Below are 461,373 nucleotides of genomic sequence, written 5' to 3'. Positions count from 1 at the left end.
GATATGCAACAGGAACACCCGATTTGCTTATCCGTGATGGGATTATTGACTTTAAGGCGATGAAGCGTAACAATCTAGACTTTGGTCAACTTAGTATGCTGCTGCGGGAAAATGATGTGTTCTCTATGAGGGAAGTCGCCTATGCGTTGTTCGAAACGAATGGTAGTATTAGCGTGCTCCGCCAAAAGGATCCGGCAAGCCAAAACAATGAGGAGGCAGATTCCCCTAAGAAAAGGGTCTGCCTGCCGGAGAGTATTATTGAGAATGGGAGTATCAATGAAGCAGCACTGGAGCGTCTCGGCCGTGACTCGGAATGGCTGAAGCAGCTTTTGCAGCTGAGTGGAATCAGCCATCATGAACGGGTTCTTTTTGCCGAATGGTCTGATTCAAACGGACTTTTCTATCAGCTTAAATAGATTTATTTCTCGATTTTACCTGTGTCAACAACTTCGAAATCGCTGCCCTTCAGCTTACCGAGGTTGTGCAGGTCGTCGTCATCCCATTTCGGATTCGGCGCACCGCTGAGGTAGAGATTACTGCCGTTATCGGCGACGATCATGCCGTATTTCTGCAGTGCGCGAAGGATGGTCCGATTCGTTGGCGAAAAGCCTGAGACATCGAAATCGCTTCGCAGTCGCAGCCGCAGTCCCATTGGCGGGTGATTGGGATCCGTACTGCTCGAGGCATAGTGAGTAGCGGGGGCGATGAACCCGCGCTGTGTCTTTTGCACGGTGAAACGCAGTGCATGATTGATTTCTCCTGCGGCGGCTTCTTCATATCGGACGAGTCCTGGGAAAATGGGCAAGCCCGCTGCGTCTGCCGACGTCCAATATTTCGTCCTTAGAGCATTGGAGGTAAGGTCCCATTTGGCACCATTCGAAGCTGTCCACCCATCACTTGTAGAACGCGCATTGTACAGCTCATATAGAAGATGGTTGCTTTTATCGACCACGAGAACATGACGATCGCCGTCGCTAGCGGAGCCTCCCTCTATCGGGGCATTCGCCGGAATGGGGTAAGGCCCCGGATCACTTTCGTCGGCGTAATCCGTGAAGGTAACATTCACTTTGGGTTGATTGCCATCAACAATCGTGTACGGAATGCCAATGGGAGCACCCTCCCAGACCGTCCCGAAATCGGCATGCATCTTCGTATTCAAGCCGATCGAAGCGATGAACCCTGCAGAGTTTGCGTGAACCGGATACTTGGATATGTCCGTATTCCAAGGGTTATCCTTGGGGAATACTTGCAAAGCCGTAGAACTGGATCCGTTTCCCGGCTGTTCAGGCACAGGCAGCTGTTTGGGCTTGTCCCCGACATAGATGGAGCTGGTGGCATCCTCCCAATCGACTGGCTTACCCAACGCTTCAGACATGAAGCGCAGCGGCACATAAGTCGTATTTTTATAAATGAATCCTTGTAATTCAGATGAGGGCTGCTTGTTTAACCCGTCAAAATAATAGCGAATATCGCGAAAATAAACGTCGATGCCAACTGCACCTGACGCCGCGTAGGTAAGCCCGGAGAAAAACACAGCTCCACAAACGAAACCAACTGCGCCTGCCTTCCAACGTCCCATCGTGTTCAACTCCTCATGAGGTTCAGTCAGTTTTGTTCTTAACCTGCTGTATCTCCCATTCTAGCTGTGTAAACTTGGGACAACCATAGGGCATCGAACTCATTTTGTGCCTAGATAAGAAGCAAAAAAAGCCTAACCAACCCCTATTATCCAAGGGACTGACTAGGCTTAATGTTTATAATCAGCCAATTAGCGATTATCAATTTTTTCCGGATAGAGATCATGGTTCATCAATCGATGTTCAGCCATCGCTTCGAACTTCGTGCCGGGTTGACCCCAGTTGCAGTAAGGATCGATTGAAATGCCGCCACGCGGAGTGAATTTGCCCCAAACCTCGATATAACGAGGCGCCATCAGCTCGATCAAATCATTCATAATAATATTGACGCAGTCCTCGTGGAAATCACCATGATTCCGGAAGCTGAATAGGTACAGCTTAAGGGATTTGCTCTCAACCATTTTAATATTCGGGATATAGGAGATGTAGAGTGTAGCAAAATCCGGCTGTCCGGTTACAGGACACAAGCTGGTGAATTCAGGGAAATTAAACTTAACAAAGTAATCCCTGTTCGGGTGCTTGTTATCGAATGCTTCTAATAAAGTGGGATCATAGTTGAACACATATTTGGTTCCTTGATTGCCTAATAAGGTAATCTCTTTCAAATCTTCATTGCTTCTACCTGCTGACATGGGTGGTTCCTCATTTCATAGTTTTTTAGAGAGGGAGTTTGCGAACCTCTTGTATTTTTCATTAGAAATGTACCATATACGTTGAGAAAATGCATCCTTATAGCCATTGGGATTTCGTGGAGGCTTTTATTTTAAGTCAAATTCTTAAATTGTTCACGATTGTGTATGACATGCAGCCAATAAGAGAAAGAGTGGTACAGGAAGAAGAATCTGTGTCGCTCTTTTTTTAGTTATGGGCTTTTAGAATGAATTTATGTGATGTAAGGTAACATTAAATGTCATATAATTTTTGTAATTATGATAGCTATCAGGTATGATCTTAGTAATTATAGTGTTGGACATAGGTAATCTTAGAGAAAGGGGCCCGTATACATGAGAAAATGGTACAAAAAACAATTGCTTTCCTACTTTCCTCTCTTTTTGTTAACTATTTCTATCATGGTACTGCTTGGTCTATTTGTCGTATCTGACATCTCACGGAAGGAAACGAAAAAGGCGAACAGCATATCCGCAGCCTATGTGTCTGACACGATGTCGCGGTCCTTGGCCGAAGTTCAGAATGCGCTCTTGAAAGAACTCGCCACGAATGATCATATTAAAGAGTTTGTCGAACATGAGAAGCAGAAGCCTAGAGACGAAGGTCTGCTTCTGTTCTATATATCGGAATCCTTGAATGATCTCGTTCTTAACAATCATTTGATTCAATCGATTTACATGTATCGTGCGGATGATGGATTAATCCTTAAGGAAAATCAGAAGGATTCACTGGATACGTTTCCGGATAGGGAGTTCGTAAAGAGCATGTGGACGAACCCGCAAACAGATCGGTGGTCAGATGTGAGAATTCTTCACGATTCGAGTACAGCGGGGGACATTCCCGTCATTTCCTTGGTGAAAAAGCTCCCAATCCCTTTTGGCAGTCAAGGTATTGTCGTCATAAATGTCGATCTCCGGGTGCTGCAAGAAAATTTGGACACGCTTAGCGACCATAAAGTGACTTTTTTGCGTGTGGTCAATGAGCAAGGGAATGTGGTTATGTCTTCCGAACCGCTGAATGACAGAAATAATGAATCGAATCAGGGGGAAGTTATCTCGAAAATTCCCATTTCGAAAACAGGTTGGAGCGTTCATAGTGGAATTAAGGCGGGTCAGCTTTTTGCGTGGGTTTCGCTCCTCTCCTATGTTTGGGTTGCTAGCGGCATCGCGACGATTGCCGCTTCCTTAGGCTACCTGATCTATATTTCGAAACGTAATTACCGGCCGATTCAACTCATGCTTAATAAGCTGGAATCGATCCAACTGCGTTTTCTTCCGGTTGGCCGCGAAATAGACGATTTGTCTTTTATCGGACAAGCCATGGAAGGTTTGATTGAGAAGGCGCAGCATTATGAACAGCAGAATCACACTAACCTGCTTATTCGGCGCAGGCAGCTGTTTTCAGAGTTGATAAACGGTGTAAGCACGATAACGGAGAAGGATTGGGAGGAAGGGGTACCGGCATTTCAAGAAAAGGTACCATTTCAAGAAATGGGCGTTATCGTCGCTGAAATGGAAGGCTACGATGCCTTTATGAAACAACACGTGCCAGAGGATCAAACCGTTCTCAAATTGGCACTGCAAAATATTGTTCAGCAATTTTTTAATGCTCATTTGTCAGTCTGGAGTGAATGGATCAGCAGTAACCGATTGGGTATCGTCTATGCAGAGCCCCAAAACTCTAAGCCTGGCACAAGTCATCTTGTCGACCTTATCGAAACCAGTCAGCAGTGGATTGAAGAGCATTTTGGCATAACCTTTGTCTATGCGGGAGGCACCACCGTTCAGGATTGGCAAGAACTTCACGGTTCCTATCGCGCCGCTTTGCAAGCACTCGGGCATAAGCTGACGCGGGATCGTAAAGCTTTGATCATGATCGAGCAGCTGTCAGGCCGTCCTGCAACAGAGACTTACAGCTATTGGCCTAAGGCGGCGGATGTCGCCAAATCATTCCGGCTGACTCAAGATGGTTGGCGGCAGCAGCTTGCCGAATTGTTTGCTGACTTCAAACTCTACGTATTGCGTGATGAAGACATTACCATGATCCTTGAAACGATGATTAAGCTGCTGGAGCGGGAAATTGGCAATGGGATAGGCGCATCGGATAATATGAGACTGGCTTGGGAACAGTCGGATTTGCAGCGCATCGTTCGGGACAGCGCTACGCTTCAGGAACTTGAAGCCAGAATGATAGGTTCTTTAAATGAATTGTACCGGACGTATGTATCCGTTTGTGAAGCCAACAGCTATCAGGCTGTTATTATCGAAATGAGAAATTATATCGAAGAGCATTTCGAAGACCCTGATCTCTCCTTAAAGCATTTGAGCGACAGGTTTGGGATTAGCGGCAAAAATGTCAGCCATATGTTTAAAGAAGCTTTCGGCATGAAGTTCGTAGATTTTCTTATGGATTTAAGGACCGAAAAGGCGAAGCTTTTATTGACGGAAACCGAATTGGCCCAACAAGACATTGCTCAGCAAGTAGGATATTCCAATTCCATTACATTTGGGCGCATGTTTAAAAGGATTGTTGGTGTAACACCGGGTGACTACAGGAAAAAGCATTCGCTTTATCGATAACTTATCAGAGTAGCTGTCTGTTAAACATACGTTTAGCAGACTATTTTTTTGGGTTCTATGATAGATTATCTTACATTAATATCCCAGGAAAATTGTTTATTGCATATTTTCGATGTAATACCGAGGAAATCACAATAGTTCATATTAATTTATGTTAGTTTATATGACGGAAACTAGTTTATTGTCGAATTTGGAAGCTGAGTGACATACTGAGGGTGTTCCTGGACGGACAGGGACAACGAAAAAATAGGGAGATTGGGAGTTGAGGGGAAATGATGAAAGAGTTGACAAAAAGAAGACTTGGTACACAGGCAGTCGTTATGCTTACACTCGTAAGTGTGTTATCTGCTTGCTCTAGTTCATCCGGCAGTTCTGAGGTAAAGACCAGTAAAGAGACAGAGGCGTCAACAAAAAAGCCCGTAACGATCAAAGTCGAAGTGTTTGACCGCGGTAATTCTCCAACAGGCAAGTCCGTAACAAATAACTATTTAACGAAGTATGTCGAAGAAAACTTTACAAAAAAGACGAACATTAAAGTTGAATATGTACCGGTGCCTAGATCTCAAGAAGTCGAGAAATTAAATGTATTGATGGCGAGCGGCGATGCGCCGGATATCGTATTCACGTATGATTCGAACGTCATTTACAAGTATGTGCAGCAGGGTGGGGTAGCAGAGATTGGAGCTTTGCTTGATCAGTATGGTTCAAACCTGAAGACCTATCTAGGCAAAGATACACTGGCTTATGGAACTTATGACGGCAAACAATATGCCATTCCGGGCAAACGGGTCTATTTAGGCAAATATTCTTCCGAAATTCGCCAGGATTGGCTGGATAAGCTCGGCCTCCCGGTTCCTAAAACGACGGATGAGGTCTACCAGACGCTCAAAGCTTTTAAGGAAAAGAAACCTGGCGGCGAACAAACGATTCCACTAGGCTTCTCCTTAACAAATGCGTCTTACGAGCCGATCATTTGGTCATTCATCAAGAAAGTAAGTGAAGAAGAGCGTTATACGCTGACTCAACAGCTCGGTTCCAGTGAATATACGCTTTTGCTGCCTGGGCATAAGGATGGGGTTCGTTTCCTGAACAAGCTTTATAGCGAAGGCATGATCAGCCCTGACTTTGCATTGGACAAGGATAAAAAGAAAATGTATCAGGATGTTGCAACAGGAAAAGTTGGGATGTACGCAGAGGATGCGGGTGAATCCTATCTGACCAGCCCTCCTGATACGTATACGGTTCTGCAAAAAACAGTAGCAGGCGCGAAGCTTGCACCTATTGATCCATATACGAGTGTGGAAGGAAAGCATCCGAAGCCTGCGTATATTCCGGCAGCACTAAATATTATTATTCCTAAGACTAGTAAAGTTGCCGCTGAAGCGGTGAAGTATTTGGATTGGATGGCTCAAAAAGATGTACTGTACGCGATGACGTACGGTGTGGAAGGCAAAAACTTCTCGACGACTAACGGTTTACCGGTACCTCTGGATAATGAGGAAACGAAACAAAGCTTCTACAACAAGGGCGACTACACGATTATTACGAATGGTACAGATTTTGGCAGCAGCGATAAAAACACGGAAGCGCTATCTCTGGCCTTCGTTGAAGCTAACCGCAAAGATGCGACTCAAGCCTACAAAAACGGCATGGCGGATGGTCTCTCACCTGTCCGATTCCAGCGTCCGATTGAAGCGGAAGGGAAATACGGCAAAGCGCTCCAAGACAAATATGAGCAGCTTATTGTGAAATCGATATTGGCCAAGCCTGCAGATTTCGACAAAACGTATGACGATATGCTGAAGGATTATATGACAAACGGCGGCGAGGCTATCCAAAAAGAACGCACAGAAGCCTACAAAAATATTAAAAAGTAATCAGAAGCTGTTGGTTTCATGCATGGAAGCGACTTGGTTTCCATGCATGAACCTTTTAGTGAAAGCGAAGGAAGGTGGAACGGTTGAAAAATTACAATGTATATGTAAACAGATATTGGCAGCTGTATGCCATGCTCTTGCTCCCTGTCGTTTTTTTTATCATTTTCAAATATGGTCCCATGTATGGCGTTTTGATCGCTTTTAAAGACTTTAACCTTTTTCAAGGCATTACGAAGAGTCCCTGGATCGGGCTTGATACGTTTCGGGCCGTATTCAAAATGCAGGATTTTTATACAGCGTTAAAAAACACCTTCATGCTTAATTTTTTGGATTTGATTGTCTCATTTCCGGCACCCATTTTGCTGGCAATTATGCTTAATGAGTTGAGAGTCGCCTGGTTTAAGAAAGTTTCGCAAACGATACTCTATTTGCCGCATTTCATATCTTGGATTATTATCGGCGGGATCGTCTATCAAGTATTCAGCACGAACACAGGCATTCTCAATCACACGCTTGGTAATTTGGGCATCGGCCCGATTCCGTTTTTATCGGATAAATTTTATTGGCTGCTTACTTATTTAGCGACGGGTGTATGGCAAAGCGCAGGATGGGGCACGATCATTTATTTGGCTGCTCTGACCGGCATCAGCAAGGAGCTATATGAGGCGGCTGAAGTCGATGGAGCGGGACGCTTGAAACGCATTTGGCACATTACGATACCGGGCATTAAACCGACTATTATTGTTCTACTGATTTTGAAATTGGGTGAAATGGTGCAGATTGGCTTTGACCGCCCATTTGTCATTGGCAATGTGCAGGTTCGCGAGTTTTCGGAAGTGTTAAGTACTTTTGTTTATAAAATGGGCATGCAGTCCGGAGAGTACTCCGTAGCTACGGCGGTAGGCTTTTTTCAAGCGGTAGTAGGACTTGTCTTTATTCTTGCTTCCAATTACATTTCCAAGAAAACCACCGATCAAGGCATTATCTAAAACGCCAAAAAAGAAAGGAGTGGCAGTATGAGCGCCAAAACGGCTAATCGTACCTTCGATATCATCAACACCGCATTACTGATCCTGTTTTTATTTTTGAGCTTAGCACCCTTTTTGCATATTATCTCGATCTCGCTTAGTTCGAATGCGCCGATTATGACTGGCATGGTCAGCATTTTTCCTGTGGATATCAGCTTTGAAGCCTATTCCCGAGTGCTGATGGATCCGATGATGCTTAAATCCTTGGGATATTCCATTTATTTGACGGTCCTCTTTACGATTGTTTGTATGGTAATGACGATTGCAGCTGCCTATCCGCTTATGAAAACCGAGCTTAAAGGCAGAAAGCTCATCATGTATTTAATCGTTTTTACGATGTTTTTCAGTGGGGGAATCATACCGGAATATATTCTGATTAAAGAGCTTCACTTGGTGAATTCGACCTGGTCGCTGATCTTGCCAATGATGATCAATCCTTTTTATTTAATCATTTTGATCACTTTTTTCCAATCGATCCCCAAGAGTCTGGAGGAATCCTCCGAACTTGACGGAAACAGTCATTTCGGCACATTGATCCGAATTATTTTGCCGCTGTCGATGCCGATTGTTGCTACTCTCAGCTTGTTCTATGCGGTTAATCGCTGGAATGGCTTTATGGATACGCTGTTTTATATTACAGATCCGGAGTTATATCCGCTGCAGCTCAAGCTGTATCAAATGATTATGAACAGCCAAATTAGCGATCAATTGCAGATGGAAGGCATGCAGATTGTTCAAGTCTTACCGGAAAGCTTAAAGGCGGCCAGCATTATGTTCGCTACGGTGCCGATTTTAATCATATATCCATGGCTGCAAAAATATTTTGTATCCGGCATCATGCTCGGTTCGGTCAAAGGTTAAGGTGAAGCCAATGATGGATAAAGGTGAATATTCATTTTCCACGTGCTGGAACATTAAGAGACATGCGACAGGACGGGAAATGATTGAAGAAATACGTTCTCTTGGCTTTCGTCGAGTCGAACTGAACTATAATGTCAATCAGGAGTTCCTATCGACGATCGAACCTATGATCGAAAAGTCCGAAATCCGTATATCCAGTGTGCATAATACATTCCCGCATATTCCGGATCCTGATTATGGCACCGACTCGGTGCTGTTAGGTTTTGACGACGAGGAGAAGCGCAGCAGAGCTATTGAGCTCCTTATTCAGTCGGCTGAATATGCTCACCGTTATGGCGCGGAGGCGGTTGTTGTTCATCCTGGTGAAGTGCCGTTCGACTATAACATAGACGAGGTCTTGAAGTCGCTCTATAAGGCTGAAGGTAGGGAATCCGAAGCTTATCAGAAGCTTTGGAAAGAGATGCTGGAGCGGAGGAAAGATCAGAGTGGTCATTATCTGGACCGTATCGTCGAGAGTCTGGATACGGTTTGCAACCACATCGCACAGAAGGGCTGGAAGATCAACATCGGCATTGAAACTCGATCTCGCTGTTATCAGATGCCGACGCTTCAGGAGGCGAATACCATGATTGATCGGCTGCAGGGAGCAGGTCTTGGTTTATGGTATGACATCGGACATGGCATGATGATGGATCGAATGGGTCTTTATGACAACGTGGCCGAAGCGAATGCGATGATCGAAAGGGTCGTCGGCGTTCATATTCATGAAACGGTCGGTCTGTCCGATCATTGGTGTCCCTATGTGCATAGCGGGGATATGAGCTTCTTTGATCGGTTCCTGCCGATTATCCAAGCAGCGCCGGTGAAGGTTTATGAACTGAAAGCGGCCTGTGATCCGGATTCCATTGAACTTAGCCATAAATTCATTGTGAACCGAATCGCACAAGGCATCCAATGATGAGATCCATGAGGTTTTCTACATTATTTAAACTCCGAGGTTTATACTTATTTATGGGGCTGGCTGGAGGCACACTCAATCCTTATATCACAACCATTTTCGTTCATGGAGGCTTGGCTAAGAGTCATATTGGATTGATGATGTCTATTGCTTCTCTAGTGATTCTGGGTGCGCAATTTCTTTGGGGGCGGTTAGCGGATCGTTATCAGATGACGAAATCCATCCTGCTCCTTAGTCTGGCTATTCCCGCTCTGTTATCGATCCTGTATCAGGCGCCGTCTGTATTCTTGATGATCGCAGCTTACATGACCGCTATTATTTTTACGGCTCCACAGGCTCCGATTGGCGATGCTTTTGCTGTATCGGCAGCAAGGGCTGCGGGTTCATCCTACGGTTCGATTCGCAGCTTCCAAAGTGTAGGCAACGCGCTGGGTGGCTACGGAGCTGGATTTTTTTTATCCTATTATTTGCCTAACCATTTATGGATTCCATTCCTTCTGATATCCTGTATAGGGATTATCATGGTGATTGTTCTGCCCGCCCAAAAGGAATATCATGTAAAAAGTCGACCCTTCATTAACGGAATCGGGGAATTGTTACGGAATAAACGGTTTGTCCTTTTTCTGGGCGCGTGTTTTCTTGTCAATCAGACGTTAACGGCGTTCAATACGTATTTCGTTGTCGTGTTCCAAATGGTAGGCGGCTCGTATGCCCTCTCGGGAATCGCACTGATGATTGCCGCATTTTCCAATGTGCCTGCGATGTTCGCGGCATCACTCGTCATCAAACGTCTCGGCAATGAGAAAACGATGCTGCTTGCGACACTTGCTTATATGGTTCGTTGGGCAATCCAGTACGCTTTCCCTATTCCAGGCGTGATGGTCGCCGTACAAGTATTACAAGGGTTATCGTTTGGCCTTTTTTACGTTGCCGCCGTTGAATATGTCTCGCGAATTGTGCATAAAGAGATGCAAGCAACAGGACAAAGCGTATTTAACATGGTTTTTGTGGGACTTGCGGGTATCGTGGGCAATATGTTGAACGGTCTTTTATTGGAAAAGGGAGGACCGTCTTCGATGAATTTGGTTTGTGCCTTAAGTGCGCTGCTCGGAGCCATCTTATTGATCTTTGTCGCCTACGGCTTCAAATCGCGTGAGTCGGATGTGATTCCAAAGGAGGTGCAGCGCAAGCGGTTTATCGCTTTTGATATCGGCGGCACAAGCGTGAAATACGGAGTTGTCGATGAAGCGGGCGAAGTGCTGTCGCGCGGTTCCTTATCTAACGAGGAGTCCGATGACAGCGAGCTTTTTATAGAGAGGTTAGTAGGAAAGGTCAACCACTTTAAAGAGGCGAGAATTCCAATTACCGGTATTGCCATTAGTACGGCGGGTATTGTGGACGATTCAGGTAAGATCGTGGGGGGCATCGAGAACATCCCTTATTTAAAAGGCGTCAACCTGAAGTGTGAACTTGAGACCCGCACGAAGTTGGTGACCAGGATTATCAATGATGTCAATGCGGCTGCGCTTGGTGAGGCATGGAGGGGAGCAGGAAAGGGCGAGAAGACGTTTTTTTGCATCGCATTAGGAACGGGCATTGGCGGAGCCATCGTTTTGGATTCCAAGCTCTACAAAGGATCTCACTTCCGCGCTGCCGAAATTGGATATATGCATATGAATCTCAGGCATACTAGCAATTATGAGATGAGAGCCTCCACTTCGGCGCTGGTCAGCAAGGTTATTGCCGGACAGAACGATAAAGATTCAGCGGGCATTACCGGTAAAGTTATTTTTGATCGTGTCAAAAGCGGAGATTCCGCATGGTATGAGACTGTCGATCTATGGATGAATGAGGTGGCCAGAGGCATTGCCGATCTCATCTATGTGTTGGACCCTGGATTGATTATCGTTGGAGGGGCTGTCTCCGAGCAAAAGACGTTCTTAACCGATCGCCTCTCTGCCAAAGTAGAGTCCTATTTAACGAACGATTTTAAAGGGCTGACACGTATCGTACCTGCGCTTTGCGGTAATGAAGCAGGAATGCTGGGCGCAGTTTCTCTATTTATCAACTTGAACAACCAGGATGAAGGGAATGTGAAGACAAAGTATGACCGAGCAAATGAGGGATGAACAACTTTACTTGATTCATCACGCAATGGTTGATATGGATCGGAACTATGACCATGCAATGAAATTGTTACGGGACAAGGATAACCCGGATCAGCATTATACACGGGGGAGCGCCCACTATGCTTTGGGACTCCTCATCCGGAACGCACCAGGAGATTATGAAAGAGCTTGCGAAGTGCTAGGAAAGGTCATAGACCTGCAGTATGACTGTCCGGATGAAATTTATCATGGAACTTTTCGTACTGCACCTCAGGAGCCTCATCCTCCAATTGGCAACCTTCCTTGGAAAACCTTTGCGCCGGGCTTTGCCTACTTTCTGAATGATACGTTTGAAAAGATATCGGCACAGCTCGTCGATATGTTATCCGCAAATACGTCTGAGGCATCTAATAATGTAGATGTTAAGAACATCTTTCAATCGGCTGTGAATCAAGTGCTTCCTCCCGTGTGGAAAAGCTATGATCCGAATTGGCGCGAATTTATTGCTTGTGCCTTTGCCGTTATCCTTGCAAATTTTGAAAGAATGCTGCCAGATAGTCTTATTGATCGGATGGATGCTAGCATGATCAAAGCCGTTGGCGCTTCCATCGACCGGCGTTTGTCGGATGCTATACCAATGAATTCGAATATCGAATTGATGCATATATTCATCTGCCATTTTTTTGGTCACCGATACGATAATGAGGACTTGGTTTCGCATGCCGAGCATGAAGCGCTGAAGTTTTACGCAGCATTCAAAGAATTTGGTTCGTTTGCAGAATTTAACACAACAACTTATTATGGCGTGGATCTCACTGTGCTGGGGCTTTGGAGAAAGTATGGAAAATCAGATGCGTTTAAACAAATCGGTCACGAAATTGAAAAAGGTCTTTGGGAAAATATAGCGTTATTCTATAACCCTAACCTGGAAAACCTTTCAGGCCCGTTCTCGCGTGCCTACGAAATGGAAATGACAGCCCATAGTTCGATTGGCGTGTTTCTCTTCCTCGCATTAGGGAAAGGGTATGAGTACCTTGCAGCCATCAACTGTGAATCCGAGCACGATCCGATGATTGCATTGGTCGATGTTGACGTGCCGCTGGCGATCAAGCCGTCGCTAATCACACATCATAGTGATCGACTGGTCGTGAAGCAGTTTAGGGAGCTTTGCGAACGAGACGAGCCTGGTGCGAACACGAATCTTTGTACAGCGACAGCTTGGATTGAGAAGACTCTCATGATCGGCGGTATGTCCGGAAGCCGTAATACAAATGGACAGATGCATCCTGCAACCATACATTGGATAACGGAGCGTGGGGACAAGTATTATATGAGGTTAATCCGTCGTGAATTAGGCGGACATTGGAACTCGCATATAAGAGGCATCACATACGAAGCGAAAGCGGACAAGGATCTGTTAGTTGTTGATGTTCATTTTGACACGGATAAGGAAATTGAGCTGTATTTTGAAATCAGAGGCAAGAACTTACTCGCGGAAAGCTTGGCTCCTGATGTTTGGACATTCCCAGGATTGACTTGCAAGGTAGAAGCGGACGCGCCAGCACCTTCAATCAACAAATATGATGAATACATTGAAATGATATATCTATATCAACCTCAAGTATTGAGCAATCATATGAGCTTTATACTCCGTTTTCTTATTTGATAGCTGCCCTCGTGCAGCTTTTTTGCATGTCGGATCAAATAAACCATAATTCCGAATATGGAGTTCCTCTGTTATAATGAAATTTATAATAACTATGAACCATGAGGTGCCAGATGAGGGCTTATTTAGATTTATTAAAAGATATTATGGAACAAGGGGTACAAAAAGAGGATAGGACGGGGACGGGGACACTTTCAGTCTTTGGACGCCAAATGCGTATAGATTTATCACAAGGGTTCCCATTGTTAACAACCAAAAAATTACATGTAAAGTCTATTGTTCATGAATTGCTTTGGTTTTTAAGCGGAAGTACAAATGTTAAATACTTGCGAGATAATGGGGTTACAATATGGGACGAGTGGGCAGACGAGGAAGGTAATTTAGGCCGAGTTTATGGTTCTCAGTGGAGAACTTGGCTGGGTCCCAATGGTCAGATTATTGATCAAATATCATCACTGATTACGCAAATCAAAAACAATCCTGATTCGCGGAGACATTTGGTTAGTGCATGGAATGTTGCAGAGATTGAAAGTATGGCATTGCCGCCTTGTCATTATGCTTTTCAGTTTTATGTGGCAAATGGACGTTTGTCGTGTATGTTTCAAATGAGATCCGTAGATACTTTTCTCGGTTTGCCATTTAATTTAGCTTCCTATGCGTTATTAACCTACATGGTAGCACAACAGTGTGATTTGGAGGTTGGGGATCTAATTTGGACCGGTGGTGATGTACACATTTATCTGAATCACATCGAACAAGTTAAGACACAACTTTCCAGAGAGCCATTCCCGTTTCCTAAACTTGTAATCAAACGGAAGCCGGATTCAATCTTTGAATACGGTTTTGAAGATTTTGAATTCGTTGACTATCAATCGCATCCTGGCATCAAGGCGCCAATCGCGATTTAAACGAGCTATTCTATAATCATGTGACGAAGGGAGGGGCTCAGGCATGAGTATTTCATTTATTTTTGCAATGGATCGCAACCGAGCCATCGGTGTGAATAATAAACTGCCTTGGCATTTACCAGGGGATCTGAAGTTTTTCAAATCCGTGACAATGGGTCACCCTATTCTTATGGGGCGGAAGACGTATGAGTCCATTGGCAAGCCGTTACCGGGCAGACGTAACATCATACTCACTCAAAATCCGCAGTTCCATGCAGAAGGCTGTGAGGTCATTCACTCCGTGCAAGAAGCGGTGGACGGCTTCCGTGATCAGGAACTGTTCGTCATCGGCGGGGCGGAAATCTTCCGACTGTTTACTTCCGTCGTGGACCGCATGTACATTACGCACATCGAGCATGAGTTTGAAGCGGATACGTTTATGACCGAGCTAGACTTGTCCGAATGGACGTTGGTATCCAGTGAACAAGGCGAACGGAACGAGAAAAATCCTTACGAGTACTACTTCCGAATCTACCAAAGAAAACAAGCTTAAGGAAATAAGTAAAGGCCCTGAGTTATCTGTTATGTTCACAGAGAGCTCAAGGCCTTTTTATTATTTACGCTTTTTTGTAAGCGACACGATCAGAGATAAAGCTCCAAGTACGACTGCCGCAATGGAGAGGTAGAGGGAAGTGTTGGATGAAGTGCCACTGGCTGCAGCACTGCCAGGCGTTACTTGTCCGTGGCTGTCTGTCGTAGCACCGGTTGCTGCTTTGGCTTTGACAGTCGTTACAGAAGCGGGCTTGTCAGATCCATTAGCGCCAACCCATTCAACTACGCTGCCATCCTTATAAGTTTGATAGGCTTTCCACACGATCTCGGTAGCAGCATCCGCTACTTTGCCCTGCATATTGAATTCACCGAATTCTGTACTAGCCAGTCCATCTCCGGTTGCTTTCCAAGTGACACCTGTAATTTTACCAGCAGTATCTTTAGCTAGCTCATAGGTCCAACCTGCTTTGGGCTCGAAGCGAGAAACCGCTACAGCATCCATAGGGAATTTCACTTCTACTTTCACAGTAGGAATGTCTTTCTCTGAAGGTACACGTACCGTGAATTTCTCGTAGCTGCCTTGTGTGGATTCTTTCGGATATACAGTAACGTGGGCGCTGGCGATTCCCGCGAGAAGCATGGAGCCAATTAGCATAATACTTGCATTTAACATCAGTTTTTTAAACATAAAACGTGTTCCCCCTTCAAGTTAACTCTTATCATGTTGTCCATATTACCTGATCGACAAGCAATAGAGTATGACTCGACTGGGCTATTTTTTCGACTAGTTTTGTCCTTTTCGTGTCAGTCCGTACTTAATGGCGAATGCGGTGAGTTGGACACGATTCTCGAGTCCAAGCTTTACCAATATATTTTTCATGTGGTTTTTAACCGTATGTTCGGAAATCAGCAGCTTTTCTGCAATCTGCCGATTGTTATCCCCTAAAGCAACATAGGCGGTAATTTCCTGTTCCCGAGAGGTCAACATGCTCGGTGTTGGGCCCTCTGTATGCGTACCAATAGGTGCGCGGAATCTTTGGAAAAGCTTATCCGCCATCCCTCTAGCGGCTTCTGAATTATCGTCGAGAAGCGCGCGCAGGTAAGTGAGCCATTCGTCAGGGTCCATGTTTTTTAATAAATAGCCTTGAGCTCCGAATTGCAGCGCTGTAAAGAGGTCGGCTACATCATCGGACACGGTGAGCATGACAATACGAATAGCCCCGTATGCTTGCTTAATGCGCCGCGTTGCTTCAAGTCCATCCATAGGGGACATATGTATATCCATCAAAACCACATCAGGCGCGACCTCGCCGCAAAGAAGAATAGCTTCTTCACCGCTGCTCGCTTCCCCCACAATATAGAAATCGGATACAGGCTCCAGCATACTGCGAATCGCTTTCCTAGCTAGTGGATGATCGTCTACGATGAGAACGCGAAACGGCTGATTGCTCAGCATTAGATCCTCCTCCTATCTGCTTGTACCAAAAGTGTAGTTCCCGTTACCATCTCGTCCGTTTCCTTCATCTTAAGCTCGAAAGATGCACCTAGCTCAGCCGCACGCTTCTGCATCAATTCAATGCCATAGGTCTTCCCTTTTGACTTTACATGATGAAACCTATTTCCGTTATCAGTAATCTGTAGTCGCCATGCCTTTGGATTAGCTTCCAAAACAATTGAAGTTTGCGTTGCCATGGAATGCTTGCGTATATTGGTGAACGCTTCTTGTATAATGCCGAAAAGCTGAACTTCTTCTCCAGAAGCGAAGCTGTTCTCTTCCACAGTTAACTTCTCATGAAGCTCAATACCCGTCACCAATTGCCAATTCTCCAGAAATTTATGGATGCGCTGCTGGAAGTTAGCTCCTTCCTCAGGTGGTGTTCTTAGATTAAAAATGGCCTGTCGCAGCGAGTTATCGATTTCGGACACCGCTGCTTTGGCTTCTTCTAAATCTCCTTGCTTCAACTTCACATTAAGAAAGAAAAGCGTTTGAGCCAAGTCATCATGGAGCTCTCTGGCCAAACGCTCGCGTTCTTCATATACGGCTCTGCGGGCTTCACCGATTGTCACCTTCTCATTGCTGCGCTCAATACTTTGAAACATCCACGAAGCGAAGAGATACGAAAGCAGCAAAGTAATAATGGTAATCGTGAAATTCCCGGCTTCCATGGTTAAATAATTAAGTAAAAATTCATGACGAATATACTCAAAGCCGCCGATGATGAGAACAGGCACTAGAATCGTAAAAAGCTTAAAAATACGAAGAGACATAGGGCGGATCCATTCCTTTCCGTAGTCCATCTTTGGAACGGTTTCTATTATATCAGATATGTGTTAGATTTCTTCACAAAAAAATGAGGTAAGTACTTCTCAATTCATGCACACGTGTGCTACATTATTATTAAATCGTAACACGCACAGAAAGGCATGGTGTCAATCATGTGGAAATCAATTCTACAGCAGAGAAGAAGCTGGGCTGGATACGTTGTTGTGATCGTCCTCTTACATATACTTGGGATTATCGGATTATATAGTGTAGCGAAAATGACGCCTGCCTTTTGGGGAATTGGGCTCCTTGCCTACACATTAGGGATGCGGCATGCTTTCGACGTTGACCATATTGCGGCGATCGACAATACCGTACGCAAGCTCGTTGGGCAGAAGAAGAATCCATTAGGTGTTGGTTTCTACTTTTCATTGGGACACTCCTCTGTCGTCTTCGTCATGGCCATTGTGACTGCATTCTCCGTACAATGGGCAGCACGTGAGCTACCTTGGATGCAGCGTTTTGGAGGTGTTATCGGCGCTTCGGTTTCTGGTCTGTTCCTTGTCATTATTGGCATTTTAAATTTACTCATTCTTATCAATTTATATAAAATGTTCTTGAAATTTCGTGGCGGCACAAATGATGATAAAGAGTTTGAAGAGCTTCTCGAGTCCCGTGGATTCATTGCTCGAATGATCAAACCTCTCTTTTCTTTCATAGGCAAAAGCTGGCATGTATACCCGTTAGGTTTTCTCTTTGGTTTAGGTTTTGATACGGCGAGCGAAATTGCGCTGCTAGCGATCTCAGCCCATGCGGCGAAGGAAGCGATCCCCTTCATTGGCGTCATTTCACTTCCGCTGCTGTTCGCTGCAGGGATGAGTCTCTTCGATACAGCCGATGGGATGTTCATGACCAAAGCTTACAAATGGGCTTTCCATACACCGGTACGTAAGCTTTATTACAACTTAACAGTGACTGCTTTGGCCGTCATTGCTGCTTTAATCATTGGCGTGATCGAGTTAGGTCAAGTTCTCTCCGAAGAATTCAAATTGGAAGGAACCTTCTGGACGTGGCTGCAGGAGATTGATTTCGGGACATTAGGCTATATCTTAGTTGCTCTGTTCGTGGTGGCATGGGCCATTTCTATTGCGGTATGGAAAGGGATGAAGATTGAAGAACGCTGGCGTGCTAAAGTATAATCCATCGTGATGATTGTGGTCTCAGTTCGCTTATGAGGCCACTTTTTTGTTATGGATAACAATGGAATATGAATATTTTCTAAAGGTTAGGAGAGAAAAAAGGATTTTGCCGAAATACGTTGAAAGTAGTCTGTCTAATCTTCAGATACTCTGTAAAAGAAAGTAGGACTTATATGATTGAGTTTAAGCATATTTCCAAAGTATATCCTAACGGAACTGTTGGTTTGAATGACATTAACTTAACTATCCATCCCGGAGAATTCGTTGTTATTGTAGGCCTATCTGGAGCAGGTAAATCTACTTTGCTGCGTTCCATTAACCGTTTGCATGAGACGACCGAAGGAGAAATATTGATCAACGGTAAATCGATTACAACGGCGAATGGTGCCGAATTGCGCCGCATGCGCAGAGATATCGGGATGATCTTCCAAACCTTTAACCTGGTCAAACGTTCTACGGTAATTCGAAACGTATTGTCAGGACGTGTAGGCTATCATTCCACCCTGCGTACAGTTCTTGGTTTGTTTCCTAAACACGACATTGAGCTTTCCCTGAAAGCACTAGAAAGAGTCAATATTCGAGAAAAAGCTTATTCACGCGCCGATGAATTGTCCGGCGGTCAACAGCAGCGTGTTTCCATAGCAAGAGCTTTGGCACAAGAAGCGAAAATTATTTTAGCGGATGAACCGGTAGCCTCCCTTGATCCATTAACGACAAGACAAGTTATGGATGATTTGAAACGGATTAATACAGATCTCGGCATAACGACTGTCGTTAACCTTCACTTTATTGACCTTGCACGTGAATATGCAACTCGAATTATCGGACTTCGCGCAGGTAAAGTCGTATACGACGGACCCGTTTCGGAAGCAACAGATGATGTATTCTCCGAGATTTATGGCCGTGCGATTAAGAAAGACGAGCTCTTGGGGGTGCTGGAGGAATGAGTGTAACGACAGTCAAGAAGCCTCCTCGTACCAAGATCTATCTCATTGCCCTGATCATGGTGCTTTTCCTGATTGGGAGTATTTATCAGACAGATGCGACACTGACGAAACTCGTTACCGGTACTCCGGAGATTCTTAAATTCATAGCCGAGATGTTTCCGCCGGATTGGCTGTTTTTCGCTGATATATGGAAGCCAATGGCACAAACACTGCAGATGTCCATTATTGGTACAGCAATTGGAGCACTGTTTGCATTCCCGATGGCACTGCTAGCGGCTCGTAATGTTACTACGGCGCCATGGTTGTTCTATCCAGCTAGACTCATCATGAATCTATTCCGTACAATTCCAGATCTGCTCTACGCAGCACTTTTTGCCGTTTTGGTAGGCTTTGGCCCAACGGCTGGTACACTTGCACTTATCTTCTTCACCTTTGGTATCATATCTAAGCTCTCTTACGAATCAACGGAAGCTATTGACCCGGGACCACTTGAGGCCATGACAGCAGTTGGCGCCAACAAACTCAAACTCATTCGATTCGGCGTCATTCCTCAGGTTGCTCCTACGTACTTGGCTCATTTATTGTACACATTCGAAGTTAGTATTCGAGCCTCAGCCATTCTCGGATTAGTTGGCGCCGGTGGTATTGGCTTGCTGCTTAAAAACACGCTGGATCTGTTCCGTTACGATCAATCCTGTGCCATTGTTATTTATACCCTATTAGTTGTTGTTATTATTGATTTGGTCAGCACACGTTTCCGTTCCTATTTGCTAAAAGGAAGCGCGAAACCGATGTCAGCTTCGCGTGCAGCTACGTATAAGGTAGTAGGTTGGATTGCAGTTATTGCCTTATTCATATGGTCACTAACCGGCCTTGAGTTGACTGGCTTCCAACCAACGACTTGGATTCTCACGAAATCCATGTTATCCGGTTTAGTACATCCTGACTGGGCTTATGTGTATATCCCAGAAGGGGAAGATTTACTTCGATCCTTGCTTGAAACCTTATCTATTTCCTACTTAGGAAACTTTGTTTCAGCGGTTGTCTGTATCCCGTTTGCCTTCTGGGCAGCAGCCAATATGAGCCGATTTCGTGCAGTATCAGGCACTGGGAAATTGTTCTTAAGTGTCGTACGAACAATACCGGAGATTATTATGGCTTTGATCTTTATTAAAGCAGTAGGCCCTAATGCCTTTGCTGGGGTTATGGCATTAGGACTTCACTCCGTAGGGATGCTCGGCAAACTTTATGCAGAGGCCATTGAGAATATGGATATGGGACCTACGGAAGCCATGACAGCTGTGGGTGCAAACATCTGGCAGCGGATGGCGTTTGCCGTGGTGCCGCAGGTCATTCCCGATTTCATATCATACACCTTATATCGCTTTGAGATTAATGTCCGTTCAGCGACGTTGCTAGGTGTTATTGGTGCAGGTGGTATCGGTACGCCACTCATCTTCGCGCTCAACGCGAGGCAGTGGCCGCGAGTAGGTATCATCCTCATTGGTATTATTGTCACCGTCTCAGTCATTGACTACATCTCAGGTACACTCCGCAAACGCATTGTATGAGGACATGGGAAAGTCTTTACAAGTGAATTTTCAGTTGAAAATAACTCCAACACCAGCTATTATAGTGGTTTTGGAGGCTTATTTGTTCATAAATGGGGGCTTTTATTTAGGATGGCCCATTTAGGGCAGTAACGTTTTTTTTTGTTTTGGGATAACAGGATAACGGTTTTCGCGGATTGTGGAAAAGATGAGTTGGAGAGTTGTATAACGTGCAACAATTTCTCGGTTTTCGTCAGGATTTGTTGAAGATGTTGCAGTTCATACAACAATTTAGCCGCATTAATATGCAGCATGATCAATGTTGGCGTAATTGTTGCATTTTCTGCAACATTAAGCAACAAACCAGCGACTTTCTAGCCTAAAAGCTGTACAAAATACAACTTCCCTTGAGGGGATTTTTTTTATCTACGCATTAGCTGTAATGCCTTCCTTGGGCTACCAAGCGGAGTGACCTACTTTCACGGTTGGTCTTTGATGGGGTGAATGAATCCAAGACCGGTTCTAACACCTCAATTTGTTCGATCAGCTCTATAGGAATCAGGACGTTATTCAATTTCAAAAGTCGAAAAGTAGGATAGTAATTTGTAATAACCCCCCTTATCTCGTCTTTACCGCACCGGATAGAGACTTCTTTTTTGCAGCTAATAAGCATTTCGAACATCCAATTTTCACCTCACTATGATATATGACAGGTCCAGGTAAACGTTTGTCATGCAAAAGTAAAAAAAGATTTACACGGACGTGCCACATTCATAGTATGCGAGGGAGGTTTGGAGTAGAATGCAAAAAAAATACCTCTACATAATTCGAAAGAATCATGTAGAGGTATTTTCATTTCACAGGAAACCAAGCTTATTTCAAGCCCATTTCTTTATTAACGCTGCGAACGATGTCGAATTTGGCATCGTCAGAAACTACATAGCCTTTGTGTGAATAAACATCGAAAATGATTTTTTGACCATCTGGGTCGTTACCAATAGCGATGAATGCGTCTTGGATTTTCTTTTTCCATGCTGCATCCATATCGGAACGAACAGCGATGGTATCATTTGGAATTTTGTCAGAGTAGCTAAGAACGCGAGTTTGTTTGAATACATCTGGATAATCTTTAGTCATATTCGTACGGATGTCTTGGAATACGCCTACAGCGTCAACTTGACCGTTAAGAAGAGCGATAACTGCTTTATCATGGCCTTGGAATGGAACGCCAGTTACATCTTTAACTGGATCTACGCCAGCTTTTTTCAGTACGAATCCTGGGTAAGTGTAACCAGCAGCGGATGTAACACCTTGCCAGCCCATTTTTTTGCCTTTCAGATCAGCAACTGATTTGATTGGGGAATCCGCTTTAACTAGAATCTCTGATTTATAGAAATCAACTAGATCCTTCGTTGGTTGACCTGTTGCATCGTCAACGCCTAAGCGCGTTGCTTGTAAAAGCAGGTCTGCTGCTTTACGAGTGTCATGAGCAACAACGTAGTTGCTTGGAGGCAAGAAGCCAACATCCACTTGTTTGGAGGCCATTGCTTCGATAACAACGTTATAATCTGTTGATACAGAAACCTTAACTGGGATGCCAAGTTTGTCTTGAAGCAGTTTTTCAAGTGGCTTTGCTTTTGCTTCAAGCGTCTCTGCATTTTGGGAAGGAACGAACTGTACTTTAAGCTCTTTAGGTACGAAGCCTGCAGCAGCAGCCGGCGTAGCGGAAGCTTTCGTAGATGCGGATGCAGCAGGAGCTGTTTCCTCTTTTTTTGCGCAGCCTGCAAGAACACCTGCAGCAACGATCATGGACAAACTAATGACAGTGAATTTTTTCATCATCTTTTTTTGACCTCCGTTTAATTTTATACTTTATCTATGATGTACTATAACATTATCATATAATATATGGAAGATTGTGTGAAGTATTTGTTAATCTGACAATCGATATGTATGGCGTTACAAAATAACATGCTTGGAGTGGGTAATTTGACTCAATCTTGTAAGCTGCAGAAAAGTAGAGTAACTATATTAGAAACAAGTGATCTGCATGGAAATATGCTGCCTATTCACTATGCAAATAATCAACCTAACGATGTGGGTCTATCCAAAGTGGCTGCGCTTATTGCCGCAGAACGTAAGAAAGAAGCCCATGTTATTGTGATTGATAATGGGGATCTGATTCAAGGAACGCCACTTGCGTATCATCATGCTAGATTGAATAACGAGCCGATGGATCCAATGGTCCTTGGTCTGAACTATGTGGGTTATGATGCGGCCGTTATTGGCAATCATGAATTTAACTATGGACTTCGTGTGCTGCAAAAAGCGGTTCAGGAATCAAAGTTTCCTTGGTTATGTGCCAACATTGTGGATGCAGTGAGCGGAGAACCGTTCCTAGGAAAGCCATATCTAATTAAAGAATTACCGGACGGCGTTCGCATAGGAATTCTGGGCTTGACAACTCCCTATATTCCGAATTGGGAAAATCCCGCTCATATCGAGGGATTGCGGTTCGAAGATGCTTTGGAGTCGGCTAAGAAATGGGTAAAGTTCCTCAAGGAGCATGAGCAAGTGGATGTCGTTGTTGTCTCCTACCATGGTGGTTTTGAAAGACATCTAACGACGGGTGAGCCAACCGAGCCTCTAACGGGAGAAAATCAGGGCTTTCAACTATGTATGGAAGTAGAAGGTATAGATGTTCTGCTTACAGGGCATCAACACCGAAGCATCGCGGGAGTAGAAATCAATGGTGTTGTCATTGTACAACCAGGAACTGCTGGTGTAACACTTGGTAAAGTTGAATTAAAGCTCTCGAAGGTAGATGGCAAATGGCGCATCGATGCCAAGAAATCGGAGCTGCTTTCTGTGGCTAATATTGAAGCGGACAACAAATTGATAGAGCTTGTTAGTGTGTATGAAGCGAAGACACAGGAGTGGCTCGATCAACCAATTGGTAAGCTGTCCGGAGATATGCTAGTCAAAGATCCCATGCAAATTCGCTTGAAGGACAATGCGCTGATCGAGTTCATCAATCGTGTTCAGATGGAGCTCTCGGGAGCAGCCATTTCAAATACAGCGTTGTTTGATAATGTATCGCCAGGATTTCCATCGGATATTACAATGAGGGACATCGTCTCCAACTACATTTACCCGAATACACTGAAAGTGATACGGATTTCCGGACAAGACATCAAGGATGCTTTAGAGCAATCAGCAGAATACTTTGAACTAACATTAGTTGGTGAAGTTCAAGTGAGCAGCAAGTTTAGAGACCCGAAGCCGTCGCATTATAACTATGATATGTGGGAAGGGATTACCTATAAATTGAACATATCCCGCCCAATTGGCAAGCGTGTCGTACAACTGGAATATGAAGGGAAACCGCTGGATCTCGAGGCCTCCTACGATGTTGTTATGAATAATTACCGAGCTGCAGGCGGAGGCAATTATGGGATGTTCCAGGATAAACCGGTCATCAAAGATATCCCGACGGACGTAGCTGAATTATTGGCAGGATACATCATGGAGCGCGGTACCATTGAAGCTAGTGTGAACGAAAATTGGGAAGTCATCTGGGACTAGGTTGGCATTAGGATTCGCGAATGTATTCCCGGTCCCCTGATCTAGGATTGTAATACACGCGATAAGTGAATCCATCCTTTGGATCACTTCCGTGACTTCATAGCCTGCGATGTTTTCTGTTGTAGCTACTATCATGAAGAATCATCTCCTTTTTTTGTAAAATAGACTCTTGCTACTTGATTAAGATTCGATATTATTAACTTAGTACGAAAATGAAAATAGGGGGTTTCGCATTGAGTATAATTAAAACGATCGAATTATGGCCCGGAGCATCCAAGGATAGCATAGGTGATGATAACCAAGGATGTCCGAGTCTGACTTTGTATCCCACGTCTAAGGAAGGCTTGAGCTCTGCAGTTATAGTATGTCCCGGAGGAGGCTATTGTAGGCGTGCTGCTCATGAGGGGGAGCCCATTGCCAAATGGTTAAATGGACTTGGAATTTCAGCTTTTGTTTTGAATTATCGCGTAGCTCCCTATGAACACCCGATTCCACTCCAAGATGCACAACGGGCAATTCGAACGGTAAGGCATCACGCTGAAGAGTGGCAAATTGATCCGAACCATGTTGGTATTCTCGGCTTCTCGGCAGGTGGACATTTAGCTTCTTCAGCCGGTACACATTACGATAAAGGAGATCAGGAATCAGTCGATCCGATCGAAAGACAAAGCAGTCGTCCCGATGTGATGGTACTCTGTTACCCAGTTATTACTTTCTCCGGAGAGTATGGACATGAAGGTTCAAAGCTTAATTTACTAGGAAAAACACCGGATGAGAAGTTAGTCTCGCTGCTATCCAATGAGCAACAAGTAACAGCGCATACGCCACCGACTTTTCTCTGGCATACAGCTGATGATGCGGCCGTTGCCGTCGAGAACAGTTTGCTTTTTGCAGGGGCGCTAAGCCGTCATAAAGTGCCTTTTGATCTGCACGTGTTTGAGAGCGGACGTCATGGTATTGGAATAGCTGATGATCATCAGGAAGCTTACATTTGGCCTGAACTCTGTGCGAATTGGCTCAAAAAGCAACATTTTGCATGACCAAACTCTCTTACGAATGCGACATGCTTGGAGATTCGGCTATTGTGATTAGGCTTGGTGCGGACATTGATTTATCCATTCTGAATCGAGTACGTCAGGTAACAGCTTACTTAGAGAATAATCGTTTTGAAGGTTTTACCGAAATAGTAACGGCATATACAACAATCACGATTTATTATGATAGTTTCCAGGTTTACAACTACTATTCAGAAGAGGGAACTACCCGAAAAAATGGGCGTGCCAGCTGGACGAATACGTTACTACCCTATGACATTGTCTTATTACATATTCAAAATCTTTTGCATAAGTTTGAACATACAAATGAGGTTCATATTAACGAGCCTGGGACAACAATTGAAATCCCTGTTTGTTACAGTGAGGATTATGGTCCGGATCTTGCGGATGTCGCGGCCTATCATCGTGTCAGTAAGGAAGAGATCGTGCACCTGCATACCTCACAGATTTATCCGGTATATATGATTGGCTTTGCACCTGGTTTTCCTTATTTGGGCGGATTGGATGACCAGCTGGCTACACCAAGGAAATCGGTACCTCGGACGAGGATACCAGTTGGTTCGGTAGGCATTGGCGGCGCTCAAACAGGCATTTATCCCTTTGAAACGCCTGGCGGCTGGAATTTGATTGGTCGTACCCCATTGGCTTTATTTCGTCCGGAATCTGATCCACCATCTCTACTAAAGGTAGGAGATCAAGTAAGATTTGTATCCATTACGGCAGAGCAGTTCCAATATGAAAAGGAGAGGAACATGGGAAATGGGCTTTGAGGTCATCAAGCCGGGATTATTATCTACCTTGCAGGATGAGGGGCGGTATGGACATCGGAAATATGGCGTCATTACATCAGGCCCCATGGACCTCTTTGCGCATCGAGCAGCCAATATACTCGTTGGAAATGATTGGGACGCAGCTGCTCTAGAAATGACTCTGCTAGGACCGAGTATGGTAGCGCAAAAGGATATGCTGTTATCTTTATGCGGAGCTGATATGGAAGCAGATAGGGACGGTATTCGAGTGCCACTGTGGCGACCATTTCTAATCCGTAAAGGAGACCAGCTAAACGTTCATTATGCAGTTATGGGGTGCAGAGCCTACTTAGCCGTATATGGTGGTTTCGAGGTGAAACCTGTAATGGGCAGTAGAAGCACCTATTTACGTGCGGGCATAGGAGGTCACCAAGGTAGAGCACTACAAGCGGGAGATGATTTGTCGGTAAGTAATGACGTGGTAGGCGATTATCTTCACCATCCAGGGTCTGTGAGTGCCTTTATTCGTCCGGGCTATGAAGAAAATCCAGTTGTAAGAGTCATACAAGGGAGGGAAGCTGCCCTTTTCACCGAGGCAAGCGTACGCAGCTTTCTGGCTCAAAACTATTTCGTTACTTCGCAATCGGATCGTATGGGTTATCGCTTGGAAGGGATGAGGCTCGAACTATCTGATGGCGTGCCGAGTGAGATGATCTCAGAAGCGGTCGTCCAAGGGACGATTCAAGTGCCCCCAAGTGGCCAGCCCATCCTGCTGATGGCGGACTGCCAAACAACCGGAGGCTACCCGCGCATCGCGCATGTCATCACGGCCGACCTTCCCTTAGTAGCTCAGGTGAAGCCAGGCGGAAAGATTCGTTTCCGGGAAGTCAGCCACCGGGAAGCCCAGGAGCAGATCTTGCTGCAGACGATGGATTTGCGGCTGCTTGAGGCTGGGGTTCGGGCTTGGGTTCGGGATCGTGGGGGGATTTAGGAGCTGGAGAGCTGAAAGAGCTGAAGAACTGAAGGATTGAGGGATTGATGAGCTGAGGAACCGAGAAAATGAGGAACTGGGAGTGAGAATTCTGCGTATTGACTTAAATTGTGATATGGGCGAAGGCTTCGGCGCTTATCGCCTTGGACGGGATGAGGAGCTGCTTGACTTCGTCAGCTCCGCCAACATCGCCTGCGGGTTCCACGCAGGCGATCCCGCAACCATGCGCAGCACTGTGCAGCTGTGCTTGCGCAAGGGCGTCGCGATCGGGGCCCATCCGGGCCTTCCCGATCTACAGGGCTTCGGCCGGCGCGAGATCGCGATCACGCCGGCAGAGGCTTACGAGCTGACGTTGTATCAGCTCGGGGCGCTGCAGGCGTTCGTCCACGCCGAAGGCGGACGCCTGCAGCACGTCAAGCCGCATGGCGCGCTCTATCACATGGCTGCGAAGCGCCATGATCTCGCCGCGGCCATTGCGGCTGCGACCGCCAGCGTCAGCGCGGAGCTGACGCTGTTCGGCCCGCCCGGCAGCGAGCTGCTGCGGGCGGGTGCCGCCGCGGGGCTGCGGACCGCGAGCGAAGCCTTCGCGGACCGCAGCTACCAGCGGGACGGCACACTGACGCCCCGCGATCAGCCGGGGGCGCTGCTGTTGAGCGCCGCCGATGCTGCGGCGCAGGTCGTAAAGCTGGTCCGCGAAGGGAAGGTCCTCTCCCGAGAGGGAGAGGACCTGAGCATGCGCGCGGACACGATCTGCATCCACGGCGATGGTGTGCACGCCGTGGAATTCGCGCGCGACATCCGCGCGCTGCTAAACAGCAGCGGCATCGCAGTGCTGGCGCTCGGGCATTAATCACGGCGCTCGACACCGTCGTAACATCCCTTAGCATCGCTATAAAAGAGCCTTACGCCGCGTTCCTCAAACCGAGCGTCCAAGCCGAAAAACATGTATTTCCTACATGATTTTCGGCCATCAACGCCCGTTGAGCGCTGTTTACCTCCATTTTTTACATCAAATATCCCCCAATTCTCTGTAAACACACTTTTTAGCCAATTCTGATGCACTTTATGCATCTAATGATCCAATTTTGCTTCAGAGAATTCCACCTATATTGATGTACCTTCTGCAGGTAATGATCCAATTCTAGACCTCCTCCATGATTCTGAGTGCATTATGCAGTATCTGCTTTACTTCCTAGGCAGCTATGCTCTAGGTTCTTCGTGCACTTTTAGCAGCATTCCAATCATTCTGTTTCCCAGAACCACCCCTCCTAGGAAAGAATCTTTATAACGATTTTTTATTTGTTACAACACTCTGTACATCCTCTTCAATAACATCATTGGGCATAGTCAAAGGCACTTCAAATCTAAATGCTATATGACTAAAAGTGCGATCATTGTTAATAGTAATTTTCTCAACCAAAGAATTGATGAGTCTTTTTTGAATTTTCTTTTCTGATTTTTTAAAAACTTCACTAAAATTTCTAAAGACTGAGTTGACGTTGTCGAGATTCACATATGATTTAACTGATCTCGACAATTCAATCTCTAGTATTTGTTTTTTATTGAAACAACTTTGGAGTTGCTCAACTGACAGATCGTTCAATTCATTAAAAGTCTCAATATCCAGTCTATTCTTGCTAAATTCTATCATGATGTTTTTCTTCCCTTGTTCAAATTCATTTATTTCTTTTTCAACTTGTTTGAGCTGGTTCTTTAAAAGTCCTAAATCGATAGTATTTCCATTGTTCAATTCTCTTACTACCCTATTAATAATTGTCTTATCTTGAACTATTTCATTGATTCTGTTTATTATTATTTCTTCCATCTTTTTTGCGTTTATTGTTTTCGATGTACATGTACCATTCTTTTTATATTTGCTGCATACATAATAGGAAGTATAAGAACCATCTGGCTTTTGTTTACTTGCAATATGATGATACATTTTTGAACCGCAATCAGGACAACTTAGTAGACTTGCTAGAAGATGACCTGCAGTTGTAACTCTCTTTTCGGTAGTTTTCCTTAATGCTAATTTGTCTTGTGCCTTTTCAAATTCTTCTTCAGAGATGATAGCTTCATGTTCACCTTTAACATAAATAATTTCATTTGACTTATTTTTTGATCTTCTGCCATATTCGACATACCCTTTATACGTTGAATTCGCCAAAGCAAAACTTACCCAGTTGGCACTAAATTCTTTCTGCCTCTTTGTTTTAATACCTAGATTATTTATTCGATCTCTAATCTCGTTAATTCCACATCCTTCTAAAAACCATTTGAATGTTAGTTGCACTATTTTTGCCTCAAGATCATTTATAATAAGTTTTTTATTAATATTGTCATAGCCGAAGATTTGACCTCCATGATGCTTACCATTTTTAGCTCTTCTAGTGTGGCCCATAGTAACATTATCAACAATTCTACTTCGTTCAAATTCAGCAAAAACTCCACATAATTGAAAATTAGCTTTTCCAGATGGGGTTGTAGTATCAAAACTTTCTTTATAGCTTTTGATAGTAACATTATTTTTCGATAGTTGATGTTCAATATTTACCAAATCCATTGTACTCCGAGAAAATCTTGAAACGTTCCAGAACAATACAAGATCAAATATGTCTTTAGAGCTATCATCGAGCAATTTTTGAAGTTGAGGCCTATTTTGATTTTTCCCACTAATGCCTTCGTCTGAATAAACATTAGCTACACTGTAGCCTTTAGTCTGACAATATTCTAATAGCTTCTCTTTTTGTTCCTCTAAACTATAACCTTCATTTACTTGTACCTCTGTACTAACTCGAGTGTATATAGCAACCCTTATACTCATTATTATTTCCTCCTTAAAATTAATATGTTGACATTAGTAATTATATTAGGCCGATTGAAATGCTAAACTTAAGATAAATTCCATTTCTTTCCGTTTTTCAAAGTAAGAATCTAACTAACGTTATTTCTAATAGAAAACCTCAGATCATTCAGTTACTTGACTGAATTTAATCTGAGGTATTTTGATTAAATGTGCTTGAATTCGTAAGTGTTCGTTTATTTCTTTCCATGACTAAGTACTCGTCTTTCTTTTTTGTTCTCGAAGTGCTTGAACTTTATTGAAAAGCTGTTTAGACACAATAGCAGGTATTGAAGCTTTTACTTGGATTTGATTCTTTTCTTTCTTACCGTCATAGCTAAGCAAACCAGTATAAGATGAATTTCGCAATATATAGCATATCGAAGTCCTTGACCATGTTTTATTGGCATCACAGCTTCCAGAATCGCTCCCAGACTGTTTTTGTAATGAGCTAATATATTTTGCAATATAACCATAGCTTTTACCCTCAGCATATATCTGGAACATCTCACGCACTATTTTTGCTTCATGCTCGTTTATTTCAAACTTGCCGTCAGCTAAAATGTAGCCATAAGGAATTTTACCTCCTGCATACTTGCCAGACCTAGCTGTAACAATGCGTCCTGATCTTGTTCGTTCATTGATTAAGTTCCGTTCAAATTCTGCAAAGCTACCAAGCATCTGTAACGTCAACATTCCTTGTGGCAGTGAGGTATCAAAGTTTTCAGACACGCTAATAAATGCAATACCATGTGGTTGCAAATCGTCTTCGATCATAATCAGTAGATTCTTTAAGTGTCTGTGAATGCGATCTGATTTAATGACAATGATTGCATCAATTACATTTTCTTTGTCACGAGCAAAATCAAGCATTTTAGAATACTCGATTCTTTCGTCTATCTTTGAGCCAGACTTTGCTTCATCGACAAAAATTTCTTTTAATTTCCATTCCTGACTGGTACAATATGCCTGTATTCGTTTCTTTTGTTCGGCTATTGATGTGTTATCTTTTTGAGAATCAGAACTGATACGAACGTAACCAACAACATTTTTTATTATGTGTTTCATAGAGTGAACCTCCTGTAGGTAATTACCACATAAGACCATATGGTGATTTTACTAAGCAGGAGATTTTTTGTACATATAAATTGCTACTTGGACATGCATAAAGTTAAGCATCATGACGATTTCATATGAAAAAGGAAGAGCCTGTCGAATCAAGCCAGTATACAAAAGGGGCATATACATAATGATGCAAAAATCAATTCGTCTGAGTCCAGTAATAATGGAGATCATAAAGAAACAATTGAAGATCTCAACTGAAAGATGCTTCACATTACATGCTTTAAAACCAGAAAACTTATTAAGTGAATTTGAAAGTGTGCAGAAAGCGTTTAAGCAGCTAACGAGTTTTGCTTCTAAATGGGAATCAAGTGTATTACTTGAGACGGAAAATAAACATGAGAATAACCAATATGGCAAATATACTTTAGACATTTCAATTAGTGGACCGCTACTGGAAAGAGTAAAATCGATTGTATTAAGTGAACAGAAGTTAGAGCGTGAAAAGAGAGTGCAGCAAGAACTAGAGGAAAAAAAAGGATTCTTTTCCTTGAAAACTATCTTATTAACACACCATTATTTTCTATTCACATTGTTTACTGATGAAGAACGAAATAATATGACAAATTTAATTAACTATATGACAGGAAGTAATTATCCTGAGTTTGATACGGACATAGGTGACTACTTATTTGAAACATGTAGTGAGGCATTATTTTATCAGTTTTTTGATATTTTAAATGATGAGTCTGAAGATCAGTTGTGTAACTTTAAAAGTATAAATAGGGAAGTTTTAGATAAATGGTTGGCTATTCAAGATGAAAAGTGGGGTGGAAGCGAACGAAAAGTTGTTCCAATTGAATAATTGCTACTTAAAAAACAGTCCAATTAATTACAATTACTTGGACAAAAAATGCCTAAGAGCCGTTGATCTGGTTGGCTCATAGGCATTTTTTTATACTGCTTGCTTTGATAATCCCATATTGCAATAATGTTGAAGCTCACACAAATTACATTTTGGGTCACTGCCGCAGATATTGGCATAATCGAGTGCACAGTACAACCACATTAAATTATCCAGGTAAGTGAGATTTACACCTGATTCCTCAGCAATAACACCCATTATTTTGACAGTTTCAATTTCTGATGGATAGCCGCTGCAAAAGTTTAGCCTTTCATCACCAATGATTCGTCTAATATGTAAGTCAGGCTTGATTGCCTTAACACCGACATTTCTCAAATATTCAAGAGCCAATGTATAGCCCATCTGTTTTAGTTTGTATTTTCTTCCTTGCCCTAATTCCCAAGCAATGTTATCCGGAGTGTCACTTACCACAAATTGATCAAGGCTACCATAAACAACTTCAATTTGCTCAAATATACGAATGTTATAATCTAGGTTCTCCATCTGCTTATCAATGGACCGATTACCACACTTAATGTTCTTCAATTGTTTAGCTAGCACAGTTTTATCCGATTGCTTGATCTTATCAAGCTGAAAGCCGAAAAAGATGTCGGTTATTTTGTCCATATTCTGAACGATTGGTCCCCAAGGTCTTTGATTGCTTAACATGGAGAGGATCAGACCTTTCAGGTGTTCATTTATTGAAAATGTTTCCCCTCGATCTCTCTGCTCTGATCTGCTTACTTGACCAAGCTCAAAAATCGCTTTGCTTAGATCGTAACCAATATTATTTAGAGTAGCTTCCATTTTATTCACAAGCTCTTTTGAACTGATCTTCATATGACGACACCTTCCGACACTAGACGTATATCCATATGATACCATGTGTCCGAAGTTCTGAAAACGACAAAAAAACGATACTACATCGACTGTAAGCCAATGACGTATCGTTAATAATAATAGATTACTCTGTAATTTCGATTTGTATTAGTCCTGCTTCAATCATCTTGCCAACAAGCTCATTCAGTTCACAGTTTAGCAAAAGCAGCTTATGTAAGTCTTTTTCCGGCAATGTGTTCATACTCAGCTTTTTTAGTAATTGGTCTTTTTCTTTGACACTTTTGACATAATGACTTATCAATTTATCTTTCGTATCCATCGTTTCAACTCCTCATATTCAGTTGAAACATATCTTTCTGTAAAGAAAAATAAATGTACACGTTCTTCATTGACGAGAGACAAATATAAGGAATCCAATAATCAAGCCTATTATGATCATTATAACATTATAGAAAACAACAGGATGAGTGTTATGCCTCACTCCACAATGAGGACATACCTCAGCTTTTTTTGAAATGCTGTTTCCACAATCTTTACATGGCATCATCCGTTTATTTCCTGTCTTAGTGGCATCCATTTAAATGACTCCTTCCAGCTAATTAAAATTGTATTTGGCGATTGTATGATTATCAATATTCTTATAATCTTGACTCTCATTTTTCTTGACCCAATCCATAAAGATAGTAGGACCTACTTGAGAGTTAGTCCAAGTGCTGGCTGGCTGTGTAATTGCTTGATTATTGCCAACAGATACTAAAAGACCCATTATTCCGTCAGGCTTATTGATCTGAATGGATGTCCGCAGAATTGGTAAGCCAGTAGCATAAGCCGCAAAAGTAAAATCACGAGCAACTTTCTCAGCAGCACTCTTTAAATATGGACCATCTACTAAATCGTAGCTTGCTTCGACTGCATACTTTCCATTTCTCTTATAAATTTGTAATCCTTTAAGTTCAGTCGCAGTTTTATCAACCGCCGCTCTAATTCGATCTTCGTCTGTTAAACTGGCCCTTGTTTTAGCTTGGTCTGGATAATGAATCTTGTCTTGAAATAATAATGCCTTATATTCAGCCAAGTATTTGACGTTACTTCCGGACATATATTGACCCTTATCACCTAAAATTTGCTTAACATTATCCGGCTGATCAATTCCATTAAGAAATACTTCCGTATTCAGAGTCATTTCTTGAGGACTTATAGATGCATCTATAGCAATTTCTCCTGAAAGTGTTGTGTTTTGTACGACTGCTGTCTGCTCGATGCTAGTCTTAACCTTGTTCTTATCTAAATGCCACAGATTATATTTCACTATCGTTCCGTCAGGTAAATTTGTATTTGCCTGTATGCTGAGCTTAGTCCCCATTATAGAAATTGTGTTTTTTATCTCTGGCACTATCATTTCAGACTTGATAGCAGTGCTTTGAGATGCTGTGTTGTTACTGTTTATTTTTCCAATAAATAATGTGACAAGAATGACGTTGATAGACAATAACGACAGAATAATAAGCGTCTTCCAAAAAGTCTTATTCATAATTCCTCCCATGCTGAGCTAATTGTTTTGAGAATATCTGTAAATAGCATTTTATCACGCACCCGGTAATTTGTAATTAAAATATATTGCATAATGTGTTCTATCGACATTCTCTTACAGTTTCTATACTGGTGTAAGAGGTGAAAGCAAAATGAATAATGACGACTTTATTGTGACACCTAAAGAAAAGTCCGTAACGATAACCATACGAGTAGATAAAGCCATTGCTGACAAATTAGATGAATTAGCATTACAAAGTGACCGCTCACGAAATGAATTGATCAATATGGCTCTGGATTACGCACTTAAAAACGTCAAATTCATTAGCAGCACAAATGAAAAGAAACGCAAATAAACCAGTCGAAGGGCTGGTTTTTGAATTTGTATTTACTTTACAGTTTGGAATGCTTATTTTAACATGCTCCAGAAATGTCTATTTTGGTCTAGAGTGACTTTATAATGCTTATACGATTAATTTATCGTGTAGCTATTGAAAGCCCTTAGGAAGCTACGATGAGTTTCTAAACATGCTCTCATGCTGTGCTAATTCTTTTTGATAACTAATGAGCTTACCAACAGGCTCTATAAAGTTAGCAAACGTAAAAAGTAAGGGAGGGGGATTATAGGGGGAAGGTAGGAAAGGTTTATCTTTAGGCTTCTTCTTTTATTCTTTATCTTCTAAAGAAGATTTCAGAATAAAAGAGTTATCGGTGATGTTACCATCACCGATTCATAAGTTTGTGTAAACAAACAATTCCAATATATTATTTTCCAGTTGTTACATGTTACATGTACAAATACTCGTTTGGTATGTCATAACGGTCAGCCAACTCTACAATTATTTTAGATGTAATATTATAATAGCGCCTTGTTTTTCCTTTGTTCATTGTTTTTTGTTCCAAATTTAAATTTGCTAGCTTCTTTCCAAGAGCAGTCCGTCCTACAAATCCAGTTAATTCTCTATTTTCCTTTGAAATAAAGAACTGATAAATTGAATCATTGGAATACCATGAATCCGAATCATCTTCATGATCTGGATTCAGTTTCGTTGTAAGTCGATATAAGAAAACAATCATTTTCGTTGCTTCATGGTCAAGGTAATTTTCATATTTTCTCTGTTCTGAACTCTTGTCCATCATCTGAGAAAGTTCACCTGTAAAATCAGTTGCATGCTCTAAGTCAATATGAAAAGAAATAGTCATTAGAGGTTGCCATAAATCTTTTTCTCTATCGCTGATATGGTCAGGTAGCCGAATATTTGAGCTTTTACCAACATATTTTGCAGTAATCTCCGAAGAGTGCATAAGTCCAAAACGAAATAATTTTTCCTTGAATATTTGGATTCTTCCTTTTTCTTCCTGGTAATTAAACTTGCTCCGTTCTTCATTTTTAGGCTTTTTAAGCATTCGAATGGTAATACATCGCTCTTTAAGTGTATCTTGTATGTCGTTAATACTAGCAATGGCTTTAGGGCAATAAATGCCGAACAGTTCTGGCTCGAAATCATCTTTGTTTTTCTTGCTCTTAGAGAGCTTGCTATCTGCATGAAATCCTGAACGTAGGATACTACCTAAATCAGTCGCTTTGGTTTTGTCCATCATCTCAAATTCATCAATTAACAATGTTGGTGAAGCCAACTCGATCATACGATAGAGTGAAGCCGTCGAAGAAGCTGCATCCAACAGCAAACCATTGAAGGAGAGCTTGCTCAACAAATTAAGAAGTGTTGATTTTCCGCTTCCTTTTTCTGCATTTAGCCAAAGGTAAGGATAGTATGTGAAACATTTAAATTGATAGGTGCCCATAATCCAAGTCGCAAGAAGTCTGTATTGGTTAGCATCATCCAAATAAACGAATTCAGCAATATATGCAGTCAGTTCATTAGATAATATTTTTGTGTTAACAATTGTGGTGCTCTCATAGCACTTTCTAATAATTGATGGTGTTAGTTCTTGAATTGGAGCAGTTCTTTGAAGTTCTCCAAACCCAAACTGGTTCCTCGCTTCATCCTCATCAAGCACATCTCTTTCAAGATTCGAATCACCTGTTAAAAATACCCAATTATTTTGTTTCGGATCAAGATACCCATAAATTATTGTATTCTTCATAAAGTCTTGTGCTGGATGAATCCTTTCGGTATTTACTTCTAGAATACTAAGTTTCTCAAGTGCCTTTATTTTTGCTTCCGATAACATTTTTCCCATCTACTACATCCCCTTTGAAATAGATCTCATTAAGAATTATATGAACCGATCTATGAAACTAAACAACGGGGAAAACAAATAGACTAAAATTGTATAGAAAGATGTTAATTAAATGTAATGTGTAACGAAATAGAAAAATTCCAATCTGGCATAGGGCGCTGTATCGTTACACTCATGTATGTTACAGTTACAGTAAACTAATGCAATGATTTTGAACAAATTAAGCCCATTAATTAAGAGATACTATTTTGATTCGAATTATTCTAACCAATGAGCAAGCAATAGCTCAGGTCGCTTTCCAGCGCTTTATAAATCGTCCTGCATAGTTCGTATCGTTTATGATTGCTTAAGCTGATTTCGTGCTGTCCTGTCGTCTCTGAACGTCATATCTACAGTTTGTTTGCGATTGTTTAATGTATAATTTTGACTTACTGTCTTATCGATGAATTTCTGTGCCATGTACATAATCCTTGCCAATAAAAGAATAAAGCAGGCCATTACTTAACTTTGTGTGAGTTTAAGTATTGGTCTGCTTTTTTTATGCTTACAGTTTTGTTGTAAATTAGGTGGAAAGAATTTATGTTGCATTTGATTAGTCCCAATTAAAGGTCAACTTAAGAAATACAATTACTTAAGCATAATTTGCTGTATCTGTATGATCATTTTTCTGGTAAATTTTCAATGCAGTCCAAGAAAAGAAGCCATAAAAGAATAGCAACCCATATACTAACTCCTTTAAATTAAAAAGGAGTTGTTGTTAAATGAATAATGAATATTATCAAGACTTTATCAAAATCCTCGCTGAAATGGTCCAAGAGTATGAAGCCTCAGACAACGAAACCACCGACGAAGAATCAAAATGAGGGGTAGCAAGCCCCTTTTTATCTCTGTCATAGTTTACGCTCCCCATGATAAAAAGCTAATTAATCTACTTTCCTCATTTGTTCAATAGTTTTCTTACTTTTGAAATATACGAGTTTAGTAGAATCCTTTCTTTATTCAAGATATATCTCTCGTTGATGTTAACGATAAACCGATCCGCTTTTATTTCAATGTTCGAAAGTCTTGTCATTTGGGTTATTACTACATAATCAATCTCCAGCGTTTCAATTGGGTTATCGATGATATGCCCAGAAATGGTTTTTTCGTCATCGTCAATCTTGATAAACATGATATGATAACCATTTCGCTTTTTATTAGCAACCCTTAGTTCGTTTTGGGTGATGTAAAATTTATTGTTGTTCTGCGTCGTAGTTTTCACTTCAAACGCGTGTGTTTCGCCATCTATATAAACTTCAATGTCGTAACCTATTCTGGCATTGCCCGATACAAGCTTAACCATACCAGGATACTCGACTTCTAAGTGTTTCATGGCAAGAATTTCTCCGAACTGACCGACTGCTGAATTAACCTTGACCCAGCCAGGTATAGGATCGTCATCGTTAGCTACGTCATATTGTATGTTCTGCTGTTCAAGCTCTGTTTGCTTTTCTCCAAGGTCAGTATAAAACGAGTTTATTTCAACATCCTTCTTCTCTTTTATTTGAACAGTGGTCTTATCCTTAACTACATACAGCGGCAATCCTGCTTCGATGTCGTAAACCTTAACTTTGCTCATTTTTTGGTACCTTGGGCGCATGTTTTTTTGCACACTATCCACTTGGTTTCGGTTTCATCGGACTCATATTGAATTATTGCCCAGTTATCAGGAGTATTCTCATAAATCTCTCGACACATCGGACATTTAAAGAAATTGATTTTTCGAGTTTCTTCAACGTCTTTCCAACGAACTATTCTATCAATAAGGCCTAGTTCCTGAAGCCTTTTGCCAATATCGCTTAATCTTTCTTGGTTCGTATTGCTATTAACCAACTTTAACACTTTTTTATTGTTAATAATTATTTGATGGATTCGTTCATTTACCTGAACCGGCTGACTCCTACCCTTTAGTTGAAAGGTGCGATTTTCAAAGTCATAGTTCTTTTCAATGCATTGGTGCAATTCGCTCAGTTTTAAGCCATACTGATACACCATTTCAAATACGAAAAGGCGCACAGAATCTGTTTTAAACTCATTTCGTATTAAAATGATTTGCTCAATTGTTAAGGATTGTCTTTCCTCAAGGAAATCATCTTTCAATTCATTATTTTTAAACAGATAGCTGTTTAGCACATCAGGCGAAAAGGATAACTCTGTGCCATTTTCAACTAAATACACCAAGAAATTTTTTGTGTAATAGATTTTATTGTTATTACTTGAAGCCCTAGCTACACCGCCCACAAACTCTTCGATATTTCTAATGTCTAAATTTTCGGCATTTATATCCGGGTAAGCTGCCAACAAATTAATAGCATTATTAGACATCTGGGATTTTGTCCCTACTTCGTATTTCTTGGGATGATTGTCTAACCACTCCTCATATGCTAAATACCATGTTCGGTTTATGTTATTTAATCGCTGTAAGTGAACTTCCTTCGGAACATTACTTTTTGTTGTTTTTGTTCTCAATTAAACTACACCCTTCGATAAAATGATTAATACCCACATTATACCATTGCTTGGTGGTGTTTAACTAAAACAAAAATATTACATTGCGCTAAACTAGCCATTAACTTAATAAGAAAATCAACACTGAATTTTTTAACTAAGTCAAAAAAAAAGAAGCGCCAAGCATAGACGCTAGTGCTCACACAACAAACCTCACTTCAATTGTCTCTGAAAAGTTGTATCTATTTGTGATAAGGTTCACCGTACCGAAAGAATAATGCTCAATATTAAATTTCAAACCGCACTTCAATCGTTTCTGGAATGTTGTAACTAGGAGAAAACGAATATAACCATTCTTTCACTTGAGAACGAGCTGGAAATATGAGTAAATATAAAGGTAGCCGGCCGGCTAATTACTTCGGAAAGGAGTGATCAAAGTGATTACAACAAAAGCAGAGGTGGTCTCTGCGTAAGCAGAGTCCATCGTTCCAAACGGGGGTCGCTAGGCCCCCGCATATTTTTCCTGAATGAGTAGACAGCGAGATGCTTTTTACATATAATGAGAATGTGAACACGTAGTGAACACCATAAATTAGGAGAGACTTTGCTCTCCAACCCAAATTCAAAAATTAAACTATCTGGTGAAAGGAGTGCTTTTTAATGAACACAATGACAGTAGCGATGAATGTTGCGGCCGCCGCAGAGGTACTCGTCTCCTAACTGAATATCATTCGTGGAATAACCGTTCACCTGAATTGTATAATTGCATATACAACCGACAGGCACGATTATGATCGTGTTTTTTTTATTCCATTTTTTGAGAATGGTAGGAGGTTATGGGGCGATGAAGATACTCTCTGCAAATCAGACAAAGTTTAACTTTGCTCGACAATTTGAGGAGGTTTTCATCCATGAGTTACAAGAACGGGAAAGACGTTCTTCCCCCTAACCTATTAAAACAATTACAAGAATATATCCAAGGTGAAATTGTATATATCCCTAAGAAAGAGCAGAAGCGCGCTGGATGGGGAGAAAATAACGGAACACGTATTATCATTGAGCGCAGAAATCGAGAAATTTTCCGGTTGTACCAAACTGGTTCCACTGTGATGGAACTAATCAAAGTCTTTCATTTATCGGAAGACAGCATCCGCAAAATCATCGTGAAAACACGCGAATTAACAGCCAATCAAGCATAGAAGCAGCATCCCTAGAGGTGCTGCTTTTTTTTCGTTAGCCTGCTTAGTATAAATTGTCGTCAAATTGAAGGAAATGTTTTTAATTTCTTGAAATTAAAAAGAAAGAAAACGTTAGCAAGCGTCCGATCGCTTTTTGGAGGTGGTGCAAGACAAATGCAAGATGAGCTGGATATACGAAGTTTTATCGGCACACATGATGCCGATTTTTATGATGATGGATTTCACCGTCATTCGGCTGTTGAAATCAGTATCGTGCTGGAAGGACGGTGCTTGTTCGAGTGGTCGAGGCGAAGCTGGATGGAAGCAGGGCATATCGTCATTATCCCGTCAGACTTGTCACACAGGTTTGAAGCCGTGACGAATGTGAGGTTCGGGGTTATTTTGCTGCAGGGCGTAACGGCTCGTACGATGGAGCTGGTTGCGAAGCTAGGAGGCAGCGGATTTACTGGCTACGGGGGCGGCGCAGATAGCTCGCCTTTATTCCTTGCTTTATCCAGATTGGACAAAGAGCGATTCGAGCGATTGTTCCGGGAGTGGCTGCGGATGAAAGCGTCGTTCTTAAAGGAAAAACAAGCCAATTATTCGGCATGGATGGAAGTGCTGCTGCTTTTTTTACTTGAACATTCGCAGCAGGATTTGCAGGGGATGACGGTGACGAAAGCGGCTGACTACATTCGTGAAAATGTGCAGGAATCGGTTCACATTTCTGATTTGGCAGAGATGGCCGGTTTTACGGAGGCCGCTTTTCGTCGCGTTTTTGAACAAATGTACGGCGTTAGCCCAAAGCAATATCAGCAGCAGTGTCGTTTGCAGGAGGCAAAATGGCTGCTTAGCTCAACAGATAAGGATATACGTGAAATCGCCGAGCAGGTAGGCTTTTTCAGGTTGCATTCCTTTTCACAGTGGTTTAAGGAACAAGAAGGTCTCCCGCCTACCGTTTGGCGGAAAAGTCAACGGTTGCAGCACGGTTCGATGTTGGACTAGTTGCGTTTTGCGTAAATTGTGGTTCGGTTTCCCTAAATACAAGCGCTTTCTGATTCGATATGCTAATGGAGTAAACGTAAACACTTAGGGAGGACACGACGGATGGAAAAAGTAAGAATTGGATTTATCGGTGTAGGCGGCATGGCAGAGTACCATATGAAAACATTGCAGCAAATCGATGACGCAGTGATTACGGCCGTATGCGACATGAACGCGGATCGGGCGAGGGAGATAGCTGAGACTTTCGGCGCAAACACGTACGAAACTGTGGAACAAATGATGGATGCGGGAGTTATCGATGCGCTTTATATATGTACGCCGCCTTTTGCTAGGGAAGGGATTGAAGAAGCGGCTGCAGCACGGGGCATACATCTGTTATCGGAGAAACCAATCGGCTTACATATGGAAGAGGTACGTCGTAAAGAACAGATCATTCGCGATTCGGGTATTATTCATTCGTCAGGCTATTGCTTGCGTTATCTGGATACTGTGCAGAAGGCAAAGCAGTATTTGGCTGATAAGCAAGTAGATATGGTGATCGCGTACCGAATTGGCGGCATGCCGGAAGTAGGTTGGTGGAGGCTCATGAATCGCTCGGGCGGCCAACTTGTAGAGCAATCGACACATCAAGTGGACTTGATTCGTTATTTGGCCGGTGAGTTTGACTACGTCCAAGCGAACTATGAGCAGAGACACATCCATCGGATCTATCCTGAGGCAACCGTGTATGATGTGGGTATCGTATCTTTCGGGCTACGCAGCGGAGCACTTGGCACGATTAGCAATACGAGCTTGTCTCGTCAAATTGGACGCGGGGACGTGGAGTTTTTCGGGCATGATTTCTACGTGTCAATAAGTGGAATGACGGTTCGGATTGTGGATGACACGCAAGACGTGACTTTGACGTCGGAGATGGATTTTTACCTCGAGCAGAATCGGGCGTTTGTCGCAGCTGTGAAAACAGGACTGCAGGAACTAGTGCTTGGTGATTATAGTGAAGCGGCAGCGACGCTTGAGGTTACGCTGGCGGCGAATGATTCGGCGGTTGCGAAGCGAACGATAACGATCACTTCGGCATAAGAGTACGAATGTTTCCACTTTGAAATACACGAGGAGGTTAAGGCATGTTAAAAGGAGTAAATCAATGGTGCTTCCCTGAAGGAATGCCGCTTCAGCAGTTATTCTCGATTAGCCGTGAGGCTGGTTATGACGCGGTTGAACTGAATGTCAATCCGTTAGGCGGTGTTGGCTTGACCATGGAGACGACTGCAACGGAAGCTGAGGAGATTGGCCGCATGGCAAAAGAGTTCGGTATTCAGCTGCGAAGCTTGTCTACCTCTCTGCTGTGGCATACTCCGCTATCTTCGGCGGACGCGTCTGTACGAGAGCAGGGGCGTCGCGTTGTAGAGAAACAGCTTGAGCTAGCGGAACTGCTAGGTATTGATACGGTGCTTATCGTGCCTGGAGCCGTCAACGAGGAAACCTCGTACGACGATTGTTATAACCGCAGCTGTGGGGAACTAGCTTTGCTGGTGAAAGAAGCAGAAAGACGTCGCGTTCGCATTGGCATCGAAAACGTGTGGAACAAATTTTTGCTTTCGCCACTTGAAATGCGTGCTTATGTCGACGATTTGCAGTCTTCTTATGTCGGGGTTTATTTTGATGTAGGCAATATTTTGCATAACGGTTATCCACAACAGTGGATCAAAATTCTTGGTTCCCGTATTTTCAAAGTGCATGTGAAGGATTACCGACCAAGTGTAGGCACAGGCAATGGTTTTGTCCCGCTGCTCTCGGGCGATGTCAATTGGACGGCAGTTCGATCGGCGTTAGAGGATATCGGGTATACCGATACGGTAACGGCTGAAGTCGGTCTGTACGCAGAAAGTCCTCTGCAGACGGTATATGACACTTCTCGGCACTTGGATATTATACTTGGCGGAGCTGAACGATAGTGGGGAAGCCAGAAGAATCGCTTTCTTATAACAAAGTGATCGGACTCCAATTTTTCAATTTCGTCCTTCGTCAGCCAGGTTACCTCCATGATAGTGGGAATGTCTAATTTCTTGTACATGATCATTGGCATTGATCTAACTGGTAAAGAGATTTTCACTCATCAAGTGCGTAAATATATTAATGAGTAATTGATTTTGTTTAACTAGCTACATTGTTTGATGCTGCAATTCAAAATTGAGGAATTTTTTGGTGCTTAAACATTGACTTTGGACGTCAATGTTTAAGCACTTTTTTTGTTCAGGGATGTAGTAAAACAGTTCTTTGAGACATTATATATTGTTGTGCATGAAAATGCATTTAGCTCTTTGCGGATATTCTCACAATTGTTTCCGCCGCAATTGAGGTGTTTGCCGAGACCGGTTATTACAGAGCAACTACAGCACAGGTTGCTGAACGAGCTACAATATCGCAGCCGTATATATTCCGATTTTTCCGAACGAAAGAATTAAAAGAAACGTAAGGGAGGCAAAAGAGAGTCTCCTTCATAAAAAAAATTCCCATTTAGTGATTGACCAATCAATAACAAAATGATAAGATGAACTCAAGTTAGTAATTGATCAATAACAAATTAAGAATACGAAATGAGGCTGATGAAAATGGAAAAAGCGATTGTAATTGGAGCAACGGGCGGGACTGGAGCAGCAATCACGGAAGAACTTGTCAAACGGGGGGTATCAACCATTGCGTTTGGACGTTCACGCCAGAAATTGGAACAGTTTGCTGAAAAACTTGGAAATCCGAAGCATTTGACGCTCGCCTTTGGGGACGCAATGTCTCCTGACGACATTGTAGCTCAAGCAGGCGGTGCTGACGTATTGTTCCATTGCGCGAACGTACCCTACCACGAGATGGTGAATAAACTGATTCCGCTAGGCGAATCAGTGATGGAGGCGGCAGAACGGCTTGCGATTAAAGTAGTAGCGATTGATGGGATCTATCCTTATGGGAGAAAACAGATGGATCTTGTCACGGAAGAACATCCAAAGAAGCCTCATACGATAAAAGGAAAAGTACGCCTGAACTATGAACGGATGTTGTTAAGTAATCGATGGACTAAGGCAAAAGTAATGATTGTTCGTTTGCCTGATTATTATGGACCTACGGCTAATGAAGCCTCGTATTTAGGTTCAACCCTGGAAGCGATAGCTGCCGGCAAAATGGCTTTTTTCGTCGGCAACATGCATGTTCCCCGCGAATTCGTTTATTTACCGGATGCAGCTGCGATGGTTGCTGAGCTGGCAGGTAAAGACCTCGCATATGGACAGAACTGGAATATACCGGGTGCTGGGCTTATATCGGGGCGAGAGATCGTACGGATTGCACAAACGGCAAGCGGCCATGTTAAACCGGTCATTCCGCTGAAAAAATTAGGTTTATCGTTGATAGGTATGAGCGTGCCCGTGATGAAAGAAGTCGTCGAGATGCTTTATTTAACCGAAGAGCCGCTGACTTTAAGTGGAGAAAAATACAAACGGTTCATCGGACCGATCACTGCGACGCCGTTCCAGGAGGGGATTACTTCGACTGTTTTGGCATTGCAGGATAGTAAGGCAGCACAAAATAATTGATCAATCAATTACATTAAGGAGATGAAATATGATGTTTAGATCGTTTAATTTAAAGACATTCACAATGAGCTTTCTTCTGCTGATAATCATTCTGATTGGTGTGGGCATTTTTGCGGGTCCCTTTGATGATTCCCAACGGGCCACCATCGATGTCGACCGAAACGCCCAGGTTATCGTCGACCTTTCCATCGATATCGACGCACCACTGGAGACCGTATGGCGGATACAGACTGGCATCGACCAGTGGCCAACTTGGCAGAAAAATGTCTCACAGGCACGCTTATCCGGTCCAATCGCGGTGGGAAGTACCTTTCAGTGGGAGACGCATGGGCTACCCATCGTCTCCACCATCCGAGAGGTCGACCCTACGCGACGCATCGTTTGGGGGGGGCCAGCACAAGGCATCGAGGGCGTCCACGTCTGGACCATCACTTCCACCCCTAAAGGAGTCGTCGTGCACACCACTGAGTCCTGGGACGGTCCGCCAGTTGCAGCCGACCCCGACGGCATGCGCGCGGCACTCACGTCCTCGCTCAATGTCTGGCTCGCCGACCTCAAGAGGACTGCCGAGGCGCAGAAATCATGAATCCCGAAGAAAGAAAGATGTTATTTTTGGCTAGAAGGATGCTATGCAGCATCGCGGAAGCCATTGGTGTACCCGAATTAAAAGGAACGTAAGTAGAGGATTAAGTTAGTGATTGATCAATAATAAATTAAGAAAACGAAATGAGGCTGATAACAATGGAAAAAGCAATTGTAATTGGAGCAACGGGCGGGACGGAAGCAGCAATCACGGAAGAACAGGTACGGGCCACCATCGATGTCGACCGAAACGCCCAGGTCATCGTCGACCTTTCCATCGAAATCGACGCTCCACAGGAACCCGTATGGCGGATACAGACTGGCATCGACCAGTGGCCAACTTGGCAGAAAAATGTCTCACAGGCGCGGTTATCCGGTCCAATCGCGGTGGGAAGCACCTTCCAGTGGGAGACGCATGGGCTACCCATCGTCTCCACCATCCGAGAGGTTGATCCCATGCGGCGTATCGTTTGGGGGGGACCAGCACTAGGCATCGAGGGCATCCACGTCTGGACCATCACTCCCACCCCCAAAGGAGTCGTTATGCACACCACGGAGTCATGGGACGGTCCGCCAGTAGCAGCCGACCCCGACGGCATGCGCGCGGCACTCACGTCCTCACTCGATGCCTGGCTTGCCGACCTCAAGACGACTGCCGAGGCGACCAACTAAAAAGTAGCTGTCAAAAAAAATTAGTATTAGACTGGAAATGTTGATTCCTCGCGGATTTTTGAATTCAAAACCTTCAGACTCCAAAAAATAAGTAGTAGACTGTGCCTAAAATTAAAAACAGCGATAGCCATGGGCGAGAAAAAAAGTCCAAGACTGTCGCTGTCGTCAATCCCGTCAAACCAGGATACGGCGTTTTCGGACAGCTTACGCTCGCCTGTTCCGTCAAGAGCGGATGAATATAAGTCATTGTCCATATCCTTGATATAATATAGCTTCTCTCCCAAAATCCGGAAACGGCTTACCTCCGTGTTCACGATTTTCTTCGTTTCGTTCGTCTTTAACTCGATTTTATAAATCTTGTTCAAATCGCTGTAACCCTTCGAATCGGCGTAGGTAGCCCTGATATAAACATCGTCTCCAATAACCTCTGCAGAATCACCGGTCCCGATGCCGGCGACTTTGAAGCTGCAGGCAGGTCAGGAATCAGGATATGTCTTTTGTGCGCTTGAGAGAAGGGATGCTTTCATGTCTCAGCGAATTAATGGAATTAAATGTGAAACATCTGAATTCATCGATTAGGTAGGAGGAGTCATTATGATTTCCGTATTCGTTTATGGCACATTGCTTGCGGGAGAGAGTAATCATCATGTTGCTGCACCTTTTTTACTCTCCGTGCAACCGGGTACGATATTTGGACGTCTATATGATGTAGGACTCTATCCAGCTCTTGCTCTTACGGAAGGGACTCATAAAGTGATTGGCGAGTGGTTTGAAGTAACAGAGGAAGGGCTGCAAGCGATGGATATTCTGGAGGGTTACAACGGTCCCGGTGCCTCTAATGAATATGAAAGAGTGTGGGTCAGCGATGTTAATGGCTTGCGTGAAGGCTGGGTTTATATCTGGGAAACCATTAGCGGGCTCAAAGAGATTAATAGCTCCTCATGGATAGCCTATTCAGCCCAAAAAAATAAGTAAAAAGTTCGGTTTATTTCGACAAATTCCTATCCTGCCAGAATGCATGATGCTATAATTAAGTTAATTTATTTAGGTTGAGGAGTACGCCATGTATGTTTATAAAATATTACTTGCAGATGACGAAATCGCGTTACGTTTTCTGCTTACTGAAACTCTTTCTGATGAAGGTTATGCCATCTCGGAAGTTGAAGATGGTCAACAAGCGATGGAGCAATTGCAAAAAGAAACCTACGATCTTATCATACTTGACTATATGATGCCGGAGCGGACGGGTGTTGAAGTCTGTGAATGGCTGCGGCATAGCGATAATGCCAATCGGGATATACCGGTTATTTTGCTGACGGCTAAAGCCTTAGAAAAGGACAAAGAAAAAGCCAAAGCAGCAGGCGTAACCACCTATATTGTTAAACCATTCAGCCCTCTTCAATTAATTGATACGGTCGGACAATTATTACAACGTTAATTCGAACTATATAGAGATTATTTTATATATAAAAAAGGGTGATTGGCTGTCATGAGTAATACGAATCTAGAGGGGTTGAAGGACTCCAAGTCAGAATCGGATAGAGATGCAAAAATTCTTAGACAAGGAAGAAAGCTGTTTATTCGTGAATTCGAAAAGCAGCTTAAACAGCTTAACTCGCTGCTTGATACGGTCCAGTCAACGGCTGTAGCTGATGATTTAAAACAGTTTTATCGCATTGTTCATACGCTTAAAGGCAGTGCACCTATTTTTGGTTATGTCCGGATCGGTAAACTGGCTGAGGATATGGTTCGAGCCTGGGAATGGACACAATCCATGGATAATGACGGAGAAGAGTTACTCTTGGCGATCAACCCGATAATTGAAAGCGCAGAACGCAGTAAACAAGCACTTCGTGAAATGAATATGGAATATGATATCGGTGTTACGGAAATCCAGATGGATGAACAGCAGGATCCTGGAGGCGGCTCTTTGCTGGGGTCCATGAAGAGTCGATTGCTGCTTGTGGATGACGATGAGGTGCTGCGCACTTATTTGACCCGTCGTCTTCAACTCGATGATTGTATTGTTGATGAAGCAGCCGATGTGGAGAGCGCTATGAAGTTATTACGTGAACATACGTATGATTTGGTGACGCTGGATCTCATGATGCATCCTCAGTCTGGCTATGAGCTATTTGAATTTCTCAAAGAAGATCCTACATTGAAATGGTTACCGCTTATTGTATTGTCGGGACGTAACGATTTGAATGATAAAGTCCGCTGTTTTCACTTGGGAGCCGATGATTATGTGACGAAGCCATTTCAATACGAGGAATTGGCCGCAAGAATCTATGGGCTGCTCAAAAGAACAAAAAATTTCGAGCAGCTTGCCTTCCGTGATCCGCTGACCGGGGTGTTCAACCGTCGCTATTTTGATCTTCAAATTGGTATGGAATTACAGCGTATTGAGCGCTATCCGGCACCAATCTCGCTTGTTTTTATTGATATTGATTGCTTTAAACGGATTAATGATACTTATGGGCATCACGTGGGAGACTTGGTGCTCCAAGGCTTGGCTCATTTGCTGCAAGTGAACTTGCGTTCGACAGACCTGTTAGCACGTTTTGGCGGCGAAGAGTTCGTTATTGCCCTTCCGAATACAACGGTGGAACAGGCAGTTGAAACCATGCAATCCATACTTAATAAAGTACGTTTAAATGCAGTTGCACAGTACGAGGGACAAACCTTCTCGATCACCTTTTCAGCAGGTGTTGCAGAGTGGCATGAGGGGATGACGGTTGCGGAGTGGGTGGCTAAGGCTGATGATGCGATGTACCAAGCTAAGCAACAAGGCAGGGATAGGATTGTTAGCGCTTTGGAAGAGGATGAAGGAACAGAGCAACTTAAGTTGGCTGCCAGTCCGCAAATTGACAAGAAAAATTTGCTCATTGTGGACGATGATCCGATTTTACGAGCGATTCTCACTTCACATTTAGAGCATTTACCAATTACAATTACCCATGCTGCCGATGGTGAAGTCGCACTCGGCTTGCTGCTCGCCAATACCTATGATGCTTGTATTCTCGATGGAATGATGCCGAAACTTGATGGGTTCTCATTGTTGTCGCAGATAAAGAAAGATCCGCGTCTAACCGTTCAAGACATGAAAGTACTTATGCTTTCAGGTAAGAAGAAGGAAGATGATCTAGCCAAGGGCTTTCAAATGGGAGCTGACGACTATATGACGAAGCCGTTCTCTCTCGTTGAGTTGGAAGTTCGAGTGAGAAAGTTAATGAACTTAGTGTGATAAAACAAATAATAAACTCAAAGCTGCTTCTGCCATATTATGGCGAGCAGCTTTTTATTTCGTCAACTTTGTATTTGACTTCTAAAAAACAAAATGAAGGATTTGCGGGTTTGCATCATGCCAGCTGTTATCTCTTTGACAGGGTGGAGGAAAGGGCAGGGTGAATGTGAAGCGATTAACGGAACACCTTATTGATCTCTTTGATTGGGTTTGGTCAGTCTCGACTATGGCAAGTGTTTTGGTTGTGCTGATTATAGTGATGCAGCAAGTGCTAAGACATCGTTTAAAACCAAGATGGCATTACTTGATGTGGCTGTTGGTTATTGTACGCTTAATTTTGCCATGGGGCCCAGAGAGCGAATTCAGTATTTATAATTGGATCGGTTACACTGATGCCGTTCATTCGGCTGTACAAGTTAGTCAGGAAGAAATACTTACAAGAGCTGTTGTATCGGAAACTGCTGCCTATTCTGTTTACCGGAATTTAGTTGTTGTATGGCTGGTTGGCGTGTGTTTTTTGGGGATATATACAATCCGGATCAACAGGAAATTTGCCCGAAAAATGAAAAATGAAACGGTTGCGATAACCGATGAAAGAGTACTGGGGCTTTTCAATCAATGTAAAAAAATGATGTCGATAAATAAAACCATTGCTCTTGTTGAATCTTGCAATTTGGCAACACCAACCCTATTTGGTCTTGCAAAACCCCAATTGATTATGCCCAAAACCATTTTAAACAGCTTGAATGACGATCAATTGCAGCATGTGTACCTACATGAACTGGCTCATAGCAAGCGTAATGACATTGGAGTCAATTGGTTCATGCATGCTCTACTGATTATACATTGGTTTAATCCAATTCTTTGGTATGCATATCGTCGAATGCGGGAAGATCAGGAAATCGCAAGTGATGCTCTCGCACTCAGCTGCCTTACTCCTGATAAAAGCCAGGACTATGGATATACGCTTATCAAATTGTTGGAAAATTTCTCGCGACCTGTTCAAGCTGTTGGAAATGTAAATTTAACAGGAAGCAAAATACAACTGCAAAGGAGAATTAAAATGATCAAACAATTTAAAACAAATTCGTATCGTTGGTCGTTTCTTGGGATAGCAACTATTATCTTCATAAGTGGGTGCGCGTTAACGAATCCTAAGGACAGTTCGACATCTACACCATTGCAAAGTACGGCAGTTACCGAAGAAAAAGTAAAACAGCAGGATTCTGTAGATTCAAATGTGACGGCTTCTGAAGAGACAACGAAAGTGGCCGTTTCCGTAGTACCGCAGACAACTCCCTCGGATGAGAAGTCGAGACCGGCGGCATCCGTTGGGGTGCAGTCAACGGTGTCGGATGACAAGCCCAGAGCGGCGCCGGTAAGTCCGGGACCAAGAGTGTTGGATGACAAGCCGAGAGCGGTGCCGGTAAGTCCGGAACCAAGAGTGTTGGATGACAAGCCGAGAGCGGTGCCGGTAAGTCCGGAACCAAGAGTGTTGGATGACAAGCCAAGAGTGGCATCTCCCTTAAGTCCGCGACCAACGGCCGCTGCTGCTGACTAAACTAACTGTCTTTTATATTATTTATCAGGAAGAAGAGAACGACCAAATCTAAATAATTGTTAAGTAGAGGAGTTGCTAATCGGCAGCTCCTTTTTTTGTTTACTAAAGGACTTATTAAATGGAATAAAAAACCAATAAGTTTTTTGAATAATAAATGCTATAATCAAATTCGTCTATATATAATGACCGCTAGTTAATTATCCTGTGTGTTCAGTTAGAGTGAAAAAAGGAAGGTTAAGGAAGAAATATATGCATAATTGGTCAAAGGCACTTAATTTTAGAACTCCTTTTAAAATCTCTTTGGTCTATATGCTTTTGGGAAGTCTATGGATTATCCTGTCCGATAGATTTATGGACATTCTTAACTTATCAGGGGCAATCACTATTCATTCAACTAAGGGTCTATTTTATGTTTTTCTTACAGCATTGGTTCTATATTTGTGGGTAACACGTTTGAAAAAGGCCCTTACGGAAAGTGATGAACGATACCGAATACTTGTAGAACACTCACCAGAACCGTTAGTTGTTCACAGTAAAGGGAAAATAGTCTATATCAATCCTGCCGGTGCCGAAATATTTGGCGCAGCTAGCCCAGAGGAACTTATTGATTATCCCGTAATGAATTTGGTGCATCCCGATTATATTGACATTGCCAAAGAACGAATTAGGCCTCTCGAAGAGGAGAGGGTACCGGCAGCTCCCATTGAGCAGAAATTTCTTCGCGTCGATCGTCAAGTTATTGATGTAGAGGTCATAGCGGTACCTATTATCTACTTAGGTAAACCGGCCGTACAGCTTATATGTAGGGATATCACTGAGCGTAAACGAGCCCAACGTATGTTGGAAGAAAGAGAGCAGAGTTATAAGTCCCTTGTTGAAAATAACCCCGATGCTATATTTGAATTGGATCTTAATGGACGAATACTTAATATGAACCCAGCTACAGAAAGAATTACGGGCTATCAGCAGGAAGAGCTGCTTCATCAAAGCTTTTGTCATTTTATGGTAGACGGTGATCACTTTAAAGCATTAAATTTGTTTGAAGCGTCGACAAAAGGTGAATCAAACAGCATCGAAGTCGCCATTACGAATAAACGAGGCTACTTTGTCGAATTAAACTTAAAGATGGTTCCTATTATCATAAATGATAAGATCGATGGCGTTTATGGTATCGCTAAAGACATCACCGAACGTAAAAGGACAGATGAGCTTCTGCTTAAATCAGAAAAACTATCGGTAGTGGGGCAGCTAGCCGCCGGAGTTGCTCACGAGATTCGAAATCCATTAACTTCTCTTAGAGGATTTGTTCAATTATTACAAACCAAAACGGATAATTATGATGAGTATTTTCAAATCATGTTGACTGAATTAGACCGAATTAATTATATCGTGAGCGAGTTTTTGGTTATTGCCAAGCCGCAGGCCGTAAGTTTTGAGATGAAGGATCTTCGCAAAATTCTTCATGATGTGATCTCGCTGTTTGACACACAAGCAATTCTTAATGATGTGCAAATTCATACGACATTTGATTCGGACATTCCGTTAATCAATTGTGAAGAAAATCAATTAAAACAGGTCGTTATTAATATTCTTAAAAATGCGATTGAAGCGATGTCAGAAGGCGGTACTATCGAAATTCTAATGAAGGTAGACGACGATAAACTCGTTATTCGGTTTATTGATCAGGGGTGTGGAATTTCGGAAGAACGAATAGCGATGTTAGGAGAACCCTTTTATACGACAAAAGAAAAAGGGACCGGATTAGGATTGATGGTGAGCCAAAAAATCATTGAAGCACACCACGGGAGACTTCATATAAAGAGTCAGATCGATATAGGAACAACGGTTGATCTTATTTTACCTTTAGATCCCAATGGATAGGCTTATATTAATGAACTCCTAGATAGGGGTTTATTTTTTTATAAAAAAGACGATTACTTGACAAACAAATTAGCCTAAAGTTAGCATAGTGTTATGATGACAACTCGATGTAGAGAAGAATAGGAATAGATTTACACCAAAGGAGGAACGATCATGTACCAGGGAGACGAACAAAGCCAGCTTGATTTAAGATTATTCCGAATCTGGAGTAGAGCTTCCAAAGCTATTGCTGATAATACCAAACGAGATATCGAAAGTCATGGAATCAGTCCTGATCATTTTATGATTCTAGAGCTTCTCTATAACAAAGGACCTCATCCTATACAAAGGATTAGTGAAATATTTAGTATTCCAAGCGGGAGTATTACTTACGTGGTAGACAAGCTTGAACAGAAAGATTATGTAAGACGACAATCAAGTCCAACGGATAGAAGAACTTCCAATGTCGCCCTTACTGAAAAGGGTGAAACCTTATTTAATGAGATTTTCCCGAAACATGCTGCCGTTATATCTGAGAATTTGTCCTTTATAAGCAACGAAGAAAAACTTCAGATGATCGATCTATTAAAGAAACTGGGGTTTGGAGCACAAGAACTCAGTAAGGATAGATAAAACAATGCAAATCAATTTCAAGTTATCCAGGCGTTACTGGATAGCTTTTTTCATTTAGATGCCTTGTTAAAAATGGTTGACAAATAAATATCCTAATGTTAGTGTATATTGTAATAACATAAGGATATCTAATTGTAGTTTATCTATGATTAGGTGAAAAAAGGGGAGAGTTTAGATGAATACAGCAGTAATTATTATTCAAATCATTTTAGCACTTGGGTTTTTGATGTTCGGTGCCATGAAGTTCGGTTCAAAACAAATGGTGGATGAGTTTACACGTTATGGGATGCCTCAGTGGTTTAGGGTAATCACTGGCTTGCTCGAAATTGCCGGAGCCGCACTACTGGTTGCAGGAATTTGGAACGACAGTCTTATTGTTATTGGCGGATTGCTATTGGCCGTTATTATGGCTGGAGCCGTCATAACGCATCTACGTATTAAGGATCCTGTATCTAAAATAGGTATGCCCATTATTTTATTCATCCTTACGTTGGCTGTCTTGTTTATAAAATGAGAAGTATTGCTGTAATGTTCGAACCAATAAATGCCGGGTCCTGTTTAATAGGATCCGGCTTTTTGATTGTTATTTTGCTTATACCCACTCGCCTTTAGCTGTATATATCGTTTTACCGCCGATTTGAATAAAGATGTGGTCTTCTTTCTGAGATGCCCGATGATACAGAATGGAAGGACGCATGATTTCAAAGCCTTGCTCAACGCTGATATCGATGGACTCATTGCCGAAATAGCGATAATTGACCAAGTATCCGGCCAAATCGCCATTGGCGCTCCCTGTAGCTGGATCTTCGGGAGCGCCGAAATATTCACCGAATACCCTTACATTTAAAGTGTTACCTGCCTGATAAGTCTCTGGACAAAAGACTAATATCATTTTAGCTGAAAGCTTTTCAATCAGATGGAAATATAGATCGCGATTCACAGTGCATCGCTGAACGTCTTTCAAGCATTTTAGTGGGACGATAAGGGCTGGTAGGCCAGTGGAAACCTCCTGAATGGGATACCGCGAATCAATGGCCAACGCTGGAATTCCTAAAACAGCTGCGATCGTATCTAGATCGATAATTTCTCCGAAAATAGGCGGCTTCTGCTGCATCCAAGCCATGCCGGGATTCTTTTCATCAAAAGTGACCGGTATTTGACCGATTTTTAAGTTAAGCGCAATTTGCTGGACAGGGTGTCCTATGATATCTTTTTGAATGATGTAGGCTGTCCCCAAAGTCGGATGTCCAGCGAACGCAACCTCTTCTTTCGGGGTGAAGATACGCACATCATATCCACCATTAATAGGCTCTTCCGACAGGATAAACGTTGTTTCGGAGAAGTTCATCTCGCGGGTAATGGCAAGCATTTCCTCTGTGGATAGGTGGGCAGCATGACGAAAAACGGCGAGCTGATTGCCTTCATATTTATGCTCGGCAAATACATCAACGATCGAAAAAGATAATGGCTGTTTAGACATGATCCCCACTCCTATGAATGAATTTATAGATGAATACACCTTACCATATTGTGTTTAATTTGCGAATTCGCTCCGGGTAAGGTTTGCGACAGAGCTGCTTTCTGCTAGAGTAAGGGTATAGGAAATGTTACACGAAAAGGAGTGGGGCGGATGTCTGACAAAGAAAATCTGGTGCGCTTCGGTATCTCCATGCCGCAATCTCTCATAGAGCAATATGATAGGCTCATTGCCTTGCAGGGCTATGATAATCGCTCTGAAGCCATACGTGATCTTACGCGCAAAGCGCTGTTAACGTCCAGCAGCATGCAGCCCGACGAAACCGTGGCTGGAACGATCGTGATGGTGTATGACCATCATATTCGCGATTTGCCGATTACCTTGATGGAACTTCAACATGATTATCACCATGCAATTATTTCAACGATGCATATCCATTTAAACCATCAGCAGTGCTTGGAAATATTAGTAGTTCGCGGTAAGGTACAGAAGCTTAGAGAGCTTCAACAGCGGATTCAAGTACTCAAAGGTGTAGGATATGCGGAGTTATCTGTCACTCATGTGGACGAGCAGGGTCACTCGCATGAGCATCCTTATTCTCATTTGTAGAATTCGTAGATGTCCTGTTTTTTTGATAAAATTAAGGCACGGAGGTGCGATATGTCAGTTAAAAAGTGGTTCAGTTTAGAAGAGGCTAATGAAATGCTGCCGTTTATCGATCAGGAATTGAAGAAAATGCAAGCATTGAAGCACATTTTTGAGGAAAAATATACAGAGCTCCGTATAAAGAAAAATGAGCATGCAGAGAAACCCGGCGCTGAGAAGGATCCGTTTTTCGTCATGGAAGCAGAGCTGGAATTCCTTCAAATCGAAGCGCGCGGGCTTATTCAAAATTTTCATCTTACGGGTGTAGAACTCAAGGATATAGATACAGGTCTTGTCGATTTTCCAGCGTTGATGGAAGGACAAGAAGTACTGCTTTGTTGGAAACAGGGAGAGGATAGAATTCGCTATTACCATGGCAAACGGGATGGATTTGCTGGACGTAAACCGATTTCGGAATAGAGGACATACGATGCAAAGATCTTTACGTTACACGGCCAAACGCTTTTTGGTCATGCCTTCATTGTTTATATGCATGTTCGCCTTTATTCTATTGAGCGCAGTTGCTGTTCCTCAAACGGCATCTGCTCATGCGTCATTAGTACAGGCCCAACCTGAAGCGGGCACCAAGCTTGAAAGCTCACCGCCTCAAGTAGCCGTTACTTTTAATGAACAGTTAGACGCAGGACTTTTTTATATCAAAGTATTGGACCATAACGGTGACGAAATTACAAGTAATAAAGCTTATATGAACAAAGAGCAGACAGGTTTAATTCTTGATCTGCCGAAGTTATCTGAGGGCTTTTACTTGATCAGTTATCACGTTATTTCAGCTGACGGACACCCCGTTGCAGGTAGTTATCCGATAACGATTGGCAATCCACCGCAAGAAGAAGCTCTCGATCTGCCTTCTGTATATGGCGGGCACAATCATGGAACTGGTCAGTTAACAACGAAAGATATCCTGCAATATGCGTCTCGCGGACTGTGGTATTTGATGTTGTTGACGTTGACGGGTTGGGTTATCTGGTTAAGGTTGTCGGGAGCAGGCGGGACCGGTACCCGAAAAGCACCTTCAGCTTGGACTCTCAATCTGCAGCGTGCACAATTAGTAGCCCTATTGCTGGTCATTTTCACACACATCGAAGCTCTACTTGGTGGTGGTGGGGCCCAAGAGATATGGAAACTATTTAGTGCAACCACTATCGGTATTTCCTGGGCGCTTTTGTTAGTGTTATCCTTCCTTGGATTTGTACTTGTAGGTAGGGGGAAGTGGCTAGATTTATTATGGCCTTTGAGTTTACTAGCGGTGAAAAGCTTTAGCGGTCACGCGGCTTCATTCACTCCAGTATGGGCAACAATCGGGCTAGATTTTATCCACCTGGTCGGCGCGGCATGTTGGGTTGGGGGCTTAGTGCTGCTTTATGCGAAATGGCGTCAGAAAAGTGATGATGTCAGTTCCTATATGCAGCAATTTTCGAGAATGGCTTTGATCTCCATTCTTGTACTTACTCTATCAGGTTCCTTATCCGTCTTGTTGTTCCTGCCAAACTTACGTTACTTGCTTTACACTTCGTGGGGAATATTGCTGCTTGTGAAAATAGGTGCTGTTGCCCTTGTTGTACTCATAGGTTTTATTATTCGGCTCCATTTGCGCAAACAGAAGGCCAAACAATCTGTTCTTTGGGTAAAGGTTGATCTTACCTTTATGGTCATAATCGTGCTGCTGGTAGGGCTCATCACTTATATGGCGCCAATTCCTGTCAACGAACCGCTAGCGTGGCATCAGATGGGTGAAAAGGTCCATGTATCTGCTGATATTACGCCTAAAATCCAGGGAACCAATACTTTCGTAGCGAAAGTATGGCTCCCAGAAAAAGCAGGGAAACCGAAGCAAGTGCTCATGCTGCTTCATTATTTAGACGATAAAGAAATGGCGCCTATTTCTGTGCCAATAACCATTTTCGAGGATAGCACACAAGAAGAATCTTACGGCTTTGTGAAATTCAGCTATAAAGCGCAGGGCGCGTACCTGCCGTTCCGAGGTAATTGGGAATTAGAGATGCGTGTCATGGATGCGGATGATAATGAAACGGTGTACAACAAAGAATTCATGGTGTATTAAAATTGTTTGAATATTTGATGGCTGAAAGTGGGTGGCGATAATGGCATGGATTCAAGTGCTCGATAAAGAACATTTGTCGGTCAAATTTGATGACAAGGATGAGGTGGCATTGCTGGAGATTAACGATGGCGGCATCTCGCCTAATTATGTAACCATTCGTTTAAATGAAATAGAGATTGATGATCTGATCGAGGCTTTACAACGTATTAAACAAGCCATTCAATAATAATGGCTTGTGTAGGAGGAGGGGCACATTGTGCCCCTTTTTTGCGTTGATAATTAGATAAACCCGCCATTGACACGGATTGTTTGACCCGTAATCCATTGGGATTCTTCACTTGCCAGAAATAAGACAATGTTCGCAATATCGTCAGGCTCACCGATTCGCCCAAAAGCGTTCATTTTGCGCATACCTTCTATTTGCTCCTCTGTTTTTCCCACTGTAAAGAGTTCCGTGTTAACTGGACCGGGGGCCACTGCGTTAATCGTAATGCCTTTCGGGCCAAATTCCTTCGCAAGTTGGCGAGTGAACTGTTCAACAGCTCCTTTGGTACCGGCATAAACGCTGTATGTCGGGAACATACTACCGAGGACCGAGGTTGAGAAGTTAATGATTCGGCCATTATTACTCAAGTATTTGGCTGCTTGTTGGCAAGCAAAGAAGGTACCTTTGACATTGACATTAAACTGCTTGTCGAAATCTTCTTCTGTGATACTAGCTATAGGTTTAGTTATCATGAGGCCAGCGTTATTGACTAGAATATCAACTTTACCATAGGCTTCAATCGTTTTCTGGAACATGAGCTCAATGTCAGACACGCGGCTAATATCAGCGTGAATGGCTGTTGCGATTCCACCGTTCTGTTCAATCCCATGAACGACCTCTGCAGCTTTCGCTGGATTGCTGGCGTAGTTTACAACAACTTTGGCTCCGTTTCGAGCCAACTCCTCTGCGATCTCACGTCCCATTCCTCTAGACGCTCCTGTGACTAACGCAACTTTACCGACTAATTTTTTCTCCATTTTAATTCCTCCTCATATGGGTTCAAACGATCCGTTGATTCAAACTTGGTTGATATTGATTTGATTATAACAGGTTGGAAACGAAAATCAAGTGACAATATTATATTTTTGTCATTTATTTAAACGTTACTGTCCATAAATTTGATTGGATGATAGTTTTCCATCAAGTCATTAAGAGATAGTAGCTTAGCTTCTGGACTCTATCCAAAATGCGTATATCATGATATATTAATGGTATCGTATGATATAACGTTTGGTTAGATGCAGGGGGTAGATAGCATTGTCAACGGATTCGAGACCCATTTACGAGCGAATATTCGAAACGCTGCGTGAAGAAATTATACAACGTAAATATAACGTTGGAGACCGCGTTCCTTCAGAGAAGGAACTGGCGGATGAATATAACGTGAGCCGTATTACGAGTAAAAAGGCGCTGGAGATGCTGGCAGAAGAACGTCTCATCGTGCGTAAGCCAGGGAGAGGCTCCTTTGTCATGGAAGGAGGGGGAATTCCGTCTGAAGGACCATCTTCGGGTGAGAGAACCAAGCATACGCTGATAGGCTTAGTCATAACGGATTTCGGCAATACCTTCGGTACGGAGATGATTTATGGCATGGAGCAGGCTTCCGCTGAGCACGATAGTTTCCTAGTATTACGCAGATCGTTTGGTGTGCCTGAGAATGAAGTAAAGGCAATTCGATCGTTTCTTGAATTAGGCGTGGATGGCATTATTGTGTTTCCTGCACAAGGGGAGTTCTATAATGATGAACTTCTTAAGTTGGTCATACAGCAATTTCCCTTAGTCCTGGTTGACCGTCATCTCAAAGGGGTAGCCGCGGCTTCGATTAGTACAGATAACATAACCGCTGCTCGCACGGGTGCTGACTATTTACTTGATTTGGGGCATAAACAGATTTGCTTACTTACGCCGCCGCCTATGGATACAACAGCTATTGAGGACCGTATTGAAGGCTTCGTCCGAGCTCATGCGGAACGCGGGGTCATGGTTGACCGATCGCTCTGGTTAGATGAAATCACCTCTACGCTGCCAAATTCATTTCATTCACCTAATATTGATAAAGATATCGATATGATTAAGGAGCACCTGCGAAGCAATCCGCAAATTACCGCCTTGTTCGCTATGGAATACAATATTGCTCTATTAGCTAAGGCTGCTGTGGAACAAATGGGACTTCAGATACCTGGGGATATTTCAATTATTTGTTTTGATAGCCCTCCTACGACGCTTGGCAGCGGCTATCGCTTTACCCATCTGATCCAAGCGGAGGATGAAATCGGCAAGCTCGCTGTAGAGAATGTGCTAAAGCTGAAGCGAGGCGAGAAGGTAGCCAATAAAATAAGTCTGGACGCCAAATTAATCATTGGGGAGTCAACAGGACCCTCCAAATGATACGGCGGATAATCATCATGGATATCGAAACTTGAGACTGCTAATCTAGTAGTCTCTTTTTAATTGGTATATCAAACGATTTAAATGGTATGTAAATAGTATGATAAATATATATTGACATACTGTATACATACCAATATAATCGTAAATGTAAGCGGTTTATTTATCGGAATAGAGAGGAGCGAGCCCGTTGACGAATGAGGCTAAGTTACCTGCATCAATGAGTAAACTCATTGAGCAAGTAAGTAATGAATTACTGAAGAAACAACGGCCGAAGCTAGCTGCCATGTTCCGCGATTGCTTCTCCAACACGTATCAAACAACGATTCAAAGCCTAGAGGACGGATCAACTTTTGTAATCACCGGTGATATACCTGCCATGTGGCTGCGTGACTCATCGGCTCAGGTTCGAGCTTATCTGCTTCTAGCGAATGAGGATCCCAACTTGGCGGATATGATTGAAGGTGTCGTTAAGCGGCAAATGCAATATATTCAACTTGATCCGTATGCCAATGCATTTAATATGGAGCCAACCGGCGCAGGTCATGGGCAGGACTTGACCCATATGAGCCCTTGGATCTGGGAGCGTAAATACGAAATCGATTCGCTGTGTTATCCTATTCAACTCAGTTATTTACTTTGGAAAGCAACAGGGAGAACCGCACATTTCAATGAGGCCTATCGATCTGCTGTTCGTGCGATCCTTAATCTTTGGCGGGTTGAACAAGACCATGAAACGAAGTCTCCTTATCGCTTCCAGCGACTGCATTGTCCTCCGACAGACACGTTAACGAGAGATGGAAAGGGCAGTCCAGTAGGCTATACAGGAATGACTTGGTCAGGTTTTCGCCCTAGCGACGATGCTTGTTCGTACGGATATTTGATTCCGGCAAACATGTTTGCCGTTGTGGTGCTGGGTTATATCGCTGAAATCGCAGAGCAGGTGTGGCAGGATGCCAGTCTAATCGGTGAATCACTTAAGCTTGCCTCTGAGATTAAACAGGGAATAGAAGCATTCGGAATGATTGAGCATCCCAAGCTTGGTACAATGTTTGCTTATGAGACGGACGGACTTGGCAACTTCAATCTGATGGATGATGCCAACGTACCTAGCTTGCTCTCGATTCCATACTTAGGATATGTCGGCGAATCCGATCCCATTTATCAGCATACACGCAGCTTTATACTTAGTGATGAAAACCCTTACTTCTATAAGGGGAAAGCGGCTCAGGGAATCGGCAGTCCGCATACGCCGGATCGCTACATTTGGCATATTTCACTTGCGGTTCAAGGCCTTACTGCTTCAAGCCGGGAGAAAAGCTGCGTATCCTTGATATACTAGCCAACACCGATGCAGGAACGGGATTGATGCATGAGGGCTTCCACGTAGACGATCCGTCGCAATATACGCGGCAATGGTTCTCTTGGGCGAACTCCATGTTTAGCGAGTTGGTGTTAGACGTATGTGGCCTATCGATTAAGGATCTGTTGAATGATCGCGTAAACGCATCGTACTCATCCTAGGTTATTCAGGGGGTGGAACCCCTTTTAACTAGCAACTGCACTTATAACGTTTACTTAAAAAGGGAGGAAGAAACATGAAAAAATGGATGACCGTTTTAACTGCTCTCTCGCTCACGTTTAGTTTGGCAGCATGCAGCACTAAAACTGGCGGGGATCAAACGGCTGAAAGCAAAAAGCCTGAGGCCACGACAGCACCGGCAGCATCGACAGCCGCCACCAAAGGAGCACCGGTAGAAATTACGTTCTGGGGAGACTGGGGCGGAGAAGGTGAAAAGCAGTTTGTGATGATGGCTGATGCTTTTAATAAATCTCAAGACAAGATTAAAGTTAAATATGTTTTGCAGGAAGATATGATCACGAAGTTTCTAACTGCGGCTACCTCAGGCGGCTCACCTGATATTATGTTCTGGGATAGATGGCGTACTTCGCTGTATGCATCCAAGAACGTGCTCCACCCGATAGACGATTATTTGAAAAAAGACAATATTAACCGTGGTGATTATTACGATGAAGCCTTGAAGGAGCTTTCCTCTGGCGGCAAGCTGTATGGTCTTCCTTTGACGGTTGATGCACGCGCACTGTTTTATAATAAGAAATTGTTCGCCGAGAAGGGTCTTCAGCCGCCGAAAACCTGGGATGAGCTGGAAAACGCAGCCAAGCAGTTAACGGTATGGGAAGGCGATAAGCTGGTTCGTTCCGGGATGTCGATGCAGGATAATGGCCTGTTCAATATGTGGCTGCAGCAAGCAGGCGGCTCCATGATGACAAGCGATCTAAAGAAAACGAATTTCAATAATGATCAGGGCAAGCAGGTCCTCGATTTCTGGGATAAGCTGATCAATAAGGATAAGGTGTATAAAGTTGGGTTTGAAAAGGGGCTTGGCGAAGGTACGGATGCTTTCGTAACCGGCAAAGTAGCTATGACCTATACAGGTCCATGGATGCTATCGACTTATAAGAAATACGGCAAGGACCTTGATTTCGGTGTTGTTCCTCCACCAACTGGACCTGGCGGCGCCAAAGGAAGCGTAATGGGCGGCTTCGGTCTTGTAATCCCAGCGGGCTCCAAGCATAAAGACGAGGCATGGGAATTCGAGAAGTGGTGGTTAGCGAATAAAGACAACACGCTGCTATGGGCGAAAACAAGCTTAAACCTGCCAGGCTTCAAACCGGCGCTGCAGGATCCGTTCTTCAAGGACGATCCGAACTGGAAGCCATTCATGGATACACTGGAATTCGCGAAGATTCGTCCGCAGCATCCAGGATACTCGGTTATGGAAGGCGATGGTCTGATGCCGAATATTGAGCTATTCATTCAAGGTAAGCAGGATGCGGCTGCGACGCTCAAGAAGGGGCAAGAGCAAGGTGATAAGCTGCTAGATCAGAACGCAGCAGGGAAGTAACTAGAAATGTGGGGGAGGGTTAACCCTCCCTTTTTGTGGAAGGGGGAATTCTCTTGGCATCGATAACCAAGCTGGGTCGACATCAAGCTAGGATGGGTTATCTCTTTATTACGCCAACGATTTTGCTATTTATTATTTTTACGATCATTCCGGTCATCATGGCATTCTATCTAAGCTTCACGAATTATGACATTGTGAGTAAAAATGATTTCGTTGGATTGGATAATTACAAGCGGTTGGCCGAGGATAATATCTTTTGGACGACGCTGAAGAACGTTTTGTTTTACTCTGTCCTTTATATTCCGCTGAATATTGCCATTTCTTTATCGATGGCCTTGCTGTTTATGCGCAGCCGCTTCGGCGTAAAGCTGTTTCGTACAGCTGGGTATTTGCCAACGTTAACCTCTGGCGTTGCTGCGGCCACGGTTTGGATATGGCTGCTAAACCCAGAGTTCGGACTCGTGAACGATATCCTGAGCAAGTTCGGAATCACAGGACCTTCATGGTTGGCTGAAATGCCCTACGCCATGCTGTCCATTGTGTTAGTGACCTTGTGGCAGTCCGTTGGATCGAACATGATCATTTATTTAGCGGGACTTAACGGGGTTCCCGATCATCTGTATGAATCCGCAAAGCTGGATGGAGCTAATGCTTGGCAGTCCTTTCGCTATATTACTTGGCCAGTGTTAAGGCCAACCACCTTTTTCGTAAGTACAATGGCCATTATTGGTGCGTTGCAGTTATTTGACCAGGCGTTCGTATTGACCAAAGGCGGTCCTGCCAACTCAACGAAAACAACGGTGTATCACATTTATCAGCAGGGCTTCAACCAGCTCCAAATGGGCTATGCCGATGCTATGGCGTTTGCGCTGTCTATCATTATTTTAGTATTTTCGCTCATTAATATGAGACTAAACAAAGAGGAATCCGTGATCTAGGAGGGATGGAAAGTGAAACAACAAACCTATTGGCAAACGACAATCATGTATATCATTTCCATCGCCGTCTGCATCGTCATGGTCGTCCCGTTTGTATGGAGTCTTATCACTTCCATCCGTCCGGATGAAGAGATTTTCATGCTGCCGATTCAATGGATTCCTTCTAGCATAACGTTGGAGCATTATCGCAAGGCGTTTGAGCTCGTTCCATTTGGTCTGTATTTTTGGAATTCCTTCTACCTTGCGTTCATGGGAGTGCTCTTCAACTTGCTATTTGGCTCTTTAAGCGGTTATGCCTTCGCTAAGCTTCATTTCCGCGGAAGAGATACGATGTTCAAAATTCTGCTCGCTGCCATGATGATACCTGGTGTTGTGACGATGATCCCGCAATTTTTTGTGCTGAAGCACATTCCTTTCCTGGGAGGAAATGATTGGCTGGGCGGTGGCGGCAATGGCTTGCTCAATTCATTTTGGGCGATTATTTTGCCAGGAGCGTCGGGATCCTTTGCGGTATTTTTTATGAGGCAATTTTTCGTCTCTTTACCTAGTGATTTGCAAGAAGTGGCTCGAATTGAAGGCAGCGGGGAGCTTCGTATCTTTTGGAACATTTATATTCCACTCGCGAAGCCGGCGTTGGCTACACTCGGCATATTTACCTTTCAAGCAGGCTGGAACAGCTTTCTCGGCCCGCTCATTATGCTTAACGACCCTGCCAAGAAAACGATTCAGCTAGGCTTAGCTGCTTTTACTTATAACAAACAGGTCGACTTCGGCCCGTTGATGGCAGGTGCTTTAATTGCGGTAGTGCCGATCCTGATCTTGTTCCTGCTGCTGCAGAAGTATTTTGTGCAAGGAATCGCTTTTACAGGAACGAAAGGATAGTACGCAAGTCGGACAGATAGGTGAAGCGAATTGACAATTCGATTAAAAATGATCATAGCCCTGATGATTGTTGGGATAGGCATCATCATGGCTGCTAGCTGGGGAGTGGAGACAATGGACAATAACAATAAGATGACCGATGTGCAAGTGAGCACAAATAGAGAAACCTGGGAGCAGCGTGCGGATCTTGCGCAAGCCGGTCTGCTAAAGCAATATTGGAATGGAAAGTTGAACTTATTCGATAATTTGTCGCCTTGCAACGATCTATGCAATGAGAAGTTCCATTATTGGTGGCAAGCGCATGGTGTAGATACGCTGGTGGACGCTTATGCGAGAACGGGCGATGCGGCGTATAAGGGATACCTGGCGAACATGTATCAGGGGATTTTGGACCGCAATGGCGGCGTATTGCCGAATGATTTCTACGATGATATGGAATGGTTGGCTTTAGCTTGGCTCCGTGCTTATAACGCTACAGGCGAGGAGAAATACAAGGAAGCCGCGATTGAGCTTTGGGAAGATATTAAGACGGGCTGGAACGAAGAGCAAGGCGGGGGCATTGCATGGCGCAAGCCGCAGCTTGATTATAAGAATACGCCGGCGAATGCTCCAGCAGTCATTCTAGCTGCTAGATTATATAAGCAGTTCGGCAAGTCGGAGGACCTAGCTTGGGCGAAAAAGATTTACGATTGGCAGAAAGCCAATCTCGTTGATCCGGACACGGGCTTCGTCTGGGATGGGAAAAACCGCGAGGGAGACGGCAAGATTGATAAGGGTTGGGAATTCTCTTATTGCCAAGGTGTTTACATCGGAGCAGGGGTAGCGCTGTATCAGGCGACTGGGGACAAGAGCTATCTGACCGATGCAGCCCGGACGGCACATGCTTCCAAGATCAGGCTGGCCAGTCCGGCAACAGGCATGCTGCCAAGTGAAAGCAATGGAGACGGCGGCTTGTTCAAAGGGATATACGTCCGTTATTTGGCGGAGCTCGTTCTTGCGGACCCTGGTCAGAAGGAGTCGCTTGAGCTTCTTGTAACGAATGCAGACAGTCTCTGGAAGTACGGGAGAGATGAGCAGCGCGTAATGTTCAGTAAATCATGGGCGGCAACACCTGAGCCTGCTGAGGATTTGAGCGTGAATCTGAGCGGCGTTATGCTGCTGGAGCGTATGGCTACGCTGGAGAAGCAAGGATTGCTGAAACAGAACGAATAAATTAAGAACAGGGGCAGCCGAAAATCTGTCCCTTTATTTTCAATACAGAGGGAGTTGAGGGATAGATGAATGCGGCAGCGATGGCAGAACATCTACAAACGACTTTGCACATGCTTTATTGGAATCCAGATATACAGATTATGAATCAATGGGACGACAGTTTAACAGTCAATCGCCCTGACGAAAATTACTATTATTGGTGGCAAGCACATGCTGCGGATGTATTACTTGACGGCTACGCGCGAAACGGCAATGTGGACTATTTGAACCGATTAGAGCAGCTGTTCCACGGCATTCTTCGCTCTAACGGAGGAACGTTTCGCCATCAGTATTATGATGATATGCAGTGGATGGCTCTGGCTTGGCTAAGGGCTTACGACATGACTGGTGCTCAGATGTACCGGGAGAGTGTTGCCGACTTGTGGGAAGACATCCGAGGTGGATGGAATGCGTATATGGGCGGAGGGATTGCTTGGCGAAAAAATCAGCTCGATTACAAAAACACGCCAGCTAACGCTCCAGCGGCTATCCTAGCTGCACGCTTATTTCAACGATTTGGCGATGAGGCTGATCTGGCGTGGGCGCAAGAAATCTATGATTGGAACAAAAGGATGTTAACCGATCCCGCTGACGGGTTCGTGTGGGATGGCATCAATCGGCTCGGGGACGAGAAAATAGATAGGGACTGGCAGTTTACTTATTGTCAGGGCGTCTTCATTGGGGCAGGACTCGAATTATACACCTGCACAAGGGATTCAACTTATCTAGAGGGTGCCTGCCGCACGGTAATTGCGGTGAAGAGCCGATTGTGCGACAGTGCTACGGGGATGCTGCCCGATGAAGGAATCGACGATACAGGTTTATTTAAAGGAATACTGATCAGGTACCTGCTGAGGTTGGTGGATATTTACCCCGAATTTGAGCTGCCAGCTGAGATTATTGAACAAAATGCGATCATGCTAATGGAGCATGGCCTAGACGGCATCGGACGTGTCGGTACAGATTGGAGAAAGCCCCCTGAAGGTTCCATTCAGCTAAGTGTTATGCTAAGCGGCGTTATATTACTGGAGGCGTATGCATCACTTCAAACGAAGTAGAGACAAATTGGAGCTGAAGAGATGTGAAATTTTGTAAAAATGAAAGCGTATTCATAGCGACTAGTTTTAACGAAGGGCGGTAAGACTATGGCTGACAAAAGCGCCTCATTGGCGGACGGTGAAGACGTGATTCAATGGCCTTTATCGGCAGCGGATAATATGACGACCAGTTAATTCCGTTAAACTAATCAAGCATTTTTCCTATATATCAAAAAAAGCGAAAGAACCTATCCCAACCGAATGGGAAGGTTCTTTTTAGTGTTATTTAAACTCTACTGTATCTAAAATAAGCTCCAATCAAATTCCTGCGACAGCGTACCCAAAAGGTGAACGCCAGCTGTGCTGTTGCCTTTGCGGTTCAACGCCGGGCCGACCAAACCGATCCCGTATTGTCCGGGAACCATCGTTAAAATGCTCCCTGACACGCCGCTTTTGGCAGGCAGCCCAACGTTCATGGCGAATTCACCAGAGGCGTTGTACATACCACAGGTAAACATGAACGTCTTAGCGATCTGCACGAATCGCCGCGGAATAAGGCGTTGATTACGAATCGGATCTACGCCATTATGTGCTAGTACGAGGGCCATTCTAGCCAAGTCGGTACAACTCACTTCGACGGAACAATGGCTGAAATAGACGTTGAGGACGTCCTCAACGTCCCTATCCAGCACACCGTTGTCTTTCAGGAAGTAAGCTAATGAACGATTCCGGTGTGCGGTATCCGACTCAGATCGTAACACACTTTGATTAATTTCAAGTGAAGGATTATGAGCGATATCTCGGAAAAAATGTAGAATCCGTTCAACCTGCTCCGTAGGATCACTACCTGCAATCAAGGATGAAATCGCAATTGCCCCAGCATTGATAAGCGGGTTAAAGGGGATGCCGGGCTCGACGAGTTCGAGCTTCAGCATCGAGTTGAAATCGTCTCCGGTAGGCTCCATTCCCACCTTGGAGAATACAATCTCTTCACCGTTATCCATTAAGGCCAAAATTAGCGTAAATACTTTCGAAATACTTTGTAAGGTAAAACGGAAATCAGAATCGCCGGCCACAGAGATATTTCCTTCAGTATCCATAATACAGATACCTAAAACATCGGCTGGAGCGTTAGCAAGTTCAGGAATGTAGGAAGCAACATGTCCGTCTGATGTATGTGCCTTGCTCTCCGTAACCCACTGTGGCAAGTGCTCCTTGAGATGTTTCCATGTTTCTGCGTGTTGTGTATGACTCATTCAGAAGTCATTCCTTCCTCATTCTCTTATGCTTTCCAAGCCTGTGGATGGTTATCACTAATAAGCTCCGTTGCACTTGCATTCGCAATAACCTGTTCAGGGTTTTTACAGCCTGGAATGACCGTTGTAACGGCATCATGTTTCAAACACCAAGCTAATGCCCATTTGGCCATATCCATTCCTTCAGGAACTTCTTCTTTTTGGATGCGCTGCACATCCTCAAGCTTCTGTTTCACACTCTCGGCATCATGACGATGGCGAACGTCTGTGTTGCTGAATACCGCACCAGGCTTATATTTACCGCTCAAATAGCCGCTAGCCAATGGGACACGTGCTAATACGCCAAGATCTTGATTCACACAGGAAGGGAAAACAAGCTCTTCTGGGGCTCGATCCAAGCGGTTGTACACAACTTGAGTGGCTTTGGAATTGACCTTGCTGGAGGCGTCGGTTTGATGAATATTAGCATTACTACCAATGGATGTTCCCAGATGACGGATTTTCCCGGCTTGAACTTGTTTGTCTAAAGTTGTCCAAAGCACATCATTATCAAATAAAGCATCTGGTCCGGAATGGAATTGATATAAGTCAATGTAGTCCGTTTGCAAAGCTTTCAGAGAATCGTCCAGTTGTTTGATAACGCCTTCGGAACTGAAATCATCTGTTCGGGTGAACAGATCGTGGAAATGGTGGCCAAATTTTGTAGCCACGATCCAGTTATCGCGATTGCGGCGGGATAAGTAATTACCGATAAAAGATTCCGATAGATGGTCACCATAGCATTCTGCTGTATCGATCAGATTTATACCAAGATCGGCTGCTTGATCGAGAATAGCATCTACTTCAGCTTGTGAGTAAGTAAGTCCCCACTCTCCGCCGAACTGCCAAGTTCCAACACCTACAATGGAAACTTTCAAATCCGTTTTACCAAGTCTGCGATATTTCATGGCGAGCACTCTCCTTTTTTTAAGGTATCCAAGTTTATTAAACGCTATAGCTTGCTTCGTGTCAAAAAGAAAAGGCTCTTTCCTCTCCAATTAGAGAAAAGAGCCTTTTTGTATTAAGCGATTCCTGGCGAAAGTTCATTTTCGTTTTCTTTTTGGTTATTTGATTTCTTGGATTTGCGGTCAGAAACTTTAATGTTACCAATAAACAGTGTCAGAACAGCCCCAAGTAAAACGAACACTAAGCCTACAATAAACACTTGGTGAAGCGATGTAACCAGGGCATTTTTTAGAATTGGCAGCATGTGCTCCACGAATTCTTTTGGCATTTTGGCCAAGGTTTCAGGACTTAGTAAGGAAGAATATAAAGTTTGTGGATTGGTATGAATCATATCCGTCATTTCTGTAGCCAGCCCGTTTGCTTCCGCGGGAAGCTGATTGACAACAGGAGTTAAATCTTGTTCTAACAGCACAGTTGACTTGTGGTTCATAATGGCTCCGAGAATCGTCATACCGAATGTACCGCCAATTTGACGGAAGAATTGACTGGATGACGTAACGACACCAAGCTCGGATTTCGGAAAGCTCTCTTGTAAAGCAAGTGTTAGGATTGGCATAACTAGACCCATACCTAGACCAAGAATCAACATATAACTTGAAGCGATCAACTTCGTCGTGCTTATGCCCATGGTGCCAAGGAAATAGAAACCGATAGCCATAATAATCATACCACCAAGCATTTGCTTACGAACACCGATTTTTTGAATGAATTGACCGGAAACAACGCTGGCTGCAATCATTGTAATCATGAGCGGCGTCATCACTGTACCTGATGCTGAAGCACTGATACCGACAATGCCTTGCATGAAGAGAGGAACGAACATAATAGCTCCGAACATACCGACAGCCATAAGGAATCCTACACCGTTAATTGTTGTAAATGTTCTATTTTTAAATAACCGAACAGGAAGGATCGGCTCATCTGCTTTACTTTCAATAATAACGAAGGAAACCAAGGATACAATGGCCAGCGCAAAAAGCCCAATAATTTGCCATGAGAACCAAGCAAAATCTTTACCGCCAAAAGTTAATGCAAGCAGTAAGCTGACGACCCCGACAATCATGGTGACAATACCCGGAATATCGAACTTTACTTTGCCGTTTGCTTTATGCTTCGGTAATGCAATTGCAATTAAGACAACAGCAAGGATACCGACAGGAAGGTTGATGTAGAATACCCAACGCCAATTCAATGCGTCAACAATCCAACCACCGACTTGGGGGCCAATAACCGATGATAAACCGAAGATCGCACCGAATACGCCCTGCCATTTGGCACGTTGTTTACCTGTAAATAAGTCTCCGATAATAATCATCGCCATGGGCATCATAATACCACCGCCAACACCTTGCAAACCGCGGAATAGGATCAGCTCGGTCATGTTTTGAGACATCCCGCATAAGGCGGAAGCCGCGATAAAGATAACTAAACCTGTTACATAAATGACACGACGACCAATTAAATCAGCAAGTTTACCTGCAATTGGAACGACAACCGTTGATGTTAACATGTAAGCAGTAGTCAACCAAGCCATGAGACCAAGACCGCCGAATTCACCAACGATACGCGGCATAGCCGTTCCAACAATTGTTCCGTCTAAAGCGCCAAATAGCATGGCAATAATAAGTCCGGTAAGCAGGAGACCACGATTTTTGAGTTCTGGTGCTGCTGCTTCTATAGATTTCTCTGAAGCTATTTTTTGTATGTTTTCCAAATGTACCACTCCTTAATGAGATGAAATTAATAATAATCAGTAAGTTTTTCAAAAGCACTCACAAGAATTCGCATTTCTTCAGGGGGAAGCTGTGACAGTCCACGAGCAATCACTTCTTTCTGGACATCTTCCGCTTGTTTGAGTATGGCTTTCCCGGTTTCGGTTATTTCAACCAGCACGATCCGTCGATCTGTCTCATGGTGTTTCCGAATAACATGCCCACTTTGGACAAGTCGATCAATCATAACAGTGATCGCACTTGGTTTAACGCCCAGTTTCTCAGCAAGATGAGTTTGTTTCGGAGCGCCTTCTTTAGAAATCATGAATAACATGAATATTTGTGGCTTCGTTAACTCCGAATTTAACTGGCTAAGTACAGTGTGGCTAATTTTCCGATGTGCGGTTTCAAATGTTGTGCGGAAACGATTCGTATAAGCAATCAGTTCATCTTCCATATCGAAATCCTCCTTACTACTTAATTAAAGTATAAAATCATTAAACAATAAAATGTTTATATGAATTAATATTTAAATACGCCGATGATGTTTCGAAGTCAACAGGGAAATTCAGTGCCCAAGGCTAGTTCACTTGCATATCAGGCATATCTTGCATATAATAATTGATACACATACGCGAAAATGCTTTGACGGAGAAGAGTACGCAGTGCTTCTTGACAGGGAGGGAAAGCCAATGATTGAGAGCTATCCCCGAGAATTAGGCTGCTGAAGTTCGCTCCCGAGCAGTCCTTTGAACGGAAGCTTAACCAATAGCTTCTAATTAGAAGGAACCGGACACATCGTCCGTTATCTGAAATGAAGTGAGAATCGTTTATTTGGCTTATTTGCCGGTGAATGAATCTAATTAGGGTGGTACCACGGCTTTTCGTCCCTTGTGAGGGAGCGGAAAGTCTTTTTTGTGTTTTCATTTAGGGTGATTCAGGGGCCTAATTCAGGAGGGATTTCGATGAAAGAGCGGTTGGAAGCTTTAAAGCAGGAAGCGCTGCAGGAGCTAAGCGGCGTACAAAGTCAGCAGGAGTTGAACGATTTACGTATTAAGTATTTGGGCAAAAAAGGACCATTAACCGAGGTGTTACGCGGTATGGGCGCATTAAGTGCAGAAGAAAGACCCCTTATCGGCCAAGTAGCGAACGACGTTCGTGCAGCCATCGAAACCGTTATTGAAGAGAAGCAAGCAGCGTACCAACAACAAGAAACAGAGAACAGACTTCGTGCGGAAATGATTGACGTAACGCTGCCAGGTCGTCCATCACAGCAAGGGGCCGTACATCCATTAAGCAAAGTTATTCAAGAAATTGAAGACATTTTCATTGGAATGGGGTACACCGTAGCTGAGGGTCCAGAGGTAGAGCAGGACTACTACAACTTTGAGGCGCTTAATCTGCCGAAGGATCACCCAGCTCGCGATATGCAGGACTCGTTCTATATCACGGATGAGATTCTAATGCGTACACAAACCTCCCCAGTTCAAGTTAGAACGATGGAGAAACGCAAAGGGGAAGTTCCGATCAAAATCATTTGTCCGGGCAAAGTGTATCGCCGTGATGACGATGATGCAACACATTCCCATATGTTTACCCAAATCGAGGGTCTGGTGATCGACCGTAACGTGCGAATGAGTGATCTGAAAGGAACCTTGCTCCAATTCGTTCAAGAAATGTACGGCAAAGAGACGAGAATTCGCTTACGCCCAAGCTTCTTCCCATTCACAGAGCCAAGCGTAGAAGTGGACGTGAGTTGTGCGATGTGTGGCGGCGTTGGTTGCCGTACATGCAAACAAACAGGATGGTTAGAAATTCTTGGAGCGGGCATGGTACATCCACGCGTTCTGGAGATGGGTGGATATGACCCGAAGGAATACACAGGATTTGCATTCGGAATGGGCGTTGAGCGCATTGCGATGCTGAAATACGGGATTGAAGATATTCGTCATTTCTACACGAACGATTTGCGGTTCTTAAAGCAATTCTTACACTTGTAAGCATCAGGAAAAGGAGGGGTTAAGCATGAAGGTTTCTTATCAATGGTTATCGGAATATGTCGATGTATCAGGTTTCACAGCCGAGGAATTAGCAGAAAAACTTACCCGAAGCGGCATCGAAGTGGATATCGTGGAAGATCGCAATAAGGGTGTAACGAACGTAGTCGTTGGATTTGTAAAATCACGCGAAAAACACCCAGATGCAGATAAATTAAGTGTGTGTATCATTGATGCCGGACAAGGCGAAGATTTGCAAATCGTTTGCGGGGCTAAAAATATAGATGCAGGACAAAAGGTGCCTGTTGCCATGATTGGAGCCGTGCTGCCTGGCGGATTACAAATCAAACGCGCTAAGCTGCGCGGCGTAGAGTCACAAGGCATGATTTGTTCAGCCAAAGAGCTTGGTCTGAACGACAAGCTGCTGCCGAAGGAAATTCAAGAAGGCATCCTAGTACTGCCTGAAGATACCGAAATCGGCAGTTCAATTCTTGATATCCTTGCTATCAACGACAAGGTACTAGAGCTTGATCTGACACCAAACCGCTCCGATTGCTTAAGCATGCTCGGAGCTGCTTATGAGATCGCAGCGATCCTCGGACGCGGCGTCAAACTGCCTGATGCCGAAGCAGCGCGCGGGGCGGCTGGAACAGCCGCAGTGAAAGCTGCTGATCGCATCAGTGTGAAGATCACAGCGACGGAGCAGTGCTCGCACTACGCGGCTCGCCTTATCGAAGGCGTACGCGTCGGCACTTCTCCGCTGTGGATGCAGAACCGTTTAATGGCGGCTGGTATCCGCCCGATCAACAACATCGTAGACATCACGAATTTCGTGATGCTTGAATTCGGTCAACCGCTCCATGCTTTCGATGCTGAGCAGTTGGACAATGGCCACATCGATGTACGCCTCGCTGAGGCTGGCGAGAAGCTCGTAACGCTCGACGATGTGGAGCGTACACTTGAGCCGCACATGCTGCTCATCACGGACGGCACGAAGCCGGTAGCGATCGCAGGTGTTATGGGCGGCGCTAACTCCGAAGTAACAGAAGGCACAACGCGGATCTTGCTTGAATCCGCCAAGTTCGCAGGCAGCTCTGTGCGCCGAACGTCGCGCCAGCTAGGGCTCCGCTCTGAAGCGAGTCTTCGCTTCGAGAAAGAAGTGAACCCGGAAGCGGTGCTACCGGCATTAAACCGTGCAGCTGCGTTAATGGCTCAGTACGCAGCAGGTCAAGTCGCTGACGGCATCGTTGAAGCCGTAGCGGGCTCACAAAAACCGGTCAGCATCGAGCTTGCAGCTGACCGTGTGAACAATTATCTCGGCACTGAACTTTCTTTGGCCGAGATGGGTCAAATCATAGAGCGCCTGCACTTCACATTCGAGCAGGCAGGCGAAGGCAAGCTGCTCGTGCATGTGCCGAGCCGCCGTGGAGACATCACACGGGATGTCGATTTGATCGAAGAAGTAGCACGACTTTTCGGCTACGACAACATCCCGACAACCTTAATGACCGGCGTGACGACACCCGGCTCCTTGACCAAAGAGCAGTCGATCCGTCGTATTACTCGGAATCTCCTGACTCAAAGCGGACTGCATGAAGTCATCACTTATTCCTTCACGCAGCCGGATCAAACCGTTTCGCTGCCGGGTCTATACCCAGCGGCAAAGCCAATCTCGCTCGCTATGCCAATGAGCGAGGATCGCAGCCAACTTCGTACTAGCTTGCTGCCGCATCTGCTAGACGTTGTTAGTTATAATCGTAACCGTACGATGGATGACGTGGCTATTTTCGAAATCGGCAAAGTATTCATTACAGATCAATCTTCACTTACAGCTTTGCCGCAAGAGAAGCTTCTCCTCTCCACTGTATTGACAGGCAAACGCCGTCAAGCACATTGGGCACAGAAGTCCGAGGCTGTCGACTTTTATGATATCAAAGGTGTTTTTGACCGTCTTGTAAGCTACCTAGGCGTTAAAGGACTCACCTATCAATCTGCCTCTCCAGATGGTTTCCATCCGGGCAGAACAGCTGAGCTCCTATTAAACACAGCTGAAGGTAAGCAGGTCATAGGTCGAATCGGCCAACTGCATCCTACAGTCCAACAGCAGCGTGATCTTGATGACACTTACGTACTTGAGGTTGAGCTTTCCCCAATCTTAGAAGCTGCTGGAGATGCAATTGTATATAAATTGCTGCCGCGTTATCCGTCCATTGGGCGCGATCTTGCTGTAGTAGTTAACGCTAGTGTACCAGTAGGTCTAATGGAGCAAACCATCACCGAAGTTGCCGGAGACTTGTTGGAATCTATTCAAGTATTCGATATCTATACAGGAGAACGTTTAGGCGCAAATCGCAAAAGTGTAGCCATTGCCTTAGTATACCGTCACGCAGAGAGAACACTGCAGGATGAAGAAGTAACAGAGCTCCATGCCAAAGTTGTTCAAACCCTGGAACAACAATATGAGGCAGAGTTAAGAAAATAGTGTAACTTTCATTTAAGTTGCAGGAAAACAGGCTGGTCTTATCGAAATTACACTCGATAGGGCCAGCCTTTCATCTAAGGGAGGATATAAAAAAGTGAACGCTGAAGATAAAACGAGGATTACCGTTGATATATATGGACACCAATACAAATTAAAAGCAAGCACCAGCACCAATTACATGAAGCGAGTAGCTGAATACGTGAACGACCAAATGTTTCGTATTGCAAAGGGCTATCCGCGGCTAGATTCACAGAAAATCGCCGTTCTAGCTGCCGTGAACATGGCTGATGAGTGCTTCCGTATGAACGAAATCATGGAGGAACTAACCAAAGCCCAAAAGGACCAAGAAGCGACCAAAGCTGCCTATGATAAATTAATCGTAAACTTTAACGATTTAAAACAAGAATACGAGCAACAACAGACATCCATAAGTGAACAAAATGCTCAGCTAGTACAAAGTAACCAAGCGCATGAGCAAATGAAACAAGAAGTGCAGAAAGCAAAACAAGAACAAGAGCAATTGAGGCAACAACTACAACAAGCTAAACAACAGCAAGAGCAAGCCAAGCAACAACTAGAACAAGTCAAACAACAGCTAGAGCAGGAAAAACGTCAACAAATACAAGTAAGACAACAGCTAGACCAAGAAAAACAACAACACCAACAAACAAAGCAACAATTCGAACAAGAGAAACAACAAAAAGCACATCAGCTTCAAAAGCTGAACGAACAACACAGAGTCGAAAAACAGTCCCTCTCAGAAATCCACTTTCAAGACAAAGAAATGTTACATCAGCAATATCAACAAGACAAAGAAGCATTAATGCAGCAACATCTGCAGGACAAAGAAATCATAAACATGCAACATCAAGAAGAGATCTTTAAGCTTTCGAATCAGCATCTAACGGAAAAGGAAACACTCGTTAATCAACATCAAGAGGAACTTGAAAACATCACAATCCAACATCAAACGGAACTTGAAACTATCAAAAACCAACTTCAAGAGAGAATAGATACAATTACGAACCAACATCAAGAAGAAATAGAAACTCTCACAACCGCGCACCAAGAGGAAATAGAAACACTCACCGCCCTTTATCAGGACGAGGCTGATGCTAAGGTTCTACGTTTCGAGCAAGATAAAGGCAATCTAGTTGGGGAATTCCAAGAACGACAAACAAACATTATTCAACAGCTTGAAGACCAAAAATCAACCATTATTACACAATATCAAGCCCAAATTGATGCTTTACTAGAGCAGCAGCAATTAGAACGAAGTGCCCTTGCTCAACATTTTGAAGAACAAAAAGAACGGATTTTAGCCCAGGCCCGCAGAGAAAAAGAAGAATTAATGCAACAAAGTTTGAACGATGAGGCTCAGCAAAAAGAACTTCAAAACATCAAAGAAGAGTATAAAGAACTGCGCGAGGAATATGCTAAACTGCAGAATGAATACAATGAGTGGATCGAGCTTGTAGAAACAGATAGCCCTGGCAGGTAATCCACAGTGACACTGAATACATTAGACTATGTCATGTTGTCGATAGTAGCTTTGGGTCTGTTGCTTGGTTACTTTAGAGGATTTATTGCCCAGATTGTTTCGCTCTCAGGTTTTGTTCTTGCCTACCTCGTTGCATTTTATTTTTACAGGGATTTTGCCCCTCTGCTTCGAAACGCAGTTTCACTGCCTACCTATCAAAATTACCAAAAATACGAATTTATCGTAAAAGGCCTTAATCTGGATACCTATATCCTGAACGCTTTAGCCTTTGCTATATTGTTTTTTGGCGTAAAATTCGCACTAGTCATCGTAGGCAGAGCACTTAATATTCTAGCAAAAACTCCTGGCCTAAACTTCATCAACCGTTGGAGCGGCGCATTGTTGGGCTTAGCAGAAGCACTTTTGATCATCATTATAGCCGTCAATGTTATCACCATCATGCCCTCAGATGGACTTCAAAAACTGCTCTCAAGCTCAACCATAGCTCCATATTTAATTAACGAATTACCTAATATAGCAGGAAAACTCCAAGAACTCTGGAAACATGGAATCCCCTTATAGAAGCTGCCTACTTTTCTTATATAGAAAGGGCAGCTTTTATCAGTTCCACAACGTAGCTCACTAGCAGTACCAGTACCAGTACCAGCACTCCCCAACTTACATCCACTAAATATATGAGTTCTGTAGTATTACAAAGTCACGAAATACCATAACCAAACCGACAATGACAACGACACCACAACAATGATAACGACAACCGACAACCGACCTATGACAACTACAAAACCACAACCACAACCATAACCATAACCACAACAACCGACAATGACAACGACATCACGACCGCGACCACAACCACGACCACAACCACGACCACAACCACGACCACACCGACAACGACAACCACACCGACAACGCGAGCTTCGCAAACATTATTCCAGAAATTGAGGCTTGGAACATCTAATAAAACTACTTTTCAGAGGTGAAATCAAAAACCAGTAACCTTTGCGACATGGCCTGAACAGCAAACCCTATAATTGCGAAAATACCATCAATCGAACCGATATCTTCTGAAATTATGTTTTCTGTAGTATCTACAATCATCAAAAAACTTTACTGAAGCCTTAAAACATTCTTTGTCACTCACCGAGACCAAACCAAACAGACCAGACCAGACCAGACCAGAACAAACCAAACCGAACCGAACCGAACCGAACCAAACCAAACCTGACAGAACTACTGCTTACAAAGTTCCAAAACTAAAGTTTAAAATTAATGATATTGAATAGTCGATACTTGATTTGATATTTGCTTTGTAGATACTACAGAAAATAAATATTCATGATATTAATCTCGGAAACATAAATTCTTTACATACAAACAAATGTTCTGTATAATACAAATATAGGAAATTATTTAAACTCGCATTAAACATTGAGAGGGGTTAATTCTTGGATACATATTTATTTGAATCGTTGGATGACACTTTCAACACAGAGGAAGATTGTGTAAGATTTTTGATGAAAAGACGTTGGGCAAGTGGGTTTTGTTGTCCGAATTGTGATTATCATTTATTTTATATAGTGAAGACTCGCAATTTATTGGAGTGTAAAGAATGCCGCACGCAAATTTCGTTAACCGCTGGAACGGTTATGCATAAATCTAAGCTTTCCTTGATGCTGTGGTTCAAAGCTATACGAGTATTGATCCAGGATCGCCAAACTTATTCGATTACAGCGTTTGCGGGCTTGCTTGGAGTGAATTATCGAACTTCTAAGTTGATGCTGGAGAAGCTACAACTAGCTTTATATAAACAATATTCACGCATGGGTTCAAGTGCGGACAGGAAGCGTAAACAAAAAGTAGAGTCCAGCCAAAATAAAAGGAAGCATACAACTTTTAACTCTCGAAAGATCAACACCAACTTTTATACGTTTATGTTCACAAATTCCAAGAGCATAAAGTATGTTGAGGATGTTTTGTTTAGAAAGTGGATGGATGCTTTCTTATCTGTTTATTTGTTTCCTGTCTTTTTAAGGTATTATCAAGTGCTTTGATGTAACGTTAATGTATGTTAATGTCACTTATGAAAACATGAATGAACTTGCTGCTTAAACGAGTACACCATTCATATTTAGAGCTGGTGGTTACTTTACCGTTAAGATCTCTAGCTCTATTCCATCGCTGTTGTTGTTGTTGTTGTTGTTGTTGTTGATTAATGGTAAAGAGAGGAAGTTTGAAGGAAATCAGAGGAAATGCCATACCATCATCCGTATAAAAAAGCCTTACCGCTATATTGCCGCGATAAGGACTTATGAACTGATGACTTAAACTATTCAACAATTAATGTTGTTTTCATATTAGCGTGACCACTGCCACACATGATGGAACAGTTAATTGGGAAAGTACCCGCTTTATCTGGCGTAAAGGTAACTGTTTTGTTGCTGTTATCGAGGTTTATTTTGAATTCTTTAATGGATGCACCATGAACGCCTTGAGCATTATCAAGCGTAATTGTAACGGGCTCTCCTTTTTTGACACGATATTCGGATTGGTCAAATTTGAAGTTAGTGGCTTTCAATAAAACTTGCTGGCCTGCGGCTTGTGTAGTAGCAGCGGGAGAAGTAGATGACTGTGCTGATTTCGTATCTTTGTTTCCACAAGCGGCTATCGCAATGACTAAGACTATTCCCATAAAAAGAACGAGTAATTTCTTCATGTATACCCCTCCGAAATTGTATTGGTATTCCTTCATCATTGTACACGACCTCTTCCAAAAAAACAGTGACAAACTAGTGAATGAGATTGTTAACATAGAAAAGATCGGTCCGGCGAGTGAATACGCGGCAGACCGATCTTTTTTGGGCTTTAGCATGGTTATCAGTTATCGAAACTGATAGGTTGTTATCGACGATCTTTTCCTGTGATCCCTTGTTCAAAAGGGGTTTTCACAGGGATGAATAGGTCGATGATTCCGATGACTAAAGCAGCTAAAACGGCACCTATTATGCTCGTAGAAACATTACTCACGACAAACTGGGCGGCCCAAATGACAAGCGCGCTCACCAGAAAGCCTATGATTCCCCTGCCAAAGGGAGTGATTTGTTTGCCGAAGATCCCTTCAATGATCCAAGCAGCAACAGCAATGACCAAAGCTAGAAAAAATGCGCTCCAGAAACCGCCGACTTGAAACCCTGGAACTAACCAGCTGACAAACATTAAAACCAAAGCAGAAACAATAAACCTTACCAGATGTCCGAGAAGATGCATCTCGTGAACCTCCTTCTTTTTGTGATGAGAATAAGTTCTCATGACAAGAAGTGATTTTTTGCAAACAATGCTTGGTGTGTCTAAGTCTTGCAATTCCTTTTGGCAGGAGGATAGGTGCACAGCTTAGTGTATCCAAATCGAGTGAATATTATGGTAGGCAGCATCTTCCATAAAACGATTGTCTCCGTAGCTAATCATGCTTGTTTTGGTTTATAATATAGGGTAGAGAAATGAGGTTGGGATAGTTGAATAAGAAAATAATTAAAACATTAGATTATCAGAAGATTTTACATAAACTAGCTCATCACGCGTCTACTTCGCTAGGTAAGGATGCCGTGGAAAAGCTTGAACCTAAGGGTGATTTTGAACTCGTCAAGCTTCGGTTGCAAGCAACTGATGAGGCTGTGAATGTAGAGCGATTGAAGGGGAATGCCCCTTTTGGTGGGATTCGTGATATTAGATCTTCATTGCACCGAGTTAGAATTGGCGGAATGTTAAATCCCGCGGAGCTTCTGGATATTTCGACGACAATGTTCGGTACACGCAGGTTAAAGCGGTTTGTTCTCGCGGTTCATGAGGAATACACGATTCCGATGCTCAAAGGGCAGGTTGAATTACTCACAGAAAATAAGCCATTAGAAGATAAAATTAATAGTTGTATTGATGAGAATGCTGTTGTTGTTGACGGTGCGAGCCCTGAACTGGGACGTGTGCGAAGCGAATTACGCACAGGTGAAGGAAGAGTCCGCGAAAAGTTAGAACAAATGCTTCGCAATGCATCAGTTCAGAAAATGTTACAGGACGTATTGATCACCATTCGTAACGACCGTTTTGTAATCCCTGTTAAATCGGAGTATCGATCCAGCTTTGGCGGGATGATTCATGATCAGTCAGCATCGGGTGCGACGCTATATATTGAGCCAGATGCTATTGTACAATTAAATAACAAAATTCGTGAATTAAAGTTTAAGGAAGAAGTTGAAATTGAGAAGATTTTACGCGCACTAACAGAGCTCGTTGCTGAACAAGTGGATTTACTTGTGTTGGATGTGGATCAATTGGCTGAGCTTGATTTTACTTTTGCTAAGGCTGGTCTAGCTAGGGAACTGAAAGCTACAATGCCTAGATTAAATGATCGGGGCTTCATTAAAATTAAGCGAGGCCGGCATCCGCTTATCGCGGCTGATTCCGTAGTGCCGCTTGATTTGGAGTTGGGCAATGATTACTCACAAATAATTGTGACCGGGCCAAATACAGGTGGTAAAACAGTCTCCCTCAAAACAGTGGGACTCCTTAGCTTAATGGCGATGTCAGGGTTGTTTGTACCAGCTGAGGAAGGCAGTCAGTTATGTGTGTTCGATGCGATTTATGCGGATATTGGTGATGAACAGAGCATCGAGCAGAATTTAAGTACTTTTTCGAGTCATATAACGAATATCATAAGTATTTTAAGAGATATGACACCAAAAAGCTTGGTTTTACTGGATGAACTTGGAGCAGGTACCGATCCTGCTGAAGGTTCGGCTTTAGCGATCTCGATTTTGGATTATATTCATCAAATCGGTTGCCGAATCATTGCAACGACGCACTATTCGGAGTTAAAGGCGTATGCCTATCAAAAGCAAGGCACCATTAATGCAAGCATGGAATTTGATATACAATCGCTAAGTCCGACTTACCGCTTGTTAGTAGGTGTTCCAGGTCGAAGTAATGCGTTTGCGATTGCAGAGCGTCTGGGCTTATCTAAGCGCATTATTGAGCATGCACGTACGCAGGTGGGCGAAGAGGATAAGCGCGTTGAATCAATGATCGCGTCGCTTGAGGAGAACCGCTTAATTGCGGAAGCTGAGCGCCAAAGCGCTGAGAGGATGCGACGAGAGGCGGAAGAGATGCGCCTAACGTTGGAGGCTCAGCAAGCCAAGTTCGACGAGCAGCGCGATAAACTGCTCGAGAAGGCCGAACGCGACGCGCGTGAGGCTGTCGCCAAGGCGCGTCGCGAGGCAGATGAAATCATCGCAGAGCTGCGGCGCATGGCGCAGGAGGAAGCCGGTGGGGTCAAGGATCACCGGCTGGTAGAAGCGAAGCGCCGCCTCGATCAGGCGGCGCCGGAGCTGCGCGAGAAGCAGGTTCGCGCGGCGAAGAAGCGGCCTGAGAGAATCGAGGCCGGGGATGAAGTGCGTGTCGTGACCCTGGGTCAGAAGGGTCACGTCGTTGATATTGTTAGCGCCACAGAAGCAACGGTGCAATTGGGAATTATGAAAATGAAAGTCGAGTTGACGAATCTCGAGAAGATCGGCAGCACGGCACAGAAAAAGCCAGTTCATCAGGTAGCTACAACCGTCAAAAGAACACGGGATGATAACATCCGGATGGAACTGGATATGCGCGGCCTCAACATGGAGGACGCTCTAATAGAGGCTGATCGATTCCTTGATGAATCTTTCTTGGGCAACTTAGGTCAAGTGTACTTAATTCATGGCAAAGGAACAGGTGTGCTGCGTACTGGAATGCAGGAATACTTGCGCCGTCATAAACATGTGAAGAGCTACCGCATGGGGAACTACAACGAAGGCGGAGCAGGAGTTACAATCGTCGAATTGAAATAACTTTTTTAAATTTTTCATCTTTTTGAAACTCATTCTATGGGACTGCGTATGTAATATGTGTAAGCACCGGTGATTAAAAAATTAGCAATCGCAATACCCTAATTTTAAAATACATGTTTATAAACCTTAGGAGGAATTCAAAAATGGGAATTTTTAAAAGACTTCGTGATATGACAATGGCTTCGGTAAATGACTTGTTGGATAAAGCAGAAGATCCTATTAAGATGTTAAATCAGTTTCTGCGTGACATGGAAGAAGATATCATGGAGGCTGAGGCTGCAGTAGCTAAGCAAATCGCAATTGAGAAGAAATTCAAGCTTCAGTTTGAAGAATCCGAAGAGATGGTCACTAAACGTACTGAGCAAGCTATGAAAGCTCTTGAATCAGGCAATGAAGACCTTGCTCGCCGCGCTTTGGAAGACAAGAAAGAGCACCAAGGACGTTACGATGAATTGAAACGCCAATATGATCTTGCGAAAACGAATGCAGATCAACTTCGCAGCCAATTGACGGAAATGAAAGACGAGTTCAACAAAATGAAGAACAAGAAGGATTTGTTGATTGCTCGTGCTGAAACAGCAAAAGCTCAAAAGCAAATCAATCAAGCGATGTCTGGTTTTGGTACGGACAATGCAGCTAAAGGTTTTGACCGTATGAGCGAAAAAGTGCTTCAAATGGAAGCTGAAGCGCAAGCAAGCGGTGAAATTCGTGCTAAAAACCGCAGCTTAGATGATGAGCTTGACGGACTTGGCGGAAGCAGCAGCGGAATTGATGATGAGTTGGCCGCTATGAGAGCAAAGCTTGCTGAAAAAAAACAATCCTAATGATATACTAATAGTACCTGCGAGAGACTGAGTCAAACTCAGTCTCTTCTATCTTTCGCGAAGGAAGGCAGGAGACGATATGAACGAAGAGGTGGATGTATTGCTAAGTAACCCATATTTATCGACGCTTGCCTTTTTTGCAGTTGCTGTAATCGCGCTTGTTGTATTTCTAACGATTTTCGAAATGGTCACCAAATATGATGACTGGGCTGAGATCAAAAAAGGCAACTTATCTGTAGCGATGGCTACAGGTGGGAAGATTTTTGGGATTTGTAATCTGTTCCGATTCGCTATCCTAAACAATGACACGATGATTCATTCCCTCATCTGGGCAGGGTACGGTTTCTTGCTTTTGCTGGTTGCCTACTTCATTTTTGAATTCTTGACGCCTTATTTCAAAATCGATGAAGAAATCAAAAAAGATAATCGCGCTGTAGGTTTCTTGTCCTTGACGCTTTCTGTCTCCCTTTCCTACGTGGTCGGAGCTTGTGTAACTTAGAATCATACATAATCTTGGAGGCATGAACAATGAAATACCTGTGGGGCACTTTGTTTGCCATTGCATTTGTATTTATGGCGGCAGGGGTTTATTATTTATTGAAATATGCATGAATGCATTAGGTTGGAGGATTACGTAATGAGTGCCAATGAGGAAATAGTTTGTCCCTGGTGCCAAACGGAGATTGTTTGGGATCCGGAAATTGGACCAGAAGATGAATGTCCACACTGTTTTAATGAACTGAACGATTATAGAAGCATTGATTTAAAGGTGAAACAAACAGGTCAACCGCTCCGCTTTGATGAACAAGAATATGCCGATTCAGATGAAGATTTATCATTGGCTTGGGATGATTCGGATGAACCTCTCGATAAATACGGAGAAAAAGTTCAGCATATTACTGACGAACAAGAAGAGGCACCCGAGTGCTCAAGCTGTCATGAACTGTTGTTGTTTGCAGGTACTGAGGTCACGAGTGGCTCCTCTTTCACGCCTGTTATTCCCAAAACTTTAGGAAGTGCTTTCCTAACAGGTCCCTTTACTTCGAATGTCTTTGTATGTCCGTCTTGCTTTAAGGTGGAGAAAATCTTATCTGATACAGATCGACTTCTTATGGTTGAACGTATTAAATCGGAGTAGCAGATGAAACCGAGTCCTTTATGGATTCGGTTTTTTTATATGTCAAGCCTCATATTTTCACTCGATTGGGGAAGCTTAACAAGAGTTATTTCGATCTATGGGGAAAGGTGAGGAGGAGTATGCAAAAGGATCAGAGTAAGCAGTTTGTTCAACCAAGTAGGGTAATAGATGCCACTAGAAGCAATTATTTTGAAGATCGTGGAAGTGGAGCTATCGAAGTTAAGGGTTCACAGAAGAAAGGCCAGCTAGATGCTCAGGCGATTCTTTTGCTCATTGTTCATACGTTGTTTGGCAGTGCAAATGCTTTGTCGGGAACTTTCGTTGGTGTGTATTTATGGAAGGCCAAAAATGACTACGCTTTAATCGGTTGGTTTACGTTAACGACGCATTTGACAATGGCGCTGACCTTCTGGTTAGCAGGAAAATGGGTGAAGGAACACAATAAAATGAACTGCTTACGGCTTGGCGTAGCAGTTTCCGCGGGCTTTTATATGCTGGTTTTGTGGCTTGGAGTAAACAGTTTTCACTATTTTGTTTGGTTAGGTATGGTCCAGGGAATATCAGCCGGCTTATTCTGGATTGCGTTTAACGTTGTGTATTTTGAGGTGACGGATCCTGATAATCGAGATCGGTTCAATGGTTGGGTGGGACTATTAGGTTCTGGCGCAGGAATAGTTGCACCATGGATCTCCGGTTTACTAATTGTTAGTTTGGGAGATGGCGCTGGATATCGGTTAATTTTTTCCATCTCATTAGGTATCTTTTTGCTAGGCGTGATTATCAGCTTCTTTTTGAAAAAACGGAAATTACAAGGTACCTACGAATGGTTGTTTCCTTTTCGTTGTTTAAGGCAAGCTGAAACACCCTGGAAGCGCGTTTGCTTAGCCTTGGTATTTCAAGGAGTTCGAGAAGGGGTCTTTGGCTTCATGATTGCACTCCTCGTCTACATAGCCACATCAAGTGAAGCGAGCTTAGGTAAATTTGTACTGATTACTTCTGCGGTATCCTTAGTGAGTTTCTGGGTGGCGGGACGATTTATTAAGCCGCATTTTCGTAGGATCAGTATGCTGATTGGCGCTGCTATGATCGTTGCCGTTATTATTCCTTTTTTCTGGAAAATGGGGTATAGCACTTTACTTATTTTCGGCATAGGAGCTTCGCTTTTCTATCCGATGTATTCGGTGCCTATGGTGTCGGCTGTATTTGATCTTATTGGTTCAAATGAAGCCAGTGCTAAACAGCGGGAGGAGTACATTGTGCTTCGTGAGCTTTCACTCAATGTGGGGCGTGTTTGCGGAGTGCTCTTATTCATTTGTGTCATTTCGTGGAGTAAGGCGCCGCTTGTGATAAACGTACTGTTATTGATCATTGGCAGCTCATCGCTGGTCAGCTGGTTCTTTATGAGGAAGCAGTTAGCAGTAATTAGACCTTGACATCTTTGGTACTTCCCGATAAAAATGTGGGTATAGATTGTTTGTTGGGAAGAGGAGGGGGTAACCCTTGACACATAAAAAAATGGTGAATAGTATCACAGAGCTGATTGGTGATACTCCGGCCGTACGAATTAATCGATTAGTAGGTCCGGATGATGCGGAGCTCTACGTGAAGCTTGAATACTTCAATCCAAGCGGCAGTGTTAAAGACCGCGCAGCGTTTAATTTAATCGAGCAGGCGGAGAAAGATGGACTGCTTCGTCCTGGCGCTACGATTATCGAGCCGACGAGCGGTAATACAGGCATTGGACTTGCCATGAATGCGGCAGCCAGAGGCTATAAAGCCATTCTAATCATGCCGGACAACATGACCAAAGAACGAATTAATCTGCTCAAGGCATACGGCGCAGAGGTCGTTCTCACTCCCGCCGCGCTGCGGATGCCGGGAGCGATTGAGAAAGCGAAGGAGCTGCGGGATCAGATACCTGGCAGCTATATCCCACAGCAGTTCGAGAATCCGGCGAATCCAAGCATTCATCGGACGACAACTGCTCCTGAAATTCTGGAGCAAATGGAAGGGCGTCTGGATGCATTCGTTGCTACCTCAGGTACGGGCGGAACGATCACCGGAACAGGCGAGGTGCTCCGGGCGAAGCTGCCGGATATTCAGATCTATGTGGTAGAGCCGAAGGGTTCACCGGTTCTGTCTGGAGGAAGCCCAGGTCCGCATAAACTCGTTGGTACGAGTCCAGGCTTCGTTCCTGCAATTCTGAACACAAGCATATACGATCAGATCGTACAGGTGACTGACGAAGATGCGATCCGAACCATGAAAGATCTGGCCAGCAAAGAAGGCATTCTTGTAGGACCTTCGGCTGGAGCCTCGGTGTGGACAGGTATGCAGGTTGCCCGTAAGTTAGGCGCGAGTAAGAGAGTGCTCTGTATTGCACCGGATACGGGCGAAAGATATTTGAGTATGGATATTTTTGATTAAACTCATGAATAAATTAGCAAATATAAGCGGCCCACCGGATCCAAAAGATTCGGATGGGCCGTTCTATATGTTTTCTTAATAAAAAAAATATTGAAGGTGTTGAATAAAAATACATAATTGAGTATAATTATAAGTGTGAGATGGTTTAAAGTGAAAGGTGGAAATACTGTGAAATTAGCCTATATTAACGCGCTTCCTGAAGAAGGTCAATTTCAGGAATTTATACAGACATATACAGAAGAATGCATAACATTTGGAGCTCAAGCGACTGTGAATTGGAACGATTTCCAATCGGAGCACGTTATCTCGGTTTATGATGAGAATAAACTTGTCGGAATCGGTTGTATGGCGGGAGAATGTCATGTCCATGTGCGTCCTACGTATGAGCATCGTGAAATTGAAACCATGATGAACAAATTGCTGCAGGCCGAATTGAAGGTTAGTTTGATTCACGGCCAATCCTGATGCTGGTAAGCAGAGGCTATTCGGAGATCCGAGTGGCCTTTTTCCTTTTTGTGGGGTGGAAATTTCGGTTATACAAAAATATTCCGCTCTAAAACAAGCTCAGTAATTGAATTAGGACAGCAATTCATTGTAAGATTAAAGGATGAACGAATCAGATTTCAGAAAGGTAGGTTTAACCATGGATGCTTTGAAGCTTAAAATTCTCGAACTACTGAAGGAAGATGCCCGCAGGAGTGCGGACTTGATCGCCACTATGCTAGGAACGGCGGAGGCCGAGGTGGCGCGAGCGATAAGCGAGATGGAAGCGGATAAGGTCATCGTCAAATACGCGACAGTAGTTAACTGGAGTAAAGTGGATGACGAAAAGGTTACCGCCCTAATTGAAGTGCAAATTACGCCGGAACGCGGACACGGGTTTGATGCTATCGCGGAACGGATCTATTTATATCCAGAAGTCAAATCGGTTTATCTCATGTCTGGCGCTTATGATTTACTTGTAGAAATTGAGGGAAGTTCCCTCAAACAAGTCGCTTCTTTCGTGTCCAACAAGCTCTCGCCGATCGATCGTGTACTTTCAACAAAGACGAATTTTATATTAAAAAAATACAAACAAGACGGCATTATATTCGAGGATCAGGAAGACGATCACCGAATGCTCGTTTCGCCGTAAAGAAGAGGGAACGCCATGATCAAAGATGAGATAACGATCCAGCAGAACAAGGTAAAATCGATGCAGGACTACCTCGCTCCTGCCGTACGTGAAATGAAGCCTTCAGGTATTCGGAAGTTTTTTGATTTAGTGAGTAACAGCAAGGAAGATATTATTTCTCTTGGTGTAGGGGAACCGGATTTCTCAACACCTTGGCATGTTCGTGAAGCAGCTGTGCATTCCTTGGAACGCGGTAGAACGAAATACACGCCAAACTCAGGTATACCTGAGCTTCGTGAAGCGATTGCCGATTACCTTCATACGTCTTTTAAAGTGAAATATGAGCCATCGAATGAAGTCCTTGTTACGGTTGGCGGCAGTGAAGCGATTGACTTAGCTCTCCGAGCTTTGATAACGCCTGGCGACGAGATTCTTATACCTGAACCTTGTTATATTTCGTATTCCCCAATCACGAGCATAAGCGGCGGCGTACCTGTTGGGATCGAGACCTTCGCGAGGGACCAGTTCAAGCTGACTGAGAAAGCACTTCGCGACGCGATTACGCCACGCTCCAAAATATTAATTCTCTGCTATCCTAGCAATCCAACAGGCGGTATTATGACCTATGAGGATTGGCTTCCGATTGCCAAAGTCATTGAAGAGAACGATCTTATTGTCATTTCCGATGAAATATATGCGGAGCTGACTTATGGTCAGAAGCACGTGAGCTTCGCTGCTATTCCAGGAATGAAAGACCGGACAATCTTAGTTAGCGGTTTCTCCAAAGCTTTTGCTATGACAGGCTGGCGGATGGGATATGCCTGCGGTCACCAGGAGCTGATTTCGGCGATGACCAAAATTCATCAATATACCGTGATGTGCGCACCAGTCATGGGTCAAGTTGCTGCTCACGAGGCGTTGACGAATGGTTTGGAAGAGAAAGATCGGATGATCGAGTCCTATAATCAGCGCAGACGTCTGATTGTAAAAGGGTTCCGAGATATTGGTCTTGAATGTCATGAGCCGCAAGGCGCTTTCTATGCATTTCCAAGTATTGTCGCTACAGGATTAACGTCAGAAGAGTTTGCGCAGCGACTATTATTTGAGTCAAAGGTTGCTGCCGTGCCTGGAGATGTGTTTGGTTTAGGTGGAGAAGGCTTCTTACGTTGTTCATATGCCTATAGTGTTTCTCAACTAAATGAAGCATTAGAGAGAATTGGAAATTTCATGAGAAAATTGTAATGTATAACGTAAATAAATATGTTCATTATTGATGAAAACTGGTATTCTTGTAGTAAGGAGGGATGAGCATGGCTTTTTTGGAATATCAACTATCAACCTATCAAAAACATTTTCAAATTCGTGAACAAGATTTCGGACAACGTTGGTTGACCAAGCGTGCGAAGAAGCAAAACTCCCTTACCTTACTAGAAGAAGAGATTCATTCTCTGCGACGCAGGTTAGAACAGATGGTTTTTGATGGGGAAGAAATGACATCTGATTCCGTCGTCGAATTAAGCACAATCCTAGACCAAAAAATAAATGAATATATGCATAATGGGAAAAAAAGTCGGTGAAAACCGACTTTTCTCGCGACTATCGATGGATTCAGATAACAAACGGAGGTACGCTCACAACATGAAAGTGAAATGGCTGTTGGTTATGATGGTGGGGCTTATGGTGATGCTTACGGGTTGCGGCGGGCCGAAGCCGGATGTATCTATATTTATAATGGGCTCTAATGGTTTTCCAAGTGAAGCGGGGGACAAGCTGGAGGCTTCTTTGAAATCCAAGGTGGGCGAGGTTCCTACAGTCAAAATCAATACATCACCTATATTCTCGATGGAAAAAATGATTGTAGAGCTGGCAGCAGGAGGCAACGGCATCTTCATTCTTGCCGAAGATCAATTCAAATCACTAAGTAATCAAGCGGGATTCGTTTCTTTGGATGATACCATCAAACCGGAAGACTATCCGGATGGCGTTATTCAAATAGCAGAAGAGGGCAAACCTGCTGAAAAGCATCTATATGGTATTCCTCTTACAGGAAACAAATGGATGAAAGAGCAAGGTTTTGAAGGAAAAGGCTTGGTGGCTTTTATTCCTCAAAATGCTCCGAAGTTGAATGAGTCGAAGCAAGTTCTCAAAGTAATTGCACAAAAGTAACAAGAAGTCTATAATCGACAAATAGATTGATAGTAAAATATGCAGCCATAGGTGCTGGTAAGCTCATTACGAAGAGATTGCCACTTAAAAGGGAAGCCCGGTTAAAGTCCGGCGCGGTCCCGCCACTGTAATCCAGGCATCAGTTGCCAGGAGAGCCAGGATACCTGCCCATGGTGCCGTTTACGACATCCTTCGAGGAAAAGGATCGCGTTAAATCAGGAAGCAACCTTAGGGGTTGCTGAGCGCCGCGATTTATCGTCCCCTTTGTTCCTTCGAGAACAAAGGGGCTTTTTTGTTAGGGTCAATCGAAATAAATTGTTTAGAGAGAGGGTTTGCCAGATGAAAAGTAATTCAGTAAAAAAAGCATTTATTCTTACAGTAGCGCTAGTAACAGCATTTAGTCTCGCAGCTTGCGGCAAAAAGGAAACGGAAATTTCTAATCCGTCTAAGCTTGGCGGGGAGGGGACGAAAGCTCCTGCTGCAACGACGGTAGCACCATCAACAGCAGCCAAAAAGACGGTCTATCCATTGAAAATAAAGGATGCTACGGGCAAGGAGTTTACCTTTGATAAAGCGCCTGAGCGTATTGCATCTGTGTCTCCGGCGGAGACTGAAGCCCTTTTTGCAATTGGGCTGGAGGCTAATATTGTTGGCGTATCTGATTTTGATGATTATCCAGAAGCGGCGAAAACGAAGCCGAAGCTTGGCAGCATAACGAAACCTAACCAAGAAGCGGTGATCGCATCTAACGCAAATGTTGTGTTTACTGGGGTTTCTATGAAATCCGATACGGTAGAAAAGCTGCGTGCTTTGAATATCAATGTGTTTAAAGTGGAGCCCAAAACGGTGGATGATGCCATTGCGAATATTCAAACATACGGAATTATTACGGATCATCAGGAGCAAGCGGAAAAAGTGGTTGCTAAGATGAAAGCGGACCGTCAAAAGGTTGTTAATGCAGTGAAAGACGTGAAGCAAGAGAACAAGAAAAAGGTATACATTGAATTTGCCCCGGGATGGACAGTTGGCAGCGGTGAATTTATGGATGAGCTTATCAAGCTATGTGGCGGGATTAACGTTGCAGGAGACGGAAAAGGCTGGTATCAAATCAGTGAAGAGAAAATTATTCAACAAAACCCAGGTGTGATTCTGTTCGCCAATGGCGTAGTTGATAGTAAGAGCAAGAAACCGCTAGAGGAAATTATCCGCACACGAAGCGGTTGGGATGCCATTGATGCCGTGAAAAATAAGCAGGTGATTGGCCTCGACCAGAACATGCTCAGTCGTCCGGGTCCAAGAATGACCGATGGGCTGCTTGAAATGGCGAAAGGCATTTATCCCGAACTGGTGAAATAAAATGAAAAGAAAATTAATGCTATGGGGAGGAGTAGGGGTCATACTCCTTCTTCTTTCTATTGTGGCGAGCTTGTCGCTGGGTACCGCTAATCTTCCGGTTCTGCAAATTGCCAGTATTCTCGCCAAGCATCTTCCTTGGCTGGGAGATCACATCGATGCCACCTGGCCGCAGTCGTCGGAACAAATTATCAATAAAGTGCGATTTCCCCGTGTATTACTCGGGATTCTTGTAGGGGCCTCACTTTCAATTGCAGGGGCAGCTTTTCAAGGTGTGCTGCGCAATCCACTTGCGGATCCTTATGCACTCGGTGTATCCTCGGGGGCTTCTGTAGGAGCCGCATTTTTAATCTATTTTGGGCTGCAAGTGGCGTGGTTTGGACAATGGTCGATTCCTATTGTTGCCTTCGTAACGGGACTTTTTTCTTTATTTCTGGTTCTTAAGCTTGCTCAGATCGAAGGGAAGCTGAAGATGGAGACCCTTATTTTATCAGGCGTGGTCATGCAGGCATTTCTAGGGGCAATCGTATCATTCATGGTGTCTATTTCCAATCAAGTCATTAATGAAATTATTTTCTGGCTAATGGGCAGCTTGGCAATGCGAGGTTGGTCGTATACATATATCATTTCACCCTATTTATTTATCGGTTTTGTCGTGCTGCTTAGCTATGCAAGGTCGTTAAATTTACTGGCTCTGGGTGAGCGGCAGGCGTCACATCTCGGTGTTAGTGTAGAGCGTACGAAGCTGATTGTACTTATTGTGGCTACATTCCTTACTGCCGCTGCGGTATCCGTTGCTGGTGTAATCGGCTTTGTCGGGCTCATCGTGCCACATTTAGTTCGATTATTGGTAGGGCCGGATTATCGCTTGATTATTCCATTGTCCGCAATTGGCGGCGGCATTTATGTCCTCTGGGCAGATACACTTGCCCGCACCCTGCTGAGTCCAACCGAAATTCCACTCGGAGTCATCACGGCATTTCTGGGTGCGCCATTTTTTGCTTATTTGCTCCATAAGGATAAGAAAACGTTAAGAGGTTGATCAAGATGATTAAAGTGGAGCACCTTTCCCGAAGCTTTAGTGAACAGCAAGTGTTGGAGGACATAAGCTTTGAAATTAAGCAGGGTGAATTTTTTGGCATTATTGGGCCAAACGGCAGCGGTAAGTCGACGTTACTCCGTCTAATATCAGGGATTGATCCTGTTAAAAACGGAAGTGTTGAACTCGATGGCCGGTTAGTATCCGCTTATTCACGGAAAGAACTGGCTAGATGGCTTGCTGTCCTTCAGCAGGATGCGCTGCCTCCAGTAGGCTTTACGGTCCGTGAAGTGGTGGAGATGGGCCGATATCCTTTTCAGAATTGGCTCGGTGAGGAGTCGGCTGATGCGGAAGGTTTAATTGAGGGTATTGTCCGGAAGCTGCACTTGGAACCGCTGATTGATCGAACAATCGAGCGCCTCAGCGGCGGTGAACGGCAGCGTGTCGCGCTTGCTAAAGTGATGGCGCAGCAGCCACGGCTGCTTATGCTGGATGAACCAACAACGTTCCTGGATATCGGATATCAAGTACAGATGATGGACTACATCAAGGAATGGCAGTGCGAATCCGAGTTGACGGTTGTAGCTGTCCTGCATGACTTGAATTTGGCTGCACAGTACTGCACGCGATTAATGGTTATACATAATGGCGAGCTAGCAGCGATAGGAACACCTGATGAAATCATTACCAGCGGATTAATCAGCGAAGTGTATGGAACTGAACCGATTGTCCTGCAGCACCCCGTTAACGATGCGCCGCAAATTTTATTACAGCCAGGAAAATAGTTGAGCTATAGGAGGACACAGTCATGGATAAGTTGCAAGCGATTATAGATAGCATTAAGCCTGTTCATCAAGATGTGGTGAACCAAGCGAATGAGCATTTGAATCAATTGACGAAACCGCAGGGAAGCCTAGGGAAACTGGAAGATATTGCGCGTCAGGTTGCCGGAATTACGGGCGAAGTGATGCCGGTTTTTGATAAAAAAGCGGTCATCGTAATGGCCGGGGATCACGGCGTATGTGAGGAAGGGATTAGTGCATATCCGGCGGAAGTAACGCCTCAAATGGTGCTTAATTTCCTATATGGCGGGGCTGCTGTCAACGTTCTTGCCAGACATGCCGGCGCTGAAGTTGTCTGTGTCGATATGGGGGTTAATGCTGACCTGGAGCATCCTAATCTCGTTTCTCGCAAAGTAAGGAAAGGGACGCGTAATATGGCGCGTGAAGCGGCATTAACGTTGGATGAGACTGTGCAGGCAATACAAGCTGGTGTAGAAGTTGTAGATGAGTTGGTGGAAAAGGGCTATCGACTCTTTGCTATGGGAGAGATGGGGATTGGCAATACAACGGCCAGCGCAGCGATTCTGTGCGCATTGACGGGCTTGGATGCCAGCCTGGCTGTTGGCCGGGGAACGGGCATTGATGATGACAAATGGCGGCATAAAGTGTCGGTTGTGAATAAGGCTTTGGTTGTTAATGGGCTTGTTGTGGGTGAGGTGAACAGATCAAGCGCTGAGTACGCGCTCGATGTGTTGATGAAGGTCGGCGGATTGGAGATCGCCGGACTTGTTGGCGTGATTCTCGGCGCAGCGAAGAATCGTTGTCCGGTGGTCGTCGACGGCTTCATCTCGTCGGCCGCTGCGCTTGTGGCGAGCCGATTAGCACCGCTAAGCGCGTCCTACATGCTCGCCTCGCACTTATCGCAGGAGCAGGGACATGCGAAGCTGCTCGAAGCGGTTGGCCTCGCAGCGATGCTGCAGATGGATATGCGCCTGGGCGAAGGAACGGGCGCGGTGCTTGCCTTTCACTTGATCGATGCCGCAGGCAAAATCATGAAGGAAATGGCGACATTCGAAAGCGCAGGCGTGTCGCGGGGTTAGCCGTTTAGGGGCATGCCGATAAAAGGCAAGCTTACGCAGTAAGCATCGATAAGGAGGCGAAGACGCCATGGCGGTTTTGGTTACGGGCGGCGCGCGCAGCGGCAAGAGTTCCTTCGCGGAGAAGCTCGCCATGCATGGCAGCGAACGAGGGATTTATATCGCGACTTCCCACATCTATGATGAGGAAATGAAGGAGCGGGTTGAGCTGCATCAGCAGATGAGGCTTGCCTCGGGGTATCCATGGGATACCCGGGAGGAGCCTTTCCAACTGCGGGAGCTATTGCTCTGCTTGCAGGAGAGCGGGGAGGAAGCTGTGGTCTTGGTCGACTGTTTGACACTTTGGCTGTCCAACTGGTTGCTCCATCATGAGGGAGATGTAGATGCGTTTGCTCGGGTAATGAAACGCATAGACGAGCTTGTAGAAGAAGTCTCCTCCTACCGTGGACACCTCATCTTGGTTACGAATGAAGTGGGTGACGGCATTGTGCCGGAATATCCGCTTGGCCGCAGTTTTCGTGATCTGGCAGGACGAATGAATCAACGCTTAGCTGAGGTATGTCAGCAGGTATTCCTTGTCACTGTAGGCATACCCATGGAGCTAAAAAGCAGAGCTTATCGACTGGAATAAATAAGGCTTTAGGCATGGAACGGTGATCAATATGTGGATATATTCTTGGCAGGAGATCGTTAGTATGACGGCTGCTGCCATTGCGCTGGACTGGCTGATTGGTGATCCGAAGTGGCCGACACATCCGGTTATTCTCATCGGACGCTTCATTCGCTGGGTAGAAGGCAAGTTACATAAAGGAAAAGAGACGTCAGTTAAATCGTCTGGATGGCTGAGAGCTAAGGGTATGCTGCTTACAGTCTCTACTGTAATGCTAAGCTTTTGCCTTATATTGGTGCTCATTCTTGCTGCTCGCTCGATACATGAGTGGCTTGGATACTTGGTCTCTACGTGGTTCATTTCCACAACGATAGCTATTAAAGGATTAAAAGATGCCGCTTATCTAGTTTACAATCCGCTGCGTATAGGGAATCTCGCAGATGCTCGCAAGTACACGGGCTACATCGTAGGCCGAGATACGGATGAGCTCGGTGAGGAAGAACTGACGCGTGCAGTCGTGGAGACCGTTGCGGAGAACATCGTCGACGCGGTCATCTCGCCTTTGTTCTATGCGCTGATCGGCGGAGCGCCGCTCGCGATGCTGTACCGGGCATCGAATACACTGGATTCGATGGTGGGCTACCGAAATGACAGATACCGTCATTTCGGCTGGGCGTCGGCCCGCTGGGACGACGTTATGAACTGGATCCCGGCTAGGCTGACCGGCCTCCTGTTGATCCTCGTCGCCCTGCTGCAGCCGGGCCTCTCGGCGAAGCGCACAGCGGCAGCGATTCGCCGCTTCGCGCACCTGCACCCCAGCCCGAATAGCGGAATTCCGGAGTCGGCGGTAGCCGGGGCACTCGGAATTGAGCTGGGCGGGCTGAACGTCTATGGCGGCGCTGCGAGTGAGCGCGCCCGCCTGGGCTGGCCGCTGCGTCCACGGATGCAGCAGGATATTGTCTACGCCGTGAGGATGCTTTACGGCGTCAGCTTTGTAGTGATGGGAGGATTGCTGTGCATACTACTCGTACTGTTTTACTAGACTGGCTGCGTGCTTGCATAGCAGCCTTTCAGTTTTTAACCCGTTTGCCGATTCCTGTGCAAATTGACTATACAGACCGAGTATTCCGAAGAAGCGTGATATTCTATCCGCTAGCGGGATTCGTCATCGGTCTTCTTTTACTCCTAGCAGGCGAAGGGTTAAGCCTTGTCCTGCCTGCGATGCCCGCAGCCGTTCTGCTGCTTGGGTTCTGGGTCGTCTTAACAGGCGGCCTGCATCTAGATGGGCTAATGGATACCGCTGATGGTATTCTTAGCCACAGACCCCGTGAGCAAATGCTGGAAATCATGAAAGACAGTCGCGTAGGCGCCATGGGTGTCATCGTTTGTGTTCTCCACCTGCTCCTCAAATTTTCGCTTCTTTACACCTTGCTAGGTACTGGTGGAATGGGCAGTGTATGCTTCTTACTTGCCATCGTTCCCATCTGGAGTCGTTGGTTTATGGTTGCAGCTATTTATGGTTGGCCCTATGCCCGGCGAGACTCAGGTTTAGGGAGTTTTTTTCGAGGAGTTACCAAATGGCATGTGACTATGTCCGGAATAGTAGCCCTCTTTACTACTACGCTTTTTGTCACTATGTTTTCCACATGGCTTGATTCTAGCGTGATATCTTTCTCCTTATTCTATGGTTTAACTATTATTTTTAGCTTTGCTATAGGCACAATTCTAATAGGTTGGCTTTTAGCCACGTATATAAGCCGTAAATTAGGCGGTTTAACTGGAGATACATATGGTGCCTTGAATGAACTCCTCGAAACACTACTTTTGTTGGGCATTACCATTTTCGTAACAGCTTTGTGAGGGTAGACAGGCTATAGTGATTACCAATGTTGTACTTTCTACAACATCATTCAACAGAGAAGGATTCATTTATTCAGTGTTCATCCTACATTCAATTTTTTCCAATGCAATACACTTTCTGTTTCGGGAAGTCACCTTAGAAATTCCAATAGATCAGAGATAGTCGCAGCCTCAAATGTATATAACTCATACCAATGTGAAAGGAGTGAATTTCATGCTAGAACGCTATGGGCATGGAGGCGACCTTTGGACGGCGGAAGAAGCCTTTGGCCGTCCGAAGGAGCAATTCTTGGATTTCAGCTCGAATATGAATCCGTTAGGTCCTCCTTCGGTTGTGAAGCATATTCTCAGAGACGGGTGGCGCGATATGGTCAAATATCCCGACCCCGCCGTGCGTGAGCTGAGAAACAAGCTTTCATTGAAATATGATATCGGGGTGGAAAGCATTCTGGTTGGCAACGGGGCAGCGGAACTGATCGATCTGACTGCTCGAGTGTTAAAGTCCTCTGTTACCGGATTAGCGATGCCTTCTTTTAGTGAATATGAGGAAGCTGTTCATAAATCAGGAGGGAGTATTTACAACATTCCTCTAACGTCAAAACACTATTTTGAATTGCAGAAGCAAGATATTGAAGCCGCATATTCGGCAGTGGACTTGTTCTTTCTAGGTCATCCGAATAATCCAACAGGGAAGCTGGTTCCTCGTCAAGTGTTGGATATGCTTATACAGAGCAACCGTAGATTGGTGCTCGATGAGGCCTTCATGGATTTTGTGCCAAATGAGCAGGAACACTCTTTACTCAAACTCGCTTCCACTAGTCAGCAGCTTGTCGTCATCCGCTCGATGACGAAATTTTATTCCATCCCGGGTATACGCTTAGGCTTTATGGTGGCTCACCCGGATATGATTCGGCAAATCCAACATCTTCAGGTGCAGTGGAGTGTCAATTATTTAGCACAGCGCATCGGTACAGCTGTTCTTGATGATGAGGAATTTGAGCAGTCCAGCTGGCAGTGGCTGAAGGAAGAGAAGCTATGGCTCACCTTGCAGCTTGAGCAATTGGGTCTTGAGGTCGTGCCTAGTGATGTGAATTTTTTGCTTTTTTCGTTTCCTGAGTGGATGGGCATCGATGTGAAGATGGCCCAGAAGCATTTGGGGCATCAAGGTATTTTAATCAGAGATGCTTCTTTGTTTGAAGGATTGGATAAACGCTACTGCCGGGTTGCGATACGTCTTCGCGAAGACAACGAACGGTTAATAGCTGGGTTACGTCACATGATGGCAGAATTCATGCAGAACCGGGGGCAAGCTGATGACGAATAAGACTATACAAGCTGCAACATTGATGGTCCAGGGCACAGCTTCCGACGTGGGTAAAAGCATTCTAACGGCCGCACTGTGCCGCATTTTAGTTCAAGACGGCTGGCAAACGGCGCCATTCAAGTCGCAAAATATGTCCCTTAATTCATATGTTACATTTGATGGCAAAGAGATTGGCCGAGCACAAGGGGTACAGGCGGATGCCTGTCGTATTTTAGCCACAACGGATATGAATCCGATCCTGCTTAAGCCGAAGCAAGACATGGTTGCTCAGGTCGTTGTTCATGGGAAGCCATACTCTGATCTTGATGCAAGGACGTATAGAGAGACCTATTTGCCGCAGGCTGAAGTGATTGTGAAGGAAGCTTTAATCCGGCTGCGCAGTCAATATGATGTAGTGGTGCTAGAGGGGGCGGGAAGCCCTGCTGAGGTTAATCTGAAGGACCGCGATATTGTAAATATGCGGCTGGCGGGTTGGGCAGACGCTCCTGTGCTTCTTGTTGCTGATATTGATCGTGGAGGCGTATTTGCATCAATCGTAGGCACTTTGGAGATCTTGACACCTGAGGAAAGAGACCGGGTTAAAGGCTTTATTATAAATAAGTTTCGTGGAGATGTTAGTCTGCTGAAACCGGGCTTGGATTGGCTAGAAGAGAAGACGGGGAAACCTGTTCTTGGGGTCATTCCTTATCTGCCGCAGTTAGGCATTGAGGATGAGGACTCAGCTTCACTAGATTCCAAGCGCATGCAGAGTAAACGGATTGAAAGCTCTCAAGGGAAACTGGCAGAACAGCTGGATATCGCGGTCATTCGCTTGCCACGTCTCTCTAATTTTACGGATTTCGATCCCCTGCAAGAGGAGAAAGATGTCCATTTCCGCTATATTACCCACCTATCCGAATGGGGTGAACCGGATGCCGTTTTGCTCCCAGGCAGCAAGAATACGATGGACGATTTAAGGTATTTGAATGAATCTGGTTTGGCAGAACGAGTGAAGGTTTTCGCGCAAACAGAGAATGGTTGGGTCGCCGGTATCTGTGCTGGCTATCAGATGTTGGGCGCCAAGCTGCTTGATCCAAACGGCTATGAATCAGATCATCCTGAGCTAGAAGGACTAGGGCTTTTACCAACGGAGACGGTATTTACTTCCGATAAACGGACCGTTCAAGTTCAGGGAAGCAGTACACTTTTTGCTGAAAATAGCTCTGAGATTGTCATTGATGGTTATGAAATCCACATGGGGCGGACGCGTTATTTGCAAGAAATGGTAACGCCTTTCCAGATTAAGGCTTTTACCAGCCTCGATGATGAAAGCTCTGACAATGTTCTGCACGGAGATGGGGCAGCTGCGGATCATGGGCGCGTTTGGGGGACGTATTTACACGGGATATTGCATAATGATGACTTCCGCAGAGCCTGGTTAAATCGTATTCGCAAGCATAAAGGATTATCCCTAATTGATGGTGGCCTTCGTTTTAAAGAACGTCGAGAGGCTGCCTTCGATAGATTGGCTGACCACGTTAGATGTCACTTGGATATGAATCGTGTTTATGAGATGATGGATATATCAAAGCCTTGGAAAAGGGAGGATGTTTGAAAATGAAAATTTATACTCGAACTGGAGATGCGGGGCAAACAGGCGTAATCGGTGGTCGTGTGGATAAAGACGATGATCGTGTTGAGGCTTATGGCACAACGGATGAACTGAATTGTTATGTGGGTCAGGCGATGAGCTTTATGGATCCTGAGAAGTATCCTGATTTACTCCCGGATCTGCTGCAGGTGCAGCATGAATTGTTTGATTGCGGTTCAGATCTTGCTCTCTTGAAGCAAGAGCTGCGTCCTTATAAAGTAACAGCGGAAATGGTCGATATGCTTGAGACTTGGATTGATAAATATGATGCTGAAACTCCGGATATTACACGATTCATTTTGCCGGGCGGCGGCACCGTTTCATCCACACTTCATGTTTGCCGTACCGTATGCCGTAGAGCAGAACGCCGGGTGGTAACGCTAGCGCGAACACAGGCAATTAATCCAGAAGTGCGCAGATACTTGAACCGACTGTCCGATTTATTCTTCACCATTGCCCGCACTGCGAATCACCGTGAAGGTATTACGGATGTGGAATATGTGCGAAGCGCTGAGGTGTTTAGACGTAAATCATGAGTTATTATGAACCGTTAGTATACATCGTACCGCCTGAGGAAGAGGGCTTTATACTCAAGACGGTGCTGCAAAAAAGATTGATGGTCTCTCGCAAATTGCTATCCCGCATTAAACTGACCGAGCAGGGAATAACGGTGAATGGGGTAAGGCAATACATCAACATTAAGGTGAAAGCTGGCGATCGTGTAGAGATTCGCATGGAAGAAGAGCAATCCGAGGATATCTTGCCGCAGGATCTTCCTCTGCACATTCTGCATGAAGATGAGCATCTGTTAATACTAGCCAAGGATGCAGGTATCATCGTACATCCGACGCATGGGCATTATTTGAACACGATCGCCAATAGCGTTGTGTATCACTGGCAGCAAGCGGGCATTACGTGCCGTTTCCGCCCCGTTCATAGGCTTGACCAAGATACATCAGGTGTATTGGCAATCGCAAAGACGCCCTATGTGCACCAGCAAATATCAGAGCAGATGATTCAGCATCAGGTGAAAAAAGAATACCTGGCCTTTGTATGGGGCGTCATCATAGCGAAAAGCGGAACGATCAATGAACCCATTGATCGCGATCCTGAACAGCCGCATGTTCGTATCGTTACCCCTGACGGATATTCGGCAGTAACTCATTATGAGGTTGTGGAACAATTCGCGCATGCCGCTTTAGTTCGAATATGGCTTGAAACCGGCCGGACACATCAAATTCGTGTGCATATGCGCCATTTGGGACATCCACTGCTTGGAGATAAGATGTACACACTTCCTGAGTTTGAGCAGAGTTTATCAGCATTAGAGGCCAGTGAACGGCTCAATCGCCAGGCTTTGCACGCGTATAAACTGGGCTTTGTGCATCCAGGAACAAGGGAATGGACGGAGTTTCATGCTCCTCTGCCAGCGGATTTAACTGTTTTACAATCATGGCTGCAGGAAAGTAACTAGATATTCAGAACCATCCCTTTTGTAGGATGGTTTTTCTTTGTTATAACTTGACTTTCCTTATCAATTAGATCAGAATTTTAAGTAGTTCGTTTCATATCAACTTAGACTTAAAGGAGCTTTAAACATCATGGGAGTAAAAGTATTTTGTTACGATAAATGCGGGACATGCCGTAGTGCCGTAAAGTGGTTGAAAGATCATCATGTAGATATTACAGAAAATGTCGCTGTATTCGATACGCCGCCCTCTGCCAAGGAATTGGCTAAGCTGCTTAGTGATAGCGGTCTGGAAATCAAAAAGTTTTTTAATACGTCCGGAGAAGTATATAAAGAGATGAGCCTGAAAGACAAACTACCCAGCATGTCGCAAGAGCAAATGCTCGAATTGCTCGCCTCGAACGGCAGGTTGATTAAGCGTCCGATCGTAACCGATGGCCATAAAGTAACAGTGGGCTTCAAGGAAGCTGAGTATGACGAAGTATGGGCGAAGGGGTGATCTTAGGTTGGAAGAGAAGAAGAAACCAGCAGGTAAAAAGTCACCACTAGCCATTGGCGGTTTCATAGCTGTTCTATTATCCCAAGGGAAACTGCTCTTAGGCTTACTAAAGCTTGGTAAAGCTGGCGGAGCCATCATCTCGATGTTCATTACTATTTGGGCTTATGCCTATCTCGCTCCATTACCCTTTGCGATTGGCATTGTTCTGATGATTCTTATCCATGAACTCGGTCATGTTTTCGCTGCCAAGATAAAGGGGCTTCCAGTGTCAGCGCCAGTATTTATCCCTTTTCTTGGAGCACTGATTACAATGAAAAAGAATCCTACCGATGCAGCAACAGAAGCGTTTATTGGCATAGGGGGGCCTATTCTTGGGACCATTGGTGGTGTTGCCGCTTTTGGTTTGGGCGTATATACCGATTCTCCTGTCATTGTTTCGGTTGCCTATGCCGCATTTTATTTAAATTTAATTAATTTACTCCCTATTCATCCTCTAGATGGCGGGCGAATTTCTACAGCAGTCACTCGTTGGTTATGGATACTAGGTTTAATCGGCGGTTTGGTATTTATTTTCTATATAAATAGCCGTGTAAGTCAACTTATTTTCTTCGCCATATGGGCCATGTTTGCTTGGGATTTGTATAAAAAATACGTGAAATACAGAAATCGAGAAGAGCTTCTTTCGGTTTCCACTCGGTTTGATTTTGCGGCTGATCATTTGCTCCAGCAGGGATATATCATTCCGGGGGAAAATCACACACGAGATCTAGAATATTTAACTTACTCGGATTCGCAGGGCCCTGCGGAAAGTAGACAAACCATTGTGATGTACTGGCAGGGGATCGGATTCGAGGGTCATGCTTTATTGCCTCAGCAATCCATTATTAAAAGAGTTCAATTAATCAAAGTGGAACGTATGCAGAAAGAGAATGGTTTTTATTTAGGGTTGCAAATAAAAGTGGATTATTCACCTCTAGGGATACAGGAGGTTTACTATGATGTCCCTGCGAAAACACGTTGGAAATTTGGAATCGCTTATCTTGCGCTCGTTTTGTTTTTGCTATATATGATAAGACTTGTTCATCAAGTGGGAATTATCGATTAACGCTTTACAGTTCTCGCCCTATTAATTAATGATATGAAGTGAATTCATCATAAAGAGGATATAAACCATGAAAATTACAGGATCAAAGAGACTTAGTCAACTAGGATCGGCTATTTTTTCAGAAGTAGCAGATTGGAAGAGAGAGGTTATGAACCAAGGGGTAGACGTCATAGATTTAGGTATAGGAAGTCCTGATCTACCTCCTTCTGATCGAATTATTGAAGCGATTACTGAAGCCGTTCGTAACCCTGCGCATTATGGTTATCCAAATTCCGAAGGAAGTTTAGCGTTTCGAGAAACGGTTGCCAGATGGTACAGCTATAGATTCGGTGTGGAGCTCAGTCCGGAAAGTGAAATTCTGACTCTGATGGGCTCACAAGATGGTCTTGCTCACTTAGCGCTTTCACTCTGTGATCCTGGGGACATTGCTATTGTCCCCGATCCAGGTTACCCCATATATTCGGCAAGTCTCGTGTTGGCGGGAGTCGAACCTTACCTGCTGCCGCTGCGCGCAGAACACAACTTTTTACCCCAATTAGAGGACATTCCAGTAGACGTGGCTGCTAAGGCGAAATTCATCCTGCTTAACTATCCAAGCAATCCATTGTCTGCTGTTGCAGATCGTGCTTTCTTTGAGCATTTGATTACCTATGCCAAGAAGCATGACTTGCTTGTCGTACACGATCTTGCCTACTCCGAAATGGCCTTTGACGGCTACCAGCCAATGAGTATTTTGGAGATAGAAGGCGCTAAGGAGGTTGCTGTCGAGTTTCATTCACTGTCAAAAAGTTTTAATATGGCAGGTTGCCGAATCGCTTTCCTAACTGGAAATGCAGGCGTAGTGAAGGCTCTTAAAACGCTGAAATCCAATATCGATTACGGTGTATTCAGTGCCATTCAAGCGGCTGGAATTGCAGCATTAGAGGAAGACATGGAGCATAATCACTCCGTTGCCCATGTGTATGAAAGAAGACGAAATGTGTTTATCTCGGCGCTAGCGGAAACGGGTTGGATTATACCACCACCAAAGGCAACCATGTTCATATGGGCTCCGATTCCAAAAGGATGGACATCTCGACAAATTTCCCGGGAAATGTTATATCATGCTGGTGTTGTCGTTATTCCTGGAGACGCTTTCGGGGCCGAGGGAGAAGGCTTTGTGCGAATCGCATTGGTACAAGAAGAGGGTCGATTACTTGAGGCGGCAAAGCGAATAGGAGATTGGCTTCGTACATTAGAATGAAAATTAGAGATATTGGTAAAAATAGGAGAATGAGAGACATATAGATGTTTACGTAATGAAATAAAACTTATTTGTTGAAAGGGGTAAGCATATGGATGCCATTTCCTCATTATCTGAGCTTTTAGCTGAGCAGAAGCCTTCATCGTTCGTAGAAATTCCCGGAATTTTGGGGCAAACATTTGGGCAAGCGACAATTGCAGCTACACTGCCCATGAGCAAACTATTTTCAATCTATGAAGTTGATTTAGAAGTTCAACGTGCGATTATTCCGCGTAATCTTTCTAAGCTAATTGATTACGTTAATTTGTATTTAGAAGATCGCCAACCTATTTATTTCCCGGGAATCATTTTCTCGGCAAGAGGAGCAGGTCATTATGACGAAGATCAACAAGCGCTTCGTTTGCAGCCTATTGAGAAATTGTACGTTGTGGATGGTCAGCATCGTTTGGCTGCTTTCCAACGCATTATGGAGACGTTACAAAGTCAAATGGCTCGTGCCAAGGATCGCCGTGAGTACGACAAGATGGAAGAGATCACGGAGAAGCTGCGCCGTTTGTACGCTTTCCCTATCTCAACCATGACCTATCTGGACATTAATGCTCGTCAAGAGCGTCAGTTGTTCTCCGACATTAATAAGCTTCCGCGCAAGCTTGGCGGCAACCTGGCGGTACTTCGCGATCAGCGCAGATTCTATCACGTTGCTGCGACGGAGCTTGCAGCCAAAGCGCCAGCTATGCAGAAACTGACCGTAGATATGTTCTCTGAACGCGGTAAGTCACCAGAGTATTTGTTCTCCTATCACTTGCTGATTGAAATATTGATTGCTTTGTTTGAAGGCAGAATGAAATCAGCAGCTCGTAATAATGGCTATCAATATGAGGATAAAGAGCTGCAGGAACTTGTATCCTTGGCGGGAACCTATTTCAATGGCTTGCTGAATTACTTGCCTGAGCCAGCTAAGGGTGAAATCGTATGGTCTGAGAATATCCAAATTGCACTAGCCATGTTTATGCATGAAGAAGCTACGAAACCAGGTAAATTTAATCGCTATGCACTTGAGCACGTATTGAAAATACTTCCTCATGTGAATTGGAACAGCATTTATGCGGGTGAAGAGAAGGATCGGTTGCCGAGACGGACTCGCATTATGAAAGCCTACAACCATATCAAAAACTTTTATCAAGATCAGAATGCATTTCTAATCAGCGATGCCGATTCTTACAATTCCAAGGAGGACGTGAGCTAATGGAAGGATTACGCCTTAAGATGACCATTCATCCTTTTTGCGATAAGTTCGGACTTTCAACTGTAGCTTTACGCGTTCAGGATCTGTTGAATTATACGATGATTGACCCTATGGTGCAGCGTAAGCTGAGCAACATGCAAAGACGCAAAATCTCCACCTATTTGCAGGAGCGGGAGCTCGATCATGTGTTCTTCGGACCTGTTACGCTGTCATTGCGCGAAGTGAATCAACTGTCCAAGGGCGAGAAGGAATTCCTTTTGAAGCATGGCTCCAAGCTGTCTATTCTGGACGGTCAGCATCGTATCCTAGCACTAGGCTATGTGAATGATCAAATGCAAAAGGAAGTTAGACGGTATGAGAAGAAATTAGTGGTGCTAAAGATCAAACAACGGAAGTTTCCAGAGGATGCTGAAATTAGGCAAGAGGTTGAGGAAACTGAAGGTACAATTAATCAGCTTGAGGGAAGACGTCTAGATTTAATGGAAACACAGCTTGCTGTGCAAATCTATATTGGCTTAACGGAGGAAGAAGAGCAGCAGTTGTTCGGCGACATTAACTCTAAAGTCCAGCTGGTGAGTAAAGAGCTTGGTCATTCCTTCGACTCCATTGACCCGTTAAATCTGGTTATTCAACAGGTTGTCGATCATAATGTCTATCTCAAAGCAGCCGGTGTTGAGCGTCGCAACAATTTGACTTCGTTCAATCGTAACTTTACGTGTTTCAGCTGGTTATATGCGACAGCGACGATGCTTTTTTCAGGCAGAATGCAGCCATCCTATGAGCTTCAACGTAAAATTCGCCACGATCCATCGACGTATGTAGAAATTTTTCACCAATTTTTTAATACGGTCCTGCCGATGATGCCAGAGCAACCGGGCTTGGCGCAATATACATCCGCAAATCGTGTGATTCAAGAAAGTATTGCGCTGTATGCTAATCGCTTCTTATTCCCGAACGGTGAGTATAACGAGGAATGGACGAATTCTTTGCAGCTTCTGGAAGGCTTCGATTGGTCGCATGACAATGAGGAATTGATCTACGTATTTGGCGTGTTGGATAACGGTAAGATCAATCTAATCCACGAGAAATCGCTGAAAAAGCATGTGAAGCTTGTTCAATTCTTCCTTGAAGGCACGGAAAGCGGAAGTGCGGATGAAGAAGATGTGGCTTCGTCTGCATCATAAAACACGGGCAAAAAGACAAATGGGATATTGATCTCATTTGTCTTTTTGCTGTGTTTTATTCCTTCTATTTTTGACCATACTGCATAATGTAGCTACTTAACTAGCAGGAGGGTATCCCAGACCATGTTGGCCGTTCATCAACGTATGGCGGAGTTATGGACATTACGCAGAGCGCGAGAGTTAACACGAGCAGAGCAAGATGAATTACTGCTTTGTATGGAAGCGAACGCGACATATGTATGGAACCGTTTGAAGCTGGAAAATTTATCGCTCTGTGCCTCGCTCACCGGAGACTATGATTGGCTGCATGACATTTGCGAGCGCATCGAAAAGCTTGAACCCAAGCACTGACCTATCCGGTCGGTGCTTTTTTCCTTTTCTGCAAGAGAGTGGACGGGTATAATGGTAGTAGTCTAAATCTAAGGAGATGTGACATGGTAAGCTGGTTCAAGCAATTGTGGGGGGCTCCCCATAAATTCTTTCTTCTGGGTTTACTGCTATTAACCGCGTTATTACTAAGATTATATCTAGCTCCTCTCTGGGTGGGCTATGATACTGACGTACGAACGTTCCTAGCGTGGGCAGATCGCGCATATTCAGTAGGTTTATCCGGATTGTACACGAACGCCAAAGAATACTTTCTCGATTATCCTCCTGGGTATATGTATGTCTTGTATCTCGTTGGCTTACTGCACCACAAGCTGTCAATTCCCTGGGAGAGTGCAGGGTCACTGGTCATTCTGAAGCTTCCTGCCATTCTGGCTGACCTGGTCACGGTTTACCTCTTATTTCAGTTAGCGGTTAGTCGCCTTGGCGGGGCACGGACATGGATACAAGCCCTTCAAATTGCTGCTTTGTTTGCCTTCAATCCAGCGATTTGGTCGAACTCCGCGATATGGGGACAGGTTGACTCATTTTTTATGTTATTTATCCTTGCAACTTTGTTACTACAACAGCGGGGGAAACTTCCACAAGCCGCAGTTTTTATAGCACTAGCCCTACTTCTTAAGCCGCAGGCACTTCTTTTCGGTATTTTTCTACTTATCGACGTTTTACGAAAGCGCAGCATGATGGTATTGTTGTTGAGTGTTTTAAGCGGAGCTGCAACGATGGCCGTGATTTCACTCCCTTTTGCCGTTGGCAGAGGGTATGGCTGGTTGATCGCTCTATACTCTGGCACCTTAGCTTCATATCCGTATGCCTCCTTGAACGCTTTCAATCTTATGGCACTCTTAGGCGGCAATTTTATCGATTTGAATAACAGTATCCTGCACATCTCTTATCAATTGATTGGGTGGGTGCTTATGGTGCTATCCATCGTCTATGTTTGCTATTTATATGTTCGCAGCAAAGGACGGCGTGGCGCCTTACTGTATGTGGCTTTCTTATTCATCACGGCCGTTTTCATATGTATGACCAAAATGCACGAGCGCTATTTGCACTATGGGTTATTGCTCGCGCTGACCAGCTTCATTTACATAAAGGATCGCCGGATTCTGTGGCTTTTTATTGGTTTTAGCATCACTCATTTTATAAATATTGCCGATGTGCTGTTACGCAGTTTTCATCAGGATTATCACATTCCGAGATATGATCCTTTGATGTTGGTCGTTTCGGCCATCAATGTTATGATGTTTGCCTATGCATGTTTATTGGGATGGAGGCTTTTCGTGGAATCACAACAAGAACAGAAGGTGGAGGAGCCAGTTCCGCTGCCAACAGAGCAAGAAATTCACACAGAGTCCGAACGGTGGAATGCGATTTTCAAACCAAGTAGGGATGGGGTCGAAAGAAGTACAAGGGGACGTTTTTTCACAAAAAAGGATGCGCTTTATCTTGGCGCATTAGTGTTAATTTACACGATAATTGCTTTGTTCCATCTAGGTGGGCATAAGGCTCCTACAACGTTCTGGAAGCCAACAAGCGCAGGAGAAACGGTCATTGCTGACCTTGGCCGCTCACACAACATTACGAGAATTAACACCTTTGCAGGTGTAGGTGAAGGGTCTTATTCATTCTGGTTTTCACAGGACGGTACGCAGTGGCAGGATCAAATATCGGTGAAATCCGACCACACCAAGGTATTCACTTGGAACACAGTCGAGCCTAAGAAAGATGCGCGTTACGTTAAAATGGTCATTGATGCGCAGGAAGCAGCGGCGCTGCATCTTCATGAAATAGGTATTTTTGGAGATGGCAGCACGGCTATCTTGCCGATTGCTAAGGTTTCGGAACAAGATATAAACGCGGCTGATGAAGGTAAGACGGCTAATTTGTTTGATGAAACTACCACAGTACCGTACACACCTACATATATGAATGGCACGTACTTTGATGAGATCTATCATGCCAGAACCGCCTATGAGCATCTTCACCAAATAGAGCCTTATGAAAGCACGCATCCACCGCTTGGAAAAGTTCTAATGTCTATTGGCATTTATGTGTTTGGATTGAATCCGTTCGGCTGGAGAATAATTGGAACGCTATTCGGCGTCGGCATGATTCCAATCATGTATGTGTTCGCTAAGCGAATGTTCGGCCGTTCAGAATATGCTTTTATCGCTGCTTTCCTGCTTACTTTTGATTTCATGCACTTTGCGCAGACGCGAATCGCGACGATAGATGTTTACGGCGTATTCTTCATTATGCTGATGTTCTATTTCATGTATCGTTACACAACACTTAGCTTTTACAGGGAAAAGCTTTGGACTACGTTAATCCCCTTAGGGCTATCAGGTCTTTTCTTCGGAATTGGAGCTGCATCCAAGTGGATCGTAATCTATGGTGGTGCAGGACTTGCTGTGCTGCTGCTCTTGTCTTTATTAGAGCGGTTCGGCGAATATCGATTTGCACGAAATTTGCTGCGCGAGGCAGATATTGAGCCACCACTTACAGAACCCGAGCGCAGCCGACTACAGCTTGTAGAGAAGCTTTTCATACGAAACACGCTGCTTACTTTACTGTGGTGCGTACTCACATTTGTCATTGTACCTCTAGGTGTTTATACGTTATCCTATATTCCGTTCATGATGGTTCCCGGACCGGGACACAATCTGAAGGATGTGGTCACCTACCAGGTTCACATGTACAAATATCATAAAGATTTGGTCGCAACGCATCCGTTCTCTTCCCCTTGGTGGGAGTGGCCGATGATGCTCCGTCCGATATGGTATTATCAAGCTAAGCTCATGCCGCAAGGCATGCTTTCGAGCATCGTCTCGTTCGGGAATCCGCTAGTATGGTGGCCGGGCTTCATTGCCGTTATCCTTTCGTTTTATGTGGCAATTACACGTAAAGATAAGCTGCTGCGGATGCTGCTAATCGCTTATTGCTCGCAGTATTTACCATGGATCTTAGTACCAAGGCTCACATTTATTTATCACTATTTTGCGATGGTGCCATTCCTTGTGCTGATCTTAACCTATTACATCAAAGAGTATTTAGAAGAAGGACCGCTTCATAAGAAAAGATGGGTCTACGGATATTTAATTGCCGTATTCGTTCTGTTCATTCTCTTCTACCCGATTCTTTCGGGGATGATCATTCCATCCAAATATTCCTTCTTCCTCCGGTGGCTGCCGGGTTGGAATTTCTTTTAAACAAAAAGTATTGACGTTCATAAAAGGCAATGGTAATATAAACCCAAGTAAAATACTATGAATTAAAATGGTCAACCAAACACCAGGAGACTCCCACTTTGTACAGAGCAAAGGCAGCGGAGTCTTTTTTTCATCAGAACCCTAATGGAGAGTGAATCAAATGGCTAAAGTTGTTATTATTTCTGGAAGTCCAACACCTACGTCCCGTTTGCATGGCGTAATCGAAGTGGCAAAAAGTGAACTTTTGAAAGCGGGCTTGGAAGTGGAATGGATTAAGGTACGCGACATCCCGGCAGAGGATTTGTTATATGCCAAATTTGACAGCGAAGCTATTGTAAAAGCGAACGCGCATGTTGCTGAGGCAGATGCCGTATTCGTCGCTACGCCGGTATATAAAGCTTCTTATACAGGCGTGTTAAAAGCTTTCCTCGATCTACTCCCGCAAAAAGGCCTCGGGCACAAAGTCGTGCTTCCGTTAGCCGTTGGAGGGACGATATCTCACTTGCTCGCGATAGATTACGCGCTCAAGCCAGTACTCTCTGCATTAGGCGCGCAGAACATCCTGCAAGGTGTATATGTACTTGATAAGCAAGTGACGTGGGGCGATCAAGGACAGGCCATATTGGACGATGAAATTGCAGATCGACTGCAAGAATCCGTGACTGAATTTATTCAAGAAATTAAATGGCATACGAGCCGTTAAGTTATTTTGATGGATTGGTTATTAAGTTTATTTTAAGCAGGACCGACCAAGAAGTTAAGCGTAATCTAAGTAACAAATAATCGCGTATGGAACATACAAAAACGGAATTGTATCCTCAAGTAGGTCCTACTTAAGGATACAATTCCGTTAGTAATTTTATTTTATGCATTCATTTGCTGTTTATTCGCAGCTAAAACGTTATTTTCAACCGAAGTAAATGGAAGACTGCCATCGAGGGCGCTTTTCGCGCGATTATGGTCAAGCAAACCCTCCCAACGCGCAATGACGAAGGTGGCAACAGCGTAGCCGATAATATTCACTGTGGTACGATAATTCCCCATGAATCGGTCCGGTGCAAGCATTAGAGCAACGGCGGCCATAGAGATCGAACCTGTTGCCGCTGCAGTCGCTGACAGTGCCACAAATGCAGAACCCGGTATACCAGCCATCCCCTTGGACGTTAACAAAAGGACTCCCAGAATCATAAGCTGTTCGACAAGACTCAATTCGACGCCGGTCGCTTGGGCAAGAAATATCAGAGTGAGTGATAAATAGATTGACGCCCCGTCTAAGTTGAATGAATATCCGGTCGGAACAACCAGTCCGACAACAGCTCGGTTGCAGCCGGCATGTTCAAATTTATTCATGAGCTGCGGCATTGCCGCTTCCGTCGAACCTGTTGCAAACGCGAGAATGATCTCCTCTCGAATGTAGAGGGTCAACTTCCAAAGGCTGATGCCAACGAATACCCGTGTGATGATAGCTAACACAATGAGAAAAGCAAGACAAGCGATCGTCATGGCCACAAAGAGTTTACCGAACGACACGAGTGTGGTAATCCCATACTGACTAACAGCGAACGCCATCGCGCCGAATGTCGCTATAGCCGTAAGCTTCATGATATAGCCCATAATTTGAAACACGACTTTATTGAAATGCTCTAGAAGATCGACAACAACCTCCGCCGTTCGGCCGCCTACATGGATAAGCGCAAAACCGAAGAAGCAGGAAACGAGCAGTACCTGCAGCATTGTATTATTAGCAAACGCTGAGACAGCACTATCTGGGATGATATTCAGGAAAAATTGCGCTCCGCTTGGAAGTGTAGAACTCTTAGTAACTTTATTGACAGCTTCCGTTGTCAAGGTTCCAGGATCGATATGCATTCCCGCGCCGGGATTGAATAAGTTCGCCACTACCATGCCTATGATTAGGGCAAAGGTTGTAACGACTTCGAAGTAAAGGAGGGTTTTTCCGCCTATCCTACCAACTGATTTGATGTCGCCGACCTTCGCGATACCAACGACGACAACACCAAAAACAAGCGGTGAAATGATCATTTTGATAAGCTTGATGAAACCGTCGCCGACTGGCTTTAATGCGACACCAATTGTCGGCCAAAGATAACCGACTAAAATCCCCCCGATGATTGATACCATAATCTGAAAAAAAAGGCCTTGATAAAAAGGTTTCTTTACGGGTGCCGTTTTTGGATTCACTATGCATCCTCTTTTCTTCATTTTTTTGATATCAATAGTCCCTAATGTGAATATTTCTTTTCAACTCTGTTCATCATTCTAGGTTAACTTATGTTACATGAATAGTTTATTTTTATAACATTGTTTGAAAACACAAAAATAGAATCCCCCGTTGTTAACACTGCATAACTGTAATAACGGCTCGATAAGGTGGATATTGACGCCATGAACAAATGATGAATCAACATATTTTATACTTAGAACTTAAGTGGCATACATGCTGTTAACTATAGCGAAATGGGAAAACCGCTGCTGGTACCTTTTACTAGTAGTGGTTTTTTGTGTTCGGACAAACCCTTCCCATGCTATACTAGTCGTAGAACTTATACGTTATGATTTATAGAATAGGAGCGATTATTTTGTCCGAAACATCATCTGAATCTGTGCTTCTTGTCGATGGCATGGCTTTATTATTTCGTGGTTATTACGCCACTTCTTCCAGTGGTTACATTATGAGAACAAGTGCCGGCATGCCGGTAAACGGGGTTTATGGTTTTCTTAAATATTTGCTAGATGCGATCCAGACGTTCAAACCTACGCACGTTGTTTGCTGCTGGGACATGGGAAGTAAGACGTTTCGTACGGAGAAATTTGATAATTACAAAGCAAATCGCGGACCTGCTCCGGAAGAGCTGATCCCTCAGTTTGATTTAGTGAAGGAAGTAACGGCCAGCTTCAACATTCCAAACGTAGGTGTTATTGGATACGAGGCGGATGATTGCATAGGCACATTGGCAAGTACATATAGTCCATCTACTAAGGTACAGATTCTCACAGGCGATCACGATATTCTTCAGCTTGTAAATGAGAATACGGAAGTTATTATTATGAAAAAAGGTCAATCCAATTATATGGTATATACGCTGGAAACCTTGATGGAAGAGAAGAGTCTAACACCTGCTCAAATTATCGATCTGAAGGGTTTAACAGGAGATACGGCGGATAACTATCCAGGGGTAAAAGGAATTGGTGAGAAAACGGCGACCAAACTGCTGATGGAATATCAGGACATCGCCGGGATTTTGGAAAATTTAGCGGCTCTGCCGAAAGGTGTTCGCGCCAAAATTGAGGCGGAGATCGACATGCTGCATTTATCACGTGATTTGGCTACGATTCGTTTGGATGCGCCTGTCGCTTGTGCGCTTGAGGAATGCGGATGGTCGATGGAGCGGGAGAAAGTCATTAGCAAGTTCGAGGAATTGGAATTCAAAGGTTTGATGAGATTAATTGTTTAAATTCATAAGGAAGGGACAGGGCTATTAATGGCCCTGTCCCTTTTCATTTTTAACGTGCAGGCGCGAAATTGGCTACTTGTTTGAGGATGACTTCGATTTGTTCCAGTGTTTCGGTTCCAAGCTCAACATCAACGGCTTTCACATTCTCTTCAATCTGTTGAGGTCTGGTCGCACCGATGAGTGCAGAACTCACACCTGGTTGACGGAGAATCCAAGCGAGAGCCAATTGTGCCAAAGAGATATCCAATTGCTGAGCAACCTGTTCCAACTCATGAACAACCTGAAGCACCTGGTCATTCAAATAGCTGTTAATGACACCATTCACGGATTCGTTAGCGGCACGACTCTCTGTCGGAAGCGGCTGTCCCAGCTTGTATTTACCCGTTAAAATACCTTGAGCAAGCGGTGAGAACACAACTTGACCCAATCCTTTTTGCACAGACACAGGCAATACTTCTCGCTCGATATAGCGCTCAAACATATTGTAAATCGGCTGATTAGAGATCAGCGGTCTTAGGCGCAAACGTTCGGCAATGCCGGCTGCTTCGCTAATTTGGGCACCGCTCCACTCACTGACAGCGGCGTACATAATTTTGCCTTGGGCAGCTAAGTCGTCCAAAGCGCGAAGCGTCTCTTCCAGCGGTGTATGGATGTCATAGCGATGGCAATAGTACAAATCGATGTATTCGACCCCTAATCGTTTTAAGCTCGCTTCACACTGTTCGAAGATGTGCTTACGGGATAAACCTCGGTCATTCGGACCTTCACCCATCGGGAAGTAGACCTTTGACGAGAGCACATAGCTTGACCTCTCATAAGGCTTTAGCGCTGCCCCCATCGCTTTCTCGCCTTCACCCAGATTGTAAGCATTAGCCGTATCGAAGAAATTAATACCACTTTCAAAAGCTTTCGCGATACAAGCATCTGCTGCCTTTTGTTCAGCTGCTGTACCGTAGGTAAGCCAGCTACCCAAGCTAATTTCACTCACTTTTAACCCACTACGACCCACGTTTCTATACTTCATGAAATGTTTATCATCCTCTCATTATGCTGCTTTGAAGTCATTATAAGAGTAGAAAGGATAGCTTGGCAATGACGCACTATTTATTCACTTAGTTACTTTAACTTAAGTAACCGCCGATTGCCGATAGCGAAGAGGTGTCGTTTTGGTCATATGACGGAAGACGCGTCCGAACTGCACAAGTGACCCGAAGCCTACCTGCTCAGCGATCAAAATAACTTTAAGTTTCGTAGTTGTCAGTAATCGCTGGGCTTCTTGCACACGAACGAGATTCACATATTCAACAAGTGAAAATCCGGTAATTTCCTTGAACATCCGGCTTAAATAGGCAGGGCTGATTTCGAATCGCTCAGCCAGCTCTTCCAGACGGAGAGGTTCAGGATAATGAATATTGATAAATCTCACGATAGTTGAAATTTTTCGATGCAGAGGGGAAACGTGTTCGGGAGATGTAGACGGATGCACAAGGACGAAACGTGCTGTGAATAGCAGAAGCTCGGTCAAATATTGCCGCAGGGCGAAAGTTTGCCCAAGCTGGGGCTCCTTTGCTTCATGAATCAATTTACCCAGAATGTCTTCGACCAAGCGCCGAGTAGGCAGATCTAGTCGCAGAACAGGTATAGCATGCGTGAAGGCATCGAGAAGAAATGGAGCCTCCTCTTTGACATTCACTAAAAAGCTATCATCGAAATTAATCACTACACGCGCATGTCCTAAGTTGTCCGAGTCTGATGTCGCATGAAGCTCACGCCGATTTATGAGCACAAGGTCCCCGGGAAGAATGAGATACGAGCGATCACGAATGAAGTACATCCGTTCTCCTTCGTACAAGTAGTAAAGCTCGTACATGTCATGCATGTGTTGAGTCCTCTCGAAGGAACCAGAACGATGAATATGTTGGATATAAAATGGGCCTTCATCTTCATTGCCGAAAGTGACAGTTCGTGACATAGGTAAGACTCCTTTGGTTCTCTATGATTATTTGAAGTATAGCATGATTTCTGTGAAAAATATGAATAGTTTCAACGGAAAATAAGAAAAGATGATGAGAAAATTTTCGTACCTTGCGATATGATTAAGCTATGAGAAATGAGTAAACGTTTGCAAAACAAGGGAGGATTTACACAATGAAACAGCTTATCGAAGCTATAAAATCAGGGAATATAACTACATTTACTTCACCAGATGTTAAAGTTTATGCACCATCTTTCACGCAAGTAGGTAATACTTCCCTTCTAATGGTGCGAACAGGTGCAGGAAAGAAACTTATTGCTGCAGGCGAGGGAGAACTATACGACCAACTCATTGGGGAAAGCGTGGACGGCGGCAAAGTGGCTTCTCTATCCCACGAAAATCGTCTGATACTTAACCAGTTTCTTCCATACACTGCTCCACAAGCATTTGGTACACAAGTAGCTACAATGGGTTTAGGTGATCGACTTGGGATTGCAAGCCCTGGACATATTCAAACGATTCGCGGCAAAGACATTCGCCCTGTCCTAGCACAGCAAAGTATTCGTGAACTCGCGCTAACAGGCCGAACCTATGAGGATGTTTTGGATGCGGCTGCTTATGCTGTATTCCAAGAGGGCTACAAAGATGGGTATGGCGCAGACGGCGACCATTTGAAGAAAGAAGAAGACATCGAGTATGCGCTGCGACTTGGTTTTACGATGTTGACACTGGATTGCTCGGAAAATATCGACAACACAATTGAATCCATGTCTGAAGCGGAAATCGCTGCAAAATACGAGCAGCTGCCAGCTAGTTTGCGCAATCATTATGAAAAGCGTTACCTAGAGACAGCAGCTAATGTTCCTGGGGCAACGCTTAACTATACTCGTCAAGCTCTACAGAAAGATGTCCTGATCTACGACGCAGCAATCAATTTCATGGAAGCAATCTTCCGTAAGTACATCGCTACGCTTGATCGTGCAGTTGATTTTGAAATTTCTATTGATGAAACGGCTACCCCGACATCTCCTGAAGCGCACTATTTGGTAGCTAACGAGCTTCGCGATCGCGGGGTTACAATTTTCAGTATGGCGCCGCGCTTCTGTGGGGAATTCCAGAAAGGAATTGACTATATCGGCGACATCGCTCAGTTTGAACGTGAATTAGCTAGCCATGCCGCGATTGCTGTACATTTCGAATACAAGCTTAGTATTCATTCCGGCAGCGATAAATTCAGCGTGTTCCCGCTCATCGGGCAGTACACGAACGGCCTGTTCCATATCAAAACAGCTGGAACGAACTGGCTCGAAGCGGTACGTGTCGTAGCGAAGGTTAATCCTTCCCTATACCGCCGCATGCATCAGTATGCGCTTGAGCATTTCAGTGATGCTACAGCTTACTATCATGTGACAACTGACATTAACGCTATCGTCCCATTGGGTGAAGTGAGCGATGCCGGTCTGCCGGATTACATGGAAGAAAACAATGCGCGCCAGCTACTGCACATCACGTACGGCTTGCTTCTGCAAGCGAAAAATGCCGATGGCAGCAAACAATTTGCTGACGAATTCTTCCAAACGTTGGCTGAACAAGAAGATGCCTTTGCTGAAGGTCTTCGCTATCATATTGGCAGACATTTAGAACTGCTAGGTAAATAATAGAGGGCATAGAAAACAAAAAATGAGAAGGCAAGGTTTATTCTTGCCTTCTCATTTTTTGTTTTCTGTCGATTTCAAGGGAAAGTCCCCCCACTATAGTTAGCGCATCGACTTAATAGGAGAGCTGTCGATAAGCAGTGGGAGACATATTCGTCCACCGTTTGAATTGTTTGCTGAACTGGGATAAGTCTCTATATCCGAGCTGCTCGGATATTTGCTCGATGGAGAGCGCAGGATTCATGAGCAGCAGCTTCGCTTTACGGAGCTTGATCATGCTGACATACTGCCGAGGTGAAATGCCGTAAGCTTTGTGAAATACACGATTGCAGTGTGTGGAGCTGTATCCCAGTTGTTCAGCAAGCTGCTCGATCCGCAGTGGTTCCTTATCGTCCGTGCCGTCCTCCTCATTGGACACTAGCGCCCATTCACGTTCAATGTGGGCCGCAATTTGCTCCGCCAGCTCTGTGGTCGGGTTTTGAGCAGAAAGCTGCTGCTTTACTTGAAGCAGGAGTTCGCTCAAAACCGCGAACAAACGGAATGAAGCTAGCAAGGTCAGCAGCTTCTGATGCGTGCCTTCACTTTCTTTGGTCGCTTGTGCAACATCCTTAATGATGGGGCGAAGCGCTTGTTCAAGTGGACTGCCGACCGGATATCGTACATCGGTCAGCTGGCTCAGCTGTTGACGTAACCAAGAGTCGTCCACTTCGAAATGGATACAGACATATTCCATCGTAGTTCCGTCCAAGACCCCTAGGCTGCTATGCCGTTGGTTCGGGGTCAGCCATAATATCTCTCCTTCGGTCTGTGTGTAATTTTTACCTTCCACACGCATATGCTGACTGCCTTCGAGCACGACATTGATTTCATATTGGCTATGTTTATGCTCAGGAAAAGACCAATTGGCGTTCACTTTACGGCGATGTGCAGCAAACACACGAAACGAAATTTGCAGATCCGGCAGCATACTCCCGCTTACACTATGTTCAAGCCCAGAGGGCAAAGATGAATTAGAATGATTCAGCATTGGAGTCTCTCCTCCGTAAAAACCTATAATTGCTCCCTATTGTACCACAAGCTGCCTTCAAGCGATGTGTCTTTTGTACAAACGAAAGCAAGTTTTGCCCATGGGATAAAGGTTCGCTTGAACGTATGATTAGGGTATATGAATCCTGAAGGGAGCATTTATTTATGCCAAAAAATCAATTTTTTAATGCCCATCATTCTCCGATGGGAGCGTTTGCAAGTTTCACGCTTGGATTTCCAGGAAAAAAAGGAGGTTTCGATCTGGAACAGGGTCGTCCGCCCGAGCAAAACATTTATATTGGATTGGAATCCAATCAAGGCGGTACTTACGAGGCTTTGCCTTTTTTTGAAAATAAAGCCGACGCTGAGGCCGAAAGCCAACGCTATGACATTGAGAACCCTGATCCGAATCCGAATAAACCCCAAATCGTTTTTCCATTTGCGGATAGTGCGATTTCCAGACTGTTTGATGTCGGAACGGATACGTGGTCAGCTGGAGATCTAACTTTTCGACTATTATCCCAAGCACAGCCTGTACCGGATCCTGAAGCAGCTACGGATGAAGAGCTGCGTCTTGCCCTAGTACCTGCTGTGTTGGCTGAAATTACCGTAGATAATTCGAAGGGAACCTCCTCGAGAAGAGTGTTCTTTGGCTATCAAGGCTCAGATCCTTACAGCTCGATGCGTAGGCTTGACGATACAATGGATCAGGTAGCTGGCGTTGGGCAAGGCCGGATTACCGCTATCGTTTCTAAGGATCCTGATGTGCGCTCAGCATTGCATTTTAGTATCGAGGACATTCTGACTGTTTATCCCATCGAAAATTTGACTTTCGGTCTGGGGGCCATAGGCGCACTTTTTGCGGACACACCTGCTGGCGAGAAGCGGACTTATCGCTTCGCGTTATGTTTCCACCGTTCCGGAATTGTGACAGCCGGTCATGATGCTTCGTATACGTATGCTCGTTTATTTAAGAACATTGAAGCGGTAGGTCGCTATGCGTTAGATCACTTCGATGAGCTAGCTGCACTAGCGGATCAAAGCAATGATCGCATCGGGGCATCCAAACTTTCGAGCGACCAGAAGTTCATGCTATCCCATGCGATTCGCAGCTATTACGGCAGCACGCAGCTGCTGGATATGGATGGTGAGCCGTTCTGGGTCGTGAACGAAGGGGAATACCGCATGATGAACACCTTTGATCTTACGGTTGACCAATTGTTTTATGAACTTGAATTGAATCCGTGGACTGTGAAAAATGAACTCAATATGTTCGCTAAGCGCTACAGCTACGAAGATCGAGTACGCTTTCCTGGGGACGCAACAGAATATCCGGGTGGCCTTAGTTTTACACATGATATGGGTGTTGCCAATACCCTCTCAAGACCAAATTATTCTTCATATGAGCTGTACGGACTACATGGTTGTTTCTCCCATATGACGCATGAACAGCTTGTGAATTGGGTTTTATGCGCAGCTGTTTATGTAGAGCGAAGCGATGACCAACAATGGTTGGAGCAAAATATAGCTATCTTCGAACAATGCCTGCAAAGCATGTTGAACAGGGATAACCCTGATCCAAGTCTGCGTAACGGCATCATGGCGCTGGATAGCACCCGTACGATGGGCGGAGCGGAGATCACCACATATGACAGCTTAGATGTATCTTTGGGGCAAGCTCGTAACAACATTTATTTGGCTGGTAAGTGTTGGGCATCTTACTTGGCTATGGAGCGTATTTTCAACCGCAATGGCCGTGAAGATATCGCGCAAATTGCCGGAGATCAAGCGCTGAAGTGTGCAACCACGCTCGTTGGTTACGTGACCGTGGATGGATACATTCCGGCGGTTATTGGTGAAGGTAATGATTCTCGCATTATCCCGGCTATTGAAGGTCTTGTCTTCCCTTACTTCACTGGTTGCAAAGAAGCACTCGATGAAAATGGCCGCTATGGCTTTTACATTCAAGCGCTGAAGAAACACCTTACTACGGTGCTCGTCCCTGATGTGTGCTTATTCCTTGATGGTGGTTGGAAACTTTCATCCACAAGTAACAACTCATGGCTGAGTAAAATATATTTGTGCCAGTTTGTAACACGCCAAATTCTGGGGCTTCCTTGGGAAGCGCAAGGAACGGCGGCTGATGCTGCGCATGTCACCTGGCTCACACATCCGCAATTGTCGTTTTGGAGTTGGAGCGATCAGATCATTTCCGGGGAAATTCAAGGAAGTAAATATTACCCGCGCGGCGTAACTAGCATCCTCTGGCTGCTAGAGGATAAATATCAGGCTGTCTAGAAAACTGGGAAGCAGAAGGAAGTGCAGGAACAGAAGAGCGAAGTGCACAAGTGCACAAGAGCAGAAGACCCCAAGACCCCAAGACGAAGAGATTAAACCACTTGGCCACTAGGAGTTTAGGAGTCTATAAGAACAAGAAGCTCCATTTGGATCAAAACTTCCCCTTCTTACAAGTAAATAGGTATGATTGTTGTAGTAAATACAACAATAACTCCCTTCAGAAGGTTAGAAGGTGAAAGATGTTGTACGCCATACAACAATTTCCATTAAATTGAGTAAAATAGCCCCTATTTAAGCAAATATGTTGCACTTTCTACAACATGGGATAGCTTTTAACGTAAAAGTGAAGAAAATTGTTGTATGTTTTGCAACTTGAAGGGTTTACTCACATCTAAAAAACAATAAACGAGCCAAACGTTTGTAGTATCAAACGTTTGGCTCGCTCAATTTATTCTTGATTCATCGGTTCGTTCCGATAATCGTCTTCACCGGGATAATCCCTTTTAATACCTTCATGCAGCTCGTGATTCTCGTAAGAAAATTGGTTAGGCGGACGTTGGTCCTCTCGCCAGGGTTTACTTTTTCCAAGTGATTCGGTGTTTAGGCTTGTGCCATAAGGACCCTCGGGAAATTCTTCGGGAATTAAGTCATTGCGCTGGGACTCGACTGTCTCCAAATCGGTGAAAGCGTCGCGGTACTCAGGAATAAAGCCTTTTGTATGACTATACTTGTCGTTAGGGAACTTATCACTCATGGATAAAGCCTCCTTATCAGGTTGCTATGCTTTTTCCAGTGTCCCCCGTCGCCTGCTTAAATATCCGTAAAATGAATGGAACCAATAATTTGCGACAAGAATTCATTGAGTTCTTGTGCTTGTTCTTCATTAATTTTAAAAACATGTTCCAAATATCCTTCTTCCGCCAGATCATCTGGGCCTATAACAGCACTGCGTCCGGATTGCAAATCAATCACAAGCTTTTTGCCGAAATATCGGGATGTAGACATAATGGCGAGGTCAAAACGGTGCAGCGCATTGCCAACAAAACAAACGAAACGTGTAGTTGTTTCTTCCTGATAGTCGTATAAAAAGTCATAATCAGACATGAGGGCCCTCCATTCTCTTTCTAGTATGTACCTCATTATAACCGAAAAAAGCTCGTCAACAAAACATATCTTGCGCCCATCTGACAAACATGGTATGATTTGGATATTAGAAAAAGGGAAGCACCTTTTCAGCTAACAAGCTGAGGAGGTGCTTTTTCGTTTTTCTGAACCTATTTTTAGCTACCGTTTGGAGGAGAAGGCATGAATATTGTATTTCTGAACACATTGGAGAAAGAAGCGGGGGATCATCGCGTTACATCGGCCCAAGTGTCGATTGAGGAAGAACAAGGCATTTGGAATGTCTTTTGGAATGAGCCTGATAGCGCTGGCAAAATTCAGCAAGATCAGTGGTATCAGGGGTTGAGCTGGGATGAGATGCTGAGTGCTTTCCGTCAGGGGCTGCGAGATAAAGTTCGTTCCGGTTTCCGTCCGCTTGTTAGTACGGATTTGGAATCAGCGCAAGGCCTGTCGGGCAAGGCTAGAATGACACAGATGTTGACCTACTACTGCGAAGATAATCCAAGTGAGGAAGTGTACGAAACACTCCGCGCTTGGAGGCGCGAACAAGCTGCCCGCGAAGGGAAAGCACCGTATATTCTCGCCACGAACCGTGTGCTTCGCATGATCTCCGTTTTCCTGCCCCAGAGTAAGGAAGAGCTGCAGCAAATTCCTGGCTTCGGTGAGCAGAAGACGACCATGTACGCGGCAGATGTGCTCAATTTAACCGCTGAGTATACACGTTCGAATGGCTTCCCATTAGATTGGGTGGCTAAAAGCGTAGACACAGTGAAGTATGAGGCTTGGCTCCACGCTCAGAAGGAGCAAAAGCTGCGTACAGAGCTTGACCGTGAGGTTAGTAAGCGCAAGCTTCTTGAGATCGTTGCAGGCGGAGGAAGCTTGGCTGATCTGCAAGCAGTGCTAACCATGCCGCGCAGGGAACTGCTGCTCTGGGTGGAGGATTTGGAGCGTGAGGGATACGATATGGATCCGCTTGTGGAAGCGGAGCTTGCTTCGATCCCGGAAGAAGAGCAAATCAAAGCCTGGAACGCCTTCGAATCGGAAGGTGACCGCTACCTGAAGCCGGTGCTGCAGCGCATCATCGGCACGGAGGAGCTCAAAGGCAAAGACCTTGACCGCGCCTATGAGTGGCTGCGATTGCTCCGTTTGCGCTTCCGCAGGGAGAAGGATAGGTTTACTTCTCAAGCTGCAAGCTAGCTAGTATTGACATTGATTAGGATTATATGATTAAATGATCAATAATCTAAATATCAATGAAAGCGATGACGAACATGGGCTATGCCCGAAGTAGGAGAAATGCCACTGCTGCAGAGAGTCGGTGTAAGGTGCAAACCGATGCAAGTATGGCTCCGAATTACAGTTCTGAGTTGGTTAAGGGAACATGCTCGTTAGGGCATCAGTAGCTTTTACCCGGCATTCATTTGTCGTTATGAATCTAAGTGAAAGAGAACTTTGCGAATGAGAGACCGCAAACCCTTCTCTTTAATTAGGGTGGTACCGCGAGACAACCTTCTCGTCCCTTTGTGGACGCGCAGGTTGTCTTTTTTGTATTTATTACGATGAGGAGGATTAATATTATGTTGATATGGGATCAGCTTACCGAAATACAGCAGCAGGAAGTAGAACGTCAATTACTTGTCATTGGGCGGGGCGCTGCCGAAATCGTGCCTGAGGAAGCACTCAAGCAAAAGATCATGCACGCAGTGGTAACAGGTACGCCGCTAAAAGTGAAGCTCGGCTTAGATCCGTCTGCGCCCGATATACACATTGGCCACACCGTTGTTTTGCAGAAGCTGCGTCAATTTCAAGATTTGGGACATGAGGTTCAACTCATTATTGGAGATTTCACAGGACGCATCGGTGATCCAACCGGAAAGTCAGAGACACGCAAGCAGCTATCAGAGGAAGATGTTAAGCACAATGCGCAAACGTATCAGACGCAATTATCCAAAATATTAGATTTGACCAAGACCACTTTTTACTACAATTCTTCTTGGCTTGGAGCGCTTAAATTCGACGATGTGCTGAAGCTAGCTGGTAAAGTAACGGTTGCGCGCATGCTGGAGCGGGACGATTTTGCCAAAAGATACGCGGCTAATCAGCCGATTCATGTTCATGAGTTTTTCTACCCTTTAATGCAGGGCTATGACTCGGTTTCTCTTGAAAGTGACATTGAGCTAGGCGGAACTGATCAAACCTTCAATATTTTGATGGGCCGAACGCTCCAAAGTGCTTATGAGATTAAAGATGGTCAGATAGCGATTCTTATGCCGCTGCTCGAAGGTCTGGACGGTGTTCAAAAAATGAGCAAAAGCTTGCGGAATTACATTGGCATCGATGAGCTTCCTAACGAAATTTTCGGCAAAACGATGTCAATTCCGGATTCGCTCATGACCAAATACTACGAGTTAACAACGTCCATCTCAAATGAATCCCTGAATGATCTCAAACGAGGACTAGAAGCAGCTGCCATCCATCCGAGAGATGCCAAGATGAAGCTGGCTAAGGAATATGTGCAAATGTATCATGGTACGCGGGCGGCTGAAGAAGCAGAACAGCATTTTATAACCGTGTTCCAAAAGAGAGCTTTGCCCGAAGACATCGAAGAAATGACTCTAAGCATTAGCCTGTTGGAAGAAGGCTCAATCTCCATCATTAAGCTTCTCGTTTTACTAGAACTGCAAGCTTCCAACGGAGAAGCAAGACGAAGTGTGGAGCAAGGGGCAGTGAAGATCAATGAACAGAAGATCATGCAAATTCATGAACAAATAACCCCAAAGGATGGGGATATTATTCAGGTGGGGAAACGGAAGTTTGTTAAAATTAAGCTGATTTAAACAGGACAAAAAGGGCTCCTTGATAGCAGTGTTCTGCTCCAAGAAGCCCTCACTCTTTCCAAGTACAAAAGGTATCTATAGCCATTCTTTTTTACGAAATAATACATACATGCCTATACCTAATGCACCCATGAACGCTAAGACAATTTCATCGCCATGAGCCACATGAAGCCCGAGGATGTTATCAAAATTCATTCCGAACACGCCGGTAATGAACGTCAAAGGCATGAAGATCGTCGAAGTTGCTGTGAAAACGCGCATGATCTCATTCGCACGGTTAGCGACGCTAGACTGATAGGCTTCTCGTAGGTTGCCCATGAGATCGCGCAGCGTATCGAACGTATCCACGATCTTTACGGCATTTTCATAAATATCTCCGAAATATTTTTGCAGCTGATGGTCAATTAGTCTAAGCTCTTTCTTACCAAGTGTTCCAATCACATCACGCTGAGGAACTAGCACTTTTTTGAGCCATAGAATCTCTGAACGAAGACCGATAATTTCATTCAAATGCGACTTCTTCGTTGCCATCAGAATGTCTTCTTCCAGCTTTTCAATCTTGGCCTCGATACGGTCACCGACCGCCACATAATTATCGACGACAAGATCGACCAGATGGTATAGGAAACGATCGGCGCTGTTTACTTCCTCTTCCCAGAGAAAAGGTTTCAAAGCTCGAAGTTCATTAATTTTTTGTCTAGTAACGGTAATAATGACATGTTTGCTAAGAAATAGATTAAGTGCGCGAAGGAAAATTTCTTCATCATCAAATCGAATACTATTAATAACGATAAAATAATGGGAATCGTAGAACTCAATTTTGGGACGTTGTTCCTCTTCGCTTAAGCAATCCTCCACGGCCAAATCATGAAGATGGAACATAGGTTGAAGGATCTCTAAGTCTTCTACCCCTGCATCAATCCAATAAAAGCCTCTTTCTGGAGGTGTTAGGGCGACAGTCACGTCATCAACCAACGTAAAAATGCCATTCTGAACCCACCGTGTTTTCATCTGATCCACCCCTTTGAATGGAATCAGTCGGTTAGTTCATCTTTTAGAGCAAGGCTCCGGATGAAGGAATAACCGACTGCATTCCTACACTATTAAATTGTTTAAGATCCTTGCAGGTTCTACTCCTCGGTTCTCCGTCCAAACGTATGCCCTCCTTTTTCGTCCGTGTCGAATACTTGTTTAGTATAACCCTTCATATATCACGTTTCAAGCCATAAAAGTTTGCAGAAACTGGGTAGATTGTTGTTTAGATAAAGTATGGAGATAACGCTCAGTCGGTGTCAAAAAAAAGCCGCCATGACTTACATGGCGGCATTAAAAATTTTATTTTTAATTTCTTTGTAAATCTCAATTAATTCAGGATCACCGCGCTGCAGCAATTCTTCTTCATTGTTAGCACCGTAGATACGGCATACCAGGGCCGCAGCATCCTCTGCTTGTTGAATCGTTGGTTTTGTGGTTTCGATTAGGGCGAAAAAGCGATTTAATGAAGCAAAAGCGGAGAAGCTATCGATCGTTTGGGTTGACATAAATGACCTCTTTTCATGAAGTATGGTTTATCAATAGAGTGTTGTTATATATATTAGTGTTTTAATATCATATAACCCGTATTTAAGAATGCTTAAACATATTTGTTTGATACATTTTGTATCATTTGAATTATAAGGGGACAAACCGTTGAAAATTCTTTGCTCTAATTTCTCTTGACAAGTGTTTCATGCCTTGACTTTGGTTTAATTTATAGTATGATAATTTTAATCGCATACGTTACATTTTCTTATCAAGAGTAGGTGGAGGGACTAGCCCTATGACACCCGGCAACCGACAAACCTTTGCAAGCAAAGGGATGCACGGTGCTAATTCTTGCGGAAACGCTGTTTAAAGCGAATCTGGGAGATAAGAGAAGGACATTGACTTTGATTTTCCATGGCCTTTCTCTGATTCCAGAGAAGGTCATTTTTTCATTTATTTCCCAAATAAAACTTATGAAGAGGAGTGAACAGGATGCCGATTAAGATTCCTGACAACCTGCCTGCCAAAGAAATTTTAAACCAAGAGAACATCTTCACCATGGACGAATCTGTCGCGTACCACCAGGATATACGTCCACTTCGAATTGCTTTATTGAATCTGATGCCAACCAAAGAGACGACGGAGACGCAACTTCTGCGTTTAATCGGAAATACGCCATTGCAGGTGGAATTCGTGCTTCTGCATCCTAAAACTCATACTTCTAAGAACACTTCTGTCGAGCATTTGGAAATGTTTTATAAAACATTTGACGATATTAAAGATGAAAAGCTGGATGGCATGATTATCACGGGTGCTCCTGTCGAACAGATGGAGTTTGAAGATGTGAATTACTGGGAGGAATTGACGCAAATCCTGAATTGGAGTAAGCACAACGTCACTTCTACCTTGCATATTTGTTGGGCAGCTCAAGCGGGCTTGTATCATCATTTCGGTGTGCGAAAGTTTGCGCTCGATAATAAGATGTTCGGAGTATTTCCTCATACCGTTCAGGTACCGAATACAAAGTTGCTTCGCGGCTTTGATGAAGTCTTTCATGTACCGCAATCTCGTCATACGGATATTCGTCGTGAAGACATTGAACAATGTCCGGATTTGGAGATTTTATCGGAATCAGAGGAGTCCGGTGTTTATATCGCCGCAACGCGAGACGGGAAGCATATTTTCGTAACAGGACATTCGGAATATGATGCTTGTTCATTGAAATGGGAGTACGATCGGGATGTGAGTAGAGGGCTTTCAATCGAGATCCCCAAAAATTATTACCCGAATAATGATCCGAGCAGACAGCCTTATAATACTTGGAGAGCGCATGCGAATCTTCTGTTCTCCAATTGGTTGAATTATTATGTCTATCAAGAAACACCATTTGAACTGAACGCTAACATCAACGAAAGTTTGGCAAGCTCACAATTGTAATTCGAACCCATATCCCTGAGGAGGAACTCCCTTTGTTGAAAATCGAAAGTCGTCTCGCCCAAATTGGCTCTATTCAAGAACCCGTTACTGGAGCTATCAGCTTCCCAGTCTACCAAGCAACTGCGTTCCGTCATCCGAAGCTTGGGCAAAGTACAGGTTTCGACTATGCGCGTACTAAAAGCCCGACACGCAAGGTGCTCGAGGATGCTATTGCTCAGCTGGAGTCTGGAGATGCGGGCTTTGCTTGTTCCTCAGGAATGGCTGCGCTGCAAACCATTTTCGCTTATTTTAGCCAAGGAGATCATCTGATTGTTTCCTTGGATTTATATGGCGGTACGTACCGCCTGCTTGAGAAAATCATGTCGCGCTTTGGTGTGACCGCTACGTATGTAGACACGAATGATTTAGATGGGTTGGAAGCGGCGTACCAGCCGAATACCAAAGGTCTTGTCATTGAGACACCGACGAATCCGCTGATGATGATTACAGACCTTGAGCTTGTGTGTACATGGGCTCGTAAGAAGGGCATCGTATCGATTGTCGACAACACCTTGTTAACGCCGTATCTTCAACGTCCTATTGAGCTTGGTGCTGATATCGTCATTCATAGCGCAACCAAGTACCTCGGCGGTCATAATGACGTGCTCGCTGGTCTCATCGTGACCAAGGGCAAAGAGCTCTCAGAGCAGATGGCTTTTCTGCACAACTCCATTGGTGCTGTGCTTGGACCGCAAGACAGCTGGCTCCTTATGAGGGGAATGAAGACGCTCGCGCTTCGCATGGAGCGTCATGAGCAGAACGCAACGGCAATCGCGAAGTTCTTATTGGAACACCCGCTGATCGGTGAAGTTTACTACCCAGCGCTTGAAACGCACCCTGGTTATGCGATTCAGAATAAGCAGTCGAGTGGAAACACGGGCATTTTCTCCTTTAAAGTAAAGGATGCGAGACTAATTGAACCGATTCTTCGTCACATAGAGCTCATTGCTTTCGCGGAAAGCTTAGGCGGTGTCGAATCACTTATGACCTATCCGGCTGTACAAACACATGCGGATATTCCACTCGAAATTCGTCAGCAAATCGGTGTAGATGACCGTCTTTTACGCTTCTCTGTTGGCATCGAGCATATTGATGATCTGATTGCGGATCTTTCGAATGCTCTCAGCAAGGCGCAAGCCGAATTGGAAGGGGATTCGCTATCATGAGCCATCCACAAGAAGATAAACGTAAGCCGCATGGCAAATTCGCAACGAAGCTCATTCATTTCGGTGGAGAGATCGATGAAGCGACAGGGGCATCTAGTGTGCCTTTGTATCAAGCCTCAACCTTTCATCAAGCTGACTTAGAAGTCTCACCAGAGTATGACTATACCCGTTCCGGCAATCCAACCCGTCAAGCTCTGGAAGACTACATTGCATTACTCGAAGGCGGTACACGCGGATTTGCTTTCGCCTCGGGTATGGCGGCTATTTCGTCAGCCTTCATGCTTTTGTCGCAGGGTGATCATGTTATTTGTACCGAAGATGTTTATGGTGGTACTTATCGCCTGCTGACAACGATTATGAATCGTATGGGTGTGGAGTCGACATTCGTTGATATGACCGATATCGCACAAGTACGTGCAGCACTGCGATCTAACACAAGAGCCGTATTTATCGAGACACCTTCGAATCCGACACTCCGTATTACGGACATCGCCGAAGTCGCTGCTTTTGCTAAAGAGCACGATTTGCTTACGATGCTGGATAATACGTTCATGACACCTTACCATCAACGTCCAATCGAGCTGGGTATTGATATTGTGCTGCATAGTGCAACGAAGTTCCTTGGCGGACACAGTGACGTTCTGGCTGGGCTGGCTGTAGTTGCTAACGACAGTCTAGGTCGCCGAATGAAACAAATTCAGAATGGCATGGGGAACGTACTAGGCATTCAAGATTCTTGGCTGTTGATCCGTGGGATGAAAACCTTGCGAGCTCGTATGGAAATGTCCGAAACTAGTGCTCGTAGACTGGCAAATTGGCTATCAGAGCAGCCTGATATTGATGTTGTTTACTACCCAGGACTCCCGAACCACCCACGTAGAGACGTTCATGAAAAGCAGTCATTAGGCTATGGAGCGGTTGTTTCGTTTGATGTTGGTTCCGGCGAGAAAGCGAAAAAGTTATTAAGCAAAATACGTATTCCACTCGTTGCAGTAAGCTTGGGCGCAGTGGAGAGCATCTTGTCCTATCCGGCAATGATGTCACATGCCTCGATGCCGAAGGAAGTTCGCTTACTTCGCGGCATTACGGACGGTCTTGTGCGGTATTCGGTAGGTCTTGAAGATATCGAAGACATTATTGAAGATTTGGAACAAGCCCTCCGCGGTTAGACCTTCATGAATTCGAAAATTGGTCATATTTGAAATGGAATACGCCTTGGTAAAAGCAGCATATTGCTGCTTTTTTGGCATGAATATGGTACGATGAGTGGATACAAGCCTTGAGAAAGTAAAGGAGTGAGTAGCTTTGAAACCGATTGATCGCATTTTATATAAGGCACAGTCAGGCGGACGAATTGATGTAGAGGAATGTATTACGCTGTTCGAATCCGATCAAATAGAGAAGATTGGCGACACCGCCAATCAGATTATGAAGAAATGGCATCCCGATCCAATAACAACATTCGTCATTGGGCGGAATATTAACTATACGAATATTTGTGACGTTTATTGCAGATTTTGTGCGTTTTACCGTCCACCGGGTTCATCAGAAGGTTACGTATTGCCCGATGAAACCATTTTCCAGAAGATCCAAGAGACTCTGGATGTAGATGGGACCGAAATCCTCATGCAGGGCGGCACGAATCCGAATCTTCCATTCAACTATTACACAAATATCCTTCGAGAAATTAAGAAACGTTTTGATATTACGATGCATTCTTTCTCACCAGCTGAAATTATGAAAATGAAAGATGTTTCGGATGGTTTATCTCTAGAGGAAGTCGTTCGTCAATTGCACGAAGCGGGACTCGATTCCTTGCCAGGTGGCGGTGCAGAAATTCTGGATGATCGCACTAGACGCAAAATTAGTAAGCTAAAAGGTTCATGGCGCGATTGGATGGACGTTATGCAAACCGCTCACAAAATTGGTATGCATACAACAGGTACCATGGTTATTGGTTTTGGTGAATCCATGGAAGAGCGAGCACTCCATATGCTGCGTATCCGTGATGCACAAGATGATGTTCTGTATCAGAAGCTCAATACACCAGGCTTCCTAGCTTTTATTCCGTGGACATTCCAACCGGATAATACGAATATGAAGGCAGAGAAAGTCACGCCTGAGGAGTATTTGAAGACGCTGGCGATTAGCCGGATTATGCTTGATAACATTCCTAACTTCCAATCGTCGTGGGTGACGATGGGACCTGAAGTGGGCAAGCAAACACTTAGCTATGGTTGTAATGACTTTGGAAGTACAATGATTGAGGAGAACGTGGTCTCCGCGGCGGGTACAACGCACAAGGTCAACGTTAACTCTACGCTGCGAATCATCCGCGAAGCAGGGAAAATTCCTGCTCAACGGAATACGAAATACCAAACATTGCGTGTATTTGATGACGAGTCGCTCGTTATTGATAAAGATTTCGTGATGCAAAACTAACTAATGTGATTTGGGGAGCAGCTGCGGCTGCTCTCTTTTTGTTTTAAATGCACATTGAATTTACTTAGACAAGTTATGAAAGAATTAATGTTATTTTCATCTTTCTTTTTGAAAAAGGAGTATAATTGGAGTAGTCGCAATTTAGACAAAAATGATAGGAGTGATTCTTGTGAAATTATTCAAAAATTTTCTTCAAGGATTTTTTTATGCTTTTGTCTCAATTGGTGCACTTCCATTCTTGCTTGTAAAAAGTATTTTTGAATCATACTTAGGATAAGGGCAGAAGATCGATAAGGATGTCGTGATGCAGACCTAGCTAATAACTAAAACGCTTATCTAAGTTAAATCTACTTGAGGGATTTAATTAGATAAGCGTTTATTTGTCGTTATGTCCCACAACCCAAAAAGCCTCCAACTTGGAGGCTTTTTCTTTACAATAGAAGCTTTAGTTTGCTTCCTTAAGCTGAGCGGTTTGAATGACCGTTTTGTTTTTACCTGTCATTTTGGCTGTATACAACGATTGATCAGCGCCTGAGAATAGGGTTTCTTTACTAGTACCCGAGCGATACTCATTGAGTCCGATTGAGATGGTCACAGAATGTCCGTTTAACTCCTCATACTTCGATTGAGATATTTGCCAGCGAATACGTTCCAATATTTCGAATACTTCTTCGGTAGCTTTCTCTGTGAAGATGATAGCAAACTCTTCGCCGCCATATCTAGCGACAAAATCGTTTAAGCCCACCCGGGTTTTCAGTGTGCTGCTAACATTCTTTAAGACAGCGTCACCGGCTCTATGGCCATAAGTATCATTGACTTTTTTGAAATTATCGATGTCCAGCACGGCGATATGGATGCAGAAGTTACCTGCACCGCTTTGCTGAATGAGCTCATCTAAATATTCATGGAATGTGATGTGGTTATATAGATCTGTTAAAGCATCCGTTTTGGACAGCTTGTCCATAATAATATTTTTGATCATCAACTCTTGTTTAAGTTCAGTAGTTGCTTTCAAATTGTTCAAAATTTCAACGCCGCGATTCATAATCCCTAACGCTATGATAGAGACTATACCTAGAATCGGAACGACGGATAGGAGATCGGATAACACATAGCCGGAAAATACACTCAACCTTGCAACATAAAGAACGCAAATAGATAGAAAGGATAATCCAACAGAATAAATAATTTTGGAACGTTGAAAGTAAAAGATAGAAACGAAAATAGGGAGAAAAAAGTAGAGTGGAGTTAATTTAACATCATGATTGAAATAAATAAGGGTAAACGATAAGAAGGCACCGCCGCTAATGATTTGGTAATCCAGCAGCTTTTTGAATAACTTGTTGGTGGTTTCGAGAGTTAACATGATGAGGATCATGATGAGTAGAGGGAGGATAAGGTGATTGGCTTGAGATGGATCTTCTTGCTTGGTTGTCAAAGAATAGAGAAATTCGAATGGTAATTGAATAGAAACAAGTAACCAGTAGGCATTAAGTAACTTCCGATTCCAGTCTTGTTTGTGCTGATCGAATGCGTCAATTTGCATAGATACCCACTCCAAAAGATATGCTACTTAAGCACTATTACAAGTATCATAACACGAATATCTGTGAGATTGGAATATATGCACGAAAGATTTGACAAAAAATTGATGAATGGAAATGGCAAATTGTTCGTTGTATATCTGATTCCTATCGACCATATACTCTTAGGAGGAGGACGTATTGATGAAAGGAGTTAGCCTATGGAACTGTTTGCCATTGTTATAATGAATGCTGATGAGGCCTATGTACGTTCGCTAAGCGCTCAGATAGAACGTGAGCTGCAGCTTTTACATATCGCTGAAAGTGGAGTAACCGCCCCATTTGATTTATATGAAACACATGCTTACATTCGAATTGAAGTGAGGATGAAGGAAAGAGAAATATCTTCATTTCAGAAGGAAGTAAGGGAAGGACTGGCTGGCGTGTTGGCTAATCATATCATCGTAGAGAAAGAGTCGCTTATTTTACGTGATTTGATTGTTAAAGAATTTAAATATGAAGCCATAAACGATTTGGAAGCAATAGAAGGGTACTGCAAGCAATCCATGTGTGCGGAGACCGTAATTGAGGAATTGCCTATTTTGAATGGCAGCTCAGCAAGACTGCGCCGCAAACAAATGTTATCGGAGCAGCTCGTGCAATCTCTGGAGGAAACCCCTCGGCTAAGCTTGGATGGTTTTCTCAAATTTCGTTTACAGGATTATACCGAGGAGCTGCGAGAGATAGCTGAGTATGCCATTGATGAGTTTATGATGGATCGTCAGTATCAGGAATTTATTTCTCTATTGCAGTACTTTGTTTATATTCAGGAAGCCAAGATCCCCGTAGCTCATCTTATACATAAAGGCGGGCATGAGTTTGTTATCCTGAATGATCAGCTTGAACTCATAGACGCGAATGAATTCGATACAACCTTTAAGCTAGAAGTACTTGAAAAAGATATTAATTTCGAGGATATGATTGTTAGCACACTCATTACGGTATCTCCAGCAAATATCTACATCCATACGCGAGATCCCGAATTAACGATCATCAAGACGATTAGACAAATATTTGAGGATCGAACAACGGTTTGCTCCTATTGCCGAACTTGTGACATTTTCTTGGGTGAAGCCAAGAAACAGGATCAACTATCCCCTTGACCTTGAGCGATGAGGCAATTATAATAGTGATCGAAGGCGTTAAAATCAAAGACAAGAACTTTCTGCAAGAACTGCTCAGAGAGAGGAGACTAGGCTGCAATCTCCTTCAGCTATTCAGATCGTTTACCCCTTTGTAGCCGTATTGTGGAATTCGACCTGACTTGCAGGATCGTTAGTATACAATACCGGAATCATTCCCGTTACCGAATGCTGATGAGGATTCGCCATACCCCTGTGGTCATGCAGCGAATCGAACTAGGGTGGAACCACGAGCTGAGCGCACTCGTCCCTTTTGGGATGCAGTGTGCTTTTTTGCGTTCAAAAATGAACTAAAAGCGGAGTCTTTGAGCTACACTCAAAGATCCCCAAAGCGGAGAGACTTTGAGCTACGCTCAAAGATCCCTATATTAGGAGGAACAGAAATGGTTGTACAAGTGAAATTACCAGATGGCGCGGTTAGAGAGTACGCAGTTGGAACGACCATTGAGCAAGTGGCGGAATCCATTTCATCCGGACTGAAGAAAAATGCGATTGGCGGCAAAGTTAACGGGAAATCCGTGGATCTGTCGTTCTCATTGGATAATGATGCAGACGTGGAAATTCTAACGCTCGATAGCGAAGCGGGATTAGAGATGTATCGTCACAGCACAGCGCATTTGATGGCTCAGGCGATTAAACGTATTTATGGTGAAAAAGCTGTTAAATTAGGGATTGGACCTGTTATTGAAGACGGATTTTACTATGATATCGATTTGGAAACACCGCTTAATCCTGAAGATTTGGTGAAAATCGAGAAGGAAATGGAGCGTATTTCCGGTGAGAACCTGGCGATTACTCGCCGCGTTGTTTCCCGTGAGGAAGCGATTCGCATTTTCACTGAAATGGAAGATCCATTTAAGCTGGAATTGATTCGTGATCTGCCGGAAGATTCGGTACTTACCATCTATGACCAAGGTGAATTCTTTGATTTATGCCGCGGACCGCATCTGCCATCAACTGGCCGAATCAAAGCGTTCAAGTTATTGAGCGTTGCTGGTGCTTACTGGCGCGGAGATGCGAAGAACAAAATGCTGCAGCGTATTTACGGCACTGCTTTCCCTAAGAAAGCGCAGCTGGATGAGCATTTGCATCTTTTGGAAGAAGCGAAGAAACGTGATCACCGTAAGCTGGGCAGAGAGCTTAAAATGTTTGCTTTTTCACGTGAGGTTGGGCAAGGATTACCGCTTTGGCTGCCAAACGGCGCTAAATTGAGACGTACAATGGAACGTTATATTGTTGACCTGGAAGAGCGTTTGGGTTACCAACACGTTTACACGCCAGTTCTCGCTAATGTTGAGCTGTACAAAACATCCGGCCACTGGGATCATTACAGCGAGGATATGTTCCCGAAAATGGTGATGGACAACGAGGAGCTTGTCCTACGTCCAATGAACTGTCCACATCACATGATGGTTTATAAAAGCGATATGCGCAGCTACCGCGATCTGCCGATCCGGATTGCTGAGCTTGGAACTATGCACCGTTATGAAATGTCAGGTGCTTTAACAGGTCTACACCGTGTTCGTGCCATGACACTGAATGACGCTCATATTTTCTGCCGTTTGGATCAAATTAAAGAAGAGTTCTCCCGCGTTGTGAACCTGATTCGTCAGGTTTATGCGGATTTCGGAATTACAGACTACCGTTTCCGTCTTTCCTATCGGGATCCTAAGGATACAGAAAAGTATTTCCAAGATGATCAAATGTGGGAAACTTCCCAACGCATGCTGCGTGAGGTTGTTGAAGAGCTAGGACTTGATTTCTACGAGGCTGAAGGTGAAGCTGCCTTCTATGGTCCTAAACTTGACGTTCAAATCAAAACAGCGCTCAAGAAAGAAGAAACTCTTTCAACAGCTCAAATTGATTTCTTGCTCCCAGAGCGTTTCCAGCTTGAATACACAGGTGAAGATGGTCAGAAACATCGCCCGGTCGTTATTCACAGAGGGATTATCAGTACTATGGAGCGTATGACGGCCTTCTTGCTTGAGAACTTCGCTGGTGCGCTGCCAACTTGGTTAATGCCTATCCAAGCCAAGGTCATTCCGGTATCTCCGGCATTCGAAGAATTCTCGAATCTCGTGACTGAGCGTCTAAGAGAAGCTGGTATTCGTGTTGAGGCAGATAATCGTAATGAGAAGCTGGGGTACAAGATTAGAGAAGCGCAGCTGGAGAAGATTCCTTATATGCTAGTCGTCGGTGAAAACGAAGTGAAGAGCGAAAGCTTATCGATTCGAAAACGTGGTCAAGGGGATCTAGGAACCCATCCGATTGAACAAGTAATTGGCATGATTAACGAGGAAATTAGTAAGAAACTTTAAGCACCAATCCTATAAATGAAGCAGAGAAGATAATCTTCTCTGCTTTTTTTGTTTTCAAATTCAGTTAATTGGGTATGTATAGGGGAGCGTGATTAGGACACCTTAAACAGTGAGTCTGCATCCGGATGTTTAAAGGTGGTAGGTATTGGACAACCTGCAATAGTAGGGGAGGTATTAAAAAATAGTAATGTCAACCAACTTTTTGACTCAGTCTAAATGGTTTAGTGCGTCGATCATCGTTGTTCTGATGGCACTTTTCGGACAAGAGACGACGGGCAAAAGCGACCAAAGCTACACGACGGCAAACTCCGTCACCCATATACAAGATCAGCAGCAAAAGGTTATTCCGGCCAAAACGGCATCCACTTCACTGCCGGTTGCGCAAGAAAACATGCAACAAATCAATTATCGTTATGTTCCGAAGTTAGACTCAGATTTGTCCAAGCTCAAGGCAGTCGAAGTGACAGCCACCGGTTATTTTGCAGGTAAGGAATCGACAGGGAAAAATCCGGATCATCCTGAGTATGGGATCACGTATTCTGGAATTAAAGTAAAGCGGGATGATAAAGCTTTATCAACGATCGCAGCAGACACGAACGTTTTTCCGCTTGGAACTGTCTTATTTATTCCCGGTTATGGCTATGGTGTTGTTGCAGATACAGGCAGCGCAATTAAAGGTAAGAAAATTGATCTGTATTTCGATACAAAGGATCAGGTTTACAAAGAATGGGGCAAGAAGACGGTTAAAGTATTTATCGTCAAAGAAGGGCATGGGAAAGTAACCGAACTCATCTGGAATCAACTAAAGGATGAGATCATCGCACCTACCAAAGCGCTATAAACGATAATGAGCTTTTCACCAAGCCGAACATTTCCATCATAAATTCTCCTGTTTGGGAAATCCTATGTTTACAGGAGGTGATTGAACATGGCTAAGAACAAGAATAACAAGAATAGAAATTTAAGCTCGAATGTAGCTCAAGACGTAGAATTTGCTGCGGAAACATCAGGAGCGAACAAACAGCAACAAACGAATACTCAAAACCAAAATAAATAATGAAATATCAATAAGCTTAAATGAAGAACAGAGATCTGAAAAGGTCTCTGTTTTTTTATTTCTTTTCAACATCTTCTATATTCGATATAATGTAACAAAAACTAACATTTAGGTTCCTTTTGGGAGGAGTTCCAATTGCTTATGCGCGCAGAAATTAAACACAAAGCTGGGTTGTATGCTCTTATTCTCATTGGTATTTCGGTAAGTGTACTCGCGTTATTTATTTCCTCTCGATGGTTTACGGCTGCAAGTTTGGCTGTTTTTTTGTTTATAGGTATTATTGCTTGGCTTAGTACCAGATCATCAAGGTCATCTATTAGCCATGATAATAAAGGCCAACAAGAGCAATTCCGAACGTTTATACAAGAATCTCAGGTTGTAGCGGACAGATTAGCAGCTGCTGTTGAGGAAGTCAATCGTTCGATCGGACATCTTCTGCACATTGCCGATGCTTCGATTCAAGGAGAAGAGGATCTGAAGATTCGAAGTAATCAAGCCGTTGGACAGCTGCAGGAAGCATTCGCTGCGATTCAGCAGGTAGCGGCTGCAGCAGACCAAATTCTAGATTCATCCTTACATATGCATCAACAGAGTGAGCAAACCAAAGATACGGTGGTTGATGTATGCCGGTCACTGAATGCCACGGATGAAGTCATGAATGATCTACATATTAATAACGATACCATGCAGAAGAAGATTCAGGATTTGACAGGGCATACGTCAAAGATTGAAGAAATCAATACATTTATTGCTGAAGTAGTTTCTCAAACCTCGCTGCTTGCGCTTAATGCATCCATTGAAGCCGCCAGAGCGGGTGAGCATGGACGAGGCTTCTCTGTGGTCGCACAGGAAATTAAGAAGCTGGCTACACAAAGTCATGAAGCGGTTACGAAATCTTCCGAACTATTGGCATCCATTGAGAGCGGTGTTTCCCAAGTTGTGACAGCGGTTGCTGAGGAGAAGGCATCTGTCGCTCATGGGATTGCTGAGATGAAAATAATAAAAGACAAGATCGATACGATCTTCGCGTTGATTCTAAATGTTAACAATCTTGTATCGAGTACAACAAGCTCTACCCAGATTCAGTCCTCGCTTGTCTCAGGTACAAGAACATCACTTGGCGAAGTTGTTGATTTGATGAATGAGACGATGTCTAGTGTGGAGATTACCTTGGATCAAATGAAAAAACAGCGTCATGAAGTATCGATGCTGCAGCATATCAACCAAAATCTAGATCGTTCCTCTAAGGAACTGATACAGGCGATACAAGCAGTAGGTATGCAAAATAAAGAAGGAACGATTCATGTAAATATCCAAGAAATGAAGCAAGTACTTAGCTCGCTTGTGCTAATACCTGACATAACTTCATTGCTTGATGGTAAGCATGCTTCCCATTTAGGCACTATTTTGCAGAAAACGGCCGGAATTGAAGCAATCTGGTCTAACCGCGCAGATGGAACCTTTATCTATTCGATGCCTGAGGCAGGTCTAGTTAATGCAAAGGGCAGAGAGTGGTGGAAGCGTGCAATGGGGGGAGAACTCTTCGTTTCTCCGGAATATGTGTCAGCTATTACCAAAAAACCATGTATCACAATGTCAAAAGCGATAATAGATGACACGGGAACCCCTGTTGGTGTTGTAGGAATCGATTTAATATTGAAATAAAGGTTCTCAAATCGTTTATTTTGGTGTAAAATAAGATTACTGTTATAAATCTTGACACGGGGAGATAGGTGAGTGATCATGCTGAATGCTTTGCGATTGGACGGAAAACCTCAAAGAACACCAAGGAAAGCTGCAGAGGTACTTCCTTTCTTGGAAGCTTACATTGTCCGCAAGGAACAGCAGGTCTTGGATATTGAGCAGGTAGTAGAGCGCTACGAAATCAAAAGAATGAAAGAAGAGCGCGCTTATCAGACGATGTCATCATTTCGCCGCATGTTTTCTGGTAAGAAACCTGACCATCATCTTGCTGTCGAGTATATCCACTATGTGAAGAAACCCATGGAGCAAGTTAGGAAGCTTCGAGCTGAAATTGCCCATGCGAGACAAATTATGAATGAATCCAAACCAGGCGATGTGATCTCAGTACCGGATGAGATTGAAGAGCTGCTTTCTTAATACAAATAAAAAACCTTCCATTTGGAAGGTTTTTTTGTTCTCATTGACCTTTTTTTAGTTGTTCTAAGTCCAGAAATCCATCTTCTTGACTGTAAGCAGGAACACCGTGGATACCGACGTCTAATCCGACTAATTCCTCATCTCTACTAACTCGCAGTGGAACGATAAGTTGAATTAGCTTCATACAACCCCAAGTAATAACGAATCCCCATATACAAACCGTAACAAGCCCTAATGCTTGAACACCTAGAAGGCTGAAGCCCCCGCCATAGAATAAACCGGCAGTGCCTTCCCGAATGGCATCAGGCTGCGCAAATAATCCTACAGCGAGTGTCCCGATGCTGCCGCTGATACCATGAACAGGAAAGGCGCCAACTGGATCATCAATTCGTCTAGCTTCTAGTATTTCTGTTGCATAAACCATGGCGATCCCGCATATGGCTCCGATCAGAATGGCCGCAGCATCACTAACGAAAGCGCAGCCTGCAGTAATCCCAACGAGCCCTGCAAGAGCGCCGTTGATAACCATAGGGGGATCGGCTTTGCGGTAACGCATCATGGTGAATAGAATGCACGTTGCGCTGCCCGCTGCAGCTGCCAGCATGGTGGTTACTGCAATGTGGCCGATGGAAGTATTGGTGGCACTTAGTGTGCTTCCTGAGTTAAACCCAAACCAACCGAACCAAAGGATAAATGCGCCTACTGAGGCTAGTGGCAGATTAGACGGTGGTACAATATTAGCCGTGCCGTCAGCGGAAAATTTGCCAATCCTTGGACCAATGATCATCGCTGCGGCAAGAGCGGAGAAGCCGCCAAGTGCGTGAATGACAGCTGAACCTGCAAAATCAACCATGCCTAATTTGCCGAGCCATCCATTAACGGCCCAAACCCAGTGGCCAGCAATGGGATAAATTAAACCTGTCATTGCAATGGTGTATAGAATGTAAGCACGGAAATTGATGCGTTCGGCAACAGCCCCAGATACAATCGATATCACAGCGATAACAAAGGCGCACTGGAATAGCCAATAAGTCTCATGTGAGATATTTAAAACGATATGTGTTAAATCTCCTCCCATGAAGAATCCGGTAGTTCCAAATAGTCCGGAAACATCTTTCCCGTACATAAGGGCGAAACCGAATAAGTAAAAAATAAGTGCTCCGAAAGAGATATCAACGAACACTTTCATAATGATACTTACTGCATTTTTTTGTCTGACGAAACCTGCCTCCAATAAAGCGAAGCCGCCTTCCATCAATAGAATCATGGCAGCTGTCAGAACCACCCATATGGTATCTAGGCCGCTAGAAAGCTGTTGGATTGCATCCATAATCTGATCTCTCCTTATGTTTGAGGAATTGTTTGCACCAATTATACGGTTCTGATGATAAGCATGTCAACGATATACGTAAGAATACATAACATCTCGTGGTTATTGTTCGTTTTTGTAATTCTGATGTCAGTTATTCATCGGATTCTGCGAAAACTCAGTCTCTAGACCGAGGAAGTCTTCAATCTCTCGTCTCTTTTCATTCAAGGCAGTATCTTATAAACTAGAGGTATCTTAACAACGTTGTACACAAATGGAGGAAGAAGTATGAATCCGCATATGTTTCAAAGAATAATTTGGGGGCTTGTCCTCGTAACGGCAGGAGTCCTTTATTTACTTAACCAATTAGGATTTATTGATATTGATCTTGCTAATATGTTTTCCACTTATTGGCCTGTCATTCTTATTTTCTACGGTCTCGTTGGTTTTGTTTGGCAGCGTAAGTATCATTGGGGAGGCTCAATTTGGAGTTTACTCGTTTGTTGTATGGGAACGATCTTTCTCCTGAAAAATTTAAAGCTGACCGATCGATCGCTTGGAGAGATGTTTCAGATTTTGGGACCTATTGCCTTAATTCTATTTGGATTGAATGTGATTTTTAAACCTAGCAAGAAAGAGTCACCGGATTGGCCTTCTATTAAAGAAGCGAAAGATCAAGTTAGACAGGCAAGACGTGAAGCTAGAAGATTGCAGCATGAAAAATATAGAAATCCATGGGATCAACCCAAGTGGAGTGATGGAGCACCATCGCCTACAAATGATAAGGAGCGCGATAGTACATCTGCTTTTAGTGAAGTAAAGCATGAGCTCAGTGACGAAGAGAAAGCCGTACTCAAGGATATTCACGGCGAGTTTCATGATAAACATATGTGGGATGTGCCAGAAGCTCCGGGGGAACCAGACCCAGGTAGGCAAACTCAGCCACCGGGACAACCACAAACGCAAGCTTTTAACCAACATGGGCACAAGTACGATGATTTTGTACGTAATTTCAACTCTGGTGACGTACTTCATCGGCATGGTTTTATCGGAGATGTGCATCTGGGACAAGAAGCTTGGGAACTGAAGCCGATTCAGATCTCACATTTTATTGGTGATTCCGTCATTGATCTTACTCGCGCAGCCATTCCGTTGGGAGAAACAACGATTCATGTTTCAGCATTTATTGGTGATGTGAAAATATTCATTCCCAATGATATTGATGTTGAAGTTCGCGTAATGGCAAGTTCTTTTATCGGAGATATGAAAGTGCTTGATCGGCGTGAGAGTGGGTTTCTGCGCAGTGTGAGAACTCAAACATCGCACTATGAAGAGGCTGATCGGAAAATAATTGTAACCACGAGCATGTTTATTGGTGACATTACAATCAAAAAGATAGGTTAAGGATGGAGCATGTACAAATTGCGAATGTTCAATATGAAGTGGCAGCTGCTGAATTATTTTCTTATCTCGAGTTTACTCACGGTATCTAGCATCTATATTGTGCTTGAATATTATAAGGAGGAGCTCGTTTCATGGCAGTTTCGAATGTGGTTCGTCATAGCCATTCTCTTGGTCTGTCTAACGGTGGGTTATGTTGCGACCAAAAGATGGCAGCGCAAAGTTGATGAACTGCATGTCGCCATGCTCGAATTGTCCAAGGGGAATTTCTCCAGTCGGATAGAGATGGAACCTGTAGAACCATTCTTGTATTTGTATGATGCTTTTAATAACATGGCCTCTGCCGTTGAAGAGCGTATTCAGCTGTTGCAACAATTGGGTGAGGCCGAGGCGATTCGGGATCAGGAACTTACGGAAAATGCTGTACTTGAGGAAAGACGCCGACTGGCGAGGGATTTGCACGATACGGTTAGTCAAGAGCTGTTTGCCATTCATATGTCAGCCTCCTCTTTACCCAAAATTCTGGAGAGAAACCCGGATGCGGCGCCGGGCGTTATGAATCAGCTTATTCAAATGTCCCACCATGCCCAGAAGCAGCTGCGCGGACTCATTTCACAATTAAGACCCATCGAACTGGGAGATATGAGCTTACAAGAAGCCCTGGAGAAATGGTTTCCGGAATATTGCCGAAACCATGAGCTGCAGGGCCAGCTTGATGTATCTCTTCATGAAACGATATCTGAAGCGATTGAACATCAATTTTTCCTCATTATACAAGAAGGCCTTGCGAACGTAGTTAAGCATGCTTCTGCCAAACAAGTTCGCCTAGCTATATATGAAAGAGAGCACCAGTATGTGCTTCAGCTGCAGGATGACGGGCAAGGCTTTGAACGTAGAGACATCCCATCGGCTTCTCATGGTTTATCGACAATGAGAGAGCGAGCGCAAAAGCTTGGTGGTGAAGTGGAGATAGACAGCAAGTTAGGATCAGGAACACGAGTTAGAGTGCGCATTCCGCGGTTTACCGGACAGTCGAGCTTACTAATAAAGGATAGAGAGGGAGAAATTAATGAGCAGTAACATTAAAGTGATGATCGTAGATGATCACGACATGGTTCGGGTTGGGCTTCGAACCTACATCTCATTGGAACCCGGTTTAGAAGTAGTAGGGGAAGCAAGCAATGGCCAGGAAGCGTTCGATAAGTTAAATCAAGAGCTCACGGATCGTTTGCCGGATGTCATATTAATGGATCTGACCATGCCAGTTCTGGATGGTATAGGCGCAACCAAGTTGATTTGCAGTAAATTTCCTCAGGTTAAGGTTATTATGCTGACCAGCTTCTTGGAGGAAGCAAAGGTTCTCGAAGCTGTCGAATCGGGTGCCATCAGTTATATGCTGAAGACGGTTTCATCCGACCAATTGATTCATGCGATTCTGAGCGCTTACCGCGGTATGCCGGTGATGAACTCAGAAGTGTCCCTGGCGCTTACAAGAGGGATTAGGCAGCGTAATAGTATACCAGAGGAAGAAGGGTTGACTTCGCGCGAGAGAGAAGTATTGCTTTTGATTGCAGAGGGAAAGAGTAATAAAGACATTTCGGAAGAGCTTTTTATTAGTATCAAAACGGTCAAAACACACGTTAGCAATCTTCTAATGAAGTGTGAATTAGAGGATCGGACTCAGCTTGCTATCTTCGCTCACCGCAAAGGTTTGGTTTGATAATAAGGAACGTAACACACATAAAAACTAGATTTTGGCACACTCTATGCGTAAGTAAAATAATATGAGCGCTTAAGGAGTGTCTGAATGAAAACATTATCATCATCATTGGAGCAGGTTCAAGAATCTTTCGACAGTGTTCGTGAGCACCTGCATGAATTCGATTTTGCTCTGGGCGGCAATTGGGATTACGATCATGGCTATTTCGACCACTACTTAGATGAAGACCATCTGGTTTGGCTGCGAATTCCTTTTCAAGTTCTGACAGGAAGGATTGATGGCGACGCCGAATCAACGGATGCGATCGTCGAAGTGGGAACTCCTTTCGTGCTGAAGCATGTTTATAATGAAGGACTTGACCAGGAGGCGGAAGCGGAAACCTATGGCGCATTGATCGATCAATTCCAAACTCCGCTCGATCCCGATGCCAAAATCGAAGATAAATGGGTGAAAGAAGCAGCGGGTCTGCTCCATAAAGTGGAACAAGCTTGGAAACAATGAGTTAGCACCTTTTTTTACCTCCATTTTATTGTTTTTTAATATTCGTTTAAGGTTGTAGGTGCATGATAGAACTACAGAGAACAAGACATAACCCTTCAAGAAGCATGCACTTATAACTTTATTAATCAAATGGAGGTAAGAACTATGGAAGACAACAAGAAAGATTATAGCGACTTCTTTAAGCCGCAGAACAACAATAGCAGTAACAACGATGGCGTTAATCGAAATGATTCTAATCATCAAGACCCGCAAGATCCACAAGATCCTAATAAAGCAAGACCTTCCTACTATTATTCGTATGGCCCTTACAAGTCAGCTTTTAACGAAGAAAACGAAGGGCATTCGCTTACAACTTCAGCGTCGGGAACTGAAGGAACCTCCAGTGTTGAAGTTACTCCACCTAAGAACTTGCGTCCTTTCAGTTTTGGACCGGAAGCAGGCGCTCCACAAGGTTCGGGTCCTTGGGATCCAAACGCAAGAAAGCGTTCATCTGTGAAAAGCATTTTCGCGGCTTTCATGGCAGGCGCCTTGGTCGTAGGTGCACTTATGTTCAGCGCTGATAAATTGAATTTGTTTACTGGCAATCAGCCTCTAGCTTCCGGCAGCTCTACAGCAGCTGCAACGAAGAGTGGGAGCAGTAATGGTGGCGAAGTGAAAAATGTTGGGCTGGATGTTGTTCGCCCGGGGAACATTTCGGCTATTGCACAGAACGCTGGGCCTGCAATTGTTAAGGTTGAATCTCTAGTGAAACCGAAGCAAACAAGCCGTGGCGGTAATTCGCTCTTTGATGATCCGTTCTTCCGTCAATTCTTTGGGGATAATGGCGGCGGTAATACAACGCCTAACAATAATCAGAATAACTCCGGCAGTGGCGAACTGCAGCCAGCAGGTATGGGAACAGGGTTTATTTTCGAAAAAACCGGATATATTTTAACCAATGAGCACGTTGTGGACGGCGCTGATGAAATTCAAATCACAGTAGAAGGTTATGATAAGCCATTTAAAGCTAAATTGTTAGGTAACAGCTACGATTTGGATTTGGCTGTACTTAAAATCGAAGGCGAGAAAGAGTTTCCAATCCTCCCGCTTGGTAAAGCTGAAGATGTGAATGTTGGGGATTGGGTTGTTGCTATCGGTAATCCATACGGCTTCGACCATACGGTTACGGTAGGTGTGCTTAGTGCGAAGGAACGTCCTATCAGCATTCCGGATGCCAAAGGAACACGCGAATATAAGCACTTACTGCAAACGGACGCATCTATTAATCCTGGTAACTCCGGCGGACCTTTACTGAACTTGAATGGTGAAGTTATTGGTATTAATACTGCCGTTAGTTCTCAAGCGCAAGGAATTGGTTTCGCCATTCCTACTAGCACCATTTCTTCCGTTCTTGAAAATCTTAAAAACAATGTTCAAATTCCTAAAGAACCAGTTCCTTACTTAGGTGTAGGTCTACAAGATATTGGTAAAGACTGGGTAAGTGAATTGAAGCTTTCGAACACAGATGGGGCATTGGTTGGCAGCGTTCAACGTAAAAGCCCTGCTTTCCAAGCTGGTCTGCGTCAATACGATGTCATTGTAGATATTAACGGAGCCAAGGTGAAAAATTCGCAGGAATTGATTACCAAAGTTCAGGCATTGAAAGTTGGCGACAAGGTCACGTTGGGACTTATTCGAGATGGCAAGCGAATGGAAGTACCTATTACTATTGGGGATAAAAACGCTCTAGCCGAGACACCTGCCCAATAATAAAAGAAAAATTAGAGAGATAATAAAGGTTAGTACGGAATAAAAGGAAGTGGAGTCCCGCGGCCGCAAGCTTGCAGGCTCTGCTTCTTTTTGCTTAAGGCGGAATTTGTTACAATGGTTGAAAGAAGGGTGGCCCAGTCGATGAGAGAGAACATAATGGTTATTGATGATGATGAGAAAATTACGTCTATGTTGAGACGAGGTTTGGCTTTTGAAGGATATTCGGTCGTCACAGCGACCAACGGTGCGGATGGCCTTAAGCAAATGTTAACATCAGAACCACATCTGCTGATCTTGGACGTCATGATGCCGCATATTGATGGCTGGGAGGTCGTTCGTCGAGTGCGTGAAAGCGGCAGCGAGGTACCGATTCTTATGCTTACAGCAAAAGATGAAATTAGCGATCGCGTGAAAGGCTTGGATCTCGGTGCAGACGATTATTTGGTCAAGCCGTTTGCGCTTGAAGAGCTGCTGGCTAGAGTGCGTGTACTTCTTAGGAGGAGAACGGAGCGTCCTGAGCAGCAGACGAATAGATTGAATTATGAGGATACAATCTTGGATTTGGATACACGCGAGGTTTTTCGCGGTGAGAAACTGATTGAGTTAACAACCAAGGAGTTTGATTTACTTCACTTGTTCATGCAGAATCCGAAGCGTGTCCTTTCACGGGATATTATTATGGAAAAAATATGGGGCTACGATTATAGCGGTGAATCCAATGTTCTGGAGGTTTATATCGCGCTGCTGCGTCAAAAGACTGAAGAATTTGGCCATAAACGATTGATTCAAACGGTTCGGGGGGCAGGTTACGTATTGAGAGGGGAATCTTAATATGTCTCTTCGCTTGCGGCTAACGCTTTGGTATTCAGGGATATTGGCACTAACCATGCTGCTCTTTGGCATTGTTCTTTATTTTTTCTTGAATTATTTCCTATACGATCAAATTCGCCAAGATGTGAAACGGGAGGCAGGCAATAGCTCCTTGCGTATTCAGAAGAGCATTGCTCTTTCACAGAAGGGACTCGTCGTTGATTTGGAACTGGAAAGCAGGGACTTCTACTCTACGAATACGTTTCTGCAATTATATAATGTTACACTCAAAAGCTTTAATCGCTCGGCTAACTTACAATACTATGATGTTACTTTGCCTTTAGCGAAGAATACGATTGATAAATTAAAGCAAGAGGATGGTTTTTTCGAAAAGACCAAGGTACTTGGGCAAGACTTCCTCATTTATAATCAAGCGATCAGGTCCGATGACCAGAACCAACTCATCGGGATTCTTCAAGCGGCTGTACCGATTGGCAGTTATGAAAAAACGTCCGTTACCCTTCGGTATACCCTGATGATTTGGGCATTGCTAACGATTATTGTGGCAGCTTCACTTGGTTGGTTCTTGGCGCGCAAAGCGCTCAAGCCGATCGAACGCGTCATTGACGCCGCGAATCAAATAGGAAGCAGCGATGATCTGGAAAAACGTATCCACTATGACGGTCCACTAGATGAGATTGGGCGCTTGACGGAGACGATCAACGGGATGCTCTCTCGTATTCAGATTACCTATCTGGAATTGGATGAAGCGTACCGCGCCCAGCGCAGGTTCGTATCGGACGCATCTCATGAGTTGAGAACACCGCTTACAACGATTCGAGGAAATGTCGACTTGTTGGAAAAGATGTGGAAGCAGACTTCGGGGAGTACAGAACTTGCTACACCTGATCAAATGCAGATGTCACTTGAGGCTATGCATGATATTGCAGGAGAAGCACAGCGAATGAGCAGACTAGTCAATGATCTTCTTGCTCTAGCGAGAGCAGATGCCGGCGTTCTTATGGAAAAGAAGCCAGTTGAGATCATGCCGCTCGTTCAAGAAGTGGTAAGGCGTGCTCAATTGCTCGAGCATACCGCTGATTGGCAAGTGGGTGATTTAGATGCATTAGAACTTGCGGTCGTGCAAGGGAATCGGGATTATTTGCAGCAATTGTTGTTTATTTTCATCGAAAATGCGTTCAAGTATACACCTGTTGGAACCGTAAAGTTCGAGGTGTCGCGAACGGATAGCTTTATTGGTATTCGGATTACCGATACGGGAATTGGTATGGATAAAGAGGATATTCCTCATATTTTCGACAGATTTTATCGTGCAGATTTATCAAGGGGACTGACGTCTGGAACTGGACTTGGTTTATCGATCGCCAAATGGATTATTGATGAACACGGTGGGTCTATTGAAGTGACAACGCGCAAAGACGAGGGAAGTACCTTTATGATTTGGCTTCCAGCAAACTTTCCTCTCTCTGTATAATCAGCTATAATGAAAGAAAATAATGTTTCTTAGGCAGGTGGAAGAAATGGAAGTAGTCCGAATATCACCCAGAGGCTATTGTTATGGCGTTGTAGATGCTATGGCACTTGCTATGCAAACTGCTAAAAACTTAAATCTTCCTAGACCTATTTATATATTAGGCATGATTGTTCATAATGCGCATGTTACTGATTTCTTCAAAGAAGAAGGTGTCATCACATTAGATGGTGAGAACCGGCTTGAAATATTAGAACAAATCGAAACAGGGACGGTCATTTTCACTGCTCACGGGGTTTCTCCTGAAGTAAGACGCAGAGCCCGAGACAAGGGCTTAACCGTTGTAGATGCAACCTGTCCAGATGTGACGAAGACACACGATTTAATTCGAGAAAAAGTAGCCGACGGCTATGAAGTTATCTATATCGGGAAGAAAGCTCATCCTGAGCCGGAAGGCGCAGTAGGTGTAGCTCCGGACAAAGTTCACCTCATCGAGAAGCTTGAAGAAGCAGATCAACTAGACATTAAACCCGATCGTATTATTATTACGAACCAAACAACAATGAGCCAATGGGACATTAAGCATATTATGAATCGTTTACTTGAACTATTCCCAAAAGCTGAGATTCATAATGAGATCTGTCTAGCCACGCAGGTTAGACAAGAAGCGGTTGCTGAACAAGCGAAGGAAGTCGATCTAGTTATCGTAGTTGGAGATCCGAAAAGTAATAATTCGAACCGCTTAGCGCAAGTTTCAGAGGAAATTGCAGGAGTTAGAGCGTATAGAATATCTGATATCACGGAGCTTAATCGCACGTGGTTAACCAATGTACGCAAGGTCGGTGTTACATCTGGCGCTTCAACTCCTACACCTATAACCAAAGAGGTAATTTCCTACTTGGAAGGCTATGATGCGAAAGATGAAACCAGTTGGGGAATTACACGTACTATTAATATGAAGAAGCTCATTCCGGCTGTTAAATCCAAAGCAGCAAGTAGTGAGTGATCCTTATTTATTCCACAGGGCGGGATTGAGATCAGCATGCAAAGCACTCAGAAGGTGAAAATGATGAAAGTGAAAGCTCGCTACGATTGGAAAAGCACGAAGCGCTGGTTTAGATATAAATATTTACTTCTCTTACGTGCCAAAGGCGGTCCTTCCAAAGTAGCACGCGGCTTTTCAATTGGATTGTTTGTAGAGATGTTTACTTTACCTACAGCCGGTTTTGCATTCGTTCTTATCTTTCCGTTGGTTTATTTATTAAGAGCTAATTTACCTGGAGCGTTAATTGGTTTTGTGTTTGGAAAAGTGATTTATATTCCATTCTCGATACTCAATAAGCAAGTGGGGGATTGGTTGGTACCGAAGCACTTTAAGATTTATCTGATACATCATTTACCGCACATGCTTTCTAATATTATTAGAGGTGGTTTGGATTTGATTGTAGGCGGTATGGTGGTTGGGTTGATACTTGGGGTTATTGCCTACTTCCCAGTGGTGCTCTTACTTAAATTCCATACGAATCGTCGCAAAGAAAAACGTAAAATCCGTAAAGATCAACTTGCCCCTTCGAATACAAATGAATAGCAAATAAATTAACGCTTGACGAAAACTCGTCAGGCGTTGTATATTTACTTTAGTGATTAAAAGCGTAGAAGCGAACAAGCGTTGAAGTATACAAGTGATCCAACCCATATAATAAGGAGCGTGTTTAAGATGATCGCCATTACATCCAACAAAACATCAGATGAGCGTATTCAGGAAATTGTACAATTCATAGAAAAGCAAGGTGTCCAAGCTCACGTCTCCAAAGGTGAGGATCGCACAGTCATCGGAATTATCGGTCAAGCAGATCCTAAATTAGCAGAACAGTTGCGTCAAATGTCAGGAGTTGAGCAAGTCGTGAAAATTTCGAAATCCTATAAATTAGCAAGCCGTGACTTTCATCCGGCTGATACGGTTATCAAAATTAAAGGTGTTGAAATCGGTGGCGAGCAGCTTGTTGTCATGGGCGGCCCGTGCGCTGTAGAAACGCCAGAACAGATTGATGAGATCGCACGTTTAGTGAAAGCAGCGGGAGGTCAAGTTCTCCGCGGTGGCGCATTTAAACCAAGAACAGGTCCTTACAGCTTCCAAGGTGTTGGCGTTGAAGGCTTGATCATGATGGCAGAAGCGGGTAAGAAGCATGGTCTTCTTACAATTACAGAAGTTATGACACCTGAGTATGTTGATGTATGTGCACAATACGCAGATATCCTACAAGTAGGTACACGTAATATGCAAAACTTTGATTTGCTTCGCAAGCTCGGAACGATTCAAACGCCTGTACTGCTCAAACGTGGTTTCAGCTCCACTTACGATGAATTCTTGAATGCTGCTGAATACATTCTTGCTGGCGGTAACCCGAATGTTATGCTCTGTGAACGCGGAATCCGAACATTCGAAACGTACACACGGAATACACTGGATTTATCGGCTATCCCGGTTCTTAAACAATTGAGCCATCTTCCGGTAATCTCAGATCCGAGTCACGGTACTGGCCGTAGAGAGCTTGTTGTTCCTATGACAAAGGCATCCGTAGCCGCAGGAGCAGATGGTTTGATCATCGAAATGCACACAGATCCAGACAATTCAATGACTGGTGATGGCGTTCAATCCTTGTTCCCTGATCAATTCGCTAATTTGCTTGTTGATCTTGAGAAGCTTGCTCCGCTTCTTGGTAAAAAGTTTGATACACATAAAGAAGTTATCTTGGCGTAACGGTAATAGTTCTAAGATGACTGGTTTCCTCGAAAGAGGAGCCAGTTTTCCTATTTTTGGATATGGGACAAATCTGTGAAATTGTGTGAGCATAGCTTACACAAAAATAAAAAATACCTGACATAAGTATTGACTGTGTAAGCAAAATCGCTATATAATATGTGCAAGATAACAACCAAAAGTTGAACATTAATCATGTAAAGTACGTTGAATGTACGGAAATGGGAGGGTTTTTTAAATGTCAGTTCAAAACGTGTTGAACCTTATCAAGGAAAAAAATATTGAGTGGGTAGATTTTCGTTTCGTAGGTCTTACCGGTAAAGCACAGCATATTTCTTTGCCTGCTACTGAAGTAGATGAAGAAACTTTCGTAAACGGAGTAGCTTTTGACGGTTCATCCATCCCAGGATTCCGTGGTATTGAACAATCTGACATGGTCATGATGCCAGATACAGAAACTGCTTATGTAGATCCTTTCACAGCTCACCCGACTTTGATCATTATGAGCAACATCCACACACCTGAAGGCGAGCGTTATGATCGCGATCCACGCAGCATCGCTCAAAAAGCAGAAGAATATCTGCAAACAACTGGTGTAGGTACTACAGCATTCTTCGCACCAGAATCCGAGTTTTTCATTTTTGATGACGTTCGTTTTGAAAATGGTATGAACAAATCCTACTTCGAAGTTGATTCCGAAGAAGCAGGTTGGAACACTGGACGCAAAGAAGAAGGCGGTAACCTTGGTTACAAAGTTCCAGTAAAAGGCGGTTACGTTCCAGTAGCTCCAATCGATTCCCAACAAGATATTCGTTCCGAAATGTGTAATAAACTTGCTGATGCAGGTCTTCGTATCGAACGTCATCATCACGAAGTGGCTACAGCTGGTCAAGCTGAAATCAACTTCCGTTTTGACACATTGACTAAAACAGCAGATAACCTGCTCAAATACAAATATATCGTTGCTAACACAGCTAGAGAATACGGTAAAGTAGCAACTTTCATGCCTAAGCCACTGTTTGGTGATAATGGTAGCGGTATGCACGTTCACATGTCCATTTTCGATGGCAGCGAGCCTTTGTTCTATGAAAAAGGAGCATATGCAAACCTGAGTGAAATGGCAATCAACTATATTGGTGGTATTCTTTACCACGCACCAGCATTGATCGCATTGACAAACCCAAGTACAAACTCCTTCAAACGTCTGGTTCCTGGTTACGAAGCGCCGGTTAACCTTGTATTCTCCAAAGGTAACCGTTCCGCAGCAGTTCGTATTCCAATCGCAGCTGTGACACCTAAAGGTTGTCGTATCGAATTCCGTACACCGGATAGCACGGCTAACCCATACCTCGCTTTCGCAGCAATGCTGATGGCAGGTCTTGACGGTATCAAAAAGAAAATCGATCCGCGTGCTCTTGGATACGGTCCTTTCGATACAAACATCTATGAAATGTCCGATGCTGAGAAAGCTGAGATCCGCAGCGTTCCTGGTACATTAGATGAAGCTCTGGATGCTCTTGCAGCAGATTCCGACTTCTTGATTGAAGGCGGCGTATTCACACAAGATTTCATCGATAACTATATCGAATTGAAACGCGGCGAAGCGAAAGCTGTAGCAATCCGTATTCACCCACACGAGTACAACCTTTACTTCGATTGCTAATTCCTTAGCACTTATACATGAATAACATACGAGCTGCTTCTTTCATAGTTTTCTATGGAGGAGGCAGCTTTTTCATTTATCGATAATGAAACTCTTTTGATAATGATTACAATTAGTGCTGTTATCAGATTGAAATTGAGGTATAATGAATGCATGAATCAGATCTGGAAGGAGATTATTATGAAAATTACCATGATAGCAGGAAGTAATCAGAGATCAGCGACAAGTACAAGACTTGCTGAATATATCAAGCATCTTGCGACCCAAGAGGGCCACGAGGTGACGTTGATTGACTTGTATCAAACACCGCTCCCTTTCTATACACCAGATGATGCAAACACGGGGCACGAAGCTCTAGAGAAATTAAAAGAAGCCATGCTTGAAGCAGAGGGGATCGTACTGGCAACACCGGAATATCATAGTGGAATTTCTGGTGTTTTGAAAAATGCGCTTGATCATCTAGGACAAGATCATTTCAATAATAAGGTTGTCTTATCTGTAAGTTCAGCAGGCGGGGCAATTGCTGTAGGCTCTCTGACGCAGTTGCAAACCATCGTACGCAATCTGCATGGCATTAACTGCCCAGATTGGCTATCTATTGGAGGCGATCAGCGGAAGAGCTTCCAAACGGGTGTAACACATCAAGATATCCATCCAGATGTCGATAAACGTGTTCGTCGTGTTGTTGGTTCATTCCTCAATTTATCCAAACAATTGGCTGTGAAAGCATAGTTGTACGAATAAAACAAACCAAGGATGTTGTCTTGGTTTGTTTTTATTTCCACACACTTTTGACACATTTATGTGGTACAGTTTGGAAAATAGGGCGAGGGGGGAGATCATGGGAGTACCATGGACTAACAAGGAAGTCGTTCATTTATTACATCGAGCCGGATTTGGTTCCACTGGGGAGGAAGTTACTGCTTGTATTGGACTTGGTCGTGAGGAAACGGTGCGACGTCTTATTGCCGGAGAGGCGTTGATCGATCAAGCGTCATCGCTAACCCCATTTGATCAATTAACCGCTGATGGTAAGAAATCATTAGATCCGCTGCAATTAGCCGATCAACAAATGTACTGGTTATATCGAATGGTATATTCCAGTGCTCCGCTCATTGAAAAGATGACGTTGTTCTGGCATGGACATTTTGCGACGGCGAATTACAAGGTTAACGATGTCACTTTAATGGTTCAACAAAATACATTGTTTCGCAAACATGCATTAGGAAGTTTCAAAGAACTCGTACTCGCCATTGGCAAAGATCCTGCAATGATGATCTGGCTTGATGTGAATCGGAATAAAAAAGGTAAACCAAATGAGAATTATGCCCGCGAAGCCATGGAGCTATTCACGCTAGGTATCGGTCACTATACAGAGACTGATGTGAAGGAAGCAGCGCGCGCTTTCACGGGTTGGACCTATGATAAGAAGGAAAATAAAGTAGGCTATAATCCAAAACAACACGACAATGACACGAAAACGCTGCTTGAAGAAACGGGAAAGCTGGATTCGGATGATGTGATTGAAATTATTTTCCATCAAAAAACGCTGCCAATCTTTCTTGCTACGAAGCTGCTCAAATATTTTGCTACGGACAGCCCATCCGAAAGTTGGATTCAAAAAGTTGCCGAACATATATCAGCTAAGGCTACTATGGGGGAAGTGCTTCAGGAGCTATTCCTATCTGACGAATTTTATGAGGAGAAATTGCGGTTATCTCTCATCAAAACACCGGCAGATTATGTTGCAGGTATTCTCAAATGCTGTAAGCTAACTGTTTCGAAGGGGCATGCACAAGCGATGAGGAGAATGGGACAGGAGCTATACTCCCCGCCGGATGTTGCAGGTTGGAGAGGAGGCGCCTCATGGCTGAATACAAACTCCTTATTATCAAGGTACCAGTTTGCCGAGTCCATCGCCAAGCAGCTAAACGGCAAGGTGCTCTCATCGGCAGAGTATACACCTGAACAACAGGAGCGTCCGGAAGAATGGGTAAAATTGTGGAGTCAGCGGATGGGAATCACTGATTTATCGGATAAGACTTTACAGGGTTTAACCGCTTACGCAGATGATACCATTGTACATACAAAGCAAAAGAATGCGGGTTTGAGAGGCTTGCTTCAATTAGTGCTGATTAGCCCGGAAGCTCAAATGAAATAGCGAGGGGTGAGAAAAGTGAAATTATCGAGAAGGGATTTTCTGCTTAAGGGTACAGCTATGTTTGCGACTTTAGGCCTAGGCGGAGCTTTATTTACGGATACGGGAAAATCGATTTTGGCTGGCGGTTTTGATGATGATGTTGATGAACCTGTACTTATTGTTGTTCAGTTAAGTGGAGGGAATGATGGCATTAATACGCTAATTCCTTATGGACAAGGGATTTACTATGATGCGCGGCCGACTTTGGCTTACCAGCAGAAGGATGTGCTTGCATTAGATAATCAAGTAGGCTTGCATCCAAGTTTAGTTGGCCTCGCTGCACTTTATAAACTTGGGAAGATGGCTGTCGTACAGGGAGTTGGATATCCAGGACCCGATCACTCTCATTTCCGCTCTATGGAAATTTGGCAGACAGCCGAGCCAGCGAAGATGAGTCGGAGCGGTTGGCTTGCACGCTATGCAGAGTCTTCGTTGCGGGATAGCAGCAATCCGCTCAAAGCTATTCAGATTGGCGCAGGGGGTAAGGCTTTTGCTTCGGAGAAAATGAGCTTTCCCGTTATCCAATCTTTAGAAACGTATCATCTGATTGATCCGAAAACAGCGATGATGGACAAAAATCGGATCACCAACGCATTCTTGGAGATGTATGGTGTACAGAATCAGACGGAACAGTTGCGTGTCGTATCAGGCCGTGGATATGAGGCCTTCAAAAGTGTTGAAGCGATTCAAGCTTTAACGGCTACCTATGCGAATAAAGTGGAGTACCCGAAAACTAATTTTGCAAGGGATCTCCAGTTAGTATCCAAGCTGCTGGCCGGTAAATCTGGCACAAGAATATTCAATGTGCAGATCGGCGGTTTCGATGATCATGCCGATGAGAAGGTCCAACATGCGAAAGTGCTGACTCAGGTCGACGAGGGTCTGACAGCGTTCTATAAAGACTTGGAGGCGCAAGGACTGCAGGATCGTGTTGTGGTGATGATGTTTTCGGAGTTTGGGCGGAGGGTGAAGGAGAATGGAAGCGGCGGAACAGATCATGGAACGGCAGCTCCGATGTTTGTGATTGGAGGCAAGGTGAATGGCGGTCTCTATGGAGCATACCCGAGCCTGAGCAATTTGGACAATGGTGATTTGAAGTATGAGGTTGATTTCCGCTCCGTTTACAGCACGCTTATTGATAAATGGTTAAAAGGTGATACCACCGCTGTGCTGGGCAAGTCCTATGAGTCTTTTAAGTTTATACAATGAAAGCCGGGGCCATGTGCTTCGGCTTTTGGTTTTTAGTTGTTCATGGTAACCTATTGAAAAAGACAAAAAATTTGTTGTGCCTGTGGAGGTGTCTTAACGTTGAGCATAGAGCCCATTTCGGATCATCTTCAGGAGCATTTAAGGATACTTTTCGTAGGTTATAACCCTAGTATACGATCCGGAGAAACGGGTCATCATTATGCGAATCCGAACAATCGTTTTTATCGGATCCTTTTCCAAGCGGGATTAACACCTCGGCTGTATAAACCACAAGAGGATGGGGATTTGCTGAAGCTCGGGTATGGCTTTACGAATATTGTGGCTCGCCCTTCGTTAACGGCTGCAGAAATTACACCTGAGGAATACCGTGAAGGTCGACTTATTTTAAAGCAAAAGATTCAGGCCTTTCGACCTTGTGTTGTCTGTTTTGTAGGAAAAGGGGTATTTGAACAGTATAGCGGCCGTAGGGGGATGAGTTGGGGGAGTCAACAGGATCCGGTGGTTGAAGGTGTGATCGACTATGTATGTCCCTCTTCTAGTGGGCTTGTTCGGATGAAGCTTGAGGAGATGGTTGCTATTTATAGTGGAATTAAGACTTATATCGAAATGGAGTTGGGTTACTGATGAATATTCCATGGTTGGAATGGGCCAAAGAGATCCAGGCTATTAGTCAAGCCGGTCTTACTTACGGTGAGAATGGCTATGACTTGGAACGATATGAGGCGCTGCGTAAGATCAGCGTGGAGATGATGAGTTATTTCTCAGAGACACCGATCGATAAGGTGACGGCTTTGTTCGCCAATGACACGGGGTATCAGACGCCGAAAGTGGATATTCGGGCCGTCGTCCTGAGAGAGAACAAGCTGCTGCTTGTGAAGGAAAGAGCCGACGGTGCCTGGGCTTTGCCTGGAGGCTGGGCGGACATCGGCCTCACACCGTCGGAGGTCGCCGTCAAGGAGACCCACGAGGAGGCCGGCTATGACGTCAAGCCGGTGCGATTGCTGGCGGTCTTCGATAAGAAGCGCCACGCTCACCCCCCCTCGGCAAACCACGTGTACAAGATGTTCATCTTGTGCGAGTTGGTGGGCGGGGAAGCACTTGAAGCCGGTCTGGAAACGACCGGCGCCCAGTTCTTCGGCGAGAGCGAGCTGCCGCCGCTCTCGGTGGAGCGAAATACCGCTGAGCAACTGAAGCGGATGTTCGAGCTTGCCCGTGACCATACAGCGCAAACGCTGCTCGATTAGCAAAGTGCGACAAGCCTTTAACGCTTAAGTACGGGTTTCAATTGTGCGATGATTTCCTCCATTTGCTTCGAGCATTGTTCGTACATCTCTTTTGCAGCTTTATTTTTCGTAGTAAGCCCAAACAACATCAGATCGCCTTCGCACTTTTTTAATGTAGCAAATAGGGTTGCTTTTTCCTGTGGCACAGGTACCATAATCTTGTCGTCAAATAGATCTACATATAATTGGCCGTAAGAATCGACTTGACCTAGAAATACATTTTCAATCGTCACACCCAATTTATCTAGTTCAGTTTGCAGCCATCCCCGGCTAAAACCGATGGTAGCTAAGGCTTCATCCATGATTTCACCATCCATGATAATTGCTTGAGGCTCCTTCTCAGGTGCAACTTTGATGCCTAAATGGCTTGGAGTCAGGGGTTGGTTTTCACGAGTTAATAGTACATTAATTTCTCCGCTTGGTTCCATGATCGCAAATTCAACATCTGCCAATTTAAATGCGGATCTTTTTCGTAATTGCTCCATGAGCTCATCGGTGGTGAGACGTTCTTTCTTTAAATTATCTTCCAATACTTTACCATCTCTAATCAGCACGGTTCCTTTACTATCAATGAAATCCCGCATCTTTTTACTTTTTAGCTGCAAAAATTCAATGCCTAAAGAGCATGCAATCCAAACGCCTAAAGATATTAAACCTAGATACCAATTCGCCTCCAAATCCAACGATATGTATGCTGCAAGACTGCCAATCGTGATGCCGGTAATGTACTCGAAAAAGGAAAGTTGAGAAACTTGTCTTTTACCCAACATCTTTGTCATAAAGAAAAGTACGACAACTGCTAATAATGTGCGTAAAACAATTTCAAACCATTCGGGCATATCGGTTCCTCCTTTTTTATTAAATCTAATCCAATCGGTTCAATTGTTTGTAGAATTCTTGAAAGTTATACAAAAACAAGATATTAGTTCCAGTGTCGGTAATAATGTGAGGGAATTAAGTAGACGGTTCCTTAAAAGGGAACACGCCTAGCGCTTCGTACGCCGGCTGGCGGCCCAAGTGGCTGCGGTAGAGGACGATGTCCTCTACCTGCCACACGGGCCAGCCGCCGGAAGGCGCTCCCACCGCCGATAGGGCGGAGCGCTTGAAAGGCCCCGCCGCTGTGCGGTAGCGGCGGGCTAGTGTGAGGTGCGGCCGGTAGGCGCGAGCCTCGGCCGGGAAGCCGTGGCGGGCGCAGACGCCCGCGACCTCGCGCTGCAGCGCAGCCAGCGCGTCGAGGTCGCCGGTGAGGCCCGCCCAGAGGATCGACGGCGCCGCCGGAGGTCCGAACACGCCGAGGCCCTCGGCGTGCAGGGTCAGCGGCAGCGCAGCTGCTGCAAGCTGGCGCAGGTCGGCCGCCAGCGCTTCGGCTGTCTCGGCGGATGCGTCGCCGAGGAAGCTTAACGTGACGTGGACATCCTGCGGATGCGTCCACTTTTGGAAAGGCAGCACCTTTTGGATGCTGCCTTTCCAGGCGTCGAGCTCCCGCTGGACGTCTTGCGGGAGCTGAATGCCTACGAACAGCCGATACATCTCGGAGGCGTTTGTGGAACTTGAAGCGCTTGTGGAACTTAAAGCATTCGTGGAACTTGAGTTGCCTGAATTTGCAGAGTTTAAGCTGTTTGCGTTTGCTAAATTCGTAGCGTTTGTAGAACTTTCTCCTATCGTATCAACCAATGTCATAAGTAAATTAGGCTCCTTTTGTATCCAAATCTGTTCTCTTCTTCGTTCTTCTCCTAGCATTGCCAACTGAGGTTTTACTTGATGCATGAAGAGAATATTGCTATCATAGCGATAATACAAAAAAGCAAAGGTGTGGTCATTCATGGGAAATAGGGCCTATAACTTTAACGCAGGGCCTGCGGCATTACCGCTCGAAGTACTGCAGAAAGCACAAGAGGAGCTTGTCGAATTTAAAGGCATCGGCATGTCCATTATGGAAATTTCTCACCGCAGCGCGGAGTTCGAGCAAGTTCATAATGAAACGCAGCAATTGTTGAAACAAATTTTTAGCATCCCTGATGGGTACCAAGTGCAGTTTCTGCAAGGTGGTGCGAGCACACAATTCGCCATGATTCCGCTTAATTTTCTAAAGCCAGGTAAGGTAGGCAGCTATGTGCTTACAGGTGCATGGGCGGAGAAAGCTGTTCAGGAAGCAAGCTTGTTCGGAGAAGTTGCCATCGCAGCAAGCTCGAAAGAACAGAAATTCATGAAAATTCCGGACTTAAATGAAATCAATATTCATCCGGATTCCGCTTATCTGCATCTGACTTCGAACGAAACGATTGAAGGCGCTCAGTTCCAGAGCTTTCCGGATACAGGGAATGTGCCGTTAATTGGGGACATGTCCAGTGACATCTTGAGCCGTCCAGTAGATGTTTCGAAATTCGGCATGATCTATGCAGGAGCGCAAAAGAATCTAGGTCCTTCTGGTGTAACTGTGGTTATTGTTAAGGAAGATTTATTACAAGATCTGCCTAAAACGATTCCAACCATGCTTCGCTACGAAATCCATAGCAAAAACAATTCCCTGTACAATACACCACCAGTGTATTCAATCTACATGATGAACCTAGTATTGAAATGGATTCAGGAACAAGGTGGACTAGCTGTCATCCAGAAAAATAACCTTGAGAAATCAGGTCTAATTTATAGCGCAATCGACCAAAGCGGTGGTTTCTACCGTGGACCTGTTGATGCGGGCAGTCGTTCCGCGATGAACATCACGTTCCGGTTGCAGGATGAAGAGTTGGAGAAGAAGTTCATCAAGGAAACCGAGCAGAACGGATTTGTTGGGTTGAAGGGTCATCGCAGTGTAGGCGGTTTGAGAGCATCTTCGTATAATGCTGTTCCTTATGCATCATGCAAAGCGCTCGCTGAGTTCATGAGTGATTTCCAAAAACGCAACGGTTAAGAAATAAGGTTAAGCTATTCACGGCACCCTCGTGTGCGTGTGAATAGCTTTTTTTGTTTCTGAATAGGATTGTGGCATCTTCGCTATTAACGACCTTAGACGGACTCTGGGACGGCTTAATGAGCCTGTATTTGGAATGAGATGGATCTATATCTAGTGAGCTCAAAGCCCTAATCTAACTTTCGACAAATTCGAAAATTTCAAGTCAAAATTGAAAAAATATTTTCAAAGCCTTCCGAGCCACGTCCTGTCTAGGTTTACGTATTTTAATAGTCAAAATGAGCCATTTTACTCGTTGACAAACACAATATATTGATATAAATTTGAATCTATCAACTAGATATCGTAAAAAAAGCGATACACACAACTGCTAGAATTTGTGAAAAAATAGAATCAAATTCCGTGATAAACCGCGTGATTACCGCCTTTTTCCTAGGTTTCGTAGTCCTGAAATTCGCATATTTTGTCGAAAGAACAATGCGTATTCCATCTTAAAATGCACGGAATGATTCATTTGTTTACTACATATAGGGTTACTTACATAAGCGGTACTAGATAATGAATAAGAGAGTGTTAGGAGACGGAAGCCCATGCTTATTGCTTACGATTCGAAGACGGGAAATGTTCGCCGATTTATTGCTAAGCTCAAAATGCCAGCGATTCAAATTGAGGAAGCGATGAAGATGGACGAGCCCTTCGTGCTCGTTACCTATACAACCGGTTTTGGTCAAGTTCCTCCGAAGGTAGCTTCTTTCCTAGAAAGCAATGCCTCTCGTCTTATCGGAGTAGCAGCAAGTGGTAACCGCAACTGGGGAGACGGATTTGCCAAAAGCGCGGATACGATCTCACAGCAGTACGATGTGCCTGTGTTAACCAAATTTGAGTTATCCGGCACCAAAAATGACGTAGAACGATTTGTTCAGGGGGTACATGCAATTGCGGCACATTGAGCTGAATAATTTATTGATGCAACGCGGAGCGGATGGCTTTTTCCAACTAGAGAAGGATAAAGAAGCTGTTGAAGTTTTTATGACGGAAGTCCACAGTAAAAGCCTCACTTTCCCCGATACTTCCTCTAAAGTTCGTTATATGATCGATCATAACTATTACGAGAACGTTTATGAGAAATATACGCAAGATGAAGTTAACGATGTTTATCAAGTGGCCCACGATAATCAATTCGAGTTCGCCTCCTACATGGCAGCTTCGAAATTTTATACGGATTACGCTTTACGCAGTGATGACAAGTCCTTATACCTGGAACATTTCCCAGATCGCGTTGCTATTGTTGCTTTGTATTTGGGTCGTGGGAACGTAGAAACTGCACGTGTTCTTGCTGTTTCGATGATGGAACAACGCTTGCAACCAGCGACACCGACGTTCCTTAATGCAGGTAAGAGCCGCCGAGGCGAAATGGTATCCTGCTTCCTGCTGGAGATGGACGATTCTCTTAATTCTATTAACTACGTGCTAGCTACCTGCATGCAGCTTTCCAAAATTGGCGGTGGCGTAGCCGTTAACTTGTCCAAGCTTCGTGGACGCGGTGAATCCATCAAAGGTGTGGAACGTGCCGCAAAAGGAATTATGCCGGTACTTAAGCTTATGGAGGATGCGTTCTCCTATGCAGATCAAATGGGTCAGCGCAAGGGTTCAGGAGCTGCGTACTACAACATTTTCGGCTGGGACGTTATGGAGTTCCTAGATAGTAAGAAAATTAATGCGGATGAGAAATCTCGTCTGAAGACACTTTCCATCGGTCTCATTGTACCGAACAAGTTTTACAAGTTGGCTGAAGAGAACAAGCCGCTGCATGTATTTGCTCCTTACACGGTACTGCAAGCCTATGGTAAGCATTTGGACGATATCGATCTTGATGAGATGTACGATGAACTGCTGGCCAATCCGAAAGTGAAGAAGAAGGTTGTCATGAGTGCGCGTGACATGCTAGTTAAAATTGCGACTACCCAACTGGAATCCGGTTATCCATATATGATGAACCGTACGAATGCCAACAAGGATCATGCCTTGAAAGGTATCGGTACGATTAAAATGTCTAATCTCTGTACAGAGATTTTCCAACTGCAAGAAACTTCGGAAATCAACGATTACGGCCAAGATGACCTTATTCTTAGAGATATCAGCTGTAACCTAGCTTCCATGAACATTGCAAACGTAATGGATCGTAAGAAACTGCGCGAAACCGTTCACGAGGGCATGATTGCATTGACTTCTGTTAGTGATATGACGACGATCAGCAATGCGCCGGGGGTTGCCAAAGCAAACCGTGAGCTGCACTCCGTTGGTCTTGGTGTTATGAATCTGCATGGCTACCTGTCTAAGAACAAAATTAGCTATGAGAGTGATGAAGCCAAAGATTTCGTCCGCACGTTCTTCATGGCTATGAACTATTATTCGATTGAGCAAAGTATGGAAATTGCCAAATCGTCGGGGCAAACCTTTGAAGGTTTTGAGCAATCCGAATATGCGAATGGTGCCTATTTCAACCGGTACACGGAGACTGATTATCGTCCGCTTACGGATAAAGTGAAGTCCTTGTTTGAGGGAATGCCGATTCCATCACCGAGCGACTGGGCCAAGTTAAAAGAAGATGTAAAAACCAATGGTCTTTATCATGCTTACCGATTGGCCGTTGCTCCAACACAAAGTATTTCTTATATTCAAAATGCAACTTCGAGTGTCATGCCGATTGTTGAACCGATCGAAACTCGAACTTACGCGAACTCAACAACGTACTATCCGATGCCTTTCATGGCACGCGATAATTTCTTTTACTATAAATCTGCTTATCAAATGGATCAGTTTAAGATTCTTGATCTTATTGCTGAAATTCAAACACATGTGGATCAAGGGATTTCAACCATTTTACATGTAAATAGTGATGTTTCGACGAGGCAACTTGCTAAACTATACCTCTATGCAGCACACAAAGGACTTAAATCGCTCTACTACACGCGAACGAATCAGCTATCCGTTGAGGAATGCGTCAGCTGCTCGGTGTAATTTGGAAGGGGATTGAATATAAATGAGTACGGCCACTACCCTAAATAATGCCAGGAAAGCTGTGAACTGGAATCGTCCCGATGATGATTTTACGATCACTTTCTGGAATCAAAATATTATGCAGTTCTGGACAGATGAGGAAATCCCATTATCTGATGATAAAATGTCATGGATCACGTTAAGCGGTGCAGAACGTGAGCTTTACATGAAAGTCCTCGGAGGCCTTACGCTGCTCGATACCATGCAAGGCGGCGTCGGCATGCCGAAGATTCTTGAGCATGTCGATGGGCTCCAGCGTAAAGCGGTTCTAAGCTTCATGGGTATGATGGAACAAATACATGCGAAGTCCTACAGCAGTATTTTCACTACGTTGTCTACAACGGAAGAAATCAATGAGCTGTTCCTTTGGGTGGAACGAAATCCTTACTTGCAGTTCAAGGCAAACAAGATTTCGCATTTCTACGAAAACATTGGAACGCCTAAAGAGCTGTATTTGGCTATGGCAGCATCTGTCTTGCTGGAGAGCTACTTGTTCTATAGCGGCTTCTATTATCCGCTTTACTTGGCCGGACAGGGTAAAATGACGAGCAGTGGCGAAATTATCGATTTGATTTTACGCGATGAGAGTATTCATGGTCTGTATATCGGTGTATTGGCACAAGAGGTTTATGCGGAGTTAAGCCCTGCTGAGCAGGATGAGGCATACGCAACATTGTGTGCCTTGCTGAAGGAGCTTCATGCCAATGAGGAAAGCTATACAGAAAGTCTCTATGGGACTTTGGGCTTGGCCGAAGAAGTGAAAGCTTTCTTACGCTACAATGCGAATAAAGCGTTCATGAACCTTGGCGTAGACCCCATTTTCGAAGAAGAGGATATTAATCCGATTGTTCTTAACGGTCTGAGCACGAAGACGAAGCAGCATGACTTTTTCTCGAAAAAAGGGAATGGTTATGTCCGCACGATTCACGTTGAAGCGTTGACGGATGATGATTTCCTTTTTGGGGATTGAACATAAAGAAGGACCTGACGGTTATCGTCAGGTCCTTTGTTGACTAGAAGGCATGTGATTTTGGGTTAAGGGCTAAACGAAGCTTACCCCTTATTTAGCACTGGAGGGGTATGTTCATTGGGGTCAGGGTTTTTATTTATCTGTTTGAAAGGGGAGTTTATATGTATCCAATCATCGATCTTGTAGAGCATCAAACCATTACCACCGTACAAAAAGAAGAAGAACTAGAACTTGCTATAAAGAGTCAGGCCAATATTATTTTTCTGCTAATGGGCTCCATCTTCAATGAACTGGTGGATAAAATTTCTCCGCTATCAAAGTATGCTGCGGCTCTGCTTACACCCCTAAATTATAGCCCATCTCCATATCTCAAAAAAACCTTTATAAAAACAAAGAGGAAACGTGGCATTGATAGCGAATAATATTTATCGGTAATTAATAAATCTAATAGATTTATTAATTAAATACACGAATGGAGCTATTTCCTGTACTTCGAAATCATTGTGTAAATTGAAAACAAGGAGATGACTAACAAGTGAAAAAGAAACTGTTAACCCGCTGCTTCACCTACCTAATGGTCACACAGCTTGTCGCCGGCGCTCTGCTGCCTCTTAGCAGCCGTGCAGCTGCAGAAAGCGCAGACGCCATCGAAGCGGCAGCCGGACTTCCCCGCATGCTTATTACTGAAATTGTCCCCGACTCGGGTGGAGACGATGCGCTGGGAGAGGATCCCTTCGAGTACCTAGAGGTTTATAACAACAGTGACCAGTCGATTGACTTCAAGGACTACTCTATTTTATACAGGTACCCGGGAGAGCCCGGCAATGATTTGTTTTGGCGGCCTTACACCGATGAACAGATTATCATCAAGCCTAAGCAGACAATGGTTTTCTGGGCAGTTACGCCATCAGGGGAGCCCAAGACGGTGGCTGACTTTAATCAGCATTTTCATACCTCGCTCGTTGAAAATAATGACATAGTCCGGATTCCCGGGGGTCTTAACAATCTGAGGGAAAGAACCATCGTGGTGGCGACTAATACGGGAACAGACATTGTACGCGCCAGCTATAATCCGGGCGTGATCGATACGGCGGCGGATCTGAGTGTCGAGTACGGTGTTATGGACGACGGCAGTCTCGATATGAAGAAACTCAGCTCCAAGACGGTGCCGGCCTCCCCGGGAACCTTCAACTCGGCTAACGTACCCGCGGAGCCTATCCGCACTGTGAACGACCCTGTTCCGCCGTCGGTAAATGATCTTACGGATCTCTCCGGCATTGACCTGATCAAGCCGATTGAGCTGATGGCCGAAGCGGCAGATGATCGTCTGCTTGCGTCCGTTAATCTATACTATAAATCCAACAAGACAACGAATTATAAAATGGTAACCTTGCCGCGCGGCGCCGACGGACGCTTCCGCTATTCATTGGAGATGATGGAATGGTTCGGGAGCCCGACGCTCGACTACTATTTCCAAGCATCCGATACCTTCAACGAAACGTCTCCGGCTCCGAGAACGCTTAGCCTGGCAGGGAATGAGATAAGCCCTGCGCTGAACGTTCGTGAAAGCGATATTCTGTCAGGTGAGCGGGTTCTGATCGGTTCGTCTGCCACCGAAGGGTCCATGTCGCTGTCGATCGACGGCCAGCCGGTCAGTCCGACGGAACATGCTCTCGAGAAAACGGCCTATTTCGTATTTGAAGCGGACGACATAGACAAAGGGCAGAACGTGACCACCATGGGCACTGAGACGCTCCACTTGATTCCGTTCAGCACTCAGGACTACAAAACTATGGTAGTACCGGTAAGGCCCGATTTGTTCAAGTACGGTCAAGCGAATCCGATTGCCCTGCGTGCGGGTTCAGCAACCCGGCCTTATTATGAGAACCAGCCGGAGCCCGGCCTGGATGATTTCAATATCCGCAATGTCCGGCTTGTTTTGGCGGACGGTACGGTCATCCGCGACCCGAAATATGCGAATCCGGCAACCATACTCGACATGGGAGATAACGGACGCTTCCTTCCGGTAGTGTACTTCAATTTCACGATTCCCGCGCGTTATTGGGACGGGATCTCTTACCGATGGAATACCGCAGCAGCCATTGACGGACCTCATTGGGTCGAAGTGTCGCTGCCTGACGGCAGCAAGGACACAGCGAGCGTGATGGTAGACAATCAGGGTCCGGTTGTAACTGCGAATATTACGGAAGGCAGTACTTACAAAGGGGCTTTTGATATACAAGCTTCCGCATCGGATGCGGCTTCCTCTGTCAAATCCTTCGAGGTGAAACTGGATGGCAAGCTCATTGAGGTTCCGTATTCCACCTCCTCTGCGGCTCTCACTCCGGGGGAGCATAATCTTGTACTTAAGGCTGTAGACGCCGGGGGCAAATCGACGGAGAAAACGATCAAGTTCATAACTCCTGCAGAGCTTCCGGGTAAGCCGCTCCTAGCGGCGCCGGCGGACGGTGCACAGGATACGGACACGAACGTGAGCCTGCAGGTATCGGTTTCCGATCCGACCGGCGACCCGCTGAACGTGAAGTTCTTTAAAGGGCAAACGATCACCGCCGCGGATGCGGGAGTGATTGCTTATAAGCATGCGGCTGATGTGGAGCCCCCTCTGACCTTGACGAGTCCGGGAGAAACGCAGCTGACCACCGAAGAACAAACAGCGGCCGGAGCCTCCGATGACCGTTACGTTACTACGGACTCGACTGAACAGTTTCCTTATCAGCGCTTTGAAGTAGAGGTGGGGGCGGAAACAGACGCCGGCGACCGTCTCGAGCTTAGCTGGGAAGGGCATTCGCTCAAGGGCCGTAAAATAAGTTTGTACGCGTGGAATCATATTACCGTGAAATGGGACTCTCTGGCGTCCACGGTGGCGGATTCGGAGGTAGATTTTACCCTCTCTGCGGTGGTGGACGGCGGCAATTATGCAAGAAGCGGTAAAGTCCAAGTCCTGATTCAGGACGAGATTCCGCGCCGTGAGCAGTACGATTTTACCATTGCCTCAATACCGGACACACAAATATACGCGGAAATTCAGCCGGAGTATTTTGAGTCCCAAGTCAATTTCCTGCGCGATGCCAAAGAATTGATGAATATTCAATATGCGATGCAAGTGGGGGACATTGTAAACTCCGCAGGTATCAAAGGACAGTGGGAACGTGTGGATAAGTTCATGAAGGTGGTGGAAGATGCGCAAATTCCTTGGGGCGTAGTCGCGGGCAACCATGACGTATTCGACGGAGGAGCGACGTCAGTACCGGATTACTCGGAATTCTCGAAGTATTTCGGAGAGAATCGCTTTAAGGATAAGCCTTACTACGGAGAGTCGTACAAAGATAACAAAGGTCACTATGATCTAATCTCGGCGAGTGGCAACGATTTTATTTTCGTCTATATGGGCTGGGGCTTTAATGATGAGGATATGGGATGGATGAACAACGTTCTGGAGCAGTATCCGGACCGTAAAGCGGTCATTGTGGTTCATGAATATTTGCAAAATAACGCAGCGAGATCCGCAACCGGCAACCAGATTTACCAGAAGGTGGTAGTGCCGAATCCTAACGTATGGATGGTCATGAGCGGTCATTTCACCGGAAGTGCGCTGCGTACCGACCAGCTTGACGATAACAAGGACGGACAGCCGGATCGCAAAGTGTACCAGATTCTTAACGATTACCAGGGCATTCCGAACGGTGGAAGTGGATATTTGAAGCTTCTGCATTTTGATACGGAGACGGATACCGTCTATGTTAATACGTATTCGCCGTATTTGGACGATTACAATTATTACGATCCGACCAAGGACGAATTTAAGCTTTCGCTGGACCTGAAGCCAATGCTAAAAAGAGTAGCAACCGACGCGATGACGGTAAAAGTGTACGCTGACGACGCGATCGGATCGGCGCAAGCGGCCAGCGGTTCCACAGCCATGGTCAACTGGAACGGCCTGAAAGGCAGCACGAATTACGAATGGTACGCACTGGCGGAGGACAGCTTCGGCGGAAGGACTTACTCGGATATTTGGTCTTTCCGCACCCGCCTTACCGTTGAAGCCCCGCAAGGTGTGAAGGCGGCAAACGTGACTGCGGGTTCGGCGCAGTTGAGCTGGTCCCCGATAACAGCATCCGACGGAAGCAGCGTGACCTACCAGGTGTACGACAGTCATGGGGCCGTATCTACGGTAACCGGTACGGTGTACAATTTGACGGGAGTGGAGCCGGACACGGCGTATACGTTCCAGGTAAAGGCCGTACACTCTTCGGGTGCGGAATCTATGCTCAGCGATCCGGTAAATTTTAAGACAACGATCGACTTGCCTGCTCTGCAGAACGGCTTGCAGCGCTTTATTGCCTCCGGCAAGGTTACCCATCCGCTGGCCAAACAGCTGGAAAATGCGCTAAGCCAGGCTGACAAACATATGCAGATGGGACAGCGGGATCAGGCAGCCACGAAGATCGAGGACTTTATGAAGCACCTCTCTAATAAAGCACATCAAGAATTGGCGGCAGCGGACGTCCGGCAGTGGCTGAATGATAAAGCTGAGGCCCTGCTTCGCGTCTGGGTCAGATAACCTGCCTGCAAGGCGCAAAGTAACAAAGAAACCCCTGGAAGATTGCTTCCAGGGGTTTCTTTGTTACTTTCTTCAAGTGGTGGAGCAACCGCGAGAAAAGCCTCTTTTCGGTCTTATGTGAGCGCTCCATTCAGCACAGTGTAATCTGGGGACCCGCGCAGGTGCTGTGCCAGATAAACGCCCAGCCCGCCAGGCAGTCCATTTCGGCCCAATGGCCGCTGGTTTACAGCGACAAGCTGTCGAGTGGGATCTTGAACACGCTCTGCAGGACAAGCCCGACGGCAAGCGCAGTCTCGTCTTCCACGTCTGTGAGATGGAGGAATTCCACGTTCCGGCACGTTTGAGGCACTTGGGCCATCACTCGCGCTTTAAGCTCGTCGACGAACGAGTCCCCCCACACCGGCAGCATGAACCCGGTGAGCAAAACCCGGTCCGGGTTGAGCAGGGTGACGATATTGGCAACGGCGTAAACAATCGCCGACCTGACCATCTCGCAAAGCTGAACGGTTTCGGGGTCTCCGGCGCGGATAGCTTCGCTGAACTGCTCCACACTCCTGCCGAGCGTCCGCAGCAAGCCCCTTGAGGATGCCAGAGTGGTTAGACATCCTCTGCCGCCGCAGTAGCACTCATAATCGTAGGGCGGCATAAACGCCTTATAGTGGCCTACCTCGCCTGCTACGAAGGAGGAGCCGGTGACCAGCAGCTTCTCTACGACGATGGCGCCCCCGATGCCTCTGGCTAATTTAAGCGTCACATTGCTTTTGGAGGAGATTAGACTTCCGCCCATATTTTCGTTGAGCGCAAGTAGATTGGTGTCATTCTCCAGAAAGACGGGCAGCCCGTACTCGTCCTCGAGCAGCTTCGCTAGCGGTATCCGCTTCCAGCCGAGCCCCGGCGAACGAAGCAGAATGCCTTCGGAAGAGTCAACGAGTCCATGGACGCTGAAGCCGATTCCCTTCAGGGAGGTAGGGTCAGGGGTCTGGCCCATGAGTTTGTCGATCACGCTGCGGATCACCCGGAGCAAGTCCTCTTCGGTCTCGTAACGGTCTGCCTTCACTTCAGCTTCCGCCAAGCGGACGTGCTGAAAATTATATACCGCTCCCCGTGCCGATGTGCCTGACAATTCAATGCCGATTGCACTAAATCGAGAACCGTTAAGCAGCAGGGGAACACGCTTACGGCCGCTGCCGCTCTCAAGTGATTGCGGTACGCCTTCGACGATCACTTGATCCTCGAGAAGCCGATTGACGATGTTGGTGACGGTTTGCTGACTAAGTCCGGTTTTTCCAGCTAGCTCTACACGGGAGATCGGATATTCCGAATAGATCAGATGCAGCACCTTCTGCTGATTTATGGATTTAAGCAGCGTATGGCTTGCATGTTTCAATGTGGACATAAGTCGACCTCTTCCTTGAACTGAACACGTTTATTCTCTTAGTAGAAATTAGTTTACCACGCAGGTCATTACTGGGTAAAGGCAGGGATTTTTGTCGAAAGATTTATATTGTATCTAAAAGAAAAAACAGGTAGGATAATAATAAATAAAATTGATTTATTAATTGAGTGTAATTTGTAAACGTGTTCATACCACGTGAATCAGCGATTTTTAACAGATCTCTTACATAACGATAATCATCGCCAAACAATTATCCTCTATCCTTAAACTTAATAAATCAATTTTTTTTATAAATTAGAAGGGGGTTTCCGTATGAAAATCAAATTTGGAAAGCTTACGGCTTTTAGCCTGGCTGTTGCCATGTCGGCTTCGCTGCTTGCAGGGTGTACGGGAAAAACGGAACAACCTTCCGCAAGTCAGCCTCAGAATCAGACTAAAGAGGAAGTCTACGAAAATGGGCTGCCGAAGACAGAAAAAGTGACGCTGAAGGTTGGTTTCTTCATGGGAGGCTACGGAAGGGAATGGTTCGATTATGCCGTGAAGTCCTTCCAGGCTAAATACCCGAACGTATCCTTCGACGTTACCGGATCGGCGGACATGAAGAACATGATTCAAACAAAAATTTCCGCAAGCAACGACAATGACATGTTCGACATTTTCAACACAACGCCGCCGTCCGGAGCACAGGGTATCATTTCCCTTGCTGAAGCCGGTAAGCTCGAGCCTTTCAATGATATGTTCGACAAAAAGCTTCCGGACGTACCAGGCAAAGCAATAAAGGAGCTCATGATGCCGGGCCTCGCCGAATCGTTCACCAAGGTGAACGGAAAGGTATACGAGTTTGCGACCTCGAGCTCCTACGGCGGATTATTCTACAATAAGAGCCTGTTCGAGCAGAAGGGCTGGAACCAGAATCCGAAGACATGGGCCGAGTTTAACGACCTGCTTGCCAAAATTAAGGCGGACGGCTTGGCTCCAATTACTTTCCCTGGAATTTACCCTAGTTACTATGACTGGGCCTTCGGACCGGCGAAGCTGTTTGAGCTGGCCGATATCAAAGGAAAAGCCGATAAGGTGATCGAAAATTATAAAACGTACAACGGTCCTCAATTTACGAGCGAGGAAAGCTTGGAACATTGGAACCGACTGTATGAGCTGGGCAAGAAGGGGTACTTCCCGGAAGGACTGCCGGCCTTAACGCATACCCAGTCCCAGATGCAGGTGATTCAAGGCCAAGCCGCAATGGTTTCCACAGGAAGCCACGTGGAGAACGAAATGAAGAAGACCACGCCGGAAGACTTCAAGTGGGGCTTTATGGCGGTGCCGTTCAGGGATAAGGCGGAGCAGAAGCTTTGGATCCGAAGCGGAATCACTAACTTCCAATACATGTGGGCGGGCAAGCCGGATCTAAACAAGAAGTGGTCCAAGGAATTCATTCTTTGGCTGATGACGCTGGATAACCAACAGTTTGCCGCAGAAAAGGCGGGCGCTCTCCCGATGAGAAAAGATTTGATTGACGATGCGAGTAAAGTCGTTAAGCTGTCCACCTCTGCGCAGGCGATTCTAAAGTATATTAAGGATAACGATGCCCGTTCGTATAAGCCGCACAGAACCGTCAGCATCTCCGATCCGAACCTGGCCAAAGCCAATAAGATGGTGGAAGAAGCCACGGTGAAGATCGTATTAGGCAAGCAGGATCCGAAGCCGATTCTCGAAGAAGCGGACGCTTTGCTCAAGAAAGCGGTAGAATCTCAGAAGAAATAAGTTCATAGGCGGGGAGGGATTCTCTCCCCTTTTCCATTTCCCTTTATAGGAGTTGACTTCCTTTGTCCGAACCCACTGTACTGAAAGTTAAACCCGCTTCCTCCGGCAGCATGGGACTGGATAAAGCGCGGACGCAGAAGTGGATTTTTCTAATCCTGGCCGTCGTGCCGCCGTTTGGTGGCTATATGCTGTTTACGCTGCTTCCGAATGTTTTATCCGTTTACTATGCGTTATTGGATTGGGACGGGCTAACGGATTCCAAGTTTGTAGGGCTCAGCAACTTTGTTACCGCGATTCAGGACGAGTATGTATGGCGGGCACTTAAGCACAACCTTATTTTTATGGCAACGGTACCGGCGCTTGTCGTACTCATTTCCTTAGTGCTCGCGTATCTGGTCACATACAAGACTTATGTGGAAAATGAGTTCCTGAAAATCTTGTTTTTTTTTCCGAACGTCTTATCCATTGTTGTCGTTGCTTTATTATGGGCATTCATATATGACGGCACGTACGGCCTACTTAACAGCGGTTTGAAGCTGATTGGGATCGACATGAACCATTTTTATTGGCTGGGCAGCGATGGTACGGCATTGTGGGCGCTGATTCCTCCGTGGGTTTGGGGTGGCGTAGGGCTCTATGTCATCATTTTCGTAAATGCGATGTCGGCAATTCCCAAGTCGCTGTATGAATCGGCTATTATCGAAGGCGCAGGACATATGACGCGGTTATTCAAGATTACGCTGCCGCTCATTCTGCCCGTCGTCCGGGTCAGTGCGCTGTTCCTCGTGATCAGCACGCTCAAGACGTTCGAGCTTATTCTGATTATGACTAACGGCGGCCCGTCCGGCTCCACGGATGTAATCGGTCTCTATATGTTCAACCTTGCTTTCGGTAAAGAGTACATCAACTACGGTTACGCTTCCGCTGTCGGAATGATTCTCTTCGTCATCTTGATCACGGCCAAACTGCTGATGGATAAGTTTCTGCCAAACCGAAGCGTAGAGTATTAGAGCCTACTTTTTTATGCGGGGAGAAGATGAAATTGAAGGAAAAAATGACGTTTATGGATGTCTTGTGGCGTCTGGTGCTGTATGTTTGGGCTTTGTCGATACTGTTTCCGCTGGCGTGGGTGTTCTATGAGTCTCTGAAATCCAATCCGGAATTTTTCAAGGATATCTGGAGCCTTCCGAAAAAGATGCAGTGGTCCAATTTCACTACCGCCTGGACGGAGTACGGCTTCGGCCGTTCGCTCCTAAATACGCTTTATTATGTTGGCGGAAGCCTTGTACTCAGCTTGTTCTTTACTACGCTTAACGCTTATGCGTTGACCCGGGTGGAATTTAAGGGACGGCAGTTGATCTGGGGCCTCATCATGCTTTCCTTGTTCCTGCCGGGGATTAACGCCCTAGTGCCGCAATACGTGATCATGAGGGAGCTTCATTTGACGAACAGCTTAACGGGGTTAGTCTTATTGTCCTCCCTGGGAGAAAGTGTGTTCTATTTGATGCTACTCGGAGGCTTTATGAAGTCGCTTCCCAAGGATTTGGAGGAAAGTGCGTATATGGACGGCGCTTCGATCTTCCAGGTGTTCTGGCGGGTGATCGTTCCCCTGTCCACTCCGGGGATTGTTACGGTTGCGATTTTTAAATTCCTGGGCTTCTATAACAATTTTATGGGGCCGTTCATCTATTTGAGCGATCCCAAGAAATATACGATTGCGGTGCAGATGTACCAAGCCAACAAAATGATGGAGTTTACAGCGGACTGGGTTACGTTGTTTGCAGGGGTGACAATTGCGATGGTGCCTTCGGTCATTATGTTCATGCTGTTCCAGCGGATGATTATGCAGGGCGCCACTTTAGGTGCGGTTAAGGGTTAATCTAGAATCATGAACCGGTGCATCCACGTTCTGCCGGTACATGTATTTGTGATTCAACAGGTTAAAAGCTGTTTTGCAAAAAGGAGAATGCTGCATGAAGATTGCTGTAATCGGCTGCGGTACTATGGGCCGTACCCATGGGGCCGAATGGATTAGAATGCCCGGTATTGAGCTTGTCGGTGTGTGTGATATGCAGGAAGAAGCCGCCCTTGCTCTTGCTGGGAATTTGGAGACAAAGGCTTATTTCAATTTCGATCAAATGGTATCGGAGGCGGGGCCGGATGTTGTAGACGTCTGCCTGCCTACTCATATGCATAAGGAATTTGTTCTCAGGACTGCCCGTCACGGGAAGCATATCATTTGCGAGAAGCCCATCGGATTGTCGCCCGAGGAAGCGGATGAAATGGCCGCTGTCAGCGATCAGCACGGAGTACGGCTGTTTATCGGGCATGTGGTACGCTTCTTCCCAAGCTATACCGATATTCGCCGCAAAGCTGCGGAAGGAGTCGTCGGGAAGCCAGGAGTGCTGCATACAAGACGAATGGGCGGCAATCCGGGTATTGCCAAGACTTGGTACGCCAATAGTGACATCAGCGGGGGTGTGATCCTCGACCTAATGATTCACGATATTGATTTTGCACAAAGCATCTTCGGGAAGGCTGTATCCGTGTATGCAATGAACCGCAGGCACGAGGATCTCGACTATGCTCTGGCTACCCTGCGTTTCGAAAATGGCGGGATTGCGCATCTCGAGGGCTATTGGGGATTTCCGGGCCCTTTTACGACGAGTGTGGAATTGGCGGGCAGCGGAGGTGTCATCCGCTTTAACAGTGAGGATGCCGTTTCACTCAAGAAGTTCAAGGCAAATAGGGATTTATCGGATACCCCGGATGTTGCGATTCCCAAAAGCCCTTTTATGCATAATCCGTATTACCTGGAGCTGGCTCATTTCGTGGAATGCCTACGGACCGGCGCCGAGCCGGACATAACGATCGCTGACGCCAGGAGTGCGCTGCAGACGGGCCTTGCCGCGATTGAATCTGCCGCATCAGGACGTCCGGTACGTATACAGTGATGGAGAGGAAGGGGAGAGAAGCAGTGTCTGAGTTAACGAATGTTGTAAGGATAGGAATGATCAGCTTCGCCCATGGCCATGCTGCCGGCTTCTATCGCCAGCTCCGGAGACTACCGGGAGTGAAGGTAACGGGCATAGCGGATGAGAACCGTGCCCGGGTGGAGCCGTATTTGCAGGAGGATGCCGAAATCCGTTATTTTGCGGATTACCGTGAGCTGCTGAGCAGCGGCTGTGATGCGGTGGTCATCTGCTCGGAGAACGTTCATCATGCCGAGCTCACGATTTCCGCAGCGGAGGCGGGAAAGCATGTGCTGTGCGAGAAGCCGCTCGGCTTGAACGTGGAGGAAATGAAACAGATGGTAGCTGCCTGCGAGAAGAACGGAGTCCGGCTAATGACGGCGTTTCCCTGCCGCTTCCTCCCTGCAATTGTGCAGGCTAAGGCAGCGATCGACAGGGGCGAGATCGGTGAGGTCGTTGCAGTGAAAGGCACGAACCGGGGCACCATGCCGGGAGGCTGGTTCATTGATCCTGCGCTATCTGGCGGAGGCGCCCTACTGGACCATTCCGTACATGTCATGGATCTGCTCAACTGGATGCTGGGCAGTCCTGTAACGGAGGTGTACGCTGAAGTTGCGACCCTGTTTCATGAGATTCCGGTGGATGACGCCGGAATACTGCACGTGAAGTTCGCGAACGGAGCTTTTGCTTCGATCGATACCAGCTGGTCGCGCACGAAGTCTTTCCCTTACTGGGGCGATGTTACGATGGAGATTGTAGGAACGAACGGTCTGCTTTCCGTCAATGCCTTCGGCCAGAAGAGCGAGGTCTACAGCGACGAGAGTATGAAAGCCCAGTGGAGCCACTGGGGAGACGATATGAACCGAAGTCTGGTGCAGGCTTTCATCGATGCGATAAGAAGCAACCGGGAAGTACCGATTACCGGCATGGACGGCCTTCGGTCGGCTGCTGTCGCTGCAGCGGCTTACGAATCGGTTCGCCGGGGCGAGCCGGTTAATTTGGATGAAAGCGGACGCGTGAAGGCTTAGCGGGAAGTAAGCTGGCACAGGAATCATTTTAGCGGAAATTATTGGATTTAGTGGGTAAGCGGGTTAAGTAGGCTAGGCGGTTGAGCGATAAATGGATAAGAATGTTGATTCATTTTGCATGGAGGTGGGCGGTTTATGGCCGAGAATAATCAACCGACAGGGAATGCCCTTCAGTTGGATAAGCATATGAAAGTGGAGACTGGCGGAGTTGTCGGGAAAGAGTGGCACAGTCCCCTAGAGAGTCCGTTCCGCGTTTCCGGCCTTGCCTGGTGGGACTTGGAGTACCAGTACCGCCGCCTTCCGGTGAATCCGAACGAGGAGATCCCGTCCGCAGTGGATGACCTGGCTAACTGCACTGCGGGCGGACAGATCCGCTTTCAGACGGACTCGCCGTCGGTGGCGGTTCGGATGCGATTGAAAGCCAAGACCGGCATGTATCATATGCCGGCTACGGGTGAAGGCGGAGTCGATGCTTACATAGGCGAAGCCGGTGCCCTGCTGTATGCCGGGACGGCCAGGTTTCTGCCGTCGCAGCAGGAGTACGAGAGCGAACTGTTTGCAGGAGAGAGCGGCGGTCTGCGCCAGTTCACCCTGAATCTCCCCTTGTATCAAGGGGTAGAGGCAGTCTGGATCGGTTTGGAGCCGGGTGCGCGGATTCTTCCCCCTAAGGCTTATGAATCGGAGAAGCGGATTGTCCTGTACGGCACCTCGATCGGGCAGGGAGGCTGCGCTTCCCGCCCGGGAATGGCGTACACGAATATTCTTAGCCGAAGGATCAATTACGAGTTTATTAATCTCGGCTTCTCCGGCAACGGCAAGGGCGAGCCTGAGCTGGCCCGCCTCATTTCTCAGATCGAAGACCCAGCGCTGCTCGTCCTTGATTATGAAGGCAACTGTGGCAGCACCGAGAGCTACCGGCAGACGCTGCCGGAGTTTATCCGCATTCTGCGGGAAGCTCACCCGGCGGCACCGGTGCTCGTCATATCGCGGATCCCGTACGGGCTGGAGCCGCTGAAGCCCGAGCTGCTGCGCAGTCGGCTGGAACGACTGACGTTCCAGCGGGAGCATGTTCAGCAGCTGCAGGAACAGGGAGACCGCCGTCTGTTCTTCTTCGACGGCTCAACACTGCTCGGCGCAGATCCGGCTGAAGCGACCGTGGACGGTGTCCACCCGACGGACATGGGCTTCCTGCGTATGGCCGACGGTCTGGAGCCGGTGCTGCGGGGAATCCTGGCGGATTCATAGAAGAGTTGCACCATCGATACAAAGTCAGGTGCTCCATGCGGTAATGCCCCGGGCGGAGTGGGCGAAAGATCGTTAGGACGTAAAATCCGGCGTAGCGACCAAGTAAAACGCTGCATGTGGGCTCCATTATCGAGTAACATGGCAGCCCGAAATCACGAAGCTTCTTCGCCAAGAGGTTTATACGTTCGCCATTCGTACGGCAGGTATCTAGCTGCAGGAGCTGGCGCTTTATTCGTGCGTATCATGGTTAGCCTCTTAAATTGTGTATACACCCCGGAACGCCAAAAGGAGTGGTGAAAAAGCGAATGACTAGAGTAACCAGCCAGCAACTGCTCAAATCGATTAATCAGCAGAAGGTGCTGCACCTGGTCTTTGCCGAAGGACCGATATCGCGCGTGGAGTTGGCAGACAAAACGGGGCTGACCCAGCAAACCGTGACGAATATCGTCAACCGGCTGTTGCTGGAGGATATCGTCATCGAGGGTACACCCGGCGCAAGCAGCGGAGGCCGCAAGCCGGTTCCGCTGACGATCAATGTCGCCAACATGTTCGCCATCGGCATCGAACTCGCGGGGAAATATGTCCAGGGGGCTTTGCACAATTTTCGCTACGATCTGGTCGGCGAAGCCAGGCGCCCGGTCGACCGGTATGTGAATGAAGACCATATTCTCGCCACCGTGTGCGAGGTTATCGATGAGCTCCTGCAGCTAGCGCCGGAACGGAGCCGGATCAAGGGGATCGGCCTGAGCATTCAGGGGCTGGTGGATTCCAAACACGGAATCGCACTGCGGCTGCCTGGTTTTGGGTGGGGCCGGTTTCCTTTGCAGGATCGGCTAGAGAATAAGTACGATATGCCCTTCTACCTGGAAAACGACGTTAATTTATTGGCGATCAATGAAAACATGCACGGCAGCTTTAGAGGCTCGTCGAACAATATAACGCTGAAATTCGATTACGGCATAGGCGGAGCGATCGTAGCCGATCATCAGTTGGTGACTGGATCCACGTTCGTAGCCGGGGAATTCGGGCATTACAAGGCATTCACGGGCGCGAACGTTTACCGCTGCCACTGCGGGGGAACCGGCTGCCTGACTACGCTTGCATCTACAAGCGGACTGGCAATGAATGCCGGATTGACGCTGGATGAGTTCGCCGAAGGCGTTCGCACCGGCGAGCCGCGGATGGAAGAACTATACGAAACCGTTGTGACAGCGCTCTGCTTGGCCGTAAGCAACGTGGTGACGTTCCTTAATCCCGATCAGGTGCTGATGACGGGCAAGCTGCTGGAGACGTTAGCTGATTTGCTGATCCCGGCCATGGACGAGCGGATTATGGCGAACGTGCCGGAAACGTGCCGTGGGGTGCGGCTGAATTACATGCGGCAGACACCGGACGAATCGGCTTTGGCCGCGGGCTTGGTGTTGAAGCGCGTATTTGAGGTGCCTGTCGACAGCCTGTCGCTATAATCGGAAGGAGTACACGGAGGAGAACGAGGAATGACGGATTATAAATTGCTTGCTTTGGATGTGGACGGCACGCTGCTTACCGACGATAAGCAGGTGACGGAAGAAACGAAGAAGTGGCTGCGAAAGGCAGTGGACCATGGGGTAACCGTAATGTTCTCCACGGGCCGGGGTGTGCAGACCGCCAGCCATTTTTGGGAGGAGCTGGAGCTCGATTCCCCGATGGTCTTGTTGAACGGTGCGGAAATCTGGGAAGGGCCGGGCCGATTGATGGCCCGCACCCATTTGCCCCGCGCAACGGTTCGCCGGTTACATGAGCTGGCTCTCCGCGAGGATGCGCATTTCTGGGGCTATTCCGTGGAGAGCTTGTCCAGCCGACGCAATTGGAGCGAAGAGCTGTTTGAAACCGACTGGATGAAGTTCGGCATGAAGCATGACGATTTGGCGGTAGTCGCGCGCATCCGTGAGGAGCTGCTCGGTTGGGGCGGGCTGGAGATTACTGCTTCCGCACCGGTCAATGTGGAGATCTCCGTCCAGGGGATCACCAAGGAAAGCGGCGTACGGGAGGTTTGTCGGCTGCTCGGCATCGACATGACGCAGGTTTTAGCAGTCGGAGACAGCGAGAACGACGTGCAGATGCTGCAGGCTGCGGGGCTCGGCGTAGCAATGGGCAACGCCGAAGAGCATGTCAAGGCGATTGCTGATGCCGTCACCGCCTCCAACAACGAGGATGGTGTCGCCATGGCGGTGCAAAAATTTATTTTCGGCCTGGACGTAGCCGAGTGCCGGTCGATTGTATAAAGATCGGCACATTCAGCTAAAACCAGCAAACCCTTGAGGAGGCCGCTGAAGAACTCTCATGTTTTTCAGAATTTCAAAATTTACTAAACAAAAAGACGACTCATTTCCATTTTTTGAATGGATGGAGCCGTCTTTTTTAAAAGAATAAGAAAGTATAAGTTCCATGCGAAATTTATTTTTCATGGATTCATCTATCTTGTAGACAGCTTTCCGAAGTTTCTTGGTGCGGTCCATCAGGATTTCTTTCTGAGCCTTCTGATTGTAACGAGCTTTGGTATGCGTGGCATCCTTTTCGACGGATTTATGGATCATCAGATCTAATAGGTTAAGGTCCTTTAATATATAAGTACTTATCGAGTGTTGAAATAACTTCAATCCTCCCATATTTTCTGTATAATGGTGGTGAAAGCAGTTACAACATGGCGATGAGGGGTAATCCAATGAGTCTTGCTCGAATCCGGTTCAACAAACGCAGTGTTATCGTTACGTGGCTCATTTCTTATATCTCTGTACTTCTTATCCCGATTATGATTAGTGGGATTCTATACGCAGCTGCCTGGCATGTCGTGGAATCGGAAGTCAACCGTGCGAACAATTCAGCCCTGGAGCAGATGGAGCAAGCGATCGATAACAGCCTTCGCGGTATTGAACGGTTAAGCTTGGAAATCGCTTTGAGTAAATTGGTAACCGGTTTCATGAATACGGTGAAGCCATTGACGGATAGCGACTATTACGATTTGGTCAGCATTGCCAACGATCTGCGGGTGTATCAGACAGCGAATGATTTTATTGAACAAATCTACATCTACTACCGGAATAGCGACACGGTTATATCCACACGTGATCACACGAACAGCCGTATGTTGTTCGAAAAGATCCGCGAGAAAGACGGGATGAGCTACGAGGAATGGGCGAAGTTTTTTGATAAGCCTTATATCCAGGAGTATGCACCCATTACGTTTCGGGAAGATGGCCATTCAGTCAAAGCCGTGATGTATGCCAAATCCGTCATACTCGCCAATCCGGATCATCCAGGCGCGGTCATTTTATTTGTCATTAAGGATTCCAAATTGCTTGATAATATCCCATCCACTTCGGATAAAACCTCCATAGCAGTGCTGGATAAGGAAAACCGTCTAGTTGCCTCGACCGGTTTTGAATCTAGATCAGACTTTCTCGATTACGACAAGCTTTCCGGGAAAAATGGGATGTTTATCGGCGCGGATTCCGGTAAAAAGGCAGCTGTTTCCTATATCACCTCTGGCAGCACAGGGTGGAAATACATATCAACGATTCCCGCCGAATTATTTGACGACAAGATGAAATACATGAAGAAGCTGATTTACGCCAGTGTGATTTTGAGCCTTATCATGGGCGGACTTGTCACTTATCTCTTTTTGAGAAAAAATTACAACCCAATCAACTTACTGATTCGGAGCTTTTCCGTGAAATCAGGCATATCCTTTCATGAAGGCTCGAACGAGTACGGATTTTTACAGGATGCGTTGAATAATACGTTCGCAGAAAAAGAACAGATTGATAGGCGGCTGCATCAGCATCGAGATGCCATTCGTTCGCATTTTCTCCAGGGGCTGCTGAAAGGCCGTTTGGAACAAAATGTCCCGATACACGAATCGCTTGCAGCCCACGATATTCGTCTGGAATCGCCGTATTTTGCTGTTCTGTTATTCCACATCGAGCATTTCGGCAAGTTTGAGATCGATGAGTATGCCGCTCCCGAGAAGGTGAGGATGCTGCACTTCATTATTATGAACGTCGCTGAAGAAGTGATCGGTCATTACAATCGGGCCTTCATTACAGAAGTAGACAATATGCAAGCGTGCATAGTGAATTTTGGGACAGATCCGGATTCGGAAGAGTTGAAGCGTATTGCCGAGCAGGTGAAGTCATTCTTGCTGGACCATTTCCATGTCAATTTGACTGTGGCGATCAGCGGCATCCACCAGGAGCTGTATGGGATCTCTACAGCTTACCAGCAAACCTTGGCAGCTTTGGAGTACCGGCTCGTTATGGGGAGCGGGGAAATTATTGGGTACGATGATTTACCGAGTTCAGAAACGGTTAGGCCATCCAGAAATTATTACTATCCATTGCCTGTAGAGCATCAGCTGATCAATTTTGTGAAATCGGGCAATTTCGAGAAATCGAGTGCAATCATAGGTGAAATCATCGAGATTAACGTATCGGATGCGTCCTTGTCCGTACCGTTCGCCAAGTGCCTCATGTTCGATTTGATAAGTACGCTGCTGAAAACGATGGATGAAATTGGTACGAGCAGCAATCATCGGGCGTTAATCGTAAAAACGGATCAAATCGACCGATTAATGAGCAGTTCAACCATCAAAGAAATGAAGGTACAGATTCGAGAAGTGCTGAGTCAGGTGTGCCAATTCATTCAAGAAGACCGTCAACAGGAGCACAACCAACTTAGCCAGCAGGTCACCCGGTATGTTAAAAGCAATTACGCCGAGGAGAATCTGAACATCTCGATGGTGGGCGATAAGTTCGGGTTAACGCCTTCCTATTTATCCAAACAGTTCAAAGCACAGACGGGCGAAGCCTTGCTTGATTTTATCAGCAGAACCCGATTAGAAGAAGCAAAACGGCTGCTTTCTCTTCAAGTCTTATCTGTCACAGATATTGCGAAAAAAGTCGGATACTCCGACATGAATACGTTCAATCGGATTTTCAAGAAATTCGAGGGTATCACACCGGGCAAATTTAAAGATATCCAATGACATAATTGGAGCCGTTCAAGCATGCTTGCGCGGCTTTTCCGTTTTTACATAGCGATTGCGTAAATTGAAGGTTGATTTTTATCGATTTTGATGATGCAGTTTCGGTTTTAACGATATCCGGTACATGGTTTTCGTTACATAATGAAACCACGGTGCACCGAAGTGCATAGAAGCAATTCATACGAGGGGGATTTACATGGGGAAATATGTGAACAAGAAGTCTATTAGTATGGTATTAAGTGTTGTAGTGGCATCTAGTGTGTTTGTTGGTTGTTCCAAACAAGGGGTTGTTGAAAGCACGACTTCACCAAAAGGTTCTGCTGCACCAACAGCGGCGGGAGCTAAGTATCCAATTAGCACCCAAGAAACGTTAACGTCTTGGGAGCAGATCGACACGAACTTGGCATCTTTTGTACCTAATCTGGCTGAATCTCCTTTTGGGATGCAGCTTGAAAAAGAAACCGGTGTGAAAGTGAAGTATACACATCCGGCTGACGGGCAATCGAAGGAGCAGTTCAATCTGATGATTGCATCCAATAAATTACCGGATGTTATTGAATACAACTGGGGCGGAGGCGGGACTGCCGCTTATCCAGGCGGACCTGAGAAAGCGATTGCGGATAAAGTCATTCTTCCACTCAACGATTTGATTGACAAGAATGCACCAAACTTAAAGAAATTACTTCAACAAGACAAAGAATTAGATAAGATGATCAAAACAGATAGCGGTAAATATTACGCATTTCCGATGATTCGTCCCGACAATGGGTTAGTGTTCCGAGGACCGATGATCCGTAAAGACTGGCTGGATGAATTGAATCTTCAGGTTCCAAAGACGATCGATGAATGGTATACGGTGTTAAAAGCCTTCAAAGAAAAGAAAGGCGCTTCCGCACCATTTACCGCCCAATATAGTAGTGAGCTTAACATTCAGGACGCATTCATTGGCGCCTTCAAAACGGCCAATAAATTCTATATCGATGATCAAGGCAAAGTCAGATACGGTCCAATCGATCCGCAGTTTAAAGATGCTTTGACCTTGCTGCGTAAATGGTATGCGGAAGGGCTGCTTGATAAAGACTTTGCCCTTAACACGGATTCCAAAGCGTTGGACAACAAATTAATGAGTGACAGTTCTGGGGCAACGGTAGGTCTATTGAGCGGAGGTATGGGCAGATGGATGGATACCGGGAAGAAGAAAAACCCGAAATTCCAACTGGTTGCAGCTCCATATCCGACATTGAAGCAAGGGGAACGCGCTTTTATCGGACAGCGTGACTTCAAGTACAATCCGGTTGCCAGCAAAGCGGTAACAGGCGATTCGAAGAATGCAGAGCTTGCAGTTAAATGGTTGGATTATGCTTATGGTGAAAAAGGCAGCCTGTTGTTCAACTTCGGTATTGAAGGAGACAGCTACAAGATGGAAAACAATGTCCCTAAGTTTAGCGAAAAAATTACTAAAAATGAAAAGTTTAATCTGCAACAAATGGTATCTCAATATACGAAACCGAATGGCCCTTTTCTAGGTGACGTTCGAAAAAGCTTCAACACTTTCAAGGAGCAGGATGAAGCGATTAAAATTTGGGGCGAAACGGACGCGGTTAAGCATGTAATGCCACTTTTCATAACTCCGACGATAGAGGAAAGTAAAGAATTGGCCAAATTGAATACGGCGATTACCAGCTATAAAGAAGAAATGTTCGTGAAATTCATCATGGGCAAGGAACCCGTCGAGAAGTTCGATGAGTATGTAAAACGCATTAATGAAATGGGTATCGATAAGGTCACGAAAATTTATCAGGATGCGCTTGACCGCTACAACAAAAGATAAAAAACTTAATGGTGTCTTGCAGGTGAATACGGAATACTAGGTCTCTTTACTAAGCGGCTTGTATTCACCTGCAAGGAATTAGCCCAAGGATAGAGAGGGAGCAGAGAAATGAATACAATCAGTCCTGAAACGGCCATTCCCTTCATACCGAAAAAGAGATCCCGACTAGGGATATTGATCGATATCCGTAAAAATAAACTGCTTTATGTGATGCTCTTTCCGGTGCTGCTTTATTATGTGATCTTCCATTATGGACCGATGTATGGTGCTATTATCGCCTTTAAGGATTTTTCTCCACGCCTTGGCATTTGGGGGAGCGATTGGGTAGGCTTTGAGCATTTTCAAGCCTTCTTTACCGGACCTTATTTCTGGAGGACAATAAAAAACACAGTACTTATCAGCTTCTATCAGCTATTGTTCGGATTCCCGGCACCGATCGTGCTAGCACTTCTTCTCAATGAAGTGAGACATGCCTTATTTAAACGCACGGTGCAGACCATTACGTATATGCCTCATTTCATTTCACTAGTTGTCATCTGCGGCATCATCAAAGATTTCACCGTCAGCGACGGCGTAATGAATGACGTGATTGTCTTTTTCGGAGGGGAACGTACGACATTTTTACTTGAACCGAGCTTTTTCCGTTCCGTCTATGTATCCTCGGGTGTGTGGCAGCATATCGGTTGGGGAACGATCATCTTTTTGGCGGCTTTGACCGGCATTGATCAGGAGCAATATGAAGCGGCTAAAATAGACGGCGCAGGCAGGTGGAAGCAGATGACGAATGTGACACTTCCCGGCTTAATGCCGACGATCATCATTCTGCTCATTTTAGAGATCGGAAAAATGATGAACGTCGGGTTCGAAAAGATCATTTTGCTTTATAATCCAGGCACTTATGAAACGGCGGATGTGGTATCTTCTTACGTGTACCGGGTTGGTTTACAAGATTTCAATTATAGCTTCAGCTCGGCGGTTGGCTTGTTTAATTCGATGATCAATTTTATTCTGCTCATTTGTTCCAACTGGTTAAGCCGTAAATTAAATGATACTAGCTTGTGGTAGAAAGGAGGCATAGTCATGCTGAACCGGGTAACATTTTCAGAAAAAAGCTTCGATTCCATCAATTTGATTTTCTTGACTTTCCTGATGATCATTACGATATATCCTATTGTTTATGTGGCATTTGGCTCCATTAGTGACGCTGGAGCTTTGATGGGGCACAAAGGCATTTTGTGGCGGCCGCTCGGCTTTTCACTGGATGCTTACACAAATGTGTTTCGAAACCCCATGATCCTGAAAGGATACGGGAATACGTTTTTTGTTGTGCTGGTGGGTCTGTTTTTCAATATCGTGCTTACAGCATTCGGGGCCTATGCGTTATCAAGGAAAAGCTTGGCCTACCGTAAACCGCTTCTGCTGTTTATCGTGTTTACCATGTTTTTCAGCGGTGGATTGATTCCTCTCTATTTGACGATTAAAGGAGTTGGATTGGTCGATTCGTTGTGGGCGCTCATTATTCCTCAAGCGATTAACACCTTTAATCTCATTCTGATGAAAACCGCGTTCGAAGCGATTCCTGATGCGTTGGAGGAGTCGGCTAAAATAGATGGCGCGAATGACTTTGTCATTTTGTTCCGGATCATTTTACCGCTTTCCATGCCGGTTATTGCCGTTATGTTATTGTATTATGGCGTCAGTCATTGGAATTCATGGTTCAATGCTATGATTTTCTTGCAGGACCGATCGCTCTATCCGCTGCAGCTCGTGCTGCGCGAAGTTTTGCTCCAAGGGGAAGCAAGCTCAAACTTAGGGGCTTCGGATGGCGCCTCGGCCATGCTCTCAGTTACATTGAAATACGCGACCATTATTGTGGCAACGGTACCGATTTTGCTTGTATATCCGTTTCTCCAAAAATATTTCGTCAAAGGCGCTCTGATTGGAGCGATTAAAGGATAGAGGAGGCTGCTTCAATGAATGACATAGAATGGGAACATTTTATGGCCGACAATGATATGGAATGGGTTGTGAAGCCTGTCAGTTGGGATGAAGGGGCCTTTATTGGTAATGGTTCGATCGGCGCGATGGTATATGGGGAGGAAAATGCGACAAAACGGCATGTACTCCGTTTTGTCACGGGACGCACAGATGTAACGGCAAACCGGACCGACAAACCGGGCTTCCCTCCACGCGTACCTATTGGTGAGCTTGATCTAGAGATGGAAGGCATGATTTATCATCCGACGAGCATGCGGGTGGACTTATGGAACGCGGAGCTTCGTGCTAATTTGACGACGACCCGTGGCGAGGTAAAGCTTCGTTCCATTGTCCATAGCGAGGAACCGGTTATGGCTGTCGAGATCGAGACATCAGAAGGGGAGAGCGCTACACAGTTTGCGTGGTACGCCTACCTGGAAGTTGATCACGTGCTGAAAAATGCGGATGGCTTCAATTTAAATCAATATATACCTGCGATTGATGTGGAAAAAACGGCAAGAGATGGCGTGAACCTTTGCATTCAGCGATATTCAAGCGAAGATGGGTGCGTGACTGCCTGGAAGGATATCCAAGTGTCGCCGAATCGCCGAATTTGCTTCATATCCGTTATTAAAGGGCATAACGAAGCTGCAATTGGTAAAGCAGTGGATGCGGTTGTTCAAGCCTCTATCGTTGATTTCGATACATGGGTGGGCGTTCACCGTCAGTGGTGGCACAACTATTATCGGCAAAGCTTCATCTCGGTTCCGGATGGGCGGCTCCAAAGCTTCTATTGGATACAAATGTATAAGTTGGCTTCAGCCACACGTGCGGATCAGCCCTTGATCGATAATCAAGGTCCGTGGCTTACTTCAACGCCATGGCCGGGTGTTTGGTTCAATATGAATGTGCAAATGAGTTATTCACCGGTGTATACCGCGAATCGATTGGACATCGGGATGTCGCTGGTTCGCGCTTTAGATGAAAACAGAGAAAATCTAATAAACAACGTTCCGGAGTCCTGCAGGCATGATTCCTCAGGACTTGGTCGCAGCTGCAGCTATGATTTGCTGGCTAAGGTAGATGATGAAGTAGGGAATTTAAACTGGATTTGCCATAATGTGTGGCGGCAGTATCGATACAGCATGGATGATGAGATGCTGAACACCATCTTATTTCCTCTTTTACGTAGAAGTGTGAATTATTATCTTCACATTCTTGAAGAAGGCGATGACGGTAGTTTGCATCTTCCGCCTACCATTTCACCTGAATATGGCTCGTTTATGAAAACGAAGGTACGCGATTCTCATTACGATCTTGCTTTATTACGCTGGGGCTGCCAAACCCTTTTGGAAATATGTCAGCGGCTGACTGTGGAAGATCCGCTTACCGGGAAATGGAAGGAAGTTCTGGAAAGGCTGACTCCGTTACCTGTAGATGAGACGGGATTTATGATTGGACAAGACACGCCTCTAGCATACGGTCACCGACATTTCAGCCATCTGCTTGCGATTTTTCCACTCCATTTGATTGGCTGCGACAATGAAGAGGATCGGAAGCTGATCACAACCTCGCTTCGTCATTGGATCGGGAAGGAAGGCGACTTACGCGGCTTCAGCCTTACTGGGGCGGCATCAATAGCTGCTATTCTCGGTTGGGGAGATGAGGCCTTGCGTTATTTGCAATCGTTGATGTTGATTATTAAACCGAATACAATGTATAAAGAAGCAGGACCTGTTATCGAAACGCCATTTGCCGGTGCAGAAGCGATACACGACATGCTGCTTCAAAGCTGGGGAGGCAAGATACGGGTATTCCCAGCTGTGCCGGGCGAGTGGCAAGATGTGTCTTTCGAAAATTTGCGAACCGAAGGAGCATTTTTAATCAGCGCTGTACGTCGTGACGGTGAAACCCAAATGATTCGAGTGAAGAGTTTGGCCGGGGAGCCGTGTAGCATCAAGACAGGCTGGAACGGAGTAATTCGCTGGACGATATCCGGGACTAAAGTTTCTGAGCATACCGGATATGTAAAAGCGGGTGAAGATGAAATCGTTTTGGATTTGAGCAAGGGGGATGAAGCGATCCTTTCCCGAGGTGCTGAGACGCCTGACGGGCGAATCTTTCCCGTGGAATCACCGCGGAAGGTTGCCCGCTATTTCGGTGGACATAAGCCTTGGCGTCTTTACGGATTTTAATGATTAAATTCAGAGTAGGAGGATGTGCAAATGGGAGTGCCATTCAAGCAAGGCGATATCGTATTATTTCAAGGTGACAGTATTACGGATGCCGGAAGGATTAGAGATAATCCGTCCGATTTGGGCAAAGGGTATGCCTTGATGACGGCAGCCCAGTTCGGTTCTTCTTTTCCGGAAAAACAGGTCACATTCCTGAACCGGGGGATTAGTGGGAATCGAGTGAAGGAACTGCGTTCTCGTTGGGAACAGGATTGTATCGAACTGGGGCCGAGCTGGGTATCGATCTATATCGGTATTAACGACTGCTGGAGACGATATGACAGGAACGATCCTACATCTGCGGAACAATTCGAAGAAGGTTACCGGGAACTGCTTGTCCGTACGAAAGAGGAGCTCAGGGCTAACCTTATTATGATCGAGCCATTCGTACTGCCAGTGCCGGAAGACCGGAAGTTGTGGCGTGAGGATCTCGATCCCAAAATAACTGTCGTCCGGGAGTTAGCACGGGAATTTGGTGCCCTTTTGGTTCCTCTTGACGGTATATTCGCACAGGCCTCGATGCTCGCACCCTCCAGCTACTGGGCGCCAGACGGCGTACACCCGTCACCGGCAGGGCATGCGCTAATAGCCAAAGCTTGGCTTAAGGCAGTCGGGGCGGCACAATAAGTGATTAGCCCTTATATTTGCGTTCATTGTAAATGAAGAAAAGCCCCTGAGTTGTCAGGGGCTTTTCCGTATTGATGCTCCGCCGAATGCGGAAGGGGAAAGGCGAAGAGGCCATTAAGCCAGCGATTCCTTCACAACAGGCTCAGTTAGCTTATAGCCAACGTTCCTGATGGTCATAATATATTCCGGATTGCGTGCGTTGTTCTCAATTTTATCTCTCAAATGAGAGATATGCACATCGACGATTCGGGTATCTCCGAGGAAGTGATAGTCCCAAACCCCATGGAGAAGCTGCTGCCTGCTAAGGACTTTGCCGCGATGCTTACACAGGAAGAGCAGCAGCTCGAATTCCTTAGGTGTAAGTTCAATAGGAGAGCCATTCACCATGACTTCACGTTGATCGGCTTTAATAGCGATTTGACCAATCGTGATGGGCGCATTTTCTGTCGAGGACGGTAAGGTTTGGATTCGCCGATGGATGGCCTGTATACGAGAAATGAGCTCCTGCGGTGAAAAAGGTTTGGTCATATAATCGTCAGCACCGTTATCCAAGCCGGCAATTTTATCCGTGAGATCCTGCATAGCTGTAAGCATAATAATGGGTACGAGGTTATTCTGGTTTCTAAGCTTGCGGCACACTTGGAACCCGTCCATCTTCGGCAGCATTAAATCGAGAACGATGAGATCGGGGCGAAACGTTTGGATGGCATCGAAGACAGCTTCGCCATCGAATACACAATGGACTTCAAAGCCTACAAGCTTCAAGTTGAATTCTATAAGCATGGAAATGGAAGGTTCGTCATCAACAACTAGGATTTTCTTTTTCATCGATGGGTGGACTCCTTTTATCGAGGATAATTCTATTATGACAGCGCTCTATCATCGAGATATTAAGATAAAGTTAACCCTGTGTAAAATTGCATTCCGTATTCGCTTATAATAGGATAGAGAATGAGGTGAATTTGACAGAGATGGCATTTCATATTGTATTAGTAGAACCCGAGATTCCTGCAAACACAGGTAACATTTCCAGAACCTGCGCAGCGACAGGCACGTATCTCCACTTGGTTAGACCACTAGGCTTTCAGACGGATGACAAGACGCTAAAACGCGCTGGATTGGACTATTGGCACTCGGTTAAGCTCGAGTATCATGACTCATTTGATGAGGTGCTGGAGGCATACAAAGAGCATCGTTTTTTCTTTGCGTCAACGAAGGCAACCAAACGTTACACAGATTTTACATTTCAGGATGGAGATTTTTTTGTATTTGGCAAAGAAACCAAAGGACTTCCTGAGGAACTGTTAGCTCAGCATCCCGAAACATTACTGCGGTTGCCAATGTCAGATGCGGTCAGATCGCTTAATTTATCGAATTCGGCAGCGATTATGCTGTATGAGGGCTTGCGGCAGACGGGCTTCGTTGGCCTTGATTAGAGCTTAAGACCTATCAATAGTAGGACTGAGCCGACATATTTGACAGGAAAAGAAAGTTTCAGCATGTTATTAGCAGGAGTTTCTTAAATAACGGCGAATAGTATTCCGTATCAGTCCGTATAGATATGCTAGATGAAGTAGAGAGCATGGAAAACGTGAGCGGAAGAGAGGTGAAGTCCTATGATGAAGCCAGCCGGAGTCGTTCGTAAAGTCGATCAATTGGGACGCATTGTACTGCCTAAGTCGTTAAGAAAGCGATATCAAATGAATGAAGGAGATCCTGTCGAAATTTTGGTGCAGGGTGACCATATCATACTGGAGAGATATCGTCCCAAATGTGTGTTTTGCGGAAGTATGGAAAGTGTCAGTGAATTCAAAGAGCGTTATATTTGCGGCGTATGTGTAACTGAAATGAACTTGCTAAAGGTTAGAGCATAAGAGTAATAAAAGAAAAAGCATCGTTTCTCCTAACGGAGAAGATGCTTTTTTTCTTGTATTTCAATGTTTACAGACCTTTTGTTTTGTCCTCGTTATAGGAAGCCGTCATCATAGCGACGATGAATAATACAAAAACGGTGTTAACGAGCCAAAATGTTGTTGATAAACCAAACATTGCTGCACCTCCATATATAGGGATCTTTTAGCCTGCTAAAAGTCTCTCTGCTTTGGGATCTTTGAGCATAGTTAAGGCTTATTATACCCAACCATTCTAAAAAAAGAAACGAATAAAGTGTGAATAATTTCGGTTATTTAAAAAATAGAAAGTTGGTGGCTAGCGGTCTAAGCTTCCCATCAGATGGCCGATTGATGACGCTGCCCCCCATGACTAAAGTGGTAGAGCCGCCCCCATCCAAGTTATACGCATCCACAATGCCTAATTGCTGCATTTTGTCCTGCAGCTCAGCAAGTGTTGCTCCCGAATTACCGCTTTCGTCATAGCCGTCGGTCACAATAAACAACAGCTGGTCGTGCTTGTAGTTGGCCATGATGGTCCGCGCGGCTCTTGCTGGTGAACTTTGCCACTGATAGGGAATCGACATCTTGTTACCATTCTTCAGGAGAACCGGAACGAAGGTAGATCCCATGAGTGGGTTCAACTTGTCGAGCTCAGACTGAGAACTAAACTTACCGCCAATGAGCTTGCGGTCTTTATTCAGGCCAATGAAGGTCGTATCGTTGTTGGTAGGAAAGAAACCATTCACATACTTCCCATTCATCATTGTTGTGTCCAGCGGATATCGTTTGCCTTTATTGTCATCGGCGAAGCCCCCTGCATTCACACCCGCGATAGCCCCATAACGCGTGACTGCATCTAGCGTTGTCTCACTGGAGCCAATTTTATCCTTGCCGAGCACAAGTTTAATGGCCTTATCGCTCTTAAGGTTTACTTTAAGCGCATAACCTTTATAGTTGCTTTCATTCAAAGCGAAAAGTTTCAAGTCGATATTCCCGGAAGAAGCTTGTCGAATTGGGCTGCCGAGCTTGGCCGTTATCCGTGCATCATAGATAATGCCGGGTTTGGCAGCTTGTTCTGCAGCATTCTGGAGCATAGCCGCTACTTCTGTGGCGCTTTTCTCATAAAGCTCGAAATATTGCTGAATGATGGATTTGGTTTGAACTGCGTCGCTATTCGCTTTGGTCAGCAAGTTATTAAGCGTAAACGTTTCTTGTTGAAAAGTGATTGGCGTAGACGCCTTATGTACCAATGGGTTGATAGGAACATTCGCCGTAACGAAAAGCAGCCAAATTAGCATCCCTAGAAACGGGGCGCTTGCAAGTAGAAGGACGCGGTTGATTTGTTGAATGCTATTTACGTTCATTACTTTAGCACATCCAGATTTTTTTGCAGTTCTTCCAACTTCTTCTTTACGTCGGCAAGCTGTGTATAAAGCTGGTTGCTGTTATCGGTTTTGCTGTTAGCGCTGTCCTTCGTGAAAGCCAGTAATTCATTCAGTGAGTCTACTTTTGTCTGTAAAGCTTTCATATCTGTCGTAACACTATCTTTCAATTGGGTCACTTGCTTCTGATAGTCTTGTTGAACCACTTGCAGTTGTTGCTGGGTTTGCTGTGCGATATCGGTTGCAATTTTTTGCCTCAAATGCTCTGTGTACATCATAGCTGCGGCTACTCCGATTGCGATCAGCATGACCCAACCCACAAACAAGTATACGTACGTTTTCTTTCTTACCTTCGTAGCCTTCGAAGCAGCGCGAGGGAAAGAATTCGCAGTCGTAGTCTCGATGGGCATGTTCATGAAAATCACCTCTGATTACTAGTATAACATATTCCATATTTTTTACAGAATTTTAGATAGAATTCGCCGTTTTTCGATATTCATTTGGGGTGAGTCCCTCTAGTTTTTTGAAAACTTTGCTGAAATATTTCTCGTCCTGATAACCGACCATCTCCGCTACTTGTGAAATCCGAAGATATGGATTGCGCAGCAGGACCTTTGCTTTACTCATGCGAATTTGACCTAAGTAGTCAGAAAGATTTACCTCGAACTCTTGTTTGAATTTCCGTGAGATGTACTCGCGGCTGAGGTAGAATCGATTCGCGATATCCTGAAGCGAGACATCTTCGTGATAGTGCTTCTCAAGGAACTCTGCGATTTCAAAAATAACGCTTTTGTCCTTCTGCTGACTCTCAAGAAGCAGCTTCGACAAGTGAACAATACTCCGAGTGAGTTCCTGCTGCCACAGTGATAGAGATAGGATCCCATGCTCATCAAGCGGAACGATCAAACTGGATGGCTCATCAAGGAGCAGCTGTTTAACCTGATCTTCACTAATGTTATAGAAAAATTGCTGCACCCAACGACGCTTCATCACCCTGTATTCCCGCCACCAATGGTCGAGCTGTTCGAGTGTAATGGCTTCGCTCAGTTTGACGGCGTCCATCCATTCTTGAACCGTTTCTTGAATTTGGTCAATGCTGCCACTGCGAATAGCGAGTTGAATCCGTTCCTCATATTGGCTGAAAGTAAGCGCAGGCTGAACGGTTTTGGCTGTTTTTAATGTACTGTGAATCCATGTTTCCTTGGATTTGAGATTTCGCTGTCTGAGGGCATCACGGGCTTCCTGATAGGATAAAGTCAAATCCGTTGGAAAGGAGTGAGAGCTTCCAATACCGAAGTCCACGCGAGTATGAAGCGCTGTGCGTATACCTTCATTAATTTTTGCGAGAAATGCCTCAGAGCCAGATTGATCCTTCCATAGAAGCAATACAATTTCGTTATCGCTGTTCCAATGGCGGAAAGCATAACCGCGCTGATCGTTAACGAGGAATTCATTACATATGTTAATAAGCGAGAAGAGCAGGAGGTCCAGATTATGACTGAACTTGTTCTTCACACTGCGTTCCATCGTATCTAAGGATAAAATAGCAACACGGCAATCTCGAATAGTCCGAGATAAATGAAGCTCTTTCTCGAGCTGCTCGGCCGCTTGATCATAAGCGGAGGGTTCGGCAATTAAGTTCGATAGCAGCTTGTCCCAGTACATGGGCTTAATTTGGTTCATTTCGATATTCAGTTCTCGATTGGTATGACGAAGCTCCTCATCCTTATTCCAAGCGTGGATGGCTTTATCTAGCGCTTCATTTAACTGCTCGGGATCAATAGGCTTCAATATATAGTCCGTTCCGCCATACTTTAACGTATGGCGAAGTAGAGAGAAGTCGTCATGACCGCTAATAACGATCGTCTTCGAGTCAGGAGCATGCGTATGCAGCCACTCGAGCAATTTTACGCCATTCATAATTGGCATCATCATATCGGTCATAATAATCGCAGGATGATCACGACTTACGATCTCTATGGCCGATTCACCATCTTGGGCTTCTAATATAGTTTCTATGCCGTACTGCTTCCAGTCCACAAGCAGGCGGATGGCATCGCGCACATGTTTCTCATCATCAACAAGTAATACTTTCATTCAAGTGCTCCCTTTTTCATAGGAATATGGATCACAATCCGTAGACCTTGGGGCTGTACATGCTGGGCATCAAGAAATGCATCATCAGTGAAGTACAATTGTACTCTGGTCAGTACATTACTAAGCCCAATACAAGCCTCATCGGTTATCGATGGGGTATTCAGTCTGTTTCTTACTTCGTGGAGCCGGTGCTCGGTTATACCTATTCCGTTATCCTCAACGATGAGTTTCAAGTATTCATCCTCATGAACGATAAGCTTCATTGCTTGAATACGTAATAAGCCCGTAGCTGCACTCGGTTTAAAGCCATGTTTGAAATAGTTTTCGACAAGCGGTTGAAGGATCATCTTGGGTACAGAGATTGCTTTCGTGCTTTCTTCGATCTCGTAAATAACTTCGAATTGGTGCTCGAAGCGCTGCTTTTGCAGTTCGAGATAGGCTTTAATATGATCGATTTCTTTGTGTAAAGGAACGACGGATTCATTCGTGTTCATGCTGTAATGCATCATTTTGGCAAGTGACGAAATCAAAGCATAGACCTTTGGTGCATCATGCTGCAAAGCTAGTGTTCCGATCGATTGGAGCGCGTTATTCAAAAAGTGCGGATTGATCTGAGCTTGAAGTGCCATAAGCTGATTCGATTTGTTTGCAAGCTCAAGACGATATTCACGCATCACCATTTGATTTAAATCCTGCATAAGGCCATGGAATCGATTGGCGAGAATGCCCATTTCATCCGTACGAGTGAGCTCGATATCGGTATTCAATTGGCCTAACTGAACTTGTCCAGCCTGTATGCGTGTGATATAACGAATTAATTGTTTGATAGGCTCTGTAAATTTAATGCTGATATAAATGGTTCCGGCAATGACAATCAACATAAACAGAGTAAGGATCAAAGAATTAATTAAAGTTAACTGTCTGGCATTTTTCGTTAATTGCTCATAGGGAAGCCGCTTCACGATCGTCCAGTTAACATAGTCAGTTTTCATTTTTTCATAAATATTTATCCCCGCATAAGCGCCGTTTTTCCATTCATAGGAACCTTTTTGGAGATCGCTATAAATCGCCTCATTCCCCCAACTTGCTTCAAGAGGTTGTCCCCATTTAGACACATCAGGACCGAACACGATGAACCCCTTATCATCCAGGATATACAGTTCTTCTTGGTCATGGGTGAATAAGCTTTGAGATATTTCAGAGACTAGATTCAGCTGAAGATCAATTATCAGCTCACCAATTGAGATGTTACTTGGGGAGTACATAACTTTACGATGCATAGATAGGACAGGGGTTGGAGCAGAATACACATTAAGTGCAATATTGTAATTATGGCTTGCATGAGTGGTTTCAAAATAAACGGTTTTGTTCTCGGGGAACTGCCGAAGAGATTCATATTTACCGATCGTGCTTCCTTGAATGTCGCTGCTCGCTAAATAAGAACGGTCGCTAACGGAGGCGTAAAGATAAATTTGTTTGATCTCTTTAACCGAATGGGACATGACCTGCAGCCCGCTTTTGATAACCTTATCACTCATGTAGTCGATTTCTCGCTCGGTTTGCAGAATATCGTAAAGATAACCAACAGATGAATACTGACCTGTATAAATCGTAGTAGATGCCTGGACAACACCATTTAAGTAATTCAACAAATTCATTTTTGCTTGAGATATCAGGGCCGAATTATTCGTAATTGTGTCTTCTGTGACTTTGTCCTTGGTGAATATATAAGAAACAACAATGGATGTAGTGAATGGAACTAAGGTCGCAATGAGCAGAAAAAGGATTAATTTATTGCGTATACTATGACGAAACAAGGTGCATCAACTCGGTTTCTTTTTAGACTTTTCACCCTATATTGTAGCAGTAGAGGTCAACAAATTCCACCTAATGCATCACGATAATCTGTGTTTCACGAAGACAAAGGGATTTATACTATAGCTTATAGTTAGATAATCGTAAGGGGGAAATTCCCATGAAAACCAACAAAGGGTTAGCAGGACTTCTACAACAATGGGTGTTTGTCGGACCCGCGCTGATCTTTTTCGCACTCATTGTTGTTACTCCTTTTCTCATGAGTATTTATTATTCATTTACCGAGTGGAATGGTGTGACAACAACCGTGAAGTTCAACGGCCTAGACAATTTCAAACACCTTCTTTTTCATGACACAGACTATCGCAACGCATTCTGGTTTACAACAAGAATCACCGTGACGGATGTCATTCTCACGAATCTTGTCGGGTTTCTTTTGGCGCTCTTGCTCACTCAGGCACTGAAAACCAGAAATGTACTGCGTACTATTTTCTTCATGCCGAATGTTATTGGTGGACTTCTTCTTGGTTTCATTTGGCAGTTTATTTTCGTCAAAGGGTTCGGGACGTTAGGAGAATTGACCAATATTAGTTTTTTCCAACTTCCTTGGTTGGGTGATGCACCTACAGCCTTCTGGGCAATCGCCATCGTTAGTATATGGCAAGGTTCGGGCTACTTAATGATCATTTATATTGCGGCGCTTTCGAATGTGCCCAAAGATATGGTTGAAGCGGCTTATATCGATGGTGCTACGCGATTACAAGTGCTTAAGAACATTATCATTCCACTCATTATGCCGGCTGTTACCGTATGTTTGTTCCTGACAATTTCATGGAACTTCAAGATGTTTGACCTGAACTTTGCCTTGACCAAAGGTGGACCGTTCAACTCAACAGAATCCGTTTCCATCAATATTTATCAGGAAGCGTTCCGGAATAACAACTATGGTTTAGGAACAGCAAAAGCATTAGTATTCTTCGTTGTAGTGGCCATTATTTCGACCATCCAAGTCATGTATACGAAACGCAAGGAGGTTGAAGTTTAATGGAATCGGTCAAAAAATACTCAGGACGATTATTTACACTCGAGGTGCTCGGCATCTTAATAGGACTTTTATTTTTAGTTCCTTTCTACTTCGTCATCGTTAACTCACTTAAAACATTCCCGGAGCTGGCAGCCAGCACTGCGAAGCTTCCGTCAAGCTTATATCTTGACAACTATACGAAGGTATGGACAATCATGAAGTTCCCAAGTGCATTTCTGAACTCTTTCATTATTACTGTGTTCAGTAATGTAGGGCTTGTGTTGATTAGTTCCATGGCCGCTTATCGAATGGTGCGCAAATCAAGTAAATTCAACAACCTTGTATTTATAGCTTTCGTTGCTGCAATGGTTATTCCGTTTCAATCTATCATGATCCCGCTTGTGCGTGTAGCTAATGAAGTTGGACTAATGGATAGCAAGTTCGGCTTGATTATTTGTTATTTCGGATTCGGTGTTTCACTGAACGTCTTCTTGTTCCATGGTTTTATTAAATCCATTCCACTTGAAATTGAAGAGTCAGCCACTGTGGATGGATGCTCGCCGTATGGGGTATTTTGGCGAATTGTTTTCCCTCTGTTAAAGCCGATGTCCACGACAGTCATTATCTTAAACAGTTTATGGATATGGAATGATTATCTGCTGCCTTCACTCGTGTTAAATAGCCCAGAACTGAGAACAATACCTTTAGCAACGTTTTCTTTCTTTGGTCAATATACGAAGCAATGGGATTTGGCCTTGGCTGGTCTAACACTTGGCGTTTTGCCGATCGTTATTTTCTTCTTAGCGATGCAGAAACATATTGTTGAAGGCATAACGGCAGGATCGGTAAAAGGTTAACAGTTTTGCAAATATGTTCAAAATCTTCCACCTTTATGTTCAATATTCTCTGTGTTAAGGGTTTAAGTAAGTGTTTACAATAAACCATGTAAGCTGATGACGAGCTAACGAAACGTTATCAGGGTAAGCTGATTGAAACTAAAAGGGAGGCTTTACCTAAATGAAAAAATTAACAATGATCAGTATGGCGGCTGTACTTTCACTATCTTTAGTTGCCGTTGGCTGCGCGAAGAAAGAAACAGCGCCAACTCCAACAGCAACAACGGGTGGAGCGGCAACAGCAACACCTGCTGCAGGCGGTAAACCAGTTACAATTAAAATGTTCCAATTCAAAGTAGAAATCGCCGATCAACTTGGCAAATTAATTCAAGAATATCAAAAGCAAAATCCTAATGTTAAAATTCAAGTTGATACAGTAGGCGGCGGTGCTGACTACGGGGCAGCATTGCTTGCGAAGTTCAACTCAGGTGACAAACCGGACATTTTCAACAACGGTGGTTTCTCGGATATGGATAAATGGATCGAAAACTTGGAAGATCTTTCCGATCAACCATGGGTTAAGGATCTTGTAGACGTGGCTAAAGAGCCAATGACGAAAAACGGTAAACTATATGGACAACCGCTGAACCTTGAAGGTTATGGTTTCCAATACAATAAAGACTTGTTTACACAAGCTGGCATTACCGAATTACCAAAAACACTTACACAATTAGAAGATGCGGCTAAAAAGCTTCAAGCAAAAGGAATTACACCTTTTGAAACCGGCTATGGCGAGTGGTGGGTACTGGGTAACCACTTCGTAAACCTTCCGTTTGCTTACCAAAAGGATCCGAATGCCTTCATTGATGGCTTGAACAAAGGAACAGCAAAAATTCCGGGTAACGAAGTATTTAACCAATGGACAAAACTGTTTGATCTACAGTTGAAATACGGTAACAAAAATCCGCTTCAAACAGATTACAATACACAAGTAACTGACTTTGCTACAGGTAAAGCAGCAATGACGCAGCAAGGTAACTGGACACAAGTTCAAATCACAAAAACAAACCCGAACATCAAAATTGGCTTCTTGCCAATGCCGATCAACGATGACGCTGCAGCGAACGATAAATTGTTCGTTGGTGTACCAAACAACTGGGTTATCAACAAAAACTCTGCTGTGAAAGACGAAGCGAAGAAATTCTTGAACTGGATGGTAAGTTCCGATATCGGTAAGAAATACATTACGGAAGAATTCAAATTCATTCCTGCATTCAAATCCATTCCTGCTGACGAGAAAGTTTTAGGACCTTTGGCAGCTGACATTATCGCTTACAGCAAAGCTGGTAAAACACTTAGCTGGAACTGGTTCAAATTCCCAGGCGGCGAAGCTTCTAGTAAAAAATTCGGCGATATTATGCAAGGTTATGTAGCGAAGAAGTATACGAAGGATCAAATGCTGGAGGAATTCCAGAAAACTTGGGATAGCCTTAAGAAGTAACTCAATAATGGGTGGTAATAAAGCCTCAGCGCCAATGCTGAGGCTTTTTGCTGTTTAACAGAAAAGGAATAGGCTGTTACAATAAAGAAGACTGGAGGTCTATGATGATAATAAGAATCAGGTCTTGGCTGCATAGCAGAGGAAATTCACTTCCGCGTGAGAAGCAATTGTCGCGTGAGGCCGTAATTTCATTAATTATTCATTCTATTTTTCAGTTTGGAGCTTCCATGTCGGGCGTGTTCTTAAACTTATACTTATGGCGGTTAACGCACAGTGTCGTAGTGAATGGTACATACAGCATGATCGTTTTCATCTTAACACCGATTGGCTTTGCGCTTGGTGGTCTCATGATTAAGAAGAAAGACCGAATGGTATCGTATCGTCTAGGTATCATGCTCATAGGTCTTTTCTATTTGAGCGTCATTCTAGCACAAGAGAAACTGGTCGAGTATTATATCCTATTTGCTATTTTTAATGGTCTTGCAGGTGCTTTTTACTGGGTAGGTTATTTAACCCTGATGTATGATGTCTCTAACGAACAGAACCGGATTCGGTATCTTGCATTTAATATGATTTTTTTCACAGCAGCAACCTTAGCGGGACCGGCGCTTGCCGGTTTCATTATCCGATTAAAAGAAGGACTTAGCGGTTACACCATCGTCTTCTCAATCGCATTCTGTATGTTCTTGCTAGCGGCGCTGATTTCATTGAAAATTAAAGCTTCAAGCGGGCATCATAGAGTTTATTACTTGAAGATGACTGGTCTTATAATGAAGAAAGAACGTGACTGGTTGAAAGCGTTGTTTGGATTTTTGGGAATGGGTTTGCTCCAAGGGACGATGCTTTTCTTACCGAATATTCTACTGTTCAAAGTGATGCCGCGTGAAGATATTGTGGGCTATCTCGGTGTATTATACTCAAGTCTATCGATCGTAATGGGCATTTTTATATCTAAATATGCAAACGCTAGTAAAGCTCGTCTTTATTTAGCCATATCAACACTCGGCTACCTCATTGGTGTATCTTTTTTACTAGGAAATGTTAATGTGTGGACGGTTGTAAGTTTTATGATTTTGCATTCTATCTTCGCGCCGCTGCAAGGGAATACAATGACTGGCTATTATTATGGCCTCATTGCGAAGCTGCCGCTTAAAGGCCAATTGAAAGTAGAAAGTGTGGTTGTTCGGGAGTTTTTCTTGAATGTTGGACGTGTGATTTCAATTACCTGTTTAATCTCGTTTGGCAGTGATTTGGATGGGGGCTGGATTCCATGGATTTTAATGATGGCAGCGATGTCACAAATGGCCCTTGTATGGTCGATTAAGAATCAGTGAGCTGAGCATGAAAGCGCGTTAACTCGGATATCCTAGGAAGTAGATGACAGGAGAAGAGGACGTGCGGTTATGGAACAGTATGACAGCATGATTGTTGGCGGAGGTATTGCCGGACTTCAAGCGGCAATTCAATTAGGAAGATATGAGTATCGCGTACTTGTCATTGATGCGGGCTATGGCCGGTCTACACTATGTAAAAGTTATCATAACCTTTTGGGGTGGCCAGATGGTGTATCGGGTGAAGAACTACGTCGATTAGGGAGGCTTCAAGCGGAGAAGCTGGGTGTTGCTTTCGCTAAGGATGAAGTTGTACAAGCTGTAAACAAAGGTAAACCTGGGGATGGATTTGAGTTATGGGGGAAGTCGGGTAAAGGATATGAAGCCCCGACTTTACTACTGGCGACAGGACTTCTGGATCGCATTCCTGAGCTGCCCAAACTGAAAGACTGTCTTGGGCTTACTGTTTACGTCTGTCCAGATTGCGATGGCTATGAGATTAAGAACAAACAGACCATTGTGATGGGTTCTGGTGATTCCGGAGCGGGAATGGCTCTGACGCTGAGTGCGCGTACGGACAAGCTGACCTATGTGAATCATGAGCAGAAAGCTGTGAAGAGCGAGCTGCTAGTAAAGCTGAAGGAAAAGAGAATCACCTATGTCGCGGAAGATATTGGGGAGGTGATGGCTGAAACGAATGGCTTATTTCGCGGTGTTGTTTTGGCAAATGGGGAACGAATCGGTGCGGAGCGCGGGTTTATAGCCTTCGGCGGGAATGAAGTGAAGTCGGATTTGGCCCGGCAGTTAGGCGCGGAGCGAATGGAGAATCGCCACATTGTAACGGATCCTCGCAGTAAAATGACAAGTGTGCCATTCGTCTGGGCAGCAGGGGACGTGGGTGTTCATGCCGAGCAAGTGACCATTGCCATGGGCGAAGGAGCGCAGGCAGCTATTTGGATGAACAAAGCGCTGTTGATGTTGAAAGAAGAAGCGAACATACATCGAGTTGTTGTTCGCTCTTAAGGGTTTAAAGTAGATAGGATAGTAGACGAGTCTGACGTCTCCGATGATGGAAAAGCAGTTACAACATGGGCATATTCCGCTAACGCTTGCTCCCCAAGTGGGGTGATATGATAAATGCCGCGGCTTTGGCGTACGAACCAGCGGTAGTAGTTTTTTTGAAGCAGGGAGCTCACGGCTTTATTGCTCGTGAAATCGCGAAGCTTACGAGGACTGAGTGGTCCATGCTGTCGCATTAGGTAGGCGCAATGAAGCGATTTTTCGCGGTAGGCAGTCATGAGTTTCTGCTGAGAGCTGCCTCCGACATTGTAGTCCCCACTGCGTTCATGAAATTCATTTACGACTTTCAATGCAGCCCGCTTATTCGGGCGTAATAGATAGGGAGTAGGCTCGCAGACGAGATCCACTGCGGGCTGTTTGCGTTTGAAGAATTGAACGGTCAGGACACCTAAGCCGAGCATGCGGCATAAACGTCGAATCTCTTCCCATTGCAGTCGATGCGGCGCTCGTCCTTTATTGGGAAGCTCGAAAGCGACATAGACTTGATCCGTCAGCCGCAAACGATCGATGCCTTGCACGAGGAGCGGAATATTGAAGTTTTTTTTCAATTCGACAATGATTGGCGGCTCATCACCGCGAATAGCGACTAAGTCGCAATGCTTAACCTCGGCGCGAACGGTGTAACCTCGCTGCTCGAAATATTGTTTAATTGGAGCGTAAAGCTCCGTTTCTGTTTGGATAGGCATGAGGTTAGTGATCTCCTCTCTAGTTACAATAATTGCAGCCAGAATGTGTTCAATTATAGCATAGCTTTTGCTGGAATAGGGGAAGAATCACTTGTACGTACATGTTGGAACGGAACGGTAGAGCCAGGAGACAGAGGAGGATGCGTGTGATGAGTGAGATATTGGATGTCTGGATAGGAAAGAGTATTGATTGCGCTTGCGGGTTGCGGCACGAAGTGCTGATTCGGCGCATAGTTATTGAACGCGATGCGCTGGCGCAGGTGAAGGTAAGCCTCAGCGTGATTCGCGAGAACGCGATGGTGGAAGTGGCGGCCGATGAAGAAGCGATTGTCCAGGTGATGCTGGACACGCCGCTTTCATCGAAGGTTTTGCTGGCCGTGGGTGCGGGCACCGTCCACGACATCGTGCGCTTCGTGGCGCATCGTACGAAGCGTCCGTTCTTGTCTGAGCCGACGGCGCCGTCGGTGGACGGATTCGCGTCAGTGGGCGCGCCGCTCATCGTCCGCGGCTTCAAGCAGACGATCCCGGCCTGCGCGCCGGAGGCGATCTTCGCCGACCTCGCGGTGCTGGCGAAGGCGCCGCAGGCGATGATCGCGGCCGGCCTCGGCGATATGCTCGGCAAGCACACTTCGCTGGCCGACTGGTCGCTTGGCCGTGTGCTGCTCGGCGAGCACTATTGCGAGCTCAGCGCTCGGTTGACTTTGGAGGCCGTAGAGCTGCACGGCTCAGTTGGCCGAGATCGCGCAGCGCACCGATCTCGGCTTGCTCCGGTTGATGGAAGGCCTGATCCTATCGGGCCTTTCCATGCTCTTGGTCGGCCACTCGCGGCCGGCCTCCGGGGCTGAGCACCATCTCTCCCATTACTGGGAGATGGTGCTTCTGCAGCAGCGCCGCCGAGCGCTGCTGCACGGCGCGAAGGTCGGCGTCGCGACCGTGCTCATGGCGCAGCGCTATCAGGCGCTGCAGGGGCTCACGGCCGACGAGGCCGCTGCGCGCCTAGCGCAAGGCCATGTCCCCAGTGAACTTACGGATGCGGAGCGCATCCGGCAGGTCTATGGGGACATGGCCGAGATGGTCATCGCCGAGAATTTCCCGGCGAATGGCACGGCTGTTGATGCGCAGGCGCTGAAGGCGCGCATCGCGGAGAAGTGGGGCGATGTGCAAGCCATCGCCCGAGCGGTCCCTGCACCGGCGCAGCTCATCGCTTGGCTCGAGGCCGTGCAGGGACCGGTAACGCCGGAGCAGCTCGGTGTGGAGCCGGAGCTGGTGGAGGCGTCCCTGCAGGATGCGCTTTTCGTGCGCAACCGATTCACGATCCTACGTTTACAGCGTCTGCTATAGACGCTTTATCTTTATAAAAGGCTGTCCCTCAAGTAGATAGATCTACCTACTTGAGGGGCAGTCCTTTTTTTATGATCCTTCTGGTAACAATCCGAATAGGTTTTCAGAACGGAAATTGCAAATCCATTGGAATAAATCCAATGAAATGGTCTCTCAGGCTGTGAAAATCGTAATTCCATTGGATTTATCCAACCAAATGGCTGGTTTATCGTCTGGAGACGGACTTCTATTGGATTTAATCCAATGAAATGGACTCTCGGGTTGCAAATTGCATGTTTAGCTATCGTAATTTACTACAATAGCCCAATAATTTAGCACATCCAATTACAGGACTATAGGTAGTAAAATTTGGATACTATCCTGCCGAACTATAGTCTTTCCGGTTATGTTCATCCTTCGTGTGAAAAAGTGTAAAAAATCACAACCTGACTTAATTTTTGCCATCCCGCAATGTGGAATTGTTCTCTATACTGGTAGCGTATGCAAGACGGTTCCAAGACAAGAAGGAGGGCAATATGAAATTTGCTAATGAGAAAGTCAGCGATATCCAAATCGCATATATTGGTGGAGGCTCGATGTATTGGGCGAAAAATCTGATTGCCGATCTGGCGCTTGATGGTCAATTGTCAGGTACTATTCGTTTGTACGATCTTGATTACGGCAAGGCCAAAAATAATGAAAAGCTGGGTAATTCGGTTTCCGATTATACAGAGACGAAATCCAAATGGACTTACAAGGCGTATCCGACGCTCCAAGAGGCGCTTAGCGGATGCGATTTTGTGTTTATCTCGATCCTTCCAGGATCATTCCGGGAAATGGAATCCGATGTTCATGAACCGGAAAAATACGGCATTTATCAAGCCGTTGGCGATACGACTGGACCTGGGGGTCTTATCAGAGCACTTCGCACCATTCCCATGTATGTGGAAATAGCACAAGCGATTGAGCGCTTTTCACCGGATGCCTGGGTGTTCAATTACACGAATCCAATGACACTCTGTACACGGACACTTTTTGAAGTGTTTCCAAAAATTAAAGCACTTGGCTGCTGCCATGAGATTTTCGGTGTGCAAGGACTTTTGATACGTATGCTGCGCGATATGGAAGGTATTGAAGGTGTGCATAGGGATCAAGTGAAAGTGAATGTGCTGGGCATCAATCATTTTACTTGGATCGATCAAGCGACGTATCAAAATATGGACTTACTTCCGATGTATCGAAAGTTTGTTAATACATATTTTGAATCCGGATTTGAGCACAACAAAGATGCTTGGGTCACGAACACGTATACGGCCGCTAACCGCGTGAAGTTCGATTTGTTTCGGCGCTTTGGCGTTATTGCAGCGGCAGGTGATCGCCACTTGGCGGAATTTATGCCTCCTTGGTATTTGAAAGATCCGGAGACGGTTCGTTCATGGAAGTTCGGCTTAACGACGGTACAAAGCCGAGTCGAAAAGCATGCAGCAACGGAGCTTTTTTACGGTAAGCTGCTTAGTGGCGAGGAGAAGCTGCCTCTTAAGGCATCAGGAGAAGAAGAGGTCAGACAGTTAAAAGGTCTAATCGGACTTGAACAATTCGTAACTAATATTAACGTTCCCAACGTTGGACAAATGAAGGGAATTCCTCTGGGCGCGGTTGTAGAAACGAATGCTGTGTTCTCAGCGAACAGTTTGCGTCCGGTCTACGCGGGCGAGCTTCCGATGGAAGTGGGTAATCTGGTCTTGCAACATACGATGAATCAGGAGCTTATTTTGAAAGCTGCTCTTCAAAAGGACAAAGACTTAGCATTCAAGGCGTTTATGAACGATCCGCTTGTGAATATCGATATCCACGATGCCGAGGTATTGTTCGATAAGATGCTGCAAAATACGAAAGCTTATTTGCCAGGATGGAACATCTGATGGCGGGCCGGCCATGAGTGCAGGATTAAAGTTATTCAGCGAATCCGCCTCCATTGATCCGCAGGATGAGAAGGCCGTTCGCCGGATGATTTTCAAATTGGCAGGTCCATCTTTGACGGAAATGCTGCTCATGAATATGACCCAAATGGTGATGATGATCCTGGTTGGACACCTCGGGGCCATTGCTTTGGCGGCTGTGGGCTTAACAAGCCAACCTTATTTATTATTGACTGTCCTTTTTGCAGCGCTTAATACAGGTACAACCGTCATCGTCGCCCGTTCGACAGGAGCGGGGAAAATGGGGGACGCGAATCTGGCCGCAGGGCAATCGCTTCTGCTCGGTACCATTCTGTCTGTTCTTGTTGTTGCACTTGGAGTCACCTTTGCCCAGAGCATGCTCCATTTGATGGGAGCCAGCGCTGAGGTCGTTCAATATGGAATGCCATATGCGAAATTAATGTTTTTCTCCATTGGCTTCTCTTCTATCTCGTCTGCTTTATCCGCTATTCTACGAGGGGCGGGAGACACACGGACTCCGATGAAAATCAACGTGCTGTCAGGATGCGTCAATGTTATCCTCGGGATCGTGTTGATTTACGGTCACCTCGATTTTCCGCAAATGGGTATTACGGGGGCTGCAATTGCCACCTTAGTGGTTCAGACCGGGGCCATGATTTGTTTTATAGCCGTCATGTTCAGCGGAAGATTTGCAGTTCGCATTGGCTGGTCGGATATAAGCCGTTTGGATAAGGCTATGATCAGCCGCATGTTGAAGATAGGGATACCCAGCAGTCTTGAGCAGCTTATTATGCGTTTAGGGATTATGACGTTTGTGAAAATTTGTGCTGGACTCGGGACCGTTGCAGTTGCGGCATCACAAATTGTAACGAGCATTATCGGGATCTCGTTTATGCCGAGGGCTGCTTTTGCCATCGCAGCTTCTACGTTAGTTGGACAAACCCTTGGCGTAAGTAAACCGGACCTCGCTGAGCGATATGTGTGGCAAGTCAGAAAGTACAGCATGTTCGTGGCCGGTTTTATGGGAACGCTTTTCATCTTACTTGCACCCCATATCCTCATGCTGTATACGAATGACGAGACGATTAATCGCGAAGGGGCATGGGCACTTCGGATCGTAGGTTTTATTCAGGTATCTCAGATATCGCAGTTTGTTCTTGGAGGAGCGTTAAGAGGAGCAGGAGATACCCGTTACCCCTTATATTCGACATTCATTGGCGTGTGGGGAATACGGGTTGTACTTAGTTATTTATTTGTTTACGTCTTTCATTGGGGCATGGTCGGATTATGGGGTGCTGTTGCTTGTGATCAATTTCTCAGATCTAATTTGATTTATTTTAGGTTTAAACGCGGGGCATGGAAGCATCTAAAGGTTTAATACACAAAAGGAGAAGCGGAATTATGGGAATTGTGTACGATTCGAATTCGCAAACTTTCCATCTTCATGGGAAGTCATCGAGTTACATCATGCAGCTAATCAAATCCAAATATTTGGCTCACGTTCATTGGGGACGCCAAGTACGGGGAACGAATCTAGGAAGCTTGCTCGCTATAAGACGCCGCTGCTCCTTCTCACCGTCTACGGATCCGAATGATCTAACGCTGTCTTTGGACACATTGCCGCAGGAATTTCCGGCATACGGAGGCAGTGATTTTCGCGTTCCGGCCTATCAGGTTCAATTGGAAGACGGAACGACGGTCAGCGAATTCGTTTATGAGTCCCACCGGATTTACGCGGGTAAAACACCCCTAGAGGGACTGCCGTCCACCTATACGGAGGATGACAGCGAAGCGGAGAGTATCGATATCGTGCTGGTCGACGCGATGATTGGTTTGAAAGCCATTCTCACGTATACCGTATTTCGCGATTTGGATGCGATAACCCGGTCAGTTCGATTCATGAATGTGGGTAATCAGTCGCTTAAGCTGCTTCGAGCATTGAGCTTCGGTATCGATATATCTCACTGCGATTTCGTTATGCTTCATTTGTCAGGCACATGGGCGCGTGAGCGTCATATCGAAAGACGCCCTATTCTAACAGGCGGGTCTGTCATTGAGAGCCGACGAGGGTCTAGCAGCCATTCGCTCAACCCATTCATGGCCCTGCTTTCCAAGCAAGCGGATGAAGACCAAGGAGAAGCCTATGGATTTAGTCTTGTCTACAGCGGCAGCTTTGTTGCTCAAGCGGAAGTAGATCCTTACGGAACGACTCGCGTAGTGATGGGCATCAACTCGTTTGATTTTTCGTGGCTCTTGGAGCCGGGGCAAACCTTCCAGACGCCGGAGGCAGTTCTCGTCTATTCCGCGGAAGGAATCGGCGGGATGTCGCGCACGTATCACAAGCTGTATCGCACACGGTTATGCCGTGGACAATTCCGCGATCGTCACAGGCCGATTCTCATCAACAACTGGGAAGCCACCTATTTTAATTTCAACGCGGATAAAATTGAAGAGCTTGCGCGAGTTGGCAAGGAACTCGGATTAGAGCTTCTAGTGCTGGACGACGGTTGGTTTGGTAAGCGTGACAACGATAAAAGCTCACTCGGAGATTGGTTCGTTGATCGTAACAAGCTGCCACAAGGCATGCCGGATTTGGTAAGCCGTGTGAAGCAGCAAGAGCTGGAGTTCGGTCTATGGTTCGAGCCTGAAATGGTGTCCCCGGATAGCGACCTGTATCGCTCCCATCCCGACTGGTGCCTGCACGTGCCAGGTCGGCGAAGAACAGAAGCGAGGCATCAGCTGATTCTCGATTATTCGCGCCAAGACGTAAGAGACTACATCGTTACGGTCATCTCCGATATTCTTGCGAGCAGCCCAATCACCTATGTGAAATGGGATATGAACCGCAATATGACGGAAGTCGGTTCCGCCCAGCTCCCGCCGGAGCGGCAGCGTGAAACGGCTCATCGTTATATGCTCGGGCTTTATGAAGTGATGGAACGGATAACCTCCGCATTCCCGAGTGTGTTGTTCGAAAGCTGCTCCGGAGGTGGCGGGCGGTTCGATCCTGGGATGCTCTACTATATGCCGCAGACGTGGACGAGCGATAATACGGATGCGGTAGCACGGCTGAAAATTCAATATGGCACGAGTATCGTTTATCCAATTAGCACGATGGGCGCTCATGTTTCCGCAGTCCCTAACCATCAGGTGCATCGTACGACACCGCTCGATATGCGGGGGGATGTGGCGATGTCGGGTAACTTCGGCTATGAGCTGGATTTGACCGCATTTACGGAAGCTGAAAAGGAGGCCGTGAAGAAGCAAGTTGTACTTTATAAACAATTGCGGCCGCTGATCCAATTCGGCGAATTTTACCGTTTGATCAGCCCTTTTGAACACGTTAACGCTGCATGGATGTTTGTTTCCGAGGATAAGAAGGAAGCGTTGGTTGCTTTTTTTCAAGTACTGTCTGAGCCGAATGCACCGCTAAGGAAGCTGCGATTAAAGGGGTTAGCGGCAGAGAGTAATTACTTACTCTATGATTCGGAAGATCAGGACGAAGTTATGGAAATCTTTGGTGGTGATGAGCTCATGCATGTGGGGCTTAATTTACCGATCTGGAAAGGCGATTTCCGAAGCCGCCTTTACCGCTTGAAAATGGAGGAATGACAATGAAAAAGCTGCGTTTGAGCGATTTGCAGGATAAGAGGGACGGCCACATTTTGCAGGATGTATTACCAGGTGAGGATCATCACCTCAATTCGAGTGAGGTCGATCCGATTGTCACCGTGTGGTGCCATGCAGGCTTGAACCGTCATAAGAATCAACAGCAGGAGGACGCAGTATGAACAAAATCATAAACACGGATACACATACATTTACTTTATCGGGAGAGGACCATCGGTTTACCGTCTCTCTATTTGCGGAAAAACTGCAGGAAGGCCTCGATCTCATTACGCTGCAATTGAAAGCGGAGGAGGCGCTGACGCCTCCCGTTTTTACGCTTGGTTGGTCGCATCCTGCTTGTGATATTCAGGGCAGTTGGCATCCTGCCCAGGACCGGAATAAGAGTTTCAAGGCCGACTGGATGCGCACATTACGTTCCAACGCGGCTGCGTCGGCTCCGATTTATGCCTTATTTAATAGCGTAGGTCGCAATAGACTGACATTTGCTTATTCGGATGCACTTAACACGGTGCACTACTCGGGAGGCATCAGCGAGGAAACGGCCGATTTCCATTGCCGCGTCCAATTGTTTACAGAAACGACGGTGCCTTTCACTTCTTATGAGGCGAAGCTTCTCGTAGATACGAGAGATATTCCTTATTATGAAAGCCTTCAGGGCGTTCAAGAGTGGTGGAGCGCCATGCCGGAATATCGCCCGGCGTTCGTTCCTGCGGCTGCCAAGGAACCCATGTATTCGACCTGGTACAGTATGCATCAAAATGTAACAGACGCACATATCGAAGAGCAATGCCGTATCGCCAAGAAGTTGGGGATGGAAGCCGTCATTGTGGATGATGGCTGGCAGACGGAAGATAACCGCCGGGGTTATGCGTACTGCGGTGATTGGGAGACTTATAAGGGTAAATTCCTTGATATGAAGCGGCATGTTGATGCGGTTCATGAGTTAGGCATGAAATTTATCCTCTGGTACTCAGTACCATTTATCGGTAAATACAGTAAGGTGTGGGATCGATTCAAAGATAAGATTCTGCGATTTAATGAAAATCATGGGGCAGCCGTGCTCGATCCGAGATACCCTGATGTCCGAGAGTATATCATAAATAAATATGAAGAAGCGGTGAAAGAATGGGGCTTGGACGGCTTCAAGCTTGATTTCATTGATACGTTCTATTCGCCTGAGCTTCAGCTTCCCTCAACAGTCCCCGGCAAGGATTATGAGTCTATACCTGAAGCCGTTGACCGTCTATTGACAGACTCTATCGGCAGATTGAGAGAATTGAATCCCGATATCATGATCGAATTCCGCCAGATGTATATCGGTCCTGCCATGCGCAAATACGGCAATATGTTCCGTGCAGCCGATTGTCCGAACGACAGCATCCAGAACCGAGTGCGTACGTTGGACATCAGGCTGATCTGCGGAGATACGGCAGCTCATGCCGATATGATCATGTGGCACCCGGAGGAACCCGTGGAAAGCGCCGCCTTACAGTTGATTAACTGTTTATTTTCGGTGCCTCAGGTATCGGTCCTCTTGGATAGGCTGCCTTCCAACCATTTGAAGATGCTCGAATACTGGCTTTCCTTCTGGAAGGAGAACCGTGATCTGTTGTTAGACGGCCCGATTGAGCCAATGAATCCGGAGCTGATGTATCCGCTAGTCCGAGCTGTAAAAGAGGATAGAGGGATTATTGTCGCTTATCATGAGCGAATTGTGCCTATAGATGCATCGACACCGGTGTCCCAGTGGATCGTGGTAAATGGCAGAAGACAGGATGGACTCTATTTGGAGGCGTCTGGTGTAGTTGGAGCGGTTAAGGTGGTTATTAAAAACTGCTGTGGGGAAATCGTAGAGGAGCTGTCTGCCATGCTGACGTCAGGCATTCATAAGCTTGCGATTCCGGCTTCGGGGCTCGCGACCATTTCTATTTTATAGAACCAAAAATCAAGGCACGTACACTAGGGGGATCATCGATGAACTACTTAGCTAATGAAGGAAGATATGCTGAAATGCCTTATCATCGGAGCGGAAAGAGCGGTCTTAAGCTGCCTCTGATCTCTTTTGGATTATGGCATAATTTTGGAAGCGTCGATCTATTCGAGAACAGTAGGGCTCTGGCGCGCCATGCGTTTGATTTGGGGATTACCCATTTCGATCTTGCGAATAACTATGGTCCATCGGCAGGCTCGGCAGAGGAAACGTTCGGACAAATTCTGAAGAAGGATTTGCACCCGTACCGTGATGAGCTGATCATTGCAACCAAAGCAGGCTATCGCATGTGGGACGGTCCTTATGGGGAGCGGGGCTCCCGCAAAAGCATGCTCGCCAGCCTCGACCAGAGCTTAAAGCGACTTGGCATGGGTTATGTTGATATTTATTATTCGCACCGTTTTGACGCTGAAACGCCTTTGGAAGAAACAATGGGCGCCTTGGATCAGGCTGTTCGTCAGGGAAAAGCGCTGTATGTGGGTGTGTCCAACTATAATGCAGAGCAAACGGAGCAAGCAGCAGCAATATTGAAAGGTCTCGGCACTCCGTTCATCATCCATCAAGTACACTATTCGATGTTCGAAAGACGGTTGGAGCAGGGCCTGCAAGACATTTTGGCAAGAGAAGGCGTGGGGTCAATCGCTTATAGCCCTCTAGCCAGAGGACTGCTGACGGATCGTTATTTGCAAAACATTCCGGCGGATTCCCGTGCAGCAGGTGGCAGTATGTTCCTAAGGCCTCAGGATATTACCGAGGAAAAGATCGCTAAGTCTCGTCTTTTGAATATATTAGCTCAGGAGCGAGGGCAAAGCCTTGCACAGATGGCTTTAGCTTGGGTTCTTCGCAAGGGATATGTTACCTCCGCATTAATTGGGGCAAGTAAAGTGAGTCAGCTAGACGATAATGTGGCAGCCTTGAAGCAGCCTACTTTCACTCAGGAAGAATTGGATCTTATCGATCAAATTCTTGGGGGTTGAAGTTTGGCAGGATTTGCTCTATTGGGAACCGAAGTATACGGAGCGATGGGAAAGCCTCATCATTAAATACAGAAGAGGGTTGAGTATGCTAATCCGATTGAATAAAGTACTCGAAAAAGCGATGCCTTTTGTAACGCCATCTGCTGTTATTGTTGGGTTAATTAGCTCAACTTGGCTGCATCATCTTAGCTTTCTAGTCCCGTGGATATTTGCTGCAATGACGTTTGCTGGAAGCATTGGATCTAATTTTAAGGATTTACAAAAGGTGATGATGCATCCGCTGCCGATTATAGCTAACTTTATCATTCTGCATCTGGCAATGCCGATACTGGGATGGGCGGCCGGTTCAATATTTTTCCCTGGAGATGATTTGACACAGACTGGATTTGTTCTCCTGTTCGTTATTCCTACCGGAGTTGTCAGCTTGGTGTGGGTTACCATATATGGGGGAAATATAGCGCTCACTTTGGCGCTCATCTTACTGGACACGCTTTTATCTCCATTGATTGTGCCGCTTAGTCTCTCTCTCATCGTTGGAGCTAAGGTACATATGGACCAATGGGATATTATGAGGGGGCTATTCTTAATGGTTGTGATCCCTTCATTGATTGGTATGGTGCTTAATCAATGGACAAAAGGCAGAATTAAAATCACCTGGGGGCCGCGATTGGCGCCTTTTTCAAAAATAGGACTTTTTGTGGTGGTCGCGATTAATTCTTCGGTCATAGCTCCCTATCTGAAAAACATGAATGGTCAGTTGGTAAAAATTATTGCTGTTTCTTTCGCATGTGCAACCATTGGATATTTGGCAGGATGGCTAGTATCCCGGATGATGAGATGGGACCGCGAAGTCACCATTGCCCTCACCTTCAATTCAGGGATGCGAAACTTGAGTGCGGGTGCAGTGCTCGCTATCAGCTTTTTTCCGCCGCCTGTGGCGCTTCCGGTTGTCGCAGGTATGCTGTTTCAACAAATCCTGGCGGCTTTATATGGGCAGCGTCTGGCTAAAAAGTACGGCATAAATGGTCATACAGCCAAGGCAGCCTAAAAATGAGGATTCACTTGGAGAGAATGAAGTTAAATGGGAAAATAGCTACTTGGACAAGGGTTCTGTTTGCCTCACCACCATACAATGAAGAAGCACCCAAGAGGGTGCTTTTTGTCACATAAGCGAATTTGTTTATTCTTTCCCCCAAATATTATTTTCCATTGAGTTGCCCTCATATAAATTTTTATCCGAGATATCCCCAATGCTGTATTATCCCAATGTTCTTCACAACGAATGATCAAGACCCTTCCGAGGTTATATTTTTCGTTCCGTAATTTCTTTTTTTCACAAGCGAAAGCTTCAAAACAAACCCAAAAGAATTCCAGACACAGCCCCGAAAATCCCCCATATAATAGGGCCCCATTTCAATATATAACCATAAATGGATCCAAGGAGCATGAGACACGTTCCAAATGTCTCTATAACGTACGATTTTGTCACCGTTCCTTAAATGGGCATTTCAAAATTAGTTTTTTTGTTATATTCCACGGCTGAAACGTAAGCATCATAAAAAATAAAAGCTGGCCCTGGTTCGTCGAAATGGAGGGATTTGATTCAATACCATATTTAATCAACAAAGAAAGGAGCATTGCCGTAATGGCAGGCTCTGTTTTGTTTTATATAGTGTATGAACATTCTCTGTTTGTTTGAAATTATGTAAATGTGTTCCATAATTTAATATATTGACACTTAGTTAGTAAATTTGTTACATTTCTCATTATTACTATTTATTTTTAAAGGGAGATGCAGCATGAGACAGAGAAAAGTAATGATTACAATGCTTTCCGCGGTTTTGAGCGTATCGCTGTTGGCAGGCTGTGGAGCTCAACCTGAGGCAAAAGACAACGAGGCGGGAGCAGCAGCCGGTAAAGGCGAGCAAGTAGCTAAAATCGGTTATATCGGATTTATTTCCGGAAGCGGGGCGGCTTATGGGGAAGCCCAGAAACAAGGTTTAGAGCTTGCCAAAACCGAGTTAAACGAAATAAATAAAGGTAATCTTAAAATTGAACTGCTTATCGAAGACTCGGCCGGCAAGAAAGAGAGCGCTATCAACGCGGCTAATAAATTGATTAACCAAGATAAAGTGGTTGGGATCATCGGTCCGACCCTGTCCGGCGAAATGTTTGCTGTTGGACCGGTCGCAACTGAAGCGGAAACGCCAATTCTCGGAATTTCCAATACGGCTGAAGGCATTAATGATATTGGCGAATACGTATTCCGTAATTCTTTGCCTGAATCGGTAGCAATTCCTGCTGCCATGGATGCGGCTGTTAAGAAGTATGGCATTAAAAAAGCAGCGTTCATTTACTCGAAAAATGACGATTTCTCCGTGTCCGGATTTAAAACGATGAAGGCAACGGCTGAAAAAGTGGGATTGCAAAATTTGGGTGAAGAAACGTTCTCTAATGGGGATGTGGATTTCGCTGCACAGTTGACCAAGATCAAAGCAACCAATCCGGATGCGTTATTCGTATCGGCTTTATATAAGGAAGGTTCCTTGGTCGTGAAAAAAGCGCGTGAAATTGGTTTGAATGTACCGATTATCGGCGGCAACGGCTTCAATAACCCGCAAGTGTTGGAGATTGCCGGTAAAACGGCGGAAGGGCTTGTCGTAGCAACCCCGTTCAGCACGGATAAAAAAGATGACAATGTACAGAAGTTCGTGAAAAACTATGAAGCGAAATACGGCAAAAAGCCGGATCAGTTTGCTGCTCAGGCTTATGACGGCTTGTACATTATCGCTCAATCGCTGCTGAAAACGAAAAAAGCTGCCGATCGCCATGCTTTGCGTGACGAATTGGCCAAGCTGAAGGATTTCAATGGCGTATCCGGAAAGCTTTCTTTTGATGAAAAACGGAATCCGATCGGCGTGCCGGTTGTCGTTACGATTAAAGACGGTAAGTTTGTTCCTTTCGAATAGGAACACTTTCAAAATAATAGCGATACCAAGTTACCCGGGCGCTGCCCGGGTAACTGTTTTGCTAATCACATTTTGAACATAGGAGGAGAAATCATGATTTGGCAGCAGCTATTCAACGGATTAACCGTCGGAAGTACATATTCGTTGATCGCAATCGGCTATACGCTCATATTTGGTGTGCTGCGTATTATTAATATGGCACATGGTCAGATCTTTATTTTTGGATCGCTTGTTGGTTTAAGCCTTGCTGTTAATTCCGGATTGCCGATTGGTTTTGCATTTCCAGTGGCCGTAATCGTATCCGGAATCCTGGGTCTTGGACTTGAATTCACAGCGCTGCGGCCTCTGAGGAAAAAGAACGTGCCGCATTTGGCTTCTTTAATTAGTACCATCGGCTTCGCTATTCTTATGGAAGAATTAACTCATGTGTTCTTCGGTGCAGATTCTCGTTCGGTGCCAGCGGTCGGCACGACAATTCTGCATATGGGTCCGGTGCAGTTGCGTATTGCAGATCTTATTATCATCGGTGTCTCGCTGTTTTTAATGATTGTTTTACATTATTGGATTCAAAAGACCAAAATGGGCAAAGCGCTTAGAGCAACTGCGGAGAATGTCGAAACGGCTGGTATTCTAGGCATCAATACGAATGCTATCATCATTATGACTGTCATGATTGCTTCGGGACTAGGCGGCATTGCCGGTATGCTGATCGGGATCACATATTCCGCGCTGATACCCACTATGGGTCTCACATTGGGATTCAAGGGATTGGCTGCACTTATCCTTGGCGGAGTTGGCAGTATACCCGGTGCCATGGTGTGCGGCATTATTATCGGTTTGTCTGAAGTTTTGGCCGTCGCCTATGGTGATTCCTCGTACAGGGATGCCGTTGCCTTCGGCATGATTATTATCATCCTGCTCATCAGGCCGCAGGGCTTGTTTGGGAAAAAAGCGTAAGGGGGACAGAAGAGAAGATGGACTTGCTAAATCCTTATACGCTGCAGGTAATTACATTTATGGTTTTAAATTTAATTTTGGCCATTAGCATTTATATCACGTTATCTACGGGGCAGCTTTCGCTCGGACATGCAGGTTTTATGAGCATTGGCGCATATACCACTGCAATTGCCACCAAATCGGCGGATTTGTCGCTTATAGTTGCACTGATTGTAGCCGTTATCCTTACTGGAGTCGTTGCCTTACTTGTCGGTTATCCGACATTAAGGCTGCACGGGTTATATCTGGCTATTGCCACCCTTGGTTTCGGGGAAGTCGTCCGGGTTATTATGCTCAACCTAGAAGTGACCAATGGAGCGCTGGGGTTGACCGGTTTGAAATCGATCGGAACACGGTTATATGATTTGGAAAAATTAATAGGAATCAGCGCATCGGATTGGGGCATTTCTGTTTCGCAAATGAAAGCATTATCGACCTTAATCGCAATGATTCTGTTGTTCATCGTCATTTTGCTGTGCCAAATCCGTTTGAACCGCTCCCGGGTTGGCCGTGCGTTCAGCGCCATCCGCGCAGACGAGACGGCGGCACGCGCAATGGGTATCAATATCACGTATTACAAGATGCTTGCTTATTTGATCGGTTCCATGATGGCTGGTCTGGGAGGCGGAATCTATGCCCATCTGACGACGACCATCACGCCTGACGATTTCAATTACCACCGGGTTGTGGAAATATTATCATTCGCCGTTATCGGCGGCTCGGAAGTCCTTATCGGTCCGCTCTTTGGGGCGACGCTGTTGACGGGACTACCGGAGTTTTTACGTGTCTTGTCCGAATACAAAATGATTTTCTACGGCAGTTTGTTAATTCTGGTCATGGCTTTCCGCCCGCATGGGTTGATAACTGCCAGTACGTTCTCCAAATGGAAAAAACGCAAAAACAAAACTTCCGGCAAAGGGGGCCAATAGCATGCTGCTCGAATTAAAACAAATAGGTAAAACATTCGGCGGTATTAAGGCGCTGTCGGACGTTAATTTTGCTATAGATCCAGGCCAGATTCTCGGCTTGATCGGACCTAATGGGGCTGGTAAAACAACGATTTTCAACATGATCACGGGCATTTTCTCGCCAACCACAGGAAGCATTACGTTTGAAGGAACGAATTTGGTGAATATGCCTCCCCATCAAATAACAGGACTTGGCATCGCGCGGACCTTTCAAAATATCCGTCTGTTCGGCCATATGAGCGCATTAGAAAACATCAAAGTCGGGATGCATTCGGTAACGAGATCCGGATTCTGGGCCTCTTTATTGCATCTGCCCCTCCAAAAGAAAGAGGAGGCTCATGTATGGGAACGGTCCATGGAGCTGCTCGAATTCGTTGGCTTGAAAGACGTCGCCGACATCCGATCCGATACGCTTGCGTATGGGCAGCAGCGCAAACTTGAAATCGCCCGTGCGCTTGCGACGAATCCGAAACTGCTTTTGCTTGATGAACCGGCAGCGGGAATGATCGAAAGCGAGACGCTCCAGCTGATGGAGCTCATCCGCAAAATTCGTGACAACGGTACGACGGTGTTGCTTGTAGAGCATGATATGCCTCTAGTAATGAACCTATGCGATAAAGTGGTTTGCATCAATTTCGGGGTGAAAATTGCTGAAGGCCCGCCAGAAGTAATCCAAAACCATCCCGATGTCATCGAAGCTTACCTCGGGAAGGAGGATGAGTAATGCTTACGATCCAGAATCTAGAAACGTATTATGGCAACATTCGCGCTTTAAAGGGAATCTCGCTCGAAGTGCCCGCAGGGAAAATCGTCTCCCTGATTGGAGCTAATGGGGCAGGGAAGTCTACGACGATGAAGACGGTCGCTGGGGTACTTACGCCGCGGAACGGTTCGATTACCCTTAACGGCAAACAAGTACAGGGAATGAGGCCGCACCAACTGGTGAAAGAAGGACTGGCTCTAGTGCCGGAAGGCCGACAGGTGCTTGCTCCGATGACCGTGTTCGAAAACCTTGAGTTAGGCGCTTATCAGCGCAGTGATCGTCAAGTTATTCAGCAGGACATCGAGAAGATGTTCGCGTGGTTCCCGATTCTGAAAGAACGGGTGAACCAGCTTGCCGGAACCATGTCCGGCGGACAGCAGCAAATGCTTGCCATCGCACGGGCGCTGATGTCTAGGCCAAAGCTCTTGCTGCTAGATGAGCCTTCCATGGGCCTTGCTCCGATTGTTGTGGCGGATATTTTTAAGGTTATTCAGCAAATTAATCAAGAAGGAACAACCGTGTTGATCGTGGAACAGAACGTTCGACAGGTGCTTAAGATTGCTCATTACGGGTATGTTCTCGAATCCGGACAAATTGTACTAAGCGGTGAGGCGCAAGATTTGCTGCACAATGATCGGGTAAAAGAAGCGTATCTCGGCGGAAAGAAACACGCATGAATGTTTACGAATAATAGAAGGTTAACGTTGGCGGCGGCGAATTGTGGATTTGATACACCACGGCTCGTCTCCATGTTGTAAATCCGCAAAAACGAAAAGCAAAAGGAGCTCAGCCAGTTGAACTTGGCTAGGCTCCTTTTTGCTATTCAGGGTAATGCGATTAATCGTTAAGTAAGTAACTTACGCAAAGATAAGCCATTCCCGCCAATCCGCATGCAATAAAGGTCAAATAAAATATAGGCATTTAGATCAGTAACAAGAGCGGAGCTAAGTTCATATGTTGTCATTGGGTACACGAATGAATTGGCGAATCTCACAGGGAAGTTGTATATGCTGTCGGCACAACTATCTATCAAACGGAGGTTGGAATGATGAATGATTTCAAAAAGGATTTAATGAAGTTGAATGTTTCCGAGTTCAAGGCAAGCGAGGCGACACCTTGGAACGCTCAAGGCCAACAAGATGCTCGATTATGCTTCACTTGTTTCAGTTGTATTAACTTAAATTGCTTCAATTGTTTCACTTGTCACCAATGCCATAACTGCCACAACTGTCACAATTGTCATAACTGCCACAATTGCCATAACTGTCATCATAACTGCCACAACTGCCATCATAACTGTCACCATGGAGGCCGTTGAGATTGTTTTTGCCGATAAGGTAACGTTTATACCCGTAATTGCTTGCTTCCAGGCGGAAGACAATGACTACTTAATGAGAAGCGAAGCCCCTGCAGCGACAGCGACCCAGGGGTTTTTCCCATGTCTAAGTAAGGGTGCACTTCACTGAATTGGCTGCAGGAAGAGCTCATAAAGAATGAGACATGAGGGACAAATAGCTGTACATAAGATTACTTGTGAAGAGTTAGGGCATGAGAACAGCTCACGGAGGAGGAAAAGAATGACAAATTTGAACCCTTCGATGCGACTGAAGGTGAATAGGGATACGTTTTTTCTCCCTGATCCAAACGGTAGTGTGTATTTTCGTAACAATGTAAGCTCGTTCCGCATGGAAGGCGAGTTGATCGATCAGTGGATTGAAAAACTGATACCGATATTCAACGGGGAGTATAGGTTGGAGGATTTGACAGACGGATTGCCGGACCAACACCGGAACCAGGTATATGGAATTGCAGAAATGTTGTATCGTAATGGCTTTGTTCGGGATGTGAGCCAAGACACTCCACATCAATTGCCGGATGAGGTTCTCCAGAAATATGCTTCTCAGATTGAATTTTTGGACAATTTCGGTGATTCGGGTGCTTACCGGTTTCAGTCCTATCGTCAGGCTAAAGTATTGCTGGTCGGCTCAGGTCCATTGTTGATCTCAGCGGTTTCTGCGCTGTTAGAATCCGGATTGCCCAAGTTTCACGTACTGGTCTCGGGTTCAGAGCCGACCCATCGGCAACGGATGCTAGAACTGGCCGCACATGCCCGTAAAACAGACACGAAAGTAGCCATAGAGGAGGTTACCCTTCAGAAGAAGGGGGTTAGTAATTGGCGGGAGGTTGTGAGGCCGTTTGATTCGATTTTATTTGTATCAGGGGAGGGTGATATCGAGGAACTGCGGGTTCTTCATGCGGTTTGCAGAAAGGAGAAGAAGGTGTTTCTTCCCGCTGTACGTGTGCAACAGGTGGGTCTGGCAGGTCCGCTAGTGCATCCGGACTTTGAAGGGTGCTGGGAGTCAGCGTGGCGCAGCATACACGAATCCGCGATTTGTAAAGACCCTCAGCTGCACACCATTTCTTCCACAGCGGGAGCGATGTTAACGAATGTGATTGTCTTTGAATTATTAAAAAGGATGACGGGAGCGAACGATTCGGACCAAAGTAATCAATTCTACCTGCTTAATCTGGAGACTTTGGAAGGAAAATGGCATTCGTTCAGGCCCCATCCGCTTATAACCGGACGTACCGCAGCTGGAAGGATTCACGATTTCGATCAACAGCTCGAACGGAGATTAGGCAAAAGTGAGAACGGATTGCTTCCTTACTTCAGCCAGTTAACATCGGCGGAATCAGGGATTTTCCATATTTGGGAGGAGGGTGACTTAAAACAGCTGCCACTCTCTCAGTGTCGCGTTAAAGCAGTCGATCCGCTATCGGAAGGACCGGCTGGGCTGCTGCCTGACATTGTTTGTAACGATTTGACGCATGAGGGAGCGCGACGGGAAGCAGGGCTGACCGGGATTGAAGCGTATGTGTCGCGAATGGCCGGCCTGCTCGTTTCGACATCATCTTCCCATGAGGAAGATGAGGGCAGCAGGATAGAACCTCATGAATTTATCGGCGTTGGAGTGGGAGAAACGGTTGCGGAAGGCATTGGCCGAGGGCTGCAAAGGTGTTTGGCCGAGGTACTGGGCAATCAACAGGCATGTCAGTTGCCTTCTGTCTTTCGAGTACAGTTGTCTGCGATAGAAGATAAACACTGCCAGTTTTATTTGCAGGCTTTGACGACGATGAAGGGAGCACCGATGATTGGGTTGGGAGAGAATGTGTCCGGATTTCCTGTAGTGTGGGTCGGTACGAACGATTGCTGGTATGGCTATGTAGACTTGAATGTGACCCTGGCGTTGCGGAAGGCTTTACGACAGGCTCTGTTGGAAGCGCAAAACCAACCGGATTGCCTCCAAACGCAAGCATTGGGAGTTTCGTCCGTGCGTCTTGAAGAACAGGCACCGCTAAGCCTCGAGATCCCCTCAAGTGAAAAGACGGCAAAATCGGAAATTCTGCAGTCCGCCCTGCAGGTCTTGGAACGGAACGGTAAGCGGCTATTGGTCTTCGATCTGGCAGTAGAACCGTTTTTGAAAGAGGAAGTGGCTGGGGTATTTGGCGTGGTGCTGCGTGAGGAGGGATCCTGGTGAGCGCTGTCGTTGTGATTGTTGGAGAAGGGGTTTTGGCGGACTGTGTGTACGGTGAACTGTCAGCCCAATTCGAGGTTGTACGTCAGATCGATTTCGAGGCGGGAGTACCGGAAGCGGTGGACTTGGCTCTGGTGCTGCACGATGCTTGGCATCCTTACATTCATCAAAAGGCGGAAGAGCTGCTGCAGCCAGCCGGCATCCCTTGGTTGCGCGGCTTCGTTTCCTTTGGTGAGGGATTGATCGGGCCTCTGGTTCGTCCTGGTACAAGCGGGTGCTCCCAGTGTGCAGACACGCGGCTCCTCATGGCGGGACGTGAGCGCAAGGAAATGCAGAAGCTGCAGCAGAGGCTGGTGGCACAGGGGGGAATGCCGTGTGATGCATGGGCGTCGCGTACAGGACTTTTGCAGGTGGCTCACCTGCTGGTGGTAGAGGCACGGAGGATGCTGCAAGGCGATCCAGTTCACTCGGCAGGGAAGGTGTTTTTGATCAATCTGAAAACGCTGGAGAACACACTTCACTTCTTTCTCCCAGACCCGCTGTGTCCAGTTTGTAGTCGATTGCCTGACGATTCTTCGACAGCAGCCCACATTTCGCTGCAACCAAGTCCGAAGATCAGCACGGAGAGTTACCGCTCCCGCCCGATGGATGACCTGAATAAAGTCTTGACTAGAGACTATCTGGATTATCGGGCTGGCTTTTTGAATGGGAAAATGGTTGATCTTGAGTCGCCATTTGCCGATGTGAGTGTGAATCTGCCGTTGTTCACAGAAGACGTTGGAGCGGCAGGTCGGACTCATTCCTATGCGGTGAGCGAGTTGACCGCCATTTTGGAGGGATTGGAGCGGTACTGCGGTCTAGCACCCCGAGGCAAACGAACGGTAGTCCATGGCTGCTTCCGCAATCTGAAAGATCAAGCGCTCGACCCTGTCAAGGTAGGGGTGCATACGAAGGAACAGTATGCTCAGCCGGGGTTTCCGTTCACAACATTCAATCCTGATCACCCAATCGATTGGGTATGGGGCTATTCGTTTTTGCAAGAGCGTCCGATTCTGGTTCCGGAGCAGCTCGCCTATTACAGCATGGGCTGCGGGCATGGTTTTGTGTTCGAGTCTTCCAATGGATGCGCATTAGGAGGAAGTTTGGAGGAGGCTATTTTTTACGGCATATTGGAAGTAGTGGAGCGAGATTCGTTTCTGATGACTTGGTATGCGCAGCTGCCTCTCCCACGCCTTGACCCTTATTCTGCTAACGACCGAGAATTGCAGTTGATGATCGATCGATTACGGGCAGTTGCGGGGTTTGATGTGTATTTCTTTAACTCGACGATGGAGCACGGGATTCCAAGCGTTTGGGGGGTGGCGAAAAACAGGAAACAAACAGGAGTGAATCTGATCTGTGCGGCCGGGGCTCATCCTGATCCAGTACGGGCAATGAAAGGCGCGGTTCACGAGTTGGCCGGCATGGTACTGAATCTTGATAAGAAATTTGAGGCGAACCGGGAATCGTATGTTCGTATGTTTCACGATTCCTCCCTGGTGCGGCAGATGGAGGATCATTCACTAATGTACGGTTTGCCGCAAGCACAGGAGCGCTTGCAATTTCTGCTGGATGAAAATCGCCCGTTGCGAACGTTTGAAGAGGAATTCAAGCGAGAGGCAAGGCATGCCGATTTAACGGATGATCTGAAGGATATTCTTAAGACATTCCGCCGAATGAATCTCGATGTGATCGTGGTGGATCTGACAGCGCCGGAAATCAAACGGAATGGACTGCATTGCGTGAAAGTGCTGATCCCGGGGATGCTGCCGATGACATTCGGACATCACTTTACCCGCGTGGAAGGGTTGGAGCGGGTGTTGAGAGTACCGGTGGAACTCGGGTATGCGAAGCAGCCGCTGAAGTTAGAACATCTCAATCCATATCCGCATCCGTTTCCATAGGGTTTTAGTCCACGCAAATCAGACTACCAACCGTCGGTATCAAATATAGAAACGTGGCGTGGTTGACACCCTCGTTCCTATCAGGAGGGAGAAGGATGAGTCTGAGTCTGAGTCTGGAGGCATTTCTGCACAATCTGCATTATGACATTGACAAGACCAAACCGCCGGACTTGGTGGTGGACTGGGAAGACAAACCGCTTGCGTATAAGCTCTACCGCGGTTTGTCTGCGGTTCCGTTATCTCCGGAAGTACCCCTGACGCTTGAAGGCGGCGAAGCGCCGGTAAAACCCGACCTTCGTCGAATCGGCCATTTTCTCTGGTACATATTCGGGCTCACGCAATTGTCCCAGTCAATTCCTGCCTCGAATTCCATGGTACAAAACATGGGTCTGCTGCAGTTGTACCGGCGGTTTGTTCCCTCAGGGGGAGCCTTATATCCGAATGAATTATATGTGTATCTGAAGCTAGATGATTTGCCAGCAGGGGTATATCATTATGATGTGGCGCACCACCGTCTGGTGTTGCTGCGCGAAGGCAATTTCGATTCATACTTAGCCCGGTCTCTTGGCAAACGCTGTGATGTGTCTGGCTGCTTTGGTGCTGTTTTTGTGTCGACCCTGTTTTGGAAAAACTTCTTTAAATACAATAACTTTTCCTACCGCCTGCAAGGACTGGATGCGGGTGCGCTGATTGGGCAGCTATTGGAAGTAGCCAAACGGTTTGGCTTTGCATCTGGGGTGTATTTCCAGTTCCTTGATCGGGCCGTGAATCATCTACTCGGGGTATCGGAACGAGAGGAGAGTGTGTATGCGGTAATTCCGCTTTCGGTGGAACCTTCGATCTCTTGGTTTGCTAATAGGAAGGAGGGAGAGGGAGTTATCTCCGCCACCGAATTATGCCGGGAGATGCCAATGGTTCAGCATGATCACTACGTCCGTTCCCGACGGGTCAAGGAGTTTCCGATGCTAATCAAGATGAACGAAGCATCCCTATTGGAATCGCTTCGGCCTTTACGGCGAATTGGGGAAGATAAGATCGTTCACTGCGAAGATAACCCGGTGCCTCTGCCCCGCGTAGAGCGGCTCTTGTACGATCTGGCGTCAGTAAGTCGAAAGCGGTTTTCACCCGACGGTGATTTTGTAATGGGCAAGGTAAGCCAAGAACAGTTGGCCTTGCTGCTGCAGGAGGCTACGGCTTCCTTCAGGTATCGGAATGATTTGGATGGAGCACAGGAGAACCCCGTTTCACGCGTCTCACTGTACGGCTGTTTGTATAACATTGACGGCATTCCGGACGGCGCTTACCATTATGACAGTGCTGCTCATACGTTACGGCGGGTACGTCATGGAGATCATCGGCTCAGGCTGCAGCAGGGAATGCCTTCCGATAACGTGAACCTGTTTCAAGTTCCGCTATGCTTTCATGTGGCAGGAGACAAAGAGCATCTCGTAAGTGCTCTGGGGTATAGGGGATACCGCATCCAACAGATGGAAGCGGGGATGCTCGTGCAGCGTTTATTGTTGGCGGCAACCGCTATCGGAATAGGGGGACATCCGCTTCTCGGATTTGATGCCAGATTGTGTGATGAGATCTATAAGATGGCTTCGCGAGGATTAACCAGCCTGATCCAAGTCCCGGTTGGACCTTATCGTCATTGCCCCCGATTGGTAGGAGGTTTGTACGGCTAGAAGAGGCTTAATTGAGAGCTTTATGTGAGTATTAGGGTCGTTTAGAGGCAAAGAGATGACGTTGGAAAAATAAACCACAACACAAAGGGAGCTCACAAATTCGGTGAACTCCCTTTGTGCTATCTCTAAAGTAAGAATCTTATCAGTAATTCTAAAATACCGTAATCAAAAATTGGATATAAGTTTCTAATGATTCAGCAGGGATTTGGGTATGTAATTGGATCAAATTCACGACGAAGCAGGCTCCGTCGAGTCCCCAACCGATATAGCTCGATACTGCCACAGAACATCATGGATTGCAGCAGACTTTGTTTCACAGCATTGTAGGATAACGGCAATCTCCGGAACGGGCCTTCGAGGTGAACATGCTATTGCCCGTTCGCCTTTGAGCATCCTGGCCAAGCGAACCGCCCCAAATCCAATGGCAAAGCCTACAACCGCGGAAATCAGCCCCCATGCAATCGGACCCCAATGTAATATAAAGCCTACGCTTGTCCCAATAACACAAGAAGCCGTTGCGACAGCCATACCGACCTCGAACGCCCTGGCTTGAATGTCCACAGCTCGAAGTGCAAGTTTTTTTGGATCCTTGTGATATTGATCCATGGGTACAACCAAGATGCTATCGCGATCAATACCGGTTTTCTCCAACACCGCCAACGATTGTCTCCATCCAGTTTTTCAACAGCAGATATTATAATCTCGGTTGGTTCGAAAATCGCTCTCATGATACAACCGCTTTTTTGTCACTATCTTTGATGCTTACCAGTATTTTCTTCGTGTGGGTGTTGAAGTTAAAGTGGAAATATAGTTGGCCCAAGTACATACTGTCTGTAGCTGTCGTATTTGGCGTTAATATGATTCTTGAAATATTCGGAGTGCTGTACACTCTCGTATGGTGGGATTTCTTATATTGTGCTGGAGTGAATTTTATCATACTCTTAGTAGCTGAGATCATAAGTAAACGCTTATGGAACGGTCCTAACGATTTGCTTCAATGAATGTGGATTTGCCAAGCCATGACTCGCCTCCATAAATAGGAAAGAGCACTGACTAATAGGTCAGTGCTCTTTCCTATTTATGGAGCAAAAAGGGCTATGCAATCCTAAAGTGAAGGTTTGTTTTTACTGAATCATTGTAAAAGAAAAATGTTGATCAAGCGCATAATTGATTGCACCGAGTGCTCCGCCGATTTCGGGCAATACGGCGGTGTCTACCGCTATTCCGGCAGAGAGGGCCATCATGGACCGCTGCTTCATTACTTTAGTGGCGGTTTGTACATATGTGCAGCACATGCTCGGAATGGATCCCCCAAGAATGATAGCTTCGGGATTCAGCAAATTGACCAGATTAGCCAAAGCAATACCTAGATAAGTGGCGGCATGGTTAACGACGCGTATCGCTAATTCATCGCCCTGATCTGCGGCCAAGCAAACGTCCCTTGCCTGAAGAAGTTGGAGATCGTTTCCTGGTACTATGCCGTTAAGCAAACTTTCCTCTTGTCTGGAGCGAAGCTGTCTGCGGGCTTCCTGTTCGATCGCTGAAGCCGTAGCGTACAAGTGCAAACATCCGTTATTTCCACAAGGACATACAGGTCCGTCTGGTTCAACCGTAATATGCCCGAGCTCACCTGCCCCGCCGAATGAACCGGACACCAACTGCCGATCATTAAAGATTCCGGCAGCTATGCCGGAGCCGACCCCGACATAAATCATATGCTTGTAGCCGCTTCCCGAACCGAATCGGCATTCGGCAAGCCCGCGGGCGCGATGCCTGTTTATGGCCACGGTGGGCCAACCAAGCTTTTTGCTTACCATTTCCTCGATGTCCACGTTAGACCAGCCCAAATCTGATGCGCTCCTAATAATACCTCGTCTCGTATCGACAAGACCGGGTACCCCCAGACCGAACAATTTGATGACCTCTATGTCCAATTCCTTAACAAACTTTGAGGTTTGATCAGTCAACTCCTGGATCGCTGTCTCGGGTTGGGACGAGCTGACTGGTATTTTCGTCATATGCAGGACATTGCCAAGTAAGTCAAACACGCCTAGCGTCCATACTTGATTGTCCAAATCGGCACCCATAATGCCATGGGATCCTGGCACAAGCTCTAGAGAAATAGCTGGACGCCCACCCGTGGATGGGGCTTTTTCCGTTTCTTTGACAAGATTCCAATCCATTAGCTCGGAAATCGTTGAAGAGATGGTAGCCCTGCTCAGTTCCGTAACTTTGGTCAATTTAATCCGAGGCATGGATCCATGCATGCGCAAGGCTTGAATGATACTGGTTTTGCTGCCCTTTTGATCACTTTTGTTAGGAATTATCATGAACTTCACCGTCGCTATATCATTATGTCATTAAATCGATTATACCTGAACCTATAGTTATAAGGGTAGTGTACTCACTTTAATAAAAAACAGAACAAAGTTCAATATATTTTTACCTAAAAGGGTCATGTTTCATTATTAATCTCTTTAAAAAATAAAACTTAATTTGAATATTGACATAAGTATCGCGATTGAATTATGATATCCTCATACTAATGTAAGCGCTATTACGGAGGGGATAGGATGAAAACAATGATTGTCTTAGGCGGTAATATGTATGATGATTCTACAATCGAGCATTTTTTGAAAGATGCGGCTGCTATTGGCTATGAGGGTGTGGAGATTCGTGGTGTTGGTGAGTTGAAAGACGGTCATATTCCGCAAGAACGGGCGGAGCAAATTAAAGATTTGCTTGAAGGCTATCGTCTAACGCCTATTAATCTGTCATTGTTTGTAGGAAATTTTGCCTGTAATACGGAGGAGGAAAATAATGCCGAGTTTCTGAAATGGGAGCGCTATCTCAATTTTGCATCAACGATCGGATGCGGCATGATGAGATTGAATCCAGGATTCCAGCATTCCGATGAGGTATCCAAGGATGATTTTGCGAAAGCTGTGAAGTGGTTTCAACTCTGTGCCGATGCCGCAAGCAAACGCAATATCCGAGCGGTTATTGAAATGCACCATGGAACACTATGTGATACTGCGGATTCGTCAATCGCCTTTGTTGAAGCGGTAGGGCGAAGTAATGTAGGGCTGATCATGGATCCGGTCAACTTGTATCAGGTACCGACAGATTATGGTATAGAAACCATTAAACGCTTAAAACCATACCTCTTCAATGTTCATATCAAAGACATCGTGGAATTGAAAGGAAACCAGTATCCTTGGGCTTTCGAATATAGTGACTATGTGCCGCATATCGGCCGATACCACCGGGTCGTGCCTAAACAGGGCAAACATGAAGCACAATATTTTTGTCACCGGCTTATTAATCAAGGCGGCATCGACTGGTACGAAGTTTTCCGCGGGCTGGAGCAAATCGGGTACAGCGGCTACCTCACTGTTGAAAGTGTTAGCAAGCCTGGCTCCGATCTTCCTGTACATACCGTGTTAGCGCAGCAATGTTATAAGGATGTGCAGCAATTGCTAAGTATCACAAAATCTAATGTCAACGTATAAAAAGTTCGACTGAGGGAGTGTAGCGCTGCTGTGGAAAATTCAGAAAAGCCATTTTCTTTTTCACTCTTTGTCAAACATTGGAAAGATAAACCGGCTCCCGAGCTGGCCCGCTTTGTAAGCGGTATCGGCTTTGACGGCATCGAGCTTCCTGTGCGTGCCGGGTTTCAGGTTGAGCCTGAAACCGCCCAGAAAACGCTGCCGGAATTCGCTAAGCAGCTCGGTGAACAAGGGGTCAACATATACAGCGTTGCCGCTTCAACCGATGAATCGATTTTCGCCGCATGTGCGGAGGCTGGAGTGCCGCTTATCCGGATCATGGCCAACATAGATCAGGACGGCTATAAGGCGACGGAAGAAAGGACCAAGCGGATGTTGGAAGAGCTTGTCCCGCTTTGCGTGAAGTACGGCGTGAAGGTCGGCGTCCAGCAGCATTACGGAAACTTTATCATCGATTCCAATGGAATTATGAGGTTGATGGATAACCTCAGCCCGGGCCATATCGGTGTAGTCTGGGATGCTGCGCACGACGCATTCGCGGGACAGCAGCCTGAATATGGATTAGACATCGTTTGGTCCCACCTTGCGATGGTGAATCTGAAAAACGGTTTCTTTATTCGAAGCAACGGACCTGAAGCCGAAACAGCCGAGTGGAAGCGTCATTTTACGACCGGACGGCATGGAATGGCCCACTGGCCAAGGATTGCTGCTTATGTGAAAGAACGAAACTATGCCGGCGTTGTCTGTTTGACTGCGGAATACACGGATCTTGCCAATAAAGACCGCTACATCACCGAAGATCTTGCTTACGCGAAGTCGCTTTTTAAGTAATGAAGGAGGTGCAGTACCATGGCAGCTCAGAGTGAATTGTATTTAAGCAGTCTCGCAAAAACCGCACCGCAAAGCAGATGGAAGCATGTGATGCACGGACTTAGACGAGACAAATTTCTTTATTTGTTGATTGCTCCTGGCGTGTTGTTTTTTCTGATATTCAAATATGTTCCTATGTGGGGAGTCGTCATCGCTTTCCAAGATTACTCGCCATACCTAGGTGTAACCGGAAGTCAGTGGGTTGGCTTTGACCATTTTATCCGCTTTTTTTCAAACCACGACTTCTACCTTTTATTTCGAAATACGATGGCTATCAGCTTGCTGAGCCTGGTGTTCTTTTTTCCGCTGCCGATCATACTTTCACTTTTATTGAACGAACTGCGCAATGCAATCTACAAAAAGTGGATCCAATCGATCGTGTATATGCCACACTTTCTTTCGTGGGTTATTATCGCAGGGATTACCTTCTTGTTGTTGTCGCAGTCGTCGGGCATTGTCAATAAGATGCTAGTCAGTTTAGGGGCTGCCAAATATGACTTTTTAACGAATGAAAATAATTTCTGGGTACTGCTTACCGTACAGAACGTCTGGAAAGAAGCCGGATGGGGAACGATCATTTTCCTAGCCGCTATTGCGGGCGTGGATCCTCAGCAGTATGAAGCGGCTAAAATGGACGGAGCCAACCGTATCCGGCAAGCCTGGCACGTAACGCTGCCCGCAATCCGCAGTGTCATTGTCGTTTTGTTCATTTTAAAGCTCGGTCATATTATGGACGTAGGTTTCGAGCAAGTATTTTTGATGATGAACGGCGCAGTGTCCAATGTCGCGGATGTATTTGAAACTTACGTTTATCGTCTCGGTATTCAGCAGGGACAATTCAGCTTCAGTACCGCTGTCGGTTTGTTCAAATCGGTGGTTGGATTGATTCTGGTTATTGCAGCCAATAAGCTGGCAAAACGTTTTGGCGAAGAAGGCGTTTATTAATCACCGCTAACTATCAGAAACGGGGTGAGAATAATGAAACGAAGCATAGGCGACCGCATTTTTGATACGGCGAATATCATTGTGCTTGGCATTATAGCGATCATTACGCTTTTTCCGCTTTATTATGTATTTGTCGTTTCTTTTACGGATCCGGCGGAGTATATCCAGAAGCAAGGCTATATCTTATTTCCAGAAAAATGGACATTGGATTCTTACAAATATTTGTTGTCTACGTCGGCTTTTCAAAGCGCAACTATGATCAGTGGTTTTCTAGCTACTGTCGGAACCGCACTCAGCCTGGTGATAACAGCTGCACTCGCATATGGTTTATCCCGTAAGCGGTTGCAGGGTAGAAGACTGATCATGCTATTGATTCTTATCACACTTTTGTTCAGTCCGGGATTGATCCCGCCTTACTTGCTGGTTCGCGATTTGGGCTTGATTAACAGCATCTGGTCATTGATTTTACCGGTGCTGACCAGCGGATGGTACGTCATCCTGATGAAAAGCTTCTTCGACAGCATTCCGGTTGAGTTGGAGGAATCCGCTATCATTGACGGATCAACCGATATCGGCGTTTTCTTCCGGATCGTTCTTCCACTGTCACTTCCCGCACTTGCCGCATTCGGATTATTTTACGCAGTGGCTTACTGGAACACATTCTTTAGTGCGGTATTATACATCAATGATCATGCCAAATGGCCGCTTCAGCTCGTGCTGCGCAATATGTTGATCGACTCATCGACTCAAGCGGGGGGATCGGCAGCAGCGGAGATGATGGCAGAACAAAGTATCCCTACCGAAACTTTAAAAATGGCTGCAATCGTTATAGCGACGCTTCCAATCCTGTGTGTTTATCCGTTCCTACAAAAGCATTTTGCCAAAGGCGTCATGCTGGGTTCGGTGAAAGGATAATCTTTTTAAAATGAATGAGGAGGGTTAATATGAAAGAAATAGGAAGGGTCATCACATCTAAAGCGGCGCCTGCATCTCTAGCATTCATCATGGTAGCATCGGTCCTATCGGCTTGTTCCGGCGGTGCAACGCCAGTTTCAACAACAGGAACATCCGCTACGGCTGACAGTGGTACACCAACGGAAATCAGCATTTTCACGGAGTTTAGCACACCGGAACCTCCAGCAGCTGATAATCCAGTTACGAAGGAATTTGAGAAGCGCACGAATACCAAGCTGAATATTACTTGGGCATCTCCAAATGCATGGGAAGAGAAGCAAAACGTTATGCTGGCATCGGGCGACATGCCTGATTTGATGAAGATCAAGGACATGAAACAAACGCAGGCGATTAACATGATTAAGCAAGGCGCGTTTTGGGATTTGACGCCTTATCTGAAGGATTATAAAAATTTGTCGGCTTATCCGAAAGAAATTATGGACAGTGTCAAAGTGAATGGCAAACAATACATCCTGCCGTCGGTACGTCCGCTCCATGGAAGCAGCTTCTTCAATATTCGCCAAGATTGGTTGGATAACGTAGGGCTGAAGATGCCGCATACGATGGATGAGTTTTACACGGCATTAAAAGCATTTGTTGATAAAGACCCCGACAAAAACGGCAAGGCTGATACGTATGGTTATAACGGCAAGAACTGGGAAAAAGTGATCGATATTTTCAACAAAAGTAACGGTAAGTGGAAAGAAGCGGGCGGCAAGCTGGTTGACACCGATCTGGAACAGGGAACAAGAGACGGACTTATTTATTTAAATAAGATGTACAAGGATAAAATATTGCCTGAAGATTTCATTGCTATGAAAACCACCGACTTTGAAAACATGGCGAAAGCGGGCAAAGTCGGTGTCCAAATGGATACCACGGAAGGTGTTTTCCGTTCTACGGAAGGTGCACAAAAGCTTGATCCGAAAGCCGATTTTGTCGCTATGAATTATCTTGAAAGCCCAGCCGGGAAAATGGTTCATACGGGTTCCGGATTTGCCGGGCTATACGTGATCCCGAAAAAAGTTCCTGAAGCCAAAATGAAGAAAATCCTGGCTTTGATGGATTACGGCGCATCGGAGGAAGGCTTTGAATTGGCCTGCTACGGCTTTAAGGATATCCACTTCAAGGTGGTAGACGGCTTCAAAACAGCTACAGAGCAAGCTGTCAAAGACAGTGTATCGCAAAGCTCGTTCGGTAAAATCTTCGAAAGATTCGATCCATACCTGTGGGCCTACCGCGTAGGTATGCCAAAAGCAACCTTCGAGCGTAACAAGAAAATTGTTGACGATCGAGCAAATTATGGGGTAGCAGATGTATCGATCGGTCTGTTGTCCGAAGTCGATTTGAAAATGGGACCGGACTATAAGAAGAAGATGGACGATATGAAAGTTAAAGTGATCATGGGTAAAGAACCGATCGAATCATGGGATGCTATGGTTAAAACGTTCAAAATGGACGCCAATTATATGAAGATGATCGAGGAGTTCAACAAGGCCTATCAGGATAGAAAAAACGGTAAGTAAACAGAGAAAAGGAGTCGAGAGTCCATGCTGCAAAAATTGCGATTGGCTGTTGTTGGATTAGGACGCGTATCGAAGTCCCATCTTCCGGCAGTACGGGAGCTGACTGATAAAATTGAGCTGGTTGCGCTGGTAACCCGCGATGAAGGTAAACTGCAGTCGGAAGCAGAAAAGTGGGAAGGGGTGAAAACCTATACTTCCTATGATGACGCGGTCAATGATCCGAATATCGACGCTTTCCTGCTGCTTCTGCCGCATGATATTCACGCGGAATATTCGATTAAGGCGCTTCGTGCCGGCAAGCATGTGCTGGTTGAAAAGCCTATGGCGATGAATGTGCAGGAAGCAGAGGAGATGGCAGAGGCTGCGGAAGCAAATAACGTTACCTTAATGATCGGGCAAAGCCGCCGTTTTTATAAACCGGTGATGGAATCGATCCGTCAGGTGAGAGAGAAGGCTATCGGCGATTTGATCAATATCAACGCGATGCTTCTGGCGCATATGGATAAGCCGGCAGCAGATTGGTGGAAGGACGAATCGAAAATTGGCGGATTTATTATTCCGCTTTGGGGAAGCCATATTCTTGACTATATGCTATGGGCTTACGGCAGAGCCCCCCAGTCGGTCTATGCGCAAGGACATTCCAACAACCCGAATTGGATGGGGGAAGATGAAGTCGCCATTTCCATGAATTTTGGCGAAGGCCGGATGGCGAATGTGTGGATGTCGTTCAACGCGGGCTGCCGCCCGACGGATGAAGATGGTCTTACAGGAAAGCGTATATGGTCTACGCAGAACAGCATTTACGACCGGTATTTAATCGGGTCGAACGGCTTGCTGCATCTGAAAGACGAATATGAGCTTAGTTTGAATGGAGAGAAGCTGGAAACTTGTGAAACCACCTTTTCTAATTTCACATGGCAGCTTGAGGAATTTACCGACGCCATACGAGAGGGACGTCAACCTCTGGCTTCAGGCCGGGAAATCATCCAGGTAATGAAGGTCATCGATGGTTGTTTTGAATCGATGCGGACTGGTCAGGTTGTGCAGCTCTAATCCTTGATGGGAAAACGAAGGAGGACTTTTGCAATGAAGTTAAAAACCTTGGTGCTTTCACCGCAATCTCGTTTGGATGAAGTATGTTCAGAGGCGTGCCGTGCGAGAATATATGACTATTTCGAACCGGTCTGGAATGAGACGGGACGCGACTATACACAAGAAGAGTTATCAGCGCTGGTTGCGGATGCTGAAGTGATTATTTCCAGTTGGGGATCCCCCAGCCTGACAGAAGAAATGCTAGAGAAGGCCGTCAAGCTTAGAGCTATTGGCCATGCGGCCGGAACTGTGAAGAACCTTGTTCCGAAGCAGATTTTCTCTCGAGGAGTCAAAGTATTCTCTGCAGCTCCGAGGATCGCGTTAAGTGTAGGAGAATATTGCTTGGCGGCGCTGCTAACATCTCTGCGGTATTTGCCTGCTTTCGATTCCACGATGCGGGAAGGGAAATGGAAGATTCCCGGTTTGAAGGGAAGAGAGCTTACCTGCAGCACGGTCGGCATCATTTCGGCTAGCTCTACGGCTCGCGCTTTTATCAAGCTGCTTGCGCCGTTTCAAGTCAATGTTCTCATTTACGATCCCTATTTGACGGAAGATGCGGCAGCACGGTTGAATGCTAAGCGGGCTACATTAGAGGAAGTAATGGGCTGCCCCATTATTTCGGTGCACGCGCCGAAGCTTCCCGCTACGGAAAGAATGCTAACCCGTGAATTGTTGGCACTTATTCCGGATGGTGCGGTCTTCATTAACTCTTCCAGAGGTCCTGTGGTGGATGAGCAGGCATTTATGGAAGGACTTCAAAGCGGACGATTCTTTGCAGCACTTGATGTATTTGAGAAGGAGCCTCTTGCTGTGGATCATCCTATCCGGTCGCTGCCGAATGTGCTTCTATCTCCCCATATTGCCGGAGCTTCTGTACAAGGCCATCTTGCGTTGATGGAAGAAGTGGTTGAAGACATCATCAGAAGCCAGCGAGAAGAAAAGACGACATATGAAGTGAACGAGAAAATGTGGGAAGTCATGGCCTAACAGGTCGCAGAGTCCTTTTATATCGGAAGGAGAAATACTCAGATGGTTAGAAAAATGTCCGTTCCTCCTATGGAATTGGTTGATTATGATGGCCCCGGAACGCAGATGTGTGCGGTTATGGATGCAATCGGAGAGATTAGTGTCAGACGGGCTTTAATTCCGGAACCCAAGGAAGGCGAAGTACGCGTCAAGGTCAAGTGGGTCGGTATCTGTGGAAGTGACGTTGAGGTATTCCGTGGTGCGCGCGAGCCTGAATTTATTTCGTACCCTACCAGGCTGGGACATGAAGTTGCAGGGGTTATTGATAAGGTCGGTCCTAATGTGATTGGTGTCAAGGAAGGCGATCATGTAGCTTTACGGTACGTTTGGGGTGCTTTTGCCGAATATGTATGCTGCACCCCTTTTTCCCTTAAGGTTTTGCCCAAAGACCTGCCGTTAATCGAAGGGTCACTGATTGAAGTGCTTCCGGGCATCATCCATGCAGCAGAGCTCGGGGACATTTCTCCTAATAAGAACGTGCTGATCACTGGGCAAGGCGTCAGCGGTTTAGTGATGACTCAAGTCATAAATATGTTTAGCCCGAGAAATTTGGTCGTAACGGATTTGTTTGACGAAAAACTGGCGCTAGCACGCAAATATGGCGCCACGCATACTTATAAAATCCCTCATGAACATGCGGATACCATGGATATCGTGGGAGCAGACTTCCCGGATGGCTTTGACGTGGTCATTCCTTGTCTTCTGGAAGGAGCAGGTATGGTAGACGCTATTAATGCAGCAGCGCAGAACGGACGTATTGTAATGTACGGCTGCATCGGCACCTGTCACAAACCGGTTGATTTCTTCAAGGTTCATAAAAAACGGTTGGATATCCTCTTCTACGGAGCCTAAGCGGGACATCGATAACCGACGCTACTTCGATGAAGGGCTGAGGCTGGTCCTTGACGGGTTAGTTAACACCGAGGAAATGATTACTCACGTCGTTCCCCTCGCGGAAGTCGCCAGGGCATTCCAATTGAGGAATGAACATAAAGGAGATACCATTCACGTCATGATTGACTGTGAGGTCAAATAGCATGAAGACAAACCGCCTTAAGGAAACCTCCTTAAGGCGGTTTATTTTTTTGAAATGGATGTAGCCAATTCATATTCATATTGTTGCAAAGGTGCAACAACACACATGCAGTACACAAAGCTGTAAAGATATTTTTCATCGTTGCAAATGCAAGGGGATGTGAAATCGTGTCTGTAACAATGTATTTCATCTTTACAGACGAGAAGATGGCGGCTTGGTATCTATCCGAGCGAGTGATAGCAAAGAGAAGTTAGTTCCCCATCCTCGAGCGTACGGCATTAGACAAGAACCTGGCCATCGGCCAGGTTTTTTTATCTCGTGATCGGAAGCCATCATAAAAAATCACAACCCAGCGGAAGTTACCCCATGGAACAGATGGGGTAACCATTGTACCATCAGGACATAGTTGTTATAGAGGAGGATAAGGAATGAATATGGAGATGAAACACGGTAAGGAAGCTTTTGAGGAACGTATCATGCAGCTGCCTGTTTTGGATACTCACACCCACCTTGTGGGGGATCGTCTCTGTGCTAGCGACTTCTGGGAGATTGCGCATTATTTCTGGCTGTTTCGCGAGCTGCAGGCTGCCGGCTATCCGGCGAATGCCATGGAGCTCCCGGAGGATATAAGAATAGCTGCCTTTTTGGAAGCTTATCATGGATCAAGAAACACGATGATGAATGTGGTGTTGACCCAAATTTTCAAAAATCTATATGGCATTGTGATCAGCGACGCTGCCTCAGTACTGAAAGCAGACGCCGCAGTCAAACAGACTGCGCAAAGCGCCACGTGGGCACAAGAGGTCGCAGACCGGATGAACGTCAGCAGATTCGTCGTGAATATACCCGAGCATGCGGAGTTCCAAGGCATGCGAGAGAACGCCATACTGATCCCGCGAATTGACGGTAAATTGGGCGGGTGGGTCAAAGAAGTTGAGTTGTCGCATAACCCGGCTGAGGCATTCGCTCAAGCGCGTGAGAAACTGACTCAGCTATTGGACACATACAAGGAAGCCGGTTATGCGGGCATCATGACGACATTGCCGAGCTATGAAGCCAGGGCGAACCGCAAGGTTGTGATCGGGCAAGGCAGCACCAAGGATGAGATATTAATGATGCTTCTGCACGAATTAGGTGCTGCAGCTGAGCAGAGGGGACTTCTCATTCAGTTGTTTCTCGGCGTGGAACGTTCCTGGTGTGGAACAGCCACTCCGGTCAATGACCCGGCCCGTATCTTGAAGCTATCTGCTTTGTTTGAAGCCTATGCCTGTACATTCGAGCTTGTGGTGGCCTCAGAGCTCAACAATCTGGATATTGTGCAAGCGGCATGGAATTTTCCAAATGTTCATGTGGGCGGACATTGGTGGTTTAACTTTCGGGCAAGTACATACCGAGATAGTATGCAGTACCGGTTAGAAGCGCTTCCGGCAATCAAAAGCTCGCTCATTGTATCCGATGCCCGCTGTATGGAGTGGAGCTATGGCAAGATATTACTTGTCAAACGGATTGTGAGCGATTTCCTGTGGGGGCAAGTAGAAGCTGGCTGGATTGATTATGACACGGCCTTATTTGTAGCTGAGAATTGGCTGTATGGAAGTGCAGCAAAGCGCTATGGCATCGCTCATTGATTCTATTTTACCAATCGTAAAAAAACACAAAGCGCTATAAGTTTCACCATCGCTACCTCCGGACAACCCAAGTAAGATGAAGAAGACAAATTGAAGCAGCATACAAGAAGGGGAGGAAACTATGGCCAGTAAAATACAGCCATCCGATCGAACGGTTTACGATTTCTCATCGCAGAGTCAGAAATGGGCTTTTGTGCGAAAGCATTGGCCAATTTATGTGATCTCATTACCGGGAATTATTTATTTCTTACTTTTTAAATATATCCCGTTATTCGGTTCCGTCATCGCGTTTCAAAACTACAACATTTTCAAAGGAATTAAAGGAAGCAAATGGGTAGGTTTAGAAAACTTCCAACGAATGTTCGAGTATACAGATTTCCTTCAGATATTGAAAAATACGATATTAATCGGTATTTACGATATGTTCTTCGCTTTTCCGATTCCGATCCTATTGGCTCTTCTCATCAATGAAGTGAGAATGATGATGTATAAGCGGATTGTTCAGACCGTGGTCTATATGCCGCATTTCCTGTCATGGGTCATCGTAGGCGGAGTTGTTGTAGGGGTATTATCGCCATCCACCGGAATCGTTAATCATTTGCTGTCCTTATTTGGCGTCGAGCCCATTTATTTCTTAGGGGAAAATACCTATATTCGGACCATTCTAATCAGTTCTGGGGTGTGGAAGGATAGCGGTTGGGGCACCATCATCTATTTGGCCGCAATTGCTGGCATCAATCCCGATCTGTATGAAGCTGCACAAATTGATGGAGCCAGCCGGATTCGTCAAGTGTTTTCCATCACGATTCCGAGTATTCTACCAACGATTGTTATTCTATTCCTGCTTCAAATTGGCAACTTTCTCGATTTCGGTTTCGAACGCGTCTTTGTATTTCTTAACCCGCTTAACAATGAGAATGGGGAGATTATCGATACGTTTGTGTACCGGGCAGGTCTTGTTGATCGGCAATATAGCTACACGACCGCCATTGGGCTGTTCAAGTCGGTTGTGGGTCTTATGTTGATCATGATCAGTAATACATTTAGTAAAAAGATGACCGGGGAAGGTTTGTACTGATACGGAAGGAGACCGGAGGTGAATCGCTATGATTATGACAAGAGGTCATAAAATTTTTAATTTATTCAATATCATTTTGTTAGGTATCATCGGATTGAGCATGGTGCTTCCCCTTATTCACATTATTGCACAGTCATTAAGTAATAACACTGCTATTAATGCGGGTAAAGTATCGTTGTGGCCAGTTGGCTTTACACTGGGGAGTTATAAACTTATTTTACAGGACCCGACCATATGGCTTGGGTTTCGAAATAGTGTCATTATTACGGTTTTTGGAACCTTGATCAACCTGTTTATGACAACAACGCTTGCTTATCCGTTATCTAGACCTGAATATTTGTTCCGTAAATCCATTCTGGTGATGGTGCTGTTTACCCTTATTTTCAGCGCACCGTTAATTCCGAACTATTTGTTGGTGAAACAGTTAGGGCTTCTTAATACACTTTGGGCTTTAATGCTTCCTATGGCGATAAGTGCTTTTAATTTATTCGTGATGCGTTCATTCTTCCAGAACCTGCCGACGGAGCTGCTGGATTCGGCAAGAATTGACGGATGCGGAGAGTTTCGGATATTGTGGAATATTGTACTGCCTCTTTCTAAACCCGCTATGGCTACGATGGGCATCATGTATGCAGTGGGTCATTGGAACCGTTATGCCGAGGCCGTGTTTTATATCGATCATCGCAATTGGATTCCGCTGCAAGTGCGGCTAAGAGAAATTGTATTTACAGATCAAATGGGGCAATCGGACGTTTCTTCGGAATTAATGCTATTACTATCACCGGAAGGGATTAAGATGGCGGTCATTGTCGTGGCTACGATCCCCATCCTATGTGTATATCCGTTCCTGCAAAAGCACTTTATCCAAGGGATGATGGTGGGTTCAGTGAAATCCTGATATTTTCAATAGGAAAGAAGGGGTTCTTTTGAAAAAAGCTACATGTGTCGCGCTCGTCGCTGTATTGTCTGTCGGTACTTTAGCGGGCTGTTCAACGGGAAAGACCGATCAGCAACAAGCAACGCCCACAGCCACAACAGCGGCAAAAAAGGCAGCGACCAAGTTTTCTATTTCATATCCAACCACGACTAACACTGGCTACCACACTCGTGTTGACATTAACAATGACAAATGGGTGAAGAAATTGGAGGAGCTGACGAATACCGATCTTACGCTTAGAGTAACGGAAGTAAACAAGATGGGCATCTTGTTCGCGAGCAGTGACATTCCTGATGTGGTTGGGAGCTTGGGCACAGCGACAGATAAAGCGATGTCTGGTTCTGTAGAAGCAGGGATGTTCTTGCCACTGGATGACTTGCTGAAACAGAATGCCCCTAATTTAATGAAAACAGTACCAAAGGAAGCGTGGGACGCCGTATCCTATAATGGGAAGATTTATGGTATCCCCAACTGGTTAGAGAATCCTTCCAGACGTGCAACGTTTATTCGTACCGATCTGCTTGAAAAGGCAGGTTTACAGCCACCTAAAACAATCGATGAATTCCTGAACGTACTCCGAAAGTTTAAGGCAATAGGTGTTAAATATCCGTATGGTGCTCGTGAGAACTTGAAATATGCCGACACTGTTCTTGGAGCATTCGATGTGCTGCCTTATAAAGAACAATTCGAAGTTGTAAACGGTCAAGTTGTTCCTAAGTTTTTTGATGTGGAAAATATGACAAAAGCGCTTAACGTGATCAAGACCATGTTTGATGAAGGCTTGATGGCCAAAGAGTTCGCGACGACAACTTCGACCGATTGGTTGAAAAATATCCGCTCCGGTGATGTTGGTATCTGGTCCTCTAACTTAGTCAGCTTGAATGATTTCCGGACGAACATTCCGAACGCGGTGAAAGATGCCAAGATTGATGTTATCACTTCGCCGAAGGGACCGGATGGCAAAGGCGGTTATCTAATGTACCAGCCAGTGATTGGTGCTCATTACATCAACAAAAACGTGAAGCCTGATACGGCTGCAGACATCGTTAAATATTTCGACTGGATGACGTCAGAGGAAGCATTCAAGTTCTTTACTTTCGGTATCGAAGGCGATACGTATACGGTTGTTGACGGTAAAGTGAAGTATAAGGAACCGACCAACAAAGAAGAACAAGAGGAACAGGACCATCGCGGTACGCTGCACTCCTCCCATGAAAGTACGGTTAACCGTCTGAAAATGCAAACGGATCCTAATGGACCTTACATTTTGAATGCATTTGACAATATTTTAGCGAAGGAAGGGTTATCAGGTATTGGCTTTTCGCCTAATCTGGAGGCCGATGCCAAGTACCCTGATGCTGCTTCACCAGGCTCGGATGCTGCGCCGAAGATTATTATGGATCATATGATTAAAATGATTTACGGCAAGGAACTGATTTCCGACTGGCCGAAGGTCATTGAAGAGTATAAAACCAAAGGCGGAAACGAGATCATTAAAGAAGCGACGGATCGTTACAATAATAAAAAAGGTGTGCTTTTTTTGGGTAAGAAACAGTAAAGGTAAGTCGATAAAAACTGCCCCATGAGCGGGCAGTTTTTTGTTTTTTTGGTGGAGTTTTGCTGATGAGCCAAGAGGTGTAAAAACCGGTGAAACGCCAAAATAGCGCCCCCACGTTCCGCGTACCGGCCTCGCATCAGCATGATCACCGAAATAGCGGCTCCTTGTTCCTCTCGATCCTCAGATTAGCAGCTTATATGTCAGAAATTACTCCACAGTGTCACCATATACTTAGCGGAACATAGATACCGTTGTGTTCTGACTTCGTTCATGCTAACGTTCAGGTGTTCAGAAACGGCTGTGTTTAATCGTATAAAATGACATAGCGTCTTAAATTTATACATACAGGAAATGACAACTTTTCGTTATGATACATACAGAGTCGTGAAACCGCTTGCACTTTGAAATGGAAAGAAGGGGTGTTATATGAAAAAAACAATCAGTCTTACCCTGGCTGTCATGCTGACAGCTTCTGCTTTAACCGCATGTTCTACTGATGGTAAGGTAGCCGGAAATGCTTCACCACAGCCATCGGGTAACGTGAAGAAAGCACCAGTTAAGTTCTCGATGCTTTATCCAACGACAGTCAGTACGGGTTACCATACCCGAGTACCTGATTTGAACAAGGATAAATGGATATTGAAGCTTGAGGAGTTAACGAATACGGATTTGGACGTCAAGGTTGTGGAGGATGCCAAATTCGGCGTTATGTTCGCAAGTAACGATATTCCCGACGTTGTTGGCAGTATCGGCGGTCCTGGCAGTAAGTCGATGTCCGGTTCTGTAGAGAACGGTGTTTTCATGCCGTTGGACGAGCTTTTGAAGCAGAATGGACCGAATTTGTTAAAAGTGGTACCCAAAGCAGCTTGGGATAGTGTTTCGTATGAAGGGAAGATTTATGGTGTTCCTGAATTTTTGAGCAATCCATCCCGTCGTTCCACGTACATCCGTACGGATTTGCTGGAGAAGGCCGGGCTTCAAGCACCTAAAACCGTAGATGAATTTTTGAATGTGCTGCGGGCATTTAAGAAGATGGGTGTAGAGAATCCATATCAAATGAGGGAAAACTTCAAGTATGCGGATGTTATCTTAGGAGCTTTCGATGTTTTGCCTTATAAGGATCAATTTGAGCTGGTAAATGGTCAAGTTATCCCGAAATTTTTCGATGTAGAAAATGTTCAGAAGGCACTCACCACATATAAAATGATGTATGACGAAGGTTTGATTCCAAAGGAATTCGCAACCATCACTTCTACCGATTTTACGAAAAGCATTGAGTCGGGCAAAGCGGGAATCTGGTCGCAAAATGCTTCTGGATTACCAGGCTACCGTACGAAGGCCCAACAAGCTGTTCCAGGGGCAAAAATTGATATTATTCCCTCACCTAAAGGGCCGGAAGGAAAAGGCGGATATTTCTATTATGCACCTGTCATTCGTTCCTTCTTCGTTAATAAAAATGTGAAGCAAGAAACAGCTGCGGGAATTATTAAAATGTTTGATTGGATGGTTACTCCGGAAGCTGAAACTTTCTTTACCTTCGGAATTGAAGGCGATACTTACAACAAGGACAGCAGCGGCAAAATTACTTATAAATTCCCGACGACGAAGGAAGAAACAGATGAAGAAGGGTTCCGCAGCGGAACGATGTGGGCGGTACATGACTCCACTTACAATAAACCAAGACTGCTGCTGAACGAAGATGGAAAAGCGACCTTGAAAGCATTCGATGAGGTTCTATCGAAGGAAGGGTTGGCCGGCATCGGATTTTATCCTGATTTGAGCAGCTTCGCTAAGTTTCCGGATCTTGCAGCTCCCCAGCCTGACGTAGGTCCGAAAATCATTATCGATCACATGATCAAAATGATTTACGGCAAAGAACCAATCACCGATTGGCCGAAGGTGATCGAAGAGTATAAAGCCAAAGGCGGCAACGAAATTATTAAAGAAGCGACTGAGCGCTGGAACAAGAAACAAGGCGCGATTATGATCGATACGAAATAAGCTACCATTTGAAAGGGACATCCTTCACGCAGAGTATCCTGCGGTGGGATGTCTTTCCCTATGATAAATCGTAAAAAAATACATACTTATCTTAATTTTATCCTTACTGCTGGAGCGAATTAATTTCTATAATGAAGGCAACAAATCAATGGAGAGGTGAGTGTCTGAATGGAAAGTATCGCAGAACGTATGCTGCCCGCGCCTCGCGAAGGCGGATTTCGGATGGAAGGTTATTGGGTATGGTGCGGTTCGGTTATTCGGGGAGAGGATGAACGCTATCATATGTTTGCTTCTCGTTGGCCCAAATCGCTGCCCATACATCCTGGTTGGTTGGTTGCTTCAGAAATTGTGCGGGCGGTTTCGGATACCCCGGAGGGGCCTTATGCCTTTCAAGAGGTCGTTCTGCCGGCTAGAGGAGCCCAGTATTGGGACGGGCGCAGCACGCATAATCCACATATCACCAAATTCGGAGATAAATATCTTCTTTACTATATGGGTTCTACGCACCCGCTGCCAGATGTGGTCCCCGGTGATGGATTTGGGTTGGAAGACCCCCGTTGCATCGTAGCACGTTCGAATAAACGAGTGGGTCTCGCTGTGTCGAGCAGTGTTTTCGGGCCTTGGGAAAGAAGCGATAACCCGATACTCCCTGTGCGCCCAAACCGGTTCGATAGCTATTTGACCTCCAATCCGGCACCTTGCTTACAGGAAGACGGTTCCGTGCTGCTTGTCTACAAAGCTCGTCAATATGAAGGTAATCTTCATGGGAAAATGACGATCGGGGCAGCCGCAGCAGATAGCTATCAAGGACCTTATCGCGTATTAACAGAGGAGCCTATTTTTCCGCCGGATCAATTTCATATCGAGGATCCTTTCATTTGGAAGACGACGGAAGGGTATGAGCTCTTGGCCAAGGATATGGAAGGAACTCTTTGTGGGGAAAGGCATGGAGGCATTCACGCTGTTTCTCCGGACGGGCTGAAATGGCAATTGTCTGAGACGCCAAAGGCTTATTCACGTACGGTTCTGTGGGATGATGGAACGGAGCAGACGATGGGCAATCTGGAACGGCCTTTTCTGTTATTTCATGACGGAAAACCGACGCACCTGTTCGCAGCAGTTGCCGATGGACCTGGGGGATTTCGCAACGCAGCGAATACTTGGAATATGGTTATTCCATTGAGGCCTTAGGGAGGTAGTTTAAATATGAAAGCTATACTGGTTGGTTTGGGTTCTGCTGGGTTCAGTTGGTATAAACGTTTAAGAGATAAAGGATTATTAGCAGCCGTTGTTGAGGTTGATATGGCTATGAAAGAGAAGATGAAGGATGATCCGTTCCCTTTCTACACGTCATTAGAAGAAGCTTTGCAAAACGAGCAGGCGGATTTTCTTGTTAATGTGACTTCGCCGATGATGCACACGGCTGTGAACCATGCGGCATTTGACCGTAAGCTGGCTGTTTTGTGTGAAAAACCGATTTCCTTTGATTATGAGGAATCCATTGAGGTCGTGGCTCGAGCTGCTCGAGAACACATCCCTTTTATGATCGCAGAAAATTACCGCAGGATGCCTTATATTCGTAAAATGAAACAGCTATTGGACGAGGGTGCAATCGGTACTCTTTCCTCGCTGGATATACAGTTCTACAGGTACCACCATGTGCAGCGGAGATATACCGTTAGTATCCTGGATGACATTGGTGTGCATCACTTGGATATGCTCCGTTATTTAACTGGAAGAGAAGGGAAATCGGTCCAGGCCAAGCTGTACAATCCAATTGGCGCTTGGGAAGAGGAAGGGGCTGTTATCAATGCTTATGCCTTCCTTGAAATGGACAATGGTATCACAGCTGCCTACAACGCATCCATCGCTGCAAGAGGGACAGAGACACCGTGGAGCGGCAATTGGAGAATTGAAGGAACGAAAGGGGCTATGGAAGTAATCGATAAGGAAATCCGCCTAATTCGGGACGGAGAAGTTTTGCTTGTCGATGATATTAGCGGAGTGGATGAAACGGATACACTGGCTGAATTTTTGGCGTCACTTCAGGAGGGGCGCGAAGCGGAAACGAGCGGCAGGGACTATTTGAAAACCCAAGCGCTTGTTCATTACACGAAGCTGGCAAGTGAATCCGGTCAGACGAAGGCCATTGAGGTTCCAACTCTATAGATGAATGGGGAAACTAGCATGGAAATAACGAATTGGCAACAATCGGCGCCTGGTGTATGGCGCCTTACGATCGGAGAACCGCAAGGAATTACACCGCTCTCATTGATGGGCGTTTCGCCGAAAGCCGAGGCTCTGCAGCAAATGCCACAGGTACAGCCGCCTTTTGCCTGGGAAAGTATTCAACTTGAGGAAGCAAGTGGCTGTCTCATTCTGTCTATTCCGCTTGATCGAACTGAAAAGCTATACGGGACAGGCCTTCAGTTATTAAGAATGAATCAACGGGGAAGAAACCGTTATTTACGTGTGAATAGCGATCCCAAGCAGGATACGGGTGAGACGCATGCTCCTGTGCCTTTTTACGTAAGTGATCTCGGGTATGGCGTATGGGTGGATACTTCACGGATCGTTACTCTGTACTGCGGGTCAACCATGATGCAGGAGGAAACGCAAAGCGAGGATATTCGTGATCGCAACACCGATAAGGGATGGAAGGCAACCCTAATCGCATCGCGGGTGGAGATTCGGATTCCCGTCGAAGGTGCAGACGTGTATTTAATTGGCGGACCAACCCTTTCGGATGTGGTGGCTAGATATAATTTATTCTGCGGTGGCGGCACACTGCCCCCGAAGTGGGGACTTGGCTTCTGGCACCGTGTTCCGACGCTGTATACAGATCAGCAAGTGCTTGAAGAAGCGGAGCAGTTCCGCCTGCACGATATTCCCTGTGATGTGATCGGGCTCGAACCTGGTTGGCACAGCCAAAGCTACCCAGTCAGTTACGAATGGGAGAAAAGCCGATTCCCTGAGCCCGATAAATTCGTGAAGGCTTTGGATCAAAGCGGCTTTCGGGTGAACCTATGGGAGCATCCCTTCGTTTCACCAAAGAGTGAGCTGTACGAGGAACTGAAGCCGCTTTCGGGGAGTCATTCGGTATGGGGCGGGCTTGCGCCGGACTATTCGCTGCCAGCAGCTGTGGAGCTTTATAAGAAGCAGCATGAAGAGCAGCATGTCAATATCGGAGTATCCGGTTACAAGCTGGATGAATGTGATGGCAGTGACTTGACCAACAATTCCTGGATGTTTCCAGGACATGCGCAGTTTCCATCCGGTCTGGACGGCGAGCAGATGAGACAAATGTACGGGTTGATGTTCCAAAAAATGACGGCTGAATTGTTTCGCAGCAAAAATCGGAGAACGTACGGACTTGTTAGAGCTTCGAATGCCGCAGCCTCAACGATGCCTTATGTCTTATATTCGGATCTCTATGATCATAAGCAATTTATTCGCGGTCTATGCAACGCTTCCTTCAGCGGGCTGCTCTGGACACCGGAGGTTCGCAGAGCCCGAAATGCCGAAGATTGGGTACGGCGAATGCAAACGGTATGTTTCTCGCCACTCGCGATGCTGAATGCATGGGGAGATGGAACCAAGCCTTGGTCTTTCCCGGAAGTGGAAGGAACTGTCCGCCATTATATCAAGCTGCGGATGAGATTGCTGCCTTATTTGTATACGGCTTTCGCAACCTACCGTGAGCAAGGTATTCCTCCTTTCCGCGCAATGCCTTTCGTTATGTCAGCATCAGAAATCGCGGAAGCCGAGGCGATGTATACCGAAGCAGCTGAACAAACCTTGAATACGACAGATGCTGCTTACGGCAAGAAAAAAGTAAGAGAATGGGATGACCAATACATGTTCGGCGATGCATTGTTAGTAGCTCCACTGGTTGAAGGAGAGTCTGAGCGGGAGGTCCTACTACCATCCGGAATCTGGTATGGATTAGAGACAGGGGAACGCTATACCGGTGGATGCATCATTCGCGTTCAAGCAGGCTTGGAGCGTATTCCGGTATTTGTTAGAAACGGGTCCGTCATTCCGATGATGCCTGCGCTAGCGCATGTCCCACCCCTAGGTACGCGTGTTCCGCTTGAAATCATTCATTTCGGTGATGGAATGGGTGAAGGAAATCTGTACGATGATGACGGAGAATCGTTCGATTATGAACAAGGTAAGTTCGGCTGGTGGAAGGCGGCAGTCACGCAAAATGCAGCTGGCGTCTACTCCGGGGAACTCATAGGGACTGACGGGGAACCGACATCCTTCAGTTCCGTCACGTGGCGTTTCGCACACAAGGGATTCCTTCCGTTGTAGAACCAATTTCCGTGAGTTATCATAATTGGATAGCGATTCTGAGAAACATAAGGGAGGTCTGGACATGCATGTACTGATTGTAGACGATGAACCTGTCATTCGCAGAGGAATGGTAAAGATGGCGGAAATGTACGCACCTGCTTTCTCGAAAATACAGACGGCTGAGAACGGCGTGGCTGCTTTAGAGCGGATTCGCGCCTGCGAACCTGATCTTGTGTTGACGGATGTTCGCATGCCCAAAATGGACGGATTGGAGCTCTGCAGAATCATTCAAGAGGAATTTCCTCAAATTAAGACCGTTGTAATATCCGGTTATAGTGACTTTGAATATGCCCAAAAAGGCATGAATTATGGTGTTCGACACTATATGCTGAAACCGGTTACCAAATCGGATGTGCATGGCATGTTGGATCAATTGATCAAAAAGCCATCACGCAGCTATATGCCGCCTTCCCGTTATATCGAGTGGATCGATCAAATGGAACAGCAAATTTGGGCTTTGCAAATGGAGGAACTAAGCAGCTTAATCAGCCGCTGGCGTGAATATTGCCTATCTGCCAATTTATCGTTGGCCCAGCTTAAGGAGCTATTGGATGATTGTAATGCGCTTCTTGTCAAGCGCTTTCAAGGCCGCAATTATTCCCCTTCCCCCGTGCAAGCTCACTTGCAGGCGGATAGTGTGAAGGAAGCCCTTGAAGCGTTTGAGAAGGGTTTGTTTCAAATGGCGAAAGGACTTCAAGACGTTCGAAGCGGCAGCTTCAAAGATCCAATGGAAGAGGCCAAAGGCTTTATCGACAGCAGGTTGTCAGAGGACATTTCGCTGGATCAAGTCGCTGCGATGGTCGGATTGACACCTACCTATTTCAGCTCGCTTTTTAAAAAAGTAACGCATGAGACCTTTGTTCAGTACCGGATCAAAAAAAGGATGGCGAAGGCGAAGGAAATGCTGGCTATCCCTTATGTCCGAATCGTGGATGTAGCCTCCGATGTCGGGTATGACGATTACCCCCATTTTACGAAAACCTTCAAAAAAATTGTTGGCGTTTCGCCATCTGAATATCGCGCAGGGCTCGGTATCAAATGAAGATTAGAGGTTTAACGAAAAAGCTATTCGTCTATTTTCTAATTGTCATTATCCTATCTCTTAGCAGTGTCGGTATTTTCTCTTATATGACATCTTCCGATGAATTAGCCGAAATGGTCGAGAACCAAATGAATCAAATCGTCGGAAACGCGGTTCATCATACGGATCTGTATTTGAAAGACTATGAGCGCTCCATTGTCTCTATTTTGACGAACAGGCAGGTTATGGAGTTTATTGATCTGAAGGCGAATCGGGAGGAATATGACTTTTTTACCTATCGGAAAATGATTCTCGAAACGAGTGTTGATCCGTTATTTATTCGCAACCCTAAATTAGCTTCTGTTTATTTGCTCAGCGATAAGCTGAATGCGGTCTATTACTATAATGGTGTGAACGAGCAATCCTTCAATGCGGAGGATAAACGGAAGCAGCGGGAATATTTTCTCGCCAATACAACGGCTGACGGAAAATTAAGTATTTTAAACCACACCATTATTGAAGGTCAAGAGAATCAAATGCTCACGCTAGTCCGTCGAATTCGAGGCTTCACCTCGCCTGAATTGAATGGCTTGCTTGCTATTGAGATGAGATCCGCTGATTTGTCTGCTCTATGGAAAGGGATTGATTTAGGTAAATACGGGTACCTGTTTATCATGGATGAAAAAGGTCGTTATATCTATCATCCAGATGGAAAAAAAGTCGGTTCAGATGTTCCGAAAGCGTTCGTGGAGAAGCTGCAAGAGGCTGGGACTTCTTCCTTCATCGACAGCAGTGAGGGGGATCAGCGCATGTATCTAAGCCGCAAATCCGATTATTCGGGTTGGCAGCTTGTTGTCTCCATGCCGCTTCACGAACTGCGTAAACCGGTGGCTAACATCCGTTCGACAACGCTTGTAGTCGGGTTATTTACACTGGTATTAGCGATCTTACTTGCTTATAGATTCGGTAAGTCGATTACCAAGCCGATTCAAGTACTTAAATCAGGGATGCGAGAGACAGAAAAAGGAAATTGGGCGACCATTCCGCTCCCCTCTCACAGGGACGAAATTGTCGAACTCATGGTACGTTATAACCTGATGGTCAATCGGCTATCTGAAGCGGTTGATCGTGTGGTTCAGGTCGAATTAAGCAATTCAGAAATTCGGATGGAGCGGCAGAAGGCTGAGTTTCAATCTCTTCAGCTGCAAATCAATCCTCATTTTATGTACAACACACTGGAGACGATTATCTGCTATGCCACGATCCAGGATTCAGAGGAGATATCCGAAATCGTTAAGGCGCTGGCTTATATGCTGCGATACTCGGTCCAAACCAATCTGGAGGAAATTACGGTTGCGAACGAGTTGAAGCACGTTCTGTATTATTTGGTCGTACTGAGGCATAGAATTGGCCGGGAGTTCGAGATTGATGTTGCGATTAAGCCCGAATATTTGCTTCATGTCATGGTTCGGCTGACCCTTCAGCCTCTGGTCGAAAATGTGTTCCAGCATGCATTTCCGGAAGGATTGGAAGATTATCATTTCATCCGAATCGACGGAGGGGTAGAGGACGGAATCTTCTGGATCAGTGTAGAGGATAATGGTTCAGGGATGTCGGAGACACAACTTACGCAGCTCCAAGAGAAGTTGAGCACAAACAGACTGGCAGATGCTGAAATAGATGAAGCGGGTAAAAAAGGCGGTATTGGCGTGCTGAACGTCCATCGCCGAATTCAAATGGTTTATGGGGAGAATTATGGACTAAGGATTGAAAGTGTGGCTGAGCAGGGAACTAAAGTGATCATGGTGATGCCAGCATCGCCTAAACGTTATGAAAAACTAAATCCTGTATAGGGGGCATAAACTTGAACAATCGTGAGAAACTGTGGTACCTTCAGCCTGCTAAGATATGGGTAGAAGCGCTTCCGATCGGTAACGGTCGACTAGGTGGGATGATTTTCGGTCATGTCCAAGAGGAAAGGATTCAATTAAATGAAGATTCTATCTGGTACGGAGGTCCCAAAGATGGAATCAACCCCGATGGTTCTCGATATTTAGAAGAAATTCGGGAGCTGCTTTTTGCCGGAAACGTTGCGGAGGCCACGCGATTAACGCGAATGGCGCTCTTTTCCACACCTAAATATTACAACCCGTATCAGCCTTTGGGAGACCTAAGGCTTTATTTTCATGACCAGAAAGGCGAAGTTGAAGCGTATCGGCGAGAATTGGATTTGAAGCAAGCCATCGCTCGTACAACCTATAGGATTAACGGAGTTACCTACCGTCGTACGATGTTTGCCAGCTGCCTTGATCAAGTGATGATGATTCGATTGGAGTGCGATCAGCCAGGCAAGCTTAATTTCTCTGCGAATCTGAATCGCAGACCATTTGAGGGGGAAACCGGCGCATTGTCGGAGGATAGTATTTGGATGGGCGGAGAATGCGGGAAGCATGGTGTTGAATATGCCTGTGTGTTGAAAGCGAAATCCCAAGATGGTCATGTGTCCGTGATTGGCGACTTCCTGTCTGTGGAAGGGGCTAGCTCTGTGACATTAGTACTTGCTGCAGCCAGCACATTTCGAGAGGCTGATCCATTAGCAGCATGCAAGCTTCAAATTGATGGCGCCGATCGGTTCAACGCTGACGAAATAGAACGCCGCCATATTCAAGATTATCAGGAATTGTACAATCGGGTGAGTTTACGTTTGACGGTAAACGATCCGTTCAATGATTTGCCAACGGACGAGCGGTTGAAGTTTCTACAAGAGGGTCATTCGAGTATGGATAGCGGTTTGGCGGAGCTTTACTTTCATTACGGCCGTTATTTGTTGATCGCCAGCTCCCGACCGGGATGTCTGCCTGCGAATCTTCAAGGTATTTGGAATGACAGCTTTACGCCTCCGTGGGAGTCTAAATATACGATTAATATCAATACACAAATGAATTATTGGCCGGCTGAGGTTTGCGGATTATCGGAATGCCATGAACCGCTGTTCGACCATATCGAACGGATGCAGGTCAGCGGTCGGCAAACGGCGCGCGAGCTGTATGGCTGCTCGGGCTTTGTCGCTCATCACAACACGAACATATGGGGAGAGACACGGCCTGAAGGGTTGTTTCCGACATGTGTGATTTGGCCGATGGGTGCTGCATGGCTAAGCTTGCATGTATGGGAGCATTTTGTGTTTACTGAAGATATGGATTTTTTACAGCATAGAGCCTACCCGATCTTGAAGGATGCTGTGGCATTTTTCGTTGATTATTTGGTGGAATCGCCAGATGGACAGCTTGTGACGGGACCCTCAGTGTCCCCAGAAAACGTGTATGTATTGGCGGATGGAACCAGAGGGGCATTGACCATGGGGCCTTCTATGGATACGCAGATAATCCGTGAGTTGTTCGCGGCATGTAAACGGAGCAGCCTCCTGCTGCAGGTCGATAGTGAGCTTCGTGAGCGGCTCTCCGCGCTGCTGGAGCGGCTGCCTCAGCCACAGATTGGCAAACACGGACAAATCATGGAGTGGTTGAACGACTATGAGGAGGATGATCCAGGTCATCGGCATATTTCACAGTTGTTTGCATTGCATCCGGGAACCCAAATCAACCCGCATCGCACACCGGAATTAGCCAAGGCAGCTGCAGCCACACTGCAGCGCAGGTTGGAAAACGGAGGAGGGCATACGGGTTGGAGCAGTGCGTGGATCGTCAATATGTTTGCAAGACTCGAAGATGGCGAACAATCGTATGCGCATTTGAGTCACATGCTGCGCAAATCAACGTATCCCAATCTCTTTGATGCGCATCCTCCTTTTCAAATTGACGGGAATTTCGGTGCTACGGCTGGTATTGTTGAGATGCTGCTGCAATCCCATGCCGATGAGCTGAACTTACTTCCTGCGTTGCCGTCGGCGTGGTCAGAGGGAGAAGTGAGAGGACTTAGGGGGCGCGGCGGATACGTCGTCGACTTGAAGTGGATCGATGGGAAACTCTCGGAAGCGATCATAAGCGCAGCGAAGGATGGCTTATGCAGAGTCCGTACACGTCATGCGGTTCTGGTCCGCTGCGGGGGAGAAGACATCGCGCTAAGTGAGGATCAATCGGTTGTAGAGTTTCGTGTTGAAGCGGGTAAAACTTATGAGCTATATAGAAAATAATCATTGAGACTTGTAGGGACGGGCATCTAATTCCAGTTATTGTCATTCATTGGATGATTGGATTCGCAACTGCTAATCCATTACGTTAACAAAAATAGTAAAGCGAGAAATCCGTTTCAGTTAAAAAATTTCGGGCAAGTTATCCTCCATGAGTGCATAGGATTGTAGTACACAATTCACCATCACGAGCTGACCTAGATAAGAAAGGCAGCAGTGAAAGGAGGTACCCATGGACATATTCAAAAGAATTTCGGAGCATCGTACGGAGAAGGATTCATTGAGCTGGACCGGTACGTTCGCGGAGTACATAGAATTGCTTCGCAAAAATCCTGGACTCGCGAGAACAGCGCATTCAAGGGTCTATGATATGATTGCTTCGCAAGGAATCAATGACCAAGTCGGGCACAAATCCTACAAATTCTTCAACAAAGAGATTTTCGGCCTGGATCGAGCCATTGAGAAGCTGGTGGAAGAATATTTCCATTCCGCTGCCCGTCGATTGGATGTTCGTAAGCGGATATTACTGCTGATGGGTCCTGTAAGCGGTGGTAAATCAACCATTGTGACCATGCTTAAAAGAGGGCTGGAGCAATTTGCTAGAACTGACTTAGGGGCTGTCTATGCGATTAAAGGGTGTCCGATGCACGAGGAACCACTTCATTTGATCCCTATGGAGCTGCGTCCTGAGATCGAGCGAGAGCTGGGAGTAAAGATTGAAGGCAGTTTATGTCCTTCTTGCCAAATGCGTTTAAAGACAGAGTACAACGGCTGTATTGAAGATGTTCATGTTGAGCGTGTGTTCGTTTCAGAAGAAGCGCGTGTAGGTATCGGTACATTCAGTCCATCAGATCCGAAATCACAGGATATTGCCGATTTGACGGGAAGTATAGACTTCTCTACCATCACGGAGTTTGGTTCCGAATCCGATCCGCGTGCCTATCGGTTCGATGGGGAGCTGAATAAGGCAAATCGGGGTATCATGGAGTTCCAGGAAATGTTGAAATGCGACGAGAAATTCCTCTGGAACTTACTATCTCTCACACAAGAGGGTAACTTTAAGGCAGGCCGGTTCGCCCTCATTAGTGCCGATGAGCTGATCATTGCACATACGAATGAAACCGAGTATAAATCTTTTATTGCGAATAAGAAAAATGAGGCTTTGCAATCGCGTATGATTGTTATGCCAATTCCGTATAACCTTCGGGTTTCGGATGAAGAAAAAATTTACTACAAGCTCATCGGACAGAGTGATATGTCTCACATCCATATCGCTCCGCACGCGCTCAGGGTTGCTGCGATTTTCTCCATTCTTACCCGCTTGAAGGAAACGAAGAAGCAAGGGATGGATTTAGTCAAGAAAATGCGCATGTATGATGGTGAAGTTGTGGAAGGTTACAAAGATGCGGACCTCAAAGAAATGCAAAATGAATATCAAGAAGAAGGTATGAGCGGCATCGATCCGCGTTATGTCATTAACCGAATTTCAAGTGCATTGATTAGGCAAGATCTTCAGTGCATTAACGCGCTAGATGTCCTGCGTGCCCTGAAAGATGGTTTGGATCAGCATCCGTCGATTACGAAGGATGAGCGTGAACGGTTCCTCAATTTCATTTCCGTGGCGCGCAAGGAATATGACGATATTGCCAAGAAAGAAGTGCAGAAAGCGTTCGTTTACTCCTTCGAAGAATCAGCCAGAACCATTTTCGATAACTATCTCGATAATATTGAGGCTTATTGTAATTGGGGGAAAATCAAGGATCCGCTTACCGGTGAAGAAATGGATCCGGATGAGCGCCTGATGCGCTCGATTGAAGAGCAAATCGGCATTTCTGAAAATGCTAAGAAAGCATTCCGAGAAGAAATACTTATCCGCATTTCATCCTATTCCCGTAAAGGTCGGAGATTTGATTACAGCAGTCACGAGCGGCTGCGTGAAGCGATTGAGAAGAAGCTCTTCGCCGATCTGAAAGATATCGTGAAAATAACGACTTCCACGAAGACACCGGATGAGAAGCAGTTGAAGAAAATTAATGATGTGACAAAGCAATTGATTGATGAGCACGGATATTGCCCTGTATGTGCCAATGAGCTGCTGCGTTATGTAGGGAGCTTGCTGAACAGATAAAACTTCATATTGGTAGTAAAACGGACTTGAGGCGGTGACGATCCCTCAGGTCCTTTTTCATTTGTAATAGACACCCTCTTCTGTCTATCACCGAATCTAGCAATCTCTCATATACTATAAGATCTTACGATAAGGGAGGTGCAAGAGATTATGATAGGCAACTCAATGAAAAAGACAGGTGCACTTCTTTTACTAGTAGTGAGTTTTTTAGCTTTCGTGATGACTTGGGAGGTGGGGTTACTATCTCCTTTGGGGGGAATATGTATAGCGGGATTTAGCTTCGGCGGAGCCATTCTGATGTGGCTGGATGTCCATGAATCGAGGCAAGGTGCTGGCAAGAAAGATGCAAAACGAGCAAAAGCCGATCTCTGATCAAAAAGAGGACAATTCCCCCCAGAAAAAATTCAGCGAGCCCGGAAGATGGTCAGACGTCTTTGGATTCGGTAAAATGTTGGACAAACTACCACTTCATAAGCTTTCAGCTCGCATGGCCTACTGTATGTTTTTTGATATAGTACTGCTCTTATTTGTTCTTGTTCTCCGTGCTTCGGGTACTAAGGTGAATGATTTTCCGAACGCATGGGATATTCGGTTTATTGTGATCACGACAATTGTTGTTTTTTTCGTCGGACTCTGCGATATCTGGAATGATCGGAAGTAATAAGAATGTTACAAAGCATAAGAAAGTAACCGCCCATTTTTTGGAGAAGTGGTCACCAACTAGGCAATTGCACACATACAGTATTGTAGGCAATTAACTATACAAGAATGTGAGTGATCTAGAAGATGACGAAACCAGAAGAACAAGAATTTCGTCCACCAGTAGGTGGGCCTCATGGAGGCGGTCCTGGCCATGGTGGGCCCGGACATGGCGGACCTGGTCATGGTGGCCATGGTTATGGCGGCCACGGTTACGGTGGACACGGCCATGGTTATCATCCGCACTATGGATATGGCGGACTGACCAATTTGCTGCCCTGGGTAGTGGCCCCATACTTATATGCGAATCAGCCTTACTATCCATATCCATATCCATACCCACCGACACCTTATCCCTACCCCTACTACCCGCCTTATCAACCCGGTTATCCAGGGATATAAAAAGAAATAGTTTTGCTTGCACTTAAACAAAGCAGAGAAACTTTCTTGTCCAGAGAGTTTCTCTTTATTTTGCTATTTTCTGCTAAAAATGGGCACTTAGTGCTACAAATCTTTATCAAATCTTAATAATCATATAGGCATTGTATAATTTTCATGCTACAATTCTATATATACAGCGTTTACATTTGTTACCCTCTCGTTTACTAATCCTCTCGCTCCCCTTTTTAAAATCATTTATATTCCAAGTCATTGTATTCATCGATACGATGAAAAAACCATCTTGGCTTTTGCTTATGAGGACTTCACTTGTGCAAATCTAAGGGGGAAAGTGTGTTGAGCAATCAACCCGTTCGGATATTACATCATATTAGTGATATGAATCGTGGAGAAGCGCAAAGCTTCATTATGAATGTGTATCGGCAAATGGATCGATCAAAGATTCAATTCGATTTCGTTGTCCACACACATAATCCTTCTGATTATGATGAAGAAATAAGAGCGTTCGGTGGAAGGATATTCATCCTGCAGAAGCCTAGAGCGGGCTGGATGGGTTACATATATGAGTTAAAGTCGACGATTCAACATCATGGTCCCTTCCATGCTTTGCATAGTCATACCTATGAGGCTAGTGCCTTAACTTTGTTAACATCAAGGCTGTTTGGCATTGATATTCGTATTGCGCATTGTCACAGCATAAGTGATTATACATACTCTTCCTCAACTACTAAGGTATCTCGATGGTTGAAGAGAAACATGATACGGCGGTTTGCCACGAATTGGGTAAGCAGCTCAATCACGGCAAGTCAGGTGCTATTCGGGTATCAATGGTCTCAAGATAAACGCGGCAGAATGGTGCGTAATGGGATAGATGTCGGTCGCTTTACAAGTGAATTACAAAAACACAGTACGCTCCGTGAGCAGCTGCATATTCCACCCGATGAGCCCCTTATTGGGCATATTGGACGGTTTAGCGCGGTTAAGAATCATAGGTTTCTTATTGAGATTTTTGAAGAGCTGCTGTATCGTGTGCCGAATGCGAGGCTTATTTTGGTGGGGGATGGTGCATTGCGGCCTCAGATTCTAGCACTGATCGAGCAAAAAGGGATCCAAAACCGCGTTCATCTATTAGGACTGCGAGACGATATTTCTGAGCTCCTTCAGGAATTTGATGTCATGGTCCTTCCTTCATTCAAAGATGGTTTACCCATGGTTTTGATTGAAGCGCAAGCCGCAGGAGTTCCTTGCGTGGTATCCGATGTTTTACCAGAAGAAGCGAATCTGAGAGCAGGTTTTTTCGCATTCGTGTGTTTGAAACAAGATATTGCTGTATGGGTGCAATGGTTAATGAAAGCGATTCGCAGCGTTCCTGTCCCGGTTGATGAGCGAATCCGAGCGATTCGACTAGCCGGCTATGATATTAAAGAGGTAGCTCTAGAATTAGAACACGTCTACGCAGCCCAATAGGAAATAGTGAGAGCCCTTATGTTGATGACATGAGGGTTCTTTGCTTATTTATAATTATTATTAAAAAGGATTGACTTTTGTTATTATTTATTTATAATAATTATTATCTGATATGGATTCTCATTGGGCAAGTAGTCAATATGGGCTGAAAGGAGTGCACAGCGATGTATGATGTCATTATTATTGGAGCTGGACCGGCGGGAGCCTCAGCTGCTATCTATACAGCAAGAGGAAATCTGAAGACACTCGTTATTGACAAGGCACCGAATACAGGAGCTTTGGCCATCACTCACAAAATTGCGAATTACCCGGGTGTAATTGGAGAGCTATCAGGTAAAGATTTGCTCGATACGATGCGGGAGCAAGCCAAAGGTTTTGGGGCGGAGTTCATCCAAACAACGATTACAGCTGTAGATGTGGAAGGCGATACGAAGTATGTATTTACGGCTGACGGTATCTATGAAGGCAAGTCGATCGTAATCGCGACGGGTTCCAAAGGACGCAACCGTATGCTGCCTGGGGAAGAAAGCTTGTTAGGGCGTGGCGTTAGTACATGTGCAACGTGTGATGGAGCCTTTTTCGATGGCAAAACGGTCGCTGTCATTGGTGATTCAGAGGAAGCCTTGGAAGAAGCACAAGCATTAAGTAAATTTACGGATAAAATATACTTCATTGTTCCACGTCCTGAACTGCAGGGTGTTCACCACGTTCCAGAGTTGCCGGGTACAGACTTTCTTTACAAAGCCAAACCGCTTGAAGTGCTTGGAGACAAGCATGTAGAGGGACTTCGAATACGCACGAGTTCTGGTGCAGAGGAAGTACTCCATGTGGATGGTGTGTTTGTCTTCCTATCCGGCAGTAAGCCTGGCACAGATTTCCTTCAGGATCAGGTTCCGCTGGACGCGGATGGTTTTATGGTTCTGGATAGCTCGATGCAATCACCTATTGCAGGTGTATTCGGAGCTGGAGAAGTTAGACGCACACCGGTGAAGCAAGCGGTAGTTGCAGCTGCTGATGGAGCCATCGCTGCCATGGCGGTCGATAAATTTATTAATAAACGGGCTCAGCTGATCCCGCAATACAAATAATCTTATACCCCACAAGGAGATGAATTCCGATGTCTAATGTCATTGTTTATTCAAGTACAAATTGCCCTTATTGCCAACAGTTGAAAAAATATTTAACGGAACAAAATGTATCCTACGAAGAAAGAAACATTGATCTGAATGATCAATTCGGACAAGAGCTTCACGATTTAGGCTTGATGTCTTTGCCTGTAACGGTTATTGGCGAGCACAAAATTTTGGGTCTCAACGTTACCAAACTCAAAAAAGCTTTGGCTGAAATCGCAAGCTAATATCAGACAATATAAATAGATAGAGGAGAGCTAACCATGACACAATTAACCGTACAACCCTCACATTCTTTTGCTAAAATAGGGCTTCCTGCGCCTTCATTTTCATTGCTTTCGACGAAGAATATGGAAACCTTAGAAGAGAAAATAACGTTTGAAGAATATAGAGGAAAATGGCTTGTTTTCTTCTTCTGGCCATTCGACTTTACGTTCGTGTGTCCAACTGAAATTACAGCTTTCAGTGACAATTATGAGCAGTTCCTTGAACTGGATTGTGAAATTGTTGGGGCTTCTGTCGACAGTGTGTATACACATAGAGCTTGGACTCAAACGCCGCGCGACCAAAGCGGCATCGGACCTGTGAAGTTCCCGTTGGTCAGTGATTTCTCCAAAGAAACAGCACGCGCATATGGCGTGTTAGACGATGAAAGCGGCGCCGCGCATCGCGGATTGTTCATCATCGATCCAGAAGGCGTGCTGCGATACCAAGTGGTGACAGATATGAATGTTGGGCGCTCTGTAGATGAGACGCTGCGTGTGCTTCAAGCGCTTCAGGCTGGTGGACTTTGTCCAGCGAACTGGAAACCAGGCGATAAAACTCTATAAGCTGCGAAAGTAAACAAGCCTCAATCGACTCTCACTCGATTGGGGCTTTTGTGTGTATTCAAAGTCTGTTTTGAAGTATAATAGAAGAACTATATAGGTGAAGACAGAGGAGTTAGATGCATGATGCAGTCCTTATCGGACAAACTGTTTATGGGTTCTTTGATTTTACTCATGATTTCCATTGTTGTTAGCGGAATTGGATTTCAATTCGTGAATTGGCGCACACAAGTGACAGATGAGTTAGATGGGGAGACGCAAGAAAGCGGCTCTCGAAAGAAAGCCGTTATGGATCGGCAAGATAAGAGCTTGGGGCGTGTGCTGCGTTCCTACTTATTTTGGATCGCGATAGCAGGCATTCTAATATCCATTGGACTTTCTTGGTTTAGCTCTAAATAAAAATATAAGGCATATAGCCCTCGGGATGAGTGTTATACGCCTTTTTTGTATCCTATTTTAACCGGAATCATGATCTAAACAATTTCTTCTACGCAGGAGCTGCAGACCAGCTTGCCTTTGAAATAGGTCATATTCTCGAAATTACCGCAGAATACACAGGCTGGCATATACTTCTTAAGTGTAATGCGCTCCGGATCGACATAAACCTCGATCGCGTCACCGATATCGATATGAAGTGTTCGTCGCAGTTCAATCGGCAAAACAATCCGGCCTAACTCGTCTACTTTTCTCACTATTCCCGTCGATTTCATCTGAAAGCCTCCTATTTATTTGGTTAGACTTCGATCATGTATGTTGTATATTCAATTCCACATATAAACTTGAATTCCTTTTATTTACTTCAAACATTTTGGGGAATTTTCTGATAAATGCATGGAAGTGGATGACAAATAGAGGGCTTACACGTGTTTCAATGAACATGTGTAAGCCCTCTATATTTATTTTTTTTAACAGAGGGATCTAGTTGTTGTTCTCCTGTTGTTGATCTTTGGAGATTTGTTCTTTAAGCGCAGCATTCTTAATAACCAGCTGTTTGGATAATTCTACTTGCAAAAGGTTGATTTTATTAATTTCATCTTTTAATTTACTGAGTCGAGACATCTTGCTGCTTAAATCGCTGGGTGAAGAACTTATTTTTATATCCCTTTGTAATTGATTTATTTTTGAAAGTGCTTTTTCCTTTTTTTTCTGTTCGTCGATACTTCTTTGTTGAGTTTCAGTAATTTCTTTTTTTAATCGATTTATGATAGATAAAGTGAAACTTATAGCCATTCAAACACCTCTTAGCAGTTTAGTGTAGCTTCGACACCATTCTACACTAAATACATGGTTCATGCCAAAAGGGGATTAAAAAGAGGGGGAGTGAAGCGTGGCAGCAACGCTGAATCGTACGTGGAAGGAACTACTCAATCAGCTTTACATCAACAATGACTTCCAAATCTTGCTGACCGGCACCGCGATAGACGCCTTTGACGGGAACGATATCATTGTAGTCGCGGCCGTGTCCGAGCTTAATATAGCGCCAATTGACCTCACAGTTGTTCGTAGGGTCGTATCCGAACCAACCAGTTCCCGGGATCAGGCACTCAACCCATGCGTGTGAGGCTTGGGTGAATTCCGTGCTGCCTCCTTGTAGATCGCCAACAAAGTGATAACCGCTAACGTACCTAGCAGGAATCCCTTTATCTCGGCAAATGGCAATCATAAAATGAGAGTAGTCCTGGCAAACACCACGCTTAAATTGAAGCATTTCTCCAACGGTAGTCTGTACGGAAGTGGCTGAAGAATCATAGGTGAAGTCGCGATGAATTGTTGTATAGATCGTACGCAGTAATTCGTATAAACTTCTATCTTGATCTGAAATGGCATCTGAGTAAGCTTTGAGTTCAGGGGTCAAACCCGTATAACTGGTAGGCAGTAAGTACTCAGCGTGTTGATTCTGGAAGTCATCGCTAAGTCTCATCACTTTCTCCTCTAAGGGAGAAACGACGCCTGATGGGATGTTATCGTTGTCGTTCGTGACGACGGTGGACACCATTTTAATAGTTAGCTCGCGATGAAGTTTATTGACTGTAAAAGCATGTACGCGATTATGAAAGAAATCCGAGTACGTAAAGAAAGCTGAAGCAGGCTCCGTGGTGATGGCGTGGTGATAACAGGCTTGACGATTGTCAGTGAGAGGCGTTAAACGAACTTCATTGACACTGTCCTGCGCTGTATCGGTGTAGGAATAGCGTGTGATATGCGTAATCTCCAGCTTTTTCATGCGATGACCTCTTCCCGGGAGGGAAAAAAGACTTTTGACATCCTTAACCCCATCACGTTGCAGGATTCCCTCAGTGCACTTAAAGTCATTTCCAATTTGCCGGATAAAATATCATCTTCGTCCATGCAAGCAAGGTTAGCCTTTACTTTTCCCGCTAGCTTAGCGAGCCGGTGTACAGCAAGGCTTAAATCGGGGTCCTCCATTTGAATGCCCTGTAAGGAACGCTCCAGGGATTGGAAAGAGAAGCTAACCGAGCGTGGAAACGTTTCATGAAGCATCAGAAATTTAATAATGCTGCTTAGATTAACTGTGTCTGCATGTTCTCTGCGATACGACTCATAACCGCTTACCGACTTCAATACGGATAGCATAAGCGGGTAAGAAGAGAACTCTTCCCTAGCGTAATCATGACATAACGATTGGAGTAAGCGCAGCAAGTTCTCAGCACGCTCCAAATATCTTCCGGCTTCCACGAAGTGCCATTCATTTTGACGCGGCATAACGGATATGGACGCCCCTTGAAACATAGACAAGGTGTCCCGAATGAAACGATAGAACAAATGAGGTGAATCGTTTGTGATATCACGTACTTCTTTTTCTTTTAGCCACAGATACAGGCCATTCATGATATCCCACAGCTCTGCGGGCATTTTCTCACGAATATTACGAAGGTTGGAGCGAGCATGGTTGGTGCAAGCGAGCAAAGAATTCGAATTATTTTTATCGAGTGTAATATACTGGAGGACATGCTGCTCGGTGAAGCTCCCGTACTGCTCAGTAAACGCGGCACGATCGCCAATCGTATCAATTAATCGGCTCCACGATTGATCACTGCTAGTCTCCTTCTCCTCGCGAATATGATAATACACGTCGATTAGTCTTGCGTGATTCTCCGTTCTTTCCGTATACCTGCCGATCCAGAATAAAGCTTCCGCTGTACGTCCCATCATCACCATGAACGCTTGCCTCCAATCAATATTTGTTTCTCTATGAATTAGTGACCCAAGTGTCCTTACATCCCCCGCCTTGCGAGGAGTTCACCACAAGTGAACCTTCTTTAAGCGCTACCCGAGTGAGTCCGCCAGGTATAACCTGAATGCTCTCGCCAGCGATGACGAAGGCCCGAAGATCGATATGCCGCGCAGTCATTTGGCCGTCCATCATGACAGGAGCTCTGGAAAGCTGGATCGTTGGTTGAGCGATATAACGATCAGGATTCGCTATAATTTTAAGCCGAAAATCAGCCAACTCACTCTCAGAGGCCGAAGGCCCAATGAGCATACCGTAACCACCGGAGAGCGATGTCTCTTTGACGACCATTTCATCTAGATGCTGCAGTACGTGATCAAGTTCTTCAGGTCTAGAAAGGATATAAGTAGGCACATTATTCAGGATAGGTTCTTCGTTCAAATAGTATCGAATCATGTCTGGAACATAGGCATAAATAGCTTTGTCGTCGGCCACGCCTGTTCCAGGGGCATTCACGATGTTAATATTACCCGCGCGATAGGCATTCATGATCCCCGCGACACCTAACATCGAGTTCGGATCAAAAGCGAGCGGATCCAAGAAATCGTCGTCGATTCTTCGATATAAGACATCGATTTGGCGGAGCCCCTTGATCCCGCGAATATATACCTTATGATCAATGACGACGAGATCGTGTCCTTCCACAAGCTGTATGCCCATTTGCTGCGCGAGGAACGTATGTTCGAAGTAGGCCGAATTGTAGCAACCTGGGGTCAGTAAGCCAATGACAGGATCGGATTTGCCCGAAGGGCTTAGCCTGCGCAATGCGGATAGAAACACATTTAAGCTGTGCTCAATATCTTGGATCGAATGGCTAAAAACGAGCTCAGGGAATAAGTGCGTCATGATGGAACGGCTTTTGTACAAATAGGAGAAGCCTGAAGGTGATCGCAGATTATCCTCCAGAACGAAATATTCGCCATGCTCATCGCGAATTAAATCAATACCTGATACCGTTACGTACACATCATTCGGGATGGATAATCGCATCATTTCAGGTCGGAAATAGCAGTTGGAAAGGACCATTTTCCTAGGGATAATACCTTCCTTTAAAATGCATTGGTCATGATAAATATCCTTGAGAAATAGATTAAGCGCCTTAACACGCTGCTGAAGCCCTCGTTCTAGCTTAAGCCATTCATCCCGTGGAATGATTCGTGGGATCGGATCGAAAGGGATGGTTCTTTCCAATGCTTCTGCTTGATCAGGGCTGTAGAGTGTAAACGTAATTCCTTCTTCCATCATGCGTTTCATGGTGGCCGTTTGGCGCTTGCTCAAATTTCCTGCCTTCATGGACATGAACTGAAGGAAAACATTTTGATAATGTGATCTTACCGAATACGAATTCACAAACATCTCATCAAAAAAAGGACGGGGATCATAGGGGGTGGTGACCAGATTCTCAGGTTTGGACATCGCAGCTCCTGGTTTCTTAGCTATGCATTCGGAAGCTACGTTAGGATATGGGTCCGAAGCAGAAACCAGGCCTCCTTTCTGATCTAAGTTCTTATTTTGCGTTAGGTAATATGACACGGATTAATGGAAAAATAATGATTTTTATTATATTGTAAATTTATCAGAAAATTATGTCAATATACATGACATATAAATTAACTGACAAGAAATGCACAAATAGATCAATTGTTTGAAAGTTTCAAGAATTTTCTGTTTTTATCTTGATTTACGTCGGAATCAGCTATAGAATGTCGAATAAGTACATGTTATATAAAGTCACACGCAAATTGTGAATATAGGGGGTTGGGGTATGTTTGATTGGCTTGGGTTTCGAAAAGGTCTGCCTTTGTGGTGGTCGTATCGTCTGAATCGTCACCTCAAGGAAGATGTGGAACATATCTTCGAAGGGATTGCGCATACGAGAATTGAAATTTTACGGAGCTGGGTAGACTCCTATTGGTCCAATTTGGATCGACTGCACGAGCAGCTCTCTGATTCTGAGCCTGGACATACAGGTTTGATACAGGATAGTTCGATGGTACAACGGTTGCTGACAGCTGCATCAAAGAGCGGGGCTGATTTATCGGAGATCTTTATAGTGAATGAAAAAGCAGAAGTGATATACTCCACGTCCCCCACTCATGTTGGGAAATCATATGATTCAGGAAGTGATCTTACAAAAGGGCTAGAGGAAGCACGTAAAGGCAAGAAATGCTTATTCGGACCTTATTCCGATCCCCTTACATTAAAGCTAGGGCCAAGCACTTCACCGTTTCACGATGCTATGACACTTGCATTTATTACTCCTATAATGGTTAACGGAATATGGAAAGGGGCCATTTGCGGACGTGTCCCGAACGATGTGCTCGGCGATCTGATCCAGCGTGAATCAGGACATGTGTATCCGGACTCCGGAGATAATTATTTATTTATGGCGAAGCCTGTGTTAAATAAACAGATTGCCCCAGGTACAGCGTTATCTCGAAGCCGTTTTGAGGATCTTGCCTTTACCCATGGTGACAATTTAAAAGACGGCGTCCGCACAGATTACGGCATTGTCGGTGTAAAGGAGCATACGGAGCTTGAGCTCATTTTTACGGATCCGGCAACGGGACAGCTTCATCCGGGGGTTGCTGGGACGATTGCAAAGGGACATAATCTATTCGTAGAGTTTCCTGGTTATTCCGATTACCGGCATATTTCTGTTATTGGCAAAGGTGTTACCTTCCAGCTTCCGCACTGCCCGGATGTTTGGGGGATGATGTGTGAAGGCGATCTAGAGGAAGTATACCGGATTCGCAGTATCGACTGGAAATTGCTTAAGCTGCAGCTGCGGTTCATTGTAGGATATATACTACTCTCAGCAGGGGGCTTTTGGCTGCTGAATGGACAAGTTTCCAGTGCATGGGGATCAGTAATTATGGCTGCTGTAAGTCTTGTGTATGGAGGAATAGGCGCAAGCATAATAAGGCAAAAAGGCAGCAGGCCGATTGTAAGGCAGCTCGCGCAAATGAATAAGTTTATCCGTATTAATGCAGAGGGTAGCGGAGATTTGACACAGCGCCTGCAAGTACAGGAGTTCGCTGGTGATGAGACGCGGGAATTAGCGAAATGGATTAATAATATGATCGATTCCCTTGAGGGTATTATGCTGCAGGTGAAACAAGCCGCGGCTGAAGTTCAGCTCAGCCAGGAACGTATGAATGAATCGACGGGTTCAACGGAGCAATCGACTGGACGAATGAGCACCAAGATTCATGATATGATTCGTTCGCTGCGTGGTCAGCTCAAGGACCTCGATGTCGCGAAGGATGTAACGCAGGATATGAGCGGGACACTGCGCGAATTGGAAGAAAAGGCTTCGGGTCAAATTGCTGTGGCACAGGATGAAGTGGATCGTATTGGCGAAAAGATGAATCATATTTCGGCGAAAGTAGCTGAAACGAATCGTACCATTCAAACTTTTTTGCAAACGACGCAAGAAATTCCCAAGCTGCTTAAGGTCATCGAGGAGATTTCCGCTCAAACCAATCTGCTTTCCCTGAATGCTTCCATTGAAGCCGCGAGGGTAGGTGAACACGGGAAGGGATTTGCTGTCGTGGCCGGAGAGATTCGCAAGCTGGCTGAGTTGACCAAGAAGTCGACAATGGAAATCAATGACACCATTGAGCATATTGAACGTCATGCGAATGAAGCCTTCGTTTCGATGGAAGAAGGCACCAAGGTTGTTCTGGAGGGGACGCAAATTGTGGCGGCGGCGTCTGAAATTCTCAGCAGCGCGAACGCGCACGACACCATGAAGACACAGGTGGTGGATGAAGTGGTGGCGCTGATGGAGAAGGTAGCAGCAGTAAGCATGGAGAATCGCCAAATCTCGGCGGAGGTTGAGCGTACGGTGCAAGAGCTTCTGCAGGATATGCTTCACGTGCGCCAAACGACGGGAGATGTTGGCGCGATTACGGAATCGCTGCTCCTGCTTGTAAATCAATTTCATTTAACGGAGAGCCGCATTCGATAACGGTTTGTTTCTAAGACATTTCCTGCGCATGTTAGCTAACCCATCCTGCATACAATGATAATGCGGAATGGGTTAACCTTTTTATGCTTACGAAGTAAGTTTTCTAACGAAAACTCGAAGGAGGATGTCTAATGAATGACCGTTTGAGCATTCGAACGAATAGGGAGTACATGATGGATCCCGGCTATTTTCCAATGCTCGTAGAGCGTCTGAAGGAGGAGCATGTGCAGATGCGCGAGCAGCTCTCCGAGATCCGAACGATGGCTGCTTCCTTGTACTCCCTCGAGGATTGCTCAATAGGAATGTGTAAGCTGATTGAACTCCAAGATCTGATACTTTCTCTTGTTGAAGAGCTGGAACAGCATTCGGAATGGGAAGAAAAAGAACTATTTCCTCTTCTGCAATCTTATTTACAACCAACAACAGCGCTGTCTGTCTCTCGTTCCATGACTGTTTTAGAGCAGGATCATGACTTGGCGAAAAGAGTTGTGCAGGCTTTCGTTGATGGTGTGAATGCGATGAAAGTACCGATAGATGAGGAGTTTTTACATTTGATGGCATCGGAACTAATGACAGCTTGCTTAATACTGCTCAAACATTTCACCTTAGAAGAGGAGCTTGTGTATCCGCTCACCGATCGTATTGTGGAACAATTAGCTTAAGTACATAAAAAAGGGTCTTCTCAAGTCATTTGACTTGTGGAGGACCCTTTTTTGAAAGATAAAGTGGTGCGAGACGTTGATGGCCTCCTCAAGCTGCAAAACCCGCTAACTCACCTTCTCTTAGCAGCTGAGCGGTCCTTTTCAGACGTCTCGCGCCACTTTCGCTTCATTCCGGGCATCCGAGACAGCCTTTTCTGCCTTCTCAGGCTGAAAAACCGCTAACTCGCCTTCTCTCAGTAGCTGAGCAGTCCTTTTCTGTTCCTTAGTTTGTGTCTACTGTTTAGTCTAACTTCAATTTTACAATTTAACGAATCGTCGTTCCTTTTATACTCGAATTCGGGCGTTTTCGGTAAAATGCGGACTCACGTTCCGCGAAAGTATCACCTTGCCTTGTAAAGCTGGCTACCGTAGTATTTGGTCAACAGTTGATAGAACAGAAATAGGGATGAGTAAGTTGTTGGGAAGTGCTATTGAAACGCTTAGCAACTAATACAAATAACCTAAGGCAGCGCCTTAGGTTATTTGTATTAGTTGGCATAAAGCTTATGCTTCAAGTGTACTCATCGTTTTCTCTTCGCATTCCTTCGAGCAGAAGCTATTATGCTTCTCTTCACAGGCTTCACAGCAGATGTGCTTCAAGTGGCAAGCATCGTTCGCACAGTTGATGTAGCGATCTTCTGCTGTTCCACAGTGGTAGCATTTGCCTACGACAATATCTTCGTCTGTCCGATTGATTGGGACTGAAATCCGCTCGTCGAAGACGTAGCATTTACCATCGAATAAGCGACCTTGAACATCTTCATCTTTCCCGTAGCTCACAATACCGCCATCCAGCTGATAAACCTCTTTGAAGCCTTCCTGTAAAAGGAAACCTGATAACTTCTCACAGCGAATACCGCCGGTACAATACGTGAGAATGGGTTTGTCCTTAAATTCCTGGAGGTTATTGCGAATCCATTCCGGGAATTCCTTCGTAGTCTCAACCTCTGGACGAATGGCGCCTCGGAAATGTCCGATATCGTACTCGTAATGGTTGCGTCCATCAAGGACAATGACATCTTCATGCTGGAGCTTCTCGTAGAATTCCTTTGGCTTCAGATGTGTGCCGGTTAGTTCGTTCGGATTCACGTCTTCTTCAAGTCGGAAAGTGACGAGTTCCTTTTTAGGACGAACAAATAACTTTTTGAAAGCATGCTGTTCACTTTCATCTATCTTGTAGATCATGTCTTTGAACAGTGGCATTTGACGCATCATCGCCATGTAAGCTTCGGTTTGCTGGGCCGTTCCTGAAAGCGTTCCGTTAATGCCTTCGGGAGCGATAAGGATACGGCCTTTAATTCCGAGCTTTTTGCAATAAGCCAAATGTTCCTGAGCTAAAGCTTCGTGATCTATGACGGTAACGAATTTATAATACAACAAAATGCGATATGGAGCGCCTTCTACTGTCATGATTAACTTAACCACCTATACGTATAAATTGCATGCTCAAACAGAAAAAAGCATAAACATATAGTGACATAAATCAGCGTATTTTTCAATCTAACAGCAATTTTTGGATGGAATGAAAAACTTCCTCCAGAGCAATGGCAACCGATAGAAGTTGGTTCTGTACCATGCTGGTAATTGTTACATCGAGCCCAGCGTTATGTTCTAACATTTCTTCAAGGGTAGTTGCCGCGGCGAATACCCGATTGGCTGACAGGTTGCTAGAAGAGCCGCGCAGCACATGGAGCAGACTTATGGCTTCGGCATAGTCCCCTTTATGAATCGCAATGGTTAATTGTGTAATAATAGGAGCGGATTGACTATAAAATTTTCGCAGCATTTCGTGATAGATCTCAGTTTTTCCGCCAAGCCGTCCGAGTGCTTCTTCCATATCCAGTCCAGGGACAGCCATCCTATTCTTATCGCTAAGAACAGCATCGACGGCTGCAAACAATCGGCTAGGAATGATAGGCTTAGAGATCACATCGTTCATACCAGCGCGAATACAATCTAAACGCTTCTCCAAAGTAGAGTCCGCGGTTAAAGCAATAATAGGAATGTGCATCCATTTAGGCTCAAGACGAATTCGTCTGGTAGTCTCAATGCCGTTTAGAACGGGCATATGGATATCCATTAATATCAAGTCATAACCATTATTCTCTAAGTCATTTAATGCTTCGAAGCCGTTGGAAGCCAATTGAACGTCACAATTCATACTGCTTTCCAGCAGCGATCGAGCGACCGTTTGATTAATTTCATTATCTTCGACTAGCAGAATGCGATGAAAGGATGTCATTGTTTCTGCTGTATGCAGGAATTCTGTCGTAGATAAGAGTTTCTCATCGGCATGGATGCCTGTTAGTGTTTGCAGCGTCTGGTACAGTACGATCCGTGAGATAGGTTTGACCAAAATTGCATGCGGAGCAGAGTGTGCGGGCAACTGCTCCAAGGCATCCCTGCCCGATAAAGTGGTGTAAATAATCGTTAAAATGTTCATTCGGGTGCATGCTTCAAGCATGCCTAGCCATACTTCCTCTCCGTACATATCGACAGCTTCCATATCAAGCAGGATCACATCTACGGGAATATCATCAATGGCATTCCTTGCTTCTTTCCAAGAATAAACACCGGCAGCTTCTGTACACATGGATTGAAGGGTACGAACAAGCACTTGGTTTAGACCAGGGTGATCTTCCACAATTAATGTGCGCAGCGGGAGGATTGACTGAGTCTTTATAGGTTGCAAGGACAACGAGAAAGGCAAGCTAATCCGGAATTCACTGCCGAGCTCTGGTTGACTTGACACCTCGATGGTGCCGCCCATATTCTCAATAATATTCTTAGAGATAACAAGACCGAGACCCGTTCCACCGAATTTTCGATTCGTTACTTCATCTGCTTGAACAAACGGCTGGAACAGCTTGGATAGGTGTTCTTCTTCCATCCCGATACCTGTATCGCTGACGGTAAAGCCAATTCTAACTTCTTCATCTTGGAGTTGTTCCACGTAAACACGCAGTGTGACTGTACCTTGCTCCGTAAATTTTATCGCGTTGCTAGTTAGATTTAGTAGAACTTGATACATGCGTAGTGAATCCCCAATGAGTCCTAGCGGCACATTGTCTCGGATATCACAAATAAAATCAACCGGCTTGTGGCCAAGCAGTACGCTAAGGGTTTCACAAACACGGTCAATGGTCTCATCCAACTGGAACGCATGATGTTCAATAGCTAGCTTGTCCACCTCGAGCTTCGAAAAGTCCAGAATGTCATTAATAATATTGGATAGAGACATCGAGGATCTCGCTATCTTACTTATATAATCCCTTTGAAGCGGAGACATGATTGTTCGCTCCATCAAGTAGGATAGTCCGACGATGCCATTAAGCGGTGTCCGAATTTCATGACTCATACGAGCCAGAAAAATCCCTTTAGCTAGATTAGCTTCGTCCGCTTCTTGTTTCGCTCGAATGAGCTCCTCTTTGGAATGTACTTGGTCCGTAATATCTCGCGTAATGGCTGAGAAATATCGCTCTCCCTTGTCTGCTGGACAATGGGGTACGATGATAACGGAAATGAATATTTGCCTTTGATCCTTCGTTAGGACCTCAGCTTCAAATTCCCAGAATCCTTCCCGAATGGCAATGTCCAGACCCTCTTCAATATTGATGTCATTCTGGATATCTACGTATTCACTAAAATGGTTGCCGACAGATTGCTGTTTATCTAATCCAATTGTGCTCTTGCCAGCTTGATTCATATAAAAAATATAGCCTTTCTCATCAAAGGAGAGAATGGAATCACGTGCGCTTTCTACAATCGTTAACAGCCTCTCCCTAGACTCATTGCTCTCCTTAATATCGCTAATGTCTCGAGCGATGAATACGAACCCTTTCAGCTCGCCATTCGGATGTGTAATGCTGCTGACGCTAACCTGAACGAAGAAACGAGTGCCATCTTTGTGATGCCAAGTCCATTCAGAATCCTCTTTTAGGTGATGTAATGTTCGGATCACTAGGGCTGTACAATCAGCTGGAACATATTCCCCAAGCTCTGACGAGTATTGCGCGGCTCTTTCAATCAGTTGTTCTTGATCCAACCACAGGAGGGGCGTTGCTTTCTTATGAACTTCTGCTAAAGAATAGCCAAGAAGCTGTACAGCTCTACTGTTGAGATGATTAACAGTAAAGGAAGGATCAGTCACGATCATGGCATATTGATTGTGATGAATAAAGGCTTCGAACGGCTCGAATAGCTCACGTAAGTTTTCTATCATTCCATTCACAGAATGGGCAAGAGCACCCAGCTCATCTTTGCTTTTGAAAATAAGCGGTTTTATGTAGAAATCACCCGCAGCGACTGATTCTGTGACATGGAGAATTTGCTTGATGCGTTTAATAATCAGTGTATTAGCAGTCAAGTAAATAAGGAAAAAGATGACCACGGCCGTCATCACAATTAATCCGATAGTCGACCAAAGCAAGGGGCTCGTGGGAGCTTCGAATGCTGAAACGGGCACGGAGTAAGCGAGGTACCAATCTAATTGAGGTACACGCGCATAAAACCACCGAGCTTTTTGTCCACCGTTATAAGATTCGTCCAGAAATCCTTCATTCGACTGTAACGCTTTTTGAAAGGCTGGCATAAGTGAAGGGTATTCTGTGAAAATATTAAGATTCAAAATTTGAGGTGGATCGGTATGATACAGAATGAGTCCCTCTTGGTTCACGATAAGTATTTCGCCCTTCTCCAAAGGGGTATGAAGATGCTCGAAAAAGGTTTGTTCCGCATCAAGAGAGATGTTTATGATACTCGTCACTTCGTTTTTCTCATTGAAGACAGGTGCGGTAATGGAAATGATGTAGGTACCGGTTAATTTACCGATTTCAGGATCAGAGATGAATGTTTTCCCTTTTAGAGCCTCTTGGAATTTTCGTTCCCCTGTTGCGTAAAGTGTTTGTCCAGTAGTGAGAGTCATATAGCCATTGAGATCTATAATTCCCATGGAATGATAGCGATTAGCGCCTGTTTTTAATTCTTGGGCCAAAAATTGGAGCTGCGCCTCAAGCGTCCCATGCTTCATAACATCTACCCGGCTTAATAGTTCCACTTCGGCCAAACGAATGGATAAGAAATCATAAAAATTTTGAGCGGAATTGGAAACGGAAGTTATCGATTGCTCTTTCATTTGGTGAATCAGTTTATCTCTCGAGAGCCGATAGTTTGTAATCCCTACGACTGTTAGCGAAATGCAAGTGATAAGAACAAGCAATGAGACAAGTTTGAAACGTAAAGATGATGACATGAGTAACCTCCGTGAAATTTCCAACTGTTAGCAAATCTAACAGTTTTATAATGTATGTAAGGTAAGATATTTAATGAATAAAGATTATGATGATTGCTTTGAGTATACATCATAGTTGGATCATTCATTCATTATTTGGGGGGAATTGGCACCTAGCTGCCTATTTATTTGGGTGAGCTGGAGGCTTTTCCATTTCACCATACTGAAAGCGTTTGCGTATACTATTGCATCTCGTAAAATAGGAGGTGGCAGCAGACGATGTATTTGAAAAACGTATTGTCCGCTTGTATGGGCCTTTGGTTTCTGGTGAGTCCCTGGGTGTTCGGCTTTGAAGCTCATACGAATGCACTTTACACGTGCGCGCTGCTTGGCAGCTTGCAGTTCGTAGGATCTCTGATGGCCCTTGGGAAAACCGGTAAAAAAGTTTGGCAAAATTGGCTTTGTTTTATTATTGGTGCTGTTTTCATTGTCGTTCCCAACGTGTATCATTTGGATTTACTGGCCTTTTTTTCATTTGTCGTGTTTGGCTTTATGACCATACTTGTCAATTATGCCAATCTATATGCCGATCATCAATGAAGTAGTCGAATGCGCAAACGTGAGATTGCCATGAGGTTGGTTTATACTAGTCATATAGTGATAGGTAGGAATGGGAGGATATATACCGGCATGTTAAGTTCATTAGAATTAATAAAAAGGTATCGGGCAGGGGACACCAATGCCGCAGATCAACCTAAATGGTTAACCTATATCGTTTCGGCGGAGGAGCGCATCGTTAACTTCGAGCGGATTCAGTCGATCCAGGAGCTGGCACAGGCGAACCCTGTGCTTGATTATGTTGAGCGGACATTACATATTTTGGACGGGCTAGCGTTGTCCTTTTGGAAGAAAGATTTACTAGAAGAGGTGTTGATCTGGTCTGAAGTAGCGAAGGGTGGGACTTCAAAAGACCGTTTCATGTGGCAAGACGCCGGTATTCATCTTTATGCCCATAACCTGGGTTCCGCGCAGCTGTATAAGCTTGATATAGGAAATCCAAGCGCTCAGTTAACTGTCATACATACGTTAATCTACACGCATGGGCTAATTGGTCAAACAATCCGTGGCGAAGTTCCGCTTAGAGAACATGCACCGTTAATTCGTTTGATGAAGGATAACTTGCTTTCAGCTGATGAATTAAGAGGCTTGCTCTTGCCGCTGAATCAATGCATTATTGCAGGTGTGTCAGAAGAACTCTGGCAATCCGTTCGTGCTCAAGTAGAATCATTAATAGAGCAGATCGTATCCGATTCTCTGGAAAAAGAGCCTGCTATAAAGGATCGCCTTGCCAGACTACGGGGAAACACGATTCAAAAGGGAGAAAACTTTGATGCCGAATATGGGAAGCTGCTGGATGAAGTTCCATTAGATGCATTGACATTATTTATGGATGGTAGAACTCTGTGGTTTGTAGAAGCGGCCCTGCAAGAATTCTCTTTGGAGCAGTTGGTGAAAGTATTCCTGATTATCCAGTTTTCAAGTGGACAAGCGGATTCCATTCAACACATTAGCTTCGAACCTTTGATGAATACGATGTATTACGATTACAAGGGCAGCAAAAAGGTAAACGTGTATAAGAAGAGGATGATTGAGAAATATTTGAGTGAGCTTGCTTGGGATGATTTGGTGAAGGATCCGTTGGAATTATCTCCAAAGTTCAAACCGGATGATAAGTGGAGCAATGCCCATCTGAAGCACCTCATTGATCGAAAGCTGCAGCTCCCGGACACGATATTCTTTACCTTCCAATTTTCTCCTGCAGCTGAGAAGCTGATTGAGTTTTGTGTGGAAGCAGAGAAATCTCCCCTCTATGAAAAGGCCGTTCTGCTTCTGTTCGATCTGTTCGAATTGCGCAGAGATGCCTATGACCGTTTTCATAACGAGGAAGAATACTTAGCCACGATGAACCAAACGGCTGACTATAAGAAGATGATGCTGGATTACGTTGTTGGGAAGCGGGTTGTTGATATAGGACCTGGCGGCGGGGTTATGCTGGATCTCATTGAGCAGTATTTGCCGGACAAGCATCCGATTGGGATTGACATTTCGTCGAATGTGATTGAAGCGCTGGAACGCAAAAAGCAGCTGGAGGGGCATCGGTGGGACGTTATGAAGGGGGATGCACTTGATCTCAAGCAGTATGTAGAGCCGGGCTCAATCGACACTGTTATTTTCTCATCGATCCTGCACGAATTATATTCTTACATCCCTTTTGCGGGAAAGAAATTCAACCATGCTACGGTTGCTGCTGCGCTGCGAAGCGCTTTCGATGTTCTCGCACCTGGAGGCCGAATCGTTATCCGCGATGGTATTATGACGGAACCTGCTGAGCAGAAACGGACCATTCAATTTCTGCAAGAAGGGGCGATGGCTTTGCTGCAGCGGTATGCGAAGGATTTCGCTGGGCGAACGATTCAGTATGAGGTCGTAGCTAAGGATAAGGTCATTATGCCTGTGAATGATGCGATGGAATTCCTTTATACATATACGTGGGGTGAAGAAGCTTATGTGCATGAAGTACAGGAGCAATTCGGTTACTTTACCCCAAGCGAGTTTACTGCGTTCATCCTGGATACATTAGGTAATGAGGCCGAAATCGTGGAGAGCAAACACTTCCTCCAGGAAGGGTATACGGACGCGTTGGCGGATAAAGTAAGGATCATGGATCAAGATGGAAACGTGGTTCCGCTGCCGGATAGCACGTGTTTGATTGTGATAGAGAAGTAAGCAGCTAACCCACCGTCAAATTCCTATTGCAAAAGAATTTTAAGTATGTCATAATGAAATTATCAAATTGACAATATAGAGAGAATTGTAATTAAGCAGGTGATCTAATGAACATGCCAATAGAGAATGAAAGCAACTACCAAGCAAGTAAATACCGCACACCTGACGGCGCGCCTACGGATATCGTCATCTTTACGATTACCTCAGAAGGAAAAGGATCCGTGAAGAAGTCACTTCCTACTCGGGAGCTGCAAGTGTTATTGATTCAAAGAAAGCAATGGCCGTTCGAAGGCCAGTGGGCACTCCCGGGTGGGTTCTCGATGGAAACCGAAACGATTCAAGAGAGCGCCCGGCGCGAGCTAACGGAGGAGACGGGGGTTTCGGACGTACACATTGAATATTTCAATGTGTATAGTACTCCGCAGCGCGATCCTCGGGGGTGGATGATCTCCCACGCGTTCTTCGCGCTCGTGCACGAACGCCATCTTGAGAAGCGTCAAGCCGCTGATGATGCAGCTGATGTTCGCCTTTTCCCTATTGATGAGGCGCTGGCGATGGATCTCGCTTTTGATCATGAAATCATTATTAAAGATGCTCTTGCTCAAATTCAGCAGAAGATGCTGACGACGACGATTGCCAGAGAGTTCCTGTCCGAAGAATTCACGATGAGTGAGCTGTATCAAGTCATTCAAACGGTCGTTCCGACGTTCATGGAACGGAATTTCATTCGTAAAATTACATCGACCCAAAGTCGCAAAGGGATTATCGAGGAAGTACTGGATCATAACGGACAGGGCAAAATGTCTAACCGTTACTCCCAGCGAGCTGCTCAGTTGTACCGATTTACCGATTATGTGCCTCAGCTGTCTATTTACAGCTAGGCCTCTCTTTTCTGTTTTGATATTGTCTTAATAATACTATCAATTATACTGAATGAAGGAGTGTTTAGAATGAGAGCTCTTATAATCATTGATTATACGGTGGATTTTGTTGTTGGGAAGCTTCCTTGTGGGGAACCAGGTGTTGCTATTGAAGCGCGAATATGTGAAATTACAGAGCAATTTTTGGCCCAGCAGGACTTTGTGGTCATGGCGGTAGATCTCCACGATGAACAAGACCCTTTCCATCCAGAGACGAAGTTGTTTCCTCCGCATAATATTCGAGGCACAGCGGGGCGCGATTTATATGGCCAGTTGAAAATCGTACATGAGCATAATAAGAACGAGATTTATTGGATGGACAAAACAAGATACAGCGCCTTCTGCGGCACCGAGCTGGAGCTTAATTTAAGGGCAAGAGGAATTCATGAGCTGCATTTGGTTGGTGTTTGCACGGATATTTGTGTCCTTCATACAGCGGTGGATGCTTACAACAAAAGCTTCGAAATTGTTGTTCATGAGGATGCAGTTGCTAGTTTTAATCAAACGGGCCATGAATGGGCCTTGCAGCATTTTCAAGGTACACTTGGGGCGAAAGTTGTTCGTGGTTAAAACAGTAGCTGCGATGGCAGATGAGGTATGAATCGGACAGAAATCACGGAGAATGAGGAGATGGTGAAAATGCGGAATCTTAAGCAAGAAGCGATTCAAGCTTCATTATTTGTGCAGGGGAACATCGACGTGACTTACGAAATCGATCGCCGATTAAAATTCCTCAAGGCGTATCTGGTTCATACAGGAGCCATAGGCTACGTGCTTGGGCTTTCTGGAGGTCAAGACTCCACATTAACAGGTAAGCTGGCCCAAATAGCTATCCATGAGCTGAATACAGAAAGCGGCGCTGAAACCTATCAATTCATAGCTATAAGGTTGCCTTACGGTATCCAGAAAGATGAAGATGATGCACAGGCTGCAATTCGTTTTATTGGGCCTAGCCGTGTCGTAACGGTTAACATACAATCGGCAGTGGATGCGTCCGTACGGCAATTTGCCGAAGCTACGGGTGAGGTCCTGAGTGATTTTCACAAAGGAAATGTGAAGGCTCGTGAGCGTATGAAGGTGCAGTATGATTTGGCCGCGCACTATCAATTGCTTGTTTTGGGGACGGATCATGCGGCTGAGGCGATTACCGGATTTTTCACGAAACATGGGGATGGTGCATGCGATGTCGCTCCGATCTATGGTCTTAATAAGCGGCAAGGCAAGCTGCTGCTCGAGCAGTTGGGTTGCCCTGAACATTTGTATTTGAAAAAGCCTACGGCAGATTTGGAAGATTTAAAACCAGGTCATCCGGATGAAGAAGCACTCGGACTCACTTACGATCAGTTGGATGACTACTTGGAAGGAAGCCCCCTGCTCGCTTCTGCTGCGCAGAAGATTGAGGAGCGCTACGCTGTTACCGAACATAAACGCAGGGGTCCAGTAACGTGCTATGACAATTGGTGGAAAGGATGAATCCTATGAAATACGACAACTTGACGCTGCACACAGACAAATACCAAATTAATATGATGTACGCGCATTGGCTGCAGGGTACTTATCAGCAGAAAGCTGTTTTCGAAGTATACTTCCGTAAGCTGCCTTTCGGGAGCGGATATGCTGTCTTCGCTGGTTTAGAGCGGGTGATTCATTACATTCAGAATCTGCATTTTGGCGATGAGGAGATCGCCTACTTGCGGACACAGGAAGAGAATTATCGGGAAGATTTCCTAGAGGCGCTGCGCGCATTTAAATTCGGTGGAGACTTGCAGGCTGTCCCGGAAGGTACACTTGTCTTCCCGAATGAGCCGCTCGTACGCGTAGTGGCAAGCATATTCGAGGCGCAGCTGGTTGAGACGGCGATCCTCAACTTCGTGAACTATCAAACGCTTGTCGCGACAAAAGCATCGCGGATCAAACAAGTTGCCCCGCGCGATGTGCTGCTGGAGTTCGGCACAAGACGCGCCCAAGAGGCTGACGCCGCCATCTGGGGCGCAAGAGCGGCCTATGTCGCAGGGTTTCATGCGACATCCAACCTCCGAGCCGGGATGCTGTTCGGTATCCCGACCAAAGGCACGCATGCTCACGCATGGGTGCAGGCCCACGACACGGAAGAGGAAGCCTTCCGTGCTTATGCTGAGGCGCTGCCGGAGCAAGTGACGCTGCTCGTTGATACGTACGATACGCTGCGCAGCGGCGTACCGAACGCGATCAAGACGGCGCGTCTGCTGCAGAGCCACGGAAAGAGCATGAACGCCATTCGCCTGGATAGCGGCGATTTGGCGTATTTATCCCAGCAGGCTAGGCGTATGCTGGATGAAGCGGGCTTTCCCGAGGTGAGGATCGTCGCATCGAATGATCTGGATGAGAACATCATCGAGGGGCTGAAAGCCCAAGATGCGAAGATCGACGTCTGGGGCGTCGGCACCCAGCTCATTACTGCAGCCGATCAACCTGCGCTGGGCGGGGTTTACAAGCTGGTGGCGCGCGAGAAGAACGGCGAATTCGTGCCGGTTATTAAGATCTCGGGCAATCCCGAGAAAGTAACCAATCCGGGCTTCAAGGAAGCTTACCGGATCATAAACAAGAAGACAGGCAAAGCGGAAGCTGACTATTTGGCACTTCAGCATGAAGTCGATATCAAGAAGGGGGAACGAATCAAGCTGTTCGACCCCATCCACCCTTATATCTACAAATTTATTGATGACTATGAAGCAATTCCACTGCTCCACCCTATCTTTCTCCAAGGGAAGCTTGTCTATGAGGAGCCCACATTGGATGAAATTCGAGATTATCATGCGCAGCAGCTGCAGTCATTTTGGCCGCAGTATTTGCGTAAGCTTAATCCGGAAGTTTATCGTGTGAATTTAAGCGCGGCACTGTGGAAGCTGAAAATGGATTTAATTCATGAGCATCAAGATTAGATTGCACATGGTTGTGGTCCGCCCTTTTCGTTCAATTCAACAACGCAATCATCTGATACACCTCGCGATGATCGCCGGGGAGCAAGTAATTGGCGACTTTGAGCTGGGAGGAACCATCGCCATCAAGGAACAGCCCATCTACAAGCTGTCCATTTCCAACCTGCTCTTGAACAGCTGTGCGGAACTGCTCTCCGGTGCATGGCGTTGGAGCCACGACTAGATAAACGTTGTTATTCCTGTCGTAGACGATACCTGATCGCATGCGCTTCTCATTAATGAGAGGCATCTCTTCCGCTATCGCTTGGTCCACCCATCCGTCTGGATTCGTAAGTCCCATGCTCACGCCTCCCTGCGCCCAATAATGAGCGCGATCCATTACCTTCAGCTCGTCCGCATGTTCAACGACTTGAATGGTGAAGGTTTGAGCCTTCTCATCCCATACGAGCGTTCCCCGCTTGCGGTCAATATTGAACCAGCCAGAGCCGTAATCGCCAGGTTCTCCTTTGACGGGACGATCATTAATGACAGCGATGCTAAGGAGATTGCCCTGCCAGAAAAACCCGCCGTTAATCCCATTTTCCGGCCTTTCTGTCACATTGCCTGTAATTGCCTTCAGCCCAATGTTCCGTGGTGGAGTCCGAATACTATGAAGCGTAACGCCGTTGCTAGCTTGGTTGATGCTATATTCGGAAACAGGGAGGTTTGGCGGTGGCTTCACCTTTACATGAGTTCCCCAGATGATGGTCCATATCAAACTAGTTATCATAATAAGGAGATAGATGAGTAGGTGGGCTGCATTCATTTTTACAAGTCGTAACATGTACATGGGGCAACTCCTATTCTCTTAAATCAGATCCTTTCTATGAGTCTATGGAATTAAATTTCGAATTATGCTTGTAAATAAAAAAACAGTTGAGCGGGAGGATCAGATCCCGTTCAACTGTTTTTTTATTTAAAATCGCCTAGTAAATAATTGTAGAAGGGTTCGTCCACCCAGAACTTGTAGGAGTCGACGTTCATGCTGGCGTTGATTTTCTTTAAACCAGTAACGACATCGTCAGATTTATCGCTGAGGGAGAAGGACTGGGCATAATAATGGCCTTTACTGACTTTATTATTAGCAATTACTTTGTAGTCTTTCACATCGGTTAATGAATAGTAGAGTGGCTGCCACCAGGAAGAATAAATGAGTCCTGTCTCGTCTTTACTGTTCTTTTTAGCATATTGGAAAATGACCTGCTGGAACTTGTTCTTTTGCTCGGCGTTCTCGAATTCGAACTCAATGTCGTATTCCTTGGCGTACGCTATGAAATTGCCGTTCTCGATTTGGACGACTTGATAATCGTCGGATTGTGTCGGCTCGCCCCATTCCTTCAGATAGATGAAGGCAGACGTTTTGGGCTCCAGCTGTACTTTCGCCTGGATGTTCTCGCTGCGCAGCAGTCCGATTAACTGAATCGCATGCGTAATGTCAGAATGTCCATAGGTGAGAGAGAGCTTTGGATCAAAGTTCGCATCGAAACGAGAATCTTTCAAGTTGTAGCCGGTAACTAGATTCTTTTTCAAGGCTTCATCGAAGACAGCACGCAATTCAGTTGATGAAATAAGATCCTCCGTACGCCAGGTATCATTAATTTTGCGGAAAATATCATCATCGGAAGTCGTTCCAATATAGTGCTTGTATTGTCCTTGGAAAGTAAGAATCTTACCAAGCAGTTCGTTCGCAAAGCTTTCGCCAGCCGGAGCATCCGCTTCGAAATCGGAGGAGACGAGGCCAGTATCAATAGCGGCGGCCAGTTCCTGGGCGGCTTGAAGCGTAAGTTGATTGTTTTGATCGTAGTCAATATGTACTTTAGCCAGAGCGGCTTTGATTTTATCCTTGGGGTAGGTATATGCGAGTTCTTTCAAGCCGGAGGCTTTTAATGCTATGAAAGTCGCCTGCAGCTGGGTAAGCGGCTGATCCCCTAGCAGCTTGCCTTCTGATAGAATGCCTTTTTCGTGCAAAGCAAGCGCTGCTTTGTAATAAGGACTGTCCTTTTGCAGGTCTGTAAATACATTGGTCTGATCTTTCGCTTCCGCTTTCAAGATGTGGTCAACTGCGATAATGAAATCGCCCTTTGACAAGGAATCTGACAAGCTGATGGTATACTGGTTTTTCAAAAACTGTTTGTATGCGAGTGCGGAATCACTCGCTTCAGCGGCCGTGCTTAATGTGCTCACAGAGGTGAAGAGGACGGCTGTTAATACGGCTATTTGCAAGGACTTGCGGGATTTCAATGGTTTCATAAGAATAAAACACCTCCGAATTTTTTAATTCACATAGGAATAGTATGGTTTATTGAAATATATCAGTTACGCCTATAGGTGTCAATAAATAATGGTTGCCGTTTTTATTCTTGACATGACTTATGGAATCCACTACTATCAGTCTTAGTTGAAAAGTCGCACTTTGTCGAATAGGATAAGAAAATTTTTGATAAAAACAGATCAAAAGGGGAGAGCCACACATGAAAAAAACGTTATTGTCCATTTTCGCCGTTACATTAATGCTGACTGGCTGCGGCACCGCTAAAAATGATACAGCAGCTCCGGCCGCTACGAAAGCTGCAGAAGCAACAAAAGCGCCTGAAACCAAATCACCCAAAAAAATCATTCTAATAACACCAGAAAAAATTGGTGTGAACCCTTTCTTTGCTCAAGAGGATGAGGGTGTTAAAAAAGCAGGTAAAGAATTTGGCGTTGATGTGAAAACGGTAGAATCTACGGATGCCAGTGCAATTGAACAAAACCTGCGTGCTGCTGTTGCTGATAATTATGATCTTATTATCACCAGCTCCTTTGAATCCGAGGATGCTCTGAAAAAGGTTGCTGCTGAAAATCCGAAGAAATCTTTTGCTATTATTGATACAGTTGTTGATTTGCCGAACGTTAGAAGCGTAGTATTCCGTGAGCACGAGGCAGCATACTTGCTTGGTGCGGCTGCGGGTCTTGCAACTAAGAAAAATGTTGTCGGTATGGTGGCAGCACTTGATATCCCTTTGATCAAAAAATACACAGTCGGTTTCCAAGAAGGTTTGAAATCAACGAATCCGAATGCTAAATTCATCGTCAACTATGTAGGAAGCTTCACAGATCCAGCAAAAGCGAAAGAACTGGCGTTGACGCAATTTGCTCAAGGAGCAGACTTCATCGCAGCAGCATCAGCTGTAGGCGATTTGGGCGTGTTCGAAGCAGCTAAGGAAAAAGGCTTCTACACATCCGGTCAAGATATCGACCGTACGGTGACGGATCCTGAACACATCGTTCTCTCTCAATTGAAAGGTACAGACAGCGTAGCTTACCAAACCGTGAAAGATTTCGTAAATGGAACCTTTAAATTTGGCGCTATGGATTACGGCTTGAAAGAAGACGGAGTAGGTCTTACTTTTGTAACAAAAGAAAGCAAATCCAAACTAAGTCCATTTATTGGACAAGACGTTGTGACTAAAGTTAAAGCCATCAAAGACGATATCGTAGCTGGCAAAGTTACGGTTCCGAATCCTCTGAAATAGTAGTAAGTCCTTAAAACATAATATAACCCCGGAAACTGTTTACGGCGACGTAGGCAGTTTCCGCATTTCTAGGAAAGGAGTGCGAAACCCGCTATGCTGCTTCAAATGAACCAAATTACCAAAACCTATGGAAGCCTGACAGCTAACTCCAACGTAGATTTTTCGCTGCGCGAAGGTGAAATCCATGCGTTAGTCGGCGAGAATGGGGCAGGTAAAACAACCCTGATGCGCATCCTTTACGGAATGGAACAGCCAACGTCGGGAACGATTATTTTACGAGGAAGAAAAATTCAGTTCGTGAATCCTACGGATGCGATTCGACATGGCATCGGTATGGTGCATCAGCATTTCATGCTGTTTCCTTCTTTTACTGTGGCTGAAAATATTGTCATCGGCAATGAACCGCAAGTCGGCGTGAAGTTCGACCGAAAGAAAGCTGCCCTGCAAGTGAAGGCATTGTGTGACATGTACCGACTACCCATTGATCCACCCAGGAAAGTCGCTGACCTTCCGCTAGGATTACAACAGCGTGTTGAGATTTTGAAGGTGCTTTATCAAGGTGCGGATATCATTATTTTGGACGAGCCTACTGGCGTTTTGACACCGCTTGAAGCTAAGGAACTTCTTGTCATTATGAAGAGCTTAGCGAGCCAAGGTAAAAGCTTCATTGTCATCACGCACAAATTACATGAGGTCATGGAAGTTGCGGACCGAGTTACGGTGCTCCGAGACGGTAAAATCAGAGGGACTGTAGATACTTCGGCAACTAACGCAGAAGAACTTTCTAGATTAATGGTAGGAAGAGAACTGGTGCAAACGAGCAAAAGTGCCGCGAATTTTGGTGAAACTGTTCTCGAAGTGAAGGAGATTACCATACAAGGCAAGAAAGGAAAGCCAGTGCTTAATCGTGTCAGTCTTGATGTGAAGGCTGGTGAGATCTTAGGCGTCGCTGGTATTTCTGGTAACGGACAGTCTGAATTGATCCAAAGCATTACAGGACTCCAACCGATTGATCAAGGTCACATTCGTTTGATGGGCAAAGACATTACAGGCCGTTTGGTTCGTGAGATCAGAGAAAGCGGGCTTTCGCATATTCCTGAGGATCGTTACCAATGGGGGGCTGCCAAGGAAGGCAGCGTACTTGAAAACGGTACAATGGGGCATCACAGAACGCATCGGCGTAACGGACTTTTGCAAGGCAAATCGCTGCGCAATATGGTTGACGGATTCATCCAGCAATTCCAGATAAAAACGGGTTCCCAGGATACGAAAGTCAAATTTCTGTCTGGAGGCAATCTTCAGAAACTGATTGTAGCCAGAGAAATTGCCCAAAAACAACCGTTCCTTATCGCTGCTGAACCCACGCGTGGTGTTGATGTTGGAGCGATGGAAGTGATCCACGATGAGCTGTTGAAAAAACGTGATGAGCAGGGAGCGATTCTATTGGTATCTTCGGAATTGACGGAGATTCTTAAGCTTTCTGATCGCATTATCGTGATGTATGAAGGGCGAATTGCGGGAGAGCTGTCAGCGCAGCATGCGACTGAGGAGCAAATCAGTCTGTTGATGGCAGGAGGTGATTCCCATGCTTAATTGGAAAGGAAACATTGGTGCGCTGCTTCAACCGCTTATTGCGGTATGTATCGGTTTACTAGGCGGAGCCATTGCCATCGTTTTGATTGGCGGCTCTATTTCGGACACGTACGCACAAATGTGGAAAGGCGCTTTCGGCAATTTTTACTTTTTTACAAATACATTGACGCGAGCGACACCTCTTATTTTAGTTGGCTTAGGCGTTTCAATAGCCTTCCGCGCCGGATTTTTCAACATGGGTTCTGAAGGTCAAATGATCCTTGGTGCTTTAACCAGCGCGATGATTGCGCTCTATTTTCCTGGACCTGCACTATTTAAATTATTCGCCGCGCTGCTAGGCGGTATTGCAGTTGGCGGTATATGGTCAGCCTTTGCTGGTTGGCTTGATGCGCGATTTAAAATGAATTTGATTGTCACCACACTCTTGCTCAATTATATTGCAGCTTTGTTTGCAGGCTATTTGGTTGCCTTTCCGCTCAAGGATAAAACAGGATCAGCTGCACTAGCACAAACAATGATGGTTGATAAAAGCATATGGCTGCCCAAGCTTTTCCAAGGGATGAGTATGCATGCGGGCTTCATCATAGCCATTGTTTTTGCGGTTCTCTTATTTTTGTTTATTAAATACAGTGCTGCCGGCTACGAAATCCGCATGCTTGGCTACAATCCGTTGTTTGCCGCTTATGGAGGCGTAAACCGAGGTAAATTAATGCTCGCCAGCATGTTCGCGAGTGGTGGCTTTGCTGGTCTGGCAGGCGCAGTCGAAGTGCTCGGTATGCAGTATCGCTATACGGATGGCATGATAACGAATCCGGGCTTCGCTTGGTCTGGCATTATGGCTACGCTGCTTTCTGGCGCACATCCGCTCGGTACGACTGTTGCGGCCGTGCTTCTGGCTGCACTGCAGACAGGCGGTATGGGTGTTGAACGAAACACAAGCATACCCCTCGAAATATCAAGTGTCATTCAGTCGCTCTTGATCTTGTTCGTCACGGCCAAGTTCAGTTATACCCTATGGAAACGCAGGAAAGGAGGGGGAAGCGGTGCAGCATCTTCTTGATGTATCTTTATTTAATTCCATGATTCGGATGGTTGCTCCGATTCTCCTCGCTGCGTTGGGCGGTGCGATATGCTCAAGAGTGGGTCTGTTCAATGTTGGTTTGGAAGGCTTCGTGCTTGTAGGTGCGTTCTCTGCTATTGTAGGCAATCATTATTCCGGCAATGTGTATGTGGCTGTCTTGATTGCGATTGCGGTGACGATGTTATTTTCACTCGCATTTGCATATATTAGTATCCATTTGCAAGCGAACGTGATCGTCGTCGGTATTTCGTTTAATTTTCTGGCGCTTGGCTTAACAGCGTTCTGCCTAAAAGCCATTTTCCATGTGAAAGGCGCGTTCTACGATAAAAATATGGTTGGGTTGCCGAAGTGGAATATTCCCATTGTTCAAGATATACCTGTGATTGGCGGTATTATTTCGGGCCATTCCCCGCTTATTTATTTGGCTTTTGCATTGGTGCTTGGCCTGCAGTACTTTTTGTTTAAATCAGTCCTTGGTTTCCGCTTGCTGGCCGTGGGTGAGAACCCAGTTGCAGCGAAAAGCATAGGCATTAAAGTAGTCCGCATGCAGTATCTGGCTGTGTTAATTTGCGGCGTACTTTGCGGGTTGGCAGGCGCTCAGCTTTCCCTCGGTCAAGTCACGATGTTTACCGAAGGCATGACGGCGGGCAGAGGCTTTATCGCTCTGGTCGCAACGATGTTAGGACAAGCCAATCCGCTTGGCGTCATGGCATCAAGCCTCCTATTCGGACTGATGGATGCATTCAGCATCAGGCTGCAGGGCTTCTCGCTGCCGACTCATTTTACACAAATGCTTCCTTATATTGTGACACTGTTGGCGATGCTCTTTTTTAGAAAGAGCAGTTACATGGCAGATGCTCAGAAAGCTAACGGAAGCTCGCGCTAGGTTGCTAAAAGGAGATAATGACAGATGGCAAAAGACACCAAAGCTGATCGGATCAGAAAAATGAAGGTTCCTTCCGTAGGTACCTCAATGTCAGACCGAGTCCCACCGGGGCAGGTCTTGACAGACAGGTTTCCTATTTTGCATGAAGGAGAAGTACCGGAATATGACATGACGGAGTGGACATTGCGAGTGTTTGGCGAGGTCGAAGAGGACAAAGTAGTCACCTATGAACAATTGTTGGCGATGCCTCAAACACAAGTCCTCTGTGATATTCACTGCGTAACCCGTTGGTCTAAGCTTGACACGGCTTGGGAAGGGATTCTATTTCGCGATTTTCTTCGCCTGCTGGATATTAAGCCGCAAGGCAAGTTCGTCATGCTGCATGCTGACAACGATTATGAAACGAACGTCCCGCTCGAGAATCTGTTGGGCGATCACGTTTTGTTGGCTTTGAAATATGATGGGAGGCCGCTGACTCCTAAACATGGTTGGCCTCTACGGCTGATTGTACCTCACCTGTATTTTTGGAAAAGTCCTAAATGGATTCGAGGTGTCGAATTTATGACAGCTGACCGCGAAGGCTTCTGGGAACAAAACGGCTTCCATAATGTGGCCGATCCATTCCAAGAGCAGCGTTTCTCGGGGGAAGCGATTCCTATTCCAGAAGATGAATGGGAAAAGAAGGAGTTTGATTGACATGCTATTGCCAATTTTACAGGTTCATTCAGAAGATTTATCCCCTTATGCGATCGTATGCGGTGACCCCTTTCGCGCGGAAGTCATAGCCAGCAAGCTTGATCATAGCAAAGAACTCGCCTTCAGCCGTGAATATCGCACGTTTGTCGGTGAATTCCAAGGAGTTCCGATTACGGTTGCAAGTCATGGCGTAGGCTCGCCCGGTGCAGCCGTTTGCTTCGAGGAACTGATCAAAGGCGGCGTAAAGACACTGATTCGCGTTGGCACAGCGGGCTCCTATTCAGCAGATGTTCCGCCAGGCAGCTTAGTCGTCAGTACGGCAGCCGTGAGGGAAGAGGGCTTAACCCGCCAACTCGTTCCGCATGGCTTCCCGGCAGTTGCTGACTTGGATGTCGTACAGGCGTTGTACGAAGCAGCATCAGAGACGGAAGGTCTTGTGCGCAGAGGAATTACCGTTACCCTGGATGCCTTCTTCCAGGGTGTCGAGGAATTTCCACACCGCAAGTACAAGCAAGCTGGCGCTCTTGCCGTTGAGATGGAAATCGCAGCGCTCTATGTAATTGCTTTATTGCGTGGCGTTCGTGCGGGTGCGATTGTTGCGCTGGACGGTTATGCCGATGCTGATTTGAGAGAAGTCTATAACCCTCATACCGATGTTGTCGCTCATGCGGTTGAACGTGAAATTATGACGGCGATTCGTGCCGTTATCAAACTGCACGCTAAGGCGTAGACACATTGGGATGGTCGGTGCCGCTGCGCTTGCTAAGTTAGAAGGGGCTGCTCCAAAAGGCTTGGATACCGAGGGAACGTAGAGGCGTTATTTGGTTGAAAATCACCCGAAATCATGAGGAAGAGGAACGAGGATGCGTAATTTCGCGTTTTTTTGTCTCCGGATCGCTCCTATTAATCAAATAGCGCACTCACGTTCCTCTTATTCGATTTTATGTGTAGATTTCCCGAGATAACACATCGACGTTCCGCTAACTAGAGGTCGGGGTGACTTTCCATTGCAATGGAAAGAAAACAAAAAAAATGAGAGGCAAGAATTAGCTTGCCACCTCATTTTTTTTGTTTTCTGTGCCCCTAAGTTATTTACTTTTGGGTCAGATCTTTATGCGTATGTAACGATTATGTAATTAAAAAATAGGGATTCTTGCTTTATTCCCATCTTTGGCATATAAAATGGCTTCTGAACTAAATAAATCAACGTGCTCTAACGGTTGAGCAAGGTTCATCGTTGTAAATTTGTTATAACGAAGAGCGTTGATCAGAGAGGGAATTAATTTGTGGTCCGTTCCAACGAAATTGACAGAAATCGGTGTTTTGTTAAATAGAATATTCATTCTCACTTCAACTCATCTCCTATAAAAAAATAAATATGAATAACTGAGAGTTAAGAATATCATCTATTAAATAATAAGTCCGTCGATTACCGTTGTCGGAATAACACTAGTTCTGTCGAGGTTCGGGAAAATAAAACAGGAGTAAATAGAGGCCGCTTGAACCAATGCGTTCAAGTGGCCTCTTCGTATTACAAAAACCGCCTATGATGCTTCTTCCCGTCAAAAGTGAACAAAACCGGCTTATCTTCGACGATGGTATGCATATGAATAGATTTGCCCCAGAGCTTGTAAATGTAGGGGAGTGTTCGCTCGACATACTTGAGATCAAGTTCGACCCCTTCGAAAGCATGCTTCAAATATAATTCGCCGCTGCGCTGGTAGTCCCCATCTTCCACGACGATGTATGGGAAACCACCATTCACTCTGGAATAAATAAGCTGGTCTCGCGTGTTTTCCCAAGTTTTATCCGTAATTTTCCATTCTGGCCCTTTCTTTTCAAACACGTACAGATCCAATTCTTCCACCAGAGGTTTATTCAAATAATTCCGGATAAAAGAGGTATCCGATTCGTATTCGCGGACTTCGAAGATTTTGGCACGACCATTCCCGGGTTTGCGCCCATGCCTTCTTATTTCTTCCTCCGTCGGATTGTCCCAGTGCTTCTCGATATCTTCATAAATTTTGAGCCCGAGATAATAAGGATTTAAGGTATGACGGGACGGAACTACGACCGAGGAGTTGAGCTTGGAGTACTCAATCGTCTCCTCTTCAGTCAAATCCAGCTCGCGCAGTATGCGTTGGTGCCAGTAGGAAGCCCAGCCTTCGTTCATGATCTTCGTTTCTAGCTGCGGCCAGAAATAGAGCATTTCATCACGCAGCATCGTCAGAATATCCCGCTGCCACTCTTCCATATAGGGGGCATTCTCCTCGATGAAGAGCAAAATATCTTTTTCAGGTTGAGGTGGAAAGCGTTTGTTTTCCTCTTTTTCAGGTGCTGAGGGGTTGTTCTTAACATCAAGATCCCATATATCCTCATATCCATAGGTTGCTACAGATCGGGCGGCTGGTGTGGAGGCTTTATGGGTTTCCTGACGCTTACGCGTCTGTCGGTAGGATAGGGTCAGCACAGGATCAATGTGCTCCTGAATAGCTAGCACGGCGTCAATGAATTGCTCGACTTCGTCAATGCCGTGTTCGATTTCATATTGCCGAATTCTTTCGGCGGTAGCGGACATGCTTTCTACCATATTGCGATTCGTGTTTGCGAAACGGGCGTTATTTTTGAAAAAATCACAATGGGCAAGAACGTGTGCGACGATCAGCTTATTTTGAATAAGTGAATTTCCGTCTAACAAGAAGGCATAGCAGGGGTCAGAGTTAATGACCAGTTCGTAAATTTTGCTCAAGCCAAAATCATACTGTGTTTTCATACGGTGAAAATTTTTACCGAAACTCCAGTGACTGTAACGCGTCGGCATTCCATAAGCACCGAAGGTATATATAATTTCGGCGGGACAGATTTCATACCTCATCGGGAAGAAATCAAGTCCAAAACCTTTAGCAATTTCCGTTATTTCATCAATGGCGTATTCGAGCTTTTGGATTTCAGTTTTACTCACTGAACAGCCACTCCTTCCTGCTTTGTAAAAAAGGTTTTCAGTGCTTTGTACACTTCGCCTTTCTCACGAATGACATAATGAAGAAATTTAGGATCATGAATATGGCGGAAAGCGGACATGAGTGTACTGCTGCGATTGTACTGGTTGACTTCTCCGTAACCAAACATGTTGGAGCGCTCCATTAACTGCGTAATAAGCTTCACACAGCGTTCGTTATCTGACGTCAAATTATCTCCATCGGAGAAATGAAACGGATAAATATTAAATTGTGACGGTGGATACCGTTTGTCGATAATATCAATCGCTGCTTGGTAAGCAGAAGAACAAATTGTACCTCCGCTTTCACCTTTGGTGAAAAACTCTTCCTCTGTGACCTCTTTAGCTTCGGTATGGTGAGCAATAAATACAATCTCAACATTCTCATACTTCGTGCGCAGGAAGCGTGTCATCCAGAAGAAGAAGCTGCGCGCTATGTACTTTTCGAAGGACCCCATACTTCCTGACGTATCCATCATCGCAATAATAAGCGCATTCGAGTGAGGCTTCTCTATCTCTTCCCACGTTTTGAAACGAAGGTCATCGGGGCTGATATGATGGATCCCAGGGGAGCTCGAGCGCGAATTACGGCGCATGTTCTCCAAAATCGTCCGCTTCTTATCGATGTTGGACATAATCCCTTTTTTGCGGATATCGTTGAAAATCACTTCTGTCGTGGTCATATTGCGCTTATCTTTTTTCTGCAAATTGGGAAGCTCCAGCTCAGAGAACAACATGGCTTGCAGTTCTTCCATGCTCACTTCCGCTTCATAGTAATCTTCGCCAGCTTGATCTCCTGCACCTTCACCCTTCCCAGGGCCTTGCGCAGGCTGTGGATCTGTCCCTAATACATCGCCAACTTGAGAGTCACCATCACCCTGCCCGACATGCTTTCCTTTACTGAAGTTATAGCGGAATCGGTATTCGTCCAGACTCTTAATAGGTACCTTTACGACCTGTTTCCCATTGGACATGACAATACTTTCGTCGGTAACCAGATCGGGAAGATTTTGTTTAATGGCTTCTTTGACCTTCTCTTGGTGCCTGGTCTGATCCTGATATCCTTTGCGATGCAAGGACCAATCCTCTTTGGAAACGATAAAAAGGGGCTCTGTCATGGGGACACCTCCTTGGAGTTTTGCTTTAGCGAAATTTACGTCGTAAGCTTTTGCTGAATATTATGGCAAGCATAATGCTGAACGGGCTGAGGTGAAAAAAGCTTGTTATTAAATATATTCAAATATGGGTGGGATATGTGATGCTTTGTAAGTTTGACTGACTGAAGAGTTGACAGGTAGAAAAGAATTGACATTATATGTCGAATATTCAGATTATTTAGTTCATTTTCCTCATTTTCACATCGATAGAAGGTGATATTGTCCTTAGCTAGAATTATGTTCAGAACATATCAGTGAAGTGTAACGCATGGAAGTGAGGTGAACCGTGATACGACAACGATCTATTCCTATCTTCATCCAATTGCTGGCCGGTATGTTTCTCATTGCGGCTCTGGCTATTGCGCTTACCAATCTGTTCAACTATCGCTTAACTTCACAGCTAGCGCTGAATCGTACGGCTGGATATACGCAGGAGTCTGTCGATCAATTGTCGGCTAAAATTGATGTGCTGCTGCGTCAATATGATCAAGCCTCCCAGATGATTGCATTCGATGAAAAGGTGCAGACCGCTTTGAACAAGCCGATTACGAAGCAAGGAGGGCAAGAGCAGCTTGCGCTGAACCGCTACCTTGCGGAGAAAACGCGCTATATCGCAGGTGAAATGCTCATTCACCTTTTCGACCGGGAAGGCAATGCTTACTCGTCTAATGAGTCGCTCCAGTTGTTTTGGCGGAAAGCCGATGACGCTGTGAGCGCTGTCACTTGGTACAGGAAAATGGAGGAGCTCGATGGTCATATGCTGTGGGTGTATGGTCCGGCTTGGCGAGACGGTGAGATTCCTGCCATTATTGGTGCCCGAAAGCTGAAGGACTCTCGAAACCTCACCGTACTGGGAGATCAATTCGTGGTGTTTCCTGTGGAGAAAATGAATCGGATGATTGGTGAAACGGGCCAGCGCATCGAGCGAAAGGTGCAGGTGATGGATTCCATAGGGAATATCGTGTATTCGACGGAGCCTCGTGAGATTGGAACGGCGGCAGATCAAGGGCTGTTTGCTAAGTTCGGCGGGAATGCGCAGCCTTTCTTCGAATGGACGACGAGGGAGGATCGCAAGCGGATGCTTGTGGCCTACGCCAAGTCCAATTACAGCGATTGGACAACCATCGCTTATTTCAAACCCGAAGCGGTGTACAGTGACGCTTCGCAAATGTGGGCGAACGCGCTGCTGACCATGGCTGCAGGTATCGGGATTGCCCTCGCGCTGGTTGCGTACTTCACATGGACGCTAACGAAGCCAATCCGTCATTTGGCCGATGGGATGAACAAGCTGAGCAAGGAAGGCATCAAGCCGATCGACCGGCCTTTTGCGAGCCGGGAGATTACGCAGCTGTATTCGAACTACAATGCCATGGTGCGTCAGCTGGAGGAAGTCGTTCAACGACTCTCCGAGCAGCAGATCAGTGCCCAGAGAGCGGAGCTTGTCGCATTGAAAGCCCAGTTCCGCCCGCATTTCTTATACAATTCACTGAATTTGATTTACTGGACGATTGAGGACGAGAGGCCGGAAAAGGCACAGGAAATGACACTCGCACTCGGAGAACTGCTTCGCTACAGCGTCCATCCGTCGACCGATTTCGTGACGCTCGGGGAGGATCTGGCGCAGCTGGACCGGTATTTATTGCTCCAGCGGGCGCGCTTCGGTGAGAAATTCAACGTTAGTATCGATGTAGAGGAAGGATTGCAGCAGCAAAGCGTGATCCGGCTCGTCCTGCAGCCGCTCGTCGAGAATGCCTTCCACCATGGCTTAGAGCATAAAGACGAGGGGGACTGGCTAATTCGGGTCCGGATCTACCGGCAGGGCGGCAAGATCCTGTGTTCTGTGGAAGACAATGGCGTAGGCATGCCGCTTACGGCCCTGCAGTCGCTTGAAGACTCGATTCATCGGGAGCAAGGCTTTGAGAAGAAGGCGGGTGGCATCGGGTTAAGCAATCTGCATAAGCAACTGCAGGCTTTCTTTGGTTCAGGCTACGGAATTCGCCTGATGCCAAGTCTATTGGGAGGACTGCAGGTGGTATTATCGCTTCCTTTGCTGAACCCGCCATCTCAGTTTGATAGGGAGCAAGAATTGTCAATGCTGGGTAAGAGAGGGGATGATGGCGCTGCCTAAATTATTTCTTCGAATTTCGCTAGTACTGGCAATGATCAGCCTGCTGTGCTCCTGCTCCCCCGAAATGGGCATGCCGAGTGTGAAAAGCTCTCCGAAGCCAAGTACGCTGCGTATCTGGCTGTGGCCGGGAAGTGGGCTAGAGCCGCTGATTAAGAAGTATGAAGCTGAAAATCCTCAGATGGATGTCGAAATGGTTACTTTTCAATACGACGATGTGGTGCCGAGTCTCATGACTTCACTGGCCACGAAGGCTGATTCCCCTGATCTTGTTCTGTTGGAGGCTTCGCAGTTGAATCAATTAAAGCGCTTCCAGAATCAGTTCTATAACCTCTATGATTATGGCGACGAGCGGGTTCATTATCTGGACTGGAAATGGCGGCAAGCGGAAAGCAAGAATGGTGGCTTCTTGTATGCCATGCCTGTAGATATCGGGCCAGTGGCGCTTGCGTACCGCCATGATTTATTTCAGGAGGCCGGTTTACCAACGGAACGGGAGGAGGTGGCGGCCTATCTGTCCGATTGGGACGCGCTGGAGCAGGCAGGAGTCCTACTAAAGCAGCGGACGGGGGCTGTATTATTCGATAATATAACGAATATCTTCCTTAGCTATCTCAACCAGTTTGACGGACAATATGTGCTGCCTGTGGAGCACGAATTAAGTCCTCATGTTAAGGAAGCTTGGGATCGGGCGGTGTATTTCCAGAAGCGTGGCCTCAGCGCCGGATTGCCGTCGCAAACCTCATCTTGGGCCGAAGGAGCGGTCAATCGAAAATTCGCCCTCGTATTGGCTCCCTCTTGGCTTCACGGCATGATGAAGAAGAATGCTCCAGCTACAGCGGGCAAGTGGGATCTGACCCGGGCACCTGGTCTGCCATCCAATTTAACGGGGACATACTTGGCGGTACCGAAGACAAGCTCATCTCCCCATGCGGCGTATAAGCTAGCCAGCTGGTTAACGGCTCCGCAGCAGCAGTTGGCGAATTTTATCGGCAGCGGGAATTTTCCTTCCACACCGGAATCGTACTCCTCTTCTAATTTCCTGGAGGTTCACGATTCCTTTTTCAACGATGCGCCTGTCGGTCAAATTTATTCTTACACGGCGCTTCGCTACAAATCCGGCTACGATGATTACGATTATACGACGATTGAAAGATGGATTCGCGACGGTCTTCGGCGGGTTGAATCCGACGGTGCAGATCCAGATTTAACGTGGAAAGGGATTATGCAGCAGTTTGAGACACTAAACCACGTAGAAGAAGGAGGGTAACCGTATGTTTACTGTTCTGATTGTAGACGATGAAGCGAATGTACGTCTTCCAATGTGCAGAACATTGTCCCGATTCGAAGGCGTGGGTGAAGTACTGGATGCCTCTAGCGGGTTGGAGGCGATTACAATACTGAAGCAGAGGACGGTGCAGCTCGTTATTACCGATATCCGCATGCCGGCGGGGGACGGCTTGCAGCTTGCCGAATATATACGGCAGCATTCACGGCAAACCGATGTGTATGTGCTGACGGGGCACGCGGAATTCGATTATGCAATGAAAGCGATGCAGCATCAAGTGGCAGCTTACCTGCTTAAGCCTCTTTCCAAGGAGAAGCTGCTAGAAGTGTACAACGAAGCTTATGGGAAGTACCGAAGGCGGATGGAGTCCGAGCAGGTGAATGTGATCCGCAGCCGGGCGTTGCTGGAGAAACGAATGCACGACCTGCTCCACGGGGTGCCGGTGCCAACCTTCGATGAAGGGCTGATTCCGCGATATGCGACCATCCGGCTCGTCTCCTTTTCGACCAAGGATTTACGGTCTCTGGGGGAGACCTCGGTACGTTACTTTATCCGGGAATGTGCTCATGAATCGTTCAGCGGACTAGGGACGGCGGCAGTATGCGAAGAGGACCGGCTCATCACCGTGGTTCTGTTCACCGAGTACGATGATAAAGGGGCCTGGGAGCAGCGGGTGCAGGAAATTTCGAAGTGGATGGAAGCAAAGCTCCGCATCGAAGTGAAGACAGGTCATGGCGGCTGCACAAGGGAGATAAGTGATCTTGGGCTGATGTATATGCGCAGCATGATGAGCTTGGGCTTCAACGAAATTACAAGGAAGGAAAGAGGGGACTCATTTCCGCCGATTATTAAGGCGCTCTTGAAATACGTACATAACGAATATGCCAACGAAGCGGCGAATTTGTCCGATTTTGCCCAGCAATTCCAAGTGAATGCCAATTATTTAAGTAATTTGTTTCATCAGGAGATGGGGCTCACCTATACGCAGTACTTGACGCAGATCAGGCTAACGGAGGCCAAGCGGTGGCTGCGCGAGACGAACCTGAAGGTATATGAGGTATGCATTCGGGTAGGGTACAAGGACCCGGCCTATTTCAGCCGCATCTTCAAAACCTTTGTCGGCATGGCCCCCGGGGATTATCGGACGGTGGAACATTTCTGAGAAGAGTCCAAGAAATCGAAGATTCGTTACCTATACGAGCTGTAAAGTCCTGCCTATACTAAATGTAAGGGCTTACTAATTTGGAAGTCCAGTTGAAAATGGTGAAGGGAGCGTTTATCAAATGAATTGGATGTCTAAACGCAAGTCCATGTTTCTGCTCTTGGTTTCACTTCTAGTTCTTCTTAGTGCATGCAGCAGCAGCGGAGGAACGCAAAGCGCAGTAAAAAATGAAGCAGGTGGAAACAGCGGGAAAAAGGTTCAACTGCAAATGTGGTTTTGGCAGGGGGCATCATTTGAAAAGATTATACCAGAGTTTAACCGCACCCATCCGAACATCGAGATTATTCCACAGATTTATAAGTGGGAGGACGCCCATAAGAAGGTTTTAACGGCTATGTCGGCAGGTTCGGGGGCTCCGGACATTGCGATGATCGATATTTCACAGATGGACCAATTCTTGAAGTATCCTGATAAATTTTACGACCTGAACGAGTATGGAGCTAAGGATCTGTCCAAGGATTATCTGGATTGGAAATGGAAGCAAGGCAGCGTTGGCAGCAAGCAGCTTGGATTTCCTACGGACATCGGTCCGATGGTGCTTTACTACCGCCAAGATCTGTTCCAACAAGCCGGACTCCCTTCAGAGCCTAACGATGTTGCGGCCAAGATTAAGAATTGGGACGACTTCCTCGCTGCTGGCAAAACATTGAAGGAGAAAACAGGCGCCAGTATTTTATCCAACCCTTATGAATTATATGGCGCGATTCGCGACCAGGGCAATGAACTGTACTTTGATAAAGACGAGAATTTGACAATGGATTCCAACCCGCAAATCAAGAAAGCGTTGGATTATTATAAGAAAGCCCGTGAAATGGGCATCGCTGGAGCTTATGACCAGAAAAATGCGCTGCAGGAGTACTCTGCCGCTCTGAATTCGGGCAAAATCGCTACGTACATCTCTGCCGCTTGGGGCAAAGGCCACGTCGAAACCCGCGCACCGGATACGAAGGGCAAATGGCGAGCAGCCAAAATTCCAGAGGGCACCGGCAACATGGGCGGTTCGTTCTTACTTATTCCGAAGGAAACGAAGAACGCCAAGGAAGCTTACACAGCTATTAGTTGGATGCTTTCACCCCAGCAGCAGTTAGAAGTATTCAAGATTTCAGGCAATTTCCCTTCGACTCCGTCGGTCTATGGCGATAAAGCGTTCACAGAAGCGGGGTATGAATTCTGGGGCAACCAGAAGCTCGGCATCTTGTTCTCCGAGGTAGCCAAGGATGTGAAGGTGCAGCGTAAAGGACCTTTTTATCAAACCGTGGAAGATATTATTAGCGATGGCATGCAGGCCGTTACGGTCGATAAGACCAAGGATCCTGACAAAGAATTCGCGGCCCTCATTGAGAAGGCCAAGACTAAATTGAAAAACAAATAGGGATGTGGCTGCGATGAGAGGGTTGAAGACGTATCTGGCGCCCTACCTGATGATATCTCCATTTTATATCTTGTTTATCGTATTCGGCTTGTTTCCGATCCTGTTCTCGCTGTACCTTGCTTTCCACTCGTGGGATGGGCTCGGGCCAATGGAGTTCGTGGGACTTCGCAATTTCCGTAATTTGCTGACCGATGATCCAGACTTCTGGAAATCGGTCGGCAACACCTTCGTCATCTGGTTTTTTTCGACCTTACCGCAACTGTTTCTGGCACTGGTCGTTGCATTTCTGCTCAACGCCGCTTTCGTGCGGTTCAAGGACTTTTACCGAGCGGTCTATTTTCTGCCGAATATTACGTCGATTGTGGCTGTAGCCATTATCTTCGGGTCGTTTTTCGGCAGCCAATTCGGGCTGATTAATGGGCTGCTCCAGGTCGTTGGGCTGCCCCGGATTGAATGGATCAACGATCCGTTCTGGGTGAAGGTCGCCGTGTCGCTCATGGTCATTTGGCGGTGGACGGGCTACAATGCCATCATTTACTTGGCCGGGCTGCAGAGTATCCCGCATGACTTGTATGAAGCAGCTACGATTGACGGGGCTAGCCGGAAGCAGCAGTTTTTCAGCATTACGTTGCCGCTGTTGAAGCCAATCATTCTGTTCACTGTGATTCTTTCGACGATCGGCGGCATGCAGTTGTTTACCGAGCCCTTAATCCTCGTCGGCAATACCGGAGGGGCAACCAAAGGCGGGCTGACGCTGGTGCTGTATCTGTATAACCAAGCATTCGGCAATCAGCTTTTCGGCTATGCTTCCGCTATCGCTTGGATGTTGTTTCTGATCATCGGTATTTTCTCCTTCTTGAATTGGAAATTCGTTTCGAGAGGGGAGGGTATCTGATGAGCACGGAATCTTCCAAAGTAACGGTCAGTCGTCGAAGCAGAGACATTGTCGTAATCACGAAGACCCCAGCGAAGTCCTCATGGGCTTCAGGAACGATCCTTATTCACATCGGGATGCTGGCCGGATCTCTATTGTCGCTATTTCCATTTTATTGGCTGTTCGTGATGTCTACCGCAACGACTTCGGATATGTTCCGGTTTCCCCCGAGGTTTCTGCCTAGCGATCAGCTATTGGTTAATATCGGAAAGGTTATCGATCATGTCGGGTTTTTCCGGTCGTTTGGCAACAGCTTAATCGTGGCAGGTGTACACACGCTGCTGGTTTTGTTTTTTTGCTCGATGGCGGGCTTCGCCTTTGCCAAATTCCAATTTCCGGGCAAGCCGTTCCTGTTCTTCTTCCTGCTGATGACCATGATGGTGCCGCAGCAGCTGGGGCTAATCCCCCAGTTCATCATTATACAAAAGCTGGGCTGGATCAATGACCTGAAAGCCTTGATCATCCCAGGTGCGGCGAGTGCGTTTGGCATCTTCTGGATGCGGCAGTATGCGGCCTCCGTGCTGCATGATGAGCTTATCAATGCAGGGCGCATTGACGGCTGTAACTCTTTCGATCTGTACTATCGCGTTGCGCTTCCAGTGCTTCGCCCCGCGCTAGCGACGCTCGGCATCATTACGTTCCTGAATGCCTGGAATGATTATTTGTGGCCGCTCGTTGTCATCTCGGTACAGAACAAATTCACGATCCAGATGCTGATTGCCTCGATGAATGGAGTATATAGCACGGACTATTCTATGGTCATGGCCGCAACGCTGATGGCTACGGTACCTCTTATTATAGTGTTCTCAATCTTCAGTCGGCAGTTTATTGCCGGGCTTATGCAGGGGTCGGTGAAGGATTGACAATCCGGTGAGCTTGGAAGCGAAAAGAAGGCAAGATAGAGCTGCTATTGCAGGAAGGAGCTGTCCTAAAAGCCATGAAAATGGCTGAGGGATAGCCTTTTTTTTGCGATTAATGCGTACAAACATTCGCCCATGGTGCTATACTAAAAAGTGACGAAAAAGATCGGTTGGAAATCGAAGTGGAAACATCATTATGATAAAGTCTGCTTGGGCTTAATCGCTCAAACAGACTTTTTTTATTGGATGGAACTACTTCCCAATGGCCTATCAATCCTTCAACCTTTGAAATTTTGATATAATAGGCATATATTCTCAAACTGGAGCAACCATACATGGATCCTATTTCCCAAATACGCACATATTTACAATCCTACAAGAAAAGCAAAGTTTCACTCTCAGACCTAGAGGACATATTTCAAGTACAGCCAACCGAAGAACAATTTGCTGATGCCATATTGGAGCTTGAGGCTGCGGGAATTCTTCAGATGGTTCAGAGTTCAGGCAGAACGAGGAAACAACTGTCTCTTGCCTATCAATATAACGTGCAGAAGAATCGTTTAATACAAGATACGCATAAGGAAATCCATCGAGCCAGACTGCAACTGTATCCTTTAATAAACCTTGATGCCTACTATTCATTGAAATCTAGTATTTGGGAGGAAGATAAGCCTTATATTGAACAAATCGATGCTTATTTGAAAAAGAATATGCTACCAAGCACTCCCGCACCGGAACCGGAGAGAAGCTTTGAACTTGTTGCTGATGAGAAATGGATAACGGAGAAGCATGGGAAAGAGCTGCTGATCCGAATCGGCTTATGGGATAAGCTGCTTATTCTCCCAGTGGATGATCCCTTGATGTTTGCGGTTAATCCATATGGCTTAACCAATGCAGTTCACAAGCATCTCATCGTTGAAAATAAAACGACCTATCAAGCGCTGCTGCAAGTTTTGCCGGATGCCCCGTTCGCAACGTTAATTTTTGGCGGCGGTTATCGAGTAACGAAAAGCATCGAACTGCTGCCGTTGCAGCTTCCGCTCAGAGACGCTTCGCATGAGTTCTATTATTTTGGTGATATAGATAAAGAAGGGATTTCCATATGGCATCTGTTCAATGAGCGGGTTCTCGACCTTTTCGGCAGTCCGGCGCAACCGGCGCTTCCCTTTTACAGAGCATGTCTGAGTAGGGATTTTACATACGGCAAAGAAAACCAGCGAGACAATGAGCAAGCTTTGCAAGCATTCATGTCTCATTTTACCGAGGATGAACAAATGAAAATCAACCGCTGCTTAAAAGCCGGCGGTTACTTCCCGCAAGAAATATTACCTACATACGAGCTTTGTACGATTTGGAGGCACACAGCATGGATTACATAGAAATTGGTCAGGTTGTTTCCGGGTTCCGGGAACGTATGACCAAGCTGGCACTTTTTGATCCTCTCTATGAGCTTCAGAGAAAGCGCCAAACAGATCAGCAAAATAAACCGATAGATTTCATGGAGCTTGGGCTGCTGACGCTGCTTTACTTTTTTGAACAGAAGTTGATGCGAAACAATAAAGCGGGTGTCAAAGACTTAGCCGAGTTTCTTTTGAAAGTGACGGGGATCTTCATCGATTTAGACGATGTCGGATTTGAGGATCTGGCCAGGCAGATCACTCAAGTGTTTCGCCCGACGACAGGGAAGAAACGGGATTTTACGTTTATGAATTGGGAATCCGGTCAGAAGGAGCATATTTATATATCGATTCTGAAAGCGAATGCCTTCGACTTAAAAACGAATACGCAGTACTACACGCTCGACGAAGATGGGTTGGAGCTTATTTTTGCGACCAAGGAATTTTATACCGAATTTCAATTATCGATTCATCAGTTGGTGCTGCGCAAGCAATTGGAAAAGGGTGAGTTCGAAGGAGCATTACGGCAAATTAATGAAATGCGGATTGATGTGGAAGCTTTGCAGGAGCGGATGGTCAAGCTGGAGCATGAATTGAAAAGAAACATTGTGTCGGAGGAAACGTTCGGACGTTATAAAGGTTTGTTGGAAGATATTTATTTGCGATTGCAAATGGAGAATGAAGAGTTCGAAGAACTACGGCAATTCGTCAAGGAGACCAAGGATCGCGTTCAGGCACAGACCGTTAGACAAGCAGATCAACGGCCTTATGAGTTAATTTTACGCATATCCAATGAGCTGGAGAAGGTGCATGGCGAGCATTCGGATCTATTTCATCAGAGTATGGTGTTGAAATCACATGCATTGGGCGCAGCGCAAGAATCCTTATATTATACTGGTTTGGACTCTTTTAATTTTGATCAGGATATTGCTTCCCTTATTTTTAGTACGCCATTGCCTTTGGAAACGATGAAAGGTGTGCTTGCCCCGTTCTTACCGGTTCAAGAGACGAAGATGTGGTCGCTTTTGACGGTGTGGGCTGAACAAAATATGCTGGAAGACGGAAGCGGGCAAGAGCGGGATGACAAGTTTCTGGAACTTGGCGGAGAAAGCGACGAATACCGGTACCAGACGATGCAGAAAAAGCTCTACAAGCTTCTGATGGAACAGCTGCTGCAAAGGATGGAAGAGCAGGGCCAAGTTGAATTGAAACCGTTTATTCAGCTGTTCGAAGAGAGCGACTATGCAAGACTGCTGGGCGAGAGAGCTTTCTATGATTTTTGGATTTATCTGCATCAAAGAAGTCCCCTTCGGGCGGATGATAGAGATAAACAGCAGAATGAAGAGCAGGGGACGTTGCTGGAAGACATGTATATGCTTCTGGGAAGCCGCTGCTTGGTCATCATTGAGCAAAAGGAAATTATTAAGGTAAACGACAGGTTTAGCATACAGAATATGTTGATTTCGTGGGGAGAACAGGATGACAATTGGACTTGAAAACGGGACAGTAATGAGGGCTTTTCGCATCTATACCTTGCTCGCTCGCGATAACGCGGTTGGCAAAGAATGGCTCCAAGAATACATGGCGGACGATGTGGTGCGTGGGCTTGTGGATCAATTCGCGCGTGAAGTCGATTGCGTGACGATCATTGCCGGCGAACAGTTGTATATGATACCAGAGACACGGCTATCGCCTTTTCATATGAACAACGAAGTGATTAAACGTACCTATCTGCGGGCGAATGCCGTGAATGCGGATCTTTATCTGATGTATGTCAGCATTATTGTGTTGATTGGGGCTTTTTATGACAGCTACCAAACCATGGAACCGACGAGAAGTTTTATCGGGATTGAAGAGTGGACGGCGCTTGTGAATGAGCGAATTGCGTTATTGAAGACGCATCCTGAAGCTGAATTAAGAGAGATGGAGCAGGAGTTTTCCTATAACTGGACGGCTTTGATTGAAAAATGGAGTGCGATGGACGATATCAAGGAAACAGCTGCGAGGCAAAGCGGAAATACGATTAGCCGGGTTAGCTTCATGGATTCTGTCCGCAAGTTTCTGGTGGCGCAAGAGTTAGTGATCGATATTGGCAACCAGGAAATTACGCTAACCGAAAAGGCCAAAGTGGTTGTACAGCGTTATTTTATGGAACTGGAATATAACCGCGGCATTCTGGAGTTTTTATACCAAAGCGATTCGAATGAGGGGGAGGGAAGCGAAGATGCCAGCCATCTCTAAAATACGGTTTACGAATGTGGTCTATGAGGATGGAAATAAGCGCTACAACGACGAATTGTTTCATTTCGATGGGCATAATGGTGCGATTCTGTTGGAAAATGGAGGGGGCAAGACGGTTTTTATCCAGTCTGCCATTCAAGCCATTCTTCCGCATGCGGAACTTGCCGGACGTAAAATGAAGGATACGTTAAGTCTCGAAAACGGTCCTGCACATATCGCGATCGAGTGGATTCTGAGTGAACGGCCACGGAGATATGTGGTCACTTGCGTTAGTTTGTTTTTGACAGCAACAGGGATAGATTCTTATCGGTATGTCTATGATTATCCGGAGCTTGATGCCGATGCCATTGATCGGATTCCTTTCGTGAAGGAAAGTGCAGGCAGCCTTAGAGCAGCCGATAAAGGCGAAATCCATGATTATTACCACCAGATGACGTCGAAAAGAATGAACGCGAAGCTGCCTCCCTCGATTAAAGAATACAAGAAAGTATTGGAAAACGATTACCACATTATCGCATCAGAGTGGGATCGTATTGCGAAGATCAACAGCTCAGAGGGTGGTGTAGAGAGCTTTTTTGATGAATGTAAAACGACGAGCCAATTGTTCGATCGCTTGTTGATCCCAACGGTAGAAGATGCGATGGCCGGATATGAACAAGGCGAGTTCGCGAATAATTTTGAAATGCACAGGGACAGCTTCAAAAAATATAAAGAATTAAAAGAAAAAATCGAAAGAAAATAAGAAAATCCTCGTTGAGCTGGATGGCTATGTGCTTCATTTTGCCAAAATGGATGCCAAACAAATGGCCTATACAGCCGCTCAGTCTGAAACGAAGGCCTATTGGTTATTAGTGAATGAGCAGAAAAATGAGGAAACCTCTAAGCTTTCACAATGGCACCGTCAAATGGCAGAATGCGACCAGCAGTTGCTGTTATTGGCTCGGAAGAAAGAATCCCTTCAGATTGCAAAGCAAAAACAAGAGCAATCCGCTTTGGAAACAAAGCTAAGATTGGTCGAGGAAGACGTTGAGCGAAAAGAGGCGCAAGTACGAAGTGCTAAGCAGCACTACTATTCTCTGCGTCTGGCAGATTACAAGCAGCAGTGGACCTCTGCAGAAGAGCGCATGAATTATTTGCAGCGCGAACTTGATCAATTCGGAAATACCGAGGAAGAGGATGTTCTACGGGAAGCTTGGATCAATAATGGCGGGCAAATTCGCAGTATTTACAGCAAGATGGAGCAAGAGTGGCAGGTGGAAGAAGAGAAACTCAGGCAGGAATTAGATGCTTATCAGAATAGGACGGCCTTAGAGGAAACGATTTTGAGAGATCTATCGAGCGAACTTGAGAAATTGAACAAGCAGCTCATTGAACATAGATCCATTGTGCAGGCTCGCGAGAAAGATAGGGACGTGCTTAGGATCAATGTTTTGGCAAATCCAGCAGTCGAGAGCATGGAAGGCAGTATGACGGATTGGATTCAGCGTTATCAGAAATTGGATGACAGCAATGTGCTGCTTGTGCAGAAGAACAAGGAATTGGCATTCGGTAAAGAGGAAAGCGGAAGAAAGCTGGACCGAGTTAGTGAAAACCTCAAGATCGCCTATGTGGAACGCGCCAGCTCAGAGCAAAATCTCGAAGCATTTAAAAAAGAACATCAATCCATACTTGCTGAAATTGCTGCGTACAGGTCTTCATGGGGAAGACTCTCATCCATTTATGAGAAGCAGAGTTCGATTGAAGAGCGGCTTAGGGAGGATTTGGAAAAGCTTCACTTGCAGAAGGAGGCTTACTTGCTGAAAGAGCGTCTGGCTTTCCGCTATATCGATGATTACAGCTACCAGCATACATTTTTTGCAGATACCTATGTGGCAGGCTTGGTGGATAAGTGGAGAAATCAGTTCGCGTTATTGGAGACAGGCATTGAATACTTGCAGGGCTTGGAGCTAACGGAGCGGGCCATGACCCATCCTCTTTGGTCTGTCACTTTGATTACGACCGAAGATGAAGTTGAGTTAGTAGCGAGTAAGCTGCGGCAGTATGCGGAGGATATGCAGTTCCCGATACAAGTCATCTCATCGCAGGAAGCATCGCGTCTTGCCAATATGGATAAACCAGTAGATGTGGATGATGTCGCTTGGGTTGAACCGCAGCATTGGCGCGATAATGCGGATGAAGCAGAATTTGTAAGCTGGAAGCAAACAATTTCCCGAAAAGGCGAAGAGGTCCTGACAGCACGTAAAGTAAAGGAAGGCGAATTGCAGCTTACTTCTGATCTACAAGCTTCTTTCAGTCGATTCATTGCTACATACCCGCTTGAGGTCGTACAAGAAATGGAAAGGCAAGTTGGACTTAAGCGCGAACAAGTGCGTGAATTAGAGAGCCAAGAGGATTCAATCAGGATATCGGTGCGACAGGCTGAGCAAACGATTCAGCAGCACAATACCATCATTGACAAGCAAAAAGGTGAAATGGTTCAGCTTCAGCAATGGATTGAAAAAGGACGGACATATGTCGAGCTGGGGAAAGAAATCGACGTCTTAAACGGGGTCATCGATCAGCTTATTGAACAGGCAGAAGATCAGCAAAGCAAGTGGGATAGCATGCAGCGCTCTATGGAGCAAGTGAAGCAACTGATCGAATCGGCGAAGAATAGAATGAACTATTTGAGAACCGAGAAAGCGAGTCTTCAAAGTCAAGATCTGTATATAGAGATTGTGGATATACACCCGATTGAGGCGAATCATAGCTTAGATTGGTTAAAAACAGAAAGGAAGGATTTGCATCTCAAGTTAAATCGCATATCCCAAGGGCGTCAGCAGCTTGAAGCGGAGTGGAATCATGCCAAGACCAGTAGAACAACGCTGGAGAAGGAGATGAGCAAGCTTCGACTGGAACAAGCGGACTTGGATTTGAATGAGGATCTTGCTTTCTCTGTGACCGGTGAGGAACAGATGTCGCAGCTGTTATCGGAGCTCAAGGAATACGAATTACGGTTGTCTCGTGATAAAGAAGAATTCGTTCGGGTCGAGAAACAATTTGATGCGTTGGCGACAAGGATTAAACTATTAATTGAGCAGTATAGCGCTGCGCATTCGGGTGGGCTGCCTGTAACCTTTACGGAGTCGCTGAGTGCGGTGGATGAGCAAGCCCAAAGCGAAGATGCACGCCTGCAACAGCAGAAGACTGGATTACAGCAGCAGCATACACAAATTCAGGCTCAGTTAGCTAAAATAGAAGAAGTTATCCAATACTTAAATCAATATAAAATCATGCATGGTTTTGAAAATCCACTCATTCAGGCGTCATTTATCACGCAAGAGCTGAAAGCCGAGTTTCCATATGACAGGATGAAAATGGTTCGAAAATCCGTGACTATGCTATCCGCCGTTATGAAGGAATTGGAAGCAGAAGAGACATCGGTGAAAAAGGCGAGAGTTCATTTTATCGATTTTTGCCGGAAGCAAATCAAAGATATCAAAATGCGAGATATGGCCGAGCAAGGTGTCGAGAAAAAAGACAACTATCAGGAGCTAACGCAATTTCAACAGAAAATGCATAGCAGGATAGAACGTGTCAATCACGTCGCAGAAGAAACAATGCGTACACATAATCAGCAGCTGGAACAGTATATTATTCATGTGCATAGCCATATCAAGCTGATTGCTTCTGAGCTTCGGGATATTCCTAACAAAACGAGAGTCAAGGTCGAGGATCAGTGGAAGCACATTTACTCGTTTCAAATTCCCGAATGGGATGAGCTGGAGGCCAAGGACCATTTGCGTAAGCATCTGGAATGGATTTTGGTCGAACTGGAAAAAGGTCATTACCGTGATGACAACGGTCAAGAAGTGAAATCGACGGTTCGTAAAGAGATTGAAAAATGGTTGGATACCAAGCAGCTTCTGCACATTGTCTTGCAAGAAAGGCCGATGAAAGTGTCCTGCCGCAAAGTAACCAATGAGAATAATGTAACGAAGGCTTCCTTCTCTTGGGAACAGTCTAATAATTGGTCCGGCGGGGAAAAATGGAGCAAGAATATGACCTTATTCTTGGGGTTACTCAACTATGTCGCCGAAAAACGTCAACATATTCAAGCGAATATGAAAAGACATCGTACCGTGATCCTGGATAATCCATTCGGGAAAGCATCGAGCGACCATGTATTGAGTCCTGTATTTTTTATTGCCGAGCAGCTCGGCTTTCAAATTATCGCGCTAACTGCGCATGCGGAAGGCAAATTTCTTAAAGACTATTTCCCTGTCGTCTTTAGCTGCAGACTTAGACAAGCGGCGAATGGAAGCAAACTAGTCATGACCAAAGAAAAGGAAATTAATCAGGCTTATTTCCGTGATTACGCACCGATTTCACTAGAGCGATTAGGGGATGTCAAGCAGATGGAGTTATTCATCTAGCGTCTTGATCATCATCATTGTTGCTGTTTTATTTAAGAAAGTCTGCCCAACCTCTCGCGGCTACGCTGGAGATCAGGCAGACTTTTTAGGTATTTCTGAAACACTCAGGGAACTGGAGGTATCCATCATCGCTATAACCAATGCATTCGAATGAGGCTTCTCTATCTCTTCCGGCAAAAAAGTCTTATTCCGATCAAAAAAGTTTTATCGCAAAATGCCTCGTTTCAAAAATGTATCATTGTTTGCAACATGGTTGGGCGTTATGGTTGTTATCAAAAGGGAGAGTGAGTTAGGAATGGAAGCATCACTGTATGGAGAACAGCTTAATAAAGTATTTCAGCGGCTCATTTCCGCAAACCGGGACAATTCTAATGATCACATGGATTTCGATACATGGGAATGGCCGCTGGGAGTAGCCTTGTACGGGCTTTACAAATATTACGTGCATACGGGCAAAGATGAATATTTGCATTTCATGAAGGACTGGTATAACAAACATTTGGCCGATGGATTACCGGAAAAAAATGTGAATACGGTGGCCCCTTTGTTGGCTTTGATTCATTTGTATGAAATCACGAAAGAGGAAACTTATCTGGACGTATGTACAGAATGGGCCGATTGGGTTGTACACGAGATGCCGAGAACAGAAGAAGGCGGGCTCCAGCATATTACGATTGTGGCTGCGAACGAGGAACAGTTATGGGATGATACGCTGTTTATGACGGTGCTGTTTCTTGCCAAAATGGGAGCAACCACGGGGAAGAAAGTCTATATGGAAGAAGCGGTTTACCAGTTTTTACTCCATATCAAATATTTGCAAGATGCACAAACCGGACTATGGTTTCACGGGTGGAGCTTTATCGGCAGACATCATTTCGGGAAAACCTTATGGGCGAGAGGGAATTGCTGGTTTACCGCTGGCGTTGTGGAGTTTATGGAAATCAGCGGCATCCAGGGGGCTGTAAAACGTTTCTTATTGGAGGCTTTGGAAGTGCAAGTAAAAGCTTTGGTAGAGCTCCAACGTGAGGATGGGATGTGGCATACATTGCTGAACGATCCTTCTTCGTATGCGGAGACCTCCGCTACTGCAGGTTTTGGTTATGGCATTCTGAAGGGCATTCGAGCAGGTTATTTGCCAGAAACTTATCTCACAGCGGGACTAAAGGCGATCGAAGCGGTTCATTCTCGAATCGATGAGGATGGTACTGTGCTTGAGGTATCTTATGGAACCGCCATTGGTTGGAATGATGAGCATTATAGGAATATTCCTCTATGCCCGACCGCTTATGGACAATCGCTGGCTCTATTGCTGTTGACTGAGGCGATGGAATTACCATCCTCTATAGGATCGATTGATTGAAAAAACGGACAGGTGGTGTGAATGGGAATGAGTAAACATATGGCAGTACAGCTGCGTTGGCTAGCTAAGAGGACTGAACTTCAAAAGGGAGTGACCTGGGGAGTTCCATGGAAGGAAGGCGCTCTGCAGCGGAGTGAGAATCTTATTCTGCTGGATGACCGGGCTAAGCAGGTAGCTGTTCAAAGCTGGCCAACGGCTTATTGGGCGGACGGCAGTGTAAAGTGGACGGCTCACGCGGCCGCTATGACAAAAGGAGAAACCGACTTGTCCTATACATTGATAAAGGGCGAGTCCAGCTTAGAGAATAGTGTACTCAGCGTAGAGGAAACGGAAGGCTATATCGAAGTCCATACAGGCTCTATGTTTTGCCGTCTTCATCGTAAAGGCTCTTCTTTGATTCAAGAGATCAATCATGGAGGAAGTCGGCTTTGCTCGGATGGTAAGCTTGTAGGCATCCGTGAAGCGCGTTTAACTATTGATGGCTACAAGAGCTTTAAAGAGGAACCTTTTCACAGCATCGTGGATAGCGCGGAAGTTGAACAGCGGGGACATGTGCGCGTGGTGGTAAAATTTACGGGTAAACATCTAATGGAGTCGGACGGTCGTAAATGGCTACCGTTCACCCTGCGTCTTTATTTCTATGCAAACCAGGATAGTATTAAAGTTGTACATACCTTTCTATATGACGGTGATCCGCATCAAGATTTCATCAAAGGGTTGGGGATTTCCTTTAAGGTGCCGATGAAGGGCGAGTTATATAACCGTCATGTGCGGATAGCCGGAGATGCGGGCTTCTTCAGTGAATCTCCCAAAGGGCTGGAAACATTCCGTACCACGGGGAAGTATAAGGAGCTGTATCAAGAACAAACCGAGGGACGAAAGATCGCTTTTGACCCTGAGCAAGATGCCAAATTTGTTGACATGGTGGATGACCTCGCTGTTTGGGACAGCTTCAAACTAATTCAGTATACGGCAGATTCTTACAGCATTTCTAAGCAAACAAAGGAGGAATGCTGCTGGGTCAAAGCGGCGGTAGGGAATCGAGCAGGCGGACTGATGTATGTGGGATCAGATCACGGTGGTCTTGCTATAGGGGTAAGGAACTTTTGGCAGAAAGCGCCCTCCGCTTTGCAAGCAAGCCATCTTTCATTAGATGAAGCGGACCTTACCGTTTGGTTTTGGTCTCCCGACGTACAGGCTATGGACTTACGGCATTATGACACGGTTACTCATCTAAAGTCTTCCTATGAAGGGTTTGATGAGATGCGGAGTACACCTTACGGGATCGGTAACACAAACGAACTCCATCTTTGGTGCTTGGAAGCGACGCCCACTTTGCAGAGTCTAAAAGAGATGCTTGAGGAGAAGGAAGATCCCGCGCTGCTTGTATGCAGTCCGGAATATTACTATAGCACTGGGGCAATGGGAGTTTGGAGCTTGCCAGACCGAAGCACACCGCTCAAAGAGACCTTAGAAGATGGACTAGACCGTTTATTTGAATTTTATCAGAACGAGATTGAGCAGCGAAGGTGGTATGGGTTCTGGGATTACGGAGATGTCATGCACAGTTATGATCCAGTACGCCACACTTGGCGTTATGATATTGGAGGCTGCGCATGGCAAAATACAGAGCTCGTTCCCAACCTGTGGCTCTGGTATATGTTCCTAAGGTCCGGCAGGAAAGATGTATTCCGGATCGCTGAAGCGATGGCAAGGCATACCAGTGAGGTTGATGTGTACCACATGGGTGAATATGCAGGCTTAGGTTCAAGACACAACGTGCTACATTGGGGTTGTGGCTGCAAGGAAGCGCGGATAGGAATGTCTGGTCTGCACAAAATCTATTATTATTTGACGGCAGATGAACGGATCGGAGATATTATGGATGAAGTGAAAGACTCCGATTATACAACCGTACATCTCGATCCGATGCGCGCCTATTTTCCGAAGGACGAGTTTCCTACGCATGCACGCAGCGGACCGGATTGGGCAGCCTTCAGTTCAAACTGGCTTACACGTTGGGAGCGGTATGAAGATACATATTATCGGGATAAAATTTTGACTGGGATTCAAAGCTTGAAGAACATGCCGTTCCGCCTTCTTACAGGGCCCACCTTCGGTTACGATCCGGGAACAGGTGTCCTTCATTATATGGATGCTGAGACGAATGGCCATCACTTGATCATTTGTATGGGAGCTCCGCAGGTATGGATGGAGCTAGCTGCGATGATTAAGGATCCTGAATGGGAGGACATGTTGGCGGAGTTTGGAGAATTCTATAACCTGCCTGCAGAAGAGAAAATGCGAAGAACCTCAGGCGCGATTACTGGCAAGGATTGGGCCATTCCCATGCTGTCTACCACGATGATGGCGATAGCTGCTGCCAGAAATAACGATAAGGCTCTTGCAGAGCAAGCTTGGTCTTACCTTCTTAAGGATCAGGCGCATTGGCAGATTAACCTGCCTGTAGAATCAACAGATGTACAGCCACTAGCGTATATAAGAGAAATTAAAGAACTGCAGGGTATCTCCACGAATACCGCTTCTCAGTGGTCACTGAATGTCATGATATGTTTGGAATTAATCGGCCGTTGGCTGCCGGAGAACAGTTAAATATAGATCCGATAAACGGCATTATTCGCGATTAAACAATAGGAGGGCATTTCATGGCCAATCGAACTTCACAAAAGCTCCCCCATCTATTAGGTAAAGTGAATATCCAGGCGGCGGGAGTTCACAGTAAGATGCTCCTAGGAGACTTGAACGGAGACGGAAGGATGGAAATGGTATTGGTTCAGCCTGACAATCGGCAGGATGTCAGGTATATCCCTCACCAGGTACAATGCTTAACTGCGTTCGATTTGGAAGGAAACCTTCTATGGCAGACGGGCACTCCTTCTCCAGATGCAGGTAAACCAGGATCTGATTACCCAGCTCAGCTGTATGATATTGATGGGGATGGATGTTTGGAAGTGTTGTGCGTTATGAATGACAGTTTCCAAATTATCGATGGAGCAACGGGAATCGTTAAAAAGGTCTACGCGCTGCCCGATCCAGAGGCTCACGATTGCATCATTATTGCTAATCTCACTGGTGGAGATAGACCTAGCGATATTATTTTGAAAAACCGCTATTCGCAATTGTGGGCGATGGATCAGGAATTTAATTTGCTATGGACCTTTAAAGGAAATCCCGGCCATTTTCCATGGGTGTACGACTTGAACGGGGATGGGCACGATGAGGTGATGGCAGGTTATGATCTGTTGGATCATAAAGGCAAGATTGTGTGGTCATGCAAGGATTTAAAGGATCATGCAGACTGCATTTGGATCGGCGATGTCAACGGCGACGGACAACCCGAGCTGGTCATTGGAGGAAGTGTAACGGTCATGTACAATCGGGAGGGTACAGAGCTTTGGCGATACGATGGCTCAATAGAGTCTCAGCATGTGGCTTTAGGCAAATTTCGCCGCGATTTACCCGGTCTTCAAATTGCCGGGCTGGATCGGATCGTTCGCGGAGATCAAGGCTCTGATAAAGGCAAGGATGGATTGTTCCTGCTCGATTCTCAAGGGGAAGAGCTTTGGAAGGAAAATCGGAAGACCGATGGCTGGTTGACTATTATTGAGACGCTGCGCGGTTGGGATAATGAGCCAATGGATTATATTTTGGCTTACCGCAGAGGTGGAGGCGTTCATCCAAGCCTTTATGACGGACATATGAACCTAGTGACTGAATTTCCCGTTGACGGTTATGTGGTACATGCCGACTTGTTTAGCTCTGGAAATGAACAGGTTATTATATACGACGATGAAACGGCCCATATCTATTCAAACCAAGCTGGGGATATAACCGTGAAGCGAGCAGGAAAAGCTTTGTCGCAACCAAAGCGCCTGTACAGCTCGACGCTGTACCCGGGCGGAGAAGTGGAATGAATGCTTGAGAAAAAGTCACTGATTTTTGAACAAAATAAATGATATTTTAAAGGCGAGGAGTGCCGGACTTCATATATAATGTTCAATAATCAAATGGGCGGTGGTGAGGATGAGGTGATAAGAAGGCTAGGAGCGCGATTAAAAGCCGGTTTTCCATTAATGAACGGAAGCCGTAGAATGCATTATAGAAAAATATGGGCTATTATTTTACTTATCACAGGCATTCCGGGTTTAATAACGGGTTTGCTCATTTATTGGTTTGTAGGTGGAAGAATCGAAAATGAAATGGTGTCGCTTCATAAAAACCAAATTGTCCGCCGTGCGGAAAGCATCAATAGTCAGTTTGATAATTTGGAACTATTTTTGTCCCATTGGGCTTTTGATCCAAAGTTTGATTTCGCATTAAAGGAAGTTGATTTCTACCGTAATTTTCAAGTGACCAATGATATATCTAAAACGCTTGTCATTATGCAAGGCTCATTGCCATTAATAGATAATATAGAGTTTTATGTAAACGGTTCCATTCCTGTTCTGTTTCGCCCGAATTTTAACCGCATGGATCCGGATTCAATAGATTGGTTGAACACGATGGAGCTGATGAGAAAAGGTTCCTCCGTTTATTGGACCTTAATGCCTTCCCTGACGAGCTCGGGGAACCCCGATTTAACCATTGTGCATAAAATGCCCGGTGGAGCTTCAGAGCCATTTGCCCTGCTGCGTGCCCATATAAACCATGATCAAGTGCTTAATTTGTTGAAAACGCTAACCCCCTATGAGGGGGGGGAAGCTTTTCTCATGCAGGAGGATGGAACCGTATTGGCATCGACCGGCAGTGGCGAAACTACCCCTCTAATGGAAGTGCTGAAGAAGTATGTAAAAACTTCTAAGGGCAAAAACCAGACCTCCTTTCTAATGGAATGGGATCATATAACCTATTCGGTGTCCTTTGGGGGATTAGACCGAATTGGAGCGCAGTGGATTTATGTATCAGCCGCCCCCATCAATGCGATTACAAAGCCGGTTGTTTTTCTGTCTAAGTTGATTATCATGATAAGCTGTACGGGACTGCTTCTCGCGCTCTTACTCGCAAGTATCGCCTCACGGAAAATTTATTCTCCGCTGGATCGGCTGGTAAGGCTGCTGACCAGTGGAACGCCATCGAATGGGAGGGAAGATGAGTTTACTTTGATTGAAAGGGAGTGGCAGCATTTAACCCGAGAGAGCCTCGCCCTTCAAAGAAAGCTCCAAAACCAGCTCCCCCAGGTACAGCAAGGCTTTCTTTATCAATTAACTCAAGGCTATTTGTCTTCCTACTCCGAGGAAGAGCTTCGTGAGAGAATGAGACAGTATGGGTGGATGGTTGATGAGCGAAGCTATCGGGTGCTTTTTATTCAGCTTACTGGAATGGCCCATGCCGGAAGGACGGGCAGATATTCCCTGGGTGACGAAGGGCTTGTTACGTTCGCAGCGGCGAATGTAGTAGAGGAAATGGCACGAGAGCAATTCGAAGAATGCCATGTCATCAACTTTCACGATTTAACGATGGGGCTGTTGCTCAGCATTCCGAGTGGAGAAGATATTTATTCCGACATCGATGAGTTGGGCAATACGTTGATCCAAGCAATTAATCGGATTCTGAAAATGAAAGTAACGCTATCCGTCGGAAGAATAAGTGAGCAGGTAAAGCAGATTCCTCTGTTGTTTGAAGAAACCAAGCTTGCGCTTAGTTTCCGGAGCATTTACGACGAGAATCAAATCATTGATCTTGAAGCGTTGAAGAGCAATGTTCAAGAGCCAGGGTTTCAATATCCTTTTACATTGGAAAGAGAGATCATTCAAGCCATGCGAACAGGTAAGCTCGATGAGGCTGAGCAGCAGGTTCAAGCATTTCTTGAGGCTCTGGTACTGGAACGAGCCAAGGAACTTGATGTGCAGACCTGTGTTTTGAATTTATTAGGAAGTCTGGAGCATACCATTATGCAGGCCGGACTGAATCCCAATCAGCTATTTAAGTCGGTCAATCGCTTCGAGCAGCTATCGGTGATTCGGGAGCCAGAGCAGATCAAGCGTTGGTTTGTGGATAAAATCATTCATCCGTTCATGGCAGAAATGGAGCATCGTTCTGATTACAAGCTGAAAAAAGTAATCGAGCAAGCAATGACTTTTATTAACGCTAATTACATGAGGGATATTTCCTTGGATGATTGTGCAGAGCATTGCACAACCAATGTCTTCGTACTGAGTAGAACCTTCAAACAAGTATCAGGGAAAAATTTTATTGATTATTTAACGGAACTGCGGATGAGCAAAGCAAAAGATCTCCTTCGTGAGTCTGAACAGAGAATCAATGATATCGCGGAGCAGGTAGGCTATCAGCACAGTTATTTTAATCGGTTATTTAAGAAATATGAGGGCGTGACACCTAGCCAATATCGTGAAACCAGCCGTAATACGTAAGTCATCTATTTTCTAGGAGGTATGCAGCAATGCCCAAAATCGTAATGACTTTCCCTGAAGGAAAGCATAAAGTTCTAACCATGAGTTATGATGACGGTAAATCGGCAGATACTAGGCTTGTTGGGATTTTTAACAAACATTTGGTAAAAGGCACCTTTCATATTAATTCAGGCTTGATTGGCTTGGAGGGCCGGTTATCTCAAGAGGAAGTCGCAGAACGATATCAAGGACATGAGGTCTCCGCTCATACGGTTACCCATCCAACGCTAGCAAGGTGCCCCAAAGAACAAATAGTGGATGAGATATTTCAAGACAGGATAAATTTAGAGCGAATTGTAGGCTATACAGTAAGAGGAATGTCTTATCCCAACGGTTCTTTTAATCAACAAATCAAAGAGATGCTCCCTATTCTAGGCATAGAATACGCAAGAGTAGTTGAAAGCACCGGTAATTTCTCTATGCCAGATAATTTATATGAGTGGAAACCCACCTGCCACCACAAAGCAAATCTAATGAAACTTGCAGAGGATTTCGTTAATTTGCAAAAGAAACAATATCTTTACATGATGTACGTATGGGGACATAGTTATGAGTTTGATTTAGATGGAAATTGGGGAGTAATGGAGGAATTTTGTAAGTATATCGGCAAGAGGGAAGATATATGGTATGCAACCAATATCGAGATTGTTGATTATTTGAAAGCCTTTCATAACCTGAAATTTTCCGCATCAGGTCATCTAGTATTCAACCCTAATGCGTCTTCCGTCTGGCTTCGTGTCGATAATGACATCCGCGAAGTGAAAGGCGGAAGTCAACTTTTATTCTGATAGAATCAGGGTTTCTCTGACAAACGAATTGAGCTGCTGCAGCAGCTCAATTTTTCAGTTAGATCACATAAATCGGATTATGCGATATTCATATTTCCCAATTTCTAATTTCCCTGGCTTTATTCCGGTTTGCGCCAATAGATCATACCCCTCCTGAGGAATAGTGACGCTGCCACCTTTACCATCCATATTAATGATGACCCATAGGTGATAACCATCACCTTGCCTTGGAGCGACAATAGTGCCTACAGTGACATCTGTTCTAAGCCTTACATGGGCATCAACGGCATAGTGGTCGATGAGTTTCTTTACCATCAGATCCCCCTCTTCACCCATTGGCATCGAACCGAGCATAACGATTTTTCCTTTACCGAGTTGATGCTCCGTAATAAAGGCTTTTCCTGGCGTTAACCCTTCCTCAAGGATCCCTATAGCTATGGCTTCCTTAGGTTCAAATACAGCACTCCACATCCCCAAAGGGGCGCTAACGCCAAATGCTTGTCCGATTGTACCTGTACCTTCCATTGGATACGTAAATAAGGTTTCGATACCTGCAAGATGCTCTAACTCGCCTAAAGCTGCATTTGTATGAATGGTATGGTTCTCTGTTCTGCCACCTGTAAGTGGACCAACCACCCAGATCCCGCCATTTTGGACGAAGGCTTGTGCCCGTTCTATATAATCGGATGATAAGTAATGAATAAATGGCGTAAATAACAGTTTATACCCGTCAAGTTCCGCACCTTCTGGTATGACATCTCGATGAATGCCCATGGATAAAATCCGCTCATAAAAGGCGCTTACCAGACCCCGATGATTTAATTTTCGATGAGGCTCTGTTTGCAAAAATGCTTTCGATCGGTCCGAATAAGTCATCGCTACTTCAGCTTGAGAAGGTCTCGATGAAAGGATGATGGATTCAATTTCCTTTCTCGCTTGTTCAACTTCGAGTACATTCTGGAATCCTACGGTCGGTTTCCCCCATGCACTAATCACCGATCCATGAGGTTGTTCACATCCAGTTCGCTGCTGTCTCCACAGCCAATAGCAAAAAGCCTCTGCTCCTAATGCATATGCCGCCACAGCCTCGGCCTTTAAATATCCATTGGGGTGAGGCATGGCATAGCTTTCAAGTGATGCACTAAACGACGGGCTTGTTTCCATAATCCAAAAAACTTTGCCTTTTTTAAAATTTCTCCACAAATCACAGTTGATTAAATAAGCGGGCGTATTATCGTAATTCGCATAAGTATCGAATGAAGCAAAGTCCAGGTTTTTAAACAATCGCTCATTATCTACATGAAAGGCAACACTGCTGTTATGGGTTATCGGTGCATCGGAATGCTGGCGGATGATATGAGCCTGTTCATCGGAAAACTCCGCAATTTTCTCCATGGAGAATAATTGGTACAGGGTACTTAATGAGGAATTATGCAAAAATGGCGCTGGTCCTGGCTGTGGGACTTGTCCAAACTCCAGGTAATATTCACTCCAGATTTGCGTTCCCCATGCTTCATTTAATCGATCAATGGACCCATAACGATTTTGTAACCATTGGTGCCATAAGCTTTTACATGTCTCACACATACACGCTGCTACATGTGCTTTAAATTCATTATCAATCTGCCAGCCAATAACACCTGACAAACTTCCAACCGCTTTTGCGATATGTCCTGTGATAATGGCTGCTCTTACTCGAAAGAACGCGTTATTCGTACAGACGTGCTGTCTGGAGCCATGACCCATTACTTTACCATTTCCGTCCACAAACATACGCTCTGGATGGCCATGTGATAACCAAATCGGAGGTGTGGGAGTAGGGGTGCACATGACGGTTTCAATACCGTTCTCATATAGCTTATTGATTATGTCTACAAAAAAACGGATATCGATGTTTCCTTGTTCCTGTTCTAACGTTGACCAAGCAAATTCTCCGATCCGAACGACATTTATTCCTGCTTCTTTCATTAAACGGATATCTTGTTCAATAACTTGTTCATCATTCCAAAGCTCAGGATAATAAGCGGTTCCGTGGTATAATTTTTTGTCCATTTGACTCTCTCCATCCTTGTTGTTTTGATATTGACTATAATGAATCTTCCGTTTATAAACAATTGCATTTTTTTATTCGGATTGCACTTTTTTGCGGGGATCACCCTAATCTGTGTTGTTTGAGAAAATGAAGAGTTACAAAAATGTCTAATTGAAGTAAAACGCCGCAGGAGACACAATCAGGATACGAAGCGAAACGAATGAGGAGTGTAACTATGGAGCATACGAACGTAAGCAAAACAGTCCCTATTAAGAACGCGACATCTTATGGCAGATTGATCAGGCGCCTTCAAAGGGACAAATGGATGTACTTGCTTCTTTTGCCTGGAGTGTTGTATTTTCTCATTTTTAAATACGTTCCTATGTGGGGAGTAGTTCTTGCTTTCAAGAACTATCAGCCTTTCTTGGGTTTTATGAAGAGCGAGTGGGTGGGCTTGGAACACTTCCGAAATTTCTTCCAAAATCCTGATTTTGTGAAATTGTTGCGCAATACATTACTCCTTTCCTTATATAATTTGATATTCTTCTTTCCGGCTCCGATTATTCTAGCTCTAATGTTAAATGAACTACGAATTGCACTTTATAAGAAAGCAATTCAAACGTTGATCTACATACCTCACTTCATTTCTATGGTCATAGTAGCAAGTATCTCTTATGTTTTCTTGACAACAGAAGGTGGCGTTGTAAACGGGCTGCTGCAGCAGTATACAGGCCATAAAATCAATTTTTTAGCGGATCCGGAGTGGTTTAGGCCTATCATTATTCTTCAAACGATTTGGAAAGAGTGTGGATTTGGAACGATCATTTTCTTAGCGGCACTGGCTGGGGTTGATGCGGAGCAATATGAAGCTGCGATTGTGGATGGTGCTAACCGCTGGCGCCAGCTTTGGCACATTACGTTGCCTGCTATTAAAAGCACAATCATCATACTGTTGATTCTTAGAATGGGTGATGTGCTGGAAAACGGCTTCGAACAAATTTATTTGATGACAAACGCATTGAACCGTGATGTCGCAGATGTATTCGATACTTATGTGTACTTAATGGGTATTACCCAAGGAGCATTCAGCTACAGTACAGCAGTTGGTTTGTTTAAATCTTTGGTGGGAGTCTTCCTGGTATTTACGAGTAACTATTTGGCCAGAAGATTTGGCCAATCCGGCATTTATTGAGAAGAGGGGGTTTGAATCTATTGGTAAGACATAAAAAAAGCATCTCTGGCTTCCTATTCGACGGTTTTAATTATGCATTCTTAGGGATATTTGCATTATGTACGATATTGCCTTTCATTTACGTTATTGCGGGTTCGTTTGCATCTGATGCAGAACTTACAGAGCGATCATTCTTTTTGATTCCCGAAACATTCTCTCTAGCAGGCTATACATTTATTTTCTCGACGGGTACGTTGTTTACAAGCATTGGTGTAACAATTTACATCACGGTCGTAGGGACCTTAGTTAACCTTCTCTTTACCGTCACAATGGCATACCCGTTAGCCCGCCGGAATCTGTGGGGCAGAAATACGGTGTTGAATCTAGTTGTATTTTCTATGCTTTTCTCCGGCGGCATGATTCCCACCTATCTCGTAGTGAAAGGCTTGGGGTTGCTGGATTCCTTCTGGTCTTTAATGCTTCCTGGTGCAATAAGTGCATTTAACATGATTGTCGTGAAGAACTTCTTCCAAGAGCTCCCTCCGGCTTTGGAGGAATCGGCCAAAATCGATGGTTGCACAGAGATCGGTGTGCTATGGCGAATTGTAATTCCATTATCTAAACCGGTTCTTGCTACGTTTGGGCTTTTCTACGCAGTCGGGCACTGGAATAGCTTTTTTTCTGCACTGCTGTACATCAACGATCCAACCAAATGGCCGCTGCAGGTTATGCTTAGACAAATTGTTTTGCTTTCCCAAGGAACTCTTGGCGATATGTCACAGTTGGATCCCAATTTCGTTCAGCCTCCGGATCAAACGGTCAAAATGGCAGTCATCGTAGTAGGCACACTTCCGATTCTGATGGTATATCCGTTCCTACAGAAGCACTTTGCTAAAGGGGTATTAATCGGATCCATCAAGGGCTAACCCAGTAGCTTTTCGCAATGCCGCAAGGTGATAGAGTAAGGCAGCGCGGATTTATTATAAGCTTGTACAATGAAGTTTAAAAACTAAGGGAGGCAAATTATCATGAAAAAGAATAACAAAGGAATGAAGCGTTGGGCGTCTAGCATTATAATGACTACATTAGCTTTGTCTGTTACGGCATGCTCCTCAGGCAGCGGTGGAAACGAGAAGCCTTCCGCTTCAGCTCCAGGCATTTCTGGAAGTCCGGCGAAAGAAGCTCCAATCGATATCAGTATCATGGCACCTATATTTAAAACAACTTTTCCGAAGGATGATAGCCCTGTAGCGGCAGAGCTTGAGAAATATACAAACGCTAATATTCACTTCGAATGGGCTCCAAACTCTTCCTACGGCGACAAATTTAACATCACGTTGGCATCAGGCAAGCTTCCTTCTATTATGGTTGCTACGGATAAAGGATCGAGCTTTATTAATGCGGCAAGAACAGGTGCTTTCTGGGAACTTGGACCTTATTTAAAAGATTATCCAAACCTTAGTAAAGCGAATCCTATCGTACTTAATAATACGACAATAGACGGCAAAATCTACGGAATATATCGCGGAAGAGCCCTGGGCAGAAACGCCATTGTATATCGTAAAGATTGGCTTGAAAACGTAGGTATGAAGCCGCCGCAATCCATTGATGATTTTTATAACATGCTGAAAGCGTTCACTTTAAACGATCCGGACAAAAACGGGAAAAACGATACCTATGGGATGGTTGTATCCAAATGGGCTGGAAGTTGGGCCGGTCCTCTTGATCAAATTTCCATTTGGTTCGGCGCTCCGAACAAATGGGGCGATGATGCCAGCGGCAAGCTTCAACCTGCATTTTTAACCAAAGAATATTTGGATGCACTCAAATTCATGAAAAAGCTGTATGATGAAAAATTGATAAACCAAGATTTCGCTGTCTTTGACACAGCCAAATACAATGATCCTATTTTCAACAGCCAAGCTGGCGTCATCGTTGATGTTGCGGACTCTGCAGCGCGTAATGAGGAGAAAATCCATCTTGCTATGGAAAAGGCTGGTAAGGACGATAAGAATAAGCAATATATGGATGTTATCGGTTCAGTAAGCGGTCCGAAAGGGCTGCGAGCTTTACCAACCTCCGGTTATGCAGGTATGGTGGCCATCTCTAAATCGAGCGTGAAAACGGAAAAAGAGCTTCGCCAAGTTCTTTCATTCCTTGATAAAATGAACGATGAGAAAGCACAAATCCTTGCGAGTAACGGGATTGAAGGAAAGCACTACAATAAAGTTGAAGGCGGTATCGAGTCTAGCAAAGATGCGGCATTGATGGAGTCCGAAGTGGAAGGCTTGAACCAGATACTGAACTTCCTTCCGGAAGATAAGTCGTTGCGCGTTGTACAGACACCGACACGGAAAAAGCAGGATCAGGTTCAAAAAGATAATGAGAAAATCGTTCTGGCTAACCCGGCTGAACCGTTAATCTCGAATGTATACACACAAAAAGGTCCGCAATTGGACAACATCATTAACGATGCACGTGTTAAATTTATTGTTGGTCAAATCGATGAAGCAGGCTTCAAAGCTGCGCTTGACCTTTGGAAGAAGAGTGGCGGCGACGATTATGTGAAAGAAATCAATGAACTTTACGTTAATATCAAAAAATAAAGGATCTAAATAACAAGGAAGCTAGCTGCTTCGTCAAGTGCACCCCTTATAGTAGACATTGGATAAACACCACTGGTGTTAAAACCGATGAGTGCTATAGGGGGTGCTCTTTTTAATGATGAAAACCTTCAATTAAAGTAGTGTTATGAATGGATAACACAGATGAATGCTATGATATAATGGAACACAGGAGGGGTGATATGGAAGCGCTTGCACTTCTGCTTTTTGAGCGTATGGGTATTCTGTTGATCGTAACATTTATCCTGACGCGAATTCCTATCGTTCGTCAGCTTCTGGACAGAAAAATGTCCGTTATGAATACGGTTTATTTCATCTGTTTATTTGGCCTGTTTGGCATTCTTGGCACCTATGCAGGTGTGGTGATCGAGGGGGGAGTTATCTCGTCTTCCTTTTGGATCTTTCCTCTGCAAGCCGATCAAGCATTAGCACATTCCGCTCTAGTTGGCGTTGTCATCGGAGGTTTAATGGGAGGTCCTATTGTGGGGATCGGTGCAGGTTTAATTACTGGAAGCCACTTATATGTGATGAGTGGATTTACAGGTTTGGCGGGCGGAATCGCCGCTCCTCTGACCGGATTATTAGCAGGCGGAGTGGCGAGATTCTTCTTGCAGGAACGGGTCATTTCTCCGGCTAAAGCCATTTTTATTGGCATGTTCGCGCCCATCGTGCAGATGGGAATCATCCTTATTGTATCAGCGCCATCCGAGAAAGCAATTGAACTTGTGGACTTGATCGGAATTCCGATGGTGCTTACGAATAGCATCTCCATCGCGATATTCACAACTATGCTGCGTGTTGTATTTCGGGAAGAGGAACGCGCTGTTGCTTATGAAACTCAGCGCGCCCTGCATATTGCAGAAGCTGCGCTGCCTCATCTGAAGCAGGGACTAACTTATCAATCCGCAGATGCGATTGCTAGGTTACTGCTAAGGGAGCTTAAGACGGCTGCGGTTGCTGTTACCGATACGGAGAACATTCTTGCTCACGCTGGGCTCGGTGATAGGATTCTCATACCCGGTGAGCCGATTCGCTCTGAGCTTTCGCGGCAAGCCATTGGCACAGGTAAGCTGCGAATCGCTCTTAACCACGAGGATATCCAACCGAATCATAGATTGCTTAGAGCTGCGATCATAGTTCCGATCAAGCAGGCTGGACAAGTTGCTGGTTTGATCAAGCTATATTTTAAAAAACCACAGGAAATTCGTTCGGTTGAGATCGTACTTGCAGAAGGATTAGGCAAACTATTGTCTTATCAACTTAGTGTGGCTATGCATGAGAGTATGGAGGCATTAATGAAGGAATCCGAACTAAGGATCCTGCAGTCGCAAATCAATCCTCATTTCTTATTCAATACTTTGAACTCAATAGTCTCCCTGATTCGAATTGAGCCTGATATGGCAAGGCATATTACCATGCAGCTTAGTACTTATATGAGGCTTAACATCAAGCTTATTGCGTCTCATACCATTTCGATCCAACAGGAAATCATGCACCTTAACTCGTATTTGGAAATTATCCAGATTCGATTTAAGGATCAGATCACGATGGAAGTTCAGTTGGACTCTGATTTGCTGATAGCTATGATTCCTCCCGTTACGCTGCAGCCCTTGGTTGAGAACTGTATCAAACATGGATTGAAAGATAGGAATCACGGAGGGCGAATCCGAATAGAGGTGTTGAACCATGAGGATACTTTACAAATCTCAATCGAAGATAACGGAAGCGGCATACCTCCTGAATTGATAGAGCAACTAGGCAAAGGTCCGGCAAATAGCAGCGAGGGGAACGGGATTGGTGTTTACAATGTCAATCAACGGCTGATCGGCTTGTTTGGCGAGGAATCTCGACTTTTTATCGAAAATAATGTAAATGGCGGATGTAGATTTTCATTTAACATTCCAGGGACAAGTACCGAGAGGAGGGGATACGTAGGTGAGAACCATTAAGGTCATGATTGCTGAAGATGAGTGGTTAGCCCGTAAAGAGCTGATCTACCTGTTGGGGATGGAAGAGGATATAGAGCTGATGCCGCATGCCTCCAACGGTAAGGAGTTATTAGAGCTTGTAAATGAATGGGAGCCAGACGCTATATTTTTGGACATTCAAATGCCGGAATTAGATGGCATGCAAGCCGCCCGTATGCTGAAAACTGCTGCACAAGTGCCCCTAATTGTATTTACAACGGCCCACGATGATCATGCGGTTGAGGCGTTCGGGTTGAATGCTGTTGATTATTTACTTAAACCTTATAGTCATGAGCGTCTAAAGGAATCACTGGCACGGATTCGCAGCAAGCTTTCCAATAGCCCACTGACGACATCGCTGCCTAGCAAAATGCAATTTTCCTCCAAAGCAAGGAACTGGAATAAACTATTGATCATAGATGGGGAGAAGCATGTCCTGCTTGATCCTGAGACCATCCTTTATGCCGAGAGGGAAGAGAAAAGCATCCATATCTATACGTATTCCAATCAGATTTATATGTCCAAAATGAGCCTGCAGGAATTGGAAAATAAGCTCAGGGAATTACCTTTTTTTCGTCCTCATCGCAGTTATTTGGTTAATTTAAATGGTATCGATGAATTAGTACCGTGGTTCAATGGCGCTTTTAATTTGATTTTAAAAAATGAAAAAAGAACGCAAATACCCGTTTCGCGGGAGATGGCCAAAGAGCTATTTAGGCTGCTCAAATGAAAATGAAACCGTTTAAAGCTCCTTTTTAGGCAATTCAGACAGGAAATATGACGATTCGCGACAGTCTTAATACAAAGGGCAAAAATTCGCATATAATCAATTTGAAGACGCTTACATTAGGGGGGCTAAGCAAATGTCAAACGGCAAGCCTATTCAATATGGGGAAGTGGCACAGTCAGAAAAATTCAAGAAATTAATCGGCAGCAAAAAACGATTCATCATTCCGATGACAGTCTTTTTCCTCCTTTTTTACTTTACTCTACCCATCTTAACCTCTTACACCAAAGTATTGAATAATCCGGCAATCGGCCCTATTTCGTGGGCATGGGTGTACGCATTTGCCCAGTTTCTGATGACTTGGGCACTCTGTATCATTTACTCCAGGAAATCTAAGGAATTCGACCGACAAATTGAAGAAATAAAATCGGAAATGGGGGGTAATCCGTCATGAGTCCAACTGCCGTCATTCTATTTCTTTGCATTATTTTATTAACGATGATTATTACGTATTATGCAGCTAAGAAAACCGATAGCTCGAATGAGTTCTATACGGGTGGCGGAGGATTAACAGGGTGGCAGAACGGGCTTGCCATTGCCGGAGATTATATGTCGGCAGCATCTTTCTTGGGAATCGCAGGGACGATTGCCTTGACTGGATTTGATGGATTCTTCTACAGTCTAGGTTTTCTAGTTGCTTATCTTGTCGTCCTTTATTTTAGTGGCGGAACCGCTTCGGAATTTAGGGAAATATACGATGGCGGATATGATCGCGGCCCGATTTGCTAATCAGAATGTTCGTGGGGTTGCCGCATTAAACACGATCACCATTTCCATCTTCTATATGATCGCGCAGCTTGTTGGTGCGGGTGCCTTGATCAAACTATTATTCGGCTTTAATTACTATACCTCTGTATTAATTGTGGGCATCCTGATGACCATCTATGTGGTATTTGGCGGAATGCGGGCCACGAGTTGGGTGCAAATTACGAAAGCTGTTCTTCTGATGGGTGGGACGCTGATCCTGTCACTTATCGTTCTAGCTAAGTTTAATTTCAGTATTTCCGAAATGTTTACCCAATTGAAAACTGCGACACCCTTGAAAGAGGCATTTCTAAATCCTGGTAACAAATATAAGATTCCGATTGAAACGCTCTCCCTCAACCTTGCACTGGTGCTCGGAACTGCCGGATTACCGCATATTCTTACTCGCTTTTATACCGTAAAAAATGCGGCTACGGCAAGAAGTTCGGTCGTCTCTGCAACATGGGTTATCGGTATTTTCTATGTCATGACCTTATTCCTTGGCTTTGGAGCTGCGGCATTTGTTGGCGCAAAAGATATTACAGCGATAGATAAAGGCGGAAACATGGCTGCGCCGCTATTGGCCAAAGCACTAGGCGGGGACTTCTTGTTTGCTTTTATTTCCGCAGTTGCTTTTGCCACGATATTAGCGGTAGTTACCGGATTGGTGCTTTCTGCTGCATCGGCCTTCTCCCATGATTTTTACGGTCAAATCGTTCGTAAAGGCAAAGCGACGGATAAGGAAGAATTGAAAATAGCCCGTTTCGCTTCGATTGGTGTAGCCATGCTCTCAATTATCTTGGCACTGTTTGCTCAAAAGCTCAATGTAGCATTCTTGGTATCCATTGCCTTCGCTGTTGCGGCGAGCGCTAATTTACCAGTCATTCTCTTCACCGTCTACTGGAAAAGGTTTAACACGACGGGCGCGATTGTCGGTATGTTAAGTGGACTATTAAGCTGTATCCTTCTTGTTGCTGTGGGCCCAAATATTTGGGGAGAGGCAGGGAAGGCGATTCTGGTTGGTAATCCGCTTATTAATTTGGCCAATCCTGGCATTATCTCCATTCCGCTTGGATTCCTTGGAGCCTATATCGGAACGATGCTTTCCACGCAAAGAGATGATGTCAAATATACGGAAATTAATGTAAAAGCAAACACGGGTATGTAAGCAGCCCCTTCTCTTGAACGCCAAGAAACATGCAGTCAGCCTTTCCTAAGGCTTGCTGCATGTTTTTACTTTTTTGTGGGCCTAAATATGCTATTCTTTTAGTAGTAAATAAAGAGCAGCCTAGGAAGGAATCGGGTCATTATGAATTTTTCCGCGTTTGTCTTTTTCGTGGCCGTAGTGATTGGAACGCTGGTTATTACGTACCATTCTGCTAAACGTACAATGAATACGAATGACTTTTACGTAGCTGGAAATCGACTTACTGGCTTGCAAAACGGGCTGGCCATTTCCGGTGATTATATGAGTGCCGCTTCTTTTCTTGGTATTACGGGGACCATTGCGATATATGGCTTTGATGGTTTTTTCTATTCAATAGGTTTTCTAGCATCCTACGTGATTGTACTCTATATAATCGCAGAACCGCTGCATAATCTGGGACGTTTTACGATGGCAGATGCAATCGCAGTGAGGTTTCAAGAGAAGAATCTTAGAGGTTGGATGGCGATTAACAATATTTTGATCACGATCTTTTATATGATTGCTCAGTTGGTTGGCGCAGGGGGTATCATTCATTTACTGCTAGGTGTGGAATATTCCTCTGCAATCCTTGCAGTCGGCAGCTTGATGACAATCTATGTGGCTTTTGGCGGTATGCTTGCCACTTCTTGGGTACAAATCATTAAGGCTATTTTACTCGTGTGCAGTACTTTTATGATCAGCCTGATGGTACTTTCCAGATTTAATTGGAATCTATTTGATCTGTATGCGTATGTTTCGCAAGCAACTCCGTTAAAGGAGAAATTTGTGCAGCCTGGGAATTTATTTTCGGGACCCTTGGATACGCTTTCCTTTAATCTGGCTTTGGTATTGGGGACAGCAGGGCTGCCGCACATCATCTCCAGATTCTATACAGTCAAGGAGGCGCAGACCGTCAGGTCTTCCGTCATTCATGCAACTTGGCTAATCGGTGCATTTTATGTAATGACCATCTTTCTTGGTTTTGGTGCTGCTGCCTTCGTTGATCGAACTTTATTATTGGGTGAGGATAATATGGCGGCACCTTTACTCGCAAAGGCGCTTGGCGGCGAATTTTGGATGGCGTTCATTTCAGCGGTTGCTTTTGCCACCATTCTGGCTGTTGTTTCTGGGTTGGTGCTAGCCGCAACGTCCGCTTTTTCGCATGATATTTACAGTAGTATACTGAAAAAGGGAAAAGCCACGGAGGCCCAGCAGATGCTGGTTGCCAAATGTTCGGCGGTAGTGGTCGGCGTATTGTCTATCGTACTTGCTTTAGGTGCGCAGCGGTTAAACGTAGCATTCCTTGTCTCGCTGGCTTTTGCGGTAGCCGCTTCCGCGAACTTGCCTCTGCTGCTGCTAACGTTGTACTGGCGCCGGTTCAATTCAACCGGTGCCATAATCGGGCTGTTAACGGGACTTATCGCTTCGATCTTGTTCGTGATTCTGAGTCCCAATGTAATGGATCCATCGTCTGGCTGGATTCGCCGTGAAGCACTGTTCCCTTTGAATAATCCAGGAATTGTTTCTATACCGCTTGGATTCCTTGGAGGGATTCTGGGTACCTTACTGACTTCGATTAAGAATGATCCAGATCATTACGATAAGATGATGGTTCAATCCCAATTGGCACGGGTGGAATTGAGAGAATAGGTGTGGGAATGTGATTAGGACATAAAAAACTGCTTGAGTTGATCTCAGGCAGTTTTTTTATGTTTATTTTTTTACATGGACAATAATATCTTACACCATAACTATTTAATCATTTTGTGCAAATGATGGTCATTACATGAATGGTAAGGAAGCCGGTCCTGGGAATATAATCATAGAACGAAAGGATAAAATCATTATTTATATCAAATAGAGGAGAGGTGTTCACTTGAACCAATTTGGAATTATAGATCATCCTTCAATTCGCCCTATTCAGATACAAGATCGTTGGTGCGTGCACAGTTATTATACTTTATCCCCCTATGCACCGGACGGGTCAGGTCGTATTCTGTTAGCGGGCGGTGATTTAGAGAAGCACACCGGAGAGGTGTTCATTGTTTCTCCGAAAGGAGAAGTGCTGGATCGTTTTGGACAAACTGCACTCCACTCCGGGTTCTTTCATACGGGTCTATGGCAATCTTGGAGCCCGGATGGAAAATATGTATATTACCAAAGCGGAACCTTCAATCGACCGCGAATTATTAGACGCGAATTAAGTACAGGAACAGATCTGACAATGGAAGGCGACATGGAGGGAGCGCCACCATTCGGCGAGCCGATTATTTCCGGTTTAATGGGGATGCTCTATGCGGCTGGCTACGGATATGACCGATTTCAACCCAAGCTGTCACCTGTCCCTTTCCAGATGAGGGGAGATCATGGATTGTTCCGATACTCGTTTGATCCGAACAAGAAGGAGCTAGCTCTAAGTACATCGGAAATATTGGAACGGCATCCACATCGCGATCATCTGCTTCAAAGCGATCAAGAGGTCAAGCAGCGGCTGGGAAGCGCCGAAGGCTTAACGTTGATGAGCTATTGCGTCCGGTGGAATGCAAACGGTAGTCGGCTGCTATTCTACTTTGGAAACCATTGCGTGGACAAAAGCAGAGGAGAGCCTAGATTGGCATACGTATTTACGGCAGACAAAGATCTGAAGGAACTGCATCTGGCCGTTGATCTAAGCTATGGGAAGCAAGGCGTTCACTGGTTTTGGCATCCAGACGGAGAGCACTTGATCGGATATGGGCCGGATCCGGAAGACTTGTCTCTTTTATGTCTGGCGCAAGTTCGTTACGACGGTAGCTGTTACCAAAGAATCAGCAAGCATTGCAGCGGGGGACATCCAAGTATTTCGCCGTCGGATCATAATCTGCTCGTAACGGATACAGGAACAATACCTGGAGAGGTTCTATTCATTGATGTACGAACGGATCAGGTCATTCAAAGCTTATTCCTGCCTCGTGTATTCGGTGAGAAGGAACCAAGCGGCAGAAATCCTTATCGTGTATGCCATCATCCCGTGTTCTCCCCGGACGGCAAAAAGGTACTTGTGAATACACTTCCTAATCAGTACGCTGTTGTATGCGAGATTGATGTCGCGGAGGCATTGAAATGAGCCTTTGGACGATTTTGGATGGAGCATACAGCATGCCGGGTAAACAAACATGGGGCCGGAGATTGGCTTGCAGATTCGGGTACTGGTTGGCATCGCGTCACCCGAGGTCAAATATACACCCGACTTGCCTAATTAGCCCCGAAGCGAGAATTTGTCCGCGGGACGGAGCGATTGAGATCGGTGAACATTCTACGGTCGCTCTTGGAGTATTGCTACAGGGGAATGTAACCGTTGGGAAATACTGTTCGATACAGGCTTATTCCAATATCGTAGGATATGGATTTTCTCAAGATACAAGCGGGCGAATCATGATTGGAAATTATGTGCGCATTGCTTCACATGCCATCATCATCGCAGGCAACCACCGATTCGATGACGTGGATAATCCGATTTACAAGCAAGGGGTTGAATTTGCGCCGATTACGATTGAGGACGATGTTTGGATCGCCGGAAGGGTAAACATTACCGCTGGAGTTACGATCGGCAAAGGCTCAGTCATTGGAGGAGGTTCTGTTGTGACGCGGGATATACCTCCTTACAGTGTTGCCGTTGGTGTACCCGCCAAGGTTATTAAACGAAGAATAGCTAATGATTAAATCAAAGTGCAGTCTCACTAATCAGGGGGGGCTGCATTTCACTTTTATGCCATGTACTTATTTCGCAAAAATGTGCAGCAAAAGAGTTGAACATTTTTGCCAGAAGAGAGAAGAGGCGTTTGGAAATGGCTATGTATCAAGGTTTCAATAAGATATGGAGGCAAAAGAGTCGCGTAGACGAACAGCTTTGACGTGGGGTAAATTGAAGCTATCAACTTCGAGACAGAAGGACCGACCAAGGATAGGAGGAGCATTAACCATGAGTAAGGCATCAATTTCACCAGATTCAATTCTTCATGGCAAAAGAGGAAAGTCACCAACGAAGTCGCGAATGAAATGGAAGCAAACCATGAACATTTTATTTCGTGACCGTTTTTTATATCTACTCGCATTGCCAGGCATCTTATTTTTTATCATTTTTAAATATGTTCCCATGTGGGGCTTGGTCATTGCTTTTCAAAATTATTCGCCTTATGCGGGTATTCTGAAGAGCGATTGGGTGGGACTTGAACATTTTGCGCGGTTTTTTGGCAATGAGGATTTCTATCTGTTGCTGCGGAACACATTAGCTATCAGTACTTTAAATATATTGCTGTTTTTTCCGGCACCGATCCTCTTTTCCATTATGTTAAATGAAGTTAGGCAGATGGTTTTCAAAAGAGTGGTCCAAACGGTTATCTACTTCCCTTACTTCCTGTCATGGGTCATTATTGCCGGACTCAGCTTTATCATGCTCGGACAGTCGGAAGGCGTGGTTAACGCAATCCTTGTGTTCCTCGGTTTTGACAAAATAGCGTTCTTGACTTCTCCTGGATTGTTCTGGATTATGTTAACCCTGCAAACAATTTGGAAAGATGCCGGCTTCGGAACGGTCATATTTCTGGCAGCAATCGCCGGCATTGATCCAACCCTATATGAGGCCGCCAAAATGGATGGGGCTAGCAGATTGAAACAAATCAGGCATGTTACTTTACCAGGAATACGTAATGTCATTATTGTTCTTTTGATATTACGACTGGGGGACGTTATGGATGTTGGATTTGAACAAGTATTCCTAATGGGCAGCGCGGCCGTATCGAACGTTTCGGATGTGTTCGACACGTATGTGTACAGAAATGGCATATTAAATGGGGAATTCAGCTATACGGCATCTGTTGGTTTGTTCAAGTCGTTTGTTGGGTTAATTATGGTGGTAGCAGCCAACAAGCTTGCTAAGATGTTTGGCCAAGATGGTCTATATTAACAAGAGGGGGGAGGAAGCTATGCATAAACAAACCTTTTCGGAGAAAATGTTTGAAAGAACGAATACGTTGCTGTTGGTCTTAATTGGAATTGTTTCGATCTTTCCCCTTTATTATGTATTCTGTGTTTCATTCACAGACCCTGCTGTATATTTGAAGGGTGGACTTATCCTATATCCGCAAGGTTTTACCTTAGAGAATTACCGATACCTGCTATCTACGCCGCTGTTTCCGCGTTCCATGGGCATAAGCGTTTATCTTGCCGTAATAGGCACGGCAATGAGTTTGATGGTTACTTCCGCGCTAGCCTATGCATTATCCAGAAAGCGCATGCTAGGCAGAAAGTCGATACTGCTGCTGATCTTGTTCACAACTTTATTTCAGCCCGGTTTGATTCCGAATTATTTGTTAATCAAGGACTTGGGCTTGATTAATTCCTTGTGGGCGCTCATTCTTCCCGCGTTAAGCAGCGGTTGGAATGTGTTTCTGATCAAAAGCTTCTTTGATAGCATTCCCTCAAGCTTGGAAGAAGCAGCTGTTATTGACGGATGTAACGATGTTCATGTGTGGTGGCGGATTATTTTACCGCTATCTCTTCCGGCGTTGGCTACATTCGGATTGTTTTTTGCGATAGGTTATTGGAATGTATTTTTTAATGCGGTTCTTTATATCAATGATTTCCAAAAATGGCCGCTGCAGCTGGTGTTAAGGCAGATGCTGATCGATTCCAGTACTTCGGCCGGTGGGGGGAACATTCTCGAGGAAGGGCAAATCATAAACCCGCAATCGATCAAGATGGCGGCCGTCCTTATTGCTACGATCCCCATTCTAATGGTATACCCATTCCTTCAAAAGCATTTTACCAAAGGAGTTTTGGTAGGCTCTATCAAGGAATGAGATCATACAGTATGTTGAGTTGCCAAAAAGGGAGGAAAAAAACAATGAAACACCTCACATCCATTCGAAAGAAGTCGGCCGTACTTCTGGTTTTAACGCTTGCAACAGGTACACTGCTGGCGGCATGCGCTAAAGAAAGCGGCACACCCGCTACGAATACAAGTGGCAGCTCAATGCCAACTGCCAGTGCGAAAGCGTTAGAACCACCAACACCCATTAGCATTATGTCTACGTTCTATGGAGCAGAGCCTCCTGGCCCGGATAATGTGGTGATCAAAGAAATCGAGAAACGGACCAACACCAAGCTCACCATTACATGGGTGTCTCCAAACAGCTATAACGAGAAGGTAAACGTTACCCTCGCATCCGGAGAAATTCCGGACATTACTTTAATCGGGGATAATTTTGCATCAAATGTAAGAACTATGGCCGCTCAGGGCGCCTTTTGGGATTTGGAGAAATATATAAACGACTACCCTAATTTGAAAGCTTACCCGAAGGAAGCCTATGATAATACCCGGTACCAGGATGGTAAAATGTACGCCATCCCCCGCGTTCGGGGATTGGAAGCGGGCATGTTGTCCGTTCGTAAGGATTGGCTGGATAAGCTAAATCTGAAGGTTCCGCAAACGATGGACGATCTCTATAAAGTGATGGAAGCATTTACAAAGAATGACCCTGACGGAAATGGTAAAGCGGATACGGTTGGATTGGTGGGCAACATTGATTCAGGCGGCTTAAGTTTGGGCAGTTTCAATGGGATTATAAGTACGTTCCAAAATGCCAATGACAGTTGGAAGCTCGACAATAGCGGTAAATTGATCAACATGACAACGGATCCATCGACGAAAGAGGCGATTGCTTGGCTGCGAAAAGCGTATGCGGATGGGTTGATTCACAAGGATTTTGCTACGCTCAAGAATACACAGGCGAGAGAATCTGTCATGGCAGGTAAAGCAGGGGTTTCCTTTGATGCTGTCTCGACAGGATGGGTGCTCACGGAAGGAATAAGAAAGACGGATCCTAAGGGAGACATGCTTCCTCTGGTTTCATTAACGGGTCCAAGCGGAAATAAATATAATAGTAAAAGCTTGGGCTACAGCGGTGTATTTGTCATTCCGAAGTCAGTCCCTGAGGCTAAATTGAAGAAAATTTTGACATTTATTGATTACGGCGCTTCCGATGAAGGCTATGAGTTGGGTGCATATGGGTTTAAGGACGTTCATTTCACTAAAGACGGCGACTTCTATAAACAGACGGAGCAGGCTCAAAAAGATATTGTTTCAACGTCGGCCTTCGGCCAAATTTTCACTAAGTACAATAAATATACCTATGCGGTTGCTCCCAATATCGCAGCAGATTATTACAATAGAAATAAAGGAATCATTGATGAAATAAGCAAGATCAGTATTTCTAGCCCAGCTACAGGACTTTATTCCGAGACATGGACCAAATACCGAAATGAATTTTTTAAGAAGACAACAGATCTTCAGGTGAAAATCATTTTGGGAACAGAGCCGCTAGAAAGCTGGGATGCTTATGCGACGAAACTGGCGGTGGATCCGAATTGGGTTAAAGCGATGGAAGAGATGAATGCAGCATATAAGAAGAAAGCTGGCAAGTAAAGCAGGTATGGCTTGGGCTTTGTTTAATACTAACATCTAAGAACCTTACTAATGTTACTAGAGGTGGGCAGATCGCCATGAGGAAGCTAAACCTGAATTATTATTATAAAAACTTAATCATTGTATTTATAGTAACCTGTCTTCCCATGGCGATCATTGCTGCTTGTAATTATTTTATTGCTGTTAAACAAATAGAAACGGAAGTAAAGCGAAGCCATCAACTGCAGCTTCAACAAATCTATAACAGTATGGAAAAACAACTGTCTCACCTGGAATTAGTTGGAAATCAATGGGGATTTAATCCGATTTTTAACAGCGACTTGCTTAATGGCGATTTACGCCAGAAACCAGATACGACGCGAGAGTTACTGGTGTCTTTAAGGATATTGAAGGAAACCAACCCTTTGATCGACAATGCGGTGCTGTATTTGCAAAAAGACCAATTATTAATTTCCGATGATGAAGGGATCAATTCAATAGCGGAAGAACCAAGCAAGCAAACGTTTCAACAGCTTTTAACTACGAAATCATCCCTTTTCTGGTGGGATCATCCTGTCAGCGCGCTCAAATATAAAAACAAAGTGAACGTAGCTCTTGTTCACAAAGTGCAGGGACTGGAAGGAGCTCCCTTCGGTACCATCATTCTGTATATCAATAAGAGCCATTTAGATGATTTGTTATTTCCTCTTAATCCTGATGGGGAAGGGGTCGCCTTCATCCTAAATAAAGACGGTGAATGGGTAACAAACGGCAGACGTCAAAGTTCGGGACCTAACGAAATGGATGAAGCCGTTCGGCAGGAAGTATTACAACAAGTACGCCAAGGCGGCGATTTTATCTATAATCAGAAGGGGGCGAGTTATTCCGTTACGATAGGGGTGTTATCGCGAAACGGTTGGAAGTATGTAGTGGCTACGCCGCTTTCCAAACTAACAGCACCAGTCATTTTGGTTTCGAAGCTTGGCCTTGCTGTCAGCTTGATAGGGTTACTGGTTGCTGTTGTCCTTTCCTTGTTGGCATCCCGAAGCATTTACAGGCCGGTTAAGCATTTGGTAGGTATGTTCATGGATAGCGTTGGGGGAGGAGCAGCACCTGCTGAGAAAAATGACGAATTCCAATTCATCGAAGGAAAATGGCGGAAGATGATTCATGAAAGCAGAGAGCTGCACGTGAATCTGGAGCAAAGCCGTCAATCGTTGAAGGAAGGGTTATTGCTGCAATTAATACAGGGACACTTATATTTCTTCTCCGAAGCTGAGCTGAAGAAGAAGATGTCGCTCCACGGCTGGAATGCAGACGATAAGGGCTTTGCTATTATCCTGGTCCGGATGGATGGCATCGCAGATAAGAAAGGAAAGTTTCATGAAGGCGACGAACAGCTTGCAACCTTCTCTGCGGTCAATATTTCACAAGAAATATTGAAAAGCAGTTCTAAGGATGCAGAAGTGATCAATTTCTATGATCTTTCTTTTGCTGTTTTACTTGCTTATCCGTCAGAGCTTCCCAAGGAGCAGGTCAAGAGCGATGTATTCCGACTGTCTGGAGAATTGATCAATATTCTGACTCGATTTACGCAAATGAGATTTACCGTAGGCGTAGGAAAGCTCGTATATCTTGCACAAGATATTCATAAATCATTGGAGGAAGCAAGGGAAGCACTGAGGTTCAGAGATTTAGACAAAAACGAACAGATCTTAGATATGGATAATTTGCTTCCGCAGGTAGCCCCTCATGTTAACTATCCGTTTGATATTGAAAATGCGATCATTCAATCCATGAAAATGGGTGTGGAAAAGGAAGCAGTTAGGCAGCTAGAGAGTTTTGTTAAAATTTTAAAGCAAAGCCAAGGCAAGGAGATGCTGTTCCAACAAGGAATGCTGCAGCTTCTGGGAAGTATTCTGCATGCTTTACTGAAATCAGGTGTGTATTCGGCAGCACTGCATCGCGATGGTAACCTATTCGAACAATTGAGCGCCATTAAAGTCCCGGAAGAGATGCTTCGATGGATGCGATCAAGAATCATACAACCGTATGTCGCCGAGCTCTCCAACACGCGGCAGAAGATCATGAAGCAGATCGTGAATAAGGTGATAGACGCCATTCATGAGCATTACCATACTCCGATTTCTCTGGAATCCTGCGCGGATGCACATGGGATCACTTCCTACAATTTAAGCAAGGAATTTAAACAATACACGGGGACGAACTTTATCGACTTTCTGACAAATATTCGTTTGGAGAAAGCCAAGGAGCTTTTGCGGACAACCGATATGAAAATGAACGATATTGCCGAGCAAGTAGGCTATCAGCCGACTTATTTTATACGGATTTTCAAGAAGGTGGAAGGGAGTACTCCTGGTCGTTACAGAGAGATGAATGTTACACATTTTTCTGTTGATTCATGATAAATTTATAAAATAACACAATGGCTGCTTGTGAAAATGAGCCCAATGACCTGAGGCAAAGCCTCAGGTTTTTTTCATTTTATAAACTAAAAATTTCGGCGAATAAGACAAAAAATAATTGTTTCATTCATGTTGCAGTTTAACTTGAAAGTATAGAATAAATCTGTAATTACAGTCGCTTATCTCTGTGATAGGTTCCTTTCCTTGGTTAGTTAGGAGAAACAAATTTTACAAATTTATTTAAGGAGGTTGGTTGTGAACTTGTTGGACGTGTAATGTAATTTCCAATCATGAAAACGCTATCAGCATGTGTTTTCGTAAAATCAAATGGGTTTCGATACATCCATTTAATTAGGAGGTAAAAGATGTTAATAAAAGTAATTAAACATTTGATTCGATTTGTTGAGCTTACAGCTCTGGCTTTGTTACTATTTATTTTCAATCCTTTTGTTTATAACTCGGTATCAGCAGAAGAAACACAACCACAAGAAATAGTTTATGTATCCCCAAGCGGTTCAGATATGACCGGAAATGGGATGGAAAGCAGTCCTTTTCTAACCATAACAAAAGCACGTGACACAGTCAGGGAATCTATCGCCAATCATACCATGACCGGGGATATTACCGTATATCTACGGGGAGGAACATATTTTCAAAGCAGCACGCTTACATTTGAACCGGAGGATTCCGGACTAAACGGCTATAACATTATCTATAAGGCTTATCCGGGGGAAACCCCGATCATTAGCGGGGGCCAGCCTATCACTGGGTGGCAATTAATGTCGGCAGGGCTTTACAAGGCCCCGGTCGATTCACTTGACTTCCGGCAGCTATATATCAATGGCGACCGTGGCATCAGGGCGCGTACACCGAATGCAGGAAGTTTTTATAGATTAAAATCCTTTGATAACGACAACAAGACCATCAAAGTGAACCTCTCCGAAGCCGATGGCTTGGTTGGGGGATCAGGCACTGCTGAAATGGTCATTCAGACCCATTGGGCGGACCGGCATCTTCTAGTTGAATCCGTCAATATCGGAAATACTGAGGCGACCATAACCCCCAAGGAGCCTGAAAGGGACCAGGTTATCGGCAATGAAAATCCAAAAAGCGAATCCAATCAATCCTATCATTTTGAGAATAAATTGGCCTTTTTGGATCAGGGCGGGGAGTGGTTCTTAGACAAGGAGAATCAAGAAGTCTATTATCAACCTCGTCCGGGCGAGGATATGTCTACTGCTGTCGTTATCGCCCCCAAATTGGAAACCGTGGTCAAACTTACGGGCACCGTGGATAATCCCGTACATCATATTCAATTCCATGGTGTGAGTTTCGAGCATTCCACCTGGCTGAAGCCTAATGATGGTTATGCCGCCGTACAGGCGACATATTATACGGTCGGAGGCCTCTGGTATGGCGGCAAGCTTCCCGGAGCGGTACTGATGGAAGCTGCAGGCAATATCCGGTTTGAGCGCAATACGTTCAAGCATTTGGGCGCAACGGGGTTGGACCTGAGTTACGGCAATTTCGATACATCCATTGTGGGCAATGTGTTTACGGATATTTCCGGCAACGGTGTTGGGGTAGCAAGCAAACTCTATACACTAACTGCAGCTCCGACCGATCCTCGAAAGATTGATAAAAGAATTCAAATTAATAACAACTATGTCTCAAAAACTGGGCAGGACTATTATGGCGCCGTAGGAATTTTTGGAGGCTATGTGGAAGAACTGACGGTAGAGCATAATGATATTACAGATTTGCCTTATAGCGGAATGTCGGTAGGCTGGGGCTTTACCACTACTCCAACGGCACTGAAGAATAACATAATAAGGAATAACCATATTTATAATGTCATGAATTTGCTGGATGACGGCGGCGGAATTTATACTTTGTCCTATCAGCCCGGCACCCAAATCAAAGAAAACTATATCCACGACGTTGTCCGTTCGCCCTGGACCACTGTCAACTTTCCGGATAAAGAATGGTGGCGGAACCTTGGGATTTACCTGGATAATAGAAGTTCAGGAATGACAGTTATGAATAATGTTATTTTGAATGCGGAAAGAACGATTAAAACCAACATTGAACCGTACGGGTCCAATACCTTTATACGTAATCACAACGACCTTCAGTGGGTCAAGGATCTTGCTGGGATCGAGCCTGCCTTTCAGGACATCCGTTTGACGGTAGCGGGAAACCCACCGCCTGCTGTGCTGGATACTATGCCGCCGACCCTGTTGAGCGCTGAGACGAATGAAACGGGAACTGAGATTTTGCTGACTTTTTATGAACCGTTGGAAGCCATCTCGGACTCGGGAATCTTGGACGCTTCCAAATTTATCTTAAACGGTACGACTGCCGTGGTATCTTCCGCTGTTATGGATTATGCGGATGTCAGAAATGCAAAGGCAAAGCTTTTACTGAACAAGACCGCTGGTTATGGCAAGACGGTTACTCTCACACTGTCGGCAGGCGCAGTAAAGGATGTAGCATTAAATAGTATTCAAGAAGCAAATGGTTTCAGTATCATCAATAATACGCTTATCCCATATTTTATGAAGGTTTCCATGGTAGGGTCGCCGATTCTGCATGTTGGAGAGACTACACAAATTAAAGCTGCTTTTACAACCAGAGACGGCATGCCGGTAGAAATATCGCAAGGTATCCTTGCCTATAACTCTGCGGATAGCAGCATTGTAACGGTAAATAACGGTAATGGTATGGTGACAGGGATAAAAGCGGGAGAAACTAAAGTAGCTGTTAGTTTCCAAATTGACGGAATTGAATTCCTGTCTAACGTAAATCTGCTTGTTATCCCTGCGGGCACTCCCCGGCCCGAGCTTGTGAACATTGCAAAAGGAAGGCCGGCAACGGCAACAAGTGAATATAGCTCAACCTATGCCGCAAGCAAGGCTATCGATGATAATATCAATACGGCCTGGATTACAGCCGGAACAGCATCATGGACGGTAGATTTAGGTGAACAGGTTGACTTATATCGGCCTCGTAGAATCGAATTTGTAACCAGACAGGATGCTGATCAAAATTCTTCGCGAATCAACTTTGAAATCAGGGCGTCGAATGACAGTACATTCGCAACTTATACAACATTGGGAAGCCAAGGGCCTGGTGTATTACCGTATAGATCGACATGGTCTGTTGATTTGACAGATACAAGCAGCTATAGATATATACGCTTTGTCAAACCGGTGAATTTTGCAGCGGTAGCTGAACTCAGGGTACTGGCTGAGCCCAAGGATTCTCAGAATGAGGTTTCATCAATAACCGTTCAACCGGGAGATGCGAAATTGACAGTCTCATGGGACGAACCGTCGGATGCAAACTTTGCTGGAGTTAAAATTTATCACGACGGTGCGGTTGTGAAATCGGTTGCCAAAGGCACGAAGTCAGCCGTCATTGAGAACTTGGCAGGTGGCGTACCTTATACTTTTATTATGAAAACCTTTACTAATTCTGGCGTAGAATCATCCGGGATAAGTGTTACCCGGACACCCATTCTGGTAGATGTTATTGGACCGACACTTGTGAGCGCAGTAACGGATGAGACAGGAAAGGTTATTGCTGCGACGTTCAGCGAGGCACTGGATAAAGCTGCTTTGCAAGCATCAAGATTTATCCTCGGAGGAACAGATGCTATCGTCACGGAGGCTGCGTTGGATAGTACCGACACCCAGAACAAAACAGTAAAGATAACGTTGAATAAACCGATCGGTTATAAGAAAGTAATTACACTTTCGCTTGCAGAAGGCGCAGTGAAGGATGCAGCGTTAAATCCAATTCTAGCTGTAAATAACTTTAATATAGTGAACAACATGCTTATACCTTATTTCATGCAGCTTTCTATGCAAGGGACGCCGATTCTGAATGTTGGAGAGACTGTACAAATCAAAGCGGCCTTGACAACCAGAGCCGGCGAGCCAGTGGATTTATCACAAGCCATTTATGCCTTTAACGCTGCGGATAGCAGCATTGTAACTATAAATAACAGCAATGGAAGGGTGACAGGTGCGAAAGCGGGAGAGACTACGGTAACTGTCAGTGTTACCATTGATGGAGTTGAAGTCCGGTCTATTGTAAATATCCTTGTCATTGCTGCAAACACGACAAAGCCTGCACTTGTGAACATTGCAAAAGGAAGACCGGCAACGGCAACAAGTGAATACAGTGCGACTTACTCGGCAAGCAAAGCAAACGACAATAATATCAATACGGCTTGGGTAACAGCCGGTACTGCATCATGGACGGTAGATATGGGTGAACAGGCAAGCTTGTATCGGATTCGCCGAATCGAATTTGTAACCAGGCAGGATGCCGACCAAAATTCTTCGCGAATCAACTTTGAAATTCGGGCATCGAATGACAGTACATTCGCAACTTATACCGTACTGGGAAGCCAAGGAGCTGGTGTGTTGCCATATAAATCAACATGGTCGGTGGACGTGACGAATATAAGCAGTTACAGATATGTACGTTTTGTCAAACCTGTCAACTTTGCAGCGGTAGCAGAACTGAGGGTACTTGCAGAGCCAATTGTTGACAATACGCCACCGGTTACAACTGGCTTATTAGAAGGTACCAAGAGCAGTGATGGGATCTATACTTCCGATGTGATGTTAACCTTAGCAGCATCGGATGCTTCGGTAGGATCAGGAATTGATAAGACGGAATATAGCTTTGATGGAACAAACTGGCATATTTACAATGGCCCATTGGTGTTTACAAATGAAGGCATAACCAATGTGAGCTTCAGGTCATATGACATAGCAGGCAACATAGAAATCCAACACACGATAACGATTCAGATTGATCAAAAACCTCCAGCAGATGCAACCTTAGTTGCCGATCTTACTGCGCCGACTAACAACGGTGTCACTGTAACGGTCAGCTATCCAACTGACGCAACTATGAAAGAATACAAAGTGGGCATGAATGGTGCATGGACCGCGTACACTGCTCCTGCCCTCATTTTGGATAATGATACCGTGTATGCAAGAGGAACGGATGCTGTGGGCAATGTATCCAATATAACCAACTACGCAGTAACTAATATCGATAAGATTGCACCGGTAAGTATCGCATCTGTAAGTCCAGGCATCCCTAATGGAAGCAATGGATGGTATACGTCCGCTGTAACGTTAAACGTATATGCAATGGATAATTTATCAGGCGTGGCGAAAATCGAATACCAAGTGAATAACAGAGAATGGATAACTTATTATGGTTCCATTCCTGCCTTTGAGGAAGGAACTTATAAGGTCGGTTATCGCAGTATGGATCAAGCAGGAAATGTAGAACAGATCCAGAACGTCGAGTTTATGATTGACAGAACGGCACCAATTCTCGCTATTCAATTAGACAAAACGTCTATATGGCCGCCAAATCATCAAATGGTCACCGTTAGTGCAGTGGTGTATTCGAGCGATGCTGCATCAGGTGTTGCCTCTGTGGTATTAACCTCCATTACATGCAATGAACCGGATAGCGGCGAAGGTGATATTGGGGCAGATTTGGGGACAACGGCTACCTCTTTTAGTTTGCGTGCTGAAAGATTAGCTACTGGTACGGGACGCATATATACAATTACTTATACGATAACCGACCAAGCGGGCAATAAATCAACATCAGTAAGCACAGTTATTGTACCGCATAACCAATAAGTTAAGTTATACCAGACAGCAAATCCGTGAGTTTGCCCAGCTTGTTGAGAAACTTCAACAGGTTCTTTTTATTTAACTGGCATGCAGCCAATTATTCGGCGAATAAGATAAAAAATAATTGTTTCATTCATGTTACTACTAGACCTTAAAGTATAGAATAAATCTGTAATTGAAGTCTTTTGTCTAAATATAAAGATCCTTCTCTTTGCTAAAAGGATAATCAAATTTTACAAACTTATATTTAAGGAGGCTTGCTATTCATGAACCCGTTGTACATATCGCAAAAGCTATACGAGCACTACGAGCATATGGACGAGGTAAAGCATTATTACGGATTGTTGTCCATCTACGCGCTGCTGCAAACTGCTGAAGAGAAGCAGGATCCGGTACTGTTAGAGAAATGCAAACACATCTTGTCTCGCTTTCCGGACCGAATTGAGCACCCGCGTTACAATTTTCCAAGCTACCGTATTGGCGGTATCCCCAAGGCTTATGCGCTGATGAAAGGCTATATGCCGGAGGCGAGCAATCAGGTAAGAGAGTATGCCGAGGAAATGATGACCGCCACAAGGGATCGTAAAGGCATTATGTCGTATCCGTATGCTCCAGAAGAGGAATTGATATGGATCGATGTCGCTATGGCAGTGACTCCATATTTGCTGTTCGCGGGACTTGCGCTTGACGAACAGCGGTATATCGACGAAGCGGCCAATCAAACGTTTCTTATGTATGAGGAATTTCTCGACTCCGAAAATGGCTTGCTTCATCAAAGCAAGAATTGGGCAGGACCTGGGAAATTTTCCGAGGATCATTGGAGTAGGGGAAACGGATGGGGATATATGCCTCTAGCCGAGCTCGTGCAGCATCTTCCGCCAAGTTCCGTCCATCGGCCGAAGGCGGAGAAATACTTCAAGGATTTATCGACGGCACTGCTTCCCTATCAGTCCAAACGAGGCTTATGGAGACAGGAAATTCCGTTTGAATACTCCTATGAGGAAACGTCGGGAACAGGACTAATCCTATATGGAATTGGCATTGGATTGCGTATGGGGCTATTAGACAAGGACACTTATTTCCCCGTCCTTCAGAAAGGTATAGAAGGGTTGAACATGATTAGCATCAATCCGGATTATTCAACAGAACGCAGTTGTCCAGGATGTTTGTGTCCTGGCGAAGGCGAGGATAGAGGTACTGTGCAGTCCTATGTAACGTTGATGCTGCCGCATCGAGATGAACATCATAGCTTCGCACCGTTAATGTTTTCTATGGTTGAGGCTTACCGAAACGGAATCTATGATGTTCCTCGTAATGACTGAACATTAATCAGGCAGCAACGGGGCATGCCGAATAGGTCATGACAATGGGAGGTCTGGTTTTGGGAAGAATTCTCGGAAACTTGGAAGAATTACGCAGTCGTATTTACAAGGATACAGGTAAAATAAGAGATCTTTGGACATCGATGGAGGAGCGGGTCAGGGAGCATACGAAATCTCCAGGTTTGATGCAGCCGGGAAATACACAGGAGTGGTGGCACCTGATTTGGGAAAGACTCAGCGATGCCGCATTTGTGCAAGCTGTCAAACCGAGTGAAGAGCTGCAAACGTGGCTTAGAGAAATTGTACTTGAGGTCTGTGATAAACCAATCAATGAATGGATAGGCCCCTGGTTCAGGTCAAGAAGCCTTCCACTAATGGGAACTTTGGAAACGGCTCATACCTCAATCGCCATCGCAATCGTGATTGACTTATGCCCTGAGCTATTCAGCGATGAGGAATTGTTGATTATTAAGGTCAACTTGAGAACCAAGGGGATGGATCCGTGTAAGGCTGCTGCTAATCAATATTTGAATGCGAGAGATCAAATTAGCAATTGGTTTATGGTTCTATTAAACGGTATAGGGACGGTCGCAGCGGTACTGGATGATCGGGAAACCGTTGCGGAAACCGTAGAATATTACAAGGCAGCGGCTATGCTCTATAACGAAGATAGCTACGGCGAGTCGGTGCAATATAGTAATTATGCAACCATTCATTTAAGCCATTTGCGAGAAATCTTGACGCGATACGATCCGAACCTCGAAGAGAATCTGGATATTGGGTGTTATGCGAAGCTGATGCCTTGGTATGCGGCGAGCTTTATGTATATGAAGCCGCTTGAGGGATGGGGATTGGAGCGATATCCCAGAACGGTGAACTTTGGCGATAGCTCAGCTATGTTTCGCCCTTCTGGGGATGTACTGCTCCATGTAGCTGCCCGAGCCAAACGACAGTTCCCGATTGAATCCGGTATAGCACGCTGGTTATTCGAACGAATGTACGCAAATCCACGATTAGGACCTGATGAGGGTGCATCTTTCGGTTTTAATAATAGCTTCCAGTTTCTCAGCATTCTACTTTATCAAGAAGCAGCGGAAGCGTTGACGCCGGAGCAGGCAGGGATTCCGCTCCTGTCATCGTTTGAGGTGGGTAACATTATTGCAAGAGATCGCTGGGAGCGGCCGGTTACTGTGCTGGCAATTCAAGGGGGCTTCAAGCCGCATCATATCACTGCCCATCGGCATGAGGACCAGAATAGCTTTATTCTGTCACATAGGCAGGAACGTTTCTTTGTCGACCCGGGTCACTGCTGCTATAGATTGAGAACACAGGACTTCACGAAATCAACAACTTCGCACAATACATGGAGTTTTGAAGCGGAGGATAAGGTTGGAAACCCGTTTGTGATCGAACAGAAGCCCGTACACGGGAACATTTACAAACCGACATCCCTGTTTAATCATAATCGCATTGTCAAAGAATTGAATGGCATTCATGTAGTCCGATCGGATGCGGCAGAGCTTTACGGCGAGCCGATCCGCAGTGCAGAGCGGACATGGATCGCGGCGATGCCGCACACCCTTTTTATCATCGACAGGATTCAAGCTGACCGTCCGGTTAAGGTGAGGAGCCACTTTGTGATCAATAACCGTGATAATCGGTTAAAGTCAAAGGTAGCCGCAGAAACGAAGCTAGTGTTCAGGCGAAACGAAGCAGGAATGAAATTTTTTCAAGTGAGCGCTACGTCAGATGGGGAGGTTAACTCAAACCGCCTGTCGTTGGACTGGGGATATGTTCACGATTGTTATCATCCGCTGCCGAATCAAAAGGGGCAAGGGGCGGAAGGAAGTGCTTCTATATTCCGTTATGAGAGCGAGAGGTATCAGACACAGCACACCATCATTTATGCCATTGCAATGGATGATACGGAAACGGTAAGGCACTGGCACATACTGCCATTATCGGACCATCATTTCTATGTTGAGCCTCCGGCAAAGACGGGGGGATATTCCTTACAATTGATGGAGAATGAAGATTTGATTGTTAAGGATCATTCGAGTGGTCGGGAGTACCTCATTAGCCAAAGCGATATGACTCCGCGGTAAGGAAAAGACTTAGCGATATCTTTGCATGTCATCGCCTATTATCCTGTGATGTAATCTGAAGGGTTCGCGCCTGTCAGCTTTTTGAATAAGCGGCTGAAATAGTAGATATCCTGAAAGCCTACCGACAACGCTGCTTCCGTCACGTTACATTCTCCGCTTAGCAGGAGATCCTTGGCTTTGTTGATACGGATATGGTTCTGGTATTGTATGGCGGTCATACCGGTGATTTTTTTGAACAACAAACGAAAATGAGAATCGCTCATGTCCGCAAGCTTTGCAAGCTCATCGATGGAAAAATGGTTCTTATAATTGGATAGAATCAAGTTGGCTGTTTGCTCGATCGCGTTATAGTGGGCAGACCCGTGAATCGTCCGATCCTGTTCCTTGATAAGGTGATACAGAATATCCATAATGATGCTTTTGCATTTTATAACGAAACCGCTCCGCTTGCCGGACCAAACCAGATTAAGCTCTGCGAAAAGGGAGGGAAGCCTGTATAGATGCGGGCTGCGAGTCACATGATCCAATCGGTCCAAAGATTCCTGGGAATTCTCGTTAAGGAATTGAATATCGAATGCCACTGTATAAAAGGACCAGGGATTCATCGGATTAGAGGAAGCTGAACGCACAAGGCCTTTTGGAAAAAACAGCAGATCCCCTTTTTTAACACTTATTTCTTTTCCATTAATACCGTATAAAGCCTCACCATCCTTGCAGAAAGCGATAATATAAGCTTCGTGATTGACGATCCGGTCATATTTCCAATGGGGATTCGGTTCCCGTTCGTAGACATTTCCGATGCTTGATATGTTGAAATCATAATCATTTTGTACATGAATATTAGACATTGCTTGATCGCTCCATCGAAATAAGATTGTTATTTTTATTATAATAACGCGATTAGATGAATGTCCAGCAATATGTAAGCCTTGTCAAAAAATAATCAATTCGTACAAACCAAATAGTGGAGGGAAACAAGATGAATTTGGATCAATTGAAAGCAAATCGAAGCAAAAGGGAGCTCAAGCCGCTTCCTATCTCCGATAAGGAGCTGTGCGAGCGCTTTGGTCAAGTGTTTACAGCGGCCGTAAACGATGTATTAAGGGAGAATGGCCTTCTTCATCAAGTCCTGCCGAGCAACATCATGCCTTTGAAGGATGAGATGGTGTTATGTGGGGTGGCGTTTACCGTCAAGGGCTCGAAGAATCTCACTTTGGAAAGCGAAATGGAGCAGCGGGCCAAAATGCTGGAGGAGATCGGCGATGGCTCGGTGGTCGTCTGGGATACGAGTGAGGATGATGAATCGGCGCAGTGGGGGGAAGTGATGACCATGGCGTCCAAACTGCGAGGGTGCAAGGGGGCTGTGGTTGACGGAGGTGTCCGGGATACGAACAAGGTCCTGGAGCTTGAGTTCCCCTTGTTTTGCAAATACAGGACATCCAATGGTATGCTCGGAAGATTTCGCATGATCGATTGGCAAATACCCGTCATGATCGGCCAAGTGTTCATTTATCCAGGGGATATTATTTTCGGAGACATTGACGGCGTTATCGTAATTCCCAGAGACATGGCCTATGACGTCCTTCTCAGGTCAGAATATATCAAAGAAAACGAGAAAGAGATTAAGCAGATGGTGCTAGATGGACTAACGCCGACGGAAGTTGTGAAAAAGGGCGGCTATTTTTAACGCAAAAAATCAAAGGGAGGAATGAACATGAAAGCAGCCGTATTAACGAAATGGGAAAATATCGAAATCCAAGAAGTGCCGGTTCCCGAACTAGGAGAGGAAGAATGCCTCATCAAAGTCAGGTATGCGGGAATCTGCGGTACGGACCTCCATATTTATGAAGGGCATCATCCGACAGCGAAAACACCTGTCACAATGGGGCATGAGTTTGTCGGGACAATCGAACAAATAAACACGAAGAGCGAGACTTCTTTTAAAATAGGCGACAGGGTGGTTATGGAGCCCCTAATCAGCTGTGGCACATGCGAAGCTTGCAAGGAAGGTAATTGGCATGTCTGTCGGAGCCTTAAGCTCTTCGGCATTCATACGAACGGAGGTTTTGCCGAATATTTGAAAGCATCACTGGCTAAGGTGATTAAGGTTGACGACGCGCTTTCAGACCGGATTGCGGCCATGACGGAGCCGTTTGCGGTGGGATTTCATGTGAATCGAAGAGCCGGTGTGAAAATTGGTGATCGTGTATTAGTGATTGGTGGAGGCCCTATTGGCTTGATCGTTGGCTTGGTCGCACGGGAAGGTGGTGCTTCACAGGTGGTATTCTCGGAGATCAATCCTGCTAGGGTCGAACAAATCCGCTCGTTTGGTTTTAGGGATGTGATTAATCCAGCTGAGGAAGACGGTGTGAAAAGGGCGAACGACTTGACTGCTGAAGAAGGCTTTGACATTGTCATTGAAGTATCCGGGTCCCAAGCGGGAATCCTCTTTGCCACACAAGCGTGTAGGATAAGGGGGACAGTTGTCTTCGTAGGTTTTCCAAGCAAACTACCACAATTAAATGTACTGCAGGGGATTTTTAAAGAACTTACCATGATTGGAAGCCGAGTGTATACGTTTGGTGATTTTCAGAAAACGATTAAAATGCTTGGGAATATGGCCGCTTCAAATCAATGTGATCTGGAGAAGCTTATCAGCGACATTTGCCCATTGGAACAACTGGAGACATCTATTCAAACGATGAAAGCAGGCAAAAATAACGGGAAAATTTTAATTGAATTTTAACGGAAAAAGGATGTGGTTCGGATGAATCGGTTAAAAGATAAAGCCGTTGCCATCATCGGCGCTAGCGGGGGTATGGGCCAAGCTGTCGCCAAAGCATTAGCTGCAGAAGGGGCTAGGCTTGCATTGGGATCGCGAAGTGAGCAAGCTCTAGCAGAACTGACTGCCTGTCTTGTAAGGAACGGAGCCGAAGCCGTTTGTAAGGCATTAGACGTAACAAGTGAGCAAGAAGTACAGGCATTCTTCGACATGGCATCACAGGCTTTTGGCCACCTTGATGTACTATTGAATTTGGCGGGTTTAAGTATTCCTGCTTCGATTGCCGAGATGTCCGTGGAGCAATATGAACAATCCATCGATGTGAATCTGAAGGGTACTTTCCTTTGCTCTAAACATTTTATTCCGCTTGTGAACACGGAGCACGGGGCTTTGATTGTCAACATAGGTTCCATGGCTGCCAAACGGGCGAACTCTGGAGCGCCCCTCTATTGTACTGCCAAGGCTGCCGTCAATATGTTCTCGCAGGGACTGGCCTTACAGTTGGTGGAGAAAAACATTCGAGTCACCACGTTAAACCCGGGAGCTACGGATAGCGGCTTTTGGGGGACGCGACCGGTCGCGAGGGACAAATTCATGACGACCACCGACGTAGCTGAAATGCTGATGTTTGTTCTTCAAATGAATCCACGAGTCGTTGTTCATGAAATCAATTTCGAGTCATTTGCGGTTTTTAAGTAGGTTTCAATAAACGGATAGCCGCCCTCTGGTATTTTTCCAGAGGGTTGGACTATGACTGCTCATACCTAGCCAAAGCTCTTTTGGCCGATTCAAGCATTCTCCTTTGCAAATGATCGCCTTGGGTGACACGCACGCGCTTACCCAAGAAACGAAGTTTGCTAAGGACATATTCGGCTTCATTATTTTGAAAGGTTAATCGGATTGTATATGATTCTTGAATTTCATCGTAATCAACTTGCTTCTCAAAACAAGAGAAGGCATACAAAATCCGGGATAATTCTCGATTGTACTCCTTTATAACCTCAATCGTTGCATGAATCTGACGTTTTTGCAGCAGTTTCTCTATATCTAAACCAATTTGGGCAACTCGCTCAGGAGAAATGGACAACTCTTTGATCGATTCAATTTTTTCGAGTTTCGTACTCATCATTGCTCGATGTCTGATGTGATACCAGAGCAAGTACCATTCTTTTTTCACCAAGGAATACTCAAGCTTATAGGGAAAAGCCATTTCATTGGTAAAAGTCCGATCATCCTTCACTCTGTAAGTAAGTTGGATAGCGGCTTGACTCGTAATGAATCGACGTAATGCGCGAAGCATCGGGTGATAGACTAGCTTCTCCTTACTTCGAGCTTTCTCAATAAAGGCATCAGAAAAATCCAAGGTATTCTCATCAACTAGGACAGATTCAAGCTTTTCCAATGTCACTGAAGTGAAAGCATAGGACGCAGAGGGGTGGTTAAGCATGGTTTTCAGCCATGACCTTTCCTGTGAGGTAATCATGAAAGTGCCCGAATTCTCTAGCCGCGTAATCATTTGATAGTTAAATATTTTCTCGAACAGGTTCATAATACGTCTCGAGCTCCTTCCACTCCGCAATCATCTCATTCCGAAAATAGATCGGTTCAAGCACTTCGCAGCTAGATCCGAAGCTTCTAATCCAAGGCTTAATTTCCGTAGTTCCATTAACCTTAATTTCGAAAATAAACGAATCGATCTGTTCTTCCGTAATCTCTCCCCACTGCCCCTGAAGAAGGACACGATCTTTAATGAAATTCGGCCCCGTATCGCCTGGGTTAAAAAATCTTACTTTCAAGATAACCGATCGTCCGGTATCAAGGACCCAACTATGCTTGATACTCTCCTCCAATACACTTTTCTTCTCATCAAAAAGGATTGAGTCGACAGTCTCACCTTGCTCAATTTGAGTCATGCCTTCCATACGATATTTCTTGATACCATGCCGGTAATCATAAGCAAGAAGATACCATCGTCCATATTGGTGATCGTAGACAATTTTGAGTGGTAGTGTTTTCTGCAGCTTCCCTTCCATTTCGCGTTCAAACAATGGATTTGTGTTTTTCGATGAATAGGACTGCGAATTTTTAGGCGAAAAGTATAAGAACTCGATTTTGCGGCGTTTTTGGATCGCTGATAGAAGGATGGAAAGATGCGCTTCATCCAAAATACGTGAGTGGTAATGATATTTATAAAGGAATGGTTCTATGGATGTTGGCTCGGATGAGGTCCGATTCATATGCTTTTTTAGCCCGTCTCGCAGTAAATAGCCTTGAACGGACGGTACCTGTGTATTCGACATCACATCAACAAAATCATAGAGGTCAAGAAGCTCATCCTGGCTAAGTTCATGGATTAAATCATTATGTATGCGATAACGATAGGGGCGTGGTCCAGGCACTTTTTTAATGACACCGACTTCTTCGAGATATTTCAAGTCGTTTCGAACCGTTTTCTCATCAGGAAGTGAGGAATCGGTTTGGATATCTTTACTACATACATCCAGCAGCTCAATAGCGGTAAGTGCCTGTTCATTCAAAGCAGTAAGCAAAGTAGAAATTCGTTGACTTTCGGATTCTTTCAATGACTTTGCTCGAAATAAGAACAGCAGCATAGGATCAGTTGAATCGAAATAGCTGTAGCGCAGCATCTCGGCGAATTCTTTCCTTTGCGTGTCCGGTGCTTGTTGATACATAGTCGCTACGATTTCTTTTAACCGGCGTAAGGTTTTATCAAAGGTATGAACCGAGATACCGAGCCTCTCCGCAAATTGCTGACGACTGTACGCACCGCTAGTGAGGACAAGCATTCGCAGAAATTGAATTTCTTTATCAAAGCTTTCCTTGGCCATTTGTATCCCTCGCTCTTCATTTCAACCTTTACTTATTGTAACAGGGGAGCGATATGGAGAAAATGGAAAACTTTTCACCTGTCGTCATACTTTCACCATGTTCGTTCGAAAGGAAATAAGCGAAGATAGCTTTAGAAGAAAAACGGAGGTTAACCAAATGGATATGAAAACAATCGTACACGGCGGTAATCATTATGAAAAGGAACTAGAGCATGGCAATCTACATGTTTTTGCTAACCCGGATGTTTTCCAATCCTTTGAGAACAAAGTATTCGAAATGGCAGATAATAACCTGCGTATTCCGCGCAATGTGCATATGAGCTATACCCCGGACGCCCATGTTGGTATTGGTACTTGCATTGGGACAACGGCAGTTTGGAGTATGAAAGACGGGTTCGTTTCCCCATCAATTGTTGGCGTAGATATCGGCTGTGGCATGCGCGTACATACAACATCCCTGCACAAACGTGATATTCAAGACAAGGGTGTTCGTAGAGCGCTAATCAAAGCGATCGAGAAATATGTTCCAACGAATGAACGAACGAATACGAATTATTCCGATATCGATATCATGAATGTGGTGCAGGACGGGTTAAAGGGACTTCCCGAGAAATACGTTCCGAATGAACAGTGGTTGTCACATGTTGAGGAGTCAACATTCAAGTTTGACCATGCCTACCTTGAGAATTTGCCAGCAAAAATCCGTAAGTATGCCCATGGGCAGCTGGGGACGCTTGGCGGCGGGAACCATTTTATAGAAATTCAATATCTAGAAGTGGCGGAGGCTCATAAGGATGTAGGGGCAAAATGGGGCTTGTTCGACGGTCAAGTTGTCGTCATGATTCACTCCGGGTCCCGTGCATGGGGAGCTATGTTGGGTCAAGAATTCACCAAGGTTTTCAGAGAAGCCATGCAAAGCTGGGGAATCGAAAATCCCGACCGGAATCTCTTATATGCTCCTATTGCAAGTCAAGAAGGGCAAACCTACTTAAATCTGATGTATTCCGCTCTAAACTTTGCGGTAAGTAATCGACATATGATTGCCTTTGGCGTGCGTGAAGCTTTCAGGGAAGTATTTGGCGGGGATGAAGAGTTGCCTGTTCTATATGACCTCATGCATAACTATGCGCTAAAGGAATTTCACCGCAATCAGCCGATGCTCGTTCATCGAAAGGGAGCGACAAGAGCGCTGCCGCCAGGTCATTTCCTGAATACAGCTGCCTATAAAGAAACGGGACATCCGGCATTAATCCCCGGTTCAATGGGAACCTCATCCTACATTATGGTTGGGAAAGAGGAAGGACTGAAAAACTTCTACTCCATCTGTCACGGTGCGGGCAGAGCGAGATCACGGAAAGCAACAAAAGAGCTTGTCACCGTCGATCAATTCGCGCAATCGATGAAAGTTGGAACGGATGATGAGATTCTCGTTAATCATCGTTCTCTGCAAACCATCCTTGATGAATGTCCGCAAGCCTATAAAGATGTGGATCAGATTATTGATAGTGTTGTGGGTGCATCGTTAGCTGATGTGGTGGCGACTTGTAAGCCGATGGTTGCGATTAAAGGGGTTTAAGAAATTGTAGTGATGATAGACGTCAATGGACGTATAATCATAAATTTGGATGTATGTACGGATGACTTTACCTAGGCTAGGATTTCAAATAGTCCGGCAGTGCTCACACATCTCTATGTGTTTGTATACTGTAATGTTCATTTCGGCGTACATTCCCCAGGTGCAGGGGTTCGAATCCCCTATCGTGTGGAACGATTAGCTCAGTGGTAGAGCACTCGACTTTTAATCGAGCGAAAAACATCCCCTATTGATTGTGTATTGGAGTCTTCTGTGGCTCTCAGATAGCACACTGCACTAAGGCTATGCAGTCTGCAGATACCGATTGCAAGAATGCTTAAAACCGTTTGTTAAATAACGGGAAGATAGACGGTTTGCTAGTGAAACCCGACATCTCCAACTAGTTTCAAATGGCTGTTATTCATTACTTGTATTCTTAAGCAGAATTCCGCCCTACTCGCAGGAGGACTCCAAATACGTGATCTATCATTCAAGGAGGTTTAACATGTTTAAAAAAGTGACGATACAAAATGACGAACGAGGACTGCTTTTTCGTAAAGGCAGCTACTATAAAAGCTTACAACCAGGCACTTATCGGTTGTCTCCATTTTCGGATGATAACGTTGAGATTCTAAATATCATGCACCCTTTTAATGTAAAAGGGAAAGATCTTCAGTTGTTTATGCATGACGAAATACTCATACAAGAGCTGGATATTGTGCAAGTTCAAGACTATGAATACGTTCTGCATTATGAAGATGGCAAATTTGTTGGTTTGTTGACAGCTGGAAGCTATGCCTTTTGGAATGCTTTGAAAAAGCACACCTATCTTCGTACAGATATACGTAATCCTGAATTACCAAAGGAAATTGATCCAGCTATCATTCCTAAGCTAATTGGTTATTATCAAACATTTGATGTGGCTAGTCACGAAAGTGGAGCTTTGTTTTATAACCATGTCATGCAAAAGGAGCTTGCTCCCGGCAAATATTATTTCTGGAAGGGACCTATAGGAGTCTCTGTGAAAACCATCGACCTGCGCCAACAACAAATGGATATGACGGGGCAAGAAATGATGACGGAGGATAAGGTAACTCTTCGACTTAACTTTGTGTGCCAATATCGTATTGTGAATCCACTTCGAGCGCTTGAAATCAAGTCGTTTGAAGAGCAAATGTACATTCAACTGCAGCTTGTTTTACGTGAGTATGTTGGTACGTTGAGATTAGATGAATTGCTGAAAATGAAACAGGAAATCACCACCTACGTTTTGTCACGCTTGAATGAGAAAAGTCTAGATTATGGCGTGCAGTTCTTATCCGCAGGTGTGAAAGATATTATTCTGCCGGGTGATGTTAAGGATATTCTGAATACGGTCTTGTTGGCTGAGAAGAAGGCTCAAGCCAATCTCATTACGCGGCGTGAGGAGACAGCTTCTACTCGGAGCTTGCTCAATACGGCTAAGCTTATGGATGAGAACCAAACCCTGTTTCGTTTGAAGGAGCTTGAATTTCTTGAGAAGATATGTGAGAAAATCGGGACGATCTCTTTCAATGGTGGAGGTAACTTACTAGAGCAGCTGAATTCGCTTGTTGGAGATAAAAACATTTCTAAGTAATGATAAATTTTATTAATAGGCACGATCATTATAATTAATCTTTCCGCCGCAACGGATTGACAGTACTTAGGTTTGACTCGTATGATGTTTGTAAATGAATGGAAAGGAGGCCGACGATATGATTCGCAATCAAATTTCTATGAATAACCTGACAATTGAAAAGCAATTCATACCATCGGTCTCAACCGGACTTTTGACGAATACGTAGGTACTCTTTGAGTAGGCCTAGTTTAAATTTGACATGATAAAGCCGTAGACGATGTTGGTCTAAGGCTTTTTTTGCGTCCGCATAATACGAAGAGAGGGTGAGTCCCATGACATTTGATATGAATAAAATAGATAGTGAGCTTAAACGAATTGAACAAGAGGAAGGCGTGCGGATCCTTTATGCCTGTGAATCGGGTAGTAGAGCGTGGGGGTTTCCATCGAAAGACAGTGATTATGATGTGAGGTTTATCTACGTAAGACCTGTGGATTGGTACCTATCCATATTTGAGAAACGAGATGTCATTGAGCGTCCGATCAGCGATCAGCTGGACATCAACGGTTGGGATTTGAAAAAGGCGCTGAACTTGTTTCGCAAATCGAACCCACCTTTGCTCGAATGGCTCCAGTCGCCGATTCAGTACATGGAGCAATACGGTGTAACGGAGCAAATCCGCCAGCTTTCACCGTTAACCTTTTCACCGCGGTCCAGTATGTATCACTATTTGCATATGGCCAAAGGGAACTTTCGGGAATATTTACAGGGTGAGTATGTGAAAATCAAAAAGTACTTTTATGTGTTACGCCCAATACTGGCTTGCCAGTGGATTGAAGAGCGCGGCAGTATGCCGCCGATGGATTTTGAAGATCTGGTGGAGCAAATGCTGCCGGGATCGAAATTAAAACAAGAAGTATATACGTTGTTGACGCGTAAGAAGGCTGGCGTCGAATTCGACTTAGAGCCGAAAATTACGGTAATCAACGATTATCTAGATCGACAAATCGCTTATTTTGAAGAAACTGCCAAACATATCGCTGTCTCTGGTGAAAAGCAAGAAGCAGCATTAGATGCTTTATTCCGAGATGCGCTGAGGGAGGTTTGGGGTTCATAGAGAGGAACAAAACGAATGAAAGAAAACTATTTTCAGCAGGTCCAGCTCCCATCGGGAGTCGTCCATGTATACGCAGGACCTGAGTTGTTTAAAGCCTTAGAGTATCAAGTATTTCAGATGGCCAACAACAATTTGCAGATTCCAAATCAAGTGTATATGAGCTATACGCCTGACGTACATGTCGGAGTTGGTACTTGCATAGGCACGACAGCAGTATGGAATTCGCATGACGGCTATGTGTCACCATCTATTGTAGGCAGCGATATTGGCTGTGGAATGCGAGTGCATATGACGAATTTGCACAAGGATGAGCTGAAGGATGTGAAGCTGCGCCGCAAGCTGGTGAAGACGATCGAAAAGTACTTACCCGTGGAAGATCATGCACGTGGACATTTCTCGGACATCCGATTGGAGAACATCGTCACCAAAGGACTGCATGGGCTTCCAAAGAAATATATTCCCGACGGCTATACGCCTCGAAAGGCGACTTCGTTTACACATGTAGAAAGCAGCGAATTTACTTTGGATGAAAATGTATTGAATCGATTTCCGAGCCATGTTTGGCATCGATCACACCGTCAGCTTGGGACGCTCGGGAATGGGAATCATTTTGCAGAGATTCAGTCGATAGAGATTGCGGAAGAGAACCGGGAGGTGGCTGAAGCATGGGGGCTATTTGATGGTCAAGTGGTCATTATGATTCACTCGGGCTCGCGTGCATGGGGTGGCTCTGTGAGTCAATATTGCAGCAGTGACATGTTGAAGGTGATGCGGATGAACGGATTAGGAACGGCCGATCCTAAGTTGTTATTTGCACCTTTAGATCATCCGGCAGCCCAGACTTATGTAAATCTGATGTATTCGGCCCTCAATTATGCTGTTGTAAATCGCCATCTCATTGCTTATGCCATTCGAGAGGCTGGTAAAGATGTGTTTGGGTCGAAGTTTGAAATGACCACCTTGTATGATCTCATGCATAACTATGCTTGGGAGGAGAATCATGAAGGGCAGTCCTATTTTGTTCATCGCAAAGGGGCGACGAGGTCGCTTCCGGCAGGCCATCCAAGCAATCCGCAGCCTTATCTAAACACAGGTCACCCTGCGCTGATTCCGGGTTCAATGGGGACATCTTCCTACATTATGGTAGGAGCTCCGGGTGGCAAAGCCAACTTTCACTCCATCTGTCATGGAGCAGGACGAATTCGCTCGCGTAGTGCGACGAAAAGATTGATAACGCTGAATGAATTTGCCTCTTCCATGCGAGTAGGTACAGATGAGGAAATTGTCGTTAACCAAAGGTCGTTAGAGTCGATTCTAGATGAATCGCCTCAAGCTTACAAGGATGTTGATCAAATTATTGAAAGTGTTGTCGGAGCGGGGTTGGCTGAAGTTGTAGCCAAGTGTAAGCCTATGGCGGCAGTAAAAGGTGCCAAATGAATAATGCGCAAAGTATAAGAATTAATGAAGAATCAGCGGCTGTATCAGCTCCGTTTAGGTCTGAAGGTGGCTCGCTTACAGCGTATAGGGACTATGCCTATGTATTAGAACGTATTCAATATGTGCTGGGAGATAAATATGGTCACCAATTCGAACCCTATTTGAGTGATGATGGAAAAGAAGAGTATTGGGAGCTGCTTGAACAGGATGTGAAGACAGGGGCTAGTGATGTGCAGTTCGTCACTAAGATCTTAGACCATATGGAGTCACGTGCATTCGGAATAGATGCGGAAAATGAAGCATCGGCTTATCGGACGTTTCCTACACTGCGCAATAACGTTTTCGCTTACCCGTCCTGGGGAATCGCGTTAGCTAGAGTACCTATCTTTCGCATGAATGGCGTCGGAGAAGAGGATTTTGTTTTTGCTGTGGATGATGCGAGTCTGCTGCGTTTTTTGGAGCACGCTCGGCAGCGTCGAAGAGACTTGGATCGGCGACAAGTGACTGTTTTCACGGATGGACCTCATGGAATGGAAAAGGAACTGGCTCCTATTACACGCATGGTCGACCGTACGGAGGTCATCATGAAAGACGAAGTGAAGACAGATATTTATCGCTCTATCGATCAGTTTTTTGCTGAGGATCGTGCCTTTTTCAAAGAGTATGAGCTTCCTTACAAAAGAGGCATCCTGCTTTATGGGAAGCCTGGTAATGGAAAAACAACGCTTGTTAAATCGATTGCCGGCAGCGTAAAAGCTCCTGTTGCTTATTGGCAAATAACGGAGAACACCGGTAGCGAATCTATTCAAGAGGTGTTTCAAGCTGCGGCTAAAATGGCGCCAATGATTCTTGTAATTGAAGATATCGACGCTATGCCTCAGCGGGCAAGGTCGTACTTTTTAAACATTTTGGATGGTGCGACTTCCAAAGAAGGCATTTTTCTCATTGGGACAACGAATTATCCGGAGCAAATTGATCCGGCACTTATGAACCGGGCAGGGAGATTCGACCGTGCTTATGAAATCAAACTTCCTGACCTAGAGCTGAGACAAATCTATTTGGAGCAAAAGGGGATAGGGAAGCTTCTGAGCGAAGAGATGATTCGCGTAACGGCGAAGCAAACAGAAGGGTTTACTTTTGCCCAGTTAAATGAATTGTATGTATCGGCTGCGCTTCAGTGGCATTATGAGCAATGCGTGAATATCGAGAAGTTGGTGAAATCGATGAAGTCGGATCTGCATAAAGGGCAGACAATGTCATGGATGAAAGAGGATGCGGATGTGAGGGTTGGGTTTTTGGTTAGTTGAGGAAATTAGTGACTACGACGAAGCGTCGCGATATACAGGTAAATTTCCTAGGAAATTGCAACGACAACAAAGGATTTTTTTGGATTGAATGAATTCAATATGTGAGGATTTCCTCTTTGGCTTGAGCCTCCTAGTCGTGTAGGTGGTAATAATAGTCACAGGGGATTTCCTCTTTTTTGTTTTTCTTGTTCTTCGTTCTATTTGAGGAGGAAATTCCATACCCATGAAAAAGGAAAATTAGGAACTGTGTGGAAACTGTTTGTATAACCAAGTTGTGAGGGGTACAAGATGAATTATTTAACGGAATCGTATGTAGATAGTTTGGCGCTTAACAGCAGTGCGATCAAGAATGGCAAGGATTTGGTGAAGAAAAATAGTTTTCCGCTGCTCTGTCAGTCGGAGGATGGTTCGATCATTTTTGGGGAGTGTAAAGGTAGCGGAAAGGACCCGTATCGATGTTCGGTCGATGTGGCGAAAGAGGGGAATCCCGTATTCCGCTGTTCATGCCCGAGCCGTCAGTTTCCGTGCAAACACAATCTGGGTTTGATGTATGCCTATACGTCAGGCAAGACATTCATCACTGCACCCGTTCCACAAGATATTGTGGACAAAAGGGAGAAGGCGGAGAAGCGGGAGGAAAAGAAGAAAGAACCTGTCGACCCGGATGCTCCAGTTGTTAAGCGCAAGACGAACAAGTCAGCGTTAATGAAGAAAATAGCTGCACAGCTGGAAGGGATCAGTATTGCTGAGAAGCTTATCCTGCAGCTAGTACAGTCAGGGCTAGGAGGCTTGGACAAAAAGGCGTTGCAAACCGCTGAAGAGCAGGCAAAACAGCTCGGCAACTATTATATCCTGGGGATCCAAACGGCTCTTCGTGATTTGACGCTGCAGTTTCGCGCGGAGGAAGATCGAGAGACCGTGTATACAAACGTGATCGAGCAGCTTACCACGCTGCAAGCATTGATCAAGAAAAGTAAGGAGTACCTCAACAGCAGATTGGAAAATCCAGATCATCCTATGGATACGGAATCAACGTTGGAAGAATGGATTGGGCATGCCTGGCAAATCGCAGAACTGAGGGAGTATGGTCGCGTTCGCAGCGAGTCCTCGGAATTGCTGCAGTTGTCGTTCCGATCCTATACGGATCAGGCGAGGGGCGAGTTCATAGATGAAGGATACTGGTCGGACCTACAAAACGGACAGCTCCACATCACAAGAACGTATCGGCCATTCCGTGCAGCGAAATACATACGAGAAGAAGATTCTGTATTTCAAGTCGTTGAAGCGAAAGAACTTGCGCAATACCCCGGGGAGCTTAACACGAGAGTGCGTTGGGAGGAAGCGACGTTCCGCGAAGCTGACTCACTGGATTTTCAGAAAATCCGTGCGTCAGCTCACAAGTCATTCCCAGAAGTCATTAAACAAGTGAAGAATCAGATTAAAAATCCACTTTCGGACAAGCGCCCTGTCGTACTGCTGCAATTTGCTGAGATCAAGAAGACGGAAACTGCCTATATATTGTTAGATGAACAGGGCAAGCAGATTCCTCTTGCGGACATTCCATATCTCAGCGAGCCTACGACTCATTTGCTGTCTATGCTAAATAAGACGTTCTTACAGAATCAGGCGATTATGGTTATGTTCGAACACAATTGGAAGCATAACAGGCTTGAGGCTCAGCCTTTAAGCATCGTAACGACAAATGAAGTCGTTCGCTTGCTTTATTGAAGAATAGAATTAGGAGACGAACCCATGAGTATAGATCTATTGTTTGAGCTGCAGCATGAGGTGCGGCGTTTGTTTATAGCGGGGAGCGGGATGGCGGCGGGCGATTTACGTTTGCAGAAAATGCTTCCCCAATTGCAGAAGTTAGGCGAGTCGGCTCCGGTGTTTAACCGAATGGCTCAGGCGGTTAGCCAAGTTCTGGACACGGATACGAGTGGTTCAGCGAGCAGACTTCTAGAGTTAGGCATGCTGTTAAATTCCGTGCTGTACACGCAAGGGAAAACGGAGACGAAAGAGGACCTCGTACCTATGGAAGGAACGGAAGCGAAGCTTTCGACGTCAATTCCTTACCGCAAGCTGAATCCACTCATTGAGGCATTGACGCAAAAAGGTCAGGGCCGAATGGAGCAGGTTCGTCAAGGGTACGACGATGGGTTGTTTCATGATTTCCGGGTCATACCTGCCGCTGTTTCTGCGTTAGACGATAGTTATGTAGAAATACCCGATTTTCTTCATCGAAAGGTGTTGCCCACACTCGGAATGGAGGCACTCCCCGCGCTTCAGCAGCAATTCCGGCTGGGTGGAGGGAAAGGTGACGCCCGCAGATTGGAACTTATCCATGAGTTGCTTTCGCTATCTGCCTTAGACATCCTTTTGCAAGCTGCCAAACAGGGTTCAACGGAAGTCCGCTCCACGGCGATTGAGCTTCTGGGGGATTACCCTGATCAAGAGGATTTTATTTTGGAGCAAGCTGATGATAAGAAAAAAGAGGTACGCAGAGCGGCCTTATTCGCCTTATCTCGGCTTGGGACGGAGCAAGCGATCGCTCGCCTTTACAAGGCACTGGGTTCGAAGGATCAGGATCTTGCCATAGAACCAATTCAATTATGCAAGGCCAACGATTTGACTCTCAGCGTCATCGGGCATGCGGAAAGTGTGTTGGAGCGAATCGTTCAACGTACAAAGGTGGAAGATTCCGCACAACAGTTGTTGGCGGACATCCGCAGCTTACAAGGCAAAAGAGTACCGGAAGTCGTAGATTTCCTAGAAAAATTGCTGTCTACGACTAGTTTTATTGTTCCGGAAACGGAAGCCGTACAGGAGGTAGCAGCTGATCTTCTATTGCAATTAGATCTGCCTGAGGCAGACAGTTTTGCTGTTACTTTGCATGAGGCGTACAATCGCAAATTTATTGCTTACAGCTTTAGAGCGGCTATCAAGATTCTTCCTCCAGAGGACGTCTACGAACGCTTTTGCCATGACCTTAAGGATAAAAAGCAGCCTGCGGCTAAGGATTTATTGCGAGTATTGTATGAAGTGACACCGACGCTGCTTTATCAAGTAGATGAGCCAGGAGTGGCTGCTTCATCATCCGATTTTACAACATGGGATCCACGGTGGGTGCATCTTTTTGTGAAATTGGACGAGGAAGAGCTCGTGTGTAGATTTGCTCAAGTCCCGGACCCGAAAGTCACGGCGTATCTGGTCAAAAAATGCGAAGAGCTGCCTAATTTTAACCGAAATAAAACAGCTAATATGTTGTTGATCCTCTTCAGCCAACACTATCAGGATGCGCCAAAGCTGCTCATGGATATATTGGAAAAAGGCGGAGCCAAGCAGTTCTATTATTTGGATCGAGTCCAACTTACATTGCTTTCTTTACTGCCAAGGCCTTATGCAGAGAGGCTGCAGCTATTCGTAGAAGGGCTATCCTATCAGGGTATGAAAAATCAATTGCTAGAAATCGCGGAAACGATAGCTGCGAAGCCGGAGCAAACCGAACCGTCAGATAACGAAGAGAAGGGACAGGGATTATGGGGATGGATCAAAAGCAAGATGTCGTAAGGTTACCCTCTGAACGTTTATACATCGAAGAATTGGAAGCTTTGAAGAAATTGGATCAGGATGCGAAGCCAGCCGGGTGGCAGCTTTCTCCGAAGGCGGTACTGACGTTTCTGATTGGTGGAAATGTAAAAGGGGTCGCGATTACGCCAAAATATATTGGCAATAAACGGCTGGTAGAAATGGCGATAGCCACGCTGCTGACTGACCGTGCTCTCATGCTGATCGGGGAGCCGGGAACGGCTAAATCCTGGCTTTCGGAAAATCTGACAGCAGCCATCCATGGGGATTCTGGCAAAGTCATTCAAGGAACGGCAGGCACGAGCGAGGAGCATATCCGTTATTCTTGGAATTATGCCATGCTGCTAGCGCAAGGACCTTCCGATCAAGCGATTATCAAAAGCCCGATTTTCCGCGCAATGGAAACAGGCGGGATCGCCAGATTCGAAGAGATCTCGCGCTGTGCGTCCGAAGTACAGGACGCTTTGATCTCCATCTTGTCGGAGAAGACGATCTCGATTCCGGAACTGGGCAGAGAAGTGTTCGCTGCAAGGGGATTTTCTATCATCGCAACGGCCAACACGCGCGACCGTGGAGTGAACGAGATGTCAGCCGCCTTGAAACGGCGATTTAACATCATCGTGCTTCCATCCCCTTCGGATATTGATACAGAAGTGGAGATTGTTCGCAAACGTGTCAGAGAGATTTCGACGAGCTATGAATTGAGAGCGTCACTCCCAGAGGAGGAGGCGGTGCGCAAGGTTGTGACGATTTTCCGCGAGCTGCGCAGCGGGATGACACTCGACGGCAAAGAGAAGGTGAAAGGGCCGAGTGGTGTGATTTCGACGGCTGAAGCGATTTCGCTTCTAACGGGCAGCATGGCGCTTGCAGGAAGCTTTGGCAGCGGACAGATTAGTGAAGAAGATATTGCCGCCGGGCTGCAGGGAGCTATTGTGAAAGATGAAGAGAAAGACCGCCTCGTATGGAAGGAATATCTAGAAAATGTGATGAAAAAGCGGGGATCGACATGGAGAAATCTGTACTTCGCGTGCTCGGAGATGAACAACTAGATCGCAGTCAGGGGTTTCATGTTTTTGGTATAAGACATTTATCTCCTGCTGGCGCTTTCCGCCTGCTGGCTTTCTTAGATGAAGTGAAGCCTACGGCAGTGCTCGTTGAAGGACCAAGCGACGCAAGCGGGTTTATTGCTGAACTAACCTCGCATGGCGTTGTTCCGCCGATTGCCATTTTGGCGTATACGGATCAATTGCCAGTAAGGACCCTGTTGTACCCATATGCTGATTATTCGCCGGAATATCAGGCCTTTCAATGGGCAAGCCGCAACGATGCGCAGGCTGAATTTATCGATCTACCTTCCGAACAAGCCTTGGCTCTCTACGAGCAAAGGAAACGGAGGTCATCCTCTGCTGAGGAAGAGAGCAATCAGACGGAGGACGACGCTTTTCGGGCGTATGTCCACGAACAGAGGACACTGTATCAACAGCTTGCTGAGCTGTCGGAAGAACCGGACTACGAGGCTTATTGGGAGCGCCATTTTGAACATAATATGCAAAAAGACGCCTACCGCCATGGCATTTATCAATTTTCGGCTCAAATGCGTGATCTGACTGCGGGGCAGGAGTGGCAATTTGCGCCACAGGAAGCGGCTTACAATGAAATTCGGGAAGCTTACATGCGGCGCAAAATTCAGGATACTATTGAAGCTGGGCACGCTCCTGAGAAAATTGTAGTCGTAACCGGCGCGCATCATGCCTCCGTATTAGACTTCCGCTTTCCAGTGATGACGGATGAAGAGATGAAAGGGCTGCCCAAGTCGACAACTAAGCTTACGTTGATGCCTTATTCTTACTACAAGCTGTCTTCGCACTCAGGCTATGGGGCGGGGAACCAGGCACCCGCTTATTATGAATTGTTCTGGCAGTGCCTCCAAAAAGGTGATCTGAGCAGGCTACCTTCCTTGTATTTCTCACAGGTAGCCGCGTATCTCAGAGAACATGGCACTTATAGATCCACAGCTTCGCTCATCGAAGGTGTGAGACTGGCAGAGGCTCTTGCTGCTTTGCACGATGGTAGTCATCCTACGTGGAAAGACCTTCGGGACGCTGCAACCGTATGTCTCGGTCATGGGGAGCTTTCGATAATTGCGGAAGCTTTGGCAAGGACAGACGTGGGCACGGCCATCGGCAGATTGCCAGAAGGAGTCAGCCAGACGCCAATTCAAGATGATTTGAACAGAGAGCTCAAGCGGCTCAAGCTGGAGAAATTCAAAACTACGGTTGCTACAACCTTGGAGTTGGATTTACGTGAAAACCGCAGGGTGAAGTTGGAGGAAGCTGCTTTTCTGGATTTGAAGCGGTCTGTTCTCCTGCATCGGCTGGAATTGCTGGGCATTAGCTTTGCCAAGAAGCAAAGAGTGAATCAAGACTCCGCATCGTGGGCGGAGAACTGGGTGCTGCAGTGGACGCCGGAAGCTGAGATTCAAGCGGTGGAGTCGACCTTGAAGGGGGAGACGATTGAGCTGGCCGCGGCTTTCGTGCTGAAGGAGCGGCTCGATGTTTGCGGCGATATCGCGGAAGCTTCGCGCATCATTCGCATCGCCTGCGACTGCACGTTGACGCAGCTGATGGAGCAGGCCAAATCCACGCTGCAAGGGCTTGCGGTGGATGCAGGCAATTTCGAGCAGGTCGCAGGGGCGGCCTACGAGCTGTCGGTGTTGATCCGTTATGGATCGATTCGCCGAATCGAAACGGATAACTTAGTTCCGCTGCTTCAGCAGTTATTCCTGCGCGGAACGCTGCTTCTCGTAGATAGCGCGGGCTGCAATGATGACGCTGCTCAGGGCATGGTTCGAGCAATTCAGTCGCTGCATACAATTGCTCAAGACCATTTTGAAGTGGTAGACGATGGTTTATGGTTGAATAAACTGCAAGAGCTAGCATCGCGTGATGACCGAAATGCAAAGCTGTCGGGCTTCGCTTTTGCTATTTTGCTTGAGCGCAATGAAATACCGGATGAGCGCGTTGCGACGGAAGTTTCACGTCGCCTGTCACCGGGGATTCCCGTTGATCTGGGAGCGGGATGGTTCGAAGGCATGTCGATGCGCAACCGATACGCGCTGCTGTCTAGGCAAACGTTGTGGCAGCAGCTCGATGTCTATATCGGATCGCTGGAAAAAGAGGCCTTCCAACGTTCACTTGTGTTTCTGCGCCGAGCTTTCGGTTCATTCGAACCGAGGGAGAAGGCATCGGTGGCCGAGATGATGGGCGATATTTGGGGCGTTGGCGCCGATAACGCCGGAACTGCTTTGCAACACCCGTTAAGCGAGGAAGAGAAGGAGAAGCTGGATGAGCTCAACGATTTTGATTTTGGGGATTTGTAGCCTATGACCATGATAGATCAAGAACAATTAAAGCGTTGGCGGTTAATTCTGGGTGCTGCTTCTGAAGAGAAGCTGCAGTCTTTTGGGGCTGGAGACGGAATGCTCGACGAGGAGTCGAGACTCATAGATGAGGCGCTTGCCGCGATCTATGATGAGACATCCGGAGGCAATATGGATGACGGATCGAACTTGGGCGGCCCCCGCAAAGCGGGGCTTGGCCCTTCGTCCCCGAAGCTTGCCAAGTGGCTGGGCGATATCCGAACCTTTTTCCCGCCGGACGTGGTCTCCGTCATTCAGTCCGATGCCATTGAGCGCAAAGGCTTGAAGCAGCTGCTCTTCGAGCCGGAGCTTCTTTCCCAAGTGAAGCCGGACATCCAAATGGTAGCCACGTTAATGGCGCTCAAAGGGAAAATACCGGAGAAAACGAAAGAAACAGCAAGGCAATTAGTGAAAGCAGTTGTAGATGAAATCGTGAAGCGGCTTTCGCAGGATCTGCGCCGAGCTGTTACTGGTGCCTTGAATCGCAGGCAGCATTCGCCGCTGCCTTCGTCCACGGGATTGGACTGGAACACAACCATCCGCAAAAATCTAAAGCACTACGACAAGGAGCGCGGTCTCCTGCTGCCCGAAAAAGTCTACTTCTTTGATCGAGCGCGTCGGAGCAAAGAGTGGACGGTCATCCTGGATATTGACCAAAGCGGTTCGATGGCGGGTTCTGTCATTTACGCCTCCATTATTGGTTCGATTTTCGCCAGTATGCCGGCTCTGGACACGCGAGTGGTTGCTTTTGACACCGAGGTGGTTGATTTAAGTGAGCAGTGTGCTGAGGATCCCGTTGATATGCTGTTTGGGATTCAGCTTGGCGGGGGAACGGATATTAACAAATCCATCGCTTATTGCGAGCCTTTTATCACGGAGCCGAAGAAAACACTGTTTATCTTGGTCTCAGATTTGTATGAAGGCGGCAATCGCACAGAGATGATTCAACGGCTTGTCGACATGCATCAGGCTGGCGTGAAGACGATCTGCTTACTCGCTTTATCTGACCAGGGCGTGCCTTCTTATGACGATGCTGTTGCTAAAAAACTGGCTCAATACGGTATCCCTTGTTTCGGATGTTCTCCCGAGAAGGTTCCGGAATTGATGGAAGGTGCATTAAAAGGGCATGATCTTACGGTGCTTGCGGAGAGGGTAAAGCATGGTAAGGGGATGTAGCTTATAATGTTAGCTGCTGAACAGCCCTAAGCGTAAATTCAATGAGCAGTATTTTTGTGAGAAAGGGAGTGTGCTCTTGAAAGGTAGGATTCCCGGATTGTTGTGTTTTGTTTGTTTACTGGGTCTGTTTGTCGGCTTTATGACGCCAACGGCATATGCTTGTTCCCGCGGGCCGACAACGTTGGAGGAAGATTTTCTGGAAGCGAGTGCGATCTTTACGGCAAAAGTCACGAGCGTGGATGCTGTGTATCCGTCGCAGAAAGCGGCAGTGGTGGAACCAGATAAAGTATTCAAGGGGCAGTCTCCGGCCTTTGTAGTGACCAATGATGATTCGGACCAATGCGGTGCCAGTATCGAAGTTGGGGAAACCTATCTATTTTACTCCCACCGATGGGATTTACCTTACGTTAGTGTTTTCGATACGCATCTTCTTGGTACGGAAAGAGCAGAAAAGCTGACTCAGTGGCTCTCAGATAGGACTGAGAAACAACAACCTAAGCCTCCGCGCACGGAGACTATTCTTGCCCATAGACAGGGAGAGATCCGGGTATTTTTTGAACGGCATGATAGAGGGTACTCGAAAAAGTCGTTCATAACGAGCAACTCCATTTATGTTCCTCTTTCCTTTTTCAACGATACACTTTGGCATTCGGCGGACTGGAATGAGGAAAGGAATGAAATTGTTATTGATGCAACGAACCGTTTAGAATTCGAAGAGCTAGATCCCGACGACCTCCTTGCTCCCCATAGAGGGGCGCCTAAAGAAATTAGCGCAGCGTACAATGATATTAAAATCAAAGTCAAAAGTGAAACCCTACTGGAACATCCGGAAGCGTTTGTTTCGGGCGATGAAATCTTTGTTCCTTTACGCGCGATCGCGGAAAAGTTTGGTTATGAAGTCGAATGGATAGACAGTTCTTCTTCTGTCATTCTCCACCTCGCCCTTGAACAGCAGAGCGGGCCCAAAACTTTAGGAATGAGATATACCAACAATATCGGGTTGGAAGGCAATCTTGAGATAGAGCGTTTAACAGCGAATGAGATTACGTATCGGGCTTATCACGGACATCTTCAGAAAGGTATTGATGTTAAGCCAGAAACGGTTCCTTTTGCGGAAATGTTAAAAGAAGAGCTTGGATATCGGAAATATGGTGTACAATTTTATTTAAAAATGGATAAACAGGACATACGGCTGTTAGTGTCTTATGAACTCCTACGCAAAATCGAAAGTGACGCTTCATTTCGTGAAAAAGTTGGGGCGAAACTAGGAGAGCCGGTGAGTGAGATACCTCGCAACAGGATACTGACAATAAGAGACTTTGAGTGAAAATATCAATACTTTCTCAAATTTCTATCATTTTCTATTAATTAATTCTATCCTATTCGTAGTATAATGTTCCTAATGACATATGGAGGAACTAAAATGACGTTAATTAAGCAATTGCAAGCACCAGAAGAGTTTGTAGGCTACTACCTCATTAAAGAATTAGAAGTTAAACAAACGAATACCACGCCTGCCAAAGATTTCATGGACATTGTGTTATGCGATGCTAGTGGGCAGATCTCTGCAAAGCTATGGGATGTTAGCGCGACTGATAAAGAAACGTTTTTCCCGATGACGTTGGTCAAAGTTCAAGGCTTAGTTCAAAACTATCGTGATAAATTACAGGTGAAAATCGGTAGATTGCGCAAGGCGCTGCCAGAGGATGGCGTACATATTACGGAGTTCATCCGTTCAGCACCGATTAGTCCAATCGATCTTATTCATACGATAAATCAAGTTTTGGAAAGTATTACGAATCCGGCCATCAAGTCGATTGTTTCGTTCTGTGTGACCAAAGTTGAAGAGAAGCTAAACCATTACCCCGCTGCCAAAACGCATCATCATGCCTACTTCGCCGGCCTTGCTTATCATATTGTACGGATGCTGGAGATTGGTGAATTTATTTGTAAACAGCGGCCGTTTCTCAATCCAGATTTAATTAAAGCGGGCATCATTTTGCACGATATTGCCAAACCGGAAGAAATGATCGCACAGTTAGGGATCGTTTCTGATTACAGTGTGCAAGGAAAGCTGCTCGGACACATCTCGATGGCGTCGAACTGGATTACGGAAGCTGCCTTGCATCATGGGATTGATCTCCAGTCGGATGTTGTTATTGGTCTGCAGCATATTGTGCTGTCCCACCACAACTTGCCAGAATGGGGGAGTCCGGTACTGCCCCAAATTCCTGAAGCTGTTGCTTTACATTACATTGATTCGATGGATGCGAAGCTGCAGATGGTTGAGGATACTCTGATGACAACGCCAGAGACAGAAGCATGGACGCCGATGATCCGCGGACTAGAAAATAAGGCGATGTATCGTTTGAACTTATAATCTATATCAAAATAACGAAAACTGCGTGAGCACAGATGCTCACGCAGTTTTTTTGTCATTTCTCACAGTTCCAATCCAGTTCCTTGTTTAAACCGTTTAATGACGACCTGCGTATTAACGCGTACGACGCCTTTCAATTTGTAGATATTTTGGTAGAGGAAGTCTTCGAGCGCAGCATCGTCTTTGAGCAAGGCATGCATGTGCAGGGAGCTGCTCCCCGTCATTTGATAAATACTAATAACGTTGGAGTCAGCAGAGAGTAGGTTGCCTACTTCCTCAGCAAACCGCGGCTCCACTTCGACTTCGAAAAAAGCGCTGATAACTTTACCTAATTTCGTCGCGTTCAACCGAATTGTAAAGTTTTCGATGACTTCCTTTTCGATGAGGTTTTCGACTCGTTTTTGAATCGCAACACGTGAGAGATTGAGTATTTCCCCGATTTTTGCATAGGATATCCGGCCATTCTCATGTAGTAACTTGATGATTTCTTGATCTACTTGATCGAGGTGAGGAAGCTCCAACATAGGTAAGACTCCTTTGTCGTAAAATATATACAGTTGTTAATATTATCATAGTATTCTCATGAAAAGAACAAATTTTACGTTCGAAATCGAACTATGTTAATCAAAATAATTAAAATTATGATAAAAACGTAACTATATCTAGTGTTTCCGTTTACAAATGGAGTTGACGATAAAAAGGTTCATTCATATAATAATGTTAATTAACATAACACATAAATAAATATAAACAAATTTATGTTAGATTATATAACATTTGAGGGGGGTAAAATGTCAAACAAATTAATTTACAACGGTACGGTGTTGACCATGAATGCCACCAATCAGATTTTCAAACCAGGCTATGTGTATATGGAGCACGATGTGATCCGTGAAGTGGGGGAATGGAAATCAGACGGGAGCTTGGACCATTTAATCTTACAATCATCCTATACGTACAATGCTTCGGGTAAAGTCGTCATTCCCGGGATTATTAATGGCCACACCCATTTGTTTCAAACATTCATGAGAGGGGTATCGGATCACTCGCCGCTCACACAGTGGCTGAAGGAAATTATTTGGCCGATGAGTCTCGCGATGGAGCCTGAAGATTTTTATTTAGCTGCTTTAATTGGGTGTATCGAAAATTTAAAATCGGGCGCGACATATATGATGGATCACCATTATATCCACACGTTTCCAGAGAATGATGCAAGTGTACTGCAAGCGATGGTGGATTCAGGGATTCGCGGACATTTGGCGAGAGGCGGCTCGGATTTGGCAGGAGAAGTCCGATTAAGGGAGACCGAGGAACAGATCTTTGACAGTACAGATCGATTGCTCGATGAATGGGATGGCGCTGCTTCCGGCCGGATTCGAATTGCATTGGGGCCGCTTAATTTATATGGATGCTCTCGAGGGTATCTAGAACGGGCGGCTGTCTTTAGCCGGGATCGCAAGCTGATTTCTCACGTACATGTCGCCGAAACGAGTGAACAGATCGACACGACGATGGCCCGCTATGGCCTGCGCAATTTGGAGTTGCTGAATGAAGTTGGACTGCTAGGTGAGCATACTCAGGTTGTTCATGGTGTGTGGCTTGATGATGGAGAACTAGAAATGATTCGTGCAAAGCAAGCTTCCGTCATCCATTGTCCAGTATCCAATATGTACTTAGCTTCTGGTGTTGCCAGAGTACCTGAAATGCTGCGTATGGGCATTAATGTCGCCCTAGGTACGGATGGTCCTGGCAGCAATAATTGCCAAGACAACTTAGAAGTGCTGAAGTTCACGGCATGCTTGCATAAGGTAAATGAGCTGGATGCTACTTTATTACCGCCGATGGATGTGCTGCGTATGGCAACAGTGAATGGTTCAAAGGCTGTCGGAAGGAGTGCTGATTTGGGCAGCCTTGAGCCAGGAAAGAAGGCAGATCTAGTGACTGTAGATATGATGAAAGCCCATATTAGTCCCGTGCATCGTGCTTCTTCAGCGCTGGTTTATAACGCGAACGGCAATGATGTCGATCTCGTTATTGTTGGCGGTCAGGTTGTTGTTGAGAAGGGGATAAGCACATGGATCGATGAGCAAGAAATTCTACAAAGAGCCCAAGTAAGGGTTGATGCTCTGCGCAGTAAGCTGGCTGGACAATATCCTGTTTTTGCAAATATAGAGTAGGAGGATGATTTCAATGGCTTTACAACGTCTACATGATCCTGTACTTGAAAATGATTGGCATGCTGTATACCTCGCTTCTGAGCTGAAAGACCAACCTGTGGGTGTCATCATTTTGGGCGAAAGAGTAGCGATTTACCGCTCTAGCAAAGGGATTCATGCCCTGCAAGATCTATGCGTTCACCGTGGAGCCATGCTTTCCAAAGGATGGGTTCAAGATGATGTCCTTGTCTGTCCATACCATGGCTGGCAGTATGATTCATCTGGACAATGTGTCTGTATTCCAGCACAGCCTAAGGGGGAGAAGATTCCTCTCAGAGCTAAAGCGCAAACCTATGCCTGTGAAGAGAAATACGGTTTTATCTGGGTATGTATAGGTGAACCCGTGGCGCCTTTGCCTCATTTCGAAGAGTTTGCTAATCCAGAATTTCGTCCATTACCATGTGGCCCATACAAAGTTACAGCAGCTGGAACGAGAGTGATTGAGAATTTTACAGACTTTGCGCATTTGATGTTCGTCCATCAGAATCTGCTCGGACACCCCGACTATGCGGAGCTGCCCGACTTTCAGGTTATCAAGGAGAAGGAACGCATTTATATCGATAATATCCCGATCTTTCAACCGGTTGCCCATTCCGGCTCGGATAAGAGTGAAGGTACGACTTATGTCTATATGAAAGAAGTTTATCGGCCTTTATCCGCTCGATTGTCCAAAGCAGATCCGAGCAATGGCCAAACCTTGTGGATTATGTTGACGGTATTGCCTGTTGCTGCAGAAGAATGCGTTGTATTTATGATGGTATCGCGGAATTATGCCTATGACGTAGATGATGCGAATTTTATTCGCTTCCAGGATATCGTGTTTGAACAAGATGCGAGGGTAATAGAGACTCAGAAGCCGGAGCTGTTGCCACTGGATCTGCAGGTCGAACTCAACCATAAGGTGGATCGTTTCTCCATTGCGTATCGTCGTTGGTTGAAAGAATTAGGCGTGGTGGTTGGTACAATATAAGAGAACGTTCGTCTTTCATGCAATATTAGTGTGTTTTTCTAAAATAATTCTTGGAAAAGTAATAAAAAGACGTACTTTTATTGTGTGAAAATACAAAACGTTAGTCTATTCGTTGACTTGAACAGGCCATCAACTCTATATTTGACTAAAGATTGACTTTTGTAGAGAAAACCAAATATGGAGGGGAAGTTTAATATGAAACCATTTAATCTTACTAATCCGCTTGCAGCGAAACGCCCAGTTGTTTTGTCCATTAGCTTAGTTATGATCTCAAGTATGCTCGCCGCATGCGGTAACGCGGGCTCCTCGGTTTCAACGTCAGCGCCATCTTCAGCACCATCGGCTGCAACGACGGCTTCCACTGCTCCAGCAGCTTCACCGGCTTCGACTACAGCTACCAAAGCAGTCTTACCTGCAACTGTTGTTTTAAACTGGTTCGCCGAACCCGAACATGGTGGGAACTTTGCGGCCTTGGCCAAAGGATTCTATAAAGATGCAGGATTTGATATGACGCTCATGCCGGGTGGTCCACAGGTTTCTTCTACACAAATCGTCGCTTCAGGCAAAGCGCAATTCGGTATGGCGAATGGTGATGATATCCTGGTAGCCAGACAAGAGGGTATTCCGATTGTAGCCATTGCAACCTCCATGCAAAAGAGTCCGCAAGCTGTGTTTTATCATAAAGAAGATACTGCGATTAAAGATTTTGGTGATTTAAACGGACATAAGGTATATGTGGCTTCAACGGCCAGCTTCTGGCAATTTATTAAGAAGAAATACAAATTAGACAGTGCCCAAGAAATGAAATACACAGGTCAATTAGTTAACTTTGTCAGCGATCCAAAAGCTCTTACGCAAGGGTATGTAACTTCTGAACCGTTCACGCTCACTCAGCAAAAGGTAGAGCATGGCACGCTCTTGGTTGCCGATTCCGGTTATAACATTTACGCTGGCGTATACTTCACTACGGAGAAAATGATTGCTGAACATCCAGACCAAGTGAAGGCTTTCGTCGAAGCCACGGTTAAAGGCTGGGATTATTACAAGGATCATTCCGAGGAGATCAATCCTTCCATTCAAGTGAAGAATCCAGATATGGGCTTAGATATGATGAAATTTAGCGCTGCTAAAGAGATGGACTTTGTATTCGGCGGAGATGCAGCAACCAAAGGTACGGGCATTATGACGAAAGAACGTTGGTCAGAAGTTCAAAAGCAGCTTGTAGATGTAGGTGTTCTCAAAACAGCAGAGAACATCGACAAAGTGTTCACAACGCAATTTTTACCTAAGAAGTAAGGGGTAAAATAAGAAATAATCAGGGGGTGGCGGCATTGGCTTCTATTATGAATATGGATTTAGTGAACGTTCGATTGCCAATGGAGGATGAGGGGCATTTATTTCGTCTCTCGATTCGTGATGGCGTTTGGACTCAGATTCAGAAGCAAGAAGCTAATGCTGCCCATTCTGGTGCAATGTCATTAGAACAATGGAAACCTCAGATTGCTACAGGCGAATCGGGCGTCTCGTTCATTGACCTTGAAGGAAAAATAATACTGCCAGGCTTCGTAGATGCCCATATGCATTTAGACAAATCATTCTCGCTAACTTCGGTTGAGAACCGGAGCGGGACATTAGAAGAGGCCGTACGCAATTATTCAAGTGCATCACCGTCTTTTACCAAAAATGAGATTAAATCAAGAATAATGCGTTCGGCTTTGCAAGCTTTGTCATTTGGTACTACGCATATTCGTACACATCTTGATTTTAATTTGAGAGCCTCACGTGAGGTAGCGTTACGTACAATTGAGGCTGCTTTGGAAGCCAAAGAAGCATTAGCGCCTTATATCAGCTTGCAGCTGTTTCCGATGTGTCCCTACAATTTCATGTCGCTAGATGTTGATGCCGTAGAGGAAGCACTAAAGATGGGCGTCGATGGGATTGGTGGAGCGCCGCACTTGTCATTAACTCCTAAGGAAGATATCGATTATATATTCAAATTAGCAGAGAAATATGATGTGCCGATTGATCTGCATTGTGATGAAACAGACAACCCAGCTATGCGCACAATCGAACATATCGCTTTGCGAACGAAATCAGAGGGCTATTCAGGAAGAGTTACCGTCGATCATTTATGTGCGCTAGCTTCGATGACGGATCAGGATGCTCACGGCATCATTGAACGCATGGCTGACGCGAGGCTCAAAGCAGTCTCATTACCTGCTGTCAATTTGTATTTGCAAGGAAGGCATGACGGATTCCCCGTTAGACGTGGAGTAACTCGTTTGAAGGAAATCTGGGAAGCAGGTATTCCTATTGCCGTGGCTTCTGATAATATTCACGATCCCTTTCACCCTTTTGGCAGAGGCGATTTATTGCAGATTGCTCTTATTGGCTCCTATGCCGCTCATATGGGGCGACCGGATGATCTTCGCACACTGCTGCGCATGATCACAGATGTGCCCGCCAAGGTGCTCGGTCTAACTTCCTATGAGGTAATGGCTGGTAATCATGCGAATTTTGTTATCATAGACGGAAGTACCCCGGAAGAGATCTTTACCATGCTGCCTGAACGCCGCTTTGTATATAGTCAAGGAAGCTTTGTACGAATGGCTGCAAATAAAGCCGAGTGGCAGGATAAGACCTTAGCTCATTATTGGCAAGAAGCAGTTGAGAATGTATCCTTCCATAAACATGAATTCGCGAAAGGGTGAGCGTCTTAATGGCTAACCTGTTGGTCATCTATTACAGCGCATTCGGTCACGTATTCCAAATGGCGCAGGCTGTCGCAGATGGAGCTAGCCAATCCGGAGCGCATCAGGTCAGGATCGTTCGTATTCCGGAAATGATTGCTGCTCAAAATCGTGTTATTCAGCAAGATAATGAAAGATCCAGAGCGGGAAATGAGCAGTTGGCAAGCCCAGCGACGCTTTCTAAGCAATTCCGTTTAACAGATCGTTACAGTAAATATGAAGCTACGCAAGCCTTGCAGCAGGATATTCCTATCGCGACGAACGATGATTTGCGTTGGGCGAATGGAATTCTATGGGGATTTCCGACGTATTATGGCACAATGCCTGCCCAAGTTAAGCTATTTCTTGAAATGGCTGGGGAGCTTTGTATAGAAGGTGCTTTGGAAGGAAAACCTACGGGCATTTTTAACAGTACAGCCTCCATTCATACGGGACATGAAGCCGCTATTTTAACCGCTATGGTTCCCTTATTTCATTTTGGCATGATATTCGTGGGACTGCCTTATTCGGAGAATCCCGAATATTTAACGGCTGATGCGATTGGCTGCTCACCTTATGGGGCATCGACATTGGCTGGGCCTGACAGTTCGCTATCTCCGGATCCAAGAGAGCTTCTGATGGCAGCTCGATTAGGAGAGCGGGTTGCTGATGTAGCCGCTGCTTTACAGCTATTCCAATCAAGATAAGCATAATTTTCTTAATTTTGAACGACGCTAATTTGAAAGCTTAAGATCCGCTCTTCACTTTGAGTTTGGGTCTTTTTTCATAAGAGCTTATGCGTACTATAATGTCCACTCACTTGGAGGTGCTCAACTTGTCATTCAGTCGTTATCAAGGTAAGGCGTGGGATCGCTGCTTTTTTCCCCGCTTAAGTAAGCTCGAGGTTGCTCAGGTTCCCAAAGATAATGCGCTCATCGTTCTGCCGGTTGGCGCGATTGAGCAGCATGGTCCGCATATGCCGGTGTTTACCGATACTTTAATTTCCGAAGTGCTCTTGACCGAGGCTTTCGAACAGCTTCCCGATCATGCGAATATATGGCTGCTGCCGGCCATTCCATACGGGAAAAGCACGGAGCACCTTGGCCATCCAGGGACTATAACGTTATCGGCAACTACATTAATGGCTGTCGTGATGGATATAGCGAAAAGCTTGAGTAAAAGCGGATTTCAGAAATTAGTACTAGTGAACACGCATGGGGGTAACACGGATTTATTAAATATGATGGGCCGGGAAATCCGTATTGAAACGGGGCTGGCTGTATTTCGATTAGATCCTGGCGGACTCGGTGCCGCTGATGAGTGGATAACGCCGCTGGAGAAGCAGGCTGGTATTCATGCGGGGGACATGGAAACTTCCTTAGTGATGTCTGCTAAGCCTGATTGGGTTCATATGGAGCTGGCTCCTACGGAATATCCGAATTACCCGGATTCGCGTTATTTGGCTCTTCGCAATCGTGCCTTTGCTTGGGTGATGGATGATTTATCTTATTCGGGGATATCTGGCGATGCTACGCAAGCAACGATAACGAAAGGCCATGCGATGGCTGAAAGGTACGGTGCTTTTATCGCCGAGGCTTTGCTCACCTTTCAAGCTTTTGAGATGAAGTCATTGAAAAAGGAACAATAACGGAGGAAAGTTCCAAAAATCAAATACAGGAGATGAAGTAAATGGCTATGAATTCTTCTCTGATCCATACATCCAATTCACAAGTATCCGGCCCTAACTTCGTAATCATGGATAATCTCTCTAAGACGTACCCAAACGGTACAATTGCCTTGCAAGATGTGAATCTAACGATACAAGAAGGGGAGTTCCTTTGTTTTGTTGGTCCGTCTGGGTGTGGGAAATCAACAATTTTCAAAATGATTACAGGTCTTGCCAAGCCGAGTAAAGGGACGTTAGATGTGTTTGGAACGACGCCCAAAGAAGCGCGCAAACAAAGTGATATCGCTTTTGTTTTCCAGGATCATACGCTGCTGCCTTGGTCTACGGTAGAAGCTAACGTAAGATTGCCGCTTGAATTGCGCGGTGTAGATAAGAAGACACAGAAAGAAGAGGCTCAGCGCGTGTTGGAGCTGGTCGGCTTGAAGGACTATATGAAGGTGCTGCCTAGACAGCTTTCCGGAGGAATGAAGATGCGTGTCTCCATCGCGCGTGCGCTCATTTCGAGACCTAAGCTGCTTCTCATGGATGAGCCCTTCGGCGCCTTAGACGAAATTACGCGTCAAACCTTGCAAATGGAGCTGCTTAATATTTGGCAGCAGGATAAATCCATGACGGTGCTATTCGTCACGCATAACGTATTCGAATCGGTATTCTTATCCACAAGTGTTGTTGTGATGACACCGCGTCCAGGTAAAATATCGGCGAGGCTTGATATCCCAGTCCCTTTTCCACGAGATGAAAGCTTCCGGACAACGACGCAATTCAGTGATTTAGTTCGTGAAGTATCTGAAGCTTTGGATCATTGATACGAAAGGGTGAATAAGCTCATGGCCATGAATATTAGCTGGGAGAAAGAGATACAGGAGCAGCTTGCTAAGGAAATCGTGTTTGTTGATGGCGAAACGAGAGAAAAGCTCTCTAAAGATTATTACTGGTACTCCCCTGTTCTTAATCGCCAATTACAGAATATGAAAGCGGCCGATGTCGTTGCCATACCGCGCAATGAAGCCGAGGTGGCAGAAGTTTTAGCCTTCGGTTACCGCCATAACATTCCCGTTACCGTTCGTGGAGCTGGTACAGGTAATTATGGTCAAGCGGTTCCCCTACAGGGCGGTATTGTCTTAGATCTAAGCCGAATGGATGAAATTCTCGAAATCGGACCTGGATATGCTCGTTTACAATGTGGAGTTCGTCTAGGTGTCATTGATAAAAAGGCTCGAGAAGTCGGACAAGAAATTCGCATTTATCCCAGCACCTATGTGAAAGCGACGGTTGGCGGCTTTGTAAGCGGTGGTTCCGGCGGAATCGGCTCAATTACCCACGGAAATCTATGGGATGGCAATGTGCTGGAAGCCGTCATTTATACGATGGAAGAATCTCCGCAGCGCTTGGTTATCCAAGGCCGTGATTTATTTGATTATATTCATAATTATGGGACGACCGGAATTTTGACAGAGGTGACCATCCCGCTTTCTCCTCGCACCGAGTGGGCTCAGGCTATAGCAAATTTCGACACCTTCGAGCAATCAATGCGATTCGGTGAGGCTCTTGCCAGAGAGGAAGCCATTCTGAAACGGCTCATTGCTCCGATGGAGTGGCCAATTCCCTCTTATTTCGTTCCGTTTGCCAAAGTGATCAAGCCTGGCATGGCCGCTGTCATGCTTGAATTTGCTGAGGATACGCTGCCGTTAGTCGAAGCTCTTGCCCAAAGTTATGGCGGGCACATCGGCCATCTTATTGAGGCTAAAAATTACCGGAAAACGATCGGGGTATCGGATTTTACATGGAATCATACGACATTATGGGCAATGAAAACGGACTCTTCCATGACGTATCTGCAAGCTGGCTTTAAGCTGGATTGCTATATGGAACAAATTCAGAAGATTAAAGACAAATATGGGGAAGAAGTTTACCTACATTTTGAATGGGTACGCAGCGGTGGGGAAATCTCACCAAATTCGCTTCCGGTTGTTCGCTTTGAGAGCGAAGAACGCTTATACGAGATCATTCACTATTGTGAATCGATCGGCGTGAAAATATTTGATCCTCATACCTGGGTGTTGGATCATGGCGGACGTGGTGAAGTTGGCAGCATGGAGCGCAAGAAACGTGAGAATGATCCAAGGGGGCTGCTGAATCCAGGGAAAATCATTTATGAGATGTAAATGAAGGGGGACGTACAATGGCTGTAGATTCTAAATACCTGCAAATACTACCGGATGAAATATTCCCTGCCCGCGAACGGGCGGCTTGGGCTAATCGATTGGAAGATGGGGCCTCACCAGGGCTTCGACTTCTGATGCTGCTTAAGCATCTTTTACCACCGCTAGTTGCGTTTGTTGTTTTCATCGGAGGCTGGGAACTCATTGCTTATTTAGTGAAAGCTCCTGTTTATCTCGTACCTAAGCCTTCCGATATCGTCGCAGCAGCCGTAGAAAACAGACATGGACTTTGGGTATCTGTAAGGACAACGACGTTGGAAGCTGTGCTTGGATTTTTCCTCAGCATTATATTAGGAGTTACTGGTGCCATTCTTTTGGCAAGCTCCAAATGGATTGAGAAGAGTGTTTATCCTTATGCGATAATTTTACAGACCATTCCGATTGTCGCCATTGCCCCTCTCATTGTGATATGGTTCGATGCGGGTGTGAATGCGATTGTCATTATTACATTCTTAATCGGATTCTTCCCGATGCTTTCGAATACGTTAATCGGTCTAAATTCCACAGATCAAAATATGAGTAACCTGTTTTATTTATATAATGCGAATGCGATTCAAACGATGTGGAGGCTGCGAATACCAGCTGCCCTGCCTTATATCGTAGCCGGTCTGAAAATCTCCTGTACTTTATCCGTGGTCGGGGCTATTGTCGGTGAATACATTGCCGGTATCGGCGGAGGTCAAGGCGGACTTGGTTATGCGATAACGTATGCTGCTGCTCGTTTAAAAACTCCTTATTTATTCGCTTGTGGACTTTCAGCATCAGCACTGGGCATTATTTTCTTCTTATTAGTCAACGCTTTCGCCAAATGGCTGCTTAGTTCGTGGCATGAATCCGAGATGAAAAAGGATAACTAAATGGCACCAAGGTAAAGAGGGTGAGTTAGCTGCTGGATATTGTATTTCGTAATGTGCGTATGCTTGGACATTCGGAGGACCGAGGTCTTGTAGATATCGGTGTAAAAAACGGCAAAATCGCCGTGCTTGGAAGTATTGCCGAACATGGGGAACGCGAAATTGATGGGATTGGTCACCTGCTGCTCCCGCCATTTGTGGAGTCCCATATTCACTTGGACACCGTCCTAACGGCGGGGGAGCCCGCCTGGAATGAGAGCGGGACCCTATACGAAGGCATCGGATTATGGCAAAAGCGGAAACAAGCGCTCACCTACGAAGACGTCACGGAACGAGCAGAGAAGGTGCTTCGGATGCAGATGGCTGCCGGTATCCTGCATGTACGCACCCAAGCAGATATCTCAGATCCGAATCTGACTGCACTACGTGCACTTCTTGCCTTGCGCGAGCGCGTAAAACCATACATGAACCTGCAAGTTATCGCGTTTCCTCAAGACGGTATTCGCGCGTGTCCCGATAATGAACGCCGTCTGGAGCAAGCTTTGGAGCTTGGCGCAGATGGCATTGGGGCGATTCCGCATCTAGAACCTACGCGTGAGGAAGGGCTATTATCGCTTGAAATTTGCTTCAATCTAGCAGAGAAGTATAGCTGCTTCGTCCATGTTTTTTGCGATGAAATGGACGATGCTCACTCCACGTTCTTAGAAAGCGTTGCCCATCTCGCGATTCGTTCTGGACTACGCGAGCGAGTAACAGCTGCGCATGCGAACGCTGCGACCTATTATGGGGAAGCTTATTACCAGAAGGTGCAGGGAATGCTTGCGCGCTCGGGCGTGAATGTCGTTTGTTGTCCGCTCATCAATAGTGCTATGCAGGGCAGATATGACGGCTATCCCAAAGGCCGAGGCATCACCCGGATAAAGGAATTATGGGCGGCTGGCGTTAATGTAAGCATCGCGCATGACGATATTCAGACGCCTTTCTATCCGCTGGGTACAGGGAATATGCTGCAAGCAGCTCATATCGCTGCCCATTTAGCACATATGACGGGGCGCGAGGAAGTGGCGGAGCTTGTGCGTATGATCACGACACGTGCAGCGAACACCCTGCAGCTTAAGGAATACGGGCTCGAAATTGGCCATCCAGCCAGCTTTATCATACTGCCTGGAGATGATGCTATGGATCTTGTTCGAGAGCAGCCTAGTTGTCGGTATGTTGTGAGCCAAGGCCGCATTGTGGCTGAAACTGTGCCTGCAAGGAGTCAATTGTTCACTACATTGTAAATGTGAATATTTATACAATAAGCAGTCCCCCTGTTGTTATTTCGCAGGGGGCTGTTTATGTTTTGTTTTTCAAATGTTTACCAGTGAATAAGAAGGGAAAGCAAAGAAACCTGTCGAATTTATATTGTTAATTACTTACAGTTTTCTTCGGGGGAGGAAAATAAATGAAACGGATATCTCGAGAACTCTGGAAAACGATGTTGGTTATGATCTTCTGTTGTGGATTCATGTCTTCCCATGCTTATGCCGATGATAAAGTGGATTTGAAAGCGATCCCAGATTGGAGCATCATGTGGGGTGATCCGCCAGGTGGTCTAGAAGGAGTAATTGCTACTTCCTCCAATCATTGGATTAAAGTCATTAACGGCGAATCATCTCCCAAGAAACCGAAAGAAGTTTCTTCGGCATGGATTAGACTCCAACTTCCATCCCATATACCTAAAGACTATGGCATATACATTGAAGGAGTATATACGCAGAACCTTTGGGTGTATATTGGTAATCGCTTAGTTCGAGAAATCAAGTTTGATTTTCCGATAGATAGACAAAGAAGTTTATTTTCTATTAGCAGCGAAGATGGGGGGGAAGTCGTTTATTTAAAGCTGGAGACATCCACGGATCGCTTAGGTATACACTCAGTAATTAAGCTGGATGATTATGCTAGATTGACGCGATCGTTTGCACTTCAGGATTTATCGAACATTATTCTAGGGTGTGCCTTTCTCTTCATAGCTGCGAGTACGCTAATAGGTTCTTTCTTCCTGAAAAAAAGTCAACTTACAAACTGGGCTTTAGTTAGTGTACTTAATTTAACGCTTGGAATTATTTTCATTACATATTCCGCTTTCTTGTACGCAAACTTCACGGGCTATGGCGGACTATTTACTGCTTTGTTTGATGTATCACTTGCCGTTTTTTTGCCTGCGCTCTCTTATTTTTTTGAAAAAATATTTGATGACGGCAAATATAAACTGATTCGTTGGTTTAGAAAATTCCAAGTCGTGTATTCAATTTTTTCAATTACTTTTATGCTCGTTAATCAACTCAATGCTTATCGATTTAACAAAGCTTATTTTTTAGTTTCGGTTACCGTTTTGGGGTTTATAATGATTAGTCAGTTCATTTTAATGATTTGCTTCTCCATTATACTTGTACGAAGAGGGAACAAGGAAGCTGTTATTTTCTCATCCGGTTTTACCTTTTTAGCTTTTATGAGTACACTAGACCTTATATGCTTCTATGCTAGTTCTCAAAACTATCAGTTTTTCTTGTGGAAATGGGGAGTTGTAGGATTTATTATTGTCATTGTTGTCGTACTGGGCAGGCGCTTTGCCATCAATCAGGAACATATGATCAATTATTCCAAAGAACTTGAATTTTATAATCATCAGCTCCAGCTCTCGGAAAAGATGGAAATCATAAGCTCATTGGCAGCTTCTGTCGCTCATGAGGTGAGAAACCCTTTGCAGGTAACACGAGGTTTCTTACAGCTTATTGCAGCTAGAACAGACGATAAGAACAAAGAATATATGGGAATCGCGATCGAAGAATTAGATCGAGCTTCTGTTATCATTACGGACTTCCTGACTTTTGCAAAACCACAGTTGGATGATCTCGTCGATTTAAATGTTTCCAAAGAAATCAGCCAAATTGAAGGTATTATTGTTCCCTTGGCCACCTTATACGGCGGACGGATAACCGTTAGTGTTCCTAGTGATTTGCATATACAAGGGAACTCATCGAAATTGAAACAAGTGCTTATTAATATTATTAAAAATAGTATCGAAGCCTTTCAAGTTGATGGTCAGATTCATATATGGGCTTATCATAAAAATGATGAGGTTTACATTCATATCAAGGATAACGGCGAGGGGATTGAACCCGAGCAGTTGATCAAATTAGGGGAGCCTTATTATTCCACAAAGTCGAAGGGGACTGGGCTTGGATTAATGGTCACTTTTCGGATCATTGAAATCATGAAAGGGCACATCGAGTTTAAAAGTCAAAGATACATAGGCACAGAGGTTATCATTCGTTTCCCATCCATAGCTGTTAAATAAAAAGAGGTGCTGCGCGTTGTTAGCGCGGCACCTCTTTTTTATTTGATTTACCACGTTTGCTCAGTGCCATTCGTAGTAACCAATACTTTTGCAGGATTCGTAGGAATGACAAGTACAAACTCAGTTGAAGTTTCTTCAACCGCTTTAACTTTGATGTCATCAGGAAGTGTGATGTTAAATGCTTGTTTTAGCGCGGCTTTTGGATTAGCAATAAGTTGGTTCTTGAATGCTTCATCTTCCCAAGCTTTTTGAATAATTTGAGCTTTCAATGTTTCATTTGATGACATTACTAATCACTCCTTGTCAATTGGGTAATTTTACCTTCATGACAAATTATAACATGAATATTCAGAATAATCTACCAAAATCAACTAGATTTCGACAAAAAATAGTTTAAACCACCTTGTGCTAGCATTTTTCTACTATTTTTGATTTCGTTTGAACCTCTAAGTATGTTTTCCACAAGCGAGTCATGGAAATTGATCATTTGTGTCATGGATATTTGTAAGCCTAGCAATTGCTCATGATGAATAATTGCGATTTGCCCATACAAATCCAGAAAGTCATGCACATACAACTGCTGCTTCACCATTTCGGGCGATACAGTACTATCCGTTGATAGCTGCAAATGCTTACGCAGCGAAGCCACTAAGCAATTGTAAGAACCCTCTTCCAAATCTTCTTCCCAGTCAGCCCAATCATCCAGCATTTGTAAAGTGATAAGCGTTTGTTCTACAGCCGCAGTGACGACAGGGATAAGGTGGGCTTGATTTGATAGTAGAAGAGCTCCCGTGCTGGCATTTTTGACGGGACTTGCTTTCTTAGCGACTTTGCCAATGTCGTGATGGAAGTAATCGGATTGCTGCTCATTGGAAACAGCTTCAGACCATTCCATGATATACGTCTCGTAGTAACTCCAGAAAGGCGACCCGGCAGGGAACATTTCTCTATAAGTGGATAGAAACTGCATATGAAATAAATTGGCGAGAGGCAGCTTGTCCTTATGCTCACCTTTGGCTGAATCCATGATATCGTCTTGTATAAAATAGTAGAGCATTACAAATACATTCGCTAATGAGAGTTTATTTATCGACTCTGGTTGCAGTTCAGTGATGTCTTTCATCCAATACGGAAGAAGGTAACAGATATAATTTTTAGTGCTTTCTTCTTTTCTTCCGTCAAATGTAGCTAAATAAGCAAGTCCAATGTGATCTAACGGTGCTGGAAATCCGCTAACGATGCGTTCTGCCTCCGCAAATACGTCAGCAAGATCTTTCTCATGAGCCAAAAACCAGTTCATCAAACATCAATTCCTTTCTGAATAGAAGGTGCTGAATTTTGAGTATATTGTTTTCTGAAATCGTTTGGTGTAATGCCATTATACTTCTTAAACTTTCTGTAAAAGTACGAGTCGCTGGTGAAGCCGGTCTTTTCCGCTATTTCTGCCACAGAGAGGGAAGAGTGTAGGAGCAGTTCTTTCGATTTATTCATACGGACGTCTTGAATCAAATCCGTAAGCGCTGCCATCGTATGTTGTTTATATAACCTACTGATATAAATAGGAGACATATCCAGTTCATCGGCAATGAAATTTAAAGATAAGTTCTGGTTTGCATAATCCTTCTCGATAATGTCATTCATTTTTTTAATTAATTCCACATGCTTGGAGCTTCTTTTTTCATCCAGCTTTTTGTAAAGCAGCTCGAACAAGTGGTAGAACTGAACATTAATTTCTTCAATGGTTTCTACTTGATTCAGGGAAGCGGTTGTCGTATCCAAATAAAGTGGAAGGGCTATGGCGTTATTCTTATTGATCGTATTAAGAACGTTATTTACCGTAAGTGTTAAATGGGATATAGCTAATTGAACAACTGAATAGGAAAATTCGGCAGTTTCATTAACAATATCAGCGTAAATGGTTTCCGCTTCGGTTGAATCTCCGGTCATTAGACAATCGACCAGTTGTTTTTCCTTATGTGTTGGAAATTTATACTCCTTAGATCGATACTCCATGATCTCTTCTGACCATATGATGCATCCGTGACCTCTGAACAATCGGTGGTAGGAAGCTTCCAACAGCTGTTTATAGAGGTGAATGCATTGCCCTGCATGATCTTGTAAGGGACTTATGGTGATGGAGACGGACAGCTTGATATAGTCGGCAATGGATGTTTGCATCTTGTGGAGTATAGCCATGAATGCCTCATGATCCCACTCGAAATCGGACTCCTGCGCGGTAAGCAGCAGCAAGATATGGTCATCGCCCATATCAATGGCTTCGGCTTGAAAGGTGGGGGAGCTAATCTCTGTGCATATATTCATTACGGCATATCGCAACAATTTAAACTGATCCTGATATTTATTAACGTTATCTGTAAAGTGATCAATTTTTACTATAATTAACAAAGAAGAATGCTGAATGGTTATTTTTGATCCAAAATAACGCAATTTTTCTTGCAAGGCTATCGGGTGATAGGCCTCTCTTCCCATAATAATATTTCTCAGGAAATCCTGACGTAAGATTTGTAGATTGTCTCTTTTTTCGATTTCTAATGTTTTTAAGCTGCGTATCACTTTATCGATGGGATCGAAAAGTTTTCGTGAAGTGAAGAACGAAATAAGTAATCCCGCAATGAGTATGCTCAAGCTGATGTAAATCGTTTTCGTTCTCATGCTCTTGATTTCTTTCGTGATGATGGTATAAGGTGTCGTTCGTACATATCGCCATCCCAATGAATCCGGAGCTGTGTATGAAATCAGCGACTTTGTGTTATCAACAGTGTCTACCAAATACCCAGGAGATGATGCGTTGGCAATAATCTTCTTGATGTAAGTTATATCCGAATAATTGGTCAATACCGGATTAACTCCGTCAGTGGAGAGCAGTAAGCCCTCATTATTAATAATAAATTCGTTGCTGGAACGGCTGTTTGTTATGTTTTTCAAGGATTTATTGAAGAAAGATTCCGAGATATTCACAATAACTGCGGAGTTTAAGGAATTATTTATATTGATTGCATCATAACACAAATAGGAATAAATACCGACCTTAGAGACTGTGAGTTGAGCGTTGCCAACTAAATTAAACGTTCTGGGAACGGGTAGAAAAGGCGTATAATCCTGAAAATGGTCCAAAATATCTACCATGCTTTGATCGCCTAGTGTGGATTTGGATTGAATGCCGCTTTGAGAATTGTCGGAGCTGACGTAGAAAAGATCTGATTTACCGTTATACACATAGATGGAATCAATAAATGGCATCGCGAAGCGATAATTGTTGAGCTGCTGCATGGCGCTAGTTACATCGTAGATATCAGGTTTATCGTAAAACAACAGCTTACTGATGACAAAATCCCGATAAATTTGAAAGGACAAGGAGGTAGCTGTCCCTGTTATGGTTCGAATTTCCTGACTGGTTTGCATCAAACTGTTGGAATCGGATTCGTACACTTGATTGAGCGCGATATTATCGAAATTAAAATGAAGAATGCTGGAGGATACAAGCAGAGTGATGACAATAGACAAAATGATACTCAGCAGTATATTTCGATATACCTTTTTGTTGTCATGAGTGCGCTTCATCATGAGACTATCCCCCCTGGTTCGTAGGAAAAGTATATCGTACCTATTTGGCACTTGCAATGGAACCAGATGAGTCGAAAGGAAGAAAAAGTACCGAAAAATCCGGAAAGTCCATGAATGTTTAAAATGTACATACTTGCATAAGGAGCCTAAACTGCAAATTATTCATATTTAGTATCATATCTTCACTATCTCTTCCAGAATAGCTAGCTATATAATTCGAGCATGACATACAAATCAACATTCAAAATTAGGCAGGGAGGCTTCGCAGCATGTTACGAAAGAATGGTTTCTTGTACGAGTTAAACAAAAACAAAATTTTGTTTCTCATGATAGCACCAACATTAGTATTCTTTTTCATTAATTCTTATGTGCCGATGGTTGGGATCTACTTCGCGTTTACCAGATTCGATTTTAATGGAGGGTTATTCGGAAGTCCATTTGTGGGATTAGAAAACTTTAAATTCCTATGGAAGTCGGGAGCGCTATGGGGACTGACGAGAAATACAGTGGCTTATAACCTTGCTTTTATTTTATTTGTAAATGGCGCAGCGATCTTTTGTGCGATTATGTTAAGTGAAATGAAAGGCAAGGCATTTAAGAAGATCACGCAATCCGTCATGTTTTTACCTTACTTTATATCGTTTGTTTTATTGAATGCTATTGCGTATAACATGTTTAATTACGACACGGGCTTTGTGAATACCACGCTAAAGTCATTTGGTTCGAATCCGATGGATATTTATAACACACCGATAGCTTGGATATTCCTTTTGGTCATTTTCTATGTGTGGAAAAACTTAGGTTATACGATGGTCATCTACCTCGCTACTATTACAGGCATTAGCGATGAATATTACGAAGCCGCGAAAATCGATGGTGCGAATATTTTTCAAAGGATTTGGTACATTACGGTGCCCATGCTAAAGCCAACCTTTATCATATTACTCCTGTTTTCATTGGGAAGTATCATGAAAGGACAATTCGATCTCTTTTATCAGCTCATTGGAAACAACGGGATTTTGTACAATACAACAGATATTCTGGATACTTACGTATTTCGTTCACTAAAAGTGACATTCGATATCGGGATGGCGACTTCAGCCGGATTGTTCCAGTCCTTCTTCGGTTTTGTATTGATAATGACAGTGAACTATTTCATTAAAAAATCAAATGAAGAGTATGCGCTTTTCTAGGGGAGGTTCCAGTGAAGTCTAACAGTATTGATTCTGTCGCGTTTAATATTATTGCCTATCTAATCATCATAACGATTTCCGTGATCTGTATTTTTCCTTTTTTACTGTTGATATCGGGGTCATTTACCGACAATGAGTCGATTGTTCGTGATGGTTACCATTTGATTCCGAAAGTATTTTCCCTTGCAGCCTATGAAGCCGTTCTAACATTCCCAGGAAAAGTACTAAGGGCTTATGGGGTAACGATCTTCGTTACCGTCGTTGGTACAACGCTTGGATTGTTCATGATGACGATGGCTGGTTATGTCTTGCAACGAAAAGATTTCAGGTACCGTAATCAACTTTCCTTTTACATTTATTTTACTACGCTGTTTGGCGGAGGCCTGGTACCTTGGTACATTATGATCACCAAATATTTGCAATTGACGGATACGTATGCAGCTCTTATTTTTCCAGGGCTCATGACTCCTTTCCTAATTATATTAATGAGAAGCTTCATTAAATCCTCCATACCGGAGGAGCTTACAGAGTCATCAAAGATTGACGGTGCCAACGATTTTACGATTTATTATCGTGTAGTGCTTCCTTTAGCGATGCCAGGTATTGCAACAGTAGGGTTATTCCTGGCATTGCATTATTGGAATAGTTGGTTCTCTACGTCGCTGTTCATCAACGATCAGGATAAATACGAACTGCAGTATTTTCTGTATAACATTATTAATACAGCTGCAGCCGTTTCGCAGCTAGGCGTGAGTACGGGGGTTTCATTCGGACAGGATATCCCAACGGAATCCACCAAACTGGCTATGGCTATGATTGTTACGGGTCCAATTCTCCTTCTATATCCGTTCGTACAAAGGTTTTTCGTTAAAGGATTAACGATTGGTGCTGTCAAAGGTTAGAACTGAAACGGATACTTGCCGTCAGCTAACATATATTATTCAAGAATAAAAAGGGAGGATTTATATGAAAAGTAATTTGAAAAAGATGTACAGTGCATCTATGGTACTAGCGTTAGCAGGTTCCGTTGTCGCTGGGTGCAGCAGTTCGACTACACCATCGTCCAGTCCTACTGCTGGAACGCAAGCAACGAAAGCACCTGAGGCTTCCGCTGTCAGCAAACCAGCAGGTCTTGATACTTCGAAGAAAGTAGAGCTACAATTTTATATGTTAGGTCCAGCGCCTAAGGATCTTTCCGTCATCGAAGAAGAAGTTAACAAGCTGGCACTTAAGGATCTGAATGCGACGGTCAAGTTTAATTTCACGACATGGACCGACTGGGATCAGAAATATAAGCTGCTTCTATCGTCAGGACAGCCGATCGATTTGATTTTTACAGCTGATTGGACGCAGTATCAATCCTATGCGAAAAAAGGAGCTTTCCTTCCGCTGGATGAATTGCTCCCTAAAGCAGCTCCTAAATTAAACAGCTTCGTGCCTAAAGATATGTGGGATGCGGTTAAAATTGACGGGAAAATCTATACTGTTCCTGCCACCTACAAAGAGTATGTGACAACAGGCTTTATCTGGCGTGAAGATCTCAGAGAGAAATTCAATTTGCCGAAGCCGGATTCGCTTGCCAACTTTGAAGCTTATCTGGATGGAATTAAGAAGAACATGCCGGATATGATCCCGTTGGCAGCAAACAGCGATGTGAAAACGAATCTTTCAGATCTTTATAAAAATTTAACGATAGATCCGGTTGGAGCACTTCCTTACGGAATTGGTATTCCCTATAAAAATCCTTCGGAAGTTACTTCCTACTGGGGCTCAGCTGAGCATTTAAAAGAGCTGCAAACCTATAAAAAATGGCAGGATAAAGGCTACATTACCAAAAACGTTCTGAATGTTAAAGACTCTATGACAGATCTGATTATAAACGGTAAAGCTGCGGCCAACATAGGCGATAACCCAAGCCGCTTTAATGATCAGAAGATCAAAATTGATGGTACGCATCCGGACTGGAAACTCGAATACTATCCAGCGCCTCTGATAAAGGGGCATGCAGAGCCTGTGCATCCTATTCATAATGGATTTGCGATTCCGAAAAGCAGTAAAAATCCAGAGAGAGCTCTTGCCTTCTACGAAAAAATGGTTACAGACAAAACATACAATCAATTAACGGAGTATGGAATTGAAGGTAAGAACTATAAGGTTGAAAACGGATACTATACGATGATCGGCGATAATAACAGCAATGGATTCCCTAGAGAATCTATGCAAGGTTGGGCGTGGAGAAATCCTGAATTTATGCTCTTCGACAAAGGCTATGATGGCGTAAAGAAAATTTTCGCAGATCTTGATAAAATTTCATCACCAGATAAATTTACAGGTTTCGCTGAAGACTATACGAGCTACCAAGCTGAGAAAGCAGCTTTAGAGCAAGTCGAAAAGCAATATCTGTATCCTCTGGAAGCAGGTCTAGTAGCAGATGTTGAAGGCGGACTCAAAACCTTTATGGAAAAAGCCAAATCAGCAGGGCTGGAGAAAATCCAGGCAGAATACAAAAAACAATGGCTTGAGTATGTAAAAGTTGCAGGGATTAAATAGGTAAGCAAGTTGAGGGATTCACAGTCTATTGTCATCCTGGATGGCAGTTGCTGTGAGTCCCTTTTTCGTATTCACCTATAGAAGTTAACTATTCACATTGACAGAGGGATTTATTTTATATACATTTGAAACAAATCGATTGTTTACAATATGACTGAACAGAAAGGAAACCAATCCAATGAGCAGCAGTGAATTTTTAAAGCTAGAAAATCAACTGTGCTTTAGTCTATATGCAAGTTCGAGAGCCATTACTCGCATGTATCGCCCTTTTCTTGAAGGTTTGGGGATTACCTATCCGCAATATTTGGTGCTGTTGGTTCTCTGGGATCAAAAGGAAAGTACAGTCAAAGAGCTTAGCGAGAAGCTTGATCTTGATTCGGGTACTTTGACACCTATGCTTAAGCGGATGGAAGCTCAGCAACTGGTTCAAAGGAAACGATCTTCTGAAGATGAACGTGTCGTGAATATTCAAATCACAGAAGCGGGTCTTGCCCTTTACGAGAAGGCACTTTGTATCCCACAGTCGCTGCTTGCGTCAAGCGGGCTATCTCCTGAAGAAATTTACACTTTTAATGAACAGTTAAAACGTATTATCAGCAGCGTAAATGCGTTCGATTAAGGAACGACTATAGGTTTTTGAAGTGAGGATCTGGAATGAGTTATTTCATATACATTTTAGTGAATAACATTGTACCTATTAGTATTATGATTGCGATCGGCGCAGCGATGTACCGCGCTTTCCAGATTGATATTAAGACATTATCGAAGCTTAATTTCTACGTGTTTTCACCCGCCTTAGTTTTTGTTAAGCTGTATGAGTCCGAAATGAACTTGCATATTTTAATGCAGGTTCTCTTGTTTTTTGTCCTATTCTTTAGTCTCCTTTTTGCCAGCATTGAGGTTGTTATTCGGTTGAAAAAGATGCAGCGCGGTATGCGTATTGCCATGCGCAATAGTGTTATTTTCTACAATAGCGCTAACTACGCACTGCCGCTGAATCAAACTGTTTTTGGTGGGAATGCCTATACGTTATCTATCCAAATCGTGATCATGATTATGCAAACGCTAATTCCCAATACATACGGCATCTATACCTTAAATGCACATAAATCTACTTGGAAAGCAACGATGAAAACCATTCTTTCCTTACCGGTCATTTACGCCATTCCGATTGCACTGCTGCTGCGGTATTTCCATTTACCTGTTCCGGGATCGATTCATATACCGCTGCAGTATATTTCAAACGCTTTTATGGCGACAGCTTTGCTGACCCTAGGTGTGCAGCTTGGCGGTATGAAATGGGAATTTCATTTTTCCAATGTGCTCGTTTCTAATATACTAAGACTTGCCGCAGGACCGCTGCTCGGATTTTTCGTTGTTTGGCTGCTTGGGATTGAAGGGATTACGGCCAAAGCATTGATTCTCTCGTGTGCTGTGCCGACCTCTTTAAGCAGTGTGCTGCTGGCCATTGAATATGAGAATGAACCGGAGTTTTCTTCACAGGCTGTCTTTACTTCAACTTTATTTAGTATGTTTACAATTCCAGTTGTTATCTTTTGTTTGGATTTTATATGAACATGGATGGGAATCATGAAGTTAGCAGGAATTTCGACATTTTTCGGCGAATGGGTAATCATACTTATCTTTAAAGGGGGACATCCTTAGTGCGTTACCAATTTTGTCAGTATGTTACGATTGTGGATATGAATGAAGAAATTTTGTCAGAGGTATTATTTGACCATGGCGATTTTGAATCGAATGCATTAACGATTGGTTCATCTGTGGTGATTTATCAGCTTGGTCTGAAACAATTTGATGTTGTTTATGACAAAAGAGAAGGCAAAACCACTCGTAATAAGGTTGTAGATATTGAACTCGATCTTATCAAAAAGCCTTCGGTAACACGTGTGTTTTTGGAGCCCGTGCGGTTAATTGTCGGTCAGCATGATATTGGCGAAGTGGAATAAATAATATCGTTTCGGAAAGGAAAGAAGACGAGAATGATGAAACTTTTTTTGCTGATAGGCAGTTTGAATGCATTTCTTTCAGTCGCTCTAGGCGCTTTTGGGGCTCATTACTTGAAACAAAGGATTCCGGATAAGATAGATGTGTTTCAGACCGGCGTACAATATCACATGATTCATGCGATAGCCCTCATCCTTATTGCTCTTTTGTCAGATAAGCTGGCAAATAGCTCGATGGTGAATGCATCGGGGTGGGGCATTTTTATTGGTATTATCCTGTTCTCAGGTAGTTTATATGGCTTGAGTCTGACTGGACTCAAGTTTTTTGGACCCATTACCCCACTAGGCGGGCTCAGTTTCTTGGTTGGATGGATACTTCTAGCCGTGGCCGCTTACAAATAAGAAAATGGAAAGAGTCAGGAAATCTGACTCTTTTTTCATTGTATTTTGTCTTCTAAGCAGGAAAAAGCTCGGATCATGTAGAAAGTAATCCATGACGGATTCGATCATTCTTCCTTAATTGAATGGATGTGGCGCATGGCTGATATCATGGGGAACCAATCAGAAACGGGTAAGCCAATTGCTTCGGAACTAAAACTATTCACAAGCCATGAGCTATATCATCAATTGTTTGGTTGCGCAGTCATTTCAATGGCAATCGTTAGTCTGGACGGCAGGTTACTCATGGTTAATACATCGTTATGCCGCCTCTTAGGGTACGCAGAAGAAGAATTGATTGGTCTGCCTATTCAGGAGTTTTCGCATCTTGATGATGTGGCTACCTATGCAGAACTATGCGAACAGACCCTTCGTGGTGAGCGGGAATCTACTCAAAGAGAGAATCGCTATGTCCATAAGGATGGCACCATAATATGGGGAATTATTCAAGTTTCCTTCATTCGTGATACGGAAGCGTATCCAAATCTTGTAGTTGTGCAGATTCAAGATGTATCGGAAAGAAAACGTTTGGAGCATAAGCTTGAGGAAAGCAGGCGTAGCTATCAATCCCTGCTAAATCATAACCAAAATCAACTCATTCTAAATGCCGTTTCAGAGGGCATGTTTGGCATCGATGAGCATTTTGGCACTACGTTTTGGAATAAAGCGGCGGAGTGCTTAACGGGTTACACCTATGAAGAAATGGTGGGGAAGAATCCTTATCTCGTTTTGACACGTGCTAGTGGAACCGATGAAGATTTGCAAATCAAGAATGAAACTGTGTTAGATCGAACGATGCTCGAAGGGGTTTGTGATTGTTCAAACGAGATCTTTTACAAAAAAAATGGAGACTCGTTTCCGGTTGAATACATGACTTCGCCGATCTTGGATCAAGATCAAATCATTGGAGTTGTCCTATCATTCAAGGATATTACTGAGCGGCAGCGTACGGAAGAGCTGCTCCACAGGTCAGATAAGATGTCCCTTATCGGGCAGCTTGCTGCTGGAGTTGCTCACGAAATTCGTAATCCATTGACTACCCTCAAAGGATTTATGCAATTTCTGCACCAGGGTGCTGTAAATAAAAAAGAATACCATGATATTATGATGTCCGAACTAGAACGGATCGAACTGATTACGACAGAAATGCTCGTTCTCGCTAAGCCGCAATTCATACAATACCAGCCCAAAAGTATCGAGAATATTATCAAAAGTGTCATAACCCTGCTTGAGACACAGGCCATTATTAGTAATATTCAATTCGTTGTCGCTATGGAGCATCATCTGCCGCTTGTTCATTGCGAGGAAAACCAGCTGAAGCAATCCTTCATTAATTTGCTCAAAAATGCGATAGAAGCCATGCCAGATGGCGGAAAAATCGATATTCAACTATTTTCAGTTGGAGACAAAACGGTGCGTGTGTTGTTTCAAGATAGAGGGCATGGGATATCGGAGGATGTATTGGCTAGGCTTGGAGAGCCCTTTTATACAACGAAGGAAAAAGGGACTGGGCTTGGCATCATGATTACGAATAAAATCATTGAGGATCATCATGGCCAGTTTGTGGTTGAGAGCAAGGTGGGAGAAGGAACGGTTGTCAGTGTGACGCTTCCTATTACCTATAGTGAGCAGTAAGAGGAGGCTAATTTGTGAAAAACCGGCTCTATATTGGCGGATATCTGTTAGTCGCCATATTCGTAAGCTTTTACGTAAAGCCGTATGCTGCATGGATTTATTTGCTTGCCTCACTAGTGCTGCTTATCGTGCTGCTTAGAAAGAGTGGAAGTATACAATCCTTAAAAAAAGAAATGCCGCGGGATCACACTTATTTAAATGTGCTTGATTCCTTATTCGAGCACAATCCTAATGCGATTGGTATTTTTGATCAAGATGGTAAATTTATTCGGATTAATTTAGCGGCAGAAACCATCCTCGGCTACTCCGTATTTGAGCTGCTCAATCAACCGTTTATCAGCTTTGTTACACAAGAGCAGCTGGAGCGGACAGGTAGCCAGCTTGAACAAGTGAGAAGCGGGACTCCTGTTACCTTTGAAACAGCTGTTATACATAAAAGCGGCTACCGGGTGGATTTGAACGTGACTGCTGTTCCTGTTGATTTGCAGCCTAATTCCAAAGGCAATATTCTCATATGCCAGGATATCACAGAACGTAAGCGCGGTGATGAGCAAGTTCGCTACATGGCTTATTATGATGATATGACAGGGCTGCCGAACAGGCGTATGTTCAGAGATAACTTGAATGAGCGGCTAAGTATTTCCAAATCCATTGGACAAAAGGTAGCTGTCTTCTATTTGGACATCGATCGCTTCAAGCTGGTCAATGACAGCTTCGGTTATGATTACGGAAACATGCTGCTGCTGCAGTTAGCGGAGCGTTTCACGAGATGTGTAACGGTCAATGATTATTTAGCTCGCACGGAAGGCGATGAATTTGCCTTTTTCTATACGAATGTGGCCGATTCTAATGACGTAATTGCGGTTATAGCAGAGATAAATCGTGTCCTCGAAAAGCCGTTTCTTTTAGAACAATATGAACTACATATTACAGCTAGTATTGGCGTTGCGATTTCCTCTGATGACGCCGATGAAGCGGAAATACTTATGAAATATGCTGACATTGCATTAGCTAGAGCCAAAGAGAAGGGGCGCAACGACTTTCAGATCTTCAATACGGACATGAAGTCAGTTTCAATCAACCGCCTCAAGCTGGAGAGTGAGCTTCGCAGAGCGATAGTCGGGGATGAGTTCATCTTATACTATCAGCCTCAGGTCGATATTGAAACGGGAAGCATTGTCGGTGTCGAAGCCTTAATTCGCTGGGATCATCCGGAGAAAGGTCTCATCTCGCCAAACTATTTCATTCCTTTTGCTGAGGAGTCCGGATTGATCGTGCCGATCGGTGAATGGGTACTGCGCGCTGCATGTAAGCAAAATAAAGCATGGCAGAACCAAGGGTATTCGATGATGCCGATATCTGTGAATCTGTCTATGCGGCAGTTTTTTCAACACAATCTCAAAGGCAAGATCAGACATGTTTTGGAACAAACAGGACTTGATCCGCAGTACTTGGAACTTGAAATCACCGAAAGCATGACGATGGATGTTGATCACGCCATTCAGTGCTTACTTGAGCTTAAGGAGCTAGGCGTGAATGTAAGCATTGATGATTTTGGGACAGGCTACAGTTCGCTGTACTACTTAAAGAAATTTCCGATTGATAAGCTGAAGATCGATCGTTCCTTTGTTCGAGATATCATGGTGGATCCGAATGACGCGGCCATCGTGGCCACGATTATTGCGATGACGCACCATTTGAACTTGAAGGTCATTGCTGAAGGCGTAGAAACTGAAGATCAACTGCATTTTCTGCATCAGAATCGCTGTAATGAGGTGCAGGGCTATTGGTTTAGTCCACCCGTAAGTGCGGATGAACTAGAACAAATGCTTAGAACGGGTATTCCAAATGCTTCAGCTGCTGCGTCTGTCCATGCCAAATAAAAGTAAGAGGGTATCCATATTCTAGGAAACCCTCTTACTTTTATTTAGAAAGCGACATAATCATCAATTTCATTCAATTTGAATAAGTAGACCTTCTTCTCATCTACATGATACACCGATACATTTTGATTACTGCTATCATAATTCAAAATCCGACATGGAAGATTAAGCTGGATTCCTTGACCTTTGATAACCGTTAAACGGATTAACGTATTATTCACTTTGAAACTTTCCAATTGCTCAATAATTGTATCTGAAGCTCCGCTGTTGTCGGTGGCTTTCGCCGTAGCTGTTACAGTTGAAGCTGGGACAGCAGCCGTTTTTTTGCTTGGTTGTAACGGAGGAGTGCTCTCTTTTTTGGTGTTAAGTTCAATCAATTTGCCAAGTTGAATGCCATTAATAATTTGGTAATCCTTGACTGTATCCACATTCAGAAGATGAAGGAGCTTTTCCATGGCAAGGCCATTCGTGGCATCTTCAATCAGAATTTCTACGGTAAATAAATGCCCATTCGGACTTATATTTGCTTTTCCTTGACTCATATAGCCTCCTTGCTGCCCAGAAACTGCGCTAGTACTTACTATATCATGATATCAAACCCAAATATAGCTTGCTTTCCCCATGAATTTGAAATTCACCCGAAACTTTTCAAACCTTTCTTACACCGTACTAGCCGACCGCGCATATACTACCGTAAGACTGCGAAGAGGAGCTGTGCAGAGCATGATGCGCGTTGAACCCATTCTCCTTGAAGGACGTACTGCAATTGCTATTGAAGTGAAGCTGCCGAAAACGACGTTGTTGGTTGTGACAACGGATAAAGGTTATATTATGTGTGGCGCTCTCGATGTTGCGCTGCTCAATGAACGCTTGAAGGACAGGAATATTGTAGCTGCACGGGCAACGGGGGTTCGTACGATTGAGGAACTTCTGGAAGCGCCGCTTGAATCGGTGACACACACTGCAGAAGATTTGGGTATTGTAGCTGGGATGACGGGACGGGAAGCCATTTTGAAAATGATGTAAAAGTGTTTTGAATGACAAAATTAGAACGCTTAGGATCTTTGGATCTCGGCGTTTTTATTTATTTGAGCATAATGACCAATAAACTTTCTTAACATTGTGCAGATATCTAAAAATGTGAAAAATTAGCCATTTTCAATATATTTCTAGCGAATTTCCTTAACAAAGGCGTTGTTATTTTATTGACCAAGTGTTAAAATATGATTCGTCCATTACATAGAACGGGGGGAATTATTTTGAAAAAATTAATGTTTTTTATACTGACTGCAGCTTTAGTTGTTGCTCTTGCAGGTTGTGGTTCTAAGGAAAGTGGTGGCACGAAGTACAAATTTGCTACTGATGCTGCCTATGCACCAATGGAATATATGGATAAAGATAAGATGACTGGCTTTGATATCGATTTTCTTGCTGAAGTGATGAAGGAAGCAGGTCTTTCCTACGAAGTCGCGAACACAGGCTGGGATACCATGCTAACAAGTGTGAAGCAAGGTAAAGAGTTTCAAGCAGGAATTTCCAGCGTTTCAATTACAGATGAGCGTAAACAAACTTACGATTACTCCATCCCTTACTTCGAATCGACGAACATGATTCTTGTTAAAGAAGGCAGCCCGATCAAAAGCGCGGTAGACTTGAAAGACAAGAAAGTAGCTGTTCAAATTTCTACAACAGCGGATACGCTGATGAGCAAAATTATGGGCGAGAAGAACCCATCCTTGAAACGTCTGGATAATAACACATTAGCTTTAATGGAGCTTGAAAATAACGGTGTTGACGCTGTTGTAGCTGATATTGCTATTGTTCGTGAATATGTGAAAAATAATCCGAACAAGAAATTCACTACGATTTCTGATCCGAAAAACTTTGAGTCCGAATACTACGGTATTTTGTTTCCTAAAGGCAGCGAGCTTAAAGCAAAGTTAGACCCGGCAATCAAGAAAGTTATTGAGAACGGTGCTTATGCAAAAGTGTACAAAAAATGGTTCGGTCAAGAGCCGGATACAAAGAAATTACTTGAACAAAAATAATAGGTCAACAGCATGCGTGACTTCAACCTTACGCATGCTTTTGTTCTGTAAATAGCAAAAAAAATGAAGAAAGGAAGTGTGGAATGGATTTTCGTTTTGATATCATTTTTGAATATTTACCTTTATTGCTCAAGGGTACGCTCTGGACTATTGGCATCTCCATTCTTTCCATCCTGTTCGGCTCTGTACTAGGGTTAGCTGTTGGATTAGGCAAAATGTCGCACCGTGCCTACTTAAGATGGCCGACTAGTATGTACGTTAACTTTTTCCGCGGCACACCGCTGCTTGTTCAGATACTGCTTGTCCACTTTGGAATCGTTCCATTATTCATAGGAACAACGAATGCGATCATCGCTTCAATTGTTGCCTTGTCTTTGAATTCAGCAGGCTATATGGCCGAAATTTTCAGAGCCGGTATTCAATCCATCGATAAAGGACAGACGGAAGCCGCGCACTCGCTAGGAATGACCCATTACCAAACCATGAAATCGGTTATTTTGCCTCAGGCGATTAAACGTATGATTCCTCCATTTGGGAATGAATTTATCGTACTGATTAAGGATTCCTCCCTGTTCGCTGTTATTGCTGCACCAGAATTGATGTATTGGTCCAATGCGATGCGCAGCCAATACTTTAAAGTCTGGGAACCTTACTTGACAGCTGCTCTTATTTATTTCATTCTCACTTACTCTCTAAGCAAGCTGCTTGCTTATCTGGAAAGGAAAGTGTAGAGATATGACTGCAATGATCGAAGTTAGAAATCTTAAAAAATCGTTCGGAGATAATGTCGTCCTTCGAGATATTAGTGCCGATATTCAGAACCAAGAGGTTCTTGTTGTGATAGGACCTTCGGGATCAGGGAAATCGACATTTCTGCGTTGTTTGAACCTGTTAGAACAACCGGATAGCGGCAGTATCTTGATTGAAGGTAAATCGATTATGGATCCGATGAATAAGATCAATGAGATCCGTATGGAGCTCGGAATGGTCTTCCAGCGGTTTCATTTGTTCCCGCATATGAAAGTCATTGATAATATCATGTTGGCACCTCTTCAAGTGAGAAAATGGCCAGAGGATAAAGCGCGTAAGAAAGCGCTGGAGCTTCTAGATAAAGTTGGGCTTGCAGATAAAGCCAATGCCCTTCCAGACTCGCTTTCGGGCGGTCAGGCACAGCGTGTGGCTATTGCAAGAGCACTGGCTATGGAGCCGAAGATCATGCTGTTCGATGAGCCTACATCGGCTCTTGATCCCGAAATGGTCGGGGAAGTGCTTGCTGTAATGAAGCAGCTGGCCAAAGAAGGGATGACAATGGTTGTCGTCACGCATGAAATGGGCTTCGCTCGCGAGGTCGGTGATCGCGTTATGTTTATGGAACAAGGCGTTATTGTCGAAGTAGGAAAGCCTGAGCAAATTTTTGAAAATGCCACGCAGGAACGAACGAAATCATTTTTGTCTAAAGTGCTCTAGCACTTTTCAGAAGAATAGAAGTAAGCAGGGAGGATCGCATGTCGATCCTCTTTTTTATTTGTATCTTTTTGGCAAAAGATAGATTTATAATGAAGGTAACTATCTTATATTGAAAATAAAGGTGATTTGTTACATAGCTTTACTCATTTTTTTAAGCGCTTCCAAAAAGGTGTATTTCTCTATATCTACGCTTGGTCATTTCGATTCCAATTCTGAAGAGGTGCTAACTTTGAAAACGTATGAAGATCAGGTGCCCATGGTACAAGCAATTGGCGTTACACGTGTTTTCGGGAAAGGACCGGCTGCCGTTCACGCATTGCGGGGTGCTCATTTAAGTATTCCCAAAGGCAGACTAGTAGCATTGCGGGGAAGATCAGGATCTGGTAAAACAACGCTGCTTAATATATTAGGGGCACTCGATCATCCGTCGGAAGGCACCGTTTATTTAGAAGGCATGGAGATCAGCCGTTTATCCGAGGCGAGGCGCAATGAAGTCAGACGGAAGCAGATCGGGCTTATTTTTCAATCTTTTGCCTTGGTGCCTTATATGTCAGCCTACGAGAATGTAGAGTTTGGATTGCGCATTTCGGGTATTCACCCCAATCAATATAAGCGTTTGGCAGAAGAAGCGCTAGATTTCGTTGGATTGAAGCCGAGAATGAAGCATCGTCCCTACGAACTTTCCGGAGGAGAACAGCAGAGGGTAGCGATTGCCAGGGCCATTGCGCACAAGCCTAAGTTGATTTTAGCAGATGAGCCTACAGCAGAGTTAGATAGCAGAATGGGTCTCCAGGTGCTTAAACTGTTCAAAGATTTGGTGCAAGAAGGAATGACAATTATTTTGACCACGCATGATCTCGCTATTATGGAAATTGTAGATGAAGTGTATGCACTGGAGGATGGTACCATTGTCGATGAAGGTTAATAAATTTGCTTCTCAGCTCGTTCTAATAACAAGTGCTATGTTTTTACTAGCGGGATGCTCTCTGTTGCCCAAAGAAGAGGAAGCGCTTAAACCGCCTTTAATCAAACCCGTAAAAGAAAATTTCGACCTTTACGAAGTGAAGAAGGGCAGCATAACGAGGAAAGTCAGTGTTGTTGGGACTTTTAAGTCTAGTCAAACGACCAACTATTATTTTAAAGAGTCCGGTCATCGGTTAGCTGGATTGCGCGTTAAACTAGGCGATACCGTTAAGCCGGGAGATGTGCTTGCTGAACTGGAAAAAGGCGACTTAGAAACTCGGATTGCCCTTCAAAAACTGAATCTGGAGAAATCCCAGATTGCTAGTGTGCAAACGAGGCAGGTTGACCCCGATCAAGTGCTATCGAATCGTTTGAAGGCCATAGATGTCGAAGCCGCGCAGCTCCAATTGGCCTCCCTTCAAGCCCAGCTAGACAAGACAATGTTGACGGCCGATTCTGCGGGAGTGGTAACTTACTTAACCGATGCACAGCAGGGAAATGTCGTGGATGCCTTCAGTACGCTTGTCGTCATCGCTGATCCTACAAAGCTGCAGTTATCTTACGAATCTTCAGATTCTAGTACACTTTCCGGTATTGAAGTTGGCATGGATGTTGAAGTGAAGATTGGTTCCTCTGGAAATAAGATACAAGGCAAAGTGCTGCGAACACCCTCAAGCTCACCTCCAACAGACAACAAAGCGCAAGCGGAAAGAAATGCGAAAACGATTATTATTGGGGTTCCCGATGGAACTGAAGGAGCAGCGATCGGTGTATCCGGAGACATAACGATCATCGTTGAGAAACGAGAAAATGTCATTGTCATACCAAGAACTGGTCTTCGAAGTTACTTAGGTAGGGATTACGTTCAAGTGTTGGTTGGTGAAAGTCGGAAGGAAATTGATGTAGAAAAAGGGCTTGTAACACCGACAGAAGTGGAAATCCGAACCGGACTAAAGGAAGGTCAGAATGTTATTTTAAATAACTAGCATCTTTAGGAGGATAGCAATGGCTTTATTTCTAATGATTCTCCGTAAAATGATCAAAAACCGCTGGCTAGAGCTTAGTTTGCTTGTGGGACTAATTATTTCGGTCGCACTTGCCAGCTCAATGCCTATTTATACACACGCCATTTTACAGCGTATGCTGATCAAAGATTTGGAAGTTCTTCAAACCAACACGCAGCAATATCCCGGGCAAGCCTATAATTCTGCCTACGTAATGGGAGAAAGCGGAGATCAACTTTTAGCGGAAACGGATGCCTTTATGGCAGAACAAAGCCAGCAGTTCGGCTTGCCGATTCTCCTATCCACGATTACGCGCAGCACAGTAAATTTCGAGCTTACACCTAGCGATCCAAGTAAAGTAGACCCTAAAGTGAACCGTTCAGCTGAATTAACAGCGATGTCGGAGTTGGAAAAGCATATTCGCATAGTTGACGGTGTCATGCCTTCTACTGAACCTGTAGATGGTGTATATGAAGCTTGGGTATTCCCTGAACTGCTAACTCAATTAAAGATTGTACTGGGCAATGAATTGACTATCGCTAACAAAGATTTGAAACAAAACATTCGAATAAAGCCCGTAGCTGTTATCGATCGTACAGATTATGCTGAACTTTATTGGACGAACAATATGAGCGACTTGCGCACAAAATTTTTCATCCCCTTTGCTTTATTTGAGAAAGATTTTACGAAGAACAAAAGTTTTCCCAACACATTTTCCTATTGGAATTACATACTGGATTATCATCAATTGAAGCTGGAAGGTCTTGAAGCCTACACTGGCACACATGAAAGGATAACCGGCTATTTAAGCAATCATTTCAACACGAATACAGTCAAAAATCCAGCGATTACCACATTGAAATTGTATGGTGAGAAAGAGAAAAAGCTCAGAATTATGCTATGGTCGCTTAATGTGCCCATTAGTATTTTACTCGCCTTCTATTTATTCATGGTTGCCAATTTGATTACAGAACGACAGAAAACAGAGATTGCCGTGCTGCGCAGCAGAGGAGCAAGCCGGACTCAGATTCTGCTAGGTTATGTGCTGGAAGGTATTTTATTAGGGGGAGTTGCCCTGCTAGTTGGTCCTCTAATTGGCCTGCAGTTAACGAAAATATTGGGTGCATCGAATGGATTCCTAGCGTTTGTCCAGCGCGCAGCAATGGAGGTCAAGCTGAATAAGGAGGCTTATCAATACGCTTTAATTGCCGTAACCGCATCGGTTTGTATGACTCTTATTCCCGCTGTACTTGCCACTCGCGCTACAATTGTTAGCCATAAACAAACCATGGCAAGGAAGAACAAGCTCTCTTTTGTGCATAAAATGTTTATCGATGTTGTCTTATTGGCAGTTTCTATCTATTTATTACAAAGCTTTAACCGACGGATGAATGATCTGGTTGCCTTAGGGCTGGACTCTATGGACATGAAAGTAGATCCACTCCTTTTCGTAGTCCCGGCTTTATTCATATTCGCCATGGGCCTGTTCCTACTGCGAGTATATCCGTGGGTCATTCAACTATTCTATCTCATCGGCCGAAAATGGTGGCCACCCTATTTGTATTCAACGCTGCTCCAAGTTGGCAGATCAACCACACAATATCAATTCATTATGCTGTTTATCATCATGACACTGGCAACAGGGTTGTTTAGTGCCAGCGCAGCAAGGACGATGAACAAAAATATTGAAGAGAAGATCCGTTATAAGAATGGGGCGGATATTGTTCTGCAAACCAAATGGGACAATGATGCACCGCCTCCACAGTCAGGGCCGTCTGGTTTACAGGAAGAAGCGAGCTCAATCCCTCTTGTTAAGAAGAAAGTCCAATATACGGAGCCTCCGTTTTTGCCCTTCACACAGTTGGCAGGTGTAGAATCGGCGGCTCGAGTGTTTAATAAGAAAGATGCTTATTTCGCGCTTGGCAAAGAAACAAAAAAAACAGCATTCATGGGCATTGATACCGATGAATTCGGTCAAACAGCTTGGCTCCGCGACCATTTGCTCGATCATCACTTTTATGAGTATTTAAACCTATTGGCTGGCGATTCCAAAGCCGTGCTTATTTCCAAGTCTATTGCCGAGGAAACTGGTGCCAAAGTGGGCGATGTGGTGCATTTAGGATGGAATGATGTTGAGGGTGCCACTTGTGTTGTATATGGGATTATTGATTACTGGCCGAGCTGGAATCCCAATCCGATCTTAACCGCTGGAACCAAAACAGGGAGCAGTTCTGACACGACGAAGCAAAGTAAAGTGGATGCACCGAAGTTAGTTATTGGGCATCTGTCCTACATTCAAAATAATATGGCCGTTGAGCCGTATGATGTTTGGCTAAAGCTAAAACCAGATATGACCAGTCAAGCTTTGTATGAGGAGCTAGAGCTTAAACATATATCGCTCTCAAGTTTAATGGATACGAAGCAAATGTTGGTTCTCTCCAAGAATGATCCATTCCAACTGGCTGTGAATGGCGTTATGACGCTGGGCTTCCTGATTGCTATTGGCATAAGCTTTATCGGGTTTCTCCTGTACTGGGTGCTTTCATTGTCCGGACGGATCTTACAATTCGGTGTGCTTAGGGCGATGGGTATTTCTTTTGCGCAGCTGATCGGAATGTTAATAGCTGAACAATTATTAACTTCTGGCGCAGCGGTTCTAATTGGCATGATTACGGGGAATACAGCCAGTCGATTATTTGTTCCTTTATTCCAATTAACTTTCGATTCCTCAAGTCAAGTGCCGCCTTTTCAAGTGAGCTTTGATCCGAGTGATCAGCTGCATTTGTACATCATTGTCACTGTGATGATAGGGACGGGTCTACTACTACTCGGCACGATGCTGTCCAGAATTAAGATTCATCAAGCCGTTAAGCTTGGGGAGGATTAAGGATGATTCACTGTGAAAATTTAGTTAAAATTTATAAAGCGGCTGACATAGAAGTCGTTGCTTTACAAGGGCTTGATCTCCATATCGAGGAGGGAGAGCTGATGGCGATTATCGGCAATAGTGGCAGTGGCAAATCGACGTTGTTGAATATGCTTGGAGGGTTAGATCGACCTTCGGCAGGTAATCTCCACGTAGATGGGAAGGATTTGTTGAAATTTAAGGAATCGGATCTGGTGAAGTATAAAAGGGAAACCGTTGGCTTCGTCTGGCAAAATAATGCACGCAATCTGATTCCCTATTTGACAGCATTGGAAAATGTAGAGCTGCCTATCCTGCTGCAGGGACGACGCAAGCGCCACCGCGCTATAGATTTACTGGATGCTGTAGGTTTGAGCCATCGAAGAAATAACAGACTAAATGAGCTTTCTGGCGGAGAACAGCAGCGTGTGGCTATTGCTATTGCGCTCGCCAATCAGCCGAGGCTCTTGCTGGCAGATGAACCGACAGGGTCAGTCGATACGAAGATGGCGAATCAAATTCTCGATCTGTTCCGTGAGCTGAACCGCAGCTTCGGTTTAACGGTTGTTATCGTCACACACGATCCGCTTCTAGCTAAGAAAGTAGACCGCGTCGTTGCCATTCGTGACGGCAAAACCTCCTCGGAGATACTGCGGCGCAAATCGTATCAAGAGGAATTGCTGGAGCTTGAGCAAGGTATTATTGCTGCTGATGGTGACTCTCATGTTGAATACGCGGTCGTTGACAAGGCGGGTAGACTGCAAATTCCTGCTAACTTCCTCGAATCAATTGGTGCTTCCAATACGAATAAAGTTCGCGTTGCGATGGAAGATGGACGAATTGTTCTTCTTCCGCCAGACTAATCTTAAGAAAGGTCCGCTCATGAATGTACATTTTTGGTATAGAAAAAAAGCCAATATGTTATGTTGACTTTACCTAGATATTTCCATTAGAATGAATGTATACTATTCCAGTAGGAATTATTGAGTTTGAGATAAAATGACTGCATTGATTCAATTTATACTTATCCTAGGAGGCATGTGCAATGTCAGATTCAGAACGCCAGTACTTACCGGAAACGCTAGCCATTCATGCGGGTCAACAGGTTGATCCAACGACTAATTCAAGGGCTGTACCGATTTATCAAACGACATCCTATGTGTTTAACGATACGGACCATGCTGCAAATTTATTTGCGCTCAAAGAATTTGGCAATATTTATACGCGTATAATGAACCCTACGACCGACGTATTCGAGAAACGGATTGCCGCGTTGGAAGGTGCCCCAGCCGCTCTTGCTGTAGCATCCGGTCAGGCAGCCATTACCTTCTCCATTCTGAACATTGCTGAGGTAGGAGATGAAATCGTTTCAGCTTCTTCCTTGTACGGCGGTACATATAATTTATTTTCAAATACATTGCCTAAACTAGGCATTAAAGTGAAATTCGTTGATCCGAGCAATCCAGAAAATTTCCGAGGTGCGATTACGGACAAGACCAAAGCCATTTACGCGGAATCGATCGGTAATCCAAAGGGGGATATTCTCGATATTGAGGCTGTAGCGGCTATAGCACATGAAAATGGAATTCCTTTGATTATTGATAATACATTCCCGAGTCCTTACCTGCTTAGACCGATTGAGCATGGGGCCGATATTGTTGTTCACTCCGCAACCAAATTCATTGGTGGACATGGAACAACAATTGGCGGCGTAATTGTAGATAGTGGTAAATTTGATTGGGCTGCAAGCGGTAAATTTCCTGGTTTGACAAAGCCTGATCCAAGTTATAACGGCGTTGTCTATACCGAGGCTGTCGGTCCAATTGCCTACATCATTAAAGCACGGGTTCAGCTGCTACGAGATTTAGGCGCTTCCTTATCTCCTAATAGTTCGTTCCTTTTATTGCAAGGGCTAGAGACACTACATCTGCGTTTGGAACGCCACAGTTCTAATGCCCTTAAGGTTGCTCAATTTTTAGAGTCACATGAATCCGTAGAATGGGTTAGTTATGCTGGCTTAGAAAGTCATCCTTCCTATAAACTTGCTCAGAAGTATTTGCCGAAGGGACAAGGCGCTATTTTGAGCTTTGGTATCAAAGGCGGTATTGAATCAGGCAAGAAGCTGATACATTCCGTTAAACTATTCTCGCATTTGGCGAATGTCGGAGATTCGAAGTCATTGATTATTCATCCTGCAAGCACGACGCATGCACAATTGAATGAGCAGGAACAAGTATCTGCCGGTGTGTCTCCTGGACTAATTCGATTGTCCGTTGGTACGGAAGCGATCGAAGATATTATCTATGATTTGGAACAAGCGATTGCATCAAGTCAAGGCTTGTAAAAGCAAAAGGAATTATTTTACGAATTCTAAACTTGTAACCTTACACGAATACGCATAAAATAGAAAAGGCTGTGATCTAGGTACAAAACCTAAAATTGCAGCCTTTTTAATTTGCAATGCAACTTTTACACGAGATTTGAAGTCTATTTCATGTGTACGTTTTTCTTATTTGAGGAGGCAACTAGAGATCATGAACAACAAGTCGAAATATACACTCGCCATACTTTTGGCGTTATTCATAGCAACAGGATGCAGCAGAGGGGAAGTAACTCCTTCAGGTAGTCCCACTGCAACGGCTACTCCGCCGGTTAGTTTGGGAAGTCCTACACCTTCTTCGAACCCTTCTCCATCGCCTTTAACAACACCGAAACCCTCAACAGTTCCTACGGCTTCCCCATCAACCTCTGCTGTTCCGCCAAAGAGCGGAGCTATCCAAGTTGTAGCCAAACCGGAGAGTATAACTGTTCTTGTAAATAAGCAAAATTCACTGCCATCGAGTTATGAGCCGACGGATTTAGTATATCCTGACATTCCATTTATTTTTGCTGAGAAAAATGAAAAACGTAAAATGCGTAAAGCCGCTGCCAGCGCGATCGAAAAGCTTTTTGCTGGAGCTGATAAGGACGGTATCCACCTTTCTGGCGTTTCGGCATATCGCTCTTATGCGACGCAGAAATCTCTTTTTCAGCGTTATGTGCTTAAAGACGGCGAAGAGAAAGCCAAAATGTACAGTGCTGTTCCTGGGACCAGTGAGCATGAAACTGGGCTAGCCATAGATGTAACGGGCAGTGACGGGAAGTGTGCGGCGGAAGATTGCTTTGCTGGAACCAAGGAAGCGAAATGGCTCGAAGCACATGTGGCGGAGTACGGGTTTATTATTCGTTACCCCAAAGGTAAAACAACGATTACCGGCTATCAATACGAGCCATGGCATATTCGTTATGTGGGTATAGATGTTGCGAAAGAAATGGTAGACAAAAGCTTGACAATGGAAGAGTACTACAATGCTGTGCCTGTAACCAAGTAGTAAAAGGTGTCACTATTTTGCACCTTATTCTGTCGCTAATTCGAAATTTATCAAGATGTTATGGCATGTTACAATGAATCCAAGTCACTTATTTGGAGGTTAACATGATTAGAGTAGCGATGTTAAGTTTTTGGCACGTGCATGCAAATGACTATGCAAAACAGGTAGAGGGGCATCCAGATACCCAGATTGTCGCGGTTTGGGATGAGCTTCCAGAACGTGGGCAAGCGGAAGCCGCGAAGCGCGGTGTGACCTTTTACACAGATCTAGCGGAGTTATTAGCAAATAAAGAAATTGATGCTGTTGTTGTGGATACACCGACCAACCTACACCGAGACGTAATGATCGCTGCCGCGAAGGCAGGTAAACATATTTTCACAGAAAAAGTCATTGCGCCAACTTTACATGAAGTTAATGAGATTCTGAATGCTGTTAATGAAGCGGGTGTGACATTGACAGTTTCATTGCCTCGTTTGAATCCAGCTTATACGTTAGCGATTCAAGAAATTGTCCAGAAGGAATTATTGGGCCAGATTACACTCGTTCGAACACGTTTATCACACAATGGCGGCATTTCCACGGATGCAAATCCAAGTGGTTGGCTGCCTGAGCATTTCTACAATGCAGAGCAATGTGGCGGAGGCGCCCTGATTGATCTCGGTTGTCATCCTATGTATTTAACTCGTTTATTGTTGGGGCTGCCTGAAGCTGTAAGCGCTTCTTATGGCTATGTAACAGGTAGAGAAGTTGAAGATAATGCTGTAGCAACCCTCCAGTATGCAAATGGTGCTCTTGGCATCGTAGAAGCTGGCTTTGTGAATGCATTTTCACCGTTTGTAATTGAAGTACACGGTACAGATGGCAGTGTGCTTTATTCCGACCATGATGGAAGAGTCTTGCTTCGTACGAAAAAGCTTGCAGATGCAAGCACGAAATGGGTGGCGTATGAGAATGGTCCAGAAGCGAAGCCTTCTGCATTTGATCAGTGGGTAGCTCATATTCAAAATGGGACAAAAGCGGTAGAAAATATTGGGCTCGCTGTGGATCTAACGAAGTTGATGGAGGCTTCTAATCGTTCCGTTGCAGCCAAACAGCAAGTGCGGCTTGATTCACTAACCCAGTAATTTTTACAGGTAAAAAAGGAGGGGCTACGGATGAGTCAGCCATTTTACTTTGAACCCATGCTCGAGAATCCAATGGCATTGGATCGCTTGGAGTTAAGCTTCCGGTGGGGTTCTTATGGACTTCGAGTACTGCGCTGTCATCTGACTTCCTTTCCTGCAGGAATGATCATAGATTTTCATCAACATTCCGAGTATGAAATCCATTACATCCCTTATGGCAAAGGCAGGGTGATTCTGGACGGCATCACGCATCCCCTTCAAGAAGGCATGCTTTATGTAACGGCACCAGGTGTTAGTCATCGCCAAGAGGCCGATGAGCGGGAAGCGATGGGTGAACTATGTCTGCATGTGGATATTGTAAAGCTGGATCAAGGTAATGATGAGCGAGGTTCTATGTCCGTCCCAGAAGCATGGGGAGAAGCTTGGGAGATTGCTGAGGCAGATGCATGCTTAAGGCAGCTGAGCGAGCTTCCTCATGTCCCTGCTTTAGATCGACAGGAAGCCATGAAGTGCTTTCTTATCGCCTATGAAGCTTGGCGAAGCAATCAGCTAGGGCAGTACACGATCATTAAGCAATCCATTGTGCAAATGTTGTTAAGGACAGTGGGAGCCTATAAGGCGGACCAGCAAGGGGTGAACCTGCCTGCACGTGATATGAAAAGCTACCGTTATCAGCTTGCTATTCAATTTATTGAGGATAACTTTCGCCGTCCTCTGACGCTTGAAGGAGTAGCTGAACGCTTACAGATCAGTTCAAGGCAGCTCCAACGCATCTTCAAGGAACAGGCGTGCATCTCGTTCAGTGAATACTTGGAGCAGGTACGTTTGAAACATGTTTGCAGCGAGCTGCTTCAAACCTCGTTGACCCTTGACAAAATTGCGGAAAGCAATGGCTTCGCATCTAGTAATTATTTGCACTATGTCTTTAAGAAAGCGCATGGTGTCACTCCGAATCAATATCGTGATCAACTATTGAATCATGTATAAAAGTAAAGGCTGTTCCCTCGTAGAGTGATCTACAAAGGGAACAGCCTTTTTTTATTTGAACAGCTTACGCAAGTTTTCCATATAAGGAGCTTGTATAATACCTTTTTCGGTAATAATTGCTGTCACATATTCATTAGGTGTCACGTCGAATGCTGGATTAAACACTTTTACCCCTACCGGAGCTGTACGTTTACCAAAGCCTTGGGTAATTTCATCCTCATGACGCTCTTCAATAGGGATGTCTCCGCCCGTCGGCGTATTCAGATCGATCGTGGAGAGTGGGCTCGCCACGTAGAACGGTATGCCGTGCGCTTTCGCTAGTACGGCTAAGCTGTAGGTGCCGATTTTGTTGGCAACGTCACCGTTAGCCGCTACACGGTCTGTTCCTACGATGACAGCCTGGATCCACCCCTTCGACATGACCGCGCCGGCCATGTTGTCACAGATCAGCGTCACGTCAACGCCTGCTTGCTGCAGTTCAAAGGCGGTCAGCCGTGCGCCTTGCAGCACCGGCCGAGTCTCATCCGCGAACACTTTGATGTTCATGCCTTTTTCCTTAGCCAAGTAGAACGGCGCTAGCGCCGTGCCGTACTTGGCTGTCGCTAAGCCCCCGGCGTTGCAGTGCGTCAGCACGCCGAACCCATCCTCGAACAGCGTAAGCGCATGTTCGCCGATAAGGCGGTTCGTTTCCTCGTCCTCGGCTTGAATCTTCTGCGCTTCCTCCAGGAGAGCTTCCTTGAAGGCAGCCGGGCTTACGCCCGCTGCTGCCAAAGCAACAGCCTGCGCTCGCATGCGATCGAGCGCCCAGAACAAGTTCACAGCTGTCGGACGAGATGTCGCCAGGTAGTCCGCTTGCTTCTGGACTTCCGCCAGAAGCCCGTCCAACTGAGCATCCACTTCACGGATGCCGAGGTATACCCCATACGCGGCGGCGATTCCTATCGCTGGTGCGCCGCGAACCTTCAAATGCCGGATCGCTTCCCACACCTCAATTGGTGTCTCCAGCGGCAAATACACAATCTCTTCCGGCAGCAGCCGTTGATCAAGAAGATCAAGCTGCTTGCCATTCCAACGCAAGGATTGCAAGGCACCTTGGTTCTCAAGGTTTTGCACTTCTAAATCTTTGTTGTTCGTGTTCGTCATAGGACAAATCCTCTTTCTGCAGCAGATTCTTGGGTGGCGATGGCAATAAGCTCATCGATAGATTTCACTTGACGATTGGTACGAATGAATGAAGTGCCAATGGCTAACGCCAAGCGCTGTGCACGCTCTCTTGCAACTGCATCTTCGATTTTATCAATATCAGCCACATGTGCAAGACCAACAATACGGCGCACCATTTTAGCTCCGGCGAATCCGACTGAGTCTTGGAGCAGATTGGCTAGGAAGTAGTTTTGATAGCCAGGTGTTTGAAATACACGATCTACGCCATGCTCATTCCATAACGCGCGGAAATTCGTTTCGAAATGGGTCCATACGTCCTTCACGGTTTGTAGTAAATACGCGCGATAGGAAGCACGGCTTTCAACATCCTTACTCCAGCCCTCTTGAGCAGCGAAATTGAGGAGCAGGTTCGCAAGTACAGCGCCAATATCGAAGCCCATCGGCCCATAGTAAGCGAACTCGGGATCAATCACCTTCGTGGAATCAGGTTTAATAAAGATACTTCCTGTGTGCAGATCGCCATGAAGGAGCGCTTGTGCACTCGTAAGGAATTTGTTGCGAAGGATAGCTACCTCAAAGTGAAGCTCGCTGTCCGCCCAAAGCTGTTCAGCCGCATCGCGGATGTGAGCTTCAATATTATTCGTTTCTGCATCGCGATACGGATCATCGAAGATTAAGTCTTCTGTAATTTTGCAAAGCTCGGGGTTGATGAAGCGACCCTGTTGGATTTTCTTTTCTTGTTGGTTTTTGCCTAGATCAGATGTGAAAAATAACGTATTTGCAAGAAAACGACCGATATGCTCAGCAAAGAGTGGGTATTGATTACGTTCAATTAACCCTCTGCGCATAATGATATGGTCACTCAGATCTTCCATCACGGTAAGCGCCAAATCAGCATCGTAAGCATAAACGTGAGGTACGAGGTCCGGATTCAAGCCTTCTTCTATCAAGAGCGCTTCACTTTCAATTCGTGCACGGTCCAATGTTAACGGCCAGGATTCGCCGACAACTTTGGCATAAGGAAGGGCTTGTTTTAAAATAATACTTTTTCCTGTAGCTGTTTCCGATATGCGAAAAACGAGATTTAAGTTGCCATCGCCAATTTCATGACTAGTTAAGTCAGAACCCGGTTGAAACAGATTTGGAATATGACGTGCGTATTCAATGGCTTGGGCTTCACTTAAAGGATGATAAGTGGACATGTAGTAACCTCCTATGATTCATTGGATTTAATTCCAACTAACTTACTATGTTTTAATCGTCTTTTCCTAGTATAAGACAAAATGTAGCCGCTTGAAATACTAACTTTGGAAATGTTGCACAAATTACATAAAATAAGTGCTTCTAACGTAAATTAACGCGTACATGAACAGAAAATAACAGAGTATTAAAAGATCAGGAGGCTTACTATGGTGACAACGTCCTTAACACAATCTATCCAAATTGTTCTGAATAAGCAAATTGCAAACTGGGGTTTACTTTATGTCAAGCTGCACAACTTTCATTGGTATGTGAAAGGCAATCAGTTTTTCACGCTGCATGTTAAATTTGAAGAGCTTTATAATGAAGCTGCCCTTCACGTGGACGAGCTGGCTGAACGGTTGCTTTCTATCGGTGGCCAGCCGGCAGCTACAATGAAAGCTTTTATAGAATTATCGTCCCTAAAAGAGGCCTCAGGTACAGAAACCGCTACGAAAATGGTCGAAGCTGTTATCGAAGATTTCACGTTCCTTACGCAAGAATTAAAAGCTGGCATGCAGGCTTGTGAAGAAGTTCAAGATGACACGACGTCCGACATGCTTCTAGCTATTCAAACTTCCTTGGAAAAGCACCGCTGGATGCTTCAGTCATTCCTAGGATAATCAATATTTACAAAATCTTTAACCTGACCAAACATGTGGTTGATGAAACTTGGCTATACTTGAAGCAAAAGAGTTCTGGAGGATGTCATTGTGATGAAAATCCTGAATCTGCTGCTTGTTGTGGCCGCTTGCTTCTTTTTGCTCCTGATCGCTTTCGATGCAGACTCGCCTAGCACGGCTGCTGATCCTAATCCCATGAAACAAAATCAAGACCAGTTTACCCGTATGCAACCAACGTATTACGCTGAAACTTCGAAATAAAAGAGAGTAAAGGGGTGGCCCCAGTGTAAGTAAGGCCATCCCTTTTTATGTTGTCTCGAGTTTTGCCGTTTACTTACATGATGTTTGTCTGTAGATCAATTCCCCGATGATCTGTCCTCAGCCAATATTTACAATCCCGCTCTAGCAAATTTGATTTTAGAGTCATTCAGCTTTCGTGAGGGTAGATGGGCTATAGTCATCGAGCAACCTCAATTGAGCATATATGACCATTGAGCCCGATTTAAGACACCTCAACATAGAGCAATATTGTATAAATGAATCATCGATCTCTAACGTCCGATAGAAAAGTAAAGGATCATAGAAACGGGACTTTCTAGGTTTAGCCAGATGTCTTGATGTCACATTGTTTTGCTTCCTTATATTCCTTATAATAAATAAGATTAATGAGGAGAACGAGGTGTTTGCGTCATGGGGAAACCAAAGGCCCTGAAAGAATGGGCATCGGCTGTTAAAGCATTGGAAGATGGAACGCAAATTTTTATTATGCGCAAGGGAGGAATTGTTGAGGAAACAAAAGATTTTCAAGTGGAATCCTCTGATTTCTTTCTCTATCCAACGTATGAACACCAGAGAAAAGAATTATTGAAGGAAGATTATCGCGGGGTTATCGATGAATCCCTCATAGGCTGGAGTGCAGACGATACACACGTAACGATTAACAGCTTTGCTCGAATGGTTGAAGATATTGAGGTCAGTGATCAAGAGCAGTTGAATAAACTGTATCCTTTTCACATTTGGACGGAAAATTTCACGGAAGAAAGATTAAAGTGGAAACGCAAAAATCCGCTTCATATCATGCTGTTAAGGGTATATACATTGGTACAACCCTTGCAAATTCCGATCGAACAAGCCTATATAGGCTGCAAATCATGGATTGAGCTTGGAACTGATATACCGGAAGAGTCTTCCTTGGTTCCAGTCTTGAGTAATGAGGCGTTTGCTGCGATGGTTGCTGAAATTAAGCATACTTTGGCGTAATTAAAAGGTTGCATTTTCAGAAAATGACCTTCTTTTTCATGCAAATGCCCTTTCTTGATTTAACATAGTAAGTTATAATAGAATTATTCTAATGAGAATCAATGATAATCATTTGAAATGGTTGTCATTTATCTTGTACATTCAAACACATTATGGAGGCTTAAGAAATGGCGAATTCATCAACATTTACAATAGACGGTCTAAAAGCGAACGTCGAAGGAAAGGAAATTTTGAAGGGTCTTAGCCTGGAAATCAAAGGCGGAGAAATTCATGCCATCATGGGACCAAACGGTACAGGTAAAAGTACATTGGCTTCTGCTCTGATGGGGCACCCGAAATATGAAGTAACTGAAGGTTCTGTAACCTTAGACGGTGAAGATGTTCTAGAAATGGCTGTTGATGAGAGAGCACGTGCTGGTTTGTTCTTAGCTATGCAATATCCAAGCGAAATCACGGGCGTAACGAACGCTGACTTCTTGCGCAGCGCAATGAACGTTCGTCGCGGTGAAGGCAACGAAATTTCGTTGATTAAGTTCATTCGTCAAATGGAAGCGAAGATGAAGCAGTTAGAAATGAACCCTGAGTTCATGCACCGTTACCTGAACGAAGGCTTCTCCGGTGGTGAGAAGAAACGAAATGAAATTCTTCAAATGCTTTTGCTTGAACCCAAATTCGTTATTTTGGATGAAATTGACTCCGGTCTTGACATCGATGCATTGCGTATCGTAGCTGAAGGTGTTAATGCTATGCGCAGCGAAGAGCGCGGCTTCTTGATCATTACGCATTACCAACGGTTGCTGAATTACGTTAAACCTGATTTTGTACATGTTATGATGCAAGGTCGTATCGTGAAATCCGGTGGTCCTGAGCTTGCAGAGCGTCTGGAAGCGGATGGTTACGATTGGATCAAAGAAGAACTCGGTATCGTGGATGAAACTGTTGGTCAAGATACGGAAGAATTCAAAGTTCCAATGAACACGCCTGGACCGAAGTACTAAAGGAGAAGAGACTTTGGTCAACGACCCAAGGTCCCAGAAAGGAGAGACTTTGATCTTCGGATCAAAGATCCCTATAAATGGAGGAAACCATGAGCATTCAAACAACACTTTCCATAGATACTAATGCTATCATCGAGCTCTCCCGCAGCAAACAAGAGCCGGAGTGGGTGACTGCCCTTCGTACAGAAGGGTTAGCGTTAGCGAATTCTTTGGAATTACCTACGCTAGAAAAGACGAGAATTGACCGTTGGAGCATCTCCTCCTATGGTTCCTATAAATTGCAAGCCCCTTTGACATCCCTCGATGCTTTACCCGAAGTTGCCAAAGGATTAGCCAATTCCGAAAACTTGATCGTGCAACGCAACTCCGGTATCGTGTTCAACCAAGTATCGGCGGAATTGAAACAGCAAGGCGTTATTTTCACCGATTTGGAAACTGCAATTCGTGATCATGCGGATTTGGTGAAGTCATACTTCATGAAAGCTGTAGAAGCCAACGAAAATCAATTAACAGCTTTGCATGCTGCTCTATGGAACGGTGGCATTTTCATCTATGTACCGAAAGACGTTCGAGTGAGCCTTCCGCTGCAAGCGTTATTTGTAACCGATGATGCCGAAGCGACTTTTGCACCACATGTCTTGATTGTTGCTGAACAGTTTAGTTCAGTTACTTATGTAGATAATTTTGTATCTTCCGTATCAGGTGTTCCAATGGTCCAAAACGGGATCGTTGAAGTATTCGTGAAGCCAGGTGCGCGCGTTAACTATGCATCCGTTCATAACTTGGAAGAGTCCGTTACGGACTTGACTTACCGCCGTGCGATCATCGAAAACGATGCGAGCATTCAGTGGGTAGTTGGTGAAATGAACTACGGCAACACCCTTTCTGATACAACGTCGATCCTCAAAGGCAAAGGTTCCGACTCCGATGCTAAAGTGATCTGTGTAGGAACTCAGGAGCAGAAGTTGAACTTGACAACACGCGCTGTTCATTGGGGCAAAGCATCGACAAGCGACATGATTACTCGTGCCGTAATGAGAGATGGCTCCACAGCGATCATCAACGGGATTACGAAGATCGAAAAAGGCGCAACAGGCTGTAACGGTCAACAAACAGAGAAAGTGCTTATGCTCAGCCCGAAAGCGCGCGGCGACGCGAATCCGATTCTTCTTATTGATGAGGATGATGTTAAAGCTGGTCATGCGGCGAGTGTTGGCCAAGTAAATGCTGAGCAAGTTCACTATCTGATGTCTCGTGGGATTACGAAGGAAGAAGCTCAGCGCTTAATTATTTACGGATTCTTAGCTCCAGTCGTTTCCGAAATTCCAATTAAGAGCGTTGAAGTACAGCTGCAAAGCTTAGTGGAGAGGAAGCTGGGACAATGAATACCTCGGAGATACGTGAACTTTTTCCCATTCTGAAGCAAGAAGTGAACGGTCATCCGCTGGTGTACTTGGACAGTGCTGCAACTTCCCAGAAGCCTATTCAGGTGATTGAAGCACTGAAGCACTATTATGAGTGGGACAATGCGAACGTTCACCGCGGGGTTCATACCCTAGGTTCCCGTGCAACGGATGCGTACGAAGGAGCCAGAACCAAAGTGGCTAAGTTCATCGGTGCATCCAGTGAGCAGGAAATCATTTTCACTAGAGGTACGACAACGGCGATCAACATTGTAGCAAGCAGTTATGCGAAATCCGTATTGCGTGAAGGCGATGAAATCGTCCTTACACCGATGGAGCATCACAGCAACTTGATTCCATGGCAGCAAGCTGCCAAGGCAACAGGCGCTATTTTAAAATATATTCCTTTACAGCCTGATGGTTCGATTTCGCTTACAGATGTTGAAAACACCATAACCGATCGTACGAAAATTGTTTCGGTTGTGTATGTATCCAACGTTTTGGGTGTCGTAAATCCGATCAAAGAAATCGCCCAAATCGCCCATAAGCATGGAGCGAAGATGATGGTCGATGGCGCACAAAGCACACCACATATGAAGGTGGATGTACAAGATTTGGATTGCGACTTCTACGCGCTTTCCGGTCACAAGATGTGTGGCCCTACCGGAATCGGGGTATTGTATGGAAAGAAGGCCTTGCTGGAGAATATGGAGCCCGTTGAATTTGGCGGCGAGATGATTGATCATGTGGATCTCTATGAGTCAACATGGAAAGAACTGCCTTGGAAGTTTGAAGGTGGAACACCAATCATCGCTGGAGCTGTTGGCCTCAGCGCGGCAATCGATTTTCTACAAGAAGTCGGTATGGACAATATTTATAAACACGATATTCAGCTCACGAATTATGCAATGGAGCGTATGACCCAGATCGAAGATCTGGTTGTCTATGGCCCTACTGCGAATCGTGCAGGACTCGTAACGTTTAATCTAGGCGATGTGCATCCTCATGATGTGGCAACCGTTCTGGATGCGGAAGGAGTTGCTGTGCGTGCCGGTCACCATTGCTGTCAGCCTTTAATGAGATGGCTTGAAGTGAGTTCTACGGCTCGTGCAAGCTTCTACCTATACAATACGGAAGCGGATATTGACCGACTTATGTTGGCCTTACAAAAAACAAAGGAGTACTTCGGCCATGCAATTGGATGATTTATACCGTAGAGTGATTATGGATCACTATAAAACACCGCGCAACCGTGGGAAGTTTGAGTCTGGCGAAGCAGTTACCATTGATCTTAATAACCCGACCTGTGGTGATAAGATTTCCCTGCAGATGCAGGTAGAAGATGGTATCGTGAAGATGGCTAAATTCACAGGTGAAGGCTGTTCGATTAGCTTATCCTCTGCATCCATGATGACGGATGCGGTCAAAGGTAAGACCATCGAAGAGGCGCTGAAGATGGCTGATGGTTTTTCTGGCTTGATGAAGGGCGAACCTGTCGAATTTGAATATGAAGATATTGAGGCGTTATCTGGGGTAAATAAATTCCCAGCACGTATTAAATGTGCAACCCTGGCATGGAACGCACTTCGCAAAGGGATTGAACATTCTCAAAAAACCGATAATTAACGCAAAAGCGATGCATAGATTAGAAAAGCTGTTTTTGCTGCACAAAAATTCTAAGGAGGAATCAACCATGGCTAAACAAATGCCAGATCTCGAGGATTACAAATATGGTTTTAGAGATGAGCACAAATCGATTTTTCAATCGGGTAAAGGCTTAACTCGTGAAATCGTTGAAGAAATCTCCAGAATTAAAGGCGAACCTGAGTGGATGCTTGAGTTTCGTCTGAAATCCCTGGAGCAATTTTTCAAAATGCCAATGCCACGTTGGGGCGGAAATATGGATGATCTGGATTTCGATGATATCCAGTACTATGTAAGACCGTCTGAGAAGCAAGGCAAAACGTGGGAAGAAGTTCCTACAGAAATTAAAGAAACATTCGACAAACTTGGTATTCCAGAAGCGGAACAAAAATTCTTAGCTGGTGTATCTGCTCAGTATGAATCTGAAGTTGTTTACCACAGCATGCAAAAGGAACTTGAAGACCAAGGCGTTATCTTTACGGATACGGATTCGGCTCTTCGGGAATACCCAGAGCTGTTCAGACAATATTTCGGAACTATTATTCCACCGAGCGACAATAAATTCGCTGCGTTGAATAGTGCGGTATGGTCCGGCGGTTCGTTCATTTATGTCCCTAAAGGCGTGAAATGTGAAGTTCCTTTACAAGCGTACTTCCGTATTAACTCCGAGAACATGGGGCAATTCGAGCGTACATTGATCATTACGGATGAAGAAAGTTTTGTACATTATGTAGAGGGCTGTACAGCTCCTATTTACAGCACAAACTCCCTTCATAGTGCGGTAGTTGAAATCGTATGTCTCAAAAACTCCCGTGCGCGTTACACAACGATTCAAAACTGGGCACCGAACATCTACAACCTCGTTACCAAACGTGCGGTTGCAGAAGAAGGCGCTACAATGGAATGGGTCGATGGTAACATTGGATCCAAGCTTACGATGAAGTACCCTGCTGTTGTGCTGAAAGGCCGCGGCGCTAAAGGGATGGTTCTTTCCATCGCTGTAGCTGGTAAAGGACAACACCAAGATGCTGGCGCGAAAATGACGCATCTGGCGCCTGATACAACTTCAACGATCGTATCCAAATCGATCTCCAAGCACGGTGGTAAAGTAACGTACCGTGGTCTAGCTTCCTTTGGACGCAACTCACAAGGTTCCAAAGCGAACATCAAATGTGATACCTTGATTCTCGATAACGAGTCAACGTCAGATACGATTCCTTATAACGAAATCATGAACGACAACATTACGCTTGAGCATGAAGCAACAGTATCCAAGGTATCTGAGGACCAATTGTTCTACCTCATGAGCCGCGGTCTTACTGAGGCTGAAGCGACGCAAATGATCGTTATGGGCTTCATCGAGCCGTTCACGAAAGAACTTCCGATGGAATATGCCGTAGAAATGAATCGTCTCATTAAATTTGAGATGGAAGGTTCCATCGGTTAATCGATATGTACAACTTAAAGCGTGCCCGAGATCCTCGGGCACGCTTTTTTTAAAGTGAATACTTGTCTAGCAAATAAGTCTCTCTGATCAGAAAACCTGCCATATCAATCACTCTTTCATTCAATATATTCCCAAGATGATCCAAGCCGTTCAAATGGCCTTTTATGCATATTTATAAGCCACTTGTCTCACTCTATAGAGGATAATTATGTGTTCCTAAAGGAGAATAGAAGCGATGTGGAAAAAACTGAAAGTAGCAGCAATTGGTAGCATAGTAGTCATGATGGCAACTACAACCGCTTGTGGGAGGAATAATGTCAGACCCAATAATGCAGCACCAACGCAGAATCCTACCGCACAGTCAGGAACAGGCAATATGCAGTCTCAAAGCTTGTCACAAGCAGGACAAGGAACGACATTAGGTAATGATGACGCTGTTGTACCCATTAAAGTGATTAACAATGTAAATTATGTAGCTGCACGTGAACTCATCCAAACCCTAAAGTTCCAGTCAAACTGGGAAGAAGGAAATCAGAAGCTGTTAATTGGCGATAATGACGCAAACTTCGAAGTGACGATGAATTCGACGAAAGCCATGAAAGATGGTGCAGAAATCCGAGTTAGCCAACCCTTTATCAAGGAAGGTGATTCGGCTTACTTGCCAGTCTCCGCTTTGGCAGATTTGTTTCAAGAAGATATGTCATATGAAGTACAGAATGGCCAATTGTTGATTCATGCTGCTCCGGTTGCTCCAATTGAGCGTGAAGATGACACTGACCCCCGCGGTAACACAGCGGAGCTTGAGTTTGGCGATGATCCAACGGATCCTTTCAAAGGTGAAGGTACGGGAGCGAACCCGGCATCAATGCTACAGGATGAGGATGACCTTGAGGTGTGGTCACCTAATAATCATGAAGAAGTAATTCCGGTTCTAAAGAACATTGATATTAATTCAATGATTAACAAAGGCAAGCAATATTTAGGTGTGAAATATTTATTCGGCACAGGACCTTATCCGCAAACAGGAAAATTTGATTGCTCGACATTTACTCAATATGTTTTTGGAAAATATGGTGTAAAGCTACCAAGGCTTGCTCGTCAACAAGCGGCGCAAGGAAATTTGGTTAGCCGAAAGTCCTTACGCAAAGGTGATTTGATGTTTTTCTATGTACCAGGTCGATTCAAAACCAATAAAACAATTGGACATGTTGGTATTTATATAGGCAACATGCAAATGCTTCATGCTTCACCTAAACCAAAGGATGGCGTTCAGATTACTAATATCAATAAAGCGTATTGGAAATCAACGTTTCTACGAGCAAAACGTGTAGCTTATTAGTCCGTTGAAGTCTATCCTTAGGGGTAGACTTCTTTTATTTTTCATTGAACTGAAACAAAAGTTCTGTTCGTGCGTTTTATCTAGTATGAAGTCTTGAATGGAGGAAGATGAAACGATGAATATTACGCTCTTCGAAAAATTAGTGGACGGACAACTGCAAAAAATTAGTGAACGCCCATGGGATGAACAACTCATTCAGGCCTTAAATGTAGCTAACTTTGTTCTTATTGGCGGTAAGGAATATGAAATGATCGAAGGAAGACTGAACTTAGATCTTAATGTTTTTGAGCTTTTGTTGGTTACAGTAGGCTCAGAAGGGGGAGGGAAAAGGCAGTGAAACGACCGCTTAAAGTGCTTTCAACCTCTATAGGCATCATGCTCGTTAGTCATTTGCTGCTGCTATCAGCGCATGCCGCGGAGTCTCCTAACCCGAGTGCTGCTGGAGCAGGATCATCTAAGCTGGTTGAATGGTCTTCAGAAGACGTCAAAGCTTATTACGACCCTTCAGTTGACTGGAGTTTGCCCGTGCCTGTGCTATCGGATAATAAAACGACGTCGCCTTCTCCGTCTCCTACGCCTGTAGCAGGGGGGAGCTCAACGGGCTCAGGAGGAAGTACAACCCCAATCATTGTGAATCAGGTATCCGGTGGTGGTGGTTTTGGCTGGGATGATCTATTACTGTACCATTTGATCTTTAATACGGTAAGTCCTTACTCATCGAGTAGTTGGGGAAGCAATCACCGCTCCTATCATTATCGTTCCAATACACCATATGTGACGAAAACCTATCAACCGAGTTCGTTCTCGAATCGATCCACAACGAAGACACCAACAACCTCAAGTGGAACTGGCACGTTTACATCCAATAATAAGTCATCGTCAAGTACCAAATCAACCTCAACCTCTTCCGGTAGTATTGGCGGTAAATCAAGTGGTTTCAGCTCTTCGTCAAGCTCCAGTTCAGGAGGTTAATTTCTGTGATATATGAAGTCATAGGAACACCTTCTGCCGACAGAGATCATAGGGTGCTGCAGCTGGCGAGCCTTGGTTTTACATGGGCAGATATGGAAGATGAAGCGTACTGGATTGACCAACTTGTGGTCATGCAGCGACATGCATACGTAGAACTTATTAATGCAGCTGGAGTTTTGTGGCGCGTGTTTGATAAGACGGTTCGTTATGTAAAAGGGAAGAGGGATTTATATGAGCTCTTATCTATTCCTGAAGTGCTGTGGGATGGGTTAGATCGGCTCGAGCCCGATGCCGCGGGCTTCATTAGTCGATATGCAAGATTTGATTTTACCGTGAATCAGCAAGGTGAAATTAAGCTTTTAGAGCTGAACGCAGATACACCTACGGGGTATGTAGAAGCAGCGATCGCTACACCCTGGTTATGTGATCAAATGGGAATAGAATCACCGAACCGTGCTATGAAAGAACTAATCCGCTCAGCGTGGGAGATCGAAGCGCCTGACTTTGCTGCCTGCATCGCATATGGAAAGCATGTTGAAGATACAGGAACCATAGATGCACTTGTAGCGCATAGCGGAAGAAGGGTGACCTGTGTCGATTGCTTGGATTTATGGATCGACGAAGGCGTCGTTAAGGTCGGAGAGAACCAAATCATCAGCAAAATGTTTGCGCTATATCCGAAGGAGTGGATGGGCATTGATGATGGAGGAGAGGCCTTCTCCTATGCGATTGAAGAACAACTCATACAACTTTTCAATCCATTGCACGCGGTCATCTTGCAGTCTAAAGGGTTGCAAGCCATCATATGGGGCTTGCATGAGGAAGGCGCAGTATTGTTCACCTCAGATGAACATGAGGCAATAAGGACCTATATGCTGCCTACTTATATGACGCCTGATCTTACAGGTGATTACGTGTCCAAATCCATGTTCGGTAGAGAAGGCGGCTCGGTTGAGTTATATAACACGCAGGGTGAATTAGAGGTCAAAGATGAAGTTGGCTTTGATACGAGTGTGTTTTTCAAACGTGTGTATCAGCAGCGAGCCGATTTGCCCGAGCTAACTTTTGCTCATGGAAATAAACATTTATTAACAGGTCTCTTTGTCCTTAATGGAACACCGTGTGGATTATTAGGTAGAGCGGGTGGGATGATTACAGGAAATGCTAGTCAATTTGTAGCGATAGGAGTGAAAGAGTCTTGAAACAAGGACGATTTTGGCTAATGGCAGCGGGCTTCGTTGTATGCATCCTAATCATTTGGGGCATTAGCAGTGCTTTTCATAAGAAGCCAGCTGTCCTGAGTAAGGCGACGGTGGGAAGTCCGGCAAGCACAAGCGATAGGAATGGTGAAGTACCGTGGGATTACCAAGTACAGCAGGCAAAAGTAGGGGATTTATTGGATGGAGATATGGTTCTGCTGCCGAATAATGAACGGATTTCAAACGATCAAAATTTTGCTACAGGGGACCAAGTGTGGGTACTGAGCTATATGCAGGCAACAATGAAAACGGATAATCAAGGAAAGAACGATGTGACACTTTCGCAATGGAAGCCAATTAAGACATTTAAAACGAAAGAAGAAGCTGAAAAAGATTTGGCGGAGTTAAAAATAGAAATAAAGACGGATGTGAAATTAGTTGGGGTTTACAAAACGGAGCAGGATGGCAAATTCCGCTATTTCGCGGTTACTGATCTACCAACAGGACAGAAAGTGAAGCAGCCCATTCCTGAGGAACGCTATGTAAGCTTTAAAAACAAGAAGGAAGTACAGGTTATTCTAGAGGAAGTACACGATTACAGCAATTTTGATCAATCCATGGCGAAATTTCGGGGGTGGGCAGAATGATTGTTTTGGATATTGTAATTAGTTTATTTGTGATTGTGCTGCTGCAATTCGCAGGTATGTATGTGTTTAGTTTAATGACGCCCTACCGCGATATGGAGGAAATAAACAACGGCAATGTAGCTGTCGGCATTACCATGGGTGGTAAATTTGTAGCTACGGCGATTGTTTTAGCTATTGCAGCTTACACAAATTCATCGATTTGGCATATGAGCTTATGGTTCGCGGTAGGGTATGTATGTTTGGTTGCTTCGTATTGGATCTTTGATTGGCTTACACCTGGTGTGAAGCTATCTGATCAACTAAAGCAAGGGAATGTAGCGGTTGGCACGCTGCTAGCTGCTGTCTATATTGGAATCGCAATTGCAGTTAGCAGTCTTATTATTTAATTAGATCGCGATTTTCGTTATTTCTACGTCGCCAAGCAGTGATAGATCCAAGAATTGATTATTAATGTTAATGAGCGGTCGGAAGATATCAGTTGGATTTGTCATGACGATCGTACCGACGCGTCCGTCACTGAGTGACACTTTCTTACCGATAAAATTAGGAATCATGTTGCGGATAAATACTTGCGTTATTTTCGGATCAAGCTGACCAAAACTCATGCGGTGCAGTTCCTTTAGTACGATCAAAAGATCACGTTTTTGCTGGTAAACCCGGTTGCAGATCATAGCACTGTAAACGTCTGCAACCGAAATTATAAGTGAGTACGAATGGATTTCTGTACTTTTTTTGCGTAAAGGATAGCCTGTACCATCCATACGTTCATGGTGCTCTAGAGCAACGAGAGCAAGGGTATTGTCATTAAAGGATTTTTTGATGATATCATAACCATATATCGTATGTTTCTGAATTTCATTGTACTCATCGTTGGTTAGCTTTGCAGGCTTATGTAGAATGTCCGAATGGATTTTGCTTTTGCCAATATCGTGGAGATAGCCTGCTTTTCCAACATGAAGGGCTTCCTTCTCGCTTTTATTCATCCACTTGGCAATATAGTAGGATAACATACCTACTTGCACACTGTGTTGGTACGTATAATCATCGTTGCTGTTCAAAGAAAGCAGTAACGAAACAACGTCTTTCTCTTCTTGAAAGCTTTCTATCATCGGATTGAAAGCGGATTCTATAAGTTCATTATCAATAGATTCCCCGTTTTCGACGGCAGCAAATAAATCTTTTATACCGGTGATTGCATCGTTAAAAGAGTGTAATTGCTTGCTATTTGCTTGGCGGACTGTTGGCTCTTCAAGCTTATTTACGGCTTCATTCCCTCTAGGGTGTATGTCTACATACTCTACACTGTGGCGATTGAGCATCAAAATATCTCCCGCATCGACGACAGTGCCTGATGAAAGAAGATGAAGTCCTACCATATTGTAGGAATCAGAAATAAGTTTATCACCAACAATAAGTTGAAGTACATGTATACGCATAGAAGCTCCTCTCCTAGTCCTATAATCCGTAGGTATATAGTTATACTACATCCCAATATATCGGCTGTAAAGACTTTTAGCCTGAATTAAATTTTCGGTTCCTTGGATGAGAACACGGCCATCTGGAAAGATGATCATGTGCAAATCCGGGGCTGCTTGGAATTTTAAAAGGAAGCGATTTTTCTCTACAGGACCAAGTGGTTTTAATCGCTCTTCCCAATATTCAAGCGGTTTATCGGAAGGAATTACCGGGTGAATCTGGACGGAATTACGACCGCATAAGGATTGAATCGTGTCACTTTCCACACCGATTTCTAAGTAATCGTACTGCTTCATTGCGCAGGCGGGACAGTCTGATTTAAGCGCACCTGCTACACTAATCGCCGAATTCTGATTGAACCATAAGTCCCATTGCTGCATTCTAAGATTAAGCTGTTCGTTCGCGCCAACAAGCAATTTAAGAGCTTCCGTTGCTTGAAAGGAAGCTACAACATGAATGATTCCGCCAATAACGCCAGCAGTATCGCAGGTTTCAGTTGTGCCTGCGGCGGGTGCTTGTGAGAAAAGGCAGCGAAGGCAAGGTGTTTGTCCCGGGATGATCGTCAAAGAGACTCCTCTAGAGGCGACCGCACCGCCATAAATCCAAGGAATTCCTAGTTTGATACTCACATCGTTAATGAGGAAGCGAACCGAGAAGTTATCGGTTCCATCTAGAATTAAATCTACATCACTTAACAGCTGTTCAGCATTCAAGGAATTCAGATCGGTTACATGAGGTTCAATCGTTACCTGTGAATTCACGAGTTGTAACCGTTTTGCTGCAGCAATCGCTTTGGGTGTAGTGCTAGCTGCATCCTCTTCATCGTATAGCATTTGCCGTTGTAAGTTGCTAGTATCGACAAAATCACGATCGATCAATCGGACGTAACCGACCCCTGCGCGAACCATATGGTTGGCAAGAACGGTGCCTAGAGCACCCATTCCTACGATAGCAACTCGACTTCCCCCGAGTTTGCGCTGTCCTTCTTTGCCAATGGGGGAAAACAGGACTTGTCTGGAATAGCGCGTATCAACGCCATCATTTTGATCTATATGTAGATGTGTGTCCAAGTGTGGTCATCTCCAGTCTGGTTTATTCGAATTGCGGCGTTTGGAGCGGGTTCCAGGGACCTGTTTGGCTACCTTTCCACTCCGAACCATCTTCCCATATTTCTTTTTTCCAAATGGGTACGATTTGTTTCAGGCGTTCAATCGCATACCGACTCGCTTCATAACAATGGACTCGATGCGGGGATGAAACGGCAATAACGACGCTAGCTTCGGCAATAGCGACCTTGCCCAAACGGTGTGTAATTGCACAAAGCGTGCCTGGCCACTGATTTTCTATCTCTTCACCGATGGTTTCCATGGTTTTGAGTGCCATCGGTATATAAGCTTCATATTCCAAAAGGACGGTCCGCTGCCCATAGGTCATCTCTCTTGTTGTCCCTATGAAGGCAAGCGAAGCGCCGTGATTAGGGTGGTTGACTTTAGAAGCTACCTCGGCTGGATCAATCGTATCGTGGGTGATTTCATACTTAGATGGTTGACCGCCTGACACAGGGGGAATCAGTGCAATTTCATCTGCAGCGGTGACGATGTCCTGATCTCCGGCATAGGCTTGATTTTTAGCAAAAAAACAGGTCGCAAGTGGAGTGGAAGCTGCCGGATAGGCTGCTGTAATCTGCTGTTTGAGCTGCTCAATAGAAATGGATTCTTGTTCGATATCTATAATTAGGACGGAAGTCCCGAATAGGTCTACCAATCCTGCAAAGAGTTGGATGTGTATGTTCACGGCTCTGCTCCTAATGGCTTAGTTGTTGGAATCCCTTACAGCATATCATATTTTGACCTGAAAATGGTATAATGGGTAGAGCATTTGGATCACAAATGGCGTTTAGGGATGAAAGGGGAAATGTATTCATGCAAGAAGATTTACGCATACAAGTGTCAGACCAACATATAAAAAATGAAGCATTCACGATATCCGAGATGGTTGCTCTTGCTGAGCAGCAGTTATCACTCCAGGACCGTGTACCGAATGTGCAGGGAGATGCCTTTGATTTGAAATCGTGGTATCGGAGCTGGAAAAGAAGCCGTAATGAGGGGCATGCTGAAGAACCTACGCATCTGAAAGTGGAGGCAGTAGACGAATTTGAAGCACTAATGCCTTGGTCACAATTAGATTCTGCTTTAATTCTATACGCGCAAGATGGACAGGCGCTCAAGAAAGGTTATCCGATTCGTCTTTATGTGCCAGATGGCAGCAGTGAATGTCTCAATGTCAAAAGTGTTGTCAAAATATGGTTTCTTCATGATCAGGCGCTCGGGGAAGAAGCGACTTTCGGCTTCAAAAACAGAGTGGCACTTGATGAGCTAAAATTCAAGAAATGAGAGGAGATTCTGCTGCATAAGATTAGACATGCTTCGGATCTGACTTACAAAGAAAAGAGGTGAACGGAGTGTCTGAGCCCTTGCAACGACTCGTTATTTTACATACGAATGACATTCATAGTCATTTTGAACAGATGCCCAAAATTAGCGCATACTTTGATCGCGTACGTCGGCTGTGGCCAGCTGATCAGGTATTGACACTTGATATTGGCGATCATATGGACAGGATGCGCCCTGAAACGGAAGGCACGAATGCTTCTGCCAACTTGGAAATTATGAACGCGACCGGCTACGAAGCGATGGTCATGGGTAATAATGAAGGGCTAACGTTCACACCGGAATTGTTAAGAACGGTTGTGAAGGAGCATGCCAAATTCCCAATTATAGGAAGCAATATTGTAGAAGTGGCGACGAATAAGACGCCGGATTGGATGCTTTCTACACTTACGATTGAGAAATCGGGTCTCAGCATTGGCATCATTGGGGTAACAGCTGCTTACCAAGCGTACTATGAATTGCTTGGATGGTATGTAACGGACCCAATCGAAGCTGTAAAGGTTTATACTAGGCTTCTGCGCCCAAGGGTGGATATCATTATTGTCATGTCCCACTTGGGATTGCGCTCGGATCAACGCATGGCTGAGGAGCTGGAAGGCATCGATGTGATCCTCGGCGGCCATACGCATCATGTACTTGAGGAGCCGCTCCTGCTCGGCGGCACCTATATTTGCGCCGCCGGCAAGTTCGGTCAGTACGCCGGCCATATTGAACTTGCCTACGATCCGGCGCAGCGCCGGATCGTGGAGCTCCAAGGGCGCGTCGTCCCTATGACGGACGCAAGTGAAGAAGACAGCAGTGTTACCACGCTGCTGGAGCACTACCGCATCGCCAGCGCAGCGGCGCTGGATGCGGAGGTGGCGCAGCTGCGGGAACCGCTGCGCCTTGATTGGTACGGTGAATCCCCGCTAGGCAACTTGCTTGCCGCAGGGATTCGCCGCTGGACCAGCGCCGAGATCGGGCTGGTCAATAGCGGCCAACTCCTTCAGGGACTGAAGGAGGGGCGCCTGACACGAGGCAGATTGCTGGAAATCTGCCCGGGGCCGATCAACCCCTGCCGCATGCTGCTCAGCGGGGCAGACCTGCTCCAAGCGCTCGAAGAGTCGCTGCTTGGCGAGTTCATGGAGAAGCCGATCCGCGGCTTCGGCTTCCGTGGCGAGGTGCTGGGCGTGCTGTGTGTCGACGGATTGACCGTCATGACCGACAGCACCCAAGCACCTTACGAACGCATCATCGCTGTGAACGTGGGCGATGAGCCTTTAGACCTTAGCCGTGACTATGTCGTTGGTACGATCGACATGTTTACTTTCGGCTCAGGTTACTTATCACTCGGCCGCGGTAAGCAGGTGACGTATATGCTGCCTGAATTTATCCGTGATGTACTAGCTTCTGAGCTTCGTGATGAAGATGCGATAGTAAGCAGTCATTTCCTACGATTTACGGATAGAAGACCTCCTACTAATAATGAATAAGTCGAACAACCACGACCTTTGTCGAAGGAGTTGTCAGATCTACCAAGTTACAGGTAGAATAGATAATTGGACAGGAGTACATCTATAAACTCTCAACTCATAGGGGGAAACCATGCATACTATTTTTGAAGCGATCATCATTGGGATCGTAGAGGGATTGACCGAGTTTTTACCGGTTTCTTCTACGGGGCATATGATTCTAGCACAAAGCTTATTAAACACCCAAAATGATGAAGTAATGAAAACCTTTGATTTTGTCATCCAACTTGGCGCCATTATGGCCGTCGTCCTCATTTATTGGAAACGGATTTTATCTTTATTCGGGTTAGCGAAAAGGAAAAGCGAGAGTAAGACAGGAAAGAAACTAAACTTGCTGCATATTCTTATTGGGATCGTTCCAGCAGGGATCATCGGCGTCTTGTTTAATGATATCGTCGACGAGAAGCTTTTTAACGCAACTACCGTGTTGATTGGGCTTGTTCTTGGAGGTATCCTGTTAATCATTGCAGAGAAGAAGAAGGAACAGCCGAGTGCTGTAGTTTTGGATGATTTGACTTATCGTCAAGCGTTCTTCATCGGTTTGTGGCAATTAGTTTCCATTTGGCCAGGATTCTCCCGGTCTGGATCGACAATCGCGGGTGGAATGCTGTCCGGCGTAAGCCGCGCTGCTTCTGCCGACTTCACTTTTATTATGGCGATTCCAATTATGTTTGGAGCTTCAGGTGTCTACTTTCTTAAAAACTACGAAGCACTTTCTTCGAATGACTTAGGTTTCTTTATAGTCGGTTTTGTCGTTGCATTCATCGTTGCTTTGTTGGCTGTTGTTTCTTTCATCAAGTTTGTTCAAAATATGAAATTAACGTATTTTGCTTACTATCGGTTTGCGGTAGCCATTATTTTCGCTCTTTATATGTTCTTAAAGTAATAATTACTGTTTCATTTATCGAACCGCGTCGAATGATGCGGTTTTTTTTATTGAACTTTTTTGTGAAATCTATTACATTTAGATAGAAAGTAACGCTCACCTATTCGGGGGTCCTGAAATGCTGTTAATGCCGATCAACATGTGTCATCCTGGAATGAGGTTGGCCAAGAATATTTACAACGACGATGGTATGGTCCTGCTGGCCGTTAATGTTGAGCTTTCTCAGAGACTCATTGATCGACTTTTTACATACGGAATCGACTACATATATATTCAAGATTCTCGGACCAATGACATCATTCAAGAGGATGTCATTCAAGATGAAACGAGAACGAAGGCTGTTCTCGAAATCCGTAACACCTTTAAGAAGGTTATGGAAGACTCGAACAAACGCGGAGCCGTTCATTATTATGATATCGGACGTAATTTCCGTGATGTGATGAAAATGATTATTGACGATCTAAGCGCTCATCAAGGGGCTATGGTTATGCTCAATAATATGAATGTGAAGGATAATTACTTATTTCAGCATTCTGTGAATGTAAGTATTTATGCCATCATGCTGGGAATTAGCTTTGGGTACAGTCGTGAGAACCTTGAAACACTCGGATTAGGCGCTTTGCTTCACGATATTGGTAAGACGAAAGTACCACTTGGTATTCTTCGCAAGCCTTCGCAACTGACCGAGCAAGAGTTTACCGAGATGAAGAATCATACGACATACGGTTTTAACATTTTGAAAGACGAACCGAACATTCCTCTTTTGTCTGCACATTGTGCTCTTCAGCACCATGAGCGAATTAACGGAAGCGGTTATCCGCGTGGGATTCAAGGTACAGAAATCAACGAATTTGCCAAATGGGTTGGGTTAGTCGATTCTTATGATGCTATGACGACAACAAGAGTATATAGAAGACCTTTACTGCCGCATGAAGCTATGGAGCAACTGTTCGCGGGCTCAGGCACGATGTATGATCAAAGTCAGATTGCCTTATTCCGTGATAAAATCGCGATTTACCCATTAGGCATAACCGTTCGATTGAATACTGGGGAGTTTGGCATCGTATCTAAGTTAAACGTAACCGTACCTCATAGGCCGATCGTTCGCGTGCTTGAGGATCAATCCGGTCAAGAGCTAAAGGAACCATACGAAATTGATCTGTCAACGAAGCTTTCTACATTAATTTCAGAAATTGGGGAAATTAAAGTAGGCGAATTTGATCCGGATGAAAGTATGCCGACCATATTTTAAGATAAAATATAGATAACAAGCCTGAAGAACCTGGGAATCCAGGTTCTTTTTGCAAATTAGGGGGATGCATGTGAGAGAAACAGCTGTGAAAGGGAAGTTTTGGAGATGGGGATATGCGATGCATCGTTTCCGCTGGCTCGTGCTTATTATTGGCGTGCTTCTGCTTCTCAGCTTTGCTATTTTTGCTCAGAAAACACCGGGTATGCTCAAAGACAACGGCTTTACGCCTAAAGGTAGTGAGTCCGATCGTGGCCTAATTCAACTGCGGGATGAGCTTGGTGTCCCACTTACGATGCTGAACCTGGTTTATACGGGGGAAGGGCTCGATATGACGGACAAAGTCCATCAACAAGCCATTATGGATTCGCTTAGTGAACTTACGAAGCTGCCCTATGTTGAAAGTGTGAAATTCGTCGCGACACCTCGTAACGAGGGTCATCGGGATGTACTGGCCGTAACTGTGTCTCTTAATCTTGATACCGACCCTGCTCTGGAGAAGTATCCGGAGCTTAAGGAACGCGTGCACCCGCCCAATGGCATGAATGTCTATGTGACTGGTGGACCTGCTATTTTGCATGATATGCAGGAAGCGAGTAAACATGACATTGCCAAATCAGAAGCGATTGGTTTGCCGATTGCGCTGATTGTATTATTAATCGTGTTTGGCACCCTAGTCGCCGCGCTATTGCCTATGATCGTTGGGCTTATGAGCGTTACCCTTACATTAGGGATTACCTATTTTATCGCGCAGCACCAATCCTTATCGAATTTCCTTCCGAATATGGTGACGATGCTCGGTCTTGCCGTAGGAATTGATTACGCTTTGTTTCTCGTCAGTCGCTTTCGAGAGGAACTCAAGGTACAGAAGAATGTGGCTGAAGCTGTGGCCATGACTTGTCAGACTGCGGGTAAATCGATCTTTTTTTCCGGTATAGCAGTGCTGATTGGGCTGCTTGGCATGCTGTTTGTAGATCTCACCTTTTTCCGCTCCTTGTGTTTGGGCGGTGTAATTGTCGTTTCGATATCCGTTATAGTCGCGAATACGATGCTGCTGTCGCTTCTCGGTATACTTGGTGAGCGAATTAACTCTTTGCAGGTCGTTCCTAAACGATTTCGCAAGCAAGAAACGTCCCGCTTTTGGGAACGAATCGCTTATGCTGTAATGAAAAGGCCCGTTCTATTAGTTGTCATCGTCGGCGGTGCCCTAATCTACACCATGACCCCGATGGGTCATATAAAGTTAAATGTACCGAATGCTGAGGTGCTGCCTCCCAGCTACGAATCCCGATATGGCTCGGAATTATTGAAAGCCGCCTATGATCCACGTATGATGGGACCTATCCAAATTGTTATTCATACGGAAGGAGAAGTTTGGAAAGAGGCTTCGATTCGTCAAATTCGAGCTTATAGTGAACAGGTTAAAGGGATATCCGGTGTAAAAGAAGTACAAAGTTTTATCAGTTCACTAGGTCAACATTCGGATGCCGAGTTAGCAGTCATGCTAAGGGATTCAAGTGTCAAAGCACAAATAGAAAGCAATAAATTTGCAAAAGGAAACACGGCTCTGATGGTTGTAGTGCCTGAGAAAGATACCGATGATCCTACGACGGATGGCCTTGTCCGAGAACTTCGCAGCTTAAGTAAGGACGGACTTGATATTGCAGTCACTGGCGGACCGGCTTATAGGCTGGATATTATAGATCGCATTCAGAATGAAATTCCGGAAGTATTAACGTTTGTGATGGGGATTACCTACATCGTACTGTTGCTTGCCTTTAGGTCCGTTTTGCTGCCGCTCAAGGCTGTATTAATGAACATGCTCAGTCTTGGCGCGAGTCTCGGTGTTGTTGTGTTAGTATTCCAGCATGGCTACATGGCTGATTTGCTGCACATAACGTCCATTGGTTATGTCAGTGCAACGCTGCCAGTTATCATTTTTTGTGTAGTGTTTGGCATATCCATGGATTATGAAGTATTCCTGATTTCTCGCATTATGGAGGAGTATGAGGCAAGCGGTGACAATGATAAGAGTACGGCTGAAGGGCTTAAGAAAACGGGAAGCTTAATAACAAGCGCTGCTTTCATATTAGTTGTAGTTGTAGGATCATTTATTTTTACAGATATCGAAATCATGAAGGCGTTGGGGCTCGGTCTAGGTCTCGCTGTTCTGATCGATGCGACCATAGTTCGAGTGATGCTCGTTCCTGCACTCATGAAACTGCTTGGGGATGCGAACTGGTGGGCACCTAAGTGGCTGCGAATGAATTTGCAACCGAAAGCAGAGAAACACTAGCGGGGCTTCACAATAACTTGCCGCCGTTTCCTTTTTTACGAATCATAAGTTACAATAAAGGGCATAGGTATAGGCATGATAGGAACAATTAGCTTGTGAATAGGAAATGATAGGTCAGGTGTAAACAGCATGAATATGAATGGAACAAGCTCCATCCTACCGGAGCTAACCCCCGCTTACGATCCATGGGACCCTATTCGGTCTTATCGCAAATACGGGAAACAAGTACTAACAAGTGTAGAGCTTACAATAACGAATTTGTGCAATATGCGATGTGAGCATTGTGCGGTTGGGGATTCGTTAACCATGTCGGAAGGGCCGCGTATTCCCTTGCCGATCATTTTGAAGCAGCTGGACCAGGTTGAGCATTTAGAAACGATCAGTTTGACCGGAGGAGAGCCTTCGTATCACATCAAGATCGTCAAAGACTATATGCTGCCAATCCTTAAATATGCACGAGAGCGCGGTATTCGCACACAAATCAATTCTAATTTAACGCTTGACTTAGCCAGGTATGAACTTCTCGCTCCTTATCTGGATGTCATGCATATTTCTTTCAATTACTTGAATGCTGACGATTTCCATCAAGTCGGCTTTGTGAATAGCGGGCATCCTGTTGGTTATGATACCGCGGCGCGAATGTATGAACGCATGGTTGATAACACGATCGCGCTTAGCAAAGGTGGACTTTATGTCTCAGCGGAATCAATGATTAATACACGCACACATGAGAAATTACCGCAGATTCATAAGCTGATTGGGGAAATGGGCTGCAAGCGCCATGAGGTTCACCCGATGTATGCCAGTTCCTTTGCTTCTCATCTTCCTATGGTATCTCTGGACGAGTTAAGAACGAGCATTCATCGGTTGTTAGACAGCCGGAATCGTGACATGTGGATGCTGTTTGGCACACTGCCATTCTTTGCTTGCAACGATCTTCAAGAGGACAGAATATTGGTTAAAAGGCTTCGCGAGGAGCCTAATGTAACTGTACGTAATGATCCGGATGGACGCAATCGCTTGAATGTGAGCACTTTTACTGGAGAAGTGTTCGTCACGGATTTTGCAAATGAACCACCTTTAGGTAATATACATGATGACCAGTTAGATACCATTTTTGCCCGTTGGGAGAATAATCCGCTGAATCAGCGTGTAAACTGCTTCTGCAGCAGTGCTGCTTGTTGTGGCCCTAACCTGCTGGTAGCCGAATCGTATTACCGTTCTGTTGATTTCAAAAGCCGCAAAGCTATCATCTAATCATATTACTGAAGGAGATATACGCTTGCCACATACTTCGTTTGATTTCGGTTCCATTGTTCTTAACCTGATAGTAGTCATTATATTAGTCCTGCTCAATGGTTTCTTCGTTGCTGCTGAATTTGCGCTTGTGAAGGTTCGACAATCCCGCATTCAACAGTTAGTCAATGAAGGCAGCGGCAAAGCAAAGTATGCCATCAAGGTAACGTCGCAGCTAGATACTTATTTATCAGCAACACAATTGGGGATTACACTTGCCTCTTTGGGACTAGGCTGGGTTGGTGAGCCTGCCATCTCGGAGTTGATCATGGAGCCCCTCTTACATAAACTTCAAGTAGAGACTTCGGTGTATACGACGACCTTGTCTTTCATTGTTTCATTTGGATTTATTACGTTCCTGCACATTGTGCTCGGTGAACTAGCTCCGAAATCGTTCGCGATTCAAAAAGCGGAATTAACCTCGTTATGGCTTTCAGCTCCGCTGTTATTCTTCTACAGGCTGTTTCGCCCGATTATCTGGCTGCTGAATGGTACAGCAAATAAATTTCTATCATGGATTGGTGTAGAACCAGCAAGCGAGCATGAGGCCGCCCATACAGAGGAAGAGATTCGTATCCTGATGGATGAGAGTGTCAAAAGCGGCCATATCGATCAAGATGAAATGGTGCTTTTCGATAATATTTTTGAATTCTCAGAACGTATTGCTCGTGAGGTTATGCTGCCGCGGACGGATATGGATTGTCTATTCCTAGAGCTAAGCTTCATTGATAATTTACGTATGGTCCATGAGACGAAGCATACACGTTACCCTGTAGCTGATCAGGATAAGGACAACATAGTTGGTTTCGTTCACATTGCTGATTTACTGACAGCTGATCCGGATGAAGAGCAGGAAATTAAAAACTTTATTCGTCCAATTCTCAATGTTCCAGAGTCGATGGAAGTCAGTCGTGTATTGAAATTAATGCAGAAAAAACATTCCCAACTTGCTATCGTTATTGATGAATACGGTGGTACTGCAGGACTTCTAGCACTAGGGGACATTCTGGAGGAGATTGTTGGCGAGATGCACGATGAGTTCGATATCGATGAGCGGCCAGGTGTTGAGGTGAAAGATAAGTATACGTCCGTAGACGGCCGTGTCCTGATTGAAGACTTGAACGACATGCTGGATCTGGACATCGATGACGATGATGTGGACTCTATCGGGGGTTGGTTGTTTAAGAAGCTTGAAGGTGCGCCTGTAAAAGGCAAAAGAGTAGCTTTCGGCAACCACGTGTTTGAAGTATCCGAAGTAGATCGACTGCGTATCGTGCGCATTCACATAACGAAAATCAACGCTGTCAGACCTGTAGATGAATAAGCGGAGGAGACCTGATGTCGCCTAAGACAATCATAATCATGGTGCTTGGATTGCTGCTATTGTACGGATTGTTTACCATAGGCTTGCCATTCTTACTCGCGCTCGTGACAGCTATTTTCTTGGACCCTTTAACCGTGCTTCTCATGCGTGCTGCAAGGGTGAACCGATTGATTGCAGCTACGATCATTTGTACCCTCTTTACGCTGCTGACGCTGACCTTATTTTATTTCATTGGGTTAAATGTCGTCACAGAGCTCATTGACCTTGGCCGCAAAGCGCCAAATTATATGGATGAAGTGAATAAGTATATGGATCAAGCTGTCAACCGCACACAATTGTTCTATGATTCCTTGTCACCAGACATGGCGGCTCAAGTGCAAACTTGGCTGGAAAGCAGTACAGAAACCTTAACAGGGGCGTTAACCAATGTATTAAGCGGCATTTCTGGCTTCTTTTTAAATATGGCTGGAAAAATTCCAAATTTATTTATTTTAATGCTCATGTACGTCATTGCTTTATACTTGTTTATGTTTAGTTTACCAAAGCTTAGGATGTCTTTTCTGTCCATGTTCGAAGAGCATTCCAAAGGAAAGATGGAGAACGTGCTGACTTACCTGCGGGAAGCTATCTTTGGCTTCATTCGAGCTCAGCTCATCATGGCCGTATTAACTTATTTGGTCACTTTTATAGGCTTACTGGTCTTACGAGCTGAATATCCGCTAGCCATTTCCTTATTGGTGATGGTTATGGAATTCGTTCCCGTGATTGGTACTGGGCTTGTGTTTATTCCTTGGCTCGTCTATCAACTGCTGATTGGACACACGGGAATGGGTGTGGGATTGTTAATCCTATTCCTTGTTTTGACGATATTCCGCCGCATTGTAGAGCCTAAAGTACTCAGTGATGCTGTTGGAATTAATGCGCTTGCTGCTTTGATCAGTTTGTACGTTGGTTTTGAATTATTAGGAATAACAGGTCTCTTTCTAGGGCCGTTGGTTGTTATTATTTATCAAGCTATGCGTAAAGCTGGCTTGTTGAACTTAAATATTAAGCTGGATTGAGCCGCAGTATATGAACAGGGTGGTAGGAATGAAGTTAATTTTATTTGATTTGGATGATACGCTGTTTGACTTCTCAAGTACGTGGAATGTCGTGATGAAAAAGATGTTTGCGGAACATGAAGTGACAAAGGAGTATGACAACGAGGCGTTCTTTTCTGCATTTCAAAAGAAAAGCGACGAGCTATATTACCTATATGAGCAGCGCATTTGCACTGTTGAAGCGTACCGCAACCGAAGGCTGATCGAAACATTAGCTGACCATCAGTACACGATGTCGGAAGATGAGGCAGAAGCTTTCAACTTACAATACATCCAACTATATGAAAATAGCTTAGCGCCCGATCCTCACGTGTTGGAGCTGCTGCTGAAGCTCAAGGAACGTTATCAGCTAGGAATCATTACGAATGGACCTCACGATATGCAAGAGGGTAAAATAGTGCGTCTAGGTCTGAAGGAATTGTTTCCTCCCGAGCAGGTGTGGATCTCTAATGTCGTTGGAATGGCCAAGCCTGATCCGCGTATTTATCAACTGGCTCTTGATTATTTCAATGTGCTGCCAGAGGACACCTTATTCGTAGGTGACTCCTGGGAAGCGGATGTAGCTGGTCCGCTGCAAATAGGCATGAAGGCAGTTTGGCTCAATAAATATGGTAAAACACCTCCTGCCTCCGACTCCGATAAGAAACCGCTCGCGATCGTTAGTCAGCTTCATGAACTTATTGATTTTCTAAATTAATGCTCCCTCAAATGCTGCTTACTTAAAAAAGTCCCTGCTTCATTGCCAAATGGCAACGCGGCAGGGACTTTTTTTCAATATACGCGCTTGGCTCCTAAATATTTAGGTCCCCAATACGAATTCATCATACTCTGAGGGTAAATGCCAGCTGACCTAGTAGCTGATAAGAACTGCCCATTCCCTAAGTAGAAGCCTACATGGTCTACCACTCCCGGAGCTGCAATTGCAAAGAAAACCAAGTCGCCTGGCTGCAAATTAGGTTGATTTACAGAGATTCCTGAATCAAAAAGGCTTTTAGACGTTGTCCGCACAGCGGGTATCCCATGCTTGTTGAACATGAAGTATACAAAGCCAGAGCAATCAAAGCCTTGCGGGGTCACACCTCCCCAAAGATAAGGTACCCGAATGTAGTTCATGGCGTCTTCCAACATCACACGTTTGGTTATTGCATGGGCGATGCTGAGCCTAGTTGAGGCATCTACGATACCCGTAGGAGGAAGAAGATAAGCTTTCTGGTAATCTTTCACTGCTTGTGTGGTTATTGTTCCAAAGTAACCGGTTACAGTTGGATATGTAAAAAAACCGAGGAACTTCAAGTTTCTCTGCAGCCCTGTTACAGAGGAACTCGTCATTCCTTGTGTCAAAGTAGTGCTGCTGGTTGTTGAGGTAGCAGTAGCGGCAGAAACAGGAGATAAGGGAAATATGCTGCTTACGGAGGTTGTTACGAATATTGCGGCAGTTGCGAGAAACAGCTTTGGTGTAGTCATCGTAGTTCCCTCCATAGTATATACGTAGATTCTTACAAATCGTCATCTGACAACGATTGATCTCATTGTAGCTGTCAACGATTAACCCATACAATATGGAAATGTTGGAAAACATGTGATTTTGGCCAAGTCATGCCGCATATAACGAGCATATAGGCCACTGTTGCTACGCCTGATTTCATTTACTCCCAAGACAGAAGAGGAGGAGAGATATGCATATGCATTCGCATTCGCAATTTAAAAAATATTTCCCATTTATCGGTCCATTTGATCCTTGTCCACCCATTCGAGTGAAGTTTTACAACACGCCGCCACAATTATATATCCACTTTCAACCACCCGGTTTGCCACAGTTTAGCCCCTATGAAGCACTGAAGAAAGGAACGCTCTGGCCGGCGCTTTACGGCCCTTATGAGTCTAAAGCGGTAGAAGGAGGCCCATTGACATGAGTGAACCCATGTTGCCAGACTTGTATTACAGACAGCTTCACGATCTGCAAGCCGTAGATTTCGTCTTAGTTGAGCTGACGCTGTATTTAGATACTCATCCTGATGACCTGGGTGCCATTCAACAATACAATCAATTCGCACAAAAGAGGAAACAAATTGCCGGGCAATTTGAGATGGAATTTGGCCCTTTGATGCAATACGGTCATAGTTACACAAAACAACCTTGGCAGTGGTGTGAACCTCCATGGCCATGGCAAGTCTGAGAAGGAGGAGAGCGCATGTGGATTTATGAAAAAAAGCTGCAGTATCCGGTCAGAGTCAGTAAATGCGACCCTCGGATGGCAAAACTTCTGCTCGAGCAATATGGTGGCGCTGATGGGGAGCTTGCTGCGGCACTACGATACTTGAATCAACGCTATTCGATCCCAGACAAGGTGGTGGGGCTGCTAACGGACATTGGGACGGAGGAGTTTGCCCATTTAGAAATGATTGCAACGATGGTGTATAAGCTTACAAAAGACGCAACCATCGATCAACTGAAGGCCGCTGGTCTGGACGATCACTATGTGAGCCACGACAAAGCGCTCTTCTATCAGAATGCATCCGGTGTACCTTGGACGGCCGCCTACATACAAGCCAAAGGAGACCCCATAGCGGACCTCTATGAGGATATTGCCGCAGAAGAGAAAGCAAGAGCCACCTATCAATGGTTGATTGATGTAACCGATGACGTTGACCTGCAGGACAGTCTAAAGTTCCTCCGCGAGCGGGAGATTGTGCATTCCCTGCGATTTAGAGAAGCTGTTGAAATTTTGAAGGATGATCGGGAAGCACAGAAGGTTTTTTAAGCAGGAGGTGAGGGCTAGGACGAGGTAGCTAGGATTAGGGATAAAAAAAGCGGGCCGTGGGCCTGCTTTTTGCTGTTAATCAGACGATGTTTATTATTGCTGACGGATGCTATCTTAGTCGACAGTAGAGATAAGCTCGCATTCTGAGCTTGTCTCAGTGAATTTCCGAGCTTACCTCGCTTACCTCGCTTACTTTAGGATCGGAAACCGAGCTTATCACAAGCACCACTGGTCGAAAGAGCGTTTTTCTGAGCCTATTTGCCAATTCTGCGTTTCATCCTCTTCTGTAAGCTCCGAAACCGACTTCTCAGCCGACATCCACTTACTTGATCGCTGCTCTCGCTTACTTTTAGGCTCCGAAACCGCGCTTATCTCAAGCGCGACTAGATGAAAGATCGGTATCGGAGCCTATTCGCCAGGCAGTACAAGAGAGAGTGGGGAGGGGAGAAAAATTGAAAACCTCAGCAGCAACGGAAGCAAAGGATGTAAGGATGTAAAAGAATGCAAAAGAAGAATGTAAAATGATGCATTGGTGCAAAAGAAAGCCATCTATTACTTGTGCGCAATAAGCCGCCAGCCACTAATTGTTCCTGGCTGCAAACAAGCCTAAGAATTCCTTCAGCGCAATCGTTGTGGTGGATAAACCGCTGGAAGAAGGAATGAATTTGTTGATACTGAGGTACTGCTTCTGCTGAGAAATATAGTCGGTAGGGTACGGGACTACGTCTATTTTGAGCTTTTGGAATTGCTTGACAGATCGGGGCATGTGGAAGGCAGATGTGATGAGTATTGGAGCTTTCCAGCCTTTTTCTGAGAGAATAGCTTGTGTATTCACGGCATTTTCCTCGGTATTGCGACTCTTATCGTCCATGGAGATGGACGATTCGGGAACACCAAGCGCGAGAAGGTGCCGTTTGGCGATCTGAGATTCATTGCCCGAGTCACGAAACACTTGACCGCCAGACAAAAGGATGGGCAGTTTTGTACTTCGATATAGTTCAGCAACCGTTAATACACGCGCGGCCGTGTTTCCTGTCAGATATCCTTCCCCTTTGGTAAGAGGGTCTGGATTATCCAAGGTTGCGCCTCCAGTTAGTAGAACTAGCACGTCGCCGGACACTTGAACTGGTGGTGTGTACCTTCTTTCGATGGAATTTAGTAATGAATTGCCGAAATAAGGCATGGAGGATATGCCTAGAAGAAGTGCGGCTAGGCCTACAAGAAGTGTGCCGAGGTACTCCTTTTTTTGCTTTAGCCATAGAGCTATAGCCAAAAGGAGAAGTATGATAATTCCAGGAGGGAATAATAGGGTGTAAGCGATTTTTATCAAATAAATCATATCAGGCTTCAAACCCTTTCTTGTGTGAGCTCAAGTATGGTGTTAGGGGTTTTCGACAAAAGTTGGTATTTTCCTGCAAATTTACAAGAGCTTCAAAGAGGCCAGATGAAAAAAGCCCCGGCTTCGCGATTAGAACGAAGTCGGGGCTAGTATCAACGAATATGTGCGTCAAGCCAACTTAATCTATAATTTCTTTGCCGCGAACCCATACATGTTCGAGCTCTAATTCAGGGCTGACGAGCAGCAAGTCAGCCAGCTTGCCCTTCGCAATCGAGCCGTGCGACGCCTCGAGGCGCAGCAGCCTCGCAGGGTTGCCGCTTGCGAAGCGGCTCGCGTCTTCGACGCTGACTCCGACCTCGCGCACCATAAACCGGAGCGCCTCGATCATCGTCAGCGTACTGCCGGCGAGCGCGCCGCCTTCCGTCAGCCGGGCTACGCCCAACTGTACGGTCACGGCTTGCCCGCCCAGCTCGTACTGCCCGTCGCCGAGTCCCGCGGCTGACATGGCGTCCGTGATCAGCAGCAAGCCATGCGGCTGCTTCACCATCGCCAGCAGGCGAATCGCTGCTGGGTGCACGTGGTGCCCATCAGCGATCACTTCGCCGCTGATGCGTTCGTCGGTGAGTATCGCACCGACGGTTCCGGGTTCGCGATGATGCAGAGGCTTCATCGCGTTGTAGGTGTGCACCGCATGCGTAAGCCCTTCGCGAACCGCCGACTGAATGTCGGCATAGGTCGCGTCAGTGTGGCCGCAGGCGGCAACGATGCCATGATCGCGCAGCCACGCGATCATCTCAAGGCCCCCCTCGCGTTCGGGGGCCAGGGTTAACTGCTTCATGAGCTGAGGATAGCGCTCATGCCAGTCTTCGATCCATGAAAGCTGTGGCGGCACCATAAGGTTCGGATCTTGTGCGCCTGCCCATTTGGGTGAGATGAAAGGACCCTCCAGATGTACGCCAAGAAGCTGAGCGTATGGCATCTCTTGGCGCTTATAGCGGTCTACTTCACTAAGCACCCGATCAATCGCCTCTCGAGTCGCTGTCATCGTCGTAGCTAGCATGGAGGTTGTGCCGTGTAAGGCATGAAACCGAGTAATAATGTCAAGTGTCTCTGGATTCGAATCCATGAAATCGGCGCCGTATCCACCATGTACGTGAACATCGATGAATCCTGGTAACAACCAGCTTCCATGGGCATCGACTGACCTAGCGGCAGAACCGGCAGCTGATGGGTCCCAGTCGGACATATCGCCAACAAAAACGATGAAGCCATCCTTCACATGAAGGATGCCTCGCTCGATGATTCCCTGCTCCGTAACGATTTTAGCCCCCGAAATCACAAGTTCACTCATTCAAAAAGCCTCCCCGCCTCAGCATCAAGAAGAACGACAAGGTGTGGGTGAGTTTGCAAAAGGGTCGCCGGAATTTCCGTTGTAATCGGACCTGTAAGAGCGCGATGTACGATCTCGGCTTTATCGGCTCCACGAACGATCAGCAGGATCGTTTTGGCTTTCAAAATGGTGCCTACACCCATGGTTAAGGCATGCGTCGGAACTTCATCAATGGAGTTAAAGTAACGTGCATTCGCTTCGCGAGTCTCCGCTTTTAATTCTACACGGTGTGTACCGCTGATCAAGGAATGATCGGGTTCATTAAAACCAATATGCCCGTTATGGCCTAGGCCTAGAATTTGCAAATCGATCTGTTTCGCTTCTTCCAAAAGTTGGTTGTAACGCTCGCATTCCGCATCTAAATCTGTTGAATTTCCGTTGGGGATATGGGCCCCAGCAGCAGGTAAATCAATATGTGCAAACAAATGCTGCTGCATATAAGCGTGATAGCTCTCTGGGTGATCTACCGGTAAGCCGACATATTCATCTAAATTAAAGGTTGAGACAGATTTAAAGCTAACTCGTCCTTTATCGTAAGCCTTAACAAGCTCCTCATAAATGCCTACAGGTGTTCCACCTGTGGCTAGACCTAATACCGCTTTAGGCTGCATTTGGACAAGCGAGGTAATAATGCCAGCTCCTGCTTCATTTAGCTCTTGTTGATTTTGAAAAATATGAAGGTTCATGATCGTCTTCCTCACTTTCAAAGATAAGTTATCCAATAGGGATGTTTGCAAGATGTAATACCTATTTTGATTAATTATGATAGGATTTTGCATGAAAATATCATTTTCAAAACAAATTACTCTCATTTCAATCATAACTGAATTTTTTCTTATCGGCAACAGGCTTTTTCCTAAATATGAATATTGACTTACATGGGTATGTTTGCCATTCTTATCTAAGATCATAACAATTATTTTCGAAACTTAGCATAAGAAGGAGCTTGATAATGAGTAATCAGAGAAACCAACCTGAAGCAATGCTTTTTGACTTGGATGGAACATTATTTCAGACGGAGACCTTACTTCTGCCTGCTTACCATAAGACGTTTGATGAGCTTAGAGCTAAAGGTCTTTTTGCCGGTGAGACTCCACCAGAAGAGCGAATCTTGGGGGCGCTAGGCATGCTTCTTGAGCACATTTGGGAGCGGGTATTACCGGATTCACAGATGCGAACTCGTCAGGAAGCAGATAAGCTGTTGATCAAGTATCAAATGGAGGGACTACAGAAGGGGCAAGGCGATCTTTATAAAGGAGTAGCTGAAACCTTACAAGTTTTACATAGCAAAGGAATTCGTTTATTTGTCGCAAGCAATGGACTCGAAGATTATGTGCGGCATGTTATTGAAGCCAAAGGTTTAGCGCATTTATTCGAAGGTTTGTACAGTGCAGGGCAATATCGAACGAGATCCAAGGTGGATTTAGTAAAAATACTTCTGGAAACACATCATATCCAATCAGCGTGGATGGTTGGCGATCGCTCCTCCGATGTAGAGGCAGGACTTCAGAATAACCTAACCGTAGCCGCTTGTGATTATGCAGGCTTTCGTGAGTCGGGAGAGCTAGATGGTGCGCATATACGAATCCGCAGCTTCGTCGAATTGCTTGAATATTTGTAATTAAGGGTAAGCTGTCGCAAACACGGCTAGATGGGCATACACTGTAGAACTTTGATAGGTAAAGGTGATGATCAGAATGCCTTCTTTTATAGGAATATTCAATATTATCAGGAATGAAGGAAGTCTGGTGAACGGCGATACTTGTGTGATTGCTCCGACAAGTGCATCCAAATCGTATGCTGGCAGCGGCGGTGCAATTACGGGAGATTTCGGGGTATCCAATACGCTGTTTAGTGCGACGATCACGTTTGACCCGGATGGGATAGAGGCGGGAGCGAACAAAACAGCATCAGGGACATAACGGTTCCAATATTTGGTTAGATCGATTCAGGCTCATGTGAAAGTGAGCAAATGAATCGATCTTTCTTTTTTTGGAAGAAACGATATTGACATCAGTCTGTTTAACTTACTATTATGTATATATGAGTATATGCTCATATATAGTGAAGCCATATATAAAGCAAATGGCAGCACTCCATTCAAAAGGATTTAGAGTCAGGGAGGGAATTCCATGCAGCATCATGAGTCTGAAGTACAGTCACATCAACACAAAGATCACTCTAATTGCAGCGGTCATGTGGGTCATCAAGGACACGATCACGCTCACCATGGACATCATCATGGACATCACCACCATGGCCACAGCGGAAATAAACAGGGACTCCTTATTGCGCTATGTATAACAGCGAGCATCATGATTTTAGAGTTTGTAGGTGGACTATGGACCAATAGTCTGGCGCTGCTCTCGGATTCAGGCCATATGTTAAGCGATGCAGGCTCTCTTGTTTTAAGTCTCACCGCCCTTTGGTTCGCAGCCAAGCCATCATCAGCTCATAAATCCTATGGCTTTCATAGAATTGAAATCCTAGCGGCTCTATTCAACGCTGTCACACTATTTGTGATAGCAGGGCTCATTATCTGGGAAGCAGTTGGGCGATTTATGAATCCTCCTACTGTCGCCAGTGGTTCGATGATGCTCATTGCATGCGTCGGTTTAATGGCGAATTTACTTAGTGCTTGGGCACTTATGCGTAAAGGGGATGTGCATGGCAATCTCAATCTGCGCAGCGCTTATCTGCATATTCTAGGTGATGCTTTGGGGTCTGTGGGAGCAATCTTAGCCGGTGGGGCTATGCTGGTCTTCGGTTGGTATGCGGCTGATCCAATCATTAGTATTATTGTGTCTTTACTTATTCTTAAGGGGGCTTGGACCGTCCTGAAATCGACGATTCATATATTGATGGAGGGAACTCCTGCCTCTGTTTCTTATGGGGATGTCAAACACGTGCTGGAGAGCATAGATGGTGTTATCAATGTACATGATTTACATATTTGGACGATTACTTCAGGCCTCGATTCTCTGAGCTGCCATTTACTCATTGCCGATGATCGTGATAGTCAGGTAGTCCTCCAAAAAGCTATTCATCAAATAGAGGAAAGATTTCAAATCACTCATGCTACTATTCAAATTGAAAACTCGACTAACGCCCATCCGGAACTAAAAGTATAGCTAAAGTAAAATTCTAAGGAGGGATGATCATGGAAAAAATAGGGATAGAAGCAAGTGAAGGTGAGGACACATGTACTTGTACAGGTGTTGGTTCGGAACAGCTTATGCAGGAACCTCAAATAACGGAGGAGCAGGCGGTAGGGATTGCGGAGGTATTCAAAGCCTTAGGCGATCCGACAAGGGTTAAAATGATCTATTACTTGCAGCATAGGGAGCTATGCGTGCATGATCTTGCAACGCTTCTTGCGATGGGGCAGTCGGCCGTTTCACATCAGCTCCGCTACTTGCGGGATTTGCACATTGTCAAAAGACGTAAAGTGGGGAAAACGGTCTTTTATTCGCTAGACGATGACCATATTGAGCAAATTTTTGTTCAAACATTGGGACATCTTCAGCATATGTAGGCCGGAAGCTGGCTAGTCTTTAGCTGACGCTTCCGATTGCTTGCATTATGATTCGATCTTTTTGTCTTCCGTTTTCTGTTCTTCTATTTTTATTTTCTTTTGTTTCATCATATAGACAGCATATTCAAGTGGCCTTGTAACCGCCTTCTGATAGATCGAATGTTGGCCAATTTTGCGAAAAACTTCTCGTGATGGCTTAGGATTGACTTCAAGCAGCCAAACATTTCCTTTGGGATCTACCGCAATATCCATGCCCAACTCGCACAACTTCCCGAATTTACTTTCCAAATAGTCAGCGAGCTTATATGCGAAGCTGTTCATCTCTTTCTTAATTGCCTCCATTTTTTCTTCGGAAGAAAAACGGTAGGCTAACAATTTATCCTGAGTTACTGCACTACCGCCGCCATGAAGATTCGAAGTGATGCTGCGTTGAGGACCAATTCGGCCCGCACAACCGGTTACTTCCCACTCACCACGGCCATTTTTCTGAATTAGCAAACGATAATCATGCACACGGCCATCCCTCAGTGTTAACTGGATTCCTTGCTGTATCACATAATCTGGGCTCAATTTCAGGGTATGCAGTTTAATGGCAAGCTGTTTTTCCGTGGCGCGGAATGGAGCGATGATGGTTCGCTGTTGATTCCTTCCTTGTAATAGATAAAGATCAGAACCTAGCTGTTCAATTCGTAATATTCCTCTTCCACCCGTGCCATTCTTCGGTTTGACATAGATTAGCTTATGCTTCTTTAGAACCTTCAGCAGCTCCTGCACGGAGCTATATCGTACTGTAGCAGGCAAATAGGGGCGAATGCTCTCATTCTCTGAAAGGGTTTGATGCATCGACCATTTGTTAGCTAAAGGTTTACTTAAATAGGTAAGCTTGGCATGTTGATTACGAAATGCTTTGAGCATCTGATAATTTGCCGCAGCTTTATATCGGCAGCGATCATAAATAATAGGGGGAAAGGAAGTCCGCCTGCGAATCCATTTCCCCAGACCGGAATCATACGTCAGCGTGCGAACGGCGTTGTCACCTTCGACGTCATCCGGGGTAAATACCTCAACTTGAACACCAAGTTTCTTTCCTTCCCTGCTTAGCCGCTGAAAGTAAGAAAGCTCTTCGAGTCGAGTTTTACTTAAATAGATAGCGAGTACGCCTAGTCGTTTCGAAGACAAGCATAATCACCTTCTTCTCCCATTATTGATCAAGTAAAGGCTGTAAAGGATAATGCGTTCAAGTGATTTTTGACGAATTTTGGGTTCATCGAATTTCATTGGTTTCGAATTAGCTTCGAAGAACCAGATGTGTCCTCCGGTATCGACACCAATATCCATAGACATTTCGCCAAGTTGATTGCCGGATGACCTCTCAATTTGCGCAGCGAGGGTAACAGCAGCTTTGCGAACTCGCGCCAAAATATTTTTGGCTTTCGTGGCACCAAACGCAGATGTAAGCAGTTTGCGTGGCTCGTCAATTGATCCGCCGCGAGGTACATGTGTCGTGATGCTAGCTCTACCCGCTACACGAGCTCCAATACCGGATACACTCCAGGCACCTTTGGACGTCTTCTGGACTAAAGCACGTAAATCGTAAGCGCGCTCTTTGTATCTCGTTAAAGCGATACCTTGCTGCACGATATAGTCATGGGTACCACGATGTTTATTCCATTCATTCCACAGCTCATCAGTGGAATTGTGGTAACTATAAGCCATCTTCTTATCTTCTTGGCGGCTCAGCCGATAATTACGACGGCCATTTGCAGTCGTTAATCGATCAATGCGCATAATGCCTCTCCCAGCTTTACCTTTTACTGGTTTTAAGTAGAGAACGGCATGTTTACGCAATAGCTGAGTTAAATCATTTGCCGAGTTTAATTGCTGTGTATCGGGCATATAAGGTTTACTTTCTTTGGCACTATTTAACCATCCGAACAAGGTCCATTTGTTGAAGAAGGAAGGATTGAATAAATGAATGCTGGCGCTGCGATTGCATGCTTGAATGGTTTGCTGGACCTCTGGCTTCATTTCCATCTTACGATAGGGAATACGATTGTATACGACTTGTGGAGCGGGAACGAGTTCCCTGCTCCATTTTTTGGTTTCGGTATTAAAGCGAAAGCCATATATTTCGGGGCTGGATAAGGTGAAGTCCTTCGTAGTTACGATGTATACATCAACACCAAGTCGTTCGCCAGTTTGAATTAAATCCCTGAAATTATCCAGATTGCCGCGAAATACACGCTTACTATCCTTAACGGTGAGAATGGCAAGAGTAGGCTTTTGTCTTATCTCATGCAGGAAGAAGCCCATTAGCTTTCCCTCCTAGAGCGGAAGCGACTCAAAAAGAGGCAGTGCTCGTAAATATTTTGTAAAGTAGCGACGTCGCCTTCTTTCAAAGAGGGATGCTTGAAAATGGATCTCCCCGGTTTGGCATTTGCTTCGAACATCCAGATTTTCTCACTTTGATCAATACCGATATCAAATCCGAGTTCTCCAAGTAAATGGTTATAGTTATTCTCGATGCCCTCGGCGAGCTTAATAGCCGTTTCTTTGGCATTGGTGAGCACTTGCTCCGCGCGAGAGCCGTAGATTTGACGTAGTACCTGTTCTGGTGTCATCAATTGACCGCCATTGCGGATATGGGTGGTAACACTGCCTTTACCAGATTTTTTCGCCCCGATCGCAGCTACAACCCAATTGTTATTACCATTCTTCGTCAAATGGAAGCGGAAATCTATCGGACAGCTATCGATTTCAATGAGACGGATCCCTTGCTGTGCTACGTAGTTCGTTAGGCGACCACGCCCAGTTCCAAGCATTTGCATCAAACCATCGAATTTCCCATAACGAATGAGAACATTTTTACCAGCTTTGCGATAGCGAACGAAGTAACCACGCTTAGGGTTATAAGTCACACGGAAAATACCGATGCCTAGGGAGCCTGCCGTTGGTTTTAAGTAAATGAATTTGTGTTTATCAAGCATTTCCTTAATTTGATCCGCAGAAGGATTGATCCGGGATTCTGGGACGAAGCGGAAAGCATCATCGCCATCTAACATTTTGTAAACGTCCCATTTATCAAAGAAGCTCCAGTTAAAGAGGGGAATCCCTCTTCGAACAAAACGGTCCTTAAAGCCTTCCATACCTGCTGATTTCTCCGCTTTGCGGCTGGACAGCCGATTATAGACTACATCAGGCAATGGGAATGTTTTGCGTACCCAGCCTCCGCCTTCTTTCGGAATAATGCCTGTAACCGTTTCTTGAACCCAATTTACGCTGCTGGGGCTGAATGCGAAAGCGAAAGACTTCGTTGAGGCTGTACTCATAATTTGGCGAATGAATCCAGTTTTTGTACCAAATGGAGATGTACCACTCACTACGTTGGTTAAGATACCAATGAGTGGGCCGATGCGAAGTTCTTTATTATTGCTATTGGCTACGAACACACTCCCTGTTCGAGGAATGCGCAAGGAGGCCATCAGGGAAAACGGAATGTACATATGCTGACCACTTTTTTTGATCAGACGGATCGGTAGGGTCGCTTTTTTACTGCCAACCTTTACAGTTATCGATTTATTGCCGGTTAACCGTAAAGCTTTGACGAGTTCACTTGTTAAGTAGACCGATCTATCTGTTCGTTGTACGGCGTGGAGCATACACGTTGTCAAACTCATTAGGTTACCCTCCTAAACTTGTTGCCCTACGGGGCTTTCCGTGTCAAAACAAGCAGATATGACCATCTGCCTACTTTGGCACATACCAGCAAAGCCAAGCTTAACTCAGCTTTTTGTGGAGTAAGAATCCAGCATAATGTATGGGGTTTGCAATGGATTTCGTGCGTGCTTTCTCGTTACGCATTCGTGCGAAAATCGTCCTGCCCGGCTTCGAGTTCACTTCAAGAATCCACACGCGACCACAGGTATCAATCCCTAGATCAATACCAAGCTCAGCCAGCCGCCCGTGATGAGCTTCCAGAAAAGGAGGAATTCGGCTTGAAAGCATGGCGAGTGTGGCTATAAGCTCATTTGCCTTCGAGTCACCAAACTCCTTGGTAAGGAACGAGGTCACCTCTTTAGCAGTGCCTCCGCCATGTAGATTAGAGGTGATGCTTCCAGGTTTGCCAATACGTACGGCCATGCCGGTACTCTCCCATAACCCACGGCCGTTTTTTTGCACGAGGGAGCGCACATCGTATGCCATTCCCTCGGTTGAATGTAGAGTTAGGTATTCTTGTATCAGATAGGGTCGCATACCAATCAGGTTGCGAAGCCAAACCCAGCACGAATCAAAGTCTTTAAAATCACGCTCTATGGGGTGATTATGGGCATCGCGCCCTTTTATATGAAAAGAGTTGTTATCGTCCATTGTGCTTAGCTTGTGAATGTGCAATGCACCCCTGCCCTGGCTGCCACCCTGTGGTTTGAGGAAAACGTCGCTCCTAGTACGAAGCCATTTTCTCAGTTCGGTGCCACTTGATAGCATGCTCGTTTCAGGCAAATAAAGGTGCAAAGCGCTGTCTTTCTGTAGGATCTGACCCACTTCCCACTTTCCGCTCAAACCATAACCGAGAAAACGAATATGGGGTTTCGCACGCAGCTTGCCAACATGGTAACGGTACTGCCTATAGCTGTGTTTACTGCTAAAGAAGCATCGATCATAGATCAGTGAAGGCAGAGGGAAGAGCTTCATGACCCACTCTTGCGTCTGACTCAGGTAGCTGTAACCTCTCACCATATTCTGCTTCCAATCGATACGATTCGGTGAGAACACGAACACATCTAGGCCCTCGCTATCACCATAAGAAATGAGATGCTCATAAAAGTCCGAACTTGCAAAAGGCAGCCTTCGATTCTGTTCCGTAACCATTATCCCTAACAAGGGACGAGTTGCGCTTAACCGCATGTTTTCACCTCAGAACTTCGCTAAAAAGCGCGAATATTGCACGATTTGTTTCACAGACGGTCTAATTTTCTTTTCAATGTTAAGAGGGGTATTATCATCCTTGGACGGTTTGGAGTTCACTTCGAGCAACCAAACTTTGCCCATTTTATCTACAGCAAGGTCGATTCCTAACTCTCCAAAATGATTTGGGATTTGTGTTTCGATCCCTTTGGCGATGTCTAGAGAAGCCTTGCGCAATCGTCCCAAGACTGAGACACGTGTAGCTGACGAAAATGAAGACTTAGCAAGTGCTCCAGCCGCGGTCGTAAGACTGCCGCCACGAGCCAGGTTAGAGACAAAATGCTGCGTTCCTGCAATTCGGCCAACAATCGACGTTATGGCCCATTGCCCTTGGGCTCCCCGCTGTACAAGCGCTCGGAAATCAACGGGGTTACCGTCTGAAGTAATGAGATCGAGTCCTTGTTGTAATTGATAACGTTGTGTCTTGAGCTTGCCGGATAAGGTCTGGAACACAGCGGTTAGCGAGGAGAAAGATTGTTTGCGAGCCCCAGCGAGGTTCGTAAAATGACAGGTAAAGCCATCTCCTGCTTCCTTGCGAATGCGAATGATTCCTTTACCTAAACTTCCGGTAATCGGTTTAAGGAATAAGACCGGATGGCGTGCGGCCATGGATTTCAACATCTGATAGTTTTTGAAGAGGTAGGATTCGGGTAAATATCCATGGAGAGTGTTATCTTTGCGCAAGGCCTCGAATACTTCCGTTTTGTTCAAATATTTCTCATTAAAGATGTCAGTGGCATGGCGAGCTTTGACGTCTTTCATGAATTGTTGAACATTGGTCATGTTTTCGTATTTGCGCGAGGTAAGTCGATTATAGATGACATTGGGAATCGGAAACGTTTTTTTGCTCCAGGAACCATTGGAATACGAATACGCGGATAGAGTTTGGGCATTGGCACGCATTTCATCAGGAGGAAAAAAGCACACAATAGCCCCAAAAAGGTCACACGCATCCGTCATTTCTTTACAAAAAGCGGTGATAGCACCGAATGGACGATCATTTGAGCCAGCATAAACCCGGCTAATCATTACACCAATCAAGGGTCCGATCGACAAGGTGCTTGTGTTTTGCCTATAATGGAGATTGAGTTGAGCCCCATGATGAAGACCGATTTTGGAAGCGAGAGCAGGGTTTACACGTAAACTGTTCGACGTTGAGGCGGTAACAACTTTGACATCCTGCTGGGCAGAGCCAAATCGCATAGTAATCGTTTGATTGGACGGAACTTTCCATTTTTTTGCAATGGCTTCACTTAGAACAACGGTCCGATCATCCAAATAGATGCTGGTGCCTTGAATGGATATTCCAACTTTCGTCCGGGTCAATAGCGAACACTCCTTCCAGCATGAGAAAACCCCTATCGAGGCCATTCATGGATGATCGACCGCGTTTAAAGGTAGTTTTTATCGCCAATAAGAAAGCTGTTTTCGTTAACCGAAAACTTAATCTTTCTTATGTGGTCAAAAATGGCATTGCTGCTTAAGCAAAGTAAACTACTCCATCATATGAGGACATATTTCCCTTGGTGCCTAGGCATCTGTCCGAAAGTGCCCTTTTATTCGTTGAGAAAGTACATAGGCCGTAACAAATGAAAAATGAGGAGGAAATAAAATGAATGTACATGATAAGGCTTACGAATTGGCAAAAGCAATTAAGGAAAGCAGCGAATATAAGGATATGAAGGAGTTCCGCTCCATCATTAACGGCGATGCATCCAGTAAGAGCTTGTTGGAAGCTTTTCGCAATCGTCAAAATGAGCTGCAGCAGAAAATGGCAGGAGGCGACATGCCGCCGCAAGAGGATATGGAACAATTGCAGAAGTTATATGAGGAGCTCGCGCTCAATCCACGTATTAGCCAATTATTCGACGCGGAGCGCCGATTGTCGATCGTACTGGAAGATGTGCAGCGGATTATTGCTGAGCCGTTAGAAGCCATGTTGAAATAAAAAAGAGTGTATCCCTCGTAGAGAAGTCTAGTGGTCTATTCGTCTAGAAGTCTACTCCTGGGCTACACTCTTTTTTTAGTAAACAATCTAAGAGGAGAATAACTTTTTGCTAGGCTCAATGTTGCGAAAAATCTCGAAACTGTCTATAGTAAAAGGGTATTTATTAGGAAAAGAGGACTTGAAACCGTTATGGCAAAAGCAAAAATCACGGAGCTCGATATCGTTAGAGCCTTCGCAATCCTTGCAGTCGTTCTGATTCATGTTACCGCGGACTGGACAGTGGATCCGGCTTTGAAAGGGAGCAGCACAGAGCTAATCATTTTATTTTTAAACAAAATAAGCTATTTCGCCGTTCCAGTTTTTATTTTCATGAGTGGCATTGTATTGTTCTATATTTATACGGATAATTGGAGTGCGAAACAGGCTGGCATTTTCTACTGGAAACGTGTCCGTCAAGTGTTAGTTCCTTATATCGTTTGGTCCTTCTTCTACTATATATATAATCCTTGGCTTTGGACGCCGGGGCACCCCATTAAGGTTGATCTACGTGTTTTTCTGGAACAGTTAAAATGGGCAGATTCCGGTTATCACTTATATTTCATGATTATTATCGTACAGTTCTACTTGCTGTTTCCGCTGCTAGTTTGGGCTGTTAGAAATGCGCCATGGTTTCGCCGTACGCTGGCACTTTGGGGACTAGCCATTCAAGCGGGCGTTTACATTTACAGCCACTGGTTCGGTACGATTAGTCATAAACCAGAGCTGTGCATAACGTACTTCGGCTATTTCCTTGTGGGTGGTGCAATTGGCATGAACTATGGAGTCTTTCGTTCTTGGATGGAGCGGAACAAAGGTTGGGTGCTGCCAGCTGCACTCCTCAGTGGTTTGGCCTATGTGATGCTTTACTTATTGGGACTAAAAGGATATAAGTTTGAAAATACGTGGTACGAAATTTTATGGCTGCTCTATAGCATTAGCATTGGTGTAAGCTTTATCTGGATCGCGAAATGGCTTCTCCAAAAATCAAGCAGAGTGGCAAGCTTCTTCGTCTCGCTAGGCTCGGTGTCATTTGGTGTCTACTTGATGCATCCAGCGTTGTTATCACTATGGAAATATAAAGTAAATATGCCTGGCTCGATTTTACTTTTTAACGTGTATAATGGGATCGTTTTAGTGCTGATTGTTGCGATACCGTGGGTACTCACGCTGTTATATAGAAAAGTAAGAAAAGTGTTGTCGATATGATAGAGATGAGGACCCAGTTGGTTGGGTCTTTTTTTTAAAAAAATAGATAAGAATTTATATGTTTTGGGTAAGGGGTAAGCGAAGCTTACCCCTTTTTTAACGATCTGGCGAAGCACGCGCCATCGAAAACCAGCTGAGAAGTCGAAAACGTCCTTCTCAGCCTTCAACCCAGACCTCACACGCTGTAGTCGGCAGCTGAGAGGTCTTTTTTTGATTTACTTCATAGTCGCACGATTCCTACGAGTTAAATACTCCTGATATCATTCTAGTTGCCGTCTGGGGAGAGAAATGCAGGGAAGGAGAATAGGCTCAGAAAACGCGCTTTCGGCGAGTGAAGATCGAGATAAGGTCGGTAACAGAGCTTAAAGTTAGCGGGAAGAGCGTTGAAGTTGGAGTAGGTAGGCTGAGAAGTCGATTTCGGAGCTTTCAGCTGAAAATGCGCACTTTTGGCAAGCAATAGCGGTTATTTATTTGAACATTCCTCCCGGGTATAGGATAATTGCAGAGACGGATTGTTGGACAGTCTGGTTCAGTGAAGTCGAGGTTGCTCAGATTATGACAGTTTGTCGACCATATCGGTGGAGACTTTCTAAATATATTCTACATATAGAAGAGAGGTTGTTGAAGAATGAACGAAATCATTTCTTTATTGCAAAATCATCGCTCCATTCGTAAGTTTACGAATGAGCCAGTAAGCTCGGAACAGCTGGACGCTATTCTGGCAGCCGCTCAAGCGGCATCTACATCCAGCAATATGCAAGCGTATAGCGTTATCCACGTTACGGATGACGGGCTGAAGAACCAGCTTGCCGCACTAGCCGGCAATCAAGCTTACGTCAGCGAGTGTCCGCTGTTCCTAGTGTGGTGCGCGGATTTGCACCGCTACGCGCAGGCTGTCCACCGTCACGGGGACACCCCGGTAACTGGCAACGCTGAGAATTTCATCGTTGCCACGGTAGATGCTGCATTAGCTGCACAAAATGCAGCGATTGCCGCCGAATCACTCGGACTCGGCGTAGTGTATATTGGCGGGCTGCGCAATAAGCCCGCTGAGGTGTCCCAGCTGCTGGGCTTACCGCAGCTGGTGTACCCGGTCTTCGGCATGTGCATCGGCATGCCGGATCAAGAGCCGCTGCAGCGGCCGCGGCTCCCGAGAGAAGCCGTATACCATGAGAATCGGTATACGGATAACGAAGGAGCGGTCGACGTGTACGACGAGAGCATCCGCGACTATATGAAGGTTCGATCCGGCGGCAAAGTCGATACGACCTGGTCCAAGGATATGGCCGCCAAAGCACAGCGGCCGCGAGAGCATATGAAACCCTTCCTAAGCACCCAGGGTTTCGAGATTGAGTAAGCCTTAATCTTTCGCTTTGAACATATAACAAGAACTTGTCTCATACAATGACATTAGTATGAGATAGGTTCTTGTTTATCTAAAGCGAAAGGAGTGATCATTTTGAAAGGCTTTAAAAATGTCGTCTACATGAGCTTAACTTTAGGCATGCTATTTTACTCCATTCCCCAATTGGAGTTCCGAGATGCAGGGTCGCTGCCTATGGTGTTCAGCGTCGTCTGGATCGTGATGGCCCTGCTTGTGACAGCCTCTCATTTGCATCAAATACTTGGTGTGGATGAAGAGAAACGCAAAGAGATGAGCCGCATCAATCGGATGAAAAAATGGCAGTTGGAGCAGCTTGTTCAAGGTCGCCGGAAACTTCTGCAGTTTCGCAAGTAGCGAAGAAGAGATTTCATTTTGACAACGAACGTATGTTTGCTATAATACAAATAAAGTATCCAATCCAATAGGGTTGGATTTTTTATTTAGAAAAAGCTGATTTCATTGTTCTTGCGCTTTGGAACGATTATACTAGTAGTACAGAGTAATACAGGAACAAGCGAATGAGGTGTAACAGTTGGACACACAATCCGTGGATACGTTAACGAAGCATGAACAGATTTTGCGCTATATTGAAAGCTTGAAGCTTGGCAGCCGGATCTCCGTTCGCAAAATTGCCAAGAACATGGAAGTCAGTGAAGGAACGGCTTACCGAGCTATTAAGGAGGCCGAGAATCAAGGTCTGGTCTCGACCAAAGAGCGAATCGGGACCGTAAGAGTCGAGAAAAAACTGCGGCAGAACATTGATAAGCTCACATTTGCTGAAGTCGTGAACATGGTCGATGGGCAAGTTCTCGGTGGCTCACGGGGACTCCACAAGACGCTGCACAAGTTCGTTATCGGCGCGATGGAACAGGATGCCATGATGCGCTACATTGAGGCGGGCAGCCTTCTTATCGTTGGTAACCGCAACCGTGCCCATATCTGTGCTTTGGAACAAGGCGCAGGAGTGCTCATTACGGGGGGATTTAACACCAGTACAGAGGTGAAAGTCCTTGCAGATGAACTGGAACTACCGATTATTTCGAGCAGCTACGATACATTTACAGTTGCCTCCATGATTAATAGAGCCATATACGATCGATTGATCAAGAAGAAGATTATGCTTGTCGAGGACATCCTGGCATCAGGTGCTTCCCTATATGCCCTCAAGGCAAATAGTACACTGAAGGACTGGCAGCGCATGTCAGAGGATACAGGGTACAGCCGTTTTCCTGTCGTAGACGAGTGGAACCGAATTATTGGAGTTGTGACCTCGAAGGATATGGTGGGCGCTAATTCTCTACAAACGGTAGATAAGCTTATGACGCGCAGTCCGCTTACTGTTACGCCCCAAACTTCGGTAGCATCAGCGGCCCACATGATGGTGTGGGAAGGCATTGAACTGCTGCCAGTCGTAGATACAAACCGCAAAATACTTGGCGTGCTTAATCGCAGCGATGTGCTGAAAGCCATGCAGTATATTCAGAAGCAGCCGCAGAATGGTGAAACGTTCGAGGATTTAATCTGGTCCGGACTGGAAGAAGTCAGAGATGAGAAGGGGACACTTCAGTTTCATGGCGTTATTACCCCACAGATGACGAATCATTTGGGGACGGTATCGGAAGGTGTTCTTACAACACTGATGACCCAAGCGGCCTATCGCATCGTGCAGGAACATAAGAAGGGGGATCTCGTCATGGACAATATGTCGACCTATTTCTTAAAACCGCTGCAAATTGACTCCAAAATAGAAATACGACCCACCATCATTGAGGTGAGCCGTAAGTTTGGCAAAATTGATGTAGAAATTTATCATGCTGGGACTTTGGTTTCCAAAGCGATGCTAACCGCTCAAGTCATTTAACGCAGCATGCGATCGAAGTGCCCGTGATTGCGAATGCCGGCGAATAAGTTGAACAGACCTAGCAAGACCAGCACGGTGCCGAAGATACGGCGAAAGCTGGATTCACTAAAGAAGAAGATTTGGGTGATGGCAATCAGAACGAGCATCAAACCCATGCAAATATTCATGCGGGCCGAGTAGAGACCGCGTTTGGCGGGCTCCTTTTCACGGCGTGCCCGAAAGCTGAAATACACGGATAAGGCAAGCAGCAGGCAAATAAGAGAGAATAAAGTGATTTGAATCGCGAACATGTGGTTAATCCGTCCTTTTAAGCAAGTTTACTGTTAACTTTAGCGATTTTAGGAGGAGATTGCAATCACATCTCGCTTAAATCTTGCCAAGTCCTCATGTTCGTTTTTCCTGGGCTGTAATCCATACAGTTAATTCAGTCTGAATTAACACGATCGATTTCACTTCAACGATATATTTTTTATCATGCAGAATGTAGGTCTTTTGGGTGATCAGTTTCTCATAGAGAGGCTGAGCGTCTTTTACGTAAGTAGCTTTTTGACCGATGACGAGCTTGAGCTCGCTTTTAATATCGCTCTCGATTTCTTTCTGAATATCTTCACTAATGAGTTCTTCCTGATTTTTCGGAACTAAATGTACGTTGACGATATTAATTAAGGATTGCTTATTTTTGGTCTTGTTTAAGTTGTCGATATCGGCACGTAAATCACGATTTTCTTGCAAATATTTATGCATCTCCACATATAGTTGCGTGTAGTTATATTGATGAATGCTCATATAGACCGCGCTCCCAATGATAGCTCCCGAAAGCATCAGTCCTAAGCTCGAAAGCAGACGTTGATATCGGGCAAAAGGAGGGATCCTCAAGGCTGATTGCCCCCTTTGCAGATCATTTGAATAAGTGAAGTGCCCATCTGAGCTCCTATAAAGGCAACAATAATCAGCACGATTTGCTTAATAGCAGGATTCAAATGCCCTATAGCTACATGGCTTTCAATATAGCGTATCGGGTCAATCGTGCCGCCAACAGCAGCTACCATGGCCCAGATTTTAATGTTTTCTGAAATGGTCAGCATTTTTTCCGTCGGTGATTGAAGCGTGAGCACGGCTGCTATTCCACTTAACATGCTGCCTCCAAATACGACCCCGAATGCAATACAGAAATACACGATAATATTTGCCCAAAAGACATACATGTCCTTATCGCTTCCTTTCCAGCTAAGTTAAAGAGGACAAACTCTCTATACTTAATGTATGGGAATGCCTAGCACCAATATGATAAAATATAAGGAATAAAATGAAAGAAGGGAGGACATGCTGATGAGTTCGTTTGTACACTTGCATGTTCATAGTGAATACAGTTTATTAGACGGTGCGGCACGTATGGAGGAGCTTGTTTCGCAAGCAGCTAATCTTGGCATGACCTCTCTGGCATTGACGGATCACGGTGTCATGTACGGGGCCATTGCCTTCTACAAAGCCTGCAAACAGCGAGGCATTAAACCAATTATTGGTTGTGAAGTCTACTTCACAGCGGGATCTATTCGCGATAAAGGGACTAGACAAGAACAGCCGATTTATCACCTCATCCTGCTTGCCAAAAATTTTCAAGGCTATCAAAATTTAATGAAGCTCTGTTCAATCGGACATTTACAGGGCTTTCATTATAAACCCCGTATCGATTTGGAACATTTAGCCAAGCATTCAGAGGGACTTATTTGTTTGAGCTCCTGCTTAGGCAGCGAGGTTTCCCAGCATTTGCTTCACAATCGTCATGATGAGGCCAAAAAAGCGGCGGAGCGCTATCGTGATATTTTCGGCGATGACTTCTTTCTGGAAATTCAAGATCATGGGATGATTGAGCAGAAAAAAGTGATGATTTCGATGATCGAGCTGAGCAAAGAAATCGGAATACCGCTTATTGCCACGAATGATGTGCACTATGTGACTGAACCAGATCACGTGATGCAAGACATTCTCATTTGCATTGGAACTGGCAAAACGGTTGAGGACACAGATCGGCTTAAGATGGGGACGAGTCAGATGTATTTGAAAAGCGAGGAGGAGATGAGACGTTTATTCGTCCATGTCCCCGAAGCGCTTACGAATACGAGCGTTGTAGCTTCACGCTGTGAACTCGAACTGGAGTTCGGTAAATCGATTTTGCCTAGCTTTCGTCCGATTCCAAATCACCTCACAGCTGGAGATTATTTGCGAGAGCTCTGTGTGCAGGGGCTGGAGCAGCGTTATTCTGCTAAAGCAGAGTGGCATACAGCGGATTCACCGCTGCGGAAACAAGCAGAAGATCGTCTATCTTATGAGCTCAGCGTCATTGAGAAAATGGGTTTTTCCGATTACTTCTTGATCGTATGGGATTTTATTCGTTTTGCGCACGAAAAGAGTATCATGACCGGGCCGGGCAGGGGATCTTCTGCCGGAAGTCTAGTTGCTTATGTACTGCGCATTACGAATGTGGATCCACTGAAATATAAGCTGCTGTTTGAACGTTTTCTTAACCCTGAGCGGATTACGATGCCGGATATTGATATCGATTTTAGCGATGAACGCCGGGATGAAGTGATTGACTACGTGGTTGCCAAATATGGTCACGAGCATGTCGCGCAAATTATTACCTTCGGAACGATGGCGGCCAAAGCCGCGGTAAGGGATGTCGGACGCGTATTAAATGTACCCTATGGGGATGTTGACCGTGCGGCCAAGGCGATTCCGAATCAACTAGGTATGACCTTATCGGAAGCACTTCAGGTTAGCTCTGATTTAAAGGGGCTGGTCGCAAGACAGCCTAAGACGGCAGAATTGCTTGAAATGGCGATGCGTGTTGAAGGAATGCCGCGCCATGCTTCAACGCATGCAGCAGGGGTTGTCATTTCGAGAGAACCGTTAACGCAGTATGTCCCTCTCCAAGAAGGCACGGCTCAGACAGCTCTTACCCAGTATACGATGGAGCATTTGGAGGCCATCGGACTGTTGAAAATGGATTTTCTTGGCTTGCGGACGCTGTCTATTATAGAACGTACGGTTGATTGGATTGCACAAATGGAAGATGTGCGCCTCAACTTTGATTTACTGGACATGGATGAGGATGCCTTGACCTACGGTATGCTTAGCAAGGGAGAAACGACGGGCGTCTTCCAACTGGAATCATCTGGTGTTCGCAAGGTT

General features: G+C 45.2%; 393 protein-coding genes, 5 pseudogenes, 3 riboswitches and 1 other annotated feature (2 of these 402 running past the window's edge). Of the genes and pseudogenes, 315 read left to right on the top strand and 83 right to left on the bottom strand.

Annotated features, from left to right (window positions below; translation table 11 throughout):
* Positions 1-416, top strand: partial view of a DUF421 domain-containing protein gene (locus QFZ81_RS28455; RefSeq protein WP_307605532.1) — the 3' portion only. 268 nt of this gene lie to the left of the window's left edge; the window shows 416 of its 684 coding nt (coding positions 269-684); its start codon lies off the left edge, out of view; the stop codon is at positions 414-416.
* A 2-nt stretch (positions 417-418) separates the two neighbouring features.
* Here QFZ81_RS28455 and QFZ81_RS28450 read toward each other — a convergent pair whose 3' ends face one another.
* Both QFZ81_RS28450 and queF read right to left on the bottom strand, forming a co-directional pair.
* Positions 419-1,579: a stalk domain-containing protein gene (locus tag QFZ81_RS28450; RefSeq protein WP_307605531.1), complete on the bottom strand. Its 1,161-nt coding sequence runs from the start codon at positions 1,577-1,579 to the stop codon at positions 419-421.
* 189 nt (positions 1,580-1,768) lie between these two features.
* On the bottom strand, positions 1,769-2,269 hold the full coding sequence (queF, locus tag QFZ81_RS28445; RefSeq protein WP_029198588.1) for a preQ(1) synthase: 501 nt from the start codon (positions 2,267-2,269) through the stop codon (positions 1,769-1,771).
* An 11-nt stretch (positions 2,270-2,280) separates the two neighbouring features.
* A riboswitch (PreQ1 riboswitch) is annotated at positions 2,281-2,324 on the bottom strand.
* A gap of 317 nt (positions 2,325-2,641) precedes the next feature.
* On the opposite strand from queF, the gene QFZ81_RS28440 reads away from it, so the two are divergent.
* From QFZ81_RS28440 to QFZ81_RS28400, 9 genes are all read left to right on the top strand, one after another.
* The gene (locus tag QFZ81_RS28440; protein ID WP_307605530.1) at positions 2,642-4,885 is read left to right on the top strand and encodes an AraC family transcriptional regulator; all 2,244 of its coding nucleotides are present in this window, start codon (positions 2,642-2,644) and stop codon (positions 4,883-4,885) included.
* A gap of 272 nt (positions 4,886-5,157) precedes the next feature.
* Positions 5,158-6,762 carry an extracellular solute-binding protein gene (locus QFZ81_RS28435; RefSeq protein WP_307439163.1) on the top strand — a complete coding sequence of 535 codons (1,605 nt, stop codon included), beginning with the start codon at positions 5,158-5,160 and terminating at the stop codon, positions 6,760-6,762.
* Positions 6,763-6,893: 131 nt separating this feature from the next.
* Positions 6,894-7,751, top strand: coding sequence for an ABC transporter permease (locus QFZ81_RS28430; protein WP_052228915.1), 858 nt, complete (start codon positions 6,894-6,896; stop codon positions 7,749-7,751).
* A 27-nt stretch (positions 7,752-7,778) separates the two neighbouring features.
* Complete coding sequence (locus tag QFZ81_RS28425; protein ID WP_307439165.1) at positions 7,779-8,651, top strand: carbohydrate ABC transporter permease; 873 nt, start codon at positions 7,779-7,781, stop codon at positions 8,649-8,651.
* A gap of 10 nt (positions 8,652-8,661) precedes the next feature.
* Positions 8,662-9,609 carry a sugar phosphate isomerase/epimerase family protein gene (locus tag QFZ81_RS28420; protein ID WP_307439167.1) on the top strand — a complete coding sequence of 316 codons (948 nt, stop codon included), beginning with the start codon at positions 8,662-8,664 and terminating at the stop codon, positions 9,607-9,609.
* 8 nt (positions 9,610-9,617) lie between these two features.
* Positions 9,618-11,738 (top strand): ROK family protein, encoded by a 2,121-nt coding sequence (locus tag QFZ81_RS28415; protein ID WP_307605529.1) that lies wholly within the window; start codon positions 9,618-9,620, stop codon positions 11,736-11,738.
* Positions 11,716-13,383 carry a hypothetical protein gene (locus QFZ81_RS28410; RefSeq protein ID WP_307605528.1) on the top strand — a complete coding sequence of 556 codons (1,668 nt, stop codon included), beginning with the start codon at positions 11,716-11,718 and terminating at the stop codon, positions 13,381-13,383. Before QFZ81_RS28415 ends, QFZ81_RS28410 begins: the two co-directional genes overlap by 23 nt.
* Before the next feature lie 113 nt (positions 13,384-13,496).
* The gene (thyA, locus tag QFZ81_RS28405) at positions 13,497-14,291 is read left to right on the top strand and encodes a thymidylate synthase (protein WP_307439173.1); all 795 of its coding nucleotides are present in this window, start codon (positions 13,497-13,499) and stop codon (positions 14,289-14,291) included.
* A gap of 43 nt (positions 14,292-14,334) precedes the next feature.
* Entirely contained in the window at positions 14,335-14,823 is a 489-nt protein-coding gene (locus QFZ81_RS28400; RefSeq protein WP_307605527.1) for a dihydrofolate reductase, read from the top strand.
* Positions 14,824-14,883: 60 nt separating this feature from the next.
* Here the strand turns inward: QFZ81_RS28400 and QFZ81_RS28395 are convergent, their stop codons facing one another.
* The 3 genes from QFZ81_RS28395 to QFZ81_RS28385 form a co-directional block, all read right to left on the bottom strand.
* Entirely contained in the window at positions 14,884-15,510 is a 627-nt protein-coding gene (locus QFZ81_RS28395) for a YcnI family copper-binding membrane protein (protein WP_307439177.1), read from the bottom strand.
* Between the two features lie 96 nt (positions 15,511-15,606).
* The gene (locus QFZ81_RS28390; RefSeq protein ID WP_307439179.1) at positions 15,607-16,278 is read right to left on the bottom strand and encodes a response regulator; all 672 of its coding nucleotides are present in this window, start codon (positions 16,276-16,278) and stop codon (positions 15,607-15,609) included.
* A complete protein-coding gene (locus tag QFZ81_RS28385; protein ID WP_307605526.1) occupies positions 16,278-17,090 on the bottom strand; it encodes a sensor histidine kinase in 813 nt (270 codons plus the stop codon). The genes QFZ81_RS28390 and QFZ81_RS28385 overlap by 1 nt, the downstream gene beginning before the upstream one ends.
* Positions 17,091-17,258: 168 nt before the next feature.
* On the opposite strand from QFZ81_RS28385, the gene QFZ81_RS28380 reads away from it, so the two are divergent.
* From QFZ81_RS28380 to phnE, 3 genes are all read left to right on the top strand, one after another.
* The gene (locus tag QFZ81_RS28380; protein ID WP_307439184.1) at positions 17,259-18,284 is read left to right on the top strand and encodes a HoxN/HupN/NixA family nickel/cobalt transporter; all 1,026 of its coding nucleotides are present in this window, start codon (positions 17,259-17,261) and stop codon (positions 18,282-18,284) included.
* A gap of 173 nt (positions 18,285-18,457) precedes the next feature.
* Positions 18,458-19,231 carry a phosphonate ABC transporter ATP-binding protein gene (gene phnC / locus QFZ81_RS28375; protein WP_307439186.1) on the top strand — a complete coding sequence of 258 codons (774 nt, stop codon included), beginning with the start codon at positions 18,458-18,460 and terminating at the stop codon, positions 19,229-19,231.
* On the top strand, positions 19,228-20,802 hold the full coding sequence (phnE, locus tag QFZ81_RS37535; protein WP_373463727.1) for a phosphonate ABC transporter, permease protein PhnE: 1,575 nt from the start codon (positions 19,228-19,230) through the stop codon (positions 20,800-20,802). Before phnC ends, phnE begins: the two co-directional genes overlap by 4 nt.
* A gap of 852 nt (positions 20,803-21,654) precedes the next feature.
* Here the strand turns inward: phnE and QFZ81_RS28360 are convergent.
* Positions 21,655-22,623, bottom strand: a complete 969-nt coding sequence (locus QFZ81_RS28360) for a phosphate/phosphite/phosphonate ABC transporter substrate-binding protein (protein ID WP_307439188.1) — start codon at positions 22,621-22,623, stop codon at positions 21,655-21,657.
* A gap of 129 nt (positions 22,624-22,752) precedes the next feature.
* Between QFZ81_RS28360 and QFZ81_RS28355 the strand changes: the two genes are divergently transcribed.
* The 5 genes from QFZ81_RS28355 (at position 22,753) to QFZ81_RS28335 (ending at position 28,011) form a co-directional block, all read left to right on the top strand.
* On the top strand, positions 22,753-24,366 hold the full coding sequence (locus QFZ81_RS28355) for a bifunctional metallophosphatase/5'-nucleotidase (RefSeq protein ID WP_373463726.1): 1,614 nt from the start codon (positions 22,753-22,755) through the stop codon (positions 24,364-24,366).
* A 239-nt stretch (positions 24,367-24,605) separates the two neighbouring features.
* Positions 24,606-25,406, top strand: a complete 801-nt coding sequence (locus QFZ81_RS28350; RefSeq protein WP_373463797.1) for an alpha/beta hydrolase — start codon at positions 24,606-24,608, stop codon at positions 25,404-25,406.
* Positions 25,403-26,191, top strand: a complete 789-nt coding sequence (pxpB, locus tag QFZ81_RS28345) for a 5-oxoprolinase subunit PxpB (RefSeq protein WP_307439194.1) — start codon at positions 25,403-25,405, stop codon at positions 26,189-26,191. Before QFZ81_RS28350 ends, pxpB begins: the two co-directional genes overlap by 4 nt.
* Entirely contained in the window at positions 26,181-27,161 is a 981-nt protein-coding gene (locus QFZ81_RS28340) for a 5-oxoprolinase subunit C family protein (RefSeq protein ID WP_307605523.1), read from the top strand. The genes pxpB and QFZ81_RS28340 overlap by 11 nt, the downstream gene beginning before the upstream one ends.
* Before the next feature lie 88 nt (positions 27,162-27,249).
* Complete coding sequence (locus QFZ81_RS28335) at positions 27,250-28,011, top strand: LamB/YcsF family protein (RefSeq protein WP_307607066.1); 762 nt, start codon at positions 27,250-27,252, stop codon at positions 28,009-28,011.
* Between the two features lie 432 nt (positions 28,012-28,443).
* Here the strand turns inward: QFZ81_RS28335 and QFZ81_RS28330 are convergent, their stop codons facing one another.
* On the bottom strand, positions 28,444-29,985 hold the full coding sequence (locus QFZ81_RS28330) for a recombinase family protein (RefSeq protein ID WP_307605522.1): 1,542 nt from the start codon (positions 29,983-29,985) through the stop codon (positions 28,444-28,446).
* A 231-nt stretch (positions 29,986-30,216) separates the two neighbouring features.
* Positions 30,217-31,071 carry a recombinase family protein gene (locus tag QFZ81_RS28325; protein ID WP_307605521.1) on the bottom strand — a complete coding sequence of 285 codons (855 nt, stop codon included), beginning with the start codon at positions 31,069-31,071 and terminating at the stop codon, positions 30,217-30,219.
* A gap of 181 nt (positions 31,072-31,252) precedes the next feature.
* Here QFZ81_RS28325 and QFZ81_RS28320 point away from each other — a divergent pair, with 181 nt between their 5' ends.
* Positions 31,253-31,930 (top strand): hypothetical protein, encoded by a 678-nt coding sequence (locus QFZ81_RS28320; RefSeq protein WP_307605520.1) that lies wholly within the window; start codon positions 31,253-31,255, stop codon positions 31,928-31,930.
* A 90-nt stretch (positions 31,931-32,020) separates the two neighbouring features.
* Here QFZ81_RS28320 and QFZ81_RS28315 read toward each other — a convergent pair whose 3' ends face one another.
* The 3 genes from QFZ81_RS28315 to QFZ81_RS28305 form a co-directional block, all read right to left on the bottom strand.
* Positions 32,021-32,809, bottom strand: coding sequence for a hypothetical protein (locus tag QFZ81_RS28315; protein ID WP_307605519.1), 789 nt, complete (start codon positions 32,807-32,809; stop codon positions 32,021-32,023).
* 124 nt (positions 32,810-32,933) lie between these two features.
* Entirely contained in the window at positions 32,934-33,128 is a 195-nt protein-coding gene (locus tag QFZ81_RS28310) for a hypothetical protein (RefSeq protein WP_307605518.1), read from the bottom strand.
* A 276-nt stretch (positions 33,129-33,404) separates the two neighbouring features.
* Positions 33,405-34,340 carry a hypothetical protein gene (locus QFZ81_RS28305; RefSeq protein WP_307605517.1) on the bottom strand — a complete coding sequence of 312 codons (936 nt, stop codon included), beginning with the start codon at positions 34,338-34,340 and terminating at the stop codon, positions 33,405-33,407.
* A 151-nt stretch (positions 34,341-34,491) separates the two neighbouring features.
* Between QFZ81_RS28305 and QFZ81_RS28300 the strand changes: the two genes are divergently transcribed.
* On the top strand, positions 34,492-34,695 hold the full coding sequence (locus QFZ81_RS28300) for a CopG family ribbon-helix-helix protein (protein ID WP_307605516.1): 204 nt from the start codon (positions 34,492-34,494) through the stop codon (positions 34,693-34,695).
* A 430-nt stretch (positions 34,696-35,125) separates the two neighbouring features.
* Here the strand turns inward: QFZ81_RS28300 and QFZ81_RS28295 are convergent, their stop codons facing one another.
* The 3 genes from QFZ81_RS28295 to QFZ81_RS28285 all read right to left on the bottom strand — a co-directional run bounded on the left by QFZ81_RS28295 (position 35,126) and on the right by QFZ81_RS28285 (position 39,052).
* Positions 35,126-36,544 carry a hypothetical protein gene (locus QFZ81_RS28295; protein ID WP_307605515.1) on the bottom strand — a complete coding sequence of 473 codons (1,419 nt, stop codon included), beginning with the start codon at positions 36,542-36,544 and terminating at the stop codon, positions 35,126-35,128.
* 937 nt (positions 36,545-37,481) lie between these two features.
* Complete coding sequence (locus QFZ81_RS28290) at positions 37,482-38,162, bottom strand: protein NO VEIN domain-containing protein (RefSeq protein ID WP_307605514.1); 681 nt, start codon at positions 38,160-38,162, stop codon at positions 37,482-37,484.
* Positions 38,159-39,052, bottom strand: coding sequence for a hypothetical protein (locus QFZ81_RS28285; protein ID WP_307605513.1), 894 nt, complete (start codon positions 39,050-39,052; stop codon positions 38,159-38,161). Before QFZ81_RS28285 ends, QFZ81_RS28290 begins: the two co-directional genes overlap by 4 nt.
* Positions 39,053-39,942: 890 nt before the next feature.
* Here QFZ81_RS28285 and QFZ81_RS28280 point away from each other — a divergent pair.
* The 8 genes and pseudogenes from QFZ81_RS28280 (at position 39,943) to QFZ81_RS28245 (ending at position 46,052) form a co-directional block, all read left to right on the top strand.
* Positions 39,943-40,230, top strand: a complete 288-nt coding sequence (locus QFZ81_RS28280) for a CD3324 family protein (protein ID WP_029194044.1) — start codon at positions 39,943-39,945, stop codon at positions 40,228-40,230.
* A 153-nt stretch (positions 40,231-40,383) separates the two neighbouring features.
* The gene (locus QFZ81_RS28275; protein ID WP_307605512.1) at positions 40,384-41,214 is read left to right on the top strand and encodes a helix-turn-helix domain-containing protein; all 831 of its coding nucleotides are present in this window, start codon (positions 40,384-40,386) and stop codon (positions 41,212-41,214) included.
* Between the two features lie 102 nt (positions 41,215-41,316).
* Positions 41,317-42,294: a Gfo/Idh/MocA family protein gene (locus QFZ81_RS28270; RefSeq protein ID WP_307439204.1), complete on the top strand. Its 978-nt coding sequence runs from the start codon at positions 41,317-41,319 to the stop codon at positions 42,292-42,294.
* A 44-nt stretch (positions 42,295-42,338) separates the two neighbouring features.
* The gene (locus QFZ81_RS28265) at positions 42,339-43,169 is read left to right on the top strand and encodes a sugar phosphate isomerase/epimerase family protein (RefSeq protein WP_307605511.1); all 831 of its coding nucleotides are present in this window, start codon (positions 42,339-42,341) and stop codon (positions 43,167-43,169) included.
* Positions 43,170-43,543: 374 nt separating this feature from the next.
* Positions 43,544-43,675, top strand: a pseudogene (locus QFZ81_RS28260) (helix-turn-helix domain-containing protein); the annotation flags it as partial.
* A 151-nt stretch (positions 43,676-43,826) separates the two neighbouring features.
* On the top strand, positions 43,827-44,798 hold the full coding sequence (locus QFZ81_RS28255; RefSeq protein WP_307439208.1) for an SDR family NAD(P)-dependent oxidoreductase: 972 nt from the start codon (positions 43,827-43,829) through the stop codon (positions 44,796-44,798).
* Between the two features lie 28 nt (positions 44,799-44,826).
* Positions 44,827-45,384: an SRPBCC family protein gene (locus QFZ81_RS28250; protein WP_307605510.1), complete on the top strand. Its 558-nt coding sequence runs from the start codon at positions 44,827-44,829 to the stop codon at positions 45,382-45,384.
* Between the two features lie 155 nt (positions 45,385-45,539).
* Positions 45,540-46,052, top strand: coding sequence for an SRPBCC family protein (locus QFZ81_RS28245; RefSeq protein WP_307605509.1), 513 nt, complete (start codon positions 45,540-45,542; stop codon positions 46,050-46,052).
* A 26-nt stretch (positions 46,053-46,078) separates the two neighbouring features.
* Here the strand turns inward: QFZ81_RS28245 and QFZ81_RS28240 are convergent, their stop codons facing one another.
* Positions 46,079-46,417 (bottom strand): DUF5050 domain-containing protein, encoded by a 339-nt coding sequence (locus tag QFZ81_RS28240; RefSeq protein WP_373463725.1) that lies wholly within the window; start codon positions 46,415-46,417, stop codon positions 46,079-46,081.
* A gap of 229 nt (positions 46,418-46,646) precedes the next feature.
* On the opposite strand from QFZ81_RS28240, the gene QFZ81_RS28235 reads away from it, so the two are divergent.
* The 7 genes from QFZ81_RS28235 to QFZ81_RS28205 all read left to right on the top strand — a co-directional run bounded on the left by QFZ81_RS28235 (position 46,647) and on the right by QFZ81_RS28205 (position 53,867).
* Positions 46,647-47,027, top strand: coding sequence for a gamma-glutamylcyclotransferase family protein (locus QFZ81_RS28235; RefSeq protein WP_307605508.1), 381 nt, complete (start codon positions 46,647-46,649; stop codon positions 47,025-47,027).
* An 88-nt stretch (positions 47,028-47,115) separates the two neighbouring features.
* Entirely contained in the window at positions 47,116-47,490 is a 375-nt protein-coding gene (locus tag QFZ81_RS28230) for a response regulator (protein WP_307605507.1), read from the top strand.
* 51 nt (positions 47,491-47,541) lie between these two features.
* Positions 47,542-49,299, top strand: a complete 1,758-nt coding sequence (locus QFZ81_RS28225; protein ID WP_307605506.1) for a response regulator — start codon at positions 47,542-47,544, stop codon at positions 49,297-49,299.
* 160 nt (positions 49,300-49,459) lie between these two features.
* Positions 49,460-50,860 (top strand): M56 family metallopeptidase, encoded by a 1,401-nt coding sequence (locus QFZ81_RS28220; RefSeq protein ID WP_307605505.1) that lies wholly within the window; start codon positions 49,460-49,462, stop codon positions 50,858-50,860.
* Positions 50,861-51,109: 249 nt separating this feature from the next.
* Entirely contained in the window at positions 51,110-52,741 is a 1,632-nt protein-coding gene (locus QFZ81_RS28215) for a PAS domain-containing sensor histidine kinase (RefSeq protein WP_307605504.1), read from the top strand.
* A 153-nt stretch (positions 52,742-52,894) separates the two neighbouring features.
* Positions 52,895-53,353: a MarR family winged helix-turn-helix transcriptional regulator gene (locus QFZ81_RS28210; RefSeq protein WP_307439225.1), complete on the top strand. Its 459-nt coding sequence runs from the start codon at positions 52,895-52,897 to the stop codon at positions 53,351-53,353.
* A 175-nt stretch (positions 53,354-53,528) separates the two neighbouring features.
* The gene (locus QFZ81_RS28205) at positions 53,529-53,867 is read left to right on the top strand and encodes a DoxX family protein (protein WP_307439227.1); all 339 of its coding nucleotides are present in this window, start codon (positions 53,529-53,531) and stop codon (positions 53,865-53,867) included.
* Between the two features lie 78 nt (positions 53,868-53,945).
* Here the strand turns inward: QFZ81_RS28205 and QFZ81_RS28200 are convergent, their stop codons facing one another.
* Complete coding sequence (locus QFZ81_RS28200; protein WP_307439229.1) at positions 53,946-54,833, bottom strand: PhzF family phenazine biosynthesis protein; 888 nt, start codon at positions 54,831-54,833, stop codon at positions 53,946-53,948.
* A gap of 150 nt (positions 54,834-54,983) precedes the next feature.
* Between QFZ81_RS28200 and nikR the strand changes: the two genes are divergently transcribed.
* From nikR to QFZ81_RS28180, 4 genes are read left to right on the top strand one after another with little or no spacing between them, the layout of a single operon-like run.
* On the top strand, positions 54,984-55,439 hold the full coding sequence (nikR, locus tag QFZ81_RS28195) for a nickel-responsive transcriptional regulator NikR (protein ID WP_307439231.1): 456 nt from the start codon (positions 54,984-54,986) through the stop codon (positions 55,437-55,439).
* A gap of 51 nt (positions 55,440-55,490) precedes the next feature.
* Positions 55,491-55,895 carry a DUF2203 domain-containing protein gene (locus QFZ81_RS28190; RefSeq protein WP_307439233.1) on the top strand — a complete coding sequence of 135 codons (405 nt, stop codon included), beginning with the start codon at positions 55,491-55,493 and terminating at the stop codon, positions 55,893-55,895.
* A 10-nt stretch (positions 55,896-55,905) separates the two neighbouring features.
* Complete coding sequence (locus tag QFZ81_RS28185) at positions 55,906-57,558, top strand: copper resistance CopC/CopD family protein (protein WP_307439236.1); 1,653 nt, start codon at positions 55,906-55,908, stop codon at positions 57,556-57,558.
* 40 nt (positions 57,559-57,598) lie between these two features.
* Positions 57,599-57,784, top strand: coding sequence for a hypothetical protein (locus QFZ81_RS28180; protein WP_307439237.1), 186 nt, complete (start codon positions 57,599-57,601; stop codon positions 57,782-57,784).
* A 53-nt stretch (positions 57,785-57,837) separates the two neighbouring features.
* On the opposite strand, the gene QFZ81_RS28175 is transcribed toward QFZ81_RS28180, so the two are convergent.
* Positions 57,838-58,581, bottom strand: a complete 744-nt coding sequence (locus QFZ81_RS28175; RefSeq protein ID WP_307605503.1) for an SDR family oxidoreductase — start codon at positions 58,579-58,581, stop codon at positions 57,838-57,840.
* 280 nt (positions 58,582-58,861) lie between these two features.
* Here QFZ81_RS28175 and QFZ81_RS28170 point away from each other — a divergent pair, with 280 nt between their 5' ends.
* The 7 genes and pseudogenes from QFZ81_RS28170 to QFZ81_RS28140 all read left to right on the top strand — a co-directional run bounded on the left by QFZ81_RS28170 (position 58,862) and on the right by QFZ81_RS28140 (position 67,048).
* Entirely contained in the window at positions 58,862-59,992 is a 1,131-nt protein-coding gene (locus QFZ81_RS28170; RefSeq protein WP_307605502.1) for a GntR family transcriptional regulator, read from the top strand.
* Between the two features lie 220 nt (positions 59,993-60,212).
* Positions 60,213-61,516: pseudogene (locus tag QFZ81_RS28165) on the top strand (glycoside hydrolase family 125 protein).
* Between the two features lie 74 nt (positions 61,517-61,590).
* Complete coding sequence (locus QFZ81_RS28160) at positions 61,591-62,919, top strand: ABC transporter substrate-binding protein (RefSeq protein WP_307439243.1); 1,329 nt, start codon at positions 61,591-61,593, stop codon at positions 62,917-62,919.
* Between the two features lie 92 nt (positions 62,920-63,011).
* Positions 63,012-63,857 carry a carbohydrate ABC transporter permease gene (locus tag QFZ81_RS28155; protein WP_084160062.1) on the top strand — a complete coding sequence of 282 codons (846 nt, stop codon included), beginning with the start codon at positions 63,012-63,014 and terminating at the stop codon, positions 63,855-63,857.
* Between the two features lie 45 nt (positions 63,858-63,902).
* Positions 63,903-64,739 carry a carbohydrate ABC transporter permease gene (locus QFZ81_RS28150; protein WP_307449403.1) on the top strand — a complete coding sequence of 279 codons (837 nt, stop codon included), beginning with the start codon at positions 63,903-63,905 and terminating at the stop codon, positions 64,737-64,739.
* A 30-nt stretch (positions 64,740-64,769) separates the two neighbouring features.
* Positions 64,770-65,951, top strand: coding sequence for a glycoside hydrolase family 76 protein (locus QFZ81_RS28145; protein WP_307439245.1), 1,182 nt, complete (start codon positions 64,770-64,772; stop codon positions 65,949-65,951).
* Positions 65,952-66,016: 65 nt separating this feature from the next.
* Entirely contained in the window at positions 66,017-67,048 is a 1,032-nt protein-coding gene (locus QFZ81_RS28140) for a glycoside hydrolase family 76 protein (RefSeq protein ID WP_307605501.1), read from the top strand.
* 281 nt (positions 67,049-67,329) lie between these two features.
* Here the strand turns inward: QFZ81_RS28140 and glsA are convergent, their stop codons facing one another.
* The 4 genes from glsA to QFZ81_RS28120 all read right to left on the bottom strand — a co-directional run bounded on the left by glsA (position 67,330) and on the right by QFZ81_RS28120 (position 71,457).
* The gene (gene glsA / locus QFZ81_RS28135) at positions 67,330-68,283 is read right to left on the bottom strand and encodes a glutaminase A (protein WP_307439249.1); all 954 of its coding nucleotides are present in this window, start codon (positions 68,281-68,283) and stop codon (positions 67,330-67,332) included.
* Positions 68,284-68,309: 26 nt separating this feature from the next.
* Positions 68,310-69,230, bottom strand: a complete 921-nt coding sequence (locus QFZ81_RS28130; RefSeq protein ID WP_307439251.1) for an aldo/keto reductase — start codon at positions 69,228-69,230, stop codon at positions 68,310-68,312.
* 113 nt (positions 69,231-69,343) lie between these two features.
* Positions 69,344-70,966: an MDR family MFS transporter gene (locus QFZ81_RS28125; RefSeq protein ID WP_307607063.1), complete on the bottom strand. Its 1,623-nt coding sequence runs from the start codon at positions 70,964-70,966 to the stop codon at positions 69,344-69,346.
* Between the two features lie 62 nt (positions 70,967-71,028).
* The gene (locus tag QFZ81_RS28120) at positions 71,029-71,457 is read right to left on the bottom strand and encodes a MarR family winged helix-turn-helix transcriptional regulator (RefSeq protein ID WP_307439254.1); all 429 of its coding nucleotides are present in this window, start codon (positions 71,455-71,457) and stop codon (positions 71,029-71,031) included.
* 508 nt (positions 71,458-71,965) lie between these two features.
* Between QFZ81_RS28120 and pheS the strand changes: the two genes are divergently transcribed.
* The 5 genes from pheS (at position 71,966) to QFZ81_RS28095 (ending at position 79,037) form a co-directional block, all read left to right on the top strand.
* Positions 71,966-73,000 carry a phenylalanine--tRNA ligase subunit alpha gene (gene pheS, locus QFZ81_RS28115; RefSeq protein ID WP_307439256.1) on the top strand — a complete coding sequence of 345 codons (1,035 nt, stop codon included), beginning with the start codon at positions 71,966-71,968 and terminating at the stop codon, positions 72,998-73,000.
* A 25-nt stretch (positions 73,001-73,025) separates the two neighbouring features.
* The gene (pheT, locus tag QFZ81_RS28110; RefSeq protein ID WP_307605500.1) at positions 73,026-75,479 is read left to right on the top strand and encodes a phenylalanine--tRNA ligase subunit beta; all 2,454 of its coding nucleotides are present in this window, start codon (positions 73,026-73,028) and stop codon (positions 75,477-75,479) included.
* A gap of 94 nt (positions 75,480-75,573) precedes the next feature.
* Positions 75,574-76,980 (top strand): cell division protein ZapA, encoded by a 1,407-nt coding sequence (locus tag QFZ81_RS28105; RefSeq protein WP_307605499.1) that lies wholly within the window; start codon positions 75,574-75,576, stop codon positions 76,978-76,980.
* A gap of 6 nt (positions 76,981-76,986) precedes the next feature.
* Positions 76,987-77,541, top strand: a complete 555-nt coding sequence (locus QFZ81_RS28100; RefSeq protein WP_307439261.1) for a CvpA family protein — start codon at positions 76,987-76,989, stop codon at positions 77,539-77,541.
* An 890-nt stretch (positions 77,542-78,431) separates the two neighbouring features.
* Positions 78,432-79,037 carry a transposase gene (locus QFZ81_RS28095; protein WP_307605498.1) on the top strand — a complete coding sequence of 202 codons (606 nt, stop codon included), beginning with the start codon at positions 78,432-78,434 and terminating at the stop codon, positions 79,035-79,037.
* 275 nt (positions 79,038-79,312) lie between these two features.
* On the opposite strand, the gene QFZ81_RS28090 is transcribed toward QFZ81_RS28095, so the two are convergent.
* Both QFZ81_RS28090 and QFZ81_RS28085 read right to left on the bottom strand, forming a co-directional pair.
* The gene (locus QFZ81_RS28090; RefSeq protein ID WP_307439265.1) at positions 79,313-79,699 is read right to left on the bottom strand and encodes a cupredoxin domain-containing protein; all 387 of its coding nucleotides are present in this window, start codon (positions 79,697-79,699) and stop codon (positions 79,313-79,315) included.
* 185 nt (positions 79,700-79,884) lie between these two features.
* Complete coding sequence (locus tag QFZ81_RS28085) at positions 79,885-80,250, bottom strand: phage holin family protein (RefSeq protein ID WP_307439268.1); 366 nt, start codon at positions 80,248-80,250, stop codon at positions 79,885-79,887.
* 245 nt (positions 80,251-80,495) lie between these two features.
* On the opposite strand from QFZ81_RS28085, the gene QFZ81_RS28080 reads away from it, so the two are divergent.
* The 30 genes from QFZ81_RS28080 (at position 80,496) to ssuE (ending at position 111,267) form a co-directional block, all read left to right on the top strand.
* Positions 80,496-82,856, top strand: a complete 2,361-nt coding sequence (locus tag QFZ81_RS28080; RefSeq protein ID WP_307605497.1) for an endonuclease MutS2 — start codon at positions 80,496-80,498, stop codon at positions 82,854-82,856.
* A gap of 143 nt (positions 82,857-82,999) precedes the next feature.
* Positions 83,000-83,680 carry a PspA/IM30 family protein gene (locus QFZ81_RS28075; protein WP_307439272.1) on the top strand — a complete coding sequence of 227 codons (681 nt, stop codon included), beginning with the start codon at positions 83,000-83,002 and terminating at the stop codon, positions 83,678-83,680.
* Positions 83,681-83,759: 79 nt separating this feature from the next.
* Positions 83,760-84,179 carry a DUF350 domain-containing protein gene (locus tag QFZ81_RS28070; protein WP_029194077.1) on the top strand — a complete coding sequence of 140 codons (420 nt, stop codon included), beginning with the start codon at positions 83,760-83,762 and terminating at the stop codon, positions 84,177-84,179.
* Between the two features lie 138 nt (positions 84,180-84,317).
* Positions 84,318-84,818 carry a hypothetical protein gene (locus QFZ81_RS28065; protein WP_307439275.1) on the top strand — a complete coding sequence of 167 codons (501 nt, stop codon included), beginning with the start codon at positions 84,318-84,320 and terminating at the stop codon, positions 84,816-84,818.
* A 119-nt stretch (positions 84,819-84,937) separates the two neighbouring features.
* On the top strand, positions 84,938-86,251 hold the full coding sequence (locus QFZ81_RS28060; protein ID WP_307605496.1) for an MFS transporter: 1,314 nt from the start codon (positions 84,938-84,940) through the stop codon (positions 86,249-86,251).
* A gap of 82 nt (positions 86,252-86,333) precedes the next feature.
* Positions 86,334-87,245 carry a cysteine synthase A gene (gene cysK / locus QFZ81_RS28055; RefSeq protein ID WP_307607062.1) on the top strand — a complete coding sequence of 304 codons (912 nt, stop codon included), beginning with the start codon at positions 86,334-86,336 and terminating at the stop codon, positions 87,243-87,245.
* Positions 87,246-87,413: 168 nt separating this feature from the next.
* Positions 87,414-87,710, top strand: a complete 297-nt coding sequence (locus QFZ81_RS28050; protein ID WP_307439279.1) for a hypothetical protein — start codon at positions 87,414-87,416, stop codon at positions 87,708-87,710.
* Positions 87,711-87,888: 178 nt separating this feature from the next.
* Positions 87,889-88,380: an Lrp/AsnC family transcriptional regulator gene (locus tag QFZ81_RS28045; RefSeq protein WP_047677420.1), complete on the top strand. Its 492-nt coding sequence runs from the start codon at positions 87,889-87,891 to the stop codon at positions 88,378-88,380.
* A 15-nt stretch (positions 88,381-88,395) separates the two neighbouring features.
* Positions 88,396-89,601 carry an aminotransferase class I/II-fold pyridoxal phosphate-dependent enzyme gene (locus QFZ81_RS28040; RefSeq protein ID WP_307439282.1) on the top strand — a complete coding sequence of 402 codons (1,206 nt, stop codon included), beginning with the start codon at positions 88,396-88,398 and terminating at the stop codon, positions 89,599-89,601.
* A gap of 68 nt (positions 89,602-89,669) precedes the next feature.
* On the top strand, positions 89,670-89,936 hold the full coding sequence (locus tag QFZ81_RS28035; protein WP_307439284.1) for an aspartyl-phosphate phosphatase Spo0E family protein: 267 nt from the start codon (positions 89,670-89,672) through the stop codon (positions 89,934-89,936).
* A gap of 61 nt (positions 89,937-89,997) precedes the next feature.
* Positions 89,998-90,525 carry a type 2 periplasmic-binding domain-containing protein gene (locus QFZ81_RS28030; protein ID WP_307439286.1) on the top strand — a complete coding sequence of 176 codons (528 nt, stop codon included), beginning with the start codon at positions 89,998-90,000 and terminating at the stop codon, positions 90,523-90,525.
* A gap of 32 nt (positions 90,526-90,557) precedes the next feature.
* A riboswitch (cobalamin riboswitch) is annotated at positions 90,558-90,711 on the top strand.
* A 153-nt stretch (positions 90,712-90,864) separates the two neighbouring features.
* Positions 90,865-91,881, top strand: a complete 1,017-nt coding sequence (locus tag QFZ81_RS28025; RefSeq protein WP_307605495.1) for an ABC transporter substrate-binding protein — start codon at positions 90,865-90,867, stop codon at positions 91,879-91,881.
* Position 91,882: 1 nt separating this feature from the next.
* Complete coding sequence (locus tag QFZ81_RS28020; RefSeq protein WP_307439289.1) at positions 91,883-92,920, top strand: FecCD family ABC transporter permease; 1,038 nt, start codon at positions 91,883-91,885, stop codon at positions 92,918-92,920.
* A 5-nt stretch (positions 92,921-92,925) separates the two neighbouring features.
* Positions 92,926-93,702, top strand: a complete 777-nt coding sequence (locus tag QFZ81_RS28015) for an ABC transporter ATP-binding protein (protein WP_307605494.1) — start codon at positions 92,926-92,928, stop codon at positions 93,700-93,702.
* A 23-nt stretch (positions 93,703-93,725) separates the two neighbouring features.
* A complete protein-coding gene (cobT, locus tag QFZ81_RS28010; RefSeq protein ID WP_307605493.1) occupies positions 93,726-94,799 on the top strand; it encodes a nicotinate-nucleotide--dimethylbenzimidazole phosphoribosyltransferase in 1,074 nt (357 codons plus the stop codon).
* Between the two features lie 67 nt (positions 94,800-94,866).
* Positions 94,867-95,427, top strand: a complete 561-nt coding sequence (gene cobU / locus QFZ81_RS28005) for a bifunctional adenosylcobinamide kinase/adenosylcobinamide-phosphate guanylyltransferase (protein WP_307439293.1) — start codon at positions 94,867-94,869, stop codon at positions 95,425-95,427.
* A gap of 31 nt (positions 95,428-95,458) precedes the next feature.
* Positions 95,459-96,448, top strand: a complete 990-nt coding sequence (gene cbiB, locus QFZ81_RS28000; protein WP_307607060.1) for an adenosylcobinamide-phosphate synthase CbiB — start codon at positions 95,459-95,461, stop codon at positions 96,446-96,448.
* Positions 96,421-97,266: an adenosylcobinamide-GDP ribazoletransferase gene (gene cobS, locus QFZ81_RS27995; RefSeq protein ID WP_307439296.1), complete on the top strand. Its 846-nt coding sequence runs from the start codon at positions 96,421-96,423 to the stop codon at positions 97,264-97,266. Before cbiB ends, cobS begins: the two co-directional genes overlap by 28 nt.
* 214 nt (positions 97,267-97,480) lie before the next feature.
* On the top strand, positions 97,481-98,590 hold the full coding sequence (gene cobD, locus QFZ81_RS27990) for a threonine-phosphate decarboxylase CobD (RefSeq protein WP_307605492.1): 1,110 nt from the start codon (positions 97,481-97,483) through the stop codon (positions 98,588-98,590).
* Positions 98,580-100,184, top strand: coding sequence for a cobyric acid synthase (locus QFZ81_RS27985; protein WP_307439300.1), 1,605 nt, complete (start codon positions 98,580-98,582; stop codon positions 100,182-100,184). The genes cobD and QFZ81_RS27985 overlap by 11 nt, the downstream gene beginning before the upstream one ends.
* Before the next feature lie 2 nt (positions 100,185-100,186).
* Positions 100,187-100,756: a cob(I)yrinic acid a,c-diamide adenosyltransferase gene (locus tag QFZ81_RS27980; RefSeq protein ID WP_057304810.1), complete on the top strand. Its 570-nt coding sequence runs from the start codon at positions 100,187-100,189 to the stop codon at positions 100,754-100,756.
* Positions 100,753-101,694, top strand: coding sequence for an RluA family pseudouridine synthase (locus tag QFZ81_RS27975; protein WP_307605491.1), 942 nt, complete (start codon positions 100,753-100,755; stop codon positions 101,692-101,694). Before QFZ81_RS27980 ends, QFZ81_RS27975 begins: the two co-directional genes overlap by 4 nt.
* A 124-nt stretch (positions 101,695-101,818) precedes the next feature.
* Complete coding sequence (locus QFZ81_RS27970) at positions 101,819-102,187, top strand: arsenate reductase family protein (RefSeq protein ID WP_307449410.1); 369 nt, start codon at positions 101,819-101,821, stop codon at positions 102,185-102,187.
* Entirely contained in the window at positions 102,162-103,292 is a 1,131-nt protein-coding gene (locus QFZ81_RS27965) for a site-2 protease family protein (RefSeq protein WP_307605490.1), read from the top strand. Before QFZ81_RS27970 ends, QFZ81_RS27965 begins: the two co-directional genes overlap by 26 nt.
* A gap of 67 nt (positions 103,293-103,359) precedes the next feature.
* Positions 103,360-104,535, top strand: a complete 1,176-nt coding sequence (locus QFZ81_RS27960; RefSeq protein WP_307605489.1) for an aminotransferase class I/II-fold pyridoxal phosphate-dependent enzyme — start codon at positions 103,360-103,362, stop codon at positions 104,533-104,535.
* A gap of 91 nt (positions 104,536-104,626) precedes the next feature.
* Positions 104,627-105,781 carry a DNA sulfur modification protein DndB gene (locus QFZ81_RS27955; protein ID WP_307605488.1) on the top strand — a complete coding sequence of 385 codons (1,155 nt, stop codon included), beginning with the start codon at positions 104,627-104,629 and terminating at the stop codon, positions 105,779-105,781.
* Complete coding sequence (locus QFZ81_RS27950) at positions 105,781-106,965, top strand: DNA sulfur modification protein DndB (RefSeq protein ID WP_307605487.1); 1,185 nt, start codon at positions 105,781-105,783, stop codon at positions 106,963-106,965. The genes QFZ81_RS27955 and QFZ81_RS27950 overlap by 1 nt, the downstream gene beginning before the upstream one ends.
* Before the next feature lie 123 nt (positions 106,966-107,088).
* Entirely contained in the window at positions 107,089-107,316 is a 228-nt protein-coding gene (locus QFZ81_RS27945) for a DUF7667 family protein (RefSeq protein WP_307439314.1), read from the top strand.
* 83 nt (positions 107,317-107,399) lie between these two features.
* On the top strand, positions 107,400-110,564 hold the full coding sequence (locus QFZ81_RS27940) for a glycosyltransferase family 39 protein (RefSeq protein ID WP_307605486.1): 3,165 nt from the start codon (positions 107,400-107,402) through the stop codon (positions 110,562-110,564).
* 160 nt (positions 110,565-110,724) lie between these two features.
* Positions 110,725-111,267, top strand: a complete 543-nt coding sequence (gene ssuE / locus QFZ81_RS27935; protein ID WP_307439318.1) for an NADPH-dependent FMN reductase — start codon at positions 110,725-110,727, stop codon at positions 111,265-111,267.
* A gap of 161 nt (positions 111,268-111,428) precedes the next feature.
* Here ssuE and QFZ81_RS27930 read toward each other — a convergent pair whose 3' ends face one another.
* The gene (locus QFZ81_RS27930) at positions 111,429-112,766 is read right to left on the bottom strand and encodes a cation:dicarboxylate symporter family transporter (protein WP_307605485.1); all 1,338 of its coding nucleotides are present in this window, start codon (positions 112,764-112,766) and stop codon (positions 111,429-111,431) included.
* 440 nt (positions 112,767-113,206) lie between these two features.
* On the opposite strand from QFZ81_RS27930, the gene QFZ81_RS27925 reads away from it, so the two are divergent.
* Positions 113,207-114,040 (top strand): 5'-3' exonuclease, encoded by an 834-nt coding sequence (locus tag QFZ81_RS27925; RefSeq protein WP_373463795.1) that lies wholly within the window; start codon positions 113,207-113,209, stop codon positions 114,038-114,040.
* Between the two features lie 49 nt (positions 114,041-114,089).
* On the opposite strand, the gene QFZ81_RS27920 is transcribed toward QFZ81_RS27925, so the two are convergent.
* Positions 114,090-115,064 carry an aldo/keto reductase family protein gene (locus QFZ81_RS27920; protein WP_307605483.1) on the bottom strand — a complete coding sequence of 325 codons (975 nt, stop codon included), beginning with the start codon at positions 115,062-115,064 and terminating at the stop codon, positions 114,090-114,092.
* Positions 115,065-115,166: 102 nt separating this feature from the next.
* Entirely contained in the window at positions 115,167-116,012 is an 846-nt protein-coding gene (locus QFZ81_RS27915) for a helix-turn-helix domain-containing protein (RefSeq protein ID WP_307439325.1), read from the bottom strand.
* A gap of 176 nt (positions 116,013-116,188) precedes the next feature.
* Between QFZ81_RS27915 and QFZ81_RS27910 the strand changes: the two genes are divergently transcribed.
* Positions 116,189-117,673, top strand: coding sequence for a tagaturonate epimerase family protein (locus QFZ81_RS27910; protein WP_307439327.1), 1,485 nt, complete (start codon positions 116,189-116,191; stop codon positions 117,671-117,673).
* 112 nt (positions 117,674-117,785) lie between these two features.
* Here the strand turns inward: QFZ81_RS27910 and QFZ81_RS27905 are convergent, their stop codons facing one another.
* A complete protein-coding gene (locus QFZ81_RS27905; protein WP_307605482.1) occupies positions 117,786-118,697 on the bottom strand; it encodes an AraC family transcriptional regulator in 912 nt (303 codons plus the stop codon).
* A gap of 164 nt (positions 118,698-118,861) precedes the next feature.
* Here QFZ81_RS27905 and QFZ81_RS27900 point away from each other — a divergent pair, with 164 nt between their 5' ends.
* Positions 118,862-120,994 (top strand): glycoside hydrolase family 52 protein, encoded by a 2,133-nt coding sequence (locus QFZ81_RS27900; RefSeq protein ID WP_307605481.1) that lies wholly within the window; start codon positions 118,862-118,864, stop codon positions 120,992-120,994.
* A 448-nt stretch (positions 120,995-121,442) separates the two neighbouring features.
* Here QFZ81_RS27900 and QFZ81_RS27895 read toward each other — a convergent pair whose 3' ends face one another.
* Both QFZ81_RS27895 and QFZ81_RS27890 read right to left on the bottom strand, forming a co-directional pair.
* Positions 121,443-121,748, bottom strand: a complete 306-nt coding sequence (locus QFZ81_RS27895) for a hypothetical protein (protein ID WP_307439334.1) — start codon at positions 121,746-121,748, stop codon at positions 121,443-121,445.
* Between the two features lie 56 nt (positions 121,749-121,804).
* Positions 121,805-122,098 carry a DUF3055 domain-containing protein gene (locus QFZ81_RS27890; RefSeq protein ID WP_307439336.1) on the bottom strand — a complete coding sequence of 98 codons (294 nt, stop codon included), beginning with the start codon at positions 122,096-122,098 and terminating at the stop codon, positions 121,805-121,807.
* A 201-nt stretch (positions 122,099-122,299) separates the two neighbouring features.
* Between QFZ81_RS27890 and QFZ81_RS27885 the strand changes: the two genes are divergently transcribed.
* A complete protein-coding gene (locus tag QFZ81_RS27885) occupies positions 122,300-123,313 on the top strand; it encodes an HRDC domain-containing protein (protein ID WP_307605480.1) in 1,014 nt (337 codons plus the stop codon).
* Between the two features lie 56 nt (positions 123,314-123,369).
* Positions 123,370-123,640: a binding site (T-box leader), on the top strand.
* A gap of 53 nt (positions 123,641-123,693) precedes the next feature.
* Positions 123,694-124,953 carry a tyrosine--tRNA ligase gene (gene tyrS, locus QFZ81_RS27880; protein ID WP_373463723.1) on the top strand — a complete coding sequence of 420 codons (1,260 nt, stop codon included), beginning with the start codon at positions 123,694-123,696 and terminating at the stop codon, positions 124,951-124,953.
* Between the two features lie 75 nt (positions 124,954-125,028).
* Here the strand turns inward: tyrS and corA are convergent, their stop codons facing one another.
* On the bottom strand, positions 125,029-125,964 hold the full coding sequence (gene corA / locus QFZ81_RS27875) for a magnesium/cobalt transporter CorA (protein ID WP_307439339.1): 936 nt from the start codon (positions 125,962-125,964) through the stop codon (positions 125,029-125,031).
* A gap of 302 nt (positions 125,965-126,266) precedes the next feature.
* On the bottom strand, positions 126,267-126,494 hold the full coding sequence (locus QFZ81_RS27870; protein ID WP_307605479.1) for a hypothetical protein: 228 nt from the start codon (positions 126,492-126,494) through the stop codon (positions 126,267-126,269).
* Between the two features lie 245 nt (positions 126,495-126,739).
* Positions 126,740-126,868: riboswitch (SAM riboswitch) on the top strand.
* Positions 126,869-126,969: 101 nt separating this feature from the next.
* On the opposite strand from QFZ81_RS27870, the gene metA reads away from it, so the two are divergent.
* The 4 genes from metA to mqnC all read left to right on the top strand — a co-directional run bounded on the left by metA (position 126,970) and on the right by mqnC (position 131,561).
* A complete protein-coding gene (gene metA, locus QFZ81_RS27865) occupies positions 126,970-127,914 on the top strand; it encodes a homoserine O-acetyltransferase MetA (RefSeq protein WP_307439343.1) in 945 nt (314 codons plus the stop codon).
* 35 nt (positions 127,915-127,949) lie between these two features.
* Positions 127,950-129,119: an aminotransferase class I/II-fold pyridoxal phosphate-dependent enzyme gene (locus QFZ81_RS27860; protein WP_307449416.1), complete on the top strand. Its 1,170-nt coding sequence runs from the start codon at positions 127,950-127,952 to the stop codon at positions 129,117-129,119.
* On the top strand, positions 129,116-130,288 hold the full coding sequence (locus QFZ81_RS27855) for a trans-sulfuration enzyme family protein (protein WP_307439345.1): 1,173 nt from the start codon (positions 129,116-129,118) through the stop codon (positions 130,286-130,288). The genes QFZ81_RS27860 and QFZ81_RS27855 overlap by 4 nt, the downstream gene beginning before the upstream one ends.
* A 136-nt stretch (positions 130,289-130,424) precedes the next feature.
* A complete protein-coding gene (gene mqnC, locus QFZ81_RS27850; protein ID WP_307605478.1) occupies positions 130,425-131,561 on the top strand; it encodes a cyclic dehypoxanthinyl futalosine synthase in 1,137 nt (378 codons plus the stop codon).
* Between the two features lie 445 nt (positions 131,562-132,006).
* Here mqnC and QFZ81_RS27845 read toward each other — a convergent pair whose 3' ends face one another.
* A complete protein-coding gene (locus tag QFZ81_RS27845) occupies positions 132,007-133,107 on the bottom strand; it encodes a GGDEF domain-containing protein (RefSeq protein ID WP_307605477.1) in 1,101 nt (366 codons plus the stop codon).
* 198 nt (positions 133,108-133,305) lie between these two features.
* Here QFZ81_RS27845 and ytxC point away from each other — a divergent pair, with 198 nt between their 5' ends.
* The 6 genes from ytxC (at position 133,306) to QFZ81_RS27815 (ending at position 139,782) form a co-directional block, all read left to right on the top strand.
* Complete coding sequence (gene ytxC, locus QFZ81_RS27840; RefSeq protein WP_307605476.1) at positions 133,306-134,247, top strand: putative sporulation protein YtxC; 942 nt, start codon at positions 133,306-133,308, stop codon at positions 134,245-134,247.
* A 422-nt stretch (positions 134,248-134,669) separates the two neighbouring features.
* Positions 134,670-136,604 carry a threonine--tRNA ligase gene (thrS, locus tag QFZ81_RS27835; RefSeq protein WP_307605475.1) on the top strand — a complete coding sequence of 645 codons (1,935 nt, stop codon included), beginning with the start codon at positions 134,670-134,672 and terminating at the stop codon, positions 136,602-136,604.
* A 187-nt stretch (positions 136,605-136,791) separates the two neighbouring features.
* Positions 136,792-137,445: a 3D domain-containing protein gene (locus tag QFZ81_RS27830; protein WP_307439356.1), complete on the top strand. Its 654-nt coding sequence runs from the start codon at positions 136,792-136,794 to the stop codon at positions 137,443-137,445.
* 87 nt (positions 137,446-137,532) lie between these two features.
* On the top strand, positions 137,533-137,661 hold the full coding sequence (locus tag QFZ81_RS27825) for a hypothetical protein (RefSeq protein ID WP_307439357.1): 129 nt from the start codon (positions 137,533-137,535) through the stop codon (positions 137,659-137,661).
* Positions 137,662-137,802: 141 nt separating this feature from the next.
* Positions 137,803-139,326 (top strand): methyl-accepting chemotaxis protein, encoded by a 1,524-nt coding sequence (locus QFZ81_RS27820; protein WP_307607056.1) that lies wholly within the window; start codon positions 137,803-137,805, stop codon positions 139,324-139,326.
* A gap of 78 nt (positions 139,327-139,404) precedes the next feature.
* Entirely contained in the window at positions 139,405-139,782 is a 378-nt protein-coding gene (locus QFZ81_RS27815) for a hypothetical protein (protein WP_307439359.1), read from the top strand.
* A gap of 40 nt (positions 139,783-139,822) precedes the next feature.
* Here QFZ81_RS27815 and QFZ81_RS27810 read toward each other — a convergent pair whose 3' ends face one another.
* Positions 139,823-141,112, bottom strand: a complete 1,290-nt coding sequence (locus QFZ81_RS27810) for an ammonium transporter (protein WP_307439361.1) — start codon at positions 141,110-141,112, stop codon at positions 139,823-139,825.
* Between the two features lie 267 nt (positions 141,113-141,379).
* Between QFZ81_RS27810 and liaF the strand changes: the two genes are divergently transcribed.
* The 16 genes from liaF to QFZ81_RS27730 all read left to right on the top strand — a co-directional run bounded on the left by liaF (position 141,380) and on the right by QFZ81_RS27730 (position 157,841).
* On the top strand, positions 141,380-142,495 hold the full coding sequence (liaF, locus tag QFZ81_RS27805; RefSeq protein ID WP_307605474.1) for a cell wall-active antibiotics response protein LiaF: 1,116 nt from the start codon (positions 141,380-141,382) through the stop codon (positions 142,493-142,495).
* 9 nt (positions 142,496-142,504) lie between these two features.
* Positions 142,505-143,572 (top strand): HAMP domain-containing sensor histidine kinase, encoded by a 1,068-nt coding sequence (locus QFZ81_RS27800; RefSeq protein ID WP_307439366.1) that lies wholly within the window; start codon positions 142,505-142,507, stop codon positions 143,570-143,572.
* Positions 143,562-144,212 carry a response regulator transcription factor gene (locus tag QFZ81_RS27795; protein WP_307439367.1) on the top strand — a complete coding sequence of 217 codons (651 nt, stop codon included), beginning with the start codon at positions 143,562-143,564 and terminating at the stop codon, positions 144,210-144,212. Before QFZ81_RS27800 ends, QFZ81_RS27795 begins: the two co-directional genes overlap by 11 nt.
* Positions 144,213-144,299: 87 nt before the next feature.
* Positions 144,300-144,713, top strand: coding sequence for a YugN family protein (locus QFZ81_RS27790; protein ID WP_307439369.1), 414 nt, complete (start codon positions 144,300-144,302; stop codon positions 144,711-144,713).
* Positions 144,714-144,857: 144 nt separating this feature from the next.
* On the top strand, positions 144,858-146,462 hold the full coding sequence (locus QFZ81_RS27785; RefSeq protein WP_307605473.1) for a S1C family serine protease: 1,605 nt from the start codon (positions 144,858-144,860) through the stop codon (positions 146,460-146,462).
* A gap of 141 nt (positions 146,463-146,603) precedes the next feature.
* The gene (locus QFZ81_RS27780) at positions 146,604-147,293 is read left to right on the top strand and encodes a response regulator transcription factor (RefSeq protein WP_307439373.1); all 690 of its coding nucleotides are present in this window, start codon (positions 146,604-146,606) and stop codon (positions 147,291-147,293) included.
* Between the two features lies 1 nt (position 147,294).
* Positions 147,295-148,767: a sensor histidine kinase gene (locus tag QFZ81_RS27775; RefSeq protein ID WP_307605472.1), complete on the top strand. Its 1,473-nt coding sequence runs from the start codon at positions 147,295-147,297 to the stop codon at positions 148,765-148,767.
* Between the two features lie 46 nt (positions 148,768-148,813).
* The gene (locus QFZ81_RS27770) at positions 148,814-149,770 is read left to right on the top strand and encodes a 4-hydroxy-3-methylbut-2-enyl diphosphate reductase (RefSeq protein ID WP_307439376.1); all 957 of its coding nucleotides are present in this window, start codon (positions 148,814-148,816) and stop codon (positions 149,768-149,770) included.
* A 60-nt stretch (positions 149,771-149,830) separates the two neighbouring features.
* Positions 149,831-150,352 (top strand): DUF2062 domain-containing protein, encoded by a 522-nt coding sequence (locus QFZ81_RS27765; protein ID WP_307439377.1) that lies wholly within the window; start codon positions 149,831-149,833, stop codon positions 150,350-150,352.
* Between the two features lie 129 nt (positions 150,353-150,481).
* Entirely contained in the window at positions 150,482-151,525 is a 1,044-nt protein-coding gene (aroF, locus tag QFZ81_RS27760; protein WP_057304848.1) for a 3-deoxy-7-phosphoheptulonate synthase, read from the top strand.
* A gap of 238 nt (positions 151,526-151,763) precedes the next feature.
* Complete coding sequence (glnA, locus tag QFZ81_RS27755) at positions 151,764-153,188, top strand: type I glutamate--ammonia ligase (protein WP_047677332.1); 1,425 nt, start codon at positions 151,764-151,766, stop codon at positions 153,186-153,188.
* A 180-nt stretch (positions 153,189-153,368) separates the two neighbouring features.
* Positions 153,369-153,920, top strand: a complete 552-nt coding sequence (locus QFZ81_RS27750) for an NADPH-dependent FMN reductase (protein ID WP_307605471.1) — start codon at positions 153,369-153,371, stop codon at positions 153,918-153,920.
* 109 nt (positions 153,921-154,029) lie between these two features.
* The gene (locus QFZ81_RS27745; protein ID WP_307605470.1) at positions 154,030-155,349 is read left to right on the top strand and encodes a DUF1800 domain-containing protein; all 1,320 of its coding nucleotides are present in this window, start codon (positions 154,030-154,032) and stop codon (positions 155,347-155,349) included.
* Between the two features lie 15 nt (positions 155,350-155,364).
* Positions 155,365-156,597 (top strand): DUF1501 domain-containing protein, encoded by a 1,233-nt coding sequence (locus QFZ81_RS27740; protein ID WP_307605469.1) that lies wholly within the window; start codon positions 155,365-155,367, stop codon positions 156,595-156,597.
* 105 nt (positions 156,598-156,702) lie between these two features.
* Positions 156,703-157,221 carry a mismatch-specific DNA-glycosylase gene (locus tag QFZ81_RS27735; RefSeq protein WP_307607054.1) on the top strand — a complete coding sequence of 173 codons (519 nt, stop codon included), beginning with the start codon at positions 156,703-156,705 and terminating at the stop codon, positions 157,219-157,221.
* The gene (locus tag QFZ81_RS27730) at positions 157,221-157,841 is read left to right on the top strand and encodes an NUDIX hydrolase (RefSeq protein WP_307605468.1); all 621 of its coding nucleotides are present in this window, start codon (positions 157,221-157,223) and stop codon (positions 157,839-157,841) included. Before QFZ81_RS27735 ends, QFZ81_RS27730 begins: the two co-directional genes overlap by 1 nt.
* Positions 157,842-157,858: 17 nt before the next feature.
* On the opposite strand, the gene QFZ81_RS27725 is transcribed toward QFZ81_RS27730, so the two are convergent.
* Together QFZ81_RS27725 and thpR are read right to left on the bottom strand one after the other, a co-directional pair.
* Positions 157,859-158,719, bottom strand: a complete 861-nt coding sequence (locus QFZ81_RS27725) for a DUF421 domain-containing protein (RefSeq protein WP_307605467.1) — start codon at positions 158,717-158,719, stop codon at positions 157,859-157,861.
* Positions 158,720-158,834: 115 nt separating this feature from the next.
* The gene (gene thpR / locus QFZ81_RS27720; protein ID WP_307605466.1) at positions 158,835-159,704 is read right to left on the bottom strand and encodes an RNA 2',3'-cyclic phosphodiesterase; all 870 of its coding nucleotides are present in this window, start codon (positions 159,702-159,704) and stop codon (positions 158,835-158,837) included.
* Here thpR and serC point away from each other — a divergent pair.
* From serC to QFZ81_RS27690, 6 genes are all read left to right on the top strand, one after another.
* The gene (gene serC, locus QFZ81_RS27715; RefSeq protein ID WP_307439397.1) at positions 159,703-160,791 is read left to right on the top strand and encodes a 3-phosphoserine/phosphohydroxythreonine transaminase; all 1,089 of its coding nucleotides are present in this window, start codon (positions 159,703-159,705) and stop codon (positions 160,789-160,791) included. The two genes, thpR and serC, sit on opposite strands and share 2 nt — an antisense overlap.
* Before the next feature lie 590 nt (positions 160,792-161,381).
* Entirely contained in the window at positions 161,382-161,741 is a 360-nt protein-coding gene (gene nrdI / locus QFZ81_RS27710) for a class Ib ribonucleoside-diphosphate reductase assembly flavoprotein NrdI (protein WP_047677314.1), read from the top strand.
* Complete coding sequence (gene nrdE, locus QFZ81_RS27705; protein ID WP_307439400.1) at positions 161,728-163,812, top strand: class 1b ribonucleoside-diphosphate reductase subunit alpha; 2,085 nt, start codon at positions 161,728-161,730, stop codon at positions 163,810-163,812. Before nrdI ends, nrdE begins: the two co-directional genes overlap by 14 nt.
* Before the next feature lie 22 nt (positions 163,813-163,834).
* Positions 163,835-164,821, top strand: a complete 987-nt coding sequence (gene nrdF, locus QFZ81_RS27700; protein WP_307439403.1) for a class 1b ribonucleoside-diphosphate reductase subunit beta — start codon at positions 163,835-163,837, stop codon at positions 164,819-164,821.
* Positions 164,822-164,982: 161 nt separating this feature from the next.
* Positions 164,983-165,243 (top strand): hypothetical protein, encoded by a 261-nt coding sequence (locus QFZ81_RS27695; RefSeq protein ID WP_307439405.1) that lies wholly within the window; start codon positions 164,983-164,985, stop codon positions 165,241-165,243.
* A 113-nt stretch (positions 165,244-165,356) separates the two neighbouring features.
* Complete coding sequence (locus QFZ81_RS27690; protein WP_307605465.1) at positions 165,357-169,403, top strand: FIMAH domain-containing protein; 4,047 nt, start codon at positions 165,357-165,359, stop codon at positions 169,401-169,403.
* A gap of 223 nt (positions 169,404-169,626) precedes the next feature.
* Here QFZ81_RS27690 and QFZ81_RS27685 read toward each other — a convergent pair whose 3' ends face one another.
* Complete coding sequence (locus QFZ81_RS27685; protein WP_307605464.1) at positions 169,627-170,799, bottom strand: ROK family transcriptional regulator; 1,173 nt, start codon at positions 170,797-170,799, stop codon at positions 169,627-169,629.
* Between the two features lie 312 nt (positions 170,800-171,111).
* Here QFZ81_RS27685 and QFZ81_RS27680 point away from each other — a divergent pair, with 312 nt between their 5' ends.
* The 8 genes from QFZ81_RS27680 (at position 171,112) to QFZ81_RS27645 (ending at position 180,072) form a co-directional block, all read left to right on the top strand.
* Positions 171,112-172,563 carry an extracellular solute-binding protein gene (locus QFZ81_RS27680; protein ID WP_307605463.1) on the top strand — a complete coding sequence of 484 codons (1,452 nt, stop codon included), beginning with the start codon at positions 171,112-171,114 and terminating at the stop codon, positions 172,561-172,563.
* Between the two features lie 62 nt (positions 172,564-172,625).
* The gene (locus QFZ81_RS27675; RefSeq protein WP_307439413.1) at positions 172,626-173,573 is read left to right on the top strand and encodes a carbohydrate ABC transporter permease; all 948 of its coding nucleotides are present in this window, start codon (positions 172,626-172,628) and stop codon (positions 173,571-173,573) included.
* Positions 173,574-173,605: 32 nt separating this feature from the next.
* Positions 173,606-174,442, top strand: a complete 837-nt coding sequence (locus QFZ81_RS27670) for a carbohydrate ABC transporter permease (protein WP_307605462.1) — start codon at positions 173,606-173,608, stop codon at positions 174,440-174,442.
* Between the two features lie 94 nt (positions 174,443-174,536).
* A complete protein-coding gene (locus QFZ81_RS27665) occupies positions 174,537-175,517 on the top strand; it encodes a Gfo/Idh/MocA family protein (RefSeq protein WP_307439417.1) in 981 nt (326 codons plus the stop codon).
* Positions 175,517-176,563 carry a Gfo/Idh/MocA family protein gene (locus QFZ81_RS27660; RefSeq protein WP_307449430.1) on the top strand — a complete coding sequence of 349 codons (1,047 nt, stop codon included), beginning with the start codon at positions 175,517-175,519 and terminating at the stop codon, positions 176,561-176,563. Before QFZ81_RS27665 ends, QFZ81_RS27660 begins: the two co-directional genes overlap by 1 nt.
* Positions 176,564-176,698: 135 nt before the next feature.
* Positions 176,699-177,808: an SGNH/GDSL hydrolase family protein gene (locus QFZ81_RS27655; protein WP_307439419.1), complete on the top strand. Its 1,110-nt coding sequence runs from the start codon at positions 176,699-176,701 to the stop codon at positions 177,806-177,808.
* 305 nt (positions 177,809-178,113) lie between these two features.
* Positions 178,114-179,274 (top strand): ROK family transcriptional regulator, encoded by a 1,161-nt coding sequence (locus QFZ81_RS27650; RefSeq protein WP_307605461.1) that lies wholly within the window; start codon positions 178,114-178,116, stop codon positions 179,272-179,274.
* Positions 179,275-179,304: 30 nt separating this feature from the next.
* Positions 179,305-180,072, top strand: a complete 768-nt coding sequence (locus QFZ81_RS27645; protein ID WP_307439423.1) for a Cof-type HAD-IIB family hydrolase — start codon at positions 179,305-179,307, stop codon at positions 180,070-180,072.
* 168 nt (positions 180,073-180,240) lie between these two features.
* Here the strand turns inward: QFZ81_RS27645 and QFZ81_RS27640 are convergent.
* Positions 180,241-180,411: pseudogene (locus QFZ81_RS27640) on the bottom strand (IS5/IS1182 family transposase); the annotation flags it as partial.
* A 101-nt stretch (positions 180,412-180,512) separates the two neighbouring features.
* Here QFZ81_RS27640 and QFZ81_RS27635 point away from each other — a divergent pair.
* The 6 genes from QFZ81_RS27635 to QFZ81_RS27610 all read left to right on the top strand — a co-directional run bounded on the left by QFZ81_RS27635 (position 180,513) and on the right by QFZ81_RS27610 (position 189,500).
* A complete protein-coding gene (locus tag QFZ81_RS27635; RefSeq protein ID WP_307605460.1) occupies positions 180,513-182,831 on the top strand; it encodes a helix-turn-helix domain-containing protein in 2,319 nt (772 codons plus the stop codon).
* 196 nt (positions 182,832-183,027) lie between these two features.
* Positions 183,028-184,662: an extracellular solute-binding protein gene (locus tag QFZ81_RS27630; protein WP_307605459.1), complete on the top strand. Its 1,635-nt coding sequence runs from the start codon at positions 183,028-183,030 to the stop codon at positions 184,660-184,662.
* A gap of 108 nt (positions 184,663-184,770) precedes the next feature.
* Positions 184,771-185,727 (top strand): ABC transporter permease, encoded by a 957-nt coding sequence (locus QFZ81_RS27625; RefSeq protein ID WP_307439430.1) that lies wholly within the window; start codon positions 184,771-184,773, stop codon positions 185,725-185,727.
* 15 nt (positions 185,728-185,742) lie between these two features.
* Positions 185,743-186,621, top strand: coding sequence for a carbohydrate ABC transporter permease (locus QFZ81_RS27620; RefSeq protein ID WP_307439433.1), 879 nt, complete (start codon positions 185,743-185,745; stop codon positions 186,619-186,621).
* A 14-nt stretch (positions 186,622-186,635) separates the two neighbouring features.
* Positions 186,636-188,834 carry a glycosyl hydrolase family 95 catalytic domain-containing protein gene (locus tag QFZ81_RS27615; protein WP_307439434.1) on the top strand — a complete coding sequence of 733 codons (2,199 nt, stop codon included), beginning with the start codon at positions 186,636-186,638 and terminating at the stop codon, positions 188,832-188,834.
* A 30-nt stretch (positions 188,835-188,864) separates the two neighbouring features.
* Complete coding sequence (locus QFZ81_RS27610) at positions 188,865-189,500, top strand: SGNH/GDSL hydrolase family protein (protein WP_307439436.1); 636 nt, start codon at positions 188,865-188,867, stop codon at positions 189,498-189,500.
* A gap of 114 nt (positions 189,501-189,614) precedes the next feature.
* On the opposite strand, the gene QFZ81_RS27605 is transcribed toward QFZ81_RS27610, so the two are convergent.
* Positions 189,615-190,328, bottom strand: a complete 714-nt coding sequence (locus QFZ81_RS27605; RefSeq protein WP_047677301.1) for a response regulator transcription factor — start codon at positions 190,326-190,328, stop codon at positions 189,615-189,617.
* Positions 190,329-190,471: 143 nt separating this feature from the next.
* Between QFZ81_RS27605 and trmL the strand changes: the two genes are divergently transcribed.
* Positions 190,472-190,936: a tRNA (uridine(34)/cytosine(34)/5-carboxymethylaminomethyluridine(34)-2'-O)-methyltransferase TrmL gene (trmL, locus tag QFZ81_RS27600; RefSeq protein WP_171691913.1), complete on the top strand. Its 465-nt coding sequence runs from the start codon at positions 190,472-190,474 to the stop codon at positions 190,934-190,936.
* 183 nt (positions 190,937-191,119) lie between these two features.
* A complete protein-coding gene (locus QFZ81_RS27595; RefSeq protein ID WP_047677456.1) occupies positions 191,120-191,374 on the top strand; it encodes an AbrB/MazE/SpoVT family DNA-binding domain-containing protein in 255 nt (84 codons plus the stop codon).
* Between the two features lie 308 nt (positions 191,375-191,682).
* Here the strand turns inward: QFZ81_RS27595 and QFZ81_RS27590 are convergent, their stop codons facing one another.
* The 4 genes from QFZ81_RS27590 to QFZ81_RS27575 are packed head-to-tail and all read right to left on the bottom strand — an operon-like array spanning position 191,683 to position 196,688.
* Positions 191,683-192,756, bottom strand: coding sequence for a phosphodiester glycosidase family protein (locus QFZ81_RS27590; RefSeq protein WP_307439441.1), 1,074 nt, complete (start codon positions 192,754-192,756; stop codon positions 191,683-191,685).
* Entirely contained in the window at positions 192,756-193,190 is a 435-nt protein-coding gene (locus QFZ81_RS27585; protein ID WP_047677233.1) for a hypothetical protein, read from the bottom strand. The genes QFZ81_RS27590 and QFZ81_RS27585 overlap by 1 nt, the downstream gene beginning before the upstream one ends.
* A 52-nt stretch (positions 193,191-193,242) precedes the next feature.
* The gene (locus QFZ81_RS27580; protein ID WP_307605458.1) at positions 193,243-194,871 is read right to left on the bottom strand and encodes a response regulator; all 1,629 of its coding nucleotides are present in this window, start codon (positions 194,869-194,871) and stop codon (positions 193,243-193,245) included.
* Positions 194,868-196,688, bottom strand: a complete 1,821-nt coding sequence (locus QFZ81_RS27575) for a sensor histidine kinase (RefSeq protein ID WP_307439446.1) — start codon at positions 196,686-196,688, stop codon at positions 194,868-194,870. Before QFZ81_RS27575 ends, QFZ81_RS27580 begins: the two co-directional genes overlap by 4 nt.
* Positions 196,689-196,846: 158 nt before the next feature.
* Between QFZ81_RS27575 and QFZ81_RS27570 the strand changes: the two genes are divergently transcribed.
* The 5 genes from QFZ81_RS27570 to QFZ81_RS27550 all read left to right on the top strand — a co-directional run bounded on the left by QFZ81_RS27570 (position 196,847) and on the right by QFZ81_RS27550 (position 202,401).
* Entirely contained in the window at positions 196,847-197,731 is an 885-nt protein-coding gene (locus QFZ81_RS27570; protein WP_307439448.1) for a carbohydrate ABC transporter permease, read from the top strand.
* Positions 197,731-198,567 (top strand): carbohydrate ABC transporter permease, encoded by an 837-nt coding sequence (locus tag QFZ81_RS27565; RefSeq protein ID WP_307439450.1) that lies wholly within the window; start codon positions 197,731-197,733, stop codon positions 198,565-198,567. Before QFZ81_RS27570 ends, QFZ81_RS27565 begins: the two co-directional genes overlap by 1 nt.
* 160 nt (positions 198,568-198,727) lie before the next feature.
* Positions 198,728-200,047 carry an ABC transporter substrate-binding protein gene (locus QFZ81_RS27560; protein WP_307439452.1) on the top strand — a complete coding sequence of 440 codons (1,320 nt, stop codon included), beginning with the start codon at positions 198,728-198,730 and terminating at the stop codon, positions 200,045-200,047.
* A 101-nt stretch (positions 200,048-200,148) separates the two neighbouring features.
* Positions 200,149-201,381 (top strand): MFS transporter, encoded by a 1,233-nt coding sequence (locus QFZ81_RS27555; RefSeq protein ID WP_307439453.1) that lies wholly within the window; start codon positions 200,149-200,151, stop codon positions 201,379-201,381.
* A gap of 69 nt (positions 201,382-201,450) precedes the next feature.
* Entirely contained in the window at positions 201,451-202,401 is a 951-nt protein-coding gene (locus QFZ81_RS27550) for an NAD(P)/FAD-dependent oxidoreductase (RefSeq protein WP_307439455.1), read from the top strand.
* On the opposite strand, the gene QFZ81_RS27545 is transcribed toward QFZ81_RS27550, so the two are convergent.
* A complete protein-coding gene (locus QFZ81_RS27545) occupies positions 202,398-203,144 on the bottom strand; it encodes a DUF2161 domain-containing phosphodiesterase (protein ID WP_307605457.1) in 747 nt (248 codons plus the stop codon). The two genes, QFZ81_RS27550 and QFZ81_RS27545, sit on opposite strands and share 4 nt — an antisense overlap.
* Positions 203,145-203,293: 149 nt before the next feature.
* On the opposite strand from QFZ81_RS27545, the gene QFZ81_RS27540 reads away from it, so the two are divergent.
* The 17 genes from QFZ81_RS27540 to QFZ81_RS27460 all read left to right on the top strand — a co-directional run bounded on the left by QFZ81_RS27540 (position 203,294) and on the right by QFZ81_RS27460 (position 225,864).
* Entirely contained in the window at positions 203,294-203,989 is a 696-nt protein-coding gene (locus QFZ81_RS27540) for an iron-containing alcohol dehydrogenase (protein WP_307605456.1), read from the top strand.
* Positions 203,874-204,485 carry a dehydroquinate synthase/iron-containing alcohol dehydrogenase family protein gene (locus QFZ81_RS27535; RefSeq protein ID WP_307605455.1) on the top strand — a complete coding sequence of 204 codons (612 nt, stop codon included), beginning with the start codon at positions 203,874-203,876 and terminating at the stop codon, positions 204,483-204,485. Before QFZ81_RS27540 ends, QFZ81_RS27535 begins: the two co-directional genes overlap by 116 nt.
* A 515-nt stretch (positions 204,486-205,000) precedes the next feature.
* Complete coding sequence (locus QFZ81_RS27530; protein ID WP_307605454.1) at positions 205,001-206,386, top strand: family 4 glycosyl hydrolase; 1,386 nt, start codon at positions 205,001-205,003, stop codon at positions 206,384-206,386.
* Positions 206,387-206,399: 13 nt separating this feature from the next.
* Positions 206,400-207,782 (top strand): MATE family efflux transporter, encoded by a 1,383-nt coding sequence (locus QFZ81_RS27525; RefSeq protein WP_307605453.1) that lies wholly within the window; start codon positions 206,400-206,402, stop codon positions 207,780-207,782.
* 23 nt (positions 207,783-207,805) lie between these two features.
* Entirely contained in the window at positions 207,806-210,016 is a 2,211-nt protein-coding gene (locus tag QFZ81_RS27520; protein ID WP_307605452.1) for an alpha-galactosidase, read from the top strand.
* Between the two features lie 2 nt (positions 210,017-210,018).
* Positions 210,019-210,195, top strand: a complete 177-nt coding sequence (locus tag QFZ81_RS27515; protein ID WP_307439469.1) for a hypothetical protein — start codon at positions 210,019-210,021, stop codon at positions 210,193-210,195.
* Complete coding sequence (locus QFZ81_RS27510) at positions 210,192-211,970, top strand: glycoside hydrolase family 36 protein (protein WP_307605451.1); 1,779 nt, start codon at positions 210,192-210,194, stop codon at positions 211,968-211,970. Before QFZ81_RS27515 ends, QFZ81_RS27510 begins: the two co-directional genes overlap by 4 nt.
* Before the next feature lie 38 nt (positions 211,971-212,008).
* On the top strand, positions 212,009-213,001 hold the full coding sequence (locus QFZ81_RS27505) for an aldo/keto reductase (protein ID WP_307605450.1): 993 nt from the start codon (positions 212,009-212,011) through the stop codon (positions 212,999-213,001).
* An 85-nt stretch (positions 213,002-213,086) separates the two neighbouring features.
* A complete protein-coding gene (locus QFZ81_RS27500) occupies positions 213,087-214,049 on the top strand; it encodes a bile acid:sodium symporter family protein (protein ID WP_307605449.1) in 963 nt (320 codons plus the stop codon).
* A 751-nt stretch (positions 214,050-214,800) separates the two neighbouring features.
* Positions 214,801-215,970: an ABC transporter substrate-binding protein gene (locus QFZ81_RS27495; protein WP_307439476.1), complete on the top strand. Its 1,170-nt coding sequence runs from the start codon at positions 214,801-214,803 to the stop codon at positions 215,968-215,970.
* A gap of 93 nt (positions 215,971-216,063) precedes the next feature.
* Positions 216,064-216,927 carry a branched-chain amino acid ABC transporter permease gene (locus QFZ81_RS27490; protein WP_307439478.1) on the top strand — a complete coding sequence of 288 codons (864 nt, stop codon included), beginning with the start codon at positions 216,064-216,066 and terminating at the stop codon, positions 216,925-216,927.
* Positions 216,928-216,944: 17 nt separating this feature from the next.
* Positions 216,945-217,895: a branched-chain amino acid ABC transporter permease gene (locus QFZ81_RS27485; protein WP_307439481.1), complete on the top strand. Its 951-nt coding sequence runs from the start codon at positions 216,945-216,947 to the stop codon at positions 217,893-217,895.
* A 1-nt stretch (position 217,896) separates the two neighbouring features.
* Positions 217,897-218,658: an ABC transporter ATP-binding protein gene (locus QFZ81_RS27480; RefSeq protein WP_307439483.1), complete on the top strand. Its 762-nt coding sequence runs from the start codon at positions 217,897-217,899 to the stop codon at positions 218,656-218,658.
* Positions 218,658-219,374, top strand: a complete 717-nt coding sequence (locus QFZ81_RS27475; RefSeq protein ID WP_307439486.1) for an ABC transporter ATP-binding protein — start codon at positions 218,658-218,660, stop codon at positions 219,372-219,374. The genes QFZ81_RS27480 and QFZ81_RS27475 overlap by 1 nt, the downstream gene beginning before the upstream one ends.
* A 900-nt stretch (positions 219,375-220,274) precedes the next feature.
* Complete coding sequence (locus tag QFZ81_RS27470; RefSeq protein ID WP_307605448.1) at positions 220,275-222,236, top strand: putative thiazole-containing bacteriocin maturation protein; 1,962 nt, start codon at positions 220,275-220,277, stop codon at positions 222,234-222,236.
* The gene (locus QFZ81_RS27465; protein WP_307605447.1) at positions 222,233-224,176 is read left to right on the top strand and encodes a TOMM precursor leader peptide-binding protein; all 1,944 of its coding nucleotides are present in this window, start codon (positions 222,233-222,235) and stop codon (positions 224,174-224,176) included. Before QFZ81_RS27470 ends, QFZ81_RS27465 begins: the two co-directional genes overlap by 4 nt.
* A gap of 107 nt (positions 224,177-224,283) precedes the next feature.
* Entirely contained in the window at positions 224,284-225,864 is a 1,581-nt protein-coding gene (locus QFZ81_RS27460) for a SagB family peptide dehydrogenase (RefSeq protein WP_307449444.1), read from the top strand.
* A 228-nt stretch (positions 225,865-226,092) separates the two neighbouring features.
* Here QFZ81_RS27460 and QFZ81_RS27455 read toward each other — a convergent pair whose 3' ends face one another.
* Positions 226,093-226,524 carry a hypothetical protein gene (locus tag QFZ81_RS27455; protein WP_307439494.1) on the bottom strand — a complete coding sequence of 144 codons (432 nt, stop codon included), beginning with the start codon at positions 226,522-226,524 and terminating at the stop codon, positions 226,093-226,095.
* A gap of 464 nt (positions 226,525-226,988) precedes the next feature.
* Complete coding sequence (locus QFZ81_RS27450) at positions 226,989-228,194, bottom strand: ROK family protein (protein ID WP_307439497.1); 1,206 nt, start codon at positions 228,192-228,194, stop codon at positions 226,989-226,991.
* A gap of 243 nt (positions 228,195-228,437) precedes the next feature.
* Between QFZ81_RS27450 and QFZ81_RS27445 the strand changes: the two genes are divergently transcribed.
* From QFZ81_RS27445 to QFZ81_RS27310, 28 genes are all read left to right on the top strand, one after another.
* On the top strand, positions 228,438-229,376 hold the full coding sequence (locus QFZ81_RS27445) for a sugar phosphate isomerase/epimerase family protein (protein WP_307439499.1): 939 nt from the start codon (positions 228,438-228,440) through the stop codon (positions 229,374-229,376).
* Between the two features lie 30 nt (positions 229,377-229,406).
* On the top strand, positions 229,407-230,204 hold the full coding sequence (locus tag QFZ81_RS27440) for a sugar phosphate isomerase/epimerase family protein (protein WP_307605446.1): 798 nt from the start codon (positions 229,407-229,409) through the stop codon (positions 230,202-230,204).
* 18 nt (positions 230,205-230,222) lie between these two features.
* Positions 230,223-231,188, top strand: a complete 966-nt coding sequence (locus QFZ81_RS27435) for an ABC transporter permease (RefSeq protein ID WP_307439504.1) — start codon at positions 230,223-230,225, stop codon at positions 231,186-231,188.
* Between the two features lie 33 nt (positions 231,189-231,221).
* The gene (locus QFZ81_RS27430) at positions 231,222-232,103 is read left to right on the top strand and encodes a carbohydrate ABC transporter permease (protein WP_307605445.1); all 882 of its coding nucleotides are present in this window, start codon (positions 231,222-231,224) and stop codon (positions 232,101-232,103) included.
* Between the two features lie 29 nt (positions 232,104-232,132).
* Positions 232,133-233,668 (top strand): type 2 periplasmic-binding domain-containing protein, encoded by a 1,536-nt coding sequence (locus QFZ81_RS27425; protein WP_307605444.1) that lies wholly within the window; start codon positions 232,133-232,135, stop codon positions 233,666-233,668.
* A 24-nt stretch (positions 233,669-233,692) separates the two neighbouring features.
* Entirely contained in the window at positions 233,693-234,721 is a 1,029-nt protein-coding gene (locus QFZ81_RS27420; protein WP_307439510.1) for a Gfo/Idh/MocA family protein, read from the top strand.
* A 33-nt stretch (positions 234,722-234,754) separates the two neighbouring features.
* Positions 234,755-235,747: a hydroxyacid dehydrogenase gene (locus QFZ81_RS27415; protein ID WP_307439513.1), complete on the top strand. Its 993-nt coding sequence runs from the start codon at positions 234,755-234,757 to the stop codon at positions 235,745-235,747.
* Positions 235,748-235,789: 42 nt separating this feature from the next.
* Positions 235,790-236,638: a zinc-dependent alcohol dehydrogenase gene (locus tag QFZ81_RS27410; RefSeq protein WP_307605443.1), complete on the top strand. Its 849-nt coding sequence runs from the start codon at positions 235,790-235,792 to the stop codon at positions 236,636-236,638.
* 612 nt (positions 236,639-237,250) lie between these two features.
* Positions 237,251-238,450, top strand: a complete 1,200-nt coding sequence (locus tag QFZ81_RS27405; RefSeq protein ID WP_307605442.1) for a glucuronate isomerase — start codon at positions 237,251-237,253, stop codon at positions 238,448-238,450.
* 121 nt (positions 238,451-238,571) lie between these two features.
* Positions 238,572-239,528: an ABC transporter permease gene (locus tag QFZ81_RS27400; protein WP_307439519.1), complete on the top strand. Its 957-nt coding sequence runs from the start codon at positions 238,572-238,574 to the stop codon at positions 239,526-239,528.
* A 28-nt stretch (positions 239,529-239,556) separates the two neighbouring features.
* Positions 239,557-240,426, top strand: coding sequence for a carbohydrate ABC transporter permease (locus tag QFZ81_RS27395; protein WP_307439521.1), 870 nt, complete (start codon positions 239,557-239,559; stop codon positions 240,424-240,426).
* Between the two features lie 28 nt (positions 240,427-240,454).
* Entirely contained in the window at positions 240,455-242,023 is a 1,569-nt protein-coding gene (locus QFZ81_RS27390) for an extracellular solute-binding protein (protein WP_307605441.1), read from the top strand.
* Positions 242,024-242,449: 426 nt separating this feature from the next.
* Positions 242,450-244,024 (top strand): type 2 periplasmic-binding domain-containing protein, encoded by a 1,575-nt coding sequence (locus tag QFZ81_RS27385; RefSeq protein ID WP_307439524.1) that lies wholly within the window; start codon positions 242,450-242,452, stop codon positions 244,022-244,024.
* Positions 244,025-244,192: 168 nt separating this feature from the next.
* Complete coding sequence (locus QFZ81_RS27380; RefSeq protein WP_307605440.1) at positions 244,193-245,215, top strand: glycoside hydrolase family protein; 1,023 nt, start codon at positions 244,193-244,195, stop codon at positions 245,213-245,215.
* A gap of 15 nt (positions 245,216-245,230) precedes the next feature.
* Positions 245,231-246,193: a Gfo/Idh/MocA family protein gene (locus tag QFZ81_RS27375; protein ID WP_307439530.1), complete on the top strand. Its 963-nt coding sequence runs from the start codon at positions 245,231-245,233 to the stop codon at positions 246,191-246,193.
* Between the two features lie 18 nt (positions 246,194-246,211).
* The gene (locus QFZ81_RS27370; RefSeq protein ID WP_307605439.1) at positions 246,212-248,341 is read left to right on the top strand and encodes a TIM-barrel domain-containing protein; all 2,130 of its coding nucleotides are present in this window, start codon (positions 246,212-246,214) and stop codon (positions 248,339-248,341) included.
* Between the two features lie 64 nt (positions 248,342-248,405).
* The gene (locus tag QFZ81_RS27365; RefSeq protein WP_307605438.1) at positions 248,406-249,425 is read left to right on the top strand and encodes a response regulator transcription factor; all 1,020 of its coding nucleotides are present in this window, start codon (positions 248,406-248,408) and stop codon (positions 249,423-249,425) included.
* Positions 249,422-251,257, top strand: a complete 1,836-nt coding sequence (locus QFZ81_RS27360; protein WP_307605437.1) for a cache domain-containing sensor histidine kinase — start codon at positions 249,422-249,424, stop codon at positions 251,255-251,257. Before QFZ81_RS27365 ends, QFZ81_RS27360 begins: the two co-directional genes overlap by 4 nt.
* Before the next feature lie 11 nt (positions 251,258-251,268).
* A complete protein-coding gene (locus QFZ81_RS27355) occupies positions 251,269-253,557 on the top strand; it encodes a glycoside hydrolase family 95 protein (RefSeq protein ID WP_307605436.1) in 2,289 nt (762 codons plus the stop codon).
* Between the two features lie 229 nt (positions 253,558-253,786).
* Entirely contained in the window at positions 253,787-255,682 is a 1,896-nt protein-coding gene (locus QFZ81_RS27350) for a PrkA family serine protein kinase (RefSeq protein ID WP_307439539.1), read from the top strand.
* 150 nt (positions 255,683-255,832) lie between these two features.
* The gene (locus QFZ81_RS27345; RefSeq protein WP_307439542.1) at positions 255,833-256,054 is read left to right on the top strand and encodes a hypothetical protein; all 222 of its coding nucleotides are present in this window, start codon (positions 255,833-255,835) and stop codon (positions 256,052-256,054) included.
* On the top strand, positions 256,026-256,343 hold the full coding sequence (locus QFZ81_RS27340; RefSeq protein WP_307439543.1) for a hypothetical protein: 318 nt from the start codon (positions 256,026-256,028) through the stop codon (positions 256,341-256,343). The genes QFZ81_RS27345 and QFZ81_RS27340 overlap by 29 nt, the downstream gene beginning before the upstream one ends.
* A 125-nt stretch (positions 256,344-256,468) precedes the next feature.
* Entirely contained in the window at positions 256,469-256,783 is a 315-nt protein-coding gene (locus tag QFZ81_RS27335; RefSeq protein WP_307439544.1) for a hypothetical protein, read from the top strand.
* A 333-nt stretch (positions 256,784-257,116) separates the two neighbouring features.
* The gene (locus QFZ81_RS27330; protein ID WP_307439546.1) at positions 257,117-258,247 is read left to right on the top strand and encodes a glycosyltransferase; all 1,131 of its coding nucleotides are present in this window, start codon (positions 257,117-257,119) and stop codon (positions 258,245-258,247) included.
* A 164-nt stretch (positions 258,248-258,411) separates the two neighbouring features.
* Positions 258,412-259,335 carry an NAD(P)/FAD-dependent oxidoreductase gene (locus tag QFZ81_RS27325; protein WP_307439548.1) on the top strand — a complete coding sequence of 308 codons (924 nt, stop codon included), beginning with the start codon at positions 258,412-258,414 and terminating at the stop codon, positions 259,333-259,335.
* Between the two features lie 29 nt (positions 259,336-259,364).
* On the top strand, positions 259,365-259,604 hold the full coding sequence (locus QFZ81_RS27320) for a glutaredoxin family protein (RefSeq protein WP_029196850.1): 240 nt from the start codon (positions 259,365-259,367) through the stop codon (positions 259,602-259,604).
* Between the two features lie 36 nt (positions 259,605-259,640).
* Positions 259,641-260,207 (top strand): peroxiredoxin, encoded by a 567-nt coding sequence (locus QFZ81_RS27315; protein ID WP_307605435.1) that lies wholly within the window; start codon positions 259,641-259,643, stop codon positions 260,205-260,207.
* 120 nt (positions 260,208-260,327) lie between these two features.
* Complete coding sequence (locus QFZ81_RS27310) at positions 260,328-260,603, top strand: hypothetical protein (protein WP_307439553.1); 276 nt, start codon at positions 260,328-260,330, stop codon at positions 260,601-260,603.
* A gap of 74 nt (positions 260,604-260,677) precedes the next feature.
* On the opposite strand, the gene QFZ81_RS27305 is transcribed toward QFZ81_RS27310, so the two are convergent.
* From QFZ81_RS27305 to QFZ81_RS27285, 5 genes are all read right to left on the bottom strand, one after another.
* Positions 260,678-260,914: an AbrB/MazE/SpoVT family DNA-binding domain-containing protein gene (locus QFZ81_RS27305; protein ID WP_047677188.1), complete on the bottom strand. Its 237-nt coding sequence runs from the start codon at positions 260,912-260,914 to the stop codon at positions 260,678-260,680.
* 208 nt (positions 260,915-261,122) lie between these two features.
* Positions 261,123-261,434, bottom strand: coding sequence for a hypothetical protein (locus QFZ81_RS27300; protein WP_307439555.1), 312 nt, complete (start codon positions 261,432-261,434; stop codon positions 261,123-261,125).
* Between the two features lie 130 nt (positions 261,435-261,564).
* A complete protein-coding gene (locus QFZ81_RS27295; protein ID WP_307439557.1) occupies positions 261,565-262,428 on the bottom strand; it encodes a transglutaminase family protein in 864 nt (287 codons plus the stop codon).
* Entirely contained in the window at positions 262,425-263,384 is a 960-nt protein-coding gene (locus QFZ81_RS27290) for an alpha-E domain-containing protein (protein WP_307605434.1), read from the bottom strand. Before QFZ81_RS27290 ends, QFZ81_RS27295 begins: the two co-directional genes overlap by 4 nt.
* 31 nt (positions 263,385-263,415) lie before the next feature.
* Complete coding sequence (locus tag QFZ81_RS27285; protein ID WP_307439561.1) at positions 263,416-264,873, bottom strand: circularly permuted type 2 ATP-grasp protein; 1,458 nt, start codon at positions 264,871-264,873, stop codon at positions 263,416-263,418.
* Between the two features lie 349 nt (positions 264,874-265,222).
* Here QFZ81_RS27285 and QFZ81_RS27280 point away from each other — a divergent pair, with 349 nt between their 5' ends.
* The 3 genes from QFZ81_RS27280 (at position 265,223) to QFZ81_RS27270 (ending at position 268,314) form a co-directional block, all read left to right on the top strand.
* Positions 265,223-267,430, top strand: coding sequence for a methyl-accepting chemotaxis protein (locus tag QFZ81_RS27280; protein ID WP_307605433.1), 2,208 nt, complete (start codon positions 265,223-265,225; stop codon positions 267,428-267,430).
* 131 nt (positions 267,431-267,561) lie between these two features.
* Positions 267,562-268,092: a hemerythrin domain-containing protein gene (locus tag QFZ81_RS27275; RefSeq protein WP_057307139.1), complete on the top strand. Its 531-nt coding sequence runs from the start codon at positions 267,562-267,564 to the stop codon at positions 268,090-268,092.
* A gap of 51 nt (positions 268,093-268,143) precedes the next feature.
* On the top strand, positions 268,144-268,314 hold the full coding sequence (locus tag QFZ81_RS27270) for a hypothetical protein (protein ID WP_307605432.1): 171 nt from the start codon (positions 268,144-268,146) through the stop codon (positions 268,312-268,314).
* A 321-nt stretch (positions 268,315-268,635) separates the two neighbouring features.
* Here QFZ81_RS27270 and trhO read toward each other — a convergent pair whose 3' ends face one another.
* Together trhO and QFZ81_RS27260 are read right to left on the bottom strand one after the other, a co-directional pair.
* Positions 268,636-269,541, bottom strand: a complete 906-nt coding sequence (gene trhO, locus QFZ81_RS27265; RefSeq protein ID WP_307439568.1) for an oxygen-dependent tRNA uridine(34) hydroxylase TrhO — start codon at positions 269,539-269,541, stop codon at positions 268,636-268,638.
* 85 nt (positions 269,542-269,626) lie between these two features.
* Entirely contained in the window at positions 269,627-273,382 is a 3,756-nt protein-coding gene (locus QFZ81_RS27260) for a response regulator (protein WP_307439570.1), read from the bottom strand.
* 258 nt (positions 273,383-273,640) lie between these two features.
* Here QFZ81_RS27260 and QFZ81_RS27255 point away from each other — a divergent pair, with 258 nt between their 5' ends.
* The 6 genes from QFZ81_RS27255 to QFZ81_RS27230 all read left to right on the top strand — a co-directional run bounded on the left by QFZ81_RS27255 (position 273,641) and on the right by QFZ81_RS27230 (position 279,989).
* Positions 273,641-273,961: an SPW repeat domain-containing protein gene (locus tag QFZ81_RS27255; RefSeq protein WP_307439572.1), complete on the top strand. Its 321-nt coding sequence runs from the start codon at positions 273,641-273,643 to the stop codon at positions 273,959-273,961.
* A gap of 90 nt (positions 273,962-274,051) precedes the next feature.
* Positions 274,052-276,148 carry a class I SAM-dependent methyltransferase gene (locus tag QFZ81_RS27250; RefSeq protein WP_307605431.1) on the top strand — a complete coding sequence of 699 codons (2,097 nt, stop codon included), beginning with the start codon at positions 274,052-274,054 and terminating at the stop codon, positions 276,146-276,148.
* A 113-nt stretch (positions 276,149-276,261) separates the two neighbouring features.
* Entirely contained in the window at positions 276,262-277,029 is a 768-nt protein-coding gene (locus QFZ81_RS27245) for an NUDIX domain-containing protein (RefSeq protein WP_373462733.1), read from the top strand.
* A gap of 69 nt (positions 277,030-277,098) precedes the next feature.
* Positions 277,099-277,638, top strand: coding sequence for a cysteine hydrolase family protein (locus tag QFZ81_RS27240; RefSeq protein ID WP_307439577.1), 540 nt, complete (start codon positions 277,099-277,101; stop codon positions 277,636-277,638).
* A 69-nt stretch (positions 277,639-277,707) separates the two neighbouring features.
* Positions 277,708-278,541: an ammonia-dependent NAD(+) synthetase gene (gene nadE / locus QFZ81_RS27235; protein ID WP_307439579.1), complete on the top strand. Its 834-nt coding sequence runs from the start codon at positions 277,708-277,710 to the stop codon at positions 278,539-278,541.
* Between the two features lie 5 nt (positions 278,542-278,546).
* Positions 278,547-279,989 (top strand): nicotinate phosphoribosyltransferase, encoded by a 1,443-nt coding sequence (locus tag QFZ81_RS27230; RefSeq protein WP_307439582.1) that lies wholly within the window; start codon positions 278,547-278,549, stop codon positions 279,987-279,989.
* 31 nt (positions 279,990-280,020) lie between these two features.
* Here the strand turns inward: QFZ81_RS27230 and QFZ81_RS27225 are convergent, their stop codons facing one another.
* Both QFZ81_RS27225 and QFZ81_RS27220 read right to left on the bottom strand, forming a co-directional pair.
* A complete protein-coding gene (locus tag QFZ81_RS27225) occupies positions 280,021-280,815 on the bottom strand; it encodes a hypothetical protein (RefSeq protein WP_307439583.1) in 795 nt (264 codons plus the stop codon).
* A 122-nt stretch (positions 280,816-280,937) separates the two neighbouring features.
* Positions 280,938-282,275, bottom strand: a complete 1,338-nt coding sequence (locus QFZ81_RS27220; protein ID WP_307439586.1) for a hypothetical protein — start codon at positions 282,273-282,275, stop codon at positions 280,938-280,940.
* A 221-nt stretch (positions 282,276-282,496) separates the two neighbouring features.
* Here QFZ81_RS27220 and QFZ81_RS27215 point away from each other — a divergent pair, with 221 nt between their 5' ends.
* The 6 genes from QFZ81_RS27215 (at position 282,497) to QFZ81_RS27190 (ending at position 288,526) form a co-directional block, all read left to right on the top strand.
* A complete protein-coding gene (locus QFZ81_RS27215; protein WP_307439587.1) occupies positions 282,497-283,540 on the top strand; it encodes a BMP family lipoprotein in 1,044 nt (347 codons plus the stop codon).
* Between the two features lie 93 nt (positions 283,541-283,633).
* A complete protein-coding gene (locus tag QFZ81_RS27210) occupies positions 283,634-285,133 on the top strand; it encodes an ABC transporter ATP-binding protein (RefSeq protein WP_307605430.1) in 1,500 nt (499 codons plus the stop codon).
* Positions 285,126-286,193, top strand: a complete 1,068-nt coding sequence (locus QFZ81_RS27205) for an ABC transporter permease (protein WP_307605429.1) — start codon at positions 285,126-285,128, stop codon at positions 286,191-286,193. Before QFZ81_RS27210 ends, QFZ81_RS27205 begins: the two co-directional genes overlap by 8 nt.
* A 28-nt stretch (positions 286,194-286,221) precedes the next feature.
* Positions 286,222-287,100 (top strand): ABC transporter permease, encoded by an 879-nt coding sequence (locus QFZ81_RS27200; protein ID WP_373462734.1) that lies wholly within the window; start codon positions 286,222-286,224, stop codon positions 287,098-287,100.
* A gap of 24 nt (positions 287,101-287,124) precedes the next feature.
* Positions 287,125-287,796, top strand: a complete 672-nt coding sequence (locus QFZ81_RS27195; protein ID WP_307605428.1) for a sulfite oxidase-like oxidoreductase — start codon at positions 287,125-287,127, stop codon at positions 287,794-287,796.
* A 1-nt stretch (position 287,797) separates the two neighbouring features.
* Positions 287,798-288,526, top strand: coding sequence for a nucleoside phosphorylase (locus QFZ81_RS27190; protein ID WP_307439596.1), 729 nt, complete (start codon positions 287,798-287,800; stop codon positions 288,524-288,526).
* A gap of 406 nt (positions 288,527-288,932) precedes the next feature.
* Here the strand turns inward: QFZ81_RS27190 and QFZ81_RS27185 are convergent, their stop codons facing one another.
* The 3 genes from QFZ81_RS27185 to yhbH all read right to left on the bottom strand — a co-directional run bounded on the left by QFZ81_RS27185 (position 288,933) and on the right by yhbH (position 291,912).
* Entirely contained in the window at positions 288,933-289,145 is a 213-nt protein-coding gene (locus QFZ81_RS27185; RefSeq protein WP_029197871.1) for a hypothetical protein, read from the bottom strand.
* Positions 289,146-289,327: 182 nt separating this feature from the next.
* Positions 289,328-290,758 carry a SpoVR family protein gene (locus QFZ81_RS27180; RefSeq protein WP_307605427.1) on the bottom strand — a complete coding sequence of 477 codons (1,431 nt, stop codon included), beginning with the start codon at positions 290,756-290,758 and terminating at the stop codon, positions 289,328-289,330.
* Positions 290,755-291,912, bottom strand: a complete 1,158-nt coding sequence (gene yhbH, locus QFZ81_RS27175) for a sporulation protein YhbH (RefSeq protein WP_171688954.1) — start codon at positions 291,910-291,912, stop codon at positions 290,755-290,757. Before yhbH ends, QFZ81_RS27180 begins: the two co-directional genes overlap by 4 nt.
* A gap of 325 nt (positions 291,913-292,237) precedes the next feature.
* On the opposite strand from yhbH, the gene QFZ81_RS27170 reads away from it, so the two are divergent.
* The 16 genes from QFZ81_RS27170 (at position 292,238) to QFZ81_RS27095 (ending at position 316,384) form a co-directional block, all read left to right on the top strand.
* Positions 292,238-294,079, top strand: a complete 1,842-nt coding sequence (locus QFZ81_RS27170; RefSeq protein WP_307439601.1) for a cache domain-containing sensor histidine kinase — start codon at positions 292,238-292,240, stop codon at positions 294,077-294,079.
* On the top strand, positions 294,063-295,346 hold the full coding sequence (locus QFZ81_RS27165; RefSeq protein ID WP_307439603.1) for an ABC transporter substrate-binding protein: 1,284 nt from the start codon (positions 294,063-294,065) through the stop codon (positions 295,344-295,346). The genes QFZ81_RS27170 and QFZ81_RS27165 overlap by 17 nt, the downstream gene beginning before the upstream one ends.
* 4 nt (positions 295,347-295,350) lie before the next feature.
* Positions 295,351-296,526 carry a response regulator transcription factor gene (locus QFZ81_RS27160; protein ID WP_307439605.1) on the top strand — a complete coding sequence of 392 codons (1,176 nt, stop codon included), beginning with the start codon at positions 295,351-295,353 and terminating at the stop codon, positions 296,524-296,526.
* A 121-nt stretch (positions 296,527-296,647) separates the two neighbouring features.
* Entirely contained in the window at positions 296,648-297,958 is a 1,311-nt protein-coding gene (locus tag QFZ81_RS27155) for an ABC transporter substrate-binding protein (protein ID WP_307439607.1), read from the top strand.
* 13 nt (positions 297,959-297,971) lie between these two features.
* Positions 297,972-298,853 carry a carbohydrate ABC transporter permease gene (locus QFZ81_RS27150; RefSeq protein ID WP_060646971.1) on the top strand — a complete coding sequence of 294 codons (882 nt, stop codon included), beginning with the start codon at positions 297,972-297,974 and terminating at the stop codon, positions 298,851-298,853.
* Between the two features lie 116 nt (positions 298,854-298,969).
* Entirely contained in the window at positions 298,970-299,755 is a 786-nt protein-coding gene (locus tag QFZ81_RS27145) for a carbohydrate ABC transporter permease (protein WP_373462735.1), read from the top strand.
* A 332-nt stretch (positions 299,756-300,087) separates the two neighbouring features.
* Positions 300,088-301,131 carry a Wadjet anti-phage system protein JetD domain-containing protein gene (locus tag QFZ81_RS27140; protein ID WP_307439615.1) on the top strand — a complete coding sequence of 348 codons (1,044 nt, stop codon included), beginning with the start codon at positions 300,088-300,090 and terminating at the stop codon, positions 301,129-301,131.
* Complete coding sequence (locus QFZ81_RS27135; RefSeq protein ID WP_307439617.1) at positions 301,119-302,645, top strand: replicative DNA helicase; 1,527 nt, start codon at positions 301,119-301,121, stop codon at positions 302,643-302,645. The genes QFZ81_RS27140 and QFZ81_RS27135 overlap by 13 nt, the downstream gene beginning before the upstream one ends.
* Positions 302,629-303,390 carry a DUF6063 family protein gene (locus QFZ81_RS27130; RefSeq protein WP_307439619.1) on the top strand — a complete coding sequence of 254 codons (762 nt, stop codon included), beginning with the start codon at positions 302,629-302,631 and terminating at the stop codon, positions 303,388-303,390. The genes QFZ81_RS27135 and QFZ81_RS27130 overlap by 17 nt, the downstream gene beginning before the upstream one ends.
* Entirely contained in the window at positions 303,374-304,132 is a 759-nt protein-coding gene (locus QFZ81_RS27125) for a hypothetical protein (RefSeq protein ID WP_307605426.1), read from the top strand. Before QFZ81_RS27130 ends, QFZ81_RS27125 begins: the two co-directional genes overlap by 17 nt.
* 28 nt (positions 304,133-304,160) lie before the next feature.
* The gene (locus QFZ81_RS27120) at positions 304,161-307,805 is read left to right on the top strand and encodes a coiled-coil domain-containing protein (RefSeq protein ID WP_307605425.1); all 3,645 of its coding nucleotides are present in this window, start codon (positions 304,161-304,163) and stop codon (positions 307,803-307,805) included.
* A 295-nt stretch (positions 307,806-308,100) separates the two neighbouring features.
* The gene (gene bglB, locus QFZ81_RS27115; RefSeq protein ID WP_307439623.1) at positions 308,101-309,165 is read left to right on the top strand and encodes a beta-galactosidase BglB; all 1,065 of its coding nucleotides are present in this window, start codon (positions 308,101-308,103) and stop codon (positions 309,163-309,165) included.
* A 27-nt stretch (positions 309,166-309,192) separates the two neighbouring features.
* A complete protein-coding gene (locus QFZ81_RS27110) occupies positions 309,193-311,778 on the top strand; it encodes an exo-rhamnogalacturonan lyase family protein (RefSeq protein WP_307605424.1) in 2,586 nt (861 codons plus the stop codon).
* 53 nt (positions 311,779-311,831) lie between these two features.
* Positions 311,832-313,100 (top strand): FG-GAP-like repeat-containing protein, encoded by a 1,269-nt coding sequence (locus QFZ81_RS27105; protein WP_307605423.1) that lies wholly within the window; start codon positions 311,832-311,834, stop codon positions 313,098-313,100.
* 177 nt (positions 313,101-313,277) lie between these two features.
* Positions 313,278-315,557: a helix-turn-helix domain-containing protein gene (locus tag QFZ81_RS27100; RefSeq protein WP_307605422.1), complete on the top strand. Its 2,280-nt coding sequence runs from the start codon at positions 313,278-313,280 to the stop codon at positions 315,555-315,557.
* 29 nt (positions 315,558-315,586) lie between these two features.
* Positions 315,587-316,384 carry a polysaccharide deacetylase family protein gene (locus QFZ81_RS27095; RefSeq protein WP_307605421.1) on the top strand — a complete coding sequence of 266 codons (798 nt, stop codon included), beginning with the start codon at positions 315,587-315,589 and terminating at the stop codon, positions 316,382-316,384.
* 63 nt (positions 316,385-316,447) lie between these two features.
* Here the strand turns inward: QFZ81_RS27095 and QFZ81_RS27090 are convergent, their stop codons facing one another.
* Positions 316,448-318,436 (bottom strand): beta-galactosidase, encoded by a 1,989-nt coding sequence (locus QFZ81_RS27090; protein WP_307605420.1) that lies wholly within the window; start codon positions 318,434-318,436, stop codon positions 316,448-316,450.
* Between the two features lie 215 nt (positions 318,437-318,651).
* Between QFZ81_RS27090 and QFZ81_RS27085 the strand changes: the two genes are divergently transcribed.
* From QFZ81_RS27085 to QFZ81_RS27005, 17 genes and pseudogenes are all read left to right on the top strand, one after another.
* Complete coding sequence (locus QFZ81_RS27085) at positions 318,652-319,608, top strand: ABC transporter permease (RefSeq protein WP_307605419.1); 957 nt, start codon at positions 318,652-318,654, stop codon at positions 319,606-319,608.
* 20 nt (positions 319,609-319,628) lie between these two features.
* The gene (locus QFZ81_RS27080; protein ID WP_307439637.1) at positions 319,629-320,513 is read left to right on the top strand and encodes a carbohydrate ABC transporter permease; all 885 of its coding nucleotides are present in this window, start codon (positions 319,629-319,631) and stop codon (positions 320,511-320,513) included.
* A 102-nt stretch (positions 320,514-320,615) separates the two neighbouring features.
* On the top strand, positions 320,616-322,193 hold the full coding sequence (locus QFZ81_RS27075; RefSeq protein ID WP_307439639.1) for an extracellular solute-binding protein: 1,578 nt from the start codon (positions 320,616-320,618) through the stop codon (positions 322,191-322,193).
* A 200-nt stretch (positions 322,194-322,393) separates the two neighbouring features.
* Positions 322,394-324,160 (top strand): LytS/YhcK type 5TM receptor domain-containing protein, encoded by a 1,767-nt coding sequence (locus QFZ81_RS27070; RefSeq protein WP_307605418.1) that lies wholly within the window; start codon positions 322,394-322,396, stop codon positions 324,158-324,160.
* A complete protein-coding gene (locus tag QFZ81_RS27065) occupies positions 324,147-324,908 on the top strand; it encodes a LytR/AlgR family response regulator transcription factor (RefSeq protein ID WP_307439643.1) in 762 nt (253 codons plus the stop codon). The genes QFZ81_RS27070 and QFZ81_RS27065 overlap by 14 nt, the downstream gene beginning before the upstream one ends.
* 133 nt (positions 324,909-325,041) lie before the next feature.
* Positions 325,042-325,359, top strand: a complete 318-nt coding sequence (locus tag QFZ81_RS27060; RefSeq protein ID WP_307439645.1) for a DUF485 domain-containing protein — start codon at positions 325,042-325,044, stop codon at positions 325,357-325,359.
* Positions 325,356-326,877: pseudogene (locus QFZ81_RS27055) on the top strand (solute symporter family protein). Before QFZ81_RS27060 ends, QFZ81_RS27055 begins: the two are co-directional and overlap by 4 nt.
* A 141-nt stretch (positions 326,878-327,018) precedes the next feature.
* Complete coding sequence (locus QFZ81_RS27050; RefSeq protein ID WP_307605417.1) at positions 327,019-328,545, top strand: solute symporter family protein; 1,527 nt, start codon at positions 327,019-327,021, stop codon at positions 328,543-328,545.
* Positions 328,546-328,771: 226 nt separating this feature from the next.
* Positions 328,772-330,001 (top strand): hypothetical protein, encoded by a 1,230-nt coding sequence (locus QFZ81_RS27045; RefSeq protein WP_307605416.1) that lies wholly within the window; start codon positions 328,772-328,774, stop codon positions 329,999-330,001.
* Positions 329,998-330,597 (top strand): acyltransferase, encoded by a 600-nt coding sequence (locus tag QFZ81_RS27040; RefSeq protein ID WP_307439650.1) that lies wholly within the window; start codon positions 329,998-330,000, stop codon positions 330,595-330,597. The genes QFZ81_RS27045 and QFZ81_RS27040 overlap by 4 nt, the downstream gene beginning before the upstream one ends.
* Before the next feature lie 259 nt (positions 330,598-330,856).
* Positions 330,857-331,840, top strand: a complete 984-nt coding sequence (locus QFZ81_RS27035; RefSeq protein ID WP_307439652.1) for an ABC transporter permease — start codon at positions 330,857-330,859, stop codon at positions 331,838-331,840.
* Positions 331,841-331,859: 19 nt separating this feature from the next.
* On the top strand, positions 331,860-332,735 hold the full coding sequence (locus QFZ81_RS27030; RefSeq protein ID WP_307439654.1) for a carbohydrate ABC transporter permease: 876 nt from the start codon (positions 331,860-331,862) through the stop codon (positions 332,733-332,735).
* A gap of 44 nt (positions 332,736-332,779) precedes the next feature.
* A complete protein-coding gene (locus tag QFZ81_RS27025) occupies positions 332,780-334,360 on the top strand; it encodes an extracellular solute-binding protein (protein WP_307605415.1) in 1,581 nt (526 codons plus the stop codon).
* Positions 334,361-334,437: 77 nt separating this feature from the next.
* Complete coding sequence (locus QFZ81_RS27020) at positions 334,438-336,765, top strand: helix-turn-helix domain-containing protein (RefSeq protein WP_307605414.1); 2,328 nt, start codon at positions 334,438-334,440, stop codon at positions 336,763-336,765.
* Positions 336,766-337,130: 365 nt separating this feature from the next.
* A complete protein-coding gene (locus QFZ81_RS27015; protein ID WP_307605413.1) occupies positions 337,131-342,446 on the top strand; it encodes an OmpL47-type beta-barrel domain-containing protein in 5,316 nt (1,771 codons plus the stop codon).
* 260 nt (positions 342,447-342,706) lie between these two features.
* Complete coding sequence (locus QFZ81_RS27010) at positions 342,707-343,762, top strand: glycoside hydrolase family 88 protein (RefSeq protein WP_307605412.1); 1,056 nt, start codon at positions 342,707-342,709, stop codon at positions 343,760-343,762.
* 59 nt (positions 343,763-343,821) lie between these two features.
* On the top strand, positions 343,822-345,867 hold the full coding sequence (locus tag QFZ81_RS27005; RefSeq protein WP_307605411.1) for a heparinase II/III domain-containing protein: 2,046 nt from the start codon (positions 343,822-343,824) through the stop codon (positions 345,865-345,867).
* A gap of 38 nt (positions 345,868-345,905) precedes the next feature.
* On the opposite strand, the gene QFZ81_RS27000 is transcribed toward QFZ81_RS27005, so the two are convergent.
* On the bottom strand, positions 345,906-346,715 hold the full coding sequence (locus tag QFZ81_RS27000) for an AraC family transcriptional regulator (protein ID WP_307605410.1): 810 nt from the start codon (positions 346,713-346,715) through the stop codon (positions 345,906-345,908).
* Positions 346,716-346,846: 131 nt separating this feature from the next.
* Here QFZ81_RS27000 and QFZ81_RS26995 point away from each other — a divergent pair, with 131 nt between their 5' ends.
* The 3 genes from QFZ81_RS26995 to QFZ81_RS26985 are packed head-to-tail and all read left to right on the top strand — an operon-like array spanning position 346,847 to position 349,348.
* Positions 346,847-347,554: an RraA family protein gene (locus tag QFZ81_RS26995; protein ID WP_307605409.1), complete on the top strand. Its 708-nt coding sequence runs from the start codon at positions 346,847-346,849 to the stop codon at positions 347,552-347,554.
* Positions 347,555-347,581: 27 nt separating this feature from the next.
* The gene (locus QFZ81_RS26990; RefSeq protein ID WP_307439669.1) at positions 347,582-348,613 is read left to right on the top strand and encodes a zinc-dependent alcohol dehydrogenase; all 1,032 of its coding nucleotides are present in this window, start codon (positions 347,582-347,584) and stop codon (positions 348,611-348,613) included.
* A 21-nt stretch (positions 348,614-348,634) separates the two neighbouring features.
* On the top strand, positions 348,635-349,348 hold the full coding sequence (locus tag QFZ81_RS26985) for an SDR family oxidoreductase (protein WP_307439672.1): 714 nt from the start codon (positions 348,635-348,637) through the stop codon (positions 349,346-349,348).
* 49 nt (positions 349,349-349,397) lie between these two features.
* On the opposite strand, the gene QFZ81_RS26980 is transcribed toward QFZ81_RS26985, so the two are convergent.
* Positions 349,398-350,198: a WYL domain-containing protein gene (locus tag QFZ81_RS26980; RefSeq protein ID WP_307439674.1), complete on the bottom strand. Its 801-nt coding sequence runs from the start codon at positions 350,196-350,198 to the stop codon at positions 349,398-349,400.
* Positions 350,173-351,498: a helix-turn-helix transcriptional regulator gene (locus QFZ81_RS26975; RefSeq protein ID WP_307605408.1), complete on the bottom strand. Its 1,326-nt coding sequence runs from the start codon at positions 351,496-351,498 to the stop codon at positions 350,173-350,175. Before QFZ81_RS26975 ends, QFZ81_RS26980 begins: the two co-directional genes overlap by 26 nt.
* 163 nt (positions 351,499-351,661) lie before the next feature.
* On the opposite strand from QFZ81_RS26975, the gene QFZ81_RS26970 reads away from it, so the two are divergent.
* The 12 genes from QFZ81_RS26970 to QFZ81_RS26915 all read left to right on the top strand — a co-directional run bounded on the left by QFZ81_RS26970 (position 351,662) and on the right by QFZ81_RS26915 (position 369,092).
* Positions 351,662-353,074 (top strand): RtcB family protein, encoded by a 1,413-nt coding sequence (locus QFZ81_RS26970; RefSeq protein ID WP_307449445.1) that lies wholly within the window; start codon positions 351,662-351,664, stop codon positions 353,072-353,074.
* 502 nt (positions 353,075-353,576) lie between these two features.
* Positions 353,577-354,689 (top strand): slipin family protein, encoded by a 1,113-nt coding sequence (locus tag QFZ81_RS26965; protein WP_307605407.1) that lies wholly within the window; start codon positions 353,577-353,579, stop codon positions 354,687-354,689.
* 314 nt (positions 354,690-355,003) lie between these two features.
* Positions 355,004-355,786 carry a nucleotidyltransferase domain-containing protein gene (locus QFZ81_RS26960; RefSeq protein WP_307605406.1) on the top strand — a complete coding sequence of 261 codons (783 nt, stop codon included), beginning with the start codon at positions 355,004-355,006 and terminating at the stop codon, positions 355,784-355,786.
* Positions 355,787-355,801: 15 nt separating this feature from the next.
* On the top strand, positions 355,802-357,223 hold the full coding sequence (locus QFZ81_RS26955; RefSeq protein WP_307605405.1) for an RtcB family protein: 1,422 nt from the start codon (positions 355,802-355,804) through the stop codon (positions 357,221-357,223).
* Positions 357,220-358,530 (top strand): AAA family ATPase, encoded by a 1,311-nt coding sequence (locus tag QFZ81_RS26950; protein WP_307605404.1) that lies wholly within the window; start codon positions 357,220-357,222, stop codon positions 358,528-358,530. The genes QFZ81_RS26955 and QFZ81_RS26950 overlap by 4 nt, the downstream gene beginning before the upstream one ends.
* A 288-nt stretch (positions 358,531-358,818) precedes the next feature.
* Positions 358,819-360,258: an SWIM zinc finger family protein gene (locus tag QFZ81_RS26945; RefSeq protein WP_307605403.1), complete on the top strand. Its 1,440-nt coding sequence runs from the start codon at positions 358,819-358,821 to the stop codon at positions 360,256-360,258.
* 24 nt (positions 360,259-360,282) lie between these two features.
* Positions 360,283-362,100, top strand: coding sequence for a HEAT repeat domain-containing protein (locus tag QFZ81_RS26940; RefSeq protein WP_307605402.1), 1,818 nt, complete (start codon positions 360,283-360,285; stop codon positions 362,098-362,100).
* Positions 362,076-363,167, top strand: coding sequence for an ATP-binding protein (locus QFZ81_RS26935; protein WP_307607052.1), 1,092 nt, complete (start codon positions 362,076-362,078; stop codon positions 363,165-363,167). Before QFZ81_RS26940 ends, QFZ81_RS26935 begins: the two co-directional genes overlap by 25 nt.
* A complete protein-coding gene (locus QFZ81_RS26930) occupies positions 363,125-365,497 on the top strand; it encodes a DUF5682 family protein (protein WP_307605401.1) in 2,373 nt (790 codons plus the stop codon). The genes QFZ81_RS26935 and QFZ81_RS26930 overlap by 43 nt, the downstream gene beginning before the upstream one ends.
* Positions 365,498-365,500: 3 nt before the next feature.
* On the top strand, positions 365,501-366,712 hold the full coding sequence (locus QFZ81_RS26925) for a VWA domain-containing protein (RefSeq protein ID WP_307605400.1): 1,212 nt from the start codon (positions 365,501-365,503) through the stop codon (positions 366,710-366,712).
* Positions 366,713-366,788: 76 nt separating this feature from the next.
* Positions 366,789-368,039 (top strand): stalk domain-containing protein, encoded by a 1,251-nt coding sequence (locus QFZ81_RS26920; protein ID WP_307605399.1) that lies wholly within the window; start codon positions 366,789-366,791, stop codon positions 368,037-368,039.
* Positions 368,040-368,135: 96 nt separating this feature from the next.
* Positions 368,136-369,092 carry a 3'-5' exoribonuclease YhaM family protein gene (locus QFZ81_RS26915; RefSeq protein WP_307439692.1) on the top strand — a complete coding sequence of 319 codons (957 nt, stop codon included), beginning with the start codon at positions 368,136-368,138 and terminating at the stop codon, positions 369,090-369,092.
* A 62-nt stretch (positions 369,093-369,154) separates the two neighbouring features.
* Here QFZ81_RS26915 and QFZ81_RS26910 read toward each other — a convergent pair whose 3' ends face one another.
* On the bottom strand, positions 369,155-369,616 hold the full coding sequence (locus tag QFZ81_RS26910; protein WP_307439694.1) for an Lrp/AsnC family transcriptional regulator: 462 nt from the start codon (positions 369,614-369,616) through the stop codon (positions 369,155-369,157).
* 267 nt (positions 369,617-369,883) lie between these two features.
* On the opposite strand from QFZ81_RS26910, the gene QFZ81_RS26905 reads away from it, so the two are divergent.
* From QFZ81_RS26905 to QFZ81_RS26855, 11 genes are all read left to right on the top strand, one after another.
* Positions 369,884-371,269 carry an amidohydrolase family protein gene (locus tag QFZ81_RS26905; RefSeq protein WP_307605398.1) on the top strand — a complete coding sequence of 462 codons (1,386 nt, stop codon included), beginning with the start codon at positions 369,884-369,886 and terminating at the stop codon, positions 371,267-371,269.
* A gap of 13 nt (positions 371,270-371,282) precedes the next feature.
* The gene (locus QFZ81_RS26900) at positions 371,283-372,278 is read left to right on the top strand and encodes an aromatic ring-hydroxylating dioxygenase subunit alpha (RefSeq protein ID WP_307605397.1); all 996 of its coding nucleotides are present in this window, start codon (positions 371,283-371,285) and stop codon (positions 372,276-372,278) included.
* Positions 372,279-372,473: 195 nt separating this feature from the next.
* Positions 372,474-373,574, top strand: a complete 1,101-nt coding sequence (locus QFZ81_RS26895) for an ABC transporter substrate-binding protein (RefSeq protein ID WP_307439700.1) — start codon at positions 372,474-372,476, stop codon at positions 373,572-373,574.
* A 35-nt stretch (positions 373,575-373,609) separates the two neighbouring features.
* Positions 373,610-374,989: an amidohydrolase family protein gene (locus QFZ81_RS26890; protein WP_307605396.1), complete on the top strand. Its 1,380-nt coding sequence runs from the start codon at positions 373,610-373,612 to the stop codon at positions 374,987-374,989.
* Positions 374,990-374,997: 8 nt separating this feature from the next.
* The gene (wrbA, locus tag QFZ81_RS26885) at positions 374,998-375,714 is read left to right on the top strand and encodes an NAD(P)H:quinone oxidoreductase type IV (RefSeq protein WP_307605395.1); all 717 of its coding nucleotides are present in this window, start codon (positions 374,998-375,000) and stop codon (positions 375,712-375,714) included.
* Positions 375,715-375,833: 119 nt separating this feature from the next.
* Positions 375,834-376,655 (top strand): creatininase family protein, encoded by an 822-nt coding sequence (locus QFZ81_RS26880; protein ID WP_307449449.1) that lies wholly within the window; start codon positions 375,834-375,836, stop codon positions 376,653-376,655.
* 47 nt (positions 376,656-376,702) lie between these two features.
* Positions 376,703-377,500 (top strand): ABC transporter ATP-binding protein, encoded by a 798-nt coding sequence (locus QFZ81_RS26875; RefSeq protein WP_307607050.1) that lies wholly within the window; start codon positions 376,703-376,705, stop codon positions 377,498-377,500.
* A 21-nt stretch (positions 377,501-377,521) separates the two neighbouring features.
* Positions 377,522-378,859, top strand: a complete 1,338-nt coding sequence (locus tag QFZ81_RS26870; protein WP_307605394.1) for an FAD-binding oxidoreductase — start codon at positions 377,522-377,524, stop codon at positions 378,857-378,859.
* Between the two features lie 134 nt (positions 378,860-378,993).
* Complete coding sequence (locus tag QFZ81_RS26865) at positions 378,994-379,773, top strand: ABC transporter permease (protein ID WP_307607048.1); 780 nt, start codon at positions 378,994-378,996, stop codon at positions 379,771-379,773.
* 59 nt (positions 379,774-379,832) lie between these two features.
* On the top strand, positions 379,833-381,053 hold the full coding sequence (locus QFZ81_RS26860) for an amidohydrolase family protein (protein WP_307607046.1): 1,221 nt from the start codon (positions 379,833-379,835) through the stop codon (positions 381,051-381,053).
* Between the two features lie 164 nt (positions 381,054-381,217).
* Positions 381,218-383,113: a sensor histidine kinase gene (locus QFZ81_RS26855; RefSeq protein WP_307605393.1), complete on the top strand. Its 1,896-nt coding sequence runs from the start codon at positions 381,218-381,220 to the stop codon at positions 383,111-383,113.
* Between the two features lie 47 nt (positions 383,114-383,160).
* Here QFZ81_RS26855 and QFZ81_RS26850 read toward each other — a convergent pair whose 3' ends face one another.
* From QFZ81_RS26850 to QFZ81_RS26840, 3 genes are all read right to left on the bottom strand, one after another.
* Positions 383,161-383,400 (bottom strand): NHLP leader peptide family RiPP precursor, encoded by a 240-nt coding sequence (locus QFZ81_RS26850; protein WP_307605392.1) that lies wholly within the window; start codon positions 383,398-383,400, stop codon positions 383,161-383,163.
* Positions 383,401-383,480: 80 nt separating this feature from the next.
* On the bottom strand, positions 383,481-384,413 hold the full coding sequence (locus QFZ81_RS26845; RefSeq protein ID WP_307439711.1) for a hypothetical protein: 933 nt from the start codon (positions 384,411-384,413) through the stop codon (positions 383,481-383,483).
* Positions 384,413-386,698, bottom strand: coding sequence for a helix-turn-helix domain-containing protein (locus QFZ81_RS26840; RefSeq protein WP_307605391.1), 2,286 nt, complete (start codon positions 386,696-386,698; stop codon positions 384,413-384,415). Before QFZ81_RS26840 ends, QFZ81_RS26845 begins: the two co-directional genes overlap by 1 nt.
* A 269-nt stretch (positions 386,699-386,967) precedes the next feature.
* On the opposite strand from QFZ81_RS26840, the gene QFZ81_RS26835 reads away from it, so the two are divergent.
* The 9 genes from QFZ81_RS26835 to QFZ81_RS26795 all read left to right on the top strand — a co-directional run bounded on the left by QFZ81_RS26835 (position 386,968) and on the right by QFZ81_RS26795 (position 396,361).
* Positions 386,968-387,891, top strand: a complete 924-nt coding sequence (locus QFZ81_RS26835; protein ID WP_307439715.1) for an ABC transporter permease — start codon at positions 386,968-386,970, stop codon at positions 387,889-387,891.
* An 11-nt stretch (positions 387,892-387,902) separates the two neighbouring features.
* Positions 387,903-388,793: a carbohydrate ABC transporter permease gene (locus tag QFZ81_RS26830; RefSeq protein ID WP_307605390.1), complete on the top strand. Its 891-nt coding sequence runs from the start codon at positions 387,903-387,905 to the stop codon at positions 388,791-388,793.
* Positions 388,794-388,857: 64 nt separating this feature from the next.
* The gene (locus tag QFZ81_RS26825; protein WP_307605389.1) at positions 388,858-390,441 is read left to right on the top strand and encodes an extracellular solute-binding protein; all 1,584 of its coding nucleotides are present in this window, start codon (positions 388,858-388,860) and stop codon (positions 390,439-390,441) included.
* A 178-nt stretch (positions 390,442-390,619) separates the two neighbouring features.
* The gene (locus QFZ81_RS26820; protein ID WP_047676650.1) at positions 390,620-391,060 is read left to right on the top strand and encodes a MarR family winged helix-turn-helix transcriptional regulator; all 441 of its coding nucleotides are present in this window, start codon (positions 390,620-390,622) and stop codon (positions 391,058-391,060) included.
* A 35-nt stretch (positions 391,061-391,095) separates the two neighbouring features.
* Entirely contained in the window at positions 391,096-392,016 is a 921-nt protein-coding gene (locus QFZ81_RS26815; protein WP_307439721.1) for an AEC family transporter, read from the top strand.
* 89 nt (positions 392,017-392,105) lie between these two features.
* Positions 392,106-392,408, top strand: a complete 303-nt coding sequence (locus QFZ81_RS26810) for a hypothetical protein (RefSeq protein ID WP_307439723.1) — start codon at positions 392,106-392,108, stop codon at positions 392,406-392,408.
* A 36-nt stretch (positions 392,409-392,444) separates the two neighbouring features.
* The gene (locus tag QFZ81_RS26805) at positions 392,445-392,807 is read left to right on the top strand and encodes a DUF423 domain-containing protein (RefSeq protein ID WP_307449453.1); all 363 of its coding nucleotides are present in this window, start codon (positions 392,445-392,447) and stop codon (positions 392,805-392,807) included.
* A gap of 135 nt (positions 392,808-392,942) precedes the next feature.
* Positions 392,943-394,478, top strand: a complete 1,536-nt coding sequence (locus tag QFZ81_RS26800) for a PAS domain-containing sensor histidine kinase (protein ID WP_307605388.1) — start codon at positions 392,943-392,945, stop codon at positions 394,476-394,478.
* 14 nt (positions 394,479-394,492) lie between these two features.
* A complete protein-coding gene (locus QFZ81_RS26795) occupies positions 394,493-396,361 on the top strand; it encodes a putative bifunctional diguanylate cyclase/phosphodiesterase (protein WP_307439727.1) in 1,869 nt (622 codons plus the stop codon).
* 44 nt (positions 396,362-396,405) lie between these two features.
* Here the strand turns inward: QFZ81_RS26795 and QFZ81_RS26790 are convergent, their stop codons facing one another.
* Positions 396,406-396,903, bottom strand: a complete 498-nt coding sequence (locus QFZ81_RS26790) for a hypothetical protein (protein ID WP_307439729.1) — start codon at positions 396,901-396,903, stop codon at positions 396,406-396,408.
* A 181-nt stretch (positions 396,904-397,084) separates the two neighbouring features.
* On the opposite strand from QFZ81_RS26790, the gene QFZ81_RS26785 reads away from it, so the two are divergent.
* The 12 genes and pseudogenes from QFZ81_RS26785 to QFZ81_RS26730 all read left to right on the top strand — a co-directional run bounded on the left by QFZ81_RS26785 (position 397,085) and on the right by QFZ81_RS26730 (position 410,230).
* Positions 397,085-397,387 carry a YunC family protein gene (locus QFZ81_RS26785; protein ID WP_307439730.1) on the top strand — a complete coding sequence of 101 codons (303 nt, stop codon included), beginning with the start codon at positions 397,085-397,087 and terminating at the stop codon, positions 397,385-397,387.
* Between the two features lie 197 nt (positions 397,388-397,584).
* Positions 397,585-398,409 (top strand): basic amino acid ABC transporter substrate-binding protein, encoded by an 825-nt coding sequence (locus QFZ81_RS26780; RefSeq protein ID WP_373462589.1) that lies wholly within the window; start codon positions 397,585-397,587, stop codon positions 398,407-398,409.
* 83 nt (positions 398,410-398,492) lie between these two features.
* Positions 398,493-399,140 carry an amino acid ABC transporter permease gene (locus QFZ81_RS26775; RefSeq protein ID WP_307439734.1) on the top strand — a complete coding sequence of 216 codons (648 nt, stop codon included), beginning with the start codon at positions 398,493-398,495 and terminating at the stop codon, positions 399,138-399,140.
* Between the two features lie 13 nt (positions 399,141-399,153).
* The gene (locus tag QFZ81_RS26770) at positions 399,154-399,876 is read left to right on the top strand and encodes an amino acid ABC transporter ATP-binding protein (protein WP_307449458.1); all 723 of its coding nucleotides are present in this window, start codon (positions 399,154-399,156) and stop codon (positions 399,874-399,876) included.
* Positions 399,877-400,132: 256 nt separating this feature from the next.
* Complete coding sequence (locus QFZ81_RS26765) at positions 400,133-400,801, top strand: ABC transporter ATP-binding protein (RefSeq protein WP_307449460.1); 669 nt, start codon at positions 400,133-400,135, stop codon at positions 400,799-400,801.
* The gene (locus tag QFZ81_RS26760; protein ID WP_307607044.1) at positions 400,791-401,825 is read left to right on the top strand and encodes an efflux RND transporter periplasmic adaptor subunit; all 1,035 of its coding nucleotides are present in this window, start codon (positions 400,791-400,793) and stop codon (positions 401,823-401,825) included. Before QFZ81_RS26765 ends, QFZ81_RS26760 begins: the two co-directional genes overlap by 11 nt.
* A gap of 19 nt (positions 401,826-401,844) precedes the next feature.
* Positions 401,845-404,730 carry an ABC transporter permease gene (locus QFZ81_RS26755; RefSeq protein ID WP_307439737.1) on the top strand — a complete coding sequence of 962 codons (2,886 nt, stop codon included), beginning with the start codon at positions 401,845-401,847 and terminating at the stop codon, positions 404,728-404,730.
* A gap of 2 nt (positions 404,731-404,732) precedes the next feature.
* On the top strand, positions 404,733-405,611 hold the full coding sequence (locus tag QFZ81_RS26750) for an ABC transporter ATP-binding protein (RefSeq protein ID WP_307439739.1): 879 nt from the start codon (positions 404,733-404,735) through the stop codon (positions 405,609-405,611).
* Between the two features lie 182 nt (positions 405,612-405,793).
* The gene (locus tag QFZ81_RS26745) at positions 405,794-407,092 is read left to right on the top strand and encodes a homocysteine synthase (RefSeq protein ID WP_307439741.1); all 1,299 of its coding nucleotides are present in this window, start codon (positions 405,794-405,796) and stop codon (positions 407,090-407,092) included.
* A gap of 190 nt (positions 407,093-407,282) precedes the next feature.
* A pseudogene (locus QFZ81_RS26740) lies at positions 407,283-408,045 on the top strand (M15 family metallopeptidase); the annotation flags it as partial.
* A 178-nt stretch (positions 408,046-408,223) separates the two neighbouring features.
* Positions 408,224-409,243 (top strand): Gfo/Idh/MocA family protein, encoded by a 1,020-nt coding sequence (locus tag QFZ81_RS26735; RefSeq protein WP_307439745.1) that lies wholly within the window; start codon positions 408,224-408,226, stop codon positions 409,241-409,243.
* Positions 409,244-409,273: 30 nt separating this feature from the next.
* Positions 409,274-410,230, top strand: a complete 957-nt coding sequence (locus QFZ81_RS26730; protein WP_307439746.1) for an AraC family transcriptional regulator — start codon at positions 409,274-409,276, stop codon at positions 410,228-410,230.
* Positions 410,231-410,281: 51 nt separating this feature from the next.
* Here QFZ81_RS26730 and mtnA read toward each other — a convergent pair whose 3' ends face one another.
* Complete coding sequence (gene mtnA / locus QFZ81_RS26725; protein ID WP_307605386.1) at positions 410,282-411,373, bottom strand: S-methyl-5-thioribose-1-phosphate isomerase; 1,092 nt, start codon at positions 411,371-411,373, stop codon at positions 410,282-410,284.
* On the bottom strand, positions 411,370-412,596 hold the full coding sequence (gene mtnK / locus QFZ81_RS26720; RefSeq protein WP_307439751.1) for an S-methyl-5-thioribose kinase: 1,227 nt from the start codon (positions 412,594-412,596) through the stop codon (positions 411,370-411,372). The genes mtnA and mtnK overlap by 4 nt, the downstream gene beginning before the upstream one ends.
* Positions 412,597-412,803: 207 nt before the next feature.
* Between mtnK and QFZ81_RS26715 the strand changes: the two genes are divergently transcribed.
* From QFZ81_RS26715 to QFZ81_RS26650, 14 genes are all read left to right on the top strand, one after another.
* Positions 412,804-413,256, top strand: coding sequence for a Dps family protein (locus QFZ81_RS26715; RefSeq protein WP_307439753.1), 453 nt, complete (start codon positions 412,804-412,806; stop codon positions 413,254-413,256).
* 90 nt (positions 413,257-413,346) lie between these two features.
* Positions 413,347-413,517, top strand: coding sequence for a hypothetical protein (locus QFZ81_RS26710; RefSeq protein WP_307439755.1), 171 nt, complete (start codon positions 413,347-413,349; stop codon positions 413,515-413,517).
* Between the two features lie 429 nt (positions 413,518-413,946).
* Entirely contained in the window at positions 413,947-414,516 is a 570-nt protein-coding gene (locus tag QFZ81_RS26705) for a DUF1802 family protein (RefSeq protein WP_307439759.1), read from the top strand.
* A gap of 167 nt (positions 414,517-414,683) precedes the next feature.
* Entirely contained in the window at positions 414,684-415,514 is an 831-nt protein-coding gene (gene sufC, locus QFZ81_RS26700; RefSeq protein WP_307439761.1) for a Fe-S cluster assembly ATPase SufC, read from the top strand.
* 89 nt (positions 415,515-415,603) lie between these two features.
* A complete protein-coding gene (sufD, locus tag QFZ81_RS26695) occupies positions 415,604-416,899 on the top strand; it encodes a Fe-S cluster assembly protein SufD (RefSeq protein WP_307605385.1) in 1,296 nt (431 codons plus the stop codon).
* On the top strand, positions 416,896-418,122 hold the full coding sequence (locus QFZ81_RS26690) for a cysteine desulfurase (protein ID WP_307605384.1): 1,227 nt from the start codon (positions 416,896-416,898) through the stop codon (positions 418,120-418,122). The genes sufD and QFZ81_RS26690 overlap by 4 nt, the downstream gene beginning before the upstream one ends.
* A complete protein-coding gene (sufU, locus tag QFZ81_RS26685) occupies positions 418,109-418,543 on the top strand; it encodes a Fe-S cluster assembly sulfur transfer protein SufU (protein WP_171642966.1) in 435 nt (144 codons plus the stop codon). The genes QFZ81_RS26690 and sufU overlap by 14 nt, the downstream gene beginning before the upstream one ends.
* Before the next feature lie 67 nt (positions 418,544-418,610).
* On the top strand, positions 418,611-420,008 hold the full coding sequence (gene sufB, locus QFZ81_RS26680; RefSeq protein ID WP_047676683.1) for a Fe-S cluster assembly protein SufB: 1,398 nt from the start codon (positions 418,611-418,613) through the stop codon (positions 420,006-420,008).
* A gap of 235 nt (positions 420,009-420,243) precedes the next feature.
* Entirely contained in the window at positions 420,244-421,347 is a 1,104-nt protein-coding gene (locus QFZ81_RS26675) for a C40 family peptidase (protein WP_307439772.1), read from the top strand.
* A gap of 115 nt (positions 421,348-421,462) precedes the next feature.
* Positions 421,463-421,684 carry a hypothetical protein gene (locus QFZ81_RS26670; protein WP_307439775.1) on the top strand — a complete coding sequence of 74 codons (222 nt, stop codon included), beginning with the start codon at positions 421,463-421,465 and terminating at the stop codon, positions 421,682-421,684.
* Positions 421,681-422,319, top strand: a complete 639-nt coding sequence (locus QFZ81_RS26665) for a hypothetical protein (RefSeq protein WP_307439776.1) — start codon at positions 421,681-421,683, stop codon at positions 422,317-422,319. The genes QFZ81_RS26670 and QFZ81_RS26665 overlap by 4 nt, the downstream gene beginning before the upstream one ends.
* Positions 422,320-422,324: 5 nt before the next feature.
* Positions 422,325-423,521 carry a glutathionylspermidine synthase family protein gene (locus QFZ81_RS26660; RefSeq protein ID WP_307439779.1) on the top strand — a complete coding sequence of 399 codons (1,197 nt, stop codon included), beginning with the start codon at positions 422,325-422,327 and terminating at the stop codon, positions 423,519-423,521.
* Positions 423,518-424,165, top strand: coding sequence for a signal peptide protein (locus QFZ81_RS26655; protein ID WP_307439781.1), 648 nt, complete (start codon positions 423,518-423,520; stop codon positions 424,163-424,165). The genes QFZ81_RS26660 and QFZ81_RS26655 overlap by 4 nt, the downstream gene beginning before the upstream one ends.
* Positions 424,162-424,551: a DUF350 domain-containing protein gene (locus QFZ81_RS26650; RefSeq protein WP_307605383.1), complete on the top strand. Its 390-nt coding sequence runs from the start codon at positions 424,162-424,164 to the stop codon at positions 424,549-424,551. Before QFZ81_RS26655 ends, QFZ81_RS26650 begins: the two co-directional genes overlap by 4 nt.
* On the opposite strand, the gene QFZ81_RS26645 is transcribed toward QFZ81_RS26650, so the two are convergent.
* From QFZ81_RS26645 to QFZ81_RS26635, 3 genes are read right to left on the bottom strand one after another with little or no spacing between them, the layout of a single operon-like run.
* A complete protein-coding gene (locus QFZ81_RS26645; protein ID WP_307605382.1) occupies positions 424,552-425,601 on the bottom strand; it encodes an HD-GYP domain-containing protein in 1,050 nt (349 codons plus the stop codon).
* Positions 425,602-425,646: 45 nt separating this feature from the next.
* On the bottom strand, positions 425,647-426,711 hold the full coding sequence (locus tag QFZ81_RS26640; RefSeq protein WP_307605381.1) for a ThiF family adenylyltransferase: 1,065 nt from the start codon (positions 426,709-426,711) through the stop codon (positions 425,647-425,649).
* Positions 426,712-426,733: 22 nt separating this feature from the next.
* Positions 426,734-427,435: a molybdenum cofactor biosynthesis protein MoaE gene (locus tag QFZ81_RS26635; RefSeq protein ID WP_307439790.1), complete on the bottom strand. Its 702-nt coding sequence runs from the start codon at positions 427,433-427,435 to the stop codon at positions 426,734-426,736.
* A 128-nt stretch (positions 427,436-427,563) separates the two neighbouring features.
* Here QFZ81_RS26635 and QFZ81_RS26630 point away from each other — a divergent pair, with 128 nt between their 5' ends.
* The 9 genes from QFZ81_RS26630 (at position 427,564) to QFZ81_RS26590 (ending at position 438,450) form a co-directional block, all read left to right on the top strand.
* On the top strand, positions 427,564-428,034 hold the full coding sequence (locus QFZ81_RS26630; RefSeq protein ID WP_307439792.1) for a hypothetical protein: 471 nt from the start codon (positions 427,564-427,566) through the stop codon (positions 428,032-428,034).
* Positions 428,035-428,102: 68 nt separating this feature from the next.
* Positions 428,103-429,563, top strand: a complete 1,461-nt coding sequence (locus tag QFZ81_RS26625; RefSeq protein ID WP_307605380.1) for a bifunctional metallophosphatase/5'-nucleotidase — start codon at positions 428,103-428,105, stop codon at positions 429,561-429,563.
* A 112-nt stretch (positions 429,564-429,675) separates the two neighbouring features.
* A complete protein-coding gene (locus tag QFZ81_RS26620; RefSeq protein ID WP_307439799.1) occupies positions 429,676-430,488 on the top strand; it encodes an undecaprenyl-diphosphate phosphatase in 813 nt (270 codons plus the stop codon).
* Positions 430,489-430,606: 118 nt separating this feature from the next.
* Positions 430,607-431,740, top strand: coding sequence for an HD-GYP domain-containing protein (locus tag QFZ81_RS26615; protein ID WP_307439802.1), 1,134 nt, complete (start codon positions 430,607-430,609; stop codon positions 431,738-431,740).
* Positions 431,741-431,804: 64 nt separating this feature from the next.
* Positions 431,805-434,033, top strand: coding sequence for an MMPL family transporter (locus QFZ81_RS26610; RefSeq protein WP_373462590.1), 2,229 nt, complete (start codon positions 431,805-431,807; stop codon positions 434,031-434,033).
* A 129-nt stretch (positions 434,034-434,162) separates the two neighbouring features.
* On the top strand, positions 434,163-435,290 hold the full coding sequence (yfkAB, locus tag QFZ81_RS26605; protein WP_307439807.1) for a radical SAM/CxCxxxxC motif protein YfkAB: 1,128 nt from the start codon (positions 434,163-434,165) through the stop codon (positions 435,288-435,290).
* A gap of 25 nt (positions 435,291-435,315) precedes the next feature.
* Positions 435,316-436,653, top strand: coding sequence for a hemolysin family protein (locus QFZ81_RS26600; protein WP_307439809.1), 1,338 nt, complete (start codon positions 435,316-435,318; stop codon positions 436,651-436,653).
* Positions 436,654-436,667: 14 nt separating this feature from the next.
* Positions 436,668-437,714, top strand: coding sequence for a sporulation integral membrane protein YtvI (gene ytvI, locus QFZ81_RS26595; RefSeq protein ID WP_307439810.1), 1,047 nt, complete (start codon positions 436,668-436,670; stop codon positions 437,712-437,714).
* 28 nt (positions 437,715-437,742) lie between these two features.
* Positions 437,743-438,450: an HAD family hydrolase gene (locus QFZ81_RS26590; RefSeq protein ID WP_307439813.1), complete on the top strand. Its 708-nt coding sequence runs from the start codon at positions 437,743-437,745 to the stop codon at positions 438,448-438,450.
* Between the two features lie 74 nt (positions 438,451-438,524).
* On the opposite strand, the gene QFZ81_RS26585 is transcribed toward QFZ81_RS26590, so the two are convergent.
* Positions 438,525-439,217: a C40 family peptidase gene (locus tag QFZ81_RS26585; RefSeq protein WP_307439815.1), complete on the bottom strand. Its 693-nt coding sequence runs from the start codon at positions 439,215-439,217 to the stop codon at positions 438,525-438,527.
* 212 nt (positions 439,218-439,429) lie between these two features.
* Here QFZ81_RS26585 and QFZ81_RS26580 point away from each other — a divergent pair, with 212 nt between their 5' ends.
* The 3 genes from QFZ81_RS26580 to QFZ81_RS26570 are packed head-to-tail and all read left to right on the top strand — an operon-like array spanning position 439,430 to position 440,514.
* Positions 439,430-439,666: a spore coat associated protein CotJA gene (locus QFZ81_RS26580; protein WP_307439817.1), complete on the top strand. Its 237-nt coding sequence runs from the start codon at positions 439,430-439,432 to the stop codon at positions 439,664-439,666.
* Positions 439,663-439,929, top strand: a complete 267-nt coding sequence (locus tag QFZ81_RS26575; protein WP_307439819.1) for a spore coat protein CotJB — start codon at positions 439,663-439,665, stop codon at positions 439,927-439,929. The genes QFZ81_RS26580 and QFZ81_RS26575 overlap by 4 nt, the downstream gene beginning before the upstream one ends.
* Positions 439,930-439,944: 15 nt before the next feature.
* Positions 439,945-440,514: a manganese catalase family protein gene (locus QFZ81_RS26570; protein WP_060645668.1), complete on the top strand. Its 570-nt coding sequence runs from the start codon at positions 439,945-439,947 to the stop codon at positions 440,512-440,514.
* A gap of 580 nt (positions 440,515-441,094) precedes the next feature.
* Here the strand turns inward: QFZ81_RS26570 and QFZ81_RS26565 are convergent.
* From QFZ81_RS26565 to nagB, 3 genes are all read right to left on the bottom strand, one after another.
* A complete protein-coding gene (locus QFZ81_RS26565; protein ID WP_307605379.1) occupies positions 441,095-441,853 on the bottom strand; it encodes a YdcF family protein in 759 nt (252 codons plus the stop codon).
* Between the two features lie 178 nt (positions 441,854-442,031).
* Positions 442,032-443,204, bottom strand: coding sequence for an N-acetylglucosamine-6-phosphate deacetylase (nagA, locus tag QFZ81_RS26560; RefSeq protein ID WP_307605378.1), 1,173 nt, complete (start codon positions 443,202-443,204; stop codon positions 442,032-442,034).
* Positions 443,201-443,929, bottom strand: a complete 729-nt coding sequence (gene nagB, locus QFZ81_RS26555) for a glucosamine-6-phosphate deaminase (protein WP_307605377.1) — start codon at positions 443,927-443,929, stop codon at positions 443,201-443,203. Before nagB ends, nagA begins: the two co-directional genes overlap by 4 nt.
* 266 nt (positions 443,930-444,195) lie before the next feature.
* On the opposite strand from nagB, the gene QFZ81_RS26550 reads away from it, so the two are divergent.
* The 4 genes from QFZ81_RS26550 to QFZ81_RS26535 all read left to right on the top strand — a co-directional run bounded on the left by QFZ81_RS26550 (position 444,196) and on the right by QFZ81_RS26535 (position 446,778).
* A complete protein-coding gene (locus QFZ81_RS26550; RefSeq protein WP_307605376.1) occupies positions 444,196-444,864 on the top strand; it encodes an HAD family hydrolase in 669 nt (222 codons plus the stop codon).
* 76 nt (positions 444,865-444,940) lie between these two features.
* Positions 444,941-445,165 (top strand): spore germination protein, encoded by a 225-nt coding sequence (locus QFZ81_RS26545; RefSeq protein WP_307439945.1) that lies wholly within the window; start codon positions 444,941-444,943, stop codon positions 445,163-445,165.
* 210 nt (positions 445,166-445,375) lie between these two features.
* Positions 445,376-446,374, top strand: a complete 999-nt coding sequence (locus QFZ81_RS26540; RefSeq protein ID WP_307605375.1) for a cation diffusion facilitator family transporter — start codon at positions 445,376-445,378, stop codon at positions 446,372-446,374.
* A 29-nt stretch (positions 446,375-446,403) separates the two neighbouring features.
* A complete protein-coding gene (locus QFZ81_RS26535; RefSeq protein WP_373462591.1) occupies positions 446,404-446,778 on the top strand; it encodes an ArsR/SmtB family transcription factor in 375 nt (124 codons plus the stop codon).
* A gap of 45 nt (positions 446,779-446,823) precedes the next feature.
* Here the strand turns inward: QFZ81_RS26535 and QFZ81_RS26530 are convergent, their stop codons facing one another.
* The 5 genes from QFZ81_RS26530 to QFZ81_RS26510 form a co-directional block, all read right to left on the bottom strand.
* Positions 446,824-447,957 carry a YheC/YheD family endospore coat-associated protein gene (locus QFZ81_RS26530; RefSeq protein WP_307439949.1) on the bottom strand — a complete coding sequence of 378 codons (1,134 nt, stop codon included), beginning with the start codon at positions 447,955-447,957 and terminating at the stop codon, positions 446,824-446,826.
* A 6-nt stretch (positions 447,958-447,963) separates the two neighbouring features.
* On the bottom strand, positions 447,964-449,091 hold the full coding sequence (locus QFZ81_RS26525; RefSeq protein ID WP_307439951.1) for a YheC/YheD family endospore coat-associated protein: 1,128 nt from the start codon (positions 449,089-449,091) through the stop codon (positions 447,964-447,966).
* Positions 449,091-450,455 carry a YheC/YheD family endospore coat-associated protein gene (locus QFZ81_RS26520; protein WP_307439953.1) on the bottom strand — a complete coding sequence of 455 codons (1,365 nt, stop codon included), beginning with the start codon at positions 450,453-450,455 and terminating at the stop codon, positions 449,091-449,093. The genes QFZ81_RS26525 and QFZ81_RS26520 overlap by 1 nt, the downstream gene beginning before the upstream one ends.
* A gap of 100 nt (positions 450,456-450,555) precedes the next feature.
* Positions 450,556-451,683 (bottom strand): YheC/YheD family endospore coat-associated protein, encoded by a 1,128-nt coding sequence (locus QFZ81_RS26515; RefSeq protein ID WP_307439956.1) that lies wholly within the window; start codon positions 451,681-451,683, stop codon positions 450,556-450,558.
* 9 nt (positions 451,684-451,692) lie between these two features.
* On the bottom strand, positions 451,693-453,069 hold the full coding sequence (locus QFZ81_RS26510; RefSeq protein ID WP_307439957.1) for a YheC/YheD family endospore coat-associated protein: 1,377 nt from the start codon (positions 453,067-453,069) through the stop codon (positions 451,693-451,695).
* A gap of 286 nt (positions 453,070-453,355) precedes the next feature.
* Between QFZ81_RS26510 and QFZ81_RS26505 the strand changes: the two genes are divergently transcribed.
* The 5 genes from QFZ81_RS26505 to QFZ81_RS26485 all read left to right on the top strand — a co-directional run bounded on the left by QFZ81_RS26505 (position 453,356) and on the right by QFZ81_RS26485 (position 458,181).
* Complete coding sequence (locus tag QFZ81_RS26505) at positions 453,356-453,691, top strand: YlbF family regulator (RefSeq protein WP_307439959.1); 336 nt, start codon at positions 453,356-453,358, stop codon at positions 453,689-453,691.
* A 189-nt stretch (positions 453,692-453,880) separates the two neighbouring features.
* A complete protein-coding gene (locus QFZ81_RS26500) occupies positions 453,881-454,936 on the top strand; it encodes an acyltransferase (protein WP_307439961.1) in 1,056 nt (351 codons plus the stop codon).
* Between the two features lie 628 nt (positions 454,937-455,564).
* The gene (nfsA, locus tag QFZ81_RS26495) at positions 455,565-456,293 is read left to right on the top strand and encodes an oxygen-insensitive NADPH nitroreductase (RefSeq protein WP_307439963.1); all 729 of its coding nucleotides are present in this window, start codon (positions 455,565-455,567) and stop codon (positions 456,291-456,293) included.
* 102 nt (positions 456,294-456,395) lie between these two features.
* Positions 456,396-456,674, top strand: a complete 279-nt coding sequence (locus QFZ81_RS26490) for a hypothetical protein (RefSeq protein WP_373463721.1) — start codon at positions 456,396-456,398, stop codon at positions 456,672-456,674.
* 178 nt (positions 456,675-456,852) lie between these two features.
* The gene (locus QFZ81_RS26485; protein WP_056834429.1) at positions 456,853-458,181 is read left to right on the top strand and encodes a DRTGG domain-containing protein; all 1,329 of its coding nucleotides are present in this window, start codon (positions 456,853-456,855) and stop codon (positions 458,179-458,181) included.
* Here QFZ81_RS26485 and QFZ81_RS26480 read toward each other — a convergent pair.
* The 3 genes from QFZ81_RS26480 to QFZ81_RS26470 all read right to left on the bottom strand — a co-directional run bounded on the left by QFZ81_RS26480 (position 458,178) and on the right by QFZ81_RS26470 (position 459,386).
* Positions 458,178-458,471, bottom strand: coding sequence for a YtpI family protein (locus QFZ81_RS26480; RefSeq protein WP_261302100.1), 294 nt, complete (start codon positions 458,469-458,471; stop codon positions 458,178-458,180). The genes QFZ81_RS26485 and QFZ81_RS26480 overlap by 4 nt on opposite strands.
* Before the next feature lie 94 nt (positions 458,472-458,565).
* Entirely contained in the window at positions 458,566-458,967 is a 402-nt protein-coding gene (locus tag QFZ81_RS26475) for a sporulation membrane protein YtrI (RefSeq protein ID WP_307439971.1), read from the bottom strand.
* Positions 458,968-459,053: 86 nt separating this feature from the next.
* Complete coding sequence (locus QFZ81_RS26470; protein WP_307439973.1) at positions 459,054-459,386, bottom strand: YtrH family sporulation protein; 333 nt, start codon at positions 459,384-459,386, stop codon at positions 459,054-459,056.
* Positions 459,387-459,510: 124 nt separating this feature from the next.
* On the opposite strand from QFZ81_RS26470, the gene QFZ81_RS26465 reads away from it, so the two are divergent.
* Positions 459,511-461,373: the 5' portion of a DNA polymerase III subunit alpha gene (locus tag QFZ81_RS26465; RefSeq protein ID WP_307605374.1), read on the top strand. It continues 1,767 nt past the right edge of the window; the window shows 1,863 of its 3,630 coding nt (coding positions 1-1,863); its start codon is at positions 459,511-459,513; its stop codon lies off the right edge, out of view.

Source organism: Paenibacillus sp. V4I9 (assembly GCF_030817295.1).
Classification (GTDB): domain Bacteria; phylum Bacillota; class Bacilli; order Paenibacillales; family NBRC-103111; genus Paenibacillus_E.
Note: the sequence above shows the minus strand (reverse complement) of the source record. Positions and strands in the feature narration are given on the sequence as shown.

Bases quoted from the DNA above. Each gene is read 5' to 3' on its own strand.
- QFZ81_RS28450 (WP_307605531.1), bottom strand. From the start codon at position 1,579: ATGGGACGTTGGAAGGCAGGCGCAGTTGGTTTCGTTTGTGGAGCTGTG.
- queF (WP_029198588.1), bottom strand. From the start codon at position 2,269: ATGTCAGCAGGTAGAAGCAATGAAGATTTGAAAGAGATTACCTTATTA.
- QFZ81_RS28440 (WP_307605530.1), top strand. From the start codon at position 2,642: ATGAGAAAATGGTACAAAAAACAATTGCTTTCCTACTTTCCTCTCTTT.
- QFZ81_RS28435 (WP_307439163.1), top strand. From the start codon at position 5,158: ATGATGAAAGAGTTGACAAAAAGAAGACTTGGTACACAGGCAGTCGTT.
- QFZ81_RS28430 (WP_052228915.1), top strand. From the start codon at position 6,894: ATGCTCTTGCTCCCTGTCGTTTTTTTTATCATTTTCAAATATGGTCCC.
- QFZ81_RS28425 (WP_307439165.1), top strand. From the start codon at position 7,779: ATGAGCGCCAAAACGGCTAATCGTACCTTCGATATCATCAACACCGCA.
- QFZ81_RS28420 (WP_307439167.1), top strand. From the start codon at position 8,662: ATGATGGATAAAGGTGAATATTCATTTTCCACGTGCTGGAACATTAAG.
- QFZ81_RS28415 (WP_307605529.1), top strand. From the start codon at position 9,618: ATGAGGTTTTCTACATTATTTAAACTCCGAGGTTTATACTTATTTATG.
- QFZ81_RS28410 (WP_307605528.1), top strand. From the start codon at position 11,716: ATGACCGAGCAAATGAGGGATGAACAACTTTACTTGATTCATCACGCA.
- thyA (WP_307439173.1), top strand. From the start codon at position 13,497: ATGAGGGCTTATTTAGATTTATTAAAAGATATTATGGAACAAGGGGTA.
- QFZ81_RS28400 (WP_307605527.1), top strand. From the start codon at position 14,335: ATGAGTATTTCATTTATTTTTGCAATGGATCGCAACCGAGCCATCGGT.
- QFZ81_RS28395 (WP_307439177.1), bottom strand. From the start codon at position 15,510: ATGTTTAAAAAACTGATGTTAAATGCAAGTATTATGCTAATTGGCTCC.
- QFZ81_RS28390 (WP_307439179.1), bottom strand. From the start codon at position 16,278: ATGCTGAGCAATCAGCCGTTTCGCGTTCTCATCGTAGACGATCATCCA.
- QFZ81_RS28385 (WP_307605526.1), bottom strand. From the start codon at position 17,090: ATGTCTCTTCGTATTTTTAAGCTTTTTACGATTCTAGTGCCTGTTCTC.
- QFZ81_RS28380 (WP_307439184.1), top strand. From the start codon at position 17,259: ATGTGGAAATCAATTCTACAGCAGAGAAGAAGCTGGGCTGGATACGTT.
- phnC (WP_307439186.1), top strand. From the start codon at position 18,458: ATGATTGAGTTTAAGCATATTTCCAAAGTATATCCTAACGGAACTGTT.
- phnE (WP_373463727.1), top strand. From the start codon at position 19,228: ATGAGTGTAACGACAGTCAAGAAGCCTCCTCGTACCAAGATCTATCTC.
- QFZ81_RS28360 (WP_307439188.1), bottom strand. From the start codon at position 22,623: ATGATGAAAAAATTCACTGTCATTAGTTTGTCCATGATCGTTGCTGCA.
- QFZ81_RS28355 (WP_373463726.1), top strand. From the start codon at position 22,753: ATGCTTGGAGTGGGTAATTTGACTCAATCTTGTAAGCTGCAGAAAAGT.
- pxpB (WP_307439194.1), top strand. From the start codon at position 25,403: ATGACCAAACTCTCTTACGAATGCGACATGCTTGGAGATTCGGCTATT.
- QFZ81_RS28340 (WP_307605523.1), top strand. From the start codon at position 26,181: ATGGGCTTTGAGGTCATCAAGCCGGGATTATTATCTACCTTGCAGGAT.
- QFZ81_RS28330 (WP_307605522.1), bottom strand. From the start codon at position 29,985: ATGAGTATAAGGGTTGCTATATACACTCGAGTTAGTACAGAGGTACAA.
- QFZ81_RS28325 (WP_307605521.1), bottom strand. From the start codon at position 31,071: ATGAAACACATAATAAAAAATGTTGTTGGTTACGTTCGTATCAGTTCT.
- QFZ81_RS28320 (WP_307605520.1), top strand. From the start codon at position 31,253: ATGATGCAAAAATCAATTCGTCTGAGTCCAGTAATAATGGAGATCATA.
- QFZ81_RS28315 (WP_307605519.1), bottom strand. From the start codon at position 32,809: ATGAAGATCAGTTCAAAAGAGCTTGTGAATAAAATGGAAGCTACTCTA.
- QFZ81_RS28310 (WP_307605518.1), bottom strand. From the start codon at position 33,128: ATGGATACGAAAGATAAATTGATAAGTCATTATGTCAAAAGTGTCAAA.
- QFZ81_RS28305 (WP_307605517.1), bottom strand. From the start codon at position 34,340: ATGAATAAGACTTTTTGGAAGACGCTTATTATTCTGTCGTTATTGTCT.
- QFZ81_RS28300 (WP_307605516.1), top strand. From the start codon at position 34,492: ATGAATAATGACGACTTTATTGTGACACCTAAAGAAAAGTCCGTAACG.
- QFZ81_RS28295 (WP_307605515.1), bottom strand. From the start codon at position 36,544: ATGGGAAAAATGTTATCGGAAGCAAAAATAAAGGCACTTGAGAAACTT.
- QFZ81_RS28290 (WP_307605514.1), bottom strand. From the start codon at position 38,162: ATGAGCAAAGTTAAGGTTTACGACATCGAAGCAGGATTGCCGCTGTAT.
- QFZ81_RS28280 (WP_029194044.1), top strand. From the start codon at position 39,943: ATGAGTTACAAGAACGGGAAAGACGTTCTTCCCCCTAACCTATTAAAA.
- QFZ81_RS28275 (WP_307605512.1), top strand. From the start codon at position 40,384: ATGCAAGATGAGCTGGATATACGAAGTTTTATCGGCACACATGATGCC.
- QFZ81_RS28270 (WP_307439204.1), top strand. From the start codon at position 41,317: ATGGAAAAAGTAAGAATTGGATTTATCGGTGTAGGCGGCATGGCAGAG.
- QFZ81_RS28265 (WP_307605511.1), top strand. From the start codon at position 42,339: ATGTTAAAAGGAGTAAATCAATGGTGCTTCCCTGAAGGAATGCCGCTT.
- QFZ81_RS28255 (WP_307439208.1), top strand. From the start codon at position 43,827: ATGGAAAAAGCGATTGTAATTGGAGCAACGGGCGGGACTGGAGCAGCA.
- QFZ81_RS28250 (WP_307605510.1), top strand. From the start codon at position 44,827: ATGATGTTTAGATCGTTTAATTTAAAGACATTCACAATGAGCTTTCTT.
- QFZ81_RS28245 (WP_307605509.1), top strand. From the start codon at position 45,540: ATGGAAAAAGCAATTGTAATTGGAGCAACGGGCGGGACGGAAGCAGCA.
- QFZ81_RS28235 (WP_307605508.1), top strand. From the start codon at position 46,647: ATGATTTCCGTATTCGTTTATGGCACATTGCTTGCGGGAGAGAGTAAT.
- QFZ81_RS28230 (WP_307605507.1), top strand. From the start codon at position 47,116: ATGTATGTTTATAAAATATTACTTGCAGATGACGAAATCGCGTTACGT.
- QFZ81_RS28225 (WP_307605506.1), top strand. From the start codon at position 47,542: ATGAGTAATACGAATCTAGAGGGGTTGAAGGACTCCAAGTCAGAATCG.
- QFZ81_RS28215 (WP_307605504.1), top strand. From the start codon at position 51,110: ATGCATAATTGGTCAAAGGCACTTAATTTTAGAACTCCTTTTAAAATC.
- QFZ81_RS28210 (WP_307439225.1), top strand. From the start codon at position 52,895: ATGTACCAGGGAGACGAACAAAGCCAGCTTGATTTAAGATTATTCCGA.
- QFZ81_RS28205 (WP_307439227.1), top strand. From the start codon at position 53,529: ATGAATACAGCAGTAATTATTATTCAAATCATTTTAGCACTTGGGTTT.
- QFZ81_RS28200 (WP_307439229.1), bottom strand. From the start codon at position 54,833: ATGTCTAAACAGCCATTATCTTTTTCGATCGTTGATGTATTTGCCGAG.
- nikR (WP_307439231.1), top strand. From the start codon at position 54,984: ATGTCTGACAAAGAAAATCTGGTGCGCTTCGGTATCTCCATGCCGCAA.
- QFZ81_RS28190 (WP_307439233.1), top strand. From the start codon at position 55,491: ATGTCAGTTAAAAAGTGGTTCAGTTTAGAAGAGGCTAATGAAATGCTG.
- QFZ81_RS28185 (WP_307439236.1), top strand. From the start codon at position 55,906: ATGCAAAGATCTTTACGTTACACGGCCAAACGCTTTTTGGTCATGCCT.
- QFZ81_RS28180 (WP_307439237.1), top strand. From the start codon at position 57,599: ATGGCATGGATTCAAGTGCTCGATAAAGAACATTTGTCGGTCAAATTT.
- QFZ81_RS28175 (WP_307605503.1), bottom strand. From the start codon at position 58,581: ATGGAGAAAAAATTAGTCGGTAAAGTTGCGTTAGTCACAGGAGCGTCT.
- QFZ81_RS28160 (WP_307439243.1), top strand. From the start codon at position 61,591: ATGAAAAAATGGATGACCGTTTTAACTGCTCTCTCGCTCACGTTTAGT.
- QFZ81_RS28155 (WP_084160062.1), top strand. From the start codon at position 63,012: ATGGGTTATCTCTTTATTACGCCAACGATTTTGCTATTTATTATTTTT.
- QFZ81_RS28150 (WP_307449403.1), top strand. From the start codon at position 63,903: ATGTATATCATTTCCATCGCCGTCTGCATCGTCATGGTCGTCCCGTTT.
- QFZ81_RS28140 (WP_307605501.1), top strand. From the start codon at position 66,017: ATGAATGCGGCAGCGATGGCAGAACATCTACAAACGACTTTGCACATG.
- glsA (WP_307439249.1), bottom strand. From the start codon at position 68,283: ATGAGTCATACACAACACGCAGAAACATGGAAACATCTCAAGGAGCAC.
- QFZ81_RS28130 (WP_307439251.1), bottom strand. From the start codon at position 69,230: ATGAAATATCGCAGACTTGGTAAAACGGATTTGAAAGTTTCCATTGTA.
- QFZ81_RS28120 (WP_307439254.1), bottom strand. From the start codon at position 71,457: ATGGAAGATGAACTGATTGCTTATACGAATCGTTTCCGCACAACATTT.
- pheS (WP_307439256.1), top strand. From the start codon at position 71,966: ATGAAAGAGCGGTTGGAAGCTTTAAAGCAGGAAGCGCTGCAGGAGCTA.
- pheT (WP_307605500.1), top strand. From the start codon at position 73,026: ATGAAGGTTTCTTATCAATGGTTATCGGAATATGTCGATGTATCAGGT.
- QFZ81_RS28090 (WP_307439265.1), bottom strand. From the start codon at position 79,699: ATGAAGAAATTACTCGTTCTTTTTATGGGAATAGTCTTAGTCATTGCG.
- QFZ81_RS28085 (WP_307439268.1), bottom strand. From the start codon at position 80,250: ATGCATCTTCTCGGACATCTGGTAAGGTTTATTGTTTCTGCTTTGGTT.
- QFZ81_RS28075 (WP_307439272.1), top strand. From the start codon at position 83,000: ATGGGAATTTTTAAAAGACTTCGTGATATGACAATGGCTTCGGTAAAT.
- QFZ81_RS28070 (WP_029194077.1), top strand. From the start codon at position 83,760: ATGAACGAAGAGGTGGATGTATTGCTAAGTAACCCATATTTATCGACG.
- QFZ81_RS28065 (WP_307439275.1), top strand. From the start codon at position 84,318: ATGAGTGCCAATGAGGAAATAGTTTGTCCCTGGTGCCAAACGGAGATT.
- QFZ81_RS28060 (WP_307605496.1), top strand. From the start codon at position 84,938: ATGCAAAAGGATCAGAGTAAGCAGTTTGTTCAACCAAGTAGGGTAATA.
- cysK (WP_307607062.1), top strand. From the start codon at position 86,334: ATGGTGAATAGTATCACAGAGCTGATTGGTGATACTCCGGCCGTACGA.
- QFZ81_RS28045 (WP_047677420.1), top strand. From the start codon at position 87,889: ATGGATGCTTTGAAGCTTAAAATTCTCGAACTACTGAAGGAAGATGCC.
- QFZ81_RS28040 (WP_307439282.1), top strand. From the start codon at position 88,396: ATGATCAAAGATGAGATAACGATCCAGCAGAACAAGGTAAAATCGATG.
- QFZ81_RS28035 (WP_307439284.1), top strand. From the start codon at position 89,670: ATGGCTTTTTTGGAATATCAACTATCAACCTATCAAAAACATTTTCAA.
- QFZ81_RS28030 (WP_307439286.1), top strand. From the start codon at position 89,998: ATGAAAGTGAAATGGCTGTTGGTTATGATGGTGGGGCTTATGGTGATG.
- QFZ81_RS28025 (WP_307605495.1), top strand. From the start codon at position 90,865: ATGAAAAGTAATTCAGTAAAAAAAGCATTTATTCTTACAGTAGCGCTA.
- QFZ81_RS28020 (WP_307439289.1), top strand. From the start codon at position 91,883: ATGAAAAGAAAATTAATGCTATGGGGAGGAGTAGGGGTCATACTCCTT.
- QFZ81_RS28015 (WP_307605494.1), top strand. From the start codon at position 92,926: ATGATTAAAGTGGAGCACCTTTCCCGAAGCTTTAGTGAACAGCAAGTG.
- cobT (WP_307605493.1), top strand. From the start codon at position 93,726: ATGGATAAGTTGCAAGCGATTATAGATAGCATTAAGCCTGTTCATCAA.
- cobU (WP_307439293.1), top strand. From the start codon at position 94,867: ATGGCGGTTTTGGTTACGGGCGGCGCGCGCAGCGGCAAGAGTTCCTTC.
- cbiB (WP_307607060.1), top strand. From the start codon at position 95,459: ATGTGGATATATTCTTGGCAGGAGATCGTTAGTATGACGGCTGCTGCC.
- cobD (WP_307605492.1), top strand. From the start codon at position 97,481: ATGCTAGAACGCTATGGGCATGGAGGCGACCTTTGGACGGCGGAAGAA.
- QFZ81_RS27985 (WP_307439300.1), top strand. From the start codon at position 98,580: ATGACGAATAAGACTATACAAGCTGCAACATTGATGGTCCAGGGCACA.
- QFZ81_RS27980 (WP_057304810.1), top strand. From the start codon at position 100,187: ATGAAAATTTATACTCGAACTGGAGATGCGGGGCAAACAGGCGTAATC.
- QFZ81_RS27975 (WP_307605491.1), top strand. From the start codon at position 100,753: ATGAGTTATTATGAACCGTTAGTATACATCGTACCGCCTGAGGAAGAG.
- QFZ81_RS27965 (WP_307605490.1), top strand. From the start codon at position 102,162: ATGACGAAGTATGGGCGAAGGGGTGATCTTAGGTTGGAAGAGAAGAAG.
- QFZ81_RS27960 (WP_307605489.1), top strand. From the start codon at position 103,360: ATGAAAATTACAGGATCAAAGAGACTTAGTCAACTAGGATCGGCTATT.
- QFZ81_RS27955 (WP_307605488.1), top strand. From the start codon at position 104,627: ATGGATGCCATTTCCTCATTATCTGAGCTTTTAGCTGAGCAGAAGCCT.
- QFZ81_RS27950 (WP_307605487.1), top strand. From the start codon at position 105,781: ATGGAAGGATTACGCCTTAAGATGACCATTCATCCTTTTTGCGATAAG.
- QFZ81_RS27945 (WP_307439314.1), top strand. From the start codon at position 107,089: ATGTTGGCCGTTCATCAACGTATGGCGGAGTTATGGACATTACGCAGA.
- QFZ81_RS27940 (WP_307605486.1), top strand. From the start codon at position 107,400: ATGGTAAGCTGGTTCAAGCAATTGTGGGGGGCTCCCCATAAATTCTTT.
- ssuE (WP_307439318.1), top strand. From the start codon at position 110,725: ATGGCTAAAGTTGTTATTATTTCTGGAAGTCCAACACCTACGTCCCGT.
- QFZ81_RS27925 (WP_373463795.1), top strand. From the start codon at position 113,207: ATGGCTTTATTATTTCGTGGTTATTACGCCACTTCTTCCAGTGGTTAC.
- QFZ81_RS27920 (WP_307605483.1), bottom strand. From the start codon at position 115,064: ATGAAGTATAGAAACGTGGGTCGTAGTGGGTTAAAAGTGAGTGAAATT.
- QFZ81_RS27915 (WP_307439325.1), bottom strand. From the start codon at position 116,012: ATGTCACGAACTGTCACTTTCGGCAATGAAGATGAAGGCCCATTTTAT.
- QFZ81_RS27910 (WP_307439327.1), top strand. From the start codon at position 116,189: ATGAAACAGCTTATCGAAGCTATAAAATCAGGGAATATAACTACATTT.
- QFZ81_RS27905 (WP_307605482.1), bottom strand. From the start codon at position 118,697: ATGCTGAATCATTCTAATTCATCTTTGCCCTCTGGGCTTGAACATAGT.
- QFZ81_RS27900 (WP_307605481.1), top strand. From the start codon at position 118,862: ATGCCAAAAAATCAATTTTTTAATGCCCATCATTCTCCGATGGGAGCG.
- QFZ81_RS27895 (WP_307439334.1), bottom strand. From the start codon at position 121,748: ATGAGTGATAAGTTCCCTAACGACAAGTATAGTCATACAAAAGGCTTT.
- QFZ81_RS27890 (WP_307439336.1), bottom strand. From the start codon at position 122,098: ATGTCTGATTATGACTTTTTATACGACTATCAGGAAGAAACAACTACA.
- QFZ81_RS27885 (WP_307605480.1), top strand. From the start codon at position 122,300: ATGAATATTGTATTTCTGAACACATTGGAGAAAGAAGCGGGGGATCAT.
- tyrS (WP_373463723.1), top strand. From the start codon at position 123,694: ATGTTGATATGGGATCAGCTTACCGAAATACAGCAGCAGGAAGTAGAA.
- corA (WP_307439339.1), bottom strand. From the start codon at position 125,964: ATGAAAACACGGTGGGTTCAGAATGGCATTTTTACGTTGGTTGATGAC.
- QFZ81_RS27870 (WP_307605479.1), bottom strand. From the start codon at position 126,494: ATGTCAACCCAAACGATCGATAGCTTCTCCGCTTTTGCTTCATTAAAT.
- metA (WP_307439343.1), top strand. From the start codon at position 126,970: ATGCCGATTAAGATTCCTGACAACCTGCCTGCCAAAGAAATTTTAAAC.
- QFZ81_RS27855 (WP_307439345.1), top strand. From the start codon at position 129,116: ATGAGCCATCCACAAGAAGATAAACGTAAGCCGCATGGCAAATTCGCA.
- QFZ81_RS27845 (WP_307605477.1), bottom strand. From the start codon at position 133,107: ATGCAAATTGACGCATTCGATCAGCACAAACAAGACTGGAATCGGAAG.
- ytxC (WP_307605476.1), top strand. From the start codon at position 133,306: ATGGAACTGTTTGCCATTGTTATAATGAATGCTGATGAGGCCTATGTA.
- thrS (WP_307605475.1), top strand. From the start codon at position 134,670: ATGGTTGTACAAGTGAAATTACCAGATGGCGCGGTTAGAGAGTACGCA.
- QFZ81_RS27830 (WP_307439356.1), top strand. From the start codon at position 136,792: ATGTCAACCAACTTTTTGACTCAGTCTAAATGGTTTAGTGCGTCGATC.
- QFZ81_RS27825 (WP_307439357.1), top strand. From the start codon at position 137,533: ATGGCTAAGAACAAGAATAACAAGAATAGAAATTTAAGCTCGAATGTA.
- QFZ81_RS27820 (WP_307607056.1), top strand. From the start codon at position 137,803: ATGCGCGCAGAAATTAAACACAAAGCTGGGTTGTATGCTCTTATTCTC.
- QFZ81_RS27815 (WP_307439359.1), top strand. From the start codon at position 139,405: ATGCTGAATGCTTTGCGATTGGACGGAAAACCTCAAAGAACACCAAGG.
- QFZ81_RS27810 (WP_307439361.1), bottom strand. From the start codon at position 141,112: ATGGATGCAATCCAACAGCTTTCTAGCGGCCTAGATACCATATGGGTG.
- liaF (WP_307605474.1), top strand. From the start codon at position 141,380: ATGAATCCGCATATGTTTCAAAGAATAATTTGGGGGCTTGTCCTCGTA.
- QFZ81_RS27800 (WP_307439366.1), top strand. From the start codon at position 142,505: ATGTACAAATTGCGAATGTTCAATATGAAGTGGCAGCTGCTGAATTAT.
- QFZ81_RS27795 (WP_307439367.1), top strand. From the start codon at position 143,562: ATGAGCAGTAACATTAAAGTGATGATCGTAGATGATCACGACATGGTT.
- QFZ81_RS27790 (WP_307439369.1), top strand. From the start codon at position 144,300: ATGAAAACATTATCATCATCATTGGAGCAGGTTCAAGAATCTTTCGAC.
- QFZ81_RS27785 (WP_307605473.1), top strand. From the start codon at position 144,858: ATGGAAGACAACAAGAAAGATTATAGCGACTTCTTTAAGCCGCAGAAC.
- QFZ81_RS27780 (WP_307439373.1), top strand. From the start codon at position 146,604: ATGAGAGAGAACATAATGGTTATTGATGATGATGAGAAAATTACGTCT.
- QFZ81_RS27775 (WP_307605472.1), top strand. From the start codon at position 147,295: ATGTCTCTTCGCTTGCGGCTAACGCTTTGGTATTCAGGGATATTGGCA.
- QFZ81_RS27770 (WP_307439376.1), top strand. From the start codon at position 148,814: ATGGAAGTAGTCCGAATATCACCCAGAGGCTATTGTTATGGCGTTGTA.
- QFZ81_RS27765 (WP_307439377.1), top strand. From the start codon at position 149,831: ATGATGAAAGTGAAAGCTCGCTACGATTGGAAAAGCACGAAGCGCTGG.
- aroF (WP_057304848.1), top strand. From the start codon at position 150,482: ATGATCGCCATTACATCCAACAAAACATCAGATGAGCGTATTCAGGAA.
- glnA (WP_047677332.1), top strand. From the start codon at position 151,764: ATGTCAGTTCAAAACGTGTTGAACCTTATCAAGGAAAAAAATATTGAG.
- QFZ81_RS27750 (WP_307605471.1), top strand. From the start codon at position 153,369: ATGAAAATTACCATGATAGCAGGAAGTAATCAGAGATCAGCGACAAGT.
- QFZ81_RS27745 (WP_307605470.1), top strand. From the start codon at position 154,030: ATGGGAGTACCATGGACTAACAAGGAAGTCGTTCATTTATTACATCGA.
- QFZ81_RS27730 (WP_307605468.1), top strand. From the start codon at position 157,221: ATGAATATTCCATGGTTGGAATGGGCCAAAGAGATCCAGGCTATTAGT.
- QFZ81_RS27725 (WP_307605467.1), bottom strand. From the start codon at position 158,719: ATGCCCGAATGGTTTGAAATTGTTTTACGCACATTATTAGCAGTTGTC.
- serC (WP_307439397.1), top strand. From the start codon at position 159,703: ATGGGAAATAGGGCCTATAACTTTAACGCAGGGCCTGCGGCATTACCG.
- thpR (WP_307605466.1), bottom strand. From the start codon at position 159,704: ATGAATGACCACACCTTTGCTTTTTTGTATTATCGCTATGATAGCAAT.
- nrdI (WP_047677314.1), top strand. From the start codon at position 161,382: ATGCTTATTGCTTACGATTCGAAGACGGGAAATGTTCGCCGATTTATT.
- nrdF (WP_307439403.1), top strand. From the start codon at position 163,835: ATGAGTACGGCCACTACCCTAAATAATGCCAGGAAAGCTGTGAACTGG.
- QFZ81_RS27695 (WP_307439405.1), top strand. From the start codon at position 164,983: ATGTATCCAATCATCGATCTTGTAGAGCATCAAACCATTACCACCGTA.
- QFZ81_RS27685 (WP_307605464.1), bottom strand. From the start codon at position 170,799: ATGTCCACATTGAAACATGCAAGCCATACGCTGCTTAAATCCATAAAT.
- QFZ81_RS27680 (WP_307605463.1), top strand. From the start codon at position 171,112: ATGAAAATCAAATTTGGAAAGCTTACGGCTTTTAGCCTGGCTGTTGCC.
- QFZ81_RS27665 (WP_307439417.1), top strand. From the start codon at position 174,537: ATGAAGATTGCTGTAATCGGCTGCGGTACTATGGGCCGTACCCATGGG.
- QFZ81_RS27660 (WP_307449430.1), top strand. From the start codon at position 175,517: ATGGAGAGGAAGGGGAGAGAAGCAGTGTCTGAGTTAACGAATGTTGTA.
- QFZ81_RS27655 (WP_307439419.1), top strand. From the start codon at position 176,699: ATGGCCGAGAATAATCAACCGACAGGGAATGCCCTTCAGTTGGATAAG.
- QFZ81_RS27650 (WP_307605461.1), top strand. From the start codon at position 178,114: ATGACTAGAGTAACCAGCCAGCAACTGCTCAAATCGATTAATCAGCAG.
- QFZ81_RS27645 (WP_307439423.1), top strand. From the start codon at position 179,305: ATGACGGATTATAAATTGCTTGCTTTGGATGTGGACGGCACGCTGCTT.
- QFZ81_RS27635 (WP_307605460.1), top strand. From the start codon at position 180,513: ATGAGTCTTGCTCGAATCCGGTTCAACAAACGCAGTGTTATCGTTACG.
- QFZ81_RS27630 (WP_307605459.1), top strand. From the start codon at position 183,028: ATGGGGAAATATGTGAACAAGAAGTCTATTAGTATGGTATTAAGTGTT.
- QFZ81_RS27625 (WP_307439430.1), top strand. From the start codon at position 184,771: ATGAATACAATCAGTCCTGAAACGGCCATTCCCTTCATACCGAAAAAG.
- QFZ81_RS27620 (WP_307439433.1), top strand. From the start codon at position 185,743: ATGCTGAACCGGGTAACATTTTCAGAAAAAAGCTTCGATTCCATCAAT.
- QFZ81_RS27615 (WP_307439434.1), top strand. From the start codon at position 186,636: ATGAATGACATAGAATGGGAACATTTTATGGCCGACAATGATATGGAA.
- QFZ81_RS27610 (WP_307439436.1), top strand. From the start codon at position 188,865: ATGGGAGTGCCATTCAAGCAAGGCGATATCGTATTATTTCAAGGTGAC.
- QFZ81_RS27605 (WP_047677301.1), bottom strand. From the start codon at position 190,328: ATGAAAAAGAAAATCCTAGTTGTTGATGACGAACCTTCCATTTCCATG.
- trmL (WP_171691913.1), top strand. From the start codon at position 190,472: ATGGCATTTCATATTGTATTAGTAGAACCCGAGATTCCTGCAAACACA.
- QFZ81_RS27595 (WP_047677456.1), top strand. From the start codon at position 191,120: ATGAAGCCAGCCGGAGTCGTTCGTAAAGTCGATCAATTGGGACGCATT.
- QFZ81_RS27590 (WP_307439441.1), bottom strand. From the start codon at position 192,756: ATGAACGTAAATAGCATTCAACAAATCAACCGCGTCCTTCTACTTGCA.
- QFZ81_RS27585 (WP_047677233.1), bottom strand. From the start codon at position 193,190: ATGAACATGCCCATCGAGACTACGACTGCGAATTCTTTCCCTCGCGCT.
- QFZ81_RS27580 (WP_307605458.1), bottom strand. From the start codon at position 194,871: ATGAAAGTATTACTTGTTGATGATGAGAAACATGTGCGCGATGCCATC.
- QFZ81_RS27570 (WP_307439448.1), top strand. From the start codon at position 196,847: ATGAAAACCAACAAAGGGTTAGCAGGACTTCTACAACAATGGGTGTTT.
- QFZ81_RS27565 (WP_307439450.1), top strand. From the start codon at position 197,731: ATGGAATCGGTCAAAAAATACTCAGGACGATTATTTACACTCGAGGTG.
- QFZ81_RS27560 (WP_307439452.1), top strand. From the start codon at position 198,728: ATGAAAAAATTAACAATGATCAGTATGGCGGCTGTACTTTCACTATCT.
- QFZ81_RS27555 (WP_307439453.1), top strand. From the start codon at position 200,149: ATGATGATAATAAGAATCAGGTCTTGGCTGCATAGCAGAGGAAATTCA.
- QFZ81_RS27550 (WP_307439455.1), top strand. From the start codon at position 201,451: ATGGAACAGTATGACAGCATGATTGTTGGCGGAGGTATTGCCGGACTT.
- QFZ81_RS27545 (WP_307605457.1), bottom strand. From the start codon at position 203,144: ATGCCTATCCAAACAGAAACGGAGCTTTACGCTCCAATTAAACAATAT.
- QFZ81_RS27540 (WP_307605456.1), top strand. From the start codon at position 203,294: ATGAGTGAGATATTGGATGTCTGGATAGGAAAGAGTATTGATTGCGCT.
- QFZ81_RS27530 (WP_307605454.1), top strand. From the start codon at position 205,001: ATGAAATTTGCTAATGAGAAAGTCAGCGATATCCAAATCGCATATATT.
- QFZ81_RS27525 (WP_307605453.1), top strand. From the start codon at position 206,400: ATGAGTGCAGGATTAAAGTTATTCAGCGAATCCGCCTCCATTGATCCG.
- QFZ81_RS27520 (WP_307605452.1), top strand. From the start codon at position 207,806: ATGGGAATTGTGTACGATTCGAATTCGCAAACTTTCCATCTTCATGGG.
- QFZ81_RS27515 (WP_307439469.1), top strand. From the start codon at position 210,019: ATGAAAAAGCTGCGTTTGAGCGATTTGCAGGATAAGAGGGACGGCCAC.
- QFZ81_RS27510 (WP_307605451.1), top strand. From the start codon at position 210,192: ATGAACAAAATCATAAACACGGATACACATACATTTACTTTATCGGGA.
- QFZ81_RS27505 (WP_307605450.1), top strand. From the start codon at position 212,009: ATGAACTACTTAGCTAATGAAGGAAGATATGCTGAAATGCCTTATCAT.
- QFZ81_RS27500 (WP_307605449.1), top strand. From the start codon at position 213,087: ATGCTAATCCGATTGAATAAAGTACTCGAAAAAGCGATGCCTTTTGTA.
- QFZ81_RS27495 (WP_307439476.1), top strand. From the start codon at position 214,801: ATGAGACAGAGAAAAGTAATGATTACAATGCTTTCCGCGGTTTTGAGC.
- QFZ81_RS27490 (WP_307439478.1), top strand. From the start codon at position 216,064: ATGATTTGGCAGCAGCTATTCAACGGATTAACCGTCGGAAGTACATAT.
- QFZ81_RS27485 (WP_307439481.1), top strand. From the start codon at position 216,945: ATGGACTTGCTAAATCCTTATACGCTGCAGGTAATTACATTTATGGTT.
- QFZ81_RS27480 (WP_307439483.1), top strand. From the start codon at position 217,897: ATGCTGCTCGAATTAAAACAAATAGGTAAAACATTCGGCGGTATTAAG.
- QFZ81_RS27475 (WP_307439486.1), top strand. From the start codon at position 218,658: ATGCTTACGATCCAGAATCTAGAAACGTATTATGGCAACATTCGCGCT.
- QFZ81_RS27470 (WP_307605448.1), top strand. From the start codon at position 220,275: ATGACAAATTTGAACCCTTCGATGCGACTGAAGGTGAATAGGGATACG.
- QFZ81_RS27450 (WP_307439497.1), bottom strand. From the start codon at position 228,194: ATGATAATTCCTAACAAAAGTGATCAAAAGGGCAGCAAAACCAGTATC.
- QFZ81_RS27445 (WP_307439499.1), top strand. From the start codon at position 228,438: ATGAAAACAATGATTGTCTTAGGCGGTAATATGTATGATGATTCTACA.
- QFZ81_RS27435 (WP_307439504.1), top strand. From the start codon at position 230,223: ATGGCAGCTCAGAGTGAATTGTATTTAAGCAGTCTCGCAAAAACCGCA.
- QFZ81_RS27430 (WP_307605445.1), top strand. From the start codon at position 231,222: ATGAAACGAAGCATAGGCGACCGCATTTTTGATACGGCGAATATCATT.
- QFZ81_RS27425 (WP_307605444.1), top strand. From the start codon at position 232,133: ATGAAAGAAATAGGAAGGGTCATCACATCTAAAGCGGCGCCTGCATCT.
- QFZ81_RS27420 (WP_307439510.1), top strand. From the start codon at position 233,693: ATGCTGCAAAAATTGCGATTGGCTGTTGTTGGATTAGGACGCGTATCG.
- QFZ81_RS27415 (WP_307439513.1), top strand. From the start codon at position 234,755: ATGAAGTTAAAAACCTTGGTGCTTTCACCGCAATCTCGTTTGGATGAA.
- QFZ81_RS27410 (WP_307605443.1), top strand. From the start codon at position 235,790: ATGGTTAGAAAAATGTCCGTTCCTCCTATGGAATTGGTTGATTATGAT.
- QFZ81_RS27405 (WP_307605442.1), top strand. From the start codon at position 237,251: ATGAATATGGAGATGAAACACGGTAAGGAAGCTTTTGAGGAACGTATC.
- QFZ81_RS27400 (WP_307439519.1), top strand. From the start codon at position 238,572: ATGGCCAGTAAAATACAGCCATCCGATCGAACGGTTTACGATTTCTCA.
- QFZ81_RS27395 (WP_307439521.1), top strand. From the start codon at position 239,557: ATGATTATGACAAGAGGTCATAAAATTTTTAATTTATTCAATATCATT.
- QFZ81_RS27385 (WP_307439524.1), top strand. From the start codon at position 242,450: ATGAAAAAAACAATCAGTCTTACCCTGGCTGTCATGCTGACAGCTTCT.
- QFZ81_RS27380 (WP_307605440.1), top strand. From the start codon at position 244,193: ATGGAAAGTATCGCAGAACGTATGCTGCCCGCGCCTCGCGAAGGCGGA.
- QFZ81_RS27375 (WP_307439530.1), top strand. From the start codon at position 245,231: ATGAAAGCTATACTGGTTGGTTTGGGTTCTGCTGGGTTCAGTTGGTAT.
- QFZ81_RS27370 (WP_307605439.1), top strand. From the start codon at position 246,212: ATGGAAATAACGAATTGGCAACAATCGGCGCCTGGTGTATGGCGCCTT.
- QFZ81_RS27365 (WP_307605438.1), top strand. From the start codon at position 248,406: ATGCATGTACTGATTGTAGACGATGAACCTGTCATTCGCAGAGGAATG.
- QFZ81_RS27360 (WP_307605437.1), top strand. From the start codon at position 249,422: ATGAAGATTAGAGGTTTAACGAAAAAGCTATTCGTCTATTTTCTAATT.
- QFZ81_RS27350 (WP_307439539.1), top strand. From the start codon at position 253,787: ATGGACATATTCAAAAGAATTTCGGAGCATCGTACGGAGAAGGATTCA.
- QFZ81_RS27345 (WP_307439542.1), top strand. From the start codon at position 255,833: ATGATAGGCAACTCAATGAAAAAGACAGGTGCACTTCTTTTACTAGTA.
- QFZ81_RS27340 (WP_307439543.1), top strand. From the start codon at position 256,026: ATGCAAAACGAGCAAAAGCCGATCTCTGATCAAAAAGAGGACAATTCC.
- QFZ81_RS27335 (WP_307439544.1), top strand. From the start codon at position 256,469: ATGACGAAACCAGAAGAACAAGAATTTCGTCCACCAGTAGGTGGGCCT.
- QFZ81_RS27325 (WP_307439548.1), top strand. From the start codon at position 258,412: ATGTATGATGTCATTATTATTGGAGCTGGACCGGCGGGAGCCTCAGCT.
- QFZ81_RS27320 (WP_029196850.1), top strand. From the start codon at position 259,365: ATGTCTAATGTCATTGTTTATTCAAGTACAAATTGCCCTTATTGCCAA.
- QFZ81_RS27315 (WP_307605435.1), top strand. From the start codon at position 259,641: ATGACACAATTAACCGTACAACCCTCACATTCTTTTGCTAAAATAGGG.
- QFZ81_RS27310 (WP_307439553.1), top strand. From the start codon at position 260,328: ATGATGCAGTCCTTATCGGACAAACTGTTTATGGGTTCTTTGATTTTA.
- QFZ81_RS27305 (WP_047677188.1), bottom strand. From the start codon at position 260,914: ATGAAATCGACGGGAATAGTGAGAAAAGTAGACGAGTTAGGCCGGATT.
- QFZ81_RS27300 (WP_307439555.1), bottom strand. From the start codon at position 261,434: ATGGCTATAAGTTTCACTTTATCTATCATAAATCGATTAAAAAAAGAA.
- QFZ81_RS27295 (WP_307439557.1), bottom strand. From the start codon at position 262,428: ATGAAAAAGCTGGAGATTACGCATATCACACGCTATTCCTACACCGAT.
- QFZ81_RS27290 (WP_307605434.1), bottom strand. From the start codon at position 263,384: ATGGTGATGATGGGACGTACAGCGGAAGCTTTATTCTGGATCGGCAGG.
- QFZ81_RS27285 (WP_307439561.1), bottom strand. From the start codon at position 264,873: ATGTCCAAACCTGAGAATCTGGTCACCACCCCCTATGATCCCCGTCCT.
- QFZ81_RS27280 (WP_307605433.1), top strand. From the start codon at position 265,223: ATGTTTGATTGGCTTGGGTTTCGAAAAGGTCTGCCTTTGTGGTGGTCG.
- QFZ81_RS27275 (WP_057307139.1), top strand. From the start codon at position 267,562: ATGAATGACCGTTTGAGCATTCGAACGAATAGGGAGTACATGATGGAT.
- trhO (WP_307439568.1), bottom strand. From the start codon at position 269,541: ATGACAGTAGAAGGCGCTCCATATCGCATTTTGTTGTATTATAAATTC.
- QFZ81_RS27260 (WP_307439570.1), bottom strand. From the start codon at position 273,382: ATGTCATCATCTTTACGTTTCAAACTTGTCTCATTGCTTGTTCTTATC.
- QFZ81_RS27255 (WP_307439572.1), top strand. From the start codon at position 273,641: ATGTATTTGAAAAACGTATTGTCCGCTTGTATGGGCCTTTGGTTTCTG.
- QFZ81_RS27250 (WP_307605431.1), top strand. From the start codon at position 274,052: ATGTTAAGTTCATTAGAATTAATAAAAAGGTATCGGGCAGGGGACACC.
- QFZ81_RS27245 (WP_373462733.1), top strand. From the start codon at position 276,262: ATGCCAATAGAGAATGAAAGCAACTACCAAGCAAGTAAATACCGCACA.
- QFZ81_RS27240 (WP_307439577.1), top strand. From the start codon at position 277,099: ATGAGAGCTCTTATAATCATTGATTATACGGTGGATTTTGTTGTTGGG.
- nadE (WP_307439579.1), top strand. From the start codon at position 277,708: ATGCGGAATCTTAAGCAAGAAGCGATTCAAGCTTCATTATTTGTGCAG.
- QFZ81_RS27230 (WP_307439582.1), top strand. From the start codon at position 278,547: ATGAAATACGACAACTTGACGCTGCACACAGACAAATACCAAATTAAT.
- QFZ81_RS27225 (WP_307439583.1), bottom strand. From the start codon at position 280,815: ATGTACATGTTACGACTTGTAAAAATGAATGCAGCCCACCTACTCATC.
- QFZ81_RS27220 (WP_307439586.1), bottom strand. From the start codon at position 282,275: ATGAAACCATTGAAATCCCGCAAGTCCTTGCAAATAGCCGTATTAACA.
- QFZ81_RS27215 (WP_307439587.1), top strand. From the start codon at position 282,497: ATGAAAAAAACGTTATTGTCCATTTTCGCCGTTACATTAATGCTGACT.
- QFZ81_RS27210 (WP_307605430.1), top strand. From the start codon at position 283,634: ATGCTGCTTCAAATGAACCAAATTACCAAAACCTATGGAAGCCTGACA.
- QFZ81_RS27205 (WP_307605429.1), top strand. From the start codon at position 285,126: ATGCTTAATTGGAAAGGAAACATTGGTGCGCTGCTTCAACCGCTTATT.
- QFZ81_RS27200 (WP_373462734.1), top strand. From the start codon at position 286,222: ATGGTTGCTCCGATTCTCCTCGCTGCGTTGGGCGGTGCGATATGCTCA.
- QFZ81_RS27195 (WP_307605428.1), top strand. From the start codon at position 287,125: ATGGCAAAAGACACCAAAGCTGATCGGATCAGAAAAATGAAGGTTCCT.
- QFZ81_RS27190 (WP_307439596.1), top strand. From the start codon at position 287,798: ATGCTATTGCCAATTTTACAGGTTCATTCAGAAGATTTATCCCCTTAT.
- yhbH (WP_171688954.1), bottom strand. From the start codon at position 291,912: ATGACAGAGCCCCTTTTTATCGTTTCCAAAGAGGATTGGTCCTTGCAT.
- QFZ81_RS27165 (WP_307439603.1), top strand. From the start codon at position 294,063: ATGATGGCGCTGCCTAAATTATTTCTTCGAATTTCGCTAGTACTGGCA.
- QFZ81_RS27160 (WP_307439605.1), top strand. From the start codon at position 295,351: ATGTTTACTGTTCTGATTGTAGACGATGAAGCGAATGTACGTCTTCCA.
- QFZ81_RS27155 (WP_307439607.1), top strand. From the start codon at position 296,648: ATGAATTGGATGTCTAAACGCAAGTCCATGTTTCTGCTCTTGGTTTCA.
- QFZ81_RS27150 (WP_060646971.1), top strand. From the start codon at position 297,972: ATGAGAGGGTTGAAGACGTATCTGGCGCCCTACCTGATGATATCTCCA.
- QFZ81_RS27145 (WP_373462735.1), top strand. From the start codon at position 298,970: ATGCTGGCCGGATCTCTATTGTCGCTATTTCCATTTTATTGGCTGTTC.
- QFZ81_RS27140 (WP_307439615.1), top strand. From the start codon at position 300,088: ATGGATCCTATTTCCCAAATACGCACATATTTACAATCCTACAAGAAA.
- QFZ81_RS27135 (WP_307439617.1), top strand. From the start codon at position 301,119: ATGGATTACATAGAAATTGGTCAGGTTGTTTCCGGGTTCCGGGAACGT.
- QFZ81_RS27130 (WP_307439619.1), top strand. From the start codon at position 302,629: ATGACAATTGGACTTGAAAACGGGACAGTAATGAGGGCTTTTCGCATC.
- QFZ81_RS27125 (WP_307605426.1), top strand. From the start codon at position 303,374: ATGCCAGCCATCTCTAAAATACGGTTTACGAATGTGGTCTATGAGGAT.
- bglB (WP_307439623.1), top strand. From the start codon at position 308,101: ATGGAAGCATCACTGTATGGAGAACAGCTTAATAAAGTATTTCAGCGG.
- QFZ81_RS27110 (WP_307605424.1), top strand. From the start codon at position 309,193: ATGAGTAAACATATGGCAGTACAGCTGCGTTGGCTAGCTAAGAGGACT.
- QFZ81_RS27105 (WP_307605423.1), top strand. From the start codon at position 311,832: ATGGCCAATCGAACTTCACAAAAGCTCCCCCATCTATTAGGTAAAGTG.
- QFZ81_RS27100 (WP_307605422.1), top strand. From the start codon at position 313,278: ATGCATTATAGAAAAATATGGGCTATTATTTTACTTATCACAGGCATT.
- QFZ81_RS27095 (WP_307605421.1), top strand. From the start codon at position 315,587: ATGCCCAAAATCGTAATGACTTTCCCTGAAGGAAAGCATAAAGTTCTA.
- QFZ81_RS27090 (WP_307605420.1), bottom strand. From the start codon at position 318,436: ATGGACAAAAAATTATACCACGGAACCGCTTATTATCCTGAGCTTTGG.
- QFZ81_RS27085 (WP_307605419.1), top strand. From the start codon at position 318,652: ATGGAGCATACGAACGTAAGCAAAACAGTCCCTATTAAGAACGCGACA.
- QFZ81_RS27075 (WP_307439639.1), top strand. From the start codon at position 320,616: ATGAAAAAGAATAACAAAGGAATGAAGCGTTGGGCGTCTAGCATTATA.
- QFZ81_RS27070 (WP_307605418.1), top strand. From the start codon at position 322,394: ATGGAAGCGCTTGCACTTCTGCTTTTTGAGCGTATGGGTATTCTGTTG.
- QFZ81_RS27060 (WP_307439645.1), top strand. From the start codon at position 325,042: ATGTCAAACGGCAAGCCTATTCAATATGGGGAAGTGGCACAGTCAGAA.
- QFZ81_RS27050 (WP_307605417.1), top strand. From the start codon at position 327,019: ATGAATTTTTCCGCGTTTGTCTTTTTCGTGGCCGTAGTGATTGGAACG.
- QFZ81_RS27040 (WP_307439650.1), top strand. From the start codon at position 329,998: ATGAGCCTTTGGACGATTTTGGATGGAGCATACAGCATGCCGGGTAAA.
- QFZ81_RS27035 (WP_307439652.1), top strand. From the start codon at position 330,857: ATGAGTAAGGCATCAATTTCACCAGATTCAATTCTTCATGGCAAAAGA.
- QFZ81_RS27030 (WP_307439654.1), top strand. From the start codon at position 331,860: ATGCATAAACAAACCTTTTCGGAGAAAATGTTTGAAAGAACGAATACG.
- QFZ81_RS27025 (WP_307605415.1), top strand. From the start codon at position 332,780: ATGAAACACCTCACATCCATTCGAAAGAAGTCGGCCGTACTTCTGGTT.
- QFZ81_RS27020 (WP_307605414.1), top strand. From the start codon at position 334,438: ATGAGGAAGCTAAACCTGAATTATTATTATAAAAACTTAATCATTGTA.
- QFZ81_RS27015 (WP_307605413.1), top strand. From the start codon at position 337,131: ATGTTAATAAAAGTAATTAAACATTTGATTCGATTTGTTGAGCTTACA.
- QFZ81_RS27010 (WP_307605412.1), top strand. From the start codon at position 342,707: ATGAACCCGTTGTACATATCGCAAAAGCTATACGAGCACTACGAGCAT.
- QFZ81_RS27000 (WP_307605410.1), bottom strand. From the start codon at position 346,715: ATGTCTAATATTCATGTACAAAATGATTATGATTTCAACATATCAAGC.
- QFZ81_RS26995 (WP_307605409.1), top strand. From the start codon at position 346,847: ATGAATTTGGATCAATTGAAAGCAAATCGAAGCAAAAGGGAGCTCAAG.
- QFZ81_RS26990 (WP_307439669.1), top strand. From the start codon at position 347,582: ATGAAAGCAGCCGTATTAACGAAATGGGAAAATATCGAAATCCAAGAA.
- QFZ81_RS26985 (WP_307439672.1), top strand. From the start codon at position 348,635: ATGAATCGGTTAAAAGATAAAGCCGTTGCCATCATCGGCGCTAGCGGG.
- QFZ81_RS26980 (WP_307439674.1), bottom strand. From the start codon at position 350,198: ATGAACCTGTTCGAGAAAATATTTAACTATCAAATGATTACGCGGCTA.
- QFZ81_RS26975 (WP_307605408.1), bottom strand. From the start codon at position 351,498: ATGGCCAAGGAAAGCTTTGATAAAGAAATTCAATTTCTGCGAATGCTT.
- QFZ81_RS26970 (WP_307449445.1), top strand. From the start codon at position 351,662: ATGAAAACAATCGTACACGGCGGTAATCATTATGAAAAGGAACTAGAG.
- QFZ81_RS26965 (WP_307605407.1), top strand. From the start codon at position 353,577: ATGTTTAAAAAAGTGACGATACAAAATGACGAACGAGGACTGCTTTTT.
- QFZ81_RS26960 (WP_307605406.1), top strand. From the start codon at position 355,004: ATGACATTTGATATGAATAAAATAGATAGTGAGCTTAAACGAATTGAA.
- QFZ81_RS26955 (WP_307605405.1), top strand. From the start codon at position 355,802: ATGAAAGAAAACTATTTTCAGCAGGTCCAGCTCCCATCGGGAGTCGTC.
- QFZ81_RS26950 (WP_307605404.1), top strand. From the start codon at position 357,220: ATGAATAATGCGCAAAGTATAAGAATTAATGAAGAATCAGCGGCTGTA.
- QFZ81_RS26945 (WP_307605403.1), top strand. From the start codon at position 358,819: ATGAATTATTTAACGGAATCGTATGTAGATAGTTTGGCGCTTAACAGC.
- QFZ81_RS26940 (WP_307605402.1), top strand. From the start codon at position 360,283: ATGAGTATAGATCTATTGTTTGAGCTGCAGCATGAGGTGCGGCGTTTG.
- QFZ81_RS26935 (WP_307607052.1), top strand. From the start codon at position 362,076: ATGGATCAAAAGCAAGATGTCGTAAGGTTACCCTCTGAACGTTTATAC.
- QFZ81_RS26930 (WP_307605401.1), top strand. From the start codon at position 363,125: ATGGAGAAATCTGTACTTCGCGTGCTCGGAGATGAACAACTAGATCGC.
- QFZ81_RS26925 (WP_307605400.1), top strand. From the start codon at position 365,501: ATGACCATGATAGATCAAGAACAATTAAAGCGTTGGCGGTTAATTCTG.
- QFZ81_RS26915 (WP_307439692.1), top strand. From the start codon at position 368,136: ATGACGTTAATTAAGCAATTGCAAGCACCAGAAGAGTTTGTAGGCTAC.
- QFZ81_RS26910 (WP_307439694.1), bottom strand. From the start codon at position 369,616: ATGTTGGAGCTTCCTCACCTCGATCAAGTAGATCAAGAAATCATCAAG.
- QFZ81_RS26905 (WP_307605398.1), top strand. From the start codon at position 369,884: ATGTCAAACAAATTAATTTACAACGGTACGGTGTTGACCATGAATGCC.
- QFZ81_RS26900 (WP_307605397.1), top strand. From the start codon at position 371,283: ATGGCTTTACAACGTCTACATGATCCTGTACTTGAAAATGATTGGCAT.
- QFZ81_RS26895 (WP_307439700.1), top strand. From the start codon at position 372,474: ATGAAACCATTTAATCTTACTAATCCGCTTGCAGCGAAACGCCCAGTT.
- wrbA (WP_307605395.1), top strand. From the start codon at position 374,998: ATGGCTAACCTGTTGGTCATCTATTACAGCGCATTCGGTCACGTATTC.
- QFZ81_RS26875 (WP_307607050.1), top strand. From the start codon at position 376,703: ATGAATTCTTCTCTGATCCATACATCCAATTCACAAGTATCCGGCCCT.
- QFZ81_RS26870 (WP_307605394.1), top strand. From the start codon at position 377,522: ATGGCCATGAATATTAGCTGGGAGAAAGAGATACAGGAGCAGCTTGCT.
- QFZ81_RS26865 (WP_307607048.1), top strand. From the start codon at position 378,994: ATGCTGCTTAAGCATCTTTTACCACCGCTAGTTGCGTTTGTTGTTTTC.
- QFZ81_RS26860 (WP_307607046.1), top strand. From the start codon at position 379,833: ATGCTTGGACATTCGGAGGACCGAGGTCTTGTAGATATCGGTGTAAAA.
- QFZ81_RS26855 (WP_307605393.1), top strand. From the start codon at position 381,218: ATGAAACGGATATCTCGAGAACTCTGGAAAACGATGTTGGTTATGATC.
- QFZ81_RS26850 (WP_307605392.1), bottom strand. From the start codon at position 383,400: ATGTCATCAAATGAAACATTGAAAGCTCAAATTATTCAAAAAGCTTGG.
- QFZ81_RS26845 (WP_307439711.1), bottom strand. From the start codon at position 384,413: ATGAACTGGTTTTTGGCTCATGAGAAAGATCTTGCTGACGTATTTGCG.
- QFZ81_RS26840 (WP_307605391.1), bottom strand. From the start codon at position 386,698: ATGATGAAGCGCACTCATGACAACAAAAAGGTATATCGAAATATACTG.
- QFZ81_RS26835 (WP_307439715.1), top strand. From the start codon at position 386,968: ATGTTACGAAAGAATGGTTTCTTGTACGAGTTAAACAAAAACAAAATT.
- QFZ81_RS26825 (WP_307605389.1), top strand. From the start codon at position 388,858: ATGAAAAGTAATTTGAAAAAGATGTACAGTGCATCTATGGTACTAGCG.
- QFZ81_RS26820 (WP_047676650.1), top strand. From the start codon at position 390,620: ATGAGCAGCAGTGAATTTTTAAAGCTAGAAAATCAACTGTGCTTTAGT.
- QFZ81_RS26815 (WP_307439721.1), top strand. From the start codon at position 391,096: ATGAGTTATTTCATATACATTTTAGTGAATAACATTGTACCTATTAGT.
- QFZ81_RS26805 (WP_307449453.1), top strand. From the start codon at position 392,445: ATGAAACTTTTTTTGCTGATAGGCAGTTTGAATGCATTTCTTTCAGTC.
- QFZ81_RS26800 (WP_307605388.1), top strand. From the start codon at position 392,943: ATGGCTGATATCATGGGGAACCAATCAGAAACGGGTAAGCCAATTGCT.
- QFZ81_RS26790 (WP_307439729.1), bottom strand. From the start codon at position 396,903: ATGAGTCAAGGAAAAGCAAATATAAGTCCGAATGGGCATTTATTTACC.
- QFZ81_RS26785 (WP_307439730.1), top strand. From the start codon at position 397,085: ATGATGCGCGTTGAACCCATTCTCCTTGAAGGACGTACTGCAATTGCT.
- QFZ81_RS26780 (WP_373462589.1), top strand. From the start codon at position 397,585: ATGATTCGTCCATTACATAGAACGGGGGGAATTATTTTGAAAAAATTA.
- QFZ81_RS26775 (WP_307439734.1), top strand. From the start codon at position 398,493: ATGGATTTTCGTTTTGATATCATTTTTGAATATTTACCTTTATTGCTC.
- QFZ81_RS26770 (WP_307449458.1), top strand. From the start codon at position 399,154: ATGATCGAAGTTAGAAATCTTAAAAAATCGTTCGGAGATAATGTCGTC.
- QFZ81_RS26765 (WP_307449460.1), top strand. From the start codon at position 400,133: ATGGTACAAGCAATTGGCGTTACACGTGTTTTCGGGAAAGGACCGGCT.
- QFZ81_RS26760 (WP_307607044.1), top strand. From the start codon at position 400,791: ATGAAGGTTAATAAATTTGCTTCTCAGCTCGTTCTAATAACAAGTGCT.
- QFZ81_RS26755 (WP_307439737.1), top strand. From the start codon at position 401,845: ATGGCTTTATTTCTAATGATTCTCCGTAAAATGATCAAAAACCGCTGG.
- QFZ81_RS26750 (WP_307439739.1), top strand. From the start codon at position 404,733: ATGATTCACTGTGAAAATTTAGTTAAAATTTATAAAGCGGCTGACATA.
- QFZ81_RS26745 (WP_307439741.1), top strand. From the start codon at position 405,794: ATGTCAGATTCAGAACGCCAGTACTTACCGGAAACGCTAGCCATTCAT.
- QFZ81_RS26735 (WP_307439745.1), top strand. From the start codon at position 408,224: ATGATTAGAGTAGCGATGTTAAGTTTTTGGCACGTGCATGCAAATGAC.
- QFZ81_RS26730 (WP_307439746.1), top strand. From the start codon at position 409,274: ATGAGTCAGCCATTTTACTTTGAACCCATGCTCGAGAATCCAATGGCA.
- mtnA (WP_307605386.1), bottom strand. From the start codon at position 411,373: ATGACGAACACGAACAACAAAGATTTAGAAGTGCAAAACCTTGAGAAC.
- mtnK (WP_307439751.1), bottom strand. From the start codon at position 412,596: ATGTCCACTTATCATCCTTTAAGTGAAGCCCAAGCCATTGAATACGCA.
- QFZ81_RS26715 (WP_307439753.1), top strand. From the start codon at position 412,804: ATGGTGACAACGTCCTTAACACAATCTATCCAAATTGTTCTGAATAAG.
- QFZ81_RS26705 (WP_307439759.1), top strand. From the start codon at position 413,947: ATGGGGAAACCAAAGGCCCTGAAAGAATGGGCATCGGCTGTTAAAGCA.
- sufC (WP_307439761.1), top strand. From the start codon at position 414,684: ATGGCGAATTCATCAACATTTACAATAGACGGTCTAAAAGCGAACGTC.
- sufD (WP_307605385.1), top strand. From the start codon at position 415,604: ATGAGCATTCAAACAACACTTTCCATAGATACTAATGCTATCATCGAG.
- QFZ81_RS26690 (WP_307605384.1), top strand. From the start codon at position 416,896: ATGAATACCTCGGAGATACGTGAACTTTTTCCCATTCTGAAGCAAGAA.
- sufU (WP_171642966.1), top strand. From the start codon at position 418,109: ATGCAATTGGATGATTTATACCGTAGAGTGATTATGGATCACTATAAA.
- sufB (WP_047676683.1), top strand. From the start codon at position 418,611: ATGGCTAAACAAATGCCAGATCTCGAGGATTACAAATATGGTTTTAGA.
- QFZ81_RS26675 (WP_307439772.1), top strand. From the start codon at position 420,244: ATGTGGAAAAAACTGAAAGTAGCAGCAATTGGTAGCATAGTAGTCATG.
- QFZ81_RS26670 (WP_307439775.1), top strand. From the start codon at position 421,463: ATGAATATTACGCTCTTCGAAAAATTAGTGGACGGACAACTGCAAAAA.
- QFZ81_RS26650 (WP_307605383.1), top strand. From the start codon at position 424,162: ATGATTGTTTTGGATATTGTAATTAGTTTATTTGTGATTGTGCTGCTG.
- QFZ81_RS26645 (WP_307605382.1), bottom strand. From the start codon at position 425,601: ATGCGTATACATGTACTTCAACTTATTGTTGGTGATAAACTTATTTCT.
- QFZ81_RS26630 (WP_307439792.1), top strand. From the start codon at position 427,564: ATGCAAGAAGATTTACGCATACAAGTGTCAGACCAACATATAAAAAAT.
- QFZ81_RS26620 (WP_307439799.1), top strand. From the start codon at position 429,676: ATGCATACTATTTTTGAAGCGATCATCATTGGGATCGTAGAGGGATTG.
- QFZ81_RS26615 (WP_307439802.1), top strand. From the start codon at position 430,607: ATGCTGTTAATGCCGATCAACATGTGTCATCCTGGAATGAGGTTGGCC.
- QFZ81_RS26610 (WP_373462590.1), top strand. From the start codon at position 431,805: ATGCATGTGAGAGAAACAGCTGTGAAAGGGAAGTTTTGGAGATGGGGA.
- yfkAB (WP_307439807.1), top strand. From the start codon at position 434,163: ATGAATATGAATGGAACAAGCTCCATCCTACCGGAGCTAACCCCCGCT.
- ytvI (WP_307439810.1), top strand. From the start codon at position 436,668: ATGTCGCCTAAGACAATCATAATCATGGTGCTTGGATTGCTGCTATTG.
- QFZ81_RS26590 (WP_307439813.1), top strand. From the start codon at position 437,743: ATGAAGTTAATTTTATTTGATTTGGATGATACGCTGTTTGACTTCTCA.
- QFZ81_RS26585 (WP_307439815.1), bottom strand. From the start codon at position 439,217: ATGACTACACCAAAGCTGTTTCTCGCAACTGCCGCAATATTCGTAACA.
- QFZ81_RS26580 (WP_307439817.1), top strand. From the start codon at position 439,430: ATGCATATGCATTCGCATTCGCAATTTAAAAAATATTTCCCATTTATC.
- QFZ81_RS26575 (WP_307439819.1), top strand. From the start codon at position 439,663: ATGAGTGAACCCATGTTGCCAGACTTGTATTACAGACAGCTTCACGAT.
- QFZ81_RS26570 (WP_060645668.1), top strand. From the start codon at position 439,945: ATGTGGATTTATGAAAAAAAGCTGCAGTATCCGGTCAGAGTCAGTAAA.
- QFZ81_RS26565 (WP_307605379.1), bottom strand. From the start codon at position 441,853: ATGATTTATTTGATAAAAATCGCTTACACCCTATTATTCCCTCCTGGA.
- nagA (WP_307605378.1), bottom strand. From the start codon at position 443,204: ATGAGTGAACTTGTGATTTCGGGGGCTAAAATCGTTACGGAGCAGGGA.
- nagB (WP_307605377.1), bottom strand. From the start codon at position 443,929: ATGAACCTTCATATTTTTCAAAATCAACAAGAGCTAAATGAAGCAGGA.
- QFZ81_RS26550 (WP_307605376.1), top strand. From the start codon at position 444,196: ATGAGTAATCAGAGAAACCAACCTGAAGCAATGCTTTTTGACTTGGAT.
- QFZ81_RS26545 (WP_307439945.1), top strand. From the start codon at position 444,941: ATGCCTTCTTTTATAGGAATATTCAATATTATCAGGAATGAAGGAAGT.
- QFZ81_RS26540 (WP_307605375.1), top strand. From the start codon at position 445,376: ATGCAGCATCATGAGTCTGAAGTACAGTCACATCAACACAAAGATCAC.
- QFZ81_RS26535 (WP_373462591.1), top strand. From the start codon at position 446,404: ATGGAAAAAATAGGGATAGAAGCAAGTGAAGGTGAGGACACATGTACT.
- QFZ81_RS26525 (WP_307439951.1), bottom strand. From the start codon at position 449,091: ATGGGCTTCTTCCTGCATGAGATAAGACAAAAGCCTACTCTTGCCATT.
- QFZ81_RS26520 (WP_307439953.1), bottom strand. From the start codon at position 450,455: ATGAGTTTGACAACGTGTATGCTCCACGCCGTACAACGAACAGATAGA.
- QFZ81_RS26515 (WP_307439956.1), bottom strand. From the start codon at position 451,683: ATGCGGTTAAGCGCAACTCGTCCCTTGTTAGGGATAATGGTTACGGAA.
- QFZ81_RS26505 (WP_307439959.1), top strand. From the start codon at position 453,356: ATGAATGTACATGATAAGGCTTACGAATTGGCAAAAGCAATTAAGGAA.
- QFZ81_RS26500 (WP_307439961.1), top strand. From the start codon at position 453,881: ATGGCAAAAGCAAAAATCACGGAGCTCGATATCGTTAGAGCCTTCGCA.
- nfsA (WP_307439963.1), top strand. From the start codon at position 455,565: ATGAACGAAATCATTTCTTTATTGCAAAATCATCGCTCCATTCGTAAG.
- QFZ81_RS26480 (WP_261302100.1), bottom strand. From the start codon at position 458,471: ATGTTCGCGATTCAAATCACTTTATTCTCTCTTATTTGCCTGCTGCTT.
- QFZ81_RS26475 (WP_307439971.1), bottom strand. From the start codon at position 458,967: ATGAGCATTCATCAATATAACTACACGCAACTATATGTGGAGATGCAT.
- QFZ81_RS26470 (WP_307439973.1), bottom strand. From the start codon at position 459,386: ATGTATGTCTTTTGGGCAAATATTATCGTGTATTTCTGTATTGCATTC.